Annotated in this window: 424 protein-coding genes, 6 tRNA genes, 1 other RNA gene, 61 pseudogenes, 1 CRISPR repeat array, 2 riboswitches and 1 other annotated feature (2 of these 496 running past the window's edge); of the genes and pseudogenes, 212 read left to right on the top strand and 280 right to left on the bottom strand. The window is 51.5% G+C overall.

Annotated features, from left to right (window positions below):
• Window positions 1-1,169, top strand: the 3' portion of a protein-coding gene (gene argS, locus SYMBAF_RS05095; RefSeq protein ID WP_185899922.1) for an arginine--tRNA ligase. 562 nt of this gene lie to the left of the window's left edge; 1,169 of the gene's 1,731 nt are visible here — the last part of the coding sequence; its start codon lies beyond the left edge, outside the window; the stop codon is at window positions 1,167-1,169.
• A 150-nt stretch (window positions 1,170-1,319) separates the two neighbouring features.
• On the opposite strand, the gene SYMBAF_RS05090 is transcribed toward argS, so the two are convergent.
• Entirely contained in the window at window positions 1,320-1,562 is a 243-nt protein-coding gene (locus SYMBAF_RS05090) for a Txe/YoeB family addiction module toxin (protein WP_226020144.1), read from the bottom strand.
• Between the two features lie 693 nt (window positions 1,563-2,255).
• Between SYMBAF_RS05090 and SYMBAF_RS05085 the strand changes: the two genes are divergently transcribed.
• The 3 genes from SYMBAF_RS05085 to SYMBAF_RS05075 all read left to right on the top strand — a co-directional run bounded on the left by SYMBAF_RS05085 (window position 2,256) and on the right by SYMBAF_RS05075 (window position 6,233).
• On the top strand, window positions 2,256-4,733 hold the full coding sequence (locus tag SYMBAF_RS05085) for a fimbria/pilus outer membrane usher protein (protein WP_040266324.1): 2,478 nt from the start codon (window positions 2,256-2,258) through the stop codon (window positions 4,731-4,733).
• On the top strand, window positions 4,730-5,104 hold the full coding sequence (locus SYMBAF_RS05080) for a fimbria/pilus periplasmic chaperone (RefSeq protein ID WP_052447837.1): 375 nt from the start codon (window positions 4,730-4,732) through the stop codon (window positions 5,102-5,104). The genes SYMBAF_RS05085 and SYMBAF_RS05080 overlap by 4 nt, the downstream gene beginning before the upstream one ends.
• A gap of 439 nt (window positions 5,105-5,543) precedes the next feature.
• Window positions 5,544-6,233, top strand: a complete 690-nt coding sequence (locus SYMBAF_RS05075) for a DUF1120 domain-containing protein (protein WP_052447838.1) — start codon at window positions 5,544-5,546, stop codon at window positions 6,231-6,233.
• A gap of 259 nt (window positions 6,234-6,492) precedes the next feature.
• Here SYMBAF_RS05075 and murJ read toward each other — a convergent pair whose 3' ends face one another.
• Both murJ and rimJ read right to left on the bottom strand, forming a co-directional pair.
• Window positions 6,493-8,028 (bottom strand): murein biosynthesis integral membrane protein MurJ, encoded by a 1,536-nt coding sequence (gene murJ, locus SYMBAF_RS05070; RefSeq protein ID WP_040266330.1) that lies wholly within the window; start codon window positions 8,026-8,028, stop codon window positions 6,493-6,495.
• 111 nt (window positions 8,029-8,139) lie between these two features.
• Window positions 8,140-8,724, bottom strand: coding sequence for a ribosomal protein S5-alanine N-acetyltransferase (gene rimJ, locus SYMBAF_RS05065; protein WP_040266332.1), 585 nt, complete (start codon window positions 8,722-8,724; stop codon window positions 8,140-8,142).
• Window positions 8,725-8,937: 213 nt separating this feature from the next.
• Between rimJ and SYMBAF_RS05060 the strand changes: the two genes are divergently transcribed.
• Together SYMBAF_RS05060 and SYMBAF_RS05055 are read left to right on the top strand one after the other, a co-directional pair.
• Window positions 8,938-9,186, top strand: a complete 249-nt coding sequence (locus tag SYMBAF_RS05060) for a hypothetical protein (RefSeq protein ID WP_006709190.1) — start codon at window positions 8,938-8,940, stop codon at window positions 9,184-9,186.
• Between the two features lie 161 nt (window positions 9,187-9,347).
• Window positions 9,348-9,911 carry a lipoprotein gene (locus SYMBAF_RS05055; RefSeq protein WP_040266334.1) on the top strand — a complete coding sequence of 188 codons (564 nt, stop codon included), beginning with the start codon at window positions 9,348-9,350 and terminating at the stop codon, window positions 9,909-9,911.
• A gap of 248 nt (window positions 9,912-10,159) precedes the next feature.
• Here SYMBAF_RS05055 and dbpA read toward each other — a convergent pair whose 3' ends face one another.
• Window positions 10,160-11,545 carry an ATP-dependent RNA helicase DbpA gene (dbpA, locus tag SYMBAF_RS05050; RefSeq protein ID WP_040266336.1) on the bottom strand — a complete coding sequence of 462 codons (1,386 nt, stop codon included), beginning with the start codon at window positions 11,543-11,545 and terminating at the stop codon, window positions 10,160-10,162.
• Window positions 11,546-11,743: 198 nt separating this feature from the next.
• On the bottom strand, window positions 11,744-11,959 hold the full coding sequence (locus SYMBAF_RS05045; RefSeq protein WP_152609164.1) for a hypothetical protein: 216 nt from the start codon (window positions 11,957-11,959) through the stop codon (window positions 11,744-11,746).
• 101 nt (window positions 11,960-12,060) lie between these two features.
• Here SYMBAF_RS05045 and SYMBAF_RS05040 point away from each other — a divergent pair.
• Window positions 12,061-12,414, top strand: a pseudogene (locus tag SYMBAF_RS05040) (ISAs1 family transposase); the annotation flags it as partial.
• A gap of 502 nt (window positions 12,415-12,916) precedes the next feature.
• Here the strand turns inward: SYMBAF_RS05040 and SYMBAF_RS05035 are convergent.
• The 7 genes and pseudogenes from SYMBAF_RS05035 to SYMBAF_RS05005 all read right to left on the bottom strand — a co-directional run bounded on the left by SYMBAF_RS05035 (window position 12,917) and on the right by SYMBAF_RS05005 (window position 23,195).
• Window positions 12,917-13,615: a tetratricopeptide repeat protein gene (locus SYMBAF_RS05035; protein ID WP_040266338.1), complete on the bottom strand. Its 699-nt coding sequence runs from the start codon at window positions 13,613-13,615 to the stop codon at window positions 12,917-12,919.
• 62 nt (window positions 13,616-13,677) lie between these two features.
• A pseudogene (locus SYMBAF_RS05030) lies at window positions 13,678-14,840 on the bottom strand (IS3 family transposase); the annotation flags it as partial.
• Between the two features lie 482 nt (window positions 14,841-15,322).
• Entirely contained in the window at window positions 15,323-18,520 is a 3,198-nt protein-coding gene (locus tag SYMBAF_RS05025; RefSeq protein ID WP_185899921.1) for a non-ribosomal peptide synthetase, read from the bottom strand.
• Entirely contained in the window at window positions 18,505-21,852 is a 3,348-nt protein-coding gene (locus SYMBAF_RS05020) for a non-ribosomal peptide synthetase (protein ID WP_185899920.1), read from the bottom strand. The genes SYMBAF_RS05025 and SYMBAF_RS05020 overlap by 16 nt, the downstream gene beginning before the upstream one ends.
• An 87-nt stretch (window positions 21,853-21,939) precedes the next feature.
• A complete protein-coding gene (locus SYMBAF_RS05015; protein ID WP_152609169.1) occupies window positions 21,940-22,329 on the bottom strand; it encodes a hypothetical protein in 390 nt (129 codons plus the stop codon).
• 105 nt (window positions 22,330-22,434) lie between these two features.
• A pseudogene (locus tag SYMBAF_RS05010) lies at window positions 22,435-22,620 on the bottom strand (transposase); the annotation flags it as partial.
• A 317-nt stretch (window positions 22,621-22,937) separates the two neighbouring features.
• Window positions 22,938-23,195, bottom strand: a complete 258-nt coding sequence (locus SYMBAF_RS05005; protein ID WP_237162954.1) for a group II intron maturase-specific domain-containing protein — start codon at window positions 23,193-23,195, stop codon at window positions 22,938-22,940.
• Between the two features lie 537 nt (window positions 23,196-23,732).
• Between SYMBAF_RS05005 and SYMBAF_RS04995 the strand changes: the two are divergent.
• A pseudogene (locus SYMBAF_RS04995) lies at window positions 23,733-24,147 on the top strand (transposase); the annotation flags it as partial.
• 81 nt (window positions 24,148-24,228) lie between these two features.
• Here the strand turns inward: SYMBAF_RS04995 and flgL are convergent.
• From flgL to flgB, 11 genes are all read right to left on the bottom strand, one after another.
• A complete protein-coding gene (flgL, locus tag SYMBAF_RS04990; RefSeq protein ID WP_040266345.1) occupies window positions 24,229-25,188 on the bottom strand; it encodes a flagellar hook-associated protein FlgL in 960 nt (319 codons plus the stop codon).
• A gap of 57 nt (window positions 25,189-25,245) precedes the next feature.
• Window positions 25,246-26,892, bottom strand: coding sequence for a flagellar hook-associated protein FlgK (gene flgK / locus SYMBAF_RS04985; RefSeq protein WP_040266346.1), 1,647 nt, complete (start codon window positions 26,890-26,892; stop codon window positions 25,246-25,248).
• A 128-nt stretch (window positions 26,893-27,020) separates the two neighbouring features.
• Entirely contained in the window at window positions 27,021-27,956 is a 936-nt protein-coding gene (gene flgJ, locus SYMBAF_RS04980; RefSeq protein WP_040266348.1) for a flagellar assembly peptidoglycan hydrolase FlgJ, read from the bottom strand.
• Window positions 27,956-29,056 carry a flagellar basal body P-ring protein FlgI gene (locus SYMBAF_RS04975; RefSeq protein ID WP_040266350.1) on the bottom strand — a complete coding sequence of 367 codons (1,101 nt, stop codon included), beginning with the start codon at window positions 29,054-29,056 and terminating at the stop codon, window positions 27,956-27,958. Before SYMBAF_RS04975 ends, flgJ begins: the two co-directional genes overlap by 1 nt.
• A gap of 220 nt (window positions 29,057-29,276) precedes the next feature.
• Window positions 29,277-29,978, bottom strand: coding sequence for a flagellar basal body L-ring protein FlgH (locus tag SYMBAF_RS04970; RefSeq protein WP_040266352.1), 702 nt, complete (start codon window positions 29,976-29,978; stop codon window positions 29,277-29,279).
• A gap of 84 nt (window positions 29,979-30,062) precedes the next feature.
• A complete protein-coding gene (flgG, locus tag SYMBAF_RS04965) occupies window positions 30,063-30,845 on the bottom strand; it encodes a flagellar basal-body rod protein FlgG (RefSeq protein WP_040266354.1) in 783 nt (260 codons plus the stop codon).
• Between the two features lie 18 nt (window positions 30,846-30,863).
• A complete protein-coding gene (locus SYMBAF_RS04960; protein WP_040266355.1) occupies window positions 30,864-31,619 on the bottom strand; it encodes a flagellar basal body rod protein FlgF in 756 nt (251 codons plus the stop codon).
• Window positions 31,620-31,631: 12 nt separating this feature from the next.
• Window positions 31,632-32,849 (bottom strand): flagellar hook protein FlgE, encoded by a 1,218-nt coding sequence (gene flgE, locus SYMBAF_RS04955; protein WP_040266356.1) that lies wholly within the window; start codon window positions 32,847-32,849, stop codon window positions 31,632-31,634.
• Window positions 32,850-32,901: 52 nt separating this feature from the next.
• Window positions 32,902-33,585, bottom strand: a complete 684-nt coding sequence (gene flgD / locus SYMBAF_RS04950; protein ID WP_040266358.1) for a flagellar hook assembly protein FlgD — start codon at window positions 33,583-33,585, stop codon at window positions 32,902-32,904.
• A gap of 12 nt (window positions 33,586-33,597) precedes the next feature.
• Window positions 33,598-34,002, bottom strand: a complete 405-nt coding sequence (gene flgC / locus SYMBAF_RS04945; protein ID WP_040266360.1) for a flagellar basal body rod protein FlgC — start codon at window positions 34,000-34,002, stop codon at window positions 33,598-33,600.
• Window positions 34,003-34,007: 5 nt separating this feature from the next.
• The gene (gene flgB, locus SYMBAF_RS04940; protein WP_040266468.1) at window positions 34,008-34,421 is read right to left on the bottom strand and encodes a flagellar basal body rod protein FlgB; all 414 of its coding nucleotides are present in this window, start codon (window positions 34,419-34,421) and stop codon (window positions 34,008-34,010) included.
• Window positions 34,422-34,585: 164 nt separating this feature from the next.
• On the opposite strand from flgB, the gene flgA reads away from it, so the two are divergent.
• The 3 genes from flgA (at window position 34,586) to SYMBAF_RS04925 (ending at window position 36,150) form a co-directional block, all read left to right on the top strand.
• Window positions 34,586-35,236, top strand: a complete 651-nt coding sequence (flgA, locus tag SYMBAF_RS04935; RefSeq protein ID WP_040266361.1) for a flagellar basal body P-ring formation chaperone FlgA — start codon at window positions 34,586-34,588, stop codon at window positions 35,234-35,236.
• A 126-nt stretch (window positions 35,237-35,362) separates the two neighbouring features.
• Window positions 35,363-35,674 carry a flagellar biosynthesis anti-sigma factor FlgM gene (gene flgM / locus SYMBAF_RS04930; RefSeq protein WP_040266363.1) on the top strand — a complete coding sequence of 104 codons (312 nt, stop codon included), beginning with the start codon at window positions 35,363-35,365 and terminating at the stop codon, window positions 35,672-35,674.
• A 41-nt stretch (window positions 35,675-35,715) separates the two neighbouring features.
• Complete coding sequence (locus SYMBAF_RS04925) at window positions 35,716-36,150, top strand: flagella synthesis protein FlgN (protein WP_040266365.1); 435 nt, start codon at window positions 35,716-35,718, stop codon at window positions 36,148-36,150.
• Window positions 36,151-36,216: 66 nt separating this feature from the next.
• Here the strand turns inward: SYMBAF_RS04925 and SYMBAF_RS04920 are convergent, their stop codons facing one another.
• The 10 genes from SYMBAF_RS04920 to umuD (SYMBAF_RS04875) all read right to left on the bottom strand — a co-directional run bounded on the left by SYMBAF_RS04920 (window position 36,217) and on the right by umuD (SYMBAF_RS04875) (window position 46,847).
• Entirely contained in the window at window positions 36,217-36,411 is a 195-nt protein-coding gene (locus tag SYMBAF_RS04920) for a hypothetical protein (RefSeq protein WP_040266367.1), read from the bottom strand.
• A gap of 924 nt (window positions 36,412-37,335) precedes the next feature.
• Window positions 37,336-37,740, bottom strand: a complete 405-nt coding sequence (locus SYMBAF_RS04915; protein ID WP_040266368.1) for a flagellar protein FlhE — start codon at window positions 37,738-37,740, stop codon at window positions 37,336-37,338.
• Window positions 37,737-39,818 (bottom strand): flagellar biosynthesis protein FlhA, encoded by a 2,082-nt coding sequence (gene flhA / locus SYMBAF_RS04910; RefSeq protein WP_040266370.1) that lies wholly within the window; start codon window positions 39,816-39,818, stop codon window positions 37,737-37,739. Before flhA ends, SYMBAF_RS04915 begins: the two co-directional genes overlap by 4 nt.
• A complete protein-coding gene (gene flhB, locus SYMBAF_RS04905; RefSeq protein WP_040266372.1) occupies window positions 39,811-40,962 on the bottom strand; it encodes a flagellar biosynthesis protein FlhB in 1,152 nt (383 codons plus the stop codon). Before flhB ends, flhA begins: the two co-directional genes overlap by 8 nt.
• 147 nt (window positions 40,963-41,109) lie before the next feature.
• Window positions 41,110-42,198, bottom strand: coding sequence for a flagellar motor protein MotB (gene motB, locus SYMBAF_RS04900; RefSeq protein ID WP_082027021.1), 1,089 nt, complete (start codon window positions 42,196-42,198; stop codon window positions 41,110-41,112).
• Window positions 42,195-43,082 carry a flagellar motor stator protein MotA gene (motA, locus tag SYMBAF_RS04895; RefSeq protein WP_040266374.1) on the bottom strand — a complete coding sequence of 296 codons (888 nt, stop codon included), beginning with the start codon at window positions 43,080-43,082 and terminating at the stop codon, window positions 42,195-42,197. Before motA ends, motB begins: the two co-directional genes overlap by 4 nt.
• 144 nt (window positions 43,083-43,226) lie before the next feature.
• On the bottom strand, window positions 43,227-43,811 hold the full coding sequence (gene flhC, locus SYMBAF_RS04890) for a flagellar transcriptional regulator FlhC (RefSeq protein ID WP_173424352.1): 585 nt from the start codon (window positions 43,809-43,811) through the stop codon (window positions 43,227-43,229).
• Window positions 43,811-44,164 (bottom strand): flagellar transcriptional regulator FlhD, encoded by a 354-nt coding sequence (gene flhD / locus SYMBAF_RS04885; protein WP_040266376.1) that lies wholly within the window; start codon window positions 44,162-44,164, stop codon window positions 43,811-43,813. The genes flhC and flhD overlap by 1 nt, the downstream gene beginning before the upstream one ends.
• A 1,007-nt stretch (window positions 44,165-45,171) precedes the next feature.
• A complete protein-coding gene (gene umuC / locus SYMBAF_RS04880; protein WP_040266377.1) occupies window positions 45,172-46,425 on the bottom strand; it encodes a translesion error-prone DNA polymerase V subunit UmuC in 1,254 nt (417 codons plus the stop codon).
• Between the two features lie 2 nt (window positions 46,426-46,427).
• Window positions 46,428-46,847, bottom strand: coding sequence for a translesion error-prone DNA polymerase V autoproteolytic subunit (gene umuD / locus SYMBAF_RS04875; protein WP_040266380.1), 420 nt, complete (start codon window positions 46,845-46,847; stop codon window positions 46,428-46,430).
• A 437-nt stretch (window positions 46,848-47,284) separates the two neighbouring features.
• Between umuD (SYMBAF_RS04875) and fdhD the strand changes: the two genes are divergently transcribed.
• The 3 genes from fdhD (at window position 47,285) to SYMBAF_RS04860 (ending at window position 52,473) form a co-directional block, all read left to right on the top strand.
• The gene (gene fdhD, locus SYMBAF_RS04870; RefSeq protein ID WP_040266382.1) at window positions 47,285-48,115 is read left to right on the top strand and encodes a formate dehydrogenase accessory sulfurtransferase FdhD; all 831 of its coding nucleotides are present in this window, start codon (window positions 47,285-47,287) and stop codon (window positions 48,113-48,115) included.
• 544 nt (window positions 48,116-48,659) lie between these two features.
• Window positions 48,660-49,625 (top strand): Dyp-type peroxidase, encoded by a 966-nt coding sequence (locus tag SYMBAF_RS04865; protein WP_040266386.1) that lies wholly within the window; start codon window positions 48,660-48,662, stop codon window positions 49,623-49,625.
• 568 nt (window positions 49,626-50,193) lie between these two features.
• Window positions 50,194-52,473 (top strand): FdhF/YdeP family oxidoreductase, encoded by a 2,280-nt coding sequence (locus SYMBAF_RS04860; protein ID WP_040266388.1) that lies wholly within the window; start codon window positions 50,194-50,196, stop codon window positions 52,471-52,473.
• Between the two features lie 173 nt (window positions 52,474-52,646).
• On the opposite strand, the gene mgtA is transcribed toward SYMBAF_RS04860, so the two are convergent.
• The 4 genes from mgtA to SYMBAF_RS04840 all read right to left on the bottom strand — a co-directional run bounded on the left by mgtA (window position 52,647) and on the right by SYMBAF_RS04840 (window position 58,278).
• Complete coding sequence (gene mgtA / locus SYMBAF_RS04855) at window positions 52,647-55,346, bottom strand: magnesium-translocating P-type ATPase (protein ID WP_040266390.1); 2,700 nt, start codon at window positions 55,344-55,346, stop codon at window positions 52,647-52,649.
• Window positions 55,347-55,549: 203 nt separating this feature from the next.
• Window positions 55,550-56,248 carry an MgtC family protein gene (locus SYMBAF_RS04850; protein WP_040266392.1) on the bottom strand — a complete coding sequence of 233 codons (699 nt, stop codon included), beginning with the start codon at window positions 56,246-56,248 and terminating at the stop codon, window positions 55,550-55,552.
• A 970-nt stretch (window positions 56,249-57,218) separates the two neighbouring features.
• Window positions 57,219-57,431 carry a transcription antiterminator/RNA stability regulator CspE gene (cspE, locus tag SYMBAF_RS04845; RefSeq protein ID WP_004946278.1) on the bottom strand — a complete coding sequence of 71 codons (213 nt, stop codon included), beginning with the start codon at window positions 57,429-57,431 and terminating at the stop codon, window positions 57,219-57,221.
• A gap of 460 nt (window positions 57,432-57,891) precedes the next feature.
• Window positions 57,892-58,278 carry a YidB family protein gene (locus SYMBAF_RS04840; RefSeq protein ID WP_040266408.1) on the bottom strand — a complete coding sequence of 129 codons (387 nt, stop codon included), beginning with the start codon at window positions 58,276-58,278 and terminating at the stop codon, window positions 57,892-57,894.
• Window positions 58,279-58,775: 497 nt separating this feature from the next.
• On the opposite strand from SYMBAF_RS04840, the gene SYMBAF_RS04835 reads away from it, so the two are divergent.
• The 3 genes from SYMBAF_RS04835 to SYMBAF_RS04825 all read left to right on the top strand — a co-directional run bounded on the left by SYMBAF_RS04835 (window position 58,776) and on the right by SYMBAF_RS04825 (window position 62,714).
• A complete protein-coding gene (locus SYMBAF_RS04835; protein ID WP_040266414.1) occupies window positions 58,776-60,329 on the top strand; it encodes a sensor domain-containing diguanylate cyclase in 1,554 nt (517 codons plus the stop codon).
• 222 nt (window positions 60,330-60,551) lie between these two features.
• Window positions 60,552-62,027: an NAD-dependent succinate-semialdehyde dehydrogenase gene (locus SYMBAF_RS04830; protein ID WP_040266415.1), complete on the top strand. Its 1,476-nt coding sequence runs from the start codon at window positions 60,552-60,554 to the stop codon at window positions 62,025-62,027.
• A 507-nt stretch (window positions 62,028-62,534) separates the two neighbouring features.
• Window positions 62,535-62,714 (top strand): hypothetical protein, encoded by a 180-nt coding sequence (locus SYMBAF_RS04825; RefSeq protein ID WP_040266422.1) that lies wholly within the window; start codon window positions 62,535-62,537, stop codon window positions 62,712-62,714.
• 480 nt (window positions 62,715-63,194) lie between these two features.
• Here SYMBAF_RS04825 and SYMBAF_RS04815 read toward each other — a convergent pair.
• A pseudogene (locus SYMBAF_RS04815) lies at window positions 63,195-63,661 on the bottom strand (transposase); the annotation flags it as partial.
• Between the two features lie 139 nt (window positions 63,662-63,800).
• On the bottom strand, window positions 63,801-64,193 hold the full coding sequence (locus tag SYMBAF_RS04810; protein ID WP_152609172.1) for a hypothetical protein: 393 nt from the start codon (window positions 64,191-64,193) through the stop codon (window positions 63,801-63,803).
• A 22-nt stretch (window positions 64,194-64,215) separates the two neighbouring features.
• Here SYMBAF_RS04810 and SYMBAF_RS04805 point away from each other — a divergent pair.
• Window positions 64,216-65,173: pseudogene (locus tag SYMBAF_RS04805) on the top strand (DDE-type integrase/transposase/recombinase).
• Window positions 65,174-65,209: 36 nt separating this feature from the next.
• On the opposite strand, the gene SYMBAF_RS04800 reads toward SYMBAF_RS04805, so the two are convergent.
• A tRNA-Lys gene (locus tag SYMBAF_RS04800) sits at window positions 65,210-65,285 on the bottom strand.
• Window positions 65,286-65,638: 353 nt separating this feature from the next.
• On the opposite strand from SYMBAF_RS04800, the gene cycA reads away from it, so the two are divergent.
• Both cycA and wrbA read left to right on the top strand, forming a co-directional pair.
• A complete protein-coding gene (gene cycA / locus SYMBAF_RS04795; RefSeq protein ID WP_040266429.1) occupies window positions 65,639-67,039 on the top strand; it encodes a D-serine/D-alanine/glycine transporter in 1,401 nt (466 codons plus the stop codon).
• Between the two features lie 326 nt (window positions 67,040-67,365).
• Window positions 67,366-67,965 carry an NAD(P)H:quinone oxidoreductase gene (wrbA, locus tag SYMBAF_RS04790; RefSeq protein ID WP_040266431.1) on the top strand — a complete coding sequence of 200 codons (600 nt, stop codon included), beginning with the start codon at window positions 67,366-67,368 and terminating at the stop codon, window positions 67,963-67,965.
• Window positions 67,966-68,117: 152 nt separating this feature from the next.
• On the opposite strand, the gene SYMBAF_RS04785 is transcribed toward wrbA, so the two are convergent.
• Complete coding sequence (locus SYMBAF_RS04785; protein WP_040266433.1) at window positions 68,118-68,822, bottom strand: 4'-phosphopantetheinyl transferase family protein; 705 nt, start codon at window positions 68,820-68,822, stop codon at window positions 68,118-68,120.
• Window positions 68,823-69,025: 203 nt separating this feature from the next.
• Here SYMBAF_RS04785 and SYMBAF_RS04780 point away from each other — a divergent pair, with 203 nt between their 5' ends.
• Window positions 69,026-69,169, top strand: a complete 144-nt coding sequence (locus SYMBAF_RS04780; protein WP_037390334.1) for a hypothetical protein — start codon at window positions 69,026-69,028, stop codon at window positions 69,167-69,169.
• Here SYMBAF_RS04780 and SYMBAF_RS04775 read toward each other — a convergent pair.
• From SYMBAF_RS04775 to citD, 7 genes and pseudogenes are all read right to left on the bottom strand, one after another.
• Window positions 69,162-70,009, bottom strand: a pseudogene (locus SYMBAF_RS04775) (integrase core domain-containing protein). The gene SYMBAF_RS04780 and the pseudogene SYMBAF_RS04775 overlap by 8 nt on opposite strands.
• 179 nt (window positions 70,010-70,188) lie before the next feature.
• The gene (locus SYMBAF_RS04770; protein ID WP_040266437.1) at window positions 70,189-71,652 is read right to left on the bottom strand and encodes an anion permease; all 1,464 of its coding nucleotides are present in this window, start codon (window positions 71,650-71,652) and stop codon (window positions 70,189-70,191) included.
• A gap of 26 nt (window positions 71,653-71,678) precedes the next feature.
• Window positions 71,679-72,560, bottom strand: a complete 882-nt coding sequence (citG, locus tag SYMBAF_RS04765; protein ID WP_040266439.1) for a triphosphoribosyl-dephospho-CoA synthase CitG — start codon at window positions 72,558-72,560, stop codon at window positions 71,679-71,681.
• Entirely contained in the window at window positions 72,541-73,080 is a 540-nt protein-coding gene (gene citX / locus SYMBAF_RS04760) for a citrate lyase holo-[acyl-carrier protein] synthase (protein ID WP_040266442.1), read from the bottom strand. The genes citG and citX overlap by 20 nt, the downstream gene beginning before the upstream one ends.
• 3 nt (window positions 73,081-73,083) lie before the next feature.
• Window positions 73,084-74,573, bottom strand: a pseudogene (gene citF / locus SYMBAF_RS04755) (citrate lyase subunit alpha).
• A gap of 23 nt (window positions 74,574-74,596) precedes the next feature.
• A pseudogene (locus SYMBAF_RS04750) lies at window positions 74,597-75,424 on the bottom strand (aldolase/citrate lyase family protein).
• Window positions 75,404-75,675 (bottom strand): annotated as a pseudogene (gene citD, locus SYMBAF_RS04745) (citrate lyase acyl carrier protein); the annotation flags it as partial. The pseudogenes citD and SYMBAF_RS04750, both read right to left, overlap by 21 nt.
• A 472-nt stretch (window positions 75,676-76,147) precedes the next feature.
• Between citD and SYMBAF_RS04740 the strand changes: the two are divergent.
• From SYMBAF_RS04740 to SYMBAF_RS17540, 3 genes and pseudogenes are all read left to right on the top strand, one after another.
• A complete protein-coding gene (locus SYMBAF_RS04740) occupies window positions 76,148-76,750 on the top strand; it encodes a response regulator (RefSeq protein ID WP_323373121.1) in 603 nt (200 codons plus the stop codon).
• A gap of 250 nt (window positions 76,751-77,000) precedes the next feature.
• A tRNA-Asn gene (locus SYMBAF_RS04735) sits at window positions 77,001-77,076 on the top strand.
• A gap of 161 nt (window positions 77,077-77,237) precedes the next feature.
• A pseudogene (locus SYMBAF_RS17540) lies at window positions 77,238-77,540 on the top strand (Arm DNA-binding domain-containing protein); the annotation flags it as partial.
• A gap of 139 nt (window positions 77,541-77,679) precedes the next feature.
• Here the strand turns inward: SYMBAF_RS17540 and SYMBAF_RS04730 are convergent.
• The 15 genes and pseudogenes from SYMBAF_RS04730 to SYMBAF_RS04660 all read right to left on the bottom strand — a co-directional run.
• Window positions 77,680-77,862: pseudogene (locus SYMBAF_RS04730) on the bottom strand (Tn3 family transposase); the annotation flags it as partial.
• A gap of 305 nt (window positions 77,863-78,167) precedes the next feature.
• The gene (locus SYMBAF_RS04725) at window positions 78,168-78,656 is read right to left on the bottom strand and encodes a lytic transglycosylase domain-containing protein (protein ID WP_040266446.1); all 489 of its coding nucleotides are present in this window, start codon (window positions 78,654-78,656) and stop codon (window positions 78,168-78,170) included.
• The gene (locus SYMBAF_RS04720; protein ID WP_040264731.1) at window positions 78,641-79,249 is read right to left on the bottom strand and encodes a prepilin peptidase; all 609 of its coding nucleotides are present in this window, start codon (window positions 79,247-79,249) and stop codon (window positions 78,641-78,643) included. The genes SYMBAF_RS04725 and SYMBAF_RS04720 overlap by 16 nt, the downstream gene beginning before the upstream one ends.
• Entirely contained in the window at window positions 79,243-79,683 is a 441-nt protein-coding gene (gene pilM, locus SYMBAF_RS04715) for a type IV pilus biogenesis protein PilM (RefSeq protein ID WP_040266448.1), read from the bottom strand. Before pilM ends, SYMBAF_RS04720 begins: the two co-directional genes overlap by 7 nt.
• Before the next feature lie 145 nt (window positions 79,684-79,828).
• Entirely contained in the window at window positions 79,829-80,917 is a 1,089-nt protein-coding gene (gene pilV / locus SYMBAF_RS04710) for a shufflon system plasmid conjugative transfer pilus tip adhesin PilV (RefSeq protein WP_052447844.1), read from the bottom strand.
• 3 nt (window positions 80,918-80,920) lie between these two features.
• Entirely contained in the window at window positions 80,921-81,862 is a 942-nt protein-coding gene (locus SYMBAF_RS04705) for an ATPase, T2SS/T4P/T4SS family (protein ID WP_040266450.1), read from the bottom strand.
• Between the two features lie 45 nt (window positions 81,863-81,907).
• On the bottom strand, window positions 81,908-82,411 hold the full coding sequence (locus tag SYMBAF_RS04700) for a type 4 pilus major pilin (protein WP_040264729.1): 504 nt from the start codon (window positions 82,409-82,411) through the stop codon (window positions 81,908-81,910).
• Between the two features lie 47 nt (window positions 82,412-82,458).
• Window positions 82,459-83,526: a type II secretion system F family protein gene (locus SYMBAF_RS04695; RefSeq protein ID WP_040266452.1), complete on the bottom strand. Its 1,068-nt coding sequence runs from the start codon at window positions 83,524-83,526 to the stop codon at window positions 82,459-82,461.
• Window positions 83,523-85,040 carry a GspE/PulE family protein gene (locus SYMBAF_RS04690; RefSeq protein ID WP_040266454.1) on the bottom strand — a complete coding sequence of 506 codons (1,518 nt, stop codon included), beginning with the start codon at window positions 85,038-85,040 and terminating at the stop codon, window positions 83,523-83,525. Before SYMBAF_RS04690 ends, SYMBAF_RS04695 begins: the two co-directional genes overlap by 4 nt.
• 11 nt (window positions 85,041-85,051) lie before the next feature.
• Entirely contained in the window at window positions 85,052-85,510 is a 459-nt protein-coding gene (pilP, locus tag SYMBAF_RS04685) for a type IV pilus biogenesis protein PilP (RefSeq protein ID WP_237162936.1), read from the bottom strand.
• Window positions 85,461-86,816: a type 4b pilus protein PilO2 gene (pilO2, locus tag SYMBAF_RS04680; RefSeq protein WP_040266458.1), complete on the bottom strand. Its 1,356-nt coding sequence runs from the start codon at window positions 86,814-86,816 to the stop codon at window positions 85,461-85,463. The genes pilP and pilO2 overlap by 50 nt, the downstream gene beginning before the upstream one ends.
• Before the next feature lie 5 nt (window positions 86,817-86,821).
• Window positions 86,822-88,525, bottom strand: a complete 1,704-nt coding sequence (gene pilN, locus SYMBAF_RS04675; protein ID WP_040266460.1) for a PilN family type IVB pilus formation outer membrane protein — start codon at window positions 88,523-88,525, stop codon at window positions 86,822-86,824.
• Between the two features lie 149 nt (window positions 88,526-88,674).
• The gene (locus SYMBAF_RS04670) at window positions 88,675-88,839 is read right to left on the bottom strand and encodes a hypothetical protein (protein ID WP_160289789.1); all 165 of its coding nucleotides are present in this window, start codon (window positions 88,837-88,839) and stop codon (window positions 88,675-88,677) included.
• A 446-nt stretch (window positions 88,840-89,285) separates the two neighbouring features.
• Window positions 89,286-89,990, bottom strand: coding sequence for a TcpQ domain-containing protein (locus SYMBAF_RS04665; RefSeq protein ID WP_052447719.1), 705 nt, complete (start codon window positions 89,988-89,990; stop codon window positions 89,286-89,288).
• A 56-nt stretch (window positions 89,991-90,046) separates the two neighbouring features.
• Complete coding sequence (locus SYMBAF_RS04660) at window positions 90,047-90,445, bottom strand: hypothetical protein (RefSeq protein ID WP_040266462.1); 399 nt, start codon at window positions 90,443-90,445, stop codon at window positions 90,047-90,049.
• A 668-nt stretch (window positions 90,446-91,113) separates the two neighbouring features.
• Between SYMBAF_RS04660 and SYMBAF_RS04655 the strand changes: the two genes are divergently transcribed.
• From SYMBAF_RS04655 to SYMBAF_RS04640, 4 genes are read left to right on the top strand one after another with little or no spacing between them, the layout of a single operon-like run.
• Window positions 91,114-91,641 carry a helix-turn-helix domain-containing protein gene (locus SYMBAF_RS04655; RefSeq protein WP_040266463.1) on the top strand — a complete coding sequence of 176 codons (528 nt, stop codon included), beginning with the start codon at window positions 91,114-91,116 and terminating at the stop codon, window positions 91,639-91,641.
• Window positions 91,625-91,954: a hypothetical protein gene (locus SYMBAF_RS04650; RefSeq protein ID WP_040266464.1), complete on the top strand. Its 330-nt coding sequence runs from the start codon at window positions 91,625-91,627 to the stop codon at window positions 91,952-91,954. The genes SYMBAF_RS04655 and SYMBAF_RS04650 overlap by 17 nt, the downstream gene beginning before the upstream one ends.
• On the top strand, window positions 91,947-92,561 hold the full coding sequence (locus SYMBAF_RS04645) for a hypothetical protein (protein ID WP_040266465.1): 615 nt from the start codon (window positions 91,947-91,949) through the stop codon (window positions 92,559-92,561). Before SYMBAF_RS04650 ends, SYMBAF_RS04645 begins: the two co-directional genes overlap by 8 nt.
• Entirely contained in the window at window positions 92,554-93,123 is a 570-nt protein-coding gene (locus tag SYMBAF_RS04640) for a VOC family protein (RefSeq protein WP_040266466.1), read from the top strand. Before SYMBAF_RS04645 ends, SYMBAF_RS04640 begins: the two co-directional genes overlap by 8 nt.
• A gap of 206 nt (window positions 93,124-93,329) precedes the next feature.
• Here the strand turns inward: SYMBAF_RS04640 and SYMBAF_RS04635 are convergent, their stop codons facing one another.
• Both SYMBAF_RS04635 and SYMBAF_RS04630 read right to left on the bottom strand, forming a co-directional pair.
• On the bottom strand, window positions 93,330-94,280 hold the full coding sequence (locus SYMBAF_RS04635; RefSeq protein WP_162483248.1) for an Rpn family recombination-promoting nuclease/putative transposase: 951 nt from the start codon (window positions 94,278-94,280) through the stop codon (window positions 93,330-93,332).
• On the bottom strand, window positions 94,281-94,661 hold the full coding sequence (locus SYMBAF_RS04630) for a DUF7609 family protein (protein ID WP_152609086.1): 381 nt from the start codon (window positions 94,659-94,661) through the stop codon (window positions 94,281-94,283). It abuts the gene before it with no gap.
• A 245-nt stretch (window positions 94,662-94,906) separates the two neighbouring features.
• Between SYMBAF_RS04630 and umuD (SYMBAF_RS04625) the strand changes: the two genes are divergently transcribed.
• Genes umuD (SYMBAF_RS04625) through SYMBAF_RS04610 form a run of 4 tightly spaced genes read left to right on the top strand, consistent with a single transcriptional unit; the run spans window position 94,907 to window position 98,203 of the window.
• On the top strand, window positions 94,907-95,398 hold the full coding sequence (umuD, locus tag SYMBAF_RS04625) for a translesion error-prone DNA polymerase V autoproteolytic subunit (RefSeq protein WP_082026972.1): 492 nt from the start codon (window positions 94,907-94,909) through the stop codon (window positions 95,396-95,398).
• 23 nt (window positions 95,399-95,421) lie between these two features.
• Window positions 95,422-96,576: a Y-family DNA polymerase gene (locus SYMBAF_RS18070; protein ID WP_272899524.1), complete on the top strand. Its 1,155-nt coding sequence runs from the start codon at window positions 95,422-95,424 to the stop codon at window positions 96,574-96,576.
• Entirely contained in the window at window positions 96,551-97,840 is a 1,290-nt protein-coding gene (locus tag SYMBAF_RS18145) for a Mu transposase C-terminal domain-containing protein (protein WP_336884900.1), read from the top strand. Before SYMBAF_RS18070 ends, SYMBAF_RS18145 begins: the two co-directional genes overlap by 26 nt.
• A 9-nt stretch (window positions 97,841-97,849) precedes the next feature.
• Window positions 97,850-98,203: a helix-turn-helix domain-containing protein gene (locus SYMBAF_RS04610; protein ID WP_052447766.1), complete on the top strand. Its 354-nt coding sequence runs from the start codon at window positions 97,850-97,852 to the stop codon at window positions 98,201-98,203.
• Here SYMBAF_RS04610 and SYMBAF_RS04605 read toward each other — a convergent pair.
• A protein-coding gene (locus SYMBAF_RS04605) for an IS1 family transposase (protein WP_152609117.1) occupies window positions 98,178-98,872 on the bottom strand; the annotation gives its coding sequence in 2 pieces (ribosomal slippage) (window positions 98,178-98,626 and window positions 98,626-98,872; 696 coding nt in all). The genes SYMBAF_RS04610 and SYMBAF_RS04605 overlap by 26 nt on opposite strands.
• Window positions 98,873-99,207: 335 nt before the next feature.
• Here SYMBAF_RS04605 and SYMBAF_RS04600 point away from each other — a divergent pair.
• Both SYMBAF_RS04600 and SYMBAF_RS04595 read left to right on the top strand, forming a co-directional pair.
• Window positions 99,208-99,828 (top strand): annotated as a pseudogene (locus SYMBAF_RS04600) (phage tail protein); the annotation flags it as partial.
• Window positions 99,828-100,391, top strand: coding sequence for a tail fiber assembly protein (locus tag SYMBAF_RS04595; protein WP_082026940.1), 564 nt, complete (start codon window positions 99,828-99,830; stop codon window positions 100,389-100,391). The pseudogene SYMBAF_RS04600 and the gene SYMBAF_RS04595, both read left to right, overlap by 1 nt.
• A gap of 11 nt (window positions 100,392-100,402) precedes the next feature.
• On the opposite strand, the gene SYMBAF_RS04590 is transcribed toward SYMBAF_RS04595, so the two are convergent.
• Window positions 100,403-101,158, bottom strand: coding sequence for an acyltransferase family protein (locus SYMBAF_RS04590; RefSeq protein ID WP_040265251.1), 756 nt, complete (start codon window positions 101,156-101,158; stop codon window positions 100,403-100,405).
• Between the two features lie 25 nt (window positions 101,159-101,183).
• Complete coding sequence (locus SYMBAF_RS18345; protein ID WP_082026974.1) at window positions 101,184-101,486, bottom strand: acyltransferase family protein; 303 nt, start codon at window positions 101,484-101,486, stop codon at window positions 101,184-101,186.
• Between the two features lie 262 nt (window positions 101,487-101,748).
• On the opposite strand from SYMBAF_RS18345, the gene SYMBAF_RS04580 reads away from it, so the two are divergent.
• From SYMBAF_RS04580 to SYMBAF_RS17535, 3 genes and pseudogenes are all read left to right on the top strand, one after another.
• Window positions 101,749-102,507 carry a DNA adenine methylase gene (locus SYMBAF_RS04580; RefSeq protein WP_040265544.1) on the top strand — a complete coding sequence of 253 codons (759 nt, stop codon included), beginning with the start codon at window positions 101,749-101,751 and terminating at the stop codon, window positions 102,505-102,507.
• 99 nt (window positions 102,508-102,606) lie between these two features.
• A pseudogene (locus SYMBAF_RS04575) lies at window positions 102,607-102,828 on the top strand (transposase); the annotation flags it as partial.
• A 74-nt stretch (window positions 102,829-102,902) separates the two neighbouring features.
• Window positions 102,903-103,251 (top strand): annotated as a pseudogene (locus SYMBAF_RS17535) (hypothetical protein); the annotation flags it as partial.
• Window positions 103,123-103,239, top strand: a sequence feature (AL1L pseudoknot). (Overlaps the previous pseudogene by 117 nt.)
• 35 nt (window positions 103,252-103,286) lie before the next feature.
• Here SYMBAF_RS17535 and queE read toward each other — a convergent pair.
• The 6 genes and pseudogenes from queE to SYMBAF_RS18335 form a co-directional block, all read right to left on the bottom strand.
• The gene (gene queE, locus SYMBAF_RS04570; RefSeq protein ID WP_040265547.1) at window positions 103,287-103,958 is read right to left on the bottom strand and encodes a 7-carboxy-7-deazaguanine synthase QueE; all 672 of its coding nucleotides are present in this window, start codon (window positions 103,956-103,958) and stop codon (window positions 103,287-103,289) included.
• 230 nt (window positions 103,959-104,188) lie between these two features.
• Window positions 104,189-105,202 carry a fimbrial protein gene (locus tag SYMBAF_RS04565; protein ID WP_040265546.1) on the bottom strand — a complete coding sequence of 338 codons (1,014 nt, stop codon included), beginning with the start codon at window positions 105,200-105,202 and terminating at the stop codon, window positions 104,189-104,191.
• Between the two features lie 108 nt (window positions 105,203-105,310).
• Window positions 105,311-106,479, bottom strand: a protein-coding gene (locus SYMBAF_RS04560; protein ID WP_152609001.1) for an IS3 family transposase whose coding sequence is annotated in 2 segments (ribosomal slippage) — window positions 105,311-106,230 and window positions 106,230-106,479 — 1,170 coding nt in all. Because the reading frame shifts where the segments join, the coding sequence is not laid out codon by codon here.
• Between the two features lie 67 nt (window positions 106,480-106,546).
• Window positions 106,547-106,618 (bottom strand): annotated as a pseudogene (locus SYMBAF_RS18340) (IS1 family transposase); the annotation flags it as partial.
• A gap of 18 nt (window positions 106,619-106,636) precedes the next feature.
• Window positions 106,637-107,062 (bottom strand): annotated as a pseudogene (locus tag SYMBAF_RS04550) (ATP-binding cassette domain-containing protein); the annotation flags it as partial.
• A gap of 153 nt (window positions 107,063-107,215) precedes the next feature.
• Window positions 107,216-107,518 carry an acyltransferase family protein gene (locus tag SYMBAF_RS18335; protein ID WP_082026974.1) on the bottom strand — a complete coding sequence of 101 codons (303 nt, stop codon included), beginning with the start codon at window positions 107,516-107,518 and terminating at the stop codon, window positions 107,216-107,218.
• Window positions 107,519-107,780: 262 nt separating this feature from the next.
• Between SYMBAF_RS18335 and SYMBAF_RS04540 the strand changes: the two genes are divergently transcribed.
• The 6 genes from SYMBAF_RS04540 to SYMBAF_RS04515 all read left to right on the top strand — a co-directional run bounded on the left by SYMBAF_RS04540 (window position 107,781) and on the right by SYMBAF_RS04515 (window position 112,991).
• The gene (locus SYMBAF_RS04540; protein ID WP_040265544.1) at window positions 107,781-108,539 is read left to right on the top strand and encodes a DNA adenine methylase; all 759 of its coding nucleotides are present in this window, start codon (window positions 107,781-107,783) and stop codon (window positions 108,537-108,539) included.
• 430 nt (window positions 108,540-108,969) lie between these two features.
• Window positions 108,970-109,809 carry a helix-turn-helix domain-containing protein gene (locus SYMBAF_RS04535; RefSeq protein ID WP_040265543.1) on the top strand — a complete coding sequence of 280 codons (840 nt, stop codon included), beginning with the start codon at window positions 108,970-108,972 and terminating at the stop codon, window positions 109,807-109,809.
• Window positions 109,806-110,792: a glycosyltransferase family 9 protein gene (locus SYMBAF_RS04530; protein ID WP_040265541.1), complete on the top strand. Its 987-nt coding sequence runs from the start codon at window positions 109,806-109,808 to the stop codon at window positions 110,790-110,792. The genes SYMBAF_RS04535 and SYMBAF_RS04530 overlap by 4 nt, the downstream gene beginning before the upstream one ends.
• Window positions 110,770-111,258: a putative pterin-binding protein gene (locus tag SYMBAF_RS04525; RefSeq protein WP_052447805.1), complete on the top strand. Its 489-nt coding sequence runs from the start codon at window positions 110,770-110,772 to the stop codon at window positions 111,256-111,258. Before SYMBAF_RS04530 ends, SYMBAF_RS04525 begins: the two co-directional genes overlap by 23 nt.
• The gene (locus SYMBAF_RS04520; protein ID WP_152609135.1) at window positions 111,245-111,715 is read left to right on the top strand and encodes a hypothetical protein; all 471 of its coding nucleotides are present in this window, start codon (window positions 111,245-111,247) and stop codon (window positions 111,713-111,715) included. Before SYMBAF_RS04525 ends, SYMBAF_RS04520 begins: the two co-directional genes overlap by 14 nt.
• A complete protein-coding gene (locus tag SYMBAF_RS04515) occupies window positions 111,690-112,991 on the top strand; it encodes a hybrid sensor histidine kinase/response regulator (protein WP_152609134.1) in 1,302 nt (433 codons plus the stop codon). The genes SYMBAF_RS04520 and SYMBAF_RS04515 overlap by 26 nt, the downstream gene beginning before the upstream one ends.
• 347 nt (window positions 112,992-113,338) lie before the next feature.
• Here the strand turns inward: SYMBAF_RS04515 and SYMBAF_RS04510 are convergent, their stop codons facing one another.
• Both SYMBAF_RS04510 and SYMBAF_RS04505 read right to left on the bottom strand, forming a co-directional pair.
• Window positions 113,339-114,277 (bottom strand): Rpn family recombination-promoting nuclease/putative transposase, encoded by a 939-nt coding sequence (locus tag SYMBAF_RS04510; protein WP_419789500.1) that lies wholly within the window; start codon window positions 114,275-114,277, stop codon window positions 113,339-113,341.
• Window positions 114,278-114,658, bottom strand: coding sequence for a DUF7609 family protein (locus SYMBAF_RS04505; RefSeq protein ID WP_152609086.1), 381 nt, complete (start codon window positions 114,656-114,658; stop codon window positions 114,278-114,280).
• Between the two features lie 245 nt (window positions 114,659-114,903).
• Here SYMBAF_RS04505 and umuD (SYMBAF_RS04500) point away from each other — a divergent pair, with 245 nt between their 5' ends.
• Window positions 114,904-115,395 (top strand): translesion error-prone DNA polymerase V autoproteolytic subunit, encoded by a 492-nt coding sequence (gene umuD, locus SYMBAF_RS04500; protein WP_082026973.1) that lies wholly within the window; start codon window positions 114,904-114,906, stop codon window positions 115,393-115,395.
• A gap of 23 nt (window positions 115,396-115,418) precedes the next feature.
• Window positions 115,419-116,687, top strand: coding sequence for a translesion error-prone DNA polymerase V subunit UmuC (gene umuC / locus SYMBAF_RS04495; protein WP_040265537.1), 1,269 nt, complete (start codon window positions 115,419-115,421; stop codon window positions 116,685-116,687).
• 70 nt (window positions 116,688-116,757) lie between these two features.
• On the opposite strand, the pseudogene SYMBAF_RS17530 reads toward umuC (SYMBAF_RS04495), so the two are convergent.
• The 5 genes and pseudogenes from SYMBAF_RS17530 to SYMBAF_RS04475 form a co-directional block, all read right to left on the bottom strand.
• Window positions 116,758-116,967, bottom strand: a pseudogene (locus SYMBAF_RS17530) (IS5/IS1182 family transposase); the annotation flags it as partial.
• A 262-nt stretch (window positions 116,968-117,229) separates the two neighbouring features.
• Window positions 117,230-117,703, bottom strand: a complete 474-nt coding sequence (locus SYMBAF_RS04490; RefSeq protein WP_040265535.1) for a hypothetical protein — start codon at window positions 117,701-117,703, stop codon at window positions 117,230-117,232.
• Window positions 117,704-117,903: 200 nt separating this feature from the next.
• Window positions 117,904-118,575 carry a recombinase family protein gene (locus SYMBAF_RS04485; RefSeq protein ID WP_040265533.1) on the bottom strand — a complete coding sequence of 224 codons (672 nt, stop codon included), beginning with the start codon at window positions 118,573-118,575 and terminating at the stop codon, window positions 117,904-117,906.
• Window positions 118,576-118,877: 302 nt separating this feature from the next.
• Window positions 118,878-119,816 (bottom strand): Rpn family recombination-promoting nuclease/putative transposase, encoded by a 939-nt coding sequence (locus tag SYMBAF_RS04480; RefSeq protein ID WP_162835909.1) that lies wholly within the window; start codon window positions 119,814-119,816, stop codon window positions 118,878-118,880.
• Entirely contained in the window at window positions 119,817-120,197 is a 381-nt protein-coding gene (locus tag SYMBAF_RS04475) for a DUF7609 family protein (RefSeq protein WP_152609086.1), read from the bottom strand.
• A 245-nt stretch (window positions 120,198-120,442) separates the two neighbouring features.
• On the opposite strand from SYMBAF_RS04475, the gene umuD (SYMBAF_RS04470) reads away from it, so the two are divergent.
• Together umuD (SYMBAF_RS04470) and umuC (SYMBAF_RS04465) are read left to right on the top strand one after the other, a co-directional pair.
• A complete protein-coding gene (gene umuD, locus SYMBAF_RS04470; protein ID WP_082026972.1) occupies window positions 120,443-120,934 on the top strand; it encodes a translesion error-prone DNA polymerase V autoproteolytic subunit in 492 nt (163 codons plus the stop codon).
• A gap of 23 nt (window positions 120,935-120,957) precedes the next feature.
• Complete coding sequence (gene umuC / locus SYMBAF_RS04465; RefSeq protein WP_040265529.1) at window positions 120,958-122,226, top strand: translesion error-prone DNA polymerase V subunit UmuC; 1,269 nt, start codon at window positions 120,958-120,960, stop codon at window positions 122,224-122,226.
• Window positions 122,227-122,254: 28 nt separating this feature from the next.
• On the opposite strand, the gene traI is transcribed toward umuC (SYMBAF_RS04465), so the two are convergent.
• Both traI and mobA read right to left on the bottom strand, forming a co-directional pair.
• On the bottom strand, window positions 122,255-124,219 hold the full coding sequence (gene traI, locus SYMBAF_RS04460; RefSeq protein WP_040265528.1) for a TraI/MobA(P) family conjugative relaxase: 1,965 nt from the start codon (window positions 124,217-124,219) through the stop codon (window positions 122,255-122,257).
• On the bottom strand, window positions 124,216-124,560 hold the full coding sequence (gene mobA, locus SYMBAF_RS04455) for a plasmid mobilization protein MobA (RefSeq protein WP_040265526.1): 345 nt from the start codon (window positions 124,558-124,560) through the stop codon (window positions 124,216-124,218). The genes traI and mobA overlap by 4 nt, the downstream gene beginning before the upstream one ends.
• Before the next feature lie 147 nt (window positions 124,561-124,707).
• Between mobA and SYMBAF_RS04450 the strand changes: the two are divergent.
• Window positions 124,708-125,781, top strand: a pseudogene (locus tag SYMBAF_RS04450) (transposase); the annotation flags it as partial.
• Window positions 125,782-126,114: 333 nt separating this feature from the next.
• Here SYMBAF_RS04450 and SYMBAF_RS04445 read toward each other — a convergent pair.
• The 3 genes and pseudogenes from SYMBAF_RS04445 to SYMBAF_RS04435 form a co-directional block, all read right to left on the bottom strand.
• Window positions 126,115-126,430, bottom strand: a pseudogene (locus SYMBAF_RS04445) (CcdB family protein).
• Window positions 126,431-126,432: 2 nt separating this feature from the next.
• Window positions 126,433-126,669: a type II toxin-antitoxin system CcdA family antitoxin gene (locus SYMBAF_RS04440; protein ID WP_040265524.1), complete on the bottom strand. Its 237-nt coding sequence runs from the start codon at window positions 126,667-126,669 to the stop codon at window positions 126,433-126,435.
• A 772-nt stretch (window positions 126,670-127,441) separates the two neighbouring features.
• Window positions 127,442-128,610 (bottom strand): IS3 family transposase gene (locus SYMBAF_RS04435; RefSeq protein WP_152609001.1). Its coding sequence is split into 2 segments (ribosomal slippage): window positions 127,442-128,361 and window positions 128,361-128,610, totalling 1,170 coding nucleotides; the frame shifts between segments, so codons are not numbered across the junction.
• 61 nt (window positions 128,611-128,671) lie between these two features.
• On the opposite strand from SYMBAF_RS04435, the gene SYMBAF_RS04430 reads away from it, so the two are divergent.
• The 3 genes and pseudogenes from SYMBAF_RS04430 to SYMBAF_RS04420 all read left to right on the top strand — a co-directional run bounded on the left by SYMBAF_RS04430 (window position 128,672) and on the right by SYMBAF_RS04420 (window position 131,639).
• Window positions 128,672-129,262: a group II intron maturase-specific domain-containing protein gene (locus SYMBAF_RS04430; RefSeq protein ID WP_202032431.1), complete on the top strand. Its 591-nt coding sequence runs from the start codon at window positions 128,672-128,674 to the stop codon at window positions 129,260-129,262.
• Between the two features lie 69 nt (window positions 129,263-129,331).
• Window positions 129,332-130,532 (top strand): annotated as a pseudogene (locus SYMBAF_RS04425) (Tn3 family transposase); the annotation flags it as partial.
• A gap of 84 nt (window positions 130,533-130,616) precedes the next feature.
• A complete protein-coding gene (locus SYMBAF_RS04420; RefSeq protein WP_040264770.1) occupies window positions 130,617-131,639 on the top strand; it encodes an IS110 family RNA-guided transposase in 1,023 nt (340 codons plus the stop codon).
• A gap of 100 nt (window positions 131,640-131,739) precedes the next feature.
• Here SYMBAF_RS04420 and SYMBAF_RS17525 read toward each other — a convergent pair whose 3' ends face one another.
• The 5 genes and pseudogenes from SYMBAF_RS17525 to SYMBAF_RS04395 form a co-directional block, all read right to left on the bottom strand.
• Complete coding sequence (locus SYMBAF_RS17525) at window positions 131,740-132,324, bottom strand: IS4/Tn5 family transposase DNA-binding protein (protein WP_226020167.1); 585 nt, start codon at window positions 132,322-132,324, stop codon at window positions 131,740-131,742.
• A gap of 143 nt (window positions 132,325-132,467) precedes the next feature.
• A complete protein-coding gene (locus SYMBAF_RS04410; RefSeq protein WP_040265561.1) occupies window positions 132,468-132,641 on the bottom strand; it encodes a hypothetical protein in 174 nt (57 codons plus the stop codon).
• A 132-nt stretch (window positions 132,642-132,773) separates the two neighbouring features.
• The gene (locus SYMBAF_RS04405) at window positions 132,774-133,214 is read right to left on the bottom strand and encodes a GNAT family N-acetyltransferase (protein WP_040265522.1); all 441 of its coding nucleotides are present in this window, start codon (window positions 133,212-133,214) and stop codon (window positions 132,774-132,776) included.
• Window positions 133,215-133,298: 84 nt separating this feature from the next.
• On the bottom strand, window positions 133,299-133,934 hold the full coding sequence (locus SYMBAF_RS04400) for a pyridoxal phosphate-dependent aminotransferase (RefSeq protein WP_082026971.1): 636 nt from the start codon (window positions 133,932-133,934) through the stop codon (window positions 133,299-133,301).
• Between the two features lie 225 nt (window positions 133,935-134,159).
• Window positions 134,160-134,420, bottom strand: a pseudogene (locus tag SYMBAF_RS04395) (integrase core domain-containing protein); the annotation flags it as partial.
• Window positions 134,421-134,777: 357 nt separating this feature from the next.
• Here SYMBAF_RS04395 and SYMBAF_RS04390 point away from each other — a divergent pair.
• Window positions 134,778-135,447: pseudogene (locus tag SYMBAF_RS04390) on the top strand (IS1 family transposase); the annotation flags it as partial.
• A 99-nt stretch (window positions 135,448-135,546) separates the two neighbouring features.
• On the opposite strand, the gene SYMBAF_RS04385 reads toward SYMBAF_RS04390, so the two are convergent.
• Window positions 135,547-135,634, bottom strand: a tRNA-Ser gene (locus SYMBAF_RS04385).
• A 206-nt stretch (window positions 135,635-135,840) separates the two neighbouring features.
• On the opposite strand from SYMBAF_RS04385, the gene tusE reads away from it, so the two are divergent.
• The 3 genes from tusE (at window position 135,841) to hspQ (ending at window position 138,007) form a co-directional block, all read left to right on the top strand.
• A complete protein-coding gene (gene tusE, locus SYMBAF_RS04380; protein ID WP_040265559.1) occupies window positions 135,841-136,170 on the top strand; it encodes a sulfurtransferase TusE in 330 nt (109 codons plus the stop codon).
• A 270-nt stretch (window positions 136,171-136,440) separates the two neighbouring features.
• On the top strand, window positions 136,441-137,628 hold the full coding sequence (gene rlmI, locus SYMBAF_RS04375) for a 23S rRNA (cytosine(1962)-C(5))-methyltransferase RlmI (RefSeq protein ID WP_040265518.1): 1,188 nt from the start codon (window positions 136,441-136,443) through the stop codon (window positions 137,626-137,628).
• A 61-nt stretch (window positions 137,629-137,689) separates the two neighbouring features.
• Window positions 137,690-138,007 carry a heat shock protein HspQ gene (gene hspQ / locus SYMBAF_RS04370; protein ID WP_040265516.1) on the top strand — a complete coding sequence of 106 codons (318 nt, stop codon included), beginning with the start codon at window positions 137,690-137,692 and terminating at the stop codon, window positions 138,005-138,007.
• Window positions 138,008-138,046: 39 nt separating this feature from the next.
• Here the strand turns inward: hspQ and SYMBAF_RS04365 are convergent.
• Window positions 138,047-138,218: pseudogene (locus SYMBAF_RS04365) on the bottom strand (CoA-binding protein); the annotation flags it as partial.
• Between the two features lie 256 nt (window positions 138,219-138,474).
• Here SYMBAF_RS04365 and SYMBAF_RS04360 point away from each other — a divergent pair.
• The 5 genes and pseudogenes from SYMBAF_RS04360 to SYMBAF_RS04345 all read left to right on the top strand — a co-directional run bounded on the left by SYMBAF_RS04360 (window position 138,475) and on the right by SYMBAF_RS04345 (window position 141,779).
• A pseudogene (locus SYMBAF_RS04360) lies at window positions 138,475-139,302 on the top strand (integrase core domain-containing protein).
• 75 nt (window positions 139,303-139,377) lie between these two features.
• Window positions 139,378-139,674 (top strand): annotated as a pseudogene (locus tag SYMBAF_RS18325) (transposase).
• A gap of 85 nt (window positions 139,675-139,759) precedes the next feature.
• Window positions 139,760-140,245 (top strand): annotated as a pseudogene (locus SYMBAF_RS18320) (transposase).
• Between the two features lie 291 nt (window positions 140,246-140,536).
• Window positions 140,537-141,214 (top strand): DUF2057 family protein, encoded by a 678-nt coding sequence (locus SYMBAF_RS04350; protein ID WP_040265558.1) that lies wholly within the window; start codon window positions 140,537-140,539, stop codon window positions 141,212-141,214.
• A 106-nt stretch (window positions 141,215-141,320) separates the two neighbouring features.
• Complete coding sequence (locus SYMBAF_RS04345) at window positions 141,321-141,779, top strand: methylglyoxal synthase (protein ID WP_040265513.1); 459 nt, start codon at window positions 141,321-141,323, stop codon at window positions 141,777-141,779.
• Window positions 141,780-141,811: 32 nt separating this feature from the next.
• Here SYMBAF_RS04345 and helD read toward each other — a convergent pair whose 3' ends face one another.
• Entirely contained in the window at window positions 141,812-143,854 is a 2,043-nt protein-coding gene (gene helD / locus SYMBAF_RS04340) for a DNA helicase IV (protein WP_040265511.1), read from the bottom strand.
• A gap of 175 nt (window positions 143,855-144,029) precedes the next feature.
• Between helD and SYMBAF_RS04335 the strand changes: the two genes are divergently transcribed.
• Both SYMBAF_RS04335 and SYMBAF_RS04330 read left to right on the top strand, forming a co-directional pair.
• Window positions 144,030-144,464 (top strand): YccF domain-containing protein, encoded by a 435-nt coding sequence (locus SYMBAF_RS04335; RefSeq protein ID WP_040265557.1) that lies wholly within the window; start codon window positions 144,030-144,032, stop codon window positions 144,462-144,464.
• A gap of 608 nt (window positions 144,465-145,072) precedes the next feature.
• Window positions 145,073-145,222 (top strand): hypothetical protein, encoded by a 150-nt coding sequence (locus SYMBAF_RS04330; protein ID WP_155814802.1) that lies wholly within the window; start codon window positions 145,073-145,075, stop codon window positions 145,220-145,222.
• A gap of 96 nt (window positions 145,223-145,318) precedes the next feature.
• On the opposite strand, the gene SYMBAF_RS04325 is transcribed toward SYMBAF_RS04330, so the two are convergent.
• The gene (locus SYMBAF_RS04325; protein WP_040265509.1) at window positions 145,319-145,972 is read right to left on the bottom strand and encodes a TfoX/Sxy family DNA transformation protein; all 654 of its coding nucleotides are present in this window, start codon (window positions 145,970-145,972) and stop codon (window positions 145,319-145,321) included.
• Between the two features lie 232 nt (window positions 145,973-146,204).
• Between SYMBAF_RS04325 and sulA the strand changes: the two genes are divergently transcribed.
• Together sulA and ompA are read left to right on the top strand one after the other, a co-directional pair.
• Window positions 146,205-146,711 (top strand): SOS-induced cell division inhibitor SulA, encoded by a 507-nt coding sequence (gene sulA / locus SYMBAF_RS04320; protein WP_040265502.1) that lies wholly within the window; start codon window positions 146,205-146,207, stop codon window positions 146,709-146,711.
• A gap of 354 nt (window positions 146,712-147,065) precedes the next feature.
• Window positions 147,066-148,139 (top strand): porin OmpA, encoded by a 1,074-nt coding sequence (gene ompA, locus SYMBAF_RS04315; protein ID WP_040265556.1) that lies wholly within the window; start codon window positions 147,066-147,068, stop codon window positions 148,137-148,139.
• 59 nt (window positions 148,140-148,198) lie between these two features.
• Here ompA and SYMBAF_RS04310 read toward each other — a convergent pair.
• Together SYMBAF_RS04310 and matP are read right to left on the bottom strand one after the other, a co-directional pair.
• Window positions 148,199-149,381: pseudogene (locus SYMBAF_RS04310) on the bottom strand (IS4 family transposase).
• Between the two features lie 160 nt (window positions 149,382-149,541).
• Window positions 149,542-150,000, bottom strand: a complete 459-nt coding sequence (gene matP / locus SYMBAF_RS04305; protein ID WP_006709742.1) for a macrodomain Ter protein MatP — start codon at window positions 149,998-150,000, stop codon at window positions 149,542-149,544.
• A gap of 207 nt (window positions 150,001-150,207) precedes the next feature.
• On the opposite strand from matP, the gene SYMBAF_RS04300 reads away from it, so the two are divergent.
• The gene (locus SYMBAF_RS04300) at window positions 150,208-151,959 is read left to right on the top strand and encodes an AAA family ATPase (RefSeq protein WP_040265500.1); all 1,752 of its coding nucleotides are present in this window, start codon (window positions 150,208-150,210) and stop codon (window positions 151,957-151,959) included.
• 68 nt (window positions 151,960-152,027) lie between these two features.
• On the top strand, window positions 152,028-152,546 hold the full coding sequence (gene fabA / locus SYMBAF_RS04295) for a bifunctional 3-hydroxydecanoyl-ACP dehydratase/trans-2-decenoyl-ACP isomerase (RefSeq protein ID WP_040265498.1): 519 nt from the start codon (window positions 152,028-152,030) through the stop codon (window positions 152,544-152,546).
• Between the two features lie 446 nt (window positions 152,547-152,992).
• Here the strand turns inward: fabA and rmf are convergent, their stop codons facing one another.
• Both rmf and SYMBAF_RS04285 read right to left on the bottom strand, forming a co-directional pair.
• Window positions 152,993-153,163: a ribosome modulation factor gene (gene rmf / locus SYMBAF_RS04290; RefSeq protein ID WP_082026969.1), complete on the bottom strand. Its 171-nt coding sequence runs from the start codon at window positions 153,161-153,163 to the stop codon at window positions 152,993-152,995.
• Window positions 153,164-153,581: 418 nt separating this feature from the next.
• Window positions 153,582-153,883: pseudogene (locus SYMBAF_RS04285) on the bottom strand (DDE-type integrase/transposase/recombinase); the annotation flags it as partial.
• A gap of 125 nt (window positions 153,884-154,008) precedes the next feature.
• Between SYMBAF_RS04285 and SYMBAF_RS04280 the strand changes: the two are divergent.
• Entirely contained in the window at window positions 154,009-154,191 is a 183-nt protein-coding gene (locus SYMBAF_RS04280) for a hypothetical protein (RefSeq protein ID WP_006708090.1), read from the top strand.
• Window positions 154,192-154,269: 78 nt separating this feature from the next.
• Here SYMBAF_RS04280 and tmaR read toward each other — a convergent pair whose 3' ends face one another.
• Both tmaR and SYMBAF_RS04270 read right to left on the bottom strand, forming a co-directional pair.
• Entirely contained in the window at window positions 154,270-154,593 is a 324-nt protein-coding gene (tmaR, locus tag SYMBAF_RS04275; protein ID WP_040265554.1) for a PTS system regulator TmaR, read from the bottom strand.
• A gap of 173 nt (window positions 154,594-154,766) precedes the next feature.
• The gene (locus tag SYMBAF_RS04270) at window positions 154,767-155,534 is read right to left on the bottom strand and encodes an N-acetylmuramoyl-L-alanine amidase (RefSeq protein ID WP_040265497.1); all 768 of its coding nucleotides are present in this window, start codon (window positions 155,532-155,534) and stop codon (window positions 154,767-154,769) included.
• A 174-nt stretch (window positions 155,535-155,708) separates the two neighbouring features.
• Between SYMBAF_RS04270 and SYMBAF_RS04265 the strand changes: the two genes are divergently transcribed.
• Window positions 155,709-156,455 (top strand): LexA family transcriptional regulator, encoded by a 747-nt coding sequence (locus tag SYMBAF_RS04265; protein ID WP_040265496.1) that lies wholly within the window; start codon window positions 155,709-155,711, stop codon window positions 156,453-156,455.
• Window positions 156,456-156,951: 496 nt separating this feature from the next.
• The gene (locus SYMBAF_RS04260; RefSeq protein WP_040265494.1) at window positions 156,952-158,049 is read left to right on the top strand and encodes a glycosyltransferase family 9 protein; all 1,098 of its coding nucleotides are present in this window, start codon (window positions 156,952-156,954) and stop codon (window positions 158,047-158,049) included.
• 85 nt (window positions 158,050-158,134) lie between these two features.
• Here the strand turns inward: SYMBAF_RS04260 and SYMBAF_RS04255 are convergent, their stop codons facing one another.
• The 27 genes from SYMBAF_RS04255 to SYMBAF_RS04125 all read right to left on the bottom strand — a co-directional run bounded on the left by SYMBAF_RS04255 (window position 158,135) and on the right by SYMBAF_RS04125 (window position 179,590).
• Window positions 158,135-158,914, bottom strand: a complete 780-nt coding sequence (locus tag SYMBAF_RS04255; RefSeq protein ID WP_052447802.1) for a phage baseplate protein — start codon at window positions 158,912-158,914, stop codon at window positions 158,135-158,137.
• A 51-nt stretch (window positions 158,915-158,965) separates the two neighbouring features.
• Complete coding sequence (locus SYMBAF_RS04250) at window positions 158,966-159,583, bottom strand: YmfQ family protein (RefSeq protein ID WP_040265492.1); 618 nt, start codon at window positions 159,581-159,583, stop codon at window positions 158,966-158,968.
• Window positions 159,580-160,728, bottom strand: coding sequence for a baseplate J/gp47 family protein (locus SYMBAF_RS04245; protein WP_040265490.1), 1,149 nt, complete (start codon window positions 160,726-160,728; stop codon window positions 159,580-159,582). Before SYMBAF_RS04245 ends, SYMBAF_RS04250 begins: the two co-directional genes overlap by 4 nt.
• A 3-nt stretch (window positions 160,729-160,731) precedes the next feature.
• The gene (locus tag SYMBAF_RS04240; RefSeq protein WP_040265488.1) at window positions 160,732-161,169 is read right to left on the bottom strand and encodes a phage GP46 family protein; all 438 of its coding nucleotides are present in this window, start codon (window positions 161,167-161,169) and stop codon (window positions 160,732-160,734) included.
• A complete protein-coding gene (locus tag SYMBAF_RS04235; RefSeq protein ID WP_040264840.1) occupies window positions 161,169-161,756 on the bottom strand; it encodes a phage baseplate assembly protein domain-containing protein in 588 nt (195 codons plus the stop codon). The genes SYMBAF_RS04240 and SYMBAF_RS04235 overlap by 1 nt, the downstream gene beginning before the upstream one ends.
• Window positions 161,753-162,808 (bottom strand): phage baseplate assembly protein, encoded by a 1,056-nt coding sequence (locus tag SYMBAF_RS04230; protein ID WP_160744830.1) that lies wholly within the window; start codon window positions 162,806-162,808, stop codon window positions 161,753-161,755. The genes SYMBAF_RS04235 and SYMBAF_RS04230 overlap by 4 nt, the downstream gene beginning before the upstream one ends.
• Window positions 162,805-164,085 carry a DNA circularization N-terminal domain-containing protein gene (locus tag SYMBAF_RS04225; RefSeq protein ID WP_237162935.1) on the bottom strand — a complete coding sequence of 427 codons (1,281 nt, stop codon included), beginning with the start codon at window positions 164,083-164,085 and terminating at the stop codon, window positions 162,805-162,807. Before SYMBAF_RS04225 ends, SYMBAF_RS04230 begins: the two co-directional genes overlap by 4 nt.
• Window positions 164,086-164,241: 156 nt before the next feature.
• On the bottom strand, window positions 164,242-166,128 hold the full coding sequence (locus tag SYMBAF_RS04220; RefSeq protein WP_185899918.1) for a hypothetical protein: 1,887 nt from the start codon (window positions 166,126-166,128) through the stop codon (window positions 164,242-164,244).
• Between the two features lie 121 nt (window positions 166,129-166,249).
• A complete protein-coding gene (locus SYMBAF_RS04215) occupies window positions 166,250-166,540 on the bottom strand; it encodes a phage tail assembly protein (protein ID WP_040264836.1) in 291 nt (96 codons plus the stop codon).
• A gap of 1 nt (window position 166,541) precedes the next feature.
• Entirely contained in the window at window positions 166,542-166,910 is a 369-nt protein-coding gene (locus SYMBAF_RS04210; protein ID WP_040264835.1) for a phage tail tube protein, read from the bottom strand.
• Between the two features lie 9 nt (window positions 166,911-166,919).
• The gene (locus SYMBAF_RS04205; protein ID WP_040264833.1) at window positions 166,920-168,425 is read right to left on the bottom strand and encodes a phage tail sheath subtilisin-like domain-containing protein; all 1,506 of its coding nucleotides are present in this window, start codon (window positions 168,423-168,425) and stop codon (window positions 166,920-166,922) included.
• The gene (locus tag SYMBAF_RS04200; protein WP_040264832.1) at window positions 168,422-168,616 is read right to left on the bottom strand and encodes a DUF2635 domain-containing protein; all 195 of its coding nucleotides are present in this window, start codon (window positions 168,614-168,616) and stop codon (window positions 168,422-168,424) included. The genes SYMBAF_RS04205 and SYMBAF_RS04200 overlap by 4 nt, the downstream gene beginning before the upstream one ends.
• A 4-nt stretch (window positions 168,617-168,620) precedes the next feature.
• A complete protein-coding gene (locus SYMBAF_RS04195) occupies window positions 168,621-169,163 on the bottom strand; it encodes a hypothetical protein (protein ID WP_040264831.1) in 543 nt (180 codons plus the stop codon).
• Window positions 169,160-169,504 carry a head-tail joining protein gene (locus SYMBAF_RS04190; RefSeq protein ID WP_040264830.1) on the bottom strand — a complete coding sequence of 115 codons (345 nt, stop codon included), beginning with the start codon at window positions 169,502-169,504 and terminating at the stop codon, window positions 169,160-169,162. Before SYMBAF_RS04190 ends, SYMBAF_RS04195 begins: the two co-directional genes overlap by 4 nt.
• Window positions 169,505-169,927 (bottom strand): hypothetical protein, encoded by a 423-nt coding sequence (locus tag SYMBAF_RS04185; protein ID WP_185899917.1) that lies wholly within the window; start codon window positions 169,925-169,927, stop codon window positions 169,505-169,507.
• 1 nt (window position 169,928) lies between these two features.
• Window positions 169,929-170,978, bottom strand: coding sequence for a major capsid protein (locus SYMBAF_RS04180; protein WP_040265094.1), 1,050 nt, complete (start codon window positions 170,976-170,978; stop codon window positions 169,929-169,931).
• A 100-nt stretch (window positions 170,979-171,078) separates the two neighbouring features.
• On the bottom strand, window positions 171,079-171,480 hold the full coding sequence (locus SYMBAF_RS04175) for a head decoration protein (RefSeq protein WP_040262920.1): 402 nt from the start codon (window positions 171,478-171,480) through the stop codon (window positions 171,079-171,081).
• Window positions 171,480-172,079, bottom strand: coding sequence for a hypothetical protein (locus SYMBAF_RS04170; RefSeq protein WP_185899916.1), 600 nt, complete (start codon window positions 172,077-172,079; stop codon window positions 171,480-171,482). The genes SYMBAF_RS04175 and SYMBAF_RS04170 overlap by 1 nt, the downstream gene beginning before the upstream one ends.
• Window positions 172,080-172,082: 3 nt before the next feature.
• Window positions 172,083-172,943, bottom strand: a complete 861-nt coding sequence (locus tag SYMBAF_RS04165; protein ID WP_040262922.1) for a S49 family peptidase — start codon at window positions 172,941-172,943, stop codon at window positions 172,083-172,085.
• A complete protein-coding gene (locus tag SYMBAF_RS04160) occupies window positions 172,940-174,586 on the bottom strand; it encodes a phage portal protein (RefSeq protein ID WP_040262924.1) in 1,647 nt (548 codons plus the stop codon). Before SYMBAF_RS04160 ends, SYMBAF_RS04165 begins: the two co-directional genes overlap by 4 nt.
• Entirely contained in the window at window positions 174,586-174,849 is a 264-nt protein-coding gene (gene gpW, locus SYMBAF_RS04155; RefSeq protein ID WP_040262926.1) for a gpW family head-tail joining protein, read from the bottom strand. Before gpW ends, SYMBAF_RS04160 begins: the two co-directional genes overlap by 1 nt.
• A gap of 8 nt (window positions 174,850-174,857) precedes the next feature.
• Window positions 174,858-176,843: a phage terminase large subunit family protein gene (locus tag SYMBAF_RS04150; protein ID WP_040262928.1), complete on the bottom strand. Its 1,986-nt coding sequence runs from the start codon at window positions 176,841-176,843 to the stop codon at window positions 174,858-174,860.
• On the bottom strand, window positions 176,815-177,426 hold the full coding sequence (locus tag SYMBAF_RS04145; RefSeq protein WP_040262930.1) for a hypothetical protein: 612 nt from the start codon (window positions 177,424-177,426) through the stop codon (window positions 176,815-176,817). Before SYMBAF_RS04145 ends, SYMBAF_RS04150 begins: the two co-directional genes overlap by 29 nt.
• Before the next feature lie 143 nt (window positions 177,427-177,569).
• The gene (locus SYMBAF_RS04140) at window positions 177,570-178,214 is read right to left on the bottom strand and encodes a hypothetical protein (protein WP_040262932.1); all 645 of its coding nucleotides are present in this window, start codon (window positions 178,212-178,214) and stop codon (window positions 177,570-177,572) included.
• A gap of 191 nt (window positions 178,215-178,405) precedes the next feature.
• Window positions 178,406-178,870, bottom strand: a complete 465-nt coding sequence (locus tag SYMBAF_RS04135) for a lysis protein (protein ID WP_040262934.1) — start codon at window positions 178,868-178,870, stop codon at window positions 178,406-178,408.
• Window positions 178,867-179,292 carry a lysozyme gene (locus SYMBAF_RS04130; protein ID WP_040262936.1) on the bottom strand — a complete coding sequence of 142 codons (426 nt, stop codon included), beginning with the start codon at window positions 179,290-179,292 and terminating at the stop codon, window positions 178,867-178,869. The genes SYMBAF_RS04135 and SYMBAF_RS04130 overlap by 4 nt, the downstream gene beginning before the upstream one ends.
• A complete protein-coding gene (locus tag SYMBAF_RS04125; RefSeq protein WP_040262938.1) occupies window positions 179,270-179,590 on the bottom strand; it encodes a phage holin family protein in 321 nt (106 codons plus the stop codon). Before SYMBAF_RS04125 ends, SYMBAF_RS04130 begins: the two co-directional genes overlap by 23 nt.
• 167 nt (window positions 179,591-179,757) lie before the next feature.
• Between SYMBAF_RS04125 and SYMBAF_RS04120 the strand changes: the two genes are divergently transcribed.
• On the top strand, window positions 179,758-179,904 hold the full coding sequence (locus SYMBAF_RS04120) for a hypothetical protein (protein ID WP_162835900.1): 147 nt from the start codon (window positions 179,758-179,760) through the stop codon (window positions 179,902-179,904).
• Here the strand turns inward: SYMBAF_RS04120 and SYMBAF_RS04115 are convergent.
• The 13 genes from SYMBAF_RS04115 to SYMBAF_RS04055 all read right to left on the bottom strand — a co-directional run bounded on the left by SYMBAF_RS04115 (window position 179,885) and on the right by SYMBAF_RS04055 (window position 188,276).
• The gene (locus tag SYMBAF_RS04115) at window positions 179,885-180,454 is read right to left on the bottom strand and encodes a hypothetical protein (RefSeq protein ID WP_040262940.1); all 570 of its coding nucleotides are present in this window, start codon (window positions 180,452-180,454) and stop codon (window positions 179,885-179,887) included. The genes SYMBAF_RS04120 and SYMBAF_RS04115 overlap by 20 nt on opposite strands.
• A 265-nt stretch (window positions 180,455-180,719) precedes the next feature.
• The gene (locus SYMBAF_RS04110; RefSeq protein WP_040262942.1) at window positions 180,720-181,232 is read right to left on the bottom strand and encodes an antiterminator Q family protein; all 513 of its coding nucleotides are present in this window, start codon (window positions 181,230-181,232) and stop codon (window positions 180,720-180,722) included.
• A 202-nt stretch (window positions 181,233-181,434) separates the two neighbouring features.
• Entirely contained in the window at window positions 181,435-182,013 is a 579-nt protein-coding gene (locus tag SYMBAF_RS04105; RefSeq protein WP_040262946.1) for a recombination protein NinG, read from the bottom strand.
• Between the two features lie 254 nt (window positions 182,014-182,267).
• Complete coding sequence (locus SYMBAF_RS04100) at window positions 182,268-182,798, bottom strand: phage N-6-adenine-methyltransferase (protein WP_040262950.1); 531 nt, start codon at window positions 182,796-182,798, stop codon at window positions 182,268-182,270.
• Window positions 182,798-183,241 carry a YbcN family protein gene (locus SYMBAF_RS04095; protein WP_052447615.1) on the bottom strand — a complete coding sequence of 148 codons (444 nt, stop codon included), beginning with the start codon at window positions 183,239-183,241 and terminating at the stop codon, window positions 182,798-182,800. Before SYMBAF_RS04095 ends, SYMBAF_RS04100 begins: the two co-directional genes overlap by 1 nt.
• A gap of 15 nt (window positions 183,242-183,256) precedes the next feature.
• Window positions 183,257-183,406: a hypothetical protein gene (locus SYMBAF_RS04090; RefSeq protein ID WP_160289763.1), complete on the bottom strand. Its 150-nt coding sequence runs from the start codon at window positions 183,404-183,406 to the stop codon at window positions 183,257-183,259.
• 310 nt (window positions 183,407-183,716) lie between these two features.
• Window positions 183,717-183,908, bottom strand: coding sequence for a hypothetical protein (locus tag SYMBAF_RS04085; protein WP_040262952.1), 192 nt, complete (start codon window positions 183,906-183,908; stop codon window positions 183,717-183,719).
• Window positions 183,905-184,888 (bottom strand): toprim domain-containing protein, encoded by a 984-nt coding sequence (locus tag SYMBAF_RS04080; RefSeq protein ID WP_040262954.1) that lies wholly within the window; start codon window positions 184,886-184,888, stop codon window positions 183,905-183,907. Before SYMBAF_RS04080 ends, SYMBAF_RS04085 begins: the two co-directional genes overlap by 4 nt.
• Window positions 184,851-186,419 carry a DEAD/DEAH box helicase gene (locus SYMBAF_RS04075; protein ID WP_082026811.1) on the bottom strand — a complete coding sequence of 523 codons (1,569 nt, stop codon included), beginning with the start codon at window positions 186,417-186,419 and terminating at the stop codon, window positions 184,851-184,853. Before SYMBAF_RS04075 ends, SYMBAF_RS04080 begins: the two co-directional genes overlap by 38 nt.
• 2 nt (window positions 186,420-186,421) lie before the next feature.
• Entirely contained in the window at window positions 186,422-186,799 is a 378-nt protein-coding gene (locus SYMBAF_RS04070) for a helix-turn-helix domain-containing protein (RefSeq protein WP_237162934.1), read from the bottom strand.
• A 374-nt stretch (window positions 186,800-187,173) separates the two neighbouring features.
• A complete protein-coding gene (locus SYMBAF_RS04065) occupies window positions 187,174-187,464 on the bottom strand; it encodes a hypothetical protein (RefSeq protein WP_237162932.1) in 291 nt (96 codons plus the stop codon).
• A 137-nt stretch (window positions 187,465-187,601) separates the two neighbouring features.
• Window positions 187,602-187,922: a hypothetical protein gene (locus SYMBAF_RS04060; RefSeq protein WP_040262958.1), complete on the bottom strand. Its 321-nt coding sequence runs from the start codon at window positions 187,920-187,922 to the stop codon at window positions 187,602-187,604.
• 126 nt (window positions 187,923-188,048) lie between these two features.
• Window positions 188,049-188,276: a helix-turn-helix domain-containing protein gene (locus tag SYMBAF_RS04055; RefSeq protein ID WP_040262961.1), complete on the bottom strand. Its 228-nt coding sequence runs from the start codon at window positions 188,274-188,276 to the stop codon at window positions 188,049-188,051.
• 98 nt (window positions 188,277-188,374) lie between these two features.
• Between SYMBAF_RS04055 and SYMBAF_RS04050 the strand changes: the two genes are divergently transcribed.
• From SYMBAF_RS04050 to SYMBAF_RS04040, 3 genes are all read left to right on the top strand, one after another.
• Window positions 188,375-189,064, top strand: a complete 690-nt coding sequence (locus SYMBAF_RS04050; RefSeq protein ID WP_040262963.1) for an XRE family transcriptional regulator — start codon at window positions 188,375-188,377, stop codon at window positions 189,062-189,064.
• 306 nt (window positions 189,065-189,370) lie between these two features.
• A complete protein-coding gene (locus tag SYMBAF_RS04045; protein WP_152609013.1) occupies window positions 189,371-189,688 on the top strand; it encodes a hypothetical protein in 318 nt (105 codons plus the stop codon).
• A gap of 190 nt (window positions 189,689-189,878) precedes the next feature.
• Window positions 189,879-190,292, top strand: a complete 414-nt coding sequence (locus tag SYMBAF_RS04040) for a hypothetical protein (protein ID WP_040262967.1) — start codon at window positions 189,879-189,881, stop codon at window positions 190,290-190,292.
• Window positions 190,293-190,424: 132 nt separating this feature from the next.
• On the opposite strand, the gene SYMBAF_RS04035 is transcribed toward SYMBAF_RS04040, so the two are convergent.
• Window positions 190,425-190,961 (bottom strand): hypothetical protein, encoded by a 537-nt coding sequence (locus SYMBAF_RS04035; RefSeq protein ID WP_040262969.1) that lies wholly within the window; start codon window positions 190,959-190,961, stop codon window positions 190,425-190,427.
• Between SYMBAF_RS04035 and SYMBAF_RS04030 the strand changes: the two genes are divergently transcribed.
• The 33 genes and pseudogenes from SYMBAF_RS04030 (at window position 190,948) to lipA (ending at window position 214,937) form a co-directional block, all read left to right on the top strand.
• A complete protein-coding gene (locus SYMBAF_RS04030; protein ID WP_040262971.1) occupies window positions 190,948-191,250 on the top strand; it encodes a hypothetical protein in 303 nt (100 codons plus the stop codon). The genes SYMBAF_RS04035 and SYMBAF_RS04030 overlap by 14 nt on opposite strands.
• Window positions 191,251-191,262: 12 nt before the next feature.
• Window positions 191,263-191,418 (top strand): hypothetical protein, encoded by a 156-nt coding sequence (locus SYMBAF_RS04025; RefSeq protein ID WP_160289764.1) that lies wholly within the window; start codon window positions 191,263-191,265, stop codon window positions 191,416-191,418.
• Between the two features lie 449 nt (window positions 191,419-191,867).
• Window positions 191,868-192,758 (top strand): YdhT family protein, encoded by an 891-nt coding sequence (locus tag SYMBAF_RS04020; RefSeq protein ID WP_040262976.1) that lies wholly within the window; start codon window positions 191,868-191,870, stop codon window positions 192,756-192,758.
• 18 nt (window positions 192,759-192,776) lie between these two features.
• Window positions 192,777-193,019 (top strand): hypothetical protein, encoded by a 243-nt coding sequence (locus SYMBAF_RS04015; RefSeq protein ID WP_040262979.1) that lies wholly within the window; start codon window positions 192,777-192,779, stop codon window positions 193,017-193,019.
• A 23-nt stretch (window positions 193,020-193,042) separates the two neighbouring features.
• Window positions 193,043-193,243, top strand: coding sequence for a hypothetical protein (locus tag SYMBAF_RS04010; RefSeq protein ID WP_052447617.1), 201 nt, complete (start codon window positions 193,043-193,045; stop codon window positions 193,241-193,243).
• Window positions 193,244-193,288: 45 nt separating this feature from the next.
• Window positions 193,289-194,044, top strand: coding sequence for an antA/AntB antirepressor family protein (locus SYMBAF_RS18315; protein WP_082026812.1), 756 nt, complete (start codon window positions 193,289-193,291; stop codon window positions 194,042-194,044).
• Window positions 194,045-194,112: 68 nt separating this feature from the next.
• Window positions 194,113-194,871, top strand: coding sequence for a Rha family transcriptional regulator (locus SYMBAF_RS04000; protein WP_040262981.1), 759 nt, complete (start codon window positions 194,113-194,115; stop codon window positions 194,869-194,871).
• A 23-nt stretch (window positions 194,872-194,894) separates the two neighbouring features.
• Window positions 194,895-195,812, top strand: a complete 918-nt coding sequence (locus tag SYMBAF_RS03995) for a hypothetical protein (protein WP_040262983.1) — start codon at window positions 194,895-194,897, stop codon at window positions 195,810-195,812.
• Between the two features lie 132 nt (window positions 195,813-195,944).
• Entirely contained in the window at window positions 195,945-196,298 is a 354-nt protein-coding gene (locus tag SYMBAF_RS03990) for a hypothetical protein (RefSeq protein ID WP_040262985.1), read from the top strand.
• Complete coding sequence (locus SYMBAF_RS03985) at window positions 196,298-197,194, top strand: RecT family recombinase (RefSeq protein ID WP_040262987.1); 897 nt, start codon at window positions 196,298-196,300, stop codon at window positions 197,192-197,194. The genes SYMBAF_RS03990 and SYMBAF_RS03985 overlap by 1 nt, the downstream gene beginning before the upstream one ends.
• Complete coding sequence (locus SYMBAF_RS03980; RefSeq protein WP_040262989.1) at window positions 197,191-197,673, top strand: siphovirus Gp157 family protein; 483 nt, start codon at window positions 197,191-197,193, stop codon at window positions 197,671-197,673. Before SYMBAF_RS03985 ends, SYMBAF_RS03980 begins: the two co-directional genes overlap by 4 nt.
• Before the next feature lie 418 nt (window positions 197,674-198,091).
• On the top strand, window positions 198,092-199,063 hold the full coding sequence (locus tag SYMBAF_RS03975) for a YadA-like family protein (protein ID WP_052447619.1): 972 nt from the start codon (window positions 198,092-198,094) through the stop codon (window positions 199,061-199,063).
• Window positions 199,064-199,074: 11 nt separating this feature from the next.
• Complete coding sequence (locus SYMBAF_RS03970; RefSeq protein ID WP_040263445.1) at window positions 199,075-199,344, top strand: hypothetical protein; 270 nt, start codon at window positions 199,075-199,077, stop codon at window positions 199,342-199,344.
• 11 nt (window positions 199,345-199,355) lie between these two features.
• Window positions 199,356-200,219 carry a leucine-rich repeat domain-containing protein gene (locus SYMBAF_RS03965; RefSeq protein ID WP_052447620.1) on the top strand — a complete coding sequence of 288 codons (864 nt, stop codon included), beginning with the start codon at window positions 199,356-199,358 and terminating at the stop codon, window positions 200,217-200,219.
• A 206-nt stretch (window positions 200,220-200,425) separates the two neighbouring features.
• Window positions 200,426-200,620 carry a hypothetical protein gene (locus SYMBAF_RS03960; protein ID WP_040262995.1) on the top strand — a complete coding sequence of 65 codons (195 nt, stop codon included), beginning with the start codon at window positions 200,426-200,428 and terminating at the stop codon, window positions 200,618-200,620.
• 258 nt (window positions 200,621-200,878) lie between these two features.
• Window positions 200,879-201,232, top strand: a pseudogene (locus SYMBAF_RS18310) (hypothetical protein); the annotation flags it as partial.
• A 222-nt stretch (window positions 201,233-201,454) separates the two neighbouring features.
• The gene (locus SYMBAF_RS18305; protein WP_040263001.1) at window positions 201,455-201,712 is read left to right on the top strand and encodes an excisionase; all 258 of its coding nucleotides are present in this window, start codon (window positions 201,455-201,457) and stop codon (window positions 201,710-201,712) included.
• Window positions 201,669-202,739 carry a tyrosine-type recombinase/integrase gene (locus SYMBAF_RS03945; RefSeq protein ID WP_040263004.1) on the top strand — a complete coding sequence of 357 codons (1,071 nt, stop codon included), beginning with the start codon at window positions 201,669-201,671 and terminating at the stop codon, window positions 202,737-202,739. The genes SYMBAF_RS18305 and SYMBAF_RS03945 overlap by 44 nt, the downstream gene beginning before the upstream one ends.
• Before the next feature lie 77 nt (window positions 202,740-202,816).
• On the top strand, window positions 202,817-203,134 hold the full coding sequence (gene rsfS, locus SYMBAF_RS03940; RefSeq protein WP_040263006.1) for a ribosome silencing factor: 318 nt from the start codon (window positions 202,817-202,819) through the stop codon (window positions 203,132-203,134).
• A gap of 3 nt (window positions 203,135-203,137) precedes the next feature.
• On the top strand, window positions 203,138-203,608 hold the full coding sequence (gene rlmH, locus SYMBAF_RS03935) for a 23S rRNA (pseudouridine(1915)-N(3))-methyltransferase RlmH (RefSeq protein WP_040263008.1): 471 nt from the start codon (window positions 203,138-203,140) through the stop codon (window positions 203,606-203,608).
• A 35-nt stretch (window positions 203,609-203,643) separates the two neighbouring features.
• Complete coding sequence (mrdA, locus tag SYMBAF_RS03930; protein ID WP_040263010.1) at window positions 203,644-205,539, top strand: peptidoglycan DD-transpeptidase MrdA; 1,896 nt, start codon at window positions 203,644-203,646, stop codon at window positions 205,537-205,539.
• A gap of 11 nt (window positions 205,540-205,550) precedes the next feature.
• Window positions 205,551-206,663, top strand: a complete 1,113-nt coding sequence (mrdB, locus tag SYMBAF_RS03925; RefSeq protein ID WP_040263012.1) for a peptidoglycan glycosyltransferase MrdB — start codon at window positions 205,551-205,553, stop codon at window positions 206,661-206,663.
• 10 nt (window positions 206,664-206,673) lie between these two features.
• A pseudogene (rlpA, locus tag SYMBAF_RS03920) lies at window positions 206,674-207,396 on the top strand (endolytic peptidoglycan transglycosylase RlpA); the annotation flags it as partial.
• A 119-nt stretch (window positions 207,397-207,515) separates the two neighbouring features.
• Window positions 207,516-208,684, top strand: a protein-coding gene (locus tag SYMBAF_RS03915) for an IS3 family transposase (protein WP_152609001.1) whose coding sequence is annotated in 2 segments (ribosomal slippage) — window positions 207,516-207,765 and window positions 207,765-208,684 — 1,170 coding nt in all. Because the reading frame shifts where the segments join, the coding sequence is not laid out codon by codon here.
• A gap of 346 nt (window positions 208,685-209,030) precedes the next feature.
• Window positions 209,031-209,297, top strand: coding sequence for a type II toxin-antitoxin system TacA family antitoxin (locus SYMBAF_RS03910; RefSeq protein ID WP_040263014.1), 267 nt, complete (start codon window positions 209,031-209,033; stop codon window positions 209,295-209,297).
• Window positions 209,285-209,776, top strand: coding sequence for a GNAT family N-acetyltransferase (locus tag SYMBAF_RS03905; protein WP_040263016.1), 492 nt, complete (start codon window positions 209,285-209,287; stop codon window positions 209,774-209,776). The genes SYMBAF_RS03910 and SYMBAF_RS03905 overlap by 13 nt, the downstream gene beginning before the upstream one ends.
• A gap of 230 nt (window positions 209,777-210,006) precedes the next feature.
• Window positions 210,007-211,218: a D-alanyl-D-alanine carboxypeptidase DacA gene (gene dacA, locus SYMBAF_RS03900; protein ID WP_040263018.1), complete on the top strand. Its 1,212-nt coding sequence runs from the start codon at window positions 210,007-210,009 to the stop codon at window positions 211,216-211,218.
• A gap of 459 nt (window positions 211,219-211,677) precedes the next feature.
• Window positions 211,678-211,908 (top strand): IS1-like element transposase, encoded by a 231-nt coding sequence (locus tag SYMBAF_RS18300; protein WP_367671566.1) that lies wholly within the window; start codon window positions 211,678-211,680, stop codon window positions 211,906-211,908.
• Between the two features lie 50 nt (window positions 211,909-211,958).
• Window positions 211,959-212,198: an IS1 family transposase gene (locus SYMBAF_RS18295; protein WP_367671564.1), complete on the top strand. Its 240-nt coding sequence runs from the start codon at window positions 211,959-211,961 to the stop codon at window positions 212,196-212,198.
• Between the two features lie 44 nt (window positions 212,199-212,242).
• The gene (locus SYMBAF_RS18290; RefSeq protein WP_367671545.1) at window positions 212,243-212,332 is read left to right on the top strand and encodes a hypothetical protein; all 90 of its coding nucleotides are present in this window, start codon (window positions 212,243-212,245) and stop codon (window positions 212,330-212,332) included.
• A gap of 579 nt (window positions 212,333-212,911) precedes the next feature.
• A complete protein-coding gene (ybeD, locus tag SYMBAF_RS03890; RefSeq protein ID WP_040263021.1) occupies window positions 212,912-213,178 on the top strand; it encodes a DUF493 family protein YbeD in 267 nt (88 codons plus the stop codon).
• A gap of 141 nt (window positions 213,179-213,319) precedes the next feature.
• Entirely contained in the window at window positions 213,320-213,979 is a 660-nt protein-coding gene (gene lipB, locus SYMBAF_RS03885) for a lipoyl(octanoyl) transferase LipB (RefSeq protein WP_146226729.1), read from the top strand.
• Window positions 213,972-214,937 (top strand): lipoyl synthase, encoded by a 966-nt coding sequence (gene lipA, locus SYMBAF_RS03880; RefSeq protein WP_040263022.1) that lies wholly within the window; start codon window positions 213,972-213,974, stop codon window positions 214,935-214,937. The genes lipB and lipA overlap by 8 nt, the downstream gene beginning before the upstream one ends.
• 95 nt (window positions 214,938-215,032) lie before the next feature.
• Here the strand turns inward: lipA and tatA are convergent, their stop codons facing one another.
• Window positions 215,033-215,248 carry a Sec-independent protein translocase subunit TatA gene (gene tatA, locus SYMBAF_RS03875; protein ID WP_006708055.1) on the bottom strand — a complete coding sequence of 72 codons (216 nt, stop codon included), beginning with the start codon at window positions 215,246-215,248 and terminating at the stop codon, window positions 215,033-215,035.
• Window positions 215,249-215,640: 392 nt separating this feature from the next.
• Window positions 215,641-215,704, top strand: a riboswitch (Fluoride riboswitch).
• A gap of 13 nt (window positions 215,705-215,717) precedes the next feature.
• On the opposite strand from tatA, the gene crcB reads away from it, so the two are divergent.
• Complete coding sequence (crcB, locus tag SYMBAF_RS03870; protein ID WP_040263023.1) at window positions 215,718-216,101, top strand: fluoride efflux transporter CrcB; 384 nt, start codon at window positions 215,718-215,720, stop codon at window positions 216,099-216,101.
• 86 nt (window positions 216,102-216,187) lie between these two features.
• Here crcB and cspE (SYMBAF_RS03865) read toward each other — a convergent pair whose 3' ends face one another.
• Window positions 216,188-216,397, bottom strand: coding sequence for a transcription antiterminator/RNA stability regulator CspE (cspE, locus tag SYMBAF_RS03865; RefSeq protein ID WP_002210315.1), 210 nt, complete (start codon window positions 216,395-216,397; stop codon window positions 216,188-216,190).
• A 328-nt stretch (window positions 216,398-216,725) separates the two neighbouring features.
• Between cspE (SYMBAF_RS03865) and SYMBAF_RS03860 the strand changes: the two genes are divergently transcribed.
• Window positions 216,726-217,205 (top strand): cold-shock protein, encoded by a 480-nt coding sequence (locus SYMBAF_RS03860; RefSeq protein WP_040263027.1) that lies wholly within the window; start codon window positions 216,726-216,728, stop codon window positions 217,203-217,205.
• A 315-nt stretch (window positions 217,206-217,520) separates the two neighbouring features.
• Here SYMBAF_RS03860 and SYMBAF_RS03855 read toward each other — a convergent pair.
• The 8 genes and pseudogenes from SYMBAF_RS03855 to gpt form a co-directional block, all read right to left on the bottom strand.
• Window positions 217,521-217,925: pseudogene (locus tag SYMBAF_RS03855) on the bottom strand (IS4 family transposase); the annotation flags it as partial.
• A gap of 733 nt (window positions 217,926-218,658) precedes the next feature.
• A complete protein-coding gene (locus SYMBAF_RS03850) occupies window positions 218,659-219,150 on the bottom strand; it encodes a TIGR00645 family protein (protein WP_040263029.1) in 492 nt (163 codons plus the stop codon).
• Window positions 219,151-219,518: 368 nt separating this feature from the next.
• A complete protein-coding gene (locus SYMBAF_RS03845; RefSeq protein WP_082026814.1) occupies window positions 219,519-219,995 on the bottom strand; it encodes an IS1 family transposase in 477 nt (158 codons plus the stop codon).
• Window positions 219,996-220,237: 242 nt separating this feature from the next.
• Window positions 220,238-221,491 (bottom strand): glutamate-5-semialdehyde dehydrogenase, encoded by a 1,254-nt coding sequence (gene proA / locus SYMBAF_RS03840; protein WP_040263031.1) that lies wholly within the window; start codon window positions 221,489-221,491, stop codon window positions 220,238-220,240.
• Between the two features lie 9 nt (window positions 221,492-221,500).
• A complete protein-coding gene (gene proB / locus SYMBAF_RS03835; protein ID WP_040263033.1) occupies window positions 221,501-222,604 on the bottom strand; it encodes a glutamate 5-kinase in 1,104 nt (367 codons plus the stop codon).
• A gap of 117 nt (window positions 222,605-222,721) precedes the next feature.
• Complete coding sequence (crl, locus tag SYMBAF_RS03830; RefSeq protein ID WP_040263035.1) at window positions 222,722-223,123, bottom strand: sigma factor-binding protein Crl; 402 nt, start codon at window positions 223,121-223,123, stop codon at window positions 222,722-222,724.
• A 60-nt stretch (window positions 223,124-223,183) separates the two neighbouring features.
• Window positions 223,184-224,428, bottom strand: coding sequence for an esterase FrsA (frsA, locus tag SYMBAF_RS03825; RefSeq protein WP_040263037.1), 1,245 nt, complete (start codon window positions 224,426-224,428; stop codon window positions 223,184-223,186).
• Window positions 224,429-224,549: 121 nt separating this feature from the next.
• The gene (gpt, locus tag SYMBAF_RS03820; protein ID WP_040263039.1) at window positions 224,550-225,008 is read right to left on the bottom strand and encodes a xanthine phosphoribosyltransferase; all 459 of its coding nucleotides are present in this window, start codon (window positions 225,006-225,008) and stop codon (window positions 224,550-224,552) included.
• A 310-nt stretch (window positions 225,009-225,318) separates the two neighbouring features.
• Here gpt and pepD point away from each other — a divergent pair, with 310 nt between their 5' ends.
• A complete protein-coding gene (pepD, locus tag SYMBAF_RS03815) occupies window positions 225,319-226,779 on the top strand; it encodes a beta-Ala-His dipeptidase (protein WP_040263041.1) in 1,461 nt (486 codons plus the stop codon).
• A 129-nt stretch (window positions 226,780-226,908) separates the two neighbouring features.
• Here the strand turns inward: pepD and SYMBAF_RS03810 are convergent, their stop codons facing one another.
• The 12 genes and pseudogenes from SYMBAF_RS03810 to SYMBAF_RS03755 all read right to left on the bottom strand — a co-directional run bounded on the left by SYMBAF_RS03810 (window position 226,909) and on the right by SYMBAF_RS03755 (window position 237,588).
• On the bottom strand, window positions 226,909-227,631 hold the full coding sequence (locus tag SYMBAF_RS03810) for an SDR family oxidoreductase (RefSeq protein WP_040263043.1): 723 nt from the start codon (window positions 227,629-227,631) through the stop codon (window positions 226,909-226,911).
• On the bottom strand, window positions 227,628-228,596 hold the full coding sequence (locus tag SYMBAF_RS03805) for an isopenicillin N synthase family dioxygenase (protein ID WP_052447622.1): 969 nt from the start codon (window positions 228,594-228,596) through the stop codon (window positions 227,628-227,630). Before SYMBAF_RS03805 ends, SYMBAF_RS03810 begins: the two co-directional genes overlap by 4 nt.
• A 314-nt stretch (window positions 228,597-228,910) precedes the next feature.
• Window positions 228,911-229,946 (bottom strand): annotated as a pseudogene (gene dinB, locus SYMBAF_RS03800) (DNA polymerase IV).
• A gap of 162 nt (window positions 229,947-230,108) precedes the next feature.
• Window positions 230,109-230,304, bottom strand: a pseudogene (locus SYMBAF_RS03795) (transposase); the annotation flags it as partial.
• Window positions 230,305-230,494: 190 nt separating this feature from the next.
• A complete protein-coding gene (gene nqrM / locus SYMBAF_RS03790; RefSeq protein ID WP_040263452.1) occupies window positions 230,495-230,710 on the bottom strand; it encodes a (Na+)-NQR maturation NqrM in 216 nt (71 codons plus the stop codon).
• A 7-nt stretch (window positions 230,711-230,717) separates the two neighbouring features.
• A complete protein-coding gene (locus tag SYMBAF_RS03785; RefSeq protein WP_040263045.1) occupies window positions 230,718-231,746 on the bottom strand; it encodes an FAD:protein FMN transferase in 1,029 nt (342 codons plus the stop codon).
• Window positions 231,747-232,969: pseudogene (gene nqrF / locus SYMBAF_RS03780) on the bottom strand (NADH:ubiquinone reductase (Na(+)-transporting) subunit F). It abuts the gene before it with no gap.
• Window positions 232,970-232,984: 15 nt separating this feature from the next.
• On the bottom strand, window positions 232,985-233,581 hold the full coding sequence (gene nqrE / locus SYMBAF_RS03775; RefSeq protein WP_006709318.1) for an NADH:ubiquinone reductase (Na(+)-transporting) subunit E: 597 nt from the start codon (window positions 233,579-233,581) through the stop codon (window positions 232,985-232,987).
• 6 nt (window positions 233,582-233,587) lie between these two features.
• Entirely contained in the window at window positions 233,588-234,217 is a 630-nt protein-coding gene (locus SYMBAF_RS03770) for an NADH:ubiquinone reductase (Na(+)-transporting) subunit D (protein ID WP_040263046.1), read from the bottom strand.
• Window positions 234,210-235,004, bottom strand: a complete 795-nt coding sequence (locus SYMBAF_RS03765; RefSeq protein WP_040263047.1) for a Na(+)-translocating NADH-quinone reductase subunit C — start codon at window positions 235,002-235,004, stop codon at window positions 234,210-234,212. Before SYMBAF_RS03765 ends, SYMBAF_RS03770 begins: the two co-directional genes overlap by 8 nt.
• On the bottom strand, window positions 234,994-236,235 hold the full coding sequence (locus SYMBAF_RS03760) for an NADH:ubiquinone reductase (Na(+)-transporting) subunit B (protein WP_040263049.1): 1,242 nt from the start codon (window positions 236,233-236,235) through the stop codon (window positions 234,994-234,996). The genes SYMBAF_RS03765 and SYMBAF_RS03760 overlap by 11 nt, the downstream gene beginning before the upstream one ends.
• Window positions 236,236-236,238: 3 nt before the next feature.
• A complete protein-coding gene (locus tag SYMBAF_RS03755) occupies window positions 236,239-237,588 on the bottom strand; it encodes a Na(+)-translocating NADH-quinone reductase subunit A (RefSeq protein WP_040263051.1) in 1,350 nt (449 codons plus the stop codon).
• Window positions 237,589-238,304: 716 nt separating this feature from the next.
• On the opposite strand from SYMBAF_RS03755, the gene dpaA reads away from it, so the two are divergent.
• The gene (gene dpaA / locus SYMBAF_RS03750; RefSeq protein ID WP_040263053.1) at window positions 238,305-239,033 is read left to right on the top strand and encodes a peptidoglycan meso-diaminopimelic acid protein amidase; all 729 of its coding nucleotides are present in this window, start codon (window positions 238,305-238,307) and stop codon (window positions 239,031-239,033) included.
• On the opposite strand, the gene SYMBAF_RS03745 is transcribed toward dpaA, so the two are convergent.
• Window positions 239,030-239,803, bottom strand: a complete 774-nt coding sequence (locus SYMBAF_RS03745; protein WP_040263055.1) for a class II glutamine amidotransferase — start codon at window positions 239,801-239,803, stop codon at window positions 239,030-239,032. The two genes, dpaA and SYMBAF_RS03745, sit on opposite strands and share 4 nt — an antisense overlap.
• Window positions 239,804-239,887: 84 nt before the next feature.
• Window positions 239,888-240,469: a D-sedoheptulose 7-phosphate isomerase gene (gene lpcA, locus SYMBAF_RS03740; RefSeq protein WP_040263057.1), complete on the bottom strand. Its 582-nt coding sequence runs from the start codon at window positions 240,467-240,469 to the stop codon at window positions 239,888-239,890.
• Between the two features lie 397 nt (window positions 240,470-240,866).
• Between lpcA and SYMBAF_RS03735 the strand changes: the two genes are divergently transcribed.
• From SYMBAF_RS03735 to SYMBAF_RS03715, 5 genes and pseudogenes are all read left to right on the top strand, one after another.
• Window positions 240,867-241,817 carry a DMT family transporter gene (locus SYMBAF_RS03735; RefSeq protein WP_040263058.1) on the top strand — a complete coding sequence of 317 codons (951 nt, stop codon included), beginning with the start codon at window positions 240,867-240,869 and terminating at the stop codon, window positions 241,815-241,817.
• A gap of 50 nt (window positions 241,818-241,867) precedes the next feature.
• Window positions 241,868-242,013 (top strand): annotated as a pseudogene (locus SYMBAF_RS03730) (IS6 family transposase); the annotation flags it as partial.
• A 35-nt stretch (window positions 242,014-242,048) separates the two neighbouring features.
• Window positions 242,049-242,288: a hypothetical protein gene (locus SYMBAF_RS03725; protein ID WP_237162930.1), complete on the top strand. Its 240-nt coding sequence runs from the start codon at window positions 242,049-242,051 to the stop codon at window positions 242,286-242,288.
• Window positions 242,285-242,815, top strand: coding sequence for a hypothetical protein (locus SYMBAF_RS03720; protein WP_052447623.1), 531 nt, complete (start codon window positions 242,285-242,287; stop codon window positions 242,813-242,815). Before SYMBAF_RS03725 ends, SYMBAF_RS03720 begins: the two co-directional genes overlap by 4 nt.
• Window positions 242,816-242,818: 3 nt before the next feature.
• Window positions 242,819-243,136, top strand: a complete 318-nt coding sequence (locus SYMBAF_RS03715; protein ID WP_052447624.1) for a hypothetical protein — start codon at window positions 242,819-242,821, stop codon at window positions 243,134-243,136.
• 3 nt (window positions 243,137-243,139) lie between these two features.
• On the opposite strand, the pseudogene SYMBAF_RS03710 reads toward SYMBAF_RS03715, so the two are convergent.
• Window positions 243,140-244,314, bottom strand: a pseudogene (locus SYMBAF_RS03710) (IS3 family transposase).
• Window positions 244,315-244,683: 369 nt separating this feature from the next.
• On the opposite strand from SYMBAF_RS03710, the gene SYMBAF_RS03705 reads away from it, so the two are divergent.
• A complete protein-coding gene (locus tag SYMBAF_RS03705) occupies window positions 244,684-245,460 on the top strand; it encodes an endonuclease/exonuclease/phosphatase family protein (RefSeq protein ID WP_173424330.1) in 777 nt (258 codons plus the stop codon).
• Window positions 245,461-245,687: 227 nt separating this feature from the next.
• Here SYMBAF_RS03705 and mltD read toward each other — a convergent pair whose 3' ends face one another.
• A complete protein-coding gene (gene mltD, locus SYMBAF_RS03700; protein ID WP_173424332.1) occupies window positions 245,688-247,052 on the bottom strand; it encodes a murein transglycosylase D in 1,365 nt (454 codons plus the stop codon).
• A gap of 71 nt (window positions 247,053-247,123) precedes the next feature.
• Window positions 247,124-247,879 carry a hydroxyacylglutathione hydrolase gene (gene gloB / locus SYMBAF_RS03695; RefSeq protein WP_040263061.1) on the bottom strand — a complete coding sequence of 252 codons (756 nt, stop codon included), beginning with the start codon at window positions 247,877-247,879 and terminating at the stop codon, window positions 247,124-247,126.
• A gap of 50 nt (window positions 247,880-247,929) precedes the next feature.
• Between gloB and SYMBAF_RS03690 the strand changes: the two genes are divergently transcribed.
• A complete protein-coding gene (locus SYMBAF_RS03690; protein ID WP_040263062.1) occupies window positions 247,930-248,649 on the top strand; it encodes a methyltransferase domain-containing protein in 720 nt (239 codons plus the stop codon).
• On the opposite strand, the pseudogene rnhA reads toward SYMBAF_RS03690, so the two are convergent.
• Window positions 248,646-249,128: pseudogene (gene rnhA / locus SYMBAF_RS03685) on the bottom strand (ribonuclease HI); the annotation flags it as partial. The gene SYMBAF_RS03690 and the pseudogene rnhA overlap by 4 nt on opposite strands.
• A gap of 55 nt (window positions 249,129-249,183) precedes the next feature.
• On the opposite strand from rnhA, the gene dnaQ reads away from it, so the two are divergent.
• From dnaQ to SYMBAF_RS18285, 6 genes and pseudogenes are all read left to right on the top strand, one after another.
• Window positions 249,184-249,927 (top strand): DNA polymerase III subunit epsilon, encoded by a 744-nt coding sequence (dnaQ, locus tag SYMBAF_RS03680; protein WP_040263066.1) that lies wholly within the window; start codon window positions 249,184-249,186, stop codon window positions 249,925-249,927.
• A 125-nt stretch (window positions 249,928-250,052) separates the two neighbouring features.
• Window positions 250,053-250,129, top strand: a tRNA-Asp gene (locus SYMBAF_RS03675).
• Window positions 250,130-250,383: 254 nt separating this feature from the next.
• Window positions 250,384-250,872 carry an integrase arm-type DNA-binding domain-containing protein gene (locus tag SYMBAF_RS03670; RefSeq protein ID WP_052447625.1) on the top strand — a complete coding sequence of 163 codons (489 nt, stop codon included), beginning with the start codon at window positions 250,384-250,386 and terminating at the stop codon, window positions 250,870-250,872.
• Between the two features lie 59 nt (window positions 250,873-250,931).
• Window positions 250,932-252,236, top strand: coding sequence for a type II toxin-antitoxin system HipA family toxin YjjJ (yjjJ, locus tag SYMBAF_RS03665; protein WP_040263460.1), 1,305 nt, complete (start codon window positions 250,932-250,934; stop codon window positions 252,234-252,236).
• Window positions 252,237-252,447: 211 nt separating this feature from the next.
• Window positions 252,448-253,651, top strand: a pseudogene (locus SYMBAF_RS03660) (IS3 family transposase).
• Between the two features lie 29 nt (window positions 253,652-253,680).
• A pseudogene (locus SYMBAF_RS18285) lies at window positions 253,681-253,764 on the top strand (DUF1493 family protein); the annotation flags it as partial.
• Between the two features lie 99 nt (window positions 253,765-253,863).
• Here the strand turns inward: SYMBAF_RS18285 and SYMBAF_RS03650 are convergent.
• The gene (locus SYMBAF_RS03650) at window positions 253,864-254,553 is read right to left on the bottom strand and encodes a hypothetical protein (RefSeq protein WP_040263068.1); all 690 of its coding nucleotides are present in this window, start codon (window positions 254,551-254,553) and stop codon (window positions 253,864-253,866) included.
• Window positions 254,554-254,699: 146 nt separating this feature from the next.
• Between SYMBAF_RS03650 and SYMBAF_RS03645 the strand changes: the two genes are divergently transcribed.
• Together SYMBAF_RS03645 and SYMBAF_RS03640 are read left to right on the top strand one after the other, a co-directional pair.
• A complete protein-coding gene (locus tag SYMBAF_RS03645; RefSeq protein WP_052447627.1) occupies window positions 254,700-255,599 on the top strand; it encodes an EamA family transporter in 900 nt (299 codons plus the stop codon).
• A gap of 371 nt (window positions 255,600-255,970) precedes the next feature.
• Window positions 255,971-256,329 (top strand): annotated as a pseudogene (locus tag SYMBAF_RS03640) (hypothetical protein).
• 71 nt (window positions 256,330-256,400) lie between these two features.
• On the opposite strand, the pseudogene SYMBAF_RS03635 reads toward SYMBAF_RS03640, so the two are convergent.
• Together SYMBAF_RS03635 and SYMBAF_RS03630 are read right to left on the bottom strand one after the other, a co-directional pair.
• Window positions 256,401-257,607, bottom strand: a pseudogene (locus tag SYMBAF_RS03635) (IS256 family transposase).
• A gap of 74 nt (window positions 257,608-257,681) precedes the next feature.
• Window positions 257,682-257,960, bottom strand: coding sequence for a hypothetical protein (locus SYMBAF_RS03630; protein WP_152609016.1), 279 nt, complete (start codon window positions 257,958-257,960; stop codon window positions 257,682-257,684).
• An 87-nt stretch (window positions 257,961-258,047) separates the two neighbouring features.
• On the opposite strand from SYMBAF_RS03630, the gene srlA reads away from it, so the two are divergent.
• The 7 genes from srlA (at window position 258,048) to gutQ (ending at window position 263,065) form a co-directional block, all read left to right on the top strand.
• Window positions 258,048-258,596 (top strand): PTS glucitol/sorbitol transporter subunit IIC, encoded by a 549-nt coding sequence (srlA, locus tag SYMBAF_RS03625; protein ID WP_040263073.1) that lies wholly within the window; start codon window positions 258,048-258,050, stop codon window positions 258,594-258,596.
• Between the two features lie 11 nt (window positions 258,597-258,607).
• Window positions 258,608-259,648: a PTS glucitol/sorbitol transporter subunit IIB gene (srlE, locus tag SYMBAF_RS03620; RefSeq protein WP_419789493.1), complete on the top strand. Its 1,041-nt coding sequence runs from the start codon at window positions 258,608-258,610 to the stop codon at window positions 259,646-259,648.
• A gap of 15 nt (window positions 259,649-259,663) precedes the next feature.
• On the top strand, window positions 259,664-260,032 hold the full coding sequence (locus tag SYMBAF_RS03615) for a PTS glucitol/sorbitol transporter subunit IIA (protein WP_040263076.1): 369 nt from the start codon (window positions 259,664-259,666) through the stop codon (window positions 260,030-260,032).
• Window positions 260,033-260,045: 13 nt separating this feature from the next.
• The gene (srlD, locus tag SYMBAF_RS03610) at window positions 260,046-260,825 is read left to right on the top strand and encodes a sorbitol-6-phosphate dehydrogenase (protein ID WP_040263078.1); all 780 of its coding nucleotides are present in this window, start codon (window positions 260,046-260,048) and stop codon (window positions 260,823-260,825) included.
• A gap of 53 nt (window positions 260,826-260,878) precedes the next feature.
• Window positions 260,879-261,241: a transcriptional regulator GutM gene (gutM, locus tag SYMBAF_RS03605; protein ID WP_082026815.1), complete on the top strand. Its 363-nt coding sequence runs from the start codon at window positions 260,879-260,881 to the stop codon at window positions 261,239-261,241.
• 89 nt (window positions 261,242-261,330) lie between these two features.
• Window positions 261,331-262,107, top strand: coding sequence for a glucitol operon DNA-binding transcriptional repressor SrlR (gene srlR, locus SYMBAF_RS03600; RefSeq protein ID WP_040263080.1), 777 nt, complete (start codon window positions 261,331-261,333; stop codon window positions 262,105-262,107).
• Window positions 262,094-263,065 (top strand): arabinose-5-phosphate isomerase GutQ, encoded by a 972-nt coding sequence (gutQ, locus tag SYMBAF_RS03595; RefSeq protein ID WP_040263082.1) that lies wholly within the window; start codon window positions 262,094-262,096, stop codon window positions 263,063-263,065. The genes srlR and gutQ overlap by 14 nt, the downstream gene beginning before the upstream one ends.
• Window positions 263,066-263,126: 61 nt before the next feature.
• Here gutQ and tnpC (SYMBAF_RS03590) read toward each other — a convergent pair.
• Together tnpC (SYMBAF_RS03590) and SYMBAF_RS03585 are read right to left on the bottom strand one after the other, a co-directional pair.
• Window positions 263,127-264,673 (bottom strand): annotated as a pseudogene (gene tnpC / locus SYMBAF_RS03590) (IS66 family transposase).
• 9 nt (window positions 264,674-264,682) lie between these two features.
• Window positions 264,683-265,851, bottom strand: a protein-coding gene (locus tag SYMBAF_RS03585; RefSeq protein ID WP_152609001.1) for an IS3 family transposase whose coding sequence is annotated in 2 segments (ribosomal slippage) — window positions 264,683-265,602 and window positions 265,602-265,851 — 1,170 coding nt in all. Because the reading frame shifts where the segments join, the coding sequence is not laid out codon by codon here.
• Between the two features lie 23 nt (window positions 265,852-265,874).
• On the opposite strand from SYMBAF_RS03585, the gene SYMBAF_RS03580 reads away from it, so the two are divergent.
• Window positions 265,875-266,198, top strand: a complete 324-nt coding sequence (locus tag SYMBAF_RS03580) for a CRISPR-associated endonuclease Cas1 (RefSeq protein WP_082026816.1) — start codon at window positions 265,875-265,877, stop codon at window positions 266,196-266,198.
• Between the two features lie 12 nt (window positions 266,199-266,210).
• Complete coding sequence (cas2, locus tag SYMBAF_RS03575; RefSeq protein ID WP_040263088.1) at window positions 266,211-266,504, top strand: CRISPR-associated endonuclease Cas2; 294 nt, start codon at window positions 266,211-266,213, stop codon at window positions 266,502-266,504.
• 174 nt (window positions 266,505-266,678) lie between these two features.
• A CRISPR array of direct repeats spans window positions 266,679-267,240; the repeat unit is 32 nt; unit sequence GTCGCACCCCACGCGGGTGCGTGGATTGAAAC.
• A 190-nt stretch (window positions 267,241-267,430) separates the two neighbouring features.
• On the opposite strand, the pseudogene tnpC (SYMBAF_RS17520) reads toward cas2, so the two are convergent.
• Together tnpC (SYMBAF_RS17520) and queA are read right to left on the bottom strand one after the other, a co-directional pair.
• Window positions 267,431-268,171, bottom strand: a pseudogene (gene tnpC, locus SYMBAF_RS17520) (IS66 family transposase); the annotation flags it as partial.
• A gap of 182 nt (window positions 268,172-268,353) precedes the next feature.
• A complete protein-coding gene (gene queA, locus SYMBAF_RS03560; RefSeq protein WP_160758772.1) occupies window positions 268,354-269,433 on the bottom strand; it encodes a tRNA preQ1(34) S-adenosylmethionine ribosyltransferase-isomerase QueA in 1,080 nt (359 codons plus the stop codon).
• A gap of 363 nt (window positions 269,434-269,796) precedes the next feature.
• Here queA and SYMBAF_RS03555 point away from each other — a divergent pair.
• The 3 genes and pseudogenes from SYMBAF_RS03555 to SYMBAF_RS03545 all read left to right on the top strand — a co-directional run.
• A pseudogene (locus SYMBAF_RS03555) lies at window positions 269,797-270,244 on the top strand (ACP phosphodiesterase).
• A 228-nt stretch (window positions 270,245-270,472) separates the two neighbouring features.
• Entirely contained in the window at window positions 270,473-271,075 is a 603-nt protein-coding gene (locus SYMBAF_RS03550; protein WP_040263091.1) for a peroxiredoxin C, read from the top strand.
• Window positions 271,076-271,301: 226 nt separating this feature from the next.
• Window positions 271,302-272,023 (top strand): annotated as a pseudogene (locus SYMBAF_RS03545) (gamma-glutamyltransferase); the annotation flags it as partial.
• A 305-nt stretch (window positions 272,024-272,328) separates the two neighbouring features.
• Here the strand turns inward: SYMBAF_RS03545 and proY are convergent.
• The 5 genes from proY to SYMBAF_RS03520 form a co-directional block, all read right to left on the bottom strand.
• Window positions 272,329-273,735, bottom strand: a complete 1,407-nt coding sequence (proY, locus tag SYMBAF_RS03540; protein ID WP_040263093.1) for a proline-specific permease ProY — start codon at window positions 273,733-273,735, stop codon at window positions 272,329-272,331.
• Between the two features lie 72 nt (window positions 273,736-273,807).
• Window positions 273,808-275,124, bottom strand: coding sequence for a branched-chain amino acid transport system II carrier protein (gene brnQ / locus SYMBAF_RS03535; RefSeq protein WP_040263095.1), 1,317 nt, complete (start codon window positions 275,122-275,124; stop codon window positions 273,808-273,810).
• A 535-nt stretch (window positions 275,125-275,659) separates the two neighbouring features.
• Window positions 275,660-276,976 (bottom strand): phosphate regulon sensor histidine kinase PhoR, encoded by a 1,317-nt coding sequence (gene phoR / locus SYMBAF_RS03530; protein ID WP_040263097.1) that lies wholly within the window; start codon window positions 276,974-276,976, stop codon window positions 275,660-275,662.
• Between the two features lie 24 nt (window positions 276,977-277,000).
• Entirely contained in the window at window positions 277,001-277,690 is a 690-nt protein-coding gene (phoB, locus tag SYMBAF_RS03525) for a phosphate response regulator transcription factor PhoB (protein WP_040263099.1), read from the bottom strand.
• Window positions 277,691-278,307: 617 nt separating this feature from the next.
• Window positions 278,308-278,976: a hypothetical protein gene (locus tag SYMBAF_RS03520; RefSeq protein ID WP_152609018.1), complete on the bottom strand. Its 669-nt coding sequence runs from the start codon at window positions 278,974-278,976 to the stop codon at window positions 278,308-278,310.
• Between the two features lie 501 nt (window positions 278,977-279,477).
• Here SYMBAF_RS03520 and SYMBAF_RS03515 point away from each other — a divergent pair.
• The 5 genes from SYMBAF_RS03515 (at window position 279,478) to rdgC (ending at window position 287,958) form a co-directional block, all read left to right on the top strand.
• Window positions 279,478-280,670 (top strand): IS3 family transposase gene (locus tag SYMBAF_RS03515; RefSeq protein WP_152609019.1). Its coding sequence is split into 2 segments (ribosomal slippage): window positions 279,478-279,790 and window positions 279,790-280,670, totalling 1,194 coding nucleotides; the frame shifts between segments, so codons are not numbered across the junction.
• 422 nt (window positions 280,671-281,092) lie between these two features.
• On the top strand, window positions 281,093-282,328 hold the full coding sequence (gene sbcD, locus SYMBAF_RS03510; protein WP_040263107.1) for an exonuclease subunit SbcD: 1,236 nt from the start codon (window positions 281,093-281,095) through the stop codon (window positions 282,326-282,328).
• Window positions 282,325-285,576, top strand: a complete 3,252-nt coding sequence (sbcC, locus tag SYMBAF_RS03505; protein WP_040263109.1) for an exonuclease subunit SbcC — start codon at window positions 282,325-282,327, stop codon at window positions 285,574-285,576. The genes sbcD and sbcC overlap by 4 nt, the downstream gene beginning before the upstream one ends.
• A gap of 334 nt (window positions 285,577-285,910) precedes the next feature.
• Window positions 285,911-286,744: a BglG family transcription antiterminator LicT gene (licT, locus tag SYMBAF_RS03500; RefSeq protein WP_040263111.1), complete on the top strand. Its 834-nt coding sequence runs from the start codon at window positions 285,911-285,913 to the stop codon at window positions 286,742-286,744.
• A 302-nt stretch (window positions 286,745-287,046) separates the two neighbouring features.
• Window positions 287,047-287,958: a recombination-associated protein RdgC gene (rdgC, locus tag SYMBAF_RS03495; protein ID WP_040263113.1), complete on the top strand. Its 912-nt coding sequence runs from the start codon at window positions 287,047-287,049 to the stop codon at window positions 287,956-287,958.
• A gap of 75 nt (window positions 287,959-288,033) precedes the next feature.
• On the opposite strand, the gene ppnP is transcribed toward rdgC, so the two are convergent.
• The 4 genes and pseudogenes from ppnP to pagP form a co-directional block, all read right to left on the bottom strand.
• The gene (gene ppnP / locus SYMBAF_RS03490) at window positions 288,034-288,324 is read right to left on the bottom strand and encodes a pyrimidine/purine nucleoside phosphorylase (RefSeq protein ID WP_040263115.1); all 291 of its coding nucleotides are present in this window, start codon (window positions 288,322-288,324) and stop codon (window positions 288,034-288,036) included.
• Between the two features lie 1,341 nt (window positions 288,325-289,665).
• Window positions 289,666-290,632, bottom strand: a pseudogene (locus SYMBAF_RS03485) (IS630 family transposase).
• A gap of 345 nt (window positions 290,633-290,977) precedes the next feature.
• Window positions 290,978-291,502, bottom strand: a complete 525-nt coding sequence (gene aroL / locus SYMBAF_RS03480) for a shikimate kinase AroL (protein WP_040263119.1) — start codon at window positions 291,500-291,502, stop codon at window positions 290,978-290,980.
• Window positions 291,503-292,170: 668 nt separating this feature from the next.
• Window positions 292,171-292,764 carry a lipid IV(A) palmitoyltransferase PagP gene (pagP, locus tag SYMBAF_RS03475; protein WP_173424331.1) on the bottom strand — a complete coding sequence of 198 codons (594 nt, stop codon included), beginning with the start codon at window positions 292,762-292,764 and terminating at the stop codon, window positions 292,171-292,173.
• Between the two features lie 825 nt (window positions 292,765-293,589).
• On the opposite strand from pagP, the pseudogene SYMBAF_RS03470 reads away from it, so the two are divergent.
• Window positions 293,590-293,724: pseudogene (locus SYMBAF_RS03470) on the top strand (IS110 family transposase); the annotation flags it as partial.
• Between the two features lie 117 nt (window positions 293,725-293,841).
• A pseudogene (locus SYMBAF_RS03465) lies at window positions 293,842-294,227 on the top strand (IS1 family transposase); the annotation flags it as partial.
• 153 nt (window positions 294,228-294,380) lie between these two features.
• Here SYMBAF_RS03465 and SYMBAF_RS03460 read toward each other — a convergent pair.
• The 4 genes from SYMBAF_RS03460 to serB all read right to left on the bottom strand — a co-directional run bounded on the left by SYMBAF_RS03460 (window position 294,381) and on the right by serB (window position 299,824).
• Window positions 294,381-295,826: a glycosyltransferase family 39 protein gene (locus SYMBAF_RS03460; protein WP_160743759.1), complete on the bottom strand. Its 1,446-nt coding sequence runs from the start codon at window positions 295,824-295,826 to the stop codon at window positions 294,381-294,383.
• Between the two features lie 118 nt (window positions 295,827-295,944).
• Entirely contained in the window at window positions 295,945-297,195 is a 1,251-nt protein-coding gene (gene nadR / locus SYMBAF_RS03455) for a multifunctional transcriptional regulator/nicotinamide-nucleotide adenylyltransferase/ribosylnicotinamide kinase NadR (protein ID WP_040263123.1), read from the bottom strand.
• A gap of 245 nt (window positions 297,196-297,440) precedes the next feature.
• Window positions 297,441-298,826: a DNA repair protein RadA gene (radA, locus tag SYMBAF_RS03450; RefSeq protein WP_040263125.1), complete on the bottom strand. Its 1,386-nt coding sequence runs from the start codon at window positions 298,824-298,826 to the stop codon at window positions 297,441-297,443.
• A 20-nt stretch (window positions 298,827-298,846) separates the two neighbouring features.
• The gene (gene serB, locus SYMBAF_RS03445) at window positions 298,847-299,824 is read right to left on the bottom strand and encodes a phosphoserine phosphatase (protein WP_040263127.1); all 978 of its coding nucleotides are present in this window, start codon (window positions 299,822-299,824) and stop codon (window positions 298,847-298,849) included.
• Window positions 299,825-299,943: 119 nt separating this feature from the next.
• On the opposite strand from serB, the gene SYMBAF_RS03440 reads away from it, so the two are divergent.
• Window positions 299,944-300,618 (top strand): YtjB family periplasmic protein, encoded by a 675-nt coding sequence (locus SYMBAF_RS03440; protein WP_040263129.1) that lies wholly within the window; start codon window positions 299,944-299,946, stop codon window positions 300,616-300,618.
• 103 nt (window positions 300,619-300,721) lie between these two features.
• Here SYMBAF_RS03440 and SYMBAF_RS17515 read toward each other — a convergent pair.
• A pseudogene (locus SYMBAF_RS17515) lies at window positions 300,722-300,970 on the bottom strand (HipA domain-containing protein); the annotation flags it as partial.
• Between SYMBAF_RS17515 and SYMBAF_RS17510 the strand changes: the two are divergent.
• Window positions 300,920-301,264 (top strand): hypothetical protein, encoded by a 345-nt coding sequence (locus SYMBAF_RS17510; RefSeq protein WP_040263134.1) that lies wholly within the window; start codon window positions 300,920-300,922, stop codon window positions 301,262-301,264. The pseudogene SYMBAF_RS17515 and the gene SYMBAF_RS17510 overlap by 51 nt on opposite strands.
• A 92-nt stretch (window positions 301,265-301,356) precedes the next feature.
• On the opposite strand, the gene deoD is transcribed toward SYMBAF_RS17510, so the two are convergent.
• The 6 genes from deoD to prfC all read right to left on the bottom strand — a co-directional run bounded on the left by deoD (window position 301,357) and on the right by prfC (window position 309,310).
• A complete protein-coding gene (deoD, locus tag SYMBAF_RS03425; RefSeq protein WP_040263136.1) occupies window positions 301,357-302,088 on the bottom strand; it encodes a purine-nucleoside phosphorylase in 732 nt (243 codons plus the stop codon).
• Between the two features lie 119 nt (window positions 302,089-302,207).
• Window positions 302,208-303,431 (bottom strand): phosphopentomutase, encoded by a 1,224-nt coding sequence (gene deoB, locus SYMBAF_RS03420; protein ID WP_040263138.1) that lies wholly within the window; start codon window positions 303,429-303,431, stop codon window positions 302,208-302,210.
• Window positions 303,432-303,499: 68 nt separating this feature from the next.
• Window positions 303,500-304,822, bottom strand: a complete 1,323-nt coding sequence (gene deoA, locus SYMBAF_RS03415) for a thymidine phosphorylase (RefSeq protein ID WP_040263140.1) — start codon at window positions 304,820-304,822, stop codon at window positions 303,500-303,502.
• A 64-nt stretch (window positions 304,823-304,886) separates the two neighbouring features.
• The gene (gene deoC, locus SYMBAF_RS03410) at window positions 304,887-305,666 is read right to left on the bottom strand and encodes a deoxyribose-phosphate aldolase (protein ID WP_040263142.1); all 780 of its coding nucleotides are present in this window, start codon (window positions 305,664-305,666) and stop codon (window positions 304,887-304,889) included.
• A 685-nt stretch (window positions 305,667-306,351) separates the two neighbouring features.
• Complete coding sequence (locus SYMBAF_RS03405) at window positions 306,352-307,134, bottom strand: TatD family hydrolase (protein ID WP_040263144.1); 783 nt, start codon at window positions 307,132-307,134, stop codon at window positions 306,352-306,354.
• 586 nt (window positions 307,135-307,720) lie between these two features.
• Entirely contained in the window at window positions 307,721-309,310 is a 1,590-nt protein-coding gene (gene prfC, locus SYMBAF_RS03400; RefSeq protein ID WP_040263146.1) for a peptide chain release factor 3, read from the bottom strand.
• A 207-nt stretch (window positions 309,311-309,517) separates the two neighbouring features.
• Here prfC and SYMBAF_RS03395 point away from each other — a divergent pair, with 207 nt between their 5' ends.
• Together SYMBAF_RS03395 and SYMBAF_RS03390 are read left to right on the top strand one after the other, a co-directional pair.
• Window positions 309,518-309,697 (top strand): type II toxin-antitoxin system HicA family toxin, encoded by a 180-nt coding sequence (locus tag SYMBAF_RS03395; protein WP_040263148.1) that lies wholly within the window; start codon window positions 309,518-309,520, stop codon window positions 309,695-309,697.
• A gap of 22 nt (window positions 309,698-309,719) precedes the next feature.
• A complete protein-coding gene (locus SYMBAF_RS03390) occupies window positions 309,720-310,130 on the top strand; it encodes a type II toxin-antitoxin system HicB family antitoxin (protein WP_006709107.1) in 411 nt (136 codons plus the stop codon).
• A 35-nt stretch (window positions 310,131-310,165) separates the two neighbouring features.
• Here SYMBAF_RS03390 and SYMBAF_RS03385 read toward each other — a convergent pair whose 3' ends face one another.
• The 4 genes from SYMBAF_RS03385 to SYMBAF_RS03370 all read right to left on the bottom strand — a co-directional run bounded on the left by SYMBAF_RS03385 (window position 310,166) and on the right by SYMBAF_RS03370 (window position 312,084).
• Window positions 310,166-310,468, bottom strand: coding sequence for a pyocin knob domain-containing protein (locus tag SYMBAF_RS03385; RefSeq protein WP_152609020.1), 303 nt, complete (start codon window positions 310,466-310,468; stop codon window positions 310,166-310,168).
• 11 nt (window positions 310,469-310,479) lie between these two features.
• Window positions 310,480-310,812 (bottom strand): Ig-like domain-containing protein, encoded by a 333-nt coding sequence (locus SYMBAF_RS03380; protein ID WP_040263153.1) that lies wholly within the window; start codon window positions 310,810-310,812, stop codon window positions 310,480-310,482.
• Window positions 310,813-311,258: 446 nt separating this feature from the next.
• Complete coding sequence (gene rimI, locus SYMBAF_RS03375) at window positions 311,259-311,702, bottom strand: ribosomal protein S18-alanine N-acetyltransferase (protein WP_040263155.1); 444 nt, start codon at window positions 311,700-311,702, stop codon at window positions 311,259-311,261.
• Window positions 311,647-312,084: a DNA polymerase III subunit psi gene (locus SYMBAF_RS03370; protein ID WP_040263157.1), complete on the bottom strand. Its 438-nt coding sequence runs from the start codon at window positions 312,082-312,084 to the stop codon at window positions 311,647-311,649. Before SYMBAF_RS03370 ends, rimI begins: the two co-directional genes overlap by 56 nt.
• A gap of 146 nt (window positions 312,085-312,230) precedes the next feature.
• On the opposite strand from SYMBAF_RS03370, the gene rsmC reads away from it, so the two are divergent.
• From rsmC to SYMBAF_RS17495, 6 genes are all read left to right on the top strand, one after another.
• Window positions 312,231-313,277 carry a 16S rRNA (guanine(1207)-N(2))-methyltransferase RsmC gene (gene rsmC, locus SYMBAF_RS03365; protein WP_040263159.1) on the top strand — a complete coding sequence of 349 codons (1,047 nt, stop codon included), beginning with the start codon at window positions 312,231-312,233 and terminating at the stop codon, window positions 313,275-313,277.
• Window positions 313,278-313,470: 193 nt separating this feature from the next.
• A tRNA-Leu gene (locus SYMBAF_RS03360) sits at window positions 313,471-313,557 on the top strand.
• Between the two features lie 36 nt (window positions 313,558-313,593).
• Window positions 313,594-313,680, top strand: a tRNA-Leu gene (locus SYMBAF_RS03355).
• Between the two features lie 23 nt (window positions 313,681-313,703).
• A complete protein-coding gene (locus SYMBAF_RS17505; RefSeq protein ID WP_226019950.1) occupies window positions 313,704-314,105 on the top strand; it encodes an IS110 family transposase in 402 nt (133 codons plus the stop codon).
• The gene (locus SYMBAF_RS17500; RefSeq protein ID WP_226019949.1) at window positions 314,093-314,362 is read left to right on the top strand and encodes a transposase; all 270 of its coding nucleotides are present in this window, start codon (window positions 314,093-314,095) and stop codon (window positions 314,360-314,362) included. The genes SYMBAF_RS17505 and SYMBAF_RS17500 overlap by 13 nt, the downstream gene beginning before the upstream one ends.
• Window positions 314,363-314,395: 33 nt before the next feature.
• A complete protein-coding gene (locus SYMBAF_RS17495) occupies window positions 314,396-314,563 on the top strand; it encodes a hypothetical protein (protein WP_226020456.1) in 168 nt (55 codons plus the stop codon).
• Window positions 314,564-314,806: 243 nt separating this feature from the next.
• On the opposite strand, the gene SYMBAF_RS03345 is transcribed toward SYMBAF_RS17495, so the two are convergent.
• Window positions 314,807-315,010, bottom strand: a complete 204-nt coding sequence (locus SYMBAF_RS03345; protein ID WP_040263161.1) for a transposase — start codon at window positions 315,008-315,010, stop codon at window positions 314,807-314,809.
• Between the two features lie 79 nt (window positions 315,011-315,089).
• Here SYMBAF_RS03345 and SYMBAF_RS03340 point away from each other — a divergent pair.
• Window positions 315,090-315,398, top strand: a pseudogene (locus tag SYMBAF_RS03340) (IS30 family transposase); the annotation flags it as partial.
• A gap of 12 nt (window positions 315,399-315,410) precedes the next feature.
• Here SYMBAF_RS03340 and SYMBAF_RS03335 read toward each other — a convergent pair.
• Window positions 315,411-315,667 (bottom strand): annotated as a pseudogene (locus tag SYMBAF_RS03335) (transposase); the annotation flags it as partial.
• A gap of 154 nt (window positions 315,668-315,821) precedes the next feature.
• Between SYMBAF_RS03335 and SYMBAF_RS03330 the strand changes: the two are divergent.
• Window positions 315,822-316,201 (top strand): annotated as a pseudogene (locus SYMBAF_RS03330) (DUF6088 family protein).
• 231 nt (window positions 316,202-316,432) lie between these two features.
• Here SYMBAF_RS03330 and SYMBAF_RS03325 read toward each other — a convergent pair.
• Entirely contained in the window at window positions 316,433-316,717 is a 285-nt protein-coding gene (locus tag SYMBAF_RS03325) for a DUF1435 domain-containing protein (RefSeq protein ID WP_040263165.1), read from the bottom strand.
• Window positions 316,718-317,012: 295 nt separating this feature from the next.
• Here SYMBAF_RS03325 and ampH point away from each other — a divergent pair, with 295 nt between their 5' ends.
• Window positions 317,013-318,155, top strand: coding sequence for a D-alanyl-D-alanine-carboxypeptidase/endopeptidase AmpH (gene ampH, locus SYMBAF_RS03320; protein ID WP_040263472.1), 1,143 nt, complete (start codon window positions 317,013-317,015; stop codon window positions 318,153-318,155).
• Between the two features lie 236 nt (window positions 318,156-318,391).
• Here the strand turns inward: ampH and SYMBAF_RS03315 are convergent, their stop codons facing one another.
• The 3 genes from SYMBAF_RS03315 to speA all read right to left on the bottom strand — a co-directional run bounded on the left by SYMBAF_RS03315 (window position 318,392) and on the right by speA (window position 322,973).
• Window positions 318,392-318,553: a hypothetical protein gene (locus tag SYMBAF_RS03315; protein WP_160289768.1), complete on the bottom strand. Its 162-nt coding sequence runs from the start codon at window positions 318,551-318,553 to the stop codon at window positions 318,392-318,394.
• Window positions 318,554-318,611: 58 nt separating this feature from the next.
• Window positions 318,612-319,532, bottom strand: a complete 921-nt coding sequence (locus SYMBAF_RS03310; RefSeq protein ID WP_040263167.1) for a L,D-transpeptidase family protein — start codon at window positions 319,530-319,532, stop codon at window positions 318,612-318,614.
• 1,530 nt (window positions 319,533-321,062) lie between these two features.
• Window positions 321,063-322,973 (bottom strand): biosynthetic arginine decarboxylase, encoded by a 1,911-nt coding sequence (gene speA / locus SYMBAF_RS03305; protein WP_082026821.1) that lies wholly within the window; start codon window positions 322,971-322,973, stop codon window positions 321,063-321,065.
• A 490-nt stretch (window positions 322,974-323,463) separates the two neighbouring features.
• On the opposite strand from speA, the gene metK reads away from it, so the two are divergent.
• Window positions 323,464-324,618: a methionine adenosyltransferase gene (metK, locus tag SYMBAF_RS03300; protein ID WP_040263171.1), complete on the top strand. Its 1,155-nt coding sequence runs from the start codon at window positions 323,464-323,466 to the stop codon at window positions 324,616-324,618.
• A gap of 270 nt (window positions 324,619-324,888) precedes the next feature.
• On the opposite strand, the gene mrcB is transcribed toward metK, so the two are convergent.
• Window positions 324,889-327,363 carry a bifunctional glycosyl transferase/transpeptidase gene (mrcB, locus tag SYMBAF_RS03295; protein ID WP_040263173.1) on the bottom strand — a complete coding sequence of 825 codons (2,475 nt, stop codon included), beginning with the start codon at window positions 327,361-327,363 and terminating at the stop codon, window positions 324,889-324,891.
• A gap of 164 nt (window positions 327,364-327,527) precedes the next feature.
• Entirely contained in the window at window positions 327,528-329,990 is a 2,463-nt protein-coding gene (gene hrpB, locus SYMBAF_RS03290; protein ID WP_152609021.1) for an ATP-dependent helicase HrpB, read from the bottom strand.
• A gap of 55 nt (window positions 329,991-330,045) precedes the next feature.
• On the opposite strand from hrpB, the gene SYMBAF_RS03285 reads away from it, so the two are divergent.
• The 9 genes from SYMBAF_RS03285 to panD all read left to right on the top strand — a co-directional run bounded on the left by SYMBAF_RS03285 (window position 330,046) and on the right by panD (window position 337,577).
• On the top strand, window positions 330,046-330,201 hold the full coding sequence (locus SYMBAF_RS03285; protein ID WP_160289769.1) for a hypothetical protein: 156 nt from the start codon (window positions 330,046-330,048) through the stop codon (window positions 330,199-330,201).
• Window positions 330,198-330,920 (top strand): DNA/RNA nuclease SfsA, encoded by a 723-nt coding sequence (sfsA, locus tag SYMBAF_RS03280; protein WP_040263174.1) that lies wholly within the window; start codon window positions 330,198-330,200, stop codon window positions 330,918-330,920. The genes SYMBAF_RS03285 and sfsA overlap by 4 nt, the downstream gene beginning before the upstream one ends.
• Window positions 330,921-331,091: 171 nt before the next feature.
• Window positions 331,092-331,547 (top strand): RNA polymerase-binding protein DksA, encoded by a 456-nt coding sequence (gene dksA / locus SYMBAF_RS03275; RefSeq protein ID WP_006709099.1) that lies wholly within the window; start codon window positions 331,092-331,094, stop codon window positions 331,545-331,547.
• A 518-nt stretch (window positions 331,548-332,065) separates the two neighbouring features.
• Window positions 332,066-332,977 (top strand): tRNA glutamyl-Q(34) synthetase GluQRS, encoded by a 912-nt coding sequence (gluQRS, locus tag SYMBAF_RS03270; protein WP_040263177.1) that lies wholly within the window; start codon window positions 332,066-332,068, stop codon window positions 332,975-332,977.
• A gap of 61 nt (window positions 332,978-333,038) precedes the next feature.
• Window positions 333,039-334,580: a polynucleotide adenylyltransferase PcnB gene (gene pcnB / locus SYMBAF_RS03265; RefSeq protein ID WP_082026822.1), complete on the top strand. Its 1,542-nt coding sequence runs from the start codon at window positions 333,039-333,041 to the stop codon at window positions 334,578-334,580.
• On the top strand, window positions 334,580-335,071 hold the full coding sequence (gene folK, locus SYMBAF_RS03260; protein WP_006709096.1) for a 2-amino-4-hydroxy-6-hydroxymethyldihydropteridine diphosphokinase: 492 nt from the start codon (window positions 334,580-334,582) through the stop codon (window positions 335,069-335,071). Before pcnB ends, folK begins: the two co-directional genes overlap by 1 nt.
• A gap of 154 nt (window positions 335,072-335,225) precedes the next feature.
• The gene (gene panB, locus SYMBAF_RS03255) at window positions 335,226-335,942 is read left to right on the top strand and encodes a 3-methyl-2-oxobutanoate hydroxymethyltransferase (RefSeq protein ID WP_040263182.1); all 717 of its coding nucleotides are present in this window, start codon (window positions 335,226-335,228) and stop codon (window positions 335,940-335,942) included.
• Window positions 335,943-336,195: 253 nt separating this feature from the next.
• A complete protein-coding gene (panC, locus tag SYMBAF_RS03250) occupies window positions 336,196-337,050 on the top strand; it encodes a pantoate--beta-alanine ligase (RefSeq protein WP_040263184.1) in 855 nt (284 codons plus the stop codon).
• A gap of 146 nt (window positions 337,051-337,196) precedes the next feature.
• Window positions 337,197-337,577 (top strand): aspartate 1-decarboxylase, encoded by a 381-nt coding sequence (panD, locus tag SYMBAF_RS03245; RefSeq protein ID WP_040263476.1) that lies wholly within the window; start codon window positions 337,197-337,199, stop codon window positions 337,575-337,577.
• 52 nt (window positions 337,578-337,629) lie between these two features.
• Here panD and SYMBAF_RS03240 read toward each other — a convergent pair whose 3' ends face one another.
• The 3 genes from SYMBAF_RS03240 to SYMBAF_RS03230 form a co-directional block, all read right to left on the bottom strand.
• On the bottom strand, window positions 337,630-338,895 hold the full coding sequence (locus tag SYMBAF_RS03240; protein WP_040263478.1) for a polysaccharide deacetylase family protein: 1,266 nt from the start codon (window positions 338,893-338,895) through the stop codon (window positions 337,630-337,632).
• A gap of 155 nt (window positions 338,896-339,050) precedes the next feature.
• On the bottom strand, window positions 339,051-339,821 hold the full coding sequence (locus SYMBAF_RS03235; RefSeq protein WP_040263186.1) for an ABC transporter permease: 771 nt from the start codon (window positions 339,819-339,821) through the stop codon (window positions 339,051-339,053).
• Window positions 339,818-340,741: an ABC transporter ATP-binding protein gene (locus SYMBAF_RS03230; RefSeq protein ID WP_040263189.1), complete on the bottom strand. Its 924-nt coding sequence runs from the start codon at window positions 340,739-340,741 to the stop codon at window positions 339,818-339,820. The genes SYMBAF_RS03235 and SYMBAF_RS03230 overlap by 4 nt, the downstream gene beginning before the upstream one ends.
• A gap of 192 nt (window positions 340,742-340,933) precedes the next feature.
• Between SYMBAF_RS03230 and can the strand changes: the two genes are divergently transcribed.
• Window positions 340,934-341,590, top strand: a complete 657-nt coding sequence (gene can, locus SYMBAF_RS03225; RefSeq protein WP_040263191.1) for a carbonate dehydratase — start codon at window positions 340,934-340,936, stop codon at window positions 341,588-341,590.
• 37 nt (window positions 341,591-341,627) lie between these two features.
• Here can and hpt read toward each other — a convergent pair whose 3' ends face one another.
• Window positions 341,628-342,164 (bottom strand): hypoxanthine phosphoribosyltransferase, encoded by a 537-nt coding sequence (gene hpt, locus SYMBAF_RS03220; protein ID WP_082026823.1) that lies wholly within the window; start codon window positions 342,162-342,164, stop codon window positions 341,628-341,630.
• Window positions 342,165-342,693: 529 nt separating this feature from the next.
• On the opposite strand from hpt, the pseudogene SYMBAF_RS03210 reads away from it, so the two are divergent.
• Together SYMBAF_RS03210 and SYMBAF_RS03205 are read left to right on the top strand one after the other, a co-directional pair.
• Window positions 342,694-343,279: pseudogene (locus SYMBAF_RS03210) on the top strand (transposase); the annotation flags it as partial.
• A 351-nt stretch (window positions 343,280-343,630) separates the two neighbouring features.
• Entirely contained in the window at window positions 343,631-343,978 is a 348-nt protein-coding gene (locus SYMBAF_RS03205) for a YacC family pilotin-like protein (protein ID WP_040263480.1), read from the top strand.
• A 118-nt stretch (window positions 343,979-344,096) separates the two neighbouring features.
• Here SYMBAF_RS03205 and SYMBAF_RS03200 read toward each other — a convergent pair whose 3' ends face one another.
• The 6 genes from SYMBAF_RS03200 to SYMBAF_RS03175 all read right to left on the bottom strand — a co-directional run bounded on the left by SYMBAF_RS03200 (window position 344,097) and on the right by SYMBAF_RS03175 (window position 351,342).
• Window positions 344,097-344,465, bottom strand: coding sequence for a YacL family protein (locus SYMBAF_RS03200; RefSeq protein ID WP_006709432.1), 369 nt, complete (start codon window positions 344,463-344,465; stop codon window positions 344,097-344,099).
• Between the two features lie 777 nt (window positions 344,466-345,242).
• On the bottom strand, window positions 345,243-346,226 hold the full coding sequence (locus SYMBAF_RS03195; RefSeq protein ID WP_082026824.1) for a fimbrial protein: 984 nt from the start codon (window positions 346,224-346,226) through the stop codon (window positions 345,243-345,245).
• Window positions 346,227-346,695: 469 nt separating this feature from the next.
• The gene (locus SYMBAF_RS03190; RefSeq protein ID WP_152609022.1) at window positions 346,696-346,884 is read right to left on the bottom strand and encodes a hypothetical protein; all 189 of its coding nucleotides are present in this window, start codon (window positions 346,882-346,884) and stop codon (window positions 346,696-346,698) included.
• 92 nt (window positions 346,885-346,976) lie between these two features.
• On the bottom strand, window positions 346,977-347,711 hold the full coding sequence (locus SYMBAF_RS03185) for a fimbria/pilus periplasmic chaperone (protein WP_052447631.1): 735 nt from the start codon (window positions 347,709-347,711) through the stop codon (window positions 346,977-346,979).
• A 100-nt stretch (window positions 347,712-347,811) separates the two neighbouring features.
• Window positions 347,812-350,367 (bottom strand): outer membrane usher protein, encoded by a 2,556-nt coding sequence (locus tag SYMBAF_RS03180; RefSeq protein WP_160743751.1) that lies wholly within the window; start codon window positions 350,365-350,367, stop codon window positions 347,812-347,814.
• Between the two features lie 420 nt (window positions 350,368-350,787).
• Window positions 350,788-351,342 carry a fimbrial protein gene (locus SYMBAF_RS03175; RefSeq protein WP_040263199.1) on the bottom strand — a complete coding sequence of 185 codons (555 nt, stop codon included), beginning with the start codon at window positions 351,340-351,342 and terminating at the stop codon, window positions 350,788-350,790.
• Window positions 351,343-351,956: 614 nt separating this feature from the next.
• On the opposite strand from SYMBAF_RS03175, the gene SYMBAF_RS18280 reads away from it, so the two are divergent.
• A complete protein-coding gene (locus tag SYMBAF_RS18280; RefSeq protein ID WP_082026825.1) occupies window positions 351,957-352,148 on the top strand; it encodes a transposase domain-containing protein in 192 nt (63 codons plus the stop codon).
• A gap of 63 nt (window positions 352,149-352,211) precedes the next feature.
• On the opposite strand, the pseudogene SYMBAF_RS03165 reads toward SYMBAF_RS18280, so the two are convergent.
• Window positions 352,212-353,099 (bottom strand): annotated as a pseudogene (locus SYMBAF_RS03165) (IS4 family transposase); the annotation flags it as partial.
• 405 nt (window positions 353,100-353,504) lie between these two features.
• On the opposite strand from SYMBAF_RS03165, the gene SYMBAF_RS03160 reads away from it, so the two are divergent.
• The 3 genes from SYMBAF_RS03160 to SYMBAF_RS03155 all read left to right on the top strand — a co-directional run bounded on the left by SYMBAF_RS03160 (window position 353,505) and on the right by SYMBAF_RS03155 (window position 356,335).
• On the top strand, window positions 353,505-354,824 hold the full coding sequence (locus SYMBAF_RS03160) for an APC family permease (protein ID WP_152609023.1): 1,320 nt from the start codon (window positions 353,505-353,507) through the stop codon (window positions 354,822-354,824).
• A 75-nt stretch (window positions 354,825-354,899) separates the two neighbouring features.
• Complete coding sequence (locus tag SYMBAF_RS17365) at window positions 354,900-355,280, top strand: NAD(P)/FAD-dependent oxidoreductase (protein WP_202032429.1); 381 nt, start codon at window positions 354,900-354,902, stop codon at window positions 355,278-355,280.
• Window positions 355,277-356,335: an NAD(P)/FAD-dependent oxidoreductase gene (locus tag SYMBAF_RS03155; protein ID WP_202032428.1), complete on the top strand. Its 1,059-nt coding sequence runs from the start codon at window positions 355,277-355,279 to the stop codon at window positions 356,333-356,335. Before SYMBAF_RS17365 ends, SYMBAF_RS03155 begins: the two co-directional genes overlap by 4 nt.
• Before the next feature lie 274 nt (window positions 356,336-356,609).
• On the opposite strand, the gene acnB is transcribed toward SYMBAF_RS03155, so the two are convergent.
• The 5 genes from acnB to pdhR form a co-directional block, all read right to left on the bottom strand.
• Window positions 356,610-359,207 carry a bifunctional aconitate hydratase 2/2-methylisocitrate dehydratase gene (acnB, locus tag SYMBAF_RS03150; RefSeq protein WP_040263205.1) on the bottom strand — a complete coding sequence of 866 codons (2,598 nt, stop codon included), beginning with the start codon at window positions 359,205-359,207 and terminating at the stop codon, window positions 356,610-356,612.
• A gap of 370 nt (window positions 359,208-359,577) precedes the next feature.
• Window positions 359,578-361,002: a dihydrolipoyl dehydrogenase gene (gene lpdA, locus SYMBAF_RS03145; protein WP_040263207.1), complete on the bottom strand. Its 1,425-nt coding sequence runs from the start codon at window positions 361,000-361,002 to the stop codon at window positions 359,578-359,580.
• A 359-nt stretch (window positions 361,003-361,361) separates the two neighbouring features.
• Window positions 361,362-362,927 carry a pyruvate dehydrogenase complex dihydrolipoyllysine-residue acetyltransferase gene (aceF, locus tag SYMBAF_RS03140; protein ID WP_040263209.1) on the bottom strand — a complete coding sequence of 522 codons (1,566 nt, stop codon included), beginning with the start codon at window positions 362,925-362,927 and terminating at the stop codon, window positions 361,362-361,364.
• A 13-nt stretch (window positions 362,928-362,940) separates the two neighbouring features.
• Window positions 362,941-365,604 (bottom strand): pyruvate dehydrogenase (acetyl-transferring), homodimeric type, encoded by a 2,664-nt coding sequence (aceE, locus tag SYMBAF_RS03135; protein ID WP_040263211.1) that lies wholly within the window; start codon window positions 365,602-365,604, stop codon window positions 362,941-362,943.
• A gap of 136 nt (window positions 365,605-365,740) precedes the next feature.
• A complete protein-coding gene (gene pdhR / locus SYMBAF_RS03130; RefSeq protein WP_040263213.1) occupies window positions 365,741-366,526 on the bottom strand; it encodes a pyruvate dehydrogenase complex transcriptional repressor PdhR in 786 nt (261 codons plus the stop codon).
• Between the two features lie 608 nt (window positions 366,527-367,134).
• Here pdhR and SYMBAF_RS03125 point away from each other — a divergent pair.
• Window positions 367,135-368,502, top strand: a complete 1,368-nt coding sequence (locus SYMBAF_RS03125; RefSeq protein ID WP_040263215.1) for an amino acid permease — start codon at window positions 367,135-367,137, stop codon at window positions 368,500-368,502.
• A gap of 92 nt (window positions 368,503-368,594) precedes the next feature.
• Here the strand turns inward: SYMBAF_RS03125 and fumA are convergent, their stop codons facing one another.
• Entirely contained in the window at window positions 368,595-370,241 is a 1,647-nt protein-coding gene (fumA, locus tag SYMBAF_RS03120) for a class I fumarate hydratase FumA (RefSeq protein WP_040263218.1), read from the bottom strand.
• 299 nt (window positions 370,242-370,540) lie between these two features.
• Between fumA and SYMBAF_RS03115 the strand changes: the two genes are divergently transcribed.
• Both SYMBAF_RS03115 and SYMBAF_RS03110 read left to right on the top strand, forming a co-directional pair.
• Window positions 370,541-371,053 carry a SprT family zinc-dependent metalloprotease gene (locus tag SYMBAF_RS03115; protein WP_040263220.1) on the top strand — a complete coding sequence of 171 codons (513 nt, stop codon included), beginning with the start codon at window positions 370,541-370,543 and terminating at the stop codon, window positions 371,051-371,053.
• Window positions 371,054-371,594: 541 nt separating this feature from the next.
• A pseudogene (locus SYMBAF_RS03110) lies at window positions 371,595-371,748 on the top strand (IS256 family transposase); the annotation flags it as partial.
• A 103-nt stretch (window positions 371,749-371,851) separates the two neighbouring features.
• On the opposite strand, the gene SYMBAF_RS03105 reads toward SYMBAF_RS03110, so the two are convergent.
• The 8 genes and pseudogenes from SYMBAF_RS03105 to mutY form a co-directional block, all read right to left on the bottom strand.
• Window positions 371,852-372,145 (bottom strand): type II toxin-antitoxin system RelE/ParE family toxin, encoded by a 294-nt coding sequence (locus tag SYMBAF_RS03105; RefSeq protein ID WP_082026827.1) that lies wholly within the window; start codon window positions 372,143-372,145, stop codon window positions 371,852-371,854.
• A 2-nt stretch (window positions 372,146-372,147) separates the two neighbouring features.
• Window positions 372,148-372,417, bottom strand: coding sequence for a type II toxin-antitoxin system Phd/YefM family antitoxin (locus tag SYMBAF_RS03100; protein ID WP_006708643.1), 270 nt, complete (start codon window positions 372,415-372,417; stop codon window positions 372,148-372,150).
• Window positions 372,418-372,627: 210 nt separating this feature from the next.
• A pseudogene (locus tag SYMBAF_RS03095) lies at window positions 372,628-373,197 on the bottom strand (transposase); the annotation flags it as partial.
• 54 nt (window positions 373,198-373,251) lie between these two features.
• Window positions 373,252-374,901: a Na+/H+ antiporter gene (locus SYMBAF_RS03090; RefSeq protein WP_040263225.1), complete on the bottom strand. Its 1,650-nt coding sequence runs from the start codon at window positions 374,899-374,901 to the stop codon at window positions 373,252-373,254.
• Window positions 374,902-375,116: 215 nt separating this feature from the next.
• Complete coding sequence (locus SYMBAF_RS03085; protein ID WP_040263227.1) at window positions 375,117-376,466, bottom strand: NCS2 family permease; 1,350 nt, start codon at window positions 376,464-376,466, stop codon at window positions 375,117-375,119.
• A gap of 262 nt (window positions 376,467-376,728) precedes the next feature.
• Window positions 376,729-377,805 carry a membrane-bound lytic murein transglycosylase MltC gene (gene mltC / locus SYMBAF_RS03080; RefSeq protein WP_040263236.1) on the bottom strand — a complete coding sequence of 359 codons (1,077 nt, stop codon included), beginning with the start codon at window positions 377,803-377,805 and terminating at the stop codon, window positions 376,729-376,731.
• Window positions 377,806-378,060: 255 nt separating this feature from the next.
• Window positions 378,061-378,333, bottom strand: a complete 273-nt coding sequence (locus SYMBAF_RS03075) for an oxidative damage protection protein (protein WP_040263238.1) — start codon at window positions 378,331-378,333, stop codon at window positions 378,061-378,063.
• A gap of 1 nt (window position 378,334) precedes the next feature.
• Window positions 378,335-379,420 (bottom strand): A/G-specific adenine glycosylase, encoded by a 1,086-nt coding sequence (gene mutY, locus SYMBAF_RS03070; protein ID WP_152609025.1) that lies wholly within the window; start codon window positions 379,418-379,420, stop codon window positions 378,335-378,337.
• Window positions 379,421-379,597: 177 nt separating this feature from the next.
• Between mutY and trmB the strand changes: the two genes are divergently transcribed.
• Window positions 379,598-380,317, top strand: coding sequence for a tRNA (guanosine(46)-N7)-methyltransferase TrmB (gene trmB, locus SYMBAF_RS03065; protein WP_040263240.1), 720 nt, complete (start codon window positions 379,598-379,600; stop codon window positions 380,315-380,317).
• The gene (locus SYMBAF_RS03060; protein ID WP_040263242.1) at window positions 380,317-380,643 is read left to right on the top strand and encodes a YggL family protein; all 327 of its coding nucleotides are present in this window, start codon (window positions 380,317-380,319) and stop codon (window positions 380,641-380,643) included. The genes trmB and SYMBAF_RS03060 overlap by 1 nt, the downstream gene beginning before the upstream one ends.
• A 746-nt stretch (window positions 380,644-381,389) precedes the next feature.
• Here the strand turns inward: SYMBAF_RS03060 and dolP are convergent.
• Genes dolP through SYMBAF_RS03040 form a run of 4 tightly spaced genes read right to left on the bottom strand, consistent with a single transcriptional unit; the run spans window position 381,390 to window position 384,955 of the window.
• Window positions 381,390-381,965, bottom strand: a complete 576-nt coding sequence (dolP, locus tag SYMBAF_RS03055) for a division/outer membrane stress-associated lipid-binding lipoprotein (protein ID WP_040263244.1) — start codon at window positions 381,963-381,965, stop codon at window positions 381,390-381,392.
• Between the two features lie 9 nt (window positions 381,966-381,974).
• A complete protein-coding gene (diaA, locus tag SYMBAF_RS03050; RefSeq protein ID WP_040263246.1) occupies window positions 381,975-382,565 on the bottom strand; it encodes a DnaA initiator-associating protein DiaA in 591 nt (196 codons plus the stop codon).
• 33 nt (window positions 382,566-382,598) lie between these two features.
• A complete protein-coding gene (locus SYMBAF_RS03045) occupies window positions 382,599-382,952 on the bottom strand; it encodes a YraN family protein (protein WP_061770701.1) in 354 nt (117 codons plus the stop codon).
• Window positions 382,949-384,955, bottom strand: coding sequence for a penicillin-binding protein activator (locus tag SYMBAF_RS03040; protein ID WP_040263251.1), 2,007 nt, complete (start codon window positions 384,953-384,955; stop codon window positions 382,949-382,951). Before SYMBAF_RS03040 ends, SYMBAF_RS03045 begins: the two co-directional genes overlap by 4 nt.
• A 62-nt stretch (window positions 384,956-385,017) precedes the next feature.
• Between SYMBAF_RS03040 and rsmI the strand changes: the two genes are divergently transcribed.
• Window positions 385,018-385,881, top strand: a complete 864-nt coding sequence (gene rsmI / locus SYMBAF_RS03035) for a 16S rRNA (cytidine(1402)-2'-O)-methyltransferase (RefSeq protein ID WP_040263253.1) — start codon at window positions 385,018-385,020, stop codon at window positions 385,879-385,881.
• Between the two features lie 41 nt (window positions 385,882-385,922).
• Window positions 385,923-386,301: RNase P RNA component class A (gene rnpB, locus SYMBAF_RS03030), an RNA gene on the top strand.
• Between the two features lie 473 nt (window positions 386,302-386,774).
• Here the strand turns inward: rnpB and SYMBAF_RS03025 are convergent.
• The 9 genes and pseudogenes from SYMBAF_RS03025 to arcB all read right to left on the bottom strand — a co-directional run bounded on the left by SYMBAF_RS03025 (window position 386,775) and on the right by arcB (window position 393,791).
• Window positions 386,775-387,062, bottom strand: a complete 288-nt coding sequence (locus tag SYMBAF_RS03025) for a YqjK-like family protein (protein WP_040263255.1) — start codon at window positions 387,060-387,062, stop codon at window positions 386,775-386,777.
• Window positions 387,059-387,460 carry a phage holin family protein gene (locus tag SYMBAF_RS03020; RefSeq protein WP_040263257.1) on the bottom strand — a complete coding sequence of 134 codons (402 nt, stop codon included), beginning with the start codon at window positions 387,458-387,460 and terminating at the stop codon, window positions 387,059-387,061. The genes SYMBAF_RS03025 and SYMBAF_RS03020 overlap by 4 nt, the downstream gene beginning before the upstream one ends.
• Window positions 387,461-387,462: 2 nt before the next feature.
• Window positions 387,463-387,768 (bottom strand): ElaB/YgaM/YqjD family protein, encoded by a 306-nt coding sequence (locus tag SYMBAF_RS03015; protein WP_006708628.1) that lies wholly within the window; start codon window positions 387,766-387,768, stop codon window positions 387,463-387,465.
• Between the two features lie 166 nt (window positions 387,769-387,934).
• Entirely contained in the window at window positions 387,935-388,300 is a 366-nt protein-coding gene (locus tag SYMBAF_RS03010) for a DUF1090 domain-containing protein (protein WP_040263259.1), read from the bottom strand.
• Between the two features lie 192 nt (window positions 388,301-388,492).
• Window positions 388,493-388,747 (bottom strand): hypothetical protein, encoded by a 255-nt coding sequence (locus SYMBAF_RS03005; RefSeq protein ID WP_237162923.1) that lies wholly within the window; start codon window positions 388,745-388,747, stop codon window positions 388,493-388,495.
• A gap of 126 nt (window positions 388,748-388,873) precedes the next feature.
• Window positions 388,874-389,554, bottom strand: a complete 681-nt coding sequence (locus SYMBAF_RS03000) for a DedA family protein (protein WP_040263260.1) — start codon at window positions 389,552-389,554, stop codon at window positions 388,874-388,876.
• 134 nt (window positions 389,555-389,688) lie between these two features.
• The gene (locus SYMBAF_RS02995) at window positions 389,689-390,042 is read right to left on the bottom strand and encodes a hypothetical protein (protein ID WP_152609026.1); all 354 of its coding nucleotides are present in this window, start codon (window positions 390,040-390,042) and stop codon (window positions 389,689-389,691) included.
• A gap of 265 nt (window positions 390,043-390,307) precedes the next feature.
• A pseudogene (locus tag SYMBAF_RS02990) lies at window positions 390,308-390,863 on the bottom strand (Gfo/Idh/MocA family oxidoreductase).
• Window positions 390,864-391,457: 594 nt separating this feature from the next.
• The gene (gene arcB, locus SYMBAF_RS02985; protein ID WP_040263261.1) at window positions 391,458-393,791 is read right to left on the bottom strand and encodes an aerobic respiration two-component sensor histidine kinase ArcB; all 2,334 of its coding nucleotides are present in this window, start codon (window positions 393,789-393,791) and stop codon (window positions 391,458-391,460) included.
• A 744-nt stretch (window positions 393,792-394,535) separates the two neighbouring features.
• Here arcB and gltB point away from each other — a divergent pair.
• Entirely contained in the window at window positions 394,536-398,996 is a 4,461-nt protein-coding gene (gene gltB / locus SYMBAF_RS02980) for a glutamate synthase large subunit (RefSeq protein ID WP_040263262.1), read from the top strand.
• 14 nt (window positions 398,997-399,010) lie between these two features.
• Window positions 399,011-400,429, top strand: a complete 1,419-nt coding sequence (locus tag SYMBAF_RS02975) for an FAD-dependent oxidoreductase (protein WP_040263263.1) — start codon at window positions 399,011-399,013, stop codon at window positions 400,427-400,429.
• 177 nt (window positions 400,430-400,606) lie between these two features.
• Here the strand turns inward: SYMBAF_RS02975 and sspB are convergent, their stop codons facing one another.
• The 5 genes from sspB to zapE form a co-directional block, all read right to left on the bottom strand.
• On the bottom strand, window positions 400,607-401,089 hold the full coding sequence (gene sspB / locus SYMBAF_RS02970) for a ClpXP protease specificity-enhancing factor (RefSeq protein WP_040263264.1): 483 nt from the start codon (window positions 401,087-401,089) through the stop codon (window positions 400,607-400,609).
• Window positions 401,090-401,094: 5 nt separating this feature from the next.
• Window positions 401,095-401,736 (bottom strand): stringent starvation protein SspA, encoded by a 642-nt coding sequence (sspA, locus tag SYMBAF_RS02965; protein ID WP_040263266.1) that lies wholly within the window; start codon window positions 401,734-401,736, stop codon window positions 401,095-401,097.
• A gap of 313 nt (window positions 401,737-402,049) precedes the next feature.
• Entirely contained in the window at window positions 402,050-402,442 is a 393-nt protein-coding gene (rpsI, locus tag SYMBAF_RS02960; protein WP_040263484.1) for a 30S ribosomal protein S9, read from the bottom strand.
• 15 nt (window positions 402,443-402,457) lie between these two features.
• The gene (gene rplM / locus SYMBAF_RS02955) at window positions 402,458-402,886 is read right to left on the bottom strand and encodes a 50S ribosomal protein L13 (RefSeq protein WP_040263268.1); all 429 of its coding nucleotides are present in this window, start codon (window positions 402,884-402,886) and stop codon (window positions 402,458-402,460) included.
• Between the two features lie 367 nt (window positions 402,887-403,253).
• The gene (zapE, locus tag SYMBAF_RS02950; protein ID WP_040263270.1) at window positions 403,254-404,381 is read right to left on the bottom strand and encodes a cell division protein ZapE; all 1,128 of its coding nucleotides are present in this window, start codon (window positions 404,379-404,381) and stop codon (window positions 403,254-403,256) included.
• Window positions 404,382-404,649: 268 nt separating this feature from the next.
• On the opposite strand from zapE, the gene zapG reads away from it, so the two are divergent.
• The 5 genes from zapG to ftsP all read left to right on the top strand — a co-directional run bounded on the left by zapG (window position 404,650) and on the right by ftsP (window position 410,330).
• Window positions 404,650-405,051: a Z-ring associated protein ZapG gene (gene zapG, locus SYMBAF_RS02945; RefSeq protein WP_006708615.1), complete on the top strand. Its 402-nt coding sequence runs from the start codon at window positions 404,650-404,652 to the stop codon at window positions 405,049-405,051.
• Window positions 405,052-405,243: 192 nt separating this feature from the next.
• On the top strand, window positions 405,244-406,617 hold the full coding sequence (gene degQ, locus SYMBAF_RS02940; RefSeq protein ID WP_040263272.1) for a serine endoprotease DegQ: 1,374 nt from the start codon (window positions 405,244-405,246) through the stop codon (window positions 406,615-406,617).
• Window positions 406,618-406,706: 89 nt separating this feature from the next.
• Complete coding sequence (gene degS / locus SYMBAF_RS02935; RefSeq protein WP_040263274.1) at window positions 406,707-407,765, top strand: outer membrane-stress sensor serine endopeptidase DegS; 1,059 nt, start codon at window positions 406,707-406,709, stop codon at window positions 407,763-407,765.
• Between the two features lie 158 nt (window positions 407,766-407,923).
• Entirely contained in the window at window positions 407,924-408,658 is a 735-nt protein-coding gene (locus SYMBAF_RS02930; protein WP_040263276.1) for a 1-acylglycerol-3-phosphate O-acyltransferase, read from the top strand.
• A gap of 256 nt (window positions 408,659-408,914) precedes the next feature.
• Window positions 408,915-410,330, top strand: coding sequence for a cell division protein FtsP (gene ftsP / locus SYMBAF_RS02925; RefSeq protein ID WP_040263278.1), 1,416 nt, complete (start codon window positions 408,915-408,917; stop codon window positions 410,328-410,330).
• 27 nt (window positions 410,331-410,357) lie between these two features.
• Here the strand turns inward: ftsP and SYMBAF_RS02920 are convergent, their stop codons facing one another.
• Both SYMBAF_RS02920 and metC read right to left on the bottom strand, forming a co-directional pair.
• A complete protein-coding gene (locus tag SYMBAF_RS02920; RefSeq protein WP_006708612.1) occupies window positions 410,358-411,023 on the bottom strand; it encodes a DedA family protein in 666 nt (221 codons plus the stop codon).
• 133 nt (window positions 411,024-411,156) lie between these two features.
• Window positions 411,157-412,353, bottom strand: a complete 1,197-nt coding sequence (metC, locus tag SYMBAF_RS02915; RefSeq protein ID WP_040263280.1) for a cystathionine beta-lyase — start codon at window positions 412,351-412,353, stop codon at window positions 411,157-411,159.
• Between the two features lie 256 nt (window positions 412,354-412,609).
• Here metC and exbB point away from each other — a divergent pair, with 256 nt between their 5' ends.
• Both exbB and exbD read left to right on the top strand, forming a co-directional pair.
• The gene (exbB, locus tag SYMBAF_RS02910; RefSeq protein ID WP_162835901.1) at window positions 412,610-413,566 is read left to right on the top strand and encodes a tol-pal system-associated acyl-CoA thioesterase; all 957 of its coding nucleotides are present in this window, start codon (window positions 412,610-412,612) and stop codon (window positions 413,564-413,566) included.
• 4 nt (window positions 413,567-413,570) lie between these two features.
• Window positions 413,571-413,993: a TonB system transport protein ExbD gene (gene exbD / locus SYMBAF_RS02905; protein WP_040263283.1), complete on the top strand. Its 423-nt coding sequence runs from the start codon at window positions 413,571-413,573 to the stop codon at window positions 413,991-413,993.
• A gap of 293 nt (window positions 413,994-414,286) precedes the next feature.
• Here exbD and SYMBAF_RS02900 read toward each other — a convergent pair whose 3' ends face one another.
• Window positions 414,287-417,223, bottom strand: a complete 2,937-nt coding sequence (locus tag SYMBAF_RS02900) for a putative adhesin (protein WP_152609027.1) — start codon at window positions 417,221-417,223, stop codon at window positions 414,287-414,289.
• Between the two features lie 275 nt (window positions 417,224-417,498).
• On the opposite strand from SYMBAF_RS02900, the pseudogene SYMBAF_RS02895 reads away from it, so the two are divergent.
• A pseudogene (locus SYMBAF_RS02895) lies at window positions 417,499-418,268 on the top strand (IS3 family transposase).
• 35 nt (window positions 418,269-418,303) lie between these two features.
• On the opposite strand, the gene queF reads toward SYMBAF_RS02895, so the two are convergent.
• Window positions 418,304-419,146, bottom strand: coding sequence for an NADPH-dependent 7-cyano-7-deazaguanine reductase QueF (queF, locus tag SYMBAF_RS02890; RefSeq protein WP_040263285.1), 843 nt, complete (start codon window positions 419,144-419,146; stop codon window positions 418,304-418,306).
• Window positions 419,147-419,529: 383 nt separating this feature from the next.
• On the opposite strand from queF, the gene SYMBAF_RS02885 reads away from it, so the two are divergent.
• From SYMBAF_RS02885 to SYMBAF_RS02860, 6 genes and pseudogenes are all read left to right on the top strand, one after another.
• Window positions 419,530-419,772 (top strand): YhdT family protein, encoded by a 243-nt coding sequence (locus tag SYMBAF_RS02885; protein WP_040263287.1) that lies wholly within the window; start codon window positions 419,530-419,532, stop codon window positions 419,770-419,772.
• Window positions 419,762-421,207 (top strand): sodium/pantothenate symporter, encoded by a 1,446-nt coding sequence (gene panF / locus SYMBAF_RS02880; RefSeq protein ID WP_040263289.1) that lies wholly within the window; start codon window positions 419,762-419,764, stop codon window positions 421,205-421,207. The genes SYMBAF_RS02885 and panF overlap by 11 nt, the downstream gene beginning before the upstream one ends.
• Window positions 421,208-421,218: 11 nt before the next feature.
• Complete coding sequence (prmA, locus tag SYMBAF_RS02875; protein ID WP_040263290.1) at window positions 421,219-422,100, top strand: 50S ribosomal protein L11 methyltransferase; 882 nt, start codon at window positions 421,219-421,221, stop codon at window positions 422,098-422,100.
• Window positions 422,101-422,447: 347 nt separating this feature from the next.
• Entirely contained in the window at window positions 422,448-423,452 is a 1,005-nt protein-coding gene (gene dusB / locus SYMBAF_RS02870; protein ID WP_040263292.1) for a tRNA dihydrouridine synthase DusB, read from the top strand.
• Complete coding sequence (fis, locus tag SYMBAF_RS02865) at window positions 423,434-423,730, top strand: DNA-binding transcriptional regulator Fis (RefSeq protein ID WP_000462905.1); 297 nt, start codon at window positions 423,434-423,436, stop codon at window positions 423,728-423,730. Before dusB ends, fis begins: the two co-directional genes overlap by 19 nt.
• Window positions 423,731-423,916: 186 nt before the next feature.
• Window positions 423,917-424,216 (top strand): annotated as a pseudogene (locus SYMBAF_RS02860) (transposase); the annotation flags it as partial.
• 36 nt (window positions 424,217-424,252) lie between these two features.
• On the opposite strand, the pseudogene SYMBAF_RS18060 reads toward SYMBAF_RS02860, so the two are convergent.
• The 12 genes and pseudogenes from SYMBAF_RS18060 to SYMBAF_RS02800 all read right to left on the bottom strand — a co-directional run.
• Window positions 424,253-425,051 (bottom strand): annotated as a pseudogene (locus tag SYMBAF_RS18060) (IS256 family transposase); the annotation flags it as partial.
• A gap of 54 nt (window positions 425,052-425,105) precedes the next feature.
• Window positions 425,106-425,378: a PTS phosphocarrier protein NPr gene (npr, locus tag SYMBAF_RS02850; protein ID WP_040263295.1), complete on the bottom strand. Its 273-nt coding sequence runs from the start codon at window positions 425,376-425,378 to the stop codon at window positions 425,106-425,108.
• Window positions 425,375-426,229 (bottom strand): RNase adapter RapZ, encoded by an 855-nt coding sequence (rapZ, locus tag SYMBAF_RS02845; RefSeq protein WP_006708115.1) that lies wholly within the window; start codon window positions 426,227-426,229, stop codon window positions 425,375-425,377. The genes npr and rapZ overlap by 4 nt, the downstream gene beginning before the upstream one ends.
• Window positions 426,230-426,361: 132 nt before the next feature.
• Window positions 426,362-426,823 carry a PTS IIA-like nitrogen regulatory protein PtsN gene (ptsN, locus tag SYMBAF_RS02840; protein WP_037388085.1) on the bottom strand — a complete coding sequence of 154 codons (462 nt, stop codon included), beginning with the start codon at window positions 426,821-426,823 and terminating at the stop codon, window positions 426,362-426,364.
• Window positions 426,824-426,982: 159 nt separating this feature from the next.
• On the bottom strand, window positions 426,983-427,270 hold the full coding sequence (gene hpf, locus SYMBAF_RS02835; RefSeq protein WP_040263296.1) for a ribosome hibernation promoting factor: 288 nt from the start codon (window positions 427,268-427,270) through the stop codon (window positions 426,983-426,985).
• A gap of 24 nt (window positions 427,271-427,294) precedes the next feature.
• Window positions 427,295-428,728, bottom strand: coding sequence for an RNA polymerase factor sigma-54 (gene rpoN / locus SYMBAF_RS02830; RefSeq protein ID WP_040263297.1), 1,434 nt, complete (start codon window positions 428,726-428,728; stop codon window positions 427,295-427,297).
• Window positions 428,729-428,778: 50 nt separating this feature from the next.
• On the bottom strand, window positions 428,779-429,504 hold the full coding sequence (lptB, locus tag SYMBAF_RS02825; RefSeq protein WP_040263299.1) for an LPS export ABC transporter ATP-binding protein: 726 nt from the start codon (window positions 429,502-429,504) through the stop codon (window positions 428,779-428,781).
• Between the two features lie 6 nt (window positions 429,505-429,510).
• Window positions 429,511-430,050 carry a lipopolysaccharide ABC transporter substrate-binding protein LptA gene (gene lptA, locus SYMBAF_RS02820; RefSeq protein ID WP_040263301.1) on the bottom strand — a complete coding sequence of 180 codons (540 nt, stop codon included), beginning with the start codon at window positions 430,048-430,050 and terminating at the stop codon, window positions 429,511-429,513.
• A complete protein-coding gene (lptC, locus tag SYMBAF_RS02815) occupies window positions 430,019-430,597 on the bottom strand; it encodes an LPS export ABC transporter periplasmic protein LptC (RefSeq protein ID WP_040263303.1) in 579 nt (192 codons plus the stop codon). The genes lptA and lptC overlap by 32 nt, the downstream gene beginning before the upstream one ends.
• Window positions 430,594-431,148, bottom strand: coding sequence for a 3-deoxy-manno-octulosonate-8-phosphatase KdsC (gene kdsC / locus SYMBAF_RS02810; RefSeq protein WP_006708122.1), 555 nt, complete (start codon window positions 431,146-431,148; stop codon window positions 430,594-430,596). The genes lptC and kdsC overlap by 4 nt, the downstream gene beginning before the upstream one ends.
• A gap of 17 nt (window positions 431,149-431,165) precedes the next feature.
• On the bottom strand, window positions 431,166-432,152 hold the full coding sequence (kdsD, locus tag SYMBAF_RS02805; RefSeq protein ID WP_040263305.1) for an arabinose-5-phosphate isomerase KdsD: 987 nt from the start codon (window positions 432,150-432,152) through the stop codon (window positions 431,166-431,168).
• A gap of 16 nt (window positions 432,153-432,168) precedes the next feature.
• Window positions 432,169-433,146 (bottom strand): calcium/sodium antiporter, encoded by a 978-nt coding sequence (locus SYMBAF_RS02800; RefSeq protein WP_040263307.1) that lies wholly within the window; start codon window positions 433,144-433,146, stop codon window positions 432,169-432,171.
• A 278-nt stretch (window positions 433,147-433,424) separates the two neighbouring features.
• Here SYMBAF_RS02800 and SYMBAF_RS02795 point away from each other — a divergent pair, with 278 nt between their 5' ends.
• The 8 genes from SYMBAF_RS02795 (at window position 433,425) to murA (ending at window position 438,679) form a co-directional block, all read left to right on the top strand.
• The gene (locus SYMBAF_RS02795; RefSeq protein ID WP_040263310.1) at window positions 433,425-433,613 is read left to right on the top strand and encodes a hypothetical protein; all 189 of its coding nucleotides are present in this window, start codon (window positions 433,425-433,427) and stop codon (window positions 433,611-433,613) included.
• A gap of 1 nt (window position 433,614) precedes the next feature.
• On the top strand, window positions 433,615-434,430 hold the full coding sequence (gene mlaF, locus SYMBAF_RS02790; protein WP_040263311.1) for a phospholipid ABC transporter ATP-binding protein MlaF: 816 nt from the start codon (window positions 433,615-433,617) through the stop codon (window positions 434,428-434,430).
• A 4-nt stretch (window positions 434,431-434,434) separates the two neighbouring features.
• The gene (mlaE, locus tag SYMBAF_RS02785; protein ID WP_040263313.1) at window positions 434,435-435,217 is read left to right on the top strand and encodes a lipid asymmetry maintenance ABC transporter permease subunit MlaE; all 783 of its coding nucleotides are present in this window, start codon (window positions 434,435-434,437) and stop codon (window positions 435,215-435,217) included.
• 4 nt (window positions 435,218-435,221) lie between these two features.
• A complete protein-coding gene (gene mlaD, locus SYMBAF_RS02780) occupies window positions 435,222-435,752 on the top strand; it encodes an outer membrane lipid asymmetry maintenance protein MlaD (RefSeq protein ID WP_006708128.1) in 531 nt (176 codons plus the stop codon).
• A 14-nt stretch (window positions 435,753-435,766) separates the two neighbouring features.
• Window positions 435,767-436,396 (top strand): phospholipid-binding protein MlaC, encoded by a 630-nt coding sequence (gene mlaC / locus SYMBAF_RS02775; RefSeq protein WP_040263315.1) that lies wholly within the window; start codon window positions 435,767-435,769, stop codon window positions 436,394-436,396.
• Window positions 436,396-436,695, top strand: coding sequence for a lipid asymmetry maintenance protein MlaB (gene mlaB, locus SYMBAF_RS02770; protein ID WP_040263317.1), 300 nt, complete (start codon window positions 436,396-436,398; stop codon window positions 436,693-436,695). The genes mlaC and mlaB overlap by 1 nt, the downstream gene beginning before the upstream one ends.
• A gap of 417 nt (window positions 436,696-437,112) precedes the next feature.
• Complete coding sequence (ibaG, locus tag SYMBAF_RS02765) at window positions 437,113-437,367, top strand: BolA family iron metabolism protein IbaG (RefSeq protein ID WP_037388091.1); 255 nt, start codon at window positions 437,113-437,115, stop codon at window positions 437,365-437,367.
• Between the two features lie 52 nt (window positions 437,368-437,419).
• Window positions 437,420-438,679 (top strand): UDP-N-acetylglucosamine 1-carboxyvinyltransferase, encoded by a 1,260-nt coding sequence (gene murA / locus SYMBAF_RS02760; RefSeq protein ID WP_040263319.1) that lies wholly within the window; start codon window positions 437,420-437,422, stop codon window positions 438,677-438,679.
• A 73-nt stretch (window positions 438,680-438,752) separates the two neighbouring features.
• Here the strand turns inward: murA and parC are convergent, their stop codons facing one another.
• From parC to nudF, 6 genes are all read right to left on the bottom strand, one after another.
• On the bottom strand, window positions 438,753-441,026 hold the full coding sequence (gene parC, locus SYMBAF_RS02755; protein WP_040263321.1) for a DNA topoisomerase IV subunit A: 2,274 nt from the start codon (window positions 441,024-441,026) through the stop codon (window positions 438,753-438,755).
• Between the two features lie 257 nt (window positions 441,027-441,283).
• On the bottom strand, window positions 441,284-443,179 hold the full coding sequence (parE, locus tag SYMBAF_RS02750) for a DNA topoisomerase IV subunit B (RefSeq protein WP_040263323.1): 1,896 nt from the start codon (window positions 443,177-443,179) through the stop codon (window positions 441,284-441,286).
• Between the two features lie 221 nt (window positions 443,180-443,400).
• Window positions 443,401-443,976 (bottom strand): esterase YqiA, encoded by a 576-nt coding sequence (gene yqiA / locus SYMBAF_RS02745; protein ID WP_040263325.1) that lies wholly within the window; start codon window positions 443,974-443,976, stop codon window positions 443,401-443,403.
• The gene (gene cpdA / locus SYMBAF_RS02740; protein ID WP_040263327.1) at window positions 443,976-444,803 is read right to left on the bottom strand and encodes a 3',5'-cyclic-AMP phosphodiesterase; all 828 of its coding nucleotides are present in this window, start codon (window positions 444,801-444,803) and stop codon (window positions 443,976-443,978) included. Before cpdA ends, yqiA begins: the two co-directional genes overlap by 1 nt.
• A gap of 27 nt (window positions 444,804-444,830) precedes the next feature.
• On the bottom strand, window positions 444,831-445,256 hold the full coding sequence (locus tag SYMBAF_RS02735; RefSeq protein WP_040263329.1) for a DUF1249 family protein: 426 nt from the start codon (window positions 445,254-445,256) through the stop codon (window positions 444,831-444,833).
• Window positions 445,256-445,888, bottom strand: a complete 633-nt coding sequence (gene nudF / locus SYMBAF_RS02730) for an ADP-ribose diphosphatase (RefSeq protein WP_040263331.1) — start codon at window positions 445,886-445,888, stop codon at window positions 445,256-445,258. The genes SYMBAF_RS02735 and nudF overlap by 1 nt, the downstream gene beginning before the upstream one ends.
• A 267-nt stretch (window positions 445,889-446,155) precedes the next feature.
• Between nudF and tolC the strand changes: the two genes are divergently transcribed.
• The 3 genes from tolC (at window position 446,156) to SYMBAF_RS02715 (ending at window position 449,581) form a co-directional block, all read left to right on the top strand.
• On the top strand, window positions 446,156-447,607 hold the full coding sequence (tolC, locus tag SYMBAF_RS02725; protein ID WP_040263333.1) for an outer membrane channel protein TolC: 1,452 nt from the start codon (window positions 446,156-446,158) through the stop codon (window positions 447,605-447,607).
• Window positions 447,608-447,760: 153 nt separating this feature from the next.
• On the top strand, window positions 447,761-448,417 hold the full coding sequence (locus tag SYMBAF_RS02720) for a DUF1190 family protein (RefSeq protein ID WP_040263335.1): 657 nt from the start codon (window positions 447,761-447,763) through the stop codon (window positions 448,415-448,417).
• Window positions 448,418-448,420: 3 nt separating this feature from the next.
• Window positions 448,421-449,581, top strand: a complete 1,161-nt coding sequence (locus tag SYMBAF_RS02715; protein WP_040263338.1) for a glutathionylspermidine synthase family protein — start codon at window positions 448,421-448,423, stop codon at window positions 449,579-449,581.
• A gap of 48 nt (window positions 449,582-449,629) precedes the next feature.
• Here the strand turns inward: SYMBAF_RS02715 and ribB are convergent, their stop codons facing one another.
• Complete coding sequence (ribB, locus tag SYMBAF_RS02710) at window positions 449,630-450,283, bottom strand: 3,4-dihydroxy-2-butanone-4-phosphate synthase (protein ID WP_040263341.1); 654 nt, start codon at window positions 450,281-450,283, stop codon at window positions 449,630-449,632.
• Between the two features lie 109 nt (window positions 450,284-450,392).
• Window positions 450,393-450,554, bottom strand: a riboswitch (FMN riboswitch).
• A gap of 143 nt (window positions 450,555-450,697) precedes the next feature.
• Between ribB and ubiK the strand changes: the two genes are divergently transcribed.
• A complete protein-coding gene (gene ubiK / locus SYMBAF_RS02705; RefSeq protein WP_040263343.1) occupies window positions 450,698-450,970 on the top strand; it encodes a ubiquinone biosynthesis accessory factor UbiK in 273 nt (90 codons plus the stop codon).
• Window positions 450,971-451,085: 115 nt separating this feature from the next.
• On the opposite strand, the gene hldE is transcribed toward ubiK, so the two are convergent.
• The 3 genes from hldE to SYMBAF_RS02690 all read right to left on the bottom strand — a co-directional run bounded on the left by hldE (window position 451,086) and on the right by SYMBAF_RS02690 (window position 456,821).
• Window positions 451,086-452,540, bottom strand: a complete 1,455-nt coding sequence (hldE, locus tag SYMBAF_RS02700; protein WP_040263345.1) for a bifunctional D-glycero-beta-D-manno-heptose-7-phosphate kinase/D-glycero-beta-D-manno-heptose 1-phosphate adenylyltransferase HldE — start codon at window positions 452,538-452,540, stop codon at window positions 451,086-451,088.
• 92 nt (window positions 452,541-452,632) lie between these two features.
• A complete protein-coding gene (glnE, locus tag SYMBAF_RS02695; protein WP_040263347.1) occupies window positions 452,633-455,470 on the bottom strand; it encodes a bifunctional [glutamate--ammonia ligase]-adenylyl-L-tyrosine phosphorylase/[glutamate--ammonia-ligase] adenylyltransferase in 2,838 nt (945 codons plus the stop codon).
• A gap of 46 nt (window positions 455,471-455,516) precedes the next feature.
• Window positions 455,517-456,821, bottom strand: coding sequence for a CYTH domain-containing protein (locus SYMBAF_RS02690; protein ID WP_040263350.1), 1,305 nt, complete (start codon window positions 456,819-456,821; stop codon window positions 455,517-455,519).
• Between the two features lie 278 nt (window positions 456,822-457,099).
• Here SYMBAF_RS02690 and SYMBAF_RS02685 point away from each other — a divergent pair, with 278 nt between their 5' ends.
• Window positions 457,100-457,720 carry a TIGR04211 family SH3 domain-containing protein gene (locus SYMBAF_RS02685; RefSeq protein ID WP_040263352.1) on the top strand — a complete coding sequence of 207 codons (621 nt, stop codon included), beginning with the start codon at window positions 457,100-457,102 and terminating at the stop codon, window positions 457,718-457,720.
• A 96-nt stretch (window positions 457,721-457,816) separates the two neighbouring features.
• Entirely contained in the window at window positions 457,817-459,061 is a 1,245-nt protein-coding gene (locus tag SYMBAF_RS02680; RefSeq protein WP_040263353.1) for a multifunctional CCA addition/repair protein, read from the top strand.
• A 406-nt stretch (window positions 459,062-459,467) separates the two neighbouring features.
• On the opposite strand, the gene folB is transcribed toward SYMBAF_RS02680, so the two are convergent.
• Window positions 459,468-459,827 (bottom strand): bifunctional dihydroneopterin aldolase/7,8-dihydroneopterin epimerase, encoded by a 360-nt coding sequence (gene folB / locus SYMBAF_RS02675; protein WP_040263355.1) that lies wholly within the window; start codon window positions 459,825-459,827, stop codon window positions 459,468-459,470.
• Window positions 459,828-459,934: 107 nt separating this feature from the next.
• Here folB and plsY point away from each other — a divergent pair, with 107 nt between their 5' ends.
• Window positions 459,935-460,573, top strand: coding sequence for a glycerol-3-phosphate 1-O-acyltransferase PlsY (gene plsY, locus SYMBAF_RS02670; protein WP_040263357.1), 639 nt, complete (start codon window positions 459,935-459,937; stop codon window positions 460,571-460,573).
• 30 nt (window positions 460,574-460,603) lie between these two features.
• Here the strand turns inward: plsY and tsaD are convergent, their stop codons facing one another.
• Window positions 460,604-461,373, bottom strand: partial view of a tRNA (adenosine(37)-N6)-threonylcarbamoyltransferase complex transferase subunit TsaD gene (gene tsaD / locus SYMBAF_RS02665; protein ID WP_185899915.1) — the 3' portion only. Its footprint extends 244 nt past the window's final position; the window shows 770 of its 1,014 coding nt (coding positions 245-1,014); its start codon lies beyond the right edge, outside the window — the gene reads right to left on this strand; it ends in the stop codon at window positions 460,604-460,606.

Raw genomic sequence — 461,373 nt, 5'->3', positions numbered from 1 at the left:
ATCTGGAACAGTTCTATCGCCAAGCCAAGAAACATTATGATGAAGACAGCGAATTCGCCGCGCGCGCCCGCGCCTACGTGGTCAAGCTACAAGGCGGCGACCCTTACTGCCAGAAAATGTGGCGTAAGCTTGTCGATATCACCATGGCGCAAAACCAACTCACCTATAACCGCCTGAACGTAACCCTGACCGAAGGCGACGTGATGGGCGAAAGCCTCTACAATGCAATGCTGCCAGGCATCGTCGCCGATCTGAAGGCCAAAGGGCTGGCGGTGGAAAGCGAAGGTGCCACCGTGGTATTCCTTGATGAATACCAGAACAAGGATGGGGAGCCGATGGGCGTCATCATCCAGAAAAAGGATGGCGGCTACCTATATACCACCACCGATCTCGCCTGTGCCAAATACCGCTACGAAACCCTGGGTGCCAACCGCGTGCTGTACTACACCGATTCACGCCAGCATCAGCACCTGATGCAAGCCTGGGCTATCGTGCGCAAAGCAGGCTATGTGCCGGAGTCCGTTTCACTGGAACACCACTTGTTCGGCATGATGTTAGGCAAAGATGGCAAGCCGTTTAAAACCCGCGCTGGTGGAACAGTGAAACTGTCTGATCTGTTAGATGAAGCCATCGAACGCGCCGGGCAGTTGATCGCGGGCAAAAATCCGCATATGCCAGCACAAGAAATAACACAACTGGCTCGCGTGGTCGGCATCGGCGCAGTGAAATACTCTGACCTATCAAAAAGCCGCACCACTGACTATATCTTCGACTGGAATAACATGCTGGCCTTCGAAGGCAACACCGCACCTTATATGCAATACGCCTATACCCGCATCGTATCGGTATTCAAACGCGCCGGGATTGACGAAAGCAGCCTAACCCTGCCGCTGGTAATGAGCGAAGAGCATGAAATCGCCCTGGCAACGCGCCTGCTACAGTTTGAAGAGGCACTCACTGCCGTGGCGCGTGAAGGGACACCGCATATCATGTGTAGCTACCTGTACGAGCTGGCTGGGCTGTTCTCCAGCTTCTACGAACACTGCCAGATCCTCAATGGCGACAGTGAAGCAGTGCGTCAGAGTCGCTTAAAGCTGGCTCTGCTGACATCCAGAACACTGAAAACCGGCCTGGATACGTTGGGTATCGAAACCGTTGAACGCATGTGAGGCATGTCGTTCGCTCAATAGCAAAAAGGGTCAACATGGTGGCTAATGCTGATCGTTTAAGCATCAGGTGGCCTTCACACATGCCATTGCTGGGGCACAGCGGCCAGCATTTCATTGACATCCACCCCATCATAAATGATGGGGTGGATGTCAAACCCTTTCGTAGTCATAGCAGCAAGCAATTAGCGTTAACTCAACGTCTGCCATGCTGTAAACAAGTCTATGTTCTCTATCTATACACCGTGAATACAGAGCAGGATTTTTGTGGTGGCGACGTCGTTCCGGCTTACTGATACCAGTAAAAGGATTGGTATTAGTGACCTTAGTAAACCGGCAAACACGCCCATCAACCTTTACGTTATTTTCTTGCCAATATGGGTAGTCGGTCGGCACTCCGCCTAGCAAACCTGGTCTTCACACGTCAATTTCGACGATATCGCCGCGTTTAAGCTCACCTGAAGAAGCATTAATGTGCACTGTGATCACCGGATTGCTGAAAAGGTGTAGCGTTTCGGCAGGCACAGACAATACTGACCAACATTGAACTGATTCATATGTTACGCGCAAAGGAGCATTTCAGCATCTACACGGGGATGGGATTGCCTGCGGCACAACAGTTTTATCTTCTGGCCACTTGAAAGCTATGTAACATACATTTTACTGACTTTTATCTATAAATGTGATAGTCAATAAAAATCAGTAGCGCAACACCTGCTATCCTGCCACCGTTAAACGGTATAGTCTTCATGCATTTAAGTTATTTTATATCATAGATATAGATGGGAAACATCGCAAAATAATCGCATGTTACCCGACAATTTCTTAATACGAGAGAACCATATTTCTCGTCCTATGAGAGAGAAACCCACCCATTACAAGACAAATCCCAATAATTTATCTGTTTTTTCTTTGTGACATTTTATGTAAAAATACACATATCAGAAACACATCAGGATAAATGTTGATGGGGAAATGAAAATTAGAAAACTTATGATGAACAATAGGTACTGCCGAGACAACCAATAAATAAAAATTACATTTGTGTATTTAGTGGACATTCTGTTTTTATACTGGAATTTTTTCATCATGTGCAATGCTATTTGCTACACCTGGCGTATCACGACAACGATATTGTTAACACTCAGTTCATTTAACGTATTGGCGGCAACGAATAATAACAATGAAGTGAGTGTTAAATTTGATGATAATATACTCCATTCATTTGGAATAGATAAAAAAACAATCAATCAAATTATCGCTCAGAGTACGAAACCGTTGGGTGTTAATACCGTTGGATTATCTATTAATGGTAAATACGCTGAAACACTGGATATCGACTTTGGTCAAACAGGCAATGCCTGCATTACCCAGGATATATTGGTAAGATACAACATAAAACCCGCGTTATTACTGATCAATGAATCTAGCGGATGCGTGGAAGAAAAGAGTGTTTCCCAGTTCGAAACCGTGTTTAAAAGAAACAATAATGCACTGCACTTAAATATAGCAGACTATTTCTTTGATAAAAATGCAGGGTATAAGAAAGTATATTCTGGTGGCACCGGGGCATTTCTTAATTATGATATTTACGGTAACAAGACTGACAGCGCCAGTTCAAACCATCAAAATATCAGCTCATTGATGTCTTTCGGGATAAATACTCACAATGTAATGATGCGCACTAACTTCTCCTGGAATAAAAATATCAGTAAATACCAGGGTGAACATAGTAGCCACAGTAGCATATCTCTCAGTAGTTCTTATTTAGAGGCTGACGTAATAGGACGTTATCATCTGAGGACTGGCTATATTGGCGTAGGTAACACAATGTTTGGTGCTGGCCAAGTACTGGGGCTGACAATGGATAATCACACCGGACTCGCTGAAGGCGATACGACGGTGACCGTTAGCGGTGTGGCATCAGGATTTGCACAGGTTGAAGTCTTTCAGCAGAATCGTTTGATTTTTAGCCGCCCGACCGCAGCCGGAAATTTTTCTTTTGTCGATGTACCGTTGCATACCGCCTTTTCAGATGCAGAAGTCGTTATAAAAGTTGCGGAGGGAGTGTCCCAGCGTTTCACCATTCCTAAAGCGGCGTTTTCCGTCAGTGAAAGCATGTCGTCCAGATACTCTTTCTTCGCGGGACAACAGGCAAACACCGTTGCAGGTGATTGGGTTATCGGGATGGAGTACCGCTTTCCTTTTTACTATTATGCTCAACCCATTTCTGGTCTGCTGGTAACACCACATTATCTGGCAACTGGGTTAGGGCTTGGGTTTAACTGGATCCCTTATAATAGTAGAGGTGAAGTCAGTTACACTCTTGCGAAGCAAGATCAAAATGGTAATTTGGGAGCTAAGGTTAACGTGATGCTATCAACGCAGCTAGTTAATTTAAATCCATATTTTTCTCTCGATTGGCAAAATAGACACTATCGCGATCTTGGTTCGAGCCAGTATGACAGACTATATTTTAGCCAAAATGATCGCTATCCCGATCATTACAATATGCATTATACGGCCAGTATGGGAGGGAGCTTCAACGCAACGGAGCGTTTAAGCCTCGGCCTTGCATTGAGTCGTAATACCACCTATGACGCGGGATCAAGTAACGGATTATCTCTTTTCAGCAGTTGGTCTGGTGATGGTTACGCTTTAAGTCAGAGTATAAGCTATAACTGGTGTAATAATGACAGATTAAGTAGGGAATGGTCATGGTTCACTAATTTGAATATTCCATTTAATCTTGGCGGGAGAAAAGGGAGTTCTTCATCTTATTTAAATAATGTCCAAGGACAAACTCGTATTGGTACATCGTTCTCTCAGACCTTTACCGATAACTTACAGCTAAGTGCGGGGATAGAGCGTTCGGCTATAAATAGCAATAATGAAGCAAGACATTTTATTCGTGCTTCCTGGCTAACACCATACAATAATACAAGTTGGTATTACTCAGGGAATAGTCGTAATAATAGAAACTATTCTGCAAACCTGTCAGGCTCTCTGGTTGCGGCAAAAATCAGGCTGGTATTTTCATCTGAAAGAGTGCGAGATACCTTTGCTATTGCAGACACTGCTATGAAGGGGTATGTAACATTATTAGCGCCAACGGGACGGACGATAACCAATTATGACGGCCTGGCGGTGATACCACAACTCCATATAGGCAATAGTAATGTGATCACTATCGACACTAAATCCATGCCGGACGGTGCCTGGGTGAAAAACTCACGTAAGGATATTTCAGTAACGCGCGGTGCCGTTGCTGATGTAAATTTTGATACTGGCCAGTCTGAGCGCTTGCATCTCTTACAGTTGAAAAATGACAAGCACAATTTCCCTCTAGGCACTACTGTGGTCAATGACCATGCTGAAGTTCTGGGGCGAACCATAGATAAGAATATATTGATGATTGATGAAGATAATATAAATAAATTATCGATGGGTCATGCCATCGTCGAATCTAATGAAAACAATCGCTGTTACTTTAATGGCGAAACGGTTGATAGCTCGGTAAAAAGCGATCTTATTGAAATAAATGTTTATTGTGACGAGAAAGAATGAATAAGTACATCTCCATAAATCTTATGGCTATAGTCTTTTGCATCAATATCCCTGCCGTATATTCAGTAGGGATGACACCGAACACATCGGCAGTCATCATTGAGGAACAGAATAAAGAGGGCACAATTGAGATTAAAAATACTGATGCTGAACCAATGCTGCTTTATTCAAAAATAGTTCGCCTGGCAGATGACGATTTCGATGGTGCCCTGATCCCATCTCCAGCCGCAGTCCTAGTTCAGCCTGGAGAGACTCAGGTTATACGCGTATTGCTGCGGACGAACAAAAAGATGGAAAAAGAGCATCTGGCCAGGGTGGAGTTTTCCGGTATTCCCACCCAGAATAAAGGGGGAACACGCATTGATTTTTAATTACCCAAGATCTCCCAGTGGTGATCCGGCCACGCGGTTATACTCCGGTAAATGATAAATGGACATATTTGAAATGGAAATTCGAAGCAAATCAACTCTGCCTAACAAATGATACAAAAATGGTCATTCGAATTGCCGATAACATTGTGATAGAGCCGAATAACATTTCGCTTAATCTGCCAAAAACGTATGCATTACCTGCATCAAATATCTGTGTGAAGCTACCAGCCGATTACATTCCTCGGCCAGGCAGTAACGTTATTTTCTCTAGCATTTCTGACTATAATTATGTCATTAATAAAATTAAACAACCTATTAACCAATAACTATTAAGGATGGTAATAAACTCGACAGTATGATTTGAAAAATAATGCAATCAAATTTCGGCAAAAAATAAATGGCCGGAGTAAAAAACATCATTTAACACTATGGGATAAACATGAAAAAAGTAACTACCTTGACTTTGCTGTGCGCATTTTCTGTCTCTGGAGCCAACGCGGCAAACGAGATTAATGTTAAAGGTAAAATCGTGCCGCCAGCCTGTACAGTTAATTTTGCTAAAGGGAGCGATGACCTTGACTGGGGAAACATTCCTCACAACAGTTTAAGTGCGACACAATTTACCATTCTGCCTAAAAAGGAAGCATCGCTCACGGTGACATGCGATGGTGAGACAGCAATGTCATTTACGGTGTCAGATCCATATAAAGCGACGGCTATAGCCGGCATGAGAGTTGGTTCAGGATACGCTAACGGTGACGATGCCAACCGAATTTTTGGCTTAGGCCTTGATCCGGTATCCAAGCAAAAAATCGGTAACTTTACTTTAATCGGCACGGGTTCATCTTACGATGATATTCGTAACGATAAAAGTTTTGGCGTCAAGTCAGCTACGGATATTTCTACGCAAGGATTTACCACTCATTTATTCAGTGAGCACTGGGGAATACCTGTAACTGAGAAATGGACCATATTGAAAAAAGATATAAACATTGGTGAAGCCGCAAAGGGCAAGGTATTAACCTTTGATTTCGATGTTGTGCCTCAGTTAAATATAATTTCTAAAATTACTGCTACGGAAGAGGTAAATTTCAAGGGGACCGCACAATTTACCGTTTCATACTTCTGATATAGTCCCCTTTTTTCACAGTAATACTGGTTGTTTCAGATGAATTAATTGTTCCTGAAACGGTAATGCCAAATAGCAAAACGGGCCGTGGCAGCGGCCCGTTTATTATTGCTGGGAACAGCGGGAGCATTCGAACAGAAACTTACGGTTTCACCTTGGTTAATGATATCAAAACCCTAGACTCCAGCATCAACGAAGTAAGTGCCATTTGGCCCTAGGTGCTTATAAGACAATAAAGAAGTTACGCGACAGCGCCAAATCAAGCGACCCGGCGGGCGAAATCACGCGGGCGGAAACCCAGCCCCGCCAGCACCGCAAAATAGGCCACCACCCCGGCAACCACCACTACGGCCAAACGCAACAGACGCTCCAACATATTGCCCTGATCCCAACACGGCATCAGCCACATCACGCTCATCAACACCCCCGCCATCACCAGCACGGCAGCCCCCAGTTTGCTGAGAAAAACCGCCCAACCCGGCTGCGGCTGAAAAATCTTCTGCTGGCGTAGTTGCCAATACAGAAGCGCAGCGTTCAGACAAGCCGCCAGACCTATCGATAACGCCAATCCGGCGTGCTTGAGTGAACTGATAAACGTCAGGTTCATCACCTGAGTCATAATCAGCGTAATAATGGCAATTTTAACCGGCGTTTTGATGTCCTGCCGCGAATAGAAGCCCGGTGCCAACACTTTCACTAAGATCAGCCCCATCAACCCCACCGAGTAAGCCACCAGCGCGCGCTGAGTCATCGACGCATCAAAGGCGCTAAATTTGCCGTACTGAAACAGCGCAACAGTCAGCGGTTTAGCCAGAATGCCCAGCGCGATAGCACTCGGCAACGCCAACAGAAAGCACAGGCGCAATCCCCAGTCCATCAGCCGTGAATATTCATCCTGATTACCGCTGGAGAAACTTTTTGCTAGCGACGGCAGCAAGATAGTCCCCAATGCCACCCCCAACACACCGGAAGGAAACTCCATCAAGCGGTCAGCATAATACATCCAGGATACCGAGCCAGACACTAGAAACGAGGCGAAGATAGTGTTGATGATCAATGAGATCTGGCTGACCGACACCCCGAGGATCGCAGGCCCCATCTGGCACATGACCCGCCATACCCCGGCATCACGCAATGTGAGGCGCGGCAGCACCAGCATGCCTATCTTGCGCAGATACGGCAACTGATAGCCCAGTTGCAATACACCACCCACCATCACCGCCCAGGCCATCGCCAACACCGGTGGGTGGAAGTAAGGCGCGGCAAACAGCGCAAACCCAATCATACTGATATTAAGCAGCGTCGGCGCAAAGGCCGGGATCGAGAAGCGGTTCCAGGTATTGAGGATCGCACCTACCAACGAAGCGAGCGAAATCAGCAAGATATACGGAAAAGTGATGCGCAGTAGTGCTGAGGTCAAGGCGAACTTGTCCGGTGTATCGACAAAACCTGGCGCGGTGGTGTAGATCACCCAGGGTGCGGCCAACATGCCCAATACCGTCACTATCGCCAATACCAGCGTCAACAGGCCGGATACATAGGCAATGAAGGTGCGCGTCGCCTGTTCACCCTGCTGACTTTTATATTCGGCCAAGATCGGCACAAACGCTTGGGAGAACGCCCCTTCAGCAAAAATGCGGCGCAGCAGGTTAGGAAGCTTGAACGCCACAAAAAAGGCGTCCGTTGCCATACCAGCACCAAAAACGCGCGCTACGATAGCATCACGCGTAAAACCCAGCAGCCGAGAAAACATCGTCATAGTACTGACTGCGGCCAGTGATTTTAGTAGGTTCATGTCGTTTTCTGCTCTGTACCATAAATATCGACGCCTACATCAGCAGGCGTCAGTGAAACTACCAGGTAAGTTTACGTATCCGCAGCAGAATAGCTACCATCCCAGGTGACGCTAGCGTGGCGGTAACCATTCCTTATGGGTTAATGCCGTCAATATATGATCCTGCCACTGCCCGTCGATCAGCAGATAATCCTTGGCATACCCCTCAGGTTCAAATCCCAGGCGGGTGAGCAGTGCGCCGCTACGATGATTGTGCGGCATGCAGTTGGCCATGATGCGATGCATGTACTGATGACGCTGCATATAACGGATGGCGGGTTGCAATGCCTCGTACATCAGCCCCTGCCCTTGCCATTTTTCACCCAGCGAATAGCCGAGGAAACAGGCATGAAACGCATCACGCAACACATTGCTAAAATTCGCTACGCCTCTTACCTCATGTTCTTGCGCATCAAGCAGAATGAAATAGTAGGCACTGCCTTGTTTTTGCATCTCGGTGATCATACCTAGCCGCACCTGCCAACCGGCGGGGGAGCAGTGGCTGTTATCACGCACCGGCTCCCAAGGCTTGAGAAACAGGCGATTTTCAGCATAGTAGTCCGCCAGGCGATAAGCATCTCGTTTATGTACTAGGCGCACTACCAGCCTGTGGGTAGTAAGGCGTACTTTTGGTGATGAAGCGCGATAGCCAGACATCATTTCTCCCGTAGTCAGAACGGTTCGATAAGAAAGAGGTATTTATTAGCAAGCCCCCGAAGCCCGCTTATCAGCGATGACAATCAACATCAGGGGCGAAATGCCCATCATTAAAAAATCATGCGAAAAACCGCGAATTATCTCACCAAAATAGATTAAATTATCAACAAACGAATCACTCTGTGAATAAAACATCAACTGGAGACCTAGGCTATGGCTGAAGATATGCAATTACCACAGTTGCTGGAAAAGATGATATTGAACCTGCGCATGATGTACGCACGCTCAACCTTGGTAGAGAAGGCGTTAGCTCAGGTCATCGCCGAAAATGCCTCCCTTAAAAGCGAAATCATCAAGCAATTGCAGATCGTCAACGCTGCCAACGAGCGTGACCAGATCGATCTTGAGCAGGCGCGTATCCACCTGATCGAGGTTCTCAACTCAGTGCCAACACAAAAATAGTCCCCTCAGCCTGCCTAATAGCGTACTGACATACTGGTGAGTGCGCCTTACCCCCCTAATCACTGCCCAATATTCATTTCTTCCATAACCAGTAAGTGCTTATAATGATAATTTAATCAATTATATGTGGCATTTTTACTGGCAGTCGCTATGAGGCACAAATGAAGAAGATCCTGTTGGGCGTTGCTGCCCTGATGTTCGCCGGCCTATTGGCCGGTTGTAATCAACTCACCCAATACACCCTCAACGAGCAGGAAATAAATGATTACTTGCAAAAACACAATGAATATCAGAAACAAATCAGCGTACCTGGGCTACTGGACGCCCACATCCTGCTGACGCAGTTGCACAGCCAAATCGGCCGCAGCGAGCCGGGAAAAGTCACCCTTTCGGGTGACGCTAAAGTTAGTATTACCTCAATCCTAGGCCCACAGAGCGCAGACCTGAAGCTGACGCTGAAAGCGCAACCGGTCTATGACCGTGAAAAAGGTGCAATCTTCCTGAAAGAGATGGAATTAACCGACTACAGCGTGCAGCCGGAAAAATTACAGACGGTGATGAATGCGCTGACGCCCTATCTGAATCAATCACTGAGAGCCTACTTCGACCAAAAACCAGCTTACGTGCTGAACCCGGATAAAAGCAAATCGGCAGCGCTGGCAAAGGCGTTGGCGAAAGGACTAGAAGTTAAACCGGGCGCGCTGGTGATCCCGTTTAGCGACTGAGGCGCTATGTTCATTAAAACCCAGTACCGCTGTATAGGGCTACAAATTGGTGGAAATGGCGGCCATCCATGGTGATAGCGACTTTTATGCTATTTTAAGCGGGGAGCAAGCGGTCTCCCAGCATATACCCTATACGAGTGGCAGGAAGGCGGTAGCACAGCAGATCTCCAGGTGCTGGCCCCAGTCAATGACTGGGGCCAGCGGGGAAAACTAACGCACAGACAACGTGAAGTATGATGGGTATAGCGTTATTTCATCAGGCGCACCTTGCAGCGCTTGCCTTTGATCTTGCCCTGCTGTAGTTGTTGCATTGCCTTGTGGGCGCTGGCTTGGTGGATCGCCACGTAGGCATGCTGTGGGAACATATCGATCTTGCCCACTGCCGCCGCCGTCAGCCCGGTATCGCCACTGGTTAGCGCACCAAGAATATCACCAGGCCGAATCTTTGCCTTACGGCCACCATCAATGCATAGCGTGGTCATTTCGGCTTCCAGCGGCGTAGTGACCACCACGCTTAATTCAGACACCGGCACCCATGTGATCTTCATCTGCATGTCGTCTTCAATAGCATGTGCGCGCACCATTTCCTGTGGCGTACACAGGCTGATAGCCAGACCATGTCTGCCAGCACGGCCAGTGCGGCCAATGCGGTGAACATGAACTTGCGGATCGAATGCCAGCTCGTAGTTAACCACCAATTCCAGCTCTGTGATATCCAGCCCACGCGCGGCAACATCGGTCGCCACCAGCACCCGGCAACTGCGATTGGCGAAGCGCACCAGCACCTGATCGCGTTCGCGCTGTTCCAGATCGCCATGCAACGCCAGCACACTGATGCCGTACGCCTCAAGCGCCTCAAACACAGTCTGGCAATCACGTTTGGTGTTGCAGAACACCACGCAGGAAGCAGGCTGGTAATGCCGGATCACCGACACCAGTAGCGCCGCACGCTGATTGGCGGTGGTCTCATAGAAACGCTGTTCGATAGTGGTCTGTGCATCGCCGTTATCCACTTCTATCTTCAACGGTTCACGCTGCACCCGTGCGCTGATACGTTCAATATCAGCCGGATAGGTGGCGGAAAACAGCAGAGTCTGGCGCTGCGGTGGCGTTTCACTGATCACCTCGTCAATATCGTCGGCAAAACCCATGTCCAGCATGCGGTCTGCTTCATCCAGCACCAGCACTTTCAACATCTCCAACACCAAGGTTTTTTTGCGTAGATGCTCCAGAATGCGTCCTGGTGTACCCACCACGATGTGCGGCGCATGCACCAGCGAATCAAGCTGCGGCCCCAACGGTTGGCCGCCGCACAGGGTCAATATTTTGATATTCTGCGTGAAGCGTGCCAGACGGCGTAACTCTTTGCTCACCTGATCCGCCAGTTCACGCGTAGGGCACAGGATCAGCGCCTGCGTGGAAACTAGAGCAACGTTGATGTTATCCAACACGCCGATGCCAAACGCGGCCGTTTTGCCGCTGCCGGTTTTCGCCTTGGCGCGCACGTCCTGCCCTTTCAGGATAGCGGGTAGGGCAGCGCGCTGTACTGGTGTCATTTCGACATACCCCAGTTGATTAAGATTTGCCAACTGTTCGGCTGGCAGCGGCAGGGAAGAAAAAGAAGCTGTGCTCACGGCGATAACTCTTATAGGACAGGGAATGGCAGCTCCCCACTGGAGGAAACCGAGTCAAGCAGAGATGATAACAGAGATGGGCTGAGTTACCTCGGGTTCGGGCATAAAAAATCTATGGTCTCCCCCTGAGGGATCCCCAGAAATTTTCATTAGATAAGCACCATATCTGAATATCGTCGATGTAATTTTTGTAGTGCTTTATCCAGTGAGACTGATTTTAATATCTGCGGAGAATGTCTGAATACATTCTCCGCCAGCGTTAACAGCGATATTAGCCTGCGATGCTTCACGGTGTTCGCCTGGTATTTTAAATACATCTTTTTTTTCAAATAAGTATCCGCTCAACCACATGATTATGCTTTCCAGCGTTGCAATTAAACGTGGTACTCTAATACGTTCAGGGGAATGATCCATGCTGTGCCTTAGGCCAAAACCCAGGGCGGGATCCCACTTTTGAATGAACTTTATTGAAATTGAATGATCTGACCCGTATCTATCAAAGTTATGGGCCAATAGTGAATATCTTCAACCATTTATCCGCAGTTCCTGACCCGAGAAGGGACATTAATGTTAAGCACAATCTTCTTGATGTGCTGTTTCTGGTTTTAGCTGCCGTTCTGAGCGGCGCGCAGGGCTGGAAAGATATTCAGGTCTTTGGCGATGCTCAGCTGGAGTGGCTGCAAAAATACCGTGCTTTTGAAAATGGCATCCCTCGAAGACACTGCATTGCCAATATAATTAGCATGTTAGATACAGATTTACTGGTTCAGGCCCTTCTGGGATGGATAAATGAGCGGCGGCAGTCTGCCGGAAAATCCATCATTGCAATCGACGGAAAAACGATGAAACGTGCATGGGCTGGTGATATCCTACGATTATCAGAGCAATGGTGGCTCAGCAGAATCCGGTACAGAAATCAAATGGGAAGATAAAAACGGAAAAACTTACTACGGTGGATTGCTTTGTGAGAATTTCTGGGATGGTAGTGGTCCTGCACCTAAAAAAGTAACTGTAACACCGAGGAACGCAGATGGTGTATGGGGGAAACCAGTGCAAATAAATTTATAATCTAACCTAATTTAACCCATCGAAAAAAGCCAGTGTCTATGGATACTGGCTTTTTTATATCCATCGGATGCCAGGCATTAACAATCGAAAAATATCCGATTCAGTTACTACCTTGGGGATACTTGGGGGAAGTCACAGTTTATGTGGCGACAGTTAACAAAGGTGGTGTTATGGGAATACTGAATTAGAATCTTTTTCAAACAATGATTCTGGTAATTTTCATTGTTAAAACCGACAGTTCAATTTAATGCTTTCAGTTCTAATTATTCAATGGCATATTTTTGCTCTACCAGTGATGATTCATCATTTTCGTGATTGCTCAGCGGGTGCCCGAAGCTGCTCAAAGGCTTCACAACCAGTATCATAACCTTCCAGGCAGCTCAGGTTCAGCCATTGCAATGCCCTTAGCTTATTAATGGTAATAAAACCTTTTTCGCCTATTAAAAATATCATCCCAGCCCAGTATTCAGCATAACCGCTGCGGGAAAGGGACGAACTGCGTTTAAACCAAAAAGTTGCTTTCTCATTGTCCTGCGCAACTCCAACACCGTTGGCATAAATCAAACCTAAGAACATTTGTGCATCTACAGCAGAGTCATTTTCTATATCTTGTGAAGCACTTTCGAGCAACTTTATGGCACGGGGATAATTAGGTTTACCAGCCTGGGTATTAGTTAAAATGCGTGCTAGGATTACTTCCCCACGTTTACTACCGAGCTCTACAGATTGTTCTGCTAACGATTTAGCCTTCTGGAAAGCTACGACTGTGCCACTTATCTTTAGTTGTGCCAGTAATGCAAGAGCATCCATATCTCCCTGCGCAGATGATTTTGTTGCCCAGTCTTCAGCATGTTGATATTCACCAGCACTGAAAAGTGTGTCGGCAAGATAATACTGTGCTCGTCTGTCACCCACCTGTGCGTTTTGAAGATAAGGGCTCTCAGGCGTTTGGGCCCAGGCAGCTGCGATGCTCAATAAAAAAAGGATAAAAATTCTTTGCATTGAGGGAGCTCCGTCATTAGGGGGCGTAAGCGGTAAGCCGCCAAAATATGAAGTGGTCGACAAAAACTGGCCACCGCATTAGAGTTTTTCCAGTATCGGTTTTCCGATTCGTTTGGTGGTAACCCACCGTTATATTCATGCGGCCTGAGCGCGCTGTAATACCCAACGATATAGTCCGTTATTGCGTGGGCTGCATCGCTGAAGTTTATGTAACCCGTCACCGGTACCCATTCGTTCTTCAGACTCCTGAAGAAGCGCTCCATTGGGCTATTATCCCAGCAGTTTCCACGCCGACTCATACTCTGTCTGATCCGATACCTCCACAGTGACTGCCGGAACTGTCTGCTTGTGTAATGGCTGCCCTGATCGCTGTGGAACATCACTCCGGCTGGTTTTCCCCGGGCCTCCCACGCCATCTCCAGCGCTTTGATGGTCAGCCTGCTGTCCGGTGAGAACGACATTGCCCAGCCCACCGGTTTTCTCGCGAACAGGTCGAGAACAACGGCGAGGTAGGCCCAGCGCCTGCCTGTCCAGATATAGGTCACATCGCCACACCACACCTGATTAGGCTCTGTCACTGCGAACTGCCGCTCAAGGTGATTCGGGATAGCGATGTGTTCAAGGCCACCGCATTTATACCGATGAGTGGGCTGTTGACAACTGACCAGCCCCAGCTCTTTCATGAGCCTGCCGGCGAGCCATCGTCCCATCCTGAAGCCCTTCATGGTTGCCATAGTTGCGATACTCCTTGCGCCAGCAGAGCCATGGCTGACGCTATGCAGTTCCAGTACCTGGCTGCGTAATACAGCTCGTCTGCCATCTGGTTTTTCAGGACGGTTTTTCCAGTATTTGTAGCTGCTGCGATGAACCCCGAACACGTGGCAGAGTGTGACCACCGGATAATGCGCTCTGAGTTTCCCGATTATCGAGAACTGTTCAGGGAGTCTGACATCAAGAGCGCGGTAGCCTTTTTTAATATTTCGTTTTCCATTTCAATACGTTGTATTTTTTTCCTCAGCTCACGTATTTCAATTTGTTCAGGAGTAATGGGAGAGGCTTTAGGTATTTTTCCCTGCCGCTCATCACGCAACTGCTTCACCCATCGCGTCATTGTGGAAAGGCCGACATCCATAGCACTGGCTGCATCTGCCACGGTGTAGTTCTGGTCAACGACCAGTTGAGCGGATTCGCGTTTGAACTCTGCACTGAAATTTCTTTTTTTCATTGAAGCACCTGTAATGTCCTGAGGTGAGCATATCACCTCTGTTCAGGTGGCCAAATTCAGTGTGCCACTACAATATGGGTTCGACGCTCAGTAGAATGAAAACCATAAGGGCTTCCCCGAACGATCAACGCCGGTTTGATTGTTTATCTGCCGGTTATCGTCGCCAGGCTCATTGGTTGCCTCTTTTCCCTTATCTACGGGGATGACAGTAGGTTGCGAAGATGTGCGGCTAGGGTAGCAGCGAGCACAACATAACTTGCCCAGTTCTGTTGTGTTGCGTTGCGCTCAGCCCTAAATTCCCCAGCACCGTTCCCGTTGTCAAGATGGCACCAATACAGGCTTGGAAACTCGCGCCTCGCATCGCGTTGGTGGCCAGCATCTGGTTGAGGAATTGTTTACGCGTAGGGAAGCCAGATCAGGGTATGAGTAAAACATACCCTGCCACACAGGGGTTAAGCGATCCGCCAGTCAGTTATTACCCATCATTCCCGACACACCTTTAACGACGCCGAAATATGGGCACCCAGCGCCTGCCGGTTACCGGCATCGGTTAATAAAGTCACATGGTTTCCGTTAACCCGCGTCACCGTTATCCTTTCAGGCTCAAGCACCGTATCCCAGAGAAGGGCGGACGCATCCTCACGGGTATATCCCCGCTGCGTTATCCTTTTGAACCATGACGTATTTTCATCCATATACTCTTCTTTCGCCTTGAACAAATACACATCAATATCCGTCGGGGTCACGTCCACGTCCGCCACTAGCCGGGCGTGATGCTGAATACTGGCTGCGTTAATCAAATCCATATTCAGCCCGATTCTGTCCGCCTCCTCTCTTATCTCCGCAGCAGAAGGGGACTGCGCCTCACCGGCGAATGCCTCAGAAGCTGAATGTCTCATCTCCGGCAGTAACGTATCTATCAGGCCAACAAAGGCGATCTTCTCTCCATTCTCCCGCAGATGTCTGGCTATAGACCAGGCTAAAAGCCCGCCCGATGAATACCCCGCAAGATGGTAAGGCCCGTGTGGCTGAACCCTGCGGAGCATAGCCACGGCATACCCGACCACCTTCGCCAGAGTGAACCCTTTTTCCGCCAGGCCCGCCGGCCATGGCAGGGCGTAAATGGGGGACTCATTATCAATAAAACGGGCCAGTTCGTAGACATACGAATAATCACCAAAACCTGAAGGCAGGAAGAACAAAGGTGCCTGGTGACCTTCAGTTCTGACTGCAATTGCCTTATCAGACGGGTATGCCGGTGCGCCATAAATGCACTTCGCCATATCCGTTAATACCGGCGCAGCAAACACCGCCTGCAGACTCAGGGCATACCCCGCGCGGCGCAGTCGGCTCACCAGCCTCATCGCCAGCAGTGAATGCCCGCCCAGCATAAAGAAGCTGTCGTGGCGTCCCACCTGGTCGAGACCCAGCAGCGCGCACCACTGCGCCGCCAGGGCCGTCTCCATGTCACCCTGCGGCGCTTCATACTCCCCGCGCACCCGGGCGTCCTCCGTCGGTGCCGGCAGCGCCCGTTTGTCCAGCTTGCCGTTTGGCGTCAGCGGCAGGGCGTCCAGCCGCACATAGCTGCGCGGCACCATATAATCAGGCAGCGCTCCCGCCAGCCAGGCATGCAGCGCTGCGGCATCACAGGCCGTCTCCTCCGTTTTCGGCACCCACCAGGCGGCCAGGTGACGTAACGCCCCCTCACCCCGGGCCAGCACCACCGCCTCGCGAACCTGTGGGTGTGCCGCCAACCGTGCCGCCACCTCGCCCGGCTCCACACGGAACCCGCGGATCTTCACCTGCTCGTCATTACGCCCCAGGTATTCTACCGTCCCGTCCGGCAGCCAGCGCGCCAGGTCGCCGCTGCGGTACATCCGCGCCCCCGGCTCGGCACTGAACGGATCCGCCAGAAAGCGTTCGGCGGTCAGCGCTGGCCGGTTCAGGTAACCCCGTGCCACCTGCACACCGCCGATATACAGCTCGCCGACAGCCCCCACCGGCACCGGCTCCCCCTGCGGATCCAGCAGATAAATCTGTGTGTTGGCTATCGGTGTACCGATGGCTCTTTCACTGTGCAGCGGGTTGGCCGGCTCATAGCGTAATGCCGTCGCACACACTGCGGTCTCGGTCGGGCCGTAGGCATTAAAGACCACCGCCGTTTCCGCCGCACCCTGCAGCAGGGCTGCCGACGGGGACTCACCGGCGAAGACAACGTATTGCAGTGTGCTGAAGTCATCCGGATAGCGCTGGCCGAACAGGGCCGGTGGGAAGGTCGCGTGTGTCACCCCGTACTGCCTGATAAAGCCGGCAAGGCGCTGCCTGTCCTGACGGATATCATCCGGCACGATGATCAGGGTGCCACCATGGCCCAGCGCCATCACGATCTCGAAAATACTCGCATCAAAACAGGCCGAAGCGAACTGCAGGACACGGCTGTCTGTCGTCAGGCTGAACAGCGCCCCCTGTGCCTGGCAGAGATTGACCACCTGCCGGTGCTCCACCATCACCCCCTTCGGCTGACCGCTAGATCCCGAGGTGTAAATCACATACGCCAGGTGATTTGCCGACAGCCCGGCGCTTGCTGGCGTCAGATCCCCGGCGGGTAATTCCCCCGTCAGTAGCGGTACATCCTCCAGCGGGATCACCGACACTGACGGGGTGCCCAGCACCTGTAGCCCGCGCGCGTCAGCCAGCAGCAGCGTCGGCACCGCATCCCCGAGAATATAGTTCAGGCGCTCACGCGGGTAGCCCGGATCGAGCGGCACATAAGCGCCCCCGGCCTTCAGGATCCCCAGCAGGGCGACCACCATCGCGCTGCTGCGTTCGGCACACACCGCCACCCGTTCATCCGGCCCCACCCCCTGCGCCCGCAGGTAGTGCGCCAGGCGGTTGGCGCGGTCATTCAGGGCCGCATAGCTGAGCACGCCATCATCTGCCGTCACGGCCATTGCATGCGGCGTGCGCTGCACCTGCTGCTCAAACAGCCTATGCAGGCATTCGCCCTGCGGGTAGTCCACCCCGGTGGCATTCCAGTCATACAGCACGCGCTTACGCTCGGCCGTCGGCAGAATGGGCAGCTCACACACCGCTTTTTGCGGTGTGGTTTCCAGTGCCGTCACCAGCGACAGCAGCGCCTGCGCCATATAGCCGCCCACCCGGGCCGGCTCCAGCGGGGCCACGGCCTGTACCGTGACCCCCAGGGTCTCGCCGTCGTCTTCAACCGACAGCGTCACCGGGTAGTTGCTCCGCTCCTGCTCATCCAGCCACTGGACGCCCTCTATTTCAGTGGTGGTCTCGTTGCTCTGGTTATGGCGGTAGTTCAGCAGGGCATTGAACAGCGGGGCTTCACCCACCACGCCACTGCACTGCTGGGCCAGCGACAACGTGGCCTGCTCATGGGCCAGCAGCGCCCCCAGCCGGGCATGCACCGCACGGACGGCCTCTTGCGCTCCCGTGCCGTTGATATCGACCCGTACCGGCAGGGTGTTGATCAGCAGTCCCACCATGTCTTCGCTTTCCGCCCCGCTGCGACCCAGCAGCACCGTGCCAAACACCCCCTGTTCGCAGTGGCTGCTGCGTGACAGCACCAGCGCCCAGCCCAGGTGACACAGGCTGGCCAGGCTCACCCCGAGGCGGGCCGCCTGGGCGCGCAGCCGGCGGTTCAGCGCCGCCGGCAACCTCTGCCGTGACTCGGTGGTGTCGGCCCGTCCAGCCGGACATCATTCAGCCCGAAGGCCAGTACCGGCTCGGTCACATCGCCCAGCATCTCACGGAAGAAGCGCTGTGAACGCGCCCGCAAACCTTTCTGTCGCCCTGCGGCAATCAGCTTACGGAACGGCGGCGGTGGCGGCAGCGCTGCCCGCGCTGATGCCGTTAACCCCCCTTCACGGTGCAATATATCTAGCGAAACATGGTCAGCTATCAGGTGATGCAGCTTCATAACCCCGACACACTCACCCTGATCGCCGTCGGCAACCACCAGGTGCAGCAACGGGGCCTGCTCCAGCCTCAATGGCGTGCCTTGTGCATACTGCAGCAGTTGTACCGCCACTGCTTCACCCTCAGCATCAGGCCGGAACTGTTCAACGTCCAGTCTGGCCGCACGCAGCACCACCTGAACCGGCTCTTGCAGCCCTTCATGGAATATCGCCGTGCGCAGGCTGTCATGCCGGTCGATACTGAACTGCAGGGTGCTGATATAACGCGTCAGCGCTGCCTGAGTGTCAAAACGCAACAACAGCCGCAGCACGTAAGGGTCATGGTCTTCATCGAGCAGGCGGTGAAACAGCATCCCCTCCTGCAACGCCGACAGGGCGTAGATGTCCTGGATATTCGCTATCCCCCCCGGCACCCGGGCGACAATACTGTCGATCTCGGCCTGCGTCAGGGTGGCCAGCGGTAACATCTCCGGGGTAAGGGCGGTCACCTGCGGGGTAATGACGTTCGGCGGGACTGGCACCTCCCGGTGCCCTGTGTCACAGGCCGCTGCCATCTCTGCCAGCAGCGGGGCGGCAAATACCGCTTGCAGACTCAGGGCATAACCCTGCCTCTGTAAATGACTGATCAGGCGCACCGCCAGCAGTGAATGCCCGCCCAGCATAAAGAAGCTGTCGTGGCGTCCCACCTGGTCGAGACCCAGCAGCGCGCACCACTGCGCCGCCAGGATCGTCTCCACGTCACCTTGCGGCGCTTCATACTCCCCGCGCACCCGGGCGTCCTCCGTCGGTGCCGGCAGCGCCCGTCTATCCAGCTTGCCGTTTGGCGTCAGCGGCAGGGCGTCCAGCCGCACATAGCTGCGCGGCACCATGTAATCAGGCAGCGCTCCCGCCAACCAGGCACGCAGTGACGCGGCATCACAGGCCGTCTCCTCCGTTTCCGGCACCCACCAGGCGGCCAGGTGACGGGCCTCCCCCTCGCCCCGGGCCAGCACCACCGCTTCGCGGATCTGCGGGTGTGCCGCCAGCCGTGCCGCCACCTCGCCTGGCTCCACACGGAACCCGCGGATCTTCACCTGCTCGTCATTACGCCCCAGGTATTCCACCGTCCCGTCCGGCAGCCAGCGCGCCAGGTCGCCGCTGCGGTACATCCGCGCCCCCGGCTCGGCACTGAACGGATCCGCCAGAAAGCGTTCGGCGGTCAGCGCTGGCCGGTTCAGGTAACCCCGTGCCACCTGCACACCGCCGATATACAGCTCGCCGACAGCCCCCACCGGCACCGGCTCCCCCTGCGGATCCAGCAGATAAATCCGCGTGTTGGCTATCGGTGTACCGATGGCTCTTTCACTGTGCAGCGGGTTGGCCGGCTCATAGCGTAATGCCGTCGCACACACCGCAGTCTCGGTCGGGCCGTAGGCATTAAAGACCACCGCCGTTTCCGCCGCGCCCTGCAGCAGGGCTGCCGACGGGGACTCACCGGCGAAGACAACGTATTGCAGTGTGCTGAAGTCATCCGGATAGCGCTGGCCGAACAGGGCCGGTGGGAAGGTCGCATGCGTCACCCCGTACTGCCTGATAAAGCCGGCAAGGCGCTGCCTGTCCTGACGGATATCATCCGGCACGATGATCAGGGTGCCACCATGGCCCAGCGTTATCACGATCTCGGAAATACTCGCATCAAAACAGGCCGAAGCGAACTGCAGGACACGGCTGTCTGTCGTCACGCTGAACAGCGTCCCCTGTGCCTGGCAGAGATTGACCACCTGCCGGTGCTCCACCATCACCCCCTTCGGCTGACCGCTAGATCCCGAGGTGTAAATCACATACGCCAGGTGACGTTCAGACAGGCTCAGGGCTGCCGGTGTCAGGTTATCTTCCGGCAGCCCGCCGGTCAGTGCGGCGAGGTCGTCCAGCGGGATCACCGGCACCGACGGGGTGTCCAGCACCTGCAGCCCGCGCGCGTCAGCCAGCAGCAGCGTCGGGGCTGCATCCCCGAGAATATAGTTCAGGCGCTCACGCGGGTAGCCCGGATCGAGCGGCACATAAGCGCCCCCGGCCTTCAGGATCCCCAGCAGGGCGACCACCATCGCGCTGCTGCGTTCGGCACACACCGCCACCCGTTCATCCGGCCCCACCCCCTGCGCCCGCAGGTAATGCGCCAGGCGGTTGGCGCGGTTATTCAGGGCCGCATAGCTGAGCGTCTCCCCTTCCGCTGTCACGGCCATTGCATGCGGTGTACGCTGCACCTGCTGCTCAAACAGCCTGTGCAGGCATTCGCCCTGCGGGTAGTCCACCCCGGTGGCGTTCCAGTCATACAGCACGCACTTACGCTCGGCCGCCGGCAGAATGGGCAGCTCACACACCGCTTTTTGCGGTGTGGTTTCCAGTGCCGTCACCAGCGACAGCAGCGCCTGCGCCATATAGCCGCCCACCCGGGCCGGCTCCAGCGGGGACACGGCCTGTACCGTGACCCCCAGGGTCTCGCCGTCGTCGTCAACCGACAGGGTTACCGGGTAATGGGTTCGCGCCTGTTCATCCAGCCACTGGGCGTCCTCTATTTCAACGGTGGTCTCGTTGCTCTGGCTATGGCGGTAGTTCAGCAGGGCATTGAACAGCGGGGCTTCTCCTCCCACGCCACTGCACCGGAGCGCCAGCGACAGGGGCGTCTGCTGATGGGCCTGTAATGCCTCCAGCCGCGCAAATACCTGGCGAGCAGCCTCTTCTGTCCCCGTCTCACGGATATCCACACGAATAGGTAATATGCCCCTGTGCGCCCGCAGTCCTGTGCCAAACACCACCTGCTCACAGTGGCTGCTGCGTGACAGCACCAGCGCCCAGCCCAGGTGACAGAGGCTTTCCAGACTGACCCCGAGGCGCGCTGCCTGACGACGTAACCGGGTATTCAGCTCCTGCCTGAGCATAAACCCCGATGCCGTCATGATTAACTCTCCTGGTGGGGTGCTACTCTGGCCAAATGCCAGTACAGCCTCGGTCACACTACTCAGCATTTCACGGAAGAACTGTTCTGAATTACTTTCCGTATAACCCTTAGTTCCTTCGTTCTTGTCAATCATGAGACGGCTCCATTGTTCGTAATATCAAAAGTGGTGTGACTGCGACGGGTTTACTGAGGGAGTAAAGTGTCACGTATATAAAGCAAGCTAACTGATACCCTCACCATCAGGTGAGAGCAGGAACGGGTGAATAACTGAAGTCACGGTTAAAATAGGCCCGGGCACGCTACGTTGGTGTTGCGAACACGTCAGTTTTGCGCTGCGAAAATGAGAAGCGTTCTCTGGCCTGTTGATTTTTAAAACGCTGTGACGGGTAATGGGGGATGCATCGGGAGCCGTTGAATATATCTTTTCACGCAAAAAATAAGGAAAAAAAAACGAAGAATATATTTTTACACTAAAAGTAAGAGACTCGAGAATATATTTCCCTGCGAAGAAAGTGACACCCTTAAGAAAAGAGAGAACCATAAAACCGCACTGCTTAAAACATGCAGCATATATATGGCCTTGCAACTTCAGAAAAAACTCGTCATCCATTGACATACCTGAATTTCTCCATGATTCTCTGTAACTGTCCGCCTATTAAAGGTGACAATTTAGACGTTCACCCAACTCGATAATAAAACGACTCATTGCTAACTGTCAGTTCTGGATCGGCATATTCCATTTTTTCGACACCGCCTGGATCCCCAGATAAATCACTTTTCGCACTGAGTCGTCTGTTAGGATCACTTTACGCTTCTTAATCACTTGTCGGATCACACTATTCAGCGATTCGATAGCGTTGGTCGTATAGATAGCCTTGCAAATATCAGCGGGATAAACGAATTTTGAAGACCCCAGTTTTTCAGCTCGGTCAACACATTGAGCCAGAACTTCGCTCCTTATTAACCTGCACAAAAATCACTCATAACATATCATTTTTACTGATAATAGACAGTGTTTCAAAACATTCAATTCTAATCTAAAAGAAAATACTCACCACCGCATCAACACCCCAAAGTAATAAAATAAAAATCAAACAATTACAAAGAAGTATGCATACAACTAGACTTGCAACTACCCACAATGATATTTGGAGTATCGGGTCGCGCAAGGGAACTTCCCCCCTGCGCTCCCACGGAACCGGACGTGACAGTCTCCCGTCATCCGGCTCTTGTCGTTGACCGTTCACGCCGCGTACAAATTTCCCAGTGTGCAAACCGGCAGGGCTTAGCGCTCTGTATCCTTCTCAACCATTCATATACCTGAGCCAGGCTACCCTGTACCCGCTTATATTTGCGGGCGACCCATTTCACAAGGTGCAGATCTATATGACTGGCTATACAGTCCATCGCTGACCGATAAAAGCGCCCAGAGTAATTAATCCAGCCTCGTAACATGGGATTGAGCCAGCGTGCCATTACTTCCAGAGACAACGGGGTTTTGTGACTCAGATCCCAGCCCCGTACCGTCTGCCGGTGTGCCCCGCATTGGTACTCAGGCGCTCGCAGGGTTTCCGCTCGACGCCGCTCCCTTCGCATCGGGACGACAGGTTCCCTCGTTCCATGCCAGAGCCTGTGTTGTGCTCATGCTGTCTCTATGCCGGATGCCGACCAGCCAGTAACCAGATAACCGCTGGACTTATCACGCACCGCTTAGAAAGCGCATTTTTGACATCATCTTGTTCCTTCCGACACTGCATCTACAGTTCACTCTCGTTCATCTTCACAACACATACATGACGCATCTGACTGCGCCTTTTCTCTGACGCTCACCACCACCGCTCTTAACGGCAGCAGCTCAGAGTAGTTTGAAGGCTGCGTCTGGACACCGCCTCCGAGGGGCCTACCCTCATCTCTCGCACAGCATTGCACCCTTATTTGCCACAGGGTGCATTCGTGGCACACCTACGCCGGAACCCCCAGATTTTTCCGGCGGCATGAAGTTACCGTTCCTGCCGTCTTCCTTCAGCTTCCTGGGTCAGTCGATGGTTGATGCCCTGGCGAATAATAAGAGGAGAAGAAAATTATGCTTCCCGCTTCATTGAGCTGATGTGCGAAAAGGCATCGCAGTTGAAAATAGCGCAACAACTGGCACTCGACTTCTATCAGATCCTGAAAGCCAAAAACAAACCACGACTGAACAAGTGGTTCACCAATGTCAGCAGAAGTGGACTCGTTGAGCTAGAGCATGTTGAGGCCGGGATGGAGGCTGATTCAGCAGTAATATACGAGGCTATCAATAGCAAGTGGAGTAACGGCGTTGTAGTGTAGAGGGCCGTGTAAACCGCCTGAAGATGTTGAAACGTCAGATGTATGATCACGCCGGGTTTTCGAGCTACTACGACGGCGTGTAATATGCGCTCTGGGGTGAAAACTTCCGACGTTGCAATGATTTTTTAGCGTGACACAGAATTCTGAACGTTCTCAAATCTTCTGTGTTTCGCATTTATCGTTAGCGATTCCGTTGGAACAGCGACATTCCCTGCATATCGCTGAATGTTTTGTACGATGCCTGCAATGCGGCCTGCTGCATGTAGTAAGACGAGATTGACTCGGCCATATCCGCATCCGTCAACGCACTCATTTGGATCTTGCTGGTCATATCACGTTCCTGGCCGATGTCATCCAACTGATCCAATTCCTTCAATTGGCAACCCAGCTCGGATCGCACGCTGAGCACTTTGTTGTACGAGTTGTCCAAACCACGGTTGGCTTTAGCCAAGGCATCATCCACTTGTTTCCTGGCGGCGTCATCCGCATTCTGTAACGGGGTCTTAAGCGCGTTCAATGCGATGTCGATGCTCTCGAATACGTTAGAAACCGATGGACTGCCGTCCGGTTCAGGTTTTGGGTTACTGGTCAGCGACATGAACACCACATTGCCGATATGACCAACGGTCATAGTGCGGTTGGCATCCACCTTCTGCTCAACCGCCTTATCACCGCCTTTATAGAGAACTTTACCGCCCTCTTCGACAAAGGGGGGTTTGTCGTTCATATAGCCGCCGAACATATAACGGCCATTACCATCGGTGCCGTTGGCCTGATTGAGCAGTTGCTCTTTCAGCCCCTGCAATTCGGTGACCAGCGAGGCGCGGTCATTATCGCTTCCTGTACCACCAGCGCGGACGATTAGCCCCTTAATGTCCGTAATGGTAGAAGTGACACCCTGCAACCCGGTTTCTTCCATCGAGACGTTCTGCCGGGCGAAGGTGCGTGCCAAGGCGTACTGGTTGTTCTCAGCCTGTGACTGTGACAACATCACTGCCTGCGATGCCGCCTGCGGATCGTCAGACGGATTGATCACTTTCTTGCCAGTTGAAAGCTGCTCAGCTGCCTTCATAAACAGCGACTGGGTGCCGGTGATACCGGTCATGTTCTGTTGGTACATCATGCTGGTGCTCATGCGCATGCTGTGGGTTCCTCAAAATTCAAAATGAGTGACCGGTAGCCCCGGTCAGCAACTAAATCAACGGATATTCAACAATGCGTCGAACATTGAGCTGGCAGTATGAATCACCTGCGCATTAGCCATGTAATATTGCTGGAAACGCAACAGCGCGCCGTACTCTTCATCCAGATTAACGCCGGAAATCGACTGCTGCTGGTTAGTCAACTGTTTGACGATACTGCCCTGCGAGGTGGCAGCAACCTTGGCGGCAGCCGTCTGGTTGCCGATATTGCTGACCATGCTGGCGTATGCACCACTGAAAGTCGCTTTGCCGTCCACCAAAATTTTGGTTTGCAGGTCGATCAGGTGCTTAGCGTTTTCATTATCGCCCCGCCCGCTGTCAGCCTTGCCGGCTGCGGCAATTTTCGATGGATCGCTGATCGCCACTTTTAAGCTGCCCGCCACATCACTGACCGGCTTAACAATGAAACTGTCTTTGTTCTGGGCATTGCCTTTGATACTGACCTGTAGGCCATCAAAGCTCAGCGTCGGCTTGCCGTCAGCATCCGCGCCTGCAGTGGCGTTGACCTTAACATTGTCCGGTAGGCGGCTGACCTGCCAGTTGCTGCCGTCAAATTCGACGCGATAATCTTGGGCTTTCACCTTGTGAGTATCGCTATAGGACACGGACAGCGAGGCGCTACCGGTGTTGTGGGTGTTATCCACCACATGGCTACCGCTGAAGCTGAAGAAGTCGCTGCCAGCCTTACCGTTAAGATCGAAACCTGCGTGGTGCTGCTGGTTAAACTTGTCCGCCAGCACCAAGGCAATTTGCCCCAATTGGTTGCGGGTGCCATCGAGCGTTTCGCTGCGGAACTTCAACACACCGTTGAGGATGCCACTGCTGATTTGCGCTTCTGGTACTTCGCTGGCACCCTGACCATGGTTATAGCCGAGGGTCATACGAGCAGGATCGCTGCTAGAAGGCACCGCCGACACCTGATAGGTGTTGTTGCCTTGCACCAGAGTCAAGCCGTTGGCGAACGAGACGGTATAGTCTCCACCATCCTGCTCAGTCACCTGCACGCCAACCACTTTATTTAGCTCGGTCACCAGTTGATCGCGCTGATCCAGTAAGGCATTCGGCTCGCCACCACTGCCGCGCAGACGTGTAATTTCGTCGTTCAGTTTGGCGATCTGCTGGCTGTAGCTGTTAATCTGCTGCGCGCAGTCGCCGATTTGCTGATTAATGCCACTGTCCATATCGCGCAAGTATTTGTCAGTGTTATTGAACTGGTTAACCAAGCCGTTAGCCTTGCCCAGTACCGTCTGACGCGCCGCATCATCGCCAGAGTGGCTCACCAGGTTCTGCAAGTTGGTAAAAAAATCTTGCATGTTGTTCGACAAGCTGTTGGTTTTACTCGCCAGTAGGTTGTCTATCTGTGAGATTTTTTCGTGGTAGGCGTTATGCGCTTCAGCATTGCCTTGTGCGTGGCGCAACTGATTGGTGATGAACTGGTTGTATTCACGGTTGACACTGGTGACGGTCACGCCGTTACCAACAAAACCGTTAGTTATTTGCGTGCCACCATTTTGCGCCAGAATAGCAGTCTGACGGTTATAGCCCGCCACGTTGTAGTTGGAAATGTTGTTGCTGACAGTGCTGAGCGCCACCTGAGCCGCATTCAGCCCACTCATCGCGGTATTGATTAAGCTATTGGACATTGGGATTCCTTGATTTTGCGGCACCTGTGGCCTACAGGGTTCATTCGTTTGCTGAACCATTCGCTCAGCCTGTCTCGGTTATCGACAAAAACGGGCAAAACTTGAGAAAAAAATCGGCGGCTACACAGTCAGAACAACTCTCGTACATCGCGAGTGTAAGCTTTCACTGCCTGCGCACCAGCCTGTTTCATCTGTTGGATCACGCTGACCAGTTTGCTGGCGTAATGCGGGTCGGTGGCATACCCCGCCCGCTGCAAGGCATGCGCCGCCTGCTCTGGGCTACGGGCGTTGACCACCCCAGCATAGCGTGGGTTGTTAGCCAGCAGTTTAACGTAGTCGTTCATCGCTTCGACATAAGAGCCGTAGACACGGAATGCCGCTTTGACCTTCTTCGCTGCCCCTTGCTCGAACTCAGTGGTGGTAATTTCGGTTACCGGGCCATTCCAACTCCTCCCCGCCTTAATACCGAACAGGTTGTGGCTCGGTGAGCCATCAGTAGTCGGGATCTCGCGCTGACCCCAACCGGATTCCAGCGCTGCTTGTGCCAGGATCAACTGATGCGGAATGCCGCTCTGCTGGCTGGCGACACGTGCCGGAACCGACAGACGGGCGACGAAGTTGCCGTTGTTGGACGGTGGCACAGCAAGGGGGGCTGGCACCGCGCGGCGAACCATCTGCGCCAGTGCCTGTTGTGGTAGCGTTTGCAATACCTCGTTGTCCAGCGCCATCGGCGACAAGCCCGCCGTTTCGCTCGGCACGTTATTGACGTTGCTCATCTGTTTGACCATCATATCGGCCAGTCCCAAGCCCTTCTGCGACATCTGCTGGGCGATCTGCTGGTCATACAGCGAGGTGTAAAGCCGCGTCTGATCGCTGCTCAGCACCCCGTCCTGCGGCAATGCAGCGCGCATACTCTTTAACATCATCTGCACGAACATGCCTTCTACCTGCTGCGCTACCTGTTTCAGGTTGCCCTGCGGATCGGTGGCGGCATCGCGTTTCAGTCCGTTCAGTGCCTGGGCGTCATAGGCCGCGCCCGACATCGCCATTAGATCGCCCGCCATCAAATGATTTCCAGCTTCGCGCGCAGGCAGCCAGCGCTCTGCATCGCTTGTAAGATCGACATTAAATCATTCGGCGTGGCACCCAGCGCGTTCAGTGCACGGATCACGCTGTTCAGGTTGGCACTGGCATTAACCTTTTGCAGTACCCCACCCTGCTGCTGTACCGAAATCTGAGTGTTCGGTGTCACTACCGTCTGGCCACCGCCAAGCGGCGTATCCGGCTGGCTAACCGTATTTTGCTGTTCGACCACCACCGATAGGTTGCCCTGTGCCACCGCACAGGCGTCCAAAATCACATCGCGGTTCATCACTACCGAGCCAGTACGTGAGTTGATCACTACCTTGGCATCGATCGCGCCAACTCTGACGTTGATATTCTGAATTTCTGCCAAGAAACGCACCTGCGAGCTATTGCCCTGCGGCACTCGCACCTGAATGGTGCGGGCGTCGAGCGGCGATGCGATACCGCCGCCACGTTGACGATTGATGGCATCACTGATCTGCTGCGCCAGGGTGAAATCTTCGTCATTCAGTTGCAGGTTGATCACCTCGCCACTGCCAAAGGTGGTCGGCAGTTCACGTTCGATGATAGCACCATTGCTGATGCGCCCCCCCGTCAGTTGATTGACCTGTACGCTGCCGCCACCAGCAGAAGCACCAGCCCCCCCGACCAGTATGTTACCCTGCGCCAGTGCGTAGATTTGGTTATCCACGCCTTTCAGCGGCGTCATCAGTAGGGTGCCGCCACGCAGGCTTTTGGCATTGCCCATTGAGGACACCACTACGTCGATATTTTGCCCAACACGCGAGAACGGCGGCAGCTTGGCCGTTACCATCACCGCCGCCACGTTTTTTAACTGCATATTGGTACCCGGCGGCACGGTAATACCCAGCTGCGACAACATGTTGCCGAGGCTTTGGGTTGTGAAGGGGGTCTGCATGGTCTGGTCACCAGAGCCGTCCAGTCCCACCACCAGTCCATAACCGATCAAGGCGTTGTCACGTACACCCTGCACCGTCACCAGATCGCGAATGCGTTCCGCCATCACCGGTAAGCTCGTCGCACCAATCAGCAGCGCCAGGAGAATTTTGTTTAACATTAAGACCTCATTCGTCTTAGAACCTATCCCAATAGGCCATTTTATTTGCCATGTTGGCTCTGGACAGTGCTCACCATCCCCAGGTACTCCCTGTACGCTGCGGTTGTTGCGCGCTGTCCGTGTGCAAACTGGCTGCAACAATTTATGCCTCCTGGGATAGGCGCTTAGCCAAAAGGCGTGCGGTTGCCAGGTTTAGGATGGTAAGCCATGCCGCCGATATTCAAAACGGTGAAACATTCAAGAAGAAGCGTTGTAACCAGCCCATGGTCTGCGCCTCGTTGATATAGCCGCTACCGACATACTCAATGCGCGCATCTGCCACTTGGGTGGAAGTGACCGAGTTAGTGCCGCTGACAGTACGTGGATTAACCACCCCGGAAAAACGAATAAATTCGGTACCTTGATTAATGGCGATTTGTTTTTCACCCACTACATGCAAATTGCCGTTAACCAACACCTGATTGACCGTTACGGTGATGGTGCCTCTGAAGGTATTGTTGGCGTTGGCAGCGCCTTTTCCGCCGAAGGTGTTGTCACCAGAGATATCCATATCGGCACGCGCATTACCCAATAACCCTTCCAGATAACGCGGCACGGTAGCAACGCCGAATTTACTGGCACCCTTGCGGCTGGCGTTAGCGGAGGAGCTTTTGCTGGCGCTGACGTTTTCCTGCAAGATAATGGTTAGCATATCGCCAACATTTCGTGGGCGACGATCTTCAAACAGCGGTTGATAGCCGTAGTTCATTGGCTGCACCGCTTGGAAAATCGAACCGTTTGGTTGCGGTGTACCCATCGGCGCGGGCTGCGCTGTAGTCGCGCCATCCACCAGAGGTTTATGCGGAATATAGGCGCAGCCGCTCAGCGTCAGCATTACCAGCCCCGTCAGCCAGTATTTCCCCTGCGGCAGCAGGGTAGCCATCGAATATGTGGTTACCACAGGTATCGCCTTTGTTTCACTCAATTGGGGTGATAGGCGCAGCAACGTGTGAACTGCGCCCGTCAATTACAGTTGCGTCAATTTTTGCAACATCTGATCGGAGGTCGATACCGCCTTGCTGTTAATTTCGTAAGCGCGCTGGGTCTGAATCATATTGACCAATTCCTCCGCCACGTTAACGTTGGAGGTTTCCACATAGCCCTGATACAGCAAGCCAGCGCCGTTCAGCCCCGGAGTGCTCTCATTCGGCGCACCTGAGCTTTCGGTTTCCCGATACAAGTTTTCACCCACGCTTTCCAGGCCGCTGTCGTTGACGAAACTGGTGAGCGTGAGTTGACCCACCTGCTGAGCAGCGGTTTGCCCCTGCTGGGTGACGCTGACAATGCCGTCACGGCCAACGGTAATGCTCAGGGCGTTAGCCGGAATGGTGATCGCCGGCTGCACCGGGAAACCGCTAGCAGTGACTAACTGGCCATTCTGGTCGATCTGAAATGAACCGTCGCGAGTATAAGCCTGGCTACCATCCGGCAACATCACCTGGAAGAAGCCCTGTCCCTTAATGGCAATGTCTTTGCTATTGTTGGTCTGCGATAGGTTGCCTTGGCTGTGCAGGCGTTCGGTCGCCACCGGGCGCACGCCAGTGCCAATCTGCAAGCCAGAAGGCAGCGTGGTCTGTTCGGAAGACTGCGCCCCCGGCTGACGCAGGGTCTGGTAAAGCAGATCTTCAAACACCGCGCGCTGACGTTTAAAGCCGTTGGTGCTGACGTTAGCCAGGTTATTGGCAATTACGTCCATATTGGTCTGCTGCGCATCCAGACCGGTCTTGGCAATCCATAACGATGGGATCATTAATTATTTCCTCGCTACTTAACTCATTGATAACAATGCGTTGGCGCGCTGTTCGTTTTCATCCACGCTGTGAATGATCTTCATTTGCATTTCAAAGCGACGGGCGTTAGCGATCATCTCGACCATGGTCTCCGTTGGCTTGACGTTGCTGCCCTCCAGCACTCCCGGCATTACACGCAACAGCGGATCGTTTGGCAACTGATTGCCTCGCTGCTGCTGGGTTTCCGGTGTCAGATGGAACAAGCCATCATCACCGCGCATCACTTCACGCTCCTTGGCTTTCACCAACTTTAGGCGGCCAATCTGCGCGATGGTGTTAGGCGGATCACCCGCATTCAACGCCGAAATAGTACCATCGGCGGCGATGGTGATCTCCGCCGACGGCGGCACCTCAATCGGCCCACCATCGCCCATCAACAACATCCCCTGTACCATCAATTGCCCAGTGGAGGAGACCTGAATGTTGCCGTTGCGGGTGTAGGCTTCGCTGCCGTCCGGCAGGCTCAACGCCAGGAAACCGTCCTGCTGCAACGCCACGTCCAGCGGACGCGAAGTATAATTCAGCGCTCCTTGGCTCATGTCAGCCCCCGGCGTCGAGCTGGTCACCAGGGTGCGGGTCGCTAGACTCGGGCCATCAACCGGCACCGCGCGTAGCGCCGATAACTGGGCACGAAAGCCCGGCGTTAAAGCATTGGACAGGTTGTTGGCGGTCACTGCTTGCTGCTCCAGCGTCTGCCGCGCGGCACCCATTGCGGTATAAATCGCGTGATCCATAAATCGATCCTATTAGCGCAGGCTGACCAGCGTTTGCAGAATAGAGTCCTGCGTTTTGATGGTTTGGGCATTTGACTGGTAGTTACGTTGGGCAACGATCATGTTCACCAGTTCCTGACTAAGGTCAACATTGGACGCTTCCAACGCACCACTGGTCAATTTGCCGAGGCCACCGCTCCCCGACAGACCCACGCGCGGCTGACCAGAAGACCCGCTTTCCTGCCATAGGTTATCGCCTTGCGAAGACAGACCTTCTGGGTTGGAGAAGTTAGCCATCACTATCTGACCCAGTATCTGCGTCTGTCGGTTGGAGTAGATCCCTACCACTGTGCCGTTGTTGTTAATCTGGAAGTTGGTGTATTCGCCAGCCGCATAACCATCCTGCGTTACCTTGCTCACCGAGTCGCTGCTGACGTTCTGCTGCATGCTGCCAGCAAAGCTCAGGTTGAGCTTTTGCCCCTTGACCGCGCCATCTTCGTCAGCCATCTGGATGCTCATGTTGAACTCGCCCGCCTTGCCGTCGACATTAATCAAATTGCCGCTACTGTCGAACTCCATGGTGCCAGCTTCTACCGGTTTCGCATTACCATCGCGGGTATGAACCTGCCATTTGTTCTCGCCAGTTTTCACAAAGTAAACGTTGATGTTATGCGCATTGCCCAGCGAGTCATAGGCGGTAATGGTATTGACATAGTTGTAGCTATCTTGCTTAGATGGATCGAAATCCTTGTTTTCCGGCACTTTGTGGGTGGACTTTAGGTTGGCCACCATAAACCCCGCCGTGGATGCCTTGGCATTCATCATGTTTTCCGGGATGCTCAGCGGCACCGGATCGGCACCCTGCTGAATGACCGGCGGCGTACCAGCCACTGGGTAACCCGTTAGATGCAGGCCCTGCATGTTGGTGAGGTTGCGATTCTCGTCCAATTGGAACTGGCCGTTGCGGCTGTAGAAGATCCCACCATCTTTGTCCTGCATACGGAAGAATCCGTTGCCGGTGATGGCGACATCCAGCGCACGACTGGTGCCAGTGGTGACCCCCCCCTTGAAGTTCTGTATAACACCGGCCACCTTGACGCCCAATCCTATCTGCGAGCCGGCGAACATGTCGGCAAAGGAAACGCTACCGGATTTAAAACCGGCAGTGGCGGAGTTAGCGATGTTGTTACCGATCACGTCCAGATTAGTTGCTGCCGCGTTCAAGCCGCTTACTGCCTGAGAAAAGGCCATGAGATTCTCCGAATAGTGGTCAGGCTATCGCCTGATAAAGCAAATGTTAGGGTTATAAAATCTGTCTGATTTCTTCCAGCGTGGCGCTACCTGCCAGGCCAAGATCCAATTTGGTGCCGCTAGCGTTGCGGATCACACCGTTTACCATGCCGAAATGCAGACTACGCGCCACCAGTTGCTCGCCGTTGCCCTTGGCGTTAATCGCCACTTTGTAGGCTCCGTCAGGCGCGGTGGTACCATCATCCAGCGAGCCGTCCCAGGTGAATGAATGCACCCCAGCAGTCAGAGCACCGATCTGGACGGTGCGCACCACCTGGCCGCTGGCGTTAGTAATGGTGGCGGTAACCTGATCGGCGGCACGCTCCAGCTCGACGCCAAACGGCGTGGTACTGATCTTGCCATCTTTGCTGCCCGCCAGAATGTTGCTACCGGGTACCATGACCCCGTGGCCGATCAGCGCGCTGGCTTGCAATGACTGATTGCTGTTGATCTGGCCGGAGATCGAACCGAGGGTAGTGTTGAGCTTCTCGATACCCTGGACGGTGTTGATCTGCGCCAACTGCGAGGTCAGCTCGTTGTTTTTCATCGGGTTAGTTGGGTCTTGGTTCTTCAACTGTGCCACCAACAGCGTCAGGAAACTGTTGCTCAGATCCTGGCTATTGGTGCCCCTACTGTTGCTGTTGCCACCAATGATGGTGTTGTCCAGCGGTTCATTAGTGGTTGCGGCGATAGCCATGAAATTCTCCGGTTACTGACCCAGCGTCAGGGTTTTCATCATCATTGACTTGGTGGTGTTGAGCACCTCAACGTTGGCCTGGTAGCTGCGAGAAGCGGAAATGGTGTTCACCATCTCCCCCACGACATCGACGTTCGGCATACGCACATAGCCTTTAGCATCCGCCAACGGATTGCCTGGCTGATACATCATTCGCTCCGGTGCTGGATCATCCACTACCTGTGCTACGCGCACGCCGCCGGTTGACTGACCGGGCGCAGCAGCCACTTCGAACACTACCTGCTTAGCACGATAAGGTTGACCGTCTGGGCCGGTTACACTGTCGGCATTAGCCATGTTGCTAGCGCTAACGTTCATACGTTGCGATTGCGCAGACAGCGCTGAACCGGAGATATCAAATATATTCAGTAACGACATAAGCCTTATCCTTGTTGCAGTACCGACATCATGCCTTTAATCTGACCAGTGATCAGTGTCAAGTCGGTCTGATATTTCAGGCTATTGTCGGCAAAGTTAATGCGCTCGCGATCCATGTCCACCGTATTACCGTCCATTGATGGTTGATCCGGCACCCGGAACAATAAATCAAGCGAGGGTGGCGACATCTTCTGCGCCGGTATATGATGCGCCGCCGTCAGATTCAGCGCGATACCGTTGCCGCTAATACGCCCTTGCTCCAACACCTTGTTCAACTGGCTGGCGAAATCGATATCCCGCGCCTGATAGCCCGGAGTGTCTGCGTTAGCAATGTTAGCTGCCAGGATTTCTTGCCGCTGGGCACGCAGATTGAGCGCCTCTTGGTTAAAGCGCAGAGCAGCGTCTAATTTGTCGAGCATGGCCCCCTCCGCGAGGTTAGAATTTGGAGCTAACAGCATAAACTGCCCCTATGCAACCGATCGGGAGAATAAAGGTCAAATGGGTGGCTATTTGTCCGCTTAGACTGTTCGCCTTACGGCTACACTTACTCACGACTATTCCAAAGAAGCTTGAGAAAATAGCAATGAAAGGTAAAATGCTGCTCGCTGGGTTGCTGTGCAGCCTTAGCGCACAGGCTGACGATCTGGCGAGGCAAATCGAAAGCTTCATCAAGAGCCGCTACGACGCTAGCCAAGTGAAAGTCAACGTTCTGGTGCGCACTCCGGCTGCACAATGGCCACAATGCGAACATCCGCTGTTGTCACTGCCGTCGAATGCCCGCCAGTGGGGCAACATTAGCGTCTCGGTTCGTTGCGGCCAGCAACGGCGATTTATTCAAACTGAGGTGCAGGCGTTCGGCGACTATTTAGTGTCAGCACGCAACATCAGCGCTGGCCGTCACTTGACGGCGGCGGATCTCAAGTTGCAAAGCGGAAGGCTCGATATCCTGCCGCCACGTACGCTGACTGAGATAAGCAAAGCGCTCGGTGCCGTCACTTTGCGCAATATCATCCCCGGCCAGCCGCTAACCCTACCCATGCTACGCCGCGCCTGGGTGATCAAGGCCGGTCAGCCGGTTCAGGTGTTCGCCCAAGGCGATGGTTTTACCATCAGCGGTTCGGGCAAAGCGATGAATAATGCGGCTGCCGAAGATAGCGTGCGCGTACGTATGGCATCGGGGCAAATTGTCAGTGGCATCGCGGGCGACGATGGCGTGATGCGCGTTGCGTTATAAAAAAGTAAAGATTGAGTAGAACCTGCCGATAAGAATCATTGGCTGTATTTTACCGGCTATCAGTGCCGCAAAATTATCATATTAGCGTCATCGCCATCACGGCGATAGTGCAGATGGAGATTGACTATGAGTATTGATCGCACCCAGCGACTGCAACCTGTTTCATCCGTGCAACCACGTGAAACACCAGCCGATAACCCGCTCCAGCCGCGTAAGTCCACAACCGCTGAAACCACCGTCAGTGGTACTCAGGTTAAACTGAGCCATGCTCAGGCCCACCTGATGCAGCCGGGAACCCAAGATATCGATATAAGTCGGGTAGCAGCTATCAAGCAGGCAATTCAACGTGGTGAGCTAAAAATGGACACCGGCAAAATCGCCGACGCGCTGCTGCAAAATGTACAGAGCGATATGCTTTGGAACCCCGGACGCGACTGACGGCACGGCGACAAAGACTCTCAGAGAGATAATTGACAACCATGAAAAACCTGACACAGTTGCTGGATAAGCTGCTGGAAGCTTTACATGGGCTGGATACGGCGTTGGTAGAGGAACATCATCTGCTATGTTCGAGCCAGTTGCCTGGCGTGGCTTTGCAACGCATTACCGATGCCAAGAGTCAGTTGCTGGCAACGGTCGGCTATTTGGAACAGCAACGGCATAGGCTGGAAAACACCCTCGGATGGCAAGCACCTTATGACGGGCTACCGCAATTGGCGCAACGCTGGCAACAAGTGCAGCAGCTTAGTCAGACACTAAGAGAGAAAAATCAGCACAACGGCATGCTGCTCAATCAGCAAATCGACCACAACGCGCAGGCACTGGCGATCCTGAACAAGAATAATCAATCACTTTACGGCCCGGATGGACAGTCGCGCGGCAGCAACCTGCTGGGGCGTAAGATCGTCATCTGAATCAAGCCGATGCGCCCTGTGCACTTAATGCCGCCAGGCGCATATAGAAAAAATGCGTGATTAATTTTAGTTGGCCGCTAAAAGACCGGTTAGTAGCTGTATTTTATTGCCCAGTATGGCTTCAGAGTTAAGGTAACCTGAGCCAGCGGCCTGATGACTCAGGCTTCCCACTAGCTGAGCCTGTTCAATCCCCATACCCAGTTTCACTTCATTCAGGTTCGAGGCCGCTTCCTGCTGCGGCGTAACACTACACATAACCATACTAAAGACACGCCAATACCATTTATAGCTGAACCTAAGCGGGTTAAAACGCTGAAAATTGTAGGTAGCACGCCTCTAAGGTAGATGTATCTATGGAAAAAAGAAATAAGAGAAGTCACTTTTAAACTATCAATTAGCCATTAAGGATGGTATAGACTTCGAGCCTTCAGTCAGTATCAGCGCACTGTAGTAACCAGCAATGATCTTATTCACTTTTATTTTCCTGAAAATAGTCATTTTCTATAGGAGCATATACATTTTAGCTATCCCAAGATTTGTAATTTTTGTATAGACCCAGTAAATCAGCATAATTGCTGCCCCATACAAATAACCTCCCTGACTCAGTCACGGCATAACTTCCGCTATAGTCAGCCGATATATCAATCATTTTTTCTCCAGACAAACCACTACGGTTAACTTTTACTGGCACGTTACTATCAGGGGTGGCCCGATACTTATTTACTGACTGAGCTTCAAAAAAGTTGTTACGATCACGAGGAAAGAAGGAGGTGAGCCGTTCGCAAGCGCCAACGGGTACTTTGACTGTTTTGGGAGAGGTGGGACAGTTGATAAGTTAGGCTGTGTCCGATCATTGACCCTGGTGACGTCACAGAGCCAAAAGCCCGTAATCAAAGCGGAGGGTGTAGTGCCTATATTCAAACCCGACAAGCTTTGGGGAACGCCCCGAAGAGCTAGCCCCCCTAGATGACGAGCCACTTATTTGGCCCACCAACCCGTCCGCACCTTGCTGCATCTGTAAATGGCCCCAGCGGTGCTCACGTGCAATTGCCGAACACAGCCTAGTCCCCTGAGATCTGCATATTGATTTCTCACTTATTGACCAAGTGAACTCAGGGTGCGCAAAACTTGCAGGCAGTATCAGTGGCGGGATGGCAAATATTACCAGGACATGCAGCGCTTACTTTACTCATAGTTGACAATCACCTGATTGCCAATCACCCGTAACGGCGGATTTAGCCCACCACGCGACTGCACGTAGTAGATAAAGCGAAACGGTGAATTGGCGGGTTCACCCTGCAACCCGGTGCTGCTGCCACTGCCGCTCCCCAGCAGAATACAGCGGTTCAGGGTGCATAACTGCACTTGTAGGCCAGCCAGCTCGGCCGATAGCAGGCGGTAGCGCCAACTGACGCGGGTAATGCGCGCATTAGCATCGGGTAAGGCATTCGGTGCCCTTAACTCAGCGGATTCATCACGCATTCCGCCCTGCTCCAGCATCACCCCCGGCCCTTCAGCTACCCAAGAACCAGACACTGCCTTAGCAAACAGCGGCATCAGTAAAAGTAGTGCCGACAGGCAGTGTTTCATTCGGCGGCTCCAATGGTCGCGGTCATGCGAAGTTGCCGATCGTCGTTAATTTCCAGATTCGACAACACCACAATCTGCGGCACACTGCGGCGCAGGAAGCGTGCCAGCAACGCACGCAACGCGTGGTTGACCAACAGCACCGGCGGAGCGCCGAGCATTTCTTGCCGTTGCAGCGCTTGTCGCGCCTGCTCCAGCAAACGATCCGCTAACCCCGGTTCCAGTCCGCCGCCGCCCTGGAGCGCTTGCAATAGCAAACGCTCCAACTGGGTGTCCAGGCCAATGACCTGGATCTCACCGTTGCCTGGGAACCACTGTTGAGTGATCGCACGTCCTAGCGCCACCCGTACCACTGCGGTCAGTTCATAAGGATCGCTTTGCGTTGGCGCATGCTCTGCCAGCGTTTCAATGATGGTGCGCATATCACGGATCGATACCCGTTCTGCCAGCAGGTTTTGCAATACTTTATGTAGTGTGGTCAGTGACACCACACCCGGCACGAAGTCTTCGGTCAGTTTTGGCATCTCCTGAGAGACACGATCCAGTAGCTGCTGGGTTTCCTGCCGACCAAACAACTCACTGGCGAACTGGCCAATCAGGTGGTTGAGATGCGTAGCCACCACCGTGCTGGCTTCCACTACGGTAAACCCCTGGATCTGTGCTTGTTCACGCAATGCACTGTCGATCCATACTGCCTCTAACCCAAAAGCCGGATCGATGGTCTTGTCTCCTGCCAGCTCTCCCACGGCGTTGCCGGGGTTAATCGCCAGCCAGCGACCCGGATGCGCCTCTCCACTGCCAATCTCCACTCCTTTCATCAGGATGCGGTAGCTGGCGGGCGGTAGTTCTAGGTTGTCGCGGATGTGCACCACCGGCGGCAGGTAGCCCATATCCTGGGCGAATTTTTTACGGATGCCACGGATACGCCCAAGCAGCTCGCCGTTCTGTTGAAAATCGACCATCGGGATCAACCGGTAACCGACTTCCAAGCCCAGCGGATCCTCCATTTGTACGTCAGACCAGCTAGCTTCGGAGGCCTGCGGATTTTCCTGCGCTACTGGCGCTTCCACCGTTCTAGGTGCCTGTTGCTCACGCCCACGCAGCCACCAGGCCAGCCCAAGCAAGGCAGCGGTAAACAGCAGGAACACCAGGTTCGGCATACCTGGTACCAGGCCCAACAACCCTAGCACTCCGGCACTGAGCAGCATGACCCGTGGGTTATTGAACAGTTGGCCAACCATCTGCTCCCCCACGTCCTGATCGGTCGCCACGCGGGTGACGATCACACCGGCTGCGGTAGAGATCACTAGCGCGGGGATTTGCGCCACCAACCCATCGCCAATGGTCAACAACGTATAACTTTCCGCCGCCGTACCCATCGCCATACCGTGCTGGATCACGCCGACCAACAGCCCTCCCACCACGTTCAATACCATGATCATCAGGCCGGCGACCGCATCACCCCGTACGAACTTACTGGCACCGTCCATTGATCCGTAGAAATCGGCTTCCTGCGTGACCTCAGCACGGCGCTTTTTCGCTTCGTCTTCACCGATTAGGCCAGCGTTAAGATCAGCGTCGATCGCCATCTGTTTGCCCGGCATGCCGTCCAGTACAAAGCGCGCACCTACTTCGGCGATACGTCCAGCACCTTTAGTGATCACCATAAAGTTGATCAATACCAAAATGATAAACACCACGATACCGATGGCGAAATTGCCGCCGACCAGGAAATGGCCGAAAGCCTCTACCACACGGCCTGCTGCAGCCGAACCAGTATGCCCTTCCATCAGTATGATGCGCGTCGACGCCACATTCAGTGATAGCCGCAACAGGGTCGAGAACAGCAGGATGGTTGGGAAGGCGGCGAACTCCAGCGTGCGCTGGGTAAACATCGCCACCAGCAGCACCATAATCGACAACGCGATATTGAAGGTGAACAGCAGATCGAGGATAAACGCCGGCAGTGGCAACACCATCATTGATAAGATCATCAAGATCAATATCGGGCCAGCCAGTACCTGCCACTGCGTATCTTTAAAATTACCCGGCAAACGAAGCAAGGAGGCCAAATTAGCCATCAGAGTTGTTCTCTCCAGCAAAATCCAGTGCTTCTGGCACCGGTAGATTTTCAGGTTTTTTCGGTATTATACCGCCTTCTTGCCGCCAGCGGCGCAATTGATAAACCCAGGCCAGCACCTCGGCAACTGCGGCATACAGGGTGGCTGGGATATGTTGCCCAATCTCGCTGTGTCGATACAGCGCGCGTGCCAATGGCGGGGCCTCAAACAGGGGGATTCGATGTTCTGCACCCAGTTGGCGAATGCGCAGTGCAATTTCACCGGCTCCTTTAGCCAGTACTTTCGGCGCACTCATTTTTTTGTCGTTGTACTGTAGTGCGACAGCATAGTGCGTTGGGTTGGTGACGATGACATCCGCCTTGGGCACATCGGCCATCATGCGACGCCGGGCGATCGTCCGCTGCTGTTGGCGCAGGCGTCCCTTGATATGCGGGTCACCTTCCTGCTCTTTGAATTCGTCGCGGATATCCTGTTTGGTCATCTTCAGTTTCTTGAAATGACTCCACAGTTGATAAAACACGTCGAACGTCACCATAGGTGTCAATCCCAGTACCACCAGCAGACCACAGAAAATAATTATTTGTAGCGCATTGCCTAGCGCCTCAAACGGCCGCTGCGTTACCAAATGCAGCATCGCCGCCCAGTTGTGCCACAAATACAAGCTGGTGACCCACCCCACTAATGTCGCTTTCAATATCCCTTTCAGCAGTTCCGCCAACACCTGGCTGGAAAAGATACGCTTCAGCCCAGCCAAAGGGTTCATACGTTTTAAATCAAGCTTGATCGATTTACCACTGAACAAGATACCGCCGAGCAGCATCGGCGCAGCTATCGCCACCAGTACCAACCCTGCCATGATCGGTAATAGCGCCCAGGCGGCCTGACGCAGCAGCATACCCAATTGGCGCAACATCTGTTTGTCGTTGCTGACCATGCCGTGGTCGAAATTCAGGCCCTGAGTCAGCATCATCGCCAGTTGTTGCGCCATATTGTTGCCGGACATCCAGATGATCGCCAGCCCAGCGACGAGCATCAGTACGGAGGTCAGTTCGCGTGAACGAGGGATCTGGCCATCTTCACGCGCTTTTTCCACCCTGTGTGGTGTGGGAGCTTCGCTTTTTTCCAGATCGCTGTCTTCAGCCACGGACGGTCGGTTCCTGTGCTGGGAGAGAATAAAATTGCACCCAGCATGCCAAAAAAAAGCCGATGCCATTGGTAGAACAACGGGGAAAAAGGTAGGTTATTTACCGAATGAGGAAAAAACCGCTGGCATCCCCCCTCCCAGAACGTATCAAAAAACGTGGCTTTCGCGTATCTGCGTCTGAGTGACGATCACACCAGTGCGTTTCTCATCCCCCTGCTGGTCATCGTTTTGCGGTTTCTCTTTATCGGTCACTGCTTTTGCCTCAGCAGCAGCTTTTTGTTGATCCTCAGCATCCTGGCTCACAGGCTTCTCCTTGGGTGGTGAGCTGCTGTTCGCCGGTGCTGGCGTAGTAGGCGGTATCACTTGCTTCAGGCTATCCGGCTGGGTGATGTCCGTCGCGTTGCTCTCTGCGTTATCACGTTCAATCTCCTTCTGGGTATCCTTATTCAATACCAGCACGGTAATGCGACGGTTAATGGCATCATCGGCATCACGCTGCTTCAGGCTCATGGTAGACGCCATGCCCACGACCCGCAGCACCTTACCCTCCGAGAGGCCGCCCGCGATCAGTTCACGCCGCGAAGCGTTGGCACGATCAGCAGACAGTTCCCAGTTGCTGTAGCCACGCTCACCGTTAGCGTAAGGAATATCATCGGTATGACCCGACAGGCTAATTTTGTTCGGCAGGTCGTTGAGGATCGGCGCAATCGCTCGCAGTATATCGCGCATATAGTCTACCACTTGTGCACTACCGGTTTTGAACATCGGCCGATTCTGACTATCGATGATCTGGATACGCAGCCCTTCATCCATCAGGTTGATCAGCAAATGTGGGCGCAGTGCCTTCAGGCGAGGGTCCGATTCAATCAGTTCGTCCAGCTTCTCGCGCAGCTTATTCAGCTTTAGCTCTTCAGCGCGTTTTTCTGGTGACTCAATCTGTTTCTTCACCAGCCCCTCCTGCTGGGTAGGGTCGTCGCCACCACCTGGGATAGGGCTGCTTTCAGAGCTGTTTTTATCACCGCCGGTTAACGCCACCTTTAGCGGTGTGCGGAAATACTCGGCGATTTGCGTCAACTGTTGCGGGTTGGCGATCGACAGGAGCCACATCACCAAGAAAAATGCCATCATAGCAGTCATAAAATCGGCATAAGCAATCTTCCAGGAACCGCCGTGGTGGCCACCATGGCCCGCCTTGCGTTTTTTTTTGACCACAATCACCGGATGATCTTGTTTCATGTTCCTTCTTCCGTCGCCTGTTGTGCTGGTGCTTTCACTTGGCGCACATGCTCTTCCAACTCAAGGAATGAAGGACGCTCGGTGGTGTACAGTATTTTGCGGCCAAACTCGACCGCAATCTGCGGCGCGTAGCCGTGCATGTTGGACAGTAGTGTCACTTTGATACACTGCATCATCTTGACCGTCTCCGCACTCTTCTGCCTCAACACCGCTGCAAGCGGAGAAATAAACCCGTAGGCCAGCAGAATACCCAGGAAAGTACCGACCATTGCATTGGCGATCAGTGCCCCCAATTCAGCGGCTGGGCGATCAGCCGAGGCCAGCGCGTGTACCACCCCCATCACCGCTGCCACAATGCCGAACGCCGGAAGCGAGTCACCCATCATCCCCAAGCTGCCGGCGGGTACTTCACTTTCATGTTCGAAAGTTTCGATTTCTTCATCCATCAGCGCTTCGACCTCAAACGCATTCATGTTGCCACTCACCATCAGCCTTAAATAGTCGGTGATAAATTCCACCGCGACATTATCAGAAAGGAGGCGCGGATACTTAGAGAAAATTTCACTTTCCCTTGGGTTATCAATATCAAACTCAAGAGACAACATGCCTTTCTGGCGTGATTTAGCCAGCAGGAGATACAGCAACGCCATCAGATCCATATACAGAGCCTTGCTGTATTTCGAACCGCGCATCAGCCCGGGTAATGCGCGCAACGTGGCTTTGATCGCCTTACCGCTGTTGCCGACGATAAAAGCGCCAATACCTGCCCCACCAATAATCAGAAACTCTGACGGCTGATACAGCGCACCGAGATGGCCACCCACCATCATGTATCCGCCAAAAACCGTACCCAATACCACGAGATAACCCAAAATAACTAGCACACGCATTCCTCAAATTGACAATGTAGATGGAAGGTGGGTAAACGCGCCTTTTGGAAGGTTAACCTGCGCTACCAGGGCGGCATCACCACGCCCTTCCGTATCACACGTCTATTTTCACTGCCGTCAACCGGCAATGTTGCGGGTTCAAATGGCGCGCTTAACCTGCTCGTCCAGCAGTTGAGAGATAATATCGGCCAGTTGCGGCGAAAGTTTACGCCTTTTTACTGCGCGGGATGGGGGCTGGCATAAACTGCAAATAAAACCGTTGAGCGGCTGATGGGCGTGGGTGATAAATGCCCCACCGCAGCAGTTGCAGGCGGTCAGTTGCAGCATACCGCTATCGACGAAGCGCACCAATGTCCAGGCGCGGGTCAGCGCCAGCAACGGCGCTTCTTCTGGCTGCTGAGGACACTGCTCCAAGTAAAGGCGATAGGCTTTGATCACCGCCTCCACGCCGCTGCACTGCCCGCTTTTTACCAGAAATTGATAGGCGTTGTAGAACATCGAAGAATGGATGTTCTGTTCCCAGGTTATAAACCAATCGGTAGAGAATGGCAGCATCCCTTTAGGCGGCGGGCTACCACGTAATTCTTTATACAACTTAATCAAACGGCCACGGCTAAGCTGCGTCTCGCTTTCCAACATCTGCAAACGCGCCCCCAGCGATATTAGCTCCATGGCGAGCTGAATATCTTTGGCTTCCTGAACAATACTTTTCTCTACCATCATCAGGCTCTTTTCTTCGTCGCACTACCGTCTTTTTCAGCCGATAGTTCTTGCAGTAAATGGCTTGATAACAAAATACCCGTATGGATTTGCTGTAGATCGTCCACGCGTGACTCTTTGGTCAGGCGTTCGATACTCTGGTGATCGTTAAAGCGGAAGTGGCAGATCAGTTGGTTGGTCTCTGCCAGTTTAACCATTTGTGGTAGCGTAAGCTGTGCAAGCGCGTCAGCCATGGCTCCGTTAATCCCTAGGCGAAACATCGCCGAGGCTTTTTCATCATTAATTAGCCGCTGTGCTAGAAGTAAATATGATAGATTTATGTCATAAATATGTTTAAGTAATTCAGACGTACCCATATTCCCCACCCTGATAAACTATGTTTAAGAACAATACACTGAGTGATAATTTTTATCACCCATGCTCTGGGTTTGTTACCGACCTCTGGGTTTGTTACCGACCTCTGGGTTTGTTACCGACGTTCGCAGGATCTCTTGAACAGTACAGTCATAAGTTAAATTCGACTGTTATTCAGTATTGAATTCGTGCGTAAACCAACGTGCGTAGTATGTGTACGTATGCACAGCATTTTTTTTAATTTTATCAAACTCGCATAGGATTAATCCCAACATAGGATGATTCTAACCTGATCTACTAGCACACACAATATAATTAAGAAAAAAGTTTTCAACTTAACATGAGCAAAACCATAAAAAATTTTATCCGCATACTTCCATGACTCATTGTTTTTTGATGTTTTTCTATTCAAAATTTCGATGACAGAAAAATCTTAAGTTAGAGATAACTTAGCCCAAAATGGCCTATTTTTAATACAGAAACAAGCATCAAAAAAACAACAATTCAGAATAAAAAAACTAATTTCACGAAAAAACAGCATAAAAAAACATAGATTACTAATTATTAGTATAATTTAATATTAATTAGATAATATAATTTGGGTAATATATAGCGTTGGATCAAATCTCCGGGACAGGCTGTTTTCATTTCACCATGGGATATCGGCTTAGTGATGACCCGGTGCTATCATGAACAAGGAAATCAGCGTAACGCTATGTATTATCTCAACAGTTAATGAGCAAAAACAAAATATCTGCTCAGAACGCTGATGAAGTGAGCAACGTTATAAGCGATTGAATCTACAACAACCTGAAAGATATCGGCAGTGATGGCGATAAAAAATGGTTTTTCATATTATTCGCTGCGGAAAAAGTCACGATACTTTCCATAACAAACTGAATAATAACATAAAAATTACCACAAAAAACGACTAATGGGATTGCATCGTCTCGTCGTTTCCAATGATCAGCGATAACTATTAATCCTTAATTTCCCCATCCAGCCGCACCTATGGAATATCTGCCAGCCGAGTGGTATAAGCTGGCGACAACATTTCGCGTTTCATCTGCCACGGTTTGGCGATGCCCTGCCCGGCGAACCAGATACGCCCGCGCTCTTCCCGGTTCAGCTTGTCCAACGTGTCCATCAGTTGGCCGCTGTTACGCCACGGTGAACCACCATCGAACAAGTCAAGCTGTGCCATGGCACCAGTGCTAAAATCCCCCAGCATCACGCCTCCTTTCAGGTAGTATCGGCCCTCTTGCCAGATGCTTTCCAATACCCGCACCGCCGTGGCGATGATGTCTCGGCTATCGTTGCTCGGTATCCGCAGCCGGGCGCTCCCCATATTGCTGTAGTAACTCTCACTCGCCGCATGCGGGCTGGTTTTTATAAACACCGACACATGGCGGCAATAGCGATCATCCTGGCGCAACTTCTCGGCGGCGCACTCTGCATAGCTACAGATTGCCTCGCGCATATGCGGGTAATAGGTCAACCGCTGGCCAAACGAACGTGAACAGATGATCTGTTCCCTGGCGACCGCTGCCGCCTCCAATGGCAGACAAGATCCCCCGCGCAGTTCGCGCACCGTGCGCTCCAGCACCACGCTGAAGGTTTTGCGTACCAGCCGAGTATCGCAGTCCGCCAGTTGCAACGCGGTGTGAATGCCCATCGCCTGTAGCTGCCGTGCCAACCGCCGGCCAATGCCCCATACCTCTTCTACCGGTATCAATGCCAGCAGCTTGCGCTGGCGAGCCGGTTCTGACAGATCCACCACCCCCTGAGCACCACGCCACTTTTTGGCAGCGTAGTTGGCCAATTTGGCCAACGTCTTGCTCGGCGCGATGCCCACACCGACCGTTAAATGCAGTTCCCGTTGGATCCTATCGCGTATCTGGCTGCCAAACTGTTTCAGTGCTATGCAGTGGTTAATACCATCCAGCCGCAGAAAAGCCTCGTCCAGCGAGTAAATTTCCACTGCGGGTGCCATCTCCTCCAGCGTGTCCATCACTCGACGAGACATATCGGCATACAGTGCATAGTTGGAAGAGAACACCGCCACGTTCTGTCGGCGCAGGTCATCCTTAATCTTGAAGTAAGGTGCGCCCATTGTTATCCCCAGCGCTTTGGCCTCGGCGCTGCGGGCGATCACGCAGCCATCGTTGTTGGAAAGCACAACCACTGGCCGCCCTTGTAGATCTGGCCGAAAGATAGTCTCGCAGGAAGCATAAAATGCATTTACATCCACTAACGCAAACATGGCTACACCGCAGCATATACGATAAAGGTGACCACGCCGAAGATCTCCAGTCGCGCTTCCTCGCCAAGGACGATCGACGCATAGGCCGGGTTCATCGGCAGCAACCGTGTATCCGGGTGGCATTGCAGTTTCTTGACGGTGAATTCACCGTCGATAGCAGCGATAACGATATTGCCGTGCTCCGGCGTGAGCGAGCTGTCAACGATCAGCAAATCCCCGTTCTTGATATTGCCATCAATCATTGAGTCGCCGCTGGCACGCACAAAGTAGGTAGCATTGGGATGGCGTACCAACAGTTCGCCTATATCCAGGCGGCTCTCGACGTAATCCTGCGCCGGCGAAGGAAAACCGCAGGCAACGCGTTCGACGAACAACGGTAGCCTGTGGAGGGTTGATATTTCATCTGGTTGGTAAATATTCATGATGTGTTCCAAATACTGTTTGCATATACAGTATTTATGTTTTTACACTCACGATCAAGCCCTGAAAGACAGAAAAGTCCTATCCGGCTGATGGTGCTGGTGATTTAGTTATCTTCTCCTCGATGCCCACATATACCCTAAATAATTCAAGTTGCAGGAAGGCGGCAATGCAGCGACAAATCGGTCGGGAACCGATTTGAACAGCACTTGCACAGAGCCGCAGGTTGAACCTCAGGGATGAGGGGGCAATACTTGGCAATCGTGTTTTGTTCTGATGCGATTTAAGTTAAAGGAACCTTGCCTATTATCGAATTAGAAATGGCATTTTCATTTACCTAATGCGCTATTCCATTAATACTCATGTATAATAGCCGCCATTCCTGCCCCCCGAAGCTCTTTGCATCAGTATTTAATCCGGCGGCGCTGACGAGAAAATTATGAATAAGTATTTACTCATCAATGAGCATGGCGATGCCGAACAACCATGTCTATCACAGCATCGGGTATGGCAGCGCAACGATCTGGCTCAACCACAGTTGGACTGGCTGGCCGAAGAGGTACCGGTGGCGCTGGTGTATAACGGCATTTCTCATGTGGTGATGATGGCCACCCCGAAAGATCTGGCGGCATTCGCCATCGGTTTCTCGCTCTCTGAAGGGATCATCGCCTTCCCCGACGACATTTACGATATCTGGCAGCAGCCCGTCTGCAATGGCATTGAGGTGCATGTGGAACTCTCCAGCCGGCGTTTGATGCAGTTGAAAGCGAGGCGCCGCAGCCTGGCTGGCCGCACCGGCTGTGGCATCTGTGGCGTGGAGCAGCTACAAGATACTACCCGGCCAATCCCCCTGTTACCCTTTACCCAACGCTTTGCTTTGGCAATGCTTGATCGGGGTGTGACACAGTTGAAAAACGTTCAAACGGTGGGGCAACTGACTGGCTGTACCCATGCAGCGGCCTGGCTACAACCCGATGGCATGCTCAGCGGTGGCTGCGAAGATATTGGCCGACACGTGGCGCTCGACAAGCTGTTGGGCTACCGCAGCCAGCAAAACTGGCCGCAAGGTGCTGTACTAGTGTCTAGCCGCGCCAGCTATGAAATGGTACAAAAAACAGCCATGTGCGGCATTGAGATCCTATTTACTGTCTCCGCCGCCACCAGCCTGGCGGTGGCGGTAGCAGAGCAAAGCAATCTGACGCTGGTGGGCTTCAGCAAGCCGGGCCGAGCTATCGTTTACACTCATCCGCAGCGGCTGATTGCGGAGTAATTAAGTACAGCTCAGCAAAATATCTCCAATAAACCCATCGCTAAGCAAAACAGCAGAAAATATCTACATCACACTTATTCGCCCAAATCAAAACTGGTTTTTCCGCCTGTTTTTCTGGCACAGTTCCGTGCTGTCAAAGATTATCTTACGTCTATCATTAAATATTATCATGCCCAGTGTGGTGATCATCAGCATCCAATGGTATGGCAGCGTTGCCGTTCTTATTTACTGTCAGAAACTAATCGTATTATGGTCACCCGAAGGTTTCAACCAGCCACAGCAGCCGAATAAGGCTTTATTTTTTATTTGAATTTCATCATGGCCTTTTCTTTAAGAAAATATGCCTCACTCATGATTAATAAAAAATCAAACGTATTTATTAAGATCGGGTATCCTATTATGGTTCGAATGCGTCTATACTGGTGGGGTAAAGTAAAATATATAGCTACATATTATATAGACTGATAATTTTAACACCATTTTATTGTTGCTTTTAAGATGCTTCTTTAAAGCTTTTCAATCTCAAATACCGGAATCGGACTCAATGAATGCCAATACCAACCAACCGCAAGCCGTCTTTAGTCCAGTGACGCGTCACGCGATATTCATTGTCGCTATTCTGTCGCCCATTCCCGAACACCTCGACACCGTGCGAGCCTGGTGCGGCGATGTCGCTGCCGTCGTTCGATCGGTGGGAAAAAGATCGCTCGCAGGCCAATTGTCGTGCGTGTGTGGGTTTGGTTCCGCCGCCTGGGATCGGCTGTTCGGCGCGCCTCGTCCTGCTCAGTTGCACCCTTTCAGCGCCATCGGCACCGGCGATCGCCTCGCTGTCTCCACACCTGGCGACATTCTGTTGCACATCCGCGCGGATGAAATGGATCTGTGTTTTGAGCTGGCGGCCCAGTTGCTGAAAAAACTCGGCGATGCCGTCACAGTGGTCGATGAAGTGCATGGCTTTCGCTACTTCGACCAACGCGCCATGATTGGCTTCGTGGATGGCACCGAAAACCCCGAAGGGCATGAGGCGTTCGACTATACGGTTATCGGCCAGGAAGACGCGCCGTTCAGCGGTGGCAGCTATGTGCTGGTGCAAAAATATCTGCATGATATGAAAGGCTGGAATGCGCTGACCGTGGAAACACAAGAGAACATCATCGGCCGTCACAAGCAGTCCAATATCGAATTAGATGCGGACGTCAAGCCTTCATACTCCCACAGTTCGCTGACTACCCTAACCGATGAGCAAGGCAATGAGGTGAAGATCCTGCGCGATAACATGCCATTCGGTAAACCCGGTATGCGCGAGTTCGGCACCTACTTTATCGGCTACGCGCGCTCACCCCAGCCTATCGAACAGATGTTGGAAAACATGTTCATTGGCCGACCAGCCGGCAATTATGATCGCCTGCTCGATTTCAGCCACGCGGTCACCGGTAGCCTGTTCTTCACGCCGTCAGTTCCTTTGCTAGAAGCATTAGCCGATCGCACCACTGCATCCGGCAGCACGTGAAGTGCATTAATCTACACACTAAGCCAATGGCACCCAGGATAAATTCAGATTTATCCTGGGTGCCATTCCAATGACTTTGATTATCTGATAACGCACGTTGTCAGATCTCCTATCTATTATTTATCCCCTTGTTAAAAAAATGCCTCCGTTCATATAAAAATCATTACTCCATTTTTGTTCTAAACTATCCTTTTAACTTGTGATAAATAATAAATTTATGTCAATGGTTTTTTAACCCATTGAGGTTAATTGAGTGGCTCTTAATGGGAGTAATCGTTCAATAAAACGCGATACGGCTGATTAGGGTAAATTAACCTGATAGAGTTAAAACCTATCCCATTAGGCTGTTTTATTTGCTATTTTGGCCTTGGGTAGTACTCACCCTCCTCACGTACTGCGTGTACGCGCCGGTTGTTGCGCGCTGTCGGTGTCCAAACGGGCTGCAACAATGTAGGCAGGCTTTTAGTTTGTTATGCCTATTTGTGAGATTTGCCAGGTGTATACAGCGTCAAGACCCACCACCATCATGCAAAATATCGCATAAAAACCAGATATTTCAGGAGTTCATATGATCAAGAAAAGACGCGCAGTTCCCGGAATACATTCCTATAACGCACCTGCCGGCGGCTGGGGAGCACTTAAGGCGACGGCTATCGCCGTACGCACGCAAATGGACACCGTTGAAGCCCCAATCACCCTGCTTCGCACTAACCAACCAGATGGCTTTGACTGCCCCGGCTGTGCCTGGCCAGACAAAGAACATCACTCGACATTTCAATTCTGCGAGAACGGTGCCAAAGCAGTGACCTGGGAGGCGACCAGCAAACGCGTGACGCCGGAGTTTCTGGCGCAAAACACCGTAACCTCGCTATTACAAAAAACCGATTATGAGTTGGAAGGCTACGGCAGACTGACCCATCCTTTGGCCTATGACCGCGACAGCGACACCCTGCGCCCGGTCGAATGGGACGAAGCATTCGAGCGCATCGGCGAGATCTTGCGCGGCATGCAATCACCAGATCAAGTGGAATTCTACACTTCAGGCCGTGCCTCCAACGAAGCCGCCTACCTGTTCCAACTGTTTGCCCGTGAATATGGCACCAACAACTTCCCGGATTGCTCCAACATGTGTCACGAACCCACCAGTGTGGGGTTGCCGCAGTCGATCGGCATCGGCAAAGGCACCGTTTCGTTGGAAGATTTCGACCATGCGGAGCTCATCATTTCTATTGGGCACAACCCAGGAACTAACCACCCACGCATGATGGGTACCCTGCACGAATTGGCGCGGCGCAAGGTGCCGATCATTGTACTCAACCCGCTGCGCGAGCGCGCCCTCGAACGCTTTACCGATCCGCAGAACGTCATCGAAATGGCGACCTATAGCGCGACTCACATTGCTTCGAGCTACTTCCAGGTTAAGTCTGGCGGTGACGCCGCTGCGCTGAAGGGCATCATGAAAACACTGCTGGTGATGGATGCAGAGCAAGGTAACGTGGTGGATCACGACTTTATCGCCGCACACACGCAAGGTTTTGAGCGACTTGCCGCTGATTTGGCCGCTATCCCGTGGGAAGTGATCGAGAAAGAGTGTGGGCTGACGCAGGCCGAGATAGAACAGGTGGCCATTGCCTACGCAAAATCCAAGGCCACCATTATCACCTATGGCATGGGCATCACCCAGCATAATAAAGGCACCGCCAACGTGCGCCTGATCGCCGATCTGCTGCTGATGTGCGGCAACATCGGCAAGCCAGGTGCGGGGATTTGCCCGCTACGCGGCCATTCCAACGTTCAGGGTAACCGTACTGTCGGCATTACCGAGAAACCGTCAGAAAACTTTCTGAAAAAACTGGAGGAGGTGTTCGGCTTCACCGCGCCGAAAAAACACGGCCATGATGCAGTTAACGCCATGCGTTCGATGGTGCAGGGGACTTCCAAAGCGTTGATCTGCCTGGGTGGCAACTTTGCAGTGGCGCTACCAGATCCAGAGCAATGTTTCCCCGCCATGCAAAAGTTAGCGTTGAGCGTCCATCTTGGCACTAAGCTTAATCGCACCCATTTGTTGGTGGCCGAAGAGACCTTTATCCTGCCTTGTCTGGGCCGAACCGAGCTAGATATCCAGGCCAGTGGTCGCCAATCGATAACGGTCGAAGATTCGATGTCGATGGTGCATGCCTCATCAGGTAAGCTGAAGCCCGCCTCCGAGTTTCTGCGCTCAGAACCCGCCATCGTGGCTGGTATGGCCCAAGCTGTGATGCCGGACAGTAAAGTGCCATGGCTGGAGCTGATAGCGGACTACAGCATCATTCGTGATCTGATTGAAAAAACCATTCCAGGCTTTGATAACTACAATGCACGCATCGCTGTACCAGGCGGATTCCGCATGCCGCTGCCGCCGACCAAACGCCAGTGGCCAACGCCAACAGGTAAAGCCATGTTCTCGGTGTTCAGTGGGGTGCATGAAGACACACAAGCACAGGAAGACGACATATTGCGCCTGATGACTCTACGCAGCCACGACCAGTACAACACCACTATCTATGCGCTGGATGACCGCTACCGAGGCGTGTTTGGGCGACGCGATATTCTGTTTATGAGCGATACTGATCTCGATGCACGCGGGCTGGAACATGGCGACCAGGTGGATATTGAAACGGTAGTCGCTGGCAGCACACTGCGCTTGCAGAACATCACAGTTATTGCCTACAACATCGCTCCTGGCTCAGTCGGCGCTTATTATCCAGAGGCCAATGTGTTAGTGCCGCTGGATTATATTGATGTAGAAAGCGGGACGCCATCGTATAAATCGGTGCCAGTTCGCGTCACACTTTCAGCAGGGAGCTGATTTTACTTGCAGCATTGCGGCTCTCACCAAAGTTCTCTAGCGGCACTGAAAGAGAACCGCCATAGGTTGATGGTAAGAACAATAATCTCACTGGGCTGATGGCAGGTTGTAGCCTGCGGGTCAAAAGCTATTATAGCCACCGGGCATAGCAGCACCCGGCAGCAGCTATGTGGTTACAACCACTCGCCGAAGCGGCGGATATAGAAGCGCTTCATCATCTGCGCCACCGCGCAGTAGCTAATCAACGTGGCAACCAGCCATGGGAAATATTCCCATGGTAGCGGCTGTAGCCCAACCAAAGCACCGAGTGGTGAGAACGGAATGTAGATGCCCAGCGCCATCACCAGCCCGGTGGTCAACAACACCGGCAATGCCGCCGTGCTTTGGATGAATGGGATCTTCTGGGTGCGCAGCATATGCACCACCAACGTTTGCGACAGCAACCCTTCAATAAACCAACCAGACTGGAACAGCGCTTGGTGCTCCGCGCTGTTGGCGGCGAAGACATACCACATTAACGCGTAGGTAGTAATATCGAAGATCGAAGATGTAGGGCCGATCCACAGCATAAAGCGGCCAATGTTCTTCGAATCCCACTTGCGCGGCTTACGCAGGAACTCCTTATCCATTTTGTCCCAGGGCAGCGAAAGCTGGGAAAAATCGTACATCAAGTTTTGGATCAACAGATGGATCGCCATCATCGGCAGAAACGGAATGAATGCACTGGCTACCAGCACCGAGAACACGTTGCCGAAGTTGGAGCTGGCAGTCATGTTCAGATATTTGATGATATTACCGAAGGTCTCACGCCCTTTGATCACCCCTTCTTCCAACACCATCAGGTTCTTTTCCAGCAAAATGATATCCGCCGACTCCTTGGCGATGTCGGTGCCGGTGTCCACCGAAATGCCAACATCGGCATCACGCAGCGCTGGCGCATCATTGATGCCATCACCAAGGAACCCAACAGTATGACCATTGGCCTGCAACATTTTCAGCACCCGCGATTTTTGTAGTGGCGTCAGCTTGGTAAATACCGTGCGCTGCTCCACTTCACTCGCCAACTCTTCATCGCCCATCCGCTCAATTTGTAGGCCGGAAAGCGGTTCACCCGGTTCCAGCCCAACATCACGGCAAATTTTGCAGGTAATAACCGGGTTGTCACCAGTCAGCACTTTCACCGTTACGCCGTTTTCTTGCAGCGCGGCGATCGCCTGCTGCGCACTCTCTTTCGGCGGGTCGAGGAAGGTCAACAGCCCCTGGATCACCATATCGCGCTCGTCAGCCACGCTCAGCGGCGCAACCTGTTGCTGATCGCTCAGTTTCCTGCTAGCCAACAGCAACACGCGGAACCCATCCTCATTATACTGACGCGCCAGCGCCAGCAGCGCCGCACGTCGCGCATCATCCAGCACCAGTGTTTGTTGCCCTTCCCGCACATAGGTGGCGATTCCCAGCATCTCTTCGACCGCCCCCTTACAAATCAGCCACTGCTGGCGGTTTTCATCCGCTACTACAATTGACAAACGGCGGCGCACAAAATCGAACGGTAGTTCGTCTATCTTGCTGTAACGCCCCAGCGTCTCAATACCGGGTTTGCCACGCCCGAAGCGGATCACCGCTTGATCCATCAGGTTCTTCATGCCGCTCTGATGGAAGCTGTTAAGCCAAGCCAAATACAGCACCTCATTATCCGTGACACCGCTGATGTTAATATGATGTTCGAGAATGATGCGATCCTGGGTCAAAGTGCCGGTTTTATCGGTACAGAGCACGTCCATGGCACCGAAATTCTGAATGGCGTTCAGCCGCTTGACCACCACTTTACGCCGCGACATGGCAATCGCGCCCTTCGCCAGGTTGGAGCTGACGATCATTGGCAACATTTCCGGCGTCAGGCCAACGGCAACGGCAAGAGCAAACAGCGCCGCCTCGCTCCAGTCACCTTTGGTGAAACCGTTGATCAACAGCACTACTGGCACCATGACCAACATAAAGCGGATCAATAGCCAACTGACGCTGTTCACCCCGCGATCGAATGCTGTTTGCGCCCGTGTGCCGACGATCGATTTGGCCAGCGAACCGAAATAGGTGCGGCCACCTGTAGCCACTACCACCGCCGTGGCGGTACCGCTGGCAACATTGGTGCCCATCAAGCAGATATTCGACAGTTCCAGCAGTTCATTCTCGCTGGAAACATCATCCTCACTCGACTTTTGAGCGACGCAGCTCATCGCATCGTATTTCTCTATGGGGATCGCCTCACCAGTCAGGATCGCCTGGCTGATAAACAGATCGCGTGAGGCGAGCAGGCGCACATCGGCTGGCACCATGTCGCCGGCAGAGAACTGAATAATATCTCCGGGAACCAGTTCACTGATAGGCACTTCCAGCAACAATGGATGTGCATTAAAGCTGCGGCGGCGGAGCACCGTTGCGGTAGTACGCACCATGGATTTTAATGCTTCTGCCGCCTTGTTGGTGCGGTACTCCTGCCAAAAACGCAACAAGCCACTTAGCGACACCATAATCAAGATAATGATGACCCCGGTAAGTTCAGTTTCTTCACCGTGCTGAGCTGGCAGCCAATAGTCGGTAAAGAAACTGATCGCCGCCAACGTCATCAGTACGAAAATAAATGGGTTGTTAAACGCGTTGAAGAGCTGGATCAGCGCATGCGGTGCCTTATCATGGGCAACCTGATTGGCACCGCATTGTTGCAACCGTTCCTCAGCATCATCCTGAGTTAAACCATTGCGGTTACATTTTAAATTAGCCAGCGTCTGGGCGATGCTGTTTTTCGCCTCTTCCGCGATAGCGTAAGGATCAGTGCTCTTATCACGGCGGTGTACTTTTTGATTAATTTGAGTCATAACTCAATTCTCTTATTTGATTCTGCACACAGGGATGTTTGCCCGATCAACAGGTAAGTATGTGCGGAATGGAATTATTTAATTAGCGTAGCTAAATATCTACCATGCAGAAATCATGCTTTCTGGGGCCATCATCCATAATGCCTCCTTAACTTGAAGTTAATAAAATATATAATTATATTAATAAAAATTTAGATAATTAATCAGACCGGTAATTCAGATGTAATCCGCCAACGTACGGCGCTCACACTTTTTTCCAGGCTGATGCGACAAACAATGCCTTCAATTTCTTTTTGCGCGGTCGGTATGGCATTTATTTCTGCACAGACTTCCAATTGACCGGGGCTTTCGATATCCGCACTACGCAAGGATTGCAACCGCAGTGCCACACCGTTCAATGCCTGCAATATCAGGGTACGCACCAGTATTTCATCCTGCTCGCCGCAGGTAACCTGAATGCGGTAACACAGTTCCAAATCGGTCGCCTGCTGCTGCGGCTGCAAGTTGATGCGCTGTGCTGCCTCGCGCAACAGAATATTGGCGCACAGGATCACCAGCGTCGCGATTAGTGCATCCCAGTACTGCCCCAAGCCGCACAGCACACCAATAGCCGCAGAACACCATAGCGTTGCAGCTGTATTCAAGCCACGAATATTCAGCCCTTCACGCATAATCACCCCAGCGCCAAGGAAGCCGATGCCTGAGACAATCTGGGCGGCCACCCGCCCGGGGCTGGAAGGATCGGTAGTCATGGAACTGAGAATGAATAACGCCGCCCCGGTCGCCACCAAGGCATTAGTACGCAGGCCAGCCATACGCTGACGCCATTGCCGTTCAGCACCAATAACCGCACCCAGGCACATCGCCAGTAATAAATTTAAAATAAAAGGAGTCATAGCCATGACTTTCCCCTTAATTAACTATAAGAGATAAAATCATGTGCTGTTTAGCACACAAAAAATCGCGCTGAAATTAAATCAGCGAATAAGCATGTTAGTGCCTGGAGGGAAAAGGCTGTGGCTGCAAATTACCATAACAACGTCCAACTCAATTTTCCTGAAACTATTAGGGATCAGATAACGTAGAGATATTTGGGTATGCACAGCTCGGAATAAAAAGAGAGAGGTGCTGCCCACCGATTTCGGCAAGCAACAAATCAGAAAAGGATTGGTCAGCTTGCCTTGTGTATATCTATTTCGTTACAACTAAAACTGTCCAATTGTGTTCCTCCACTGAAATTTTAGCTGAGTATAGTGACGAGGAGTTGTGATGTAAAGGTCAATTTATTAAATATGGATTAAACCGAGATGGGTCACTAGATACTCTTCCTCATGTAATAATAGTTCCCGATGAACAAACTTTTGAGCCATATCGCCCTTTCCCACCCGCACAGCACGACGTTAGTCAACGGATAACCAGGGAATTTGAGCAATCACTCACGCACTGCTGACCCCTCGCAGTTTGGCGCAGAGCTGATTACGGCTGGCATTTTCACTGGTCGTAGCGGTAATCCATCCTGCTCGCCAAACAGATATTTCATCAAAGGTGTGAGTTGTTCAGAAAACCCATTAATCACGCAGTAATATTAACCAGGTCAATTTCTAAGGCAATGTTTTTAACAAACAGAGTAATCATTGAATGGGTAACGGAAATCTCTGGGGTATCAGGCTAAGAGCCTAGAATTGGGGCAGGTTATCTCATGTCTGAAGTTAGCGGAGAATGTCTAGCGACACTCCCCACTAATTTTAAAGTAAACGAAACAAAATGCTGTACTTGACCACCCACAAGCTGAGATAGCATTCTAGTTTGTTGGCATTGATTTAGTTGGAGAAACCATCAATGCCTAGATGGCTTTTTAATCAGTAGGGCTGATTAGATAGCGGTAACGTTAGCCGCTGATGGGCCTTTCGCACCGTTCTCAATAGAGAACTGTACGTTTTGGCCTTCTGCTAGGGTCTTGAAGCCTTGATCCTGAATTGCAGAAAAGTGTACGAATACATCTTTGCTGCCGTCTGCTGGAGTGATAAAACCAAAACCTTTAGACTCGTTGAACCACTTCACTTGACCTTTGATCATGTTAGACATGCTAATTTCCTTCGATAATAAATGTAGCCACCATGGGCATGTTATAGCCGGCATCAGTTACTTATGGAGGCACTAGAAAGGAAATTCGTCAGATAAGAGCTATCTAGAGGATAACGCTTTAAATTTGAACTACTTTACTCAAAATGTCGTGCATAAATAGGTCTGTACCACAGGCCGGGTTTATTAACTCATGACCGGGCTTTAATAGCAACTCTTTTTATCATAGTACGCTGCAAAGGGACACAAAACGCGCAGGATTTGTGCCCTGTCGGTTGCCTTTTCATCATCCCCCTCTGCCAGCGCAACGGGGAAAGGGAGTTAGGCTTATGTCCCGCAATAGCATATGAGCCGCTGGCGATCAATTACGGGACACAACCTAGGATTCCGTCACTAAACACGGTAGTATTGTGACCTCAAAAGCAGGTAATCAAGGTGTAAGGGGTGGAACACAATTTAACTTTTACTTGAATAACTTGCTGACCATATCCCCCAGTATGTTACCATCCTGCTGCACTTCACCGTTGGGTGATGCGGCGTTAGCCACCGTAGGCAGAAACTTTGCGATGGTGCTGCATGCCTGAGCCGGATCGACCCCCAGTTTTTCGGCCAATTGATTGATAGCGTCGCTGCCCAGCACTTGCTGCACATGGTCGCCGGAAATCTGCTGGTTTTTGCCGTTGCTGAGCCATGACCCCACTACATCACCGAATTGCCCGTGACGGAATTTGTCCAAAATCGCCTGTAGGCCACCCTGTTGCTCAACCCATTGCATAATGGCGGCATAATCGATGCCCTTGCTGCTGGCACCCCCCAGAATGTTACCCAATACGCTATTTAACAGACCCATAGTCATCCCCTTTCAGGCCGTGCGACGGCCAAGTTAATTTGACGAAAAAAACACCACGGCGGCCAAATTGCGCAAGGGTAGCCTAACCGCTGATCTTTCTGTTGAAAAAAGTACCACCTGGGTACCGACAACCACCACCCAAGGTCATTTGCTCAACATCATTGCTCACTGAAATTTTAAGATCTTAATTAACATTACCTGAAAATCATCACCCTAATACTATAGTAAAAAAATCAGCAACCTGCCCGTTTCCATAGACTATAGTTAAACGATTCTTGGAAAAACACAGGATGTTTAATACGCCACCCTTTTGAGTGCTCTAATCTGACATTTAATGCGTCTCGCAATCCAGCATAGGGCACCCCGATTTTGGTTCGTATTCTACATTCACCACACCTTTTTCCATTGTGAGGGGAGTGAGCAGCGGTATTAATGACTAAGAGGGAAGATTGCTCTTAACTTGGTTCGAAGATTAATTACATAACAACAAGGGTGACATGACTCAACAGCAACCGACACAAAATGCCGAGCAGCCGCTCAACGTTAAAAGCTCCCCGTTATTATTTCAAGCTGGTGTGTTTATTATCATCGTTGCCGCCACGTTGATTCTGTTTAATGGCTGGCAAATCTGGAACGCCCGTCAACGCAATCTGAGCAACGCCGAACATGAATCAGCCAACCTCGCTCGCTCGCTGGCTCAGCATGCTGACGACACCTTTATGCAGATCGACGACAACTTGCTCGACCTAGCCGAACGCCTCCAAACCGACGGGCAGAGTCATCAACAACTGCTGCGGCTCCAGCGAGTCATGCAGACTCAGGTCGACGAACTCCCGCAGTTGCAAGGGATATTTATCTTTGACTCGCAAGGCCACTGGCTAATCACGTCATCAGACAATGTCCTCAAAAATGCCAATAATGCTGATCGCGAGTATTTTAAATATCATCAGAACTACGATGCAAACACCCTATACATTAGCAAAGTGATCCGCAGCCGCTCCACTGGCGATTTGATCATTCCGATTTCGCGCCGCTTCAATAATCCAGACGGTAGCTTCGCTGGCGTAATAATGGCGGCACTGTACCTTGATTATTTCCACCAGTTTTACGACAGCTTTGCACTTAACACTGACGCCTCAATGAACCTGCTGATGGCGGACGGCACCATTCTTTACCGACGCCCCTACGCTCTGACCTCAATTGGCAAAAATATTTCTCAGACCATATTGTTCCGCGAAATTCTGCCGCACTCAGAATTTGGGAACGCCACCATCTCCTCGCCGTATGACAAGGTGGAACGAATTTACGGCTATTCACGGGTAAAGCGCTATCCGCTGGTGATCACCGCCGGGTTGTCAAAACGGGACGTGCTAGCTGACTGGCGCAACGATGCCTACATGTTTGCCATGGGCGGTTTCTCACTGCTGGTCATTCTGCTGGTGATGGGGCTGGTATTGCTGCGGCAGATCAAACACAGTGTGCAAACTGAAGCCGAGCTAATGCGTACCCGCGACCAGTTGACCACCATTAACCAGATGCTGGAGGAACTGGCGCTGATAGATAGCCTTACCGGCCTGGCAAACCGCCGACAATTCGATATTGCGCTGAAAAATGAGCTGACGCGGGCTGCACGCAATTACCGTAGCGTAGCATTGTTGATGCTAGATATGGACTATTTCAAACAATACAACGATATCTATGGCCATGTCGCTGGCGACCAGTGCCTGCAACAAATTGGGCAGACGCTGAAAGGGTTAGCCCGCCGCAGCAACGACATCATGGCGCGTTATGGTGGTGAAGAGATGGGCATTATCCTGCCAGATACCGATGCTCAGGGCGCGCTGTTTTTTGCCGAACGTATCATCGACGCGGTACGCAAACTAAAGATCCCGCATCAGGGCAATCCGCACGGCATTGTCACCATAAGCATCGGCATCTATGCCAAAGTGCCGCATAGGTATAACGATACGCCAATTAGCTTTATCGATCTGGCAGATCACGCACTATATCAAGCAAAGAGACAAGGTAAGAACGGCATCTACAGCAGTTAATATCATCACCTGCCTGTTTTCAACCAAATAATTAACGCATCTATATTGTTGAGAGTTAAATGATTATATGTGAGTAAAATAAGCGCCTGTAGGGGCAATCGTTGCGTGCTACTTCGCTTGGCGTATGCAGCAAACTGGTTGCTTATCCCCCCAACGCGGTGGAAAATTTATCAGGGTAAAAGTCGTCGTATGGGATAGACCATGCTGCAAAGGAAGATACCAATGAGCACTCACTTCTCCGCAACTCTCAAGGATGCTGCACTGTTCCGCGAGGCAAACTACATCAATGGGCAATGGTTATCCATCAAAAACGGCCAGTCGATCGAGATCCACAACCCTGCCACCGGCGAACAAATCGGCCAAGTGCCCAATTTCGGTGCCAAAGAAACCATACGGGCGATCGCCGCCGCTAAAAAAGCGCAACCTGCCTGGCGAGCCTTGACAGCCAAAGAGCGCGCCAGCAAGCTGCGCCGCCTGTTTGAACTGATGATGGAAAACCTGGACGATTTGGCGCGCATCATGACCGCTGAACAGGGTAAACCGCTGGCTGAAAGCCGTAGCGAAATAGCCTATGCAGCATCCTTTATCGAATGGTTCGCCGAAGAAGGCAAGCGGGTGTATGGCGACACCATTGCGCAAGACCAGCCGGGACAACGCATTATCGTGCAAAAGGAACCGATTGGCGTGTTCGCCGCCATCACCCCATGGAACTTCCCGGCGGCGATGATTACCCGTAAAGCTGGCCCCGGCTGGGCAGCAGGCTGCACTGGCGTGATCCGCCCCGCGAGCCAGACGCCATTCTCAGCGTTAGCGATCGCCGTGCTGGCGGAGCGCGCCGGGTTACCAGCCGGGGTGTGCAATGTGATCACCGGTTCCAGCAAAGCCATCGGCGGTGAACTGACTGCCAACCCGGACGTACGCAAATTTTCCTTCACCGGCAGTACTGAAGTCGGCGCGCAGTTGCTGGCGCAGTGTGCACCAACCATCAAAAAAACCAGTATGGAACTGGGCGGCAATGCGCCGTTTATTGTATTCGATGATGCCGATCTGGACGCAGCGGTGACCGGCGCAATAGCGGCAAAATACCGTAATGCTAGCCAAACCTGCGTCTGCACCAACCGTTTTCTAGTTCAGGAACATGTGTACGATGCATTCGCCACCAAGCTAAAAAACGCCGTGGAAAAACTAAAAGTCGGTAATGGCCTGGACGATGGTGTGAGCATCGGCCCGCTGATTAACCAAGCGGCAGTGGATAAAGTCAGCGAACATATCGCCGATGCCGTTGCACATGGTGCTTCGGTACTGCTGGGCGGTCAGCCCCACACGCTGGGTCATTATTTCTATACCCCCACCATTTTGACCAATGTGCCGCGCGAAGCCAAAATCTTCCGCGAAGAAACTTTTGGCCCGGTGGCACCTTTGATCCGATTTAGCAGCGAAGCCGAAGCCATCGAATTAGCCAACGATACGCCGTTTGGCCTGGCGTCTTACTTCTATAGCCGCGATATTGGGCGGGTAATGCGCGTGGCTGAAGCACTGGAGTACGGCATCGTCGGCATCAATGCGGGGTTGATATCCACGGAGGTAGCCCCGTTCGGCGGTATCAAGCATTCAGGTCTGGGCCGGGAAGGCTCTAAGTATGGCATTGAGGACTACCTTGAGATTAAGTATCTGTGCCTCGGCGGCCTGAGCACCTGATGCTGGTGACCCCGCAGACACGCGGGGTACCACTTTTGGGGATGCTATGGTTTTGCTACCATATAGGTCGTCCATTCAATTGAAAATTGAACCTGACCATTTTTTATATTTAAGGCCACAGTGCCCATGCCAGCAGGATGATCGTTTTGGGAAGGAAATAATTGGGATTGCCCCTCTAAAGCACGCCACCTGGCGTACTCTTTTCCCTGGTTGATATTGATTATCATTTGAAATATTATATCTGCATTGGTACCAGCAGTAGTTAACAATCATTCTACACGCTAGGCAGTGTCCACCTTCGGGCGGCCTTATTCGGAGGCACATGGTCGATCATACCCACAGACATAAAAAGAAAATTCTACAGGCAGCAGTAATAACCTACCGGAGGCCTTTAGCGGTTATCGAGACCATGCCATCTACACTAGCGTTTCTCGGGATCGACCACGCTACATCCCCCATGCTGATATACTTGATAGGCCATAACAATGCCAAAAAAGAGTAGCCCGGATGATCCAACAACCGCTGACCGCTATGCTGATATTTGTTTACATACTGCTGATGATACCGGTGCTGCGTGTGATTGACAGCCGCCTGCGCACCAGCAAGCTGGTGCGCAAAACGGTACAAAACGCCACCCTCATCATGCTGACATTGCTGTTTTTCAGCATCATGACACTACTGCATTGAATACCCCTTCCTTACCACTCAGAGTCAAAGCTAAGATCAGCGTAAAAACAGCTCATTGCAGCCTAGGATCAAAAAGGTGATGCTGAAATCGTATATGACTGACATCAGACCCACCGTGTAAGATAGACCTATAGCCGGACAAAAGCTTCAAAGATAGACCAAGGTGGAAAAGTTAACGTGAAACTGCGTGGTGATGTATTTTCTCCACTGTTACTATTTTCCACAGTTTGAAATTACCATACAGTGGCTGACTAAATATGGAAGAATATGCCTTTTTTATAGCGACAAAGGACGCCGCTTCACCTCCCCCTGCATCGGCACCGTTTATTTTATTATGTGATAAACACCGCTGAGGAAGTCCCCCTCTACTGCGCCAACTAATGAGATCCCTGGTACTACCTGTAGCTGGAAGTCGATAGCCTGAACGCCAGCATGGTATTTGAAGAGTGCCATCTGAACCGCCAGTACCCGATTTATCGCCCTGTAATGCACAGTGCGTGGCTGTCGCAGCCCACTCAGGCGTTCATAAAGGTTGAACCGTGACACCTTCAGTGCCTGCGTTATTCGGATGAGCGGATATCGTCAGGGGGCAGCAATGGCATACGCGATATCAACTTTTTTGACTGCGCTATCTCCAGCGCATCGCGAAGGATTTCGGCTTCCATGGTTTTGCGGCCCAGCATCTGTTCACGCTGTTTTACCTTTTTCTCCAGGGCCTTAACTTCAGAGACACTGACAACTTTATCGCCAGCGGCGATCGCAAATTGACCAGCATCATTCATAAGTCGTTTCCCTTTAAAAAGCAGACTGGGGGTAATGCCATATTGCTGGGCAACCAGAGAAACGGAACAGCCGGGCTGCATGGACAGCGCAACAAAACGGCTCTTCCCTTCGGCAGTATAACGGCGTCGCTTCTGCTCGCCAGTGAGCACTTCGATTCCATGCACAAGACACTCCTTAAACATAGGTCTATGCCTATGTCTTATTGATGAAGTGTCCGGTTTAAACGGGGGCTACTACAGTGCCAATGCCGACGCTTCAGGCGTTTCGTTTAGCGCCAACAGCAGATTGTGCATGCCGCTGCCATCAATAAAGAGATGCGGCCATATTCAAAATTAAGTAGTGCTTTTCTTTATAATAGGTGACGTAACTTAATGCGCACACCTCGCCTCTTTCCAACGCAAAACGACGACCAAACAGCGCATTGAATGCGTTATCCGGCTCCTGCGTTTTATCAATATGCCGCTCTTCCTCGAGCAAACAAGCCTGACGTTTTTCCGTCAAGACCAACTTTTGCGCCTTCCATGCCAGGCTATTTGCGCACTGCGGCAACGCGGCCAGAATGCGTCGCAAAGCGACCGAGAACGCCGACCGCAGGAATTGGCTCGGGATTTCAAAGCATAAAGGGACATTGTATTGGCTACGATCGCCGCACTGCAACTTTTCCAACAGATAAAAGCGTGTGTGATTCATAGACATCGTTTCACTATAACGACTCACCATGAACAAGGAAATTCAGCAGCGGCTACAGTGGGTTAAACTTTATGAAACATCTGGTGATGCGGGACTTGTATGCCGTCGCTGCGGCATTTCCCGCCCCACATTGCGTAAATGGTGGCGCAGGTATCTGGCACAGGGCAGGACTGGAAAGCCACAGTCGTCGTCCTAAAAACTCTCCAACAACTAAAACTGCTCCTGTTGAGATAGCCCTGATTCTGGAGCTATGCTCCCTGCGAAATATGGGGGCAAAACGCATTCAGAGCGAGTTAAAGCGGCTTCATTCCATCTCTCTGGCGATGGCTACGATCCACAAGGTTCTTTGCCAGAATCAGGTTAAGCCAGTTGTTAAATTTCTGCGTAAGCTGATTTCATTCGCTACGCACTCCCTGTTCCCGCAACCGCGTCCAGATGGACACATGTAAGATGGATCCCGGTTTATATCAGTACACATCTGTTGATAATTGCACTCATTGCAGGATCCTGAGGCTTTACTCTCGCCGCACAGCTGCAAATACACTGGATTTTATTGATTGTGTTATTGAAGAAATGCCTTTTCCAATTCAGCGATTTCAGACTGATCGGGGAAGAGAATTTTTTGCCGTAAAGGTGCAGGAGAGATTGAAAGAATACGGCATCAAGCTGCGTCCAAATAAGCCAACTTCACCTCATCTTAATGACAAAGTTGAACGTTCTTAGAAAACAGACAAAGCTGAATTTTACGCTACTGTAGACCGCTAAGCTAACGACCAGAAGGAGCTACTGGCTGAATGTGGCAGCATGACTATAACTGGGAGCCTCCTCATAGCGCTCTCAATGGTAAAACTACGATGGAGCGCTACTTCGAGCTTGCTGAGCAAACACCTTACTCCGATGCCGTTCACGCAGACTATCAGCCCGGTGACGAACGCATACAAGAGCAGAATTGCAAGCTTGAACTTGAGCTGAGAAAATTGAAATGATGTCTATGAATCACACATGCCAGTACATGTTTTTGTTGGTGGGTCGTACAGGGTTCGAACCTGTGACCAATTGATTAAGAGTCAACTGCTCTACCAACTGAGCTAACGACCCAACGGCTTCATTATTCTCTTCTGCTGCATTACTGTCAAATGCTTACACGGATTATTTTTTTCATGTAAAATTGGCAATACCATGTTTTTTGATAAAAAAATCCACATAAGTTCTGTTAATTTACCATTTTTCAGAGTAATCTTCCACTCCTTGAACGCCCCATTTCTACCCCCGTAATGCCAGCGCAAGGAATAATCAACTTTAATCTCGCACATAAATATTGTAAATCTGTTGCACAAGGGAGAGGTTACCGCACTGGCTTACTAAACCAAGCCAATCTAATAAACGTAAAAAAACAGCCACCTCAGAACTTACATATCCCACTAATGACAGGTAAAACAGGACATCATCAAATGGTAGATCACTCTGAAATAACCACCGACGTTACGCCCGCGTCAAAAGAACATCTACGACGAAACTTAACCAATCGGCATATTCAACTGATCTCCATTGGCGGCGCGATCGGTACAGGTCTGTTTATGGGTTCCGGTAAAACCATCAGCCTGGCTGGCCCTTCCATCATCATCGTGTACATGATCATTGGTTTTATGCTGTTCTTCGTGATGCGTGCCATGGGCGAACTGTTGCTGTCCAATCTGGAGTATAAGTCGTTCAGTGATTTTGCCGCAGATCTGATCGGCCCATGGGCCGGTTTCTTTACCGGCTGGACTTACTGGTTCTGTTGGGTGGTTACCGGCATCGCCGACGTGGTAGCGATCACTGCCTACGCTCAGTTCTGGTTCCCCGAATTGTCGCAGTGGATCGCCTCACTGCTGTGCATACTGCTGCTGCTTGTCCTGAACCTGGTGACGGTGAAGGTGTTCGGTGAAACGGAGTTCTGGTTCGCGATGATAAAAATCGTCGCCATCATCAGCCTTATCGTCATTGGGCTGGTGATGATCGTCATGCAGTTCCAGTCTCCGTCTGGTACCGTTGCCTCACTTTCACACCTGTGGAATAACGGTGGATTGTTTCCGAAAGGCATCAGCGGCTTCTTCGCTGGCTTCCAGATTGCGGTATTCGCCTTCGTCGGTATTGAATTGGTGGGTACCACCGCAGCGGAAACCAAAGACCCAGAAAAAGTGCTGCCGCGCGCCATCAACGCCATTCCACTGCGCATCATTATGTTCTATGTGTTCGCGCTGATGGTGATCATGTCGGTCACGCCTTGGAACTCGGTTGTTGCAGACAAAAGCCCATTCGTTGAGTTATTCGTCCTGATCGGCCTACCAGCAGCGGCCAGCATTATCAACTTCGTGGTGCTGACCTCAGCCGCTTCTTCTGCCAACAGTGGGGTGTTTTCTACCAGTCGCATACTGTTCGGCTTGGCACAGGAAGGCGATGCGCCAAAATCGTTCGCCAACCTGTCTAAACGCGCGGTACCAGCCAACGGTCTGATCTTCTCATGCCTTTGCTTGTTGTGTGGCTCAGTGCTGATTTTCCTGATCCCAAACGTGATGATGGTGTTTACCTTGGTCACCACGGTTTCGGCGATCTTGTTCATGTTCGTCTGGAGTATCATCCTATGTTCGTACCTGGTTTATCGCAAACAGCACCCCGCGTTACACCAGAAATCAATCTATAAGATGCCGGCAGGCAGGCTAATGTGCTGGATTTGTATGGCGTTCTTTGCCTTTGTGCTGGTGCTGCTAGCGCTGCGTGAAGATACCCGCCAAGCTCTGATCGCCACGCCGCTGTGGTTTATGGTACTCGGCCTTTCCTACATGCTGCTGCGCAACAAGAAGGCCACTTAATAATGGCACGTCCCGCAGCGCCTGCCCAGTTCAGCAACACTAATTGGGCAGGCGCTGCACCTTTTGCGCACAGCATCGCCACTGTGCTGTACAACCATGTTTAGCCAATGCCTCTTTTGACCATCTACGCTAGTGAAAAGCCTCATAGAGATAAAATAATTAATTGATAAAAAAAGCGTACCAAAACTGATAAACAGCGCCTGAAATCCCCGCTTAGCAGACCTGATGTGTTTAAATAAAAATCGCATCTTTATTCCAATAAATCACCATTCACTTCTATGATTAGCACAGCATCTTGGTTAATGATCTGAGTGGGAGTACCGAACATGGCGAAAATATTGGTTCTTTATTACTCAATGTACGGGCACATTGAAACACTGGCACACGCAGTAGCAGAAGGGGCGCGCAGGGTAGACGGCGTGGATGTCACCGTAAAACGGGTGCCGGAAACCATCCCGGAGGGGGCTTTTGTCAAGGCTGGTGGAAAGAGCGACCAGCAGGCACCAATCGCCACCCCGCAGGAGTTGGCCGCTTATGATGGCATTATTTTCGGCACGCCAACACGTTTCGGTAATATGGCTGGCCAAATGCGCACTTTCCTTGATCAAACCGGTGGGCTATGGGCCTCCGGCGCGTTGTACGGCAAAGTAGGCAGCGTGTTCTCCTCCTCCGGTACCGGTGGTGGGCAGGAACAGACCATCACCTCCACTTGGATCACGCTGGCTCATCACGGCTTTATTATTGTTCCTATCGGCTACGCCACACCGGAGTTGCTTGACACCTCACATGTCCGTGGCGGCACTCCTTACGGTGCCACCACCATGGCTGGTAATGATGGCTCCCGTTCCCCAAGCCCTGAGGAACTGACCATCGCCCGTTATCAGGGCGAGCATGTGGCGAAAATCACTGCCAAACTGAAAAGTTAAGCGATTCCCCCAGTAAAACATCGTAGGTAGCCATGCAAAGCGTATGGCTACAGATCCCACCACAAGATTAACGAACAAAATAAAGCGGGTTGACCCACAGCTGCTCACCAAGGCATGGCAAATCAACAACGAATACATAATATCAGCTTGATTCAACAGTAAATAAACGTCGTTATATCGTCACCTTCGACCCAATAGCGGCCAAAAAATCGGTAGCCAGCAGGGTACTGTTGGGAAAGTGTCTTTAGCAGTTTTAATTCAAATGTCCGTTTTTGTTCATCAATTGCCATTATGCATGCGTCCAGAAAATCAAAATAGCGCCGCACTTGTGGATACAGCGCCTTGAACAGGCTCTCTTTGGCAGAGAACGTCAGCGTCAGTAATAGGTTAAATGCCTGTGGCTGGCAACGCAGCCTGTCGCACTCCTCCACACCAACGATATTACTCCACAGCTCTTGCACACTCACACTGGACATCAGCGTCTCTACATCCAGCCCAACACCGCCCTGTCCGGGTTCCCCATGCACAGCGCACAACGCGATATGTGCATTATGGCTCAGTGCGCCAGCGATACCTGGTGGCCACTGCGGTGCGCGATCTTCCCCCGGTAGCAGAATAAAGTCGGTGAAGCCCAGCGGGGCCAGCAGTCGCTGGGCCAGACAACGCCCAGCCAAATATTCTGCCCGCCGCTTCGGCACCGCGTGCACCAAATGCTCCGGGATAATGATGCCTATTTCGTGGAAACAATCATCCCGATAGTCCGCCAAAGAGAAATGGCAACGGGCAACCCGCCCTGGATAATTCTCAAGGGTCAGAAATTCGATATCGCGAATAAAAGTAGACAACGGAGTATTCATCCTTGGGTGAGTATGCCAACGCATAATCTTAAACACTGTACTTGCCGACAACAACTCTTCCTCTCCCCTGCCCTGAAGAACCGGCTTTAGGACACGGCGAATGAAGAGTAAGCGATGAGATGGCCTTCCCCCTTCTTCACGACAGCATCCATTTCCGCCATGATGGATGAACTTAAATCAGAAGAATAAGCAAGAATGATACCATGTCTGAAATGAAAATCACCGGCATCGATCTGGCTAAAACGAATTTTTATCTTTTCAGTATCAATGCTTATGGAAAACCGGCAGGAAAGATAAAACTTTCGCGTAGTGGAGTTGCCCCGGCTAAAACGGACACAGTTAATTAACCGCTAATACGGCTTCACGGTATTCGCGTGGGGATCTCATTTTCAGCCCCTTATGCGGATGCCAGTTGTTATAATCTGCCATCCACTCAGCCAGCTTTTCCAGCATTGATGCCGTATCCGGCAGATCATTTACGTAGACATAATCCCGCTTGAATGTCTTCATGAACGATTCTGCCGTGCCGTTACTTTCCGGGCTGCGCACCGGTGTTGTGCATACGATGAACCCCAGTGACCTGGCGAACGTACGCGTAGCATCAGCTATGTAGCAACTGCCGTTATCCATCAGCCATTCTATCGGATGGGGAACCTTCAGCGTGTTTCCGAACCGTTTTTCCAGATTTTCTGTCGGCAGATCCTGCACTATTTCGCTGCTGATACCCCCGGTGGTGGCACTCCCACTGATGGCTTCGCGATCGCAGCAGTCCAGACTGAACACCACCCGTACCGAGCGGATATCGTCCTGGGGCAGCAATGGCATACGCGATATCAACTTTTTTGACTGCGCTATCTCCAGCGCATCGCGAAGGATTTCGGCTTCCATGGTTTTGCGGCCCAGCATCTGCTCACGCTGTTTTACCTTTTTCTCCAGGGCCTTAATTCAGAGACACTGACAACTTCATCGCCAGCGGCGATCGCAGATTGACCAGCATCATTCATAAGTCGTTTCCCTTTAAAAAGCAGACTGGGGGTAATGCCATATTGCCGGGCAACCAGGGAAACGGAATAGCCGGGCTGCATGGACAGCGCAACAAAACGGCTCTTCTCTTCGGCAGTATAACGGCGTCGCTTCTGCTCGCCAGTGGGCACTTCGATTCCTTGCACAAGACACTCCTTAAACATAGGTCTATGCCTAAGTCTTATTGATAAAGTGTCCGGTTTAAACGGGGCTACTACACTAATCAATTAGCATAAGTTTGTATGAGTGGAGAATGTGTCTACCAAAAGGAATGAAAAATTTACAGAAAGGATCATACCTGCGCAGCGGCCATCTGCCGATGGCCGCCACAGCTCACCGGAATTCAGTACCACAGGCTCATGATCGGCCAGCCAATCAACAATAGCGCCGCGATGTAAACCACCCCCAAAATGCCGCCCAACCGCCAGTAATCCTTTGATTTCACATAACCACAGCCATAGATGATTACCCCAGGGCCGGTGGCATAAGGTGTCAGAACCCCCATGATACCGATCGAGAGCACCAACAGCATCGAGAGCTGTTCCAGCGGCACGCCCGGCAGCCCTTTGCCCACCGCAAGGATCACCGGTAGCAGGGTGGCGGTATGTGCCGACAGACTGGCGAATAAGTAGTGGGCGAAGTAAAAAACCAGCACCAGCGCTATCACCGCCATATTGGGTGAAAAGCCGTCCAAATGCGTGCTCATCGTCCGGGCGAACCAGTCGATAAATCCGGAACGCGTCAGACCATTGGCCATCACCACCAAGGTTGCCAGGTTAACCAGTGTGTTCCAGGCGCTGGAATATTTGGTGATATCCTTCCACGACACCACCTGCAACGCCAGCATCAGTGATACCGCCAATAGGCAAACCGCAGTGGCATTCAACATCTTGCTGCCGAACACCCACAGGCTCAAGCTCAGTAATACTAGGCCGATCAGGGTGTATTCCTTGCGGGTCAGTTTGCCCATTTCATCCAGTGCGTTGTTAACCCAGGAGGCTACCTCACTACTGTGGGTCACACCCGGCTTGTAAAGGTAATAGGAAATGAGCGGCGCAATAATCAATAACATCAGACCGACCGGAAGGAATGCCAGGAACCACTGCATCCAACTGATGTTCACCCCAGCGATTTCGCCGACAAACTCCACGCCCAGCACGTTGGGTGCGGCACCGGTGACAAACATTGAGGAACTGATGCTAGTACCCACCACCATCATCCACATCAGGTAGCCGCCGATGCGACGTGATGAGGGATCATTGGGGAATGAATCAAACAACGGCGGCAGGTTTTTCACTACCGGGAACACCGTGCCACCGGTACGCGCAGTGTTGGACGGGGTGAACGGAGCCAACAGGATATCGATGATCACCACCGCATAGCCTAACGTCAGAGTGCGCTTCCCCATAAACTTCACCATGAACAACGCGATGCGCCGCCCTAGCCCGGTGGCCTCATATCCTAGCGCGAAGATGAAGGCACCGAATACCAGCCATACGGTGGTGCTGGAGAAGCCCGCCAGCCCCCATTTAAGCGCTTCTTTGTCGGCTTTAAAACCCGGTTCAGCCAGATCCTGCGCGCTGAACAACACCCAATTGGCACTCAATACACTGGTGGTTACCGCGATAAAGCTGATAGCGGTGGCTGGGATCGGCTCCAGAATCATGCCGACGATCATCGCCACAAAGATGGCGAAGTAACGCCAGGCTTGTGGCGGCATGCCATCAGGCACCGGTATCAATAACAGGATCGCAAGCACTGCCAACGGTGCTATCGCTTTCCAGATTTTTTCCTGAGTTTGAGACATGGGGATTCTCCTGAAAGTTATTATTTTTAATTACCCGGTAATTGCGCCAGCAGCCAAGTGACTATCAACAGGTCGGCGCTGCCGCCAGGACTAAGGTTGCGGGCGATGCATTCGCCGTCGAAGCGATACAGACGCTGTAGCCCCAGATCTCCCGTCGTTCCGCCCCGCGCCAATAACTCGGCGGCGCACCGCCGCAGCCAGTGCACGCCGTTTATACCGCCACGTGAAGCGACATTAGTGTCATCATTGTGAGCCATCAGCCACAGTAGACTGTCTATTAGCGCCGCTTGTTGGTCATATCCCGCCATAAGGCGCTGCCGATACAGCGGCAAAGCACCACCAACTACCAGCCGAAAGCCAGACTCCGCCGCGCCGCGCGCACCGCTCAGCTTGTGTGCGGCAAACAACCGCTGAGCAACTGTCTGCCAGCCTTTGGTGTGCCGTAGCTCCCGTTCCACCAACCCTTGACACATCGCCGCCGTCTCTGCACACAACGCCTCGGCGTTCAGCGCACGCTGCTGCCGCTGCAAGCGACCAAAAGCGGCACACAGTAGGCCAAGAGAAAATATGCTGCCTTTATGGGTATTGATACCGCCTGTAGCGCAGAACATGTGGTTTTCACAGGCCATGCCCAGCGGCCGCAGCCGCGCCAACTGCTGCGTGGCGGGCAATGCGGCATCTTCATACCCCCGCTTGATAAAGCGCGGTAGCCACACGCCGATGGCGCGGGCGCTGCGGTAAAAATGGCTTAGCTCCATGTCGTGATGCGCGCCAGTGTTATGACGATCCACCAACCCTGGTTTAGGTGTGAGGTTGACTTCTACCAACAGAGCACGGTAGGCGGTGCGGGCAAAATTGCAGGCTTCCTGCGAAATGTGCACAGGCGAATCATCCGGTTGAGATCGCATTATTGATTATCCTTTCCATTTCATTTAGCAACTGTGGGCTAGCATGGCGTCGCTGACGGGCGCAGACCTTTGCTGGCTGGCGGCACAGCAGGCAGCGGCGCTCTGGCAGACCCCTATTACGCCGTGACAGAATGCGCCCCTCCCGGGTGAGCACATCGATATCCCACAGTCGGCCAATCGGCTGGCGCATTTCCAACTGTATGGCGCAATCTTTCACTCGCCACGCGTCCGCCTGTAGTGCTAGATAGCCTTCACAACCGGTAGGCAACGCCAGTATTGCGGCTTGCAGGCAGGGCCAACCCTGTTCAGATAGCCGTTGACACAGCGCCTGCCAACCAAGGTTAAAGATGCGGCGCGTTAACGCGTTGTCCTTCACCGACCCCGGCACCACCAGCGTCAGCACCAGCAATATGCACTGGTGCCGCGCCTGCTGACGAGCCTGGCGGCATTCGCGGCTGATCAGCAACGCCGGCAGGCTGACCGGGCGATTAACGGCCAATGGGGGATCGACGGCGAGCATGGTTTACTCCGCCACTTGGTGAACTACATCGCTCACCGAACCATCACGGTAGCGCACTACCGCTACCACTTTGTCGGTGAAGGCGATCGGTGCTGGTTCACCGGTCAGTTGCAGCGCACGTTGATGTAGCCAGCCGATGCTCACCACCGACAGCCCAGCTTGCTGTAACCGCTGTGCCAGCTCTGGCCGCGCCGGGTTAACAGCGATGCCGTGGTCAGTGACCAGGATGTCGATGCTAGAGCCAGGGGGAACGCAAGTGGTCACCTGCTCCACCAGCGTAGAAATACGCCCGCGTACCAACGGCGCAACGATGATTGCCAACCGCTCTGACGCTTCGATGTCGCAGTGACCACCGGAAGTACCGCGCAGCACACCGTCCGAACCCGTCAACACATTGACGCTAAAGCAAGTGTCGATCTCCAGTGCACTCAGCACTACCACATTCAGCCGATCAACCGACGCCCCTTTGGAACGGAGATTGGCATATTGATTGGCATTGATTTCAATATGGTTGGGGTTCCGTGCAAGCGACATCGCTGCCGTGCGGTCAAAGCTTTGCATATCCAGCAGTTTGCCTATCAGCCCCTTCTCATGCAGCTCCACCATAGTCGAGGGAATACCGCCAAGCGCAAATCCAGCACGGATGCCGCGTGCACGCATTTTGTCTTCCAGAAAGCGGGTCATCGCCAGTGAAGCCCCTCCGTGCCGATTTGCAGTGAGAATCCCTCGGTAAAGCAGTCAAAACCGGCGATCACCTCGGCAACACGGCGGGCGATCAGCAATTCACGTGGGTTAGAGGTCATACGTGTAGTGTCGGCACTAATCTCGTCGGCCTCGCCCACCTGTTTGAGTTGAACGATCAGATCCACCCGATCCTGCGCCAGGCTGGCCGGATGATGCGGGTACGGCAAGATCTGTTCGGTCAACACCACCACCGTTTCCGCTGCTTCGGCATCCACCCGCGCATAACCGATCGAATCGCAAGCTTCGCCGCTGTAACCATTGGCGTTGCCAAACTCATCGCAAGCCGGCACCGCGAGGAAAGTAACGTCGATCTTCAACTCGCCGGACTCGATCAAATTGACCCGGCCACCGTGGAAATGAATTTGTAGCAAGCCACGCGAGATGGCATCCGCTAGCGACCCGCGCAGGCCGGAGATGTAGATGCAGCTCACCACATCGTTGCAGATATGTCCAACCAGCGGTGCATGACAATCGGACAGAGAGCTAGAGGCTAGCGTCAAGTTGCGGAAACCTATCGCCACTAGCGTCTCCATCACCTGATTCAGCGCCAGATCCCCACTACAGAACGCATGGTGAAAGGAGATAGTCATGCCGTCCTGCAACCCGCCACGGTGCACCGCCTGCTGTAACGAGTCGCAGCGTTTGATGTCACGCGGTTTACGCGCCTGCAAATTGGCCTTGGAGGCATCCTGATAGCAGCCCAAGTTCGTCGCGTTATTAAAGCTCATCAGCCGTTGTTGGCGATTCATCATGCCTCCTCTTGCTGCATGGGCTATTCCCGAATACCGGACAGTGCCGCGCGCTCCAGCATTAACCGCGCACGTTCAATCACCGGGCAACCATCTTACCGTTGAGTAACACCACGCCCTTCCTGTTCTACTGCCTCGGCGGCTTCTACCACTTGCCGGGCATGGGCGACTGCTATGACGATCGGCGCAAACACCTTGTGCAACAGTTCGATCTGCCATGGGTTGATCAGCGATTTACCGTCGAAACCAAGCGGCTTGATCAGTGCTGTTTCTTGCAAGAACCCGGCCTCGTTGTTGGCATCGGAATAAACGGTATCGAACGCCTGAATGTCAGCGGCGCGCGCCGCTGGCAACAGCGAGCAGCGGGCGAAAAACAGTTCGATGTCCTCTGGCGACCGCTCGGTGCACAGGTTACGCGCGTAGTTTTCTGCCCCCAGTGCAATACCCATCAGGCGCGGCGAAGCCTGGGCGATCGCCACCGCGTTGGTAATGCCCTGTGCCGATTCGATCACTGCTAGCAGACCGGTGCTGCCGACTGGGCGACCACAGTCGGCCTCAATGGCGGCGATTTCTCGCGCCATATCGGTAACATCCTGCGCGCAGTCGGTCTTAGGCAACCGCACGATATCCGTCCCACCGCGCACTACCGCCTGCAAGTCAGCCAAACCATAGGCAGAATCTAGCGCGTTGACCCGAACAAGGGTCTCTACCTCTTGATACAGTGGGTGCGGCAACGCGTGATACACCAGCCCGCAGGCGGCGTCCTTCTCGCGCAGGATCACCGAGTCCTCCAAATCGAACATCAGCGCATCAACCTGGTAGATAAAGACGTTGCTCGCCGCCCAAGACAGTGGGCTACTGTCGCTATCGCGCATCAGCACCGTCTCCAGACGTGCGTGCAGCACGCAGTCCAGCCCCCCTTTGTCGTCGACTACCACCTGCACTGGTTCCACCCCATAACGTTGCAGTACTTCCAGCACTCTGTGTAGAATGGCTGTGCCAAACTGTTTCTCCACGCTGCTGGCGATCAGCAGGTCAGGCTCCGGCCCTTCGCCGGTGCAATGCGCACCATGACATCACTGGATTCGAGCGTGCCGGCCATTGCTTCTCGGATCATTTTTCATCATTTACCTGAATGTAAGGAATCAAAAGGATGCGCAATCGGTTTGACCCGGCGCTACGTTTGCAGATCCTGCAAATAGTACAAGGTGTATGGGGCACCAACAGTGAATCTCCCGCCGCCAGCAAGTAGCGTTCAGTGAGACAATGGTAAACAGAAAAAAATAAAAAATTGTTGATCCATTTCAAAAATCACATTCAAATAATAATTTATTTAATGTTTTTTATTTTCTTTATTGTTTTTATGCCCTAAATAATTTGAGCTACAGGAAGTCAGCAACGCAGCAGCTCCTGGAGCTTACACCGGTAAGTCACTGGAGTAAGCGAGAAAAGCTAACGCCCAGGCAACTTGACCTATGACGGGGATATAATGTTTATTATTAAGATAGTCTTAATTAGACACTAAGATTCACTGATATTTATTTAGCATAATTATTGCAATTACGGATTTCACTATGGAATGGCTAAATATCCTTACCGTCGAAGATGGAACGCCACTAGCACACGGAATTTATCCGCCAAAACGGCGGCTGTCGGCAAATCTGGCTGGCACCTTGAAGCAGGCACGTATGATGGCCGACCAACTCAACCCAAACCTGATCCTGTTGGATAACTTTCTGCCCGATGGTCAAGGCATTGAGCTGCTGCGTGAGCTGACCCTGAGTGGTTACTACGATGGCATCGTGTTTATCACTGCTGCCTACGATATAGCCACGGTGAGCGAGGCACTGCGCTACGGCGTGTTCGACTACCTAATTAGACCATTGGCCTATGACCGACTGAGCCACACCCTGCAACAGCTTAGCCAACGGCGTCGGGTGCTAAAGGACAAAGCACGCTTTAACCAGCAGCACATTGACGAATTATTCAACACCTATGCACGCGGTGGCCGGCAGGCGGTGCTACCCGCTGTCATCAATGAGCTGACGCTAGTGAAAATTTGCACCCTGTTCGAAGAGCCGATGGCCTACCACACCGCTGAAAGTGGTGCGCAGAAACTGGGGTTAAGCTGTACCACTGCCTGCCGTTATCTTGAATTTTACACCACCACCCAATAGCTAGGCGCAGAGACTATTTATGGCAAAGTAGGCCGGCCACAGCAGATCTACCAAACCATTACTCTGGAATAACCTGCCCGGCGAATAGCGTTCAATGCCACTTTCTGCTGCGCTTAAAACGAGCAAAATGAGGTTAAATCAGCCAAAACCTCAATGGCTTGTGCATTCTGCGAGCAAACAGTCGCAGAGTGTATAATCGGCCTTTGACATGTCGAAGGCTGGCCGCTATGATTCGGCCCGTTCACACGATTCCTCTGTAGTTCAGTCGGTAGAACGGCGGACTGTTAATCCGTATGTCACTGGTTCGAGTCCAGTCAGGGGAGCCAAATCTTTGTTTTCATGCTTCTCTATGAGTTACTTTTTGATTATTTTTCAATAATTTAGCGTGAAAATATTTCCCGATGCGTATCTGGTTTATCCTCCACATCCGGCCAAATTGGTGGTCTAATTTGGGGTCATTTCAGTTCGATAATGGAGTGACCACCCTATGCCCCTTTCCGACGCGAAAATCCGCAGCATCAAGTCTTCTGGTAAATCTTTTAAACTGACCGATTCGCAGGATCTGTATCTGCTTGTCAATTCGGGCGGTTCACGCCTCTGGTATCTCAAATATCGCTTTAACCGTAAAAAATCCCGTATTGCGTTAGGCGCATATCCGTAGGTTTCACTCTCCAAAGCCCATCAACAGCGTGACGATATCCGTAAGCTGCTGGCGCAGAACATTAACCCGGCGCAACAACGCCTTGCAGAAAGAACCGCCTCTTCACCTGAAAAGTACTTTAAGGCTGTCTTTGGCTTTCAGTTTTTAACCTTGGTTTTTTGTCTTTTAAATCTTTGTTCTGACCTTTCCCCCGCGCTTACGCGGGGGATACTGAAGAGGATGTGATAATGGGGTCAGTTTGGATATCGGAAATTTTTGTACGTTAAGGCTATTTTTTGACTTTTTCGACTTTAGCTGTTCTCAGACAACAAAACTTACCTGAAGCCTGTATCCGGTTGCTTTTCAAGATATAATCACCTGTCAGATTGATTTGCTCCCAGTCTAACGGGGACAAATGCGACAGCAGTTGCTCGTTTAGATTCAGCCCTTTACGCTTCAGGGCATCGCTGGCGGAGCGCCTCCAGATCCCATTCAGACGGGGTATCATTTCCGTTGTCGGGACAAGTGGCACCACCACGCAACCCTCCGGAATTTCCGGATAGTTGCTTTCATCGGACTCTCCTTTCTGTATGAAGCAATGCACCGGGGGTACTGCCATACCCCCGGTACCTGCTGCGTATCAGTCACGGATGCGACCAAATTTTATAACTAACTCCCCTTACGTTTAGTTGATACTGGTGATGATTTAATCAATTATTGTACAGGTTATAGCCAATGCTTTTGCCGCTTTCTGTGAAAGGGCGTGCCTATTGAACATCAACGATCTCTTGTGCTGGTCAGTCTGAGATAACGGTCGTAGACCTTACGGGCGTACCTCATTCGGAAAGGGGCATTGGTATTTCTGAATCCGGCGTTATAGGCCCCCACTGACGTCCAGTTCACGCCATTCTGTTCAATATTCCTCGCCAGTATCCAGGCACCTACGTGGATGTTCTGGCAGGGATTGTTCAGTAACACCGCGCGGGTGATCCCCAGGGGCTTCAGCGAGGGCAACCAGGCGGAATTTATCTGCATCAGTCCAATGTCTTCGCTACGCACCTGGCCGTTTTTTTTATTCAGCCCGATGACGCGGGGATCCAGGCCACTTTCCACTTCAGCAATAGCCAGCAGCAACCGCCAGTCCACGCGGAATTTCAGCCCGGCATCCTGGAAGCATCGAGCGATGTCCGGCGTAAGCGTCGCCGCCCGAAGCATGCCTGACATGGCTACCAACAGCAGCAAGACGCCAATCACCCGGTACCACATAATGAAACCACCATGAAAACGGAATAAAGAATGGGAATAAATGGCACGCTGCGCGCGAACTTCCCGGCTATCGCGGCCAACACAAGGCTCCCCCCCAAACAGGCCGCCGCCCATTCTGGTGTCAGCCAGGCTCCCACGGCGGGCAGCACATAAAGGTCACCCGCCGCCAGCGCCGGCGGCTGTGACCGCCACGCGGTAACCAGATTCAACGTCAAGGCCGGAAGCAGCATCACCGCCGCACCGGCCAATGGCGGCAGGGGATCTTTCCCGGGCAACACGGCGCTGAGCGCCACCCAGGACAGGGCGAAGATCAACATGTCCGGTACCCACTGCGTAACACCATCAATGTAGGCAGCGCTGCCCAGCAGCAGGACAAACAGCGTAAACACCGGGTTACTGGACACCAGAGCGACGGACAGCATACCGCCGCCCAGCAGCAGAATGGCGAGACAGGAACGGATGCGGATCGGGTTCTCCCAGCCATCAGTGGTCCGGTGCGACTGCGCAGCTGACTGTCGGGCGCGTTCATACAGCGTTGGCGTGGCATAGGCCAGCATCAGGGAGAAAATAATCAGACTTACTACGGTCAACATCGGTTTTCCCTCAAATAGACCACGTATCCAACCGGAATAAAGGCGGGCCGGGGCTGCCAACCTGTTGGCGTAGTAATCCCCGTGGGGTCGGACAAGCCGAAGTGCGTGCTGTTTTCCGTGTCCTGCAACAGTTGCGAAAACAACCCGGGGACTGCTGGCCTGAACGCATAAGCGATGTCGCCGCTGATGCGGAGCGCTATGCCGCTGCTTTGTGGAAGCCAGGCCGGCAATGTGACGCGGTCTGACACATCTCCATTTGTGGGCATAGCGGCGCACAGGGCGTTATCAAGCGCTTCAACGTAGTGAAGAAACTGGCTGGACTGTTGCTGCTGCTTTACCACAGCCAGGGGAGATTGCTGCATGTCACTGACGATGGACAACAGAATGCTGGCCGCCATCAGTAAGGTGGCGGCAAGGAATAGAGCGGTTTTCATTGATAGATATAAACCCAGAACGCGCCCGGGGAACACCCATGCGTCGGGTTAGGGTCGGATACGATCCTGTACCCCGTGTTCCCCGGAACCTGAAAGCTGAGGAAACCGGACTTCGCCCAGTCGGTATTGTTGTCGAATGCATTCGCTACCAGCGTATCACCGACGTACCCTGCCAGCGCCCAGGCGTTTCTGCACGACCCCCCGGAACCCACCTCTTTTGGCACGACAGACGTGCCGCCTGATGCGTAAACAGTGATGGTATGTGAGGTCTGATTATGTCCGTCATATTGGTTAACGTAGTGTCCAGCACCTGTATAACGGCCAGTGGATCCCCCCCGTGCCAGATACCAGACTGACAGGACAGGATAGCGCCGGCATTGTCACGACTTATCGCTCCCCAGGTATCGCAGGAGGCTCCCGCCGTGTTCACCTGCTGCAGCTTGACGACCCCCCCCAGCACCAGGTCATGACTGCCCCGTAGCATGCCGTTGGCTGTCAGGTCTTTATTGGCCGTGATAGCACCACCCGACTGTACGCTTTCAGAGAAGTAACCATTTCTGGCATTGACATCCCGGACAGTGGTGATGTCGTTGCCGCCCATATTCAGCGCCGTACCCATGGTATTGAGCTCCGGGTAACCCGCCACCGCGTGACGGTAGAGATAATCATTGACCCGCGCCCCATTGGCGTAAAAGCCCGCAATGACTACACTGCCATCACCTGGGTTATAACCGCCAAAGGCTGACAGGTTTTCCTGCCAACTTCCCAGCGCCCCTTTTGCCACACCGTTCTCGATATAACCCCCTGCCGCCCCGATACTGTTCGCGAGCTTGCGCGCCTGACTGAGAGAAAGTGGCGTACCGCCACTCATGAACGTCATGCTATGAAGCCGGTTCGGCACGGGCTGGAAAATCAGCGTGCGGTATGTCGCGGTATAGGGGGTCGTTGAGGCAAACCCGGCGGGCAGATAACCCGCCGTTATGAGCATGGGTACCGTCAGGGTATAGCCCGACGACACACTGCTGCGCGCAGCAATGACCGCATGCTGATCGGCAATATAGTGATTAACGGCCTTCTGGACGGTATTTGCCTGCCCCGCCGCGATGTTGAGACGGTACGCCTCCGCAGCCCACTGACTGAGCGGGATCAACACGCTCACCAGAATAATGGCCACAATGCCATACCCGATAGTGGCATCGGTTATCTGCGCGATGCCCCGCTTCAGGATCTTCACGCTCTAGCCCTCAAAATCGTAGGTTAAGGAGGAAAACTGATCGCTCAGGGCCGGGAAACTGCCTGACGCGATTTTTGCCTTGATGGTCGCGGCCGCCGATGTATTGCGGAGATTAAACCCGGTGATATCCACCTGCCGCCGATTGCTGTCAGGCGTGATCCGCAGGGTCTGGTGCGCAAGCACATACAGCGTACTGGCAATAGTGGATCTCGCTGTCGGGCTGACTTCTTCGCAGAACATCACATAGCGCTCCAGTGCCTCAATCACTGAGGAGGCGTGAATAGTCGATACCACAAACATGCTGAGGGAAGCCTTCAGTACCTCATGTGCCGTGGCCCCATCGCGAATTTCGCCCAGCAGAAATGCCGAGGCACCCATGCGATAAGCTTTGCGTGTTGCACTGGCGTACCCCTCATTTTCCCTCACTTCAAGCTGAATGCAGCGCCCCTTGCCATGGCGGCCTTGCAACAGGGTTTCCGCCGGATCTTCAATGGAAACCCCCAACTGGCCGGTATGGGCAATCCGGTGGCGCAGCACCGCAGCCGCCGTGGACGTCTTGCCCGCGCCCATTTCGCCCGCAATCAGGAACAGCCCGGACGCCCCGGGCAGTTCAACGGATCGGCGCAAGGGCGTACTCAGTGGCACATCACTGAATGCAGGTATTGATGCGGGTGTCTGACGTAACACCATATCCGTCCGGCCAAACAGATCTTGCGACACCGTAGCCCGGTACAGGCGCTGATCGTAAAAACAGGAAAACTCGTTACGTCCGGCATCCCTGTGCTGATCTGTGCAGCGCTTGTGAAGCTGTCTGACGTCATCCATAAGAGGGGCAGGCACGGGAACGAGGAAACCGGTGGCGCCGACCATGCCCTTGATTTCGGCATAGTCCTCGCCGAGATAGAGGTCGATGAAATCAGCCTCACGTAGCGTGGTGGCAATCATGATGTGTCCGGATACAGGGGCCGCTGCAGGCGGCGAGGGGAAAGGTCAGGATTTGGTGGTAAATGTCAGGGTGTTATCCCCATCAATACAGGCGGTAGCAGCCCCGGCACCAGTCACCTCAGTGGTAAAGGTGGTGGTGTTGATTTTCGTGGACAGCAGATCAGCCGTGCCGAGGCTTTTGGCCACTTTCACGCAGTCGCGTTGCTGCAGTTGCGAGTCGGTGACGGTAAATCCAACGCCATTGCCGACCACGGTGATTTGACCTCCGGACTTGTTGTAAATCCGGTTATCCGACACGGTATAACTTCTGGAGATACTGCCGCCCTTCACCAAGGCAGGCACATAATCATCCGTCCCATAGCCACTGGACGAACGCAGGTTGCGCGTCTCATTCATCACGGTGGTCAGCAGCGTGACCTCACTGGTACTGTTCACATAGAAATAAGCCAATGCGGCAGCGGCCACCACCAGACCAATCACCACGATCATGATCCCCAGCGCCGCGATGGCGTCAGTAATATTTGAAATACCTTTCTTTAACGTTTTCATGGCACTGCCTTGGTTCAGGAGCATACTCGACGGGAGACGCCGCCTGCTCAGTTGAAGAAAAAAGCCTGCTGTATCAGGCCGAACATGATCAGCATCAGAGCCGCTACCAGTACACCGCAACCCAGCAGGCTGCCAATGCGCATCCGGTCACCGGTTTTCTCGACATCCCCCACCGTCTTTTCCAGCCAGGTGTCGGCAAAACGTTTTAGCGAGCCCTCGCTGTTTTTTGTCTCAAACAGACTCTGCATCTTGATGATGGCCTGCTCATCCGGGAAGTCATAGCCCGTCACGTCCAGGGCCTGCCCGAGATTCATTTCCCCGGCGCTGATGGCCCTTTCCAGCGCATCCAGCCGCTCATACAACCAGGCCGAACGGGTCGCCTCTTTCATGCTGGTGACCGCCTTCTCCATCGGGATCCCTGCAGCGAGCATGGCATTCACGTTCATGATAAAGGCCGCACCGTGAATGCGCCGGTAGATAGACCACGGAGGAAACCGATCGAGAAAGAAGCGAAGCCGGCCAGTCAGCCGGGGCAGCGACAGCAGCACCAGTGTGACAATGCCACCCAGCAGCAGCACCACCGCCCACCCGTACTGCGTCAGCAGAAGATAGAAGTAGTACACCCCGGTCTGCATACTGTTCCACTGGCTGAGCGGCACCGCCTGCATGATCACCGGCACCAGCATGACGCAGAACAGCGTCACGATCCCCACAGACAGCAGTGTCAGGTACCCCGAAATCATCACGGTGGCCTTCACGGTACGGCGTATGCGTCCGGTTCCCTCGGCAATCCCCATCGCGTTCAGGAATCCCTCCTCTGGCCTCCCGGACAGGTCGCAGGAATCAATGATGCCGAGTTCCTGATCGGGGATCCATTCACGCAGCGACTCCCCCAGTCCGAACCCCCCGTCGAGATTTTCCGCACACTCTTCCAGGATCTGCGCAATGGCATTGCCCGGATTTTTCCCGCGTCGGCTGTAGTTATCAATCAGCTTCTGAAAGGTTTCCTTCGCAGACCGGCCATCCAGCAGGTATTGCCTGAAATCGTCATAAATCTCTATGCGATCCTGTGCGTTGAAGGTAATTTTATAGATAAAGCGCGCCAGTCTGTTCACCGTTCACTCCCCGCTTTCAATCTGGCGTCGCGGTCAAGATTGCACAGGCGGCGATGCGCCCAGACCGGATCGGCCCGACCTTCGTTAATCAGCCGCGTGAGGTTCTGGCAGAGTGTCACACCTCCCTTTGCGATCCAGTCCAGATAGGCGGCCATCTTGCCCTTTTCGGCATAAAGCCGCATAAAGGCATTGTTCGTTTCAATGACCTCGAATACGCCAATACGCCCGCTGATGCCGGTGTCGCCACAGCCGCTGCAGCCGCCGATTTTACGCAGGTAAACATGGGCAGGATCGGCATACGTCTCCACCAGATCCTGCATCACCGGGCTGATTTTTTCCCGTCCACGTTGCCAGGGTACCTTGCAGGCTTCACACAACAGGGGGACCAGCCGGAGGCCGACAAGACCGGAGATGATTGTCGGGTCAAACAGCAGATCTTCATCCACACCAAATCGTCTCAGCCGCTGAAGAATGTCGGCAGGCGAGTGGGTGTGAATAGTAGTCAGTACCGGGATGCCGGTATGAATCGCCTCCACGCACCCGTGTGCCGAACCGGCATCGCGGATTTCTCCGATGTAGAGCCGATCAGGATCCATGCGCAACAGGTTGGTAATCGCCTCGGCAAACGTCTGGCTCCCCAGTGGGGTCTGGAATATGCCTTCAATGGGTGACTCAATCGGATCTTCCACCGACAGAATATTTTCCCCTTCATCTTCGGCCGCCAGAAATTCTGCTGAACACTGGCAGACAGTGGATTTGCCATGCCCGGTAGGCCCACTGTACAGCGTCCCGCCAGAGCTGTTCAGCAGCCGACGCAGCGTGATTTCTTCTTCCGGAGTCAACCCCAGTTGATCAAAGCGCAGACTCTGTTTGCGCCGGCTCACGAGGCGCAGCGCCACCGCGAGCCTTCCCTGCCCACCTGGACGGCTCGCAAAACGGCAGGTGCTGAGGCCAAAGCCGTTGACAAATTCCTCACGTACCCGTGCGTCAGCGGGTTCGGTATAGCTCAGTACCGGAATGCTGTGCTCATCACACATGGAGTTGTACAGGGCATTCACCAGCCGCGTGCCCCATTTTACCGACTCGGTACGCACGCGGCGCAGGTTGCCATCTACCCGGTAATAGACCCGCGTAAAGTTTGTCTTGATCCGGATATGTATATCTGACGCGCGCAGACTCACCGCCTCGCTGAAGAGGCTGAGCATCAAGGTCTGAAAATCGCTGGCACTGGCCACGGTGTCACCGACTGCGCTGAACTGATGACTGATTTTCTCCAGCTGTTGGCGATCGCACCAGGTGACGCCTGTATCTAGCCCCTGTCCTCGCAGTTGCTGGCGTAGCTCAAAGAACTCCGTGTTCTGATCGAGTTCGCTCAAGACATACAGGCAAACAAACTGCGTCTGATTGTCGCGGATCAGCCGGACATTATCCCGGATGGCCGCCGAATAGCCCCGTCCCCCCGCCGGTGGAGGCAGCGGAAGCAGGCTGTGGGTCTGGTCGCTGATAGTCATCATGGGAGGTCGCCTCAGTTCAGTGTGAAGAGATGACCGTCACGGGTACGCCTGATCACCACGCCCCGCAGAGAAACGGACACCACGCTATAGCCCCCGGCCACGCTGTCGCCTGCACGCACCTGCGCACTGGTGCCATCTGCAAGGTCAAGCGTGGCCACCGCGCCCGTAATTTTTGCCAAGGCGGGCAGGGCGCTGACGGAAGGGGCGGTCACGAATGCGCCCCCCTGTCCGGCCGGAGACGGACTGACCACCGGGGTCATGGCCGTGTCGGCCAGACCGGCGGCCATTTTTGCCTTGTTGAATGCGGCCTGCGCGTCGTAATACACGCGGCCACTCTGCAGGCGATCTAGATCACCCAGCGTTCTGACGTCCTCCTCGGCCTGCACGCCGCCGCACGACAGCAGAAACAACAAGGCGTACTTAACGTTTGCCATAAAGCACTCCTGAGATTTTGTATCTGAGTGAGCCATCTGAACTGTTGAGGGCGACGGTGATGTCGGAAAGGCGGAGCCCTGTGTAGCGGTCACCGGCAAAGATTTGCTGCGGTGAAATGTCTGTCTCTGCCGAGAACGTGTAGGCCAGCCAGTCCTGCAATGGCAGCGCTTCACCCTCGCTGTTCGTCTTCACCGCCTTAATCGGCACGGCCATGATGGCGAGATCGATATTCAGCGCCTGAAACAGCGACATGAGATCCATCAGGCGTTCTTCGGCCGACCCCATCGGGTCGTCCCCTTCCGGGGGAAGCCGCTGCGGCAATGAAAATGAGGTCAGACCGCTTTGCTGAAAGTTAAAATCTGCCGACACACCAAACCGTGCCTGCACAGCACGGACAACGTCGCGTGTTGTCACCGCCGAGTGTGTTCTGCGCACAGACTGAACGCTGATATGGGTGTCTGTACACACCACCGTGGTAGATATCCAGCCCTTGATCGAGACAGGAATACGATCCAGCCCCTCCCGACAATGGCGGATAAACGTGGAGACCGACGGTTTATCGATCCAGGGGTGTCGAAGCCCGGCCAGGGCTGTCTGGTAACGGGCCTGCCGGTTAAGCTCGGCCTGCCGGATCCGGGCGCGCTCGATGGCCAGCCGTGCAGCGGCTTCCCGCTCCCCCACTGCGTGCAGGTATACCATCAGCCCGGCCAGCGCAAGGATGAGGGCTATCCCTGTTGCCACAAGCTGTGCGCGGGTCATCCCCCACGTCAGGGGACGCAGCCTGAACTGCTTGCTGAGCGCCTGCGGGACAAGCAGCGTCGACAGATCCAGGGCCGCCGTTACCCATGGCAGTGACAGGTCACCCTGGACAGGGACATCCAGACTTCCCTGACTGCCACGCAGTTCATTACGCAGGTCGATGATCCGCTGACGCAGCTCATCCGCTGTGTAGATTTTATCAGACCACGGGTGGATACCCCCGCGCTCGGTCTTGCCAACCAGCGTGTACTGCGCAATACCCTCAGGGCTGTCACCCAGCGGCACCACGGCGATACAGCAGCCTTCCAGCAGCGAGGCCAGTGCAACAATCAGCGAATAGGCCCCCCGCAGCCGCTGACGCGTCTTGGGGGCAAAGCCTGCCTGAATGCTGTCACTCTGCCGCACCGCCACCAGATCCAGCCCCTGCGCTTTCCCAATACGCCGGATCTCTTTCATGGGGTTACGCTGCGCGCGGATGGTCTGCCAGACTAGCCCGACCACAAAACGCCGTTGATGAAAGGTCAAGACGCGGATCTGACCGGCACCCTGTCCCGGTACCGGCTTTGGACTCTTTTTTTTCATGAGTGTTACCCGATATAGGGTGTGACGGTGATGACGAAGGACTGGCGGGTGGTTGTACCGGAACGGTGTCCGCCGGTGAGGAGGTTATCCGGTGATCCGATACCCTGTTTACTGGCGTTATCCACATTCTGCTCCAGTCCGCTGATGATGACGGTCTGTCCAGGCTTCAGCCAGACGCGCTGTGGCACTGAACGGGAATCCACCTCTGGCGTCTCGATTCTGTTCGCGCCCTTGCCGCTTTCACGCAATGTGACGAGGCTGGAAATATTCAGGAACATGTTGAGCATCATCCGTTCACCCCCATCGAGAATTTTAGGGAAGAGGGTGATGTTGGTGCCGGTAGTGACCGTCCCTGGCGTCAGCGTTTCTGAGGCAACGCTGCTACTGCCGCTGACAAACGGCGTGCTGGTTGTACTCTTGAGATAGGCAATCTGCCGCCCGACCACCACCGAGGCAGCAGCCATGTTGGTGGTCATCAGCGGGATGGTTCTCACGTCCGCCACCTTCGCCTGACTGGACAGTGCATCAAACAGGAAAGAAGATCCGGCCAACTGCTGCGCCCTCCCCGTTGCCGTGTCCAGCACAGAGACACTCAACGATCCGGCGTCAGCGATCGTTCCGGCCGGATCAGCAAGGTTAATGCCATATTTACCGGCCAGCGTCCTGTACAGGACGTTCCAGTTGATACCCACTGCATCACGGGTATCGCTGTTCACGGTGTAAATGACCACTTTCAGATTGACCTGACGGCTGAGCGCCCTGTTCTCGGCGGTGAGATACTCACCGATCCGCCTTACTACGTCCGGCACATCAGTGACGACGACGGTGCCGGTGGTTCTGTTCATGTCAAGCCGTCCCACTCCTGGGGTCAGCATGCTCTGCGCGGTCAATTTCAGGTCATCATAAAGATTGTTCCCCATCACCACGTCCGACTTGAGGTTGGTGCCACTCTCCCCCGACACGCCCCCTGAACCGCCGCTGCCGGAACTGGACGCCCCGTCTGAGCTGCTGCTGTTGGAGACGCCGCTGACTACCGAGCCGGTGAGCGCATATCTTGCGTCAGAAGGTTCAATATCAAATCGCGCGGTCTGCAGATAAAAGAAGGTCACCCTGCCGTCCTCATACTTCCAGGAAATCCCCAGACGCGCGGTAACGATGTCGAGCAGCCCCCCGAGGTTACCGTTGTAGCGGATGCCGGAGAACGTTCTCGCCGCGCCGCCGTCGTTCGCTGATGTGCCAGCGGTAACGCTGCCGCTCCCGAATGACCCCAGCGGCCGCATATCGCCGCTGGCTGACAGGACTGGCGAGGGCGCACTGTCCAGCCGCTGCGTGGGAGATCCCCCCACACTGCCCCGGCCCGCCAGTACGGCCATCGCGTCAGGTGTTACACGGGTACGAATAGGGCAGAAGGTCGCAATATCCTGACTGAACTGCATGATGTCTACCGGTTTTTTTGTCAGGTAAGGCAGGGTGCAGTTGACCACCTCCCGGGGCGCATCATACTTCGCGGCAGGCAATGGCACCGGGCTGACAAACTGGCTGTTCTGAAACTGGACGACCGGGCGGTTCTCGCTGGCCTGGCGGATCATGGAAGAGGTCGCGTCAGCGGTTGCTTCCGCAGACCGGTTAACATCGTTGATGCGCTCAAAAGCGCAGCCCGGCAGCAGCAGTGAACCTGTCAGCACTGCCAGGGCGTGTTTTTTTAACATGGCTCTTTCCTGTTACGGTCTGTCAGGTCAGATACCACGGCAAAACGCGGCTGACATAGTCTGACGACGTGAACATTAGGGTGAGGAAACCGCGATTTTGGTGGTGTGGGCCGGGTGATGCTCGACTGTAACCCGGGTTGATTTTGTTGTTAACAATCCTTGTGCTCACGCTGATACAACGCCAGGAATGCCTTGGTGATAAAATCAGCACGTTCAAGCGTGTTGTCTTCGTCGTATACATTCATCGCGATGATCTGGCTAAGCGTTTCCGCTGCAACCACTTGCACGCCTTCTGGGAGATCACTTAATTTCATGGCTACCTCGATTTAAATCAAACGGGTTTTGGTGATGTGGTGAGCAGGCATTGCCCCTGGTGTTGGCTGTATCTTATATCCAGCCCACCACACCCCAAAAACAGCTTGGAAATGGTTCGCCACGTTGTCGGTGGCTGCCGTAGAGCGCAAGGCTTGTTGTGAAAGAGCAGTTAAAACAGAGCAGACTGGTTAATCTGCGTTGGTTTAGTGCCTGGTTTACTTCTCCACCTCAGGCTGCAGTGTTAGTCTCGTCGTTTTGTGCTTACTGATGCGTTAACCGGGCGCAAACCGGCACTGAGTGATGCCCTATGCCTCCTTTCCCTCACTGCGTCGCCATGGGAACCCGACCTGTATCGCCGTCGTCGCGTGTCCTCAAATCAATCAGGACGCATGCGGTCTGTCCGCCTTGTTACTTCAAATCGGTTTCCTCCCGGAAAAATAGGGGTTCAGCGCCCTTCACTGACAACAATCAGACATTGCTGGCGATAGCCGCTGACAAAAAGCGGCACCTGCGCGTGACGCCAGAGGGTAAACAACTGTGCCGTTGCCGCTTCAAGATTTGCTGCGGAGAAGGAAAGCGCGTAATCGATGGGGTAGTCCGTCCCTGTATCCCAGCGAACTGTCCATTTTCCCTTGTCCAGCGAGCAGCGTTCTTTTGACATCCACAGGCTGTAGCCCTGCCTGAGCGTCATGCCTTTATCAATTTTCCAGACTTTCATCACCGGTGACGGTGCACCTGTGGGGGCGGCTCTGCCTTGCGTCTTGTCGCCGTGGAAAGGATTAGGGCGGGTTGTGGGTAAGGAAACGGGGGTGACTCCCCCGCTCTGCCGGATCACGCCTTGATACGTATGAGAGGTATCCGCCGTTGCCGCCGCACGCGGTGGGGAAGATTTACCCGCTGCCGTACCCGCAATGACTGGATGAGTCAGCAGCAGGGAAGAGGCGTCGGTGCCTGCCGGCGCGGCGGGACGTTGTGCAAACAGCCCACTCTGATGGAGACGAAATTGCATTGCACTGATTTGGGTAGCACTGCGTGTCAGGTCATTGTCCACGACGTTGCCCGAAGACGATCCGGCAACAACAACCGATGGCGATGCACAGCCGGTTAGCAGCAGGGCCGGAAGCAGCCCTGCCTGTTTACTCAATGACATAAAGGACACTCCGGAAAATCAGGGCAGACACAGGCTGCCCGCCACCAGATTGGGCGTTAGGCGGCTGAATCCTGATACTGGGAAGACTCGGTTGATATGCGTTGAGCAGAAGCCGGCACAGCTGCATATTTCTCAAACCAGAACTCCACTGGCGCGGCCGTCTCTCTGACCAGCCCAAAACGCATCGCGGTGCGGAAATTCACACTGTGCCGCTGCGCCCGGTAGACCTGCTGAGACAACAGTACGCGGAACGCTTCTGCCGAGGCATTCCCTTTTGACGTTCGGCACTCTGTGCACACGGGCATGAGTCCGCGGCATTCACCGGGCAACAAGGCAAAATCCGCTTCACACCGTTCCGCATGCCAGCCTCGTGCCGGCAACTCACTGCCACAATAGGCGCAGCATCCACCAAACTTCCTGCGCAACACGTCACGTTTTGTTTTCGTTAGCTTCATGTGTCACCTCCAGTTTTACCAGTTAGGCAAATCAACAATAACTGTCCAAGCGGTTCCGGGCAGACCCACTCCAGCGAGTGGGCCTGCACAGACTGCTTTATGTCATTTGGCGCTATGTGGTTTGCTACCGTCAGGGATGCCCGTTCACGACCGCATGAAAATGCAGGGCTAATCTTCTCCACAGACAGGGGTCCCGACGGATCGCCCCGAGAGCCTGCTGCGGATACATCGAATTTGTACGTAGGGGTATAACGGCAACGCGCCACAGTTCCGACTTTCCAGTGTCCCGGCCAGTATAAGAGTGGGCAAAGTCCAGGCTCTTAATACCGCCCCACCTCCCGGCAGGTTCCCCTGATGTATGTCAGGCCATGACGTAGCCTCCGGCCATCTTCCGCGCATCAGCATTGCATACCGGCAAGAGAGGACCTTGAGATCAGGGTTCAACGGGCACGTTGTTAAAGAGCGGGCGTCAAAGCAACCTAAGTAACACGCTTTGAATTAACTTAAGGTTTATTAAACATGGACTAGATGATCTAATGCTAGCAACTTACATGATAAAAAACAAGAATGTTGGTTTTTTACCAAACAAACATGTATACATATGATTGTGTTGATGTTTTTACAAAAACGTGTAAACTATCAATCTCATAATCACAAAAATTGGTATAATGGAAACTCTTGCTGAACGACTAAAGTACGTTTTGTACAAACTCGACTTGAATCAGGTCGAAGCTGCCAGATTGATTGGGATCTCTCAACAATCAATAAATTACATACTCAGAAATAATCTGAATGCGAGTAGACTGTCAGTTAGAATTGCTGAAGGTCTACAAATCAACCCTGAGTGGCTTCTAACTGGTAAAGGTGAATGGCAGCCAGAGAAAATTAACAAAATACCTATCATCAACGACAATCTGATACTACAGTTATATTTTCGTGACAACTCTCTTACTAAAGAAACTAAATACATATTATCCAATCGAGATCTTGGAAAAAAACCTTTCGCAGTACAGATTGAAGATAACAAACTGTGTATATGCACTAGAGTTAACGAGTATAGAGAAAAAGATAGTTACTTAAAGGATGACTATTTATACATTAGCGACCATGAAATAAAAATATCAAAAAGGGATCATAGTAATCCTGATGTAGGTTATAAAGTAATTGAATGGAGGATATATGATATCAAAGTTTAATGATCTACTAAATTATCTTTTCGATAGTTACAAAAAATCATCTATCGATAATATTCTTCACATTGACACAACTACTTTCACTAAACCATTAGAAATAAAAATAAATTATCACACAAGCCGGTATGTATCTAACAGTATGGAAATTGAAGAGTTTTATCGCCACTATAATAAATCCATGCTAAAAAAAGACATAGAATATTGCATTAGGCTAATAAGTTACAAAAAAGTATATAGCAAACTGCACTTGCATTTCCCTGAAGCATCTGAAGCTATACTTAAAGATATTGAGCAAGAGATAGAAAATCATGGCTAATGAACGAAAAGAAATTGAGTTAATTATCCTTACATCTTTAATAACTACCTTTTCTATTGCATCACATATTATCTCATTTAATATATATTCATTTAATAATTTTGTTTTCATCCCTTCAAGCATTACTTATATGCTTGTCATAGCTCTGCTAGACTATTCTTCAGTTTATTATAGCAGAAGATTAGTCATTAGTATGATTGTTATAGAGTCATTATCTAATGCAATGCTTTTCTGTTTAATAAAGGGTAGTTTTATTTATAATATTTCAAGTTTATCTCCAATTGCAGATTCTCTCAAAAACATTTTATTATATTTTGAAAAAATGTATCTTGCAAATATTGTCGGTACTCTAATAGCCTTACTTATAAACAACTACATATTTACGTTCTTTTTTAAAAAAACCAACTTTCTAACCTCAAGTTTTATATCCTCGACTATTTTTATCCTACTATATACTCCAGCTACAGATTTTATTGCATTTCATGATGTGGTGGATTTAAAAAACAAAAATTTAATTTCATTTAACATTATCACTAATATGATTTCATTTTTAATTTGGTCTTTATCACTTAACTCTCTAATAAAATGGAGAAGAAAAAATGATTGATTACAAAGCTCTTGGACATATAAATATTGTCGTTGATGATATTGAAAAAGCTATTGAATATTATAATAAGTTATTGTTTTGCATACCTAGGCAAATTTTTCCACACTTTAAAAATGAAGGGTTTTCAAAAAGCGCGGGGTTCATTGATGAAATTGTAAATGTGTCTATATGCTTCCTTGAAATACCAAAAACCGGAATATTCTTGGAGTTAATGGAGTATCACAACCCAATTGGGTATAGCTCATCTGTAGATAAAAAAACGAATGATATTGGTGGGATTGGGCATATTTGTATAAAAGTAGATAATATTGATTATGCTTTTAAACATATAAAAAATACAAAGGATACTAAATTAATAAGTTTGAGTGAAAGATACAAACCATTTTTTATAAGCCCAATATCAACTGATGACTTCAATTTCTTTGATGAACAACTTGAATCCAGTTTAGAAGAAAAAGAAAATGTATGCAGCATCATAAAAAAAATAAGATATTTCTACTTTGTAGATAAGTACAATATACAGTGGGAATTTGAACAGGGACATGATGACATAGGGGAATAAGATTCAATTTTTATAAGAAAAAAATATTTAATTAAAATAACCAAACAGCTCACCGCAGAACAAGACCAGCAAGAAGCAATGTGGCTAACCTGCCCTGTCGAGAAAGCGGAATTTCACGGATGTGAACGCAGGCGCGGTCACACTGTGGCTAAAGTGACGTGTTGCGAAGAAAGGCGCATCCTGTTACGGAACTGCGCCAATACCTATTAATGCTGGATTTTGGCCAGGTCATCGGCGGTCAACCCCGTCATCTTCATGACCAGGTTACGATCAAGACCGTTGGTCAGCATTGTGCGGGCAACGGCAAGCTTGCCTTCTTGGCGGCCTCTAGCTTCGCCAAGTTGGATACCTTCCTGACGGCCTCTAGCTTCGCCAAGTTGGATACCTTCCTGACGTCCTTTATCTTCCAGTTTTTGTGCAACGGTCATAAGCACCTCCTCATGTTGTGGCGCACGACGCGCCAGTTCGCGGATAAACGTCTCCGGGGCTGCCGTGTCACCAACCTGTAGCATGTAATTCATCAATGATGTCAGTTGCTCCTGCGTAGTATATCCGGACAGCAGCAACGTGACCAGTTGTTCCAGCAGGTCAGCCAGGTCGCGCTGACGGATGTGTTTCTGTAAAAGCTCCAGGATGGCCATACGGCGATGCTGCATGATTTGCTCATCCGGGATGACTGTGACATCGACCAGGGGAAACGCTCCCGCATAAAGCTGTGTGGCCAGTTCGGGGTCACCAAACTCATCCAGCCAGCGCATCGAGTACGGATAAGGCGTCACCTGACCGTGATAGAACAGCAGTGGAACCACCAGAGGCAACTGCTCGTTACCCGCATCAAGATGGCGTTGCATCGCCGCGATACTGTATCGCATCAACCTAAAGGCCATATTCTTATCAGGGGAACTTTGGTGCTCGATAAGGCAATAGACAAAGCCGATACCCTTCCCCGCCTTGAGTGAATAGAGCACATCGGAATAATAGGCACGCAAATCTTCTTCAACAAAGCTGCCCGATTCCAGCTTTAACGTACTCAAGTCACAGTGTGTGAGCACTGCCGGCGGCAAATGCAATTGCAGGAAGTCACGCGCTGTTTCCGGATGGGTCAGAAACTGCTTGAACACGGCGTCATGGGGAATGGGGGTCGTTTTGCTCATCAGTTACCTGCTTCGGGTGACGATGGCCTGGGCGAACAGGCGGCCTGACGGGTAAAGCACCAGGCTGCTCTCGATATTATAGACCTGGCCGGTACGTTTGGTGGCTTCGTGCATGGCGGGTACCAGCAGGCGGCGGGCGCGTTTTTTCAGACTGTTGACGTCCTGGACAAGTTGTCCGGCGGCACAGTCGGGGGAGAGTGGCTCCGAGTGGGTATGGGACATGCCGGGCTTGAGCAGCACCATCATGGCGACGGTATGAGCAAACGCCTCGGTGTCGATATCGATAATCTCGTCTTCAGCACTCTCTGGCTGGACAGGGTGGTCAGTCATCAATTTTTCAGCTGGCGGGGTAATGTGACCAAAGTATCGCATAGTCCGTGCCATTGAGCACCTGTGAGTGACCATCATTGCGCAACACCTGCGCATCACTGAAGGACAACGGCCTCCTGGGCATGCCCACTTTCTCCATCCAGTTATACACGGGTTTTGCAACATATCTGTGGATAATCTCGCCAGTATACACCCTGGACTTAAGTGCAGCTTACGCCCGGTTGCGCAATATTATACTGTTTATACGTCCAGTACAATATTAATGCTTAAGTAAAATTCTGACCAGGAAAGTACACATTGTGAGCAACACCTCCCAGACCATCACCGCGATGGCCCTCCCCACCACGCCAGCAGTTCAGCGACCCGGCGTTCATCCAGGTAAAACAGCCCCCTCCCCTCAGCGCCAGACAGGGGTCAGACTCTATGATACCGGTATCGCCTGTGGCTTCCCCTCGCCCGCTCAGGACTACCTGGAACAACGTCTGTCACTGGATGATATCTGCATCCGTTTCCCGGAAAGTACCTACCTGGTGCGAGCCGAAGGCCATTCAATGCGGGACGCCGGTATTCTCGACAGCGACCTGCTGGTCGTTGAGTGCTGTTACCCGGCACGGCACGGTGACATCGTCATTGCGACGGTCGATGGCGCATTCACCTGCAAATGCCTGCAATTGCATCCCCGCCCGTTACTGCTGCCGGCCAACCCAGCCTTTGCGCCCATCGACGTGGATAATGAGGACATGGAGACGGTCATCTTTGGCGTGGTTCGCTACGCTATCCACACGCTTTGACCCTTGCCAACGCCTGTTAAGCCATGTTTGCCCTGGTTGACGTCAACAGCTTTTATGCCTCTTGCGAGACGGTGTTTCGACCCGACTTGCGCGGTAAACCCGTGGTGGTACTGTCGAACAACGACGGATGCGTGGTGGCACGCAGTCAGGAGGCCAAAGCCCTTGGCATAAAAATGGGCGTACCCTGGTTCAAGGTAAGAGCGGAGGCTGAAAAGAAACACTGTATTGCCTTCTCCAGTAATTACGCCTACTACGCCGACATGAGCCACCGGGTAATGACCCTATTGGCCCAGCTGACGCCGCGCGTTGAGGTCTATTCCATTGACGAGGCATTTTGTGACCTGACCGGCCTGCCACTCACCACACTGGAACCCCTGGGAAAACAGCTCCGTGAAACGGTACGCCGCTGCACGCATCTGACCGTTGGCGTGGGCATCGCTCCAACCAAAACGTTGGCCAAACTGGCCAACCATGCCGCCAAGACCTGGCGAAAGACCGGGGGTGTTGTTGACCTGAGTGCCACCGCAAGACAGCGTCGCCTGATGGCACACGTGCCGGTCTCGGAAGTGTGGGGAGTCGGGCATCGCATCGCCAGGCATCTGTCGATGATGGGGATAACCACGGCGCTACAACTGGCGGACTTGCCCCCGGCCATCGCCCGTCGCCGATTCTCGGTGGTACTGGAGCGCACGGTGCGTGAGTTGAACGGCATCGCCTGCCTGTCCCTCGAGGAATTTGCCACACCGAAAGAGCAGTGCCTTGCTGGCTCAGGAGGTGGAGAAACTGCGCGCTGCCGGTATGTCCCGAATTGCGGCGGTAACATTCATCGCCGACGGTTCTCGCCAGGGAACGCTGCCCGCGCGGGTCATGGTAGCGGCTGGGTTGGCCAACGCCCGCAAAGGCTCGAGTCGTATTGGCGTCAGCAAGAGCTGCCTGCAGGCGTGACTGACCCTCTATCTGACTACCAAGCCAGGCCTGGAGCGGTTGGCGTTATTGGCACCCGGTCAGCCCAAACGCAAACGCCCGGAAGACGTGGTCTGGTTCTTCGGCATGTTCTGGCCACACTACAGCAACCAGAACGGCCCCAGCGTCAAAGAGGCATACCGCTCGTTCAAGCGCGACTGGTACGAAACGTACAGCGACCAGCCCGCCATGCTGATGGCCCTGCCATCGTATGACGCGGTAATACGTTTGGTGGATAAGCTGCCATTGCGGGAGCGTATGCGCGGACGCGTGTCGGGGTCAGCGGCAAAAGCCTTTGAAGTTTATCAGCAGCGTGACTGGTCACAAATGCCGGTGAACGGGTGCTGGATTTCGGATGGCAAGTCGCTGAATCTAAAAGTGGCGCATCCTATCCATGGCAGACCTTTCACGCCGGAGCTGACGCTGGTTATTGACGGCCGTACACGCTATATCGTTGGCTGGAGCGTTTCCCTGGCGGAGAATGCCATTGCGGTGGCCGATGCCTACCGGCATGGCATGAAACATTACGGCAAGCCACTGTTCGTGTATTCCGATAACGGCGGCGGGGAAACCAACAAGATGCTGGATGCGGACATTACCGGTATTTTTCCGCGCTTGCACATCGAGCACATGACCGGTATTCCCGGTAATCCGCAGGCGCGCGGCATCATTGAACGGTTGAACGGTGTAATGCCTGACCGACTGGCCAAGCGGTTCCTGACCTACAACGGCATCGGAGCCGACCCTAACGCTGTCCGTATTCGGGGGCAACAGATGCTCAGTCTGTCAAACGCCTTGCGGGATGGGCGCGAACTGACCGCGCAGAACAAGAAAACGTTGAAGATCCTGCCCACCTGGCGGCAATTGATTGACGCCGTACAGGAGGAAATAGACGACTACAACAATCACCACGGGCATAGCGAATTACCCAAGGTTAATGGGAAATGGATGTCGCCAGCAGCTTACCGCCAGTGGGTACTGGAGCAGGAAGGTGACGACATCGAATACATGACGGACGGTGAATTGCGCGAAATGTTTATGCCGGAAGTTAAACGTGTTGCGCAGCGTGGCTGGATAGCCTTGGAGAATAACCAGTATTTTTCGAAAGAACTGATTACTGTTGACCGGCAGGAAGTCCGGGTGGCCTTTGATATCCATGATCCGACTGAAGTCATTGTTCGCCAAATGGATGACACCTATGTTTGTACCGCCATCTGGAATGGTAATACCGCATCGCCAGTGCCGGTGGCCAGAGTCCAGAAAACCCTGGAAGAGCGCGCGAAGCGTAAAATTAAACTGGCAGAGACCAAAATTCAGGATGCGGAAGACGAGTTGCGTCCCGCGCTGGAGCATAAAGCCGACACTGATTTCAGCAAATTCATTCCGATGGAGTCAAAACCGGATCGCATAAGCAGTAGACCCTATTTATTCGAATCCGAATATGAAGATGATTTAAAAAAGTACGGTAATTACCGTTAAGGCTTAAAAATGACTGTGATTGATAATTTAAATCGCCTGATGGCGAGGAAGTGTTACACCCAAAGCAAGGTTGCAGCGAAAACTGGCTTGAGTCCTGCTGTTATCTCGCAATATTTGAAAGGCGTTTATAACGGCAATATAGATAACGTGGAAGCGGCGATTAATAACTTTATTACCCGTGAGGGAGATAAAGAGAAAAACCGTGAGGTCAAAGCGTGTTTTGTTAAAACGCAATTATCCAGTAAATGCCTGACCTTGCTGAGAAACACCCATCTGGATGCCGATATCGGTGTAATTTATGGCAACGCAGGGTTGGGCAAGAGGGTAATGTATCCAATTAGTAGAACATGTGTTTTTCGATAAACGCTCCGATCACTTTTTCGTGGATCTCAACTGAGCGTGAGAAGCAGATTGTTTTACGAGCCAACCGCTTAATGCGGGTGCGGAGCGTCAGGTTATTACGCTCAATGCGTTGGGTGAATATTTTGCCGGTCAGATGCTTATCCTTCGGCACCTCGCGGCCATAGCTGCCACAGTCGTCGCTGGTGATCATGCCGATGTTGAATGGTGTAAGCAGTGCCAGTAGCTCCCGGCAGGTTTCATCGGTTCGGGGACCAAAAGTGTAGGCCAGTACACCGCCTGTTTTGGTGTTGTACGCGTACCAGAGCCAGTGCTGCCGGGCTTTACTGCCAACGAAGCTCCATTGCTCATCAAGTTCGCAGATAAGCGCCACATCAGCATTGGCAACAGACGAAGACGTTATTCGCTTTGGCGCGAGTTTTTTAAAGTCCGGATGACGGTGTTAATGCCAATTTTCAGTGTCCTGGCGGTATCGCGAACCCCGGCACCATTGAAGGCCATTTCAGTGATCTGCTCTTTAATACCCGGCTTACGTGCTTCATAAGCATAAGTGAGCTGAAACACACGGTGGCAGTCACGGCAGCGAAATCTGTCATGGCCTTTAGGGTTCTGACCATGGCGGTAAACCTGAGCAGACTGACAACGGGGACAATGAACGTTAACGCTGGCCATGAGATAACCTCAAAAGCCCGTATTATACATCAGATTCAACTAATTAGAGGCATCACCCGGCAACGGAAGGATTTTTGAGGGTCGGTGATTTTGGTTTGGGCAGAGGCTCAAGGCATCTTGATGATGCGCTAAGTGAGTTATATCAATTTTACCGGGTTAATAATACATCAAAAAACAGGCCGGGAGACGGCGTTTATGGAGTTGTTAGCCTGCCTTGCGATGGTGGCCCCTCAGCTGGTTATCTGGCTGTATCGAACAACGGAGAGCTGTGGGTCGGTAATTCGAACGGCACTGCAATGAAATGGCGACGAGCATTAACGTCGGATAATGAAAACTATCCGATCGGCGCGCCCATTCCCTGGCCAAGTGACACGCCCCCCGCAGGTTACACGTTAATGCAAGGCCAAACGTTTGATAAGGAAAAATACCCTGCACTTGCAGTCGCTTATCCTAATGGGGTGATCCCTGATATGCGTGGCTGGATGATTAAGGGTAATCCAGCCAGTGGCCGGACTATTTTATCAACCGAATTAGACGCTGTTAAAAGCCATAATCACTTGGCAACAGCAAGTAATACAGATTTAGGTTCAAGAACTACTTGCACCTTTGATTATGGTTCAAAAGAGACAACAGTATTTGATTATGGAAACAAATCAACTAATGAGTCTAGCTGGCATTCGCACACAGGTACGGGTAAACATGGTGATTATGTTGATCCTAACTCACTCCCTGCAGATGGTGCAGGTGGTAGTGAATTTAAATATAGTACAGATGGTTCAGGAAATCACACCCATACTGTTTGGATTGGCGGGCATACACACCGGGTAGGAATAGGTTCTCATAATCATACTGTAGATATTGGACAGCATGGTCACAATATAACAGTCGACAACTTTGGCAGTAATGAAAATACCGTAAAGAACATAGCTTTTAACTATATTGTGAGGTTGACATAATGTTTAAGATGACTTCTGAAGCACGTACCATGAAAGTTTACAACTTTCAGGCTGATACCAAGGAATATATCGGTGAAAGTGATGCTTATATAGCCCCTTACACCGGATTGCCTGTTTACTGTACGGAAGTGGCTCCAGGCAAAGAAGTAGATGGCTATAAACTCGTTTTCAATGGTGAAACCTGGCTTAAATTGGCGGATCACCGAGGAACCCCCATCTATGATATTCAAACAGGAATCCGTCGAGAGGTCGAAGAACTAGGCGAACTCCCTGATGGCGTGACAACAAAAGAACCGAAAACAACATTTGATGAATGGAATGGCACGGATTGGGTCAAGAACGAAGCAAGGGAAAGGCAACAACAAATACAGGATGCTACTGTATTAAAAAGAGAATTGACAAGAAAGGTGTCAGAGCAAATTGAAATTTTATCTTTTGCTGTCAATGAAGGTATAGCAACTGATGATGAAGAGAAAAAACTAAAAAACATGCAAATTTATCGTTACAAGCTTAATAATGTAGACGTTAGCCAAGCGCCAAGTATCTTATGGCCTGAACCATAAAAAATGGCGGGTCATCCCGCCGTTTTCTTACTGTCTAAACTTTCTCGCTTAAAAATAAGCGACCTAATGAAGCTACAAAGTCTCTTTTCAACAAGTGTATACATCAAATATGTAAATATAACTGTCAACACAATAGACAATATGAATACCATGACACCAGCATATGGTTCATCGATTCGGTTGTAGATTATCTTTTGAGCGATAGACATGGCCCTTGTATGCACTAAATAAACTGAGTATGATGTTGCACCTAGCAAGAGTAGCAAAGATGGGATGCGCATACCAAATCGACACTCATACCCAACCATCGAAAACAATAGCAGGAAAGAACTAATAAAAAAACCAGGGCGACCATTACCCCGTAAGAACCCAGTTTCCAGCTCTAAAGCAAAAAGTGTTGATGAGAATAATATAGCCATTACCCATAACATTTTATGATTAGATTGAACTTTACCCAAGTGTAAATACCCAATCAACATGCCAGCAATAAATTCCAACATAATCCCATTTGTTACGATCGCAAAGTACCCCGACAAACCGTAGTGCCGATTAGCCCAATCACCAGTCCCAACTAGGGAAACGTACGGGATAAATACGAACGCTGAAATCAATGCTGTCAAGGCGACAAACTTATATGACCTGAAGATCAACGAAGTAGCACAAAGTACATAGAAGAGCATTTCATAATTTAATGTCCAACCAACATCTAGTTTAGCATACCCAAACCAAGGGGCTTGGCTCGAACTATCTCCGGGTAAAAACAGCATTGACCGCAATGTTTCCATCCACGAGTCAACAAGAGTTACCTGCTACCATTAGCGTCACAAGAAAATATGGAGGGATAATTCGACAAAGCCGCTTGACTAAAAATATTTTTGATGAGGATAAACCTGAATTTTCATTCACGTATACATAATAGGCTATGAACCCACTAATCATAAAAAAGAGATCAACACCAATGGAACCATTGATAAATAATAGGTCAGCTACTTCGCCATATGTTTTGCTTAAGTCTTCTCGGAAATGGAACATAACGACGAGAAAAACGGCAAGTCCACGCAACGCTTGAACTGAGTGAATAGTGTCACTTTTCATTGTAATCAATTGTTTATAAGTAAATTTATGTAGATGGTAACACTTTTGGTCTTGCTGATAAACATGAACCCATCAACATATTCTTAACCTACTGATTATCGCGTTGGTATAGCATTGTGCAAGTGGTCAAATCTCAGGAAATCCCCTCTACGGCACTGTACGTTCCTCTCTCGCGTTATTTGCGAGATGCTAGGTTTTGACGATCAAACATTCGTTTTTGATCGCCAGTATCGATTTGTTACCAACCGGGAGAAACTTCACTTTGAGCGATCCAATCATTCCGTGGGTAGGTGGAAAACGACGCTTAGCTAAGCATCTACTACCTCTCTTTCCTCAACATAAATGTTATGTAGAGCCTTTCTGTGGCGGCGCGGCATTGTTTTTTAGAAAGAAGGCATCAAAAGTTGAGGTCATTAATGATATCAACGGTGAGTTAATAAATTTGTATCGCGTGGTCAAAAATCATTTAGAAGAGTTTGTGCGTCAGTTCAAATGGGCACTAAGTAGTAGACAAATATTCGATTGGCAAAAAGCCACTCCAACTGAAGTGCTGACCGATATACAACGCGCTGCACGATTTTACTATCTTCAAAATATGGCCTTTGGAGCTAAGGTTGAAGGCCAAACATTCGGGACTGCAACTACGGCCCCAGTGGGGATAAATCTTCTTCGTTTAGAGGAAACGCTCTCTATAGCCCATCTACGGCTTGCACGTACCACGATAGAACATCTTAGCTGGGTTGAATGCATAGAGAAATATGATCGCCCTCATACCTTGTTTTACCTTGATCCACCATATTGGGGTACGCAAGGTTATGGCGTTGAGTTTGGTTTGGAGCAGTACGAAGCCATTGCTCGCTTGGCTCGAACAATCAAAGGTAACATGATCATTTCAGTAAATGACATACCAGAGATGCGACAAGCCTTTAGCGATCTTCAAATCGAAGTGGTCAGTTTAAAGTATTCATTAGGTAACTCCTCCTTAGCTCGGTGCGAGTTAATTGTCAGAAACTTTACATAAGTCAGCGTTGTAATCAATTCTGGACTGTCCGAAAGCTTCAACTATTTGCGTTTTTGTAAGTCCAGAATCGCGCTCAAAACAGTCTTGATTTTTTCGCCGCGCTACATCTACACGACGAATGCCATCGAATCGCTGAACAGCGTGATCCGCGCAGCCATCAAGAAGCGCAAAGTGTTCCCGACAGACGACTCAGTGCGGAAAGTGATTTATCTGGCGATTAAGGATGCTTCAAAAAAATGGAGTATGCCGATCCAGAACTGGCGGCTGGCGATGAGTCGTTTTATTATCGAGTTCGGTGACCGCCTGAGCGATCACCTTTAATACGGTGGCAGTTACACAGAATTAGGGACAGGCTCAACCGTTATCCACCAGAGTGGCATGTGCGTGCAGTAAGAATGTTACTGGCGCAGTGCGATGGATATAAATCTGAGCATGCGGCCATCCTCTCTATTGCCCCAAAAATCGGTTGCAGCCCTAACACTTTGCAGGCGGGGCTGCGTCAGCATGAACGGAATACCGGTAGCGGTGATGCTGGATTCCCCCCCGTGAACGACTGCGCCTTAAAGAGCTTGAGCGTAAACTGCGACGTAGCAACGACATCTTGCGCCAGACTTCGGCGTATCTTGCCCAGGCGGAACTCGACCACCATTGGATGAAATAATGCTGCTGCTTGATGACTTGAGTGGCGAACACAGGCTCAGGCCAGTATGCCGCGAGTTGGATATTGCCCCGTCGACATACTACTTATTGCCGGACATAGCGGCATACTTTCCGCAAAATTAGGCAATATTGAGGTACTTATGAGTCTGCATCGACAACCGCCAGTTGCGTGCAATGCAGGTTGTAATACATAGACGGGTCGCCTCTTCCTTCTTGCTAATCGGTTGCAGCGCGATGATACGAGGCTTTTTATCATGTAATGTTGCCAACAGCGCATCCAGTGCCTCGATATCACGTTCACGCGCCACCGGATGCTTCACTTCATCAGCGCGCTGCAACGCTTGATCCAACACCTTCATGCCACCGCGCATATTCACCTTGGGTGAGACCGTCACCCAAGTTTTGGCCGAACAACGGATCTCGTAGGTGCCACTGGTCTCGATCTGACAACCGTAGCCCTGCTGTTCGAGCAATGCAGTCAGCGGTACAAGATCGAAAATGCACGGTTCGCCACCGGTGATCACCACATGACGCGCGGTATAGCCTTGCTGACGCATCACTGCCAACAACTGCTCGGCATTGGCGCTGCCCCAGGCAGCACTTTCTTCGGTTTTTACCAAGATCCGCTGCATGTCGACTTCCCGATTGGCTTCCTTATCCCAAGTATGCTTGGTATCACACCAACTGCACCCTACTGGGCAGCCCTGTAGGCGGATAAAAATGGCGGGTACACCGGTGAAAAAACCTTCACCCTGCAAAGTCTGGAATATCTCATTAATCGGGTACTGCATCGGTTTCTCAATCTGGAAGGGTAAAAAGCAATTATCGCAGATCCCGCCTCGGCGACCAAACGAACAAAACCGTATCCCCGGCGTACGGATTAGGAGAATGGGAAGCTTAGCGAATACACCACCTGAACGAGGATGAAGCTGGGCAGCATTTTCTGAGGGGAGTACCCCTAGATTCGTTTTCCAAGTAGACCCCCTGAAGTGCATTAGCCGTAGAATTGGGCTAACCATGACTACTTGAAGATCACGTCGATATTCGCTGAAGTAGTAAAGGGGCCGACTTTTGGATCGGTGCTCAACCACAACAAGCTAGCGATAAAGTTCTTCTCAACGCGGGTGCCATTGAACAGACCTAGATCTAGCGGGCTGTTCATCGTGATCGGTGTACCCGGCGTCGTGTCCTGCGAGATAAAAATACCAAAGCCGCTGTCGCGGGTCGGCAGGAGCACACTGTTGTCCTGAACCGGGTAGGTAGAACTGAAGCTAGCCTGTAGCGCTTGACCCTGGCAATCCTGGCCGCTCTCAGGGTCAGACAAGTTAACAGCGATGGAGAATGGCACCTGTTTTTCAACCTTACCCACTAGCGCATTCTGCTGTGCAATGGCGCCAAAATTCACACTGGAACCATTGTTGCCCACCACAGTAATTTTCGGGTTACAGGAAATAAACTGAATTTTGTTCAGCCCGGAAATATAGCTGTTGAAGTTACGATTAGGTATGTTGTTCAGCCCATACATACCATCAACCTGAAACACCGAATACGCATTGTTGTCTTCGATCTTACCGCTCTCTGGCGGTGGGTTACCGGTGGCCTTGATGTAAAAGTAGTAGTAGAGCGTCACCGTTCCAGGGGAACCCCAGGAGCCAGTACCATCGCCCGTGTCCTGTTTCCCCCCACTGATCGGCTTAATATCAACACCGTCATAATTCACGCCAACTTCGATCGAGTTGTGGATCTGGCCCATACGCGCTTGGGGGTCCCAATACAGAAAAGCGTCTTCCCCATAGCCCGTTTCCCGATCACCCATACATTGCAATGTAGAAGTATAGTTTTGCGAGCGCCAGAGCAACGTACCGGGCTTGGTATTGGCAGTGGAGACTTTGATCGGCTTATCCAGCACGATGTCCTGACGGATGTTGCCGTTCTGTTTGCACGACAGCGCGTAACTGCTTTGCGAGAAAGCCTCCAGCGTGACGAGCAGCCCAGTCGCCAGCCCAAGGTGTTTATGTTTTACCAACGAAGACATATTGATTCCTTTTACAGTTTTCTACAGGTCAATGGCAGCTTCTGATAGCCCATCTCCCACTGACCCAACATGGGTTGTTCAAAGCAGCGTTCACTCGCTATGTAGTGGTCAACTAAAACTGGCCACCGCGTTAGAGTTTTTCCAGTATCGGTTTTCCGATTCGTTTGGTGGTAACCCACCGTTATATTCATGCGGCCTGAGCGCGCTGTAATACCCAACGATATAGTCCGTTATTGCGTGGGCTGCATCGCTGAAGTTTATGTAACCCGTCACCGGTACCCATTCGTTCTTCAGACTCCTGAAGAAGCGCTCCATTGGGCTATTATCCCAGCAGTTTCCACGCCGACTCATACTCTGTCTGATCCGATACCTCCACAGTGACTGCCGGAACTGTCTGCTTGTGTAATGGCTGCCCTGATCGCTGTGGAACATCACTCCGGCTGGTTTTCCCCGGGCCTCCCACGCCATCTCCAGCGCTTTGATGGTCAGCCTGCTGTCCGGTGAGAACGACATTGCCCAGCCCACCGGTTTTCTCGCGAACAGGTCGAGAACAACGGCGAGGTAGGCCCAGCGCCTGCCTGTCCAGATATAGGTCACATCGCCACACCACACCTGATTAGGCTCTGTCACTGCGAACTGCCGCTCAAGGTGATTCGGGATAGCGATGTGTTCAAGGCCACCGCATTTATACCGATGAGTGGGCTGTTGACAACTGACCAGCCCCAGCTCTTTCATGAGCCTGCCGGCGAGCCATCGTCCCATCCTGAAGCCCTTCATGGTTGCCATAGTTGCGATACTCCTTGCGCCAGCAGAGCCATGGCTGACGCTATGCAGTTCCAGTACCTGGCTGCGTAATACAGCTCGTCTGCCATCTGGTTTTTCAGGACGGTTTTTCCAGTATTTGTAGCTGCTGCGATGAACCCCGAACACGTGGCAGAGTGTGACCACCGGATAATGCGCTCTGAGTTTCCCGATTATCGAGAACTGTTCAGGGAGTCTGACATCAAGAGCGCGGTAGCCTTTTTTAATATTTCGTTTTCCATTTCAATACGTTGTATTTTTTTCCTCAGCTCACGTATTTCAATTTGTTCAGGAGTAATGGGAGAGGCTTTAGGTATTTTTCCCTGCCGCTCATCACGCAACTGCTTCACCCATCGCGTCATTGTGGAAAGGCCGACATCCATAGCACTGGCTGCATCTGCCACGGTGTAGTTCTGGTCAACGACCAGTTGAGCGGATTCGCGTTTGAACTCTGCACTGAAATTTCTTTTTTTCATTGAAGCACCTGTAATGTCCTGAGGTGAGCATATCACCTCTGTTCAGGTGGCCAAATTCAGTGTGCCACTACACAATGACTCTTTCATGCAACTCAACAGAACGTGAGAAGCAGAGGGTCTTGCGGGCCAACCTTTTGATTCAGGGTTCTCCTGGCACCTACAGCACGACGCACATCGGGCGTCCTGAAACCGGGTCCGGGTGAATCTCCGTCTTAATTGCAAAGACCTGTTGCAGCAGCGCAGGAGTCATCACCTGTTCAGGCGTGCCGCAGGCCACCACGCGGCCTGCGGACATCAGAACCAGATGGTCACAGTAACGGCTGGCCTGATTAAGATCATGCAACACTGCGACCACGGTTCTGCCCTGCTGCTGCCGCTCTCGTAACAGGGCCATCAGCTCGATTTGATGATTGATATCCAGCCAGGTCGTTGGCTCATCAAGCAGTAGCAGCGGGGTATCCTGCGCCAGCGCCATGGCAAGAAATGCCCGCTGACGCTGGCCCCCAGATAGCTCGCACACCTGCTGGGTGGCCAACTGGGCGATCTGCGTCTGTTCCATGGCCGCCTGCACCTGTTGGCGATCCAAGGTTCCCATGAAGTAGCACAAAGTACATAGAAGAGCATTTCATAATTTAATGTCCAACCAACATCTAGTTTAGCATACCCAAACCAAGGGGCTTGGCTCGAACTATCTCCGGGTAAAAACAGCATTGACCGCAATGTTTCCATCCACGAGTCAACAAGAGTTACCTGCTACCATTAGCGTCACAAGAAAATATGGAGGGATAATTCGACAAAGCCGCTTGACTAAAAATATTTTTGATGAGGATAAACCTGAATTTTCATTCACGTATACATAATAGGCTATGAACCCACTAATCATAAAAAAGAGATCAACACCAATGGAACCATTGATAAATAATAGGTCAGCTACTTCGCCATATGTTTTGCTTAAGTCTTCTCGGAAATGGAACATAACGACGAGAAAAACGGCAAGTCCACGCAACGCTTGAACTGAGTGAATAGTGTCACTTTTCATTGTAATCAATTGTTTATAAGTAAATTTATGTAGATGGTAACACTTTTGGTCTTGCTGATAAACATGAACCCATCAACATATTCTTAACCTACTGATTATCGCGTTGGTATAGCATTGTGCAAGTGGTCAAATCTCAGGAAATCCCCTCTACGGCACTGTACGTTCCTCTCTCGCGTTATTTGCGAGATGCTAGGTTTTGACGATCAAACATTCGTTTTTGATCGCCAGTATCGATTTGTTACCAACCGGGAGAAACTTCACTTTGAGCGATCCAATCATTCCGTGGGTAGGTGGAAAACGACGCTTAGCTAAGCATCTACTACCTCTCTTTCCTCAACATAAATGTTATGTAGAGCCTTTCTGTGGCGGCGCGGCATTGTTTTTTAGAAAGAAGGCATCAAAAGTTGAGGTCATTAATGATATCAACGGTGAGTTAATAAATTTGTATCGCGTGGTCAAAAATCATTTAGAAGAGTTTGTGCGTCAGTTCAAATGGGCACTAAGTAGTAGACAAATATTCGATTGGCAAAAAGCCACTCCAACTGAAGTGCTGACCGATATACAACGCGCTGCACGATTTTACTATCTTCAAAATATGGCCTTTGGAGCTAAGGTTGAAGGCCAAACATTCGGGACTGCAACTACGGCCCCAGTGGGGATAAATCTTCTTCGTTTAGAGGAAACGCTCTCTATAGCCCATCTACGGCTTGCACGTACCACGATAGAACATCTTAGCTGGGTTGAATGCATAGAGAAATATGATCGCCCTCATACCTTGTTTTACCTTGATCCACCATATTGGGGTACGCAAGGTTATGGCGTTGAGTTTGGTTTGGAGCAGTACGAAGCCATTGCTCGCTTGGCTCGAACAATCAAAGGTAACATGATCATTTCAGTAAATGACATACCAGAGATGCGACAAGCCTTTAGCGATCTTCAAATCGAAGTGGTCAGTTTAAAGTATTCATTAGGTAACTCCTCCTTAGCTCGGTGCGAGTTAATTGTCAGAAACTTTACATAAGTCAGCGTTGTAATCAATTCTGGACTGTCCGAAAGCTTCAACTATTTGCGTTTTTGTAAGTCCAGAATCGCGCTCAAAACAGTCTTGATTTTTTCGCCGCGCTACAAAGGTGGTCAACAAGTTACATATTTGCATTGCGGGATATAATCCGAACGCTACAATCTGCCATAACCTCCAAAAGGGTGAATAGGTAATAAGTTCATTATTTATAAGTACTTAGCTGATACCGTGTAAGGAAAGTATCTCAGTAAGAATGAGGTTAGTTCACGAAAAGACAAAAATCAATAAATAATTTCCTTAAAGGAAACAAAAAAGTAAACATTATCCCATTAAGACACAAAATCTCTGATTAAGTTACTGAAATGAAATTAATTCTTGAAGAATAGATTTTTAGGCTTAAAATCTAAGTAGTGAAAACAAGGGTATAAAAATGAATACGATAGATATAACTAAAACCATAAGCATGGCATTATCTGAAGTTATGACTTCCGAGGGAATCGTCAAAAACAAACAAGCAGAGTATATAAGAAATATCATTGGAATTTCATCCGTACAAGCACACAGAAAGTTGAACGGAACTGTACCCTGGGATATAAAACAACTTGAGAAAATGTTGTTGAGCCTTAATAATTCATTGTCAAATTTCTTCCTTAAGGTAGAAAGAAATGAATATCAAAAAGTTCAAGCAAAATTACTCATAAATGGAGTTGATTCAAACTGTCTAATATACTTATCAAATGAAGCCAACTCAGAGACTGCAGTGGCAGCCGTTAAGATAAACAATGATTGGAAGATAATTAGCACCACAGAAATAAAGAAGAATATCGAGATATATAACGGTTATAAAAGTATAAAATTAATTGAACCATTAACAAATGCATCATTAAAGAAAAAGACAAGCCTAGTTATACTAGATGATGATATTAATATAGTTGAATTCCTAACAAAAGAACTCAATACCTATGAAATAGATATAGAAGGTTACACAAAACTAGATGAATTAAATAAAAAGATATTAAACTCCCCGGCAGAGATATACATATTAGACTGGTTGATTGGCACAACAACAGTATTCAATAGTATAAGAAAAATCAGAGAATCACAAAAACCTAATGCTTTAATAATAGTATTGACAGGTCAATGTGGAGATGTGGTAGACAGTGAAATACTAACAGCAATAAAAGAATATGACATATCTAGCCCATTAGAAAAACCTGTGCGGCTACCAATACTTAAACACTATTTAGATAGATACTTGGAGGCAAAATGAAAGATATCTTAAAATATAACGGTAGCCTATTATTCGATAGTAGTTTCATTGTTGCTCCATACGACTATGAAAAAGAAAAATCCATAAAAAAATTGACACCTTTGAACTCAAATAAAATTTACAATTACGCGAAAGAACCATTTAGTATAGACTATAAAAAAGTAGAGAAACTAAATATAATTAATGGTATGGGCGTGACACTTGGTGATTCAATAATAGGAATATGTTGCATAGATATTATAAAAAAAATCAACCCCAACATTCAAATAAACATTATCAGACCTAAATCTTGTGATAAATATGTAAACGACATCTATCATATATCACAATTTCTATTCAATGAAATTTTATATATGCCATATCAATTAGATAAACTCAATTCCAACACAGTAAATATTGATATTGGGAATCAATTATACTGGCAAGACTTTAATAAACTTGAAATGCATGATTTTTTTCTTAGAAATTTAGGGGTAGATTATAAATCTATTAAAACTGAAAAACAAAAAAATTTTTTACAAAGGATTTTCCCTAACCATAAAGATAAAAAAAGTAACTATGCTATTTTTTGCCCTTATGCAAGTACAAAATTAAGGTCTATACCAGAAAAATTTCACAAAAAAATAATAAGAATGTTGATTGAAAAAACCAATATGCAAGTTTTAGGGTATTCAAAAATTGAAATACCAGGATATAGATTTATTGGTAATCTAACAAATACCACCCATGATTTCATTTCAGTCATAGCTCAATCGTCATACGTATATACCGTAGATTCATCGGAATTACATATTTCTGCTGGTTTTGAGATCCCTACTTATTGTTTATTCACGTCAATTAAACCAAATTTAAGATCAATTTATTATCCAAACTGCCAATCTCATTACATAGGATTTAAGCGAGTTGAAGGTCTTCATCAGAGTGATGATGGTGAAATACTAAGAGAAATAATGGGGAATTATGAAACACTTTTCAATTTTTAAAATAGCCATGGGTACAATTATTTTTTTTATATCTATAGTAACCACAGCTAATGCAACTGACAATTTATCGTTGATAAAAGGGTCAGTTGAGATTAATTTTTCTTTTAAAGAAGTTATGGAAAGAAAAAGCAAGAAAATTTACACATCCACTCCATGGACAAAAAAAACGATCTTTGAAGGTGTTAAATTATCTGACCTAATAGGTTTTAAAGGAGACAATAAAGGTAAAATAAGATTATATGCTCTTGATGGATATTGGGTCGAAATACCTATCAGCGATATTATTAACTATGAGCCTATCCTTGCTTACAAAGCAAATGGGAAACTATTACATAGAAGAGACTTTGGGCCTTTCTTTTTAGTTTATCCGTATGATGAAATGGAGAATGAGTTAAACACCCCTGTATATCATTCCCGTTCCATATGGCAAGTTAATAGAATTGAGGTAAAAGGTGAAAATTTATAGATCATTACTGATAATATTATCAACCTTATTTCTAATTTCATCTCTAGCATGGATTACCAAGTTATATATATCTCTGGACAGAGATTCATTTTATGCCATATCAGGAACTCAGGAAAACTACTCATGGGCAGTAGCTAAACTTACAATGTCAATTTCAGACTTAAAGAGTGTTATTATTGAAGAAGAAAAAAGTAAAAATTACAATAAGAGTAAAATAGAGGACAGTCTAGATATTCTTTTTTCCAGACTCTTTGTACTATCGGATAACGTAGAGTCTACCCAATACCTATTTTTACAAGAAGGGTACTCCGAGACAATTAAAAGATTGAATTACTACGTAAGAAAGCTAGAGAGTAATTTAAAAGAATCTGAAAAGGTAACTAAAGAAATTAAACAACTGGCTGATACGCTAAGAAAGGAGTCTAACAAAGTTGCCAATCTTGCAGACCACGCCTGAAACATATCAAAGAACTATTGCCTTAAATGATTTTCTGCAAAAAAGAGACAAACTAAGATATTTATTGGTGATAACATGGTTATTAACAATAACCATGAGTGTTTGCACTTATTTATATATAAAAAATATAAGCCATGCTTTAGAGAAAGAGAGAAATGCAGTTTTTAGTAAAAACGCATTTTTAGCAAAGGTGGGTCACGAGTTGCGAACTTCTTTGCAGGTAATTATTGGCACAGTAGACAACCTCACTGAGGTTGTAAACCGAGATAACAACAATGATGTTCAAATACTTAATAATGCAACAAATAAAATATTGCGACAGATCAAAGATCTTACAGATTATGTAAGGATTGATAGTGGAGTAATTGATATAACCCCCTCTAGTTTCTCAATAGGAGACTTAATCCGAGACGCAGTACACGATTGCAATATAATATATGGCAAAACTGGTGTCGAAATAGAATTTATTATAGTACAGGATTTTATGATAACCGCTGACAAAGAAAGGACCTACCAAATTATTGAGAATCTTGTATCTAATGCATTTAAATACACTGATAAAGGAAGTATTAAGGTATCATTTGACATTTCAGACTCAAACATTCTAAAAATATATGTTCGTGATACAGGGATAGGTATTGCACAGTTAAATTTAGCTAAAATATTCATACCATTCACGAGATTGATTGATTCAACCTCTAATGTTCCTGGTACTGGAATGGGATTAGCTATAGTTAAAGGAATAGTTGAAGCAATGGGCGGTAAAATACAAGTCGAGAGTGAAGTTGATCACGGCACTGTGTTTACAACTAGTATCCCTCTACACTCACAGCCAATCAAGAAGAAAATCAGTAAATTAGATACTAAACTATCAAATAATATATCAGCATATGAATTTACACCAAAATTCGAGGTGTTAGTTATTGACGATGATGGGGATGTATTAACAATTATTCAGAAAATGATCACTAGAATGGGTCACAAGTGCGATATCACTCACTCACCAGAGCGAGCTATTCAGAAAACCTTGAGAAAACCCTATAATATTATTTTAACTGATCTTCAAATGCCTTGCATGACAGGAATTGAATTAATTGAAAGAATACAAAAAAGAGGCAACATGAACAACAACACTCCTATCATAATTATGACAGGATACGATATTAATGAATTCGAAACCAAAACACCAATATTAAAAAAACCCATTAGGAGCGCAGAAATGGAATTAATAATTAATACCTATGTTAATAAAAGCCATGATCATAAGACTTCCTAGATACGCTAAAGCTTTGGTAATGGATTCATTCTAAACTAGGTCTTAGCATCATGGCAATCAAGAGCCATATCGATCTGCTTAGAGGATAGTTCAATGTTCGCACTATTATCGGCGAGGGAGTAATTTTTTTTCGTAAAGATGACTATTCCGTTTAACTGCCCGCTGCGGGGCAAGGCAAACAGGCAGAGGTGGATTAGTTCTACTCGTTGAATAGTCTGAAAAGATCCGCCATCCTTTATGAAACGCGAGACGATTATTAGGTTGCAGTCCAGAACTGGTGTACTTTTTGCTTAAGTGACGTGGTGTAAAGAAAAGCGCAGCCTATTGCAGGGCTGCGCCAGTACATATCAATGCTGGATTTTGGCCAGGTCATCGGCGGTCAACCCCGTCATCTTCATGACCAGGTTACGATCAAGACCGTTGGTCAGCATTGTGCGGGCAACGGCAAGCTTGCCTTCTTGGCGGCCTTCTTGGCGGCCTTCTTGGCGGCCTCTAGCTTCACCAAGCTGGATACCTTCCTGACGTCCTTTATCTTCCAGTTTTTGTGCAACGGTCATAAGCACCTCCTCATGTTGTGGCACACGACGCGCCAGTTCGCGGATAAACCTCTCCGGGGCTGCCGTGTCACCAACCTGTAGCATGTAATTCATCAATGATGTCAGTTGCTCCTGCGTAGTATATCCGGACAGCAGCAACGTGACCAGTTGTTCCAGCAGGTCAGCCAGGTCGCGCTGACGGATGTGTTTCTGTAAAAGCTCCAGGATGGCCATACGGCGATGCTGCATGATTTGCTCATCCGGGATGACTGTGACATCGACCAGGGGAAACGCTCCCGCATAAAGCTGTGTGGCCAGTTCAGGGTCACCAAACTCATCCAGCCAGCGCATCGAGTACGGATAAGGCGTCACCTGACCGTGGTAGAATAACAGTGGAACCACCAGAGGCAGCTGCTCGTTACCCGCATCAAGATGGCGTTGCATCGCCGCGATACTGTATCTCATCAAGCGAAAGGCCATATTCTTATCAGGGGAACTTTGGTGCTCGATAAGGCAATAGACAAAGCCGATACCCTTCCCCGCCTTGAGTGAATAGAGCACATCGGAATAATAGGCACGCAAATCTTCTTCAACAAAGCTGCCCGATTCCAGCTTTAACGTACTCAAGTCACAGTGTGTGAGCACTGCCGGCGGCAAATGCAATTGCAGGAAGTCACGCGCTGTTTCCGGATGGGTCAGAAACTGCTTGAACACGGCGTCATGGGGAATGGGGGTCGTTTTGCTCATCAGTTACCTGCTTCGGGTGACGATGGCCTGGGCGAACAGGCGCCCTGACGGGTAAAGCACCAGGCTGCTCTCGATATTATAGACCTGGCCGGTACGTTTGGTGGCTTCGTGCATGGCGGGTACCAGCAGGCGGCGGGCGCGTTTTTTCAGACTGTTGACGTCCTGGACAAGTTGTCCGGCGGCACAGTCGGGGGAGAGTGGCTCCGAGTGGGTATGGGACATGCCGGGCTTGAGCAGCACCATCATGGCGACGGTATGAGCAAACGCCTCGGTGTCGATATCGATAATCTCGTCTTCAGCACTCTCTGGCTGGACAGGGTGGTCAGTCATCAATTTTTCAGCTGGCGGGGTAATGTGACCAAAGTATCGCATAGTCCGTGCCATTGAGCACCTGTGAGTGACCATCATTGCGCAACACCTGCGCATCACTGAAGGACAACGGCCTCCTGGGCATGCCCACTTTCTCCATCCAGTTATACACGGGTTTTGCAACATATCTGTGGATAATCTCGCCAGTATACACCCTGGACTTAAGTGCAGCTTACGCCCGGTTGCGCAATATTATACTGTTTATACGTCCAGTACAATATTAATGCTTAAGTAAAATTCTGACCAGGAAAGTACACATTGTGAGCAACACCTCCCAGACCATCAAGTCGATGGCCACACTCACCGCGCCAGCAGTTCAGCGACTCAAAGTTCATCCAGGTAAAACAGCCCCCTCCCCTCAGCGCCAGACAGGGGTCAGACTCCATGATACCGGTATCGCCTGTGGCTTCCCCTCGCCCGCTCAGGACTACCTGGAACAACGTCTGTCACTGGATGATATCTGCATCCGTTTCCCGGAAAGTACCTACCTGGTGCGAGCCGACGGCCATTCAATGCGGGACGCCGGTATTCTCGACAGCGACCTGCTGGTCGTTGAGTGCTGTTACCCGGCACGGCACGGCGACATCGTCATTGCGACGGTCGATGGCGCATTCACCTGCAAACGCCTGCAATTGCATCCCCGCCCGTTACTGCTGCCGGCCAACCCAGCCTTTGCGTCCATCGACGTGGATAATGAGGACATGGAGACGGTCATCTTTGGCGTGGTTCGCTACGCTATCCACACGCTTTGACCCTTGCCAACGCCTGTTAAGCCATGTTTGCCCTGGTTGACGTCAACAGCTTTTATGCCTCTTGCGAGACGGTGTTTCGACCTGACCTGCGCGGTAAACCCGTGGTGGTACTGTCGAACAACGACGGATGCGTGGTGGCACGCAGTCAGGAAGCCAAAGCCCTTGGCATAAAAATGGGCGTACCCTGGTTCAAGGTAAGAGCGGAGGCTGAAAAGAAACACTGTATTGCCTTCTCCAGTAATTACGCCTACTACGCCGACATGAGCCACCGGGTAATGACCCTATTGGCCCAGCTGACGCCGCGCGTTGAGGTCTATTCCATTGACGAGGCATTTTGTGACCTGACCGGCCTGCCACTCACCACACTGGAACCCCTGGGAAAACAGCTCCGTGAAACGGTACGCCGCTGCACGCATCTGACCGTTGGCGTGGGCATCGCTCCAACCAAAACGTTGGCCAAACTGGCCAACCATGCCGCCAAGACCTGGCGAAAGACCGGGGGTGTTGTTGACCTGAGTGCCACCGCAAGACAGCGTCGCCTGATGGCACACGTGCCGGTCTCGGAAGTGTGGGGAGTCGGGCATCGCATCGCCAGGCATCTGTCGATGATGGGGATAACCACGGCGCTACAACTGGCGGACTTGCCCCCGGCCATCGCCCGTCGCCGATTCTCGGTGGTACTGGAGCGCACGGTGCGTGAGTTGAACGGCATCGCCTGCCTGTCCCTCGAGGAATTTGCCACACCGAAAGAGCAGATAGTCTGTTCGCGCTCGTTCGGTGAAAAAACAACTGACCTTGATAGCGTCAGTCAGGCAATCTGCGCCCACGCCGAACGGGCAGCGGAAAAGCTGCGCGGTGAACGTCAGTATTGCCGACATGTATCGGTATTCGTGGCAACCAGCCCATTCACGGTGGGTGGAACCGGCTACAGCAATCAGGCCACGACCCGGCTGACGACACCCACCCAGGACAGCAGGGACATCATCCGCGCTGCCCGTCAGGCACTGGCGCGCATTTTCAGGCCAGGGCATCGTTACCACCGGTGCGGCGTCATGCTCGGGGAGTTCACCTGCTCGGGGATGACCCAGTATGGTCTGTTCGACGATACCCCGCCACGGCCGCACAGCGAACGCCTGATGCAACTGCTCGACAGCCTTAATCAGCGAGGCCGGACAATCTGGTTTGGGGGACAGGGCATGCCCGAACGGCCAGAGACCTGGAAGATGCAACGAAAATGGCTGTCACCAGCCTACACCACGCGTCTGCAAGATATTCCTGTCGTTAAATCTTAGTTTTTGTATGTCTATGGGCTTTGTTGAATAAATCAGATTTGGAATAAAGAGCCCCCTGAATGGGCATCTTTCAGGCAACGCGTACACTTTCTGGTATACCAGCGTGCGTCATCATGTTTAATGCACAGATCATGGTCATAGCCTCTGCAACTTGCGCAACATAATCTCACAGCGACAGGTGACCACCAAATAGCTGTTTTACTCTGTACATCGCTGTTGCGGCTATCGAACGTCGGTGGTAGCCTGTCATACTTTTCCACCATATATTGTCTCCGGTAAGGAGCTACTCCTAGATGTCTCGTGGTTTTTAAAAACTGAAATTTTATGCAACGCCACAAACAATCCAAGATATGCATCAATCGTCTCTGAATAAATAGCTTTAATTCCCCCATATTTTTTATTTAAATAAATAATCAATAATTGACTTTAAAATAGCACCTAAACCAACACTGCCTAAAATCGCCAATAATGAACCCATACACACCTCTTGATTTTTTCAGATTCAAATAAATAGCTTTTGAAAAGTCATGGCATATAAGAGACTAAAGCTGGAAGCTATTGAGGTATGAATAGATGATTGTACCATCATCTTTTTTCATAATTTCTTCACCGCCAATAAAATTCCTTCCAAGAGAAATTGAAGGTGCGTTTCCTTCGTCAATAGTTGCTGTGATGTTAAGTAGTTTAGCTCCTGAGGCCTTCATCCCATGCTTAAAATCTTTGAATGATTTTTCTACAGTATCTTTGCCTATACCTTTACCTCTTAATTCACTTCGAACAAACCATCCAACATCAGTAGTTCCTTTATCAAGGCAGACAATAAAAACACATATGGATAATATTTCTTTATTATCATCTAATTTCGCATATGTAAAACGATTGAGATTTTTTTCAGGGGAATCTATAAAAACAAACAAGTCACCAAATAAAGAAGAACGTCTTAAGTTAACAACTCCCATGGCATAACTATCACATAGGGCATTAAATCCAGCTTCTATTATTCCCACGTTATTCATAATTACCTCAACCAGTTAGATACATTTTTTTCTAATTAACCATAAGTGCGTTAGCTATGGATTAAGGTAATCATAACTTATGAACTAGGGGTCCGCTTGGAAAACGGAAAATATCCTACGCTAAGACTGTTTTTTGTACAGACCACAATCTACTGAGCGTAACGAGCGGTATTTCCCTTCGCTGAACGGACAAAAATTAACTATTCCTGCGTTTCCACCTTACCCGATGTCTTCCCATTGCCACATTGTTTAAGTTTAACAGCGTTGCTAATCGTCGCCCTGCTACAGCCAAGAACCCTCTGTACCTGGCTCCAGGAGCTGCCGCTCGCGATTAACCGGTTTATTGCATCATAACGGGACTGGTTAACCTGACGGCCTTTGTATTTCCCTTCCCTTTTCGCCCTCGCTATCCCCTGCTGCTGCCGTTCCCGCCGCTGCTCATAGTCACGCCTGGCAACAGCGGCCAGCATATCCAGCAACATATCGTTAATAGCCGAAAACATGCGAATGTCAAAATCACAGTGTCCCGATGCGAGCCAAGTAGTCGGCACATTGACGGCCACAACTCTGATATCTTTCTGCCTAATCATCTTTTTCAGGCTGTTCCAGTCCTCCCCCGCAAGGCGAGATAACCGATCCACATCCTCTATCAGAAGAATGTCATTCTGCTGGCAGTCCTTCAGGAGCCGGAACAGTTCAGGGCGTTCAAGTCTGGAGCCGGATTCATTTTCAATATAGTAGTTACAGATGTTCAGGCCGCGCTCGATGGCGAATGTATTGATCGTGTCCAGGGCACGTGTTGCATCCTGCTCAGTTGTTGAAGCTCGTAAATAAGCTCTGACAAATCCTTTCGGTACTATTTGAGTTGTCATAGGGAACCAGTTCGTTTTGGGTTAGGGAAACACACCCATACAGTACCTGTTTCAGGTGGTTTGAGGGAGGCATGCCGATCCAGAACTGGCGGCTGGCGATGAGTCGTTTTATTCTCGAGTTCGGTGACCGCCTGAGCGATCACCTTTAATACGGTGGCAGTTACACAGAATTAGGGGCAGGCTCAACTGAGAGCACTACTTGCTGAATGGCGTAGAGATGCCGTTTAGAGCTAGCAGGCTTTTGCTTAAGTGACGTGGTGTGAAGAAAAGCGCAGCCTATTGCAGGACTGCGCCACTACATATCAATGCTGGATTTTGGCCAGGTCATCGGCGGTCAACCCCGTCATCTTCATGACCAGGTTGCGATCAAGACCGTTGGTCAGCATTGTGCGGGCAACGGCAAGCTTGCCTTCTTGACGGCCTTCTTGGCGGCCTCTAGCTTCGCCAAGTTGAATGCCTTCCTGACGCCCTTTTTCAATCCCTTTAAGTTCCAGTTTTTGTGCAACGGTCATAAGCACCTCCTCATGTTGTGGCGCACGACGCGCCAGTTCGCGGATAAACGTCTCCGGGGCTGCCGTGTCACCAACCTGTAGCATGTAATTCATCAATGATGTCAGTTGCTCCTGCGTAGTATATCCGGACAGCAGCAACGTGACCAGTTGTTCCAGCAGGTCAGCCAGGTCGCGCTGACGGATGTGTTTCTGTAAAAGCTCCAGGATGGCCATACGGCGATGCTGCATGATTTGCTCATCCGGGATGACTGTGACATCGACCAGGGGAAACGCTCCCGCATAAAGCTGTGTGGCCAGTTCGGGGTCACCAAACTCATCCAGCCAGCGCATCGAGTACGGATAAGGCGTCACCTGACCGTGATAGAACAGCAGTGGAACCACCAGAGGCAACTGCTCGTTACCCGCATCAAGATGGCGTTGCATCGCCGCGATACTGTATCGCATCAACCTAAAGGCCATATTCTTATCAGGGGAACTTTGGTGCTCGATAAGGCAATAGACAAAGCCGATACCCTTCCCCGCCTTGAGTGAATAGAGCACATCGGAATAATAGGCACGCAAATCTTCTTCAACAAAGCTGCCCGATTCCAGCTTTAACGTACTCAAGTCACAGTGTGTGAGCACTGCCGGCGGCAAATGCAATTGCAGGAAGTCACGCGCTGTTTCCGGATGGGTCAGAAACTGCTTGAACACGGCGTCATGGGGAATGGGGGTCGTTTTGCTCATCAGTTACCTGCTTCGGGTGACGATGGCCTGGGCGAACAGGCGGCCTGACGGGTAAAGCACCAGGCTGCTCTCGATATTATAGACCTGGCCGGTACGTTTGGTGGCTTCGTGCATGGCGGGTACCAGCAGGCGGCGGGCGCGTTTTTTCAGACTGTTGACGTCCTGGACAAGTTGTCCGGCGGCACAGTCGGGGGAGAGTGGCTCCGAGTGGGTATGGGACATGCCGGGCTTGAGCAGCACCATCATGGCGACGGTATGAGCAAACGCCTCGGTGTCGATATCGATAATCTCGTCTTCAGCACTCTCTGGCTGGACAGGGTGGTCAGTCATCAATTTTTCAGCTGGCGGGGTAATGTGACCAAAGTATCGCATAGTCCGTGCCATTGAGCACCTGTGAGTGACCATCATTGCGCAACACCTGCGCATCACTGAAGGACAACGGCCTCCTGGGCATGCCCACTTTCTCCATCCAGTTATACACGGGTTTTGCAACATATCTGTGGATAATCTCGCCAGTATACACCCTGGACTTAAGTGCAGCTTACGCCCGGTTGCGCAATATTATACTGTTTATACGTCCAGTACAATATTAATGCTTAAGTAAAATTCTGACCAGGAAAGTACACATTGTGAGCAACACCTCCCAGACCATCACCGCGATGGCCCTCCCCACCACGCCAGCAGTTCAGCGACCCGGCGTTCATCCAGGTAAAACAGCCCCCTCCCCTCAGCGCCAGACAGGGGTCAGACTCTATGATACCGGTATCGCCTGTGGCTTCCCCTCGCCCGCTCAGGACTACCTGGAACAACGTCTGTCACTGGATGATATCTGCATCCGTTTCCCGGAAAGTACCTACCTGGTGCGAGCCGAAGGCCATTCAATGCGGGACGCCGGTATTCTCGACAGCGACCTGCTGGTCGTTGAGTGCTGTTACCCGGCACGGCACGGTGACATCGTCATTGCGACGGTCGATGGCGCATTCACCTGCAAATGCCTGCAATTGCATCCCCGCCCGTTACTGCTGCCGGCCAACCCAGCCTTTGCGCCCATCGACGTGGATAATGAGGACATGGAGACGGTCATCTTTGGCGTGGTTCGCTACGCTATCCACACGCTTTGACCCTTGCCAACGCCTGTTAAGCCATGTTTGCCCTGGTTGACGTCAACAGCTTTTATGCCTCTTGCGAGACGGTGTTTCGACCCGACTTGCGCGGTAAACCCGTGGTGGTACTGTCGAACAACGACGGATGCGTGGTGGCACGCAGTCAGGAGGCCAAAGCCCTTGGCATAAAAATGGGCGTACCCTGGTTCAAGGTAAGAGCGGAGGCTGAAAAGAAACACTGTATTGCCTTCTCCAGTAATTACGCCTACTACGCCGACATGAGCCACCGGGTAATGACCCTATTGGCCCAGCTGACGCCGCGCGTTGAGGTCTATTCCATTGACGAGGCATTTTGTGACCTGACCGGCCTGCCACTCACCACACTGGAACCCCTGGGAAAACAGCTCCGTGAAACGGTACGCCGCTGCACGCATCTGACCGTTGGCGTGGGCATCGCTCCAACCAAAACGTTGGCCAAACTGGCCAACCATGCCGCCAAGACCTGGCGAAAGACCGGGGGTGTTGTTGACCTGAGTGCCACCGCAAGACAGCGTCGCCTGATGGCACACGTGCCGGTCTCGGAAGTGTGGGGAGTCGGGCATCGCATCGCCAGGCATCTGTCGATGATGGGGATAACCACGGCGCTACAACTGGCGGACTTGCCCCCGGCCATCGCCCGTCGCCGATTCTCGGTGGTACTGGAGCGCACGGTGCGTGAGTTGAACGGCATCGCCTGCCTGTCCCTCGAGGAATTTGCCACACCGAAAGAGCAGATAGTCTGTTCGCGCTCGTTCGGTGAAAAAACAACTGACCTTGATAGCGTCAGTCAGGCAATCTGCGCCCACGCCGAACGGGCAGCGGAAAAGCTGCGCGGTGAACGTCAGTATTGCCGACATGTATCGGTATTCGTGGCAACCAGCCCATTCACGGTGGGTGGAACCGGCTACAGCAATCAGGCCACGACCCGGCTGACGACACCCACCCAGGACAGCAGGGACATCATCCGCGCTGCCCGTCAGGCACTGGCGCGCATTTTCAGGCCAGGGCATCGTTACCACCGGTGCGGCGTCATGCTCGGGGAGTTCACCTGCTCGGGGATGACCCAGTATGGTCTGTTCGACGATACCCCGCCACGGCCGCACAGCGAACGCCTGATGCAACTGCTCGACAGCCTTAATCAGCGAGGCCGGACAATCTGGTTTGGGGGACAGGGCATGCCCGAACGGCCAGAGACCTGGAAGATGCAACGAAAATGGCTGTCACCAGCCTACACCACGCGTCTGCAGGATATTCCTGTCGTTAAAGCCTGATTTTTGTATGCACAAAAGATTCGGGACATCAGGGCCGTGGAAAATCTCGTTTAGAGCGCACATTCAGGTCATCGCGCTGGGCGGACTCAGCCTGACGCGGGTCGGTTTTCACCTCACCATTCCGCAGGTTATCTTGTGTCGCTCGTACGATGGCCATCTGCTGGCGATCGCTAACGGTAAAAACATGCCCGTCGTGTTTGGTGAGGTTGCGAATGACACCGGAATAAAGCACCCGATTAGCGGCCGTCCGCTCACCCTTCACCACCGCATTGTCGCCACTTCGCCACGCGGTTAACTCGGCAGCCAAATCGTTGTTGAAGCGGTCTGCCTGACTGTCTGGTGCGGCATACACCTCAACCCTGTCACCGAAATCTGTGACAGCAGGCTTCCCGTCAAGCAGGTAGCTGACGGTGCCATCATGCAGCAGACGGGTTTCGTGTTCGCGGGTGATGAATGTGGGCGCATCCTCACCCGGCCCATAGTGAATAACGGCATTAGGCTCAGGCCAGTCGTTTCTCTGCTGGCGCGCCCTGCGTTTCTCCCGGTAGGCCCAACCGCGCAGCTGACTGAGGGCCGCCACATCCCCCCGCAGCGCTTCCTTCTCCACCCAGCGCTTCCAGCTGAGGGGACGGCTCAGGCCTGCATCGCTGAGCGCACTGCGCTCCTCACGCAGTTGCAGACGCAACTCGGCCATCGCCTTCATCTTTTCAAACTCCGCCACGCGGTACATCAGCTTGCGCAGCAGCGGATCACGGACGGTATCGCGTACGTGAGCCTTCATCACGATGCAGTGAGACGAGATTTGCTGGAATCGGGCGCGGACACGCAGATCTGGTTTTTCCCACCCGGCACGATAAGCCTCAAAACGGGCGCGCAGTATCTCGCGGGCGATCGCCCTTGCCTCTCTACGCTCACGCCTGATGTCCTGATCGCGTACATGCAGCTGCGGCAGGTAATTGTTGTACATGCCAAGCATGCCATCCTCAAGCCGGTCAGGATTGCAAACGGGCGGAGCCGCCTGAAAACCTCCGCAGCAATGCGTCATGGCGGGCAGGCTGATAGCGGGATGAACATCAGAAGCCTTTACGCTTACCCCGTCGGGATTAAACAAATCATAAACGGCAAGGCCGCCGTGCTGTTCACGCAGACCGAGACCGCGTGTGTAGAGCAGTTTATGTAGCCATGGCCAGTCAAGACGGCTCTGCTCACAAGCCAGACCGATACCTTGACGGACTTCCCGGACGGCGTAGCCATACAGGCTCTCGCGGTCAGAAAAGATCTCGCGCCTGGCCGCTCCGCGCGGCGCAGACGGCATATCATGGTGAGTGCGATGGAGATCACCATACTCATCCATATGCCAACTGCCATTGTCGACCTTGAAGCCCAGATCGCGCTCCAGCACACGGCAGCATTTCTGCAATGTATCGGCATCATTCCACATGTTCTGCGCCCGGAAGGTTGTGGGATGCACGCGGTTGGCCGATATATGGCAATGCACATTGTCGGTATCACGGTGGATAGCGGCAACGTACTGATGCTCTTTCATGCCCAGGCTCTGCAGGCTGTAACGCACGGAGGCAAAGATGGCGTCTGGAGTCGGGTCCTCATCCTGCTGCCAGGACAGGATGAAGTGATACACCGCATCCTTGCATCGCGGGTTTTGCATCGCTGTCATGTTCATCTCGGCAGCCGCAGTATCAAGTGAAAAGCAGTTGGTTTCACACAACACCTCACCGCAGAGCACCCGCTGGATACCCTCCGGTGAAATGCTGACAATCTGTGTTTTCGGGGCCACCCGTTTACGGCCAACGTAATCGACCAGCTGGCCGAAGCCGGGAGTAGCCACAGACTCCTCACCTGAGGGGGGATAAACATCATCGGGTTTTACCACAGCTTCAGAATGTCTGTTTTCCTCACGCGTGCTCACGTAGCTGACCAGTTTCTTAAAACTCGTCTTCCTGTCACGGCGCTTGGGCGGAATGACGACGTTCATCTGTCTTTGATGTCCTCTGCGGGTATGGGCGTCATATCAAGTAAGTTGATGGCGGTGACAATACTGGACAGCACCTCTGAATACTGACGACTGAGGGCAGTCGTCATCGTTTCCTGCATCTGTGAATACAGGTGTTTCTGGAGACCGCCGAGGCGCTTGAGTTCATTCATCATCCGGATATCTGTCCGCACCATTATGCGGCGGTTAAGTGCCGAACGGCGCAGGTATTCGGACGTGGTTAGCCCTGCGGCCGCCGCTTTCTTGTTGATGCTTTGGTACTCCGCATCAGTGCAGCGGCACTTGACCAGCTTTTCTCTCTGACGCTTTTCGCTTTTCGACATAACTCAACCTTCACTCGGCACTGGGGTGTCGGGGCGAAGCCCTGACCAGGTCGTTTTGGGGATCACTGCCAGTGTGCTGGCGGTGGACACAAAACATTTCCTGTCCCGAGTTGGGTTAAACAAATCCCGAGTTGGGTTAAACAAATCCCGAGTTGGGTTAAACAAAATTATTTTCGGGCCGAAACGCTTATCAAAGCTAATGCTCGCCTGGTTGATTATCAGGCGACCTTGAGCCTGGCACAGCGATGGGGTGGCGGAGAAGTTGCTTCTGCTGACGGTATGCGTTTTGTTACGCCAGTAAAAACGATTAACGCCGGACCCAATCGAAAATACTTTGGCTCCAATCGGGGAATTACCTGGTACAACTTTATTTCCGATCAGTTTTCTGGTTTTCACGGCATTGTTATACCGAGCACCTTGAGGGACTCAATCTTTGTTTTGGAGGGTTTACTTGAATAGCAAACGGGGTTGAATCCACAGGAAATTATGACTGATACAGCCGGTGCCAGCGATTTGATATTCGGTCTGTTCTGGCTGTTGGGATACCAGTTTTCTCCCCGTCTGGCGGACGCCGGAGATACCGTTTTCTGGCGAGTGGATAAAAATGCAAATTACGGCCCTCTGGATGAACTGGCCCGTGGTTGCATTAATCTGGCACTGATTGAGGCTAACTGGGACGATATGATGCGGATTGCAGGCTCTCTTAAGCTGGGTACTGTACAAGCATCAGAGTTAATCCGTAGTTTATTGAAGAGCACGCGTCCGTCCAGTCTGGCACAGGCCATCATTGAAGTGGGGCGAATAAATAAAACGCTGTATATGTTGAATTATATTGATGATGAAGATTACCGTCGCCGAATACTAACGCAACTAAACCGGGGTGAAGGAAGACATAGTGTGGCTCGCGCCATTTGTCATGGCCAACGTGGCGAAATCAGAAAGCGCTATCGCGAAGGGCAAGAGGATCAACTGGGATCGTTGGGACTGGTAACAAATGCTACTGTTTTATGGAACACGCTGTATAGGCAGGAAGCGCTTGGACATATTAATACTGATAGCCAGCCTACTGAAATTAATGAAGAAGATATATCCAGATTATCACCATTGATGCATGGCCACATCAATATGTTAGGTCATTGCTCATTCACCTTGTCTGAAAATGTGATGAAAGGTGAGCTAAGGCCGTTAAATCAACAGATTAACGAATATATAGACGCTTAGCGTAGGTTTTCACCCCATTGGACCTCAAACCCCGAGGAGGGGCCTGCCCGGGTAACCGGCAGGTCTACTCAACTCAGACCTCTATAAGGAACAGCGCCGCTCATGGTAAAACCGATGACATCAATAAAAACGAGGTTTCTACGATGATTAACGATATTGAATCTTTCTTAATTCAATATTTGAAATAGTTTTTGTTCGCATAATAGCGTTATGCTAAAGAGGCCGCTACGATTGATATTTTCGCAGCGGCCTTTTCAACATAACGGCATGTTACATTTGGCGAACGAAATTTTGGGACTGACCGAAACAAAAGGCCAGCCCCTGAGGGGGGGATTAAATACCGTCGAGAAGAAAATCAATTGCGGCTTTAATCTGGATACGATGAAGGGAAGCATCGCAGAACACCCCCCCCCAGAGAACGGACTGGAATACTTGCCATCTCATGCGTCATAACTGCATATTCTTTATCGTCGGTCAGTCTGACAAGCGGAACCAGCCGTTCGGGACGTGTATTGCCTGGGTACTTTTCTACAGGCAGCAAAGGGATCACAATCCTGCGGTTCAACTGGTCGATAATATCGCTGGTTACATCAAGCAGCAGGGGATAGATGGCGCTTTTCCCGGTATTACTGTATACAGTAAACTGCATTCTTAAAATGTCCTGTACTCATCGCTGAAACAACCGTGTTCATCGTGAAAGCGGTTAAGAGCTTTCAGCGCTTCGCTGTTTTCCTCCTGCCATTTTTTCGCTTCGTACTGACGAAGTTCAGCATCAAGGGCTGTGATCAGGGTAGCACTGAGATTAATTCCAGCCTCACGCGCACGGCTGAGTAAGGTTCGTTCTACGGTCATGGTAACGCTTTGCGTTGCTCGTTGTGTTGTTGCCATAAATACCTCGCGTTAAATGTCGTGTAATAAACACGGCTTATTAGGCGTAATATAACACCAAAAATGCAATGTAGCGGAAAAATCTGGGGTTGCCGTGCTGAAACTGGGGTAACGGAAATTTCGGCGGTTCCGGCGTAGGTGTGCCACGAATGTACCCTATGGCAAATAAGGGTGCAATGCTGTGCGAGAGATGAGGGGCGGCCCCTCGGAGGCGGTGTCCAGATGCAGCCTTCAAACTACCCTGAGCTGCTGCCGTTAAGAGCGGTGGTGGTGAGCGTCAGGGAAAAGGCGCAGTCAGATGCGTCATGTATGTGTTGTGAAGATGAACGAGAGTGAACTGTAGATGCAGTGTCGAAAGGAACAAGATGATGTCAAAAACGCGCTTTCTAAGCGGTGCGTGATAAGTCCAGCGGTTATCTGGTTACTGGCTGGTCGGCATCCGGCATATAGACAGCATGAGCACAACACAGGCTCTGGCATGGAACGTGGGAACCTGTCGTCCCGATGCGAAGGGAGCGGCGTCGAGCAGAAACCCTGCGAGCGCCAGAGTACCAATGCGGGGCACAGGGGCAGATGGTTCCGTAGTAGTGATGAAGCGTCTGTAATGGACGTGGAGCGAAGGGGGCCAGTCGTTGGGGCTGTACTGCAGGCCAACCGCATAAGCGGGAGGAGCCTGTGAACCAGTCCAAACCGTTTGCGTTATCCAGACATGCCGTCTGGAGCGCGTACAAGAAAGTAAAAGCCAACAAAGGCAGTGCTGGGATTGTAGTGGTCAACTAAAACTGGCCACCGCGTTAGAGTTTTTCCAGTATCGGTTTTCCGATTCGTTTGGTGGTAACCCACCGTTATATTCATGCGGCCTGAGCGCGCTGTAATACCCAACGATATAGTCCGTTATTGCGTGGGCTGCATCGCTGAAGTTTATGTAACCCGTCACCGGTACCCATTCGTTCTTCAGACTCCTGAAGAAGCGCTCCATTGGGCTATTATCCCAGCAGTTTCCACGCCGACTCATACTCTGTCTGATCCGATACCTCCACAGTGACTGCCGGAACTGTCTGCTTGTGTAATGGCTGCCCTGATCGCTGTGGAACATCACTCCGGCTGGTTTTCCCCGGGCCTCCCACGCCATCTCCAGCGCTTTGATGGTCAGCCTGCTGTCCGGTGAGAACGACATTGCCCAGCCCACCGGTTTTCTCGCGAACAGGTCGAGAACAACGGCGAGGTAGGCCCAGCGCCTGCCTGTCCAGATATAGGTCACATCGCCACACCACACCTGATTAGGCTCTGTCACTGCGAACTGCCGCTCAAGGTGATTCGGGATAGCGATGTGTTCAAGGCCACCGCATTTATACCGATGAGTGGGCTGTTGACAACTGACCAGCCCCAGCTCTTTCATGAGCCTGCCGGCGAGCCATCGTCCCATCCTGAAGCCCTTCATGGTTGCCATAGTTGCGATACTCCTTGCGCCAGCAGAGCCATGGCTGACGCTATGCAGTTCCAGTACCTGGCTGCGTAATACAGCTCGTCTGCCATCTGGTTTTTCAGGACGGTTTTTCCAGTATTTGTAGCTGCTGCGATGAACCCCGAACACGTGGCAGAGTGTGACCACCGGATAATGCGCTCTGAGTTTCCCGATTATCGAGAACTGTTCAGGGAGTCTGACATCAAGAGCGCGGTAGCCTTTTTTAATATTTCGTTTTCCATTTCAATACGTTGTATTTTTTTCCTCAGCTCACGTATTTCAATTTGTTCAGGAGTAATGGGAGAGGCTTTAGGTATTTTTCCCTGCCGCTCATCACGCAACTGCTTCACCCATCGCGTCATTGTGGAAAGGCCGACATCCATAGCACTGGCTGCATCTGCCACGGTGTAGTTCTGGTCAACGACCAGTTGAGCGGATTCGCGTTTGAACTCTGCACTGAAATTTCTTTTTTTCATTGAAGCACCTGTAATGTCCTGAGGTGAGCATATCACCTCTGTTCAGGTGGCCAAATTCAGTGTGCCACTACATGTAGTCATTCACTGCAAGAGTCATGCTCAGGCAATGATGCTGCGTGGCAGGCTCAGAAAACGGCTGGCTGAGTGTAAGCTGGAGATGAGTCCGGGCAAGACTAAAGTCGTTTACTGCAAGGACAGGGAAAGAACGGAAGCATATCCTGAAATCAGCTTCGACTTTGTGGGCTATACGTTCAGGCCAAGAAAGTCCTTCTCGAAAGAGGGAGAGCTGTCGGTGAATTTCCTGCCAGCAATGAGCGGCAGAGCTGCGAAGGCAATCCGGCAGACGGTACGGGGCTGGGATCTGAGCCACAAAACGCCGTTATCGCTGGAAGTCATGGCCCGTTGGCTCAACCCCATGTTACGGGGCTGGGTTAAGTACTATGGTCACTTTTATCGTTCAGCAATGAACTGTATAGCCACTCATGTAGATCTGCACCTTGCGAAATGGGTCGCCCGCAAATATAAGCGGGTCCACGGTAGTCTGGCTCAGGCATATGAATGGTTAAGACGGATACAGCGCGCCAGGCCCGGTCTGTTTGCACACTGGGAAATTTGTACGCGGCGTGAGTGGTCAACGACAAGAGCCGGATGACGGGAGACTGTCACGTCCGGTTCCGTGGGAGCGCAGGGGGGAAGTTCCCTTGCGCGACCCGATAACCCCCACCTGAAGAACCCGCTTACCCGCCCGCAGGATGATCGTTTGCTTCTCACCACCATCCTGGCGGATGGCATCAATCTGGGGCTGACTAAAATGGCAGAGTCCTGTCCGGGAACCACACGGGCTTCGCTGGAAAATATGCAGGCATGGTATATCCGTGATGAAACGTACTCTGCTGCACTGGCCGAACTGGTTAATGCCCAGAAGTCACGTCCGCTGGCAGCATTATGGGGAGATGGTTCAACCTCATCCTCTGACGGCCAGAATTTTCGGGTTGGCAGCCACGGCCGCTATGCGGGTCAGGTCAATCTGAAGTACGGCCAGGAGCCGGGTGTACAGTTTTATACGCATATTTCTGACCAGTACAGTCCGTTTTACACCAAAGTGATCAGCCGTGTTCGTGACTCCACCCACGTACTTGATGGCCTGCTGTATCACGAAAGTGATCTTGAAATCACCGAGCATTACACCGATACGGCAGGTTTTACGGAACATGTTTTTGCGCTGATGCATTTGCTAGGGTTCGCTTTTGCACCAAGGATCCGGGATCTTCACGACAAGCGGTTGTTTATACAGGGGAAAGCTAATAAATACCCTGCGCTACAGTCAATTATTTCCACAACACCACTGAATATCAAGGATATAGAAAGCCACTGGAGTGAAATCCTGAGGCTGGCCACCTCAATAAAGCAGGGAACAGTGACTGCGTCCTTGATGCTGAAAAAACTGGCCAGTTATCCCAAACAGAACGGGCTTGCTAAGGCGTTGAGGGAAATTGGCCGTATCGAGCGAACTTTGTTTATGCTGGACTGGTTCCGCGATCCAGCATTGCGTCGCAGAGTTCAGGCCGGTCTGAATAAAGGAGAAGCCCGGAATGCCCTTGCCAGAGCCGTCTTCATGCATCGTCTTGGCGAAATAAGGGATCGAGGTCTGGAAAACCAGAGTTACCGGGCCAGCGGACTGACGCTGATTACCGCCGCGATCACATTGTGGAATACCGTATATATAGAAAACGCCATTAGCCTGCTGAAAAGAAAGGGGCTACATCTCAATGAGCAATTGTTGTCACACTTGTCTCCGCTGGGTTGGGAGCATATTAATCCTGACGGGAGACTATATCTGGCGAAACAATAAAAAGCTGGCTGAAGGAAAGTATCGACCTTTGCGGTCAGTTGATGTCAGTCGGTACAAAAAATCACCTTAACGAATGGAAGGGACTTCCCCTGGATATGCGCCTGATTAACTCTTGTGCAATCATGGGGTAAACATAGCTCCAGAGGGATTCGTTATGACCATTACCACTGTCGGTATCGATCTTGCTAAAAATGTGTTCGCTGTCCACTGCGTTGACCAGAATGGAAAAACTGTTTTGGTAAAACCCAGGGTATCGCGTGCAGCACTTCCTGAACTGATTGCTGGTTTGCCACCCTGTGTTATCGGGATGGAAGCTTGCTCCGGGGCGCATTACTGGGCAAGACTGTTTCAGCAGTATGGCCATAAACCCCGTCTGATGGCTGCAAAGTTTGTATCTCCTTATCGCATGGCCGGTAAATCAGGGAAAAATGATGCGGCTGATGCCCAGGCTATCTGCGAGGCTGTCCGTCGTCCGCATATGCGGTTTGTGCCAGTAAAGGATGAGAGTCAGCAGGCGATGCAATGTCTCCACCGTACCCGACAAGGTTTTATCGAGGAAAAAACAGCAACATATAACCGATTAAGAGGATTGATATCTGAATTCGGCGTCATTGCCCCACAAAGTACAGATGCCCTGCGCCACATGGTTGCTGAACAGAAGAATTCTTTGCCACTTCAGGTTCAGCAATGTGTTGATGATTTGCTGGAACACATTGATCGCATTGATGATAACATTACTGAATATGACCGAATTCTGTCCCGTATGGCAAAATCCGATCACCGCAGCCAGCCACTGATGGAACTGAAAGGGATTGGTCCCACAACGGCCTGTGCGCTGGTCGCCAGTATCGGTAATGCGCATGATTTTAAAAATGGGCGTCAACTGGCCGCCTGGCTGGGGCTTACACCATCGCAGTACAGTAGTGGCGGAAAATCAAAGCTTGGCAGGATAACGAAAGCGGGCGATTCATATCTGCGAACGCTTCTGGTTCAGGGTGCCCGTTCGGTTCTGATTAGCGCAGAGAAAAGGACTGACTCATTCAGCCGTTGGGTTTGTACGTTGGTTGAGCGCAGAGGATACTGGCGTGCTGTTGTGGCCATTGCCGCCAAAAATGCGAGGCTGTGCTGGGCATCATTGCATTACGGGGATGATTTCAGGCTGTACTCAGCCAGCTAAAGCACGAAACGGAATAACCATCTTACCTGCAACTCGTTGATGATAAAGGGTTAGACCCCGTGAGGTATATCTGAATATTGTACAGGATATACGTATCCGTTTAACGAACAAGAGCCTCACGCGCGTCTTTCATCAGGGCCCGAATCGATAACGATTCATCATGGCCGTTTATAGTACCGCAGTCTCTCCCCTTTATTTTTACTGAAGTGCAGACAAGAAACCGTAAACACCGGCGTTGACATGCCGGGGAAGCCCTTATAGTACAATATTTTCCGTTTCCCAAACGGAGCCCATAATGGATATATAAGGAGAAGCTGGCGTTGAGTGCCCGTCCGGAAAAGCCAACCAGGTCAGGATTGTTTCGATGGTAACCAAACGAGGTGGTATCCTGGAGAAGCAGGATAGTTTCTTCCTGTGTGGCCTGCACCTTCTGGCAAGTGGCTTCGGTATGTCCCTGCAGAAACGTTTGTTCATCAATTTTAGTGCTGGAAAGAAAGCGGTAAGCGGCTTTTGTTGCTGCGCGATCCTGGCAGGCAAAGGGCAGGCTGTTTCCCATTCCCTGCCAGAGTTTTTGCATCAGGGATTTAAAGCGGCTGGCGTGTCGGCGGTCACTAAAAGTAGATAAATCAATTTTTTCATCAATCCATACAAGTGGGGAAGCCGAAATCGGTACTGAATCAATCATATATCCCTGTTCCTGGATAATAACGCCGCCTGATTAGGTTGATGATAACATCAATATAAGTGTGGGTAGTTGCAAGCGTTGGAACCGCACAGTGATCAGCTACGTGATTCCAACGACGCATACAACTCAACTGCCCAGAATCCTCAATCTCGTTCATCAATTCCATCTCTGAACCTCGCCGTAAGGCTGTCACTCTCCTCCCGCAGAAGCTGAACCGGAAAGAAGCGCATCACATCAGGATCCGCATTTTTAGCCGCAAAAGGAGCCATATTTTTAGCTTCCCACTGCATTAAAATTAGCCTTGTAGTTTCAAGCATATTCTTACCCTTTAAATTCATTTTTATATAAATAATTTTTTAGCCAGAAGCAAGTTGTACGGGATATACGGGTTTTCTCCGTCACCGCTTTAAACGATAGTCCCTGTCGGATCAAACTAAAATAGGCTAAGATTAATTTAATTTTTTTATGAATTTAACCTGACCATCCTGTTGTATGTTACTTTCAGCCCAGCCAGTGTGGCGGTAGAATCCATTAGCTCGTACCAGCGTATTGCTGTCTGTTTCGAGCCAAATTTGCTGACACCCCATCTCAGCGAGCCATTTCTCTGCTTCATTCATGAGATTACGGCCTAAGTTTTGTCCTTCAAAGCCGGGTTCTACAAATAATGCGAAAATAGTAGCGTTATCGGCATCAGCCATGGCGAAAGCCCTGGTTACCCCGTCAATTTCAGCTACCCATCCCCGGCCCTGACCCGATAACATTTCAGGTAATGATTCTGACGTTATGCCGTTCTTTGCCAAATCAGCCATGGTGGCTTTATTTTCATTCACACTGATTCGGACACGAAACATATCTGCAATATCCGTAATGCCTGCGATTCTTATCAACATAAATATCCCTTATGTTTCTCATCTTGATGCTATTTTAAATAGTGCTGATTTTCTGATCGATGAGCAGTTAGAGAACTACGGGCATTATTCCGCAGCCACCCTCCAGCCAATGCGCAGACCTGGCAGACCAAATTTCTTGGATAAGCTATTGATCATGATGGTATTTTCACGCATTTTTGGCTGTTTCATCGCGGGTTGATGGCGTTCGGTGTAGGCCATAACGTCATACACCTCATCGTGGATCAACCAAATGCCATGTTGCTGAGTAAATTCGGCAACGGCATCCCAATCCTGGGCGTTAAGCATGTAGCCACTGGGGTTTTCTGGCGAGTTAATGATCATCACACCGGCCTGCTGCAAAGCAGTATCTTGCCATGCGGCTCCTAGGGCTGAGTGGTATTCAGATTCACCCAGTGGGCGATTCAGCGCCGTAACGGCCCGTTCATACAGCATGTAAGACGGATGGCTGATAATCACCCCTTGATGTTCCTGCTTGGTACATTGGATCACCAGATTGATCGCTGCCACACCACCGTGAGTGATCATGATTTCGCGCTCAGGATCCAGTGTTAAACCGTAATGCTGCTGGTACCAAATAGCGATGGCTCGCCGCAGTTCTGGCGAGCCTTTTGGTTGCTCGTAGCCTTTGGCGGAGTGCAGAAACACTTCCCAACTTAATCCCTGTTGTTCTATCAGGGGTTGCAGAAAGCGGGAGGGCAAAACTCTGGCTCGCCAAAACTCAGGTTCATTACATCTGGCATTTGCGCCGCTCTGTTGGCAGTGGCTTTTGAAGTGTAAATCGCCATAGCTTCGAGTGTTTTATCCAACGTAAAGTTAGCAGTCATGAAGTAAAGGATCCCTTGATTTGACGTTGTAAACGACGTGCGATCTGTTCAGGAGCTACTGAACCACCCCGATTTTCTTGGAGAGAGATAGTCAGGAAGCTCAGGCTGCCAGATTGTTACTTTTTCTGGCAGCAGAATAGGCTTTTTCGGCTGCTATTAGTGGTATGTGACCGATACGTTCGCGCAATCTACGATTGTTATACCAGTCCGCCCACGCCAGTGTCACCAGTTCCACTTCTGCGTGGTTTTTCCCGCTATTACGGTGTATGACTTCAGCTTTGTAAAGGCCATCGATACTCTCGGCCAGTACATTATCGTAGGAATCACCTGTGCTGCCCGTTGATGCCAGCAGCTCCGCGTCTGTAGTGGCACACTGAATTTGACCACCTGAACAGTGGTGATATGCTCACCTCAGACCAAATACAGGTGCCCCAATGAAAATAAGAAATTTCAGCGCAGAGTTCAAACGCAAATCTTCCCAACTGATTGTTGATCAAAACTACGCTGTTGCTGACATGGGCTGCCGTCAGCGGTTTTGGCTGTGACAGACTGATGTGCCGCATCTACCTGGTTGCGGCCTGTGGTCACGGCCAGGTCGTCAGCGTCCCTGCGGCAAAACGAAAAATAAGGTTTTTGGTCATCTACCCCAATGACCTGAAGCGACAAGTCGTGACGCCGATGTAGTGTTGGTGTACGCTTTCGGCTTTTGAATGCACCTATGACAAAGATTGATGTGGTTTGTCCTCGTTGTTCTGAAACGAAGAGGGTAATTCGGAACGGCCATTCCCGCTCAGGAGCACAGCTTTATCGCTGTAAACACTGCCTGAAAACCTTCCAGTTCAGCTCTCGCTACAACAGCGCTAAACCCGCAACCCATCAGACCATTGTTGATATGGCAATGAATGGTTCCGGATGCCGCGATGAAGATAAGCCTCAATACTGTTCTCCGCCATTTAACCACATCAGGTAGCACAAAACGTTGAACCCGGCGTTGAAGTCGTTATTTGCTGTGAAGCCGATGAACAGTGGTCTTATGTACAGAATAAAGGTCATCCACGCTGGTTATTCTACGCTTATGACCGCATCAGAAAGCGGGGCCTCACGCATGTACTGGGGCCACGTAATGCGCTGACTTTACGGCGGCTTCTGGCTTTGCTGAGCTTGTTTACTATCGCTTTCTACATGACTGACGCCTGGCCTGTCTACCGGACTTTACTGCCCTCAACCAGTCATGTCATCAGCAAAAATATACCCAGCGGATAGAGCGGCATAATCTCAATTTGCGAACCCATCTTAAACGACTGGCCCGCAGGACTATCTGTTTCTCGAAGTCAGAAGAAATGCACGATAGGCTCATTGGGGGGTATCTGACCATCAATCATTACCACTCAGTCTGCGTCACAACCGGGCAACTGAAACCAACACCTAATGGCATACTGAAAAGCCATAAAAAAACTCAGGCTTATCAAAATATTGGGATCTAAATATGGCGGAGGAGCAGAGATTCGAACTCTGGAACGGTTTCCCGTCGACGGTTTTCAAGACCGTTGCCTTCAGCCACTCGGCCACCCCTCCGTAACGAACCAAACTATAAACAGAGCAGATCTGCTTGTAAAGCCCAAGACTGCCCAACTGCACGAAAATAAAGCACCCAATACGCAAGCGATTAATCAAGCATCAGCGTCAGTTCACTGTGCCGCAACGATAACGATGGGCAAAGAAGCATCATGAAAATTTTGCTAAACTCATGCCCATTCAAAACTATCCGTTACCGAGGCAGTATGTTGGAGTTTGAAGGTCAGGCCATTGAAACTGACGCACAAGGTTACCTGAAAAATAGTGCAGATTGGCATGAAGGCTTGGCACCGCTGCTGGCTGCCCAGGAAGATATCACGCTTACCGATGCACATTGGGAAGTGGTACGTTTTGTTCGTCACTTCTACCAGCAGTTTAATACTTCGCCGGCAATCCGTATGTTGGTCAAGGCCATGGTGCAGAAATATGGCGAGGAAAAAGGCAATAGCCGCTATCTCTACCGCTTGTTCCCGCAAGGCCCGGCGAAACAAGCGACCAAAATAGCTGGCCTGCCAAAACCAGTAAAATGTATCTAACAGACTAGATAGGCTGTGCTGCCGTCTCGGTAATTATGGATGAGTGCCTGAACGCCGAGTGGCAAATGCCAAATCCCTGCTGTCCCTCCCGCGCGAGCACTGTACTGCCACTCCTTCCGTTAGGCCACCAATGCCCTGCACGATGTCATGCACATACGCAGCGGTGCAAATTTGTGACATAATCCGCACCTATCAATTTTGTTTATGGCATTTTCCGTGCGTCCATACGGCAGTGTCACCCTTTTTATCAAGCTAGCAACACTCTTAACTATGACCGCACTATATCTCACTAAAGGACGTGAAAAGTCCTTACTTCGTCGCCATCCGTGGGTGTTCTCCGGAGCCGTTCAGCGCGTTGAGGGTAAAGCCCTTTCCGGTGAAACCATCGATATTTATGACAGCCAAGGCAAATGGCTGGCGCGCGGCGCTTACTCCCCTATGTCGCAGATCCGCGCACGCGTCTGGACTTTCCAGCAAGATGAAGAGATTAACCGCGACTTCTTTATCCACCATTTACAGCGGGCGCAACACTGGCGTGGTTGGGTAGCGCAAAGAGGCGGGCTGGACAGCTACCGCTTGGTTGCTGGCGAATCCGATGGCTTACCGGGCGTCACTATTGATCGTTTCCAGAACTTCCTGGTGTTACAACTGTTGTCCGCCGGGGCGGAATATCAGCGTGCCACCCTGCTCTGCGCTTTGCAGCACTGCTATCCAGAGTGTTCAATCTATGACCGCTCGGATGTTGCCGTGCGTAAAAAAGAAGGTTTACCGCTGAGCCATGGGCCAGTGCAGGGCGATCTACCGCCTGAACTCCTGTCAATTACCGAACACGGCATGAAGCTGTTGGTGGATATCCAGCATGGTCATAAAACTGGCTTTTATCTCGATCAACGCGACAGCCGCCTGGCGGCGCGCAATTACGCTGCCGGTTGCCGGGTGCTGAACTGCTTCTCTTACACGGGTGCCTTTGCCGTATCCGCCCTGATGGGCGGTTGCGAACAGGTGATCAGCGTAGATACTTCACAGGCGGCACTGGATATCGCCAAACAAAACGTTATGCTGAACCAACTAGATCTGAGTAAAGCAGAGTTCATCCGCGATGACGTTTTCCAGCTGCTGCGCAATTACCGCACGCAGGGCGAAAAATTCGATCTGATCATCATGGACCCACCGAAGTTCGTTGAAAACAAAAACCAACTGTCCGGTGCCTGCCGTGGCTATAAAGATATTAATTTGCTGGCGTTGCAGTTGCTGAACCCAGGCGGCATTTTGCTCAGCTTCTCCTGCTCAGGTTTGATGCCAACCGATTTGTTCCAGAAAATTTTGGCTGATGCCGCGTTAGATGCCGGATGCGATGTACAATTTATAGCGCAGTTCCGGCAAGCTGCCGATCATCCAGTTATTGCGACTTATCCTGAAGGACTGTATTTGAAAGGATTTGCGTGTCGGGTGATGTAACTTGAAACACGCTGTTTTGCCCTTATCTAGAGAGCAACGCACTATTTACCAAGAGGTCATTATGATTGCCAGCAAATTCGGTCTTGGACAGCAGGTTCGGCATAAACTGCTGGGGTATTTGGGGGTGGTTATTGATATCGACCCGGAATACTCTTTGGAACAACCTAAGGCTGACGAAATTGCGGCAAACGACGATCTACGCTTTGCTCCTTGGTATCATGTGGTGATGGAAAATGAGGAAGGCCAACCGATGCATATTTATCTGGCAGAAGCACAGTTAGATGGCGAAGCCCAAGAAGCCCACCCCGAACAATCCTCGTTGGATGAACTGGCACAATCCATTCGTCACCAGTTGCTAGCACCACGGCTGCGTAACTGAATGAGTTAAGACCTGAGGAATAAGCCAGGTCTTTTTTATTCAGCATTCAGGCCCCAAACGTGGGACTTCAATTTTTGGGCAGCGATTCATCACCACCGTCAACCCCGCTCCGGTAGCCAACGCTTCTGCCTGATCGTTGATCACACCAATCTGTATCCAACATCGATATGGCTATCGCCTCCTGCACGCTGGCATACACCGCCTTTGAGTGGCAGGAAACACTATCCTATCTACAACTTCCAGCCTAGCGTCCCCGTAGGTGTACATTGTTGCAGCCAGTTTGGACACGGACGGCGCGCAACAGCCAGAGACTCGACAAAGACAGTAACCACCGGCGATGGGCCATTGGAACTGCGTACTCCGCGCGATCGCAATAGTTTCTTCTGTAGTAGCCCCCCGTTTAAACCGGACACTTTATCAATAAGACTTAGGCATAGACCTATGTTTAAGAGTGTCTTGTGCAAGGAATCGAAGTGCCCACTGGCGAGCAGAAGCGACGCCGTTATACTGCCGAAGAGAAGAGCCGTTTTGTTGCGCTGTCCATGCAGCCCGGCTATTCCGTTTCTCTGGTTGCCCGGCAATATGGCACTACCCCCCAGTCTGCTTTTTAAAGGGAAACGACTTATGAATGATGCTGGTCAATCTGCGATCGCCGCTGGCGATGAAGTTGTCAGTGTCTCTGACGTTAAGGCCCTGGAGAAAAAGGTAAAACAGCGTGAGCAGATGCTGGGCCGCAAAACCATGGAAGCCGAAATCCTTCGCGACGCGCTGGAGATAGCGCAGTCAAAAAAGTTGATATCGCATATGCCATTGCTGCCCCCGGACGATATCCGCTCGGTACGGGTGGGGTGGTGTTCAGTCTGGACTGCTGCGATCGCGAAGCCATCAGTTGGAGTGCCACCACCGGGGGTATCAACAGCGAAATAGTGCAGGATCTGCCGACAGAAAATCTGGAAAAACGGTTCGGAAACACGCTGAAGGTTCCCCATCCGATAGAATGGCTGACGGATAACGGCAGTTGCTACATAGCTGATGCTACGCGTACGTTCGCCAGGTCACTGGGGTTCATCGTATGCACAACACCGGTGCACAGCCCGGAAAGTAACGGCATGGCAGAATCGTTCGTGAAGACATTCAAGCGGGATTATGTCTACGTAAATGATCTGCCGGATACGGCATCAATGCTGGAAAAGCTGGCTGAGTGGATGGCAGATTATAACAACTGGCATCCGCATAAGGGGCTGAAAATGAGATCCCCACGCGAATACCGTGAAGCCGTATTAGCGGTTAATTAACTGTGTCCGTTTTAGCCGGGGCAACTCCACCTTCAAACCGCAGTGGTGAAGAAAAACCAGACCCGTATTACCGGGATGGATAACCAAATCCTGTCGCTGTACGCCAAAGGCACGACCACACGTAAGATTGCCGTTGCATTTAAAGAGCGGTATGACGCTGATGTGTCGCTGGCACGGGTCTCTAAGGTGACTGATGCCGTGATGGAGCAGGTCGTCGAGTGGCAGCACCGACCGCTAGATGCCATCTATCCCATTGTTTAAATTTACTATCTCGTACTGAAAGTCCGGCAGAACAGCCGCGTCATCAACAAATCCGTGTTCCTGGCCCTGGGGATCAATATCGAAGGTCAGAAAGAGCTGTTGGGTATGTAGCTGGCCGAAAATGAAGGTGCCAAGTTCTGGCTGAACGTGCTGACAGAGCTGAAAAAAGAGGCCTGAACGACATCCTCTCGCTTGTGTGGACGGATTGAAAGGCTTCCCTGATGCCATCAATGAGGTCTATCCGGAGGCATGCATCCAGTTGTGTATCGTGCATAGGGTGCACAACAGCCTGCGGCTCGTGTTCTGGAATGACTGCAAGGGCTTCACCGTGACCTGAAAGCTATCTATCAGGCCCCCCACGGAAGAGGCAGGGCTACAGGTACTGGAAACATTCTCCAACACATGGGACAGCCGCTATCCGCAGATAAGCCGTAGTTGGCAGTTCAACTGGGCGAATCTGTCCACGTTCTTTGCTTATCCAACGGACATCCGCAAGGTCATCTACACCACCAACGCCATCGAGTCGCTGAACAGCGTGATCCGGCATGCACTCAAGAAACGCATGGTGTTCCCGACTGATGAGTCGGTGAAAAAAGTGGTGTGGCTGACAATCCAGGCGGCATCACAGAATTGGACGATACCACTGAGGGACTGGCGTATGGCAATGAGCCGCTATCGGTGATCGCCTCGGTGGTCACTTCTGAGGAAAGGCATTTACACAGAATCGTATACAGGCTCTATCTTCCATCGCAGAACTGTACCTTTTCCCTGATTTATTCAACAAAGCCACTACGCGAATGAAACTCTGCCGCTAGTGCCAAGGTCTGAGACAATCATAGCCTGAGCAAATATAAATATGTCTAAATAAGCCAATGTATGCAAAAATATGAATATTTCAGTCAAATTGAAAATATTTGACACGATTTGTGGTGTGTTCAACACTTATAGTTCGTTACCTCATGGGGAGATCATGATGAAAATTGGCCTGGTAGTTACGGCGCTACTGAGTATCAGCACGCTAGCCACGGCTACGACCCTGAAACTCTCCCCGGACATCGACCTGCTGGCGGTCGACGGCAAGAAAATGACAGGTTCGTTATTAAAAGGTGCCGACAGCCTTGAGCTGGATGGCGGGCAGCATCAATTGCTGTTTAAAGTCAACAAATCCATAAGCTCCGACCAACAAGAGCAGGTTCTCTACGTTTCCCTTCCAATTATCGCTACCTTCAACACACAGAACATCAGCACAGTGGCGATCGAGCTGCCGCATATCGAGAATGACCGTGACGCGCAGCGCTTCGACAGTACACTGAATTATCAGGTGATTGATGCAAAAGGCAGTAACCTACCAATAAGGCATGATGTGCTACACCCCGCCAAGGTGAGTTCCAGTACCGACCTGGAAAAGGTCATGTCAGACTACAATCGTCAGGATCGTCCAGCTTCGGTACCAGCTTTTGCGCAAGCGCTTACTGCCACACCAGGCATCCCACTGGTCAGCGTACCGCTAAATTCACCCATAGTGACACCTAATAGCAAGAACGCCTCAGAACAGATGCTGCAATACTGGTTCCAACAGGCGAACAAAGAAATACAGCAACGTTTTCTCAGATGGGGCAATAAGCAACCTATCAAAGGGGATCGCACCTAGTCACGGCATAAGCACACACTTGGCATTTTCAGCTGTAAACACTAGGCAGTGAAAAACAGTTTCAGTAATGTGTCGCACATCACCTGATTAGGCGAAGGACATTAAAATGGAATTAACCACCCGCACTATCGCCGCACGCAAGCACATTGCACTGGTGGCACACGATCACCGCAAACAGGAACTGCTAAAGTGGGTTGAAAGCCATAAGGCCATACTGGTAAAGCACCTGTTATACGCCACTGGCACCACTGGCAATCTTATTCACCAAGCCAGCGGCATTTCAGTGCAGAGCATGCTGAGTGGGCCAATGGGTGGTGATCAACAAATCGGCGCACTGATAGCCGAAGGTAAAATTGACATGCTGATTTTCTTCTGGGACCCGCTTAATGCGGTGCCGCACGATCCAGACGTGAAGGCATTGCTGCGGCTGGCGACAGTGTGGAATATCCCGGTCGCGACCAATCGCTCCACCGCAGATTTCCTGATCGACTCATCACTGTTTAATGGCACGGTAGAAATCGCGATCCCCGACTATCGTCGCTATTTGCAGGAGCGCCTGAAGTAGTTCCTTTAACCTAGCTGTATCCCAAGCCCGGTTCAAGGTTTTTTCTGTAGCGGTACGCCAAGATGGTGCAACTGTTCGACAAACACAGAAGGATGTTCACGATCCTGCAATAACCAGACTTGATGTTTGGCGCGCGTCAATGCCACGTATAGCAAGCGCCGCTCTTCAGCATCAGGGAAATCCTCCGGCTGCGGAAGCAATACATCTTCCAACACCGACTCGCGTGCCACTGCCGGGAAACCGTCACGGCCTGAGCACAAGCCAACAATAATCACATACTCCGACTGCTGTCCTTTGCTGGCATGAATGCTCATAAACTCAATGTTCAACTTCGGCCAGCGAGTCTCCGCTTTCGCCAACGTTTCCGGTTTCAGGTGATGGTATCGTGCCAACACCAAGATGCGTTCGTCTGGTTTTGCGTAGCCGCTGAGCTTGTCCAATAACACTTCTAGCTGTTCTTGCGGTAAGATAACCACCGACTTTTTGTTACCTTTACTCAAACTATTCAGCGGCTTCCTCAATTGATACGGGTTCTGCTGCACAAAGCCATTTGCCACTTCACCAATGCGCTCATTAAAGCGGTAAGTGGTGTCCAACGCGCATTGCACCCCCTCAAACGTCGTGGTCAATGCCAGTTCGGCACCACTAAAGCGACAAATCGCCTGCCAGTCATCCCCCACGGCAAATAGGCAAGTTTGCTTATTCTGTTTGCGCAACGCCGCCAGTAACTGGGATCTTTGCGGTGAGATATCTTGGAATTCATCCACCAAGATGTGTTTCCACGGGCTAACAAAGCGTCCTTTCTCCAGAATATTGGCCGCTTGATGGATCAAGCCGGGAAAATCTACCGCCCCTTCTTCTTTCAAAGCGTTTTTCCATGCTTTCAGCATTGGGGCCATTAGCCGGATGCGTTTTGAGAACAGGTCGCGGATTTCTTCGTCCGCCTGTTCGATCATTTCCGCCTGACTGCCACCATGCATGCACATCAGCCCTAGCCAATGTTCGAGCCGGCCAGCCAAGCGTTCAGCAAGACGCTTATCTTGCCAGAAATCGCCTTCCGGCAGTTCCCACTCCAAATCCTCGATAAGCCATTGTCGCCAACCCTTGGCCTGTGCCTTTTTCTCTGTGCACTGCCGCTGCCAATAGGCGATCAGCAGTGCGCGTCTGGCTTTACTGTCTGTTTCCAGTTTGCTGATCGCCAACGCCTTGCGATTACCCTGCTGAATAATCTGCAGCGCCAAAGCGTGGAAGGTTTTGGCCTGGATAGCAACATCACCCAGCCGCGCCTTAATGCGTTCATTCATCTCCTCAGCCGCCTGGCGACCGAATGCCAGCAGTAAAATTTGCCCTGGTTCGGCTTCCTGCCGGCGTAGCAGCCAACCGGCACGAGCCACCAGCACAGAGGTTTTACCGCTGCCAGCGCCAGCAAGTACCAATACCGAGTTTTCGCCGTTCACAACCGCGCGGCTCTGCGAATCATTGAGTGGCGAACTCTCAACAGTCTGGAAAAAGTCGTGATGAGTTTCCATCATGCGTTCAGTCCACTGGCGGTTGCGCTGTTCAACACTGCGCAGGCCATGTCGTTGCAGCCACTGTAGGCACAGTTGGTAATCTTTGCGGCAGTTGTCGAACTCATCCAACCGAATGATCGGCATCGGTATGGCATCGAGAGAAAGGCGGATTTGCTGTTGCAACTTATCCAGATCAGATTTTTTAAACCATTTATCCTGCTGCTCAATGCGCTGGATATGCCCCACTTGCTGTTGTAAGACCCCAGCGCTGACTTCGCTCATCTCAATACTCCACTGCTGCCAAGTCTGCTGCAAACAATGATGAAAGCGCTGAGTCTCCTGCCACTCGGTGCCATGCAACCGTACTACCTTTTCATCAGGCAATTCAAACTCTAGCTCGCCCCAGACGATGCCACGTTTGCACCTGACCTGTATCAGTTGATTGAATGGGATAATGTATTGATGTTTTTCGCCGCTTACCTCAACACCAGCATGCAACAACCGCGCACGGTTATAAGGATGTTGAGCCAAGTGTTTCCCCAGCGATGTCGCTTTTAGTTCCATATCGTCGCGCCATGACTATGTTGAGATTAAATAAGACCTATCTGCCAGTTTACCTGCGATAAGCAATGCCCCACTCTAGCGCTAAAAGAAGGTAGAATATATTTTAGGTTTTGACAGCAAGCACAACCGCATCGCGGTTTGAGCATCATTAGAGCAGAAGAGTAGGATGACGACTATGCGTACTGTACTCAATATTCTTAATTTTGTGTTAGGTGGTTTTGCCACCACGCTGGGCTGGCTGGCCGCAACGGTGTGCAGTGTCCTATTGATCTTCACCCTGCCGTTGACCCGCTCCTGCTGGGAAATCACCAAACTGTCGTTTTTGCCTTTTGGCAATGAGGCAATCCACGTTGATGAACTGTATCCGGAAAAAAGCAACGCATTGCTTTCCGCTGGTGGCTCGCTACTGAATGTTGTGTGGCTGCTGCTATTCGGCTGGTGGCTGTGCCTATCACACATTGCCGCTGGCATCATGCAGTGCGTATCCATTATCGGTATTCCGGTCGGCATCGCCAATTTCAAAATCGCCGCCATCGCCCTGTGGCCAGTGGGCCGCCGCGTGGTGTCAGTCGAAGTGGCTCAGCAGGCCAGAATTGAAAATGCTCGCTAACAGTATAAGCAACACTAATTTTTTCTCCGTCTGCGAAGTTTTTCATGCTCTCTTTTGCCCCGCAATACACCGTTACGCCTACAACAGCACCTAATTTTACCCTTTGCACATCTTCATTGCATTGGACCACGCAGCAGTTTTTCCTTGATGGCTGCCCATCCTTCTGAGGCTGGGCGTGGTCGCCGCCTCCCTGACTGATCTGGACACTCGGTTGACCGCACGCTTGCACAGCCTGCTGTTCACACGCCAGCATGTTTATCATCCTACTGGTGCTTTTGTGCTTCAACCTTACTGGGCGAAGACTTTGAGGTGGCCGCACCGCGCTTTTACTTTAGGCTGCGGGGATGCACTATTGCTTGGACGGCGGTCGGCTTCATCTGATAGGACGGGAAATTCTGTCAATAGCCTGAGGTTGTTGATAAAACGCTGGAGGCTAAATGCCGCTATCTATCTGGATAGCCATTCAGGTACAACACCATAGGGCAGGGATAGCAGCCTACCTTACGCATCACACGGCATGATGCTCACACCGCTCCTAGGGCCGACAAACATCTACAGCAGGCTTCCGTCTGCTCTGCCTGAATTACATCGCCGCACACTGTGAACATTTGGGGGATCCCGCAACGTTGGATTTGCTGAACGATACCCTATGCTACGTTGATGACGCTCTGCACCAGGAAGAACAAAACTGCTCGCGTATTGCACAAGCATTGGAAAACCTCACGGAAAGCAGCCAGCATACCGCCCAGAGCAAATAAAGCAAACAGCAACTGATATTACAACAGATTGGATTAATGCTTGAATTGCTGCCGGAGCTTACTGCGCTACACATCTGCATAACTAATTAAGGAGAATTAAGCCATGCTGCGATCTTGAATGACAGGTTCGTGTCCATGGCTGCGCATTGCCATCACATGTTCAAACCATTGAATCAGTTCGCAGCGTAATTCTCCGGGCAAAGCGGCATGGTGATAGCCAGCAATCGCTCCTCCCAACGATAGTAACACCCGCAACCCCAGAGTATTTTGTTGCTGCAACAACCTGAGATAGCTGCGCTTAGCACCGTGCAACCGCAAATCATAAACGTTTCGGATGCCAGCCCGCCACAACAAGCGTTCCATGTTAATGTCAATATTGGGTAGTGTCTTCAGTCGCCCAGGGCTGCTAGTTTTCATCTGCTGCTCCTTACGCGCCTCCCTGACGGCCTGCCAAGCCAAGCTAATCAGTTCGTTGCGTGTGCGCCAGAGCGATTCATCGACCAAATAATAACGCATGGTAATGGGTACCCCACGCTTGAAGTAAATCATATTGACCATGCCACGGGCACGAAATGCAGGTTCCAGGCTAGCCGTTGCCCGGAGGTATAATTCCCCGTCTGATATCACCGCAAACATCACGCCCTCGGCCAACAGCCCATAACCGCCGAACTGTGAACGTGTAGTGATGCACCCCAATTCCGAGAAGCACGCTTTCGCCTGCATAATCCTTCCTGTTGATATCCCTTTCATACCATGATTTCCTTATAAATTATAGACGTATCATCTTTCACATCATTGAAATAAAAGTAAAGTGAACAACTAATTATAAAAATACGCACTATCTCCTGACATGCCAATCATAAAAAACGCCCGTATAAAAAATAATCGCGATTATGCGAAGCTCTACGAAAATTTGGCTTGATCTCGTCTTTGATTGAGTATACTGTTTTTATATACAGTGATATTGCGAACGGGATACATTATGCGTACTCAACCACGTTACCAACCTCATTTCAGCCGCAGTGCGATTGCGGTTAATAGTCTTGCCAAGAACACCGATGTCGGCAATGAAAATGGTCTTATCAGTGAACTTGTCTACAATGAACAACAACCTATCCTCGCACAGTTGTTGCTGCCCCTGTTGCAACAACTCGGCAGACAATCACGCTGGCTACTTTGGCTGACGCCACAACAGAAATTAAGCAAACTGTGGTTGCAACAATCCGACCTACCGATCGAAAAGGTGATGCAACTGAGCCAGATCACCCCATTAGCGATGGTTGAGGCAATGGAAAAAGCACTATTGACGGGGAATTACAGCGCTGTTCTCGGCTGGTTGCCCGAACTAAAGGAGGAGGATCGTCTAAAATTAAGGCAAGCGGCAGAACTGGGTAACACATATGGGTTCATTATGCGTCCGCAACCTGCCCCCTATCCAGATCACAGGTACTGTTCCACTCTAAAAATTCACTCTTTTTTGTATCATTAAGTAAATTTGTGATTATTCTCACCAATTGTATCCCCTATGAAGGGAATCGTTACAAGATCATGCATAAAGCGAGTCAGGCTGAGGTTTCACGTAAAAAAATACGCAATACATAATTCTATTTTTACCGATTACTGTTAGCAAATTTTTATAATTATGCGTCTTTTTTTAGGGCTTTATCACATCACACTTGTAACTTTCGCGCCACGTTGTAGACTTTATATCGTCAAGGTTGCTCTGTAACGCCAGAAAAGCTGGCCGAGTAACAAGGGAGTTCAAACCTTGACGAAGGAATTTAACCAAGGGCTTAAAACAGCTTTAAGGCTCTTTGCCTATTTGGATGATAACGAGGCGCAAATGAAAAAGACAGCTATCGCATTAGCAGTGGCATTGGCTGGTTTCGCTACCGTAGCGCAAGCCGCCCCAAAAGATAACACTTGGTACACTGGTGCTAAACTGGGCTGGTCCCAGTACCATGACGTAGGTTTCTACGGCAACGGTTATCAAGATGGCATCGGTAATGGTCCGACCCACAAAAATGAGTTGGGTGCTGGCGCGTTCCTGGGCTACCAAGCAAACCAATATCTGGGCTTCGAACTGGGCTATGACTGGCTTGGCCGTATGCCTTACAAAGGCAGTGTGAATAATGGCGCTTTCAAAGCGCAAGGTGTTCAATTGGCAGCTAAATTGAGCTACCCGATTGTTGACAATTTGGACATTTACACGCGTCTGGGTGGTATGGTTTGGCGTGCAGACTCCAAAGCTAGCTACGACAACGTTCGTCGTCTGAGCGCCAACGATACTGGCATTTCTCCGTTGGCTGCTGTTGGTGTTGAATACGCACTGACCAAAAACCTGGCTACCCGCCTGGACTACCAATTCGTCAGCAACATTGGTGATGCTGGTACTGTCGGTGCACGTCCAGACAACACCATGCTGAGCCTGGGTGTTTCTTACCGTTTCGGCCAGAATGATGTTGTAGCTCCAGTTGTGTCAGCTCCGGCACCTGTTGTTGAAACTAAGCGTTTCACTTTGAAATCTGACGTGCTGTTCAATTTCAACAAATCTACTCTGAAAGCAGAAGGTCAACAGTCTCTGGAACAACTGTACACTCAGTTAAGCTCCATGGATCCTAAAGACGGTTCTGTCATCGTTCTAGGCTATACAGATGCTGTAGGTTCTGAGCAGTACAATCACAAGCTATCTGAAAAACGCGCACAAAGCGTTGTTGACTTCCTTATTTCTAAAGGTATCCCGTCAGACAAAATCTCTGCACGTGGCATGGGCAAAGCTGATTCCACCACTGGTAACACCTGTGGCTACAAATCTGGCCGCGCTACCAAAGCTCAGATCGACTGCCTGGCACCAGATCGTCGCGTAGAAATCGAAGTTAAAGGCATCAAAGAGGTTGTAACTCAGCCACAGGTCTAAGTTATCACTGCATAGTAAAAAACCCCACAATGCGCTGAGGGATCCCCACTAAATCAGCGCTAGTAAACCAACACCCTATTTCGGTAGGTTTTGGCGAGGCGGTTAAGAACAGCACCCAGTGCTGTTCGCTTTAAAATTAGCGGGGAGTGTCGTAAGACATTCTCCGCTAACGTCAGATACGAGATGACCCATCGCGACTTCTGGCTGTTAGCCTGATACCTCAGATGTAATCCTTTATTTTCACAATGATATCCCAGTAACCACATTATGGCCTTAGCCAGTGTTGCCAGCAGACTCAGCACCAGCATTCACCCTGCTGTGCCGCTATGACTGGCACGAAGGACAAAACAAAAACGCTCGCTTTTTTCATCGCGGAAGTTCTGCTCTATCTGCATTCTGCGGCTGTACAGTTTCATCACCTGACGGGGTTTGAACTCATCCGTACTGCTGAAGATAAGCCATGGTTCGTTTGCTGCTGCACACCCGTCACTTTCCCGGCTATGGCGCGATATGCGGTAACGGTCGCGTTGGTGTTTACGATTTTTAGCGTCTTTTTTGTGCAGGTGAAAATGCCCATCACAACGGGCATATTCGGCACGGGCAAGCGTCCCCGCTCCCAGATATTCTGGTTTATTGTGCGCTTTCAGTTCCTGTCTTCTGAACCACTGCTCACCTTTGTTATCCAGTCGTAGCTGGATATTGCCCCAGACCCGCCCGATAAAATCCCAGCCCAGGGATTTAATATGACGAAACCACGCATTCTGAAAGCCAGCGTCAGTGACAATTAACACTTTTTTATCGGGTGTAATGGCAGTGTTAAGCGCATTGAGAAATGCCTTCTGTATCTGCGCATCCTGCTGCTGACAGGAAGGAACAATATGGCTCATCAACGGCATAGAACGCCCGTCACACATGGCTGGTACGTAAGACATAAAACTGTTACGCAGGATAACCGCTCCAGTCAACGGCTATGACGCACCAGGGCAGGTGCTGAGTCAGCATTGATGAAATATCTTAGGAATATCGCTATGTCGTGCGGCGTGGCCGAGGAAGTCGGTCTGCCCGTTTTATCTTATTTTTAACCTGGGCGGCACCCGGTATATAACGAACGATACTGGTCAGGATAAGCGAGGCTCCACGCGTCAGTGCAGCGGTGGCATCAATAAGGGCATTTTGTCGGTACTGATGAAACGGGGCTAACGCGTCCCTGAAAAACTTCTGGCATAATGTGCGAACGGGCATAGAAATGATCTCCCTGAAGTGGTTGAATCGTAGATCATACTTTCTATGCCCGTGCTATTTTCCCGCTACGTTACTGGGGATCCCTCGGCGCTATGCGGATTTTTTTCGCCTGTCTTCGCGTCGATTATGTCTGTGGGCATGTTGTTGCTGGCAAGAAGCGTTACCCCTGATCCTTACCGAGGATCGCTTTGAGATCTTGTTTCAATAACGATATCTGATTGGCATACTTCTCTTTGCGTTCCGCATCTTCAATCAGTTGTACCACGGTTTCTGACAACGTTACTCCACGCCGATGTGCTAGAGCCGCAAGACGCTGCCAAACCAAAAACTCCAGATCGATAGATTTTTTTCGCGTGTGTTGATGTTCTGCGTTAAAATGGCGTTTACGGCGAGCGCGGATCGTTTGCTTCATCCGGTTATCCAGTGTCGGGTTCATATGATCAACGATCCATGCAAGAACTTTTACTGGTTCATTTTCCAGCCTTAGCAGCTCGTTCACTGCTTCCTGAGCGACGCTGTTTTCAATGTATCGAGTGATAAGTTCTCCTTCCCGGTGCTTTTTCACCAGATACTTCCATTTCCACCCGCTCTCCAGATTTTCCAGTTGCTGATATTTCATCTTGAACTCTACAGTGACCGCGTAACTTTATTAAGCATAACAGCTTTGCGCCATTTTTCTGGCAATAAAACTGTCTTTTAGACCGTTTTTTACACAGTAATCACAAGATGTCAAACTCCCTTTCACCAACAACTACTCTGCATATATCAAGCTGCCGTTATTCTTGTATAATCGCTCTTTCCCTTTTTAACGATTGCATCTAACACTTTGACCAATAACCGACTTGAATGGCAATCTCTGTTGCCGGACGTATCGCCTTATCAGGCGATATTTGATACCTCCTCTCAGTTGGCACCTGTGCCCTTTGCGGCTATTCAGCCCCGGCTAGAAAATGCGCTGGCACTATTTTGCCATCCGCAGTCACCACTGCGTTTCATGCTGCTGAAAGCGCAAGAAATACGAGAACATCTGGCGCTGATCGCTCGTGCGGTGCAGCAACTCCACCCACAGAACACCGCCAGCAAAGGCATCCATTATGTGATCCAGGGCAGAAAAGTCAGCGTTGAAGCGGCCAGTCACAGAGATGAACCTTTCGCCACCAGCGGCAGCTGCGTATTCCAGGAGTGGGTAGAGCCGGAACAACTTTTTGGCTGTGTCCGATTCCATAATGATGAGATCAGCCTACAGCCGGGTCTGGTGCATCAGGCCAATGGCGGTGTACTGATCCTTTCTGTCCGTTCACTATTGGCTCAGCCACTACTATGGTTGAGGCTGAAGCAGATGATCACCCAATGCCAGTTCCACTGGGTTTCCCCGGATGAAACGCGCCCATTGCCGATCACCATTCCGCCCATACCGCTGGAACTGCGTTTGATCGTGGTAGGTGATCGTCACGGTCTAGCTGATTTTCACGATATCGAACCTGAGCTTAGTAAGCAAGCAATCTACGGAGAATACGAAGATTGTCTGCAACTCAACGAGATCGGCGACATGTCACAGTGGTGTGGCTACGTTAATAGCGTGATCGTAGAGCAGCAGTTGACCGCGTTGGCTGCTGACGCTTGGCCACTGCTGATGACTCACGCAGTGCGCTACAGCGGTGATCAAGGCATTCTGCCATTGTCCTCACTGTGGATTAGTCAGCAGCTTGCAGAGGCTGCGCTATATACCAAAGAAAACGTCATTACAGCCAAAGCCTTCAAAGCTGCGCTGAGTGCACGCGAGTGGCGTGAAAGTTATCTCGCGGAACGCATGCAGCGTGAGATTGAGTTGGGCCAAATCCTGATCGAAACAGAAGGCGAAATAGTTGGCCAGATTAACGGGCTTTCCATACTGGATTATCCAGGCCATCCACGCAGTTTCGGCGAACCGTCACGTATAAGCTGCGTCGTGCACCTCGGTGATGGCGAATTCACTGACGTTGAGCGCAAAGCTGAACTGGGCGGTAATCTGCATGCCAAAGGCATGATGATTATGCAGGCCTTCCTGGTTTCCGAACTGGAACTAGACCACCCACTGCCTTTCTCTGCCTCTATCGTATTTGAGCAATCTTATGGCGAAGTGGATGGCGACAGTGCCTCACTGGCCGAGCTGTGCGCCTTGATTAGCGCTCTGTCGCAGCAACCTATCAACCAGCAGATTGCGGTTACCGGCTCCGTCGACCAATTCGGCAACGTGCAGCCAATCGGTGGCGTTAATGAAAAAGTTGAAGGCTTCTTTGAAGTTTGTCTACGCCGTGGCCTAACCGGTAAGCAAGGCGTGATTCTACCGGCCACCAATGTGCGCCATTTGTGTCTACATCAAGACGTGGTTAATGCAGCGCGTGAGGGACAATTCCATTTGTGGGCCGTCAATAGCGTTGCAGAGGCGTTGCCATTACTCACCGGTTACGCCTACTCTGATGAACAACAGCCAAATCTCTTAGCAGCCATTCAGGAACGAATTTCGCAAGTGAATCCGCAGGAACGCCGCTGTTGGCCGTGGCCACTTCGTTGGCTCAGTTGGTTCAAGCGCGGCTGATCGGACTTGTTCAGCGTACACCTGTTAGCTAAACTACGCCCTTCATTACAATAAGGCTTATTGAGAACATGGTAGATAAACGCAACTCCTATACGAAAGAAGACCTCGAAGCATCCGGCCGTGGCGAACTGTTTGGCACTGGTGGCCCACCGTTACCAGCAGGTAACATGTTGATGCTTGACCGTGTGGTGAAAATGACCGAAGACGGTGGCAGCCACAACAAAGGCTATGTGGAAGCGGAACTGGATATCAATCCAGAGTTATGGTTCTTTGGTTGCCATTTCATTGGTGATCCTGTGATGCCAGGCTGTCTGGGTCTTGACGCGATGTGGCAGTTGGTTGGCTTCTATCTCGGATGGCTGGGTGGTGAAGGCAAAGGACGCGCGCTCGGTGTAGGCGAAGTTAAATTCGCTGGCCAGATTCTACCGACGGCAAAAAAGGTCACTTATCGCATTAACTTTAAACGCGTGATTACCCGTAAGCTGATTATGGGCGTGGCCGATGGTGAAGTGCTGGTCGATGGTCAGGTTATTTACACTGCCAACGATCTGAAAGTGGGCCTTTTCAAGGACACTACTGCGTTCTAACCGCAGTGATGGCGGCTCTTATCTGCCGCCGTTTTTTTCCATCGTTATTGCCAATGTGCTCTGTCCGGTTGCCCACTCACTGGATGAGAGCGACTAAGGGTAGGGCCATATTGATACTGAAGCACGCCTTCCACCGCCTGTCGAACATGCCCCTCACCTGAATTACCTGGTGGTTAGCGGCATTTGCATAAGCAGCATTATCAGATAGCACCCGCACTCTTGAACCTGGATAATCCCGATCTGGCGACGGAAGTGTTGCGTCTGATAGCGAAGCAGACGAAATCAATGAGCATCACCTATGCCTTATCCAGATCCAGTGGGCTTCGTCTTTAGCGTTTAGCGGCGTGCACGCGAGTATTCTGTTGCAACGCTGGCAAGGTTAATCAGCCAGCAGAAAAAAACCTCCGCGCTGTGGCGGAGGTTGTCCCTTTTTTGACAAAGAACCGCTATGCAGTCATAGCTCTGTCCGCCATGGCTTCTCGCCACCCCCCCAGCCATTGAGACCGGGCATCCACTGATGATTGGTAGGGACAATGTTCTCTGGAACGCCCTAAAATACCTGCCTGATAACCTCTTGAATGCGCCCTTTCCAAGCGATCGCGTTTCTGTCTCTTCATGCCTCGTTTCCCTCATTTTTGCTTTGGTGGAAAGAAAACAATGGCTGTTTTTTACGCAGTCACCCGTTATCAATAACGCTAAATAGCACGAAGATCAATGCGTAAAATTCACACCGATATCGCATTTGTGAACTATATTTGGCTGAAAAAGCTAACTGGCTGATATGTCAGAAAACAAGTGGATATATTGATAATAAATAAAAATCTCTATCCTTAGAAGTATCGATATATTTCAGCGACAGGGCATAGTCTGTGTCCGGCAATAGCAGATGAAACGCGGATGGCGGTTATGTGAACGCACACCAAGGCGGTGTGTGGGCCAAAAATAAGCGGCACGCGTGTTCACGCTGCCCAGCCTTCGGCACCATTAGCGCTAGTACGTAAATAACGTCTACGGACATCTTTTTTTATGCCTAAAATCCAGGTTCCGCGTGGCCAAAGCCGCAGTTTTAGCGCCACTTTTATTATAGCCACTACTTCGGGTTCACCGTGGCACCTGATAGCCTTGCGAAAGAAGCGCAGTGCTGCTGCCGCATCCCGCCTGGCGGTCAGCAGGAAGTCTATGGTTTGACCTGCAGTATCAACCGCACGGCACAAATATTTCCACTGGCTTTTGATTTCAATATAGGCTTCATCCATTCTCTACAGACGTCCCACGCGGCGTTTATGCCAGCGAAACACCTTATCCAATAACGGCACCAGGCGGATGACCCAGCGGTGATTCCTGCACGCCGGGTTATGCCTGGGAATAACGACGCCGACACGGTGAACCTCAACCTCCCCAACGGATGTTCGGTCAGCTCTCTTCCCGCTCAGTTACCGACCGTGATGCAGGCCTTGTCCTTATGTTAACACCGCAGCACATCTGGCTGACGCGGGAGTCCATCGATATGCGCCGGGGTATCGATACCCTGACGCAATACATTACCGACCACCTTATTGTTAACAAAACTCCGCTATCGCATTCTCACCTCACTCAATACAACGACCCTGAGGTGAAGCATGGTAAAACGGTATTCTCACAGTGAACGGCAACAGCATCTCGACACCTGGCAACACAGAATTATGGACAGGATCGACCAGGCTCCCTGACCCAATAATGCAGATTATTTCACTTCGCCCATCGCTTTCAGCTTTTTGGACAGTTCGCGACGCTCTTTCGATAGATCGGCATTTTTGATGATGTAGTCATCAACGCGTTCTTCATAGTCACAGCGCATGTTGGCGATGATAGCCTGAATGTCATCAATGCTCATATTCATACCAGGCTTGATGTACTCACTCAGGTTGTCAAGCAGCAGTACACGCTTTTGGTTATCACGAATTTTCTTTTCGTTGTCGGCGATTTCGCGTTGCAACTTATTTTTGCGTCGGAACATACGCACAAATTCCAGAACTTTCTGAAAACTCGCTTTATTTTCATTATCCATCATTATACCCTTGCTTTAGTCATATACAGATTCATTTGCTCACGGCCACTGTGGTACCACGATACAGCTTTGGGGCGGTCAGGCACAACCTTGAATGCTTTATCTTACCCACTGTACACCCGTCCAAGGAGAAAAGGCGAATCAGGCGTCCCTCCTCATTCGCCATAAAGCCCTTAAGCAGCGTACTTATCTACCAGGGCGCGCAGAATAGCAGCGGTTTCTACGTCCATCACACCATCGTATCTCTGCTGGCGGAAATGTAACTGGAAAGCACGCACCAGTTGGCGATAACCTTCAGCACCGGTCGCAGCCGAGATATCGTAACCGTATTTGGCGAACAGCGTCAGCAGTTGTTGCTGTGCAGGCAGGCCATGGCTGCCATAGCTTTGCTGGTACTGTTGCTTCGTGGCTTCGTCATACCAGGCCCCTACCCCTGCATGATACAATTGCCGCCAAGGGAACTGCGGGCCAGGATCGCTCTTGCGACCTGGTGCGATATCGGAGTGTGCCACCACGTTAACCGGGGTGATGTCCGGATAACGTTGCAGGATGTTTTGCGCGAGCTGGGTGACCGCTTCAATCTGCTGTGGATTAAAGGGGGGGAAGGTGATGTATTCCCCATTACCGCTCGCCAGGTTAACGATCTCGATACCAATCGACGTGTCGTTGAGGTTATTACGGTTACCCCACTTACTGGCCCCAGCGTGCCAGGCACGTTCATTCTCATCCACCAAGTTGAAGATGCGCACGCCGTTGAAACCCGCAGCCTGATAACCAGTATCCGTCGGATCGGGTACCAGATAATGGGCGCTAACTGATTTTCCGGTCAGAAATTTCACAGAATTGACAAAATTCTGTGCCGTATAATGCAGCACCAGAAAGCGTACGCGTTGATTGAAGCTGGCTACCGAACGGTAGCGATTGTAGTCAATCTTGAACATCGTAAATTACCTCTCTTAGCTGATTTAACTGAGTGGCTCATCATCATGACAGGCTGCTCTCTCAATGTGAACCTATAGCTCACCCTTTTGTTTTAGCTAAATGCTAAAATATAGGCAAGTATTTTTAGCTAATTTGTTATTTACCTTTTTGCTAAACAGTGAGAACATCTAAAAATGGAAACTAAAGAAATAAGGCGCAATAACCTGCGCGAACTGATGGTTCGCTATGCCCAGCAAGGCATCAACCAGAATGAATTCGCCGCTCTGGTTGAATCCTCCGCGCCGACGTTGAGCCAAATCATCGGTGAAAAATCCTCCCGCAATCTTGGCGACAACCTCGCCAGGCGAATTGAAGCTAGGCTGAATCTGCCCAAGGGCTGGTTCGATGTGTTTCATGAAAAATCGTTGGTTCGCCCGTTCGACAACGTGGCATCAGAATCGGACTTTCAGCCTGCCCGCCTGAAACCCGTAGTGTGGGAGGATAGCACACAGGATAAGGAAGAGTTTGTTGAGATCCCACTGCTGGATATCGATTTTTCCGCTGGCGACGGCTGCTATGAAATCATCGAACGTGAAGAGTGTTCGCTGATTTTTCGCCGTTACTATCTGCACAAAATGGGGGTGGCGGTGAACGCAGCACGGATTATCCGCATTTCCGGTTCCAGCATGGAACCGCGCTTGCAAGATGGCGATGTTGTGGGTATCAACACCGACGATACCCGCATTCGAGAAGGCAAGACCTATGCGATACGCCACGGGAATCTTCTGCGGGTGAAGATCCTGATAGAACAGCCCGATGGCGGCGTGACCATTCGTTCGCTAAATAGGGAAGAGTATCAGGATGAACAACTCAGCTACCAACAGCGTAAAGAGCAGTTGGTGGTGTTGGGTCGCGTGTTCTGGTCTTCATCATCTTGGTAAAGTTCAGGTTGGCGGGATACTACGACGGCAAGATCCTAAGCTAAAAGTTGAGTCGAAACCGATTTATTGACCATCAATCATCTATAATGAGCGCTACGGCATTGCCTCCACTGAGGGCGATGCGGCACAACAAATGCTCGAACACCTGCCTGATGAACTATCGCCACGCGTAATACCTCAACCATCGCTTGGCATCACGCCTCTCGCCATTACAATAGGGGGATATTTCCCCGCCAATGAAGAGATGCGATTTTGAGCAGCAAGGTAACAGCCACATTCTACTTCCACGATTACGCTATTTTTTATCTAAATATATGAAATTTAGTATCTTTTATTCACGCCAATGTATGCTTGGTACGTTTTTTGGTACACACCCCTCATCGAGCAGGGCGAGGCTTCCTATCCGGCGTGGGGACTGATAAAGTGGTTGAACAATAAAACGGTAAGCCTCGTAATAGGCTACCTATCCGTAAAATATTAAATGGCTGAATAAACTATGCTTTTTTGTGAAAAAATAAGACAAATCAATCGCAAGAGAAATTATTTCATCAAGAAATTAAAATATAATGCCAACCTATATCTTGCAGCAAAACGGTGGAATTACCATTGCAAAGAATTTCCCTTAGATAAAACCAGAACAATTTTGCTGCTTAGGAACGATGGTAAAATCGGTGATGCGATCATATCTACATGCATGCTTAAAACCCTTTGTGATGCTGGATATAAAATAGATATATTAGCTAATGAAGAAAATAGTTTTATTTTTTCAAACAATCCGTATGTTAGAAACCTTTATTTAACTAATACCGGATCAATTAAACACCAGAGTAAGTTTGAATCCCACATACCAGAAAATATCTTATACATTTTAAAAGAAAATGCATATGATCTTTTGATAGATACTGGCGTATGGGATACGGCACTTTACATGCCAAAATTAATATCAGAAATAAAACCAAAACAAACTTTAGGTTTTAACAAGCCCACTTGGTTAAAGCAATATACCACTAACATTAACTTTAATTATCACGATAAACATATAACAGGGATTTACAGACATATAATTGAAAAGCTAAATATTACCATAGAGCGCCATCTAGAATATGATGTATATTACCCACAATCGATCCTAGATGACATGAGAACATCCAGTTTTTTCGTTAATCAGCAAAAAAATATTTTAATAAACCCTTATGCAAGCCATGACGACCGCTCACTTTCAGAAACTCAGATATCCGAAATTATTAAAGGATTAAGCTCAACTGGCGATAACATAATAGTACTGGATTACAAAAAATCACTTACCAAATCAGATTATCCACATGCTAAGCTACTCTATACACCTACACTTTATCATGTAATGGCCGCAGTATTTTTATCCGACCTTGTTATTACCCCGGATACCTCACTAGTCCATATCTCAGCCATGTATAATAAAAAATTAATCGGAATCTATCGGGATGTATCCAAAAACAATTTATTATGGGGACCAGGATATAAGAACGGTCATCAAATATTTTCAGCACACCACCGATTATATCAAGACATGTCGGTTATTAAAAAAGTGATTGAGTTGAAAAAAGCACTTATATGAAAAAGCCTTTTTGTTGTTGGTAGTGAGTTTACCACCAACAACAATTTTACCTGCCATTAAGTTTTACTTTATTCGTATACTAAAATTATTCGCTACGATACCATCCCATCAGTTTAATAAATGAGTTGGCAACAGTAAAAGCTGTTCCAGAACCTGTAGTTGCCGTAGTACCTGAAACCGAATGACTATGTGCACCAATCCCTACAGTGTGGCTATGAGCACCAATTGCTATTTGATGTATGTGATCACCCACATCACCAGTCCTACCGTATGCCCCGTTTGGTGGTCCGCCCCCAAAACCTGCACCGCCTCGATCGTCTGTCGAAAACGCAATTGAGTGATAGTGTGCTCCTGCCGCAGTCGTTCCCTTTGTCCCGTGGTCGAATGTACTTGTTGTTTTCGTACCATAATCAAAACTACTGGTATTAGCTGAGAACGTATGGTCGTGAGCTGGCAAATTACCTACAGTCAGCGTAACTGAGTCAGAGCCGCCAGTTGACATAACATCGCTGCCGCTAGCAGCGGCTAAGCGTATTGTTTTGTCCTCACCAATGTATTCCCACGTAGTGCCGGGGAAAAGTTTGTTGGGGTCTTTGTTCTGTGCAAACCAAATAACGATTCCAATGGGATATATGCTTAGATATGATTTTGAAGCGATCAGCGCCTCAATTGCAGAAAGTATTTGACCATCATTTTTAGGGTCAATTAATAGTCCTGCCCCTTTAACTGTGTTAACCAACTCACGCTGCATCGTATTAAACCAGGCTGCGGGAAGAATAGTGGGACTCACTCCCTGAGCAACATTGCCGTCTGTGAACTCGCCCTGTGGATCGGCTGTAGTGGTGATATCACCGATTTTTTGCATAAGTAGTCCTCGCATTTAAACGATTATGGGTAATTAAGTAACAAAGAAAAATTAAAGCGATGAAGTCTCGATAGTGGCCCGGTAGCCAAATTTCACAACAGTGTGTGACGGGGATAATGCCTTTATCTGGCACTCAAGCTGTTTGTTACCCCAGGAACGCAGTGGGTCGCCGCAATAGGTACGTCCTGCTCGCGCATAAGTGATGGTGGTTTCCGGGGCGGTAACCAGCCAGGTAAAAGGCCAGTCTTCCCCATTTATCGCATCACCACACACTGACATTCCCGCGCGAGCCTGACGGTATTGGGTGATAGTGATATCGTAACCCAGGGTATTGGCTATTCGGATAAAATAGTCCGTTGACTGGCCGCCGGTGCTTATCAACTTTGCCACGACAGCAGCCTGACGTTTTGCAATGCTGTCCACCTCCCCGATCGAGCAGTCATCAGGTAGCCCTACTGTTTTTTCCCACTCAGTAAGCATGATCGTGGCCGTTTCAGGAAAGGCACCCACCAACAACCCTATTGCGTCGCTATCGCTGCGTTGATAGCCAGCAGCCAGCGCACGGATTACAGCAGCCTGTACGCCTCCAGCATCGCGTGGCCACGCCAGACCGGTGGGTAATAGGGCATACAGCGCTCTTTGGTAGTCATCAGCAGTATATTGGCTCATGTGTACTTCACCTCGCCACGCACGGGCAGTTCCCCAACCCCAAGATCAATATTGGCCGATGGGGTGACCAGAATAAATCCGGCCGTTCCTGAGATATCACCGATCGCCCTGTTCAGGTCGGAAAGAAATATCTTCCCGTTACCAATTGGCGTCCCCTCATGGAAAAACACGCTATCTATGGCTGCGGCAATAGCCGCCGTAATATCGCTGCCAACATGAGAGATGCCACTAATCTTAAAATCCACCGTCTTCGCGACGGGCGAACAGACGTAAACCATAGCAGTCACCGGGGCGCGCGGATAAATGTAATCGGCTACCCTGCCTTGATCCCCTGTCGCTTTCTGAACCCCCCACTCATCCCGCTGGGATAGACCGTCAGTCCCTACAGGAAAACCATGATTGGTTTCATCGTTGCCATCACACATGATGTACACCCCAACAGTGCCAGCCCCCATCAGCCGCCGCTTGGTCCAGCACCGGGTAATACCAGGCACTGCACGCGCCCATTGTTCATAGTCTTTATCGCTGCCGCCTTGCGGAGGGGTTTGATACGCCAGCAGCATGCGAGCGCGTAGACTCTCTTGCGTTTCAATATCTGCCCCTCCGGTAGCGGGGTCGACCATTACGCCGCTGGCGTCAATACCTGGCAATGAAATATCTAGCGTCAGGGCCGTGCCAGCATCCGCATTACCGTCAATACCACCCCCTGTTGGCGCGTCAATGATATCAGGGAGGATCGCGGTCAACTTGCCAATACCCTTGCCGTTTTCGCCTATAGTCACATCCTCGACGAGGCGGTAACAATACCCATCCCCCCGACGCAGCACCGCCCCTTTCCCTAGGGTGGAGTTTGCGATGCCGGTGAATTGATAGGCGGGGGTTGAAGCCGGATTGGCGGCTATCTGATAAACACTTTTCAGGGCAGCCCATCCCGCCAGCCATTCATCCGTGGCATTAAAAGGCGTGGCCTGCTGCGCAATGTAATCAAGGTAGCCGTAATGCAAATGAGCCAGACCAGCATCGGCATCAGCCAGTACACGCATGTTGGAGTAGCGTAGCAGTGCGCCGGTTTGTCTCAATTCCGATTTAAGCTGCGTGCGGCTCTTTTCACGCAGTTCGGTCAGTGTAGGTCGATTAAATGGCATTGCTTATTGCTCCCAAACCCAAAAAAAACGCATATCCGTATCGTCACGACTCCCCGGTTTCTGATAGCTGATAACCATATTAAGTTGGCGCGGGTAAACGATCTGAGTTGCAACCATCACTGACGACACCACGCCGTCAGTGATCAGCCACTGCAACGCCTCACGGGCATAGTCTTCAGCTTTCTGGGCGACGGGCTGATTCAGCTTTTTACGCCGTAACAACCACAGCCGCGAGCCAATATTGTGCTCTTCTCCTAAATCCCCCCACCATCCTCGCCGATCGTCTCCATCGATGGCATCGTCATCACGGGCAACCCGATCGGTGAACAGGCTGATAATGATTGCAGTCTGAAGGTCGTTGCCGTTGATGAGGTCACCCTTGCCTTCACGCCAGTCAGCCACCAACCGTTCAATATCCCAAAAGGAACTGATGTCGCTCATCAGACAATCCTCCCCGGTTTATCGCTGGTTATATCGTCGCTGCCACTTTGCACGTCTTTTAAAACGTGGTCATGCCCATTGTGGGCCTCACGCAGAGTTTTCAGCGAAGCACCATTACTGTCGCAGTTGTCGACCACGTCACCTGTGACCTCCAGAAGCGGGGTATCCAGCCTGATTTTCTCTGATGCCGTGACCGTGACAGTCGTCGCATGACGAACAGTTACCGGCTGGCCGTTGGCTTCAACTTCCATGCCGTTTTCAGTGAGTTTGATAAACATACCCCATTGGTCATAAATAACCGTTTCTCCCGCTTTAAGCCCGGATTGCCGATATTGCTGATTGTTGCTGGCCACAATCACAGCACTGGAACGGTCTCCGCCCAAATAGGCCAGAACAACATCAGTGCCAACCGGTAGGCCAGATGAAAAGCCAAACTCCGCCATTCGTGGCGTTGCTCCTCTGACTTCCAATGGTGTCTGGTATTGCAGTTGTTGGATACTTCCAGCATCGCTGTAACCCGTGATCTTGCCAATACCGATCATCATGGCCACTCGGCGGCCAAGTTGCCTCAATATGCCCTCACTCATGGGTTAAGCTCCTGTACCTGTCTGTAAAATTGGTACGGCTGCACGGCAAACGCTTCACACGGCATCAGCACAAGCTTGGCGCGGGTGCCTCGCGCATCACGGATAAACGTTACTTCGGCCAATAGCCAAAGCTGGTTATTGAGGCCAAATACAGGAATGTTAATGGGGAGTAGCGTATTCGGCTCCCAGAGCTTTCCTGCCTTGTCTCGCCAGCTATCAATCTCCACCTGCAAACTGCGTGAGCGTCCATAGCGGCGGTTCATTTCCCAATCGATGCAATTTTGCGCCTGACCATGCGAGTTCATGGTGCTTTCCACGATGACAACCCGGTTTCGATAACGTAATTTGGCCACTTCCGGATCTTTGGCTCGCGCCAGGGTTACCGAGGAATATCCCCCCATCACTGGCGTCATCGACATCGATACCCCGATATAATCCGAGTACCGTTCGTCCATTGATGCCATGAAAGATGCCGTCTCGATGTTTTCACCTTGTGCCACACCGCTGGCCGCTTTCACCGTTCCGACGCGGGTCAGATAAAGGCTGCCATCGGGTTTGTCGTAGTACAGCAGAGCAGCCCAACGGGTGATCCTGTCAATCACTTCCTGTGATGATTCTCCCCAATTTAACGTAAATTGGGGAACGGTCATCAAATCCTTCACATCGCTGGTGACACTAATTCCGTAAGGCTCAGCCAGTCTTTGAGCAATTTGTAACGCAGTGGCCTGGCTAATTACGTTGTTTGGCCATTCTGCGGAGCAATCCACCAAGTCCTGACATTTGCTTCGCCCCGTTGCCTGCACCTCGTGGCGCATCTTACCTATAACTGGGTTCCAGCGGTCAATGTACCCGGTCATAACCAGATCATCCCCCAAATGCACGGTGCAACTGTCACCCGGGAGCACTAATTGCTTATCGTCATTACCGGGGTAGTAGTCCATTAAAGAGAGAGTAAAATCAGAGGGTAAACGCTCTATGCTGCGCGTAACGCGGACAGAATCCCAGCCGGAAATTTGTTTGCCGCCGGATGTCAAAATCAGTTCATCTTTCATTTCCTAAGTGCTCTGAATTTGGTAGGCATGAATGCCGGGTGGCGAGGCTGAACTGACTGCACCAACTCATCCCCGCGCGCGGCGTTCTGGTAAAGACGATTAGCAAGCGTTAACGCAGGCATTGAGGCAGACAGGCCAACTTGCGTCAGCGAACTCAGCTCAGCACCTTTCTGACCGTATGCGTTGACGAGAGCGTTGCGGGTTTCCAGCAAATTGAGATAGTCATCATCATCCCCGGCATCGGCCACCATTAACAACACGTCATCCAACGTGTCGCAGACACGGTTTAGCATCAAAATGGCGTCGTCATAGCTTGAGGGTTCATACTCCACAGCCACCACAGCCAGTGCACCGGCGGATAAAACGCAGAGCAAGATGGTGGCACTTTGGGCAATGGCATTTTCCGAATCAGTCGCGTAAAACGTCGCGTTTCGGTATGAAGCCAAGGTTTCAAGCATACGGATTTTCTCTTCCACGCTGCCTGTGAAGGTCATAACCACATCAATGATAGTTTTCGCATTGCCAGGGAACGCATCAACTGAATTCACGCCCTCAAGGGTGGCTGTTTTAGCCAGGAGATCAGATCGCCCGGTCACCGCTTCCGCCATTTTCCGCATGACCAGTCCGGGCTGGTTTTTAGTATCTGCGGTACGGTTTACCGTCCCGGTAGAGCCAGAAACACCGCCCCCCACAAATCCTTTGTTATACCGGCCATAGCGGGCGCAGCCGAAGGTGGACTTCAAGACGTTGCTGAGGTTCGTCACTTCGTTAGCCGTGTCTTTCACGCTATTCCCCCAAAACGCGGCCGTGTTTCGCAGCGTCTTGATGGTTTGGGTGACGCTCCTGATCTCGCCTTTCACCGTGGCGATAAATCTGGTCGTTGCCATCAACCCGGTGCGTAGCCATTGGGTTTGAACCAGCGAAGCAGCCTGTGTGTTGCCAGTAATGGCGAAAACCTTCAGGCCGGACTCAATGAGGGTGAGCGTGAATTCGAACGATCGCCCGTTATCCACACTTTCCAGCACCCGCAGGCCGCCATCAGGAACGCTGACCGTGAGTTCCCCCAGAGTCGGATGAATCAGCGTGCCGGCCCCCTCAGCTTCACAAGCAGCGACCAACGAGTTACGCTGGGTGATCACGTCAGGGGCGTCATAAGCCAGACTGTTGTGCACAATAAAACCGCGAATGGTCAGTTTTCGGGTACCGCGCCCCAAATCCTCGACCCAGGCAGTGTTACGATAGGGGTACTCATGCACGGCCTGGCGACGTCCAAACACGCTTTCGGCGCTGACTACCGCGAAGGAACGCCGCGAAAGGATGCCGGGTGAATATGCTCAAACCAATCCCAGTTGTCGCCGCCACCTAGCAGCGATGAGATCGCATCAGTGATCAGAGCCATAAATTCTCCAGAGACAAAAAAACCGTCGAAGCGGTTAACTCAGTGATTGCATCGACAAGGCCACGCGGCCGCCGCTTTCAGTTTGAACCTTGCGGCGCTCACCGGTCTGGGGATTGACCAGTGTAATTTCCAGTTGGAATTTGTTATCGTCGAATGCCTTAGACATAGCCTCAGTCAAACGGCCAAGAGAAGCGTCATCTGTCGCTGTAGGGGGAAATAATGACGTGGAATGTATAGGCGTCCTCTTCCCTCCATCTTCATCTACTTTACTTTCGTAATCAAACGCGCCAGATTGACGCTGATCGAACAAATTGTTCTGGTCACGCAGGCCGCTCCACCGCACATCATTCACAGAATCATTGATCCCTTTCGAAATCTCGTCCCGTGTGTACGGCTGAACACCATTTTCATGCTTGATGATGGCGGGAATTAGCTTCTCCAGTACTTCCGGTGAATGAAGATTGATGCGATCACTTGGATTAAAACCAGTTTGCTTTGAAACAGCATCAATATATGACTGAGTTTTATTTTCCGACCTGGGCGCATAAGTGTGAATAATCCCATTCAGCGTATTGTTCCCACGGTCTCCATAAAGCTGGAGTTGACGTGACAAGGCTGCAAGTCCGTCATAAGAGGATGCAAAGGTAGAGAAGCCCCCATTTTTTCCCGTGGCATTGGGTGCCGCTCGTAAGTTACCCGGGTTATTGTTCCGCAACCCCAGAGCATTATTACCCGGTTGGCCATAAGGCCCCGGCCCCGTGCCGATATTATTACCCGTCTGATTACCAGCCTGCGGCCCAGTCGCTTTCTCCAAATCCCCTTTCAACCGATCAGCACGCCACACCGGCTTGTAGTACCCGTCGAGCTTTTTGATTAGATCTTCCGATGCATAGCCAAGATTTAAATCAAGTTTCTCTTTCCATGACAGCGTGTCTTTGAATTGATCGTCACCTTGTGCCTGGCGTAAAAGGTCTGCCTGTTTCCCACCGCTATTGAACGTCAGGATCGAGCCTAGCGTGACATTGTCGAGGCCATGGGTAACGACCTGCTTGATTTGGTCTACTGACGCCGCCATGAACTCCGACTGCCCCAACCACGCTTGCACCTTCATCTGCATCCCATCAAAGGCTGCGCTGATCTGATTCATCTGCTGTTTAAACGCCAAGGCGTTTTGCAGATCCTTGTCACTAAATATGAGGCCATCACGCCGAGCCAGGTCTTTCAGACGCTGTACTTCACTGGTGGTATTACGCAAATAGCTGAGTAACTCCGGTGAGAGACCCAGCTTGTTGGCAAAAATAGCCTGTCTAGCAGGGGATAGGCTTTGCATTTCCCGGTTTAGGTCTTTAATTAATTTTCCAACATCTGCCAGACCTTCCTTTGTCAGGCTAATATCGATATCGTTCGTTTTAAGAAGCGCAAGAAATTCTTTATTACGCCCCCATGCCGCATCGTTCGCTTTTTCGAACAAATTACCAATCGAACTCTCTGCCGCCTCACGCTCACTACCGTTTTCAATCATGGCACCCGTCAGCTCCTGAAAGGCATCAGTGGTCATGCTGATATTTTTTACGATGGTGTCGATGCGGTATCCCGCGTTGGCGAAATTGGTGAGGTTGTTTTTGACGGCATTGATAGCGACCGCAGCCCCGCCCAACCCCAGCGTTAAGCCCCCAACCATTTTCAGCGGCGGCACCAGATCACCAATAAACTGGACGCCGCTGCGGGCATGTCTGGCTAATACATCAAACTGACTGCCCAGACTATCTAACTTGTCTCTTGACTCCTGTCCGCCAAGTGCAAGACCATCGCGCGTTTTTTTCAGCAATGGGTTGAGGTTCTTTACCGCCTCTTCAATACGCTGAATAGACGCAGATGCCTGATCACTTGCTGTCAGCTCGAAATCGAACGAATTCGCCATTATTTACCCGCCTTCATTTTTTCTATTCGATTGGCCTGATTGACCCAGAAGTCCAACCGGGTACGGGTCAGGGACCATGCATCATAGGGTCCCCACCCGTAATACTTCGTCACCTCAGCGGCTAGCTGCTGCCATCCGGCGAGGGATCGAAGGTTAAAAAAGACATCAGGTAGTCCTCGCATTGCCGGTAATCGGTAAATGCCATGCTGCCCAGCACTTTTTCAGTCACCCCCGTATTCAAGGCGATCAGCAGCTTCATGGCGGCCATGCTATTCTTGGCTCGCTGAATGTCATAAAACTGCTCCACCTCGGCCAGGACTGGCTCTTTCAGGTCCAGATGCTCGTAACGCACATCGCCCATTGTCAGCGCCTTGCTGAGTACAATCGTTTTTTTCTTATCGAGCGTAGCCATATCAATACTCCGTCACCGATCCGCCTTCCCAGCGAACATCAAACACCGCTTCTTCGCCATCAACATCCTGCGTATTCACGGACCACATGTTTTCGCCGATCACTGTTTTACCGTTGGCCAGCTCAACGACCACCGTGACGTTGGTGGCATCGTTGATTTTAGCGATCGACGTTCCGCCGCTGTCACGCGCCTGGTAGGAAATAAACGGCGCTCGCGGCTTCTCTTTGTAGCCGTGGACACCATCCATCCCTGTCAACGTAGAGCGTTCCCATTTGCCAGGGCTGTATTTGAACTGGCCGACGACCATGACCCTTACACCGTCGATGGTGACGTACGCAGTACCGGCCAGGCGGTTAGTTGTGTCTCCCATAAATCCCCCTTAGGCTGCGGTTTGCGCGCGTCGCCATTGATTGAGTAGTGCGAAAATTTCCAGTTGGTCGATCAGCGTACCCGTCCAAAGCACATCAATACGCTTGGTATTGCTGCTGTTGCGCTCCACCAACAATGTTTTTGCAAATGCCGCTGCATCCTGCACATAGCCGTTATATTCCAGCGTGCGATACTGGGCGATCAACTCGGCGCGGATCACATTTGGTGTCACAATGGGGGCACCAGGTGCAAACCGGGTGCCATCATTGGCCAACTTCATGCGACCAAACTTTGAGGTGATCTGCGCGCGGAGGAAACGTGTCACAAACATGAGCAGGAAAATCGTCTCAATGTTCAGATAGCTGTCATCTGCATCGCCATATTTGTTCTTCTGATAGGTGGTGATGGTCTTTTCCACCTGCACTGACCCATCATCTGCCACTGTATACGTGGAGATACCGCTATACAGTAGGTTGTTGCGCTCTGTTAGGGTGAAACGATCTTCCAATGGCGGTGCCAACACACCACTGATAGTCAGCGTCTGCGTGGGTCGACCCGGATCATTACGCAAGCTTAGTGCAATGGCCCCCGTTAACGCGGCAGCCCAGAGGTAAGCAGGCGTCGGCGAACCATTGATACCCAGCAGAGTCTCATGTTGATTATTTCGTGCCTCCCCTACAGTCGACAGAGAGCCATAAGTACCCGTCAGAGCACCGAAGGAATGTCCATAAAGCTGCTGAGCGTAGGACCAGCGACCGGAGGAATCGGAAAGAAACTCTTTCATCACGTTTAGTGATGTGGTGTCTGTATACGGATTAACGATAAAATCAAAAGTCCGATCCTGTAGGTTTCCCAGCGCTGCCTTCAGATCCGGCGAACCGATACCCCCCGCCATAGGTGTGATTTTAAACGTCATGCCTTGCGGCGTGTCTTCTCCACCCGCCGCGCCCTGATAATTGAGGCGTATATCGATGCTGTTTCCGTGCCAACCTTTATTTTTTGCCGTCAGGTTAACCGTATCACTCGACTTGCTATCCACATCAGCAATGACCGGTAACGTGCTTTGCCCGTTGATTGCCGCCGCGATAGCCGTAGCCACCGCCCCCTTGTCATCTGTGCTGACAACGGTCAGTTGGACACGCATGCCAGCTATATAGATAGACAGGACACCGGTCGCAGTGGCAGCAGTCAATACCTGTAACTTTCCCGATGCTGGCACGATACCACTGGCACCGTCTGATAGGGGTAATATCCAAATATCGGCAGCGGGGTCATTGGTCAGATATACAGTCATCATGTTGTGCAACATTGAGCCATTGCCACAGATACCGGCGACCAACGAATCAGACGAGACTTTCTGCGGGATGCCTGGCGTTGCCGTCGCTGTTGCCAGCATTTGTCCGATCAGCAACGTGCGCTGAACGGTTGTGGCTGAATTGGCCATTGAGTTATCAAACTCGGCATAAAAAAATGGCGCGCGCTGGTTTGGCGGAAGGCGATTAAATGGGATGGTCATTGCTCATTCTCCTGGCTTTTCTTCCCTGCCGCTGGTTTTGCTGTCGCGTTCGGGTCGAATTTCTCAACATCGCCATCCTTCAGGCGGCGGCCCCAAAAAATATCATCAGGCACCTGTTCGCCGGATCCAGGCAAAAAGGTGCCCTTGACCGGATCGCGCACAACACGCCCCGGTGCGGGTTTAACAAACATAGGGTTACTCCAGATCGATTTTAACGTGGGGTTCGGGGGTACCATCAGGTATGGAAAACAGCACGTCTACCCCTTCAAGGGTCTCAGTACTGATTTCAGAAAACTCTTCAGGCCCCTGATAATATTCAATGTCCAATTCCATCAACAACTGGGCTGTATGCCCTTCGCCGCCAGCATCGACATCAATGGTGGATCGCACCTGCTGAAACTGCTGAATCTTGCGAGTCAGTTCATAGCTGTTGATTACCGCGCGCTCTATCTGCTCGCGCAATTCTTCCAGCGCCTCTTCTGCCTTCTCTGCCCCATTGTCTTCCGCCTCATCGTCCAACTCCTGGAGGCGGCCTGTGAGGCGAACCGTGGTCACAGTGTTGAACTGGGGAACATTACGGCCCAGTGAACTCTTAACGTCGATCGGCGTTTGCACCAGGATAACCGGGTACATGTCAGCGGTTGTCGGCCAGTCGCGCGGCGAAAAAACCCGATCGCCTGCATCGGTTTTATTCTTCAGCGCTTCAATGACCAGTAGCCTTATCCCTCTGGGGTTCATGATTTCACCTTATTGAGAATAAGCTTCGTTCCACCATGGCTATCCGGCTGAACGTCTGAAACGGCAAACAGCGTATTAACCGGTACCCCACCGACGATACCGACGAACACCCGATCCCCCTGTTTCGGCAGTGCCTTAAACTCGCTATCACGAACACCCAACACCGGTTTGGTGGTGTTGATAGTGCTGCCATCGTCCAGCGGCTCGACCTCTTGCGTATAAGCACGATCAAAAATGCCGCTGACGGTGTACGGCGCACCGCTGGCAGGCCGGTAGTCAACCGGGTCACCAAAAACGCCATGTAACGGTGCAAGCAAATGCTGATCCCAGTTGATACCCATTTACTCCCCCGATTGCACAGTTACGGCCGGCGCACTGCGAAGCAACGCCAGCTTGCGGAGTTGTTCAACATCAGCAACCACACCCAGACCTATCAACCGCTGCGCATCCGCTACCGGCAACGTAAACACCCGGTTTTCTGGATAGTCACATCCATCGTGCCGCACGGTGTTGCCTTTGGTGACAACCACTGGAACCATGCCGTCCGGCAGCTTTTCACCGTCCTCATCGTCATCCGAATCATCGCCAGTGTCGGTGTCGGTGTAGGTGTCGGTGTCGGTGTCGGTGTCGGTGTCGGTGTCGGTGTCGCCAGAATTATCGTAAGCCTGATCATCAACCTTCAACGTTTCCGGGCTTTCCTGGTCACCCACCTGTAACTCGGGCGGCAAGCCGCCCAGTTCTTCTTTTTGCGGTTTCTTGGCCATATCACACCACCGTTGCACAAAGTGAAGCATTAACCCGGCTTGGAATGACCAAGGGCGCTGATTGCATCATAAGCAAACGTTGTGCCGGATCTTCTTTCACCCAGGTTTTAGGCGCAAATGCCAAAGGACCATAGTTGAACGCTGGATCCAAAATAACGCCGAAGGCACGCGTTCCCATTAGATCGGCGCAACTCATGACTACCGCGCCATCGGCGATCAGAGGCTCTTCAATGCCTGTAACGGGATCAATAGCCCAGTCGTTGTACAGCCACAAATCAAAGTTGCCCCAACGGCCTTTATAAACCGCTCCCTTCTTAATTTGAGCACCAATGTTAATCTGGTTGCCAAAAGGGCTTAATGCCGGAAAGGTGATGGCATTGTCCTTGATCGTGGTATCAAGACGAAATGCACGCCATGACTTGTTGGTGAACACCAGATCTGTAGGCACTGCCCCAGAGTTTTTAAGGAATGTCGTCTGCCAGGCTTCAATATCATCAGACGGTTGAGTGTTGGTAGCACCAGAGGCAATGCTAAGAGGCCATCGGTCTGAACCACTCAGCGTAATGGTTAAATCTGCTGAACGTCCAAAATCAACCACCTTGGTTTCATAGCCCTCACCTGCAACAGTGACCTTACCTTTAGTCAGAGCACTCGCCGCCATCCATTCCAGGCGGCGATTGATCATGTCGATTTGGTCAGCCATCTCAAACTGGAGGTTCAACATTTCGCGCTCTGCGGCGGTAAATTCTCCCCCGATACGTTCACCAATCTGGCGGCTGATAGGCTTACGCAGATCGGGGGCGCGTTTGTCTTTGATGTAAGCGGGCTTGAAGACATTAGTCTGGTATTTACGCTGTTCAACCAGTTTCCCCTCCACCAACGGGGAAACAAACGGGGCCATACGACGCAGACCAACATCCACGTCAATGGCCACTTCTTGCGTCTCATAGGTCACCACATTCGGAAAGAAGCGATCCAAAAGCCAGTTTTGGCAGGTTTTAAGATTAGGGACGACCTGCACCAGCACGCTGGTATCAAAAATGTTTTCCATATTCAGTCTCTTTATGATGCCGGTGCGACCACCGGCCATACTTTAGATGTGTGCAACCCTGCCAAAGAACTGGCATCGGTTACGTTTCAAAAGGGTTAGATCAGGATACCGGCGACTGGATGCTATCGCGCAGGAAGATGGCCAGCGGGCGGAATTGCGCCTTCAGTTCAACAATGGTCCAGGTCTTATCGAAGATCAAACGGTGCTGATTAAACTCGCCCATCAGATACACACCGCCAGTTTGTGCTGTGGTCGTGGTGTCTACGTTATCGACCAAAATGGCGGACGGCTTTTCACTGCCGTCAGTCGCATCTTTTTTGCTCGGGATATACGCGCCGGTCGCGGTGATCATGCCGAGTACCGTCCCTCGTTTAAGCGCCCCTGAAACACCGATCGTGACAGAGTCAGTGACCAGTTGTAACGGGCCAGAAACCAGCTGATCGGGAACGAACAGCGAACTTTTCATGCCAGGTGCAAATTGATTTTGTCCAAACTGGTCCATTACTTATTACCTCGTGCAGAGTCATAGAGGCCGGTCATCTTACTTACCAGCGCATTTTTCCCCGTGGCGGGCTTGCTGCCATCCGGGCCAAGGCGTACCTGTTCAGATTGCATACGCGAATCCAGCGAAAAACGCGCTGTTTTCGCCGGAGCAACAGCCCCCATCGTTGCCAGCGTGCCAATGGCTTCACTCGCGCTCATGCGGGTATTAAACGCCAGATGCGCCGCCATATCCGGGCGGCCAGCGGCATGCTTACTACCAAAGATGGCGGCACAGCGTTTACGCTCAGCACGGCGACCTTTTTTCACATCGCGGTTTTCGTCTTCTTCCGCGTCGGCATCATCATCGTCTTCTTCCGCCCGACGAGATTTCGCCTTTTTGCCCTTTTCTTTGTCGTCGTCCTCTTCGGCATCAGGATCGCTGTTATCATCGTCTTCCATGTCTTCGCGATCATCCTCCTCTTCGGCGTCCTCTTCATCATCGCGCTCTTCTTCTGCACGGCGGGATTTCGCCTTTTTACCTTTTTCTTTGTCGTCCTCCTCATCTTCGGAGGATTTTTTCTTAAGACCCATCAGGTGGGCAAACTTTGAGTAAGACATACGTTAAGCTCCTGCTTCATTCAATAATTTTCGGAACGCGGCATCAGGGGTCATGACATCATCTGCCAGTCCCAACCTGACGCCATCAGCCGCCAGAAAACAGGCAGCCTGGGTATTGCGGATAGTTTCTTCAGTGATGCCCCGATTGCGGGCTACCGTGCTGACAAAAAGTCTACCCATCGTATCCACATCATCCTGTATCGCAGCGCGAGCCTGATCAGTCAGTTTGACGTAAGGATTGCTTTCAGCCTTGCGGTCACCGTAAGTGATGATGGTGACCGCCAGCCCATCATCTTTGATCCGCTGTGACCAGTCACAGTGAATAACGATGACACCTATCGATCCCACCCCCCCTGTGCGCGGAACGTGGATGCAATCTGCGGCGCTGGCAATAGCGTAGGCTGCGGAATAGGCATTTTCTGACAGGATCGCGTGTATCGGTTTAGAGCCGCGAGCGTGATAAATCTCATCAACAAGGTCAAAACACCCTGCAACCTCTCCCCCTGGGGAGTCGATATCCAGACAGATGCCGCTCACCGCCGGATCGTTCAACGCAGTCAGGAATGATTGGCGGATGCCGTCATACCCGGTCATGCCGCTGTAGGGGCGCAATGAACCTAGCTTTTGAACTAATGTTCCCTGAACAGGAATAATGGCGACGCTATCTACCACGTCATAACCGTTATCTTGTTTTTTAGCTTTACGGATAAAACTATCATCGTCCCCTAACCAGTCAGAGGCCAAGGTGTTGATACGAGTGATCCCGAAACGGTCCATCATTGCGGCCATAACGACTTCGGCCTTTTGCGGGTGCAGCGCCAGCGGCGTGTTAAATAGCCGCTGCGCCAGATGCGGTAAATTCACTCTGCCTCCGGATCTTTAATTGTTTCAGGTGCAAATACATCAGCTTGCGCCCAGCTAGGTGGCGTTAATCCGCGCTCTTCAAATGCCGCGATTTCTCTGGCACGCTGATCCAGCATTTCCTCCCAGTCTTCACCGGCGTTTTCTGCGGCTTCCATTTCCAACGTGGAAAGTCCGGCATCCATACCGAGTATGGCCCCTTTCTTCTCTGCCACCGGATCTACCCAGCCTCGACCTGGCCCCATCCAGCGCGCACGACAATAGGCCGCCCTGGCATCCAGAAAGTGCGGAGCGCCGTTCGGCAGCGGTAAATCTTCCGTGTCGTGGATTTCTTCGATGAACGCAGACAAGATAGGTTGTGCAAACCCGACAGAAAAATCATCACGCCGGCGGGTCAACGTTTTCCATGCTTCCAACATCGCCGAACGTGCAGAGCTGTAGTTAACATCAGACCAGTCTTGTGTTACCTGCTGGGTAGAAAGCCCCGTTGCAGCGGCGATATTACGTAATGCTGCACTTTCGAATACTTCAAAATTGCTGTGCGGGCGTGCCGCATTGACGGCTTTGACATCCTCACCGGGATACAAGATTGGCATTCGTGCGCCGTTTTGCAGAGATATGCGACGATCTCTATGGAAATCAACACGACCATCTTGGTAAGCGCCAATACTGGTATCGTCGAAGGTTTCCCCCATCGCTGCTTCAACCATCTGCGGATCGTACGGCGAGGTAATGTAGGCACCGAAGACCGCATTCAATATCGCCGCTTCCAACTCTGTCTGATCGTACTTGATGAGCATTTTCAGGCGCTGTACCACCGGCGTTAATATCCCGTTCCCACGATGCTGGGCACCACGCTCATGGTCATAATCATGCACCACATGCGGTCGGCCCCAATCGGTTTCCCTCGGGATACGCTGCCAGGTCATCGTTTTGGCTCCGCTCCACCAGTCGCCGATATGCGCTTCACGTATGTGATAGGCTACTGGCGCACCATCACCATCAATTTCGACACCGCCACGAATGTTCGGCATATCGAAGTTTTGTTGCGGGTTGCTCAGTCGATCTGGGTCAACAATTTGCACTGTCGTGGCGTAACGGCCTCGCCCTCGCCCAAGCCGATCAGGCCGATATTGCAGAACTGCCAGCGCATCACCATCAATCAGTTTGTGACGGAAGCCCAGCCTCAGCATTTGCGACACCGTTTGTTTTCGCTCAACGTCACAAAAACGGCCGGGGTCATCCTGCGCCCATGACCGCCAGTGTGCCTCGATCACTTTGCCGTATTCATCCGCCCAAGTGGAGTCAAATGCACTGTTACCCGTCATCAACGCCAGCATGCGGTAATCAGGTTTCAGGATGGGGCGAAAGTTAGCGCCAATGGCGTTATCCAACACCCGGGTAATGCTGCCACTGGCCCACCCATCATTGCGGGCCAAATCCCTGACACGGGAGACAATTCGATCGCGGTAAATATTGATCTCATTGTCGGGCGACCATAGCGCCGGTTGCCAGTTTGCCAACTGGTCACTGAATGAGTCAGCGGCGTCGTACGGCACCCGACTTCCGCCTACCAGCATGGACGCCTTTGAACGGGATGGCGGCAACGGTTGCCCGTTGGGGCCAAGTATCTTGACATCATTCATCAGAATCTGAACCTCATTGGACGGCGCGGCCTGATATTAATCCCTAACTGAGCCTGGAGAAGCTGGATCAGCGCCATCAGGTCAGCCATTGATGCCTGTTGAAAAGAAACTGACCGGGTGCCGTCTCCTTGGGTATATGAGAACGACACACCGCGTGATCCCGAGGCCAGATCGATATACGCCTGCTGCGCCTTAGTCAGCGCATCCTGCAATTGTTCACGCGTCATCGCTCCGGCCAGCAGGCTGGTATTGCGGTTAAACATAGAAGTCCTTACGATGGCAAAAGTTGTGACAGGCGCTTGCGTTTAGGCTTCTCTGCGGGTTCCTCGGTAACACCACCGGGTAAACGCAGATTAGGCTTTTCTACCGACTCAACCGGAGCAGGTAACAGGCGATCCGGGTTAAGTACAATGCTGTCAGCCAGAGAATTAAGCTTCAGCCCCATGTAAAACAGTCCGCACAGCGCCGCGTAGCTATACACCCGACAATCCAGCGCTTCGTTAGCGCGTCCGGGCAGTTGTTCCCACACGCGGTAACGCTGGCCACCAGACACTTTTAGCACTGAACGCTCGGCTAATAGCTGGCTGAAATAGTTCAGATCACGGGAATCAGGAAAGTGCATATAGCTGGCTGATGGCTCACCTGGTAACTCGGGTGGATCGATATGCAACCGGCCACGGATAGTGTCTTTTGCCGCATTGACGCCAATGATGATCGGTTTGAAACTGGATTTACTACGATTGGTTGGTTTCTTTGTCGGCCATACCGGAGAGCGTTTGCCACCTCGTGCCGATTCACCTTTAATAGCCCAGATACGGCGGCCAAGACGTTCTTTAGCAAACTCGTACACTTTCTGCGTGTGGTGGCCACCGGAGTCCATGCAAGCCGCCATGATGGTAAAACCTCGTCCATCAGCACGCCGCCAGATTTGCTTCAGATAGATATCTAGTCTCTTCCACGGTTCATCTGTTTCCAGATCGCCCTCAATGACATCGAACGCTATCGACCAGCTTTCTTCATTACGCCCCCAGCCAGTGACTTCAATTTCAAAGCGCCCATCCTGGGTATCAATACCGGCTGTCAGCACGGCCACGCCATCAGGCACTTCGGCAGACCAGACCTCACAACGTTCTAGCAAACGTTTTTCGCTTAGTGCTTTTTCACCCCGATCTTCGTAGGGTTCGCCCAGCACAAGGTTAATAAACGTCTGACGCATGAGTGGATCATTTTTAACCCGCAGCCATTCGGCAACCAGGTATTTCCATGCGGCATTGGGGAACAGGCTGTACCCCGCCCAGATGTGGAAGCCGGCATGACCCTTAAACGGTTTGCTTGCCCGCCATTCACCCCGCTTTACCATTGAGGATTTTTCGTTATGGTGGATCACGCAACCATTGTGGCGGCAAACGTAATAAGCCGTTTCAGGTATGCCCTCACCCTGCTCATCCTTGTCCCATTTGATGCCGTAAGGGGTATCCGGGCCTCCCCATTCCAATACCTGATATTCACCGCAATGCGGGCATGGCACGTAATAGCGACGCTGATCGCTCTCCTCATATGCCTTTTCGATACGACTGGTCCCCTTCACCGTTGGCGTTGATCCCAACGCTATCTTGCGGTTCCAGAATGTCTCTGAGCGTTTGATACCCAGTGCAATCTGATCGCCCTCCACACCGGCACCGCCAGCAGGGTAGCCATCCACCTCATCAAACAGAATGATGCGGCAGGTGATACGGCGGAATCCCCCTGGGCTATTTGCCCCCACCAGCGTCAGGTTGGCACCGTTGGCAAACGTCTTCTTGAGGATAGTTTGATTACTGTCCTTGGCCTTAGGGTCACCGCAGATCTCCGCCAACACGGGAGTATCACGCAGCATCGGCGCGATCTCGGTCTTACTGTAATCCTCGGCATCCTCGACACGCGGCTGAACGATCAGGATCGGCGACGGGTCATGCGCCAGATAATAGCCAACGACATGGTCAAGGATTTTGGTATACCCGACACGTGCCGACTTCATTACCGAAACCTGTGTAACAGAAGGATCGGTAATGGCATCCATGATGCCATCCTGATAGGCGAAGGAACGAAAGCGGCCGGTTTGGGCGCTGGTCTCTTTCGACAATACTGCGTATTTGTTAGCCCATTCGCTCAGTGATAGCGGCTCAGGTGGCCGAACATCAGCGCGTCGCTGGCGCAGATCACGGGTAAAATTACGCCAGGCTGTGTTGTCAGACCTCTCTCCTAGGGTTATCTGCATCAATGCTTAATTCCTCCAGCGCCTCATACACCACCTCTTGCAGTGCCTGGACAAACTCCGCGTCGTTAGTGGTGGAAGCCAGCCCCCGCAACCGGGGGCCATGTTCAGGAGCAATCGCAATGAGACGGGTGCGCATGCGGGCGTATTCATGACCTACCGCCTCGATCATGTCTTTATAGGGCAACACCTGCCCGGATTTAATGTCGTAATCAAGCTGGGTAAGCAACGCAAGGAAGTTTTCTTTCATCTGGCGGGCTTCATCGAGCGACATCGTCACGCCGTGCTCGGCGATCATCCGCTCGACGGTTTTCGTCGCAGACTCGGGAAGAGCCTTATCGTTTTTGTTACCTGACTTGTTACCCGAGGATCTGTTACCTGTTTTGTTACCCTGTTTGTTACCCTGTCTGTTCCCTGCCGCTTTTTTTTCAGGGCGGGTAACAGTTTTTCGGAAGCGCTCAATGTTGGCGTTAGACGCTTCAACATCGATTTCATCTCCGGCCAGAACCAGCCAACCACGGGCCTTCCAGCTCGTTACCGTCTTTCGGCTGACGCCGTGAAGTTTGGCAAAATCTGACTGGTTCATCTGTTACCTCAGGTGTTACCTGTTACCCAAATTTCAAAAGTTGATAGCTAGTGAAATATCGGGGCGCGCAATGCCCCTGTAATATCAATCACTTAGGAAGGACCCATTTTTTTCTGAGGGGGGTGTTTCTGTATTGGATGTGGTTATTTTGCCGTCACCATGGCTTCAGCCATTGCTCTGCTTAACTCTGTAGGCATCAGAGCATTAGCCATCACCTGTGCTCGATCAAAGTAACCCAACGTTGGCTTAACGGGCAGTGCGTCACCGAACCGAATCAGTAATTTTGGTGGCCTCTGTTTAACCCTCTCACGGCGAGTACCATTTGCTGAACGCTTCCGCCGTTTTTTACCCTTCTTGACTTTTATCGCTTTCTTGCGCTGCCATACACCATTGACACCCTTTATCTCACCGACGAACGTATTAGGCTTGGCCTTGAGTTGCGAGAGTTTATTACGCGGCAAGTTGCCGTATTTATTCAGTTTGATGTTTTTAGGGTTAAGCAGCGCCTGGCTGTTCAGCTTATGCTGACCACCAAATTCAAACGGCTCCAGATAACTGGCCGCAGTATCCATAACAAACACCTTGGCCTTTAGATTGCTTTTTCTAGCACCATACGATCTGACCGCATTGACAGTGAAGGGTGTTGGGTTCTCCAAGTGACGCTTAAAAGCAGTTCTCTCCGCGTCCGCAATCTTTCGGGCTACGCGGGTTAGTGCCTGCGCGGTGGCAAACGGGATTTGCTTCCTTACGCTCTGGAGTTGAGCTGACAGCTCTTTTAAACCCGCCATGCTACCTCCATAAAAGAAACCGGTCTGTGTCTAGGCTGGGGGGGTCGTTATGACAGGGGTTTTTTGGTAAAAATCTGATCTAGATCACAACATTGATAGTTCAGTATCCAGTAAGTTATGTAGCGAAAGTTTTCCCTGGTGTTGTTAGACTTGCCCCTTTGTCATTTGGGGCTTTTTTCCCTCTGATTCCACTACTGGCACTGTCCTTTCAAATACGCCTGCAAAAATTTTAGTTTCCGCTGATCGCTAATCATTCCTGAACGGATATCGAGAACAGTTGATCCAGCTTCTCTACTGACCTCGATGGCGCTTCCATTGCCCATGCTGGCACCGGTGGCGGTTTTGGACACACTACAGGTGCCTTTGATGCGCAACTGGCGACGACCAGCGGCGACATCAGCACGAAGACGATCATTCTCAAGTCTGGCATTGGTAAGCTCCTGGGTGTATTTAGCGTCGAGGGCTGCGACTTCTTTTTGCTGGCGCTGGATGGCGTTGATTGTGTCTAGCCTGGACTCCGCTAATTTCTCCACTTCTTGCTGCTTACTCAGTGCTTGGCGATAGTTGTCGCGGTAATGCCAAGTGGCTATAGACAGAATGACGATTATCCACCCTGATAGCGCAGCAAGGCTCACTTTCCAGTTGAAGGGGATCATCGCAAAAACATCTCACGCTCTGCCGCCCGTCGCTTGACCAGACCAGGCACTACAATGCGGCCACTGTGACACCAGCGGGGAAACTCTTTGGCCGCGCCCTGGGTATCGCCTGTATTGAATTTCTTCACCAGCGTAGAGCCAGCGAACGCAGCACCGCCAATGTTGAATGCTAGCGCAACCATTGCATCAAACTGATGTGGGTTCATTGGGCGCTTAATCGCCGTGTTGACTGTCAACTCGAATACAGCCAAATCTTCATCCAAAAAAGCATCTGCCTGGGCTTTAGTAATATGATCGCCGGGCTTTACACCGTGAGTGTGGCCGTAGCCGATAGTGTCCTTACCCGCGCTGCATTTGTATGCCGTCAGTTTCAGACCTTCATACTGCCTAATCAGATCTTTACCGGCTTGACTTGTCTGCATTAACGCCCCCGAAAATCCGCTCCCAGAAATAAGTAAGCGCCACACTGCCCATCGCCCCACTCAACCCCGCGCCCACAAAAGCCATGTTGACCGATAACCCCGTTTCCATGCTCAGGATGCCACCAATCAGCCCCGTAAAGCTCGATACGATGATTTGTGCCAGCGCCGCCGCCCAACTCCACGTTGTCTTGTTGCTTTTGATATCCATAAGATACCTTACGACCCCACCCCAGCCCGCAATGAGAATAAACACCACCCACAGGCTGGAGAATATATGGTTGATATCTTTATCCGGCATAGCCCCAACACCCTTTGGTGGATTGACCGGATAGACCGGTGATAGAAACAAAAAAGGCCACGCAATAGCGCGGCCCTGAATGGGTGCCAGATAGTTTCTGGCGGCACTTTCCCACATCTGCTATCGTTAAATCGCCAAAAGTAACCACATCAAATATGGAGAAATCAATGAGTCAATCAAATAAACCAGTAGGCGAGAACAAACCTCAGCCAGCAGAACAACCGAAGCCAGCGCCGGTAAAACCCGGTGACTTTTCGGTTGACCGCATGTTAGTTGGCGATTCCGCCGAAGGTTTCAGTAAAAAAAGTAAGTAAGCACAGAGATAATAAGAGCACAGGCCGGGGTAATGATGGTTGCCATCCTTGCCTTGGTTAGCCTTGTTCTTATTTTCACATTATCGCTTATTAACTCATTGGCGGTTACGCACAACTCATGGAGCCTATACCGCTTAATCACTGACAGGCGATTACATTCACCACTGAATCCTTTACTTTTGAAATAATCAAAATGCTCTTGATTTATGGATTTATAGTTTTCTTTGTAAAGCTTATCTGGAGAATAATAAACCAGACCACGCTTGTGAACTTTTAAAACTCGCATTACTAGATAGATAGCGCACAGTGACCACCATATGATGAAGAAACTAAGCCCTGCAATGAGGAAATCCAGATACGGCCTTTGCATTAACAGCAGAAATGACGATCCGATACCCACGATCAGAATACTGAGCAGCTTGTACCCGTTTTCTTTATTCACCGTGTTTGAATGGTAAATTTCCTTGATACACGCCTCGCCCTGCGTTTCTAGAAATTCAACCAACTCATCTTCAGTATCCAGAAAGTAATCGTCCGGCAAGTTTTTCATTTTACCCTCGTAAGCGCTGCACGCCGCCAGCGGTTTAACTGATCTACCTGAATGCAAAAAGCCCCGCACGGTGGCGAGGCTGTAAGTCTTATGCGGCCCAGATAACTATCACCACATCGAAAAGCGCTCTCCGCTCAACCGCAAAAGTTCGTACAACGAAACTGTCCGTCTCACCGCGAAAGCGCTCATCTAATGTAATCAAAAAAGCTGCCGTACATTCCTAAGAACAATTACGGCACCTTACCCATATATTGTGGCTAAATGGCTAAAAGATGTCAACGGCTTTTTTTGACAAATGTTGAACTTTAGCGACAGATTTACGATCAAAGAATGCTTTTCGGAGAGGATGGTAAATCATCCAAATGCTGGCAGTCAGAATATCCTCTATCTCATTTCGGCAAGTACCATATGACGGCTTGCGCCATCCCTCTCCATATCGCCCTCTGTCGATTTTGCGTGGTCTTGCAGCATTGTGATAATACGATGCGATGGCACGCTTGGATGATCCGTGAGCGTAATAGCTCAGCAAAATGCCAAACGCTTTTTTGTCAATGCACATAACAGAATCAACGACTTGAGAGATCAACATTCCATCATCGTCATTGCACATCGGCCGATTGGGGTATTGTGGCGGTGTGACTGTTGCCATGTACTGAGCTATAACGCTGCTTTGCCGCTTGTCCAGCCTCCCCGAATAAACCCAGGCACCCCAAAGTTCCAGCCAACCGTTTACCCAGTCGTGCTGCTCTTTTGTGAGTTTCAACTCTCGAATACTCATGCTCCCACCCCATCAGTGTTAACGGTGCCGAACCGGTCTTGCCGTGTCGTGTATAACTTTTTCAAGCCAATCTCACGCCGAGGATTGCGCTCTTGGCGAACATACATAACCCCACCAGGGCGCTGAGTTATGCAGTGATGACGCCCGGTGTCAGCGCGAAGAAATCGGGCTTCGTCTATCGCTGCCGCCAAGTCGGTAAACATCAGGCTGCCTCCGATAATTTTCTAAGTGCTTTCAATTTCGCCCTGTAACGTGCTCTGATTGCGTCCAGTTCATCGCGGGTGTATCGGTGAGGGTTATTGTCGTTTTCAAGCGCCATGACCCGCTCAAGCCCGATTTTCGATATTAGGTTGATGCGGTACTGGGTGATTGCGCCAGAATGATGGACATTACAGGCGGCACACTGGAGTGAGCAGTTATCTTCGTTGAAACGAAGATGGCCGGCCGCTGCCGTTGTCCTGTAATGCCCGGCGTGATATTCGGTTGCCGTTGTACTGCCGCAGCTTATGCAGCCGCACCCCTCATCCCTGGCTCGTATGTAGTCGTTAAACACTCGCTGTGTCAGCGCTATCCAGTGACTTAAAGGCTTGGCGTCAGCTTTACGCCTTTGCCACTCACGGCGTGCTGATGCCTCAGACTGCTTTTTTCTGCGCTCTGATTGCTGCTTTGCGTACTGGATTGCACACGTTGGATTACAGACGATTTGGAGGGTGTTGTGAGGGGTGAAGCTGGATTTACATAGGCGACATTTTTTCGGCTTAAGGCTTTTCGCCGTTGCCATTTTCGTTCACCATCCTGATCAAGTTACAGTGAAATATTTTCTTCCCAACGTAAAACTTTCCTAACCGTTCGCACTCTCTCGCCACTTCAAGATGTGCACTTTCCCACCCCAGGCGGTACGACAATAAGATGACAATTACGGCGAGGGAGCCAAGAATAAAAGTGCCAAGGATAAATTCGATCATATTTCCACCCAAAGCGCGATCACGCAGATTGCCATGGTGATGAGAGAGCCTATTAGCTCGATTGAGTAGGTCATGCTGCGTCCCTCCTGTTTACTGCTCCCGACAACGCGAGTAACAAACTCCTTGGCACTGTGGTGAACTGTTGCCTAGGTCTTACATAGGGTCGCCATATCAACAGCATTGACCCTTTGCTGTTGCCATTACCCTTTTTGCCCGTAGCGGGGTTTACAAAGCTGATCCTCCCGTCCGTGATAAGCCTTACTTCATCAACGCTGTCCAGCGCCTTGCTAAACCAGCCGGTGGAGGGGTCACAGGGAACGAGCATGACAACGGGTTGATGCTGCCTTGCGCACTGCTCTGCTGCTTTTGCTACCCAGGGGGTGATATCGCTATAGGGGGGATTGCACCAAATTGCCCCGTTGCTACTCCAATGATGAGTTAGCGCATCGATAGCTTCAGTTAAGTAGTGTGCACAGAGCGCGTTTTCAGCACTGGCCGCCGCGTCTAGCCAAAACCCAAATTCACTATCCAGTGCGTCAAAAAGCCATTGTGGAGTTTGCCAGTAGTCGCGATCTGCTGGCGGTGTGTTAGATTTGAGCATTACGCCACCTGTTTATTTTTAAGCTGGTTGTATTCACTGTCGGCCGGCACCGTCAGCCGACACCCGATGTTTAGCGCCCACCCTTCCACCTGGTTCAGGTAGAAATGCATTTCGCCAGTATCGAGATCGGCCGTGTGCCGAAGAGAAAGCATGACCGTCTTTTCACCGGTCACCACATCGACCATTTCCCGCTCTTCGTATCCGAGATAGGTGTGTTTCATCGCATCCTTCACCCATTCTGGCGACGCGAAGGACTTGCCACGCTTGATGAGATAAGCGCTTAGCTCTGCGTACCACATGTGCTGGAGTGAGTTTTGGGGAAGACTGCGCTTGTCGCGCCATTCGGATATTTTTACTCGGTAGCGTTTACCGCTGGAGATGAGTTCGAAGAGGTAGTGAGTGAATTGGCCGAGGGTGCTTTTGTGTAAACAAAAGTCCTGCACGTATACCCTCCGGGTTTATCCCTTTTTTTCCACCTTTTTGAATAGTTCAATCAATGCTTTCATGTTCAGTTCTGAGTGATAACGACCTCTGCAATAAACCAATTTGCGTGCAGCCTCTACCACCTGATCTTTCCAAGATTCAATATCTTCAAGTTGCTTATTCATGTTTAACCTCTGGTAAAATAGGGGCTTCGTACAAGCGCCTATAAACGCAGTCGTAGACAAATGGAATGAATACTGAGAAAAAAACGCTCCAACATTCATCGGCATAGCCTGTAACTTTATCCACCATTGCGACAATGGAGCTATCAGGCGTTCTTGGTCTGCTCACCCCGTAAATACGTTCGAACTGTACGATAAGATCTTCGTTTGACAAACTCTCATCCAAGCAAAAACCGAATCTCGGATCAGCGAGAAATGCATTCTTGATGTGTTCTGGTAAGTTTTTATTCCTATTCATGGCCACCGCTGCCTGTCAGCAATCATCACTGACACCACGAATATCAGGATGAGTAATTGGTCTAATTCTGTCACTGGTTATCTCCTTGGGACTGTTTAATTTTTCAAAGATGGAGTTAAGCTCCTCGCTTTCGAATCCATCGCACCATGCCTGATCTATCAGTGAAATAATTTCGTTTACTTCTTTGTCGCTCAGTTCTACGTTCACTGGTTATCTCCTTTGCGGGGTATCCCGCGTGGCCTGCTTAGCTGTTCCTGGTATACCTTCGCACCATTTAGCAGCATGTCATTAAAATCACCGCGTTCCGGCCAGCGAATGCTCACGGTTTCAACATCGCTGTTACTCAGAATATTTTTATTGCCACACTCAAAAGCGGCGGCAAGCCCCGCTCCGTTATCATCTCTGTCCGCAAAAATGATTAAGTGTCGTACCCCTTTCGGTGCCCTGAATTTACGCATAAAACCTGTGTTCAACGTTGCCCACGTATTACAGCCATAAACCTGTTTTGCTGACAGCGCCGTCTCTATGCCCTCCGCGATCCCCAGCGTCGAAGACACCGGAAACATCCGAATAGCTACCGAACTGGCAAAATTCAGGTAGTTATCATCCTGCATTCGGGTCATTTTCCTGTTGACCCCGATATTGGCCTTTCTGCCATTCTCCAGAAAGGTTCGGTGCAGGTAACACCCGGAGCCTCGCGCATCAGTTGCAATCGCCCACATGGACTGAAAATCACCTTGCGGGGTTCTCTCTTGCGTATTGAATCTGATGTGTGTGATCGGCAAGTCGTGAATGCCCCTGTCAGCAAGATAGCGATGTGCTGGTGTATCACGTAACGGCAAGAGCGTTGAAAACCTGGTAATAACCCGGCTGCGGTAGTCCTGAATATTTGGGGGAGATGGGGGGGATGCTGTCGACTGGTAATTATTTCCGATGAGTTTGTCTATTTCCCTCGCTAGCGTCTTAAAATTCTTACCTTGGGTTAGTTCGAGTAGCTTCCATCCATCCCCTGAGTTGCAAGTGCAGATAAATGTTCCTCTGCCGCCCTGGTCGTCTATCCTGAACTTTCCCTTCCGACCGCATATGGGACATTCCCCCTTGAAGTGATTTTTTCCCGTTACCGGGGGTAAGTTAAAATACTCAAAAATCTCAGGCCAGCGCCCCGTGGCCGCTGATACTGTTTTCATGTGCTAAACCTCTCTGCTGAACTGTTGTCCCCATTTTTTCCTGCTTCTTAGCCCAAGCGATTTGTTTTGACCGGATGTAATTACTGACTTCAGGTGTGATTTCCTGTGGGGTATCGTGCAAGTTGCGAGGCCAGACGCCGAATTTCTTTTTGAAGGTATGAGCACACCACCCATCAGAAATTGGTTTGCCGGTTTGCTCGCGCTGGCGTTGATAAAACTTAATTTGACTCCACCAACTTTGCTTCTCTTCCCGGCTGTAGATTTTCTCTTTGCCGCTCAGGCAAGACAGTGTGCGACTCTCATCGACATCAACGTTTTCTCCCATGAGCGGTTTAAATCCACATTTGGGGCACACATAAACACCGGCTGGTTTCATGTAGTGGCATGATGCGCACTCCAGCGGTTTCTTCTCCGCCTTTTTCTCTGTCCATGATGCGCCTTGCTGCTTCATCCCATCACTGGTGTCAGGAAGCGACTCATACTCAATTTCATCAGGAAAACCGAGCAAGTGAACGCTACCGCTGTGATCGAATATCAGGCACTTGTCTTTTCCTTGCGCAGTCCTCAGCCCACGGCCAAGACACTGAACCCAACGGATCTCTGACTTGGTAGGTCTGGCGTAGATGATGCACCGAACATCGCTGTCAAAACCGGCGACAAGGACACCAACATTGACAATGATTTTTGTGGCTCCCTGTTCAAACCGGTTGATGATGCATTGGCGCTCATCGTGTGGAGTGTCCGCTGTCATGACTTCAGCATTAACCCCCGCCCTGTTGAACTCCATCGTCACGTAGTTTGCGTGTTTCACGTTAACGCAAAAACACACTGTTGCTCGGTCTTCCCCATGTTCAAGCCAGTTTTTGATAATGTTCCCCACCAGAGTTGCATCGCCCATAATTTCGGCCAACTGATCTTCGTTGTAATCACGACCATAAACGGCGAGGTTTGATGTTTTTACATTGCTGATGTCCGGGCGATCCGGCGCGTAGAACTCGTAAGCGCTCAAATCGCCAAGGCTGATCAGCTCTTTCATCGTCGTAGGCTTAATCAGCTTTTCGTAATACTTCCCCAGCCAGGGGGCAAATGGCGTACCAGACAGGCCAACGACATGAATGTCTGTATCCCTGATGATTTCCAATAACTTTTTGCGGCGAAGATGTGCCTCGTCAACGATTAGCAGGTCAATGTTGTCAGGGAACTGGCGGCGGATCAGCGTGTCTGCGCTGGCAATCTGTATCAGCTTTTCAGGATCGTAAAGCGGATGGTTCCGCCACACGTAGCTGATTTCCTCCGATGGCAAGCCGTATTCAACAAATCGGGTGGCAGTCTGGTCAAGTAGAACGGTGTAAGGTGCCAGGAACATGACCCGCATTCCACGGCTAACCATCCCGTCAGTGATGAATGCCGCAATCGCCGTTTTCCCAAATCCGACGCTTGCCGATAACAGCATGGTTCTGTGTTGCTTCCAGTTGGCTCTCAGCATGTTTAATGCTGTCACCTGTTTTTCTTTTGGGTTAATATTCAACATGTTTAGTTTTCCTTGTGTATTCGGGCGGAAACCTCCCTCAAGGTTTCACGCCTAACCCCCTTCGTAGCTAACTTGCTCATGGCCTGTGTTGCCTCGGCAAAGTCGATAACCTGGGCGATTTTTTTCCCCATTGAGTAATAACAAGACTTTGAAATATTCCAGCTTCTCCCCCCCCAGTTGAACTCAGGATTAACCGCATAAATTCCACGTTTGAACCTGATAAGCTCGGCAGCTTCGAGTTCGTTATTTGCTCGTTGAACACTTCGTACGGTGACACTCAGGGCATTTGCCACCTCTGCCGAGGTCGCAACGTAACGCCCATTCCGCCAGTCGCAATGCTCAGCGACGTAGCCGTACAGTTCGATTGCTACTGGGGACAAACCAGATAACCGCTTGAATAATTCCCAGGATCTGAAAACCCGAGACCATCTTTGCATAGCTCGTAACCTATTGATTTTTAACAAAGCGACAGAACCTGTCGCAAAAAGCGACAAACCCTGTCGTTTTGATGTGGCTTAAGATTATGAATTTTAAGGAAAAGTTAAGTTGCATCTCCTTATCCTTGGACGTGCGGGCGCGCGTTTAACTAAATTTTTCCACGGTGTCAATGTTTTTTGTTTTGGGCTTTTTGTTATTGCTTTTGGCTTTGTGCAAACCTCACCTCTGTAACACTTGCCAGAAAAGAACTTTCCCCTGACGGGTGAAGTCGTTAGTACCGAGTTTCAACTTGCACAGTAATGGCTTGTGTTCTTGGCTAGTGCTGTTTTAATAATTCGGGCTTAGAAACATTTCCCCGGCTGTAGGTGGCATATTTTCGGATAAATACCCTGAGCCTGGTGTTGGCTTCATGCCTTGCCCGGTTATCTTTTTTGAATGAAACAGGCTCCATTTCCCATCCAGATTGATAAACTTCGCCGTATTTCATGATGATCTTGTTGCGTGTTATTGGGTCGAGATGAAGCAGCATTTCGCGTATCCATTTCTCATCGTCTTTGTGGAAATGGGCTGGCATCTGGACGTTAACGCTGTAATCGAAACTGTCCATTTAGCCCCCTCCTCTCTGGTTGTTTATCCAGCATTTTGCATGTATAATTTCCCCGTTTGTTGTATTGAAACCTCATCTAGTTTTGACTCTGACGCTCGGCTACTACCGAGCGTTTTTTCTTTCCAGAAAAGGCACCGTCAGGCTAATTGATACGCCTCGTTTTCATTTGTGATTTCAAGTTGATACTTCGCAAACTCCATCGCTACCTTCATCAGATACCTGTACTGATCCAGCGGTAACTTTTTCTCTCCACGCATAACAAAATCCTCTACACCGCAGGCGGCGAGAGTTTCCATAATTTCAGGGAATTTTTCTGTACGGCGCAGAACCGTTGAGTCAGCCACGTTGAGCATCTTCGCTACAACCGTTTGCCGTGTGGTGCTCAATGCCTGATGTGCTGTAGCCAGCAGGTGGCGGCCAATGAATGACAGTGATTTGCGTGTTTTTGCATGTTCCATGCGTGATAATTTCCGTGTTGATTTGAATTGAGATAAAAAAATCAGACGTGCGACAGCCGTGGGGTTGCCACTTAAGTAATGCCCCACACTGGCGGAGCTGACCAAAGGTGTTAAAGAGCTTTGTTGTTAGGCGGCCTTGCTGCCTGATTTCATAAACTGATGCGGGTAGAGAATTTCCATCACAGTTATTGCACCACCAAAGAACTCAGCAATTTTTTTTGCGTTATCAAGTGATGTGATCTGCTTTCCACGCTCAATCCGGCTCAGGTTTCCCACATCTATTTGAGTTGCCAGAGCCACTTCAGTGATGGTCAATTCTTTCTCCACACGCATTTTCCTTAATGGTGTATGCATGTAACCCTCCAAAGATGCGCTTTACGCATATTAAAACACTTGTCAAATTTGCGCAACACGCTTTGCGCAATGCGCATAAGGAAACCAATATTTAGCTCATGAAAGTAGGTGAAAAAATCCGGCAAATTCGCAAAGCGAAGAAAATGACCATCCTAGAACTTGCAACTGCTGCGGGAAGCGATGTTGGGAACATATCGCGTCTTGAACGTGGCAAGCAGGGGTATAGTGATCTTATTTTGAGAAAAATAGCTGATGCTCTCGCTATTCCAATTTCTGAACTATTCTCTACAGAAGCTGACAGCGATGCTGCTGATTTATACAGCATCAAATCTTTATCTGGTTCAGGGAGAAATAGTTTGTATCGAGTTGATGTACTTGAGGTATATGCTAGCGCCGGAAATGGTGCCTATACAGGGGACGTAGTTGAGATTATCCACTCTATTGAGTACGTGCCTGAACATGCAAAGATGCTCTTTGGGAATAGACCACAAGGATCCGTCATGCTTATCAACGTTCGGGGCGATTCAATGATGGGAACCCTCGAGCCAGGTGATCTAATTTTTGTTGATGTAAGAACTAATGTTTTTGATGGTGATGGCATCTATGTTTTTGATTTTAACGGTGATACGTTTGTTAAACGTCTTCAAAAAGTCAAATATGAGCTAAAAGTGCTATCCGATAACAAAGCCTATGAAGCTTGGTCAATATCCCCTGATGAAATGGAAATGCTTCATATCCAAGGCAAAGTACTAGTAAGTCAGTCTCAACAGACACGAAGACACGGATAATAACCTTCAAATCTACATAGCCCGCATCAAGCGGGTTATTTTTTTGCCTGTACAAAAACCGCCAAAAAATATTTCTCAATTTAAAACAAACACATAAAAGAAATATTCGATATGCGCCCTTGTATGCGCTTGACGCATTTGCGTAATGCGCATATATTCATTTGCGTAAGGCAGCAACCAGCAGCGGCAATATCCCAGCAGGAAATACGACGAGTTACCCGCTGATTGCCTGAGCTTAAGTAGCCAGCCTGAGGCTTACGAACATGACGGCGGTTGGAGCAGACCATTACTAAAGAGGACAGAAAAGTGAGTGACGAAACTGTAGAAACTGTAGAAATTGCGGGTATTAAAATGAGCAAAGAAGCCGCATACCGTTGTATGGACTCTGTTGAGCCTGCCGTGACGGATGTCGTTAAACATTTAGTTAAAAGTGGAGTTGAAAAACCGGTTGTCATTGAAGCGGCAAAAACTACCGCCGAAGCGGTAGTAGCAGGAATGATTTTTATGGTTTGCGGCCCAGGACAGCCCATTCACTCAAAACCTTCTCCTTGTCTAACTCCTGAAGGTAAGTTTGATATGCCTTCTCAAGCTCAAGAACCTGAGCAATATATTCACCAGCAGTAAATTTTTCATCGGAACGCCGGAGGTACTCAACAGCCAATTCCCGAGCATCATACTTATTAGACATAACAATTTCCTCTCTGTTTGTGGTGAACAGAGGATACCACTGCCGCCTGAGGTGGAGAAGTAAACCAGGCACTAAACCACCGCAGATTGCAGTTCATAACTAAAGACAACACACAGGGGATAGGAAATGGATCAGCAATTTAAAGCAGAAGCAGATGTTAACGATGTGAAGTTAGCTCTTGAACTAGATAAGGATCAGAACGGCAAAATCACTAGGAAGTCCATTTCTGAAGTTCCTTACAGACTCTCTGAGAAAAACGTTTACGAAATGTGGGTAGGAGTTAAGAGGCAGGCCGAAAACGCACTCCAGTTTTTATTTGCAACGTCAGCGACTGAAATTCACAAAGGCAACGACCCGTTATCGAAGTGGATCGTGGTGGTTTATGAAGACCGAATTTGTTTCGAGCGCTTCGGTGATGGCGTAACGCTCGAAAGTTATGCCCCAGTGACACCAGCAAAAGCAGCAGTGTATGCAACGGCTATCGTGAATGGTCTTGAACCACCAGGAGATCTTCGTCCGTGCGATAAACCGACTGATTGAATGTTATTTGTATCCCATTAGCAGCAAATAAGAAGGATATGACGATGACATTAGAAGAGTGGCGGGCCGAAGTAAATAAACCACAAGAGGGTGGCCCGCGTGCGGCTTTTATAAAAATGGAAATCGAGAGAGCTAACCTGGTTTTGAATTATCTAGAAGAGCAACAGTCCTCCTCGAAATCGACTTCGCTCTTTTCAAAAGGCGTGGTTTGTTTTGCGGAATGGATGATTCGGCGGTTTGGTTAAGTTCGAAAATGGTGTCGGTGAGCTTAAGTCGTTGTTCCGTAGTTAATGTTTCGAGCAAACCGATTAAAAAGCGTCTTATTGAAGCATTTTCTTCTTCGAGGTCGATGATCAATTTATCAAGGCCTGGGGGAAGTTGATTTACAGACATTAGATTTCCTTCTTGGTTGTGTGAGAGCTTCCAAGATACCACTGCCGCCTGAGGTGGAGAAGTAAACCAGGCATTAAACCAAAGCGGATTAACAAGTCTGCTCTGTTTTAACCGCTCTTTAAAAATAACGGGAATTCTCCTGCCAGTGTAGGAGACCAGAACCAAGTGGTTTTGGGGTGTGGTGGGCTGGATATGAGATACAGCCAACACCAGGGCAACAGCTAGCTCACCACACCACCAAAGCCACTTACTGGAGGTTGTTATGACAGTAATCATTGTTAAACCTGCGAAGGACAATAGTAAAAACCGCCGCTATCGACAACGTGGCCAATTAATTGCTAAACACAGGGAGAATGCAGAGTTTGCAAAAAAACTAAGTAAAGCTTGGGATAAGCTCACATCACCAGCGCTTGAACATAAATCTTCGAAGGAATTTCAGACGCAGATTATCAAAGCAGCAGAGCAGCAAGAACGCCGCAACCACCGAATTTGGTACAGAGACCCAAACCCACTCGGCAATAAGATCCACGCGGTGCAGAAATCATATCAAACCAGTTTAATTTAATACGAGGTAGCTATGAACTTATTCGATCTCCCTGAGGGAGTGCAGGTTGTCGCAGCGGAAACGCTCAGTCAGATTATTGCGATGAATTTATACGACAGGGATAACAGTCTTGAACGTGCTGATTTTATAGCACAGGCATTCTTGGAAATGTATAAGCATGATAGTTGAGCATTACGAGGCAAAAAAATTCCCCATGAACAAAACAGAACTCATTCAGTACCTTATGAGGATGTACAAGATATCCTGGCGCGTTGCGGAAGACGCGCTGCGAGATAACGATTGGGATCTGATGATGGCCGCTGGCGATATTCGAGACGAACTCAACGCCGAAGTTTGACCTGTCCCCTCCCCATAATTGCTGTGTGCAGTCTTTGCCCATCCCTCGCGATGGGCTTTTTTATACCCGAAAGCGCACTAACAACCAGATCAGTGCGCTCCCCGATATGAAACGGAGGATTCAACCCGATGCAACAGACAGAAAAAGTTAGAACTGCGCCGTTAGCTACAGCGCCCGTAAATAACACCGTTCGCCTCCTGCGCTGGTTGCGTAAGCGCGCAGTGCTAGAGAATAACCCTAAAGCCCACTTTCCGCTCACTATTTATCGTTGAGGTATTCCATGCAAATTACTAAAGAGCAGCTTAAAGCATGGAATGCTTGTACTGACGGATATCGCTACTTTTTGGATAAATTCCCACAGGGCGGTTCATATTCTGAGGTGCATCAAGCATTAATTAACGATAGCCGCTTTGATGATGCCAGATGGCTTGTTGAAAAAATGTATGATACCCACATTTACAATGCTGAGTTCATAAAATCCGAAATAGCAGCCACCGACAAGATGGTCGCTAACCTCACCAGTGAAGCTGAAAGCAACACTGGCGACGACGCCCGAATCGGTAGCTCTGGCTACTACGCCCAAATCGGTAGCTCTGGCGACGACGCCCTAATCGGTATCTCTGGCCACTACGCCCGAATCGGTAGCTCTGGCCACTGCGCCCAAATCGGTAGCTCTGGCTACTACGCCCAAATCGGTAGCTCTGGCGACGACGCCCAAATCGGTAGCTCTGGCGACGACGCCCAAATCGGTAGCTCTGGCGACTGCGCCCTAATCGGTAGCTCTGGCTACCGCGCCCGAATCGGTAGCTCTGGCGACGACGCCCGAATCGGTATCTCTGGCTACGACGCCCGAATCGGTAGCTCTGGCCACTACGCCCGAATCGGTAGCTCTGGCCACTGCGCCCGAATCGGTAGCTCTGGCGACGACGCCCAAATCGGTAGCTCTGGCGACTGCGCCCAAATCGCTGCTACTGGGAAAAATTCTATTGTCGCAGCATCTGGATCAGTTCATCGGATTGTCCTAGGCGAAAGCAGTTGTGCTGCTATTCCATATTTCGATGGATCTCGTACACGGTTTGCCATTGCGTATGTTGGTGAGAACGGGATTAAAGCTAACACACCTTACGAGGTGAATTCAGAAGGTGAGTTCGTTGAGATTTCTGATAATTAATTAAGGCTGGAGATAAATATGTGTGAGAAAGTTAAAGTCGTAATCACCGCTGATTCGAAGGTGTACTTTCGTAAAGAAGTAGAAATGGACAAAGCGGATTTAGACGAATATGAAAACCTTGTTAACTCCGAACAATCTAGCAAAGCCATAGAAAACAGGCTTACAGACATAGCTTACAAATACGGATTCAGTGGTGGTGGAAGCGATATTTTGAATCATTGCGAAATCAAAGAAATCACGTTTGAATTGACAAGGGATTGACACGGTGACGAAGGGAAACTATATTGACTCTGCACCTGCAAAATCAGGTGCCGGGATTAGCCTCCTGCCAGATACAACCGCGCCATAATGACACGCCGCGAGCGTGTTTTTTTATGTCGCAATTCAGCTACATCTCTATGGTGGGCTGGATGGGGGAGCCGCAAGGCTCGCCGGTTGGTTGTACCGGTAAGGCTAACTCCGTTCAGTTCACCACCCAAGATTAGCCTCAAAGGTGGTGAGTAGTTTAAATACAACCACCGGAGGTCACCATGACCACTCAACTTATTCCTGTTTTTCACGGCGCAATTTCCAACGAAACTACCCTACTATGCAATGCTCGTGATCTGCATAAATTCCTGGGTATAGGCAAGGTGTTTGCCGCCTGGATCACGGCGCGTATTTCCGAGTATGGTTTCATAGAAAATCAGGACTTCATAATTTTTTCCGAATCTGGAAAAAACTCTTTAGGTCGCCGCCGTAAAGACTACCACCTCACCCTCGACACCGCCAAAGAACTGGCCATGGTCGAACGCAACGATAAAGGCCGTCAGGTGCGCCGCTATTTCATTGAGTGCGAAAAGCAGTTGATGAACCAACCACACAGCGGTTATTCCCGTCAGAATGTCGAACCCCTCGACAACAACGACATCGCCAACCTTAGATGGCTTATCAGGTGTGTGACGGCTCGTTTTAAATTTCAGGCAGGCTGGAACGCAGCCATATGGCATGCCCTGCGTCAGGCCACCGGTACACCTTCACCTTTTCCCTTCTCTGTTGAGGACATCCCTGTTCTCACTGATGAATGCCGGCGCATCCTTACCATCACCAGTCAGGCTAGCGAACTGATATGCCAGTTTGAAAAAGACGTGATGCGCAAGGTTGTGCGTGATCGCAACGCCTACGAAGCCATTGCCTGCAAAGTGCAAAGTGACTTTGACGCACTGCAAATTACCCCGCGCGGCGTTCAGGTACTGAGGAAATTTGAAGAAGCTGCATTGCTTCGCCTCCAGCACCGCCACCATTAATCACTGACCCACCCCGGTAGCGTACCGGGGTTCCATCTTCATCAATTTAATTATTGAGGTATTTTCTCATGCAAAATTTAGTATCTGAACGCATTTTAACCATGTCCAGCCGTGAGATTGCGGATCTGACCGAAAAACATCATCGCCATGTTTTAAGAGATATTGAAACTATGTTGGTTGACCTTGGAGACGACCCGGAAGGGTATGCCCATTTTTGGACACACCCCCAAAACGGGCAGAAATACCGGGAATTCCTACTCGGACGTGACCACACCATCTGTCTACTCACCGGCTACAGTGCCGTTCACCGCATGCGGGTTATCCAGCGCTGGCAAGAACTCGAACAACAGGCAATCTCTAATGAACACGCCATACCGCAAACCTACCCTGAAGCCCTGCGACTTGCCGCTGAGTTCGTAGAAGAAACCCAACGCCTGACCTTGGTCACCCAGGAACAGCAGGCCGAGATTAAAGACCTCAAAAACCTGTTTAAAGACGGCATGACACCTACACAGTTCTGCAAAATGCTCAACGGCGTCAACACCCAGCAGGTTAACCACTGGTTGGCAGATCGCAACTGGCTTTACAACGAAAGCAAGTCAGGCACCCGTTGGCGGTCAACATCCTATGCCCGCGACAGATATCTCACCGAGCACCAGTCCAAAATCAGCGTTCACGGCGGTGAGGACTTCATCAAGTATCAACCCGTGTTGCTACAGAAAGGGGCTGAACGGATCTACACCCTTTACCGCAAAGGGTCATTACCCATGAAAGTTAACTGGGACGGCAATTATACCCATCAAAAAGAAATCAGCCTGGCCTCTTGAGGCCAATTAACAGGAGCTACATCATGAATGATGAAAAATCGGAGGTTGCGCTAGCTAACCTACCCAGCGTACCGGCTGAACTTGAGATTGCATTTATCGACAACGCCTTTATTGATGGCCTCATTGAAAATATACGTGACAAAGCATCAGCGGTTGTTGGTGATATCAACACCGCCAAGGGGCGTAAAGTTTATATCAGCATGGCCGCAAATGTCAGAAGCACGAAAGTGATGATTGACGATGCAGGTAAAAACCTCGTTGCTGAGATGAAAAAGCGGCCCGCCCTGGTCGATGCCAGTCGCCGTAAAGTACGTGAGGCGCTGGATGAATTGGCCGTCGAAATCCGCAAGCCAGTAACTGAGTGGGAAGCAGAACAGGCTCGCATTAAGGCCGTACAGCAGATGCAGGCGTGGCACACCGAAGCGCTGGAGATGAACGAGGCTTTCGACAAAGCACTGGCCGAGCGCATCGAGTCAGACCACGAAATAGCTTTGCTCATGAATGAAAAGCGTGACCGAGAAATAGCAGAAGCCAAAGCCGAAGTGGAGCGAAAGCGCATTGCTCACGAAGAGGAATTAAAGCACCAGGCAGCGATTCAGGCCAGGCGACAAGCAGAGGCTGAAATCGCAGCAGCAGCAAAACGCGAGGCTGAAGCAAAAGCAGCGCTAGAACGCGCAGAGCGTGACAAGCAGGAAGCCATTGAAGCAGAAAAAAAGCGGGCAAAAGCAGAAGCAGACCAAAAAGCAGCGGCAAGACTGGCCGAGGAAAAGCGCATTGCAGACGAAGCCGCAAAACGCGCCGCTGATGTCCAGCACCGAAAAACAGTAAACCAAACTGCATTGGGCGCGTTGATTAAAGCAGGCATTCCAGAAAATTACGCCAAGCTTTGCATTCGCACTATCGCGCTTGGCAACGTACCAGCAATTCACATCAACTATTAACAATTCCTAAAACTCAGGAGTAACGTCAATGGCAAATGCTATCGGCGGCGCTATTGGCGTCGCTAAAACTCTACTAGACCGAATTAGACAATATCTCATCGCGGGCGCTAAACCCGGCCTGGAGGCGTACGCATGATTGATTACAGCAAAATGTCAGAATACAGGTTTCAGCAAATCATGGATGCAGAGTTGGAAAAGTATGAAGCGAGGCTCGATAAATCGCAGGATGAGCAGAATCTGATTGGTGATCGCACCGCGATAGAAATGCGCGGACTTAAGATCACCACCCTACGATGCGCTGCCTCGGCATTATTTCCACATACAGACCAGAAGTTGATTTTCATGCTTATAAATTCGGACTGGATGACAAATAAATTCGAAGATTTCCTTTATGACATTGTTCAACGCCTGGTGATCGTAGAGCGCGTGATGGAATTATCACATGCTGAAAGTGAAACCCCTGATAACTTTGAAGAGGTGGCGTGATGAGTTTTAACGTTATTGAATTTGTAAAACAGCAAGAGCCTCTTTTTCGTGATGCATTAACAAATCAAGAAGTTAAATGGTCAAAAGAAAGTCAGTTTGCAATGCAACTGTTTCAAAAAAACGATTATCTGACTAAAACAGCAATTGCTAATCCAGTCAGTGCACAAAATGCGATTATTAATGTTGCAGCAATTGGCATTACTCTTAATCCCGCGAGTAGGCTTGCATATCTGGTTCCTAGGGATGGACAGGTTTGTCTTGATATCAGTTACATGGGATTACTCCATCTTGCTCAGTCAACAGGATCGATTAAATGGGGACAATGTAAACTCGTTTACTCCAATGATACTTACGAATCTAATGGGCTAGATTGTGCACCTACCCACAAATACAATGCTTTTGGCGAACGAGGAAATGTTGTTGGCGGTTATTGTACTATTAAAACTCCAGATGGGGATTATTTAACCGAAGAAATGAGCCTGGCAGAAATTAAGGCAACAGAAGCCATAAGCAAATCCAGGATTGGCCCGTGGAAAACATTTTGGGAAGAGATGGCACGTAAGACCATCGTCAAGCGAGCCAGCAAATATTGGCCCCAGCGTGAACGGCTTGATAACGCCATACATGTTCTCAACGATACCGAAGGTGTTCACCAAGAACCGATTATCCCGCATACACCAGAAAGCGTGATTATCGATGATGAAAATAATCGTAAGCAAGCAGTTTACGATTTGGTCAACGATCTGTGCCAGAAGATGGAGCTAGCACAAAACATGGATGAACTTAAACCACTTTTCGCAGAAGCATTCCAAGTTACGCGGGGAATGAAGTTACAACAGAATGTTCAGGCTATTTATAAAGAATGCAAAGCTAAATTCGAGGTTACAACATCATGAGCAAGCTATATGAAATCGCAAAAGATTATGCAAAACTTATGGATTCAGGACTCCCTCTAGAAATAATTGCTGACACCATTGAAGGTATCGAGGGCGAGTTAACAGATAAGATTGAACAGCTTCTGTCAATTATTAAAAACGAAAGGTATTACTCTGATTCACTGAAGCAGGAAGCAAAATCATTATCTGAACGCGCATCAGTTGTTGATAATAAAATTGAAAGCATAAAAGACTATATTATCAATTCTCTAGAGACAGCAGGTAAGAAATCAATAAGAGCGGGGCTGCATCAGGTTACGGTTCGTGTCCCTTCCAAACAGGTTGACATTATCGATGAATCATTAATACCAGTTGAATACATTGAATACGAAACGAAAGTTAAGATTGATAAACTAGCAATCAAGCACAAGCTAACCAATGGGGATCTTGTCCCCGGAGCAAAAATAAAGATTGGAAAGCCCTCGCTACTCATAAAATAACAGTGATTATTTTACAGAAGACAATAGAACAATCCTTGTCTTTTTGTTGACATATCTGACTAATTTAATCGGGAAAATGCCTAATATGTGGAAACCCTACGAGATCCAATTCTTGCGCGAAGTGGCTGGCACTATGCCCGTCCATATTATTGCCGAAAAACTTGAGCGGTCACCTAGGGCCGTATGCCTAAAAGCGAGATATATAGGCGTCAGGATAAATCCACCCCATTGGAATGATGAGGAAATATCGCTAATAACATCGGGAAAATTTAGCAATGAGGAGATTGCAGAAAAAACCGGGCGCTCCATTCCGGCAATTAACACCAAGCGTTTGAGACTGAGAAATAAAGTGGCGTGAAGTGTTGCACCACCTCACGCCTGTCATTTTCAAAACCAAATCCATACAGGAAATATATCAATGAATTTGAAAACAACGCTAACTATCTTAGCGGGATTTGTCTGTGCTGTCATGACGACGTCTGCCTATTCCAGTGCCGTCACTCTTGGTGAGAACGTGGCGGCTGATGAGCAGAGTGTCACTGTTGGGAATGACGCAAAAGGAGGTTACTACGCAGTCTCCATCGGACAGGGTGCCACGACTGAAAAAGCCAACTTCGGCGTCGCCATAGGTACAGAGTCCATAGCACGCTATGCTGGCCCACAGGGGCAAGGTTCCGTTGCCGTTGGCACCAGGGCTACGGCTGAACATGGCGGGCTGGCGCTGGGATATGGGGCTACCGCAGATCATGGCGGTATCGCATTGGGATCTGGCTCTGTCACCTCTAACTCAGATGAAGTCAATATCGGTCAACGATACATCAGCGGCGTCAAGGAAGGGATATCAAAAACTGATGCTGTCAATCTAGGGCAAGCCAAAGCATTAAACGCATCTACACTACGTGCCGCCAATGCCCGCACTGATAGCCAGATAGCGCAAGAGCATGTAGCGCTGACGGATGAAACAGTGGCAAGGAGAGACGGGGACGCCGCGACGCTGAAATCAGCAAACGACTATACCAACTGGCGGGTCGATACCCTGAACATCGACACCGCTGACACGCTGCGCCAATCGCAGACCTACACCGATACGCGCGTCAGTGAGTCCTTAAATTACACCGACAACAAGTTCAGCCAGCTAAACACGCGTATCGAGCGGGCGGAGAAGCGCCTGCACGCCGGGATTGCGGGTGTAGCGGCGATAGCCTCGATCCCCTATGTGGCCAGCAACCGCTTTTCCTACGGCGTCGCGGTAGGAAATTACCAGTCCGCTAATGCCCTTGCAGGGGGTATCCAGTACAAAACTTCACCCAACACGACTATCCGCCTCAATGTGTCTTTGGACTCATCACACAACGCCGCTCTGGCAGTGGGTGTCGGCGGTGGATGGTAGAGGAGAAAAACATGTCTGATGAATCAAAAGCAAAATATCCCGGTGGCTTTGACGAAATTGAAATTCGTCAGCTTTTAGAGGGATTGGTTAGCGCTCATATATCAAAGGCAATGTCTGGAGAAAAGATGACGTCAGATGATCGCATCCACGATTTGGGACTAATCAGACCCTTTATCATCCATGCCGCACATCTTGTGCGCTCTCTCATTGAGGAGAAAGAAGGCGTTTGGCCTATTGGTATAAACACAGAAATAGAGTATCGCAAGCTTAAAGGCGAGTAAGGATAATAAAAATGTTTGATTTGATTAGTCACCTTACTGAGAAAGGCATCCAGCATACCGTATCAGACAACGGGCATATCACTGTGGGCGGCTACCTCCACCTGCGCGGCACCCCCATCCCCGCACTGCCGGATGGCCTGACTGTGGGCGGCTGGCTCGACCTGAGCGACACCGGTATCACTACACTACCGGACAATCTGAGCGTCGGTGGCTGGCTCGACCTGCGCGACACCCCCATCACCGTGCTGCCGGACAATCTGAGCGTCGGTGGCTGGCTCAACCTGAGCTACACCCGCATCACCGTGCTGCCGGACAATCTGAGCGTCGGTGGCTGGCTCGACCTAAGCGGCACCCCCATCACCACGCTACCGGATGGACTAACTGTGGGCGGCTGGCTCGACCCGAGCGGCACCCGCATCACCGCCCTGCCGGATGGTCTGACTGTAGGCGGCGACCTCAACCTGCACGTTACCCGCATCACCGCGCTACCGGAAGGACTAACTGTGGGCGGCGACCTCTACCTGGGCGGCACCGGTATCACTGTGCTGCCGGACAATCTGAGCGTCGGTGGCTGGCTCGACCTGCGCGGCACCCGCATCACCACACTACCGGAAAAGTTTACCTGCCGGTCGCTCTATCTCGACCCAGAGCGTATAAGCAACATCGCATATCGCAAAGGGTGTGGCCGCTCAGGCCGCACCATCTTTGCAGCATGGACAGGCAAAGAGATCCGCATCGCTGCCGGGTGCTTTTTCGACACCCTTGATGCTTTTGAGCGGGCTGTAGACGTCAAGTATACCGGCAAGGCCGCAGACGACTATAAGCAGGCGGCGCGGGAATGTGTGGCCGAACTGACCGAAAAGCTCGGTAAATGAGGATAACAAGATGATTGAATTAAATCCCTGCCCATTTTGTAAATCCGGCGAGACATATGTTAGCCCGAATAGGTGCAACGCTGGAATACATTCATACACGCTCAATCACTACTGCGATTTAATAAGGGGAAATATTACTTTTACGGGGAATAGCGAGGAAGAAGTTAAGTCCTTTTGGAATTGTGATAGGGGAAGGAAGTAACATCATGAAGAAGCATAACCAGCCACATTTAAGTGAGAAAGAAATAAAAGCATTGGCACACAGCGCCATCGAAAACTTTGTTAATTCGTGCCACTGCAAAAATAAAGATGACATTTTTATTGCATTGTCATTTTTGATTGATGCCGGTCTGAATGCTGGTGAAACCGTTAAATATGGAAAAATGGCGGTAGTCCAATGAAGAATCTGAATATTTCATGGGTTGGCATATGTCCACTATGTGACAACGACATACTCAAGGTAGAGACAGAGGACGGTAGTGATCCCTGGTTATACGATGGAGACAAAATCACTTGCCCCCAATGTGGTAGTACTGGCGCTGTAGAAGTCGACGAAGACCACGCCTATGCAGTATGGGATAACGACTGGAGCAATAGCGATGGACAATAATCCAACAATCCCGCTTTACCCGCAAGAGTACGTCTCAACACTACTATCACGTATCGCCGAGCTAGAAGCGAGCGAGATAAAATTGATTGAGGAACGTGACCACGCAGAGGATGCACTGTCTGACATGTTTGAAGCCGCTACAGGCGAGCGACCAGAATGGAGTAACTGGTTTGGTTTTAGGGACGCTGTGGATGTGGTCGCAAATCGCCACGATGCAAGCAACTATCCGGAAATTCCGGAGGGTTGCGTAGTAGTGCCACTTATCCCGACAACGGAAATGATAGCGGCTGCCATGAACTCTATCGACGTCACGTTTGACGATGATGATTACATTTTTGTGCATCACGACACTATCTACGCTGCCATGCTCGCAGCAGCCCCTAAGTTGAAGGGTTGCAAATGAGCGCCTACGGCAACGCCCTCAACGCGGAAGCGGCAAAAGCCTTTATAAATGCACATGTGGACTGCATCACCCATCCCTAAATAACCCCTCCCCCTAAATCAACACGCAACTTATCAGGATGGCTACTGGCTGTAGGGGTAATTGCGTGTTTTTTTATAAAAACGAGTGCTTTTATCAATCTCCTAGCCTGGTAAAGTTGGCTTATTCTATACGGAGGAAAATATGCTTCTAACTATTCCAGAATTCATTAATACGTTACCAAGACGTAAGAGCGAGGAAACAATTAGGCGATGGATCAGGGCAGGCAAGATTGAACCACAGCCTAAGCTCTTTGGAAGAGAATATCTAATACTAGATACAGCCATATTAGTAAATTCATCACCTGAAGAATTAGCAAGAAAAAGGATGCAGGATCGCATTTTCAATGGGAAGAAATATGGCAAGAAAAAGAACACACTCACGGCGCGACTTACCCCCTAACTTGTACGTAAGGAATAATGGCTATTATTGCTACCGCGATCCTAGAAATGGTAAAGAGTTCGGTCTGGGAACTAATAAAAAAGAAGCAGTAAACCAAGCGATTGAGGCTAACATAACACTGGTTGAAAGCTACAGCCAATCTAGGCTTATTGACAGGCTGATTGGCAATAATGCTACTTCCATGTTGACATGGTTAGATAGATATCACGAAATCATTAATAAACGTGGTTTAAGAGAAAAGACGCTGCGTGATTATTCAGGAAGAATAAATTTACTAAAGGAGTATTTCGTTGGCACTAATCTGCAAGAAATTACCACAAAGGATATCGCTAAATTATTGAATAGCTATACAGATCAAGGTAAAGCAGCAAGTGCTAAACTTATGAGGTCTACATTATTAGATATTTTCCGCGAAGCAATAGCAGAGGGAATGATTCAATTAAACCCAGTAGAGGCAACGCGTAACCCTCGTGTAGAGGTTAAACGTGAGAGGCTTTCGTTGGAAAACTTTCTATTGATAAGGCAAGCAGCGACTACCTTGCCTAGTTGGATAGGTCTAAGTATGGATATTGCCCTACTAACTGGGCAGCGTCTTGGCGACATAAGAAAAATGAAATGGTCTGATATAAAGGATGATAAGCTTTACGTTGAGCAACAAAAGACAGGGGTTAAACTGTCTATACCTTTATCAATCGGGTTACCAGCGGTTGACATGACACTTAACACTGTCATTGAAATATGTCAAAAAATAAACGCTGGATCTGAAACAATCCTAGCATCACGCAAGCAGGAGATGCTAGGTGAAAAGACCATTTCAAAGTGGTTTGCAAAGTCAAGAGAACTAACACTGTTAAGCTGGAGCGGAAGTCCCCCATCGTTTCATGAAATACGAAGCCTTTCAGCCAGACTATACACCGATACAATCTCTGGAGACTTTGCACAGAAACTGCTTGGACACAAATCGGCAGCAATGACGGAAAAATATCAGGACTCAAGAGGTAGCGAATGGATAGAAATAGCCGTATGATTATGACCGAATTTTGATTAATAGTGACCTTTTTGTTTTAAGATATTGATTTATAAGATAAAAAATAAGGGGAACCTTTGCAAGGTAAAGCGCTCCAAGATTTCGTCATCGATAAAATCGATGACCTGAAAGGCCAAGACATTGTTGTTCTAAATGTACAGGGCAAATCCAGCATCACCGACTGCATGATCATCTGCACCGGCACCTCCACCCATCACGTGATGTCAATCGCCGACCACCTGGTGCAACAATCCCGCGCTGCTGGTATAGCACTGCATGGTATGAAAGGCCAGGAAGCTTCCGACTGGGTGGTGGTCGATCTGGGTGAGGTGATTGTGCATGTGATGCAGGAAGAGAGCCGCCACCTGTACGAGTTGGAAAAACTCTGGAGCTAAGCGGTGAAACTGCAACTGGTGGCAGTCGGCACCAAAATGCCAGACTGGGTGCAAACCGGCTTTATCGATTATCTGCATCGCTTTCCCAAGGATATGCCATTCGAGCTGAGTGAAATCCCGGCCGGCAAGCGCGGCAAGAACGCTGACATCAAACGTATTCTGGAAAAAGAAGGCGAACAGATGCTGGCGGCAGTGGGTAAAGGCAATCGCATTGTCACGCTGGATATCCCCGGCACAGCATGGGAAACGCCGCAACTGGCGCAGCAGCTTGAGCGCTGGAAGCAAGATGGCCGTAACGTCAGTCTACTGATTGGCGGCCCAGAAGGGCTGGCTCCGGCGTGTAAAGCCGCAGCAGAACAGAGCTGGTCGCTCTCGCCGTTGACATTACCGCATCCTTTAGTGCGCGTTCTGGTGGCTGAAAGCCTCTACCGTGCCTGGAGTATTACAACAAATCATCCTTATCACCGGGAATAATCGGTGATAATCGTGACAGAGTGAAAAGCAGCGGGATGAAAATAGAACGTAACCCTTTTCGCGACTATACAGCTGAATCTGCCCTGTTTGTACGCCGCGCTTTGGTGGCGTTTTTGGTCATCCTGGTGCTGAGCGGCATCCTGATCACCAACCTGTATCATCTGCAAATTGTGCGCTTTGAGGATTACCGTACCCGCTCTAATGAAAACCGCATCAAGTTGGTGCCCCTCGCCCCCAGCCGTGGCATCATCTATGATCGTAACGGCACCCCACTAGCGCTCAACCGCACCATTTATCAGTTACAGCTCATGCCGGAAAAGGTCAACAATCTGAAGGCCACGCTGCAGGCACTGCGTCCGGTGGTCGATTTAACCGATGATGACATCACCAATTTCGAAAAAGAGCGTAAGCGCTCGCGCCGCTTTGTCTCAATTCCCGTGAAAACCGCACTAAATGAAGCACAGGTCGCCCGCTTTGCAGTCAATCAGTTCCGTTTCCCCGGCGTGGAAGTAAAAGGCTACCAGCGCCGCTACTACCCTTATGGTTCCGCCCTCACCCATGTCATTGGCTACGTATCGAAGATTAACGATCGTGACATCGAACGGCTGGACAAGGACGGTAAACTGGCCAATTACGCCGCTACCCGCGATATCGGCAAGTTGGGCATCGAACGCTATTATGAAAACACGTTGCATGGCAAAACCGGCTACGAGGAGGTTGAAGTCAACAACCGTGGTAAGGTGATCCGCCAACTGCACGAACAGCCGCCTTCTGCTGGCCAGGACGTTTACTTGACGTTAGATCTCAACCTGCAACGCTATATCGAGCAGCTACTGGTGGGTAGCCGCGCTGCGGTGGTGGTGAGTGATCCGCATACCGGCAGCATTCTGGCAATGGTCTCCAACCCCAGCTACGATGCGAACTTGTTCGTCGATGGTATTTCCAACAAAGATTATCAAGGGCTGCTAAACGATCCAAACCGTCCGCTGATCAATCGTGCCACTCAGGGGCTATACCCCCCCGCATCAACGGTGAAACCCTACATTGCCGTTTCGGCGCTCAGTGCCGGGGTGATAACCAAAAATACCGTGGTGTTCGATCCCGGTTGGTGGCAGTTGCCCGGTTCGGAAAAACGCTTCCGCGACTGGAAAAAATGGGGTCACGGCCGCCTGAACGTCACCAAAGCGCTGGAGGAATCCGCAGATACCTTCTTCTATCAAGTCGCCTATGATATGGGTATCGATCGGTTATCGACCTGGTTAACCAAGTTCGGTTACGGCCAGTATACCGGTATCGACCTGTCTGAAGAGCGCTCCGGCTTGATGCCGACCCGTGAGTGGAAGCTCAAACGTTATAAAAAACCGTGGTATCAGGGTGATACCATTCCAGTCGGCATCGGCCAAGGCTACTGGACCGCTACGCCGATCCAAATGTCCAAGGCGCTCAATACTCTGATTAACGATGGCAATGTCAAAACGCCACATCTGCTACAAAGTACCCGCGTCAACGGTGTGCTGGTGCCATTCCGTCAGGAAGATAGCCCGCAGATCGGTGATATTCACTCCGGCTTCTGGGAAATTGCCAAAGACGGCATGTATGGTGTTGCCAATCGTCAGAACGGTACGGCCCGTCATTACTTCGCAGATGCGCCTTACCCTGCGGCGGCGAAATCGGGTACAGCACAGGTATTCGGCTACGAAACCTACAACGCTCATAAACTGGCAGAACACCTGCGTGACCATAAGCTGATGACTGCCTTTGCACCGTACAACAACCCTACGGTGTCAGTCGCTATCATTTTGGAAAACGGCGGTGCCGGCCCAGCGGTCGGGACGATTACTCGTCAGATCCTCGATCATATCCTGCTGGGCGACAACAATACACAATTACCCAATGAGGCCCCGCTGCCGCCTGGTGTAGAAAGTGATTAGGACGATAGAACATGACTGAAAGCCAACAAAAAGGCTCGATCTGGGCCAAAATCCACATCGATCCCACGTTCCTGTTGCTCATTCTCGCTCTACTGATTTACAGCGCGTTGGTGATGTGGAGCGCCAGTGGCCAGGACATTGGCATGATGGAGCGCAAGATTGCTCAAATCGTCATCGGGCTTATCGTTCTGGGCGTAATGGCACAGATCCCGCCGCGAGTCTATGAAAGCTGGGCACCCTATCTATATATTACCTGTGTGATTTTGCTGATGTTGGTAGATGCTTTCGGCCAGATCAGTAAAGGCGCGCAACGCTGGCTGGATCTCGGTTTCGTGCGCTTCCAACCATCGGAAATCGCTAAAATTGCCGTGCCGCTGATGGTCGCACGCTTTATGAACCGCGATGTCTGCCCGCCTTCGCTGAAGAATACCGGCATCGCGCTGGTGCTGATTTTCTTGCCAGCCCTGCTGGTCGCCGCACAACCGGATCTGGGCACCTCAATCCTGATCGCCGCATCCGGCCTGTTCGTGCTGTTCCTATCCGGCATGAGCTGGAAGCTGATCGCTATCGCCGCCCTGCTGCTGGCGGCCTTTATCCCGGTACTGTGGTTCTTCCTGATGCACGGCTATCAGCGTGATCGCGTCATGATGCTGCTAGATCCAGAAAGCGATCCGCTCGGTGCCGGCTATCATATTATTCAGTCGAAAATCGCCATTGGTTCCGGGGGGCTGGTGGGCAAAGGCTGGCTGCACGGCACTCAATCACAGTTGGAGTTTCTGCCGGAACGCCACACTGACTTTATCTTCGCGGTATTGGCCGAGGAGTTGGGCCTGATCGGGGTGCTGGTGCTGCTGGCGCTGTACCTGTTGGTGATCATTCGCGGGCTGATGATCGCTGCCAAGGCGCAAACTACCTTCGGCCGGGTGATGGTCGGCGGTCTGATGCTGATTCTTTTCGTTTATGTATTTGTTAACATTGGTATGGTCAGCGGTATTGTGCCTGTCGTTGGCGTACCTTTGCCTCTGGTCAGTTACGGCGGTTCAGCACTGATTGTCTTGATGGCGGGCTTCGGCATTATTATGTCGATCCACACGCATCGGAAAATGCTGTCTAAAAGTTTATAAGAGGTGAGTATTGCGTAAAGAATGGCTTTGGGCCAGCATAGTGGCGGTGCTGCTTTCTGCATGTACCACCGCGATCACGAAACAGCAAGCACCGCCGCAGCCCTACTTGGGGCCGGTGGTGGAAATCGGCGGCGTGGAGCCGCAATATGAGCCTTATAATCCCAACAATATGCAGGATTATAAGATTAATGGTGCGACTTAGCGCATCGTAAAAGATGCACAGAATTTCTCCGAAACAGGCCTGGCAAGCGGGTATGGCACAGAGTCTAACGGCAGCAGCACTGCGCTGGGCGAACAGTTCGATCCCCGTGCCCTGACAGCAGCCCATCCGAGGCTACCAATCCCAAGTTACGTGCGCATTACCAACCTGGCTAATGGCCGTCAATTGGTGGTGCGCGTCAACGATCGCGGCCCTTACACCAAAGGGCGTATCATCGACCTCTCGAAAGCCGCCGCCGATCGCCTGAACCTGAGCAATAACACTAAGGTCAAGGTCGATTTTATTCGCGTTGCGCCAGACGGCACTCTAAGCGACCCCGGCACCACAGTTGCGAAACAAAGCTATGCCCTACCGGCGCGTCCGGATCTCGACTCCAGCAGCATGGGTACGCCAGTGCAGTAAGAAGCCCCACTCACCAATGGTGCCGCAGCGCGCCCGGTCGATAACAGTGGCCTGAACATCAGCGACAATGTACCAGGAAATAACAGCCACAGTGGTTTCTTCGGTGTACCTGGCACATGCGTGATGGCTCCACACCTGAAACTGCCGTAGCTGCTGCCTGTAGTGGCACACTGAATTTGGCCACCTGAACAGAGGTGATATGCTCACCTCAGGACATTACAGGTGCTTCAATGAAAAAAAGAAATTTCAGTGCAGAGTTCAAACGCGAATCCGCTCAACTGGTCGTTGACCAGAACTACACCGTGGCAGATGCAGCCAGTGCTATGGATGTCGGCCTTTCCACAATGACGCGATGGGTGAAGCAGTTGCGTGATGAGCGGCAGGGAAAAATACCTAAAGCCTCTCCCATTACTCCTGAACAAATTGAAATACGTGAGCTGAGGAAAAAAATACAACGTATTGAAATGGAAAACGAAATATTAAAAAAGGCTACCGCGCTCTTGATGTCAGACTCCCTGAACAGTTCTCGATAATCGGGAAACTCAGAGCGCATTATCCAGTGGTCACACTCTGCCACGTGTTCGGGGTTCATCGCAGCAGCTACAAATACTGGAAAAACCGTCCTGAAAAACCAGATGGCAGACGAGCTGTATTACGCAGCCAGGTACTGGAACTGCATAGCGTCAGCCATGGCTCTGCTGGCGCAAGGAGTATCGCAACTATGGCAACCATGAAGGGCTTCAGGATGGGACGATGGCTCGCCGGCAGGCTCATGAAAGAGCTGGGGCTGGTCAGTTGTCAACAGCCCACTCATCGGTATAAATGCGGTGGCCTTGAACACATCGCTATCCCGAATCACCTTGAGCGGCAGTTCGCAGTGACAGAGCCTAATCAGGTGTGGTGTGGCGATGTGACCTATATCTGGACAGGCAGGCGCTGGGCCTACCTCGCCGTTGTTCTCGACCTGTTCGCGAGAAAACCGGTGGGCTGGGCAATGTCGTTCTCACCGGACAGCAGGCTGACCATCAAAGCGCTGGAGATGGCGTGGGAGGCCCGGGGAAAACCAGCCGGAGTGATGTTCCACAGCGATCAGGGCAGCCATTACACAAGCAGACAGTTCCGGCAGTCACTGTGGAGGTATCGGATCAGACAGAGTATGAGTCGGCGTGGAAACTGCTGGGATAATAGCCCAATGGAGCGCTTCTTCAGGAGTCTGAAGAACGAATGGGTACCGGTGACGGGTTACATAAACTTCAGCGATGCAGCCCACGCAATAACGGACTATATCGTTGGGTATTACAGCGCGCTCAGGCCGCATGAATATAACGGTGGGTTACCACCAAACGAATCGGAAAACCGATACTGGAAAAACTCTAACGCGGTGGCCAGTTTTAGTTGACCACTACAAACAGCGTTTGTCTAGCGAAGCACAGCAACACTCTTTCATCATTGCGGCCCCTTAGCATTGACTATGGCCGAACAGGATTGATAAGCGCTTATTTAGCTGAAACATTTTCTTGTAGCTAAAGTGTCTTTAAACCAGATGTGTCCAGTGATGAATGGTCAACGCAAAGCAGAAGTGGCACCTCCCTCACTGCAAATCAGAAATGTCCTTACCCCTATCTGAAGCCAGATAGTTTGATTCATTTGCCCCTTACCCTGAAAATTTCGCTCTCAATGTGTATAGCGTTTGCTATACAGCAGATATAAGATATGTATATCAATTGCTATACAAGGAGTAAATCATGAAATCTGATGTTCAGCTCAATATTCGGGCAAAAGAGGCTCAGCGAGTACTGATCGATACAGCAGCCGACATTCTACATAAATCGCGTACTGACTTTATCCTCGAGATAGCCTGTCAGGCTGCTGAAAACGTGCTTCTTGATCGCCGGATGTTTAATCTCAATGATGAACAATACGCAGAATTTATCGATATGCTGGATGAACCAGTCACAGCGAATCCGGCACTGGATGCACTCCTGGCGAGAAAACCGCAGTGGGAAAAGTAACAGCACCAACACCGCTCAACACGACACACATTCTTTCAGAGTTCCACTCCAGGGAAACAGCACTGGATGAATGGATCAAACACCAGGGATTGAAAAATCAATCCATCGGTGCAGCAAGGACGTTTGTGGTATGCAGGGAACATTCTTCACAGGTGGTCGGTTTTTACTCACTGGCTACTGGTAGTGTGACTCATGTTATTGCACCAAGAAGCCTTCGACGAAACATGCCTGATCCCATCCCGGTCATAATACTGGCAAGACTCGCTGTCGATGCGGGTTACCATGGTAAGGGCCTTGGCGCTGATTTACTTCACGATGCAGTATTACGCATCTGTCGCGTGGCAGAGAATATCGGGGTACGGGCCATCATGGTTCATACCCTGTCTGACGCGGCAAAACAATTTTATCTGCATCATGGGCTTATGCAGTCAACCACTCAAGAAAAAACGCTTTTTCTCCGATTGCCTGGTATTGTTTAAACCCGCGCAAGCAACCTAGCGCTTGATTTTATCTAGGACATGACATCTACGGGCAGCATCCTTTTACCAGATCTCTGCTCATATCAATTCATACATAAATTTAATGTCTGCTTAGGGGATATTACAGTTTGGCGTTAACAGTCCAATGATGAATAATGCCTACCGGGATCTCATCTGTTATAGTGTGATTCATTGTTAACTTTACCCTCGCGGATGTTGTAGTTCCGATCATGAAACATGTAAATTATTTTCGCTTAATTAAGCGTATAGCACTCAGTACCGTTATCACGATGAGCGCCGCTACTGTAGCGCATGCCGATGAGGTTAATATCAAGACCATGATCCCAGGTGTCCCGCAAATCGATGCGGCAGCATACATCCTGATCGATTACAACTCCGGCAAGGTGCTGGCTGAGATGAACGCCGATGCGCGCCGCGATCCAGCCAGCCTGACCAAAATGATGACCAGCTACGTTATTGGCCACACGCTGAAAGCCGGCAAGATCGGCCAGGAAGATCTGGTTACTGTGGGTCAAGATGCTTGGGCGACGGGCAACCCTGTGTTCAAAGGTTCTTCGCTGATGTTCCTTAAACCAGGTGATCGCGTATCAGTCGCCAAGCTGAGCCGTGGTATTAACCTACAGTCCGGTAACGATGCCTGCGTGGCGATGGCCGACTATGTAGCGGGTAGCCAGGATGCGTTCGTCAATCTGATGAACACCTACGTTAACAAGCTTGGCCTACAGAATACCCACTTCCAGACGGTACATGGCCTGGATGCGCAGGGTCAGTACAGTTCGGCACGCGATATGGCGCTGATCGGCCAGGCACTGATCCGCGATGTACCAGACGAGTACGCAATTTATAAAGAAAAAGAGTTTACTTTCAACAACATCCGCCAGATGAACCGTAACGGTCTACTGTGGGATACCAGCTTAAACGTCGATGGCATTAAAACCGGCCACACCGATGCCGCAGGATACAACCTGGTGGCTTCGGCAACTGCAGGCCAGATGCGTCTGATCTCCGCCGTACTGGGTGGCCGTACCTACAAAGGCCGTGAAACCGAAAGCAAGAAATTGCTGACCTGGGGCTTTCGTTTCTTCGAAACCGTCGCGCCATTAAAAGTCGGCAAAGAGTTCGCTTCTGAACCCGTGTGGTTTGGCAATGCCGATCGCGTCGATCTGGGCGTGGATAAAGACGTCTACCTGACCATCCCACGTGGCCGCATGAAAGATCTGAAGGCCAGCTACGTGCTCAATACCCCAGAAATTCACGCTCCGTTGGCGAAGAACCAGGTTGTCGGCAACATCAACTTCCAACTGGATGGTAAAATCATCGACCAACGCCCGCTGGTAGTGATGAACGAGGTGAAAGAAGGCGGCTTCTTTAGCCGTATCGTTGACTGCGTCAAACTGATGTTCCATCGCTGGTTCGGATAAGAGGTGATAAGTGGTGATAAGTGGTAACCGTCCAAAATTTTGTAACGTCTGTCACAAAACATGAAGGCCAGCCGAACGAAAGTGTGCACTTAGCGCCTATCCAGTAGGCACACATTGTTACAGCCATGATCGCATGGACTGTACATGCACGCTTGCGTTAAAGATAGTTTCTCCAGGGGCCTTCCGCTAGCGAGGTGGCTTTCTCATCTGCTGACAGAAGACTGATATCTTCAGGCTTTATGTTTTGTGGTACAAATGGATTTCATCAAGGTAAATGGCACCATTAGAATCTTCAGCCAAAGATTCTAATGTGCTGTATTTTTTTCTGAAGGTTCACCCAAAAATGATTTTAATCCTTCTTCGCTCGTCATTAGGTTATCCTTCAAAGACAGGTGATGCCGCCAATTAGTTTATCTGGTGTATAATGCGGACTTTTAAGTATCCCTATGACCAGCGTTACTGTTCCCTCACTGCCAGTCTGATGATGTCTGCCGCTACGGGTGCACCCCGTCAGGGCATCAGAGATTTCTCTGCAAATCATGTCGCCGCGCTTTTCAGCTTTCTTTTATCTATGAAGCCTCTAAGCCCGGCACGCAGGACAACATCGTCGATATGGCCTTCAATGGTGCCAGTGTCCGTGATACCGCCAAAACGCTGAAAATCGGTATCAACACGGTCATTCGCATTTAAAAAAACTCTCGCCGTGTCGGGTAACCCCCTCTCCGGTCGCTCATGCTGATATAGCATTCATCTGCGCACCGGATGAACAATGGAGCTTTGTCGGCAGCAAGGCCCGAAAACACGGGTTATGGTATGGCGATAACACAAAAAATGGCGGCGTTCTGGCTTATACATTTGGCCCGCGAACTGATGAAACCTGCCGGGAGCGACTGGCGTTACTGGCTCCCTTTACTGTCGGTATGTTTACCAGCGATGACTGGGGCAGTTATGGCAGAGCAGTCCCAAAGGATAACCTCTGACGGGAAAGATTTTTACTCAGCGTATTGAACGCAATAATCTGGTATTGCGCACCCGCCAAACGACTGACTCGCAAGACAATTTGTTTTTCGCGCTCTGTCGAACTCCACGAAAAGGTCATCGGGGCTTTCATTGAAAAATACCTGTTCAACTCATTGGAGGCATCACCTAATAAACGATTATTCCGGTAACAAACTCCTCTCCTGTGCCCCCTGCACAGTACAAGTGTCGAACCAGCAGTGAAACATGATACTGCAAACAGATCCGCCATATCGCTGATAGAGTATTGCCCGTTTTCATGCATCCAGCACAGATCTTTCAGTTATAAGCGGTTTTCCGTCGAGGAGAAAGCGAATGTTCTTGCCCAGATTGATCAGGCAGATGTCGCCTGTAGCCTGGCAACACATCTTTTTAAGCGGGCAATACGCCCTTATCAGAAAAGAAACGAGCTCGATCTGGATGCGATAAATGCCGGGTTTACGCACTCATACTCATCAGACTAAAACCTGCTAAGTGACAACATGTTTGGTGATCCTCGCTGACAATTCCGATAACCGTTGAAACGAGTGGAATCGCCCCGATATACTGAATAATACTCACTCCCGCTCAAGCGGGAGTAACAATTTGTAGAGTTCTCAGCAGCAATGACAAATAAGTGAAAACAGCTTGAATGACGCAAGCAATACCCTATAGCAGCACACTGGAGCGCAAACATATGCAAAAAACCAAATTGAACGAACTGCTTGAATTCCCCTGCCCGTTTACCTACAAAGTGATGGGGCTGGCACAACCGGAGTTGGTTGACCAAGTAGTTGAAGTGGTGCAGCGCCACGCCCCTGGTGATTATAACCCACAGGTTAAACCAAGCAGCAAAGGCAACTACCACTCTGTTTCCATCACCATCAACGCTACCCATATCGACCAAGTAGAAACCTTGTACGAAGAGCTGGGCAACCTTGAAATTGTCCGCATGGTGCTGTAAATCTGACATAAAGCCTGATTTATCAACCTGGAGCAGCCGATGGTGTGCTTGGGTTGCACATTTTGAACAGCTAAATGCTGGTCGCAGGTCAGGGTGCCCGATATAATAGCTTTCTCTTTCCGTAGCCTGGCGATAACTCTTTTGCAACCAGACAAGCTCATTTTGCGTCAGTTGGGGTTGCAACCCTATGAGCAGGTATCCCAAGCCATGCACACCTTTACTGACAGCCGCACCACAACCACGCCCGATGAACTGTGGCTGGTGCAGCATCAGCCCGTGTTTACCCAAGGCCAGGCCGGTAAGGCAGAACATCTGTTGATGCCAGGCGATATTCCAGTGATCCAAAGCGATCGCGGGGGTCAAGTGACCTACCACGGCCCAGGGCAGCAAGTCATGTACGTGATGGTCGATCTGAAACGCAGCAATGTTGGCGTGCGTCAATTGGTCACAGTCATAGAAGATACCGTGATCAATACCCTCGCCCATTTCCGCATCGCATCCTGCGCCCACCCGGATGCACCCGGTGTGTATGTCGGGGCGCAGAAAATCTGTTCATTGGGGCTGCGTATCCGTAAAGGCAGTTCATTCCACGGTCTGGCTCTGAATGTAGCGATGGATCTCAGCCCCTTCCAACGTATCAACCCCTGCGGTTACGCTGGTATGCAGATGATACAAGTCAGTGCGCTGGCACCCCACGTTGGCATTGAAGACGTACACCCAATCCTGGTACAGGAATTTGTTCATTTACTCGGCTACCAAACGGTCGAGCTTCGTAACTGGAACCTGCACGATTATGAGTAAACCGATTCAGATGGAACGCGGCGTCAAATACCGCGATGCAGACAAAATGGCGCTGATCCCAGTTAAAATGGTGGTCACCGAACGGCAGGAGCTGTTGCGTAAACCCGACTGGATGAGGATTAAACTGCCAGCCGACTCGACGCGCATTCAAGGCATTAAAGCTGCCATGCGTAAAAACGGCCTGCATTCGGTCTGTGAGGAAGCCTCCTGCCCGAACCTGTCTGAATGTTTCAACCACGGCACCGCCACCTTTATGATCCTTGGTGCTATCTGTACCCGCCGTTGCCCATTTTGTGATGTAGCCCATGGCCGCCCGATGATCCCGGATGCCAACGAACCGGAAAAACTGGCACAAACCATCGCCGATATGGGCCTGCGTTACGTCGTGATCACCTCGGTTGACCGTGATGATCTGCGCGACGGCGGTGCCCAACACTTTGCCGATTGCATCGCTGCCATCCGTGCCAAAAATCCTTCCATCAAGATCGAAACGCTGGTACCGGACTTCCGTGGCCGTATGGAGCGCGCGTTGGAGATCCTGACCAAAACGCCGCCGGACGTGTTTAACCACAACCTGGAGAACGTGCCACGCGTTTACCGCCAGGTTCGCCCCGGGGCCAACTACGCGTGGTCATTGAAGCTACTGGAGCGTTTTAAAGAAGCACATCCGCATATCCCCACCAAATCTGGCCTGATGGTCGGCCTGGGTGAAACCAATGCGGAAATCATTGAAGTGATGCGCGATCTGCGCTACCACGGCGTCACTATGCTGACGCTCGGCCAGTATCTGCAACCAAGCCGCCACCACCTACCAGTTCAGCGCTACGTCAGCCCGGCCGAGTTCGATGAGATGAAAGAAGAAGCCAAGACCATGGGTTTCACCCACGCGGCCTGTGGCCCGTTTGTTCGCTCATCCTACCATGCCGATCTACAGGCTAAAGGGCTGGAAGTGAAGTAGATCCGGCAATAATTTGTTACGTTTCAATCGGATGAAACGGCAAAAGAGGGCTGGCCTGGCGACATCCGTTTTTATTGCTGACCACGCAGGCAGGTTTAGACATTTTTCTTTTCGCCGCTCTGCTGCTGGGCAGACTGGATTTCAGTGCTGTTATTGGCTACCGGAGGCGTGCTGTCGTCACCTAACGCTTTTTTAAAGCCCTTCAGCGCCGCGCCCAAATCGGCACCAAGCGTGCGCAGTTTGCGGGTACCGAACAGTAAAATAACCAATACAGTAATCACCAGAAGTTTGGTAATACTGATACCTTCCATATTCACCTTCTTGTTCATATAGTACTGCTTATATACCCTAAATAATTCGAGTTGCAGAAAGGCGGTAAGCACTGGGCCGCAGGCTGAACCTCAGGAATGAGGTTCACTCATCCCCAGGATCTTACACCGTTAAGTGACTGGGGTGAGCGAGGAAGCTAACGCACAGGCAACTTGAAGTATGGTGGGTATACAGCGAGAGAAATTAACCTGCCAGTAAATATTGACTACCGCCCGGTGTTCAAACAACAGCAACATGTAACAAAGTGAGATTTTCCATCAGAGTAAGAAATTTAGGCCAGTAAATCTTAGCTCTCACCGCATGCCAAAACTTACTGATGATACAAAAGAGGCTGCGTTAGGTGTAACATCCAACCGACGCAGCAAAAAGCAGCACAGCCCCTAGAGATATCATTCCTCCCAAACCGCCTTCGCAAGGCTAATGATGTTTACGTATAGTTAAAGGTACAGCATGCTGAATTCTTTATTGGTGGTGTTTATTGGTGGTGGCGTCGGCAGCGTATTACGCTGGGCCGTGAGCATGAAGATGAATCCGCTTAACGCCCCGATCCCGCTCGGCACGCTGGTGGTCAATCTGGTCGGCGGCTTTATCATCGGCCTGGCCATGGCCACATTTAACCGTGTGACACATCTTGACGCCAACTGGAAGCTGTTGATCACTACCGGCTTCTGCGGCGGTCTGACCACCTTCTCCACGTTTTCACTTGAGGTGGTCTATCTGCTGCAGGATGGACGCTTCACTTGGGCGCTGATCAATATGCTGCTCAACCTCGCAGGCTCGCTGGCAATGACGCTGCTGGCCTTTATGCTGGTTACTTGGGTCAGCGGGCAGTAAAACTACATAAGCGGAGTATATCTACCCGCTGCAGAGATAAAAAACCCACTCAGAGAGCGGGTTTTAGGAATTTCTTCTACTGTAGCTTAAATAGCGATAACGTTAGCAGCAGATGGCCCTTTAGCGCCGTTGGTGATTTCAAATTCTACACGCTGTCCTTCCGCAAGAGTTTTAAAACCGTTGCTAGCAATGGCAGAGAAATGAACGAAAACATCCTTGCTACCATCTTCTGGAGTAATGAAGCCGAAACCTTTGGATTCATTAAACCATTTAACGCTACCTTTAATCTTAGACATCAAACTTACCTTTAACGTGAATGTAAGACACTAGAAGTGTGTCCATTACAGTACAGCAATTAGGTCGGATTTTGTCCATATGTTAGGTCGCATAAAACCAGTAAAAAGTGAAAAATCCGTTTAATGCGGTGTAAATTGATTGCACGGGTTGCTATCAGTTTCCATAGCAGTCCGATCCACTGCCTACAGCCAGTAGCAGAAAACCACTAACTGCTGTTATCGCATCAACAAAACAGGGCGTACCATCATCCACACCCTGTCACTGGTGGGCATTCCACGCTATCATACCCCTACAAATCGGGTATTGAACAACTTTATGAGAATGGCGATGAACGGCAAGATAATGACTTTTTTTGAAGACAAAGGCTTCGGCTTCATTACCGATGAAAACGGGGAAAATCGTTATTTTCATGTAATCAAAGTGCAGAACCCGGAGATGATTAAGAAAAACGCAGCAGTCACCTTCGAACCAACCAACAACGCTAAAGGCCCATCCGCCTTTGCGGTCAAGGTGCTGGCATCGAGCAAATACATCACCATCGCCAACGAAAGAATCAAGATTTCCAGCATTAAATCTTTCAACACCTTCACCAAAGCAGTACCGATGAAAGCAGAAGTGGACAAAGAAAACACGGTGCTATCGGTGGGGCTGCTGATGAACCGCATTCGTCCGCAGTCCGTTGACATACCACAAACCACGCAAACACTGCGTATGCTGGCCGTTACCACCTTTCAAAACGCTACCCATACCTTTTCCGAGCACGAGATCGATATGGACGAGACCATCAAGGTTTTAAAAAACTTGTAAACGTTACGATAAAGTAATCAGGGCGATCAATATCGCCTGTGTCAGCAGGAGTTTTCACCTGACACAGGCCATCGGTATGCCTAGCGCCCCTATGCTAAAGACTTTATTCACTACCCCAGGAAAATCGCCACCTCTTCGCCGAGCCACACCGATGTGTGTACGAGGCCGACTAGCAGCATCATAGAACTACGCCTCCCGCATGATTTTCTGCCGCTGCCGCTTCAACATCATCTTCGGTGGCCCGAATATCGCCGGGAGTTTTTTATCGGGTGTAATGGCAGTGTTAAGCGCATTGAGAAATGCCTTCTGTATCTATGCATCCTGCTGCTGACAGGAAGGAATATGATGGCTCATCAACGGGATAGAACGCCCGTCACAAATCAGGCTGGCACGTAAAACATGAAACTGTTGCGCAGGATAACCGCTCCAGTCAACGGCTATGACACTCCAGGGAAGGTACTGAGTCAGCATTGATGTAATATTATGAAATATCTTAGGAATATCGCTATGTCGTGCGGCGTTTCCGAGGAGTCGGTCTGCCCGTTTTATCTTATTTTTAACCTGGGCGGCACCCGACATATAACGATCGATACTGGTCAGGGTAAGCGAGGCACCACGCGTCAGTGCAGCGGTGGTATCAATAAGGGCATTTTGTCGGCACTGATGAAACGGGGCTAACGCGTCCCTGAAAAACTTCTGGCATAATGTGCGCACAGGCATAGAAGTGATCTCCCTGAATTGGTTGTACAATCAGTAGATCATACTTTCTATGCCCGTGCTATTTTCCCGCTACATTACTGGAGATCCCTCAGCACCTTGGCGGGATCAGCTTAACAAGGTTGGGGGAGCATGGGATGACACACAATATCATTGGATAGGATGACTCTAGTAATCACAATGTATTGAACTGTCATTGCTGAGTAAGTTTGCTTCGGCAGATGTAACACCTAGTCGTACATATGACATTTTTAACGCTATGCTGCATGGGCAATGCTCTCGCAGCACGTGTGAAGCTATTGCAAACTAATGCTATTAACCGCATCCAATAATAGACTAATGCCCTCCATCTACCCGGTGAAAATATATGTCTATCTTTGCTACCTTTAAGATGTCCAATAGCACGTCCGTGAAAGTGACTGGCCCCCAAATGCGCTGACGTCTTAACACAAAATGCGCAAAGCCATCATCATGGCTGCTGCCATTATTTTCAACTTGCAGAAAAAACGTCACACCCTTGTCGGCTATGCCGTGCAGTGAGCGGCATGCCATACCGGCGATATTAACCAATAAGACGCTCAGGTCACTGCTATTGGTTTATTTTATGCACCAGCAAGTTAAAATTTACATTTGACCATACCTCAACCCTATTTCAGCCTGTTTGGCTTATTTTTTACTAATACGGTTTATTGTCCTAATGCCTTTCTTATAGTAAGGATACCTCATCCTGATATCTTTATCTATTTTTTGAGAGTCTTTCGAGGAGCTGCATTAATAATGCAGTCAGGACAAAACAGACATGAAGACTAATATACATAATTATTTTATCATTGGGAATACTTTTCGATTCCATAAAAACACCTAACAAATGTATAGTGGAAATTGAAACCACAGAGACAAATACTTTGTTTTTAAGTGATTCAACATCCATTTTACCAATCCAGGATAATTCATCGTTTGCGCCATCAATATTCAAGCGTGAGACAAAGTTTTCATACCCTGAATAAATAACCATCACAAGTAAGCCACCGATAAGTACAAAATCAACTAATGATAATAAATGAAGGATGATCTCTTCATTGCTATAATGAGTAACATGAGAAAATAATTCAAACAAATCAATAAAGAATTTGTAAGCCAGAACAAGTAAGCCCGCCGTCAACCCCAAGTATACCGGTGCCATGACCCACCGCGCCGCGAACATCACCCTCGTTAATATTCTTTCCATCGTCAAACCCTCGCTAATAAAAATCGATACTTCACCATTTAGACCACCATATTACCTAGTGCGCGGGTAAGTAACATGCAACTTATATACCCATGTAAGTGTAAGCATCCCGGTTCCACTCGACACGCTGAAGATACCTGACGTATAAACACCAGGATATGCAGTACAATAAGAAAATAGACTTACCTCTACACTGCGAATGTCGTCTACCTACCATAATCATACTTAGTTATTCAGATATAATAATATATTGCATATAATAATTTAAAGCATTGGGGTAGTTTTTTATAATTTTTTGGAATAAATCAATTCTGGTACCTATCCCCATAGGATTTCATTACTAGTAATGAAGCAGTTAAGGGAATTCTTCACCGATTGAATGTGAGGGTCGTGTATTCAATGCGTTGATTGATGTTATAACTGATAATGTTGACACTCAATAAATCTACCGATGAGCTTATCATACATTTTGCGGATTTTGAGTGCCCGAACGTCTTACGGTTCAGTCGTTTCGGCCTGTTGCGAAGGGTCAGGTTTTCGCGTTCAACTCGCTGTGTGTAAAGCTTGCCAGTAATGTGCTTTTTATCTGGCAGCATATCATATGCTGCTGAAGTTGTTTGTCCTCCAGAAGACGACACTGGGCCTGATAACAGCCTTAGTGATTTGCGACATGTCTTTTTACTTCGGCGAGCAAAAGAATAAGCGACAAGGCGTTTGAGGTGTGGTTCCCATGCATACCTTGACCAACGCTGTTTCTTTTTGCTGCCTACAAATGACCACACTTCATTACCCATATGATGCAGTTTTGATTTGGCAAATACCCGCGTGACAACGGGCTTGGACATCGGCCCCGCCCCCTTGATGACCAGCTTTAGTCTGCGATGCTACCACGGTCAATGACCAGATATAGCCTTAATCACTTTACGGATTGTTTCCAGATAACGTAAGTAACACGGTAGACTTAGGTGTTTTTTTGGAAGTGGCCCTTGGCTTCACTAACCTGCACCAGATATGAGCCAAGCTCAGCAGCCAGAGCCGCTTCGATTGACGGTTTAACCCCACATTCGCTATCGAGTCTGAGTAGAACTTAACTGCGCACCAGATCGTCGCCGTAGCCGATCCACTTGTAGGTGGTCAGCGCATCCAACCCCATCGGGCCACGAGCATGCAGCTTCTGAGTGCTGACCGCCACTTCTGCCCCCAGACCGAACTGGCCGCCGTCGGTGAAACGGGTGCTGGCGTTGACGTACACCGCCGAAGAGTCCACCGCACGTACAAAGTGTTCAGCGCTGCTCAGCGATCGGGTGAGGATCGCATCGGAGTGGTGGGTGCCGTGGGTGCGGATATGGTTGATGGCCTGATCGATGTCATCCACCAGCGCTACGTTCAGATCCAGCGATAGCCATTCGTCGTCGTAATCCTCTGCCACTACCGCCACTGCCGTCGCGGGGCCATTTTGCAACAGCGGCATGGCATTCTCGGCCGCATGTAGCGTCACCCCCACCGCCGCCATCCTGGCACTCAGCGCTGGCAAGAATTCTTCTGCGATGTGGCGATTCACCAACAGCGTTTCCAGTGAGTTGCAGGCGCTTGGGCGCTGGATCTTGGCGTTTTCGATCACCGCCAACGCTTTGTCGACATCGACACTGTCGTCCACATAAATATGACAAACGCCGATGCCGCCAGTGATCACCGGGATGGTCGATTGTTCGCGGCACAACTGGTGCAAGCCAGCACCGCCACGCGGGATCAGCATGTCGATGTAGCGATCCAAACGCAACAGTTCGTTCACCAGCGCGCGGTCCGGGCTGTCGATCACTTGTACCGCTGCCGCTGGCAGGCCGCACTGCTCCAACGCCTGTTGGATCACGTTCACCGTCGCCTGATTAGTGTGGTGGGTTTCCTTACCGCCGCGCAGGATCACCGCGTTGCCGGTTTTCAGGCACAGGCTGGCAACATCGAGGGTGACGTTCGGCCGCGCCTCATAAATTACGCCGATCACCCCGAGCGGCACACGGCGGCGTTCCAACTTTAGCCCGCTGTCCAGCAGGCTGCCATCCAGCACCTGGCCAACCGGATCGTTCAGGCGGCACACCTGGCGCACGTCGTTGGCGATCGCCGCCAGCCGAGCCGGGGTCAGCAACAGGCGATCAAGCAACGCTTCGCCCATGCCGGTTGTACGCGCCTGTGCCATATCCTGTTCATTAGCGTGCAAAATCGCTTCGCTGTTGGCTTCCAGCATATCGGCCATTACCGACAGCACCTGGTTCTTCTTCGCCGTACTCAGCACCGCCAATTGCCAGGAAGCCAGCTTGGCGGCTTTCCCCATCTGCTCAAGCATGCTCACTCCTTAACTTACAATCATGTCGTCGCGGTGCACTGCCACCGAGCCGTATTCGTAACCGAGGATCTCGCTGATGTCTTGCGAGTGGTGCCCGGCGATCATGCGCATCGCATCGCTGTTATAGCGGCTGACGCCATGCGCCAAGTCACGCCCCTCCAAGGTGCGGATGCGGATCACTTCGCCGCGCGAGAAATCACCTTTCACTGCGCAGATTCCTTTCGGCAGCAGCGAGCTGCCACGTGTTATCATCGCTTCCACCGCACCATCGTCGATGGTGATTTCACCGGCTGGCGGTGCGCCGAAGATCCAGCGTTTGCGGTTTTCCAATGGGGTTGCCAGCGCGTGGAAACGGGTACCCACCGATTTACCTTCAATGACATCTGCCACCACGCCAGGCTTACTGCCAGCGGCGATCACCACATCGATGCCGGCACGGCATGCCACATCGGCCGCCTGCAATTTAGTACCCATACCGCCAGTACCCAGGCCGGAAACACTGTCGCCAGCGATAGCGCGCAACGTGTCGTCAATGTGTTGCACTTCGCGGATCAGTTCAGCCTGTGGGTTGTCACGCGGATCGGCGGTGTATAGCCCCTGCTGATCGGTGAGCAGCAATAGCTTATTAGCCCCAGCCAGAATGGCCGCCAACGCTGACAGGTTGTCGTTATCGCCTACTTTAATTTCTGCGGTGGCAACCGCATCATTCTCATTGATTATCGGCACGATGCGATTGTCCAACAACGCCATCATGGTGTCGCGCGCATTGAGGAAGCGTTCACGGTCTTCCAGATCAGTGCGTGTCAGCAGCATCTGCCCGATATGAATGCCGTAAAGGGCAAACAGTTGCTCCCACAGTTGGATCAGTCGGCTCTGTCCGACTGCCGCCAGCAGCTGTTTAGTGGCGATGGTGGCGGGGAGGTCGGGGTAATCCAGGTGCTCACGCCCGGCAGCAATCGCGCCGGAGGTGACGATAACGATGCGGTGACCCGCTGCATGCTGTTGTGCGCACTGGCGTATCAGTTCAACAATGTGAGCGCGGTTCAGACGCAGCGATCCGCCGGTCAACACGCTGGTACCCAATTTTACAACCAATGTCTGGCTGCCATTCATAGTATTTCTGCCGTGTAATATGGTGAGAAGAAGAATGCAAGGGACGTTGTAACAGGAGAGGTGCGTTATGCCAACAGGCACAACGCGAAATCAGCACAATACGCTGGTCAAGCAGGGTCAAGCGGAACGTTTAATCAGCTCTCTTTGAAAATCGGTGGCAGGCTCCAGCGCCAGTTCCATGCTCGCCAGCAACTCGCCCAAACGTCGGTGGAAATCTCGCAGGGTGGTTTCCAGTTTGGATTTCACTTCAAGATCTTTAATGCTTTTTGCGATCCACTGCCCTTCTTTATTGAACAAGCCGAATTGGCAAGAATAAGTAAAGCGTGTTTTTTCAGCCTGTAACTCTATCCACCATCCCCAGAACTCGCGTTTCTCTGGAGCAGGTTTTACATTGACGCAAACGGCCAAACAATCGAAGAAAAAAAGATCATTTTCACACTGTCCTTCGCGTAGGTACGGCCCCAAGCTAGCGAAACGTTTCATTAGTCGGCTTTTTGGGTGACCACTCGGTAATATCATTCTCTCACCTCCTCAGTGTAGACCGTTCTTTTTAGCAAACTAGTAGAATTTAGCAACTAATTAATAAGTTTTATCTTTTAGCCAGCGAATCATTTGTAGCAGTGCTTGGTGGGATCCCTCATAGACTGGCGAACGCGGGAGAGTGAGCAACGTGCCGTCTAGCGAAGAAGAGACGATCAGTTGCGATTCCTCTTTCGGGCTGAGTGGATCCTGTTCCCAATAGCCGGAGAACATCGGCGTGGAGCAGCGGCGTCCCAGCACCCCTTGGGTTTTCAGCGAGTAGCGATTCAGCTCTATCTTTAGCGTGTTGTCAGCAGCGTGAACCATCCCAAGCCGGCTGGCCAATACGTCCATATACATGTCCGGCAGGTTCTTCTGTGCGCTGAGGCCGCACAGCAGGTAATGTACCACTGGCTTCAGGCAGGCTACGCCACGCAGCCGCTGCGGCTCCATGTAAGCCAACCGCACCGCCACGTTGGCACCGAAGCGGAATCCAAAGGCGGTCACACGCTGTTGGTCAACCCACGCCACCGAGGCCAGTTGGCGCAACACCTGCTGATGCAAATAGCTGGAGTCCTGCGTCAGTGGCCATTTGGATGAAGAACCTATGGACGGCATATCGAGGGTCAGCATGGCGATGCCGTGCGGTGCCAGATACTCGTAGAACAAACGATGATAATCGGTCTGTAGGGTGTCCAGGCTACCACATATCAGCACTGTCGGGAACGGTGCTTCACCCTTGGCCGGCATATGCAGGAAGCCGATGATCTTGCTGCCTTCGATGCAGAACTCAAGCTCTTTCAACTGATATGGCAGCAGTATCGCCGCCTCTTTGTAGGCGCGGTTAGCCAGCATCACCGCCTGTTCAGCTAATTCGTCACCCTTCAAATACGGGTAGCCAGCAATGCTGTAGAAGTTGCTGGCGTTCAGCCAGTATTGACCACCGAGCGGCGAGTTCTGCTGTTCAAGCGCACGCTGTTGCCATTGCATACCCTGATAGACCCACTCGTAGATCCAGTTTCCTTTGCGATAGCCCACCACAGTATCCAGCCACTGCGGATTGCTGCGCTCCGCGTCCGAGGCAGCGATGCGCGCCAGCACTTGGTTGATTTCGATCGGATCGACGCCGCGCCAAGCCCACAATAAGTCATTCAGCACGCGATACCAGCTACTGGCGGTATCGCTTGCCAGCGTGGAATGCATGGCAACACTCATTTTATTACGCGTACGTGGCATCAGTGTCGAGGTTTCAGGGGGGTTGAATGAGGGGTTGAACAGGATCTCAGAAAGGTTGGCCTGTGTCATAGTAACAATAGCCTCCGTAAATCTGATTCAGGCCGTAAATTGCCCAATGGGAAGGGGTGTACCTAACTCTGGCACAAGAAAACCAACGCGCGGCATCACTGGGCGTTGGCATCAGTTGGGCTTAATAGCCTCCGATCGGTGGCACGAAGGTCACCGCCATATCCCAAGGCTGTTCGATCCAAGTGTCTTGCGGGATGTCAACCACATAGTCGTCCACCAACTGGCGGCCTGCCGGTTTGGCGAAGAGGGTGACAAAGTGGGCTTTCGGGTACATCTCGCGGATCGCTTTCGCAGTACCGCCAGTGTCCACCAGATCGTCCACTACGATAAAACCTTCACCATCACCTTTGGCTCGCTTGAGCACCTGCATTTCGCGCTGATTGTCATGGTCATAACTGGAGATGCAGACGGTATCCACACAACGAATGTTCAACTCACGCGCCAGCAGAGAAGCTGGAACCAAGCCACCACGGCTTACAGCAATAATTCCTTTCCATTGATCAGCAGGAAGCAGGCGGTGTGCCAGCTTACGCGCATGCATTTGCAGCATATCCCAAGTAACAACGTATTTTTCGCTCATGATGGTGTCCCGGCCAGCAGTGATGTGGCTTACTCAGTAGTCAGGGGAAAAGGTTGCGCAACATTATAGAGATTGGCCACACTGAATACCAGTTGTACCGTGAAAATCCTGATCATTTCCTGTTGGTAATTTCTGTTGAGCAAATCGGTGACAAAGCTGTGTGATCAAGCGTTTAAGTTGCACAATAGGAGCAGGCACGCGCCGAAAGAAAGTGATATTCTTCGCAAATCGTGCCACTGTGCACAGATGCCATCCCCCCTAACCGCGCAGCATCCCACCCTGCTGAGAATGCTGCTACAGGAGACTTATTGTGTCTGAGTTGTCTCAACTTTCACCACAGCCGCTATGGGATATTTTTGCCAAAATCTGCTCTATTCCGCATCCTTCTTACCATGAAGAAACACTGGCGCAGCACATCCTTAACTGGGCTAAAGAGAAAAACCTGCACGTCGAACGCGATCAGGTCGGCAATATACTGCTGCGCAAACCGGCTACCCAGGGCATGGAAAACCGCAAGCCGGTGGCTCTACAAGCGCACCTGGACATGGTGCCACAGAAGAATAACGACACCGTGCACGACTTCACCAAGGATCCGATCCAGCCATATATTGATGGCGAGTGGATCAAAGCACGCGGCACCACTTTGGGTGCCGATAACGGTATCGGTCTCGCTTCCGCACTGGCGGTATTAGCCAACGATAGCGTCGAACACGGCCCGTTGGAAGTGCTGCTGACTATGACCGAAGAAGCCGGTATGGACGGCGCGTTTGGGCTACAACCGGATTGGTTGCAGGCGGACATCCTGATCAACACTGATTCCGAAGAGGAAGGCGAAATCTATATGGGTTGCGCTGGCGGTATTGACGTCATCACTACCCTGCCTCTACATCGTGAAGCAGTACCAGCCGGTTACCAGAGGTTAAAGCTGACCCTAAAGGGCCTTAAGGGCGGCCACTCCGGTGCAGATATTCACCTTGGTTTGGGCAACGCCAACAAGCTGCTGGCGCGCTTCCTGTTCGCCCATGCCAAAGAATTAAGCCTGCGCGTGCTGGATCTGAACGGTGGCACCCTGCGCAATGCCATCCCGCGTGAAGCCTTTGCGGTAGTCGCCGTACCCGCTGACAAAACCGACGCGCTGACAACGCTGAGCCAAAAATATCTGGCGACACTGCATAACGAGCTGTCTGCCAAGGAGAAGAATATCACCCTGCTGCTGGAGCCAACCGCCAGCGCATCGTTGGCACTGAGTGCCGATAGCCAGCAGCGGCTCCTGGCGTTGCTGAACGGCATGCCAAACGGCGTTATCCGTATGAGTGATGCAGTGAAGGGGGTGGTGGAAACCTCGCTGAACCTTGGCGTGGTCATTACCGGCGAGAGCGAAGCGGAAATCATCTGCCTGATCCGTTCCCTTATCGACAGCGGCAAAGACTATGTGGTCAACATGCTGATCGCACTGGGCCAGTTGGCCGGTGCCAAGGTGGTACCACAGAGCAGCTACCCCGGGTGGCAGCCTGATGCCCACTCACCGGTGATGCATCTGGTGCGCGAATTGTATCAAGATTTGTTCAGCAAGACGCCGAACATCATGGTGATCCATGCCGGCCTGGAATGTGGCCTGTTCAAAAAGCCGTACCCACACATGGACATGGTATCGATCGGGCCAACCATCACCGGCCCACACTCGCCGGATGAGCAGGTGCATATCGAAAGCGTTAGTCTGTACTGGCAATTGCTGACCGCACTGCTGAAAGCTATCCCTGCGCGCACGTAATCTGCTGACGGGCTGAGTCCTGTGGAGTACAGAACTCAGTCCACCGACGACTGGGTTGCTATTTGTGATAGCAACCTGGAAGATACGGAGACAGAGCAAGGAGCCATGAAAATAATCCTCAATAAACCACTAGTTTTGCTGCCTTGTCGGAGCAATTTTAAGGTCACGAACACATACCGATTGAGGTAGTTCGTAGCAGAATATTATGCTGTCAACAACATCTTTTTCAGAAATAGCTCCTCCTATACTCTCTTTCCAATTAATATAATCATTCTTTACGAAGTCATCGCTGATGTGGTTGATAAGCTCAGTTTCTGCTGCTCCCGGAGAAATAGTTATCACTCTGACGTTGTCTGGGGCAACCTCCCAGCGGACACTCTCTGATAGACCATGTACTGCGAACTTAGTCGCACAATATGCAGCATGATATTGATAAGTTTTTTGGCCAGCCAAAGAGGATATATTGATTATCGTTCCCGTTTTCCTTTTTCGCATAGAGGGTAATACAGCCTGCATTCCATTTATCACACCTTTAATATTTGTATCAATCATCCTGTTCCATTCGTCATGATCTTGATATTCTAATTCTCCTAGCAACATAACACCTGCGTTATTTATAATACAATCTACATCGCCAAACTGTTCCTCTGCCTGACGGATAGCATGAAACACTTGATCACGACAGGCAACATCAACGTTAAAACAAAGAGAATTTTCAAGATTCATTGCACGTAATTTATCTACCCTGCGAGCTAATAGAGCCAGGCAATACCCCTTGCTACTTAGCACTCTCGCAGCTTCAGCACCAAACCCAGAACTGGCTCCAGTTATCACTACCAATTTATTTTTCATATAAAATTACTCCATTTTCCATAGAATTTTTTAGCAACATCAGGATGGGAGCGAAGTCTACCCTTCATATAATTTAGACCGACATCTCTGAGTAGGGGATTGTTTGGATCGGTCTCTATATATGAGGAGTCTAAAGTCAACTCTTTTGGTAAGTCAAACACAGGTACAACAGAATCAAGACTTGCACCTAAAAAATAGGCAATTGAAAGTCTTTCATTCTGTTCTTCTGTAGGTAAAACCTTATGAACTGTTGCTCTAAGGTAACCGTTGGTCGCTAACTCTAGCAGTTCTCCCAAGTTAACAACGAACGTATCATTAATTGGTAAAACATCAACCCATTCATTATCGTCAACTTCAACCTGCAAACCTTTATTCTCATCCTGTAAGATTAATGTCAGAAGTCCAGAGTCTTTGTGAGCACCAACCCCCTGAGCTTCTTTTCTTATATCACAACGAGGGTATTTAATTAATTTTATATGTTCGTTTGGTGTATTACCATATATTATGTCAAAAGAATTCTCTGGCAATCCCAAACCTAAGGCCAAGCTTCTAAGTAACTTTAGAGAAATATGAGTCAATATATCATTATAAGCCAGAATGGTATTTTTCAACTCTGGTAAAGATTCAGGCCATTGATTATAACCATGTAACCCCATCCAAATTGGATCTTTATCAGTTAAGTTAAATGGCTCACGTTCAGCACCTATATCAAATTGTTCTCTCCAGTCCGATTTTCCATTTGTTCGTTCATTACCGGCTCTATTGTATCCTCTAAAGTGAGGAGAGTTAATCATGGAGATTGACAATTTCTCCTCTTCAGATAATAAAAAAAACTTTTTGGTCAGTTCACGTACTCTTTCTAAAAATGAAGACGATACACCGTGTTCACTAAGATAGAAAAAGCCAACATCATGAGCCGCTTCCTTCAACAAAGATATAATTTTTTTTCTTATCGGGATCGCCATCCAGCATAGACAACTTCAATACAGGTATAGTCGACATTTTAAAACTCTCCACTACCAAGAGATTTTAGAAAATTATTTAATGCGGTGTACTGAAAAGGATATTCTATTCTTACAATCATACAACACATTTCTTAATGAATAACCTTTCTCTCGAAGATCTTTAATATCTGACTCCTTGGACTATCATCAATCATTAGGTTCACCGCCTTGGACTAGCGAACCATGTTGTTGACTGCCCCCCTGGGACTCCCGGAGACTAAACGCTCTGATAGAGGTGAACAGGCGTTGAGTTCACCATCACCAACAGTACCTTTTTATTCCCAGGGTAGTTGCAGTTGTCGCTCTAGTTGCGGATTCAGCAGCGTTACGTGCAGCCCCACTAACCGCACGCCGCGCCCTCCACGCCTTTTACACCACACTTGATGCGCGACATCCAGCAGATCTTGCCGATCGAGCACCGGGAAAACATGCTCTTGGGTCGTTTGCTGAAAATCGTGAAACTTCAGCTTCACGCCCTGACGGGCGATATGCAGATCTGGCTTCACCTTGCGCAACCGCATCTCCAGTTCGGGATAGAGCTTATCGACAATTAGCGCTTCGCAGTCCTGCCAATCGTGGATATCCTCTGCCAGCGTGCATTCCACCCCCACCGATTTGCGCAGCCGCTGTGAGGATACCTCGCGCAGGTCGATGCCCTGACAGCGTTCCCACAGAACCCGGCCGAACTTGCCGAAGCGTTTTAGCAGCAGCGCCAGATCGTACTGTTGCACGTCGGCGCAAGTGATCAGTCCCACTTCCTCCAGCCGCTTGGCGGTGACTTTGCCAACACCGGGGAGCTTACTCAGCGGCAGTTGCTGCAAAAAACCCGGCACCTGTGCTGGCGTAATCACATACTGGCCGTTCGGTTTATTCAACTCGGAAGCGATCTTGGCAAGGAATTTGATCGGCGCGATACCGGCCGAGGAGGTAAGGTTCAGCTCATCGACGATCGCCTGGCGGATCTGTTGGGCGATCAACGACGCTGAGCCGTTACATTGCAGACTGTCGGTAACGTCCAAATAGGCTTCGTCCAGCGACAGCGGTTCGATCAACAGCGTGTAACGGGCGAAGATCTCGCGGATATGCTGCGAAGCCTCTTTGTAGGCCGCCATACGCCCCGGCAACAAAGTGAGATGCGGGCATAGCGCTGTGCACACCGTAGCGGCGCGCCGGATAGTTGGCGGTGCTGATCACACCCCGGTGATTGGCGCTGCCGCCAATGGCTAACGGAATATCACGCAGGTTAGGATCATCGCGCATTTCTACCGCTGCAAAGAAACAGTCCATGTCGACATGAATAATTTTACGCATCGTCCCTCCAATAATACTGGATAAGTATGGGTCTTCCTCGATCATCATGGGGGACACAGAACGCCATGTTCGGCTTTCCCTAGTGGAACATCACGCCCAGGTTGAACAGTGCTTTATTTCTGAAGCCCCATGACTTAGAGCCTATCCCAGTAGGCGTACATTAACGGCACAGAACATGTTGGCTACATGGAGGTGATCGAAGGCGATTTTATCTACGGCCTTGAGGGAGGTAAATACGGGCAGCGCTGATATAGGCCATATTTATGTCCATCGACAGCGTTTTTACATCATCCAACGAGTGATCTCTCAGGCTACATAGACAACTGGCAAGGCTCTCAACTCTCCGTTCATCAGTCAGTTACAGGCCCCGTCCAAGGAACCGGTAACCTCTGACTGTAGTGGAACAGTGATTCAGGGCACGCCTAAATCCTGTTAGTGTTAGACAATGAACATGAGATGATGAATGATCAAAACTCGTCGGACTAAACGCACATTTTCCCCGGAGGTCAAAAGCCAAATAACAACACCCGGCGCATGCCGGGTTTCAGTTAAAAAATGCGCTGCTTATTGCGCAGCGCTGCTTTGGCCTCACGTTTCTTGCGCGTCTCACAGGGTTCGGGGCAGTGGCAGACCTTTTCTATCCCCAAGGCAGTGATCCCGCCGCAGCTCCCTTGCAAGCTTTTGCGTTTAAACAGGTAGCCTAGCGACATGCCACCGATGACCAACAAAAATAGTACCAAGGTGGCGAAAAATACCGTCAACATAGTCACCTCATAACCCTTTTTTCAGGTAGGGTTTGAAGGCTTCGGAATAGCGCTCTTCTAAGCCATTGCCGGTGTTCACTATCATCAGCACCGGGATTTCCAGCAAGTTGGCCAGCGCGATACCACGCTCCGGCCCCAGCACGTTCAGCCCAGTGGACAAGCCATCAGCGGTCATGCAGATCGGGCTTAGCACAGTGACCGACACCAGTTGGTGATTGATCGGCCACCCAGTGCTCGGATCGATGGTGTGCGAGTAGCGCCCACCGTCCTGCTCGAAGTAGTTGCGGTAATCTCCTGAGGTAGCGATCGACATCTCACCCGGTTGGATCACCAACTGCACCTGCTGCACTCCGGCTGTTGGGCGCTCAATGGCGATACGCCAGGGTTGCTGATCGCCGTTACGCCCGCGAGTGCGCACTTCACCACCGATATCCACCATGTAATTTTCAACGTGCTGCGACTGTAAATACTCGGCAACCACGTCCACACCGTAGCCCTTGGCGATTGACGAGAGATCAACGTACACCTCGGGAATGCTTTTCATCAACGTATTGCCGTGCACCGAGAGTTTATCAGCACCTGTCCAAGCGCGGCGCTGTTCCAGTTCGGCAGCACTCGGCACTCTAGTCGCTCGCACTTCCGGCCCGAACCCCCACAAATTGACCAACGATCCAACAGTCACGTCCAGCGCACCGTCGGTCACGCGATTGATGCGCAATGCCTCGCGCACGACCTTGGCGGTAGCCGATGACACCGGGAAGGGTTTATTCACCACGCGGCTGGCGTTAAAGCGGCTCAGCTCGGAATCTGGCCGGTAGGTGGACATCTGATCGTTCACTCGCTCTAGCCGTTTATCGATCTCCACCTGCATCTCTTGCACCGCAGGCGTGTCTTTGCCGGGTAGGTAGCGAATCGAATACGAGGTGCCCATGGTTTTACCATTCAGGTTCACTTGTTCCGGCTTACAGCCGGTCAGTAGCAAGGTGGCACCCAGTGCCACCATCGTCAACCAGCCTTTCATTATTAATGTACGCATTTAGCCACCAAAATCATCCAGCATGATATTTTCATCCTCAACACCCAAATCTTTCAGCATCTTGATCACCGCCGCATTCATCATCGGCGGCCCGCACATGTAGAACTCACACTCCTCAGGTGACGGATGGTTACGTAGATAGTTCTCTAGCAGAACATGATGGATAAAGCCGGTGTAGCCAGTCCAGTTATCTTCCGGCTGCGGATCGGACAGCGCGACATGCCAGGTAAAGTTTTCGTTCTCCGCTTGCAACCGGTTAAAGTCATCTTCATAGAACATTTCACGCAGCGAGCGAGCACCGTACCAGAAGGTGATCTTGCGCTGCGAGTTCAGGCGTTTGAGTTGATCAAAAATGTGTGACCGCATTGGTGCCATACCCGCACCGCCACCGATAAAGACCATTTCGGCGTTGGTATCCTTGGCAAAGAACTCGCCGAACGGCCCGGAGATGGTCACTCTGTCGCCAGCCTTTAGCGACCAGATGTAGGAAGACATGATGCCAGGCGGCACATCCGGATTATTCGGCGGTGGCGTGGCGATGCGCACGTTGAGCATGATGATACCTTTTTCGTCTGGGTAGTTAGCCATCGAGTAGGCACGCACCGTGGTGTCATTGGCCACTGAACGATAGCGAAACAAATTAAATCTGTCCCAGTCGCCACGATACTCCTGCGGCACCGCAAAATCGGCGTAGCTAATGTCGTGGGCCGGCGCTTCGATCTGGATAAACCCACCGGCGCGGAACGGCACGTCTTCCCCCGCAGGAATTTTCAGCTTCAGCTCTTTGATAAAAGTAGCTTTGTTATCGTTGGAGATAACCTCGCACGCCCACTTCTTCACGCCGAAAATTTCTTCCGGCAGTTCGATTTTCAGGTTCTGTTTTACGTTCACCTGGCAAGCCAGGCGGCACCCCGCTTTCGCTTCGCGCTTGTTGATATGCGACAGTTCGGTCGGCAAGATATCCCCCCCCCCTCTTTGATCACAACCCGGCACTGGCCGCAAGAGCCGCCGCCGCCGCAAGCCGAGGAAACAAAGATCCCCTGATTGGAGAGCAGGTTAAGCAGTTTGTCACCCGCTGGCGCGCTGAAGCTTTTATCCAAATCGCCGTTGATCTCCACCGCGATGTCGCCAGTATTCACCAGCTTCGATTTGGCAAACAGGATTAGTAGCACCAGCACCATCACGATGCCAGTAAACATCACTACGCCTAAAATAATTTCCATAAATTCTTCCCGCCTTTACAACTGAACACCGGAGAAAGACATAAAGCCCAGCGCCATCAGCCCGGTGGTGATAAAGGTAATGCCCAGGCCACGCAACCCTGCGGGAACATTGGCATACTTGAGTTTTTCGCGTATCCCCGCCATAGCGACGATCGCCAGCATCCAGCCCATGCCGGAGCCAAAGCCGTACACCACCGATTCGGCAAAGTTGTAATCGCGCTGCACCATAAAAGACACGCCACCGAAGATGGCGCAGTTGACGGTGATCAGCGGCAAAAAGATGCCGAGCGCGTTATACAGTGATGGGAAGCAGCGATCGAGGATCATCTCCAGAATCTGCACCAGCGCGGCGATGACGCCGATGAAGGTAATAAAGTTGAGGAAGCTTAAATCGACGTCTGCTACCAATGCGCCATCACGCAAGATCAGGTTGTAAACCAGGTTATTTACCGGCACCGAAATACCGAGCACCAGAGTCACCGCCACCCCTAGGCCGAAGGCAGTCGATACTGTCTTCGACACCGCAAGGAAGGTGCACATCCCCAGGAAGAATGCCAGCGCCATGTTCTCAACGAACACCGCGCGCACAAACAGGCTGATATAGTGTTCCATCGGCCATTACTCCTTTTCGATCTGTGCGGGCTTCAAGGTGCGCAACACCCAGATTAGCAGGCCGATGATAAAGAACGCGCTCGGTGCCAGCAGGAACAGACCGTTCGGCTGATACCAGCCGCCGTTCTGCACCGTCTCCAGCACCGGGATGCCAAATAGCTTGCCGGAGCCGATTAGCTCTCGCAGGAAGCCGACCAGTACCAGGATCACCCCGTAGCCCAGCCCGTTGCCGATGCCATCCATAAAGCTCTCGATCGGCGGCGATTTCATGGCGTAAGCCTCGGCACGCCCCATCACAATGCAATTGGTGATAATCAAGCCCACGAACACCGACAGTTGCTTGGAAATCTCGAACGCGTAGGCGCGCAGTAACTGGTCTACCACGATCACCAAGGAAGCGATAATCGCCATCTGTACGATAATGCGCACGCTATTCGGAATAAAGTGACGAATCAGCGAGATGAAGAAGCTGGAGAACGCCGTCACCAGCGTTACCGCGATGGCCATCACTAGCGCCGTCTCCAGCTTGGTGGTCACCGCCAACGCCGAACAGACGCCCAGCACTTGCAAGGCGATTGGGTTGTTGTCGAACAGCGGCCCTAGAAGAACCCGCTTGATTTCTTTGGGATCAGCCATTTTTCAGCGCTCCTTCACGCACTTTTTTCAGGAACGGGCCGAAGCCGTACTCGCCCAACCAGAAATCAAACGTATGTTGTACGCCGTTGGAGGTCAGCGTAGCGCCGGACAGGCCGTCCACTGCATGCTCATCTCCTGGACGCGCCCCGCCTTTCACCACACGAATCGCTGGTTGACCGTTGTCATCAAACAACTTTTTGCCAACCCACTGCTGACGCCAGCCAGCGTTTTCAACTTCACCCCCCAGCCCTGGAGTTTCCCCCTGATCGTAGTAGGTGATGCCCTTTACCGTGTTACCGTTGCTATCCAGCGCCAAAAAGGCGTACATCATTGACCACAGGCCGGTGCCATACACCGGCAGCACAATCTTGCTCACCGTACCCTGTTCATCACGCACCAGGTAGATTTCGGCCTGATTGCTGCGGCGTTTGATGCCAGCCGGATCGTCACTCGCTGCCAGTGCCGCGCTTTTGTTGTCATCGCGCAGCGCGGCGGCCAGATCGAACGTTGTCGCTTTACTCACCAGCAACTCACCGCTATTTAAATCCAGCAGGCGTGGTTCGATGCGCTGGCTGAACAGGTTTTTGACTTGCTCGCTTGCCATCTTCGGCTGCAACAAACCAGCAACATCGAGGATGTTACGTTGCTTGTCGAGCAACTTTTGCTGCTGCTGTTTGGATTTCAGGCCAACGGCGGAACCGGCCACCACCACCGAACACACCAGACACAGCAGTAGCACCACCAGCAACGTTTTACTGATGCTGTCATTTTTGGATTCATTCACCACGGACTCTTCTCCGCTTGATATTGGCCCGCACCACCAGATAATCAAACAGCGGTGCGAACAGGTTGGCGAACAGGATCGCCAGCATCATGCCTTCCGGGTAGGCCGGGTTGATCACCCGGATCAACACACACATCATGCCGATCAGCATGCCATACCCCCATTTCCCCTTGTTGGTAAACGCGGCGGAAACCGGGTCGGTGGCCATAAAGACCATGCCGAAAGCGAAGCCGCCCAATACCAGGTGCCAGTACCAAGGCATGGCGAACATCGGGTTGCTGGCGGAACCCATGGCGTTGAACAGGCAGGCAGAGACCATCATGCCAAGCATCACACCGGCGACGATACGCCAGGAGGCCACGCGGCTAAACAGGATGATTGCGCCGCCTATCAGGATCATCAGCGTGGAGACCTCCCCCACCGAACCGGGGATATTGCCGAGGAAGGCATCCATCCAACTGATGGACTGGCCGGTCACTACGTTGCTTAAGCTGTGCGCCCCGCCTGCACTCCACTGCGCCAGCGGCGTCGCGCCAGAAAAACCATCGGCGGAAGTCCACACCAAATCACCGGAGATCTGCGCCGGGTAGGCAAAGAACAAGAAGGCGCGCCCCGCTAACGCCGGGTTAAGGAAATTGCGCCCGGTGCCGCCAAAGATCTCCTTCGCCACCACCACGCCGAAAGTAATACCCAGCGCCGCCTGCCACAGCGGCAGCGTTGGCGGCACGATCAGTGCAAACAGGATCGAGGTAACAAAGAAACCTTCGTTGATCTCGTGCTTGCGGATCATGGCGAACAACACTTCCCAGAAGCCTCCGACGATAAACACTAGCGCGTAAATCGGCACGAAGTAGCAAGCACCCAACGCCATTTTACTGACCCAGCCAGCGTCTGCTGCCAGTGAAGCACCCAGCCACTGCGCCAGGCGATAATGCCAGTCGCCCGCCAGTACCCGCTGCAACTGATCGCCGCTGTACAGATGATGCAGCGCCGGGATCGCCTGATGGCCGACGTTGTACATGCCCCAGAACATCGCCGGAAATACCGCTAGCCACACCAGGATCATCATGCGTTTCAGGTCAATGGCGTCACGCACATGCGAAGCGCCACGCGTCACCGTGCCGGGGGTATAGAACACCGTGGTGGTCGCCTCGAACAGCGGATACCATCGTTCCAGTTTGCCGCCCGGCGTGAAATGATGCTCAATCTTGTCAAAAAAATGCTTCAGGCCCATCGGTTATCCTTCCTGCTCAATCTTGGTCAGCACGTCGCGCAGTATCGGCGCGTATTCATACTTGCCGGGGCAGACGAAGGTACACAGCGCCAGATCTTCCTCATCCAGCTCTAAACAGCCCAATGCCTGGGCGCTGTCACTGTCGCCCACCAGCAGCTCACGCAGCAGCAGGGTCGGCAGGATATCTAGCGGCATCACCCGTTCATAATTGCCGATCGGCACCATGGCGCGTTCACCGCCGTGGGTGCTGGTCGAAAAGGCAAACCGCTTATTCTTCAGGAAGTGGCCCAACGTGGTGCGGGTAATGGAGAATTTATTTGGCGAGGGCAGGATCCAGCCGAACAGTTCTTTCTCACGCCCCTCTTCCAACACCGAGACCTGCAAGTGGAAGCGGCCGAGCCAGGCACTGGCCCCAGAGACACGCACACCGCTCAACACCGAACCGGAAATCACCCGGTTTTCACCGGCTTTCAACCGGCCGGCGGTCAGTTCATCCATGCTGGCCCCCAGACGGGTGCGCAGCAGACTTGGCTGTACCACCTGCGGCCCGGCCAGCGCTATAACCCGATGAGTGTCGAGGATACCGGTAGTAAATAGTGTGCCAATGGCGATTACATCCTGATAGCCGATATGCCAGACCGTTTTTTTCTGGCTGACCGGCTCCAGGAAGTGAATGTGGGTGCCCACCAACCCGGCGGGATGCGGACCGGAAAATTCGTGATAGAGGATCTGCTCCCCTGGCTGTCGACTCAACTTGGCACCGGCAGAATGGCAGACGTGCACCTTGCCGTCGGTCAGACGCGTCAGCACCGTCAGCCCAGCGTTAAACGCCGCCGGCTGTTCGGCGATGATCACTTGCGGATCAGCAGCCAACGGCTGGCTGTCTATGACAGTGACGAAAATGGCACGCGGCGTACTACCGGGGCGTGGTGTTTTACTGAACGGCCGGGTGCGCAACGCCGTCCACAGACCGCTGGCGAGCAGTTCGCTTTCCACCTGTTCACGCGGCAACTGCGTCAATGCATCGATCGGGTAGTGCGCGAACGCCAACTGCCGATCACCACCGTCTTCCAGCGCAATCACCACCGACTGCAATATGCGGCGCTCGCCACGATTAATGGCGACGATGCGACCGCTGGCTGGTGCCGTGAAGATAACCCCAGGGTTCTTTTTATCTTCAAACAACGCCTGGCCTTTGTTAACGGTATCGCCTTCCTGTACCAGCATGGAGGGACGCATTGCGACATACTCTTGCCCAAGCAGGGCAACATGCTGAATCTTAGGACCATCAAGGATCGTCTGAATCGGCGCTCCAGCTATGGGCAAATCCAGCCCTTTTGTGATTTTAATCATAGGATTTGTACGATGTTGAATGGTTTACACGTCATACCGGTCGGCTCCAGAGACGGGGGCCGACGATGCCAGGACGATGAAATGATGAGAACGACCTCAGGGGTGAACGTGCTAGCGAAGATCCCAACGTGAAATTTCGCACACTGAAAAAACGGGGTAACACGCATTTCCTTGATTCACTCCTTGATCCCTAGCGGGTATGGCAGGCAGCGCTGCTAGCCCTGCGTGGCAAAATCGCCACGGAGTTAATAGCATGATCACTTCTATTTCAAACATCACAGCGCATTAAATGAATTTGGAATGTTAACATTTCCCGCAGCATTCTTCTGCATCATACAGTGACCTGAGTCAAGCAAACGTAAATAAAATTTGGCTGTTTTGACCGACCTATCGTTAATAGCTGCCCGAGGTGTCAGTCTTATTGATGTTTGTTGTTTTTTTATACATTCCGCATATTGCTAAAAATAAACACACTGGTAATCTGTCCGTGTTTTGACCGTAAATATTGATCAGTGGCACCATGGTCATTAAGAACCTATCCCATTAAGCGTACATTGTTGCAGCCAGTGTACACACCGACAGCGCGCAACAACCGGCGCGTACAGAGAGTATATGGGAGGGTGAGCACTGCCCAGGGCCAAAATGGCAAATAAGATAGCCTACTGGGATAGGTTCTTAGTCAGCAGATAAAATGAATATAATTATAGGAATAAATGATGGGCAAAATCGCGCTGTGGTTTGCGATGTTTCTTGCTATGCCGATACTCACAGCTTGCAGCGCTAACACGCAGCTACCCACACTGCCGGTCGTTCAACAGCAATTAGTCGGTGCGCCGGTCTATATTCAGATCTTCAAAGAAGAGCGCACGCTGGAATTGTATACCAAAATCGGTGACCAATTCCGTCTAGCGAAGTCCTTCCGTATCTGTAGTTTCTCTGGTGGTCTCGGCCCAAAGCGCCAGCAAGGTGATTTTAAAAGTCCAGAAGGCTTTTACAGTATTGACGTACGCCATCTGAAACCCGACAGCCAGTATTATCGGGCGATTAATATCGGCTTCCCAAATGATTACGACAAAGCTCAAGGATATTCTGGTGCCTATCTGATGATCCACGGTGAATGCAAATCGATAGGTTGCTACGCAATGACCAATACCGCTATGGGTGAGATTTACCGCTATGTCGCCGCCGCTTTCGCCTATGGTCAGAGCCGCATTGATATCAGCATCTATCCGTTCCGCATGACCAAACAGAACTTGCAACGCCACCGCTCATCGAGCTACATCGCCTTCTGGCGGCAGTTGGAACCTGGCTACAACTACTTCGTCAAAAACCAGCAGCCCCCCAGGATGGCTGTCGCCAATGGTCAGTATGTGCTGAATCGCCCGCTGATGAGCAATAACACGATGGCACAGTACACGTCAGCCATGTCCCCCCCCACTTATTAACCCAGAGCCAGCCGTTCACCAAAGTGAAATAACGCAAACTCACCTGGCGCGATCCTGTTCCAGGTTTCGTTGGTGGTCAGCGGCTGAGTAGCGATCACCGTAACCACATCATCAGGTGTGGTCTGCTGCTGAAAATCAATCTCAATATCTTGATCAAGCAACGTGGCCTTGCCAAAAGGTGCGCGACGCGTGATCCAGCACAGGTTGTTGGAGCAATAAGCCATCACAAAGCGGCCATCCGACAACAGCATATTGAACACCCCTTTCTGGCGCAGTTGATCCGCCAACTGCGCGATATAGCGGAATACCGCCGCCCAATGGCTGGGAGTACGCGGGTATTTCACAGACAACTGATGCAATAGCCAACAGAAAGCGTACTCACTGTCAGTCTGGCCTACCGGACGGAAAGTACCGGTTTTCAACTGGCGGTAGCCTTTGAGTTGGCCGTTATGTGCATAGGTCCAATTGCGCCCCCACAGCTCACGGGTAAAAGGGTGGGTATTTTCCAATGCCACTTTGCCACGGTTGGCTTGGCGGATATGCGAAACCACTGCGCAGGACTGTATGGGGTAGTCCTGTACCAGGTGGGCGATCGGCGAGTTGAAACTCGGCTGTGGATCTTTAAAGGTGCGGCAACCGTTCCCTTCATAGAAGGTAATGCCCCAGCCATCCTTATGTGGCCCAGTTCGGCCACCACGCTGGAGCAATCCGGAAAAGCTAAAGCAGATATCGGTTGGGACATTTGCACTCATCCCAAGCAATTCACACATCGCCAGCACTCCTTAATCACACGGACACTGCCTAGTATGGGTGCAACATGCTGCCCCCATACTCTTCTTTCTTCGCATTAGCAATTATGCCTTGATCATCTCTTTTTCGATCAGTTGAATCAAGATGTGAATCGCTTTGATATGGATCTCCTGAATGCGATCAGCATAGCCAAAGTGTGGCACGCGGATTTCCACATCGGCGGAACCCGCCATTTTGCCGCCGTCTTTACCGGTTAGGGTAATCACTTTCATCCCCTTGGCGCGCGACACTTCGATGGCTTTGATAATGTTGCCGGAGTTACCAGAAGTGGAAATACCCAGCAACACATCGCCTTCACGACCCACCGCTTCCACATAGCGTGAAAACACATAGTCGTAGCCAAAATCGTTACTGACGCAGGACAGGTGACTGACATCGGAAACCGCAATAGCCGGATAGCCGGGGCGGTTTTCGCGGTAGCGACCGGTCAGTTCTTCGGCGAAGTGCATCGCGTCACAATGGGAGCCGCCATTGCCGCAGGAGATCACTTTGCCGCCAGCTTTGAAGGCGTCCGCCAGCAGCACTGCCGCACGTTGAATGGCGTCGATATTGGCATCGTCACTGATAAATTTCGCCAAAGTGTCGCCCGCTTCGTTCAGTTCACTGCGAATAAGATCGTGGTACATGAAGAACCTCTTGTTATCGTCAATCTTCCATCTTGCAGTGTACCGGATCGCGGAAAAACCGAGAAGCACTGTCAGGCAAACAGCCTGCCTTGAAGATTCATGATAATTGCTGTAGTGCAAAACACATTATTACTAAAAAAGTCACTTAAACTGATTCAGTCGTCGTAGAATGGGGTAACAGTTTGGAGCCTTGTCTTATGGCTACATACGCCAAATTTGACAATAAATTAGAACCTATCCCATTAAGCATGCATTGTTGCAGCCAGTTTGGACAGGGACAGCGCACAACAGCCGGAGCGTACAGGGAGTCCGTGAGGAGGGTGAGCACTGCCCAGATCCAGAATGGTAAATAAAATAGCCTAATGGGATAGGTTCTTATTCTGTTGATGGAGCATGTATGGTTATTGGCGTTTTATTTGCGCTGGCAGCAGGCATGATGTGGGGGCTGGTCTTCATCGGCCCCATCATCGTACCGGAGTACCCGGCTGCATTGCAGTCGACCGCCCGTTATTTGGCTTTTGGGCTTATTTCCTTACCGCTGGCCTGGTTCGACCGCAACCGGCTACGGCGTCTAACGCGCGCAGACTGGCTGGAAACACTGAAACTGACGGTTATTGGCAACCTGCTGTATTACTTCTGCCTGGCCAGCGCCATTCAACGTACCGGTGCCCCGGTTTCAACCATGATTATTGGTACATTACCGGTAATGATCTCCGTGGCGGCCAACCTGTTTTATGGCCACGACGAAGGGTGCCTATCCTGGCGAAAGTTAACTCCTGCGCTGTTGGTAATTGCGCTAGGGCTGGTGTTGGTCAATATTGCTGAGTTAAAGGCGAACCTGGTTCCGGTTGACCCATGGCGTTATGGCAGCGGCTTGGTGCTGGCCGTTATCGCAGTGGCATGCTGGACGTGGTTTCCTTTGCGTAACGCTCGCTGGTTGCGTAAAAATCCGGGAACGCGGCCTGCCACCTGGGCCACGGCACAAGGCGTGGTAACCTTTCCGCTGGCGCTGCTGGGCTATGTGGTCGTTTGTGGGCAACTGAGCGTCACTGATACGGCATTTCCCTTGCCGCTCGGCCCACGGCCTGAGGTGTTTATTCCACTGATGTTCGCCATTGGCGTGCTGTGTTCGTGGATTGGCGCACTCTGCTGGAACGAGGCCAGTCAGCGTTTGCCAACGGTTTTAGTTGGGCCATTGATTGTTTTCGAAATCCTCGCCGGGTTGGCGTACACTTTCTTGCTGCGTCAAGCGTGGCCTCCGTTGCTCACCTTAGCCGGGATTACCTGTCTGGTAGCAGGTGTTATCGGGGCACTGGGCATCAAACCGAGTGGGCACACTGGAGGATAGTTTCGCATTAAGAGATAGTCAGGGTAACAGGCTGTTTTTTATTATGTCACCTGACTTTGCTCCGACAAGCCCTTAAACAATTACACTATCCAGTCGTTATCATCGCGCAATGTGTCCGCTGGTACTGAGCCTGCGCGATCTGGAAGTAATGATGACAAAACGTGGCGTTGCCGTCGACCACTCCACGCTTCACCGCCAGAACAGTCCACGTTGACTCGTACCCAGGATAAAGTGATTATCATTACTCAGAAAACTCTTACGCTCAATGGTGGTGGTTATTACCTGAAGCTAAGCCAGAAGGGTTTCGAGCATGGTATCAACGGAGACTTGATCACCAAGGCGACAGGTTATCAGGTGCCGATGACCGTTGCGAGCATGCAGAGTGAAAAACTTGTCTTCGATAAAACAAACTTTGTTCTTCTGCCGCCTGTGACAGAAGCCACCATGCCACTCTGCGGACTGCCAGAATGAAAATCTGTTTTCCTGCCCGTAATAAAAATGGAGAAAACTACGCCACGTTGGATGAAATGATGGAACTCATTGGCCGAGAGAAACAGGCCCCCTGGCTGGTGGGAACGAACCGGATGTGGTATGGCGGTATCCAACTGACTGAAACCTCGGCACCTGGGTCAGTGCTTAAAGCCGAAACGATGGACTCTGCCGTTGCGCTGCAGTGTATGGCTGACGGAGAAGTGGTGGCCGAGCACCTGAACAAGGATTACCAGAAAAATACGTACAACGGTCAGACACTACAGTACTCAACAACCTTTGTGCTGGTGAAATCGATCTGTAAACCCGCCCCGGAGAAAGACTACACTTGGCTTGAGTTTTATTCGTTATACATGGGACTGGCCCCGTTGTCGGTATTTCCGAAGATGGATTGTTTTTGTGTGACTGATAAAGGTGATGGACTCAGAAAACGACAGCACAACGGGGCAAAGCAAAATGGGCAGGCGGCACCTTTGCCAAGTGGCGGTATTCTGAAAAAAGGAAACTAGATCATGGTGATACGTAAAATGTCTTTTGACCTAAAGGGTAAATCCCATCCATTCGGCCTAGCCAAAATACTCACTGACCAAAATGAGCCATCCGGGGAACTGTTCTGGATCTCACTGGCTCCTGAATTTATGGAACCGGATGGAAAGCAATACGCGCATTTGCCGGTATGGATGCAACATGCATTATCTAGGGGAATATTTGATGCTGTAGTGAAACTAGATAATAAACTTAACATCGATACTGGGGATGCCATTGGGTTTCTGGGTGAGAGTATTGTTCCGGATGGGATGGGAAAAACTAGTAGCAGTGCCTATGTGTAGTGGTCAACTAAAACTGGCCACCGCGTTAGAGTTTTTCCAGAACAATCGTTCTGATTCATTCGGCGTCAAACCACCATTATATTGATGAGGTCTGATCTGACTGTAATATCCCGTGATGTAATGAGTTATCGCCGTGCTGGCTTCGCTAAAATTCACGCATCCATTATCCGGCACCCACTCCGTTTTCAGACTTCTAAAAAAACGTTCCGTCGGGCTGTTATCCCAGCAATTTCCTCTGCGACTCAGGCTTTGCTATATCTGATATCGCCACAGTAACTGTCTGAAATTCCTGCTGGTATAGTGGCTGCCTTGATCCGAGTGATATAGCAAGTCAGCGGGCTTTCCTCGCGCTTCCCAGGCCATGGACAGCGTTTTCGCTGTCAGTGCAGAGTCTGGGAAAAATGACAGCGCCCAGCCAACCGATTTACGGGAAAACAGATCAAGCACAACGGCTAAATAAGCCCAGCGTTTACCCGTCTAGATATAAGTCACATCACCGCACCACACCTGATTAGGCTCTGTTACTGCAAACTGGCGTTCCAGATAATTGGGGATCTCTACGTGTTCCTTAGACGCCTTCTTATATCGATGACCAGGCTGCTGACAGCTGATGAGATTAAGTTCTTTCATTAGCTTGGGTGCCCGCCAGCGGCTTAGTTTTACACCTTTGTTCGTGACCATCGCGGCAATATTACGTGCGCCTGCGGAGCTGTTACTTTCGCGATAACTTTCACCGACAAGACTGAGTAATGCCACCCGTGTGGCATCAGGCTTTTTTGGCTGCCGCCAGTATTTGTAGCTGCTGCGATGAACCCCAAACACGTTGCACACAACGGCAACAGGAAACCACGCCCTGAGTTTCTCAACTCATGAGAACTGTTCAGGGAGTCTGACATCAAGAGCGCGGTAGCCTTTTTTAATCTATCTCTTTCCATTTCAACGCGTTGAAGTTTTTTCTTCAGCTCGCGTATTTCAATCTGCTCAGGTGTCATGGGTGAAGCTATGGGTGATTTTCCCGCTCGCTCTTCTTTCAACTGGCGGCCCCACTTATCCATCGTGGATTTGCCGACATTCATTGCCGTAGCAGCGGTGGCAACGGTGTAATGCTGATCGAGTACAAGCTGGGCAGCTTCGAGACGAAACTCGGCGCTAAAATTACGTCTGTTACGTCCGGTCATAATGTCACCTGTTTTGACTATGAGCCGATGATATCACCTCTATTTAGGGGGCCAAATTAACTATGCCACTACAAGTTAAGCTATACGTTGAGAGCATCATCCTTTATAAATCTTTATCTCAAACTAAGCGCCTATCCCAGCAGACGTACATTGTTGCCGCCAGTTTACACACGGACAGAGCGCCATAACCGGCGTCTAGTGGGAGGTCGTGAGGATGGTGAGCACAGCCCAGATCCTCAATGGCAAATAAAATAGCCTAATGGGATAGGTTCTCAGCATAATGAATAGAATAAGGCAGGCGTATAATCAATCCATTGTTGGTGGGGACTTCTTCGCCAATTTCATTCAAATTGGAAATAGGCGAATATCTTGCTGAAACGAACTTATGCTTTGAGGTATGTTGCAGGCCAGCCAGTTAAGCGAATTTTCCCTGGTGCCATCAATCAGCCATTGTCGCCAACGGCCGCATTGCCTACTGTTGGTACCCTGCGGGTGATGGTGTGGAACATCTTTAAACAGCAGCGGGCCGATTGGCTTTGGGGACTGAAAAGCTATGGCAAGGATGCACAGCTGGTGCTGCTGCAAGAGGCGCAAACCACCCCGGAACTGGTTAGTTTCGCCATCGACAACTATCTAGCAACCGATCAGGTGCCAGCATTCGTACTGCCGCAACATCCATCCGGTGTGATGACGCTGGCGGCGGCACATCCGGTATATTGCTGCCCGCTGCGTGAGCGTGAACCTTTGCTGCGCCTAGCAAAATCGGCCCTGATTACCGTCTACCCGTTGTTCAATGATCAGCTATTGATGGTGGTGAATATCCATGCGGTAAATTTTAGCCTGGGGGTTGATGTTTACAGCAGGCAGTTGTGGCCGATCGGCGAGCAAATCGTCAACCATCAGGGACCGGTGATTATGGCCGGGGACTTTAATGCCTGGAACCGCAAACGTATTAATGCACTGTATGAGTTCGCCAGTGGTATGGCGTTACGTGAGGTGAACTTTATCGACGATTATCGCCGCAAGGCTTTTGGCCGCCCGTTGGACTTTGTGTTTTATCGGGATCTTCGGGTGGTGAAATCATCGGTGTTGGAGACCAGCGCCTCGGATCATAACCCACTGCTGGTAGAATTCCACCGGAGCTAGACAGCAGGCAAGACTGACGCTGAGAAGTAAAAAGCCCCACCAGATGCTTAATTGACGGGGGCTTATTTTATGCCGAATATTTAGAACCTATCCCATTAGGCTATTTTATTTGCCATTGAGGATCTGGGCCGTGCTCACTATCCCCACGGACAGTACGCGCCAGTTGTTGCGCACTGTCCGTGGGCAAACTGACGGCAATAATAATATACGCCTACTGGGACAGGCTCTTAGGTATCCGGCGTTATCTTATTGCCAACAAACAAGGTCAGTTTAAGACCGGGCTGCAAGCTGCTACCTCTGCCGAGCGTTGAGTTCCAACTCATCACATCGTCAACATCGACACCGTGACGACGTGCGATACTAACCAGCGAGTCACCTTTACGAACCTGATAGGTGATGCTGCTATTACTGGTTATTTGCAGGGTTTGTCCGACTTTTAAGGCGCTCTTGGCATGTAAGTTATTCCAACTCTGCAAATTACTGCTCTTGATATTCAAGCGCTTTGCAATGCCCGATATGGTATCGCCGGAACGCACTTTATACCAACCGCCGCCAGACAAATCGCTGTTCTTCACTAACGAAAGCGTTGGCTGAGTCACGGCGATCCGACCATCGGCCAGCGAATCTTTCAACCGAGCGGCATGCCCTTTGGGTACCATGATATAATGGGGTCCATTGGGGGCGGTAACGCCTTTTTTATAGCCTGGGTTGTAAGCCTTCATTTTGGTGATGGAAAGCCCAGCCATCTCAGCCGCTTGGGCCAGTTGCATCTGCTGGCCGACATCAATACGCGCTAGTGCACGGTTTTCATCAGTCTTTGGAAGCTTGATACCGTACTTCTTGCTATGTTTGATAATGTCGCTCAGCGCCAGCATTTTCGGAACATAAATTGATGTTTCACGCGGAAGCGACAATGCCCAGAAATTGGTGGGTTTACCTTGGCGTTTGTTTGCTTTAACCGCTTGCATCATACGGCCTTCACCACTGTTATAGGCGGCTACTGTCAGTAACCAGTCGCCATTAAACATGCGGTTCAAGCGCTGCATCATGTCAAGCGCAGCGGTCGTTGAGGCCACAACATCACGTCGCCCGTCATACCACTGATTGTTTTTTAAACCGTAATGACGGCCCGTTTGCGGTACGATTTGCCATAGCCCTGCGGCATTGGCACTTGACGTGGCGTGTGGATCAAAAGCGCTCTCCACTAAGGGTAGCAGTACCAATTCCATCGGCATATTACGTTGCTTAACTTGCCCGACTATCCAGTACATATACGGCTCCGCGCGTAATGTTACATCGTGGAGATAGCTCTTACTTTTCAGGTACTTTATTTTTTGATCACGGATCCGGGAATTTTCCGGAACCTCCATCTTCAGCTCGTCGCTAATAGAATTCCACAGGTCTTGTTGCGCGGAAGCGCTATGGCTATCTAGCCACCGCGCCGAGCTAGCTCGACTATTCGTTGTGTACTCTTTTGCTTCACCTGCCGAAGACAAACTCTGTGCATGCTGTTCTGGAGCCGGTGCGTCCTGCTTGGACGACTGGCATCCTACTAGCAAGACTGAGGCGAGAAATATCGCTTTTGCCTTCATGTGTGTATCAATATAGTTGCTTAAAAGACGAGCAATCATACTTGGCTGAGCCAAATACCACAACTAAAAGCTTAGAAGTTGTCTTTCCGCAGGCGTAACTCGGAGAAAACCGAATGAAGCTGCTTTGGTGGCGAATTAAAGCCTAATTTCTTTTGTAAATCATAATCATGACAGCGTAAAAATAGATTGATTTTTCGCTCTAATTGCAAGTTGGTCGGTACGCTGGGTTGGTTTTTTGCCCTTAATGCTTCAACATGTTGTTGATATACTTCAATCTCTCGATCTTCCGGCAAAACAGCCCGCGCAAACTTGAGGTTCGAAAGCGTATATTCATGCGCACAACAAATTAAGGTGTTATCGGGAAGTTGTGCGAGTTGTTGAAATGAGTGGTACATTTGTTCTGCGGTACCTTCAAACAGTCTTCCGCAACCGGCTGAGAACATGGTGTCGCCGCAGAACAGATAAGGCGCACTATAGAATGCCACGTGGCCTAACGTATGTCCGGGCAGCGCAATCGTCACGTATTGGCGGCCATTGATTTCGAATTTTTCACCATCGTGTACCACATGATCCACCCCTTTGTCTGCCGTTTCCTGCGGCCCGTACACCGGCAAGTTGGGATAGTGCGCCACAACCTGCGTCACGCCGCCGACGTGATCCTGATGGTGGTGGGTTAGCAAAATCGCATCGGGTATTAGCTTCAGGCGGTGTAATGCCCCAAGCACTGGCGCTGACTCACCCGGATCGATGATGACGCAGTGTCCATGTTGATCATCAAGCAACCAAATGTAATTATCTTGTAAAGCAGGAATACTGATAAGATTCATATTGTCCTTCTCGTTAGCAGCAGCTTGAAATAAAAAGAAGATAATAAATCATGAAACCAGCCCGCACTCTACAAAAGCTCACTGACCCACCGTCATGGTCTGAGCTGCCATGGGGAGAGTACTACCGTGGGGCGCTTGAACAGCAGTTGCAACCCTGGTGGCCAAAGCTGTTTGGTTTCCACCTGTTGAAGCTCGGCGACCTCAGCGCCGACTTGGCGACAGATAAATGCGCTATCTCACATCAGGTCAATGTGGGGCTGGCAGGGGCCGGGCTACAGGTGATTGCTGAAAACTGCCCACTCCCCTTTGCCACCAAGTCAGTCGATGCCTGTTTGTTGGCGCATACGCTGTGCTATGCCGACGATACTCATCGCTTACTGCGTGAGGTTGATCGGGTGTTGATCGACGACGGCTGGTTGGTGATCAGCGGCTTCAATCCGTTTAGCCTGCTGGGGATAGGCAAGTTGGTTCCCTGGCTGCGCCATCGCCAGCCTTATGCCAGCCGAATGTTAAGCCAGATTCGTGTGCTGGATTGGCTTAGCTTGCTGAATTACGAAGTGTTGCATCAAGCGCGTTTTCACGTACTACCCTGGCAGCACAAGGACAACAAGTTTCTATGCACCCACTTGCCAGCTCTGGGGTGCATGAGTGTGATTGTGGCGCGCAAGCGTACATTACCGTTGACACCAACGCCGATGAAAATGGGGGTGAGAAAGCCGTCTCTCAGTCGCGCAGTGGGCGCGATTAAGAGCTACCGTAAGATTCCTTAAGCTTCCGGCTGATAGCCGACATCCTCCTGAGTTGGATTGCCAGCCGCATCACGCGCTAATACGTCGCAGCGTTCGTTATCCACATGACCAGCGTGGCCCTTGACCCATTCCCATGTGATGGTGTGACGCTGGATGGCCAGATCCAAGCGTTGCCACAAGTCAACATTTTTGACGGGTTGCTTATTGGCGGTTTTCCAGCCACGCTTCTTCCAGTTAAGGATCCATTGGGTAATGCCTTGGCGCACGTATTGGCTGTCGGTACTAAGGATCACCTTACAGGGTGCAGTCAACGCTTCCAACGCCACGATCGCTGCCATCAACTCCATACGGTTATTGGTGGTCAGGTGATAACCCATGCTAAAGGTCTTCTCGACCTGCTTGTAACGCAATATTGCGCCATACCCCCCGGACCCGGGATTGCCAAGGCAAGAGCCGTCGGTGAAAATTTCTACCTGTTTGAGCATCTCTGGTAGACTCTTCCTATCAGTTCTAAAAACCAAGTCTGACATAAACGAACGCTGTGAGCACTGTAATATGATCTCAACCACCACCAGACAGATCGTCCTTGATACCGAAACCACCGGTATGAACAAACTTGGGGTGCACTACGAAGGTCACCGCATCATTGAAATCGGTGCGGTGGAAGTAATTAACCGCCGTCTGACGGGGCGTCACTACCATGTCTACGTTAAGCCGGATCGGCTGGTAGATCCAGAAGCTTATGGCGTACACGGTATAAGCGATGAGTTCCTGGCCGATAAGCCGACCTTCGATCAGATAGCCGATGAGTTTCTCGATTTCATCCGTGGCGGTGAGTTAGTTATCCATAACGCGGCGTTCGACATCGGCTTTATGGATCACGAATTCCGCCTGCTACAACAGGGCATCCCGAAGACCGAGACCTTCTGTACCATTACCGACAGCCTGCTGATGGCGCGCCGTTTGTTCCCTGGCAAGCGCAACAATCTTGATGCCCTGTGCAGCCGTTATGAGATAGACAATAGCAAGCGCACGCTGCACGGCGCATTGCTTGATGCCGAGATCTTGGCAGAAGTTTATCTGGCGATGACCGGCGGTCAGACATCAATGACGTTTCAGATGGAAGGCGACACCCAGCAGACCAATTCCGCCCAGGATATTCAACGCATCGTTCGCCCGGCGATGGCGATGAAAGTGGTCTACGCCAGCGATAAAGAGCTGGCGGCTCATGAGGCGCGTTTGGATCTGGTGGCGCAGAAGGGCGGCAGTTGCTTATGGCGCGCACCAGCAGTGGAGTAAAACGGCATTTACGTGGGCTTCGCTGAAAAACTGTGCAAACGGTTCATGTGTTGAGAAAAAGGCATTGACGGCACTGAAGGGCATCCGTATTATGCGCCTCGTTCCCCCGTAAGAGGGAATGGCGCGGAGCGGTAGTTCAGTTGGTTAGAATACCTGCCTGTCACGCAGGGGGTCGCGGGTTCGAGCCCCGTCCGTTCCGCCACTTATTTATTCTGGGGTATTCTTATACCTCTGGACATAAAAAAACCGTATCTCTCTCAAAGAGATACGGTTTTTTTATGTCTGAAATTGTCCCTCTGTATACCGGGGTATCCGGTGTAAAATGGCCTACGCGACCAGAGAGAAAATTTCGTGGGCCATTTTTGAATTTATGGCTGATAAGTGGTTAGTGGTTGTGGAACGGGATATCACGTCATCCCTGTCGCTCAATACTGACGACAACCTGAGGAGTGAACCATGACCATTATCCGCTGTCTGCTTTCTGCCGCAGCTGTACAAAAATCAAAACCCGCCGATAAAGATTATGATCTGCCGGATGGTCACGGACTGACGCTTTCTGTCAGAACTTCCGGGAAAAAAATCTGGCGTTTCCGTTACCAGTGGCCAAATTCCACCGCCCGTACCAATATTACACTCGGCTATTATCCAGCCCTCTCACTGGCTGCTGCCCGCCCCCTTCACAATGACTATCCGGGCCTGCTGGCTCAGGGCATTGATCCGAAAAAGCTGGAGCAGGAGAAGAAGACGACAGACAGTTTGTTTATCAACGTGGCAACAAAATGGTTTGCCATTAAAAAGACCAGTGGTATTTCCGAAGTCCATGCCGATGACATCTGGCGTTCACTGGAGAAGCATGTTTTTCCGGTAATAGGACAGGCCCCGGTGTCCAACTTTTGGGGTGCAGCTCATTTCCGGGGCGGTTCAATTCCCTCCGGGGGTGACTAGCTGTAAATCAAGTGATAGGATATGCATTCATCTATCTATTCAAAAAGCAATTCAACATTATGCCTACTCGCTCTGACACGATACGCCGGTTGCTCAGCCAAGGCCCGATGCAAGCTCGGCAACTCATTGAGATAATGAGCATTAGCCAGCCAACGCTGTCCCGCGCATTGAGAGATATTGGCGATGACATTGTTCGAATCGGAGCTGGGCCATCTATTCAATACGCTCTACGCGATGTTTATCGCGGATTCAGGTCTGCCCCCATTTACCGCATCACTGATGAAGGACGCATTATACCCCTTGGCGAACTCATTCCGGTTCATCCTGAGGGATTTGTCATGGTGCAGACCAACAACGTAAGTCTCCATAGCGACGGGCTGCCGTGGTGGCTGTTTGACATGCGACCACAAGGGTATCTCGGACGAGCCTACGCATCAACGTATGCGACTGATCTCGGCCTGCTGGCAAATCCAGAGCAATGGGCCGACTCGGATGTCGTTAGGGCGTTGCTTGCACATGGTCATGATGCTATCGGCAACCTGCTGATAGGGGAACAAGCACGAGAGCGTTTCTTTGAGATGCCAGAACCCACCCCAGTTGAGCGCGCCACAGCGTACCCTGCGTTGGCGTTAGCGGCTGGAGCCGGTGAAGCACCAGGGTCATCTGCAGGGGGTGAACAGCCGAAATTTTGCACCTATACAGAACGTGGTCACGTCTTAGTGAAATTCTCGGCCCCAGACGATAATCCGGTTAGCGAACGTTGGCGCGACCTTCTGTTGGCCGAGCACTTGGCGCTGAGGGTGCTTGGTGTGGAAACTGAGGTATATGATTTTGGTAGTCAGCGCTTCATCGAGATCCCCCGATTCGACCGCGTTGGCCAACTGGGCCGTATTGGCGTCTTCTCACTGCGGGCGCTTGATGCAGAGTTTGTCGGCAATACCAGGGCCCCTTGGCCTGTTCTGGTTAACAGCCTTGTTACGGAAGGGCATGTCCATCCTGATGCCGCAGTTGGTACCGCCCGGCTTTGGGCATTTGGGATGCTAATTGGCAATACCGACATGCACCACGGGAACTTGTCGTTCATCAGCAGCCACGGTCGCCCGTATCACCTTGCACCGGCCTACGACATTCTGCCTATGGGGTTCGCTCCCAGAACGGGTGGCGCAATCGTGAACAAGCTTCGACCGGCATCACTACCGGAAGTAATTAGCCGGGATATCTGGCAGGAAGCGCTGGGTTTGGCTGAGAACTTCTTTGTTATAGCTAGCAGTTGCGAGCGTTTCTCCGCCAATTTCGTCCCATGCCTTGAGGCATTACGCCATCATCTTGACGAGGCCAGATCGCGTATCGCCCGTCTAGGATAAAAAGCTAGCTCAACTTTACTGATCCACTCATTTTCCAGCTCAATATAGTTCAAAGCGTGCGGGGTAAATAAACAGCGTAGCTACAGGTAATACGTAAACTTCGTCATCAGGAGGACGCACTGAGCAGGCCCCACGAAAAACCAGGCAGTAGACGTCTCTTAACTTAAGAGATAGGCTTAGATATATGTCTAACACTGGTTCTAATTTTAAGATGACCGGAATACTGTTGGGGCATGAAGCCCGTCGGCGTAAAACGCCTCAGGAAAAGATCGCCATCATTCAGCAGTCGATGGAGCCGGGAATGTCGGTATCCCATGTTGCCCGGCTGCATGGTATTCAGCCCAGCCTGCTGTTCAAGTGGAGCCGTACCAAGAAGGCAGTCTCGCCGCAGTAGCTGCCGGAGAAGAAGTCGTTCCGGCGTCAGAGCTGGTCGCCGCGATGAAACAAATCAGGGAGCTTCAGCGTCTTCTGGGTAAGAAGACAATGGAGAATCAGATCCTGAAAGCAGCGGTGGAGTACGGTCAGTCGCGAAAATGGATAGCGCATGCGCCCAGGTTACCAAAGGACAAGGAATAGCACAGGTCAGCCGGGCTTTAGACGTGTCGCGTGCACAGTTATCATTACGGGTCAATCGTTCTGAACAATGGCAGGACGGGCGTGGCAACAGACGGAACGACGCCGCAGATGCTGAGCTGTTGTCGCGCATCCTCGTCATCATCAACGATATGCCGGGTTATGGCTATCGTCGGGTGTGGGCAGTGCTGCGCAGGCAGCCCCGCAACGATGGATATCCGCCAGTGAACGCGAAGCGCGTTTACCGTGTCATAAACGAGAATGCCCTGTTGCTGCAGCACAATAAACCGCAGCGGCCACAGCGTGAACATAACGGCAAAGTTGCAGTGGCTGAGAGCGATCTGCGCTGGTGTTCTGATGGCTTCGAATTCGGTTGCAATGATGGTGAAAAGCTGTGGGTGACGTTCGCACTGGACTGCTGTGACCGGGAAGCCATAGACTGGGCAGTCAGTACGGGCGGTTACGACAGCAGCACAGTGCAGGATGTGATGCTGGGCGCAGTGGAAAAGCGGTTCGGTAATAAATTACCGGAAAATGCCATCCAGTGGCTGACGGACAACGGTTCAGCGTACGCGGCGCATGAAACAAGGCGGTTGGCGATGGAACTGAACCTGAAGCCCTGTACAACGGCGGTGAGCAGTCCACAGCGTAACGGCATGGCCGAACGGCTCGTGAAAACGATGAAGAGCGATTACATCGCCTTCATGCCAAAACCGGATGTGAGAACGGCGCTGGTAAATCTTGCCACAGCGTTCGAGCACTACAATGAAAACCATCCGCACAGCGCACTAGGATACCTCTCACCGAGGGAATACCGACATCAGCGGATAACGTTAACTTAGAGACAAAAGCTGTCTGAAGATAGCGGGTCAAGATCACTGTAGATATGATCATTGCCTCAGTGAAAGCGGGAAAGTGGCTGTATGAAGGATACGAAAGGATATCCCGCATCTAAAAATATCCATTATATTTATATCAGTCAAGATCCTCATACGCTATAACACTGTCAGGTATAATAAAAATAGGATGACTGCTAAATCGACCATTCTTAATACTATTTATTTAATTTCCTAGGTTCTTTCCCATAATAAACAAATCCATCAAAATCCTCATGCCTGTATGTATCGTGTCGCTCATAGAAATTATAAACTACTGATAATTTTTGTTCTGTTATTGTTGGCTCACTATCATGAAGTGTTTTTCTACCCTGCATCACAAGTAGGGCACCTTTTTTTGCATAAATATTTTTATGCTCAATCCAATTTTCCTTTTTACTTGGATGGCTTCTCTCAATTTGCATACGCAATGGTGCTTCGGTATTCTCTGTTAAAAATAAAAGAACTGTTATTCCATTAGTATCATAGTGAAGCCCCAATGTCCCACCACCGGGAGGATAGGCCTTAATGTTAATATCCGATAAAGGATATGGTGATATAACCGCATCTGAACAAGTAATCAGGCTGATAAGAGGGACTATTGAATGATATATAGCATTTAGCTCAGGAAGATATGTTCTAATATCAGGACCTTTAAATATATGATGATTATATTCACCACCTAAATCAGAGACAGCATCAGTTCCTAAGCCAGAATGCTTAACATGATCAATTACTCCCTGGGAAATAATAATATTCACTCTATCCGTTAAATTATCACATATATCTACTGGTATTAAACCTTCAACAACGGTTACAAAATTATAGAAGTAATCATACCGATGTTTATTTATATCAAATATGCCCATACTTAACTCTATTCATTGCCATATTGACAAGTGGAAATGTAAAATAAAACCCATTTTTTGTTTCGTCAATTGCCAATTTGTTTCAAAAAAGTTTACTTTATGATACAAGTGATGCCCTAACATGGATTCAGAGTGAATGACATACAATGGCCAAAAAAGTTGATTTATTTATTGGATTTCTCATCACGGTGCTTTGGGGGGGGAACTTTGCAATTATAGAAATGGGTCTAAAAGATTTAGATCCCTTTATACTTACATTCCTAAGATTCACACTTTGTGCTTTTCCGCTTGTGTTCTTTATAAAAAAGCCATCTAACGTATCCTTCATAAGTTTAGCTATATACGGTATTTTCTTTGGCGTTGGTCTATGGTGGGTGGTTAACTTCGCTATGTTCAATGGACTTTCGGCTGGCCTTTCTTCCGTATTTTTACAATTCAGTGCATTTTTCACAATCATTCTAAGTTTTTTGTTTTTAAAAGAAAAAATCACTAAGATACACATGATTGGTATCTTTTTCGCTTGTCTTGGACTGATAATGATCATTCACTTCTCTGGTCAAGAATCAACAGTCAAAGGAATCTTTTTAGTTATAATTGCAGCGATATCATGGGCAATTTGCAATATAGTGGTTAAAATTTCCAAACCTGTTGACATGATAGCATTTATCGTGTGGTCAAGCTTATTCTCTGCTCCAGCAGTTCTTGTAATGACTATTCTGGTAAAAGGATGGCAGACCATTTTATCAATACCACATGATATTACCATAGGTTCTGCTTTCTCTGTTATTTTTCAAGCTTATATAACAACGATAATAGGATATATGATATGGAATAATCTCATGAAAAAATATCCTGCAACGGAGGTAGCACCACTATCATTATTTGTTCCAATATCTGGAATTATAACATCTTATATTTTCCTAGGTGAAAGACTAAGTACGGGGAAATTACTTTCGGCTATGATTGTCATTGTTGGTATATTTATTTTTCTAAACGCAACAAGATATCAGAATAGGAAAAAAGAAAAAATATTTAACGCAGTATAATATATCTATCTGCTTAGATAAGGTGCCTCTCCAGCAAGCATCTTATCTATCATCTTCAGCATAACAAAATTGAACAGTTTTTCTCTTCGCATCACCTTATTTAAGGTCCACTTACACACTCTATATAAAATACATTTAATTTATTATACCATTACCGTCCTATTATCAAATAATAAACTTTAGCAAGGGCTAACTTATCGAAGCTACGCTTCTTAAGTTGCCCTTGTTTTTCGCCCTTCGGTTGAAAAATTAAAAGCAAAATCAAGGTCATGCATTGACATTTTTCGCTTGTGCAATATAAATAATCTAAGCATAAGGAATATGCTTCTAATTAAAATATTTGAAACATATGAAAGGCGTTCGTATGGAAAATACTTTTAACAAAATCAATAAAAATCAGCCACCTCAACGTTCTACTTAGGACACACTGCATAAGCGTAAGATTAAATGGTGATGAACTACAGCTTCTCAACGCAAGACGTGGCGACAAAAGCAAGGGTGAATGGCTTCGCTTGATAAGCTTCCTGTAGCCGTTCCACCAATCAATATAGAAGCCTGGAAATCTTTAGCAGACATATCCCAGAATCTGAACAAGCTACTCAATCACCTTGAAAATAAAAGTGATGGAAGCGTTTTAACAAAAACAGAGCTTTTTGCAGTTAAAAGACAGATAAGCGATCTTCGTATAACTCTGGTTAGTGCAGATCTATGGGGAGAGAAAAATGAATGAAAGGAATGCAAAAAATCAAAAGAGGGAAAGAACCTTGAGCCTGTCCCTAATTCTGTGTAACTGCCAGCGTATTAAAGGTGATCGCTCAGGCGGTCACCGAACTCGATAATAAAACGACTCATCGCCAGCCGCCAGTTCTGGATCGGCATACTCCATTTTTTTGACGCATCCTTGATTGCCAGATAAATCACTTTCCGCACTGAGTCGTCTGTCGGGAACACCTTACGTTTCTTTATCGCCTGTCGGATCACGCTATTTAGCGACTCAATCGCATTCGTGGTGTAGATAGCTTTCCGAATATCAGGCGGGTAGCCGAAGAACGTATTGAGATTTTCCCAGTGCGCACGCCAGCTTTTGCTGATTTGCGGTATTTATCGTCCCAGACACCCGCGAATGTACCAGCGCCATCAACGCCGCTTCCTCTGTCGGAGCCTGATACACCATTTTCAGCCCGCCGGTGACGGCTTTGTAGTCTTTCCACGCCACGTATTTCAGGCTGTTACGCACCCTATGGATGATGCACAGCTGGATATGTGTCTGCGGATAGACGCTGTTTATCGCATCCGGGAAGCCCTTCAGACCGTCCACGCAGGCAATCAGTATGTCCTGAAGGCCACGATTTTTCAGCTCCGCCAGCACATTCAGCCAGAACTTTGCGCCTTCATTTTCGGCTAGCCACATCCCCAGCAACTCTTTCCGGCCTTCAGTGTTGATACCCAGTGCCAGGAAAACGGCTTTGTTTATTACGCTGCCATTCTGGCGGACTTTTATGACAATACAGTCCAGATAAACAATGGGATACAGCGTATCCAGCTGCCGGTTTTGCCACTCAGCAACCTGCTCTTTTACGGCGTCGGTGACCTTAGATATCAGCGTGGGTGACACATCGGCGTCGTACATCTCTTTGAAGGTGGCGACGATTTCACGCGTGGTCATGCCTTTGGCGTACAGAGATAAAATCTGGCTGTCCATCTGCGTAATACGCGTCTGGTTTTTCTTAATCAACTGCGGTTCGAAGGTATTTTCACGGTCACGCGGCGTGTTCAGTTCGATTTCGCCATCGTCGCAGAGCAGCGTTTTTGACGAGTAGCCATTGCGGGTGTTGGTGCCGGTTTTAGGTGCATTTTTCTCATGCCCGAGATGGTCAGTCAGTTCCGCATTGAGCGCTGTTTCGACGGTTAATTTCGTCAGCATCCGGGAAAACTGATTGAGGTCGGCTTCGGTTTTAAGGCTTTTAGCCAGTTCCGCCGCAAGGGCTCTGAGTTTCTTGTCGTCCATAATTTGCCTGTCTCCGTTGTTGGAGTGAACATATCAAAAACAGGCAATTACACAATTTAAATTACAGGCTCCAATTAAATATTCATCATATTTATGTCCTGGACCGCTCGGTTTGCGTCTTGAGGCGCGCCCGGATGATGTTCTTTCACTGAAAATCCGGCTTTGTGGCGCAACATAAATTTGTACTTCATTTCAGGCGCTTCGCCCTGTGTCCGCCCGTCTTTTAGGGAGAGTTCGCTTCTCATCCTGAACGCTGCCATATCCTGAACACTGTCATACTTTGCATGACCGTTTAACGAAGTTTTTTTCACTGAGAAATTTATTTTAATTTTTTGCATTTCACTTTGTGACACTCTGCATCTTTTTTTGTTTTTAATTGATGTACTTTACCAATCTAACTGAAACATTTATGTGTTATATCGAAAGGATGGGGGATTGAAATGATCGAAGTAATTACCCACGGAGCCGAATGGTTTATCGGGATCTTTCAGAAGGGGGGGGAGGTGTTTGTCGGCATGGTGACAGGTATCCTTCCTTTACTTATCAGTCTGTTAGTTATTATGAATGCTTTGATCGTTTTTGTCGGTCAGAAACGAATTGAGGCTCTGGCGCAACGCTGCGCTGGCAATCCGGTTTCGCGCTATCTGTTTCTGCCGGTTATTGGGACCTTCGTTTTCTGTAATCCGATGACGTTGAGTCTGGGACGATTCATGCCTGAGAAGTATAAGCCTAGCTATTACGCCTCGGCATCCTACAGTTGCCATTCAATGAATGGACTGTTCCCTCATATCAATCCGGGTGAGTTGTTTGTTTATTTGGGTATTGCCAATGGCCTTACCACGCTGAACCTCCCGCTGGGGCCATTGGCCGTCAGCTATCTTTTGGTTGGTATGGTGATGAACTTTTTCCGGGGTTGGGTGACCGATCTCACTACAACCATTTTCGAAAGAAAAATGCGTATACAACTTGACCGTCAGGTTCGTTTATAAGAGCGGAGTGCATGATGTCTAACACGATTGAAATTCATAAAGGGGAAAGTGGCTGGGGCGGGCCGCTGTTTCTAAAACCAGAATCAGGTAAAAAAATTGTTTACATCACTGCAGGTACCAGGCCGGCGATTGTTGATAAGTTGAAAGAACTGACTGGCTGGGAAGCCGTCGACGGGTTTAAAGAGGGTGAACCGCCAGCAGAGGAAATTGGTGTTGCGGTTATCGACTGTGGCGGCACGCTTCGCTGCGGTCTATATCCTAAACGCCGGATCCCGACTATCAACATGCATGCGACAGGCAAATCCGGACCCTTGGCGCAGTTTATTACGGAAGATATTTATGTTTCCGGCGTTAAAGTCGGTGACATCCGTTCAGTAGAACAAGGAGATGCTGCCGCACCTGTCGTATCGTCATCCGCCGCCCCCTCTCAGGTATTAGCTGAGTCGCAACCGCAAAAGGCTGCCGACGACGCTGACAATAAAAATCGTGACTATGATACGACCAAAAAAATTACTGAGCAGAGTGACGGCCTCTTGGCCAAGGTCGGTATGGGAATGGGCTCGGTGGTCGCTGTCTTCTTTCAGGCTGGACGGGAAACCATTGATACCGTTATCAAAACCATTCTGCCGTTTATGGCGTTTGTCTCAGCTCTTATTGGCATCATCATGGCCTCTGGGCTGGGTGATTTTATCGCACACGGCCTGACGCCTTTGGCTAACAGCCCAATCGGATTAGTCACTCTGGCCCTGATATGTTCTTTCCCTTTGCTTTCACCATTTTTGGGGCCAGGCGCGGTCATTGCGCAGGTTATCGGTGTACTGGTGGGCGTGCAGATTGGGCAGGGCACCATTCCGCCGCATTTGGCATTGCCTGCACTGTTTGCCATTAACTCTCAGGCTTCATGTGACTTTATTCCTGTCGGGTTGTCTCTGGCTGAAGCGCGCCAGGATACGGTTCGGGTGGGTGTGCCTTCCGTTCTGGTTGGGCGATTTCTTACCGGCACGCCAACTGTCCTTTTGGCCTGGGCTGCGTCCGGATTCATTTATCAGTAATTAACGGAAATATGTATGAGAACAATTTACGAATCTACATTCGTTTCCACTGGGGTAAATGCGGCTGAATCACTTGAGGATAATTTCATTATTACCTTTGGAGAAGGTGCTCCAGCAGAAGTAGCTGAATACTGCTTTATCCATCACCCTGAAATTAGTCTGGCGGAGGCTTTGCTACCTGGTTCTGTGATCACGATTGGTGAGTATAGCTGGCCCATAACTGCGGTTGGGTCGGTAGCGGAAACAAACCTACGGGAGCTCGGACACATCACTATATGGTTCGATGGCACTAAAGAGGCAGAGTTTCCGGGGACGGTTCACGTCGAAGGCCCTACGCCTGGCGTTATCGAACCCGGACAGAAATTTCGAGTATTAAGTAATTAATAAGGAGAGAAAAATGGAACAGATTGCTGTAGTTGTCGGAGGGGGGCAAACACTGGGGGCTTTCCTTTGTAAAGGTCTCGCAGATGCGGGTTATAAAGTGGCCGTTGCAGACCTTAATGGCGGCAATGCCGAAACAGTAGCGGCGGAAATTAACCAATCGCATGGAAAAGGACATGCGGCTGGATTCCAGGTGAACGCGGCTGATGAAGATAGCGTTATTTCCCTGGCGAAAGCGGTCGATGAAACATTTGGGCGTACTGATTTGCTTGTTTACAACGCCGGCACCGCGAAAGCTGCGTCGATCACTCAATTCAAACTGAGCGATTTTAACCTGTCTCTCAATGTGAATCTGGTGGGATATTTCCTCTGCGCCAGAGAGTTTTCAAAGCTGATGATTCGTGATAAGGCCGCAGGGAGAATCATTCAGATTAACTCCAAATCCGGCAAGGTGGGCAGTAAGCATAACTCCGGTTACAGTGCGGCCAAGTTCGGCGGTGTGGGGCTGACTCAGTCGTTAGCGTTGGATTTGGCGGAGTACGGCATCACCGTTCATTCCCTGATGCTGGGTAATTTGCTCAAGTCACCCATGTTCCAGTCATTGCTCCCACAATATGCGGAAAAACTGGGTATCAGGGAAGATCAGGTCGAACAATATTACATTGATAAGGTTCCATTGAAGCGTGGATGTGATTATCAGGATGTGTTGGATACGTTGCTGTTTTATGCCAGTGATAAAGTTTCATATTGCACAGGCCAATCGATCAATATAACCGGTGGTCAGGTTATGTTTTAACCATTCGGCTTCATGCGATTGCATGGGGCCGGTTCTCTAACAAGGTGTAATGCATGAGTTCTGTAACATTGCTAATTTGTATTGCCGTCGTTGCATGGCTGGGGCAAATCCTTTTGGGATGGTGGCAAATCAGGCGATTCAATCAAGCGTTGAATCGCCTGATTTGCCAAGGGCGCGTGGGTATTGGCCGTTCTACCGGTTGTTTCAGATCGCGTGTAATAATGGCATTATCCTTTGATGAAGATGGGCATGTGTGTGATGGGTTTATGCTAAGGGGTCTTACCGTTTTCGCTCGACCAGTTAGATTGACTCAGGTCATCGGTCTGCATAAAAATTCCCTTGAGCCCAAAGTGATTTTCCCGCATCAACATGCATGCCAAACCGCCCTGAATTTGGCGATTCAACCTCAATTATGATATCTTTCATTGTATAAGAAAAATATTTCGAAGTTTGTTATATTTTTTTCAAAAAAGGTAAGAATTTTATAATTGGATGATGAAATGTGATGAAACCTAAGCAGCGGCAGTCAGCAATTCTGGAATATTTACATCACAATGGAAAAACTTCTGTTGAGATATTGTCCAATCATTTTGGGACTACAGGTACGACTATCCGTAAGGATTTAACGTCACTGGAAACTGCGGGCATGGTGTTGAGGACCTATGGCGGGGTAATGCTCAGCCGAGACGAGGGAGATCAACCCATCCATCGTAAAACTCATATCAACCCGGATCAAAAGAAGTGGATTGCCCGACATGCTGTTTCGCTGATAAACGATGGTGATTCACTGATTTTTGATACAGGAAGTACGGTCTTGCGTATGGTGCCCTGCCTATCCCAGTTCAATAATATTACGGTAATGACCAACAGTTTAACCATCGTTAATGAACTCGTTGAGCTGAATAATGATCAGGTGATCCTGATGCCCGGCGGTACATACCGTAAAAATTCTGCATCCTTTCACGGATGTCTTGCAGAGGCTGCTTTTTCCCAATTCAGTTTTGATAAATTATTCATCGGTGCCGACGGCGTAGACTTAAATGCAGGCGTCACGACATTCAATGAAGCCTATGCAGTAAGCCAGGCCATGTGCCACTCGGCTAAGCAGATTATTTTACTGGTAGACTCATCAAAGTTCGGTCGTAAAAGCCCCAATATTGTATGCCAACTGAGCGCTGTGGATATATTAATTACCGATTCAAGTATTTCTGTAAATTATCTCAATGCATTACGTGAAAACGGCATAGAGGTCGTGATTGTAGGAAGTAATGAAGATGAGTAAATCTTTTTTAGCCTTTGCCCGGGAAACGATGGCGATTGAGATCGCTGAAGCGCAAAAAATGCTCCAACGTCTGGATGACTCTATCGTCAGGGCGTGTGAAATACTGATGCAGTGCAAAGGGAAAGTTATTGTGTCTGGTATGGGAAAGTCAGGCCATATTGGCAAAAAAATATCAGCTTCATTGGCCAGTACAGGAACACCCGCCTTTTTTGTACATCCGGCAGAAGCATTGCATGGTGATCTTGGCATGATTTCGGCCCCGGATGTGGTGATTTTTATTTCGTATTCAGGGCGCGCCCGCGAGCTCGACACATTATTGCCATTATTAAGCGAGGCTCATATTCCTGTCATTGCCATAACTGGAAATCTAACTTCGCCATTGGCGCAGTCGGCAACCTGTGTTTTGGATATAGGCGTAGAACGGGAAGCCTGCCCATTAGGACTGGCGCCCACATCCAGTGCCTTAAATACGCTACTTATGGGGGATGCGTTGACCATGGCCCTGATGCGGTATCGTGGATTTAGTCCTGAGCAATTTGCTCGTTCACATCCTGGAGGCAGTTTAGGCGCACGCTTACTCAACCGTGTACATCATTTGATGCGCACCGGTGAGAGGTTACCTAAAGTTCATCTGGATAGTACGGTGATGGAAGGGATGCTTGAGCTCAGCAGAACTGGGTTGGGGTTGGTGGTAGTATGCGATAATAATGATTTAGTCGCTGGCGTTTTTACTGACGGAGACCTCCGAAGGTGGATGGTAAAAGGATCGAACCTTGATGCGCCAATTATTGAGGCGATTAGCCGTCCAGGCTACCAATTACCTGAAGAATGGTCTGTGGGCACCGCATTGGATGCGCTGCACAAAAACCATATAAACGCCGCGCCAGTTGTTAATGCCGAGGGAAAGGTGGTCGGTGCTATCAACCTTCATGATTTACATCAGGAAAATATAGCTTAGTTATTTTGGTGATAGATCACATGATAATGTCGTAATCGTAAAGGCAGTGTCGTATTGACGGTTAATGAGAAGTGAGATCCACTTTCCAGGGCAGAAGTTCGGCCACTTTATTACAGGGCCGCTCCGGCAGTACGCTCAGGATATGACGCAGATAAGCCCCCGGGTCGATTCCGTTGAGTTTGCACGTACCGATCAGGCCGTACAGCAGTGCGCCGCGCTCACCACCATGGTCGCTGCCGAAGAAGATATAATTTTTTTTCCCCAGACAGACGACCCTCAACGCCCGTTCCGCTGCGTTATTGTCAGGTTCCGTCAGCCCCTCATCGGCGTAATAACACAACGCATCCCATTGGTTCAACGTCTACGCGAACGCTTCACCCAACCGGGATTTTTTCGACAGCGTCGCGCTTTTATCCACCATCCACTCATGGAGTGAGTCGAGTAACGGTTTAGCTCGGGCCTGTCTGACTGACTGCCTTTCTGCTTCCAGCCTGCCGCGTATTTCTTCCTCTATAACGTAGAGTTCACCGATGCGTTTCAGGGTTTCCTCGGCTGTGGCAGTCTGGGTACTGATATACACATCATGGATTTTTCCACGGGCGTGCGCCCAGCATGCAGCTTCGATCAGTGCACCGCCTTCACGTTCTGCACTGAACAACCGGTCATAACCGCCGTACGCATCAGCCTGCAACACGCCACTATATTGGCGAAGATGCTGTTGCGGATGTTTTCCCTGCCGGTTCGGCGAGTAGGCGAACCAGGCCGCCGGTGGGTCTGATGAACCAGCGTTACGGTTATCGCGGACATACGTCCAGAGCCGCCCGGTTTTCGTCTTCTTCCTGCCCGGGGACAACACTGGCACCGGCGTATCGTCGGTATGAAGTTTGCGGGTATCCATGACGTAGCGGTACAGTGCTTCGTCCAGCGGTGCCATTAACCGGCAGCAGGCATCTACCCAGTTGGAGAGCAAGGCTCGACTCAGGTCCACGCCCTGACGGGCCAGGATTGCAGTTTGACGATACAAGGGCAAGTGTTCGCCGTATTTTGACGTCAGCACCCGGGCCAGCAGGCTAGGCCCTGCGATGCTGCGGTCAATGGGACGCGAGGGGGCGGGGGCTTCAACAATGCAGTCACACTTTACGCACGCCTTTTTCACCCTGACGGTGCGGATGACTTTCAGAGCGCAGGCGACCAGTTCCAGCTGTTCTGCGCTGACTTCGCCGAGATATTTAAGGTCACTTCCGCACTAGGACAGCCAGTTTCCACGGGCTCAAGGCGGTTCATCTCACGCGGAAGGTGTTCGGACTGGCGAAGCTGACGGGGAACCTGCGGGTCGTTTTCCCGACCGCTGTGACGGTCACCCGCCTGCTCGTGCAGTTTCAGCACCGCTTCAGCCTCTTCCACCTGTCGGCGAAGTTTTTCAGAGCGGGTACCGAACAGCATCCGGCGCAGCTTTTCCAGTTGCGCACGCCGATGCTCTATTTCCCGCTCTTCGTTTTCTATCTTTTCTTCTGCACGGGCCAGCGCCGAGCGCAGGAAGGACTCAGTCTCTTCCACGAGGCTGAGTTTACTATTTTTCTGTCGGAGCTTTTCTTCAAGGGCTGCGATGTGTAGTGGTCAACTAAAACTGGCCACCGCGTTAGAGTTTTTCCAGTATCGGTTTTCCGATTCGTTTGGTGGTAACCCACCGTTATATTCATGCGGCCTGAGCGCGCTGTAATACCCAACGATATAGTCCGTTATTGCGTGGGCTGCATCGCTGAAGTTTATGTAACCCGTCACCGGTACCCATTCGTTCTTCAGACTCCTGAAGAAGCGCTCCATTGGGCTATTATCCCAGCAGTTTCCACGCCGACTCATACTCTGTCTGATCCGATACCTCCACAGTGACTGCCGGAACTGTCTGCTTGTGTAATGGCTGCCCTGATCGCTGTGGAACATCACTCCGGCTGGTTTTCCCCGGGCCTCCCACGCCATCTCCAGCGCTTTGATGGTCAGCCTGCTGTCCGGTGAGAACGACATTGCCCAGCCCACCGGTTTTCTCGCGAACAGGTCGAGAACAACGGCGAGGTAGGCCCAGCGCCTGCCTGTCCAGATATAGGTCACATCGCCACACCACACCTGATTAGGCTCTGTCACTGCGAACTGCCGCTCAAGGTGATTCGGGATAGCGATGTGTTCAAGGCCACCGCATTTATACCGATGAGTGGGCTGTTGACAACTGACCAGCCCCAGCTCTTTCATGAGCCTGCCGGCGAGCCATCGTCCCATCCTGAAGCCCTTCATGGTTGCCATAGTTGCGATACTCCTTGCGCCAGCAGAGCCATGGCTGACGCTATGCAGTTCCAGTACCTGGCTGCGTAATACAGCTCGTCTGCCATCTGGTTTTTCAGGACGGTTTTTCCAGTATTTGTAGCTGCTGCGATGAACCCCGAACACGTGGCAGAGTGTGACCACCGGATAATGCGCTCTGAGTTTCCCGATTATCGAGAACTGTTCAGGGAGTCTGACATCAAGAGCGCGGTAGCCTTTTTTAATATTTCGTTTTCCATTTCAATACGTTGTATTTTTTTCCTCAGCTCACGTATTTCAATTTGTTCAGGAGTAATGGGAGAGGCTTTAGGTATTTTTCCCTGCCGCTCATCACGCAACTGCTTCACCCATCGCGTCATTGTGGAAAGGCCGACATCCATAGCACTGGCTGCATCTGCCACGGTGTAGTTCTGGTCAACGACCAGTTGAGCGGATTCGCGTTTGAACTCTGCACTGAAATTTCTTTTTTTCATTGAAGCACCTGTAATGTCCTGAGGTGAGCATATCACCTCTGTTCAGGTGGCCAAATTCAGTGTGCCACTACACTCCGATAGTGGATCGGTTAGTGTTGACACTGATCAATCGTCAGCAGGTCAAGCCTAATGATTTTACAACAGATATTCTGGGTGGTATCGCCATGAAGGAGGATACTCGACGATTGTTGTTACAAAGCTGGCAAGCCAGAAAACAGGAAGAGATCACCCATCCGTTCTTGGGGGAAAAAGTAGCTGTTGGCTTGTTGCCTCATGTGCAGGCCATGTTGCTGGCACAACATTTGCGCGGCGATTTGGCGGAATATCCACCTTATTTTCATCGATGAAGGAATGCGGCCATGATGGTACTGGTGACCTACGATGTCTCTCTGGAAGATCCTGAGGGACCGCGTCGATTGCGTCATTTGGCGAAGATCTGTCTGGACTATGGTGTACGTGTACAGTACTCGGTGTTTGAATGCGAAGTGGAACCTGCTCAGTGGGTGCGGTTTAAGGAACAGCTGTTGAAGGCGTATGAGCCGGGTGTGGATAGCCTGCGTTTTTATCGTCTAGGCAAGGAGTGGCGTGGCAAGGTGGAGCACCATGGTGCCAAACCGGCCTTGGATATTTTCAAGAGTGACCTGATTATCTGAACGCCAACCGGTAGTACTCATTAAAACTCAGGGAGGATGGCGTTTTTCAACTGATTGATAAAATGGATCATATTGAAAGACAGCCTTTCGAGAGTGCCTATTTGTGGTTCCCCTCATGGGGTTGGCGCAGAATAGGGTTCCTCGGTAGACTGTCTCTGCCTTTGCAAGAAGGCGGTCGCACCCCACGCGGGTGCGTGGATTGAAACTCTTAGTTTGTAGGTGATGCCGTTAATCTCGTGGGTCGCACCCCACGCGGGTGCGTGGATTGAAACCCCTACCTCAGCTAGGCTGTAGTACGTAGCTACAAGTCGCACCCCACGCGGGTGCGTGGATTGAAACCTTAGATGCTGATGATATTACGCTCAGGCCTACTGTCGCACCCCACGCGGGTGCGTGGATTGAAACTGCTGCTTGTAGCTAGAAAGCTCTACTACAACTGTCGCACCCCACGCGGGTGCGTGGATTGAAACCCAATCGTTGAATACGATGGGGCTACATCTAGCTGTCGCACCCCACGCGGGTGCGTGGATTGAAACCAATTAACACCGTTTACTATAGAACTTACAGTGTGTCGCACCCCACGCGGGTGCGTGGATTGAAACATGATGCGCTCAAAAACCTTACCAAGTAGGCCGTAGTCGCACCCCACGCGGGTGCGTGGATTGAAACCATGTTAGGGAAGTTTTTCTTCAACTGGTCAGTAAGTCGCACCCCACGCGGGTGCGTGGATTGAAACTCACGATCGGCCTGCGCCTGTTCTGCGATTGGCTGGTCGCACCCCACAGCGATGGCTGTGCCACCGAAATGGCGAATCTTTTCCACAACTTCATGTGCGCAATCTTCACGCTCCCGGTACCCAATCCCAATACAAACTTTATGTCCTTTGTTTGCAAGGCAGAGGGACGCTACCCGTCCGATGCCACGATCGCCACGGGCCATATCACATTCTCCGTCCGGTTGTTGTCTATCGGCACCCGGCCATCCTCCAGGTAAACCCGTAACGCCACCCACCGCTTCAGTGCATAATCGATAGCTTTGCGTATCCCCGAGTTCGCCGCCGTCTTCTGCTGTTTCAGCTGCCGCCAGCTTTCGAACGCCGCCGACCACGGTTTCGCATAACGCTGACGTCATCGTCGTCGTTGTTCTGCCGGACGTTGCCTTATCCAACGCCCCAGTTTGTACATTTCACGGATAGTGGTTAATGCCGTCTCCGCCACCGGACTGCCGTTTGCCCTGTACTGGTCGAAGAACTTCCGACGCACATGGGCCCAGCAGCCCGCTTCTTTCACACCACCTTCGTCGAATAATGCCCGGTAGCCAGCATACCCGTCCACAACCAGCGTCCCCTGCCAGTTATTCAGCATCGCTTGGGCATAGGTGCCGCTGCGCCCTGGCTGACAGTCATACACCACTACGGGCCGGATTGACCCGGCTGCACTGGCGTACACCCACAAGTAGCCTTTCTGGCTTTTGCCTTTCTCGGGGTTGAGCAACAGCAACAGCGTTTCATCCTCCTACAGCACCGCTTGCTGTAACAAGTCCCGGTGCAACGCTTCTGCCAGAGGCCTCAGCGCAGCACCCACCGCACCGAATCAGTCGGCCAGCGTGCTGCACGTGATATCGACGCCCTGGCGCAGGTAGATTTTCTGCTGGAGGTACAGCGGCAGTAACGCCTGGGTTATCTGTGGAACAGTCTGATGTCGTTAAAACAGGATCATGCCGTTTGCGCAGCACAGGAATACCTACCCTTCATCTTTCAAACTGCGGCTATATCGGCGGTACCTTCTCCCGCCAGTCACTGACTTGAGTAAGCGCTTGGCACCTGGTGCGCCTTGCCACAGCTTGCAATCTATTGGGCATCTGCACCAACGGACTCTTGCTCCGCCTGCGGATTACGGCTGATCAACATCGCATCGCCGTAACTAAAGAAGCGGTATTGCTCGGCTACCGCCTGCAGATAAGCGTTCATGGTGTTTTTATAGCCAGCGAAAGCGGCAACCAACATGATTAGCGTCGATTCCGGCAAGTGAAAATTGGTTACTAGCGCGTCAACCACCTGATAGCGATAGCCTGGAGTGATAAAGATGCGGGTATCGCCGAAGAATGGGGCAATCAGCGCGGGCTTGCTGGCATTGGCGGCACTTTCCAGCGAGCGCACCGAGGTGGTGCCCACCGCCACCACGCGTTTTCCGCGTGCTTTACAGTCCAGCACTGCATCAACCACCTCCTGCGATACCTCAGTGTATTCCGCATGCATCATATGCGCTTCAATGGTCTCCACCCGCACCGGCTGGAAAGTGCCAGCACCAACATGCAAGGTAACAAAGGCCATCTTAATGCCTTTCGCGCGCAGCGCAGCCAACAGCGGTTCGTCGAAGTGCAGGCCAGCGGTCGGCGCGGCGACAGCGCCCGGTTTCTCACTGTAAACCGTCTGATACAGCTCGCGATCGGCGTCTTCGTCCGGGCGATCGATATACGGCGGCAGCGGCATATGACCAACGGCATTGAGAACGCTGAATACATCACGATTATCATTAAAACGCAGCTCAAACAGTGTGTCGTGACGTGCCACCATGGTGGCAGCGATGCTTTCGTCATCACCCAACAGCAGTTCGGCACCCGGCTTCGGTGCCTTGGAGGCGCGAACGTGCGCCAACACGCGGTGATCGTCGAGCACGCGCTCCACCAGCACTTCTACCTTGCCGCCGCTGGCCTTGCGGCCAAATATACGCGCCGGGATCACCCGGGTATTGTTAAACACCAACAGATCGCCAGCTTCCAGCTTGTCCAGCAAATCGGTAAATACACCGTGCGTCAGTTCCCCGCTCGGCCCATCCAGTTGCAATAAGCGGCAACTGCTGCGTGCAGGCTGCGGATAGCGGGCAATCAGGGAGCCAGGGAGTTCAAACGAAAAATCGGCAACGCGCATGGGTATTCACTTCTTCACTATAAGATGGCTGATGAAAATAGGCGGCCTAGTCTAAAGCTGTAGGCAGTCAGCAGCAAGAAATAAGCAAGATGTACTTAGAACCTATCCTATTAGGCACTTAACGTCGGGTATCTACCCATCATAGTTGAAACCGCCTCTTTGTTGGCTGCGCCATTCGGCCCATCTCAGGATTCCCCCTGACGAACTTGCCTGCCGCTTTACGGCATTCAAATCAGTTCCTGGCAGATTTATCACTCACACGAATCACTTGTTCGTGTAAGCTCGGGGTTAGCGACCCCCATCCCTGCGGGCCAGTGTTTGACGCCTTAGTGCAACGCCCATTATTTAGGGTATAGTGGCCGGATGAATTTTCTCGCTCATCTCCATTTGGCCATGTTGGCGCAAAGCTCTTTGCTGGGCAATCTGCTGGCGGACTTCGTGCGTGGCACCGATCACCCTTGACGTCGTTTGGGATCACTTTCTGGCGCGCCACTGGCAACAGTTGGAACCATTAAGCAGCCTACACAGTTTCACCCAGCAGGCGCGCAGCCAAATTGTGCCGTACCTGCCGCTGACGCCGCCACGCTTTCAGAACCTAAACCGCTACCTGTGGCCAGAACGCTGGCTAGAACGCTATGCCGAATTACCATTTATCGCCAAAGTGCTGCAAAGTATGGCCACCCGCCGCCCACGCCTCGCCGCGTTGGCGGGATCCTTCGCCGACATCGAACGCCATTACCCTCAGCTTGAAACACACTTTTGGCAGTTTTACCCACAGATGATGCAACAGGCGAAAGACAAAAAGCTGTAAAGTCAAGTTCAAAAAACTGAAATTGCGGCGCTTTTCAAGAAAATATTTTTTATACTTGCCCTTTTTCAGGAAAAAGTTATTTTGATTTTTTATAAATTTAACATACGGATTTAATAGGTAAAACCTATCTCATCGATGGGTGTTTTACCCTTTATCCACCCAGTCGCGGCTCTTATACTGGCCAGTGCTTTTTCTCTCAACCCCTTAACAACTTTTACAGGAGTCATTATGGTTCTGGTAACTCGTCAAGCCCCTGATTTTACTGCTGCTGCCGTATTAGGCAACGGCGAAATTGTTGAAAACTTTAACCTAAAGAAGCACCTGAACGGCAAGCCGGCGGTTTTGTTCTTCTGGCCGATGGACTTCACCTTCGTATGTCCTTCTGAGCTGATCGCTTTCGATCACCGCTATGAAGAGTTCCAGAAGCGTGGCGTTGAAGTGGTTGGCGTTTCATTCGATTCAGAGTTCGTCCATAACGCATGGCGTAAAACCCCGGTCGAAAACGGCGGCATCGGTGAAGTGAAATACGCCATGGTTGCTGACATTAAGCGTGAAATTCAGCAAGCTTACGGCATCGAACACCCAGAAGCTGGCGTTGCGCTGCGCGGCTCCTTCCTGATCGACAAAGACGGTGTGGTACGCGCGCAGGTTGTCAACGACCTGCCAATCGGCCGTAACATCGACGAAATGCTGCGTACCGTTGACGCACTGCAATTCCACGAGCAACACGGCGAAGTGTGCCCGGCTCAGTGGGAAAAAGGCAAAGCAGGTATGGGCGCATCTCCAGACGGTGTCGCTAAATACCTGTCCGAGAACGCTGCCAAGCTGTAATTTCAATCTGCAAGTGAATCAGCCGGCTCACGTGGCCGGTTTTTTTATCCTTTTTAGATCCCGCCCACAATGTGGGCTTTACTTCCTCGTTTCCGCTCACATTTCTCAGCCTGGTTACTCTACTCTCTCCTTATCGGTATCTATTATCAAGATGCACAACAACACAGGCTTGCTGCTCTTTGCAAGCAAAGCAAATACCAAAAAAATTTACAGGGTAAGGGTAACTATGCTTTTACAGAAATGGGGCAAACCAATGACCGCGGCACTATTGCTAGCCAGCTGTAGCCTGCATGCGGCTTCCAATCCGGCGGTAGAAGCCCCAAATAGCATGGTGGTAACCTCACAGCACCTGGCCTCACGCCGACATCCTAAAAATGGGCGGCAATGCGATAGATGCTGCGGTGGCGGTTGGCTACGCGCAGGCGGTGGTCAACCCCTGCTGCGGCAATATCGGCGGTGGCGGCTTTATGACCATCCACCTGGCCGATGGTACCGATACCTTTATTAACTTCCGTGAAGTCGCGCCGGCGGCGGCTAGCGCCCAAATGTATCTGGACGCTGTCGGCAAGGTGAAGAAAGATACCAGTTTATACGGCTATCTGGCAGTAGCCGTACCAGGCACGGTGCTAGGTATGGAAACTGCACGCGAGAAATACGGTAAGCTGAGCCGCCAGCAGTTGTTAGCACCGGCGATCAAACTGGCGCGCGAAGGCTTTGTGCTGACCCGTGCCGACCCGTGCCGACACCGATGTCCTCGACACCACCATCGCACGTTTCAAACAAGATCCTGAGTCCGCCAAGATCTTCCTACGCCCAGACGGCACGCCATTGCAGCCGGGCGATCGCTTGGTACAGCGCGATCTGGCCAATACGCTGTCAGCCATCGCCAAAGACGGCACGGATGCATTTTACAGAGGCAAAATCCCGCAGGCAGTGGCAGCGGCGGCCATCCATACCATGACCGAAGCGATGCGCCACGCTTAGGTTGGCCTACCAGGCGCAATAGGCGTCAATCCAGATAGCTCAGGTAACGACTCTGCGGTATCCGGCAGAGTGCGCGAAGGCTACCTGTACGGTGCCAACGACGTCCGCCTTCCTGCTGGCTCGGCCGTCGGATATTGATGTACTAACCCTATCGGGGCGGGAAACTGGCCCCATTTCCCTCGCGTTTGTCGTTGCTCCACTTCACATTCTCCGGGCAGCGGCAATCTGCACACCCAGCATCGGCATGCCGCATTCGCCATACGCTGTTTTCAGTTCTGCGGTTGCTCAAGTGCCGCCCGTTTCTTTTGGTAGTTGATTTTAAAGTAATAACCCACCAGCAACGCCATCACCCAAACCAAACCGGCGTATAACGATACGCGGGTGGTTGGAAAGTAACCGATCAGGCCGATGATAAACGCCAGGAAGATAATCGCCATCATCGAGGTAAATACCCCGCCACGTAGTGGGAACGCCAGATTACTCACCTGCGTTTTACTCAGGCTGCGACGGAAGGCGATCTGTGAGAACAGGATCATAATCCATACCCAAACGGTGGCAAAAGTGGCCAGCGAAGCGATCACCAGGAACACGTTTTCCGGCATGATGTAGTTGAGATATACCGCCAGCAACAGCGCCAACAACATCACCATCACCGTCACCCACGGGATACCCCTCTTGGAGACTCTATTGAACATCTTCGGCGCATGGCCTTGCTCGGCCATGCCATGCAACATGCGGCCGACGCCGAACACATCACTGTTAATCGCCGACAGTGACGCGGTGATCACCACAAAGTTAAGGATACTCGCCGCCATGGTGATGCCCATGTGTTGGAAGGTCAGCACGAACGGACTACCATTGGTGCCCACTTGGTTCCACGGATAAATCGACATGATGACCAACAGCGTGCCGACATAGAACACCAGAATACGCCACGGCACCGAGTTGATGGCCTGCGGGATCGATTTTTTCGGATCTTTGGCTTCACCGGCGGTAATACCGATGATTTCGATACCACCGTAGGCAAACATCACCAATTGCAGCGACAAGATCATCCCGATAAAACCGTTGCTGAAGAAGCCACCATTAGACCAAAGGTTATGAATGCCCGTTGGCTGCCCGCCGTTGCCAATCCCCCAGATAATCATGCCGACACCGGCAACGATCATAATGGTGATAGTGGCAACCTTAAAAAACGAGAACCAGAACTCCAGTTCACCGAACACCTTAACGCTCATCAGGTTGATAGCCCCGATAATCAGCACCACACTCAACACCCAGATCCATTGCGGCACCTCAGGGAACCAGACCCCCATATAAATACCGAAAGCGGTCACATCGGCGATGGCAACGATCAAAATTTCAAAGCAGTAGGTCCAACCAGTGATATACCCTGCCATCGGCCCAAGATAATCCTGCGCGTAGCGGGAAAAAGAACTGGCCTGCGGGTTATTGACCGACATCTCACCCAGTGCACGCATAATGATAAAGGCCACAATGCCGCCGATCAGATAAGCCAACAGCACACTGGGGCCTGCCATCTTGATAGCGTCCGCCGATCCGTAGAACAACCCGGTGCCAATAGCCGAACCCAGCGCCATAAAGCGGATATGACGCGCATTAAGACCAGGTTTCAACTTATTGGCGGGAGAGGGGGGGGGTGGCTGTTGTTGCATAAAATGACCCATAATTTTGGAACATAAAAAGCCACGGATCAGTCCGTGGCCCTCGATTAAACCGGGGGTTTATTAGCACGTGGTCACTTTTTCACGCGTACACACCCGATCATAAATCGCTACCAGCACTAACATCAATAGTGAAGGCAGCAACCAGGCCAGCCCTTGCTCCGCCAGCGGCAGGTGATGGGCCCACGTCGGCAGCAGGTGTTGGAGGCTGGACGCCTTCACTGCATCAAGGATACCAAACAACAAGCTGATCAGCATCACCATCGCTATAATGCGCGGCGCGTTGTTCCACCAGCCCAAAGTGAAGCTCAGCAGCACCAGCACAATGCACGGTGGGTAAATCGCCGTCAGCACTGGGATGGAGATTTGGATCAGGTGGCTCAGGCCCAGATTGGATACCACCATCGAGAACAAGCCTAAGATAAATACCAGCGTTTTGTAGGAGAACGGCAGATATTGGGCGAAGAACTCGGCGCAGGCACAAGTCAGACCTACCGCAGTCACTATACAAGCGATAAAGATCAATGCTGCCAAGAAGAAGCTGCCTAAGTTGCCGAAGGTATTCTGCACGTAGGCATGCAGGATCACCGCACCGTTGGTGGCCTCAGGCACTAATACGCCGCTACCCGACCCCAGTTTGAACAGGCTCAGGTAAACCAGCGTCAGACCTACACCAGCGATCAATCCGGCCAGGATGGTGTAACGCGTCAGCAGGCCAGTGTCTTTTACGCCGCGAGAACGCGCGGCGTTGACGATGACGATGCCAAACACCAGCGCACCCAAGGTGTCCATGGTTAGATAGCCGTTAACAAAGCCAGAGGAGAAAGCCATCGTCTGATAAGTGTTAGTTGCTGAGATCGGCGTACCCACTGGCCACAGCAGCGCGGCGATACCCAGAACAGCCAGCGCCACAATTTTTAGCGGTGCCAACACATGACCAACGGTGTCGATCAGGCGGTTTGGATACAAGGAAATGCCGATCACCAGCGCAAAGTACACCAGGCTGTAGAGAAACAGGGGCATGTCACCATGACCGATCAGCGGGGCAATACCCACTTCAAAGGATACGGTGGCGGTGCGCGGGGTGGCGAACAATGGGCCTACCGCCAAATAGCAGAGGGTCGCCAGCAACAGGCCAGCACTGCGGCCAATCGGCGTGCTTAGCGCGTCAATACCGCCGCCGACGCGCGCCAACGCAATCACGGTAATGACCGGTAACCCCACGGCGGTGATCAGGAACCCGAGCGCAGCGATCCAGACGTGTTCGCCGGATTGCAGACCAACCATTGGCGGGAAAATGATGTTCCCAGCGCCGACGAATAAAGCAAAGGTCATGAAACCCAATGCCAGAATATCTTTTGATGTTAAACGATGACTCATACGATGCCGTGCTGCCTATTAAAATGAAAAAAATGTCCGATAGTCCAGTGACAATATGCTCACCCAGTTGCCAGATTGCCGTTTCATCATCAGGATAAAATAAGAGCAAAAAACGCGTGACGCCGGACGTTTTACCCTTATTTCGACAGTCACCACTAAGGGTTATGGGTAAGGTTTCAGGATTTTATATCCTCGTAATACTTCAAGTTGCATGCGCTTGCTGCTTTGCGCCGTCTTCCTGCAACTCAAATTATTTTGGGTATAAAGCGGAGATCTAATCCAGCAACAGGCAATAAGGTAAACTTTTATAGCGCTCAAAGGCAAGGCGCAGGGTAAAAAGCAGAGTTATCATCTAAATGGCATTCACCAACCAGTCGATCATGTTAGATATCAATAAATATACACTACATGATTTGTGCTCTTTCTTGCTTAGCCCCTCGTAAAACTAGAAGCCTACAGCACGCTGCTCCGGGATAACGCAAGCAATGCAGAGACCAGCCCACGGAAAATTCGACTCATGCCGGTCTCTTACGCGTTAATTTTTCGCCGCCTTTTCTGATAAATCAGCGGGAACAGCCAACCGGTTAGGCAAGGTAAAAATAAACCGTGTCCCCATCCCCAGCTCGCTATAAATCTCCAACCGTGCATGGTGATGGCTGAGCGCATGCTTGACGATCGCCAGCCCCAGTCCGCTGCCGCCGGTCTGGCGCGAACGTGCCGGGTCAACACGGTAAAACCGTTCGGTCAGGCGCGGGAGATGCTCAGCGGCGATGCCCGGCCCGTTATCATCGATCTGGAACTGCGCGCCGTGCGGCGTCTGCTGCCAGCTCACGGCAATATTCGTCCCCGCCGGGGTATGGGTGATGGCGTTGTACACCAGGTTCGATACCGCACTGCGCAACTGCTCTTGATTGCCGAATACCTTGAGCTGCTCATTCACCCGGAAGATCATTGCGTGCTTGCCGCCGCTCAGCGACTGCGCCTCGCGCTGTAGCACCCGTAGCATCAGCGGAATATCCACCCATTCATTCATTTTCACATTGGGGGTTGCCTCAATGCGCGACAACGTTAGTAATTGCGTGACCAGCCCGTCCATACGCCGAGCCTGCTCCTGCATGGTATCCAGCGCCTTAGCGCACAGTGCAGCATCTAGCGATTCGTTGCTCATCATTTCCAGATACCCCTGCAATACCGTCAGTGGCGTGCGCAACTCATGGCTGACATTGGCGAAGAAGTTGCGTCGTACATTCTCCAACTGGCGCATTTGGCTCACATCACGCGCTACTATCAGCAACTGGCCTTCGGCATAGGGCATCACACGGAACTCAACATGGTGTTCGTTATTCAGTTGCAACGTCAGCGGATGTGAAAATGCCTGCTGCTGCAAATAGTGGCTGAACTGCGGATAACGCAACAGATTGAGGATGTGTTGACCATTGTCTTCCGGCCAGCGAAAGCCGAGCAGATGCTGCGCCAACCCGTTGCACCAGAAGATGTTACCTTCGACGGTGGTTATCACCACCGCATCGGGCAGCGACTCAGCCCCGCTACGAAAGCGTTTGATCAGTAAAGCCAGTTCACGGCGGCGGCGGCGATTACGCTGCTGCATTTGGTACAGCCCATAGAACAGCGGTTGCCAATTCCAGCGCCCGGCTGGTGGCGTCATGCTGCGGTCAACCCACAGCCAGTGAGAAAGTTTATGTTGGTTGTAAAAATTCCATGCCAGCGCAGCCAGTACAGACACCAGCAGCAACCAAGACAGATAACCGATAATCACCCCCAGCAGCAATGCTGGCAGACAGAAAAGAACCAGCTCAAGAGCGAGCCTCTTCCAGGACAGGCGGTCTAACACGACATATTCTCCAGCGCAGTGCCATCAATAACGCGTTGAGAACCGATAGCCGGCACCCCGAATAGTTTGCACCATTTTATCATGACCGCTGGTCTCTAGCGCCTTACGAAGCCGACGGATATGCACGTCAACAGTGCGGTCTTCCACATAAACGTTAGTGCCCCATACCTGATTCAGCAATTGTTCGCGGCTATAGACACGCTCCAGGTGGGTCATAAAAAAATGCAGCAGCTTGAACTCCGTTGGCCCCATATTCAACGCCTGATCGTTAGCTATCACGCGGTGTGAGGCGGGGTCGAGACTCAACCCCTGCATTTCAATCACCTCTTCTACTGCCATGGGGGAAATGCGGCGCATTACCGCCTTGATGCGCGCCACCAATTCCTTGGGCGAAAACGGCTTGGTGATATAATCATCTGCCCCCACTTCCAGCCCGCGTACCCGATCTTCTTCTTCACCGCGCGCAGTTAACATCATCACAGGAATATCGCGGGTTAGCGCTTCACGTTTCATATGTTTGATAAACTGAATACCAGAACCGCCGGGTAGCATCCAATCGAGCAACACCACATCAGGGAATGGCTCAGACAGGCGCATCACCGCACTGCCATAGTCTTCAGCTTCCATCGGTTGGTAACCATTCTGTTCCAGCACCAAGCACACCATTTCACGGATCGGCGCTTCGTCTTCCACCACCAGTATGCGTCTTGCCATGATCAATCCTGCCAATGTGTTAACGATCTCTATTATTAGGCTATGCTGCGCCATTATGCGTCAATTTTGTGACATTTTTTTGACTGCTCCCCAGCGCTTCAGAAAACCGAGGTTTCTCGGCGGCCTGCTGATGAATACCAAGACACCGGCGATCCCGCATGGGAACGCAAATGGTGCCAGCGTACCAAGCGAACCCTAGAGGAGGAGCACAGCCCCAAACCTACAACATACACTCTGTATCGCTCTACCGCGCACCCGTTCACCTCTCCCCTGAGTGACCGCCATGGTTTGAACACGCACCTCATCTGAATTGAGATGCCAAGAGAGTGAATGATACTCCCTCTGCGAAACACATTGATCATTGGGCTGGGGTTCTATTCAGGACAAATAAAGCCTTGATGGTTCGTCGTTATAATTAAGAATGCTTAGAACCTAATGGAATAGGTTCTGAGTGATATGCCCTATGGCAAGCCAGAGCTCGTGACCGGAGCGCGGTGAACCGGAAAATTGAAGAAAAACTTTATCAACGACAGCACAAAAATGCGTATTTTCGCCAATCCCAACACGACCCGTTAATGGGGAGCCTACATTGACATCAAGGGAAAATAATTTACCCCTCAGACAATATTTGAAGGCGTAAAAGCCAAAAAAGGCTGATCGCTACATATTTTTATTATGTGGGTTTTTTCATCGTTAGCTTCGGCACGGATCATGCCAGGCGACGCTACTATCGTTCTACCTATTGCGTTAGCTAATTTCTGTGCAATAGAGCCATCTGCATCGTCACTCCCTGCTTTACAAGCTGCCAGAATCAGCGGGGAGCTATTATCAGAATCATTATAACCATCTAGCCTAGTGATATAATCAGAAAATGATTCTGGCGATATTTTTTTGTTTTTAATGATTAAATCACGTCCGTTTGAATGCATGAAGACCGCAGAACTCCCACTTTCGGGGAAATATTCAGAATCAGACGAAGAGCAAGAAAATCTACTTAAGTTAACGTGCGGGCACCAAATAAAGTCCAGCATGCCATCATTTGATAAATGTGATGACCACCTTACATTTATCTCATTCTCAGTACCCTGACAGTCATAAAACCCTAGGGGTTCAGCGGTATTCATACATGATGCGATATTGTCTGCCAGCGGCAGAGGTGGGCCACTTTCGCTTTCTGTTTTTGAAGAAGCAGTCTGTAACGAAAGAGATGGATCAGAAGATGTTGACGATACCATAAAATTTAACTCCAAGATTAATGGGAAATAAATATCAACTAAAGCCCCCAATCAATATTTTTCAGATGATTTTTTTAGGCTTTATTAAGCACAGGGCATGGTGGTGAATAAGGTGTGATGTCTATAATGGGTTGAATATCATGCCACGCAGGGTAACCTCGTCACCGCTCATTCATGCTGATGTGGCACTTATCTGCGAATTCAATGAGCCATGACCACTATTATGCTATTTGCATTCATCTGATGTGGTAGATGGCCATGGGATAGAGGGGAGTGTTTTAATGATTTTTTGGAGAATGGTATTTACTCCTACATTTACTCCTGCATTTAATAACCCTGCATTTATTCTTTCGTTAGTGATGACTTAATGAGTAAAACATATTTTAAGAGATATGCCAGGTTTATCGTTCGACACTTCGCAAATTGGCAACGTTAGGCGATAATTTTGTTGGCGCTGCCTGCTTTTGGCATACTCAGGTTGCATTCTGTAGTAGCCCCGTTTAAACCGGACACTTCATCAATAAGACTTAGGCATAGGCCGATGTTTAAGGAGTGTCTTGTGCAAGGAATCGAAGTGCCCACTGGCGAGCAGAAGAGAAGAGCCGTTTTGTTGCGCTGTCCATGCAGCCCGACTATTCCGTTTCTCTGGTTGCCCGGCAATATGACATTACCCCCAGTCTGCTTTTTAAAGGGAAACGACTTATGAATGATGGTGGTCAATCTGCGATCGCCGCTGGCGATGAAGTTGTCAGTGTCTCTGAAATTAAGGCCCTGGAGAAAAAGGTAAAACAGCGTGAGCAGATGCTGGGCCGCAAAACCATGGAAGCCGAAATCCTTCGCGATGCGCTGGAGATAGCGCAGTCAAAAAAGTTGATATCGCGTATGCCATTGCTGCCCCCGGACGATATCCGCTCATCCGAATAACGCAGGTACTGAAGGTGTCACGGTCTAACCTTTATGAACGCCTGAGTGGGCTGCGACAGCCACGCACTGTGCGTTACAGTAAAGAAGCCGAGGAGGCGTTGCTGTCATTCATCCGTCAGATATGCAGCCGACGTGCAACCAACGGCTATCGGAGGGTGACTGCACATCTGAACCGGGAGTTGAAGGAGGCACGTCGCCGGGTAAATCCCAAACGGCTATACCGGATCATGAAACTCAATAAGCTGCGACTGGCAAAGTCGGGGTATGAGAAAAAACACCGAAACCATACAGGCAACGTGATCACGCTGAAACCGGATACCCGGTGGTGGTCTGACGGCTTTGAAATCCGCTGGTGGAACCGTGAAGTGGTACGGGTGGTGTTCAGTCTGGACTGCTGCGATCGCGAAGCCATCAGTTGGAGTGCCACCACCGGGGGTATCAGCAGCGAAATAGTGCAGGATCTGCTGACAGAAAATCTGGAAAAACGGTTCGGAAACACGCTGAAGGTTCCCCATCCGATACAATGGCTGACGGATAACGGCAGCTACTACATAGCTGATGCTACGCGTACGTTCGCCAGGTCACTGGGGTTCATCGTATGCACAACACCGGTGCGCAGCCCGGAAAGTAGCGGCATGGCAGAATCGTTCGTGAAGACATTCAAGCGGGATTATGTCTACATAAATGATCTGCCGGATGCGGCATCAATGCTGGAAAAGCTGGCTGAGTGGATGGCAGATTATAACAACTGGCATCCGCATAAGGGGCTGAAAATGAGATCCCCACGCGAATACCGTGAAGCCGTATTAGCGGTTAATTAACTGTGTCCGTTTTAGCAGGGGCAACTCCACATTCATTGATCCTCTTCAGCATATCGTGGGTGCTATTTTCCCTCTGTATGCAGCGAAGTATTGTCGGCTATCCGGTATGGATGTATTTATTTCCACCCAGCTTCTTTCACCTGTGTCGATTAATGCCATATTTGCTGTTAGATGATTTACCGAACTGAGGAAAATAAGCCAGTAACTAAGAGCCTATCCCAGTAGGCGTACATTGTTGGACACCGACAGCGCGCAACCACCACAGTGTACAGGGAGTCCGTGAGGAGGATGAGCACTGCCCAAGGTCAAAATGGCAAATAAAATAACCTAATGGGATAGGTTCCAAGAAACTAAATGCATCACGACAACCCTCTCAGCGCCCTTTATAATCACCGCCATCACCTTATCGCCCTGGGAGTACCATGCGCCTGATCCACACTTCTGACTGGCATCTTGGTCAGTACTTTTACACCAAAAGCCGCGCTGCTGAGCATCAGGCTTTTCTGCGCTGGCTGATCGTACAAATCGAGCAGCAACAGGTGGATGCGCTGATCGTCGCCGGGGATCTGTTCGACACCGGTTCTCCCCCCAGCTACGCTCGCGAGTTGTACAACCGCTTTGTGGTGGAACTGCAGCACACTGGCTGCCAGTTGGTGGTGCTGGGCGGCAACCACGATTCCGTGGCGATGCTCAATGAATCGCGTGAACTGCTTTCCTGCCTGAATACTACCGTGATCGCCAACGCGCAGACCGAGATTGAACGACAAATTGTGGTGCTCAAGCAACGCGATGGCCAGCCGGGTGCGGTGCTATGCGCCATTCCATTTCTGCGGCCACGCGATCTACTCACCAGTCGGGCGGACGAATCCGGCACACAGAAACAGCAGGCGCTACAAGCGGCCATCGCCGAACACTACCAGATGCTGTATCGAGCAGCTTGCGCCCGTCGTGACCAGTTAAACCTGCCGTTACCGATCGTCGCCACCGGCCACCTAACTACCGTCGGTGTCACCACCTCCGACTCGGTGCGCGATATCTATATCGGTACGCTGGACGCCTTTCCAGCGCAGGCGTTTCCCCCCGCCGACTACATCGCACTGGGCCATATCCACCGCGCGCAGAACGTGGCCAAATCGGCACATATCCGCTATAGCGGCTCGCCGATCCCACTCAGCTTCGATGAGTTGAGCAAAGCCAAAAGTGTGTTTATGGTTGACTTCACCGCCGAGGGTAGCCTGCAACAGGTTACGCCGCTGGCAATCCCCTGCTTCCAGCCGATGCAACTGATCAAGGGCGATTTGCGACAGATAGAACAACAGTTGCAGCAGTTCGCCAATTACCAGGGTGACTTACCGGTGTGGCTGGATATCGAAGTGACCACACAGCACTACCTCAGTGACATCCAGCGCCGCATTCAGCAAATGGCAGAGACGCTGCCAGTGGAAGTGCTATTGCTACGGCGCAGTAAAGAACAGCGACGACAGACGATCAAGCAGCAGGATAAAGAAACGCTCAACGAACTGAGCGTCAACGAGGTCTTCGAACGGCTGTTGACGCAGCACCCAGAGATGGTCGAAGAGCGCCGGCAACAGATGCGCCAAATGTTCCAGCAGGTGGTCGCCGAGGTACAACACCTTCCCCAGGAGCCGAACCCATGAAAATCCTTAGCCTACGATTAAAAAACCTCAACTCATTACAGGGCGAATGGAAGATTGATTTCACCACCGAGCCTTTCGCCAGCAACGGGCTATTCGCTATCACCGGGCCGACCGGCGCAGGTAAAACCACCCTGCTCGATGCCATCTGCCTGGCGTTGTATCATCAAACGCCGCGCCTCGTGGTGTCGCCAAGCCATAACCAACTCATGACCCACCACACCGCCGAATCGCTAGCAGAGGTCGAATTTGCAGTGAAAGGCATCGGTTACCGTGCCTTTTGGAGCCAGCGGCGGGCAAAAAATGCCCCCGATGGCAACTTGCAGCCCCCAAAGGTCGAGCTAGCACTGCGCGAGGGCGGCAAGATCCTGGCAGACAAGGTGCGCGACAAGCTGGAACTGACTACCGCCATCACCGGGTTGGATTTCGACCGTTTCACCAAATCGATGATGCTGTCTCAAGGGCAGTTCGCCGCCTTCCTCAATGCCAGCGCCAATGATCGCGCCGCATTGCTGGAAGAACTGACTGGCACCGAGATCTATGGTCGCCTCTCGGAGCAGGTGTTCGAACAACACAAGCAGGCCAAGGCCGATCTGGATGCATTGCACCAGTGCGCCAAGGGTATCGACCTGTTGAGTCATGAGCAGCGCCAGCTGTTGGAAAACCAATTGACGGCGCTGAGCGCACAGGAAAACACCCTTGATCAGCAGGCCCAGCAGCAACAACAAGCACTGAGTTGGCTGCAACAGTGGCAACAAGCCCTACGGCAACACCAAGCCTATCAGCGGCAACTCTCCACTGCACAGCAGGAACAGGCGGACGCCGCGCCGCAGTTGCAGCAATTGGCGCGCAGCGAACCCGCAGAAAAGCTGCGCCCGTGGCGCAACGAGCGCGATCGTTGCCGCAGTGAGCACCAAGCCTTGCAGCAGCAACTAAACCAGTTAGTACAGCAACAGGAGCAACAGCGGGCGCAAAGGGTGCCGCTGCAACTGGCGCTGGAAAAATCCCGCCTTGAGCAGCAAACGCAGGCTGACCATATGCAGCAACAGCTCGCGCTGATTGATGAACAGGTCACACCGCTCGACCAGCACATCGCCCACTTGCAAGCCACCCAAGCTGAACGGCGTCAGGCCAGCGAAACCGCCGGCCAGCAGTGCGCACAGCAGCAAACGGCGTTAGAGCAGCTCAATGCCGAACGCAGGCAACTGACGGCGCAAACCACTCAGTATCAGCAACGGTTGGATGCACTTACCGGAGAACTGACCACTGAGCAACAGCGACAGCAGGCACTGGAAATAGCCTCGCCACAAGCTGCCTTGTACCAACGCATGGCGACGCTGGCGGATCTGCGCCCGGCGCGCCAACAGCTGTCTACGCTGTCTGTGTTGTACCGCCAGACCCTCGATCGGCTGGAACAGCAGCGCAAGGAGCATGCCAACGGCCGGGCACAGTGGTTCGAGCTGCAACAGCAGCAGGAAAACACCCACCAACAGTACCAGCAACACCAAGCGCAGCTGCTGGAGGTGGAGACAATCGTTGAGTTGGAAAAGCGCATTGTCAGCCTGGAGGCCGAACGCGCACGGCTACAAAGCGGTACACCCTGCCCGCTATGTGGCTCTACCGACCACCCGGCCATCGCCCAATACCAAAGGGTAACGCCCTGCAAAACTGAACGCCGCCTGATGGAGATGCGCGCCAAATCCGAGGCGCTTTACACCGCCAGCACCGAGCTGAACACACGCGTCGCCAGCCTGGGCGAACAGCAACAACGCCAGCAGCAGGCGATAACGCAGACTGAACAACAACTGGCCGACCAACAGCAGCAATGGCAACAGCTCAGCGCACTGCTGGCGCTCGATGTTACCCTGTCAGACGCCGAACGGCTGAATAGTTGGCTTAGCGCCTGCGACGAAGAAGAGCGCCAGGGGCAACAGTGGTTGCTACAGCACCAACAAGCGGCACGCACAGTGCAACAGGCCAAAGATCGATTGGCCGCACTGCAAAATGAACAACAGCAAGCGCAACAGCAGCAGGCACGGCTGGATGAACGTTATATGCTGTCGAAAAAAAACCATGCAGAAAGCCTGCAGCAACAGCAGCGCCTACAGCAACAGTGGCAGGACGGTGAGAAAATCCTGGGTGAACAACGCGCCCAGCGGCTGGCGTTATTCGGCGAACAGCAGGTGGCCCAAGTGCGCGAGCGGCTGCGCGCTGACCAGATAAGCCGTGAGCAAGCCAACCAGCAAGCCACCGAGCAATGGCAAAAGGCGCAAGAGCAGCTTGACCGCCTGAGCGGTCAATTGGCCGCCCTGCAACAACAGCAACAGCAGCAGAGCGAACGGCTACAGCAGGCGGAGCAGACCTGGCAGCAAGCGCTGGCTAGCAGCGAATTCGCCGACGAGTTTGCCTTCAGCAGCGCCCTGCTGGATGATGCGCAGCGTCAACAGTTACAACAGCGTAAAGAGCGGTTACAGCAGCGGCGGGTCGAAGCCAGCGCCCTGCTGGCGCAAGCCACGCAAACGCTGGAGCTGTATCGACAAACCCGCCCTGAGGGAGTGGATGAAGTCCGCAGCGACGCCGAGGCGCTCAGCCAGTCTCTGGCCGAGTTAGCGCAACAGTTGAAGGCGCTGCAACAGCAGCAGGGGGAAGTGCGTAACCAACTGGAAAGCGACGCCGCTCGGCACCTCAATCAGCAATCGTTGTTTGAGCAAATCAACCAAAGCCAGCAGCAGTACCATGACTGGAGCCAGCTTAATCAGTTGATCGGCTCGCAAAGTGGCGACAAATTTCGTCGCTTCGCCCAAGGGTTGACACTCGATCATCTGGTTTACCTGGCCAATAACCAGCTTGGCCGGCTGCACGGGCGCTATCTGCTACAACGAAAAGCCAGTGAAGTGTTGGAGCTACAAGTGGTAGACACCTGGCAGGCGGATGCGCTGCGCGACACCCGTACCCTGTCCGGTGGCGAGAGCTTCCTGGTGAGTCTGGCGCTGGCGCTGGCACTTTCCGATCTGGTGAGCCACAAAACCAGCATCGACTCGCTGTTCCTGGATGAGGGTTTTGGCACGCTGGATACCGAAACCCTCGACACCGCGTTGGATGCGCTGGACAGCCTGAATGCTTGCGGAAAAACCATCGGCGTGATCAGCCACATTGCGGCGATGCAAGAGCGCATCCCGGTACAGATCAAGGTGAAAAAAAACAACGGTCTGGGCATCAGTCGGCTGGAGCCACAGTTTCGCCTGGAATAATTCGGCCCGGCCATCTGGCAGCGGGGGAGAAATGTGACCATGGTAGCAGTCTGCTGTGAAAGGCATTGAGCCGCCATCTGCAAGGGTTATCATGTCTCAATAAACAGGATTGTACTGTACGCCTTTCATCTTTCACCTTGCTGTGTTTTGGCCTAGCGTTTCCCTAGCGACTGTCTAACTAAGCAGCGGGTGTCTCATCGGGCTTGCCACCTAGCCGCAACGTGCAATCCACTAAGAATAGTGGCTATTCGCTACAGGCAAAATCTGAGGCTCAGATCCACGTCTGGGCGCTGATTTTTTTGTTTTCAGCACGCTGAAACATCCGGGAATAACCATGAAAATCGCTAAAATACTCAATAATAACGTCGTGATTACGCTGGACGAGCATCAGAAAGAGAAGGTAGTGATGGGCTGTGGCATCGGCTTTAAAAAAAAAGCTGGCGATAGGCTGGACGAAAGCCTGATCGAAAAGGTGTTTACCCTTAACAACAGCGAGTTATCCGAGCGTTATAAAGCACTGCTGGCAGAAATTCCGTTGGCTTGCGTCACCACAGCCGACCAGATCATCACCCTCGCTCGTCAGCACCTGCCGGGGGAACTGCACAACATCATCTACATCACATTGACTGACCATATCCATTTTGCATTGCAACGCCATGCACAGGGTTTGGATATCAAGAACGCGCTGCTGTGGGAGATTAAAAAACTCTATCCGGCCGAGTTCGCCGTTGGGCTGCAAGCCCTGACGCTGATAGCCCAACGGCTGGAAGCCACCCTGCCGGAGGACGAGGCTGGCTTTATCGCTCTGCATTTTGTCAACGCCCAACTCAATGACGAAATGCACAACACTCTGCACATCACCCGCGTGATGCAAGAAATACTCAATATCGTCAAATACCATTTCTGTTTGGATTACAATGAAGAAGCGCTAAGTTATCATCGGTTTGTCACCCATTTGAAGTTCTTCGCCCAACGCCTGCTGGGGAAAAACGACATCGACAGCAACGACGATTCACTTTATCAGGCGGTAAAAGAGCAATACCCCGCGTCATTCATCTGCGCGGGCAAAATTAACCAGCACATCGAGAAAAATTATCAGCATCAATTGACCACCGAAGAGATAATGTTCCTGACCATTCATATTGAGCAGGTGCGCAGCAAGAATTAACGCCTATTCCAGTAGGCGTACAATGTTGCCGCCAGTTTGCATACCGACAGCACGCAACGACCACAGCGTACAGGGAGTCCGTGAGGAGGGTGAGCGCTGCCCAGAGCCAAAATGGCAAATAAAATAGCCTATGGGATAGGCTTTTAGCGTTAGGTGGTCTGCGGCATGGATCCCCCTCAACGGGCGCATTAACATGCGTCGGCACGGTAATAAGGCGATTTTTCATCGTCAATTGGGTATCATTGCCGCCCTGATTTTGACGAATCAGCGTGCCAAACGCACGCTCAGCCTGGGATAATATTATGCTGTGGTTTAAAAATTTGATGGTTTACCGTTTAAGCCGTGAAGTGGCGCTAAATGCGGATGAAATGGAAAAGCAGCTCAGCGCGTTTGCCTTCACCCCATGCGGTAGTCAGGACATGGCGAAAACCGGCTGGGTTTCCCCGACGGGCTTACACCGCGATGCGTTGACCCATGCGCTCAACGGCCAGATTGTCATCTGCGCGCGCAAGGAAGAGAAAATCCTGCCATCGCCGGTGATCAAGCAGGCGCTCCAGGCCAAGATCGAACGCCTAGAAGGCGAACAACAGCGCAAGCTGAAGAAAACCGAAAAGGACGCGTTGAAGGACGAAGTGCTGCACAGCCTGCTGCCACGCGCCTTCAGCCGTTTCAACCAAACCTTTATGTGGATCGATACCGTCAACGATCTGATCATGGTCGACGCCGCCAGCGCCAAACGCGCCGAAGATATTTTGGCTCTGCTGCGCAAGAGCCTTGGATCGCTACCGGTGGTGCCATTGACCTTGGAAAACCCGATCGAACTGACGCTGACCGAATGGGTGCGCTCAGGCGAGCTGCCTGCCGGTTTCGTCATTCAGGACGAAGCAGAACTGAAAGCGACGTTGGAAGAGGGCGGCGTGATCCGCTGCAAGAAACAGAACCTGATCAGCGATGAGATCGCGGTACACATCGAAGCCGGCAAACGGGTGACCAAACTGGCGTTAGACTGGCAGGAACGCATTCAACTGGTGTTATCGGACGACGGCTCGCTAAAGCGCCTGAAATTCGCTGATACCCTGCGTGAGCAGAATGACGATATCGATGGTGACGACATCGCCCAACGCTTTGACGCTGACTTTATCCTGATGACCAGCGAACTCGCAGCGTTGATCAAAAGTACCCTCGAAGCGCTTGGCGGCGAAGCCCAGCGTTAACCCCCCCTACCAGGATAAGGCTCTGCATACAGAGCCTGTGCAAAATAACCTTTCATTGAGGTGGCAGGCGGTAAATTATTTGCTTAGATAACGGCATAGATAGGCGGTAACATCAGCCACTTGCAGGTTGAACTCACTATGACCCGGCACGAAGAACTTCTCACCTGGCATAAACACTTGCCAATCCGGTGCCCCCGGCAACAGTACTTTCAGCGCCCCGGTGATCACCGTCATTTCTTCCGGCTGGGCGGAGCTAAAAGTATATTCGCCCTCTTCCATGACCCCCACGCTGGTAAGACCGATGCTGCTACTGTCAAAACCGATGGACTTCACTTTTCCGGCAAAATACTCATTGACTTTCAACATAGATTGTCACCCGCGTAATCATTTTTATGGAAACGCCATAGTGAGAGATTGCGGTTGATTTGTCACTGATTTTTAACGCTAAGTGCGATCGCAGCACAGTATTTGTGCGAAAGATTGACATCCTCACCGGCCTGAATGAACTAACCCCATAAAGTTGGACAGTTTAGGGAATAAGTTAGCCCCCTAAAAGTGAATTTATTAAGTGACACAGATTCAGATTGATTTTCAGCTTCAGGCGAATTAGTACATTCCGTAACCTCACCCATCTCACCTAAATTTCCCCCTGATCACAAAGAGGATCTGTAGCATAGGCAATTGAAGCTGACAAAGATGTGCCAACGAGAAGTGTACATGCAAGCAACTGACTTTATTTATTCTTAGATACTCCCGTGACATTATTTTAATAATGTCAATTTCCTGTGATAAAAATTATCTCAGGAATTTAATTGTAGTCTAAATATTCAAAATATTACGGTAATGAGTGTTAAAAGTGCGATGGCGAAAATCGCCGATAACCGCACAATAGACAGTAGGTAATTTATGAACATTATCCCTGTGAAAGTTCAGCGTAAACCAGTTAAAATTAGCAAGCCTATAACCGTAGTTATTTCTCCTGAAGAGTATGATCAGTTTGCACAGCTTAAGTGATAGAATTTAAAAGCCATTCTGTCGGGATCTATTGCACCGTCCGATCGTGGCACATGCCATTGTATTGATGATATATTTTCTCCGCTGAGGATTGATGGACGTGAGAGTCAAGCTTAGGGGGGAATGTTCAGTTTACCAACAAGGCTAGAGAGCCTATTCGTGCAATAAGACGATTATTCTATGCGCCGATGGAGGGCTAGCGGCGCAGATAATTACGCTAATTCGCGGCGTGTGATTATAACAGATATTCTTAATCGTCAGTCATCCCCCCGGATTGGCTTCTAGTGTGGCTCTTTATTTTGGGGTGGGAAGTAATATACCAGACGCCAGATACATATAATCACCCGTAATAGCGGGGCTAGCACTTTTGTTTATTCGGGGGTATTAGAAATTATATGTTATTACAATAATATATATCAAAAGATCCTGTGCATAATTCTGTGTAAACCCTTTTTTCAGAAGTGACCGTCCAGGCGGTCACCAAACTCGATAATAAAGCGGCTGCTTACCATGAGCCAGTTTCTCAGTTCATTTCACACTGAATATGCGTGGGGACAGGGTATATATTGCAGCCAGTTTGGACACCGACAGCGCACAACATAGCAGCGCATACAGGGATTACATCAGGATGGTGAGCACTGCCCAGATCCAAAATGGCAAATAAAATAGCCTAAATAGCTGATCCTAATACCGCTACACGTTTGCCTGACCGTGCTTCCTGCCCGGGAATGGGCTTACCGTTTTCATAAAGTGGCCTACTCTATTCAGTCATTGCCACATCGAACGGCTGCGATGATTTTTGGTTATCGTGTCATGTAATGCCTGCCACAACCGTTCACCAGGGGCGAGTAGACTGATTGATAAATAACAATAAATTTGGGGTGCTTCTTCAGCCACCGAAGCGTTTCACGACTTTTATCGATGATATGATTATCAACGATCAGTGTGATCGTTTTTGCCCGCCGGTACGTGCTTTTCAGATGTTTTAACCGTCTGATAAACAACCCCGAGTTTTACTGCCGCCGCCGACGTAACTGACTTTTCCCGTACCACTGTGCAATGCATCGGCCAGGTCATATTTTTCGTGTTGCCCCGGCGTGACAATAGGTTTATGGTCACCACACAGTTGCCCATCTGCACCTATTTTGGGGATTAAGATGAATATCGATCTCATCCTGGCAAAACACAGGGTGTTCGACGCTACACGCGTTTAGTGCTTCTGCGATAGCGACCATTTTCTCTTCTTTGTGTGGGTCGCGCATGCGCAGCGTGGGTGCCACTCTTCGCCAGACAATTCCAGCCGAGGGAAGCCAGCGACCAACGGTTGAAAGATGCAAACGGCACCCAATTATCTCGTTGATTTTTATTGTTAACAGTTCAGTACTCCAGCGAGAACGCTGATAACCAAAATTCCCCGGCGAATGCTTAATCAACTGACGTAACAGCGCACAAATATGCTCAAATGGCCAACGTCGTCCACAGCCTGAAGGTAATGATGTCAGACATTCCGCCCGTAAAAGGTGAACCAATTCATCCAGCGTCCCAGCGATGAACGTGCGCAGCAAAGCGTTTTGGCAACGCCACTTATCTTGTCCCCACGATGAAACATCAACATCGCGGTGAGTCTAGGGACATGGTTTTTATTACATGTTTTATGAATAGTTTTTTACATCAGACCCCTTTCGGCGTCGGGTGATCGGCATTGCTCAGTGCAGTTGGTGATTTGGGATATTCAGCGATTGATCAGATCGCTTAAATCGGACTGAGTTCCCTTCTGGTGATCTACTATTTGGAACAGCTATTTAGTGGGATAAGTTCTTAACCCGCATCTGATATCAACAACTGAGGCGGGCATCAATCCCGCCGACTGATAGGTTGAAATCATGCTACAAAGTCATAGCAGGTATCACGATACATGTGTAGATACCTATGCCCTGAAGGACAGGGTTTTACGGTGCACCTGATCAATCTACCCTCGGCGTTGCCGCGATGGCAAAAGCGCCGCCTATTTTACCCGTTCGTATTGCAGCACGGCGCAGATCTGCTCTATCACCTGCTGCGGATCAGCGGTGCCCTCCATCACGTAATGCGCCGCCTCGCGATACAGCGCTTCACGCGCTGCCAGCACCTCAAACATTTCTTCCGCGATCGGCTTACCGGTCAGCGTTGGCCGTTGTGCGTCCTGTGGGTAGGCTTCTAGCCGCTGCGCTAATACGCTGGCTGGGGCATGCAAATAGATCACCGTGCCATGCTGACGCATAAACCAGCGGTTCTCTTGCGCCAGGATCATGCCGCCACCCGTAGCAATGATCGTTGAGGGTTGGCTCACGGTGTGTAGCGCGATATTTTCGCGGCGACGGAATCCCAGCCAGCCTTCACGTTCAACCATTTTCGCCACGCTCATTTGCGCCGCATGCTGCATAAACAGATCGGTATCGATGAACTGATAGCCCAATGCCAACGCCAGTGCACTGCCTACTGTGGTTTTACCGGCCCCGCGAGCGCCTATCAGAAACAGGGGTTGTGTCATTCAGGATCCCTTTACGGTGACTTGCCTGCCATGCCAACCGCAGTGGCGGCGTACAAGGCATGCGATGGCATTGTGATGCTGCATCATACCGCCATCAGCCCGTTTTTCAATCTTTACGCTAGGCACTCGCAAACGCAGCAAGGGCCTGCGAAGTAAAAGCAGCACAGGCAGAAGATCACCGTACTGAAAGAGCAAATAGCGGGTATTGATATCCGCTATAAAAAATATAAAGTCTAGTTTTACCCTAAATAATTCGAGTGGCAGCAAGGCAGTGACAAATCCGCCGGGAACCGCGCTTGCGCAGGGCCGCAGGCTGAACCTCAGGGATGAGGTTGATGAATCCCCAGGCGTAGCCCCCCGTCAGTGTGCCACTACAAGGCAACTTGAAGTAGGGTGAGTATAGATGGGTTTAGCGCGGCGGCTTGGTAGCGCTCTCTCGTTTGACAACAGGGCTGCTATCCCCCTTTTCTCTTTGGCCTGCTACGAGGTCATCATCAGATTAAGATTATCAACTTCAGCGTTAGCACTGGCATCAATGACGACAACGTTATCTGATAGTTGAGGCATCGCGCAGAGAAAGCAGCAAATCACGCCACCAACCACTCATTAGGCTGTGCCTGGGCTATTCAGATCAGTAAATTGGTGCACAGCTATGTTGCTACCAGAGATCAAAACTGCCAGCGCAACCAAGCGAAAAACACGTTACCGTTGTTATAGGTGCCGGGAATATAAGTGGCCTGGAAGGTCAGTTGTTGATAGCTAATAGAGGCCATCGGCAAGGGTGCGAGGAGAGGGATATAATGCCAGTTGTCGCGCGCGGTAACGCTAGCGGTGACACCCAGTCCCAGGCGAAAGTCCTTGTCATCCTGCGGGCGCCAAATCTTCTCATAGGCATACCCACCAATCGGCTCCCACTTGTTGAACGAATCTTTAAACGCCATCAGATAGATGCCGTGCCAGTCGCCATCGCTGTCGAAGCGGGAAATGCCGTAACCGCCCCCCCACGGACGCTCATTGTACCTGTTGAGATGCTCATCATCGTAAGCCCAACGGTTATGCCAGATCACAGCCGGTATGTATAGGTCGTGGTTGGGCGAGTTATTCCAGGTCTGCGCCATGTTGTCAGTAAAACGCTGCCATAGACCTGGTTTTTCAGCTTGCGTGGCGTTGCTATTTTCTGCACCAACTTCAGCGTAAGAAGGCAGTATAGAAAATATCAGCGTCAGTGCACAGATCAAAATAGTCCGTTGAAATAACATCATCAATCTCCTATAAAAATATGGGCGGCGATTCTTACCGATCATTTAAGCAAGATCAAGCCGTATCTCATTTATTCAACAGCATTCAGCCTCTCGTTGTTACTTGGTTAAGTTTAGCCCTAGTGACACTTTTTGCCGGATGCGGCGCTGATGCGTAACGCCTGGCGACCCTAACGCGAGTCGAAATCGACACCCCACGGGCGATAATATACCCATTCCATGAATAGGTGTACCGCCGATGTCTTTGCACCTGCACCCGGCAGTATCGCCTTTTAGCCACATCGATTGGCTTATCGATTTTTATAGGCAGTGATTTAATTTGATTTTATACCCCAAATAATTCGCGTGGCAGGAGGCAGCAAACGCTGGGCCGCAGGAGAGACCAGAGGGGATAGAGTTCCTTCATCCTCAGTCAATTTGAAGTAGGGTGAGGATAAATGAGACAATAATATTTGCTTTCACTTTGACGATGACCGGAGCCGCTTTTACGATAAATATCTGGCTCAGAGCGAGCCTGTACAGCATTCTGTGTAAGTGCCTTTTCTCAGAAGTGACCGTCTAGGCGGTTAAGACTGTTTTTTGTACGGATTGATATCGACTGCGCGTAATGGCCGGAATTTTCCAGACCCCAGTTTAAGGTTATTGCGCCAGACGTCATCTCCGCTCAAGTTGATATGCTCCCAGCCCAGAGGAGATAGGTGAGAAATCATCTGCTAATTAATCTGGAACCCTTTTCGTTTCAGTGGCTCAATGGCCCTAATGAGATGATCCCCCCCATCCTGTGAGCGGTACGCTGGCAGGGTGTTTTTCTTTCTGAAGGGGATCATCATGCAAAACGTTACGCTCATCGGTATCGACCTCGGCAAACATTCGTTTCATGTCCACGCTCCCGATAAAAATAGGCATGCCTTGTTACGTAAGAAGTTTACCCGCGCACAGTTAACTGCTTTCCTCTCTACCTACACGCGCCCTACAGAGGGTCAAATTGCTTAGGATCAACGGTGGCTGATCTATGAAAAATGGGTAATGCCTCTAAGTGGTTGGATGTTGTGATCTCCTCCAGTTATTTAAGGTATTCTTGTGACTACTGTTACTGTTCATTGCCCTCGTTGTGATCCCGATGATGTTTACCGACAGGATTTCAGCCCAACCAAACACGAACGCTTGCGCTGTCAGAGCTGTCGGTGTGTCTTTCAGCTCAACTACACCTATCAGGCATGGAAACCGGGACTCAAAGAGCACATCGTCGATATGACGTTCAACGGTGCCGGGGTTGGTGATACCGCCAGAACGCTTAAAGTCGGCATCAACACCGTCATACCGACTTTAAAAATCTCTCGTCCCAGAGGATAACGTCATCGCCTGTCGCTCACGCTGATGTAGCGCTTATCTGTGAACTCGATGGACAGTGGAGCTTCGTTGGCAGCAAGGCGCAACATCGGAGGCACTCCCCCAAAGCGGGCGGCTGGCGATAAGTCGTTCTATTAGCGAGTTCGGTGGTCGCCTGAGCGATCACCTTTAATACAAATTACGGCGGCAGTTATACGCGAATATATACAGGATCAGTTAGCTCCCCTAATTCATCTACCCGTCATAGCCTGGCGTCTTATTTGCAAGCTTTACCGCTCCTTGAACTGCGGCCGAACAAATGCCACACACAGCATGTGTACGCTAGCCTGCGGATCCGCCTGGAACGGTAGGTTTTGCTGGCTATCGATGCGCATCAGCGGCCAGTCATTCAACACCCCACCAAAATTGGTCTGCGCACAATCTTCCCCTAGTTGGCCAAATAGCACCGCGCCGTGCTGGACAATCTGCGAAAAGCTGATCTGAGCGTTATAGATATTCGGCCGCGCAAGATTGCTCCAGCGCGTAATAGTTTGCGGATGGGAATTGGCGTATACCATCATCCACTGTGATAAGTAGGCACCACCGACATAACGTAGCTCTGTTCCGTAGCGTTGCTGCCAGCGCTGCTCAATCCCAGTGCTGAACGCTTTAATGCCAACCATCTTCTGCCCGGCATTGCGCACGTTGGCTAGCATCACCACGGCATACCCCAGGCAGGTGGCCAGCGCGATGCACAACAGCCCAATCATTGCCCGGCGTAATGAGCGGGTCGGCGGTTGGCGCACGCAACCGACCAACAGCGCCGGTGCCAATATGAGGAACGGCTGCAACCACTCGGTCAACCGACCCCCCACGTGGAAAGAGAACCAGCAGGCGATGATGCCTAACGGCAATAGATAGACCCATAGCAACACCCGCAGCGGTAAATCGCGCGGCCAGGCCAACACCGCTCCTGCCCACCGCAGGATAAACCATAGGAAAAACAATGGATAAAACACCAATAGCAGCGATAGCAGTATGGCGAAGTTGAGCTGCATCCTGGTTTGCGAATCGACCCACTTGAAGGCGGCGAAATCATGCTGCCATAGCCAGTACAGGTTCGGCAGTACCAACGCCAGCCAGACAGCTACCGCTAGATAAAACTGCGGCTGGCGGTAGCAACGGCGGATAGACGGCACAAGCAGTGTCGCCAGCACAATAAAGAACACCAAGGCGAAGGTTGAATATTTCGCCATCATCGCCAGACCAGCGGCCAGAGCAAAGGCCAACCACCAACTGGTGGAACGGGTTATCGCCAGGTGAAAGAACAGCATCATCCACGGCCACAGCATGACCAGTAGATAGTTGTCGTTATAGGGAATGATGTCGAAATTGATGATACCGGATAGGTTAAGCGTCAGTAGCGCCAACCAGGCCAACTGAGTGCTACCGCTAAGCCGCCGCGCCAGCACCCATACACCCAGCATACCGATGGCGATAGCCAAAAAATGTCCGCCGTACCAATAGATATTCAGCGGCAATTCGGGTAGCCAGATTGCCGGGCGCATCGCCGCCCCCACCAACCACGGATTTTTCGGTGATCCCCATTCGGCATTGCCCCCCCAGTTATAGGCTTCGACGGCGTCATAAGGCAGGGTAGGATCGAGCTGCACAGTCAGCAGCGTCCAAATTGCCGCATAGCACAGCAACCAAAAAATGAGTAGGCGATATGTCATAGTTCTTACAGTCTTTATTTTAACGAAAAGATTAACCTAGCCCAGTGCGCGGGAACGTTAATTCAACCCTGTGCCAAATAGCCAAGCGTTCTGCCCCTGTGATAGCCCCTCGGGTGTCTCAACCAATGATAGGTTGATGTTCCGGCATCGCTAGCAGTTGTTTGACCAGGTCAACACAGCGCAGGAAACGTTTGTCATAATCACTGGACTCAACATGCACATAGTCGATGTTATTAGCGCACAGCATAGTTTCCAACAGGTGCTGGAACGCCTTGCGCTCTGCCGGATCGCCGAGGCTGCGCAAACCGTCCGCAACCCAAGGGGTGTTGTTTTCCAGCAGGATCACCAGGTCAAAGCGGTACTCGTCGATCAGCGCCTGCACGAACGGGTGCTCGCGCCCTTCATACTTTTTACAGAACGCCTGGGTGGTGACAAAGTCGGTGTCGATAAACGCGACCTTGTTGGCGTACTTCACGGCAAAATCAACGTATTGCGCCTGGCCGAGGGCTATCTTGTCATAGTCGGAATACTGTAACGCCATTTCGTCACCACCGAGGTGCGAGAACACATAGTCGCGGCCATATTCCCAGGCGCTGGTGGTGTTGAAAATGTTCGCCAGTTTATTTACTAGGGTCGATTTGCCGCTCGATTCACCGCCGAGGATCGCCACGGTACGCACAAAGAACGGTTTGACTTCGGTTGGGATGTAATCCCAGTAACGGAACGGATCTTGGCGGATTTGGCTACCGCTGATGTTCATAAATGAACGCTCAGGATCGATAAGAATGGTTTCAATACCCAAATACTTGCGGTAACACGGGGCATCCTGTAATTCGCTGGAGTAGATAAAGCTCGGCACTATGCCCTTCTCAGCCATAAAGGCTTTTATGGCGTTACTCCACAGATCCCAGCCGTGAGGATAAGGCTCAATCCCCTGTTCACCGAATGAGTGAATATGGATGTTTTTCTGATATTTGAAGGTCTGCAATAACCAGCGCAAGCGATCACTGACCGTGGGCTGTTGCGACATTGAGCTGTTTTCAAACAGTGCGCGATCGCGCGGTTCGTCGTGGCACAGCATAACGTGCAATTCATCCACTTGGCTGCAAGCACGTTGGATCAGGTAAATATGGCCGGTGTGTAGCGGGTAAAATTTACCAAACACTACGCCAATTTTTTTTTCCCGCCGTGGGTATTCCAACCCCAGAAAGCGGTGCAGCGCTTGCAGTTTTTGGGCGCTTGGACTTTTGATTTTACCGTTCAACAGTTGGCTAAGATAACCTTTGGTCATGTCGCTAGCATCCGCCACCTGATGCAGAGTACAGCCTTTCTGTTTAATGGCGGCCTTTAGGTAGTCAAACTGCAGCATATGCCCCCCTGTTTATGCCCGCCATACTTCAGGTTGCATGGACGTTGGCTTTCTTCGCTCCCCACCAGTCACTTAACGATGTCAGCGCCTGGGGATTAATGAACTTCATCCCTGAGATGCAGCCTGCGACACAGCGTAAGCGCGGTTCAAATCGGTTCCCGACCAATTTGTCACTGCGTTGCCACCTGGCTGTAATCCGAATCATTTAGGGTTAATAGTATGATAAAAAATAGCACATTCCGCAGTTAATAAAATGCATCCAACACCTCCAGCGCCTCTGCCAATTTCTTCACGCCGAACACCTGCATATTGGTCAGCGGTTTCTTAGGCACATTGGCGTGCGGCACGATAGCGCGTTTGAAGCCGTGTTTGGCCGCTTCGGAAATACGCTCCTGGCCGCTCGGCACCGGGCGGATCTCCCCCGCCAAGCCCACTTCGCCAAACACCACCAGATCCTTTGGCAATGGCCGATCGCGCAAGCTAGACACCAGCGACATCAGCAGTGCCAGATCGGCGCTGGTCTCAGTGACCTTCACACCGCCGACCACGTTGACGAACACGTCCTGATCGGACATTTGTAGCCCACCGTGACGATGCAGCACCGCCAGCAGGATCGCCAGCCGGTTCTGCTCTAGCCCAACCGCTACCCGGCGCGGGTTGGACAGCATGGAGTGATCCACCAGCGCTTGGATCTCCACCAGTAGTGGCCGGGTCCCCTCCCAAACGACCATCACCGAGCTGCCGGAGGTCACCGCTTCGCCGCGACTGAGGAAAATGGCCGAGGGGTTGCTGACTTCACGCAGACCCTGTTCGGTCATGGCGAAGACACCTAGCTCATTGACCGCGCCAAAGCGGTTCTTATGGCTGCGCAAAGTACGGAAGCGGGAATCAGCATCGCCATCCAGCAACACCGAGCAGTCGATGCAGTGTTCCAGTACCTTCGGCCCCGCTAGCGAGCCGTCCTTAGTGACGTGGCCGACCATCACGATCGCTACGCCGCGCGTTTTGGCAAAGCGTGTCAGATAGGCGGCAGTTTCACGTACTTGCGCCACGCTCCCCGGCGAAGACTGAATGTCTGCCATGTGCATCACTTGGATCGAGTCGATCACCATTAGCTTCGGCTGTTCCTGATCAGCGACCAGGCAGATCTGCTCGATGCTGGTTTCCGACAGCATATTCAAACCACGAGTCGGCAGCCCCAGACGGTGGGCGCGCATCGCTACCTGCTGTAGCGACTCTTCGCCAGTAACGTACAGGGTTTTCATCTGTTCGGACAGTTTGCACAGCACCTGCAACAGTAAGGTACTTTTACCCGCACCGGGGTTGCCACCGATCAAAATGGCACTGCCAGGTACCACGCCACCGCCCAGTACCCGATCAAACTCAAGAAAGCCCGTGGTGAAACGCGGTAACGCTTCTAGGCTGATGTCCGACAGTTTCTGCACTTTGCTCATGCCAGCGTTGCCAGCATAGCCACTTAGGCGTTCGTTGCGGGAGGAGGAAGGCAGCGCCGCCAAACGCACTTCAGTAATACTGTTCCAGGCGTGACAGGCGCTGCACTGCCCCTGCCAACGCGGGTAATCAGCACCGCACTCATTACATACAAACGCCCGTTTTGCTGCTTTTGCCACGTATTACCTCACTCGCCTGTTTAGCGCACTGGGTGTTTCAGGCTGCCGCTCAATACGCACAGCACGCCGATCAGATCAGCATGGCGAATCGATACCTGCGCTTGTTGATACACGTTGGGTTTGGCATGGTAGGCGATACCCAGCCCCGCTACCTGCATCATCTGCACATCGTTGGCACCATCGCCGATGGCCACCGTTTGCGCTGGCGCAATACCCAGCTTTTCCGCCAGCCGTACCAGCGTATCAGCCTTGAACTGCGCATCCACCACTGGCCCTAGCACTTCACCGGTCAGTTTGCCATCGCGCATCTCTAGCTCATTGGCCACCACCGCGACCAGTTTCAACCGGTCACGCAGGTATTCGGCGTAATAGGTGAAGCCACCTGAGGCGATCGCCACATGCCAGCCCATAGCGTGCAACTGACCCACCAGGTAGGTCAACCCAGGCATCAGGGGCAGTTTGTCACACACTTGCTTGAGGATGCTGGCATCAGCCCCCTTCAGCATAGCGACGCGCTGACGCAGGCTGGCGGTAAAGTCCAGTTCGCCGCGCATCGCATGTTCGGTGACTTCTTCCACCTGCACACCCACACCCGCCAGCTTGGCTATCTCATCGATGCACTCGATCTCGATCGCTGTCGAGTCCATATCCATCACCAGTAAACCCGGCGTGCGCAGGTGCGGGATCTCGCCCAACGGTGCCACGTCCAGCCCGCTCTCCGCCGCCAACAGCATGGCACCCGGTGTCAGGGTTCCCGCCAAACGCACGACCTGATAATCCCCTACGTCCCAGGCAGTGACGATCACCATCGCTATCCCCAGCTTGCGCTGGAACTGAGCGATGCGCGTTTTATCCAATGCTTTGCCGTACAATAACCACCCGGTATGATCCGCCCGATAGTCCAGCGGCATCACTTCATTACCGCTCAAGGAAAGGGGAAGACCCGGCCATTGAGCGATCTCCGCCGGAAGATCGCAATAGGTCAGACTGTTCGACATCTTTAACTCCTGAATTAAGGGGGCGCACCCAGTGGCTGGATGAGAAAACGACGCATCAAGCTATCCTATCGCCATCGGTTCTGGCAACATAAAGCATCCAAGACGCGTAAGGAATCTGCATGGCTCGCACTAAATTGAAATTCCGCCTGCACCGTACCGCTATTATCCTGATTTGCTTGGCTTTGCTGGTGCTGTTGATGCAAGGTGCCTCCTATTTCAGCCTGAGCCATCAATTGGCACGTTCCGAGCAGGTGGAAGAATTGGCACAAACGTTAACCAGGCAGGTGGCATACAGCCTGGCACCACTGCTGGACAACGACATCGACAATCAGCGTATCAACGCGACCCTGAAACAGCTTACCGATCATAGCCGCATTCTGGACGCCAGCGTCTATCAACTGGACGGCACCTTGGTTTCCCTCGCCGGTGAACAGATAAACCTACGCGATCGCCTGTCGCTCGACGGCAAACGCGCGGGCAGCTATTTCAACCATCAGATAGTTGAGTCGATCAACGGCAAAGACGGCCCGATCGGCTTTATCCGCATCACCCTCGATACCCATGTGCTGGCGACGGAATCCAAACAGGTGGACAACACCACCAACTTGCTGCGTCTGATGATCCTGCTGGCGCTGGCGATTGGTATTATTCTGGCGCGCACCCTGCTGCAACACCAACGCAGCCACTGGCAGCAGTCGCCATACCTGCTAACCGCCAATACACCGTTGGAAGAAGACGATACGGTGGAAGACGATGAACCGTCGCAGCCGCAGGAAGAAGCGAAGAAGCGCTGAGTCGGGCCAGGCGCGCAATGTGAGAGTTGAGTTTCTGCAACTTAGCCAACATCTGTGCGGCAATGGTGCGAAATTCATCGCTGATCTGCGGGCACAACGCTGTGCGCCGCCAAAATTCAAGCGCCAGTAATTCCGCCTGCCGCCAAATGGTGCCGCTAACCTCATGGCTTAACCTGATTGCTACCGCTTCCCGGCGCATATTACCGTTGCCGCTCGGCGCAAACGCCATCGGCAACATGTCGTACAACGGGGCCATCGCCACAGGGTGCTGTTCCGGGCGCAGGAACGACAAATTCCCCTGATGCATATCGCTATTGGTTATCAACTTGCTGAACGCCCAGTACAATGCCATCCTCTGGCAAGTATGACGTTCTATCTCGCCCTGCTGCAACAGCCTCTGCGCCGCCGTCCCCCATTTGCGCTACCACTGCCGCTGAATTCGCTATCCAGCGTTTCCAGCGATACCACGGCAACCCGGCCGTTCGACGCGATACAGCGGAAATTGCCTCTCTCCAGCCACCCCGCGCCGCAACGCATAACGCGTCGCTTTGCCTTTACCGAGCGTCAGCACCGCTCCCGCCAATGCGCGGATACGGCGCGGCAGCGTTGGCTGGCTGGTGCAAAGCGCGGCGATAAGCTGGTGTGACGTGGCGAGGCCGCTACGCAAAACCTGTTCGACGTTGTTCATCGGTGAATAGATTGATCTGCGGGCACAGCTTTGCTGCGCCCGTTGGATAATCAGGCTTGGTCGCCCAGCAGTACCGATTCCAGCGCGATAACGATCATCTCGTTAAAGGTGGTTTGACGCTCGGCTGCGGTAGTCGCTTCATGACGCAGAATGTGGTCGGACACCGTGCAGAGGGTCAGCGCCTTACAGCCGAACTCTTCGTGTAATTCCGCTGCCACGCCGTAAATGCCGGCCGCTTCCATTTCTACCCCCAAAATGCCGTATTTCTTCATCACCTGGAACATGTCCAGATCTGGGGTGTAGAACAGGTCGGCGGAGAAGATATTGCCCACGCGCGCCGCCATGCCCTGCGCCGCTGCCGCGTCTACCGCATGGCGCACCATGTCGAAGTCAGCAATCGCCGCATAGTCATGATCTTTGAAGCGCAGACGGTTGACCTTGGAGTCGGTGCAAGCCCCCATACCAATCACCACATCGCGCAGCTTGATATCGTCGCGCACCGCGCCGCAAGACCCTACGCGGATAATCTTTTTCACGCCGAATTCGGCGATCAATTCACGTGCATAGATAGAGCAAGACGGGATGCCCATGCCATGGCCCATTACCGAGATGCGGCGACCTTTGTAGGTGCCGGTGAAACCCAGCATGCCACGCACGTTATTCACTTCTACCGCGTCTTCCAGGAAGGTTTCAGCGATGTATTTTGCGCGTAGCGGATCGCCCGGCATCAATACTACGTCAGCGAAATCCCCCATTTCGGCATTAATGTGCGGCGTAGCCATAATTTTCTTCCCCCAAATAATTTAAATAAAAACGTTAAGCATATAAGTCCTTGGATTTCGAGTTGCAGCTAGGCGACAAGCGTGCGCAGCCAACAACGCTGCAACTTGAAAGACCAGGCTTATAACATGGATTTACCGTAATCCATTGGCGACACGCCAAAGTAGCTGGCCACAGTTTGGCCGATGTCGGCGAAGGTTTCACGGTGTCCCAGCGAACCCGGTTTCACTTTCGGGCCATAGATCAGCACCGGAATGTGTTCACGGGTGTGGTCAGTGCCGCTCCAGGTCGGGTCGCAGCCGTGGTCAGCGGTAAAGATAATGATATCGTCACCGTTTACCCGCTTGAGTAGCTCCGGTAAGCGGCGGTCGAACAGTTCCAGCGCGGCGGCATAACCCGCCACATCACGGCGGTGACCATAAGAGGAGTCAAAGTCAACGAAGTTGGTGAACACGATGGTGTTGTCGCCAGCCTTGTCCATTTCTCTCAAGGTCGCATCGAACAATGCGTCAATGCCGGTGGCCTTCACTTGCTTGGTGATGCCAACGTTGGCGTAGATGTCGGCAATTTTACCGATCGACACCACTTCACCGCCCTTCTCGTCCACCAACTTTTTTAACACCGTAGGAGCTGGCGGTTCGACAGCCAGATCGTGACGGTTGCCGGTACGCTGGAACTCGCCCGGCTTGTCACCCACGAAAGGACGCGCGATCACGCGGCCAATGTTGTAACCGCCTGCGGTCAGTGCTTCACGGGCAATTTCGCACAGCGTATATAGGCGATCCAGGCCGAAAGTTTCTTCATGGCAGGCGATCTGGAATACTGAGTCGGCGGAGGTGTAGAAAATCGGCTTGCCGGTTTTCATGTGCTCTGCGCCCAATTGATCGAGGATCACCGTGCCGGAAGAGTGACAATTGCCCAGGTAACCCGGCAAGTTGGCACGCTCAACCAGTGTGTCGAGCAGTTCCTGCGGGAAGCTGTGGTGTGGATCGTTGAAATAGCCCCAGTCAAACAGCACCGGCACGCCAGCGATTTCCCAGTGGCCTGATGGGGTGTCCTTACCGGAAGAAAGCTCACTGGCGTAAGCATAGGCACCCATGATGTCCGCATTGCTGTCCAGCCCCTGCGGGAATTTACCGGTAGAGGCTTGCGCCGCCTTACCCAAGCCCAGACGGCTCAGGTTAGGCAGTGTCAGTGGCCCCTGGCGGCCAACGTTGGCTTCGCCACGTGCACAGACTTCCGCGATGTGGCCCAGGGTGTCGGCCCCCTGATCGCCAAAACGCTCGGCATCGGCGCTAGCACCGATGCCAAACGAGTCCAATACCATAATAAATATACGTTTCATTAGTACTTTCCTGTGTTTCTCTCGCTTTGGATGGCAGCAAAGAACCGCTGCCGCTGCTGATCCGTTGACTATGCCGTGATGCGCTGATACACCATCGGCGTTGTTTGCGGTGCGGTGTCACTCAGTGTTATGGCACTGCGCAGTGCAGCGGCCGCTTGCTGCCAGCTTTGTTGGTCATTGGCGTGGATCACCGCCAGCGGCTGCTGGGTATCGACTTGGTCACCCAGGCACGCTATCGCGGTCAAGCCAACGCTGTAATCGATGTTGTCAGTGGCGCATCGACGGCCACCGCCCAGCGATACGACCGCTATGCCCAACATTCGGGTATCCATGGCGCTGATGATGCCGGGCTTCTCGGCATAGACTGGCTTGCTGAAGGCCGCTACTGGCAAATAGCTATCGTAGCGCTCAATGAAGTCGGCCGGGCCTTGTTGTGCTGCCACCATGCGGCCAAACACCTCTGCGGCCTTGCCATTGTCCAATACCGCCCACAGTTTGGCTCGCGCATCGGCATCATCTTTCGCCAGGCCACCAGACAGCAAGCACTCCACACACAGTGCCAGGGTGACTGCCAGTAGGCGCGGGTTGCGGTATTCACCGGTCAGGAAGCGCACCGCTTCACGCACTTCTACCGCGTTGCCAGCACTGGAGGCCAGCACCTGATTCATGTCAGTCAGTAGCGCCGTGGTCTTGCACCCAGCACCATTGGCCACATTGACGATCGCCTGTGCCAGATCCAGCGATAGCGTATAAGTCGGCATAAAGGCCCCGGATCCCACTTTCACGTCCATGACCAGTGCATCCAGACCTTCTGCCAGCTTCTTCGCCAAAATCGAGGCGGTGATCAGCGGGATTGACTCAACGGTCGCGGTAATGTCGCGGGTGGCGTAGAAGCGCTGATCCGCCGGTGCCAGCGAACGGCTCTGGCCGACAATCGCTACACCAACATCCTGAATAATCTTGCGAAAGGTGTTATCGTCTGGAAAGATGTTAAATCCCGGAATGGCTTCCAACTTGTCCAGTGTGCCACCGGTATGCCCCAAGCCTCGGCCAGCGATCATCGGCACGTAGCCGCCGCAGGCCGCCACCATCGGGCCAAGCATCAGCGAAACGACATCACCCACGCCACCGGTCGAGTGTTTATCGACGATCGGGCCATTTAACGACAGGCTTTTCCAGTCTAGCACTGTGCCAGAATCACGCATCGCCATGGTAAGCGCGACGCGCTCTGCCGTAGTCATATCGTGGAAATAAATGGCCATCGCCAGCGCTGCGATTTGACCTTCGGAAACCACGTTATCGCGGATACCGTTGATGAAAAAACGGATTTCTTCTTCGCTCAATGGCTGGCCGTTGCGTTTCTTACGAATTATTTCTTGTGCCAGGAACAAAGGCTCCCCCTGCTGTATGACCTAATGATGTCGGGTAAAGGCTGACTCCACACCAATGGAACCATCAGTAACCGCTAGCGGATGCCTGAACGTTATAGTCCTGCGCAGCCAGCAGGCTGGTTAGCAGGCTGGAAGCACCGAAGCGGAAATGGCGCACATCGGCCCAGCCTTCGCCCAGAAGACGATCGGCAAGTTGCAGATAGTGCAACGCGTCCTCTGCGGTGCGCACACCGCCAGCCGGTTTGAAGCCTACCGTCTGCGCCACACCCATATCGCGGATCACCGACATCATCAACTCGGCGCTTTCCAACGTGGCGTTAACCGATACCTTGCCAGTGGAGGTCTTGATAAAGTCAGCACCCGCGTTGATGACGATTTCGGACGCTTTGCGGATCAGAGAGGCCTGCTTCAGTTCACCGCTTTCGATGATCACTTTCAGCAGTACGTTGGCGGCTTGGCAAACCTGTTTGCACTGTTTGACCAGTTCAAAACCCACTTGCTCGTTACCGGCGATCAGCGCGCGATATGGGAACACTACATCCACCTCATCCGCACCATAGGCGATGGCGGCGCGGGTTTCTGCCAACGCGATGTCGATATCGTCATTACCCTGCGGGAAGTTAGCCACGGTCGCAATGCGGATGTCTGGCGTTCCCTGCTCTCGCAGAGCCTTACGCGCTGCCGGGATAAAACGCGGGTAGATGCAGATGGCTGCCGTAGGGCCAGCCGGGCTATTGGCCTGACGACACAGCGCGATCACTTTCTCCTCGGTGTCGTCATCATTCAGCGTGGTTAAATCCATTAAATTCAGCGCACGTTGCGCTGCGGCGGTTAGTTTGGTCATAAAACTCTCCAACTGAAAACCTGAGTGTTGGCGAGCGGACTTGGCTCCATGAAGATAGCGCTGAGGTGCGGGTTACCACAGCAGCAACGGAGATCCTTCTCACCGCACGTAGCCACCCGCATCACGGCTGGCCAGTCTGTATAAGAACCTATCCCGGTAGGCTATTTTATTTGCCATTTTGGCCCTGGGCAGTGTTCACCCTCCTCACGGACTCCCTGTTCGCGCCGGTTGTGGCGCGCTGTCCTGGGGCAAACTGGCTGCAACAATGTACGCCCACGGGGATAGGATCTTAGTCATAGCAAGTTGAGCAATGCACACTCTTCGTCTCGTCACACTAGATGAAATATCACTGTAACAGGCCGGGATTATATGTGAATAACATCACAAAATAACGCGATATTGTTCACAGATTCGCTAAACACACAGATGCAGATAACCGATGGGGTGCCGCCTGGTTTATCACACCCTAAGCCTCTCCACTCATTAGGTTTTTACTGGCGAGATCGGTGGCTGGACAGCAGTACCAAGAGGTAATAAGCACCGCCATACCGACCAGGCTCATCACGTTATATCGGGCGCGATTATACTGAACGAGACTTCATTTCCCCCGATTTATGTCACAAATGCCGACACTGGGCGCCAAATGAAAATCCTATAGCGTGACCCTCATCATAATTCGCTGGGTTTAAACAGAAAGAGCGAACAGCGCTTGCGCATTGCGCTGCAAATGATCGGCTATCTCATCGGCTGGCTCTGGTCGCAGGCTGCACAGCACCTGAAACACCTCGGCAATGCGCTCTGGGCGATTCGGCTGCCCTTGATAACCGGCCAGCGGCATATCAGGGGCGTCGGTTTCCAACAGTAGCGAGCTTAACGGCAGTTGCGCCATTACGCTGCGGGTTTTCTGCGCCCGTGGGTAGCTGATGGTACCGCCCACGCCGATATAATAACCAAGACGCACAAACGCCTGTGCCTGCGACCAACTCCCCGCGAAACCGTGCACTACGCCGCAACGCGGTAACGCCAGACGGCGCAGCACCGCCGCCAGTTGATCGTGGGTACGGCGGGAATGCAGGATCACCGGTAGCCTATGCTGCTTCGCCAATGCCAACTGGGCGTGTAACAAGCGCTGCTGGCGCTCAAATTGCGGGTTTTCCATCGTCAGATCGAGGCCGATTTCCCCAACTGCCACCAGTTTGGGCGGTTGGCTGGCCAGAAATGCTGCCAGTTGCTCCAAGTGCGGCTCATGATGCTGGGCGATGTACAGCGGGTGTAAGCCTAGCGCGGCGAACAGTGGTGGATAGTCATGCGCCAATTTCAACACCCGCACAAAGCGGTCGGCGGTCACCGCTGGCACGATAATCTTCCGCACCCCGACCCGTTCGGCCAGCGCCAAGCTTTCTACCTCATGCCCGCTGAACGGCGGGAAGTCGAAATGACAATGGGTATCGGTGAAATCATCGCGCATAGCGCCACTCCCGTTTTTCCTGCTCTGAGGCCACAACACCACGAAAAACCACTTAGCCACTCGAACAGGGCAGTTTCTTTTTTGGCAATACATGCCAGACCACCGCGAGCTGACCAGGAATTCAGTGCGATGTGGGGTATGAGGGGCCACATTAGGGTTTATACCCGTCCTATTTCAAGTTGCCTGTGCGTGAGCTTTCCTCACTCACCCTAGTCACTTACTGATGTAAGCGCCAGGGGATAAATGAACTTCATCCCTGAGGTTCAGCCTGCGGCCCAGCGCAAGCGCGGTTCAAATCGGTTCCTGACCGATTTGTCGCTGCGTTGCTGCCTTCATGCAACTCGAATTATGTAGGGTATAGAACCTATCCCATTAGGCTGTTAACCATTCGATCGTTCTTCACGCTTTTTACACCGCCGGTCACTTTGGCGGTGTTTACTGCGCGTTCAGACGGTGTCCGGGAGTCTTCTTACTTCAGCGGAAAGTTGTACCACATCGTTGATGGTTTCCACTGTCAGGTTGCATGACGGCACCCAGCCATCAACTTCCCTAAAAACAGGGTGCGATGAGGCACCCCGTTGTTCTGTCAGTGTTCACGCGTTTTACGGAACACCACCTCGGGATAACGTTCCTGCGTCAGGTTGAGGTTAACCAGGGTCGGCGCGATATAGGACAGGTTATCCCCACCATCCAGCGCCAGGTTAAGCTCGTTTTTACGCTTGAACTCTTCGAACTTCTTCACATCATTGCACTCAACCCAGCGGGCTGTTGACACGTTGACCGACTCATACAGCGCTTCCACGTTGTATTCACTTTTCAGGCGCGCGACCACTACGTCAAACTGTAGCACGCCGACCGCACCGACGATCAGGTCGTTATTGGCAATCGGGCGGAATACCTGCACTGCCCCTTCTTCAGAGAGCTGTACCAGCCCTTTTAGCAACTGTTTCTGCTTCAGCGGATCGCGCAAGCGAATGCGGCGGAACAGCTCCGGCGCAAAGTTCGGGATGCCGGTGAACTTCATATCCTCGCCCTGGGTGAAGGTATCGCCGATCTGAATAGTGCCGTGGTTGTGCAAGCCGATGATGTCACCGGGATAGGCTTCTTCCACCTGCGAACGGTCACCGGCCATAAAGGTCAGCGCATCGGAAATCACCACGTCTTTGCCAGTGCGCACCTGGCGCAGCTTCATGCCTTTTTCGTAACGACCAGACACCACGCGCATAAAGGCTACGCGGTCACGGTGTTTTGGATCCATATTGGCCTGGATCTTAAACACAAAGCCGGTGAATTTTTCTTCCGCCGCCACCACTTCACGGGTGTCGGTTTTGCGCGGCATCGGTGCAGGTGCCCACGCCACCAGGCCATCCAGCATATGATCCACACCAAAGTTGCCCAAGGCGGTGCCAAAGAACACCGGTGTCAGTGCGCCGCTGAGGAACGCTTGTTTATCGAACGTATGGGATGCACCCTGCACCAACTCCAGCTCTTCACGTAGCTGCGCCGCCAGATCTTCTCCCACCAGCGCATCCAGCTCCGGGTTGCCCAAGCCTTTGACGAGGCGCACTTCCTGAATAGTGTGGCCTTTACCGGTCTGATACAGGTAGGTCTCATCCTTGTACAGATGATAAACGCCTTTAAACAGCTTGCCGCAGCCGATAGGCCAAGTGATGGGTGCGCAGGCGATGTTTAGCTCACGCTCCACTTCATCCATCACTTCCATCGGATCGCGGATGTCGCGATCCAGCTTGTTCATAAAAGTCAGGATTGGCGTATCGCGCAGGCGGGTGACTTCCATCAGCTTGCGGGTACGATCCTCAACGCCCTTGGCGGCGTCGATCACCATCAGGCAGCAGTCAACGGCGGTCAGGGTGCGGTAGGTATCTTCGGAGAAATCTTCATGCCCCGGTGTATCCAGCAGGTTGACCAGGCTGTCGCGATATGGAAACTGCATTACCGAGGTGGTGATCGAGATCCCACGTTGCTTTTCCATTTCCATCCAATCGGATTTGGCGTGTTGGCTTGAACCACGACCTTTTACCGTGCCAGCAGTTTGGATCGCCTGCCCGAACAGCAGCACCTTTTCGGTAATGGTGGTTTTACCGGCATCGGGATGCGAGATGATGGCAAATGTACGTCTAGCCGCTACCTGCGCGGCAAAGCTGAGGTTAGACATCTAGTCACTCTCTTTCATGTACACATATATGTACAAATTAAAATTTTGGCTGAGGTGGGGATTCTACATTGCTGGCAGGCATGGTGCATTATGAATCATCTTAGCTGAAACTCACAAACGCCATAACTCCAATAACCCCAAAAGAGTTGACACTCACTTAATGCAGGGTTATCATAACCCCATCAAAACAGCACAGAGAGCCGGAGGATGGATAGCAGGAATGCAATAGCAATGGTAGAAGCCGATGGGTGGTATCTGGTGAGAGTAAAAGGCAGTCATCACCAGTTCAAGCACCCAACGAAAAAAGGGCTGGTAACGGTAAAACATCCCCAAAAGGACATACCGCTACCAACACTGAAAAGTATCAAAAAACAGGAGGGGCTTTAAGCCCCTCCTCTTGGAGGTTTACATGTTGTATCCCGTTGCTATTGATAAAGGCGATTCATCCTTCGGCGTTCGCGTACCTGATATTCCAGGCTGCTTCTCTGGCGGCGACAACTATCAGGATGCGATTGAGAGCGTGCGTGAGGCTATCGACGCACATATCGAATTACTGGTGGAAGATGGTGAAGCAGTGCCGGAAGCGACCAGCGTGGAAAACTGGCTGGCCGATCCCGATTATGCGGGGGTAGTGTGGGCGCTGGTTGATGTTGACGTTACCCGGTTGATGGGGAAAGCGGAAAAAATCAACGTAACGCTTCCTTCTTTGCTGATCCGCCGTATCGATCAGTTTGTCGCTGCGCATCCTGAGTATGGTAGTCGTTCAGGCTTCCTGTCCCGTTTGGCGGCTGATAAAGTGATAGGTAGAGCCAAAATCTAAATTACCGGGGGTTGTCACCCCCGGTAGATCTGTCACTACGCTTTCCACGCAGAAAACACCAGCGGATCACCGAACGCATACCGCCGATATTCGACTGTCGAGTTGTACGGCATATACACCTGGCGGCAAGCACCGAAATCAACCCCAGTTAGATACACCTTCAATGCGCCAGCCACTGCCTCAGGGTGGTTTAGAGCCAGAGTGGCGCTGCTGGTCACGTTCTGGAAGTATTCGCCAGGTTCGGTTATCGCATTTAAATCCGTGCCTGCCGGCAGGGTTTTATCGGCCACAGGCACCGCACCGGTATCATTCGCAGTGATCACGTCTTTGGTCGCCAATTTCCCCAACCCTAGATTTTTCTGCGATGATTCCCGTGCTTTTTTTCCTGCGTCAGAGATTTCTGAGAGGTTTTTTCGATAACCAGGTATTTTTCTACAATCGGCGCAGCTGTCACGATAACTGTCCTGCTGGCTTTTTTACCTGATAACGCGCCGGATACTGTTATCGTGGCATCTCCTGCCGAGCCATAACTCATATGGCCATTGGCGGTGACGCTCGCTACCGAGTTATCAGTCGAGGTGTAGATGACATCTTCTGTCGCGTCCGATGGGGTTTTTGTAATTTGCAAGTTATAGCTGTTGCCAGGTATCAGACAAAGCCATAGCCCCCCTCGTGTGTACATGTTTTTATCATGTGAGAGGCCGAGATTACGATTATGTACACGCTGTTGTACATATTTTTATTGAGAAGAATTGAAAATACTTTGTTTTTCTTTTGCATTCTTTGGCTGTTGTTTGTGCTTTGTGGTTGCAACAGCCTTTAAATACGGGATTTTCATACTGGAGTTTGAGGATGTTTTGCGGGGTTTTGATTAGTCTTTAGAAGGTCTAACATTTGGATGCGAGATGATGGCGAAAGTTTTTCTTTTCGAGACTTCGTGGGCAAATGCACTAGGAGGCATGTTTTTCTGGTTCTACGGTTAGCCCGCCCTGCGACAACATCAGAACGCACCGTAGCAGCGTCAAGCAAAGCGGTAATGATAAAGACAATAGCTGGACATTTTCGCTGATTTGTCAACCGCTGACAATCAATGGTTTGCCCGGCGAGTAAGATGCCGCCGTGCGCTGGCTAAGCCAGCGGCAGCGCCATGACAATCGCGTCCTCACGGCCATTGGCGCTGGGGTAATAATTGCGGCGTAAAGTCACTTGGTTGAAACCGAGATCATCGTACAGCGCGATCGCCGCCGCGTTGGAGGCACGCACTTCCAACCACAGTGTGACCACGCCACGGCGGGTCAGTTGTTCGATCAGCACATGCAGTAAACGGCGGCCAAAGCCACAACGCTGCCACTGTGGGTGGATAGTGATGTTGAACAATGTGGCCTCATCCAGCACGATCTGAGTAATGGCAAAGCCCGCCATCTGCCCATCGGTGCTTAATTTCAAGTTAAGGTAGCGTTCGCCTTGGTTACTGGCAAGGGTGGCTTCCGTCCAAGGGAAAGCGTGGCTGGCCTGCTCAATGTTGTAGGCCGTAGTCAGATCGGCTGCTGTCAGGGTAGAAATACTGTTCATGATGATAAATCTGCTGCCAGAGGGCGCGTTTAGCCCGGGGATCTTGAGAAAGTTCGGCCAGCGCCGGACTGTATAGCTGTGCGCCGACCACTGCAAGTGGCTCCTCCACACCCAGCCGCCAACTGTTGCACTCGGTATCTTCAGGCAACATCGCCACTTGATCCGGCGTCAGGCCGTAGGTTTGTGCTGGCGTCAACCCCAAGCTGCGCAGCACGTCACAAAACAGCAGGTCGTGAGGGTCGGGCAACGCCTGCGCCACAATCAGCAAACGTACCTCAGGCGACAAGCTGACCGCCACTGCACCCTGCAACACGCCTGGGCGGCGTAATGCCCACTGCGTGATACCCAGTTGTTGTAACAGCCAGTCGCGTTTTGATGCCATGCCGATCCCTACCCGTTATGGTGCGCCATGCCTGCCATGCGCCGCGCTATGCTAGCAAACCCGCGCACCTCACGCCAATAAACCCGTCGAACATAGCGTCACAAAGCTCTATAATCCCCGGTCTAATTGCTAGGAGCCAAAACCTGATGTCTGCATTAACCCCCGCCAGTGAAGTCATGCTGCGCCACAGTGATGAGTTTATCAAACGCCGCGTTTTATTCGCCGGTGATATACAAGATACCCTACCGGCTCTATTCGCGGCCACAGAGGTACGCGTCCATACCCAGCAATACCATCACTGGCAATTACTGAACCGGGCGATGGGTGATAACGCGCAGTTCGGCCTGATCCTAGACGCGGCATTTGTTGCCGAGTGCGATACGCTGATCTACTACTGGCCAAAGAGCAAGCAGGAAGCGCAGTTCCAACTGTGCAACATTCTGGCGCTGCTACCCGTAGGCGCGGATGTGTTCGTGGTCGGTGAAAACCGTAGCGGGGTGCGCAGCGCCGAGCAGGCCGTGGCAGGCCACGCCACGCTGATGAAGATCGACAGCGCCCGCCGCTGTGGCCTATATCATGGCCGCTTGGATGTGCAGACCACATTCGATCTGACCGACTGGTGGCAAAGCTACCCACTGCACGATTTGACAGTGAAAACCCTACCGGGCGTGTTCAGCCGCGATGGGTTGGACACCGGCAGTGCTCTGCTGCTATCAACGCTGGAAAACTCCATGCAGGGTAAGGTGCTGGATGTCGGCTGCGGCGCTGGCGTGGTAGCAGCGGTGTTGGCTAAGCTGTCACCGAAGGTCAAGCTGACCCTGAGTGATGTGAGTGCCGCTGCGCTGGACTCCAGCCGCGCGACGCTGGCTGCCAACAGCATTAAAGGCGAGGTGATCGTCAGCAATGTCTACTCCAACATTACCGGCCGTTTCGACATGATCATTTCCAACCCACCGTTCCATGATGGTCTACCAACCAGCCTGACCGCAGCGGAAACCCTGATCCGTGGGGCGCTGAAACACTTGCCGATCGGCGGTCGTTTGCGCATCGTGGCCAACGCCTTCCTGCCGTACCCAGGCATGCTGGATGCCACTTTCGGTAGCCATGAAGTACTGGCACAGAATGGCCGCTTCAAAGTGTATCAGGCGACAGTCGGGCTTCCGCCACGCGATCCGAAGAAGAAAAAGAAATAACGTTTTCAGTCGTATGCATGCAGGGCGTAGTTCCAGCGGGTGCGCTGTCTGCCCAGGCATTCCCCTGTTGTAACGGATCAACGTGCTAATTTCCTGGTTGTTTTTACAGCAAGTATCCACAAGCAAGGGAAATAACTATTGACGTACCTGCCAAAATCTCTAGAATTCGCCCCCGTGGTAATGTTTCTGGTAGGCGAAGGTGGCGGAATCGGTAGACGCGCTAGCTTCAGGTGTTAGTGTCCTTACGGACGTGAGGGTTCGAGTCCCTCTCTTCGCACCACATAACCACATGATTTATATCGCACGCAGCACCAATGCGAAGGTGGCGGAATCGGTAGACGCGCTAGCTTCAGGTGTTAGTGTCCTTACGGACGTGAGGGTTCGAGTCCCTCTCTTCGCACCATGCGGGCGAGATAATATAAATCGATGGAGGTCTGTTCAACCTCTCATTTCTGGGGGCGAACACTCAGTTCTATAGGATATAGCGTAAGACATATCCCTGCCCAGCATGTGAAAGCGTTTGTCAGAAGCCAGAAGAACGATGCAAACAATTCGCTGGCAATCTGCGAAACAGCCTGCCGCCCAGGCATTCACTTTGTACCGGTCAAAACCACGGAACAGCAAGATATCAAAGCACTGCGGAATACCCGTCAACTCATGGTTGAGCAGAGAACCGCGCTGGCTGAATATGGTCTCATTATTCCTGTTGGGATCCAGCGCCTTCAGCAGCCACTACCAGAACTTATCGAAGATGCGTCTAATGACCTGACATTCACACTTCGCCGTTTATTTTATTCATTGCGGCAAGACAAGATATGCAGGCCCTGAATGAACGGATCACCTGTCTGGATGGCGAAATTGCTGCATTATCTTCACAACAGGCCGCATATCGCCATTTATTAACGACCCCGGGTGTCAGTCCTCTTATCACTGTGGCATTTATCAGTGAAGTGGATGCAGTACAGTTCTCCAGTGGTAGAGAATTATCCGCCTGGTGCGGCCTTGTTCCACGGCAGCATAGTTCGGGAGGAAAACAAAGATTATCCTCTATGACAAAAAACAGCAATCGCAGCCTGAGAACGTGAGTCATCCAGGGGGCGCGCTCAGTGATGCGCTGCGTGAAAAAGCGCAATGATAGCCTGGGTATGTGGCTGAAAAGGCTCGAGGCCCGGCGAGGGTTCCTAAAAACCACCGTAGCTCTGGCAAATAAACTAACCCGCATCATCTGGCGCATACTGACCGACAGTGTTGATTTTAATATGAACAAGGCTTTTGCTGTGAGTTAACTTAATACAGCGTTAAAGAAAACACGTTTCACTGAGTTTGCAGGCACTGATGAGAAACGGCTACCGTCCCTGTCACAGCCTGAAGTTGACCTGGGTAATCGTTTACCGGTGTAGCGATAAGGAAACAGGGTTCGGATAACATCATGGCGCGGGTAACTTTACCTACTTAATGATGCCGAATATAGGGTCGCAAACCGTATCAAATCAGTACTTGTAACACCCGGGGCGTCCATATAGGGTCAACTAAAAACTGGCCACGAGTTTAGCATTTTTCCACAACCGATTTTCCGATTCGTTTGGTAGTAACCCACCGTTATATGCGTGCAGCCTGAGCGTACTGTAGTAACCAACGATATAGTCCGTGATTGCATGGGCGGCTTCGCTGAAGTTCATGTTACCCGTCACCGGTATCCACTCATTTTTCAGACTCCTGATGAAGCGATCCATTGGGCTGTTGACGCTCCCAGCAGATTCCGCCTCGGCTGATACTCTGCTTGATCCGATAACTAAACAGTAACTGGCAGAACTGCCTGCGTATCTCAGACAATCACTGACGTGGGATCGTGGAATGGAGCTGGCCAGACATTTGGAATTTACTGCCAGTACGGGAGTAAAAGTATACTTCTGCGATCCTAAGAGTCCCTGGCAACGTGGATCAAATGAGAATACAAATGGCCTGATCCGACAATACTTTCCTAAAAAGACATGCCTTGCACATTATACGCAGCAGGATCTGGATCAGGTTGCAGAGCAGCTAAACAGCAGGCCAAGAAAGACACTGAAGTTTAAAACGCCAAAAGAGATTATTGAAAAGGGTGTTGCGTTGACAGGTTGAATCTACAGTAGCCTTTTTTAATATTTCGTTTTTAATTTCAATACGTTGTATATTTTTCTTCAGCTCGCGTATTTCAATTTGTTCTGGGGTAATGGGAGTGGCTTGTGGTGTTTTCCCTTTCGTTCATCCCGTAACTGCCTGACCCAGCAAGTCATTGTGGAGAGGCCGACATTCATAGCTTTGGCTACTTCAGCGACGGTGTAGTTTTGATCAACAACCCACTGAACCGATTCACGTTTGAACTCCGCACCAAAATTTCTTCTTTTCATTGGGTCATCTGTATTGTTCTGAGGTAAGCATATCTCCTCTGTTCAGGTGTCCAAATTCAGTGTGCCACTACAATACTATTTATATTGTCGATCTTTGGCATACCCGATAAGATCGCTGAATTTCGTCGTCTTCAAGCGAGAGAGATAGGATAACATGACGACGAGAGATCGTATTCAGTCACGACTGAAACGCTCAAAGCGTTATGTTTTCACTCGTGACGACTTCAAACATCTTGCAAGCTATGATCAAATTGGCAGAGCATTGCGAGAACTGGTGAAGGAAGGGCAACTGTTGAAAGTAGGCTATGGTGTCTACACCAAAGCACGGCAAAATGCGATTATCGGTAAGTTAATGCCTGCTGCTGCGGTAGTAATTGAGGCGTTGGAACGTCTGAAAGTGGATTACCGCCTGGTAGGAGCAACAAGCGCCTACAATGCGGCAAATCCACTCAGATCCCCGCGTCACTGGAAATCAAAACTTTGCCACGTTTTAAGAGAGTTTTGTCGGTAGGGAACAGCAAATTAAATGGATGATTTAATAAAATTATTCCCAGGCGTCACTAATACCTGTTTTCGCCGAACGGCATTAGATGTAGTTGATGTTTAAAGCCAGAGGTATGCTCGCTTGTCGGTCTCTTACCCACTAGTGTTTGCCCCGATTCGAGTCCCAAAATTAACGATTTAATGTGTCGGTATCGATGTGGGTACAATATACAAACTTAAATTTTTATTGTTAGATTAATCATTATGTGCGCGTCCCTCCCCTCAGTTGAAGTTGAAATGCAAGCTGATCGCCGTTAATCCCCCCACCAAAGCCATGCAGGAAGGTAGCAGCAGATAGTGGCGTAGATGGCTGCTAAACAGCATCGCCAGCGTCGCTAACATGGCGATCAGGATCAACGTGCGTAATTGCATCATGTCCAGGTCGATCAACGCCAGCAACGGCATCAAGGCGCAAGGTAATAATACGCCCCAAGCACTGGCCATACGCTTACCCAAGCACCAACTAATAGCCCAGAGTCCACACGCAACAATCATAGCTGCAATCATGACACCCCCAACAAATGATAATGATAACCAATATCATATAATAATTTTTTTCAGTGTGCACCCTTTTCGCTACGGTAGCCAAGCACGGAGGGTGTTGCTCATCTCCTTTATCATTATACAGGGGAAGGTTAATATTTATCTTAAAAATCAATACAATTTATTATTTCTAAACAAAAAAGCTAAAAATTTTTTGCCAAATCGCTGTTTTTTCCACATGCAGCCGGAGCGTCTGCACGATAGACTGAGGAAAAGATTAGGCCGTTTACCTGCTGCATTTTTAACTGGACAACGCACGTTGAAGAACTCAGTCTCCATTTTATTGCTGGCTCTGGGCCTGTGCACCCTACCATTGGCCGTGCAAGCCGCATCTGTACAGTTGGCATCACACATCGTTGACCAGTACGCCGAACATATTTTCTATAATAGCGGTGCTACCGGTATGGCACTGGTGGTGGTCGATGGCGATCAGGTGGTTAACCGCAGCTTTGGCGATACCAGCCCAGGCAACCACCAGCGCCCACGTTCGGACTCGTTGATTCGCATTGCCTCAATCACCAAGCTGATGACCAGTGAAATGATGGTTAAGTTGGCGGCGGAAGGCCGCGTCAAACTGACCGATCCACTGCGCAACTATGCCCCCAAGGGCGCTTACGTTCCGACCTATAACTCTCGCCAACCGATCACCCTGCTAAATCTGGCGACACACACTAGCACCTTGCCACGCGAGCAGCCGGGCAAGAAACCGCCGAAGACACCGGTGTTCACCTGGCCGACCATGGCGCAGCGCTGGCATTGGCTGGCGCATAGCAATATTACTATGCCGCCAGGCGTGCGCGCTTCCTATTCCAACCTGGCCTACGACCTGCTGGCTGATGCGCTGTCGCGTGCCGCCGGCAAGTCCTACAGCGCCCTGCTGAAGGAGAGGATCACCGTACCGCTGGGCATGATCGATACCACGCTCACCCCAAGCGCCGAACAGTGTTCACGCCTGATGGTAGCGGCGCTCGGTTCCAGCGCCTGCCGCAACACCACCGCAGCAGGCGGCAGCGGTGGCATCTACTCGACCCCGCACGATATACAGCGCTGGATGCAGCAGTTCCTTTCCTCTACCCCTGTCGGCTCGCGCAAATCCACTGCGGCCAGTGAGCAGACCATGTATTTCCAACGCCAGGATTTGGTGTCACTGCAAGGCATGGACGTGCCGGGGCGAGCGGGTGCGCTGGGCCTGGGCTGGGTGTACCTGGCACCAAAAGACGGCTTACCAGGCATTATTGAAAAAACCGGCGGTGGTGGTGGCTTTATGACCTATATGGCGATGATCCCGCAAAAAAACCTTGGGGTGTTCGCGGTGGTGACCCGTTCAGCACTGAGCAAATTCACGAATATGAGCGATCCAGTTAACCGGCTATTGGGCGAATTGGCAGCCAATAAACACTGAGGCAGACATTGTGTCGCGTTATGTAGATAGACGCTCTGAAGTCGCAGGGTATTCGGCGTCGACTGACTTATATAATCAGATCAACACAACAACAGGAGTAAAGGTAATGGGCATCATCGGCTGGATCTTCGCTGGCATCGCCGTTGGCCTACTGGTCGGCGCGCTGATCAAAATTTTCGGCAACAAGAAAGACCACTAAGCCTCAGGCTATTCTGTGGGCTAAAAACGATGATATGTCAGTGCTGTTCGCCACGGCAGCGGAAGTCGTCAAGGAAGCGAGGATCAACGCCCTGCTGGCTGCCAGCGCTAAAAGACGAAAAGCCGCCCACCACTGCCACCAACCGCACGGTCGCAAGCTGTGTTGCTGAGGGTAATGAGGGCGGGTGTTTTTGTACCACGTGTGGGCATCATCCCGACAAGCGCTGGGATGATGAATACAAAATTAAACTTAGACTGTCAGTTTACTTTAACCGGCATGCCGGAACGGGCATTGATCGCCGCATCCACTGTGTGTTGGTTAACGGTAGTGTCCATCAACACTTTCCTGACCGACGTGGATAGCGTCAGTGGCACCGGGTCTTTGGACTTCAGTTCTTCTTCGTTCGCCGACAGCGGATTATGTACTTCCAGATAACGCGCGCCCCCCGGTTCAATGCTGGCTTTCACTGGTTCATTGATGAATTGCACACGGGTGCCGACCGGCACGTTGTCGAACAGGTATTTGATGTCATCGGTGCGCAGCCGCACACAACCATGGCTCACGCGCAGACCGATGCCAAAATTGGCATTAGTGCCGTGAATGGCGTACAGACGCCCGACATACAGTGCATACAGACCCATCGGGTTGTCAGGGCCGGCTGGGAATACTTCAGGCAGTATCTCACCGTCAGCCTCATACTCTGCACGTATCTTGGCGGTTGGCGTCCAAGTTGGGCCGTCTTTCTTGCGCTGCACGCTGGTGATCCAATTCAGCGGGGTGTCTTTGCCCAGTTGGCCAATGCCGATAGGCAGCACCACCACGGTGTTGGAGCCTTTCGGGTAGTAGTAAAGACGCATTTCAGCACTATTGATGATAATACCCTGGCGCGGTGCGTTCGGCAGGATTAGCTGCTGTGGAATGATCAGGGTGCTACCCGCCTGCGGCAGGAACGGATCTACACCTGGATTTGCTTCCAGCATGTTACTCAAGCCCATCTGGTATTGAGCGGCGAAGCTCTCCAGTGGCAGTTTGTTTTCTTCTGGTACGGTGACTTGGATGTTCTCACCAGTCAGGCTGCTGTCTTTAGGCGGTAAGGGGTACACAACGGCGAAAACAACCTGGCTGCATGCAACCAGTGCCGTAAACAGGGTTAGTAATGCACGAATACTCATTTTTATCTTCGTTAGCCAAGGACACTGGCAGTGAGTGATATCGGTTATTTTGCCCCCTGAGGGGCTGGATGCGCATTATATACCCTAAATAATTCGAGTTGCAGTAAGGCGGTAACACAGCGACAAATCGGTCGGGAACCGATTTGAACAGCGATTGCGCTGGGCCGTAGGCTGAACCTCAGGGATGAGGTGCATTAATCCCCGGTCACTTACACCCGCCAGTGACTGGGGTGAGCGAAGAAAGCTAACATACAGGCAACTTGAAGTATGACGGGTATAGGTGCTCATCAATTAAAGTATGGAACATTACCCTGCTCAATATCGTAATTTTGTGCCACTCTCTCCAGATTATTACTCAGCGTTGATGGGCGACTGTGTTGGTTGCTTGGATAGGGGTCAATGCCAGATGCAGAGCGGCGGGCGATGATCGGAACGGCAGGCCGTGTAACGATGCGATTGCATTTTACGCAAACCTTTTAGTTAATACCTGTTTGAAGTGGTAGTTAAGAAATGTTACGCTCTTTGAAACGGTCAGCAGGGGCTTTTGTAACCCCTGTCCGACCGGGAATTTCCCTGGTGTTGGCTAAATTAGCCACCTGACCGTAACAGGTCAGTTTTTTTTATCTTTGCGTCTATTACTATAACTTATGACACCAAATAGGTAACCTATACTTAAGCACAGGTTTTCCAGCAGGCAAAAAATCAGACTAGAACTGAATCCCACGCCACGATAGGCAGGTTAAAGGGAAATAAGAGGGAATGGAGAAACGCGCGTCCCTGCGACTAGCAGGGTTTCATATCGTCGGATAGGTTACCTTACTCAGTTTGTCGCTACAGGCTTTTATGACCCTATGGTTCTAGTATTACCATTTGATGTTGAGGATTTTCATCAATAAGCCGGGTGTGCAGCCCCTGTTCCTGCCTGACGTGAAAAAGGTGGTAACGTCACCGACAATGCGAAACTGTATCGGCTACAAATGACAGCCATCCTGGGTGAAGGCAGCATTCAGCACCGCTTTTCAATGTAGAAACCGTTGTTCTATGAGGAGCAGGGATACCCAGGGCTTCCACTCCCGTGTATCCATCACGTCATTGCCCCTGCCTCGGTTTTCAACGTCTCCGGGGCATACACCAGCCGGAACAGGTCTGACTGTATGACCAGGTTGCCGGTGCAGATGAAGCCACCTACCTTATGCATAAATTATGCTGCCTTATCGGCCTGTTCCGCGCCGATAATTAGACTTTCCGATTTACCATTAAATATTCCCAAGCGACATATTGCCTCAAAAAATGCTAACGATGGCTCCTATAAACTCTGGGAACACCCTGATTTATTTAAATCGGAAAAAGTATTTTGCTAGCATCAAAAGCCCCTGAGCGCCCATTACTCATCCAAACCGATGGCGACAAAATTCTGGCCAGGCCCTCACAGAAAATTAACAAATTGATGATAACTGAAGAGTGAAAGCAACAGCGGATGAAAGAGCAAGCAGGGTGGATCGAAAAAGGCCGGGTGTCTTGCTGACACCCGGCCTTTCAGCGCTTCAATGACTCGTCTTTCAGATAGGTGTAGCCGTACAAGTAGGTGGCAAGCTCTTCCAATAATTGCGCCTGTAACAGGTCATCCAGATCGGTTTCTTTCACCTGATCGCGGAGCTTGACCAGTAACGCGGCCGGATCCAACTGCACGCATTCCAGCATATCAGCCACGCTCTCACCTGCGCAGGACAATTCGGTTTCCACGCGGCCATCTGAGAACACGTATACGTTAACCGATGCGGTGCCACCGAACAGGTTGTGCATGTTGCCGAGGATCTCTTGATAAGCACCGACCATAAAGAAGCCCAATACCGGTGGGTTCTCCAGATCATAGGCTGGCATCGGCATGGTGGAGGCTACGCCGTCTCCGTCGATATAGTGGCCGATGGTGCCGTCTGAGTCACAGGTGACATCGAGCAACAGCACTCGGCCTTCCGGCTGCTGATCCAACCCTTCCAGCGGCAATACCGGAAACAGTTGCTGTATGCCCCAAGCGTCCGGTATGGATTGAAACAGCGAGAAGTTGACGTAGAACTTGTCTGCCATACGCTCCTGCAATTCATCAATGATCGGGCGGTGCGCACGGTTGACCGGATCGAGCTGCTGCAGGATCTTTTTGCAGATGCTCAGATACAACTGCTCGGCCCAAGCGCGTTTGGCCAGATCCAGCGTGCCATGAGTGTATTGGGTGTGAACGTCATGCAGATCCATCCGGCTGGCATGCAGCCATGCGCGCAGCGAGCGGCGATTCTCTGGCTGGTTCATTTCCAACCAGGTTTTCCACATGCTTTCTAGCACGCACGGCGCGTCTTCCGCCGGTGGCAGCGGCTCGCTGAACTCATGGCGTTCCACACCGAACACGTTTGACACCAACGCCACATGGTACGCGGTCATAGCACGGCCGGATTCGGTGATTACCGTCGGATGCGGCAGGCCGTGCTCGTTACAAGCGTTACCGATACCACAAATCACGCTGTTGGCGTATTCGTTCAGGCCATAGTTCACCGAACAGTCAGACTGCGAACAGGTTCCTTCATAATCGACGCCCAAACCACCACCCACATCGAAATACTGAATATTGACGCCCAGCTTGTGCAGTTCAACGTAAAAACGCGCCGATTCACGCACGCCGATAGTGATATCGCGAATGTTGGTCAATTGCGAACCCAGGTGAAAGTGCAGCAGTTGCAAGCTGTCGAGGCGGCCCGCTGCGCGCAGGGTCTCTACCAACGTCAGTACCTGCACGGCAACCAGGCCAAACTTGGATTTTTCGCCGCCGCTTGATTGCCATTTGCCGGAACCCTTCGACACCAGACGCGCACGCACGCCGAGACGTGGCATCACGCCCATCCGTTCAGCTTCTTCCAGCACCATGTTGATCTCGGACATTTTCTCGATCACCAGGTACACTTTGTGGCCCAACTTCTGAGCGATCAGCGCCAGACGAATATATTCGCGGTCTTTGTAACAATTGCAAACGATCATTGACCGGGCCATGCCCAGATGCGCCAGTACCGCCATCAGTTCGGATTTGGAACCGGCTTCCAGCCCCAGCGGTTCTCCAGAGTTAACCAAGGACTTGATCACTCGGCTATGCTGGTTCACCTTAATCGGGTATACCAGAAAATAGTCGCCCTTATAGCTGAAGGCGTCACGCGCGCGCTTGAAAGCAGCGTTAATCGAGCGTAGCCGATGTTGCAGGATCTGCGGGAAACAAAACAATGCGGGGAGACGCTGACCTTCTTTCTGACACGCTTTCACCAGTTCCGCCAGATCGACGCGCGCCTGCGGAAAATCGGGGTTCGGACATACGCTGATGTGGCCTTTTTCATTAACGTCATAGTAACTATTACCCCATTGGGCAACGTTATAAGTGCTCAGCATCTTGCTGGCATTGCGAACATTCATGACAACCTCCTGCACTGCGTACAAAAAGATAGAGTGTAAAAGTTCGATGAAGTGACAGCATCAACTGTGGGTGCCAGCAGCATATAACCGCGCATCGCCGGTGGCTTCACCCAGGCTACATCCAGTTTAAAACTTCATCCTTGACATTGTTCCGCTACAGTCAGTGCGCTGCGTGCGCATTATATACTAATAGCCACGGGAAAAAGTAAAACAAAAATTCACTGGTATCTGTTTAAGACGATTAAAATAGCACTGGTAACTTCTCTCTAAAAAACATAAGCAAAAAATAACTGGTAATCCGACTAAACCCCGACCTAAAATAGACGTCTAGAGGTTAATCCATCTATAACTGATAAACTGCTTAACGACTTTGCCTGAAGGGCGTTGCAGGATACATCTCACACCATCAATGGAAGGCTCTTTATTTGATGCCAAAATGCCAAGGCTGTGCAGTAATTTCTAACTCGTTTTATGCAAGGTAATGGATACAATGGCTAAACACTTATTCACGTCAGAATCTGTCTCCGAAGGCCATCCTGACAAAATCGCTGACCAAATTTCCGATGCCGTTCTCGATGCCATCCTGACGCAAGATCCGAAAGCACGCGTTGCCTGTGAAACCTACGTCAAAACCGGCATGGTATTGGTCGGTGGTGAAATTACCACCAGTGCCTGGGTCGATATCGAAGAGATCACCCGTAAAACCGTGCGTGAAATTGGCTATGTTCACTCAGATATGGGTTTTGACGCCAATTCCTGTGCCGTACTGAGTGCCATCGGCAAACAATCCCCAGACATCAACCAAGGTGTTGACCGCACCAATCCATTGGAGCAGGGTGCTGGCGATCAGGGCCTGATGTTTGGCTATGCCACCAACGAAACCGAGGTGTTGATGCCAGCACCGATCACTTACGCGCACCGTCTGGTGCAGCGTCAGTCCGAAGTGCGTAAAAACGGCACCCTGCCGTGGCTGCGCCCAGATGCCAAGAGCCAGGTAACCTTCCTGTACGACGATGGAAAGATCGTCGGCATTGACGCTGTGGTTCTCTCCACCCAGCATGCTGAAGATGTCGCTTTGAAAGATCTGCAAGAAGCGGTGATGGAAGAGATCATCAAACCGGTGCTGCCGCCAGAATGGCTGAGCGCGAGCACCCAATATCACATCAACCCAACTGGCCGTTTTGTTATCGGTGGCCCCATGGGCGACTGTGGCCTGACTGGCCGTAAGATCATTGTCGACACCTATGGCGGTATGGCTCGCCACGGTGGCGGGGCATTCTCCGGTAAAGATCCGTCCAAGGTTGACCGTTCTGCCGCTTACGCCGCACGCTACGTGGCGAAAAACATCGTCGCCGCTGGTCTGGCTGACCGCTGTGAGATCCAGATTTCCTACGCTATCGGCGTGGCGGAACCCACTTCCATCATGGTAGAAACTTTCGGTAGCGAGAAAATTCCTACCGAGCAACTGACCCTGCTGGTACGCGAGTTCTTCGACCTACGCCCATACGGCCTGATTAAGATGATGGATCTGCTGCAACCGATCTACAGCGAAACCGCCGCCTATGGCCACTTTGGCCGCGAGCACTTCCCTTGGGAAATAACGGACAAATCAGCACTGCTGCGCGATGCCGCTGGCCTCAAATAAGCCCGGACATTGATGTGAATACGGCGAGTCTAGGCTCGCCGTATTTATTTTTATCGAGTGGACGTTTGACATGGCCCTGAAATCTGACCATCAGATTTATTGACGGCGGGATCAATACCAACGGGAAAGGGTTGTCACCATGCAGTCAGCCAGAGATAGGGTAGAGGAAGACGAGCAACTAAAGGGGAATTTTTTATAAGACTCCTTTTTATTATGCTTTTTTTCAATGTCTTAGAAAGAGCTGTACCACGCAACATCCCCCTCTTTGCATCATTGGCCGAACATGTCTTTGATCCAGCCGGCAACCCCATCACTGTCTTTTTGCTCGCCCTTGGCCTGCTGCTGTTGCTGCTGAGCAGCCATCTGGCTGGACTGGCACAAACCCTGTGGGTTGTCAGTCCATACCGGCAGGGTGCGCCCGTTGCCACCTCCGCCGCAGATGAAGTTTCCTGATGCGTCGATCGCCATTGGGTTGATGCCCTCAGGCGGCTGTAGCATCAACGGCAGCGGCGTTTGGTTCTCCAGATAACGACGGTACAGGGTCAGCGCACCGTTGGCACCTGTCAATTTGGCCGGGCCGTTGTTGTCACGCCCCACCCAGGCGATCGCCACTTCTTTGCCATCGATGCCGGCAAACCAACTGTCGCGTAAGTCATTAGTGGTGCCGGTTTTGGCCGCCAGGTTGTAGTTCGGGAACTTCACCGACAGCGAACGGGAGGTTCCGCGGATCACACCCTGCTGCATGGCGTATAACGTCAGGTAAGCCGCCTGTGCCGGTACCATACGTTCCGCCTGAGGGAAGCTCTGATACAGTACCGTCCCCTCCTCAGCGATCACCGAACGCACCGCAGAAAGTGGCGCACGTTTGCCGCCACTGGCGATAGTCTGATACTCCTGCGCCACTTCCATCGGCGTCAGACCTATCGCCCCCAGCAGCATGGAAGGTACTGGGTTGATCTCCGCATTGGGGATACCCAACCGCTGCAACGTGGCACTGATTTGTGCCAACCCCACCGACAGGCCAAGGTTGACCGTTGGCACGTTCAGCGAGTTGGCAAGCGCATCAACCAACATCACTTGGCCGCGAAATTTACGGTCGTAGTTGTTCGGTTGCCAGATGGCACCATTCGGCTGTTTCAGCGACAATGGCGTATCCGCCAGCCAGGTATTGAGGCGGTACTTGTCCGGCTCGGAAAGCGCGGCCAGGTATGTGGGCGGTTTCGCCAGCGAACCGACCAGACGGCGCGCCTGTACCGCGCGGTTAAAACCAGCAAACTGCGGGTTGGCCCCCCCCACCATGGCACGAACTTCGCCGCTGAAGCGATCGACAATCACCATCGCCGCCTCCAGATCCTGCATATGGCGCGCAGCGCGCAGCGCTAGGATACCGCCTTCGACCGCTTTTTCCGCCGCGTCTTGCGATACCGGATCCAGGGTGGTGAAGATTTTCACGCCGGACAAATTGTTAACCTTGTCGCCCAGCTTAGCCTGCAACTCCTGCCGCACCATGTACATAAATGCGGGCTGCGGTGTGATCACCCCGCCTTTCGGCTGTACGCCCAGTGGACGCGCACTCAGCATGTTATACAGCTCAGCGTCGATAACGCCTTGGCTTTGTAATAGCTTGAGCACCAGGTTGCGACGTTCTAACGCCAGATCTGGATGGCGCCACGGGTTGTAAAACGACGCACCCTTAACCATACCCACCAGCAACGCTTGCTGATCGAGACTCAGTTCATCCACCGGGCGGCCAAAGTAATACAAGCTAGCCAGTGGGAAACCATGGATCTGATCGCTGCCGCTCTGGCCGAGGTACACCTCGTTTAGGTACAGTTCAAGAATACGATCTTTGCTGTAACGGTAATCCATCAACAACGCCATATAGGCTTCGTTAGCTTTGCGCCACAGCGAACGTTCGTTGCTCAGAAACAGGTTTTTCACCAGTTGCTGCGTCAGAGTACTCCCGCCCTGCACCGCGCGGCCAGCGGTCAAGTTAGCCAGCACCGCACGGCCGATGGAGTAAGGGCTGATGCCATCATGCTCATAGAAATGGCGATCTTCGGTGGCGATCAACGTGTCCACCAGCAAATCAGGGAAGCCAGTGCGCGACACGAACAACCGCTGTTCGCCGTTCGGTGACTGGAGCATGGTAATCAGACGCGGATCGAGGCGGAAGAAGCCGAAGCTGCGTTGATTTTCCATATTTTCGATCTTCGCCAGACGATTGTTCTGGAAATCCAGACGAGCGTGGATCTGCCCTTCTTTACCATCAGGGAAGTCAAACGGGCGTCGCAGCATGTGGATGCTATTGGCCTGAACGGTAAACTCGCCAGGGCGCGTGATGCGGCTGACCTGACGGTACTGCATGCCTTCCAGCAGATCGATCATTTCCCTTTTGCTGTACGGCATGCCCGGTTCCAAGTTGACCATGCGACCATAGACCGCTGCTGGCAACTGCCAGACCTTGCCATCGATGCGGCTGCGGATCTGGGAATCCAGATAAATGCCATAGACCGCCAGCAGCGCAGCGATAACCAAGAGCAATTTGATCATCAGGCCGAGCCATCGGCGTTTTTTATGCGGTGGCGTTGCCTTCACCTTACGTGGCATCGGTTCCTCTTCCTGTTTACCCACATCATCGTCATACAGATCTTGATTATCATAATCGTCTCGGCGACGGCGCGACGCGGTGCATTTGGGTTGTTTTTCTTTGCGCCCGATAGGCTCGCGGTTATCCCCAGCCATGATTGTTATTCTCCGAGCGTGACAGCAGTGCTATTAGTAAGTCGCTTAATCTGCCCTGCCAGTAGGCCGCTGAACAGAAGAAACATCTGGATTCTATACTCTATTGCATCAGGGGGGCAAAAGAACCCGCAGCCAACACAAATGCAGCTTCAAGTATCATGGATTCACTGATACTTTTTCGTCCGCCGTGTGGGGGCAGCATTAGCCGGATCGTCGGGCCATACATGCTTTGGATAGCGGCCCTTCATCTCTTTTTGCACCTCGCGGTAAGCACCCTGCCAGAATGCCGCCAGATCGCCGGTGACCTGTAGCGGGCGGTGCGCTGGTGAGAGTAACTCAAGCACCATGGGGATGCGCCCCTCCGCCAACATTGGGCTGCGCTGTTCACCGAACACTTCCTGTAAACGCACTGACAGCACCGGCGGTTTACCGACGTGATAACGGATCGGCAGGCGGCTGCCCGTCGGCACGGTGTAATGAGTGGGTAACGCATTATCCAGCCGCTGTTTTTGTTGCCAGTCCAGCAAGCGGCTCAACGCCTCAGCGATATTGACTTGCTGCAACCCACGCAAGTCACGCACGCCGTTCAGCGATGGCAGCAGCCATTGTTCCAACCCATCCAGCAAAGCTCCGTCGTCCACAGGTGGCCAGTTGGCCACCTGTAGCCAGCTTTGCGCGCACTGCAATCGTCGCCGTAGCTGTTTGGCGGCGGTATCCCAGTGAAGCACCGCCAGCCCCTGTGCGCGCACCCAGTCGAGCAGCGCTTGCTGTAGCGCCTCATCCGCCGGTTTAGCCAGCGGCTGGGTGCATAGCGTCAGGCTGCCAATCTGCTGGCGTTTCCAGGCACGCAGCCTACCCTTTTCTTCGTCCCATGCCACAGTCGTTTGCTGTGACACTATGGCCGGCAGTTGCGCCACCAATGCTTCCATCTCCACCGGCAGCGCCAGCAGAATGCGCGCATCCGGGCTGTTATCACTGTGCAGCAGACGGGGAATTATCAGCCAGGCCGCACGCGACAAGGCTTCATCCTGATCCATCGCTGCCCCAATTCCGTTGGCTAACAGGTAGCGACCATCCTGACCACGCCGCTGAGCGATGCGATCGGCAAATCCATGCGCCAGCAGGCGTGCAGCCAAATCCATGTCGAGCTGTCCCAGCCGCTGCGAAAAGCGTCGGGAAAACTGACCGGCGCGGCGCTGCCAGTGCGGCTGTGGGTGGCTTAGCCAATAGCCAATGTCCTTTTGCCCGCTACGCGGTGGCTCTTCCAGCAGGGCGGCCAATGCTGCCGCTGTGGCCAGACCATCGGCACCCAACATCGCCCCGGCGGTCAGCATCGCCGCCAAACGCGGTTCACATCCCAATGCGGCCATCTGCCGCCCCTGAGCGGTTAATTTATCACTGTCGTTGGTGGCACCCAACTGGCGTAGCAACACTTTAGCCGATGCCAGCGCCGCCGCTGGCGGCCGATCGAGCCAGGTCAATTGAGCCGCATCATGGCAGCCCCATTGCAGCAGCTCAAGCCAGAAACTGGCGAGATCGCTGTGCAAGATCCCCGGTGATGCCTGTTCGGCAGCGCGTTCCGCCTGCTCTTTGGCAAACAGGTGCCAGCAAATACCTGGCTCCAGACGCCCAGCTCGGCCAGCACGCTGCACCATCGATGCCTGGCTGATGCGCTGCGTCACCAGCCGCGTCAAGCCATTGCGCACATCATAGCGCGCTACCCGTTCCAGACCGCTATCCACCACCAGCCGGATGCCTTCGATCGTCAGGCTGGTCTCGGCGATGTTAGTTGCCAGCACCACCTTGCGCCGCCCGGCCTCTGCTGGTTGGATCGCTCGCTGTTGCTGCGCCAACGGCAACGCGCCATACAACGGGCACAGATCGGTATCACCGGGTACCTCGCCGTTAAGGCGTTCCAACACTCGGTTGATTTCCGCCACCCCCGGCAGAAACAACAGCAGTGAGCCAGATTGTTCTGCCAACAAACGCTTTACCGCCGCCGCCGCACCGTCTTCCAACCGTTGATGGCTAGCCAGCAGTGGGTACTGGCGATCAACCGGAAAACTGCGCCCTGCGGAGACCACGACCGATGCTGTTGGCAACAGTTGCACCAGCCGGGCGTTATCCAAGGTCGCCGACATGATCAACAGTTTCAGATCATCGCGCAGCCCCTGCTGTATATCGAGCAGCAACGCCAACGCCAGATCAGCCTGTAGGCTGCGTTCATGGAACTCGTCGAGGATCACCAGTGAGACGCCCGGCAGTTCAGCGTCCTGTTGTAGCATGCGGGTGAGAATGCCTTCAGTCACCACCTCTAGCCGGGTCTGCGGCCCACTTTTACTTTCTGCGCGCATACGGTAACCCACCGTTTGGCCGGTTTTTTCACCCAACTGTTGTGCCAACCGGTAGGCAACGTTTTTCGCCGCTAGCCGCCGTGGTTCCAGCATGATTATACGGCCTGGCAATCCGGCTTTGGCCAGGATTTGCAGCGGCAGCCAAGTGGATTTGCCAGCACCGGTCGGGGCATGCAGTAGCACCTGCGCAGCAGAGTGTAGCGCAGTGAGCAATTCATCCAGTACCGCGCTGACGGGCAATGAAGACACAGAATTCTCCGTGGTGGTTAACATTAAACGGCGTACATTGTAGCATTACACCCAGCATTTCATTATTTACTGGGTAGCTATGTCCAACGTGTTTTTCGCTTTGCTCTTGTCTGAAGCACTGCCGCAGCAGGTGATGAGCTGGCGTGCCGCAACCTTTTCCTTATATCAGTGGTTTTTTGTCAACGGTTCTCCCCCGTTCGAACAATGGCCTTTGGTTCATCAGGCAGCCGGATGATTTTTACCCCGCCGCTACGTTGCGCCACGCTGATTAAGCGTTACAAACGCTTTCTGGCGGATGTCATTACCCCAGAAGGGAAAACGTTAACACTGCACTGTGCCAATACCGGTGCCATGACTGGTTGCGCCACGCCGGGTGATATTGTCTGGTATTCCACTTCGGACAACCCCAAGCGCAAATACGCCCACAGTTGGGAGCTAACGCATACCCAACAGGGTGATTGGATTTGCATCAATACGCTGCGTGCTAACACTCTGGTGCGTGAAGCCATTGAACAGAATTTAATCAATGAATTATTTGGTTACAGTAAAATATGCGGCGAGGTGAAATACGGCAGTGAGAATAGCCGTATCGATTTGTTATTACAGGCAGAAAACCGGGTTGACTGCTATATTGAAGTGAAGTCAGTGACGTTGCTGCAACAACAATGTGGTTATTTTCCTGATGCGGTAACGCTAAGAGGGCAAAAACACCTGCGTGAGTTGTTCAGCGTGATTGAACGTGGTCAACGGGCAGTGTTGTTCTTTGCCGTGTTGCACAGTGGTATTGAACAAGTCATACCTGCACATCGCATAGATGCACGTTATGCGGCATTGTTGGCACAAGTGCGCAAATTGGGAGTCGAAGTCATTTGTTATGGCGCTAAATTATCACCTGACGGTATATCTCTGCACAATAAGTTACCGTTTTTTATCGATAGCAGCAGTCAAACATGAAGAAGTTGACAACCGGTTAGCACATCGTCAGGTACGTCTCCCTTAACAGCATTGTCAAGAGGGCGATAGGAATAATTGCCAACCTACCTTCCTTCTGTTATTTATAGCGGCCTGTTTTTCCCCGTATTGGGGATTCAATAGCGCGTATGTATTGTATGTAGGAGAAGCAACATGCAAGAAGGGCAAAACCGTAAAACCTCTTCCTTGAGCATTCTCGCCATCGCTGGGGTGGAGCCATACCAAGAGAAACCAGGCGAAGAGTACATGAACGACGCCCAGTTGTCGCATTTCAGGCGTATTCTGGAAGCATGGCGTAATCAGCTTAGAGACGAAGTGGGGCGTACTGTATCGTATATGCAAGACGAAGCTGCCAACTTCCCTGACCCGGTTGACCGGGCCGCGCAGGAAGAAGAGTTCAGTCTCGAACTGCGTAACCGTGACCGTGAACGCAAACTGATCAAAAAGATCGAGAAAACGCTGAAGAAAGTGGAAGACGAAGATTTCGGCTACTGTGAATCCTGCGGCGTGGAAATTGGCATTCGCCGCCTTGAAGCGCGTCCAACCGCTGATTTGTGCATTGACTGCAAGACCTTGGCAGAAATCCGCGAGAAACAGATGGCTGGCTAATAAAATTATATACCCTAAATAATTCGAGTTGCAGTAAGGCGGCAGCGCAGCGACAAATCGGTCAGGAAGCAATTTGAACCACACTGGCGCAGGGCCGCAGACTAAACCTCAGGGATGAGGTTTATTAATCCCCAGGTGCTCACACCAGTAACAGCCTATCCCTGTAGGCGTACATTATTGCAGCCAGTTTGCACAGGGACAGCGCGCAACAACCGCAGCGTACACGCAGTACGTGAAGAGGGTGAGCACTGCCCAGAACCAAAATGGCAAATAAAATAGCCTAATGGGGCAGGTTCTTGGTGACTGGGGTAAGCAAGGAAAGCTAACGCACAGGCAACTTGAAGTATGACGGGTATACTCTAAATGATTGGTGGCATCAAGGCAGCAAAGGCGTACATCCCGATGAGCTTTTTTTAGTCAGTGATTTTCACAGCCTACACCGATGCAGCTTCAAATATGACGAGTAGATCACCGCTGCGTGCGCCGCACAGAAAAAGGGGGAGCCTTTCCTCTCTGATATGCAAGAAAGTCATTATGTGGGGCGCTTTGCCCCCTCGCCCTCTGGGGATCTGCATTTTGGTTCGCTGATTGCCGCTCTCGGAAGCTACCTCCAAGCCCGCGCCCGATGCGGGCAGTGGTTGGTGCGCATTGAAGATATCGATCCCCCACGCGAAGTCGCCGGTGCTGCCAGTCGTATCTTATCCGCACTAGAACATTATGGTCTTTTCTGGGATGGTCAGGTCATTTACCAATCCCAACGTCATGATGCCTACCGTGCCGCATTGGATCTGTTGCAACAGCAGGGGCTATGTTATTACTGCACCTGTCCGCGTAGCCGCATTCAGCACATCGGTGGCCTGTACGATGGCCACTGCCGCGATTTGCATTTCGGCCCACAGGGTGCCGCCATCCGTTTGCGTCAATTCGCTCCGGTCTATGCGTTTCATGATGGTTTGCAGGGCGAACTACGCACCGATCCGGCGCTAGCCAGCGAGGACTTTATCATTCGCCGCCGCGATGGGCTGTTTGCCTACAATTTGGTGGTGGTGATCGACGACCATTTCCAGGGCGTTACCGAAATCGTGCGCGGTGCCGATTTGATCGCGCCGACGGTGCGTCAGATTGCGTTGTATCATCAGTTGCAGCTCCCAGTGCCCTCTTACCTGCATCTGCCGCTGGCGCTGGGTGCCAATGGCATCAAGCTATCGAAGCAAAATCATGCGCCTGCGTTGCCCGGTGGCGATCCGCGCCCGGTGCTGGTTGCCGCGCTGAAATTTCTATGCCAACCGTTGCCGGAAAGCTGGCAAGATCTTGACCTGTCGTTATTATTGAGCTGGGCAGTCGCGCACTGGAAGCGGGAAAACGTGCCGTCCCAGGACGCTATCGCTCTGGTTAAAAACACATCGGCATTCTCAAAGGAGCCAGGGTGAGCTATGATTAGCCGCAATTTTTTGTCAGTTCCATTTTTATCCGTCACTAACGAGGTGTACCATTTTTACCCGAGTAGCCAATTTTTGCCGTAAGGTACTCATCCGCGATGACAAACTGCCCCGCGATGAAACGCCGGTCAGCGATAAAAACCTAGCCTGCGAAACAAGCGAGGCGGCAGAAGCACGCCGCACGCCGCCACAACGTTCCGCTAATCATGGCAGAGCAACAGCCCCAGCCCGCCGCTCTGTGGCGCGTAAACGTCCGCCGTTTCCCGCCACGCAAGGAACTGGCTCTATGACCACCATCCCACGCGAACAGCATTCGATCTCACGCAAAGACATCAGCGAGAACGCGCTGAAAGTGCTGTACCGCCTGAACAAATCCGGCTATGAGTCCTATCTGGTCGGTGGCGGTGTGCGTGACCTGTTATTGGGGAAAAAACCGAAAGATTTCGACATCACCACTAACGCCACGCCAGAGCAGGTACGCAAGCTGTTCCGCAATTGCCGCCTGGTGGGGCGCCGTTTCCGTTTGGCGCATGTGATGTTTGGGCCGGAAATCATTGAGGTCGCCACCTTCCGTGGGCACCATGAGCAAACCCCGGAATATGACAAGAATTCTTCCCAGCAGGCGCAAAACGGCATGCTGCTGCGCGACAACATTTTCGGTTCTATTGAAGAAGACGCTCAACGCCGTGATTTCACCATCAATAGCCTGTACTACGGCGTGGCAGATTTCACGCTGCGTGATTACGTTAATGGCCTGCGCGATTTGCAGCAGGGCGTGATCCGCCTGATCGGCGATCCAGAAACCCGCTACCGTGAAGATCCAGTACGCATGCTGCGCGCGGTGCGCTTCGCCGCCAAGTTGGGCATGACTATCAGCGATGAGACCGCCGAGCCTATCCCGCGCCTAGCCTCGCTGCTGCACGAGATCCCACCCGCGCGCCTGTTCGAAGAATCCCTCAAACTGCTACTGGCGGGCTACGGCTACCCCACCTATTTGAAGCTGTGCGAATACCAACTGTTCCAGCCGCTGTTCCCGCTGATTGCGCGCCACTTCACGCCAAATCACGCCACACTGATGGAACGCACGCTGGTGCAGGCGCTGAAGAATATCGACCACCGCTTGCAGAACAGCATGGGTGTCACCCCGGCGTTTTTGTTCGCCGCCATGCTATGGCATCCGCTGCTGGAGCACGCGCAGAAATTAGCGCAAGAAAGCGGCCTGGGCTATTACGACGCCTTCGCGTTGGCGATGAACGATGTGTTGGATGAACAGTGTCGTTCACTGGCCATTCCAAAACGCATCACCGCACTGGTGCGCGATATTTGGCAGTTGCAGCTACGCCTAACCCGCCGCCAAGGCAAGCGCGCGCACAAGCTGATGGAGCACCCACAGTTCCACGCCGCCTATAATTTGCTGGCGCTGCGCGCCGAAGTGGAAAGCAATCAGGAAATGCTGCACTTGTCCGAGTGGTGGGGCGAGTTCCAGCGCGCCACGCCAGCACGTCAGAAGGCCATGCTCAATACCCTTGGTGACGAACCAGCACCGCGCCGTGTGCGTCCGCGCCGTCGGGTACCGCGTAAAAAGGGAGCATAATGTTTCGCGCTTATATCGCGCTGGGTAGCAACCTGGCACAGCCGCTACAGCAGGTTAACGCCGCTCTGGAGGCACTGGGGCACCTCCCCCGCACCAAGTTGATCGTTTGTTCATCTTTTTACCGCTCCAAGCCGCTGGGGCCACAGAACCAACCGGACTTCCTCAACGCGGTGGTGGCGTTGGATACCCTGTTGCCGCCTGAACAACTGCTTGATCACACTCAGGCGATAGAACGTCATCAAGGGCGCATACCTAAGGATGAACGTTGGGGGCCACGCCTTCTCGATTTGGACATCATGCTGTATGACGATCAAGTTATTGACACCGATCGCCTAACGGTGCCGCATTATGGCCTGAAAGAGCGTGAGTTCATGCTCTATCCGCTAGCTGAAATCGCCCCCGATATCGTCTTCCCAGATGGCGAATCGCTCGCCAACTGCTTGAAACGCGTGCCGGAAAACGGCATGGTGCTGTGGCATCAAGCAAAATAATCCCTTTTCTTTCAGCAAAATTCGCATCAGCGTCCTTTTGCCGGTTGAACGACGCTACTCACCCCGCTAAGGTTACAGCTGAATTTTGTGCTGCCAAGGTTCTACGCACGCCGCACAGTTTTACTCAGGAAACGTAGTGACGAAACCCACCACCATGAGCCATTTGCGCCAATGGAAACTGGAGCAACGCAAGTTTTCGGCCCTTACCGCCTACGATGCCAGCTTTGCCAAATTGTTTAGCGAGCAAGGCGTTAACGTCCTGTTGGTCGGCAATTCGCTGAGCATGACGCTACAGGGCCACAATTCCACGCTGCCAGTCACTGTTGCCGCCATCGCCTACCATACCCGCGCAGTGCGCCAAGGCGCGCCAGCCTGCTTACTGCTAGCCGATCTACCCTTCATGAGTTACGCCACCCTGGAACAGGCCTTCACCAATGCCGCCGAGCTGATGCGTACAGGGGCCAACATGGTGAAGTTGGAAGGTGGCAATTGGCTATGCGAAACGGTGAAAATACTTACCGAATGCGCAGTGCCGGTATGCGGCCATTTGGGGCTGACACCACAGTCAGTCAACGTTTTTGGCGGCTACAAGGTACAGGGACACGATAAGCAGGCTGGCATGCAACTGTTAGTGTTGGCACGCCAAATCACTGAGGTGCCGTCCATTCCGGTCATTGGCGTCGGTGCGGGTAACGCTACCGATGACCAGATCCTGGTGATGCACGATGTTTTAGGTATTATCGGTGACCACACGCCGAGATTTGCTAAAAACTTCCTGGCGTACAGCAGCGATATCCGCACGGCAGTGCGGCAATATATCCAGGAAGTAAAGCAAGGCCTTTATCCGGTGGAAGAACACTCTTTGAATTAACAACAGGTTTAACCTATCCCATTAGGCGTACATTGTTGCAATCCATTTGCATAGGGACAGCACGCAACAACCGCCGCGTATATAGAATACGTGAGGATGGTGAGCACTGCCCAGGGCCAAAATGGCAAATAAAATAACCTAATGAGATAGGTTCTTAATAGGTGTGATAGCGGTGGCCAGTTCCCGATGTGAGGAGAGCGGCACCGGCCAATCACCCACAGGCAAGTAAAATGGCCGATCAAAGGAGTGCCTAATGATTATTATTGAATCCCTGCCATTGCTGCGCCAACAGATCCGCCGCTGGCGTCAGGACGGTAAGCGTATTGCGCTGGTGCCGACCATGGGCAACCTGCATAATGGCCACATGATGCTGGTCGATGAGGCGCACGCCCGCGCCGATGTCGTGGTAGTGAGCATTTTCGTTAACCCGATGCAGTTCGAACGACCGGACGATCTGGCGCGCTATCCGCGCACGTTGCAGGAAGACTGTGAGAAGCTGGCCCGTCGCGGTGTAGATCTGGTATTCGCACCAGTAGCGAGCGATATCTACCCACAGGGGCTGGAACAGCAAACCTACGTCGATGTACCGGGCATTGCTACCATGTTGGAAGGGGCCAGCCGCCCCGGCCATTTCTGTGGCGTCGCCACCATTGTCAGCAAGCTATTCAATTTGGTGCAACCAGATCTAGCCTGCTTTGGTGAAAAGGACTATCAGCAGTGGGTACTGATCCGCAAAATGGTGGCGGATATGGGCTACGATATCGACATCGTCGGCGTGCCTACCGTGCGTGCCAAAGACGGCTTGGCGCTCAGTTCGCGCAACAGCTACCTAACCGCAGACGAGCGTAAAATCGCCCCGCAGCTCCACATGATCATGAATGCATTGGCGCAGCAGTTGGTCAACGGCGAACGCCACATTGATGAAATGCTGGAACAAACGACAGAGCAACTCCGTGCCGCCGGTTTTACCCCGGATGCGCTGTTTATCCGCGATGCCGATAGCCTACAGCCACTGATAGCCGATAGCCGCCGCGCGGTGGTATTGATGGCCGCTTGGTTGGGTCAGGCACGTCTGATCGACAATCAACAGGTTGATCTGACGCTGTAAGCCATTTTTTGTGCGAGCGTCACTGTGTCGATGCGCTGGAAAGCAGGCAACAGCGGTAATCGGGGCAATAAGGATCAGAGGTCAAGGATGCTGAACAGATGTTTAACTCAACGCCTGTGAAGGCTGATATTCAATTAGGTAAAGTTATGATACGTACTATGCTGCAAGGCAAGCTACATCGGGTGAAAGTCACGCAAGCCGACTTGCACTACGAAGGATCCTGCGCCATCGACCAAGATTTTTTGGCGGCCACTGGCATTCTGGAATATGAAGCCATCGATATTTATAACGTTGATAACGGCCAACGCTTCTCCACTTATGCCATCGCTGCCGAGCGTGGTTCACGCATCATTTCGGTCAATGGCGCGGCAGCACGCTGCGCCTGCGTCGGCGATAAGCTGATCATTTGTTCCTATGTCCAGATGAGCGAGGCCGATGCCCACCAGCACCATCCCAAAGTAGCCTACTTCGAGGGTGACAACCACCTGCTGCGCAAGGCGAAAGCGCTGCCAGTTCAGGTCGCTTGAGCATCATAACGGGCGCATCATCCGCCCGTTATTTTCTCATTGTACTGCCCGCCTACCCCAGTTGGTTTGCTATCCGATCGGCCATGGTATGGATGGCGTCGGTGCGCAGAATATACAGCCGCTTCAATGTATAGGGGTTATCCCCCGGTTTCACCTTGCCTTGCACCGTAGTCACTGCCATATGGAATCCGGCCTCTTTTGCCGCCTGAATCGCTTGTTGGTTATAGCCACCAAACGGATAGGAAAGGTACAGCACATGCGGGGTAAACTGCGACAATGCGCGGCGGGAATGCTCAAAATCAAACTCAATATTATGCTGCGAACGACTCAGCAAGATCGGCTGGCGGTTGCCGTTAGTGCGGTGCAGGAAGTGGCTATGCGACTGCACGTCAAACACCGTTTGGATCTGCTTAAGCTCCGAAATACTCATGAACTGCAACGAGTCTGGGTTCCACTTCTGCGGATGGCGCTTAATGCGTGAAGAGATGATAAATGCCGTGGCGCGAAAACCGTAATGCTTCAGTACCGGGTAAGCATAGCGATAAACCGACTTCAACCCATCGTCGAAAGTCAGCACCACCGCTTTCCCCGGCAGGTTGATCTGGTTTTTTAGGTAAGCTTCCAACTGATACAGCGAGATAGTGTCGTAACCTGCCTGTTTGAGGTAAGTCATCTGGTTGCTGAACGCCACATCCGAGGTGGTGGTCGAGGTGTGACGGAAGCGTTGATTCTCTTCGTTCTTCAGTAGATGGTGATAAGTCAGCACTGGGATGCCATTGTCGATCTCGCCATCCTGTCCGCTGACGTAGGCTAGCCGCTCGCCAATGTTGATCTCATACCAGGTATTGTTCTGCCGATCCTGCAGCTTGCCGATGAGCGGATAGCGTAGGTTTTCTTCAAGCCGACCGAATACCTCGCTACCATTATCCGCGTCGGTATAGACGTTGATCGCCTTTTGGGTGATCACATTTTGATTGGTCGACGGTTTGTTCAACTCGCTCAGATGGTCTTGTAATTTGCGTGTTTTTTTCAGCCCGCGCACATCGTTTTTATCAATAAAGCCGGTACCGTGACCAAATTTGAACGCGTAGTATTCCGTTTGCGTCGGGAACACCTGGATCAGTTGCCCGCGCTTCACTTCCCCGACCGGGATCACATGCTCGCCGATCCGCGCATAGACCTCGCTATTGCGTTGCGTTTCCATGTATTCAGATTGAACAGCGCCGTCTTTCGACAGCAGGTTCGCCAAGCTCGCTGGAGAAATCAGCACCAATAGGATGCCAAGTAGCCCAGCCGTCATCTTATGTTGAGACCGCATGATGATGTTCTGCTTATGCGTGTGTAATAGCAAAAGTGGGATACCAGCATAGCACGATTTGAACAGCGGGAAGAAAGGGGTTATTTGAGCCATTCTATTGAATTATTTAAATCAGTAACAGCACCCCGGCAGACAATCCCTGAGGCGCACAACGATCAACTGCGCAGGCCACAGCCACGTTCAATCAGATACCAAGACAACAGATAGAATACCACGATAAACCCCATCAACACTGCCATGGTGAAGACTAACGACACATCGCTGATACCGAGGAAACCATAGCGGAAACCACTGATCATATAGACGATCGGATCCAGCTTGGACACCGCCTGCCAGAATGGCGGCAGCAGCGTCAGCGAATAGAACACTCCGCCCAGATAGGTCAGCGGCGTCAGTACGAAGGTCGGGATCAGGCTGATGTCATCGAAAGTGGTGGCGAACACCGCATTGATCAACCCCGCCAACGAGAACAACACCGCCGTTAGTAGCAGTGTCAGCACTATCGCCCACCAAGCGTACACGTGCAGCGGCACAAAAAACAGCGAGATGATGGTGACCAGCATGCCAACGCAAATGCCACGCGCCACGCCGCCACCAACATAACCTGCGATCACCACATGGGTCGGCACCGGTGCCACCAACAGTTCTTCAATATTGCGTTGGAATTTGGCGCTGAAGAACGACGAGGCAACATTGGCATACGAGTTGGTGATCACCGCCATCATGATCAGGCCGGGAACGATAAACTGCATATAACTGAAGCCGTGCATATCCCCGATGCGTGTACCGATCAAGTTACCGAAGATAATGAAATACAGCGCCATGGTGATCACAGGCGGCACCAAGGTCTGGATCCAGATGCGCGCAAAGCGGTGGATCTCTTTAGCCCAGATGCTTTGCAAGGCCACCCAATACAAACGCATCATGCTTTTTCTCCATTACCATTAACCATAGTGATGAACAGCTCTTCCAGCCGGTTAGCTTTGTTGCGCATGCTCAGCACCTGCACGCCCTGCGCGCTTAATTGGGCGAACAGGCCGTTCAGCCCCTGCTCACGCATCACTTCCACCTCCAGGGTAGCGGTGTCAGTCAGGCGGCTGTGGTAACCATTTAGCTGCAGCAACGGGCTTTTTGCCGCCAGATCGAGGATGAAGGTTTCCGATTTCAGCTTAGAGAGTAGCCCTTTCATCGAGGTATTTTCCATCAGTTCGCCGTTTTGGATGATGCCGATATTGCGGCACAGCATCTCCGCCTCTTCCAGATAGTGAGTGGTGAGGATAATAGTGGTGCCCTGAGCATTCAGCTCTTTCAGGAAGCCCCACATTGAGCGGCGTAGTTCGATATCTACTCCGGCGGTTGGTTCGTCGAGGATCAGCAGTTTGGGCTGATGCATCAGCGCACGAGCGATCATCAAACGGCGCTTCATGCCGCCGGAAAGCATGCGCGCACACTCATTGCATTTATCCCACAGATCAAGTTGAGTGAGGTATTTCTCCGCGCGCGCCAGCGCTTCATGCCGCGTGACGCCATAGTAGCCCGCTTGGTTGACCACAATCTGCGTTACGGTCTCGAACGGATTGAAGTTAAACTCCTGTGGCACTAGCCCAAGTTGGCGTTTGGCGTTAACGATGTCTTTATCGATGTCATAGCCAAAAACCCGCACTGTACCAGTGGTTTTGTTGACCAGCGAGCTGATAATGCCGATGGTGGTGGATTTTCCAGCCCCGTTTGGCCCCAGCAGGGCATAAAAATCCCCGACCTCAACATTCAGATCGATACCACGCAATGCCTTTACACCACCGGCATAGGTCTTGGTCAGTTGCGATAATTCCAGTGCATAATTCATATGTGAAAGAGTACCTTATGACGATAAATAGGCCATCGCATCTGGGCGTAAAGATGATCTTATCATCGGCCGCATTTTCACTAGGTCGAATCCGTGCGGAAAAAATAGCATCGTTGTTCCGATTTCCAAATTGTGACGCTTGCCCTATATTACCCCCCAATGCAATCTGTTCGTTACAGGTCAATAACCTATATGAAAGAAATCAAAACACTTATCGCCAATAACCAGGCTTGGTCAGACCGTATCAATAAAGAAGATCCGAAATTTTTTGAACGTTTAGCACAGTCGCAAAAACCCCGTTTTTTATGGATAGGATGCTCTGACAGCCGCGTTCCCGCAGAACGCTTAACCGGTTTAGAGCCAGGTGAGTTGTTCGTTCACCGCAACGTGGCCAACCTGGTGATCCACACCGATCTCAACTGCCTGTCGGTTGTACAGTACGCCGTCGATGTGCTGGAGGTTGAGCACATCATTATCTGCGGCCACCTCGGCTGCGGCGGCGTAAAAGCCGCAGTGGAGAACACAGAGCTGGGGCTGATCAACAACTGGCTGCTGCACATCCGCGATCTGTGGTACAAACACAGATCGCTACTGGGTGAATTTGCGCCGGAACAGCGCCTCGACGTGCTGTGCGAGATCAACGTCATTGAACAGGTATATAACCTGGGCCATTCCACCATCATGCAGTCCGCTTGGAAACGCGGGCAGAAAGTGATGATTCACGGTTGGGTGTATAGCATTCAGGATGGCCGCCTGCGCGATCTGGATGTCACCGCTACCAGCCGTGAAAGCCTGGAGATGGGCTACCGCAAAGCGCTAGCCACCCTGCAACAGGATAAAGGTTTATAATCCCACCACCGGCGCAACATACGACCCCCTCAGCATATTACTCGTCCAGCAACACCACTTTGCCGATGTAGGGCAGATGGCGGTATCGTTGGGCGTAGTCGATACCGTAGCCCACCACGAATTCGTCTGGGATTGAGAAACCCACGTACTCCACCGGCACGTCCACTTCACGGCGTTCAGGCTTATCCAACAAGGTGCAGATCGCCAGTGACTTCGGCGCGCGTAACGCCAGGATTTCACGCACTTTATTCAGTGTATTACCGGAATCAATGATATCTTCAACGATCAACACGTCTTTACCACGGATGTCTTCATCCAGATCCTTGAGGATCTTCACATCACGGGTAGTGGACATGCCGCTGCCATAGCTGGAGGCAGTCATAAAATCGACTTCGTGCGGCACTGCGATAGCACGGCACAAATCAGCCATAAACATGAAGGAGCCACGCAGCAGACCGACCAGCACCATATCGCTGCCACTGTCGCAGTAATGTTCAGTGATTTGGCGGCCAAGTTCGACGATACGGGTGTTAACTTCCTGCGTGGAAATCATTACGTCTACAATGTGTTTCATAATGTATATATCTCACTGATTTTTATCAGTTAAATTTTTACTTGCTCTGCCATCTTCAGCAATTAGTGATACACCGATTGATATACGAATTATTGCACAAAGCCGAAATGATGCAAAAGCATGAGTACGATAGAGAAGAAGGCGGCGAGTATACCAGTTGTGGAGAGACATTGTTAAAGGAGAAGATGGCAAGGTCAGTGTAACGCTGTGGGCGTCCCCGTGGTGATGGGGTTGCAGAGTCATACCCTGCCTGAATAGCTTCTTTGTCCAACCAGAAGGTGATGGCACCCGGTTGATGAGGGCTTTACTGTAGAGGCCCCAGTGGGTGATTCTGAACGTCTGCTTTGCCACGGGACTGCCTGTATTGTCAGGGGGATGCGTGATCTGATCCTGGGCAGAGAGCGTTCATATTTCTGTGTCACGTTAAAATATCATTACAACGTCATCACTTTATCGAGGCGAGAGCGTTTGGAAATTGTGTGTCTGCCTGTTTTGATATGTTCACTCCAACTGCGCAGACAGGCAAATTATGGACGAAAAGAAACTCAAAGCCCTTGCGGCTGAACTGGTTAAAGGCCTTAAAACTAAAGCCGATCTTAATCAGTTTTCCCGTATGCTGACGAAGTTAACCGTTGAAACTGCGCTAAATGCTGAGTTAACTGCTCACCTCGGGCACGAGAAAAACGCAGCCAAAACAGGCTTTAACACCCGCAACGGCTACTCATCTAAAACGTTGCTCTGTGATGATGGCGAGATTGAACTGAGCACGCCACGCGAACGCGAAAACACCTTTTAGCCCCAGTTCATAAAGAAAAATCAGACGCGCATTACGCAGATGAACAGCCAGATTTTATCCCTATACGCCACAGGGATGACAGCCCGCGAAATCGTCGCCACCTTCACAGAAACGTACGACGCTGACATATCCCTCACACTGATATCTAAAGTCACCAATGCGCTTAAAGAACAGGTTACTGAGTGGCAAAATCAGCCTCTCGATTCGCTGTATCCAATTGTTTAATATTGACATTATCGTGGTTAAAGTTCGTCACAGCGGCAGCGTGATTAACAAAGCCGTGTTCCTTGCTCTGGGTATTAACACCGAAGGACAGAAAAGGTAACCCGTCAAATATGTATCCAGGTATTGACTGTATTGACGGAGAAAGTACCTGAACGACATCTTTCAGCCAACGATTACTAAAATTTCTAAGGTATTAGCGTCAAGGAGCTGTCAGCTGGGGGCGGAACGACACCATAAATTTTTGCGGCAAGAATAGATAACCATTGAACGATTTACCATTTCCCTTTTCTCAGTAAGATAACTCAACGTTACCAACCTAAAACCCTTCCCTTGGCGCAAGGTCAAGCATTTCACCACGACGCTGCCAGCAAGACGCAATAAAATTTAGTGCCTTTGCAGGCAAGTGTGGTAACGTCTGCTGACGATGACCAAGTCTATTTTTACGATGAAAAAAACAACGTTATTGCTGCTAATGCTTTCTATGCTGGGGTTCTCTAAGGCCAGTCTGGCGCTGAATGACTTCGAAGTGGAAGATCTGGCCGATCTGACAGCGGTATTTATTTACCTGAAAAATGATTGTGGTTACAACTATTTACCGAATACCCAAATCAAACGCGCTATCGTTTATTTCGCCGAACAAAATCGCTGGGATCTGAGCAATTATAATAGCTACAATATGAATTTGCTGGGCGAAAACAGCTATCGCGACCTCACTGGTATCGCTATCTCTACGCCTAACAAGTGTAAATTGTTGGCACGCGACTCACTAAGCCTGCTGGCCTATGCCAACTGATCGGGTGCCTCCTGTTCCTTTCATCTTCCTACCTTGGCCTAAATCAGGCATGCTACTGGGCAGAGTGACGCCAAGATAATATCCCGCCTCTGTGATGTGTCACAAAGGCGGGGTGCCCCTATGCTGAATACTTCACAATGAAAGAGCGATAATTTTTCAACACCAGCAGGAAATCCTCAATACCACAGCATGCACGGCTTTCCTGGTCATAGTAATTCATCCCCTCTTCCATTTCATCGCCTGCGAACGCCAACTGATTGGCGCAAATCATCACCTCTTCGCTGTCCATCAACAACGTATACTCATGGCCTGCTAGCAGCCATGGGCATTCGCTCCCTTTCACTGCCACCGCAGCGTCCTCAATGCGATCCAGCAGATTAAAGTCACCGTTGAGTTCCTCATTAATCCAATGCCCCATCGCCTCATGCCCCATCGAAAATCTGACTATTACCTGACCGGTGACGTCACGCAGAAATTCATAATCCATCTCCCCTCCTGAGTGCTTTTTATTAAATGACTCACTGATTAGCGGGAGCATTTGAACAGAAACTGACCGCTTCACCTTGTTAAGAGCATCAAAACCCTAAAATGCACCGTTACGAAGTATGTTCTCAAGCAAGCACTGATGTTCAACCAGTCAAGAACATAACCGGTACCCTTCGCCATCTTGGGTAAAATAACCAATAATGCTTAGAGTCTACAATGAAGAACGTTCTCTTCTGTCATCGTTTATGACCAAAAGTGCACAGGGTATCTTTATCGGGTAATGCCTTCAATGAGGAGGATGATAGGGTATGCTGCTATTTGAGGTTTCCCTGTAGATGCCGTTACTGTTTTTTTGTCCTCGCTGCCATTAAGATGATGTTTAGCGAAATGGCCTTAGCTCTATCGCTGCCCGTCCTCCAGCTTTCCTACACCGATGAAACCCGAAAGCGCGGCGTTAGGTTAGTATGGCTTTCAACGGCATGGGGTGCGCGATTGTCAAGAAGGCTTAAGATTGGCTCCCCCATTACGGCCATTGAGAGAGCCTTAGGCCATGGTACACCAATACGCCTGGGCGATAATCGCAGCACGAAGGTTGAACGCATTCAGTTCCCTCGGACTGAACATTGCACTCGGTGGTGGCCTACCGGTCGATCGTATCGCCAAAACCCAGACCCCAGGAGCATCCAGCAAAACCTGCCCTGTCGGCCATCGTCGTCACTCAGCGTGCCTGGCTCAGTGTGCTTTCATTGATGCTAAACGTTAGCCCGCCCCAAAAGAGCTAATCCGCACTCATCACCAACACCGCTCTGCCAGTAAAATCGCCGGTGTTTACCGTACTGTTAGCATTTTTAATCAGTACAAACTCAAACTGGCTGCTGCCGATACCCTTGACCAGTTGCGTATGTACTGAATCCCCCGGTTTCACCAACTGGCCATTCTCGAACATCTGTACACCAAGATTGTCATTGGAGGTTTTAATCGCATCATTGGAGAATGTGGCTCTGTCAGCCGAAAGCGTAATAGCGATCGACATTGATACCGGGTTCGTACAGTTATAAGGGACGTCCACCTGCCTTCTGAACTGGCTGTCAGAACTGTCGCTGATCAGCGACCATCTGTTGACACGGCCAAAATCAACATCAATATTGCGGCCATTGTTGATTTCGCAGCTTCCCGAGGTAAAGATGGCGTCATTATCGGCGACAATATTCCAAGTAAAGTATTGTGGATCTATCGGGCCGCCGGTTGTAGTGGCGTATTTATGCAACTTCAGGATAGCCAGCGTTTCTCCTTTGCTGATTTTTACCATCTTGCCGGGGTCCTCTTTCATCGTATAAAACACCTGTATCGGGACAATATGGTAGTTGCCATCGCCCCCTTTCGGCAGGGTAAGAACGTTTACCTCCGGTAGCGGAAAGCTGTATTTTCCGCCGTTAATATAGGCCCCGGTTTCAAATTCGGGAGGTAGAGTGGTAGACGAGGCATTGTCCTGGGTATACATATAGTCGTTGTAGTAACGCGGAAGATCGTTTTTACATTCGTAATACTTCCCAATATCAATAATCACCTGTTCACCAGGCGTAACAGTTCGGCTTATTGGCACGGTGACCGATGAATCTCCCCCCTTGAGGATTTTCCCAGTCTGCTTATTGTGGCAGGTATATGCCGATGTTTTAAAGCTGAAAAAGAATAATAAAGCAGTAGCAAGAAGGCCGGGGATAATACGTGTCGTTAATCGGATAAATCGCATCGGTTTTTCCATTACTCATAGCTCGGTCTGAAATTAATGACCGCCTAGGCTCCCCGGCGTTCGGTGTTGCCGGAGTGGCACAGCGTAGTAGGTCAGTTGCGCATTTCACGGGGTAAAACTGGGGAGCCTACGGCTCCCCCCTGGCGGGCATCGCGACTCTGATCGTCCAGAACACACAGAACGATGCCGGAGACACCGTTGAATTGCATCAGTGCCAGTTGTTGCAGGTCGCTATTGCCAATAAAACTTAGTGCCTATCCCTATTGCCGCCAGTTTGGACACAGACAGCGCGCAACAACCGCAGCGTACAGGGAAACCCATGAGGATAGTGAGCACTGCCCAGGGCCAAAATGGCAAATAAACTAGCCTAATGGGATAGATTCTTAGCGTCACCACCGACTGCTGGGGATCTCATACCCATAGGCGGTTCTGCGGGCTTTCTCCCACCATTGTGCAGTGACGCAGGTAAGGCTGAAGGCGACTAGCGTGCCGCGAACGCCAACGTGTTTCCGGCTCGACAGGGGGTAGCACCTATGTCCAATTCCTGACGTGCTGATTCTAGGTTAACATGCCCGGCCTGCGCTTTCACCGGGTATAGCAGCACGGCAATCGCACCTGACCTGACGATGCATCGCCTGTGACAGACTTCCTGATGCCCAGTTCCTGCCATCGTTCTCTCCTCCGGAATGGCACCGTGGGCTGGTGCCCACACCCCATCTGTGTTGCCCGTTAACTATCCGCCAGCCTCAGCCAGCGTTCTACTTAGCCTGGCAGGTTCTCTTTCACGTTACAGGTAGCTGCGTTGCAGTTAAATATCAGCTTCGGACGTCCGCCAAAATCGTTGATATAGGTGAGCACCGGACTGCTGCCGAGGGCTTTCGCACTCAGGTTAAGCAGCGCTGAACTCTGTGGAGCAATCATCAGCGGATTAAAGCTAGCGATATCTTCCCTGCTCTGAGCGGTTTGTGCCGCGACAATTGTGACGAAGTAGGGTGTTGGGTTGGTTATGCGATACTTATCACCTTCCCGCGTCAGCATCAGCTTTTGCTGCCAAAGGCCACTGTAACCATTCTGGCCCGCTTGCAGTTTAGCGGGTCTGAAGAACAGCTTGATGCGGGTCTGTAGTGCAATTTGCAGCATATTAGGTTTTTCACTGCGTGGTGGAATTTCACGCAAATTGAAGTAAAACAGGGATTCGTGATCCTGCGGCAGCGCATTCACCGCTGGGGTAGCTTGGATTTTTACCTGGCTTTTTCCCCCCGGCTCCACACGTTGCAGGGGGGGAAGTACCATCAGGGGAGACTCAATTTTATTCCCTTTGTCATCTTCAATCCATCCCTGCGCCAGGTAGGGCAGTTCTCTATTCTGATTACTGAGATTCAGGCTAGTAGAGTGATTTTCGCCACCGAAAATTATGCGGGTGCGATCGAGAGCAATGGCCGCGCTGGCTTGCTGTACGCCCGTAAGCAGGGTGGCAGTCGCCATGGCCGCTGCCATCAAAAGTTTTATCACTGTTTTGCTCAATTTATCACCTCATTAGCTTTTACCAGGGAAAGGAGCTTAACCCGGTGCACGTCATCTTTTATTTGGCCGACACTTACAGACCATTCTCTTTTTCCGCAGCAGCATCTGCTGCCACGTTGCTTCGGACTGCGTTGCACGGCAGCAGCAGGTTGCTGGTCAACGGCGGTAACCGTTCGGGCAGAGAAATGGCACACTGCGTTTTGCCATCCCAAAGTACGTGCATTGTCTCTCCGGGTTTAATACCGATTATCCACACACTACCATTATCGTTAACAATCCCGGTTTGGTAGCGTTTTTTGTTCACCACGGTGGCACCAAAGGGGGGGGCGGATCCATCGGTTAGCCTGATGGTAGCCATCGCCTTTTCTCCAGAAATCACGCCAAAGCGGCGGTAGCCAACGGCACCTTCAGTGAGCGTGGCCTGCACCACTGAACGCGTGGCATCAACATTATCTGGCAGAGCGTTGATATCCACCGAGAGGCTGTTGCGATAGTAACTGTTCACGTCACTGCTAACCGCTTTACCGAAACGGTTGCTGTGGCTAATACCGCCATAGCCACGTATCGGGACATCGTTGACTCCGTCGGTATCCACCATTATTCGAGTGCCTCCCAACGCATTAATCCGATGCATCACGGCACCCTGCAGCGTTGCAGTGATCCCCCCCTGTAAACCAAGCCCTACCGAGGAGTATTGTCCGCTCTCGTAGCTGGCATTCGCGATCAACTGTGCCATATCACCGTCATGGGTAAAGTAGCCACTGGCCGTTCCACGCCCCTGTTGTGCGACACCGCTCTTGACGTTGTACGAGTTGTTATCGTCAATACGATCAGAATAGCCCACCATATTGCTGCTACCGTTGCTATTGCTGCTACCGCTGCGGTTGTAGTGTCCGTCATAGGTCAGGCTACCGGTGTTGCCCCACGGCACGCTCAGGCTGAGTAACAGGCTATCATCAATATGGTTGTTATAAAGGTTGCGATAGGCCGAAAGGTTGATACTGACATTACTCACACGTCCAACATTGAAATAGCGAGATAAGGACAGATTATAGCTATCGTTAGCCGGAAGATCCCAGTAAGTCCGATGGCTATAGTTGATATAGGAACTGATGCCCATATCCGGGAACTGCTTATTAAAGGTGACAGTGAAAATTTCTTTACTGCTACCGTGGTTATTACCATGATAGCGTGTATCGAGATACTGCCCCATGCTCAGATAATTGCGATCAGGGAAACGATAGTCGGCAATAGTCACCTGGCTGTCATACTCGTCAAACCGTTTTGAATAGCTCAGGTGGAATGCACGGCCACTCAGCATGCCCTGTTGTGGCAGGGTGCCACGCGAACAGGTCACGTCAAACGACAGCGCACCGAGCGACAATAAGTCGCGCCCAACCCCCACAGCCGCAGTGTTATAGTCTGCTGCCAGCATAGCCCCACCGTATAGTGACCAACTGTTATTGAGCCCCCAAGAGAACTCGCTGGTGGCGAAACCCGTTCCCTGGGTGTTATGCTTCAAGTGAGAGGGTTTACCCAATGCTAATTTGTATCGCAGTTGGCCCGGACGGGTCAGATAGGGAACGTTGGCAGTTCTGATCTGGAAGGTACGACTGGTTCCATCCTGTTCCTGGATCTTTATGTCCAGCGTACCGGAGGTAACCGAGTTGAGATCCTGAATACGAAACAGCCCGGAAGGTACGGTTGTTTCATAGAGCACGCGCCCTTGCTGGCTTATCGTTACTTTTGCATTGGTTTTGGCCACGCCGGAGACTTCAGGCGCGTAGCCGCGCAGATTGGGTGGTAGCATATTGTCGTCGGAAACCAGGCTAGCACCAAGAAAGCGGAAGCTGTCAAAGACGGTAGAGTTCAGGTAGCTCTCCCCCAATCGCAGCTTGGCACGCAGTGCGGCAATCGTCCGATAAGCATCGTAGCGGCTTATATCCCAGTTGTTGCTGCTGTTGCCTTTTTTGGTCGAACGATCGTAATTTCCCTGCCAGTCAGCACGCAAACGCCATGCACCGAGGTTAAACCCGGTGGTGCCATTACCGCTAAGAGTCTGGCTGTCGTGACCTTTTGTTATGTGGCTGGTGTGGGCGTTAAGGTTGTAATCGAACAGCAACGCGCTGATTCCGTTATCCCAGCGTGAGGGGGGATCCCAGTTATCAGCGACGTACTCTAGATACGCCTGCGGCACGTTAAGGTATAGCGATGAGCTACCCAAATCACCGCGTGCGGACATCCCTTTCAGAGAATCTAACTTCAGACACTGCCCGTTCTTCCACCAGCGTAATTCCCGGGAGGCAGCGGCGGTAAATCCGAGCTGTTTGACCAAATCCGATGTCAGACAGGGCACACTGCCCTTGGGATCGTCTTCGGGCGGCATAAACGTGATGTTCTGCTCGCGCAATTCGTTTTTGTTGATCCTGACAACCATCTGATACTGCCCCGGCATCAGGTAATCAGCCCGGGAGAAATCACTAAGATCGATTTTTCTGCCGTCTTTGACGTCCAGAAAATCAGTATTGAACTCGATTGTCTGTACAGACCACGCCGGATTATTAACCAATGTAACTAAAGCCAGCAACGCTGAAAGGGGGCGTACAGCAAAATAGCGATAGACATTCATTATTAATAGCCCAACTTGGATCGAATAATGCCAGCGTAGGAGCTGGCAAGCAACGTCTGGCGATGGCTGACCAGGCACAGCATGTATTCAAGATTTACATTACTAGGTTGCAGTTTGCCAACGGCTAAAGGCTGACCGGGATCGGCGAGATTGCCATTGGTATCAGCAAGTTGTAGTCCTACAGTTCTGCTCTCTGTAGCCTGCAAACAAGCTGTCGTTTGTGGTCGAGCCTCGAAAGTGGCACTAAACTTGGATAGCCTATGCTGACCCGGCTTTAGCGGGGTCAGAACACAGTTGCAGATATCAGCATAGTAAAAAGCAGAATTTATGACCTGCTTCCACCGCTTTTCCCTCTCCGTTGATAACTGCAAATATCAGTAAATCAGGCGCGCAGCCGCGCCTGTCACGATGTTGTTGGATTTACTGGTAGGCGAGAGTGAAGTTAGCAACCGAAGAGAAATCACCAGGTACTATAGCCACCTTCTCAGAATCACCTTGCAGGTATGCAGCGTAAGAGAGCGTGTTGTTACCATTATGAACAGAGGTTGGCTGTGTTGGGCTACCCAGACTGACAGAGGCACCATCGCCGTTAGTGATAACCAGCGCTGCTCCAGATACCTGGCCAACTAACGCCAGGTTTGTCGGCTGTGCTTTAGACGCGGTGCCGGTAAAGGTGGCGGTAACGGTTTTATTCGTCAATGAAGAAACATCGCAGTTTTCCAGCTTAATAGAGAAAGGACGCGGAGTTGACTTACCGGCTTTCTTCAACGCTGAATTTGAGATCTGGCCCATATCAACAGTCTGGTTCGCTGTTTCAGAGGTGATAGAGCAAGGTGAATCAATAACAGAGCCTTTAAAGGTCACCGTACCCTGACCCTGGCTACCAGGAGCAGGAGCTGGATCAGCAGCAGAAGCAGCACTGCTGGCTAATACGAAACCCAATACTACAGCGGCTGAGCGATTATTCAATTTCATTAAATTTTTCCTCTTGATAAAATACATTGATGCAATATATTGAAAACGAGACGAGCTTCCCCCGTTCCAGCAAAATAGTGGAGGAACATCTCATGAAAATTCGTATATAAAGCCACGCGTTATGAGTAGACTTTTAAACTTTAAAGAAACCCATTTATTAACAAATGAGTATTAATATATCTACATAAGGCTGAAAAATAATATTACTGCGGAGAAACAGCTCCCCCCGCAAAATTAATTTGGTTATTATCGATCTTAACTCTTATCGTGCCTTTCGAAATATGAGGGGCATTCTAAACAAAAAAAAACAAATCAACAAGGCTAATAAAGAGAAATGAAATAGTTAATTACTATCAATATGGTAAAATCAATCGGTAAAATTTTATATTAATCTATCGCTATTTGAGGGTTTCCTGTGGCGACCAGTCAGTACCGATGTAAAAATGCCCCAAATGCCAATGTAAATCAGATGGCCCTGCTGCAAAACCTAGGGGCGTCGGATAAGTACAGCCAGACTTGCGCCCTCCCAAGAAGCTTAGGCCTGCCTACTGCGCAGCCAGGCTCACGCCGCATGTATACTGCGGGCGCGGGATCGACAGAAATCGGCTATCGGTATGGCGGTATTCAACCAGCGCCCTCTCTTCCAGATCGTTAATCTCATGAAGACTGTCGATTGCTCTGGCACGCACTTTATCGCCACCCGTCCGATTATTCGGAGGCGTAAGACACTTGGCGAAGCCGCCATCAGGGAAATTTTCGATATCACCCAACAACACTGGAACGAGCAGGCTCGACATCTGGTCTGACAAGGGCTTAACCTATTTGCTGTAGGCGGTGTGATCTGGCAAACATTGGATACACCTAAAATACCGAAAGTTTTGTTCAATCTGCATTCTGCGACTATACAGTTTCATAATCTGCTTCGGTGAAAACTCCGTTGTATTTGTAAATGTCAGCCACGGTGATTTTCCTGCACAGCGTGCTTTTTTAGTCACCATTGCACGTGCTGCTTTGTCCTTCGCACGCTTAAATTTTTGCCCCTTCGGTTTGCTTTTATAAAGATAAAAATAACCTTGATACCGCGCATTTTTATCTCGTCCCAGAAGACCTTGTCCGAGATAAGATGGCGTAAGCGAAGCTTTACTGTTGATGTCTTTTACCTTTTCCCATTCACCATTAATGCTGTGGTACTGTGCTCCCAGCACCCGGCAGAGAAAGATCCATCCCCGGGAACGGATCAGCCGGAACCCGTGTCCCTGAAAACCAGCATCGGTAATAATGATAACTTCAGTCTTCGGAATGAAACACTTTGCGAGTGTATCAAGAAAATGTTCATGCACACTCAGGCTACCTCACTGTGATGAGGACGCAACACAACTCATTAAGGGTAATAAGGGTAACGAGCGACCATCATAGGCCAGGCTAGCCCTCAGAAGCTGAAAATTAGCAGAGTGATAACCACTCCAGTCGATCAGACTGATCACCCTGGACATATTATGGGTAATATGTTGTGTGATTTTTTGAAAAATACAATCCATTTTATCGTGTAAATGTTGATTACCTAACAGCCTATCAACGCGCTTAATTTTATGTTTAACGCTGGCATATCCAGGTAAATAACGGCCAATACTGTAAGGGTGAGAGAAGCGCCATTAATTACTGCATTCGTAGCGTCGATGAGTGCCTGTTGGCGATAACAGTGCAGAGATGCAAGTATATTCTTAAAAAAATTTCTGGCGTAATGAACGTGCAGGCATAGGGATATCTCGTTGAATTGGTTGCACAATCAATAAGATCATAAATTTCTGTGCCTGTCACTTTTTCTGGGGATACCTCAGGGGTTGCCTCCCATTACAATTATAATTATAATATCTTGAAAAAAATAATAATCATAAAGTAAGTATGATTATTTTCTTTGATCGGATTATAATTTTTGGATTTTTATATCTCTTTGGTGTGACGTTTTAATTTACAGCCATTTTTTGTTTTTTCAATATTAATTAGTAAGTTACGTTGTAAAATTAAAAAGCATTTACATAAAACATAGAATTTTATGCATATTTCATCATTGACTGGCATAAATTTAGGTTAGGGTAATAAAATTCTCTCACTCCGTCATAGTCTTTGCCTATATGACACACTTGATAAGGATGTATAACAAAATGAGTAGCTCTAAATCTGGGCTTTCTGTTTGGCAGGTTGTGATTATCGGGATCGCCTACATGACCCCGATGACTGTTTTCGATACCTTCGGGATAGTGTCTGGAGTGACTGAAGGACGTGTGCCAATGGCCTATCTTCTTGCTCTGGTCGCTGTTCTGCTTACTGCGCTAAGCTATGGTCGCCTGGTGAAATTGTACCCTGATGCAGGTTCTGCCTATTCCTATGCCAAAAACACCTGCGGTAATCAGGTCGGTATGCTTGTTGGCTGGGCGTCATTGCTCGATTATATTCTTCTCCCCATGATTAATTCCCTGCTCTCAGGAATATATTTAAGGTCATTGTTCCCACAAATCCCACCATGGACTTTTATTTTTGCCTTCACCCTGCTGGTAACATTCATTAACTGCAGAAATATTAAGCTGCTGGCTAACTTGAACTTCATCCTTGTCGGATTACCTGTATTCTTGATGGGGGTATTTATCTATCTCGTTATACATGGGGTAAGTCATAAACTGGGCTACAGCCATGTCTGGACATTAGCACCATTATTTAACGGAAATACGCATATCCTTCCACTGATAAGTGGGGCAGCTATTTTATGTTTCTCATTCCTCGGTTTTGATGCGGTAACCACTTTATCCGGTGAAACACGAAATGCAAAAGTCGCCATTCCAAAAGCGATATTCATTACAGCATTAAGTGGTGGATTTATTTTCTTTGTAGTCGCCTGGTTTACACAATTATATTTCCCAGATAACTCTCACTTCAAAAATCCGACTGAAGCTATGCCTGAAATTATACTTTATGTGGGCGGCTATTTCTTCCAGTCTGTTTTCCTGGTGGCTATTTTAGTTAATACCTTTGCCTCGGCACTGGCATCCCATGCCAGTGCCGCGCGGTTGTTAAATATCATGGGGCGTGACAGAATTTTCCCTAAAAGATTCTTTGGATATAAAAGTCCGGAAACTCATAGCCCGCTTTACTGCATCCTTTTTGTTGGCGGAATATCCATGACCGCTGTCTTCTTTAATCTGGATACTGCTGTCTCTTTAATTAGCTTTGGTGCTCTTGTTGCATTCAGCTCTGTAAATATCTCTGTATTAATACAGTTTTCCATTGTTAAAAAACAAGTTAATTCTCCTCGTGAAATCATTGATAACATTATTATGCCGGTAATGGGGCTATTGTCGGTAGGAGTGATGTGGTTCAATTTAGATAAAGATGCAATGGTGTTTGGCCTGGCATGGGCGGCGCTTGGCCTGGCTTATCTGATCTATTGCAAACTGACGAATAAGGTGGTGATTCTTTCCGATAATTAATCCTGCAGATAGCGAGTATGTGTGCCCTCAGTGTGTTTTCCTGAGGGGCTATGTTTAATCAATTGAGTATTTAAAATGCATGCTAAAAAAACCATTAAGAAGCCAGTTATAACAAATGACGCAATTTACACACAAACCCAAAATGATACGATTGACGGTGACTGGAATTGGGTGCGTAATAAAAAACAAACTGAAAATCCAGACCCTGGAAATCCCGCTAATTACTACGAGTCAACACTTTCTTCATGGGAAACCTTCCCTGCTCTTGAAGGCGACAGGGAGTGTGAACTGGTAGTGATTGGAGGGGGGCTGTTAGGTGCTTCCGCAGCACTCCATCTTTCAGAGTCCGGTGTGGAAACCGTGTTGCTTGAAAAAGACCGTATCGGTTCTGCCGCCTCAGGCCGCAACGGTGGCCAGCTTACCCGGGCCTTGCGCGCTGGGAAGCTGGATCCATGATTGAATATTTGAGCTATGAGGATGCACAAAGACTATGGACATTTACCTCAAGCGAGTCCATGTCATTGATTGATGAAATTACGTCTCGGTATGGATTAGATATCGATCGCGGAAGAGGTCACCTGACAGCCGCTATTCACCCTGGTCACCTAAATTCACTCGTGAAAGAGGCAGACGCCCGGAAATTCCTTGGGGATGAAAGCGTCTCTATCTTGGGTACTTATGAAATCAAGGACCACATCACATCTGATATTTATCATGGTGGTGCTTTAGACATGCTTGGGGGGCAAGTGCATTCCTTAGCGCTTGCGCGTGGCATGATCTACGGCTTTGTTGCCAACGGTGGCACCGTTTATGAACAAAGTGAAGTGATTCGTTTTGAAGAAACAGAAAACGGCGTCAGAGTGCATACTGCGCAAGGAACCCTACTCGCCCGCCGTGGTGTGGTTGTGGCCGTTCACAGTGCGACACACACACTGCTGGAACAGGACAATTCGACCACAATACCTTTCTATACCTACGTAGGCACAACCAGCCCAGTAGCAGGAGGAATACGGACATTATTACCTACTGGCAAAGCAGTCTATGATACTCAATTTCAGATAGACTATTATCGCCCGGTCAGGAACGAACGACTTCTCTTCGGAGGACAGGGTACAGGGACGCGCTGGGAGGACGAAAAAACTGTCGATTACCTGACTTCTCGTCTACGTACTGTTTTCCCGGAACGTGAGGACTTGGAGTTAGAGTTTGCCTGGAGTGGGACGACTGACCTGACGTTAAATGGAGCGACAGATTCCCGAAAACTAGGGAAATATGCCCCTATATATGTCGTCCATGGATGGAGTGGACATGGGATTGCCCAAACTATTCGGATCGGGAAAGCCATACGCGATGACTTACTCGGCGTAAACGATGATTTCACTATGCTTACCACGATTAAACACCGTTCACTGATCATAGGTCGACAGCTTGCGCCTATTGCTATTCCTATTGCAAAAACTCTGATGGAGCTGGGGTCAAAGCTGTCCCCTGGAAAAATGGTGTCATTTTAATATGCTCGTATTAAGTTTAGTTACGACAGAGTAAAAAAATCCTCCTGTTGCTGCTAACTTATTGAGCACTCACAACATTGACAACTGCACCAAATAAAACGGGAGGCTTAGCTTCCCGTTTTATTTGGTGCAGTTGTACAATGTGGCCTAGCTTTCTTCAAACTACAATAGTGTTGGTTGCCTTGGTTTCCTCAGACATTTGTTTGCCAACCCCCTGGTGATCCACTCAGTTACCGCTGTTTACCTTAACCCGAATTATTTTGGGTAGCACGGCTTAAATTGTAGTTTGGAAGATCACACCATCAGCTTTACCAGTGTATTGCCCCAACTGGTTAAAGTTCAGATAGCGGTAAGTATCCGCCGCAGTTTTATCAACCTGCCCCATAAAGGACTGATACTCGTCCGGCGTCGGCAGGCGGCCCAACAGTGAAGCGACCGCCGCCAGCTCTGCGGAGGCCAGGTAGACGTTCGCGCCGGTACCTAGACGGTTCGGAAAATTACGGGTTGAGGTAGAAACTACCGTCGCGCCGTCCGCCACACGCGCCTGGTTACCCATGCACAGTGAACAGCCCGGTATCTCAATGCGTGCACCACTCTTACCAAATATGCTGTAGTAACCTTCTTCGGTCAGTTGAGCCGCATCCATCTTGGTGGGTGGGGCCACCCACAAGCGGGTTGGCAACGGGCCTTTGTGCTGATCCAGCAGCTTACCGGCTGCACGGAAGTGGCCGATGTTGGTCATGCAAGAACCAATGAATACTTCATCGATCTTGCTGTTGGCCACGTCAGATAGCAGGCGCGCATCGTCTGGATCGTTGGGTGCGCACAGAATAGGTTGCGTGATCTCCGCCAGATCGATGTCGATCACCGCAGCATACTCAGCATCTGCATCGCCAGCCAGAAGCTGTGGAGCCGCCAGCCATTTTTCCATGCGCTGAATACGGCGCTCCAGAGTCCGGCGGTCACCATAGCCTTCGGAGATCATCCATTTTAACAGCACGATGTTGGAATTCAGGTACTCTTCGATCGGTGCCTTATCCAGTTTGATGGTGCAAGCGGCGGCTGAACGCTCAGCAGAAGCATCAGTCAACTCAAACGCTTGCTCGACCTTTAAGTCCGGCAAACCCTCGATCTCCAGGATACGGCCAGAGAAGATGTTCTTCTTGCCCTTCTTCTCAACGGTCAGTAGACCCTGTTTAATCGCGTAGTAAGGAATGGCGTGCACCAGATCGCGCAGGGTGATGCCCGGCTGCATTTTACCTTTAAAACGCACCAATACCGACTCAGGCATGTCCAGCGGCATAACGCCCGTTGCTGCGGCAAACGCCACCAGGCCAGAACCGGCCGGAAAAGAGATACCGATCGGGAAACGGGTATGGGAGTCACCACCGGTGCCAACGGTATCCGGCAACAGCATGCGGTTAAGCCAAGAGTGGATAACGCCATCCCCCGGACGCAGCGAAACGCCGCCACGGTTCATGATAAAGTCTGGCAACGTGTGGTGCGTGGTCACATCGACCGGTTTCGGATAGGCGGCTGTGTGACAGAACGACTGCATCACCAGATCAGCAGAAAATCCCAGACAGGCCAGATCTTTCAGTTCGTCGCGAGTCATCGGGCCAGTGGTGTCTTGAGAGCCCACGGAGGTCATCTTAGGTTCGCAGTATTCGCCTGGGCGAATACCGGCAACGCCACAGGCGCGGCCAACCATTTTTTGCGCCAACGAGAAGCCTTTGCTGCTGGCTGCAACCGGCTTAGCGATGCGGAATACATCGCTGTGCGGCAAGCCCAGCGCTTCACGTGCCTTGGTCGTCAAGCCACGACCAATAATCAATGGGATACGGCCACCAGCGCGCACTTCGTCCAGCAGCACGTCGGTTTTCAGTTCAAAGCTGGCGATCAACTCGCCGGTTTCGTGGTTGCGCACTTCGCCTTTGTAGGGGTAAACGTCAATCACATCGCCCATATTCAGCTCAGAGACGTCCACTTCGATTGGCAGTGCGCCAGCATCTTCCATCGTGTTGAAGAAGATTGGCGCAATCTTGCCGCCCAGCACCACACCGCCACCACGCTTGTTTGGCACGTATGGGATGTCGTCACCCATAAACCACAGCACAGAGTTAGTAGCAGACTTACGGGAAGAACCCGTACCAACCACGTCGCCAACGTAGGCTAGCGGGAAGCCTTTCTGGTTCAACAATTCGATCTGTTTGATCGGGCCAACGCTACCCGGCTTATCTGGCACAATGCCTTCACGTTCATTCTTCAGCATCGCCAAAGCATGCAATGGGATATCTGGGCGTGACCAAGCATCCTGCGCGGGCGACAGGTCATCGGTGTTGGTTTCACCGGTGACTTTGAACACCGTAACGGTGATCTTTTCCGCCAGTTCAGGGCGCGACAGATACCATTCGGCATCGGCCCAGGACTGCACCACCTGCTTGGCGTGCGGGTTACCTGCTTTGGCTTTCTCTTCCACATCGTAGAAATTATCGAACATCAGCAGTGTATGGGACAATGCTTTGACGGCAATCGGTGCTAGCTTTTCGTTTTCCAGCGCATCAATCAGCGGATGAATGTTGTAACCGCCCTGCATGGTACCTAACAGTTCAATGGCTTTCTCAGGGGAAATTAAGGGGGATGCCGCTTCACCTTTGGCGATGGCCGCCAGGAAACCTGCTTTGACATAAGCGGCTTCATCGACTCCTGGTGGAACACGATTAATCAGTAAATCTAACAGGAATTCTGCTTCACCTTGTGGTGGGTTTTTTAATAATTCAACCAACGCGGCCATTTGCGTGGCGTCTAGTGGCTTAGGGGCAATGCCCTCAGCGGCACGCTCGGCTACGTGCTTACGGTATTCTTCTAGCACGATGTTCTCCTCGCTCTCATTATCATTTATTGTGCCTAGTGTTTTTTCAAACCGGGTTTAGTGCACGGTGATAGTCTTACTCTCTATCCTGATGGCAGCACTGCTGCCGATATTTTAAACTGTAAGGTACATTATCCGGCTCCACTCAGCGAGCATAACAGGATTTAAACCGGTTGTTAATTTGTTCACATAAAAGCAACATTAAATCTTTACTGAATCATTGCGCATCGGGTAATCAGCCGGAAGAGCACAACATGATATACTTACAATTACAACGGGTATAACGAGTGAAGCAAAGAATTTGGGAGAGCGGACACAAAAAAGCGGCCCCTATCCAGGGCCGCTTGTTAACGACTCAAACCAACAAGCATTACTTCTTCTTGGCTTTCGGGTTTGGCAAGTCAGTGATGCTGCCTTCGTAGATCTCTGCCGACAGACCCACAGATTCGTGCAGGGTTGGGTGAGCGTGAATGGTCAGCGCGATATCTTCTGCGTCACAGCCCATCTCGATAGCCAGACCAATTTCACCCAGTAGTTCACCGCCGTTAGTGCCGACAATCGCACCACCGAGGATACGGTGAGTTTCTTTGTCGAAGATCAGTTTAGTCATGCCATCTGCACAATCGGAAGCGATAGCACGGCCAGACGCAGCCCACGGGAAGGTGGCAGTTTCGTAGCTGATGCCCTTTTCTTTCGCTTCTTTCTCAGTCAGACCTACCCATGCTACTTCTGGTTCAGTGTAAGCGATTGATGGGATCACCTTCGGGTCGAAGTAGTGCTTCATGCCAGCGATAACTTCTGCGGCAACATGGCCTTCATGCACACCTTTGTGTGCCAGCATCGGCTGGCCAACGATGTCACCGATAGCGAAGATATGCGCTACATTGGTGCGTAGCTGTTTGTCTACGTTGATAAATCCGCGTTCGTCAACGTCAACACCGGCTTTGTTGGCATCCAGCAGTTTGCCATTCGGTACACGACCGATGGCCACCAGCACCGCATCGTAACGCTGTGGCTCTGCCGGCGCATTTTTGCCTTCCATAGTGACATAGATACCTTCTTCTTTGGCTTCTACCGCAGTCACTTTGGTTTCCAGCAACAAGTTGAACTGCTTGCTGATGCGTTTGGTGAAGATTTTCACCACATCTTTATCTGCGGCTGGGATAACCTGATCGAACATCTCGACCACGTCGATTTGTGAACCCAGCGCATGGTATACGGTAGCCATTTCCAGGCCGATGATGCCCCCCCCCATAACCAGCAAACGCTGTGGAATGGTTCTCAGCGCCAGTGCATCAGTGGAATCCCACACTCGCGGATCTTCATGGGGAATGAACGGCAATTGAATTGGGCGAGATCCCGCAGCGATGATAGCGTTATCGAAGTTAATGGTCGTTGAACCCTTTTCGCCTTCAACAACCAGGGTGTTAGCACCAGTGAACTTGCCCAAGCCGTTGACCACTGTCACTTTGCGGCCTTTGGCCATGCCAGCCAGCCCCCCGGTTAGCTGAGTGATCACCTTTTCTTTCCAAACGCGAACTTTGTCGATGTCAGTTTTCGGCTCACCAAAAACGATGCCGTGTGCGGCCAGCGCCTTGGCTTCTTCGATCACTTTGGCAACATGCAGCAGTGCTTTGGAAGGGATACAGCCCACATTCAGACAAACCCCACCCAAAGTGGAATAACGTTCAACCAGTACGGTTTCAAGACCTAAGTCAGCACAACGAAAAGCCGCAGAGTAACCTGCCGGGCCTGCCCCAAGTACCACGACCTGAGTTTTAATTTCAGTACTCATCATGACCTCTTAATTGATTGTTCGGCGGGGCAGACGTCATTATCCCCTTCATCTTTCAAGTTGTAGCGTTGTTGGCTTCAAGCATTTACCCCAGCCACCTGCTTGAGTAAACCGTTTAGGAACGACGAACTCTTCGCCTCGCTGCCACTTGAAATCCATTGGGCATATTATTAACCGACCTCATAACGCCCTCCATCCACCGGGACGCTTACACCGCGAGCAGTTTACAGAATTGTTAATACTCTGCAAAGCGTGTTCGAGTGAACCCTGTCTCAACAATTTTGTTTAATTATGCAAAACCCGACAAAACGCTGCTGAAGCGCTAAGGACGCAGCATTATGAACTGCGCCCCTTGGTCATTACATCACCAGGCGGCGGATGTCAGACAGCATGTTATTGATAATGGTGATGAAACGCGCACCATCGGCACCGTCAATCACACGGTGGTCGAAGGAGAGCGACATTGGCATCATTAGGCGCGGTATAAACTCTTTACCATTCCAGATCGGCTCCATTGCGGACTTAGAAACCCCCAGAATAGCCACTTCCGGCGCGTTGACGATCGGCGCGAAGTGAGTTGTCCCGATACCACCCAGACTGGAGATGGTGAAGCAGCCGCCCTGCATTTCGCCGGCGGTCAACTTACCGTCGCGCGCTTTTTTAGAGATGGCCATCAGTTCACGAGAAAGCTCAGTAATGCCCTTTTTATTCACATCTTTGAACACCGGAACGACCAAGCCATTTGGTGTATCAACCGCCACGCCGATGTTGATGTATTTTTTCAGCGTCAGCTTCTGGCCATCCTCGGACAGCGAACTGTTGAAACGTGGCATCTGCTCCAGAGCGGCTGCCACGGCTTTCATGATGAACACCACCGGGGTAAACTTCACGTCCAACTTACGTTTGGCCGCGTCTTCGTTCTGTTGCTTACGGAACACTTCCAGATCGGTAATATCGGTTTTGTCGAAGTGAGTCACATGCGGGATCATCACCCAGTTGCGGCTCAAATTGGCACCAGAAATTTTCTGGATACGCCCCATGTCGATTTCTTCAATCTCGCCGAACTTGCTGAAGTCCACTTTCGGCCATGGCAGCATACCTGGCAGCCCAGCAGCCGGCGCAGCATCAGCGCGTTGTATCACGTCTTTCACGTAAGCTTGAATGTCTTCACGCAGGATACGGCCTTTACGACCGGAACCTTTTACTTTCGCCAGGTTGACACCAAATTCACGCGCTAAACGGCGGATGACCGGAGTCGCGTGTACATAAGCGGCGTTTTCGCTGAATTCACCTTTGCTGTCGGTGTGAGTAGCGGGTGCAGCGGTTTTGGTTTCTTGCTTGGCCGGAGCCGGTGTAACTTCCGCATTCGTCGCAGGAGCGGCGGCGGCTGGTGCTGCGCCTTCCACGGTAAACACCATGATCAAGGAACCGGTTTTCACCTTGTCGCCAGGTTTGATGCGGATCTCTTTCACCATGCCGGCAAACGGTGCAGGCACTTCCATCGACGCCTTGTCGCCTTCAACGGTGATCAGTGACTGCTCGGCGGCCACTTTGTCACCCACCTTCACCATCACTTCGGTCACTTCGACTTCGTCGCCACCGATATCCGGCACTTCAACGTCTTTGGCGGCAGTAGCAGGGGCCAGCGTCGGTTTTTCTTCTGCTTTCACCACGGGTGCCACCTGCACAGCGCCTTCCGCTTCGAAAATCATCATCAGTTTGCCGGTTTCGGTTTTATCGCCAACCGCCACTTTGATCTCTTTCACCGCCCCCGCCTGCGGGGATGGCACTTCCATGGAAGCCTTATCGCCTTCCACAGTGATCAGCGATTGTTCAGCTTCAACTTTATCGCCAACCTTCACCATAATCTCGGTGATTTCGACTTCGTCTGCACCGATGTCCGGTACCTTGATTTCGATAGACATTATTCTGTACCTCTTATGCCAGACGCGGGTTAACTTTCTCTGGGTTGATATCGAATTTCTTAATCGCATCAGCGACTACGGAGGCTTCAATTTCACCACGTTTAGCCAATTCACCCAAAGCAGCAACCACCACGTAAGATGCATCAACTTCAAAGTGGTGACGCAGGTTTTCACGGCTGTCTGAACGACCAAAGCCATCAGTACCCAGTACGCGATAATCGCTGGCTGGAACATAAGTTCGAACCTGCTCTGCGAATAGCTTCATATAGTCGGTAGCCGCTACCGCTGGCGCATCATTCATCACCTGAGCGATGTAAGGCACATGTGGCGCTTCAGTGGGGTGTAGCATGTTCCAACGCTCGCAGTCCTGCCCATCACGCGCCAATTCGGTGAAGGAGGTGACGCTGTAGATGTCGGAACCCACACCGTAATCTTTCGCCAGGATCTGCGCCGCTTCTCGCACATGACGCAAGATAGCACCAGAACCCAACAACTGTACCTTGCCTTTGCTGCCTTCCAGAGTCTCCAACTTGTAGATGCCCCTACGGATACCCTCCTCTGCGCCCTGCGGCATTGCTGGCATGGAGTAGTTTTCGTTCAGCGTGGTCAAGTAGTAATAAACGTTTTCCGGCGCATCGCCGTACATGCGTACCAGACCATCATGCATGATCACCGCCACTTCATAAGCATACGCGGGATCGTAAGAAATACAGTTAGGTATAGTCAGAGACTGAATGTGGCTGTGGCCATCTTCGTGTTGCAGACCCTCACCGTTCAGAGTGGTTCGGCCCGAAGTACCACCGATCAGGAAGCCACGCGCCTGCTGGTCGCCCGCCGCCCAGCATAGATCACCGATACGCTGGAAACCGAACATTGAATAGTAGATGTAGAACGGGATCATCGGCAGATCGTTAGTACTGTAGGACGTCGCAGCGGCCAACCAGGAAGATGCGGCACCCAGTTCGTTGATGCCTTCCTGCAAGATTTGGCCTTTCTCATCTTCTTTGTAGTAGGCAACCTGCTCACGGTCTTGCGGAGTGTACTGCTGGCCATTAGGGCTGTAGATGCCGATCTGACGGAACAGACCTTCCATACCGAAGGTACGCGCTTCGTCGGCGATGATAGGTACCAAGCGATCTTTGATCGACTTGTTCTTCAGCATCACGTTCAAGGCGCGCACGAAGGCGATGGTAGTGGAGATTTCTTTGCTCTGTTCTTCCAGCAGCGAGCTGAAATCTTCCAGAGCTGGCAATTCCAGCTTCTGGGTAAACTCTGGCAGACGGCTTGGCAGGTAGCCTTTCAGTGCCTGACGGCGTTCGTGCAGGTACTGGTACTCTGCGGTGTCTTTTTCGAAGGTGACATACGGCAGTTTCTCGATATCCGCATCAGCAACCGGTACCTTAAAACGATCGCGGAAGTGCTGAACCCCTGCCATGTTCATTTTCTTCACTTGGTGAGCGATGTTTTTACCTTCCGCAGTTTCCCCCATACCGTAACCTTTGATGGTATGAGCCAAGATCACGGTAGGTTTGCCTTGAGTGTCCTGCGCTTTTTTCAGTGCAGCAAAGATTTTTTTCGGATCATGACCGCCACGGTTCAGCGCCCAGATTTCGTCGTCGGTCATGTCTTTGACCAGCGCGGCAGTTTCCGGGTAACGGCCAAAGAAATGCTCACGCACGTAAGCACCGTCTTTGGATTTGAAGGTCTGGTAGTCACCATCCAGGGTTTCGTTCATCAGTTGAACCAGTTTACCGCTGGTGTCTTTACGCAGCAGCTCATCCCAACGCCCACCCCAAATCACTTTCAGCACCTGCCAGCCTGCACCAGCGAAAACACCTGCCAATTCGTTGATGATCTTGCCATTACCGGTGACCGGGCCATCCAAACGCTGCAAATTGCAGTTGATGACAAACACCAGGTTGTCCAGCTTTTCACGGGTGGCAATGGTGAGCGCACCCTTGGATTCTGGCTCGTCCATCTCGCCATCGCCCAAGAAAGCATAAACAGTTTGTTCCGAGGTATCTTTCAAACCCCGGTTTTCCAAATACTTCAGGAATTTAGCCTGATAGATGGCACAGATTGGCCCCAATCCCATCGATACGGTCGGGAACTGCCAGAATTCCGGCATCAATTTTGGATGCGGATAAGAGGACAACCCCTTGCCGTGAATCTCCTGGCGGAAGTTATTCATTTGCTCTTCGGTCAGGCGGCCTTCAAGGAAGGCACGTGCGTAAACACCCGGCGAGATATGCCCCTGGAAGTAAACCAGATCGCCACCATCTTTCTCATTGCGTGCACGGAAGAAGTGGTTAAAGCAAACTTCGTAGAAGGTCGCAGAAGATTGGAAAGAGGCCATGTGACCACCGAGTTCCAAATCTTTCTTGGAAGCACGCAGAACCGTCATGATAGCGTTCCAGCGGATAGCTGAACGAATGCGAAGTTCCAGATCCAGGTTACCTGGGTAAGCCGGTTCATCCTCCACCGCGATGGTGTTAACGTAGTTGTGAGCCGCAGCACCGTCCACCACGTTCACCCCCCCCTTGCGAGCTTCCCCCAATAGCTGCTCGATCAGAAACTCAGCGCGTTCAACACCCTCTTCACGGATGACCGATTCGATCGCCTGTAGCCAGTCGCGAGTTTCGAACGGATCCACGTCATTGGTTAGACGTTGTGACATGGTGGTATTCCTTATCTATCTAATGGTTTATTTGGAGCCAGTCTTCCGGTGTTTTATGACAAAACACCGGAAGACTGGCCCATCATTTGATTGCAGCAAATTCAGCCAAGTACCTCGAACTGACTTTCCACGTAGCCTACCCTGAAGAGAACAGTTCTGAATCCTTGCGTTGCTGGAGACGCCGTAGCGATCTCTCGCGTCGGGTATGCTCCCGGCTGAGATCCAGCAAAACTTCTTCTATAAACGCCAAGTGGCGGTGCGAAGCTTCACGCGCCTTTTCCGGTTCGCGTGCCACAATCGCCTCAAAAATCCCGGCGCGGTGGCTGCTCACTGTTGCCAACATCTCACGGCGCGAGTAGAACAATTCAAAGTTTTTACGCACATTCTGTTCCAGCATCGGCCCCATACAGCGCAGCAGGTGCAGCAACACAACATTATGGGCAGCTTCAGTCACGGCGATTTGATACTGCATAACGGCGCCAGCTTCAGCATCGAGATCACCGCTTTTCTGAGTTTGTTGAATCACAATGTGGCAATCGCGGATGCGCGCCAGATCTTCATCAGTACCGCGCAGCGCAGCGTAATAGGCGGCAATGCCTTCTAGCGCGTGGCGCGTTTCCAGCAGATCGAATTGCGATTCAGGATGGTCGGCCAGCAATTCAGCCAGCGGATCGCTAAAGCTCTGCCACAGATTAGTTTGCACAAAGGTACCGCCACCTTGCCGACGCAAGAGCAGCCCTTTAGCTTCCAGACGTTGGATGGCCTCTCTCAATGAAGGGCGGGAAACATCGAATTGTTTCGCCAGCTCACGCTCTGGAGGCAGCTTCTCGCCGGGATGCAATGTTCCCTCCAAGATCAAGTATTCGAGCCGCTGTTCAATAACGTCTGACAACTTGGGTTGACGGATTTTACTGTAGGCCATGGGTGAATTCTTCTCTGCGAATAGCGCGGAGTCAATTGGTAATACCAATTTCAAATACGTGGCCGTAAAAGTAACAAAGTATTCATCCCCTGTCCATATAAGCCTTGATTGAAAACAGGTTATCACATATTTCTTACTGCAAAGCCCAGCGCAAAACGGTAACACTGCGCTGGTAATACCATATTACGCGTTAACGTTACATGAGGAAGGTTACAGCCTTATTACCCCAGTTTTAATGCATGACTATTGCACCAACGGCGATAAGTTAGGCGGTTTACTGTCCTTTAGACGCCATCAAAAGCGCTTATCCAGGTGATGTCCCGACGTTGATCATCGCAGCGTTCACGCACAATGATGGGACACTGCCGAAGTTATTTCGTCTCCCCCCTGACGTCACACAACCCACATTTTGTTGCCTAGCCTGCTGAAATCTTAACCACTGGCATCACAAAACAGGTGCAAACTGCCGCACATAGCATTATTCTTTGCCGACCGGTAGCGGCTCCGTTGAATTAATTGCCATATCGCCGTAAATAAAATAAAACAAGTATCGTAACCATTACTTTACAGCATGTGAATCATTCTGCCATAACATAGAGGTTTAATTGATGGATGGTCAACAACATGGCGACCAGCTAAAACGCGGCCTGAAAAACCGCCATATTCAGCTTATTGCCCTCGGGGGCGCAGTAGGTACTGGGCTATTCCTTGGTATCGCTCAAACAATAAAAATGGCTGGCCCTTCGGTCATTCTCGGCTATGCCATTGGCGGTTTCATCGCGTTTCTGATCATGCGCCAACTCGGTGAAATGATCGTGGAAGAGCCAGTGGCCGGTTCCTTTAGCCATTTCGCGTACAAATACTGGGGTAATTTTGCTGGCTTCGTCTCCGGCTGGAACTACTGGGTGCTGTACGTGCTGGTGGCGATGGCAGAACTAACAGCAGTCGGCATCTATGTGCAGTACTGGTGGCCGGAGATCCCCACCTGGGTCTCCGCCGCCGTGTTCTTTCTGGTGATCAACGCCATTAACATGGCCAATGTGAAAGTCTACGGCGAGGTGGAGTTCTGGTTTGCCATCATCAAAGTGGTGGCGATAATCGGTATGATCGCATTCGGTGCCTATCTGCTGTTCAGCGGCATGGGTGGCCCAGAAGCCACCGTCACCAACCTATGGGCACAAGGCGGTTTCTTGCCAAATGGTAGCATGGGGCTGGTGATGGCGATGGCGGTGATCATGTTTTCGTTCGGCGGCCTCGAACTGGTGGGCATCACCGCAGCAGAAGCTGACAACCCGCAAAAGAGCATTCCCAAAGCCACCCACCAGGTTATCTACCGTATCTTGATCTTTTATATCGGCTCACTGGTGGTTCTGCTTTCGCTCTACCCATGGAGCAAAGTGGTTGAAAGCGGCAGCCCTTTTGTGTTGATTTTTCAGGCGTTGGACAGCAATCTGGTGGCATCCGTGCTAAATATCGTGGTGCTGACTGCTGCGCTGTCGGTATATAACAGTTGCGTTTACTGCAACAGCCGCATGCTGTTCGGCCTAGCACAACAAGGCAACGGGCTGAAAAGCCTGCTGAAGGTGGATAGCCGTGGCGTGCCGGTGGTCGCCATCGGCGTTTCCGCCATCGCCACCGCATTTTGTGTGCTGATCAACTATCTGATCCCTGGGCGTGCTTTCGAACTGCTGATGGCGCTGGTAATCTCGGCGCTAGTGATCAACTGGGCGATGATCAGCCTGGCGCACCTGAAATTCCGCGCGGCTAAAAACCGTGAAAGCGTCGAACCGAAGTTCAAAGCCATCTGGTATCCGTTCAGCAACTACCTGTGCCTGCTATTTATGGCCGGTATCTTGGTGATCATGTACCTGACGCCAGGCATTCGCATTTCGGTGTTACTGATCCCGCTGTGGATAGCAGTTCTGGCGGTCAGCTACGCCATCAAGCAGCGTAGCCAATGCATCTCCAGCCGCTAAAGGTTTTCCCCCTAAACACCACCAATGGCCCGCAAATGCGGGCATTTTTCCGCTCTTGGGGGCATACATACCTTTGCTCAGGTTTGGGCGGGTTATTTCAAGCAGTTGGAACACTGGCCCGCTTGGATCTTCTGGAAAAAGTCATTGCCTTTGTCATCTACCAAAATGAACGCCGGGAAGTCTTCTACTACAATTTTCCAGATTGCCTCCATCCCCAGTTCAGGATACTCGACACACTCCAAGCTCTTAATACTCTGCTGTGCCAGCACCGCCGCCGGGCCACCGATGCTACCAAGATAGAATCCGCCGTGCTTATGGCAGGCATCGGTCACCTGCTGGCTGCGGTTGCCCTTCGCCAGCATGATCATGCTACCGCCATGTGACTGCAACAGATCGACATAGGGATCCATGCGCCCTGCGGTGGTCGGGCCAAGTGAACCGGATGCGTAGCCGTCCGGTGTTTTCGCAGGACCAGCGTAGTAGATCGGGTGATCCTTGACGTACTGCGGCAGACCTTCACCGCGATCCAAGCGTTCTTTCAGCTTGGCGTGCGCGATATCGCGGGCCACGATGATGGTGCCGCTCAGCGATAGACGGGTGGCAACCGGATACTGCGCGAGCTGTTTTAGGATCTCGGCCATCGGGAGATTGAGGTCGATCTTGATCGCTTCGCCTTCCCCTGCTTGACGTAGTGCCTGCGGAATAAACTTGCCTGGGTTGTGCTCCAGTTTTTCCAGCCAGATGCCATCACGGTTGATCTTGCCCTTAATATTACGGTCAGCAGAACAGGATACCCCCATGCCAACCGGGCAGGACGCGCCATGGCGTGGCAAGCGCACTACACGAATATCGTGAGCGAAGTATTTGCCGCCAAACTGCGCGCCCAGCCCCAAATTCTGCGCTTCTTTCAGCAGTTCTGCCTCCAACGCCATATCGCGGAACGCCTGGCCGTACTCATTGCCTTCAGTCGGCAAGCCATCGTAATACTTGGTAGAGGCCAGTTTGACGGTCTTCAGCGTTGCTTCGGCCGAAGTGCCACCGATAACAAACGCCACATGGTACGGCGGGCAAGCGGCGGTGCCTAAGGTGCGCATTTTATCGACCAGATAATCCTTCAGTTTGCCCGGAGACAACAGCGCTTTGGTTTCCTGATACAGGTAAGTCTTGTTGGCTGAACCGCCGCCTTTGGCGATGCACAGGAATTTATATTCCTCGCCATCCACAGTATAGAGATCGATCTGCGCTGGCAGATTGCTGCCAGTATTGACCTCTTTGTACATGTCCAGCGCAGCGTTTTGCGAATAGCGCAGATTATCTTCGATATAGGTGTTGTACACCCCGCGCGACAGCGCCGCCTCATCACCGCCGCCAGTCCAGACACGCTGGCCTTTCTTGCCAACGATAATCGCCGTACCTGTGTCTTGGCAGGTCGGCAAAATCCCCTTTGCGGCGATCTCTGAGTTACGCAGGAATTGCAGCGCAACGTATCTGTCGTTTTCGCTGGCCTCTGGATCTCGCAGGATGTCGGCCACCTGTTGCTGATGCGCAGTGCGCAGCATAAATGAGGCGTCATGGAATGCATGTTGGGCGAGGAGGGTCAGCGCTTCCGGGGCGACTTTCAGCATTTCCTGGCCTTCAAATTCGCTCACGGTGACGTGATCGCGGCTCAGCAGGTAGTATTCGGTATCGTCTTTCTTCAGCGGGAACGGATCTTGGTAATAGAACGGTTTATTCGACATTGATCTCTCACTTGCACGCTCAATTGCATTAAATTCACACGGAAGCTGCACTACTCAGGTGCTGCAGTCAGTCAAAAAACTGCCCCCACCTTACGTATTTTTAAGCAGCTAATTATTGCGCCAAATCGCAAAATAACCGTTTTTGTGTAAAGGGAACCGTGGCAACTTTATCCAGTGAGAACTGCGGGTACTGGCTCCTCATGCACGCTTTATTATCCCGCAGTTAACACGTTGATTACAATCCATCAGCGTCGATCGGCTTATTGTCAGCCACCACGCCTAGGCTTAAGCTACCTACAATGAACAAAGTAAGAATCCCCATAAAGCTACAACAGGCGGTGATGCGCTGCCTGCGAGAAAAGTTGCAACTGGCTCGGCAGCATTTTTCCGCCGAATTTCCAGAGCCGAAAATCATTTACCAGCAACGCGGCACTAGCGCAGGAACTGCCTGGCTGCTGGCTTGGGAAATCCACCTGCACCCGGTGCTATTGATGGAAAACCAGCAAGCGTTTATCGACGAAGTGATACCCCATGAGCTGGCACACCTGTTGGCGTTCCGCCAGTTTGGCCGCGTAGCACCCCATGGCCGAGAATGGCGCTGGATGATGGAAAGCGTGCTGCAAGTCCCCGCCAAACGCACCCACCAGTTTGAGATCGCCTCAGTGCAACGCAAAACTTTCCCCTACCACTGCGGCTGCCAGCAACATCAGCTCACCGTGCGCCGCCACAACCGCGTACTGCGCGGCGAAAGCGAATATCGCTGCTGCCAGTGCGGCGAAAAGCTGGAATTTATCGCTAATGAAAGTTTTTAATAGAGTGAAGAATATGTAAAGCGGATAACTGTAGTGAATCAGCCCTGAAGCAACCTGAAGGATATTGGAAAAACCCCCACGGGCGTGGGGAAGACTCCAGCCCCATCAGGTTGCCCAGTTGCGTCTGGGTCAACCCCATGCTATCTCGCAGTACGATCACCGTTTCCGCGCTCGGTATCATTTTCAAAATGTTATATATTGTCATCACTCCCAAAGTCGGAATTCAGGAAAATTTTACCTTGTCGGGTCGGTGGATATGCCTGCGTACGTAACCCCGTCTTGTCCGGCGAGGTGAATTGCGTTTTATGATCGACCAGGTTTTTCTTGCACTTCCAGCGGCGGGAAATGGCCCGATATCCATCCGCTTCGCGGTACACCTCAAGGGTGTATTTAAAAATCGTCCTATCAGTGATCATGATGAGATAACCCCACTTCCCTCTGTTCGTCGGTTTCCCAAATAACCCCGAACCCGGCTTTGTAACAAAGTAACGCCCATGTCGCGTTATACGATGTGTAATAGACACATCAATTAAAATGAGGTTATGACTATGCGACCATAGAATCGCTGAACAGAGTGATCCGGCATGCCATCAAAAAGCGTAAAGTGTTCCCGACGGACGACTTCAGTGAAAAAAGTGGTATGGCTAGCTATCCAGGCGGCATCACAAAAATAGACGATGCCGCTGAGGGACTGACGCATGGCGATGAGCCGCTTTGTTATTGAGTCCGGCGACCACCTGGACGGTCACTACTGAGAAAAGGCACTTACACAGAATGCTGTATCGGCTTGCCCCATGATTACAGGTGATTATGTGGATCTTGCGTCTGGTGTAATACTGCCAACACCTCAATACCAGCAGGAACTTCTCGATAGTAGATAATATGACTCTCAACAGGGAAACTCCGCACCCCAAAATGAAGATCCATACTACGATCACGTCCGGGGGACGGCTGACGATCAAGAATATCTGTCATAGTTACACGCAACGAATTAGCGTAAGCCTCTGCTACGCTACCCCCCCACCGACGCAGGGAATAGCGTTTTATTGCCCGAATATGCTCTCTGGCATTCTTAGTAAACTGAACGCTCATCCCTAAGCCTTATCTTCAAGTTCATCGACCGTCAAAGGTGCAAATACATCATCAATACTATGTAACTCATCACGATCGGCCTGTGCAATGGATTCTGCCAGAATAGCTTTTAAACTCTGTAGCTTAAGCTGTGCAAACTGATCATACTCTTCAGGAGAAATGACCACGGCCACACGCTTACCATGCTTACTAATCTCCACTGGCTCACGCTGAACTTTCATCAGCAGATCACCAAACTGGTTCTTAGCGAGTTGTGCAGGAATGACTTCCATAAATAACCTACTATCTATAATGGCTCGAATAGCCATTATAGCCAAAAAGACAGATAATCACTAGTGGCCCATGTGTACTGACTTAAAAACAAGAAACACCCCCACGGGCGTGGGGAAGGCCCAATATATTGTAAAAGAGCAAAGCACTCAGTCTATATGTTGTAGTTAGACGGATTGGAGCCTGTTTACCATTCTGTATAAATACATTTTTCAGAAGTGACTGTCTAGGCGGCCACCGAACTCGGTAATAAAGCGGTTCATCGCCATACGCCAGTCCCTCAGCGGCATCGTCCATTTCTTTGAGGCCGCCCAGATGGTCAGCCCCCCCTTTTTTCACTCAATCGTCTGTCAGGAACACCTGACGCTTTTTGATCGCATGGCGGATCACGCTGTCTAACGACTCGATGGCGTTGGTGATGCAAACGTGGTGGATCACCATGCCGATATCCGCCGGGTATGCAACGAACGTGGCAAGATTCGCCCAGTTTACCTGCCAATTGCAACTTATCTGCGGATATCGGCTGTCCCAAGCACTGCCGCACGCTTCCAGCGCCTGCAAACCCGCCTCTGCCGTTGCTGCCTGATAGACGGCCTTCAGATCATGGGTGACGGCCTTGTAGTCCTTCGGAGGGGAACCGCAGGTATTGCGCACCCTATGCACGATACACAACTGGATACGCGCGCCTGCGAATAGACCTCATTGATGGCGTCCGGGAAGCCTTTCAGGCTGTTCACGCAGGCGATGGGGATATCGTTCAACCCACGGTTAGCTACGTCAGTACGTTCAGCCATAAGAGAACAGGTCATGAAGAGCCGCTTGTGCGGCTCGCTGTGTTACTCTTCGCGCTCTATCAGCAGCGCTTCCAGCAGATCGAGATCGTGCAGCAGCTTCTGTAATGTCTCATTGCTGATTTTCTGCGTAGCGCGTAAGTGGTACAGCTCGCCGCGTTCAGCACGCAGCGCCACCAGGCGGAAACGCCGTTCAAGGTTTTCCATCACCAGCGCATTCTCGATATCTTCCTTCGAGGCAATGCGGCGGCGTAACATACCTACCACCCGCGAACTGATCTCTTTCAACACCTGCGGATCGATGTTTTCCTCAGTATCGGCGGCCAAGCGTTCCTCCATTTTATTGACGCTCTCCACCGCCACCTCCGCTGCCATGACAATGGCCATGCGTTCTTCGCTCTTGCTGGCACTCTTATCTGCCACCTGCACACCACGTAGCAACAGCGGTAGCACCAACACGCCAACAATCAGCGACAGCAGGATCACCCCGGTAGCAATAAATATCAGTTGATAACGTGCCGGGAAGGCACTGCCATCACTCAGCAATAACGGTATCGACAGCACACCGGCCAAAGTAATCGCCCCACGCACCCCGGCGAATGACGCCACCCATAACTCGCGCATGCTGTAATTGCCAAATTGCAGCGGACGCTTTTTCATAAAGCGTTTGCTGGCGTTTTTCATCAGCCACAGCCAGGTAAAACGCAGCACTAGCAGCGCAGCGTAAATGGATGCCACATCGGCGAACAGATACCAAGTCTGAATGGTTGGATCTAGCTCAGCCTGCATAAGCGAGGTTTCCAAAATACCAGGGAGTTGCAGGCCCAACATGATGAACACCATGCCGTTGAAGACAAATTCCAGCATCGCCCAGACGCTGTTAGCACGCAAGCGCATCGCCAGCGGCGCATTGCGGATCACACCAGACTGGCTGATGGTCATCCCTGCGGCTACCGCCGCCAGAATGCCTGAGACGCCAACATGCTCGGCGATCAGATAAGAGGCAAACGGCAGCAATAGCAGGAAGACAATCTGTGTAGCCGGATCATCGCCGCTCCAGCGGCTAATTAAGCGCAGGGATTTGCTGTAAGTCCAGGTGACTGCCACACCAGCCAGCAAACCACCGATCGCCACCTTGAGGAACTCAAGGGTAGCACCTCCGACGGTGAACACCATGGTGCCCATCGCCACCGCGATGGCAAATTTTAGCGACACCAGGCCGGAAGCATCGTTCATCAATGCTTCGCCTTCGAGCACACCCATGATGGGTTTAGGAATGCGCCCTTTACCAACAATGCCGGACAACGCCACGGCATCGGTTGGCGACAGCACCGCCGCTAGCGCAAAGGCCGCCACCAACGGAATGCCTGGTACCATGGCATAAATCAGGTAGCCGATGCCGACGACAGTAATTAATACCAACACCAACGCCAAACCAAGAATTTCGCGCCCATAGTGCAAAAATTCACGCATCGGCATTTTCCAGCCATCAGCAAACAGCAGCGGCGGGATAAACAGCACCATAAACAGTTCGGGGTCAAAATCGACATGCAGCCCGAAATGTGGCCAAGCCAACAAGGCACCGATGGCGATTTGCATTAACGGTAGCGGCATCTGGAACGGCAACATGCGCGTCACTACCCCAGATAGGGAGACCACCAGGGTCAAAATGAGGATAGTAAAAAAAATTTCCATGCTTTTCTTAAACTCCGAATTCAGGCCACATCTCTGGTGCATACGCTGATAATAGGTCACTTTTTTACAGCGATTAAAGCTTGTTATAACATTCAAAACGCAGCAAAACGGCGGCTTTTAGCTGAAGATGAAAACGCGTTATGGGTACCAGCAGTTTGAAGATGGATAGCGCAAGGCCCCAAGCCAAGCATCATCCTGATGCAAAATAGCCCGCGTTAAATTGCCCAACCGCTGGCATAGAACCCCACCAGCGCCAGGGCGATCAGCACGGTGCTGATAGTCAGCTTGCGCCACTCGCCGGAAAAGATGCGGCCAATAACCAGTGAGCTGAAGCCCAGCATAATACCGGTAACAATGTTGCAAGTCAGCACGATAAACACCGCACACAGCAGCCCAGCCATGGCATCCACGAAGTCGTTGAAATCCAGCTTGGTGACGTTACTGAGCATCAGCAGGCCAACGTACATCAACGCTGGCGCAGTCGCGTAGACTGGCACCAGATAGGATAACGGCGACAGGAACAACAGCAGCAGGAACAATACGCCAACCACAGTGGCAGTCAGGCCGGTCTTGCCGCCCGCAGCGGCACCAGCGGCAGATTCGATATACACCGCAGCAGGTGCGGTGCCTACCAGGCCGGAGAAAATACTGCTGAGGGAGTCCGCAGTCAGCGCTTTACCACCGTTGATAATCTGCCCGCTCTTATCCAACAAATTGGCCTGCCCAGCCACCGCGCGGATGGTGCCAGTGGCGTCAAACACCGCAGTCATCACCAGCGCCAACACGCTCGGCAACACGAGCGGATGCAATGCACCCATGATGTCCAAACTGAAAATCAGCGAGTTGCCTTGGGCATCCACCAAGCTTGGCATGGCGAACAGTCCTTGGTATTTCACTTCTGGGTCGACGATCAGGCCGATAACCGAGATAGCAATAATCACCAGCAAAATACCACCGGGTACGCGCAGTTTTTCCAAACCAATAATTACCGTCAACCCAAGCAACGTCATCACCACCGGGAAGGAGGTCAAGGCACCCAGGGCCACTGGCAGGCCGTCGTGCGAATTCTTCACCACCAGGCCAACACCGTTAGCGGCGATCAGTAAGAGAAACAGGCCGATGCCGATGCCAGTGCCATGCGCCACGCCCATTGGTAGGTTACGCAGCAGCCAGGCGCGAATGCCAGTGACCGAAATGATAGTGAACAGCACGCCCATCAGTAATACCGCCCCCAGCGCCACCGGAATGCTGATATGCTGACCCAGCACCAAGCTGAAAGCGGTGAAAGCCGTCAGGGAAATCGCACAGCCGATCGCCATCGGCAAGTTAGCCCATAGCCCCATCAGCAACGAACCGAAGCCGGTCACCAGACAGGTGGCGACAAACACCGCCGTTGGTGAAAATCCCGCCTTGCCCAACATGCTCGGCACCACGATCACCGAGTAGACCATCGCCAGGAAGGTGGTCAGCCCTGCCACCACCTCCTGACGCACGGTGCTACCGCGCGCGGATATATTAAAATAACCATCAAGCCCGTCGGCATTATTCGCATGAGGTTCCGACATATGTTGCTGTCTCCTGTGTTTAATTAATCAGCTTGTTGCCACAGGTTTGTCATCCCGCGCATGCTGGATTGCCACGGGATATTTCCCGTCATGTTTGCTTCATGCCCTTCAACAGCGCGGCCAACCGACGTTGCGCAAAAGGCAAACGATTATCCAGTCTTCTATCCCGTCGAATCAACTAAATATTGCGGAAAGTCATACAGAAAATATCGGTAAAATAACGCTGTGCGCAACGCTAGTGGGGGCATTCCTGCTGGGATTATCAACGGTGCCAGTAGCTTTTCTGCGCCTTGTTCACCTTCACCAAATAACGGCGTGACTCGGCGGCTGGATGCTGGGTAGCCAGCATCTGATACACTTCGTCGGGTTGCATGCCGTTGATAATGCTCACCGCGCGGCTTCTGTCGCTGGAAAATACCCGCAACACGCTGCCTGCACCGCCGTTGTAAGCGGTGATCACCGCATAGCGGTGCGAGGCCGGGTTCTGAATACCGTCCAGATAGTTGTTCTGCAATAGCGCCAGATAAGCGGTGCCGGTATCAATGTTGTTTTCTGGATCGAACAGGTAGCTGCGGCTCGGTTTGCCCCATTTACCCTGCATCTGGAACACATCTTTGCCAGCGGTATGTTGCACCACCTGCATCAGGCCCAACGCGTCTGAGCCGCTCACCGCATATGGGTTAAAGCTCGATTCGATCTGCATGATTGCCAGGATCAGCGACGACTCTACACCGTACTTCTCCGATGCCTTGCGCACCATCGGCAAGTATTTGTGCGCTCGTTTGTCCAGGTGATTTGACACCAGTTGGATGGTGATCGCATAGATCACATGCAAGCCAGAGGTGCGTTTTTGTAGTTTAGTTTGCAGCAGATCATCGGCAAAGTGTGCCGCTCGCCATTCCCAGCGGATGGGCAATCCTTTGTTATCCAGAACTTGACCATAGAGGAACGGTTCTTGACTGATCTGGATATCGTTGACATCGGAATAAAGATCGATAGAGCCAGGATCGTCCCCCATCAGCAAGGTGCTGATGATCGCCTGACGCAAATGTGCAGCCGGATCGGTGGTAGCGATGGTTTCAAAGGTAATAGTACCGGAATCAAAGTTGATATGGCTGCGGGTCTGATACTGATCGGTATATTTGACATAATCTTTCGGCCCGGCGATCAGAACCTCGTTCATGCCCCAAATATTCTCGATATTGTGGGCAAATTGGCCCATCAGGATGTCGAAACCGTTGGTGTCTTTGACCCAGGCTTGATTGATTTGATCACTTTTTTTGCCGGAACAGGCGATCAACAACAGCGCTATCACCAGCAAAGCTAACGTTTTCTTCATCTTGTTAACGCCGTATACGCTAAGAATTATACCCTGAATAATTCGAGTTGCAGGAAATCAACAACGCGGCAACAAATCGGTCGGGAAGCGATTTGAACAGCGCATGTACTGGGCCACAGGCTGAACCTCCGGAATGAGGCTGATTAATCCACAGGCGCTGTCACCCGTCAGTGACTGGGGTAAGCGAGGAAAGCTCACGCACAGGCAACTTGAAGTATCACGGGTATATAAAAGTACAGCATGGCCCCAACAATATTATTCGCCGGGTGGTGTATAGCCTTCGATGTGCACATCGTGCCCTTCAAACAGGAATTTGATCATCTCTTGCTCCAGCAGGTTGCGGTCATCAAGGTTCATCATGTTCAGTTTTTTCTCATTGATCAGCATAGTTTGCTTCTTCATCCATTCCCCCCATGCTTCTTTGGATATTTCGTCAAGGATGCGCTTGCCGACATCCCCCGGATAAAGCTGAAAATCCTGCCCTTCGGCATCGCGCTGTAGGAAGGTACAAAAAATGGTGCGGCTCATGCTAATTCCTCATCAATGGCGATAAATTTTGTCGTCTTGGAGACTGCTTTGCCAACAGTTGCAACAGGCGATCAACCGGCGCTGCCAGCCCGACCGAGGGCGGCTGTGCTAAGTTATACCAGAGACCCGCTCCCTCATCCATGCCGCCACCCACCGCGCTCATTTCCAGCCACATCGGCACGATATCAAGATGAAAGTGACTGAATGTATGGCGAAATGCACTTAGCTGTTCCATGCGGTTGCTTTTCACACCGCGTTGTTGCAGCCAGAAGACCAAACCATCCCGTTCGCTGAACTGCGGGAAGCAGAACAAACCGCCCCATAGCCCAACCGCTGGGCGCTGTTCCAGCCACACGCGTTCGCCGTGTTGCAGCAATAAAAAGTAGGCGGTTTTTTCCGGCAGGGTTTGCTTTGGCTTCTTGCCGGGGTATTTTGCCCAGTGGTGATTGGCGTAGGCGATGCAACCAACATTGAGTGGGCAAAGCTCGCACTTGGGTTTGGTGCGGGTACACACCATGGCCCCCAGATCCATCATCGCCTGGTTGAACTGGCCGACATCCTGAGCTGGGGTGACCTCTTCGCTGATCGTCCACAGCCGGTTCTCGACCGTTTTTGTGCCCGGCCAGCCTTCCACCGCATAGCAGCGGGCCAACACGCGCTTCACATTGCCATCAAGGATCGGATAGTGCTGGCCGAGCGCCAACGACAACACGGCACCCGCAGTGGAACGGCCAATGCCGGGCAAAGCGGCAATGTCTGCATAGGTAGTCGGGAATTCGCCGCTATGCTGCACGACAATAGTCTGCGCCGCTTTGTGCAAGTTGCGCGCGCGGGCATAGTAGCCCAGGCCAGTCCATAGATGCAGCACTTCGTCCAGCGGAGCCTCAGCCAGCGCGCGCACATTGGGAAAACGTGCCATAAACCGCTGAAAATAAGGAATGACGGTGGCAACCTGAGTCTGCTGCAACATCACTTCAGAGAGCCATACCTGATAGGCGGTTTTATCAAGCTGCCATGGCAGGGTTTTGCGACCATAGCGTTGGTACCAGCTAAGCACCACCGATGCGAACTGTTGTGCTTGCATCATAAGCAGATTCGATATCCGGCAAAAAAATGAAGCAAGATTGCAGCATAGAGTCAGGATGCTGTAAACCGGAACTTTCCAACACCGTACGGCAAGCATTAAGATGAATACTTGCTAAAGCAAGGTATCTTTGCATAATGCGCCTTTTCCTAATTGGCAGTCAAACAGACAGAAAACACTATGATTAATGACGTCATCTCCCCGGAATTTGATCAGAATGGCCGCGCGATGCGCCGTATCCGTAGTTTTGTCCGCCGCCAAGGGCGGTTGACCAAAGGCCAGCAGCAGGCATTGGACAACTATTGGCCGGTAATGGGCGTGGAGTATCAGGCTGAACCCGTCGACATCGCCGCACTATTTGGCTGCAACGCGCCAACGGTACTCGAGATCGGCTTTGGCATGGGCGCTTCGCTAGTAACCATAGCAGGCAACAACCCGCAACAGAACTTTTTGGGGATAGAAGTGCATTTGCCGGGTGTAGGTGCTTGCCTGGCGGATGCCCACGCAGCCAAACTGAGCAACCTGCGTGTGATGTGTCACGACGCGGTTGAGGTGCTGCAGAATATGATCCCGGACAGTTCGTTGGACATGGTGCAGTTGTTCTTCCCCGATCCGTGGCACAAAGCGCGCCACAATAAACGCCGGATCGTCCAGCCCCCCTTTGTTGAGCTGGTGCTGAGCAAACTGAAAATGGATGGCGTCTTCCATATGGCCACTGACTGGCAACCTTATGCAGAACATATGTTAGAAGTGATGAACGGAGTCACAGGCTACCGTAATCTTTCCAGTGATAATGATTACCTGCCGCGCCCGGATACGCGTCCGCTGACAAAATTTGAATTACGCGGCCAACGCCTGGGACATGGCGTCTGGGATTTGATGTTCGAGAGGAGAAAATAATGGCTATGAAACGCAGTCGTCGTTTACGCAAGAAATTACACATAGAAGAGTTTCAGGAAATGGGTTTTTCGGTAGCCTGGCGCTTCACCGAAGGCACTGCCGTTGAGGACATCGATAATACGCTGGACGCGTTTATCGACGAGGCGATTGAACCTAACGGTCTGGCGTTTGACGGCAGTGGCTACCTGCAATGGGAAGGTCTTATCTGCCTGCAACGGATCGGCCACTGCACCAATGAGCACCGCGCACAGGTAAAAAACTGGCTGGACGCGCGCAAACTGATCGATGTAAAGGTCAGCGATTTATTCGACATCTGGTGGGACTGAGACTTCTCACGCAGTTAAGGTTTAAGCTGTCTGGCGGGTCAATGCTGATCGCGTAAAGATCGATTAAACGATCCGCAGGTGAGCGGCGTGATTTTGCCGTAGCCCTTGTGGCCTGCCATCACCAGCCGCTGGCCGCGCTATCTGGACTGCCCCCACACCTGGCCTAACATTAAGGACGGCTTTGATATAGCTGGCTTTGCCACACACTTGGCTCTTGGCCGTTTCCCCTTGGGCACCCGCGCTGTCTACCGGAGGTACCGCCCCAACGCCCCCTCCTGGCACCCGTGACCTTCACTTTGGGAAACACCATGCTGGAGTGAACCGAACCAGCGTTTATCTCACTGACTGATTTATAGATGCATACACTGCCCCTATTTAAAGGTTTAATTATTCCAGTCCAACGATGAAATATTTGTCACTCAGGAGAGGTGTATCTTAGAGCTTATCCCAGTAGGCGTACATTATTGCAGCCAGGTTGCAACAACCGCAGCGTACAGGGAGTCCGTGAGGAGGGTGAGCACTGGGGAATGGCTCCCGTGTTGAATCCGATAAACCTGGCATACACAGGAGACGTGAAGCTGCACACGGTGCATCCTGGGCGGGCGCTAGATACGCTAGTGATAGGGAAGCCTTAGGGCGACGTAAGAATACGCGCCAATCAGGGCAGGCAGTGACCACTGGCAGCGTTAAAGAGGCTTACATCAATATGAACAGGATGCAGGCCGGGAATGGCAGCGGATCGGCGGTTATTTTACGTAGCTAAAGGCAGTAGTGACATGTTTCACGCCGCTGATCTGGCTGGCAATTTGCGCCGCCGCCTGGCCTTCTTGTCGCGTGACCAGACCCAACAGGAACACTTCACCATTCTCGGTAGTGACCTTCACGTTGGTAGACTTCACCGTATCGCTGGTGAGCAGTTGCGAGCGTACTTTGGTGGTGATCCAGGTATCAGAAGAAGCCGTGCTCAGGCTAACCGGCTTGCCCTGACGGATCTCGTTATACACTTTGCTAGCACCTTCAACCCCCATGGCGATCTGTTTGGCACGGCGGGTCATATCGCTGTTCGGCGATTGCCCCGTCAACAACACTTCGCCCTGATAAGCGGTAGCGACTACCCGGGCATCCTTCTTCAACTGCGGATCTTTACTCAGCGCGTTTTCAACCCGGGCTTCCAAGGTGCCATCGTCCACTTGGGTGCCAATGCTGCGCGGATCAGTGGCAGTTTTAGTGGCGATAGCTGCGCTGCCGATCACCACACCAGCGATACAGCCTTGTAACAACAGGGCGCTGCACAGTACTGCAAATGGGGCTTTTAGCTTCATCCTCGTTCCTTAATCGTCCTGGTGGGGAAACAATATACTATCTATCAGGTCGCAAAGGCAGTTTACGGTCAACATATGCATTTCCTGAATGCGTGCACTACGGTGCGATGGAATACGGATCTCAACATCCTGTGGGCCGAGCAAACCGGCCAGTTCCCCGCCGTCGTGGCCGGTAAGCGCAACAATCGTCATATCCCGCGTGACCGCTGCCTCCACCGCTTTCACAATATCACGGCCGTTACCACGGGTGGAAATCGCCAGCAAAATGTCGCCGGTGTGCCCCAGTGCGCGCACCTGCTTGGCGTAAACTTCGTCGTGCAGTCTATCGTTGCTGATAGCAGTCAGCACCACGTTATCGGCGTTAAGGGCGATGGCTGGCAAGCTGGGGCGTTCGGTTTCAAAACGATTGATCATGCTCGCGGCGAAGTGCTGCGCGTTGGCCGCCGAGGTGCCATTGCCACAGCACAGGATCTTGTTACCGTTGAGTAAAGATTGAACCAGTGTCATCGCCGCGCGGGAGATGGCGTCTGGCAGAGCCTCCGCTGCTGCGATCTGGGTTTGGATGCTTTCGGTAAAACAGGCTTTAATTTTATCCAGCACGTTGAATCCACTCAGTCAAAGGGTAAAACCCGATTAATCCGCATTGAAGGCGTTGGGTATCCAGGCTAACTGGCTACCGGTAATGGCCATAACATCAAAACGGCAAGATGATGTGTCAAAGCTGGCTCCGCGCCCCGCCAGCCAGACGGCGGCGGCGTGCAGCAGCCGCTGCTGTTTACGGTAGGTAACACTGGCGGCCGCACCGCCAAAGGTATCATTGCGGCGGTAACGCACTTCGACGAACACCCAGGTTTGACCATCACGCATGATAAGGTCGAGTTCGCCGCCGCGCAGCGCAACGTTGGCCGCGCAAAAAGTGAGACCAGCGCGTTCCAGATGACGCCGAGCCAACAGCTCATAACCCGCCCCTGTGGCACGTTGATTCATGAGATCGGCACTACCACCCCCTGGCGATACTGTAGCCAAGGCAGTTTTCGGTTGATCACGCAGCCTGGCGCAGCGGTGAGCATACCGGTGGTGCCAGAGAGTTGGAGGGCGGGCAAATAGCGCAGTTCACCAAAGTGATTAGCCAATGCCCAGGCATCCATCCCCATCGCATACAGGCGCACCAGCGAGTGGTCGTTATGGAAGCGCGCAGTTGCCTGTTGCAACAATTGCGGGTTGGCACCCGCCAACAGCGGGATGTCGCTGAACTGTAGACCTTCCATTTCCAGACGAAAGTCCAGACCGGCTCCGGCCTGATAACTACGCGAGCTGGCGTATACCGCCAGCTTGCTGCGCGAGTTGGTAGCCATATCAATCATCGGTTTGATCAACGTCAACTGGGCCGGGGTGGCGACGATATAAACCGCATCAATGCCACCGCCAGCTCCCCTTGGCTCATCGCTCGATGACACGGGAGGGGTCTCCCCGGCGATAGTCACGTTGGGTGGCGTGGGAATGGAGGGAATCGGCATGCCAGTCAAGCGAAGGCCGCCGCTGTTTGCCGCCTTACGCAGTTCATCGGCAGAGCCAATACCTTGCTGTAATACCCTTTGGCCACCCAGCTTTTGCCATTCTTGATTAAAGGCTTTGGCGACACGATCGCCGAAGGAAGCGCGCGGCACCAACAGCAGCGGTTGGCGTTGCTGTTGATCCCAGATATGGCGGGCGGCATCGCGCGCTTCATCCTCCGGCGACAGCGCAAAGTAACAGATGTTTGGGTCATCATTCGGCGTTTCCGGCTGATTGAGTGCCAGTACGTTCAGCGTGGTATGGCTACCAGAAAGCTGATCGACGTTTTCTTTCAGCAACGGGCCGACCACCAGCGTAGCACCATCCTGCTGCGCCTGGTTCAGCAACGCTGTCAACGGCTGGCTAGTGGTGTCATACACCTTAACTTGCACATTATTGGTAGCCTGCGATGGGGTGATTGACGCTATAGAAGGCACCGTCTGATCTGCTGGCTGCGGCGAGGTACTGACCGCACCGCTGGCGTTGAGATCTGCGGAGATGACGGCCGATTGGTCAGGGTTAGTGGTTTGCAGTGCTTGCGGTGTCGGCGCAGATGCGGAGACGCCGTTCTTCGCGGCTTCAAAACCCTGCAAAATGGCGTCGGCGAACATCTGAGCTTGGCCGCTCAGCGGCAGCAACAAAGCGATGCTTGAGGTGGAGGCTTGGGTGAGGTTTAACACCGGGTTCAACGGGGTTGGCAATGTTTTCGCCGCCGGATTATGCGGGTAGCGGTTTTTCCAATCTTTGATGCCCGCCTGGAGCAGGTCTGGATCTTGCCGATTATCCTGATAGACCCGCAGCAGATCTAGCCATCCTTGCAGCACGTTCTCGTTGGCGTTGATCACCAGGCTATTGACGTTCTGCGGCGTCAATTGCAGCAATGTTTGCCAGGTCTGATCGAGATTGTTTTGGTGTGCCTGGCCGATCAGCAGCGGTTCTTGCGCAATATAGGCGCGGATCAGCGGCAGAGAAGGGGTACCCTGATTGGCGGCAATTTGCGCCTGATAGTAGCGCATCCGCTGATTAGCCGACAGCGAACCGCTATCCAGATGATCCAGAGTGCTACGAGCGCTGATGTTTCTTTTGCTGGCTACCTCTAGTTCAGCGGTCAGCAGTTGTCGTTCCGCCAATTGCACGCTGCTGAGGTTTTTGGGCAGTTGTTCCCACTGCTCACTGGCCTGGGGCAATTTCCCCTCACGCAACAACGCGCGAATAGCAAGTAATTGCCAGTCAGCCTTGTTATCATCACTGCTTTGTTGCAGTTGCAGCAGATAGTAATCAGCGTTGGCGTTGGCCTCATCTTGTATATTGACGGGCGGCGTTTGCGGTACCGGACTTGCACAACCCACCAGCAAAAGGAGTGCTGCGATGACTGCGGTAAGTCGGACAGGCTTGGAATGCCCTGCTTTGGTAGCAACAAATGTTGAGGAAAGCATACGGTATCCAGTGGTGTTTTTTTCAAGATGCACAATATTAAATCGGCAACCCGGATGAAACAATGAATCAACAGCAACAATCCGTCATTTCTACATCAACGCTGTATGTAGTACCCACGCCTATCGGCAACTTAGGCGATATAACCTACCGTGCGCTAGAAGTACTGAAAAACGTTGATCTGATTGCCGCAGAAGACACACGCCATACCGGCTTGCTGTTACAACATTTTGCGATTAGCGCACGGTTGTTTGCACTGCATGATCATAACGAACAGCAAAAAACCGAACAACTGCTGGTAAAGTTGCAGGCAGGTCAGAGTATAGCGCTAGTCTCTGATGCTGGCACACCACTTATCAACGACCCCGGTTATCACTTGGTACGCCGTTGCCGCGAAGCCGGTATCCGCGTGGTGCCGTTGCCGGGAGCCTGCGCAGCAACTACCGCCCTGTGCGCTGCTGGCGTCGCCTCAGACCGTTTTTGTTATGAAGGTTTCCTGCCTGCGAAAACCAAGGGGCGTAAGGATACGCTGATGGCGCTGGCAGAGGAAGCACGCACGCTGATTTTCTATGAATCTACCCATCGTCTGGTAGAAAGTTTGCAGGACATGGTCACCGTTTGGGGGCCACAGCGCTATGTGGTGTTGGCACGCGAACTGACCAAAACCTGGGAGTCAATCTATGGTGCACCAGTCGGTGCAGTGCTGGCCTGGGTACAGGAAGACGAAATGCGCCGCCGTGGCGAGATGGTACTCATCGTCGAAGGCCACAAGGCGCAAGAGGATGTTCTACCGCTTGACGCACTGCGCACGCTGGCGCTTTTGCAAAAAGAGTTGCCGCTGAAAAAGGCGGCAGCGCTGGCGGCAGAAATCCACGGCGTGAAGAAGAATGCGCTGTACAAGCACGCGTTAGAGCAACAAGGATCGTAAAGCAGTTGACCTATCGCCAACGCGGCGCTACCATCCGCGCCGGAGTTGACCAGACAGTCGCCGCTTCATTGCCGTCCTCTTCGGGGGAGACAGGTGAAGGGGAGGAAAGTCCGGGCTCCATAGGGCAGGGTGCCAGGTAACGCCTGGGAGGCGCAAGCCTACGACTAGTGCAACAGAGAGCAAACCGCCGATGGCTCGCGCAAGCGGGATCAGGTAAGGGTGAAAGGGTGCGGTAAGAGCGCACCGCGCGGCTGGCAACAGTTCGTGGCACGGTAAACTCCACCCGGAGCAAGGCCAAATAGGGATTCACATGGTACGGCCCGTACTGAATCCGGGTAGGCTGCTTGAGCCAGTGAGCGATTGCTGGCCTAGAGGAATGACTGTCCACGACAGAACCCGGCTTATCGGTCAACTCCCCCAATAAAAAACTCCTGCGTAACAATATGTTACGCAGGAGTTTTGGTTGTTGTACGCTGAAATTTTCAGCCAGATCACGATGCTAACTTCATTTTTTACAAGCTCAACTATCCTGGCTGGTGCTTCGTAACAAGATATAGTCATTCTGATAAACATCGTGATTTCCGCAGCGTTTATCACGATGCTTATTTGCTGCTGAACGGCGGAGTTTTAGATAAGGACAGCAAAAAATAGTGCTACCTTATGACCAAATCCATATTGAGTTCAATTCAGATGATATGGCAGCGTGAGGCCATGCCAGCAACTGCCTCCAGCCAGAAAGAGACTTTATCCTGGCTGGGGCGGTAAGTGACAAAATCGCGACTCTGACAATAAAAAGGGTTTGCCCCACAGGTGACTCAGCACTCAACGGTAGCAAAGCTTAGCTTCAGCAAAACGAGGGCGCTGCAAGGGGAGGGCCAAATGAAAACAAAGGACTATTTGGCAGCAAAAGTCTTTTTAAACAATCGTATAGCGCCCCACGCACCCAAGGCACGGCGCGACCAGCGTATCAACTTGCTGGGGTGACGGATGCCATATAGCGCCATGACGCCAGAGCCAAGTACCAGGTAACGGCGCAAGCCAAACACCATTTGCCAGCTACGGTCAATGCGTGTGGTTTTTTCCAACCACCGGGTTTTGCTCTCGGCCAGATCCAGCCGCTGTTGCTGGATCTGCCGAATCAGGTGCTCTTTTTCACGTTTCAGGTCGTGGCGGCGGCTCATGGTTCCCCTTCCAACTCGGTGTGGTCGATGGCCAGTTGTTTGCGCGTGTCTCCCAATAGCGTAGTGCGCCGAACCTTGACCAACGTCCAGATAGTGCCAACGATGGCCAAGAACAACAGCACGCCAGTGGTAGCCCCTAGCGCCATCAGCCGGTAGAGCGGATCGATAGCCCAAAAAATCAGGATCAATAAGCTCATTAGGCCAAAGGCAGTAAACAGCAGCGTCAAACCAGCCATGACCAGCAACTGAATGAGATTGGCTTTCTCCTCTTCCAATTCGACCACCGCCAGACGAAGCCGGGTTTCCACCATGCCGACCACAATGGTGATGATACGCTGGCCGATATCCAACACCCCTTTTGCGGGACCGGGCGCGCGGACTTGCGGTTGCTCAGCCATAATCAGCGACGCGCGAGCAAAACGCCCAGCACTACGCCCACCGCAGCACCGATGCCAACACCAGACCAGGGGTTTTCACGCACATAATCATCTGCCTGCTCAGCAATTTGCCTGGTTTGACAAGCGATTTTGTCCCCTGCATCACTCAGGCGCGCGCGGGTGTCTTGCAATGCGCTTTCTGCCTTTGAGCGTAGTTTTTCTAACTCGGCTTTCGGCTTGTCTTTGGACGAGTTCAGCACTTCTTCCAGCGTATCAGCTAAAGATTTCAGTTCAGCGCGTAAGTTTTTTGCATTTGAATCATGTGCCATGTAATTATTCCTTAACAACGTTAATATTGACAGAATTGCAACATAGCGGATTTTTTCGTTGCCACAAAGGACGGGGGGAGGTTGATAAAACCAGACATCCATTTTTACCCGGTAAAAACCCCGTGTACTGCGGCTCTCATCGATAAATATCCACTAGGGTAAAAAATTATTCCCTCTGAGTTTGTTTTAGCTCAGCTTGCGCCAGTTTATTCTGTTTCTTGCCGACTTTTTCCAGGTTGCCAGTCTGCATCGCTTGTTTCATCTCCTGCTGACGTTTAGCCACCTTGCTTTGTTTTTCATCAACTTTCTTCTGGCGTTCGGCTTGCAGTTGCGCGCTGGTACAGTGAGTTTGCACCTCACTCAGCGCCTTTTTCAGCCCAGTTACACGGTGAATATTGCCATGCTGGGTGGCGTAATCAATCTGCTGCTGGATGTTCTGCGCCTTGCTGGCACAGCCGTCTTCTAGCGCAAACGACAACGCTGGTAGTGTACATAGCGGGAGAGCCAGTAAGAGTAAACGGCATAATTTCATGCTATCGGTTCCTGGTTAATGGGATGCAATGGCACGCATTCGTCTCTCCCGGCTGACTCAGGCAGCATAGTAGGAGACTGACACAGCCTAGCTGACATTATTCAGCTTAGTCATGAAATGCGCTAACCCCCAAAGAATCAGCCATGAGTTCTGGCCAATTACGGAAAATACGGGAGAAAGCCCCGCCCCCGTCTATGCAGGGTTTGATCCTTGATTAAGCGGGAAACCTACAAATTCACCTGCCCAATGAGAAGGAGTGAGGGGCAAATTCAGCACGCTGCTATAACCTGAGGTAAGACTATTTTGCAATACTTCGCGCGCTGGCAATTGTTGTTCCGGTGGATCCAGCCGGATCAGCAAGCTGGCGCCTTTTGGCGTAATGCTTTTGATGTGGATACCGTGCTCATCCAGACGTTGGTAGAGGCAAAAACCGTTAGGGAGCAGCATGCTTTGCCGACTAGCGTGGATGTGCAATTCGCCCTCAGTGCGCTCCCTGTAGCAGGCAGCAACAGGGTAGCCAGTGCCAGCAGGTTAAGCGCGGCCATCAGGGCAGCCAACACGAACGCGAGGCTATCATGCCCCTTTTCCTGGGTTATGGCTGTCTGCGCGCTTTTTGCGCCACAGCACGATCAACGAGCCAACCAACCCGATCACCAGCAATACCAGCGGCAGCAGCATCAGGCAGAACATCAGTTGGTCTTCATATTTGCGGAACACCGCAGTTTTACCCAACGCGAAGCCCAATGAGGTCAGGATCAGCACCCACAGCAGGCCGCTCATCCAGTTAAAAAATTGGAAGCGCGCGTTGCTCAAGCCAGAGAGGCCAGCAATGGTCGGCAACAGGGTGCGGATAAACGCCAAGAAGCGGCCAACCAGTAAGGCGGAAAGGCCATGGCGGTGGAACAATTGATGCGCCCGTTGGTGATAATGAGTAGGCAAATGCGACAGCCAACCTTGCACCGTTCGCGTATTGCCAAGCCATTTACCCTGTATGTAACTAACCCAGCACCCCAGGCTGGCGGCGACGGTCAGGATCAGAATGGTCAGCGGGAAATTCATGGTGCCTTTGGCGATCAAAACGCCCACCAGAATCAGCAGGCTATCACCCGGCAGGAAGGCGGCTGGTAGCAGGCCATTTTCCAAAAACAGGATCATAAATAATAGGGCATAAAGGGTCCACACTAGTGAAGAGTTCGCCAGCGTATCAAAATCCTGCTGCCATAAGGCATGTAACAGTTCTTTAATGATGTCCATCCGGTGTTCCTAAAACGTCATTGTGGGCCTGGGTGTCAGCGGGCGTTGGGGGAAGCGTGCGGCGCTCCTGATCCTGTGCTGATAACGCTGAAACAGCGTAGCTTTTTAGTGGGTTCTATCGGTGCAACACCGAGTCAAGGGTGATCAATCAGCATGCAAGCATATGACTGACTTTCTTTCCAACCGCCTAACCAGTGGGGGCATGCAGTGTCCGACCATTGGGCAGAGAATGGTCGGGAAACGGTGGCCCAGGGTAGCGGTCGGAAGCCATTGGACAGCGACCAGCAGCGGTAATTGGCCGTGCGACACGGCTCTACAGCCAGCGTTTGACAAACCTGATCATAGGGGGAAAGTACCGTATCCGCCAGCGATGACCAGCGGCTCCATGCGCTGCGGATAGTTTGGGATGATGCTGCACATAACTTTAGGCCGGAGATCGAACCCATCCAGCAAAAAAGATCAATCAGCATGGTTAACAACCCGCGCATGTCTTCCCGTTCTTCCCCCTAGCAATGGGTAAAAAAGTGGCCTAACTCTACCAAAATAGCACTATTGGCAATAGAGAAATTTACTTTACCGATGGCGAATTAGCCCTCAGCAAACGGCGGTTGTGGTATCGATTCAGCGGATTTTACATTATCTGACATAACCAAACGACTTTTGACTGATTTTCACTGCTGATTCTGTCCACCTGCACCAGCGGATTGTTAGCGATAGAATCACTTCCGGCATCTGGTAATAACAGCAGTTCTATCAGTTCCGGCCTGTCGGGAACACCATAGCGGTCTGACGGCAGATTTCAGTCAGCAGGCGGGCAACAATCAGCGAGTTCTTCAGCCCCTGATGCTCCACCTGATTTTTTTCTACCAGGCCGGCGAATGCTTGCGCCTCATATAACAGGGTGTTGAGCAAGGTCAGAACCTGGCGGTTGCCACCACGCGGGATTACCCCCCCTGGCATTCTGAGATTTTATCGATCATTAACGTGCCTTCTGTCTCCTGGCTCTCACTTGGGATGTTCGAATTACTGACCTTGGAGGGCATCGAAATTTCCGTAGTTGAGGCAGACGTGGCCGTCCACGCCGCTATCGAGCGGGGCTGGCGATATACACCGCATCAATGGCATCAGATTGAGCTAGCGCCGCAAGATCATCGAAAAACAGGTCAAGATGATAGTTAGCACCCAGCGTCCTCGCCTGCTCCAGCCGACGCGAATAAACGGCACTCAACGTCAATTTGCCGCTTTCATGGGCAGCATCAATAAAACGTTCCGTAACCCAGTTGGTGCCGACGACAGCGAAGCGAATCATGGCTAACTCCGGTTGCCAGTTGCTAAAAAGTCAGATTATCACGCCGCAACTTGCTGTGCATACAGCCGGGTATCGAACTCTCACTGGGGTTAGGGATTGTGGTGCCATAACGAGGCACAGTTAAATGATCACCCTAGTATCTGGTAGCGCCATCACCGATAAAGTCGGCAGGGACATGCCCCGCAGAAATGGACGATGCCGCTGGAGGACCAGCCCCCTGAGCCGCGTTATCATCAAGTCCGGCGATCGTCTTGATGGCAGGAAAAAAGGCGCTTAACCGATTGGTTGAAAAACGCCACTTTGCCGCTTGCTAAGCTCACAACCGCTCAGCACCACACTCATTTTTTCATCACCCTTACGCCTATTGATAAGGTTATCGTCACCGGGTTAATACACGAAATTGGCAAACACTCATCCGCATCACACATTTTAAGAAATCTTCTAACAAGAACACTTACATTTTTAATGTTGTTAGTTGTATAATGCATAGGAATTTTATATAACCTGCCTGAGCATAACACTGAATACCCATGCGCAGGTTAATGATTTCCCTGGTGTTGGCGCAACATTCGCGCACCCTGGCTTAGGCCGGGGTTATTTTTTTTCAGCGTTCTCCACCCATGTACGCAACACTTGCGTGTCGTTACGCCACTCTTGCTTTAACTCGTCAACCCAGTCTTGCACGTTATCCCACCATGCTGGCAGCGTAGGCGTTTGGATCTGCTGCGCTAACTGTTGCAGATGATGTAAGCCGACCGAACCAGCAGCACCTTTGATCTTGTGCCCTTCCTCGGTGATACCTTTTTGATCGCGCGCGGTCATATTGGAATCCAACACTGCCAGATAGCCCGGCATCATTTGCTCAAACATCGCCAAACTTTGGTGAATGAGCTGTGGCCCCACCAGATCCAGATACTGCTTCAGCATTGCGGTATCAAGTAACGACTCATTAATCTGCATCGCCTGGTGCTCAGTTTTCTTTACAGTGTGAGAAGGTTGATGAACCCAATAGTGTTTGATGACCTGGGTCAATGCAGCCACCGATAGCGGTTTGCTCAACACATCGTCCATGCCCGCATCAAGATAATTTTGTTTGTCTTTGAGTACATTGGCGGTCAATGCCACCAGCGGTGGCATTGACCGCCCGGCATAGCGCTCGCGCAGCTTCCGGGCGACATCCAACCCGGTCATATCCGGCAGTTGAATATCCAATAGCACTAGGTCGAATTCGTCGGGATCAAACATCGCCAGCGCGGCGTGACCATCCATCGCCACCTCCACGCTGTTGCCCAGTTTCTCCAGCACTGAGCGCGCTACGATAACGTTCAGTTCGATATCTTCCACCAGCAGAATATGCAGCGCTGGTAAGACTTCATCGGCCTGTGCCTCGTTCACGGCTACCTGCACCACCGGTGCCTTGATAAGCAGGGTGAAACAAGATCCCTGCCCTGGCACACTATTGACGGTAATATCACCGCCCATGCTCTGCGCCAACCATTTAGATACCGCCAACCCGATGCCAGTACCGGTGGCCGGGCGCCCCCCGTGCTGATCCTTCACCTGATAATACATGGCGAAGATTTTGTCTTGTTCTTCCTGTGGAATACCTATACCCGAATCTTCTACCTCGAACACCAGATCCTCTTGTGCCTCGTGCCGCACCCGCACCAGGATCTGCCCCTGCCGGGTGAACTTCACCGCATTACCGATCAAATTCCACAGGATCTGCCGCAGGCGTGTACCATCAGTGATAATCTGCTGCGGCAGGGGTGGCTGCGGTTCCATGACAAACTGTAGCCCTTTCGGCTGTGCCAGTAGGCCGGAGATATTCTCCAGATCCGCCAGAAAACCCGTAAAGTCCACTGGCTGGTTATCTAACTGTACCTTGCGCCGTTCAAGCTTATCCATTTCGATAATGTCGTTGAAAATGTTGCCGAGTGTAATGGCGCTGACGTGAATGGTTTTCAGGTATTTTAGCTGTTCGTCGTTCAGTTCAGTATCGAGTAGGATGCGGCTAAGGCCGACAATGCCATTAAGTGGCGTACGTAACTCATGGCTGATGGTTGAGATAAAGGTGGTCTTGTCCCTGCTGGCGTTCTCCAGTGCGTCCTGATAGCGCTTACGCTCGGTAATATCGCGCCCGAAGCCCATTAGACCACGACGTTTTCCCACCCGGTCATAAAATGGTACTTTGCGCAGCTCGAAACACGCCTTGCGGCCATCTGGATACACCAGCCATTGTTCATAAGTCAGCGAGACGTTGTGGCGGAACACTTTCTCGTCGGTTTCGATCACCTTTTCAGCAATTTCCTGGCGGTAAACATCCAACGGCGTCAGGCCGATTAGCTGCTTTTCGCTCTTGCCGGTGAGCAGTTCCATCGCCCGGTTGCAGCCGGAAAACTCATTGTTTTCGTTGCGGTAGTACACCAGATCCGGCGAAGCGTCGAGGAAGGATCGCAGCAGCGCCGACTGTTGGCCTAGCTCAACCTGCGCCAGTTCACGCTGCTCCATTTCTTCCGTCAGCTTTTCCATCACCTGTAGACGCCCGGCTTCCGCCTTAATACGGTCGGCGATCTCCTGATTCAGTTGGCTGATATTGTCCTTGAGCTGCTGATTCAATGCCAGGTCGCGGTGGCGCATCTCTTCTAGCTTATCCACCAACCGCGCCAACCGCTGCCGCGATTCTTCAAGCTGTTCGACCACTACCGACAGAAAGTAGACCGCCCAGGGGGTGATCAGCAGACCGAAAAAGACCGAGCGCACTACATCGATGCTTGCCACTTCACCGCTCAGCAGCAGGGTCACCACCATCTGTACCAGCATCGCCAGCATCACCAGTGCCGAAGCCAACAGCAGCGAAAAACGCACCAGCCCCAGTTTCACCATTAAATCAACGTAGTACTGGGCTAATACCCGAATTTGCTTCATAGCGGCTCCCATCAAATACCTTCTTTTAAATCATACTGTAAAACCACGCCAAGATAAGAAAGCAAATGCCGAACGAGAGGAAAGACTATCAATCGAAAGGGGGCAGCGATTGATTCATTGCGGCAACGGCAGCGTCACGACTTCCTGTATTGAATAGTTACTCAACATAATTGAGGATAAAATCACTTTATTAACAATGAATCTTTCTAATTTTTACCTAATTGTTAACATCAAGATGACAATAAGATGAAAAATAGTTATAAATATCGCACCAATTTTTTTTGAAGAAATAATATTCTGTTTTTATTGCGGAAATAGGCATAATGATAATATTAAACCGTTACACCATAGTGTGTCGCTTCACATCATTCCCTGTTTTGACGCTTTTTAGCACCCGCGTAGAATAGTAAAAAAACATGAAGTATCAAACAAATAATCAATACAGACGCAATAAAGTTCTATCTTGCTCCTTTATTTGACCTGCGTATTCTTTCTCGCTAAGTTGGACGTCCACTGGACGCTTTCTGGACGAGCAGACGTCTCGTCATATTTATGCAATCACTTAAGACACTCTCTTAAAAACAAGTCATACACCACTTGTCAAAACCGTCACGAGCAGCCATTAACGGAGGGCGAAAAACCGATTGGCGGGTTAACTTGCTGATTGGATTTCTGCCTGAAGTTGATAAGCCCCCTCGTAGCAGGTTGTGGGAGTCATATAGAACCTGGGGAGGTTCACTGAATATGTTGTACGATAAATCCCAAGAAAGGGACAACTGTGGTTTCGGCCTGATCGCCCACATAGAAGGCGAACCTAGCCACAAAGTGGTACGTACCGCCATTCATGCGCTGGCTCGTATGCAGCACCGTGGCGCAATCCTGGCTGACGGTAAGACGGGCGACGGTTGCGGCCTATTATTGCAAAAGCCTGATCGTTTATTCCGCATGGTGGCGCGAGAGCGCGGCTGGCGTTTAGCCAAAAACTATGCCGTTGGCATGGTGTTCCTTAGCCAAAATGAAGAGAAAGCTTGCACTAGCCGCCACATCGTGGAAGAAGAACTGCAAAAGGAAACACTGTCGATCGTTGGCTGGCGTGAAGTACCGACCAACCCGGACGTGCTGGGTGAGATCGCGCGCGCTTCTCTGCCACGCATTGAACAAATTTTTGTCAACGCCCCGGCGGGCTGGCGTTCGCGCGATGTGGAGCGCCGCCTGTTTGTGGCGCGCCGCCGCATTGAAAAGCGCATCCAGGACGACAACTTCTACGTTTGCAGTTTCTCCAAGTTGGTGATGATCTATAAAGGGCTGTGCATGCCTGCGGATCTGCCGCGTTTCTATCTTGATTTGGCGGATCTGCGGTTGGAATCGGCCATCTGCTTGTTCCACCAGCGTTTTTCCACCAACACCGTACCGCGCTGGCCGCTGGCGCAACCGTTCCGCTATCTGGCACATAACGGCGAGATCAACACCATTACGGGCAACCGCCAGTGGGCGCGCGCGCGCACCTATAAATTCCAGACACCACTGATCCCGGATTTGCACGCTGCCGCGCCGTTCATCAACGAAACCGGCTCCGACTCTAGTTCGCTAGACAACATGCTGGAGCTGTTGCTGGCGGGCGGCATGGATCTGATCCGTGCCATGCGTTTGCTGGTGCCGCCGGCCTGGCAGAACAACCCAGACATGGACAGCGAACTGCGTGCCTTTTTCGATTTCAACTCAATGCACATGGAGCCGTGGGACGGCCCGGCTGGTATCGTAATGTCCGATGGCCGCTATGCCGCCTGTAACCTTGACCGCAACGGCCTGCGTCCAGCACGCTATGTGATCACCAAAGACAAGCTGATCACCTGCGCCTCTGAAGTCGGCATCTGGGATTACCAGCCAGATGAGGTCGTGGAGAAAGGCCGCGTCGGCCCAGGTGAACTGATGGTGATCGATACCCGCTGTGGCCACATCTTGCACTCCGCCGAGACCGATGACGATCTGAAAAACCGCCACCCATATAAAGCGTGGATGGAGAAAAACGTTAGGCACCTGATGCCGTTCGAAAACTTGCCGGACGATCAGATCGGTAGCCGCGAACTTGACGACGTGCAGCTCGAAGCCTACCAGAAGCAGTTCGGCTACAGCCGTGAAGAGCTGGATCAAGTGATCCGCGTGCTGGGCGAGAACGGCCAGGAAGCCACAGGTTCGATGGGTGACGATACCCCGTTTGCCGTGCTCTCCAGCCGCCCGCGCATCATCTATGATTATTTCCGCCAGCAGTTCGCGCAGGTCACCAACCCGCCGATCGATCCGTTGCGTGAAGCGCACGTCATGTCGCTGGCGACCTGCATCGGCCGCGAAATGAACGTGTTCTGTGAAGCCGAAGGCCAGGCGCACCGCCTGAGCTTCAAATCGCCGATCCTGCTTTACGCCGATTTCCAACAGCTCACCACACTGGAAGGCGAATATTACCGCGCCGACACCCTCGATCTCACCTTCGATCCGGCTGAACAGGATCTGGAGCAGACCCTCCGTGCACTGTGCAACGAAGCGGAACGTAAAGTGCGCGATGGCACAGTGCTGTTGGTGTTATCCGACCGCGCCATCGCCCCCCAGCGCCTGCCAGTACCCGCGCCGATGGCGGTCGGTGCCATCCAGACCCGTCTGGTGGAAAAAAGCCTGCGTTGCGATGCCAACATCATCGTTGAAACCGCCAGCGCCCGCGATCCACACCACTTCGCGGTGCTGCTCGGCTTTGGTGCCACCGCCATCTACCCGTATCTGGCCTATGAAACCTTAGCCAAGCTGGTGGACAACCAGGCGATCGACAAACAGTATCGCGAGGTGATACTGAACTACCGCAACGGCATTAACAAAGGCTTGTACAAGATCATGTCCAAAATGGGCATCTCGACCATCGCCTCTTATCGCTGCTCCAAGCTGTTTGAAGCCGTTGGTCTACACCGCGATCTGACTAACCTGTGCTTCCAGGGCGTGGTCAGCCGTATCGGGGGGGCCAGCTTTAGCGACTTCCAACAAGATTTGCAGAACCTGTCTAAACGCGCTTGGCTAAAACGCATGCCGCTGGAACAAGGCGGGCTGTTGAAGTTCGTGCATGGCGGTGAGTACCATGCCTATAATCCTGATGTGGTGAGCATGCTGCAAAAATCGGTGCATAGCGGCAAATACAGCGATTATCAGGCTTACGCCACGCTGGTGAACCAACGCCCGGTCGCCATGCTGCGCGATCTGCTGACCATTACGCCGCAGGGTGAAGCTATCCCGGTCGATCAGGTGGAACCGGCAGAGTCGCTGTTTAAACGCTTCGACACCGCAGCGATGTCGATCGGCGCCCTTAGCCCTGAAGCGCACGAGTCACTGGCGATCGCTATGAACGGGCTTGGCGGCTTCTCCAACTCTGGCGAAGGTGGCGAAGACCCAGCGCGATACGGCACTAACAAAGTTTCGCGCATCAAGCAGGTGGCTTCCGGGCGCTTTGGCGTGACGCCAACTTACCTGATCAACGCCGATGTGATCCAAATTAAGGTGGCGCAAGGTGCCAAACCCGGTGAAGGCGGCCAGTTGCCAGGAGATAAAGTTACTCCCTATATCGCCAAACTACGTTATTCGGTACCGGGCGTGACCCTGATTTCCCCACCGCCGCATCACGACATCTATTCAATCGAAGACCTGGCTCAGTTGATCTTCGACCTCAAACAGGTGAACCCGCAGGCGGTGATCTCGGTGAAACTGGTTTCCGAACCGGGCGTTGGCACCATCGCCACCGGCGTGGCGAAAGCCTATGCCGACCTGATCACCATCGCCGGTTACGATGGTGGCACCGGTGCCAGCCCGCTGTCCTCGGTAAAATATGCCGGTTGTCCGTGGGAACTGGGCTTGGTGGAAACCCAGCAGGCGCTGGTGGCCAACGGCCTACGGCACAAAATCCGCCTACAGGTGGACGGCGGTTTGAAAACCGGCGTGGACATCGTCAAAGCGGCGATCCTCGGCGCAGAAAGCTTCGGCTTTGGCACCGGCCCGATGGTAGCCCTGGGCTGTAAATATTTGCGCATCTGCCATCTGAACAACTGCGCGACCGGTGTGGCGACCCAAGATGATAAATTGCGCCGCGATCACTACCACGGCCTGCCAGTACGCGTAGCCAATTACTTCCAGTTTATCGCGCGGGAAACCCGTGAGATCATGGCACAGCTCGGCGTCAGCCAGTTGGTTGATTTGATTGGTCGCAGTGAGTTCTTAACCGAACTGGACGGCATCTCTGCCAAGCAGAACAAACTGGATTTATCGCCATTGCTAAAAATCGCCACCCCGCACCCAGGCAAGGCGCTGTACTGTACCGAGGGCAGCAACCCGCCATTTGACAAAGGTCTGCTGAATAAAGCATTGCTGGCGCAGGCAAAGCCGTATCTCGACAAAAAACGCAGTAAAACCTTCTACTTTGATATCCGCAACACTGACCGCTCCGTGGGAGCCATGCTGTCCGGTGTCATCGCCAACCTACATGGCGATCAGGGTATGGCAACGGCTCCGATCAAAGTGCATTTCTCCGGTACCGCCGGCCAGAGCTTCGGCGTATGGAATGCCGCCGGCGTTGAGCTGACACTAACCGGTGATGCCAACGACTACGTTGGCAAAGGCATGGCTGGCGGCAGCATCGCGGTACGCCCACCGTTCGGCTCCGCGTTCCGCAGCCATGAGGCCAGCATTATCGGCAACACCTGTCTGTATGGTGCCACTGGCGGTAAATTGTTTGCCGCAGGCCGCGCAGGCGAACGTTTCGCGGTACGCAACTCCGGTGCCATTACTGTGGTGGAAGGCATCGGCGATAATGGCTGTGAATACATGACCGGTGGCGTCGTCTGCGTACTGGGCAAAACCGGCATCAACTTTGGCGCAGGTATGACCGGTGGTTTCGCCTATGTGCTGGATGAAGACGGCGAGTTTCGTCAGCGCGTGAATCCAGAACTGGTGGAAGTGCTCGACGTCGACCCACTGGCTATTCTCCATGAGCACCTGCGCGGCCTGATCACCGAGCATGTGCAGGCAACCGGTTCTTCCCGTGCGGAACAGATCCTGGCCAACTGGCCGGAATGGCGGCCGAAGTTCGCTCTGGTTAAGCCGAAGTCCAGTGATGTCAAAGCATTGTTAGGTCACCGTAGTCGTTCCACAGCCGAACTGCGGGTTCAGGCGCAGTAATGAGGTAGGGATTAATGAGTCAGAATATTTATCAATTTATCGACTTACAGCGTGTTGATCCGCCAAAGAAACCGCTAAAGATCCGCAAAATTGAATTTGTAGAGATTTACGAACCGTTTTCAGTCACCCAAGCAAAAGCTCAGGCGGATCGCTGTCTGTCCTGCGGTAACCCTTATTGCGAATGGAAATGCCCGGTTCACAATTATATCCCGAACTGGCTGCAGCTGGCATACGAAGGTCGCATCATGGAGGCGGCAGATCTGGCGCATCAGACCAACAGCCTGCCGGAAGTGTGTGGCCGTGTCTGCCCGCAGGATCGCCTGTGTGAAGGGGCCTGCACCCTTAACGACGAGTTTGGCGCAGTCACCATCGGCAACATTGAGCGCTATATCACCGATAAAGCGCTCGAAATGGGCTGGAAGCCGGATATGTCCCACATACAGCCGAACGGCAAACGTGTAGCGATCATCGGTGCCGGTCCCGCAGGTCTTGCCTGCGCCGATGTGCTGACCCGCAACGGTATCAAAGCGGTGGTATATGATCGTCATCCAGAGATCGGCGGCCTGCTGACTTTCGGTATCCCGGCCTTCAAGTTGGAAAAAGCAGTGATGATCAAGCGTCATGGCATCTTCAGCGAGATGGGCATCGAGTTCCAACTGAATACCGAGGTGGGCAAGGACGTCAGCATGGGAACACTGCTCAACGAGTTTGACGCGGTGTTTCTGGGCGTTGGCACTTATCAGCCGATGCGCGGTGGGCTGGAAAACGAAACAGCCCCAGGCGTGTACGACGCGCTGCCGTTCCTGATCGCCAACACCAAACAACTGATGGGCTATAACACCGAACCACACCAGCCGTATGTCAGCATGGCAGGCAAACGCGTGGTGGTGCTGGGCGGCGGCGATACCGCAATGGACTGCGTGCGCACCGCAATCCGTCAAGGTGCTACACAGGTCACCTGTGCCTACCGCCGCAACGAGGCCAACATGCCGGGTTCCAATCGCGAAGTGAAAAACGCCCGCGAGGAAGGGGGGGAATTCAAATTCAATGTGCAGCCACTCAGCATTGAACTCAACAGCGCCGGACGCGTGGCCGGGGTGAAAATGGTACGTACCCAACTGGGCGCACCAGACGCTCATGGCCGCCAGATGGCGGAACAGGTACCAGGCTCCGAACACGTAATCGACGCCGATGCGGTGGTGATGGCATTCGGTTTCCGTCCGCACCAGATGGATTGGCTGTCGGCGCACGATGTGCAGTTCGACAAGCAAGGTCGCATTCTGGTAGCGGAAAACACTCTCCACCCCTTCCAAACCAGCAACGCAAAAATTTTCGCCGGTGGCGATGCGGTGCGCGGTTCAGATTTGGTAGTAACGGCGATTGCCGAAGGCCGCAAAGCGGCCGAGGGCATCATCAACTATCTGGACGTATAATCCCATTATCCCTTGCTTAAAGGCTCGGCACGCCGAGCCTTTTGTTTCTCCATGGCTAACGCCACTGCGCGATAGTATCCAGTCGGGGGCATGACAGCGCTGAATGGCGAGTACTTCCCTGGCAATAAAAACAAAAAAGGTACCGCATGCAGTACCTTTTCGTTTGCGGCGACAGGTTTATTTAACCACGCGCAGTGCCGGGCGTCGGCCACCCGATGGCGGCGGTTCGTCGCCATCACTCGTCTCTGGGCGGTTACTGTCAACCACCGATATCAGGCTTTCCACCGGGTTAGTCTTATTGTCCAGACTTTCAATCGTACCTTCTACTGCGTAGGCAGCCTCCGGTTCGAATAGACTACCCGCGCCGTTCTCACGCGCATAAATCGCCTGCACAGCAGCCATCGGTACCGAAACCTGGCGCGGCACACCGCCGAATCGCGCGTTGAAGCGCACTTCGTCATCGCCTAGTTCCAGATTGCCGACTGCGTGCGGCGCGATGTTCAATACAATCTGACCATCGCGAGCAAACTCCATCGGCACCTGAACACCAGGGCAAATAACATCTACTACCAGGTGCGGCGTCAGTTGGTTATCAAGCAGCCAATCATAGAATGCCCGCAACAGGTACGGACGGCGCGGAGTCATATGAGAGATGTCCATAATACTTAGCCCCGAGTATATAGACGCATTTCGCGCTCAGCTTCAGTCAGAGAAGCCAGGAACGCATCACGTTCGAACACGCGGGTCATGTAGCCTTTCAGTTCTTTGGAGCTAGCACCGCTCAGTTCAATACCCAACTGCGGCAAGCGCCACAGCAACGGGGCCAAGTAGCAATCCACCAGGCTGAACTCTTCACTCATAAAGTAGGCCGTTTGGCCAAAGATCGGTGCGATCGCCAGCAGTTCTTCGCGCAGTTGGCGACGAGCGGATTCCGCTTCCTGGCCGCTGCTCTGCTCAATATTGTTCATCAGCGAGTACCAGTTTTTCTCGATACGTAGCATCATCAAGCGGCTTTCACCGCGAGCGACCGGGTAAACGGGCATCAGTGGCGGATGTGGAAAACGCTCATCGAGGTATTCCATAATGATGCGGGATTCATACAGGGTCAGTTCGCGATCGACCAGTGTCGGCACTGTTTGGTAAGGATTGAGGTCAATCAAATCCTGCGGCAGGTTATCCATCTCGACCTGCTCAATCTCGACGCTGACACCTTTCTCCGCGAGTACGATACGTACTTGATGGCTAAAAATGTCGGTCGGGCCAGAGAACAGTGTCATTACCGAACGTTTGTTGGCAGCGACAACCATGAAAACCTCCAAGTTATTTAAAAATACTGCGGATAGCCAGCTCACCTTCATCTTTCACGCCACATACCGGCAGCCCGCAATCAACCTGGCCATAAAACTGACCTCGGAGGTAAACTGACGGCAAACAGGTGTAAAAGTAGAGGGCAGTTTACCAGATTCTGCTTGTTTTGTGGGAACCACGCGACAATTTCATTTTTTATTTTTTGATATTACAAGCATTTTATTAAGGATAGGCCTATTTTGAAGCATAAAAAACCCGATGCAGCGAACTGCACCGGGTTTTGCGCAACCCACACTGCTGAAGCAGTAAAGATTAACGCTTGGAGAACTGAGGACGACGACGTGCTTTGCGCAGGCCGACTTTCTTACGTTCAACCTGACGCGCGTCACGAGTGACGAAGCCAGCCTTACGTAGTTCAGAACGCAGAGTTTCGTCATACTCCATCAGTGCACGGGTGATACCGTGACGGATAGCGCCAGCTTGACCGGAGATACCACCGCCTTTAACGGTGATGTACAGATCCAATTTGCCCGTCATGTCAACCAGTTCCAGCGGCTGACGAACGACCATTCGGGCAGTTTCGCGACCAAAGTACTGTTCCAGGCTGCGCTGGTTGATAACGATGTTACCGTTGCCCGGCTTGATGAAGACGCGAGCTGCGGAGCTTTTGCGGCGACCAGTGCCGTAGTATTGATTTTCAGCCATTGCCATTAATCCCGATTAAATGTCCAGAACTTGCGGTTGCTGTGCCGCGTGATTATGCTCAGTACCCGCGTAAACTTTCAGTTTACGGAACATGGCACGACCCAGCGGACCCTTTGGCAGCATGCCTTTAACCGCGATTTCAATCACGCGCTCAGGACGGCGGGCAATCATCTCTTCAAAGGTCGCTTGCTTGATACCACCGATATGACCAGTGTGGCGGTAGTAAACTTTATCTGTACGCTTGTTGCCGGTTACAGCAACTTTATCTGCATTCAGAACGATGATGTAATCACCGGTATCCACATGCGGGGTGTATTCCGCTTTATGCTTGCCGCGCAGGCGACGAGCCAGTTCAGTAGCGAGACGGCCTAAAGTTTTACCATCTGCATCAACAACATACCAGTCGCGTTTTACGGTTTCTGGTTTAGCTGTAAAAGTTTTCATTAGAAAGCTTACCCAATAATTAGTTACACGTTGGTGAACACCCAAACGCTCGAAAACAGTTGAGGCTCACACGACCATACAAGTCCAGCAAACCTACCCCTTCGAATAGCCATTGCCGACACTATAAAAGTTTTGGGAAAAAACTTTGTTGTAACGTGGGGTCGCAAGATTATAGAGAAGTCGATCACAAAGATCGAATAGTTTTTGAATGGATTTTTTATCCCCTGGGCAACGCTCACTTGCCTTCCCCAAAATCGGCTCACAGGGCATTTCCAGCTTAGGCAGTTTGGCGGCGGACAACGCACAGCTACCGGCGCGTACATCAAGCACGTGAAGGGTGGCGAGCAGATAGCCCGTTGAGTTAAATTTATCGCAGGTGCGGCAGCGTGAGATACTCCTCACTCTGCATCTCCTGCAAACGCGATAGGCAGCGTTGATATTCAAACTTCAACTGTTCCCCTTGGTAGATCTCAAACATTGAAGCTTCAGCAGCGATCACCAGTTTAACGTGGCGCTCATAGAATTCATCCACCAGCGCCAAGAAGCGACGAGCGGCGTTTTCTTTTCTCGGCCCCATCACCGGCACATTGTACAGCATCACACTATGGTACCGACGCGATAGCGCAATATAGTCCAACTGGCTACGCGCTTCCTCACACAGGGTATGGAAATCCACCGCCAGCACACCATCCACCGCGCGGATCGCCTGCAAAGGCCGATGATTGACCTGCAACAACGGTGCCTCTTCTCCGGCCTTGCCCGCCAACGTGATAAACATCCTATCCAGAGTCTCTCGCGTCTGCGCATTAAGTGGCATCAAATACAGGTGTGCCTGCGTTAGGGTTCGCAGGCGGTAGTCGATGCCGGCGTCGATATTTATCACGTCGCAGTACTCATTAATCAGATCGATAGCAGGCAAGAAGCGCGCCCGCTGTAAACCATTGCGATACAGAGAATCTGGCTGAATATTGGAGGTGGCCACCAGCGTAATGCCACGCGCGAACAATGCCTGTAACAACGTGCCCAGCAGCATGGCATCAGTGATGTCGGAGACAAAGAATTCGTCAAAGCACAGCACATCAGTTTGCAACTTGAACCCATCGGCAATGCTTTCCAGCGGGTTTTCCTGCCCTTGTAACTCGGTCAATTGTTCGTGCACACGTAGCATAAAGCGGTGGAAATGCAGCCGTAGCTTGCGATCCCCCGGCAGGCTGTGAAAAAACATATCCATCAGCCAGGTTTTGCCACGCCCGACACCGCCCCACATATACAGCCCCTTGATCGGGCGTTGTTGGGCCGTTTCACTGCTTTTCCCCAACCAGCGGCTGAGTTTGCTACCCAGCCAGCCGGTTGGCATGCTCGCCGCTGGTGCTTGTTGCAGCGCCTGGTAAATATGCTCCAATTGAGCAACAGCCTGGCGTTGCACCTCATCGGCCTGATATTTCCCCGTATTCAGCGCCTGTTGGTAACAGGATAGCGGTGATTGTGCCTGCATCTATTCGATGTTCCCTATGAACGTGATCCCCCGCACTTTTCGAACTGCCACGGCTCGAAATCGTTCGGACATAAGAAATTTTTTAGCCAAAATTGGCGGGGAATTGAGGCTATTTCGCGCTATTATCGCCACAAACCCCCGCTCCGAGTAATGCTGAAAGAACCTGCAAATACGCTTCAGGATTCCACTCGGACAAGGTTAACGGTTATAGTGGATATTATTAAGTGAAAAATCCATTCGGAACAACGAAGTCACAAAAGGAGTCATTATGACCTGGGAGTATGCGCTGGTTGGTTTAGTGTTCGGCATCGTCATCGGTGCGGTAGCGATGCGTTTTGGCAATCGTAAACTACGTCAACAACAAGCTTTGCAGCACGAACTGGATAAGAGCAAAACCGAGCTGGAAAAATACCGTCAGGAACTGGTCGGTCACTTTGCATACAGCGCAGAGTTGCTCGATAACATGGCGCGCGATTACCGCCAGTTGTATCAACATATGGCAAAGAGCTCCAACAACTTGCTGCCTGACTTGCCAAACCAGGAAAACCCGTTCCGCTATCAGTTGACCGAAGCTGAAGCAGACAATGATCAAGCACCGGTAGCAATACCGCGTGACTACTCAGAAGGCGCGTCCGGCCTGTTGCGTGGCCAAGTACCCCGTCGTGACTAAGCTTCTTACCCGTGGAGCTTGGCTACAGGTTTCGCCCTTTGCCTACCGCGTTCTTTTCTTAGCGTCATGATAGACTGATGCAATGATTTATTGAACTTTTTATACAAATTCTTGGTCTTACACCTCGCGTTGACGGCGCGGTTGCGGGTTTCATTCATATTTTATCGGCAAGTATTGAGAGAGTTATTATCAATGAAGAAAAAATCGTTAATTCTTAGTGCATTGGCCATAAGCATTGGCCTGACACTCACTTCCTTACCGGTGGCCAGCGCAGCAATGCCCGTTGTTGTGCAGGGGCAGCCGCTGCCAAGCTTGGCACCCATGCTGGAAAAAGTGTTGCCCGCCGTGGTCAGCGTGCATGTTGAAGGCACTCAAGTACAATATCAGCCGCAGCTGCCTAAAGAGTTCAAACGTTTCTTTGGCCCCAATTTTCCCGATCAACGACCCAGTTCTCGCCCGTTTGAAGGATTAGGCTCTGGCGTAATCATCAATGCCGCCAAAGGCTACGTACTGACCAATAATCATGTTATCAACAATGCTGACAAAATCTACATACAGCTAAATGATGGCCGTGAGTTGGATGCCAAACTGGTCGGCCGCGATGAACAATCCGATATCGCCCTGCTGCAACTTAGTGAGGTGAAAAACCTGACCGCAATTAAAATGGCGGATTCCGATCAACTGCACGTTGGCGACTTCGCCGTGGCCGTCGGCAACCCATTTGGCCTAGGTCAGACCGCCACCTCCGGCATCATCTCGGCGCTGGGCCGCAGCGGTCTGAATTTGGAAGGCCTGGAGAACTTTATCCAGACCGATGCCTCGATCAACCGTGGTAACTCTGGCGGCGCGCTGGTTAACCTCAACGGCGAGTTGATCGGCATCAATACTGCCATTTTGGCACCAAGCGGCGGCAACATCGGTATCGGCTTCGCCATTCCAAGCAACATGGCGCAAAACCTCAGCCAACAGTTGATCGAATTCGGCCAAGTGAAGCGCAGCATGTTAGGCATCAAAGGCAGCGAAATGACACCTGACATGGCCACTGTCTTCAATACTGATGCCCAGCGTGGTGCCTTTGTCAGCGAAGTGCTGCCAAAATCCGCCGCCGCTAAGGCCGGTATCAAGGCTGGCGACATACTGGTTTCCATTGATGGCAAGCCAGTCAGCAGTTTCGCCGAGCTACGCGCTAAAGTTGGCACCACCGCACCGGGCAAAACGATCAAAATAGGCCTACTGCGCGATGGCAAATCCCAGCAGGTCTCGGTCACGCTAGACAATAACGAAAGTTCTTCAACCAACGCTGAAACGCTGTCACCGGCGCTGCTGGGGGTTTCCCTCAGCGATGGCACACTGCCGAGCGGCGAGCAGGGCGTTAAGGTAGATAACATCGATCAAGGTTCAATAGCAGCGCGGATCGGCCTAAAAAAAGGCGATATGATCATTGGTGCCAACCGCCAGCGCGTTGACAGCATCATGGCGCTGCGCAAGATACTGGAGGCCAAGCCGCCGATCATGGCGCTCAATGTCGTGCGCGGCAACGAGCGCATTTATTTGCTACTGCGTTAATGTGTTTAAAAACCGGGTGCGGTAGCATACTGCGCTCGGTTAACTCATGTTATCCTCCGTGCATCGTCAACTTCATCCATTAAAACGCCATGTTTGCTAAGCTGTTGCGTTCTGTCGTTATTGGTCTCATCGTTGCTGGTCTGCTGTTGGCCGCGTTGCCTATGCTGCGTTCTTCCCACAGCCTATTTGCAGAAAAGCCTGAGAATACCAGCGACGAAACACCGTTGAGCTACAACAAGGCGGTGCGCCGTGCCGCGCCTGCGGTGGTGAATATTTATAATCGCAACTTGAGCGGTACCGCCAATGTGCTGTCGCTGGGTTCAGGCGTGATCATGAACGAACGCGGCTATATCATCACCAATCGCCATGTGATCAAGGATGCACAGCAGATTACTGTGGTGCTACAGGATGGCCGCCACGATGAAGCGCTACTGGTCGGCTCCGACAGATTAACCGATCTGGCGGTGTTGAAGATCGACCCCGGCAATTTACCGGTGATTCCGATCAACAACACCCGTATCACCCACGTTGGTGACGTGGTGTTGGCGATTGGTAACCCCTACAACCTTGGGCAAACCGTCACCCAAGGCATTCTCAGCGCCACTGGCCGCATCAGCATGAGCGCCACTGGCCGCCAGACTTTTCTGCAAACCGATGCCTCGATTAACCGTGGCAATTCCGGTGGTGCGCTGGTGAACTCCGTGGGCGAACTGATCGGCATCAATACCTTGACCTTCGACAAAATCACCGATAACGAAACGCCGGAAGGTCTCGGCTTCGCCATTCCAATCAAACTAGCCACCAAAATCATGGGTAAGCTGATCCGCGATGGCCGCGTCATTCGCGGTTACTTCGGCATCCAGGGCAAAGAGATTATCCCGTTGCGCTCGTCCAATTCCGGCATCGAGCGTCTACAAGGCATTATTGTCACCGAGATCACACCCAACGGCCCAGCGGGCAACGCTGGCTTTCAACTCAATGACATTATCATCAACGTGGACAACAAACCTGCGGTGTCGGTGCTGGAGACCATGGATCAAGTGGCGGAGATCCGGCCGGGTACCGAAATCCCAGTAATAGTGCTGCGTAACAGTCAACGCATCCCCCTGAAGATGACGGTAGGTGAATATCCCGAAGACAGTAATTAAAAAACTGCGTCCGCTTTGTTTCCATCGTCGATGGTTATTTTCAAATAGTTAATATTTCCTTGCATAAAATTATTGTGCATATCGTCGGCTAACAGGAAAATAGTAAAAAATCTACGCAGCGAATCAGGCTGCGTTAGCGATGTGCCAATGAGGTTTTTATGTTGTTGATTTTACGTGTTTTTATTGCCGTTGTTTATTGTATTTTGGTGTGCATTTTCGGCACGGTGTACTGCTTGTTCAGCCCACGCAACCCCCGCCATGTGGCGACCTTTGGCCATCTGTTTGGCCGTATGTCAACCTTGTTCGGTCTTAAAGTAGAAATCCGCGTACCGGCTGGGGTAGCCAACAATGGCAACTGCATTTACATCGCTAATCATCAGAATAACTACGATATGGTGACGGCAGCCAATATTGTGCAACCACGCACTGTTACCGTTGGGAAAAAAAGTCTGCTGTGGGTTCCTTTTTTCGGCCCGCTGTATTGGCTGAGCGGTAATCTGCTGATTGATCGTGATAATCGTACCAAAGCACACAGCACCATCGCCCTGGTGGTAGAACAGTGTAAAAAGAGAGATATCTCGATCTGGATGTTCCCAGAAGGCACCCGCAGCCGTGGTCGTGGGCTGATGCCGTTTAAAACCGGCGCTTTTCATGCGGCCATCACTGCTGGCGTACCGATCATACCCATTTGTGTTTCAACCACCAACGGTAAAATTAATCTTAATCGCTGGAATAACGGCCAGGCGATTGTAGAAATGATGGCACCGATCGACACCAGCACCTACGGTAAGGAAAGCGTGCGGGAGCTGGCGGCCTATTGCCATACCTTGATGGCAGCGAAAATCGCCCAGTTGGACACAGAGGTTGCTCAGTACCACTCGGCCAGGAAATAATATTCTCCCTCGGCTTCATAGAATGAACTTCTACGCCCTAAATAGCTCGAGTTGCAAAGAAGTGTCAGCGCTGCCCCCATTCACTGACACCAGTCAGTGAATGGGGGCAGCTAGGAAAGCTAACGCACAGGCAACTTGAAGTATGACGGGTATAAACGGCACCCAACGCCGTCAACACCTAGGCTCCTGCTAATTTTGATTATCAGGAGCCTGATTTTTTACACACATTGTAGTTATTGCTTTTTATGGAGAAGATATGGCGTTCAATCGACGTCAGTTTATACAGGCATCGAGCCTGGCGCTATGCGCGTCAGCCATGCCGCTAAGGGCGAAGGCGAGCAGGATGCAGACTCCGTTACCTATTCCCCCGTTGTTAGAATCCCACCATGGTCAGCCGCTATTTTTAACTTTGCAGCGCGTGCATTGGGCATTTATGGGTAACCATAAAGCATCGGTATGGGGCATTAACGGCATGTATCTCGGGCCGACGGTGCGGGTTCACAACGGTGACGACATCAAACTTATTTACAGTAACCGCCTGCCGGAACCGGTGGCAATGACCATCAGTGGTCTTCAACTACCGGGTTCCCTGATAGGCGGTGCACAGCGCATGATGTCGCCCAATGTCAACTGGTCGCCAGTGCTGCCGATACGCCAGGGTGCGGCCACCTGCTGGTATCACGCAAGCACGCCGAACCGTATGGCACCGCATATTTACAACGGCCTGGCTGGCCTATGGCTGGTGGAGGATAAAGTCAGCAAGGCGCTGCCGTTGCCGCAACACTACGGCGTTAACGATTTCCCGCTGATCATTCAGGATAGGCGCTTCGACCGCTTCGCTAGGCCGGAATATAACCCACCCTCGCAAGGGGGATTCGTCGGCGATACACTGTTGGTTAACGGCGTGCAAACCCCCTATGTCGAGGTATCGCGCGGCTGGGTACGCCTACGCCTGCTCAACGCCTCCAACTCACGACGCTACATCATGCAGCTCAGCAATGGTCAGCCGCTTAATGTGATCGCCAGTGATCAAGGCTTCCTGCCAGCACCGGTGGCGGTACAAAACCTGTCTCTGGCACCGGGCGAACGCCGTGAAGTGCTAATCGACATGTCGAAAGGCGAGGAAGTGACCCTCACCACCGGTGAGGTTGCGGGTATTATCGATCGTCTGCGCGCCTTGTTTGAACCCTCGAACCTGTTGGTGTCCAATCAGGTGCTGACGCTGCGGCCAACCGGGCTGCTACCGTTGGTGACCGATAACCTACCCATGCGACTGCTGGCAGATCACCTGCTGGACGGCAGTGCCAGTTGCACCCGTGATTTCCGCTTGGGCGGCAATGTGGCCGGCATTAACGGCACTGTCTGGGCGATGAATCGTATCGACGGGCAAACCCAACAGGGTACTTGGGAACGCTGGAATATCCATGCAGATACGCCGCAGGCGTTCCATATTCAGGGCGTAAAATTCCTGATTAAGCGCGTTAACGGTGTGCCGCCGATGGCGGAAGATCGTGGCTGGAAGGATACCGTCTGGGTCGATGGTGATGTCGAACTGCTGGTTTACTTCAACCAGTCAACCTCGGAACATTTCCCGTTCATCTATTATAGCCAAACGCTAGAGCTGGCGGATCGTGGTAGCGCCGGACAGCTGATGGTGCAGCCAGCGCAGTAATATTTCTTTACCGCGCCCCTTAGCGAATCAGGACGAGGCGGCGCGTTTTCTACTACGCCAAATTACCAGTAGGGTGCCCAACAGACCGAACATTAGCAACGCCAGCGGCAGGATCATTAACCCGGTCATCACCACGCTTTCGTAACGCTTCACCCATGGAAGCTGACTGAAAACGTAACCGAGGCCAACCAGAACGCTAACCCAAATGGCAGCACTCAGCCAGTTGAACAGTTGAAAACGCGTGCTGCTTAAGCCGGAAATACCGGCCATGGTCGGTAGCAGGGTACGGACAAAGCCGAGAAAGCGGCTGATCAACAGCGCCACTAACCCGTGGCGGTTGAACAGGCTATGCGCACGCTGGTGATATTGGGCGGGCAGATGCAGTAACCAGCCTTTCACCAGGTCAGTATGGCCCAGCCAGCGCCCTTGCAGATAGCTCAGCCAACAGCCAAGACCCGCAGCGACGCTCAGAATGAATAAGGTGGACGCAAAGCCCATTACGCCTTTGGCGATCAGCGCACCAGACAGCAGCAGTAGGCTGTCACCGGGCAGAAAAGCGGCCGGCAGTAATCCATTTTCCAAAAATAGGGTGGTGAAAAGCACCGCGTAAACCACCCAAATCACGCTGGGATCGGCAAGGGCGGTAAAGTCCTGATGCCAAAGTGCTTGAATAATCGTACGTAATACATCCATTTTATGTCCCGTTGTATGCTGGTTACGCTGATAACCGCGTTCCCCAGTATCTATCTGTCTAGTGTACTGCTAATAACTCACGCAAACCTTAAAAAAGATAAATAAAGTTGGCTTTGAGTAACCGGCCAGCCAGTCAGCACGCTTTGGCGATGCGTTCGAAACCCGCCGCCAGATCGGCGATCAGGTCGTCAACGTTTTCCAGGCCGATATGTACGCGCACCAAAGTACCAGAAAAATCGACACCGCCAGCCGGACGGACTGCCGCCAACTCCTCCGGCTGATTGGTCAAGATCAACGACTCATACCCCCCCCAGGAGTAAGCCATACTAAAGTGGCTGAAGTTGTCGAGATAGGCGGCTAATTGTCTCTCATTCAGACGATCTTTCAGCACGAAGGAAAACAAGCCATTGCAGCCGCTGAAGTCGCGGCGGTAGAACTCATGGCCTTTGCAGCTAGGCAGTGCCGGATGATTGATCACGGCGACCTCAGGCCGACCAGTCAGCCAATTGGCGACTTCAATACTGCTCTGCCCATGCTGCTTGAGCCGCACCCACAGTGTGCGCAAGCCACGGCTCGCCATATAGGCGGTATCCGCATCCACCATTTGTCCCATCAGATAGGAATATTCACGCAGTGGGTTCCAACAACGCGCGTTGGCAACGGCGGTGCCGAGCATGTAATCAGCGTGGCCGATAATGTATTTGGTGCCAGACTGGATGGAAATATCAATATCGAAATCTAATGCTTTGAACAGCACACCCGCCGCCCAAGTATTGTCGATCATGATCACCACCTCCGGTGCCACGGCACGAATGGCCTGTACCATTGCAGGAATATCCTGTACTTCCATCGTGATAGAACCGGGAGATTCAAGAAACACTACGCGCGTGTTGGGCTGGATCAGTTCGGTGATACCAACGCCGATCAGCGGATCGAAATAGGTCGTGGCCACCTTCATGCGGCCAAGAATATGGGTGCAAAAGTCTTGCGTGGGTTCGTAGGCCGAGCCGGTCATCAGCAAGTGATCACCGGCACCAACAAACGACAAGATGGCGTTGGAAACCGCCGCCGCTCCGCAAGGATAGAGCACACAACCACTGCCGCCCTCCAGTTCCACCATCGCATCCTGCAAGGCAAAGTGCGTCAGGGTGCCACGGCGGCCATAGAATAACTCACCGTGGGCGCGGTTGGCAGTGGCGTGCTTCTTAGCCGCCACGGTTCCAAAAACCAATGAGGAGGCGCGTTGGGTAATGGGATTCACGGCCCCCTGGGTGTAGCGTTTGCTGCGGCCAGCGCCGATCAGCGTAGTTTCGATATGTTTTGACGTCATGATACTTGACCCACCGGTGGTTGCTGCACGCTGCCATTTTGTACTCTCTCTTAACGTTAGCACGCCACACAATAGCCATCCAGACGTTTTCACATCTAATAATGTGGTCGCTATAATCCGCTGCTCAACGTTGCTGAAATTTTCCAGATTATTTAGTAAATAATAATGAGAACTACTATCAATCCCTGATTGGTTTGATATGATCGCACGCTGATAATTCTTTCATTTTGATCGGTAACAAGTTTGGAGGCACAGCGTGAAGACGGCTGGCAAGAGTTTAAATCAAGGATCGCCCAGCATGGGTCGGGGGCAACAGGGTAAGGCTTTCGGCTACGCTCTGATCGCTTCAATGGTATTGGTGATTGGGCTAGCAGGTCGCGTACAGGCTGCGCCGGAAACACCTCCCGCCGTTACCGAAAGCGTTGTTCCTGGCTCCGTGCCAGAGAACATCACCCCGCTGGATCCAGCGCCAACTATTCAGCCACCAGCAACAGGTAACATGGATCTTTCTGTCTGGGGCATGTACCAGCACGCCGACATCGTGGTGAAAGTGGTGATGATTGGCCTGGTGCTGGCGTCTATCGTTACTTGGACTATTTTGTTCGCCAAAGGCAGCGAGCTGTTCTGTGCCAAGCGCCGCCTACTCCGCGAGCAGTGGGTATTGGCTGAGGTGCATTCGCTGGATGAAGCATCCAAGCTGGCGCAGAGTTTCTCGGAACAAAGTATCAGTGCAGTGTTGCTAAACGATGCGCAGAACGAGCTGGCGCTGTCAGCAAAATCCAACGACAACAGCGGCATTAAGGAACGCACCGGTTTCCGTCTTGAGCGCCGCGTAGCAGCTTACAGCCGTGACATGGCGCGCGGTAACGGCTTCCTGGCCACCATTGGCGCTATCTCACCGTTCATCGGCCTGTTCGGCACCGTTTGGGGGATCATGAACAGCTTTATTGGTATCGCACACTCGCAGACCACCAACCTAGCTGTGGTTGCGCCTGGCATCGCAGAAGCCCTGTTGGCAACGGCGCTGGGTCTGTGTGCTGCAATCCCAGCAGTCGTGATCTACAACATCTTCGCCCGTGTGATCAGTAGCCACCGCGCCCAGGTTAGCGACGTTGCAGCACAAGTGATGCTGTTACAGAGCCGCGATCTGGATCTGGCCGCAGCAGTGGAAGCCAAACGCTCCCCACACGCACAGCAACCACAGGTGGCGTGAGGGTATGGCGATGCGCTTAAATGAAGGTCTGGACGACAACGGCGAACTGCATGAAATCAACGTGACGCCGTTTATCGACGTGATGTTGGTGCTGTTGATCATCTTTATGGTGGCCGCGCCGCTAGCAACGGTGGATATTCGCGTCAACTTGCCAGCATCTTCCGCCAAACCACAGCCACGGCCAGAGAAACCAGTGTTTCTATCGGTGAAAGCGGACAAACAGCTCTATGTAGGCGATCAGCCGGTCAATGTCGATCAATTGTTGTTGGTACTGGATCAACGCACTCAGGCGAACAAAGAAACCACCATTTTCTTCCAGGCAGACAAGAGCGTGGACTATGAAACACTGATGAGCGTGATGGACACCTTGCGTAAAGCAGGTTACCTGAAAGTCGGGCTGGTGGGCATGGAAAGTACCACCAAATAGCAGGCTAGAAGGCGGTTCAGGTGCCACTTCAACGAGCTGTATACAGCCTCAGCGCGGCACAATCTTCACCCAACAACATCACACATAAGCCTGCTCTGGATGGCATTCACACACCGATGACATCCATGAGCAAGCAAGGCTATCGCCTGATTTTTTAATTGCACCCTCACAGAGTTACGGGTGGTTACCGAACGGACTCGCCGTAGCAGCAGCAACCCATGCCAACGCCGTGGCACAGGCGCGGCGCACTTGGGGGTAATGCTACGGCGTACCGTCTGGCTACTGGGTTGGGGTTAGCGCTGTTTGCCGGGCCAGTGGCTCCGGGAAAATTGTTGCGGCATCGGCGGTATCGCGGACAAGTCGATGGCGTTTTTTACGCCAGCTAGCCATGCTTTGCTCCCGCGTTTTTTATCGTCAACCCTGTTGACAGGTATGAACGCAAAGTAGCCCATCGAAAGTATTTCTTTTTCAAACGGCTTATCCACAGCAGCCCGATGCAGCCTGGTTATCGTGATCTCACTCATTGTTGCGCCTTTGGGTAGACCTTGTGTCTGCGGATTTTCGATTTTCTCTATACTATAGGTAGAAATACTCGATTCCGATCTAAGAAAATGATTCCTACAGTGTGAAAAAATAATGCTTTTATAGCGGTCACCATTGGCATTGATTAATTTACCCTCCCTATCTAAATCTATAATTTTCTGCAAACTTGCTTCTGAGAGGGAAGTATCTCCTATATCTGAAAATTTATCATTTACAGTGAGCACATCAGTCAAATCCGCCTCTCCTTTTTTGGCAAGAGCACGGTTTTTCATCAAAACATTGGCAATGTGTTCATCACTCTCACCTTCATATCTGTAATGCCTATAATTTTGTAGTCCATCCTTCCTTCCCTGAGTATTCAAAATATCACCAGGGGAATAATCACCAGAGTATTTCCATTCTGAATTATTATCTTGTGGGATAAAGTCTACATCGGTAACCTTACCACGCTTAAATGTCACATAAGCCCGTAATTTTTCACCCGCATTAACCACATTATCCAACCCGGGGTCAAAAAGCTTTGTACCATGTGGAGTTAGCATCTTAATAACCATATCTGAAGGTAGTGATACAACTGGAGTGCTGGTATCACTATCAATAAATCCGCCGTGCGCAGATACGACTAACGATTCAACATTCTTACTTCCCTCTGGAAAGGAAGTACTATATTTAATGTAGATCCCCCCCACATTTTCTTTTAAAATGAATGGATATTTATCACCCAAAAGAGGAATGGTATTGCTCGCTCCGACAGATGACTCCACTATTTTATAGCCAGGAGAATTATCTCCTTTTGTTGGTTTTTGTCTAAGCTCTTTATTCTTCAGTTTGGATGAAACGGATTTGAGATTTCCGACTTCATCCCGGAAGAATTTTTTTCCCCAGAAGATACCCGTATTAGGGTTTACCTGAGCCAGTATTTCCCGCCCCTTTACTTTCCGGACAACGGCAACATTTAGGTTCCTACCATATTCAGGGCAATATAGAGATTCAAACCTGATTTTTTTACTGGGTTGTATCTTCAAATGCCATTCGTTTTGCGCTAATACAATTTCATGAGCATGACCACCAACCAGAGGGTCGTAAATAAACGACTTACCTGTTGTAAAGTCATAACGATATGGCACCAATCGGCCAAGAATCTCAACTGCACTTAACCTTTTAGGTCGGGAAGAAAATGGATTTATGACACTATATACTGCTGTTCTATCAGTCATTTTAGGCTGATAACGATGATAGGTTCCGAGGGAATATTTGTGTACTATTCGCTGTTCCCGCTTACTGAAACGATTAAACTTGCCATCACCCGTCCTTTCCCATTTCTGGGCCAGATGGTTGAAATAGACCTGATGCCGTTTTCCGCCACTTTCAGTCCCTTTTGGAACAAAAGCAAAGATTTTCCCATTGCGCTCACTGACAGGAACGCTGTAAACCTTACCATTGTTTTCCAAATTAATATGATTAACACCGTCTTTTATATGGAAAATGGGCAAATCTACCCGAGGCTCTTTTCGTATTGAGATCGGGGGGGTTTTAAGATGCATCTGTTCCCTATGGTTTGTTGTCATAATGCTGAATCTGGCCTGCTGAGTCACTTGCTGTATCAGTGAAAACTCTTGCTCAGGCGATGTGGGTTTTCCCTCCAGATCGTTCGCTGCTCGTTCAAGCAATGGCCCGATAATATATTGTGTAATAGCCAGAGCCTGGCTACCGGGCAATAAAGCAACTAACTGAGAAACAATAACATTAACCATTTTGGTAATACGGGTAATCTTGCTTATCTCATCGGGTTCGGGGCAGCCGAAACCTTTATTCCAATTGTAAATTTTTTTAATTTCAATAGCCATCATTGTGAAAGGGTCTTGAAGGCTTTTACCGACATGGCGCAATATTTGTGAGAACCCCAGATTCTCCCCGTTATTCATACAGGAATAATCATACAATCTGACAATTTTCACGTCATCAGGTACGGGGGGGGGTGTGGTAGTTTTTGGGAAAAAGACTACATAACGAGGAAGTCGACTCAACGCCCTAGTGTTACCTGCCCTTTGATTTCCTATTGCAGATAATGCATCCGCAGCCGGGAATCGAAGAGGGTCATTCCGGGATATAAATTGTCCTGCTTCATGTATTACATTACTGATTGAATTCAGCATTGTGGCGATTTTACTATCAATATGGTTTGTTAATGTAGTCAAACCAGATTCTGGAAGCGGAATATTTCGATTCTGTGGCTGCAATGATGTGTCAATATTGTAGCCTGGATATTTTTTAGTGTCTCCAGACGGCCAGACACCAGATCGGGGGTCGCCATTTTCTTTCTCCCTGGTATTCTGTTTTTTATTTTTTCCTGTCTCTTGGTGAATTACCTGCTCAGCCCCATGTGGTTTATATCTCTCATCGACATGGGTAATTCTTTCTTTCATTGAAAGTTCATCGGCCCTTTTGGATGATATTGCTGGAGTTATATTGCTATTCCGCATTGAACTGAGGACGGAGAGTAACTGCAAAGCTGCATGTGCAACATTTTGTCTGTCAATGTTTTTTTTATGGCGACCGGGTTGCATGGCTGTTTTTTTCACACGCTCATTCTGTAATTCCTGCCCACCCTGTTTTCTGTCCAAGCGCATTGTATGATTGCCTATAGCTTGGCGGTGCTGATTATAAATCGGGGATATTTTTGGCATACCTTTCTTACCCTAACCTCTTCGTCAAAAAAAAATTCACCTTTGATGTGGTTTTTATACAACCCTATCTGAAATAATACTTCTTGTATAAAGTGATTTATTACTAAAAAAGGAAAAAATCATAATGTATTGAGCAGAATCATTATTAAAACAACCCAATTGTAAATAATTATTAGATTATATTCTTAATTATAATAATCTTGTATACCCGTCATTCTTCAAGTTGCCTATGCGTTATCTTTCTTCGCTCACCTCAAACTCTTACAGGTGAACCAATGAGTAAAATATTTACTGCTGAATTTAAACTCGAGACTGCAAAACGGGTTCTCGACCAGAATTACACTTATTCAGAAGCTGCGAAGGCGATGAACGTCAGTCCGTCGGCCATTAGCCGATGGGTAAAGTCACTTCGCAAGCTGATGAAAGAGCTGGGCATCGCCAGTTGCCAGAAACCCGCTCACAAATACAAGCGAGGGAGCAACAAACACGTTGAGATACCCAATCTTCTCGACCGCCAATTCGCGGTTACAGCGCCGAACCAAGTTTGGTGTGGCGACGTGACCTATATCTGGACAGGCAAATGCTGGACTTATCTAGCGGTAGTTCTGGACTTGTTCGCTCGTAAACCTGTGGGTTGGGCGATGTCGTACTCGCCAGATACGGCACTGACTGCCAAGGCTCTCCAGATGGCTTGGGAACTACGTGGTCGCCCTGAGGGTGTGATGTTCCATAGTGATCAGGGTAGCACTATACCCGCCGTAAGTATCGCCAGATGTTGTGGCGCTAGCGGATAATACAGAGTGCGAGCCGCAGGGGTAACGACTGGGATAACAGCCCGATGGAGCGGTTCTTCCGCAGTCTGAAGAGTGAATGGGTACCGACGACGGGCTACGGGAGTCTGGCAGAAGCACAATCATCCATAATCCGCTACATCACGGGGTACTACAGCGTTCTTCGCCCCCACGGGTATATCGGCGGCTTAACACCAAATGAACCTGAGCGACTGTTCTACGCACAGTCAGGTCGCGTGGCCAAAATGAGTTGACCACTACACCCTTACGGCAGCATGAACAGAACGACTTATTGCCTGACCAGACGACCGAGAACCGGCACTGCTTCGAAGTCGCTACGGAAGGGGTTGATGTCCAAACCGCCACGGCGGGTATAGCGGGCGAAAACGCTGAGTTTCTCCGGCTGGCAGTATTGCTTGATGTCGTTGAATATACGCTCGACGCACTGCTCGTGGAATTCGTTATGTTGGCGAAACGAGATCAGGTAGCGCAGCAGGCGCTCGCGATCGATTTTCCGGCCTTGGTAGTGAATGACCACGCTGCCCCAATCCGGTTGATGAGTCACCGGGCAGTTGGACTTTAACAGATGGGAGGACAGCGTCTCTGTTACCCATTCTGCCTGTTCGCTGGCCGCACCGTGCAGACATTCCGATTTGAAGGCATAGTCATCAATGGCGATATCCAGATCATCAATATTGACACCCGGTAGATGATCGATCTGCGTTGAATAGCCATCCAGCCCCGGATAGAGTTTAACCCCGACCAAGCCGTTGGCCGCCTGCGAGAGATCTTTTTGCATCACAGTGTTCACCGCTTCCACACTGTCGAAACGCGTTTGGTTAAAACTGTTGAGGTACAACTTGAAAGATTTAGATTCGATCAAGTTGGTGGAGGAGTGTGGCAAGGTAAATTCCCCTATCCCCACCACCGGTTTGCCTTTGGCGTTGAGCCAGGAAAGTTCGAAAGCAGTCCACAGATCGAAGCCGCTGAACGGCAGGTTATGTTCATTCACACCGATCAGATCCCTACCACGAGCGCGGGGCAAAGCTTCGAGTAACGCTGGAGCATAGTGATCTGGATAGTCCGAGTTACTGCCAAGATGAGTGATTTTATCTTGTTTTTTGATATGCATATTCATTGTGCCTTGTGTGATCGGTACTGGATGTAGCCGTTAAACGGGTTTCGAGCGGCGTAAATCGGCCCCCGCCCTCTTCGATGTAGCTTACCTTGATCATGATCTCTAAAGAAATAAGCCAAACAGCGCGCTGCCCGATCGGCCACTACGATACCTTTGTGTATCAAGTGATAAAAAAATAAGATGATGATTTTATATCATTTTTTGCATCTCTGATAAATGGCCCATTGATTTTCTACTGTCGAATTTTGGGATATTGCAAATCACCCACCTTTTTCTTTTTCATCTCAGGATAAGGTAACGGCTTGGCAAAACGCCATCATGCCGTAAAATTCACTACTTTCGCTAAATCCATCACCATAAATCTATGGGAGACAAGGATGGACAAACGCTTTATTCAAGCTCACCGCGAAGCGCGCTGGACACTGGGCCTGACGCTGCTTTACCTGCTAGTTTGGTCGTTGGCTGCCTACCTGCCGGACAGCGTAAACGGTATCACTGGTTTACCGCATTGGTTCGAGATGGCTTGTCTGCTGGTGCCCCTGGGGTTTATCGCCCTGTGCTGGCTGATGGTGCGGCTCGTCTTCCGCGATATTTCCCTGGAGGACGGTGATGCAAACTGAAGTGATCATACCGCTGATCGCCTACCTGCTGCTGGTATTCGGCCTGTCTGTCTACGCCTACGGCCACCGCCAAAGCGGTAATTTCCTTAACGAATACTTCCTCGGCAATCGTTCGATGGGAGGCTTTATGCTGGCGATGACCCTGACTGCCACCTACATCAGCGCCAGTTCGTTTATCGGCGGCCCCGGCGCAGCGTACAAATACGGCTTGGGATGGGTGCTGCTGGCGATGATCCAACTACCGGCGGTGTGGCTGTCACTCGGCGTACTGGGTAAGAAGTTCGCCATTCTGGCGCGGCGCTATAATGCCATTACCCTCAACGACATGCTGTATGGCCGCTTCCAGAGCCGAATGTTGGTTTGGCTAGCCAGCCTCAGCCTGCTGGTAGCGTTCCTCGGTGCCATGACTGTGCAGTTTATCGGTGGTGCCCGCCTGTTGGAAAGTGCTGTGGGTATCCCCTACAACATTGGCCTGCTGATTTTCGGCATCAGTATCGTGCTCTATACCGCCTTTGGCGGCTTCCGTGCCAGCGTGCTCAACGATGCCATGCAGGGTCTGGTGATGCTGCTTGGCACTGTCTTACTGCTGGGAGCGGTGATCCACGCCGCCGGTGGATTGCACCACGCGATAGATAAGCTACAGCAGATCGACCCGGCGCTAGTGTCGCCTCAGGGCGGTGATCAGATCCTCAGCCTACCATTTATGGCCTCATTTTGGGTCTTGGTGTGCTTCGGGGTGATTGGCCTGCCCCACACTGCCGTGCGCTGTATCTCATATAAAGACAGCAAGGCGGTACATCGCGGTATCATTCTTGGCACCGTGGTGGTGGCACTACTGATGCTCGGCATGCATCTGGCTGGCGCACTGGGCCGCGCGGTGTTGCCGGATCTGAAAATCCCTGATCAAGTGATCCCAACGCTGATGGTCACCGTGCTGCCACCTTATGCTGCTGGCATCTTTCTGGCAGCACCGCTGGCGGCAATCATGTCCACCATCAACGCCCAATTGTTGCAATCTTCCGCCACCATCGTCAAAGATCTTTATCTTGGCGTGCGACCGCATCACATACACAACGCGCGGATGATAAAGCGTTTATCCAATCTGACCACCTTGATCCTCGGCTGGCTGGTGCTGCTGGCAGCCTGGCATCCACCGGAAATGATCATCTGGCTGAACTTGCTTGCCTTCGGCGGGCTAGAAGCGGTGTTCCTGTGGCCGTTGGTACTAGGGCTATATTGGCAACGCGCCAATGCTCAGGGGGCGCTTAGCTCAATGGCATCAGGTGCGGTATGCTATACGCTATTGGCCAGCTTTGGCCTTCAGCCAGCCGGGCTACACCCTATCGTGCCTGCTCTGTTGCTTAGCCTGCTGGCGTTTTATATCGGCAACGTTGTTGGCGAAAAACGTCGTGTGGCGTCATCCTTACCCTCTTGAAGAGAATTGCTATGCCTTGGATCCAACTAAAACTCAACACTATCGGCAGCCAGGCTGAAGACCTGAGCGATGTGCTAGTGGAAAGCGGCGCGGTGTCGGTGACCTTTCAAGACACACACAATAACCCGGTGTTCGAACCGCTGCCGGGAGAGACCCTGCTGTGGGGCGATACCGATGTGATCGGCCTGTATGATGCCGAAACCAACATGGCCGAGGTGGTGGCGATGCTGGAACAACACCCCTTGCTGGGTGCGGGTTTCCGCCATCAGGTTGATCAATTGGAAGACAAGGACTGGGAGCGCGAGTGGATGGACAACTTTCACCCGATGCGCTTCGGCGATCGCCTGTGGATCTGTCCAAGCTGGCGCGATGTACCTGATCCAGACGCGGTCAACGTGATACTCGATCCTGGCTTGGCGTTTGGCACCGGCACCCATCCAACCACCGCGCTCTGCTTGCAGTGGCTGGACGGCCTCAATCTGGCGGGCAAAACCGTCATCGACTTTGGCTGTGGATCCGGCATTCTCGCGATTGCTGCGCTGAAGCTCGGTGCAGAACGCGCTATCGGCATTGACATCGATCCCCAAGCCATTCAGGCCAGTCGTGATAATGCACAACGTAACGGTGTTTCAGAGCGCCTGGCGCTGTATCTGCCAAATGACCAGCCGGCCGAACTCCTGGCGGACGTGGTGGTGGCAAACATTCTGGCTGGCCCGCTGCGCGAACTGGCACCGTTGATCGGCTGCCTACCCAAAAGCGGTGGTCATCTGGGCCTGTCCGGCATACTGGCCAGCCAAGCGACAAGCGTGGCAGAAGCTTACGAAGAGCAGTTTGTCCTCGACGCAATTGCCGAGCGTGAAGAATGGTGCCGCATCACTGGCTGTCGTAAATAGCACCTACAGCGAAATATCACGAAATCCACCCAGCTATACCGGTGGATTTTTACTTGTCCTCCGCCCCAGAGATGAACGCCCCGACAAAGGCCGACAATCCAGACCAAAGGATAAAATGACCGAAAATACCGATAATATCCCTTGCAATGGCGAATATTTTAACGCCTACAAAAACAAACAGACAAATACAAGTTACTGATAATAAACAATAATATCCTCGTGAATTACCATAAGGCACATTTTTTATAATGAATTAAGGTTAATTGCTCAAAACTTGGCCTTTCATCTCAACGCAAAAATGCGTAATATACGCGCCCTTGCGGACCAGTATGGTTTACTCTTTGTCTATGCGCATTGGACACTACCAGCTTACAAATTGCCTGATTGCCGCCCCGATGGCCGGTATCACCGATCGTCCGTTTAGAGCGTTATGTCATACGATGGGTGCTGGGATGGCTGTATCCGAAATGCTCTCCTCTAACCCAGAGGTGTGGCGAACGGATAAGTCGCGTCTGCGCATGGTGCATAGCGATGAACCTGGGCTCCGTTCCGTGCAGATTGCTGGGTGCGATCCAGATGACATGGCCGCTGCGGCACGTATTAATGTGGCCAGTGGCGCACAGATCATCGACATCAATATGGGTTGCCCAGCTAAGAAAGTGAACCGGAAGCTTGCAGGGTCTGCTTTGCTTCAGTATCCAGATCTGGTTAAACAGATCCTCCACGCGGTAGTAAATGCTGTGGATGTGCCGGTGACACTTAAGATCCGCACTGGCTGGGCACCAGAACACCGTAACTGTGTAGAAATTGCCCAACTGGCCGAAGACTGTGGTATACAGGCCCTGACTATTCATGGCCGAACCCGTGCCTGCCTGTTCAACGGCAACGCGGAGTACGATAGCATTCGGGCAGCTAAGCAGAATGTCTCCATACCAATTATCGCGAATGGGGACATTACTGATCCGCATAAAGCCAGAGCAGTGCTCGACTACACCGGGGCTGATGCCCTGATGATAGGCCGAGCGGCTCAGGGGAAACCCTGGATCTTCCGGGAAATCCAGCATTATCTGGACACTGGGGAGCTGCTGCCACCGATGCCACTTGGTGAGGTAAAGCGCTTGTTGATAAAGCATATTCGGGAATTGCACGGCTTTTACGGCCAAGGCAAGGGAGCCCGGATTGCCCGTAAGCACGTGTCCTGGTATCTTCAGGAACATGCCCCGAATGACCAGTTTCGGCGCACATTCAACGCCATAGAGGATGCCAGCGAACAGCTGGAGGCGTTGGAGGCATATTTCGAAAATCTTAGCGTAAAAAAAGAGCTGACAGAACTATGTTCGAACAACGCGTAAATTCTGACGTACTGACCGTTTCAACAGTTAATTCACAAGATCAAGTGACTCAAAAGCCTCTGCGTGACTCAGTGAAACAAGCACTGAAGAACTATTTTGCTCAACTGAATGGTCAAGACGTTAATGATCTGTATGAACTGGTGTTGGCTGAAGTTGAACAGCCACTGTTGGACATGGTGATGCAATACACCCGCGGCAACCAAACCCGTGCTGCTCTGATGATGGGCATCAACCGTGGTACGTTACGTAAAAAACTGAAAAAATACGGCATGAACTGATACTAGTTAGTTAACATGTTGAAAAAAGGCGCTTTTACCTTGTTTGGTTAGCGCCTTTTTCTTCTATGTTTATACATGAATTTCCGAACAATGCACAAAGCATAAAAACAAGGGCGAGCCTGTCATTTAAATTGTGTAATTGCCTGTTTTTGATATGTTCACTCCAACAACGGAGACAGGCAAATTATGGACGACAAGAAACTCAGAGCCCTTGCGGCGGAACTGGCTAAAGGCCTTAAAACCGAAGCCGACCTCAATCAGTTTTCCCGGATGCTGACGAAATTAACCGTCGAAACAGCGCTCAATGCGGAACTGACTGACCATCTCGGGCATGAGAAAAATGCACCTAAAACCGGCACCAACACCCGCAATGGCTACTCGTCAAAAACGCTGCTCTGCGATGACGGCGAGATCGAACTGAACACGCTGCGTGACCGTGAAAATACCTTAGAACCGCAACTGATTAAGAAAAACCAGACACGTATTAGACCCTGTAAATAATTCTGTGTAACTGCCAGCGTATTAAAGGTGATCACTCAGGCGGTCACCGAACTCGATAATAAAACGACTCATCGCCCGCCGCCAGTTCTGGATCGGCATACTCCATTTTTTTGACGCATCCTTGATTGCCAGATAAATCACTTTTCGCACCGAGTCGTCTGTCGGGAACACTTTGCGCTTCTTGATGGCTGCGCGGATCACGCTGTTCAGCGATTCGATGGCATTCGTCGTGTAGATTGCCTTGCGTATATCGGGTGGATAGCTGAATTTTCCCAGTGTGCACGTCAGCTTTTGCTGATTTGCGGGTATCTGTCGTCCCAGGCCTCCGCGAACTTATCCAGTGCCATCAGCGCAGCCGCTTCAGTCGGTGCCTGGTAAACCGTTTTCAGCCCGCCTGTGATGGCTTTGTAGTCTTTCCACGCCACGTATTTCAGGCTGTTACGCAGCATGTGGATGATGCACAGCTGGATATGCGTCTGCGGATAGACGCTGTTTATCACATCCGGGAAGCCCTTCAGACCGTCCACGCAGGCAATCAGTTGTCCTGAAGGCCACGATTTTTCAGCTCCGCCAGCACATTCAGCCAGAACTTTGCGCCTTCATTTTCGGCCAGCCACATCCCCAGCAACTCTTTCCGGCCTTCGGTGTTGATACCCAGTGCCAGGAAAACGGCTTTGTTTATTACGCTGCCATTCTGGCGGACTTTTATGACAATACAGTCCAGACAAACAATGGGATAGAGATTATCCAACGGTCTGCTACGCCAGGCGGTTACCCGGTCAATAACGGTATCGGTGACTTTCGATATCAGCGTCGGAGTATGGGCATTTACACAATTTTCGGTACAGGCTCCGTTGAGCGTTTTTTCTAAAGATCAGTCTTCATCAAAGCCAGAGTTGAACAGCTCGACCACGGCGGCTAGCGCTTTCACTTCGTCCGGGCCGGTCGCTTCAACTTCTATATGCCGCCTCTGGGCGGAATCCAGCATCAGCAGTGCGATGACGCTGCTGGCCTCGGCCTCGATGCCGCTGTCGTTACGCAACATCACCTCGGCGTCGAAACTTTGCACCAGCTCGAACAGCTTTATCGCCGGGCGGGCATGTATGCCCAGCTTGTTTTTAATTTTAACCGTTTGCCTGACCGTCACTGTTTGCGTTTTTCCAGCGTGCGATGGCGCGATTGCACGTTCTTGCCACGTGAGCGGAAGTAATCGGCCAACTGTTCCGCTACGTAGACCGAACGGTGTTTGCCGCCGGTACAGCCTATCGCTACTGTCAGGTAACTGCGGTTGTTGGTCTCCAGCATCGCTAGCCACTGCTCCAGATAGCTACGCGTCTGGTAGATAAAGTTGTGCACTTCGGTATGGCGATCGAGGAACGATGCCACCGGTTTGTCTAGACCTGTCATCGGCCGCAGCTTAGGATCCCAGTGCGGATTCGGTAGGAAGCGCACGTCGAACACGTAGTCGGCATCGATCGGGATGCCGTGCTTGAAGCCGAAGGATTCAAACACCATGGTCAGCTCACGCTCGCGTTTGCCCAGCAGGCGGGTGCGTAGCATTTCGGCCAGTTCATGTACTGACATTTCCGAGGTATCGATGATCAAATCGGCCCGTGAGCGCAACGGCTCAAGTAAGTCGCTTTCTTCATCAATAGCGCTTTCCAATGACAGTTTTTTGCTGGAGAGTGGGTGTAGGCGTCGGGTATCACTGTAGCGGCGAATCAGCGTATTGCGATCAGCGTCGAGGAACAGTAGCTGTGGTGAGAAGCTGCTCGGCAGTTGAGTCATGGCGTATTCGAATACCTCCGGCGATTCCGGCATGTTGCGTACGTCGATGCTCACTGCGGCGGAGCTGTTGCGTTCCGCTAGCGTATTGGCAAGCTGCGGCAGTAACACTACAGGCAGGTTATCAACGCAGTAAAAACCCATGTCCTCCAGCGCCCGCAAGGCGACGGATTTCCCTGAACCGGAACGGCCGCTGACAATCATCAGCACCATGTGGTTACTCCCCTGCTATTTTGGTGGCATCCATTACCACTGCTAGAAACATTATTAATTTCGGCAAGAGCCGGGATCCATCATGGTGAAACAGTATCCACTATCCTGACGGTAAGTCACGTTAGCGAGATATCACTCAGTGATGATTTGGTAAAGTTCTTCGTCACTCTGCGCCGCACGCAGACGGCGGCATACGCTTTTATCGGCCAGGCGTCTGGCGACTAGCGATAAGGTATGCAAATGTGTTTTGCACTGATCGGCTGGCACTAACAAAGCGAACAGCAGATCAACCGGTTGGTTGTCGATGGCATCAAAGGCAATAGGTTGGTCGAGACGAATAAACACGCCAACGGCCTGCGATGTATCCTCTTCCAGTTTGCCATGGGGAATGGCGATACCGTTGCCGATACCGGTGCTGCCCATGCGCTCCCGGGTGAGCACCGCGTCAAACACCACCAGCGGCGGTAGGTTGAACTGAATGGCCGCCAGTTCGCTGATAATCTCCAAAGCCCGCTTTTTACTGGCGCAGTGTACCGCGCTTTTAGTGCACTCGATGTTTAGCACCGAGCTTAATTGCCTATATTCGTTGTTCATCTCATCTTCACTTAAAACCACGTACCAGAGCATTGCCCAGCAAGGTGATTTTTCGCCTGTTTTAACCCTGGTTACCATATGGCGCGTTACCCAACAGGTAACGCGCTGATCACTGAAGTTGCCTTAAGCATGATCCCAGATGGAAAAGGGGTCAGAATGTCAGTGTTGCTTCAGTTTATCTTTATGTTTACTCAATTGGCGTGCCAATTTGTCCATCAGTGTATCAATTGCTGCATACATATTCTCGTCTTCCGAAGAGGCGTGCAACTCGCCACCATTCACATGCACCGTCGCTTCCGCGATTTGCTGCATTTTTTCCACACTTAAGACAACATACACCTGATTGATACGGTCGAAATAGTGTTCGAGTTTGGCAAACTTATTGGTGACGAACTCGCGCAATGGTTCGGTGATATCGATGTGATGTCCAGTAATGTTGAGCTGCATAGTGTCTTCCTTCTCTAATAGAGGTCAAACCAACTGTTTACGCTGGTTCGATGGCGGGATGGATAAAGACTCTCGGTATTTGGCGACGGTACGCCGCGCCACGATGATCCCCTGTGCGGAAAGCAGGGTGACCAGTTTACTGTCGCTAAGTGGTTTGGCGGGGTTTTCCGCCGTAATCAATTTCTTCACCAGTGCGCGGATCGCCGTTGAGGAGGCTTCGCCACCGCTGTCGGTATTCACATGGCTGGAAAAGAAATATTTCAACTCAAAAATACCGCGCGGGCTGTGCAAAAACTTCTGCGTAGTGACACGCGAAATTGTCGATTCATGCATCTCCACGGCTTGGGCGATATCTGCTAGTACCATGGGCTTCATCAATTCTTCGCCCTGTTCAAAGAATGCCTGCTGCTGATCGACGATGCAGCGGGTGACCTTCAACAGGGTTTCATTGCGGCTTTCCAGACTTTTAATCAGCCACTTGGCTTCCTGTAGGTTACTGCGAATAAACTGGTCATCGGCTTCATTGCGTGAACTGTTGCCCAGCGCGGCGTATTGCTGGTTGATCTTCAGATGCGGAACGCTATCGGCGTTAAGTTCAACCATCCATTTATCCTGCGCTTTGCGCACTAGCACGTCTGGAATGACGTATTCCGATTCATCGGTAATGATCGACTGCCCTGGGCGTGGATCGAGCGACTGAATCAGCGCTATCACCTCTTTTAGTGTATCTTCTTTTAGCCGGGTTGACCGCATCAAACTGCGAAAGTCGTGGTTGGCTAACAAATCAAGATGTTCGCTGATGACCAACCGGGCCTCGGCCAGATACGGTGTACCTTTGGCGTATTGGGAAAGCTGCACCAGCAAGCAGTCGCGTAGATCGCGGGCGGCAACGCCGACCGGATCAAAACGCTGTATACGCTTCAATACCGCTTCGACTTCGGCCATGGTCACAGTTTCGTCACCCATGCTCTCTAGGATCTCTTCCAGCGGCACGGTGAGATAGCCGGTGTTGTTGACTGCATCAATGATCGAAGTGGCGATGGCGCTATCGGTATCGGAAAACGGCGTCAGTCCCAGTTGCCACATCAGGTGATCTTGCAATGTCTGGGTGGTTTCCCCCTGATACAATAGCCGTTCGTCGTCGCTGTAGTCGGTGCTAGTGCCGGAAGAAGAACTGGCGGTGTAGAACTCATCCCAGGTGGCGTCCAATGGTAACTCTTCAGGTATTTCCTTCTGTTCCAGTGCCTCGCGGGTATCCAGACCTTCGATGTCTTTGGATGCTGTGGTATCGATTTCATCATGCAGATCGCTCTGCTCAAGCAGGGGATTACTCTCCAACGCCAACTGTATCTCTTGCTGAAGCTCCAGTGCGGACAATTGCAACAGGCGGATAGCCTGTTGCAATTGTGGGGTCATGGCCAGTTGTTGGCTGAACCTGAGTTGCAAGCCTTGCTTCATAATCTTCAGTTTACTTCCGTTAACCGTTGTGCTTCATGACGCGCTGGTACTCAGAGGCGGAATGCTTCGCCTAAGTAAACACGTTTCACCTGCTCATCAGCCAGAATAGCATCCGGCGTGCCGTGGGCAATCAGTTTGCCCTCACTGACGATATAGGCGCGTTCACACACATCCAGCGTCTCGCGCACGTTGTGGTCGGTGATCAGCACGCCCAGTCCACTATCACGTAAGTGCTCGATGATCTTCTTGATGTCGATAACGGAGATCGGATCAACTCCGGCGAAGGGTTCATCCAACAGGATGAATTTCGGGTTGGCAGCCAGCGCGCGGGCGATCTCGACGCGGCGGCGTTCACCACCGGACAGCGCCTGGCCCAGGCTATCGCGCAGGTGGGTGATGTGAAACTCTTCCATCAGTTCTTTGGCGCGGTCTTCGCGCTGCTCGCTGGTGAGATCGGCACGGATCTCCAGCACCGCCATTAGGTTGTCGTATACGCTCAGGCAACGGAAAATCGAGGCCTCCTGCGGCAGATAACCGATGCCACGGCGCGCCCGGGCGTGTAGCGGCAGCAGGCTGATGTCTTCTTCGTCGATCACGATACGCCCGGCATCACGTTGCACGATACCGACCACCATATAAAAGGTGGTGGTTTTTCCAGCACCGTTCGGCCCCAGCAAGCCGACGATTTCGCCGGATTTCACCTTAAGGCTGACGTCTTCAACAACTTTGCGGCCTTTGTAGGCTTTTGCCAGGTTTTCTGCGATGAGTGTAGCCATAAATGATTAGTTACTCTTATTTTGCCCATTTTTGTCTTGCAACTGTGACGGCACCAGAACCGTGGTCACGCGTTTGCCTTTATCGCTAAACGCCTGCATTTGCTGCTGTTGTACCAGATAGGTGATGCGATCGCTTTTCACATTGCTGTCGAGTTGCTCCAGATAGGCATTGCCCGTTAGGGTCACCAACTGCGTCGCAACGTCATAACGCACTTTCTGCGCGTGACCTTTTACCGGCTTGCCACTGTCCTGCATCTGATGGAAGGTGACTGGGTCGCCAAACGCTTCAATATAGGTTTTGTTCTGATCGCCGCCCGGGTGGGTGACGACCACCTTGTCCGCACGGATATCGATGGTGCCTTGTTTGATCACCACGTTATCAGTGAAGGTGCTAACGTTGTTTTGCATATCCAGCGACTGTTTGAGCGAATCGATGGCGACTGGCTGATTGGCGTCGGATTTAAGCGCCAGGGCAGGCGCGCTGGTGACCAAAATTACGCTTGCGATCAACAGATTACGGAGTGGTTTTTTGATTCTGAATTTCATAGTTGGTCTTAACCTTATCAATCAACTCAGCGGTTTTGGCCCGCAGATTTCCACGCATTTTCATGCCGTTAGAGGTAAAATTTGTTCCGTAAAGCGTCACTTCTTCATCGGAAGACACATCCTGGGTGATCAGATCCACCTGAGCATTGTCGGTTTTAATTTTTTCCAACTGCGAGGTGGCGGTCAGGCTGTCCACTTCGACATGGCCGTAAAGATACAGTATCCGGTTTTTAGTCAGTTTGGCGCGATCGGCGCGCACTGACCAGGTTGCCAGCGCATCTTTATCGAACAGCGTCATTACTGGCTGGGTAAACCAGCTCAGTTCACCTGTGGTATAATATTTCACGTCTTCCGCCACCAACTTGTAGCTCAGCTTGCCGACTGGGTTGTACACCACGGTGACTGTGTGCTCACTCTGATACGTTGGTGTCTGATCGTTGACCGGCTGCGGTGCAGTGTCATCGCTGAAATCCGCCATATTCCAGCCGATCAGTGCCAACGCGATTACGGCCAGCAGGAGGGTGATCCACAATTTGGTTTTGCTCATATCGACAGCCCTTTGGCCCCCTCCAGCTTATTTTGAGCCAAAAGAATTATGTCACACAGTTCGCGCACCGCACCGTGACCACCGACAATGCGGGTCACATAGTGAGCTTTTGGTGTCAGCAAGGGGTGCGCGTCCGCCACGGCGACCGCTAAACCCACCTGCGCCATCACTGGCCAGTCGATCAGATCATCGCCGATATAGGCCACCTGAGCCGCCGTTAGCGAGAGTTTTTCCAACAGGTCGTGGAAAGCTAAACGCTTATCGGACTGTCCCTGATACAGATGGCTGATGCCGAGGGTTTTCGCCCGGTCTTCCAGCAGTTTGGCGGAGCGGCCAGTGATGATCGCCACCTCAATGTCTGAGGTTTTCAGGCAGCGGATGCCGTAGCCGTCGCGCACGTTGAACGCCTTTAACTCTTCACCATGGTTGCCCATAAAAATCAGGCCATCGGACAACACGCCATCAACATCACAAATCAGCAGGCGGATCTTGCTGGCACGCGCTATCACGTCTTGCTCTACTGGCCCGTAGCAGGTGTCTACCATACGCATTCCGTTCTATTTCCTAATTAAACGACGCCGGCGCGCAGCATGTCATGCATATGTACCACACCCAGCAACTGGTCGCCATCGGCAACCAGCAGCGCAGTAATGTGGCGTTGTTGCATCAGGTTCAGCGCGTCGACCGCTAGCATACTTGGGTGCACTCGCACGCCGCCCGGTGTCATGATGTCGATGATCTTGGCATCGTTGAGATTGATGCCCATATCAAATACCCGGCGCAGGTCGCCATCGGTAAAGATGCCAGCAATATTCATCGTATCGTTACAGATGACCGTCATGCCCAGGTTTTTGCGGGTGATTTCCAGCAGCGCATCGCGTAGCGAAGCCTCAGTGCTGACGTGTGGGATTTCATCACCGCTGTGCATGATGTCGTTCACCCGCAGCAGCAGCCGGCGGCCAAGTGCACCGCCTGGGTGCGACAGCGCAAAATCTTGCGGGGTGAAGCCACGTGCTTTTAGCAACGCAACGGCCAGAGCATCACCCATCACCAGGGTAGCGGTGGTACTGGTGGTCGGTGCTAGCCCTAGTGGGCAAGCTTCCTGCGGCACCTTGATGCACAGGTGGATATCCGCTGCCTTGCCCATCGTACTTTCCGGGTTGTTGGTCATGCAGATAAGCGGGATTTGCTGGCGCTTTAACACCGGGATCAGCGCCAGAATTTCATTGGACTCGCCTGAGTTGGAGATGGCGAGCACGATGTCTTGCGCGGTGACCATGCCGAGATCGCCATGGCTGGCTTCTGCCGGGTGGACGAAGAATGAGGAGGTGCCAGTGCTGGCGAAAGTGGCGGCGATCTTGCAACCGATGTGCCCGGACTTGCCTATGCCCATCACCACCACTTTGCCACAGCAGGCGGTGATGGTTTCGCAGGCGCGGGTGAAGTCCGCATCAATATAGCGATCGAGCTGAGCTAACCCTTCACACTCTATCTGGAGCACTTCTTTGCCAGCTTGTTGAAAATCGAAGCCCGGTTGCAATTGAAAACTCGACATACTTACTTCCCTGGGTTTAACCGAATATACTGAAAGGGTTAAAGAACAACAGCGCAAGATACGCAATAAAACCACATAATAACAGAGCGCCCGCTAGATGGCCGATGCGATGTTTGCGGCCAATGCACAGGGCGCTAAGCAGGATACTGGCGGCCAGCATCACCCAGTAATCGCGTTGAAAGGCGGCGGGGTCAATGCTGCCTGGAGACAGCAAAGCGGAAACACCCAGCACGATCACCGTGTTAAAAATATTGGAGCCGATGATATTACCAATCGCCATGTCACCTTCGCCTTTAAGTGCACCAGCGATGGAAGTGGCCAACTCAGGTAGGCTAGTGCCGATGGCAATGATGGTCAACCCGACCACCAACTCGCTCATACCGAAATGGTGCGCGATCACTGTGGCGTTATCGACCACCATTTTGGATGATAGCGGCAGAATGATAAACGCTAGTACCAGCCACAACACCGCCACCGTGTTGCTGCTATCTTGCGGTAGCTCGGCGATTTGCTCCACAGTCAGGCTGTCTCTGCCTTCGCGTTGCGCCAGCCGGGCGATTTTCAGCATCAGCAGAATAAACCCGGCAGCGGTGGTCAACAGCAGCACGCCGTCCAACTGGCTTAGGGGGCTATCCATCAACACGAAACCGCATAATACGGTGACTGCCAACATCAACGGCAGTTCGCGCCGCAGCACTTCTGAGTGTGCTACCAGCGGATGGATCAGCGCAGTTCCCCCCAGAACCAGTAAAATATTGGCGATGTTGGAACCTAAGACGTTTCCTAATGCCATGTCAATTTGCCCGTTCAGCGCGGCGGTGATCGAGATGATCAACTCTGGTAGCGAGGTGCCGATCCCGACGATGGTCATGCCGATGATCAGCGGCGGCACGCCGAGCGAATGTGAAATCACCGCAGCACCGTAAACTAAGCGGTCTGCGCCATACACCAGTAAAAATAAACCAACGATTAATAATACTATCGCGAGAAACATGCAGGGTCCTTTAGTCGGGTATTATTGTGGTTCGTTGGTTAACAGCCGTCACTCGGCTAGCTTGCTTTGCTCACCGCTGCGCAGACTAAGAAACCTATCCCATTAGGCTATGTTATTTGCCATTTTGGCCCTGGGCAGTGCTCACCATCCTCACGTACTGCATGTACACTCCGGTTGTTGAGCGCTATCCATGTGCAAACTGGCGGCAACAATGTACGCCTACGGGGATAGGCTCTTAAATCCGCCGCGATGGGTTTTCCCGGTTAATGGACTAAAATATGCACACTTTCATTTTTTTCTTTATGGATGGTACTAATTTTGACCGTGTGGCGCGTAAAAGTAAAATCAATGGCACCATTGGTAGCAAAATGGCGGCCAGTTTTTGTCAAGATGATACGCATTGTGCCTGTTGCCTTCACATCACAGGTAGCTTTGGCAAAAATGTGCCGCACTTAAAGGAGCATTAACATGCACCACCAAGTAAAGAATTTGGTCGACGTGCGCAACATGAGCTTCTCACGCGGCAATCGACTAATATTCGAAGACATCAACCTAACGGTTCCCCGTGGTAAGGTAACGGCGATCATGGGGCCGTCTGGCATCGGTAAAACCACGCTGCTGCGCCTAATCGGTGGTCAACTGACGCCGGATCGTGGGGAAATCTGGTTTGATGGTGTCAATATTCCCGCATTGTCCCGCCACCCATTGTACGACGCGCGCAAGAAAATGAGCATGCTGTTTCAGTCGGGCGCGCTGTTCACCGATCTGACGGTATTTGAAAACGTCGCTTTCCCGTTGCGCGAGCACAGCAAGCTGCCAGAGCCTCTCTTGCATAGTACGGTACTGATGAAGTTGGAGGCAGTGGGGTTGCGCGGTGCGGCTGCACTGATGCCTAATGAATTATCCGGTGGTATGGCGCGGCGCGCGGCGCTGGCACGGGCGATAGCGTTGGATCCGCAGTTGATCATGTTCGACGAACCTTTCGTCGGCCAAGATCCGATCACCATGGGCGTGCTGGTCAAACTGATCGACGAACTGAACCATGCGCTGGGCATCACCTGTATCGTAGTGTCGCATGATGTGCCGGAGGTGTTGAGCATCGCCGATTATGCTTATATCGTTGCCGATCATCGGGTGATCGCTGAAGGCACGGCGCAGCAATTACAGGACAATCCTGATGCGCGTGTGCGCCAGTTCTTGGACGGAATTGCCGATGGGCCGGTGCCGTTCCGTTATCCGGCCGGTGACTATCAGACCGAACTATTAGGCTTAGGGAGTGAATAACCTCATGTTATTACAGGCGTTAGCGTCGTTAGGACGCCGATGCATTGACACTAGCGCCAGCTTTGGCCGTGCCGGGCTGATGTTGTTCAACGCGCTGGTCGGGCAGCCAGAGCCGCGCAAGCAGTGGCCGCTGTTGTTGAAGCAAATGTACAGTATTGGCGTGCAGTCATTGCTGATCATCATGGTTTCTGGCCTGTTTATCGGCATGGTGTTAGGGCTGCAAGGGTATATCGTGCTCACCACTTACAGCGCCGAGGCCAGTCTGGGCATGATGGTGGCGTTATCGCTGCTGCGAGAGTTAGGACCGGTGGTGACCGCGTTGCTGTTCGCTGGCCGCGCCGGTTCTGCGCTTACCGCAGAAATCGGCCTGATGAAAGCGACCGAGCAAATCTCCAGCCTGGAAATGATGGCCGTCGATCCGTTGCGGCGCATCGTGGCACCGCGTTTTTGGGCCGGTTTGATCAGCTTGCCACTGTTGACGATTATCTTCGTTGCACTCGGCATCTTGGGTGGTGCTATCGTCGGGGTGGACTGGAAGGGCATCGACAGCGGTTTCTTCTGGTCGGCGATGCAAGGTGCCGTGGAATGGAAAAAAGATCTGCTCAACTGCCTGCTCAAAAGCGTAGTATTCGCCATTACTGTCACTTGGATTGCTATCTTCAACGGATATGACGCTGTACCGACTTCTACGGGGATTAGCCAGGCAACGACCCGTACCGTGGTACATTCGTCATTGGCGGTGTTGGGATTGGATTTTGTGCTAACAGCACTGATGTTTGGGAATTGATTCGATGCAAACGAAGAAAAGTGAAATCTGGATTGGGGCATTTATGCTGATTGCGCTGTGCGCCATGGTGTTTATCTGCTTACAGGTAGCGAATATTAAATCGATCGGCAGTGAGCCAACTTACCGCATCTATGCTGCTTTTGATAACATCGGCGGGCTGAAAATGCGTTCGCCGGTGAAAGTCGGTGGCGTGGTGATTGGTCGCGTGGCCAATATAGAGCTTGATACGAAAACTTATACGCCGCGCGTGGCGCTGGATATCCAGGAAAAGTACCACCAGATCCCGGACACCAGTTCCCTGGCGATCCGTACCGCCGGTCTGTTGGGGGAGCAGTATTTGGCGCTGAACGTCGGTTTTGAAGATCCAGATATGGGCACCGCTATTCTGAAAGACGGCGACACCATTCAGGACACCAAGTCAGCCATAGTTCTGGAAGATCTGGTAGGCCAGTTCCTGTATAAAAGCGACAGCGCCAAACCGGGAGATGTGGCTGCCGGCACAGTAGCATCGCAACCCACTGTACCGAGTCATTAAGAGAGGAAACCTGCATGTTTAAACGTTTATTGATGGTCGCCCTGCTGGCGATTGCGCCCTTGGCGAACGCGGCCGATCAGACCAACCCGTATAGTATGATGCAAGACGCGGCGCAGAAGACCTTTAGCCGCCTGAAAACCGAGCAGCCGAAAATCCAGCAGGATCCCAACTACCTGCGCACCATTGTTCATCAGGAGTTGATGCCGTTCGTACAGGTCAAATACGCTGGTGCGCTGGTGCTGGGCCGCTATTACAAAGAGGCGACGCCAGCACAACGTGAAGTTTATTTCAGCGCCTTCCAGTCCTACCTGGAGCAGGCTTATGGCCAGGCGCTGGCGATGTACCACGGCCAAAGTTACCAGATTGCTCCTGAGCGGCCAGTGGACAATGCTAATATCGTGGCGATCCGTGTGACTATCATTGACAATGACGGTCGCCCGCCGGTACGTCTGGATTTCCAGTGGCGCAAGAACACCAAAACCGGTTATTGGCAGGCGTATGACATGATCGCTGAGGGCGTCAGCATGATCACCACTAAGCAGAACGAGTGGGCTGCCACGCTGCGAACTCAGGGTATCGACGGCCTGACCAAGCAGTTGCAGGTTGCTGCAGCACAGCCGATTACCTTGGATCGAAAAAACTGATGTCGGCGGCACTCAGCTATGAATCGCAGCTCCAGACGTTGATCTTACGCGGGGTATTGGATCGGGAAACGCTGTTGCCACTGTGGCAACAACGGGGCGCATTATTGGCGGATAAAACCGAGATTGATGTGGCACAATTGCAGCGCGTGGACTCTGCTGGGTTGGCGTTGCTGGTGCATCTACGTGCACATCAACATCAGCGCGGCGTGGAGTTAAAAATTTCCGGCGCGACCGATCGGCTGAGAACGTTGGTGGCGCTGTACAACCTGCAAACAATAATGCCTGTTGATGCCGGTTAGCGGCATTTTTCGCTGTTTTAATACGATTAATTTACGCCAAGCCTCTGTTGAACAGGGGCTTTTGCTATAGAGCCTATCCCCGTAGGCGTACATTGTTGCAGCCCGTTTGGACCAGGACAGCACGCAACAACCAGCGCGTACAGGGAGTCCGTGAGGAGGGTGAGCACTGCCTAGATCCAAAATGGTAAATAAAATAGCCTAATGGGATAGGTTCTTAGTTTAAGAAAACCGGTTATCCCGCTAAGATACCAAGCTGTTTACCGTCCTTTATACCCAAGATAATTCGAGTTGCAGGAAAGCGGCGACGCAACAGAGCCTCAGAAGCTTATACTTAAGTCAGTGACTGGGATCAGTGGAGCAAGCCAACGCTCGCCCGCAGCTTGCAGTATGAAGGGTATAGTTGCAGAACTGGATACTATGGAAAATAACGAGATAAAAGACGTGCTGATGCAGGCATTGGCACTGGAAGAAGCGTATGTCACGGGCGATGGTAGCCACTTTCAGGTGATTGTGGTTGGCGAACTTTTTGCCGCCATGAGCCGCGTCAAAAAACAACAGACGGTTTATGCACCGCTGATGGAATATATCGCGGACAACCGCATTCACGCTTTGTCGATCAAAGCATATACCCCTGAAGAGTGGCAGCGAGACCGCAAACTCAACGGATTTTAAGGCGGTTTGCCCTGCGGGGGACAGCGTCAGGTTAGATAACAGAGAGTATCAAATGGATAAATTTCGTGTGCAGGGCCGGACTTGCCTGAGCGGTGAAGTGTCTATTTCCGGGGCTAAAAACGCTGCCCTACCGATCTTGTTCGCCGCCCTGTTGGCAGAAGAGCCAGTTGAGCTACAAAATGTCCCCAAATTGAAGGATATCGATACCACCATTAAGCTACTCAGCCAGTTGGGCACCAAGATTGAACGCAACGGTTCGGTGTATGTTGACGCCAGCGGTGTGAATGAGTTCTGCGCGCCTTACGATCTGGTGAAAACCATGCGCGCGTCCATCTGGGCGCTGGGGCCGCTGGTGGCACGTTTCGGTCGTGGCCAGGTTTCCCTGCCAGGCGGCTGTGCGATCGGCGCACGTCCGGTTGATTTGCACATCACCGGTCTGGAACAACTGGGTGCTGAGATAAAACTGGAAGAAGGTTACGTCAAAGCTTCTGTGGCAGGCCGCCTGAAGGGCGCACACATCCTGATGGATAAGGTGAGTGTTGGTGCGACCGTGACCATCATGAGTGCTGCTACCTTGGCGACCGGCACCACCATTATTGAGAACGCCGCGCGCGAGCCGGAAATTGTCGATACCGCCAACTTCCTTAATACGTTGGGGGCGAAAATCAGCGGCGCTGGCAGCGATAAAATTACCATCGAAGGCGTTGATCGTCTGGGCGGCGGTGTATACCGCGTGCTGCCTGACCGTATCGAAACCGGTACCTTCCTGATCGCCGCTGCGGTTTCTGGTGGCAAAGTACTGTGCCGCGATACCCGCCCGGACACCCTAGATGCAGTGCTGGCCAAGCTGCGCGAAGCAGGCGCGGATATCGAGGTAGGTGAGGACTGGATCAGTTTGGACATGCACGGCAAGCGCCCGAAAGCGGTCACCGTGCGTACTGCGCCGCATCCGGGCTTCCCGACCGATATGCAAGCTCAGTTCAGTCTATTGAACCTGGTGGCAGAGGGCACTGGTGTGATCACCGAGACCATTTTCGAAAACCGCTTCATGCACGTGCCGGAACTGATCCGTATGGGCGCACAGGCGGAAGTTGAGAGCAACACCGTGATTTGCCATGGTGTTGAGCAGCTTTCCGGCGCTCAGGTGATGGCGACCGATCTGCGCGCTTCTGCCAGCCTGGTAGTGGCGGGCTGTATCGCCGACGGTATCACCATCGTCGATCGTATCTATCATATTGATCGCGGTTATGAGCGTATTGAAGACAAACTGCGCGCACTGGGGGCGAAAATTGAGCGTGTGAAAGATGAGTAATGGCGGTGCGTGCAAAACTGCTAAGGGCTGACCAGTGGCACCCGCCTGTTTATCATCCTGTTATCGCTATCGCTTATTCTTGATCACCTACTATAGCCGCACGCTGCGGCGCATTCACCTCTACGCGGTCGATGCGCTGCAAGCCGCGTGGCAGTTGGGTACCTTTGCGGCCACGCTCGGCACGGAATTTTTGCAGATCTTCTGGCCTCAGCGTCAGCTTACGTTTGCCTACATGCAGGGTTATGGAAGTTTGCGGCGGCAGTACCAACAGCCAAGCCAGTTTATCTTCACCGGTTGCCGCCTGCGTCGCCGGAATGGAGACAATCTTGTTGCCCTTGCCCTTCGATAGTTGTGGCAGATCGGTGACCGGGAACATCAGCATGCGCCCAGCGGCGGTGATCGATAGCAGCATGTTGTCTTCGCCGTGGATCTCTATTGGCGGTAATACTTTGGCGTCATCCGGCAAGGTAATCATCACCTTGCCAGCGCGGTTGCGCGCCACCAAATCATTGAAGGTGCAAATGAAACCGTAGCCAGCATCGGAGGCCATCAGTAGTTTCTGATCGTCTGGTGCCATCAGTACCTGTTCGATGGTAGCGCCCGGTGGTGGCGTCAGCTTGCCGGTTAGTGGCTCGCCTTGGCCACGTGCCGAAGGCAGCGTCAGTGGATCGAGCGCATAGCTGCGCCCGGTAGAGTCGATAAACACCACCGGCTGGTTGCTCTTGCCGCGCGCCGCGCTACGGAAGCTGTCACCAGCCTTATAGCTTAATCCGCCTGGTTCGATATCGTGCCCCTTGGCACTACGTACCCAGCCCATCTCGGATAACACAATAGTCACTGGTTCGGACGGCACGAAATCGTGCTCGTTCATCGCCTTGGCTTCTGCGCGCTCGATAATGGGGGAACGGCGGTCGTCGCCATAAGCCTGCGCATCAGCCTGGATCTCTTTCTTGAGCAGGATGTTCAGTTTGCGCTCAGAGGCCAACAGTGCTTGCAGTTGATCGCGTTCTTTGACCAACGCATCCTGCTCACCGCGAATCTTGAACTCTTCCAGCTTGGCCAAATGGCGCAGCTTCAGCTCTAGGATCGCTTCCGCCTGGGTGTCGGAGATACCGAAACTCTGCATCAGCACCGGTTTAGGTTCGTCTTCGCTGCGGATGATGTGGATCACCTGATCGATGTTGAGGAACGCCACCAGCAAGCCTTCAAGAATGTGCAGGCGTTTCAGCACTTTCTCAAGGCGATAGTTAAGCCGGCGGCGTACCGTATCGCGACGGTACGTCAGCCACTCGGTTAAGATTTCCACCAACCCTTTTACCTGTGGGCGATTATCTAAACCGATCATATTCATGTTGACGCGATAGCTGCGTTCCAGATCGGTGGTGGCGAACAGGTGGTTCATCACTTGCTCCAGATCGATGCGGTTGGAGCGCGGCACAACAACCAGACGTGTCGGGTTCTGGTGATCGGACTCATCACGCAGATCTTCGACCATCGGCAGCTTCTTGGCACGCATCTGATTGGCGATCTGTTCCAGCACTTTGGCACCGGAAACCTGGTGTGGCAGGGCGGTGATCACTGCACTGTTGTCTTCCTTGTTCCACACGGCGCGCATACGCACCGAACCGCGACCATTCTGGTAAATTTTGCGAATTTCATCACGCGGGGTGATGATCTCAGCTTCAGTGGGAAAATCTGGCCCTTGGACGAATGCGAGCAGATCATCGAGCAAAGCGCCCGGCTTGTCGATCAGTGCCACAGCGGCGGTGGCTACTTCACGCACATTGTGTGGTGGGATATCGGTTGCCATGCCGACGGCGATACCCGTGGTGCCGTTGAGTAAAATGTTTGGCAGGCGCGCCGGCAATATCTTCGGCTCCTGGAGGGTACCGTCAAAATTTGGCACCCAGTCGACGGTGCCTTGGCCCAGTTCAGCTAACAGGACTTCTGCATATTTGGACAGCCGCGATTCAGTATAACGCATGGCGGCAAAGGACTTGGGATCATCCGGTGCCCCCCAGTTTCCTTGACCATCTACCAGCGGATAGCGATATGAGAACGGCTGTGCCATCAACACCATGGCTTCATAACAGGCACTGTCACCGTGCGGATGGTATTTGCCCAGCACGTCACCCACGGTACGGGCAGATTTCTTGAATTTAGCGCTGTTGCTCAGCCCCAGCTCGGACATGGCGTAAATAATGCGGCGTTGTACCGGCTTCAACCCATCGCCAATGTACGGCAACGCTCGATCCATGATGACGTACATGGAATAATTCAGATAGGCGTTTTCAGTGAAGGTGTGCAGCGGTAAACGCTCTACACCGTCATGAGTTAAATCACTCATTACTCAATTATCCTCAGACCGTGGCATGGCAGTAACTCTTGGACGACAAAGGGGAGATTCTGCTGGTAATAGTAACCTATCTGCGTGATGGTTGTCACAGTAGGCGCCATGATTGCTGGCTGGAAGCTAATAGGTCGGTATGTTTATGCCTCATTTGTCCCCTCTGCTCGTCGGCATTTTCCACCGAGCGGATGATGTGACACGCAGGGTTAAGCAAGCTTTGCCCCTCATCGGTCAGCGCCAGGCCTGAGAACGGCTCAAACCGACAGTTCGGCCATATCGCCTTTGTCTTGCAACCAATTACGGCGATCTTCTGAACGCTTCTTGGCGAGCAGCATGTCCATCACCGCCAGCGTTTGAACCACGTTGTCGGCGTTTACCGTCAACTGCACCAGACGGCGTGTGTTCGGATCTAGCGTGGTCTCGCGCAGTTGGAGTGGGTTCATCTCACCCAGCCCTTTAAAGCGCTGGACGTTCGGTTTGCCCTTCTTACGCTTAAGTTGTTCCAGCACGCCAGCTTTCTCTTCTTCATCCAGGACGTAGAACACCTCTTTGCCGAGATCGATACGATACAGCGGTGGCATCGCCACATACACATGACCCCCCTTCACCAGCGAACTGAAGTGGCGGACGAACAATGCACACAGCAGCGTGGCGATGTGTAAACCGTCTGAGTCCGCATCCGCCAGGATACAGATTTTGCCGTAGCGCAATTGGCTAAGATCTTCGTTGTCCGGGTCGATGCCGATCGCCACGGAAATGTCGTGTACTTCTTGCGAGGCCAGCACTTCGTCGGAGGAAACTTCCCAGGTGTTGAGGATCTTGCCTTTCAACGGCATGATCGCTTGATATTCACGGTCACGCGCCTGCTTGGCAGAGCCACCTGCCGAGTCTCCCTCCACTAAGAATAGTTCGGTCATGCTCAGATCCTGCGATGTGCAGTCTGCCAGTTTCCCCGGTAGCGCTGGCCCACTGGTCAGTTTCTTACGCACCACCTTCTTGGCAGCACGCAGACGGCGCTGAGCACTGGAGATCGCCAGTTCAGCCAATTGTTCCGCCGCCTGAACGTTCTGGTTCAGCCACAGGCTAAATGCATCTTTCACCACGCCGGAAACAAAGGCCGCACATTGGCGTGACGACAGCCGCTCCTTGGTCTGCCCAGCGAACTGCGGATCTTGCATTTTCACCGACAGCACGTAAGCGCAGCGATCCCAAATATCTTCCGCTGATAGCTTTACGCCACGTGGCAAGATGTTACGAAATTCGCAGAACTCGCGCATTGCGTCCAGCAGCCCCTGACGCAGCCCGTTGACATGGGTACCACCCTGCATGGTAGGGATCAGGTTAACATAGCTTTCGGTCAGTAGCTCGCCGACTTCCGGTAACCACAGCAGCGCCCAGTCGACGGCTTCTGTATCACCGGCGAAGTTGCCGACAAACGGCGCTGTCGGTAAGGTCATTAGGCCATTGACCGCTTCCATCAGGTAATCGGTCAAGCCGTCTTGGTAACACCAGCGCTGCTCGGTATTGTTCACCTGGTCGATGAAGTCGATTTCGACGCCTGGGCACAGTACTGCTTTGGCTTTCAGCAGGTGACTCAAGCGTGAAACCGAAAAGCGCGGGCTGTCGAAGAACTGCTCGTCAGGCCAGAAATGGACGCTGGTGCCGGTATTGCGTTTGCCGCATGTACCGGTCACCGTCAGATCCTGCACCTTGTCGCCGTTTTCGAAGGCGATGCCGTAAACATTGCCATCACGCTTAACGTTGACTTCTACCCGCTTAGACAGGGCGTTGACCACCGAGATCCCCACGCCATGCAGGCCACCGGAGAATTGGTAGTTTTTATTCGAGAACTTGCCGCCGGCGTGCAAGCGGCACAGGATCAGCTCAACCGCTGGTATGCCCTCTTCTGGGTGGATGTCCACCGGCATGCCACGGCCATCATCAATCACTTCCAGCGACTGATCAGCGTGCAGAATCACCTCAATGCGCTTAGCGTGGTTAGCCAAGGCTTCATCAACGCTGTTATCTATCACTTCTTGGCCGAGGTGATTGGGGCGCGTTGTGTCGGTATACATACCGGGACGACGGCGTACTGGTTCTAGACCGCTGAGTACTTCAATAGCATCAGCATTGTAACTGGTGTGTGTCATCGTTAATTATTTTTCGTGGTTAGCGGAAGATGCCGGAACCGTCAGCTTAGCAGGCGTTTATCCCCTTCGTCTTGCAAGCCGCCGCGTTGTTGGCTGCACCCGCTCACCTCAACCGCTTACCTAGGTAAGTTCCAAGAGGTTCATGAGTTTGCCGCCTAGCCTCAACTTGCAATCCATTGGGTCTGCTACGCATACTTTTCTTACTTGACATTGTAGCCGAGTTATAGCCCTAAAAAATCCACAATCTGGGGAAAGTAGTGCGCGACACCGACGAAGGCATGGTTTCCACCCAATTCTACCGTTTGCCGACAGGCAGTATAATAGGCCACTGCTTGCCTGTAATCGAGAACTTCATCGCCTGTTTGTTGTAGCAACCAGATTAAATCCGGTGATTCCAAGGAGGCAATGTGCATCATTTTTAGATCATAAACATGACGTGACTCTAGCACATATTGCTGGCTGGTGTAGGGGTTCTCGTTTTCGCCAAGATAGTTAAGCAGCAGCTCAAACGGCTTCACTGCTGGGTTAACCACCACCGCAGGCAGTAAAAAACACTGCGAAAGCCAGGTGGCATAGTAGCCGCCCAGCGAGGAGCCGACCACGCCCAGCGTCCGCCCGGCACGCTCTATCACCAGGCTTTCCAGTACTTTAGCGGCCTCTGTTGGAAAGACCGGCAGTTGCGGCACCAGCATCTCAATGTCGGGATGATACTTAGCCAGCCAAGTTTTGAAAGCCGTTGCCTTTGCCGACTGGGGGGAACTGTTAAAACCGTGTAGATAAAGTAATGTCGCAGGCATTAGTATCCATCCGAATCCATATCGGGGCGGAAATCATTGTTTTCCAAGCGGTACACCTGCGTCTCGACGCGGCCATCCGGCAGTAGGTCAAGATAGCGCCAGCCGGGAGAAACATCGTCAATGGTAAAATGAGTGCTGTGCGGTTTGAATTGCACGCAGGTAGACGGCGTTGTCAACAGACAACGCCCCTGCCATTCGAGATCCAAATCTTGGTGAATATGCCCACATACCAATGTGGTCACCTTGGGATAGCGCAACAAGGTCGTTGCCAGCATATGCGGGTTGCGCAGGCTATGTTGATCGAGCCAGGTACAACCGCAAGGCATAGGGTGGTGGTGTAGCAGCAATAGGGTATAACGCTCTGGGTGGGTTTGCAGGCAACGCGCCATCCATTCGAGCTGATATTCGCTCAGTTCGCCGTGCGGTACACCGTACACTTGGCTGTCTAGCAGGATCACCTGCCAACTATCCCCCAGCAGCACCTGCTTTGATGGCTCGATGCCCGCAGTGGTCAACGCATCGACCATTGCGGGCTGGTAGTCATGATTGCCCGGCAACCAGACGCAAGGAGCAGGCAACTGAAAGATACCCTCAGCAAAGTGTTGGTAGGCAGCCAGTGAGTGATCTTGTGCCAAATCGCCGGTGGCGACGATAAGGTCAAGCTCGCGTCGTTGTGCCTGAATGGCATCCAGCACCGCATGGTAGCTGCGATAGGTATTGATGCCGAGCAAGGTCTCGTGCTTGTCTGCAAAAAGATGGGTATCGGTGATTTGTAAGATCCTGGCCGTGTTCCCACTCGCCACGGGTAGTTTAAACAGGCTTTCCACAGGGTTTCCTTTGTTATTTCAGTCTGTTTAAGAAACTGGAACCGCCATCGCTCCATGCGCCAAACAGTAGCGTAGCCAATCAGCAAGAAACAGATTAATTTGATGCTTTTCGTCAGGTTGATGTAACTTTTTATTCGGATAATCATAACGTGCTTTAAAGCGATAGACTTGTTGGCTGGAGCGCACTTCCGCAACCATGGCGTCATGATATAGCCGCACTGTCATGGCGGGCAGGTTCCAGTCGTTGACAACAGGAAAGGTCTGCTCGATTTCCACCAGAGAAGTGTAACGTGTGGATTCGTTAAGGGTCAGACGATAGTGAGCTGCGTTCACCTGATAAGTCACCGTTTCGCCCACTTTGTCGTTGTGTGGCAGCAAACGACATAATTGCGCATAGTTGGTGGCGTACACTCTCATCATTGCCGGGAAATCAGGGGTATAGCGCTGTTCCATTAGTTGACCCACTCTTTTCTTAACGATTTATGGTGCAACGCCAACCATTGTAGTGCAATCACCGATGCGGCGTTATCGATCACGCCTTCTTCAACCCAGCAATAAGCCTGCTCACGGCTGACCACATGGACGCGGATGTCTTCATTTTCTTCTTCCAACCCATGGATACCCTTGGCAGTAGCGGCGTCCACCTCGCCGACCATGATCGACAAGCGTTCGCTGGTCCCCCCTGGGCTGGCCAGATAGCTCAGCAACGGCTTGCAGCGCCCAATATCCACGCCAGCCTCTTCTAGCGCCTCGCGGCGGCATACATCCTCGATGCTCTCACCGGTCTCGATCATTCCTGCTACCATTTCCAGCAGCCAAGGTGAATGGCTGGTATCGACAGCGGCGATGCGCAATTGTTCAATCAGCACCACTTCGTCGCGCACTGGGTCATAGGGTAGCAACACCGCCGCATGCCCACGCTCGAAAATCTCCCGTTGAATCTCCGCGCTGATTTCGCCGTTGAATAAGCGGTGGCGAAACCGGTATGAATTGAGTGAAAAAAAACCACGGTACAGCGTTTCACAGGCAATAATGTCTACATCTTTTTTGTCGAAAGTAACGGGCGATGGCTGCGAACGGTTCATAAGCGCATGCTCCTGCGTTAATATGGCGATAAAATAAACAGCTTTGATGATAAAAAACCACGAGATAATTTGCCGCTGCTTTATGCTAAATTGTCAGCCATGATATCAGGTGTGACGTAGGCGGCTAGGGGGGCTGAAAGCTAAAAGTTATGCCAGATGGCACATTCAGCCACCTGATGAGCACAACTGGCCCTGCTAGAATCGGCAACTCAATTCGTTTATCGTCAGCACTAACATAGCAATATTGCTGCACAACAAGGAATGCAAATGAAGAAACTGCTCCCCTTTCTTATCGGTCTAAGCCTGGGCGGCTTCAGTGCAATGAGCCAGGCAGAGAACCTGTTGCAGGTCTACAAACAGGCCAGGGAAAGCAACCCAGAACTGCGCAAAACTGCTGCTGACCGTGACGCTGCATTCGAAAAAATCAACGAAGCGCGCAGCCCGCTGTTACCACAGCTCGGTCTGACTGCGGGTTATGCTTATGGCCGTGGCTACCGCGATGCCAATAACATCAACTCTACTATGACTAACGGTTCTCTCGCGTTGACACAGACCATTTTTGATATGTCGAAATGGCGCGTGTTGACGTTGCAGGAAAAAACTGCGGGTATCTCTGACGTCACCTTTCAGACCTCTTCGCAGCGTTTGATCCTTGATACTGCCACCGCTTACTTCAGTGTGCTGAGTGCTATCGATGCGCTGTCCTATACTCAGGCGCAAAAACAAGCGGTGTACCGCACGCTGGATCAAACGACTCAACGCTTCAATGTAGGCTTAGTGGCGATCACTGACGTACAGAACGCCCGTTCCAACTACGACACTGTGCTGGCGTCTGAAGTCACCGCGCGCAATACCTTAGATAATGCGTTGGAAAAATTGCGCCAGGTGACCGGCACCTTCTACCCGGAGCTGGCCTCGTTGGATACTGACCGATTCAACACCCAGCGCCCGGAAGCGGTGAATAACCTGCTAAAAGAGGCGGAAGCGCATAATCTGAGCCTGCTTTCCGCGCGTTTGAGCCAGGATTTGGCCCGTGAGCAGATCCGTTTAGCGCAGACCGGCTACATGCCGACCATTAATATGAGTGCATCCACCGGTATTACCGATACCAAATATAGCGGTTCTAGTAGCAGCGGTGACACTGACAGCAACACTGGGCAGAATAAAATCGGCCTGAGCATCAATCTGCCGCTTTACAGTGGCGGTGCGACTAACTCTCAGGTACAGCAGGCACAGTATAGTTTTGTCGGTGCCAGTGAATCGCTGGAAAGCGCACACCGCAGCCTGGTGCAAACTGTGCGTTCATCATTCAACAACGTGAACGCGTCGATCAGCAGCATCAACGCCTACAAACAGGCGGTGGTTTCCGCTCAAAGTTCCATGGACGCCATGGAAGCCGGTTATCAGGTGGGAACCCGCACCATAGTTGACGTGTTGAATGCCACTACCACGCTGTATAACGCTAAGCAGCAACTCTCAAGCGCACGTTATACTTATCTGATCAACCAGTTGAACATCAAATCTTCACTCGGGACGCTGAATGAAAATGATTTGCTGGCGCTCAATGGTGCGCTGGGCAAACCTGTTTCCACCTCTCCAGAGCTACTGGCTCCCGCGACCACCGAGCAAAATGCCTATGCCAATGGCTATAACGGCGACGGGCTAGCCACCGATACCACTCAACCAGCGCGCAACAGCGGTGATCCATTCCGTCACTGATGCATGCGCTACTGCCTATGGGGCCAGGCATCTGCTATGCCCCATCTTTTACCTCCATCTCTGCTTCAGCTTTAATTTCAACCCTGTTTCCCCTATCCTTAGCCTCACTACTGGGAAAGGGCGAAGACAGCCCAAATGATGGGATTAATAACGATGAAACGGACAAAAAGCATCAACCAAGAAATGTTCCGCAAATCTTGGCGCAGCTACCCTGTGGCACCCTTGGCCCTGGCGATCAGCGCAGTCTTTATGCTGACTGGCTGTGAGAAGAGCGACGAAACCGTCGCCATGTACCAAAATGCTGACGACTGTTCGCGCTCGAATCCTTCCATGCGCGAGCAGTGCACCACGACCTACCATAAAGCGTTGAAAGAAGCCGAAAAAACCGCGCCAAAATACGCCACCCGTGAAGACTGCGTTGCCGAATTTGGCGACGCGCAGTGCACCCAGGCACCAGCGCAGGCTGGCATGGCGGCAGGATCTCAAAGCAGCGGCAGCGTCTGGATGCCGCTGATGGCCGGTTACATGATGGGCCGCATGATGGGGGGGGCTGGCTTTGCTCAGCAGCCGCTGTTCACCTCCCAAAACGCTGCCAGCCCGGCCAACGGCAAGTTCGTTGACGCTACCGGCAAAAGTTATGGCGCGGCGACAGCCGGTGGGCGCACTACGACTGTGCCGAAAACCGCCATGGCCCCGAAGCCTGCGGTCACCCATACCATCACCCGTGGCGGCTTCGGCGAAACCGTCGCCAAACATAACAGTATGCAACGCCGCAGCGCCACCCCCGGCTCTCGCAGCATGGGCGGTTGATGCATGAAGCGCGTTACTATTACCGAACGCCCGGACTGGCGCGAAAAAGCCACTGAATTCGGCTTCCATTTCCACACCATGTATGACCAGCCGTACTGGTGTGAAGATGCCTATTATCAGTTCACACTGGCGCAGATTGAAGAGATCGAAGGCACCACTGCTGAGCTGCACCAGATGTGCTTACAAGTGGTGGAGAGAGTGGTTGCCAGCGATGCACTGATGGTCAAATTCCGCATCCCGAAACACACTTGGGGCTTTGTACGCAGCGCCTGGCGCACCCGTCAGCCTTCGCTGTATTCGCGTCTCGATTTGGCCTACGATGGCGTCAACCCGCCTAAATTGTTGGAAAACAACGCCGATACGCCAACCTCGCTGTATGAAGCTGCCTTCTTCCAATGGCTGTGGCTGGAAGACCAGATCAAGGCTGGCAAGCTGGTTCCACAAGCGGATCAGTACAACAGCCTACAGGAAAAGCTGATTGAACGTTTCGCTGATCTGAAGGCGCATCATGGCTTCGACTTGTTGCACTTGGCTTGCTGCCAAGACAGTGAGGAAGATCGTGGCACCGTGCAATATCTGCAAGACTGTGCGTCAGAAGCTGGCCTAGCGACCGAGTTCCTGTTTATGGAAGAGATTGGCCTAGGCGAGAAAGGCCAGTTTACCGATCTACAGGATCAGGTGATCGGCAACCTGTTCAAGCTTTACCCGTGGGAGTTTATGCTGCGCGAGATGTTTGCCACCAAGTTGGAGGACGCGGGCGTGCGCTGGTTGGAGCCTGCTTGGAAAAGCATCATCTCCAACAAGGCGCTGCTGCCACTGCTGTGGGAAATGTTCCCGAATCATCCGAACCTACTACCAGCCTACTTTGCTGAAGATGCACATCCGCCGCTGGATCATTATGTCACCAAACCGCTGTTCTCACGTGAGGGTGCCAATATCCAGATTGTCGAAAACGGCCAGCAAATCGCGTGCGTTGAAGGCCCCTATGGTGAAGAAGGTATGATTGTTCAGCAGTTCCATCCGTTGCCGCAGTTTGAAGGCAGCTACACGCTGATCGGCAGTTGGTTGGTTGACGATCAGCCCTGTGGTATCGGCCTGCGTGAAGATCGCCAACTGATCACCCAAGATCTGTCGCGCTTCTATCCGCATATCATTCTTGGTTGACGAAGGCTCTGAATCGGAAAACGCCAGTCAAGGGCTGGCGTTTTCACCTCAACTGGCTTTCTGCTCATGAGCCTGGCGATAAGCCACCAGATCCTCGATAGTCAACACTACCATGCCGTGCTGCTTGGCGAATGCCATCACTTCCGGCGCACGCGCCATGCTGCCATCATCGTTGGTCAGTTCACACAGCACACCGGCAGGTTTGAAACCGGCCATCGCCACCAGATCGATGGTCGCTTCGGTATGACCACGGCGGCTCAGTACGCCACCCGGTTGCGCTCGCAGCGGGAACACATGGCCTGGGCGGTTTAGATCGCCCGGTTTGGCGTTATCGGCAATGGCTGCACGGATAGTGCTCAGGCGATCCGTCGCGGAAACCCCGGTGGTAACGCCCCGTGCTGCTTCAATGCTCACGGTGAAAGCGGTCTGGAACTGGCTGGAGTTATTGGTCACCATCATCGGCAGATCGAGCTGCTGGCGGCGATCTTCGGTGATGCACAGGCACACGATACCGCTGCCGTGGCGAATGGTCAGCGCCATTTGCTCAACCGTCATGGTTTCAGCGGCGAAAATCATATCACCTTCATTTTCACGGTTTTCGTCATCAAGCACCATCACACCGCGCCCGTTGCGCAATGTATCGAGCGCGCGTTCAACGCGTTCTGTCTGTGTGCCGAAATCTGAAAGTAGTGTCTGATTCATGGTAAAAAAACCTCATTAGAAAATTATGGATTACCAGAATCAGGGCGATCTTGAGGAGTAGCTAGCAATAGCTAAAAACAACGTAAGCTGTCACAAGCCCAACAGATATCGCTACTCTCTCCCATCCGGACTATCACCGTCGGCCCCGGAATTACACCGGATCTGCTGACCTCTAACCTGCCTGTAACAGACTGGCTGAGCGCTCGCGGGCTTTCACCGTAGCAGGTGATTTACCGCCGGTGGGGACTTTCACCCCGCCCTGAGAATAAGCGGGTTGACTATAGCGCTAATAATTAAACAGGGCAATTAGCAAAAACATCATGCCGCCACAGGTGGCGGGGGAGTTAGAGTTTATTCGGCGGGCAACTCGCATTACACTAGACGGTAGCTATTAAACTCTGAAAGGGATACGCCATGATTGACCCGAAAAAAATTGAACAGATCGCACGCCAGGTTCATGGATCCATGCCTAAAAGCGTGCGTGAATTCGGGGAAGACGTTGAGAAGAAAATCCGCCAGGTGCTACAGTCACAACTGGCTCGTTTGGATTTGGTCAACCGCGAAACGTTCGACGTGCAGACTCAGGTGCTGCTACGTACCCGTGAGCAACTGGCGTTGCTGGAACAGCGCATAACCGGTCTGGAAGACAAGCTGAATGCGGCATCTACCGCCAAGCACGAAGAATAATTCTCGTTGGGCGCGCATCGCCGCGCCCCTATTGCCGCCTGACCACCTGCGAACAGCTCCGCAACACTCGCCAAATCATGGCCGAACATCATACTCGCTAGCTCGGCAAAGTGGGCTACTGCTCACCCTCACCACCGTTTCCAGCGTGCCGCTCTTTGATGGCGGTGATGATATTGGTGGTTGATAAGCCCTGCTCAAAGTTCAGCACTTTGACATCGCCGCCATTGGCCCATACCTCTGTGCTACCGGCGATATCTTCCGGCTTGTAGTCACCGCCTTTCACCAGCAAATCTGGCAAGATATCGCTGATCAAACGCTGCGGTGTGTCTTCCTCAAACGGCACTACCCAGTCTACTGCCTCCAGTGCGCCGAGCACGATCATGCGGTTTTCCAGCGCGTTGACTGGGCGGGTTTCGCCCTTCAGTCGCTTGGTAGCAGCATCGCTGTTCACCGCTACGATCAACCGATCACCCAACTTGCGGGCATTGGCCAAATAGGAAACGTGGCCAGCGTGCAGAATGTCGAAAATACCGTTGGTCATCACTACTTTCTCACCACGCTGGCGTGCTTGCGCCACAGCGACTTTCAACTGGGCTTCAGTCATCACGCCAAAGCCAGTTCCCGCGCGGCCACGCACGGCATTTTCCAGCTCGATCGGCGAAACGCTAGAGGTTCCCAGCTTGCCGACCACCACGCCAGCGGCAGCGTTGGCCAGGAAACAGGACTCTTCCAGCGAGTTGCCGGCGGCTAAAGCGGCGGCCAACACGCCAATCACGGTATCGCCAGCACCGGTGACGTCGAACACCTCCTGAGCTTGGGTGGGAAGATGCAGTGGCGCAACGCCCGGTTGCAGCAAGGTCATGCCGTGCTCGGAACGGGTTACCAGCAGCGCGGATAGCGCAAAATCAGCCATTAGCTTCATGCCGCGTTCCACCAGATCGGCTTCATCCTTGCAATGGCCTACTATTGCTTCGAATTCGGACAGATTCGGCGTTAGCAGCGTAGCGCCGCGATAGCGTTCAAAATCAGAGCCTTTCGGATCGATCAACACCGGCACTTTGGCGGCACGCGCCAGTTTGATCATGTTTTGCACTTGGCTTAGCGCACCTTTGGCATAGTCTGACAGCACTAGCACACCGATCTGCGGCAATGCCTGCTGGATGCGCGTTAATACTGGCTGCGCGTCGACGTTGGAAAAGCCCTCTTCAAAGTCGAGACGGATCAGTTGCTGATTGCGCGATAGTACGCGCAGCTTGGTGATGGTCGGATGGGTAGGCACTGAGACAAAATCGCAGTACACATTCACAGTGTTGAGCTTGGCGCTGAGCGCTCGCGCTGCATCGTCGATGCCGGTCAGCCCCACCAGACGTGAATTGGTACCCAGCGAAGCAATGTTCATCGCCACGTTAGCCGCACCGCCGGGACGCTCTTCAATAGTATCAACCTTGACCACAGGCACCGGAGCTTCCGGTGAGATGCGGCTGGTCGGGCCATACCAATAGCGATCCAACATGACGTCACCTACCACCAGTACACTGGCGTGGCGAAAATCAGGCAGTGTAACTTTCATCCGATAACTCCAAAGAAGAACAAAATTTTCGTGCCGCCGATATTAGCATAGACGTCTGTAATAGCAGCAAAACGTATTGCGCAACGTCAGCCTCAGCCCAGCCATTTAAGCCAACTGATGCGTACTTGTTGGCGCTCGGCGGCGAACAGTTCGCTGCTGACCTTGTCAGAGTGTTCCTGCAACGCCAGATGATGGATGGTATCGCGCATGGTGACATAGGCTGTGGTCAGCGCACGCGCTTCCTCCTCTGGCATAATGCCTTCATTGGCCATCAGCGCGAAGATGCGCACGTTATCAGGCCAACGTGTCAGTCGTGGTTCTATACTCGCATAGCCTAAGACGAGGTATTGAGCGATAAATTCGATATCGGTGATACCGCCTTCATCGGCTTTGATATCAAACAGATCGCGCTGCTGGTTGCCCCGGTGGCGGCGCATTTTTTCGCGCATTTCACGCACCTCACGCCGTAGCAATCCCCGATCGCGCACTTTGCACAGGATTTCGCGGCGTAGGTCGTCAAATTGCTGGTGCAATAGCGGGTCACCGTGCACGATGCGCGCCCGTACCAGAGCCTGATGCTCCCAAGTCCAGGCTTCGTGCTGCTGATAGTCGGCAAACGCCCCCAGGGTGCTGACCAGCAGGCCAGCTGCGCCGGAAGGTCGCAGGCGGGCATCCACTTCATACAAAATGCCGGATGAAGTACGGGTGCTGAACAGGTGCATCACGCGCTGTGCCAGGCGCAGATAGAATTGGCGGCCATCAATGCTGCGTTCGCCATCGGTTGTCACCTCCGGCGGGCAATCCACCAGAAACACCAGATCAAGATCGGAGTTGTAGCCCAACTCCCAGCCGCCCAGTTTACCGTAGCCAATCACCGCAAAGCCGTTCCCGGCGCGATCCTGCAAATGGTTCGGTTGACCAAAGCGGGCCACCATATCGCCCCAGGCTTGTTGCACCACGGCGTCAATAATTGCTGTTGCCAGATAGGTAAGGTGATCGCTCACTTTCATCACTGGCAGCGCCCCAACGATATCTGCGGCAGCAATATGCAGCAGTTGCGCTTGTTTGAACTGACGCAACGCCTCCAATTTTTGCTCATCGTCGTCCTCAGCCACCCGCAGCAGATATTGGCGCAGCTCGCTGTGATAAGCATCGGGCGCAACGGGTTGATACAGGGTGGCTGGCTCCAACAATTCGTCCAGCAGCAGCGGATAACGTGATAGCTGGTTGGTGACCATCGGCGAGGCGGCGCACAAGCGGATCAGATGGTTGCACGCCGCAGGGTATTCCACCATCAGCTCCAGGTAGGTGGTGCGGGTGACGATGCTCAACAGCAGTTGTGTCAGGCGCAGTAGTGTTGTTGGCGCGTCCTGACGTGGACACAGCTCCGCCAGTAGGCGCGGCATCAGTTGATCGAGCACGTTGCGACCACGCGGGCCAATGGTACGTTTATCGACGTCATGGCGGAAGTGGGTAATAATGTGCAGTATCTGCTGGCGCGTTTGTTCGCCCAGGTGCGGCATCAGCGGGGCTAGCTCATTTTCTTCTAACCTATCCTGCCATAAACTGTGGTATTGCTGATAGTAGAGATCTTCTTCTATATCAGCGCCATCGTCGCCGATCAAGTAGCTAAATACCGCCCTGACCGCCTGCATATGCCTATCCAGCACCGACATTAACGCTGACCAATGTTTCAGTCCCATGCCGTGCGCCAGCCGCGCCTGGTCAAGCTCATCTTGCGGTAGCGTCTGCGTCTGCTGATCAGCGATCGCCTGTAGCAGGTTTTCCAGCCGTCGTAGGAACAGATAGCTGGCGCTCAACGCCTGTACCTGCCCAGCTTCCAACAGCCCTAACTCGCCCAAGGTTTGCAGCGTCGGCAATAGCGAACGCCCCTGCAACGCCGGTTCGCGCCCACCCCGAATAAGTTGGAAAACCTGAGTGATGAATTCGATTTCCCGAATGCCGCCCGCGCCCAGCTTGATGTTGTCTTTCAGACCACGGCGCCGCACTTCGCGTGCGATCATTCCTTTCATATTACGCAGCGATTGGATCACGCTGAAATCAATATAGCGGCGGAACACAAATGGCCGCAGAGTTTCGCGCAATTCCTGGCTGTAGCTATCTTCCGAGCCGCCGAGTAGCCGTGCTTTCACCATGGCGTAGCGCTCCCAGTCGCGCCCCTGCTCCTGATAATAATCCTCCAGTGCAGCAAAACTCATTACCAGTGGGCCGCTGTCGCCAAATGGCCGCAGGCGCATATCCAGGCGATAGACGAAACCGTCGATGGTCTGCTGATCCAGCGCCTTGATCAGTCGCTGGCCAAGGCGAGTGAAAAATTGGGCGTTATCCCGTTCGCGCCGGCCACCTCGGGTATGGCCGTTTTCCGGGTAGGCAAAAATCAGATCGATGTCCGAAGAGAAGTTCAGTTCGCCACCGCCCAGTTTGCCCATGCCGAGGATCAACAGCGGCTGTGGTTTGCCCTGATCATTGCACGGCGTACCCCATTCATCGCAGCAACTGCAGTACAGCCAGTCGCGCGCGCTGACAATCAGCGTTTCCGCCAGCCCGCTTAGCTGCTGTAGCGTTTCTTCGGTGGTGCATTGGCGCAGCGCCTGCGCCCAGGCGATGCGCACCAGCATTTCGCAGCGGAATAGGCGCAGCACATGCATCAGCCCCGCCTCGTCGTGCACCTTTTCCAGATCCTTCTGTAGCCAGGTCGTATAATGCTGCCACTCATCAGGCGTTGGTGGCTGCTGGCGCAGCCTTTCCAGCCACGTTGGCTGGCCGAGTAGCATATCACTGACAAAGTTACTTGACGCCAGCACCCACTGTTCCTGGGGGCTAAACAGGTAGCTTGCGCCGTGAACCTCGCGAAAATGCTGCACAACCTGCTGTGCCTGAGCTTGCAACACTGCTGAGAGTGGCAACATAGTGATAATCCATTCTGTTTTGCGGCCTGTCAGGCCGACTTAATTATCAAAGTGCGCTGTTTAACCAAAATGGCGCATGCGATAAAGCCTGCTTACGGCTGGCTTCATACCCGCTTTGACGGCGTTCGGCCAGCGCGAGTTGCAGCTCGCGCCAACTGGCGAGGTAAGGCTCGGTTTGCTCGTCGGGGTAAGCCCCCGAAAGCAGCGTAAACGCTAACAGGTGGCGCGTCAGTCGCGGCAATTGCTCTGGATATTCATCGTCATTCAATGTGTGGTTAAAGGCTGCTTTCAGCTCGGCAGCGCTACGCCCCAACATGATGTCGCAGAAACGCTTGAAGGAATCGTCCAGCTTGGCCTGCCCCTTAACACCGACGAATGGTCGCCAGGCGCGAGTCACTAACCATGATGTGAGCGCCAACTTACATTGTAGGTACTGCGCGCTGTAGCACAATACCTGCGGCTGAACAGTTTTATCCACCAGCAACGGCTCCAGCGTGGTCAGACGAGCGCGCAGATCGGCACTGGCCTTACGCGGTACCAAACCACCGAAAATCACCAGGGCCTGGCGTATCAACGCTATCGCCTCCAGCACCGAACGGCGAGCCTGAACGTCGCCGCCTAGCCACAGTTCTTCGTGGTACTGCCAGTGGCTGAGTGCCAGTTCAACGCTGGCGATCATGCCTTGCTCAACGCTGGATTTGGCTGCTGGTTTCAGCACTCTCAGCTGACGGCGCTCATGCGCTACATTGCCTTGCGCCAAGTGATAACCGCGCGCCGCCTTGCTCAGGTTACCTTGGCGCAAACCACCGTGTTCCGCCAGCGCGTTGGCCAATGCCAATAGATCTGCGGTGTGGCCCTGCTTAAGCTCCAATTCGATCTCACACAGGGCCTCGCTCAGTTCACCTGCGCTGATTTCACCCTGATCGAGACTCACTTCAATCTCGCTTGTACCGTAAGTCACCACCCACTTCTCACGCATGAAATCAGTGCGGAACAACGGTTGCAGTGCCTGTTGCAGCGCGGTGAGATCGCAGCCCAGCGGCCAGATACCTGCCGGGAACTGTTCCAGCGCCAGCACCGGTGTAGCAATGGACACATTATATTCTGGCCGCTGATGCAGGCCGACGAGCACCTTGCCGGCGGTTTTAAGGGTCATTTCGTAATTGTCGTCAAAACCGCGAATACGCAGGCCCATATCCTGGCTGCGTAGGAAATTGTCAGCGGTTTCAAAGTAAATATTGGTCAGTTTTTGCGGCGTAGCATGTTGGTTTGGCCAGGCCACCAGTTGTTGCGGCAATGCGGTGACCGCTGCCGGGGTAGCAATAAGTTTTAGTTCTATTTCAACGGTCATAAATCTTTTACACCAATAAGTTATGCATTCACGTCTGTTTTCACAGCGGCAGCCTAGCTTGCCGCATTTGCCTGATGGCACCCATGGCCATTATCTTACCGTGATCCCCAGCGCCTTAGCCTTGCTAATTACAGAAAAAACCTGTTATGTAATGAAACACTGCGCAACTCACAGAATCAGTCGCAGTAATGACGTGTATCCGTTCCAGTTTTTGCGTTGCTTCGCCAGACTGAACGCTCTACTATTGCCCCATAAATTCACACAGAAACGAAGAACTCATGCAGAAATCACGCCTAATATGCCTAACCGCGCTGAGCTTCAGCATCCCTTTGGGCGCACATGCCGAAGATAAACGCTATATTTCTGATGAATTGAGCACTTATGTCCACAGCGGTCCGGGCAATCAGTACCGTATTGTCGGCACCCTGAATACCGGTGAAGCAGTCACCTTATTGAGCGTGAATGATAGCACCGACTACGCTCAGATCCGCGATCCTAAAGGCCGTATCACCTGGATCCCTCTCGAGCATCTGAGCCAGACGCCCAGCTTGCGCACCCGCGTGCCGGAGTTGGAACAGCAGGTGAAAACCCTGACTGACAAGCTGGCCAACATCGACAACCGTTGGAACCAGCGCACCGAAGAAATGCAGCAGAAGGTGGCGGCCAGTGGCAGCACTATCAGTGGATTGCAGCAAGAAAATCAAGATCTGAAAAACCAACTGGTGGTCGCACAAAAGAAAGTTAACGCCGTCAATCTGCAACTCGACGACAAGCAGCGCACTATTATCCTGCAATGGTTTATGTATGGCGGCGGCGTTGCCGGTGCTGGCCTGCTGTTGGGTCTGTTGTTGCCGCACTTGATCCCGCGTCGCAAAAACAACAACCGTTGGATGAACTGATTTCAGTCTTGTTCCGTTTGCGTATGCTGCCGACATTTCGTCGCCAATTTATGTGATCTGATAGACAAAGCATCAAGACAAATTCAGGAGTTAACCGTGAAGATTTACCTGGTCGGCGGTGCGGTTCGCGATGGCCTGCTTGATATCCCGGTGTTTGACCGCGATTGGGTCGTGGTGGGTGCCACGCCGGCGGACCTGCTGGCAATCGGCTATCAGCAGGTCGGTAAAGACTTCCCGGTATTTCTCCATCCCGATACCCATGAAGAATACGCGCTGGCGCGTACCGAACGTAAATCTGGTCACGGTTACACTGGCTTCACTTGCTGCGCCGCGCCGGATGTCACGCTGGAGGAAGACCTGCTGCGGCGCGATCTGACCATCAATGCCATTGCCCGTTCTTCGGAGGGCGTGCTGATCGACCCTTATCAAGGTGTGGCCGATTTGCAGGCACATGTGCTGCGGCATGTTTCCGATGCTTTTGCTGAAGATCCCCTGCGTGTGTTGCGCGTGGCGCGTTTCGCCGCTCGCTTCGCCCATCTGGGATTCAGCATTGCGGAGGAAACCCTTGAATTGATGCGCCATATGGCGCACAGCGGCGAACTGGCGGCGCTGACAGCCGAGCGGGTGTGGCAGGAAACCGAAAAGGCGCTACAGAGCCAGCACCCACAAGTCTATTTCCAAGTGCTGCGCGACTGCGATGCACTGGCGGTGTTATTCCCAGAGATCAACGCGTTGTTCGGCGTGCCAGCGCCTGCTAAGTGGCATCCAGAGATCGACACCGGCGTTCACACCATGATGACGCTAGCCATCGCCGCTCAGCTCAGCCCGGCGGTTGAGGTGCGTTTCTCCGCACTGTGCCACGATCTCGGCAAGGGATTAACGCCTCAGAAGTGCTGGCCGCACCATCACGGCCATGGGCTGGCTGGCGTTCGGCTGGTGGAAGAGCTTTGCCAGCGTTTGCGGATACCTAATCCGGTGCGCGATCTGGCCAAGCTGGTGGCCGAATATCACGACCTGATTCATACGGTGAACAAGCTGCGGCCACAAACACTACTCAAGCTGTTTGACGCCATTGACGTGTGGCGTAAGCCGCAGCGGCTAGAGCAGATGATTCTAACCAGCGAAGCGGACATCCGTGGCCGCACTGGCTTCGAGAATGATCTGTATCCGCAGGGCGACTATCTACGTCAGGCGTATCAGGTGGCAAATACAGTATCGATTAAAGAGGTCGTAGCCAGCGGACTACAGGGCATAGCGATCCGTGATGAGCTTACACGCCGCCGCCAACAGGCGCTGGCTGAGTGGAAGCTTATCCAAAACATCATGAGCGACCAGCCATGAGGAAGCCGCATGGCTGGGTAGCATATAAAGATCCTATAAGCCAGGGCGCTACGCTCGCGCTAAAGAGATAGGGCGAACGGCACTAATGAGATGCGTCTGACCCACTGCAAAAGCGGTCACGAAACTGACGGCGAAAATCGGTAAATCATCCATCGTCAGGAAGTGCAGATGCTTAGAGCCTATCCCATTAGGTTATTTTATTTGCCATTTTGGCCCTGGGCAGTGCTCCCCCTCCTCACGTATTCCCTGTACGCGCCGGTTGTTGCGCACTGTCTGCGTCCGAACTGGCGACAACAATGTACACCTACTGGAATAGGCTCTTATACCGATCCAAACTGCGGGTACCGATCATCATCGGTACCGTCAGAATGAATGCCGATCGAGCCGAGCAGAGGATGCCAGAATATTACGCAGGACGAGTGCCACGTTCGATAATCACACCAACCCGGCTGGCATGTACCACAGCGCCCGGTTTGCTGACCTTGATACGAACCCAGGGCGAATTGAAACGTTGAAGCAAAATCTCCGATATCTCCTCCGCTACTCGCTCCACCAGGGCAAAACAATTCGGCTCGACATGCTGAATAATAGCTTCGCTGATATCAGCATAGCTCAGGCAGTCGTTGATGTTGTCACTGGCTGCGGCCTTACGGTTATCCCAGCCCATTTCGATATCGAACACCAGCTTCTGACGGATGCTTTGTTCCCAATCATAAACGCCAATGGTAGTAATTACGGTAAGCTCTTCAATAAAAACGATATCCATCACGTCATTCTCTGTTTTTGGCCTTGCCGGATACCACTTCCAGCGGAATATGCGTATTATCCATAGATGTTGCGAGTAAAACGACCATTATTAAACGGAATCGCGTTATGAGTGCTACCGCGCTTGGCATGATTATCTTTACGTATCTGTGTGGCTCAGTCTCCAGTGCGATCCTGGTTTGCCGGATCGCCAGGTTGCCTGATCCGCGTGAATTTGGCTCAGGGAATCCAGGAGCGACTAACGTCTTGCGCGTTGGCGGTCGCCTTGCGGCAGCGTCGGTGCTGGCATTTGATATCCTGAAAGGCATGTTGCCAGTCTGGCTGGCGTACAAGCTGGAGGTTCCTCCGCTGTATCTAGGGCTGACGGCGATCGCCGCCTGCCTGGGACATATCTACCCGGTGCTCTTCCACTTCCGTGGCGGCAAGGGCGTAGCAACAGCCTTTGGGGCTATTGCGCCGATCGGCTGGGATCTGGCTGGTCTGATGACTGGCACCTGGCTACTAACGGTATTACTCAGTGGTTACTCTTCGTTGGGTGCCGTAGTGAGTGCGCTGATCGCGCCGTTCTACGTCTGGTGGTTCAAACCGCAGTTTACCTTTCCGGTGGCGATGCTCTCTTGCCTGATCTTGGTACGCCATCACGATAATATCCAGCGCCTATGGCGTGGCCAGGAAGGGAAAATTTGGGGTAAACTCCGCAAGAATAAGAGCGATGCGACGGACAGCGAAAAAACCGAAGATGAATAACAGAAGGATCGGATCACCCGACCCTTTGCTTTACACAGCGGGTAGTTCCGCCAACGGCCAGCGTGGCCGTACCGAAACGCTCAGTTCCTGGTCAGCACCGCTTTTCAACCGCACCATGCCGGCATAGGCGATCATCGCACCGTTGTCGGTACAAAATTGTGGGCGGGCATAGAACACCTCTGCACCGCGTTTTTGCATCATCGCCGCCAGTTTGGTGCGCAACGTGCGGTTGGCGCTGACACCGCCAGCCATCACTAAGTTTTTGAAACCGGTTTGCTCCAATGCGCGTTTGCATTTGATTGCCAACGTATCCACCACGGCGTCCTCAAAAGCGCGGGCGATGTCGGCGCACGTCTGATCGTCGCCACCGTTGGATCGAATGGTGTTGGCAGCGAAGGTTTTCAGCCCAGAGAAGCTGAAGTCTAACCCCGGACGATCGGTCATCGGCCGTGGGAAGGTAAAGCGATCTGCCCCCCCCTGCTGTGCCATCTTTGACAGCATCGGCCCACCGGGATAATCCAACCCAAGTAGTTTGGCGGTTTTATCGAATGCCTCGCCAGCAGCGTCGTCGATCGATTCGCCCAGCAGTTCGTATTTACCTATGCCAGTAACGCTGATCAATTGGGTATGGCCCCCTGAGACCAACAGCGCGACAAAAGGGAAAGCGGGTGGGTTGTCTTCCAACATCGGTGCCAACAGGTGGCCTTCCATATGGTGTACTGGCACCGCTGGCACATTCCAGGCGAAAGCCAACGCGCGGCCTACGGAGGCTCCAACCAGTAGCGCCCCCACTAGGCCTG

The organism is Serratia symbiotica (genome assembly GCF_000821185.2).
GTDB lineage: Bacteria > Pseudomonadota > Gammaproteobacteria > Enterobacterales > Enterobacteriaceae > Serratia > Serratia symbiotica.
Note: the sequence above shows the minus strand (reverse complement) of the source record. Positions and strands in the feature narration are given on the sequence as shown.

Excerpts from the sequence above, each read along its gene's own strand:
- SYMBAF_RS05085 (WP_040266324.1), top strand. The coding sequence starts at position 2,256 with ATGTGCAATGCTATTTGCTACACCTGGCGTATCACGACAACGATATTG.
- SYMBAF_RS05080 (WP_052447837.1), top strand. The coding sequence starts at position 4,730 with ATGAATAAGTACATCTCCATAAATCTTATGGCTATAGTCTTTTGCATC.
- SYMBAF_RS05075 (WP_052447838.1), top strand. The coding sequence starts at position 5,544 with ATGAAAAAAGTAACTACCTTGACTTTGCTGTGCGCATTTTCTGTCTCT.
- murJ (WP_040266330.1), bottom strand. The coding sequence starts at position 8,028 with ATGAACCTACTAAAATCACTGGCCGCAGTCAGTACTATGACGATGTTT.
- rimJ (WP_040266332.1), bottom strand. The coding sequence starts at position 8,724 with ATGTCTGGCTATCGCGCTTCATCACCAAAAGTACGCCTTACTACCCAC.
- SYMBAF_RS05060 (WP_006709190.1), top strand. The coding sequence starts at position 8,938 with ATGGCTGAAGATATGCAATTACCACAGTTGCTGGAAAAGATGATATTG.
- SYMBAF_RS05055 (WP_040266334.1), top strand. The coding sequence starts at position 9,348 with ATGAAGAAGATCCTGTTGGGCGTTGCTGCCCTGATGTTCGCCGGCCTA.
- SYMBAF_RS05045 (WP_152609164.1), bottom strand. The coding sequence starts at position 11,959 with ATGGATCATTCCCCTGAACGTATTAGAGTACCACGTTTAATTGCAACG.
- SYMBAF_RS05035 (WP_040266338.1), bottom strand. The coding sequence starts at position 13,615 with ATGCAAAGAATTTTTATCCTTTTTTTATTGAGCATCGCAGCTGCCTGG.
- SYMBAF_RS05020 (WP_185899920.1), bottom strand. The coding sequence starts at position 21,852 with ATGATTGACAAGAACGAAGGAACTAAGGGTTATACGGAAAGTAATTCA.
- SYMBAF_RS05015 (WP_152609169.1), bottom strand. The coding sequence starts at position 22,329 with ATGGATGACGAGTTTTTTCTGAAGTTGCAAGGCCATATATATGCTGCA.
- SYMBAF_RS05005 (WP_237162954.1), bottom strand. The coding sequence starts at position 23,195 with ATGGCACGCTGGCTCAATCCCATGTTACGAGGCTGGATTAATTACTCT.
- flgL (WP_040266345.1), bottom strand. The coding sequence starts at position 25,188 with ATGCGCATGAGCACCAGCATGATGTACCAACAGAACATGACCGGTATC.
- flgK (WP_040266346.1), bottom strand. The coding sequence starts at position 26,892 with ATGTCCAATAGCTTAATCAATACCGCGATGAGTGGGCTGAATGCGGCT.
- flgJ (WP_040266348.1), bottom strand. The coding sequence starts at position 27,956 with ATGGCGGGCGATCTAATGGCGATGTCGGGCGCGGCCTATGACGCCCAG.
- SYMBAF_RS04975 (WP_040266350.1), bottom strand. The coding sequence starts at position 29,056 with ATGTTAAACAAAATTCTCCTGGCGCTGCTGATTGGTGCGACGAGCTTA.
- SYMBAF_RS04970 (WP_040266352.1), bottom strand. The coding sequence starts at position 29,978 with ATGGCTACCCTGCTGCCGCAGGGGAAATACTGGCTGACGGGGCTGGTA.
- flgG (WP_040266354.1), bottom strand. The coding sequence starts at position 30,845 with ATGATCCCATCGTTATGGATTGCCAAGACCGGTCTGGATGCGCAGCAG.
- SYMBAF_RS04960 (WP_040266355.1), bottom strand. The coding sequence starts at position 31,619 with ATGGATCACGCGATTTATACCGCAATGGGTGCCGCGCGGCAGACGCTG.
- flgE (WP_040266356.1), bottom strand. The coding sequence starts at position 32,849 with ATGGCCTTTTCTCAGGCAGTAAGCGGCTTGAACGCGGCAGCAACTAAT.
- flgD (WP_040266358.1), bottom strand. The coding sequence starts at position 33,585 with ATGGCTATCGCCGCAACCACTAATGAACCGCTGGACAACACCATCATT.
- flgC (WP_040266360.1), bottom strand. The coding sequence starts at position 34,002 with ATGTCGTTACTGAATATATTTGATATCTCCGGTTCAGCGCTGTCTGCG.
- flgB (WP_040266468.1), bottom strand. The coding sequence starts at position 34,421 with ATGCTCGACAAATTAGACGCTGCTCTGCGCTTTAACCAAGAGGCGCTC.
- flgA (WP_040266361.1), top strand. The coding sequence starts at position 34,586 with ATGAAAGGTAAAATGCTGCTCGCTGGGTTGCTGTGCAGCCTTAGCGCA.
- flgM (WP_040266363.1), top strand. The coding sequence starts at position 35,363 with ATGAGTATTGATCGCACCCAGCGACTGCAACCTGTTTCATCCGTGCAA.
- SYMBAF_RS04925 (WP_040266365.1), top strand. The coding sequence starts at position 35,716 with ATGAAAAACCTGACACAGTTGCTGGATAAGCTGCTGGAAGCTTTACAT.
- SYMBAF_RS04920 (WP_040266367.1), bottom strand. The coding sequence starts at position 36,411 with ATGGTTATGTGTAGTGTTACGCCGCAGCAGGAAGCGGCCTCGAACCTG.
- SYMBAF_RS04915 (WP_040266368.1), bottom strand. The coding sequence starts at position 37,740 with ATGAAACACTGCCTGTCGGCACTACTTTTACTGATGCCGCTGTTTGCT.
- flhA (WP_040266370.1), bottom strand. The coding sequence starts at position 39,818 with ATGGCTAATTTGGCCTCCTTGCTTCGTTTGCCGGGTAATTTTAAAGAT.
- motB (WP_082027021.1), bottom strand. The coding sequence starts at position 42,198 with ATGAAACAAGATCATCCGGTGATTGTGGTCAAAAAAAAACGCAAGGCG.
- flhC (WP_173424352.1), bottom strand. The coding sequence starts at position 43,811 with ATGATGGTAGAGAAAAGTATTGTTCAGGAAGCCAAAGATATTCAGCTC.
- flhD (WP_040266376.1), bottom strand. The coding sequence starts at position 44,164 with ATGGGTACGTCTGAATTACTTAAACATATTTATGACATAAATCTATCA.
- umuC (WP_040266377.1), bottom strand. The coding sequence starts at position 46,425 with ATGTTTGCGTTAGTGGATGTAAATGCATTTTATGCTTCCTGCGAGACT.
- umuD (WP_040266380.1), bottom strand. The coding sequence starts at position 46,847 with ATGAATATTTACCAACCAGATGAAATATCAACCCTCCACAGGCTACCG.
- fdhD (WP_040266382.1), top strand. The coding sequence starts at position 47,285 with ATGAATAAGTATTTACTCATCAATGAGCATGGCGATGCCGAACAACCA.
- SYMBAF_RS04865 (WP_040266386.1), top strand. The coding sequence starts at position 48,660 with ATGAATGCCAATACCAACCAACCGCAAGCCGTCTTTAGTCCAGTGACG.
- SYMBAF_RS04860 (WP_040266388.1), top strand. The coding sequence starts at position 50,194 with ATGATCAAGAAAAGACGCGCAGTTCCCGGAATACATTCCTATAACGCA.
- mgtA (WP_040266390.1), bottom strand. The coding sequence starts at position 55,346 with ATGACTCAAATTAATCAAAAAGTACACCGCCGTGATAAGAGCACTGAT.
- SYMBAF_RS04850 (WP_040266392.1), bottom strand. The coding sequence starts at position 56,248 with ATGGCTATGACTCCTTTTATTTTAAATTTATTACTGGCGATGTGCCTG.
- cspE (WP_004946278.1), bottom strand. The coding sequence starts at position 57,431 with ATGTCTAACATGATCAAAGGTCAAGTGAAGTGGTTCAACGAGTCTAAA.
- SYMBAF_RS04840 (WP_040266408.1), bottom strand. The coding sequence starts at position 58,278 with ATGGGTCTGTTAAATAGCGTATTGGGTAACATTCTGGGGGGTGCCAGC.
- SYMBAF_RS04835 (WP_040266414.1), top strand. The coding sequence starts at position 58,776 with ATGACTCAACAGCAACCGACACAAAATGCCGAGCAGCCGCTCAACGTT.
- SYMBAF_RS04830 (WP_040266415.1), top strand. The coding sequence starts at position 60,552 with ATGAGCACTCACTTCTCCGCAACTCTCAAGGATGCTGCACTGTTCCGC.
- SYMBAF_RS04825 (WP_040266422.1), top strand. The coding sequence starts at position 62,535 with ATGATCCAACAACCGCTGACCGCTATGCTGATATTTGTTTACATACTG.
- SYMBAF_RS04810 (WP_152609172.1), bottom strand. The coding sequence starts at position 64,193 with ATGTCTATGAATCACACACGCTTTTATCTGTTGGAAAAGTTGCAGTGC.
- cycA (WP_040266429.1), top strand. The coding sequence starts at position 65,639 with ATGGTAGATCACTCTGAAATAACCACCGACGTTACGCCCGCGTCAAAA.
- wrbA (WP_040266431.1), top strand. The coding sequence starts at position 67,366 with ATGGCGAAAATATTGGTTCTTTATTACTCAATGTACGGGCACATTGAA.
- SYMBAF_RS04785 (WP_040266433.1), bottom strand. The coding sequence starts at position 68,822 with ATGAATACTCCGTTGTCTACTTTTATTCGCGATATCGAATTTCTGACC.
- SYMBAF_RS04780 (WP_037390334.1), top strand. The coding sequence starts at position 69,026 with ATGTCTGAAATGAAAATCACCGGCATCGATCTGGCTAAAACGAATTTT.
- SYMBAF_RS04770 (WP_040266437.1), bottom strand. The coding sequence starts at position 71,652 with ATGTCTCAAACTCAGGAAAAAATCTGGAAAGCGATAGCACCGTTGGCA.
- citG (WP_040266439.1), bottom strand. The coding sequence starts at position 72,560 with ATGCGATCTCAACCGGATGATTCGCCTGTGCACATTTCGCAGGAAGCC.
- citX (WP_040266442.1), bottom strand. The coding sequence starts at position 73,080 with ATGCTCGCCGTCGATCCCCCATTGGCCGTTAATCGCCCGGTCAGCCTG.
- SYMBAF_RS04740 (WP_323373121.1), top strand. The coding sequence starts at position 76,148 with ATGGAATGGCTAAATATCCTTACCGTCGAAGATGGAACGCCACTAGCA.
- SYMBAF_RS04725 (WP_040266446.1), bottom strand. The coding sequence starts at position 78,656 with ATGTGGTACCGGGTGATTGGCGTCTTGCTGCTGTTGGTAGCCATGTCA.
- SYMBAF_RS04720 (WP_040264731.1), bottom strand. The coding sequence starts at position 79,249 with ATGTTGACCGTAGTAAGTCTGATTATTTTCTCCCTGATGCTGGCCTAT.
- pilM (WP_040266448.1), bottom strand. The coding sequence starts at position 79,683 with ATGAAAACCGCTCTATTCCTTGCCGCCACCTTACTGATGGCGGCCAGC.
- SYMBAF_RS04705 (WP_040266450.1), bottom strand. The coding sequence starts at position 81,862 with ATGATTGCCACCACGCTACGTGAGGCTGATTTCATCGACCTCTATCTC.
- SYMBAF_RS04700 (WP_040264729.1), bottom strand. The coding sequence starts at position 82,411 with ATGAAAACGTTAAAGAAAGGTATTTCAAATATTACTGACGCCATCGCG.
- SYMBAF_RS04690 (WP_040266454.1), bottom strand. The coding sequence starts at position 85,040 with ATGATGACTATCAGCGACCAGACCCACAGCCTGCTTCCGCTGCCTCCA.
- pilP (WP_237162936.1), bottom strand. The coding sequence starts at position 85,510 with ATGGCTCACTCAGATACAAAATCTCAGGAGTGCTTTATGGCAAACGTT.
- pilO2 (WP_040266458.1), bottom strand. The coding sequence starts at position 86,816 with ATGAAAAAAAAGAGTCCAAAGCCGGTACCGGGACAGGGTGCCGGTCAG.
- pilN (WP_040266460.1), bottom strand. The coding sequence starts at position 88,525 with ATGTTAAAAAAACACGCCCTGGCAGTGCTGACAGGTTCACTGCTGCTG.
- SYMBAF_RS04670 (WP_160289789.1), bottom strand. The coding sequence starts at position 88,839 with ATGAAATTAAGTGATCTCCCAGAAGGCGTGCAAGTGGTTGCAGCGGAA.
- SYMBAF_RS04665 (WP_052447719.1), bottom strand. The coding sequence starts at position 89,990 with ATGTCATTGAGTAAACAGGCAGGGCTGCTTCCGGCCCTGCTGCTAACC.
- SYMBAF_RS04660 (WP_040266462.1), bottom strand. The coding sequence starts at position 90,445 with ATGAAGCTAACGAAAACAAAACGTGACGTGTTGCGCAGGAAGTTTGGT.
- SYMBAF_RS04655 (WP_040266463.1), top strand. The coding sequence starts at position 91,114 with ATGGAAACTCTTGCTGAACGACTAAAGTACGTTTTGTACAAACTCGAC.
- SYMBAF_RS04650 (WP_040266464.1), top strand. The coding sequence starts at position 91,625 with ATGATATCAAAGTTTAATGATCTACTAAATTATCTTTTCGATAGTTAC.
- SYMBAF_RS04645 (WP_040266465.1), top strand. The coding sequence starts at position 91,947 with ATGGCTAATGAACGAAAAGAAATTGAGTTAATTATCCTTACATCTTTA.
- SYMBAF_RS04640 (WP_040266466.1), top strand. The coding sequence starts at position 92,554 with ATGATTGATTACAAAGCTCTTGGACATATAAATATTGTCGTTGATGAT.
- SYMBAF_RS04630 (WP_152609086.1), bottom strand. The coding sequence starts at position 94,661 with ATGGCACGGACTATGCGATACTTTGGTCACATTACCCCGCCAGCTGAA.
- SYMBAF_RS18070 (WP_272899524.1), top strand. The coding sequence starts at position 95,422 with ATGTTTGCCCTGGTTGACGTCAACAGCTTTTATGCCTCTTGCGAGACG.
- SYMBAF_RS18145 (WP_336884900.1), top strand. The coding sequence starts at position 96,551 with ATGCTGATGGCCCTGCCATCGTATGACGCGGTAATACGTTTGGTGGAT.
- SYMBAF_RS04610 (WP_052447766.1), top strand. The coding sequence starts at position 97,850 with ATGACTGTGATTGATAATTTAAATCGCCTGATGGCGAGGAAGTGTTAC.
- SYMBAF_RS04595 (WP_082026940.1), top strand. The coding sequence starts at position 99,828 with ATGTTTAAGATGACTTCTGAAGCACGTACCATGAAAGTTTACAACTTT.
- SYMBAF_RS04590 (WP_040265251.1), bottom strand. The coding sequence starts at position 101,158 with ATGCTGTTTTTACCCGGAGATAGTTCGAGCCAAGCCCCTTGGTTTGGG.
- SYMBAF_RS18345 (WP_082026974.1), bottom strand. The coding sequence starts at position 101,486 with ATGAAAAGTGACACTATTCACTCAGTTCAAGCGTTGCGTGGACTTGCC.
- queE (WP_040265547.1), bottom strand. The coding sequence starts at position 103,958 with ATGCAGTACCCGATTAATGAGATATTCCAGACTTTGCAGGGTGAAGGT.
- SYMBAF_RS04565 (WP_040265546.1), bottom strand. The coding sequence starts at position 105,202 with ATGTCTTCGTTGGTAAAACATAAACACCTTGGGCTGGCGACTGGGCTG.
- SYMBAF_RS18335 (WP_082026974.1), bottom strand. The coding sequence starts at position 107,518 with ATGAAAAGTGACACTATTCACTCAGTTCAAGCGTTGCGTGGACTTGCC.
- SYMBAF_RS04535 (WP_040265543.1), top strand. The coding sequence starts at position 108,970 with ATGAATACGATAGATATAACTAAAACCATAAGCATGGCATTATCTGAA.
- SYMBAF_RS04530 (WP_040265541.1), top strand. The coding sequence starts at position 109,806 with ATGAAAGATATCTTAAAATATAACGGTAGCCTATTATTCGATAGTAGT.
- SYMBAF_RS04525 (WP_052447805.1), top strand. The coding sequence starts at position 110,770 with ATGAAACACTTTTCAATTTTTAAAATAGCCATGGGTACAATTATTTTT.
- SYMBAF_RS04505 (WP_152609086.1), bottom strand. The coding sequence starts at position 114,658 with ATGGCACGGACTATGCGATACTTTGGTCACATTACCCCGCCAGCTGAA.
- umuC (WP_040265537.1), top strand. The coding sequence starts at position 115,419 with ATGTTTGCCCTGGTTGACGTCAACAGCTTTTATGCCTCTTGCGAGACG.
- SYMBAF_RS04490 (WP_040265535.1), bottom strand. The coding sequence starts at position 117,703 with ATGAATAACGTGGGAATAATAGAAGCTGGATTTAATGCCCTATGTGAT.
- SYMBAF_RS04485 (WP_040265533.1), bottom strand. The coding sequence starts at position 118,575 with ATGACAACTCAAATAGTACCGAAAGGATTTGTCAGAGCTTATTTACGA.
- SYMBAF_RS04475 (WP_152609086.1), bottom strand. The coding sequence starts at position 120,197 with ATGGCACGGACTATGCGATACTTTGGTCACATTACCCCGCCAGCTGAA.
- umuC (WP_040265529.1), top strand. The coding sequence starts at position 120,958 with ATGTTTGCCCTGGTTGACGTCAACAGCTTTTATGCCTCTTGCGAGACG.
- traI (WP_040265528.1), bottom strand. The coding sequence starts at position 124,219 with ATGAACGTCGTCATTCCGCCCAAGCGCCGTGACAGGAAGACGAGTTTT.
- mobA (WP_040265526.1), bottom strand. The coding sequence starts at position 124,560 with ATGTCGAAAAGCGAAAAGCGTCAGAGAGAAAAGCTGGTCAAGTGCCGC.
- SYMBAF_RS04440 (WP_040265524.1), bottom strand. The coding sequence starts at position 126,669 with ATGGCAACAACACAACGAGCAACGCAAAGCGTTACCATGACCGTAGAA.
- SYMBAF_RS04420 (WP_040264770.1), top strand. The coding sequence starts at position 130,617 with ATGACCATTACCACTGTCGGTATCGATCTTGCTAAAAATGTGTTCGCT.
- SYMBAF_RS17525 (WP_226020167.1), bottom strand. The coding sequence starts at position 132,324 with ATGATTGATTCAGTACCGATTTCGGCTTCCCCACTTGTATGGATTGAT.
- SYMBAF_RS04410 (WP_040265561.1), bottom strand. The coding sequence starts at position 132,641 with ATGCTTGAAACTACAAGGCTAATTTTAATGCAGTGGGAAGCTAAAAAT.
- SYMBAF_RS04405 (WP_040265522.1), bottom strand. The coding sequence starts at position 133,214 with ATGTTGATAAGAATCGCAGGCATTACGGATATTGCAGATATGTTTCGT.
- tusE (WP_040265559.1), top strand. The coding sequence starts at position 135,841 with ATGTTGGAGTTTGAAGGTCAGGCCATTGAAACTGACGCACAAGGTTAC.
- rlmI (WP_040265518.1), top strand. The coding sequence starts at position 136,441 with ATGACCGCACTATATCTCACTAAAGGACGTGAAAAGTCCTTACTTCGT.
- hspQ (WP_040265516.1), top strand. The coding sequence starts at position 137,690 with ATGATTGCCAGCAAATTCGGTCTTGGACAGCAGGTTCGGCATAAACTG.
- SYMBAF_RS04350 (WP_040265558.1), top strand. The coding sequence starts at position 140,537 with ATGAAAATTGGCCTGGTAGTTACGGCGCTACTGAGTATCAGCACGCTA.
- SYMBAF_RS04345 (WP_040265513.1), top strand. The coding sequence starts at position 141,321 with ATGGAATTAACCACCCGCACTATCGCCGCACGCAAGCACATTGCACTG.
- helD (WP_040265511.1), bottom strand. The coding sequence starts at position 143,854 with ATGGAACTAAAAGCGACATCGCTGGGGAAACACTTGGCTCAACATCCT.
- SYMBAF_RS04335 (WP_040265557.1), top strand. The coding sequence starts at position 144,030 with ATGCGTACTGTACTCAATATTCTTAATTTTGTGTTAGGTGGTTTTGCC.
- SYMBAF_RS04325 (WP_040265509.1), bottom strand. The coding sequence starts at position 145,972 with ATGAAAGGGATATCAACAGGAAGGATTATGCAGGCGAAAGCGTGCTTC.
- sulA (WP_040265502.1), top strand. The coding sequence starts at position 146,205 with ATGCGTACTCAACCACGTTACCAACCTCATTTCAGCCGCAGTGCGATT.
- ompA (WP_040265556.1), top strand. The coding sequence starts at position 147,066 with ATGAAAAAGACAGCTATCGCATTAGCAGTGGCATTGGCTGGTTTCGCT.
- matP (WP_006709742.1), bottom strand. The coding sequence starts at position 150,000 with ATGAAATATCAGCAACTGGAAAATCTGGAGAGCGGGTGGAAATGGAAG.
- fabA (WP_040265498.1), top strand. The coding sequence starts at position 152,028 with ATGGTAGATAAACGCAACTCCTATACGAAAGAAGACCTCGAAGCATCC.
- rmf (WP_082026969.1), bottom strand. The coding sequence starts at position 153,163 with ATGAAGAGACAGAAACGCGATCGCTTGGAAAGGGCGCATTCAAGAGGT.
- SYMBAF_RS04280 (WP_006708090.1), top strand. The coding sequence starts at position 154,009 with ATGTTAACACCGCAGCACATCTGGCTGACGCGGGAGTCCATCGATATG.
- tmaR (WP_040265554.1), bottom strand. The coding sequence starts at position 154,593 with ATGGATAATGAAAATAAAGCGAGTTTTCAGAAAGTTCTGGAATTTGTG.
- SYMBAF_RS04270 (WP_040265497.1), bottom strand. The coding sequence starts at position 155,534 with ATGTTCAAGATTGACTACAATCGCTACCGTTCGGTAGCCAGCTTCAAT.
- SYMBAF_RS04265 (WP_040265496.1), top strand. The coding sequence starts at position 155,709 with ATGGAAACTAAAGAAATAAGGCGCAATAACCTGCGCGAACTGATGGTT.
- SYMBAF_RS04260 (WP_040265494.1), top strand. The coding sequence starts at position 156,952 with ATGCTTTTTTGTGAAAAAATAAGACAAATCAATCGCAAGAGAAATTAT.
- SYMBAF_RS04255 (WP_052447802.1), bottom strand. The coding sequence starts at position 158,914 with ATGCAAAAAATCGGTGATATCACCACTACAGCCGATCCACAGGGCGAG.
- SYMBAF_RS04250 (WP_040265492.1), bottom strand. The coding sequence starts at position 159,583 with ATGAGCCAATATACTGCTGATGACTACCAAAGAGCGCTGTATGCCCTA.
- SYMBAF_RS04245 (WP_040265490.1), bottom strand. The coding sequence starts at position 160,728 with ATGCCATTTAATCGACCTACACTGACCGAACTGCGTGAAAAGAGCCGC.
- SYMBAF_RS04240 (WP_040265488.1), bottom strand. The coding sequence starts at position 161,169 with ATGAGCGACATCAGTTCCTTTTGGGATATTGAACGGTTGGTGGCTGAC.
- SYMBAF_RS04235 (WP_040264840.1), bottom strand. The coding sequence starts at position 161,756 with ATGAGTGAGGGCATATTGAGGCAACTTGGCCGCCGAGTGGCCATGATG.
- SYMBAF_RS04230 (WP_160744830.1), bottom strand. The coding sequence starts at position 162,808 with ATGAAAGATGAACTGATTTTGACATCCGGCGGCAAACAAATTTCCGGC.
- SYMBAF_RS04220 (WP_185899918.1), bottom strand. The coding sequence starts at position 166,128 with ATGGCGAATTCGTTCGATTTCGAGCTGACAGCAAGTGATCAGGCATCT.
- SYMBAF_RS04215 (WP_040264836.1), bottom strand. The coding sequence starts at position 166,540 with ATGGCTACGCTCGATAAGAAAAAAACGATTGTACTCAGCAAGGCGCTG.
- SYMBAF_RS04210 (WP_040264835.1), bottom strand. The coding sequence starts at position 166,910 with ATGGGAGACACAACTAACCGCCTGGCCGGTACTGCGTACGTCACCATC.
- SYMBAF_RS04205 (WP_040264833.1), bottom strand. The coding sequence starts at position 168,425 with ATGACCATCCCATTTAATCGCCTTCCGCCAAACCAGCGCGCGCCATTT.
- SYMBAF_RS04200 (WP_040264832.1), bottom strand. The coding sequence starts at position 168,616 with ATGTTTGTTAAACCCGCACCGGGGCGTGTTGTGCGCGATCCGGTCAAG.
- SYMBAF_RS04195 (WP_040264831.1), bottom strand. The coding sequence starts at position 169,163 with ATGAACCCCAGAGGGATAAGGCTACTGGTCATTGAAGCGCTGAAGAAT.
- SYMBAF_RS04190 (WP_040264830.1), bottom strand. The coding sequence starts at position 169,504 with ATGGGTATCAACTGGGATCAGCATTTGCTTGCACCGTTACATGGCGTT.
- SYMBAF_RS04185 (WP_185899917.1), bottom strand. The coding sequence starts at position 169,927 with ATGGCCAAGAAACCGCAAAAAGAAGAACTGGGCGGCTTGCCGCCCGAG.
- SYMBAF_RS04180 (WP_040265094.1), bottom strand. The coding sequence starts at position 170,978 with ATGGAAAACATTTTTGATACCAGCGTGCTGGTGCAGGTCGTCCCTAAT.
- SYMBAF_RS04175 (WP_040262920.1), bottom strand. The coding sequence starts at position 171,480 with ATGGACCAGTTTGGACAAAATCAATTTGCACCTGGCATGAAAAGTTCG.
- SYMBAF_RS04170 (WP_185899916.1), bottom strand. The coding sequence starts at position 172,079 with ATGTCTTACTCAAAGTTTGCCCACCTGATGGGTCTTAAGAAAAAATCC.
- SYMBAF_RS04160 (WP_040262924.1), bottom strand. The coding sequence starts at position 174,586 with ATGAATGATGTCAAGATACTTGGCCCCAACGGGCAACCGTTGCCGCCA.
- gpW (WP_040262926.1), bottom strand. The coding sequence starts at position 174,849 with ATGTTTAACCGCAATACCAGCCTGCTGGCCGGAGCGATGACGCGTGAA.
- SYMBAF_RS04150 (WP_040262928.1), bottom strand. The coding sequence starts at position 176,843 with ATGCAGATAACCCTAGGAGAGAGGTCTGACAACACAGCCTGGCGTAAT.
- SYMBAF_RS04145 (WP_040262930.1), bottom strand. The coding sequence starts at position 177,426 with ATGAACCAGTCAGATTTTGCCAAACTTCACGGCGTCAGCCGAAAGACG.
- SYMBAF_RS04140 (WP_040262932.1), bottom strand. The coding sequence starts at position 178,214 with ATGGCGGGTTTAAAAGAGCTGTCAGCTCAACTCCAGAGCGTAAGGAAG.
- SYMBAF_RS04135 (WP_040262934.1), bottom strand. The coding sequence starts at position 178,870 with ATGATCCCCTTCAACTGGAAAGTGAGCCTTGCTGCGCTATCAGGGTGG.
- SYMBAF_RS04130 (WP_040262936.1), bottom strand. The coding sequence starts at position 179,292 with ATGCAGACAAGTCAAGCCGGTAAAGATCTGATTAGGCAGTATGAAGGT.
- SYMBAF_RS04125 (WP_040262938.1), bottom strand. The coding sequence starts at position 179,590 with ATGCCGGATAAAGATATCAACCATATATTCTCCAGCCTGTGGGTGGTG.
- SYMBAF_RS04120 (WP_162835900.1), top strand. The coding sequence starts at position 179,758 with ATGAGTCAATCAAATAAACCAGTAGGCGAGAACAAACCTCAGCCAGCA.
- SYMBAF_RS04115 (WP_040262940.1), bottom strand. The coding sequence starts at position 180,454 with ATGAAAAACTTGCCGGACGATTACTTTCTGGATACTGAAGATGAGTTG.
- SYMBAF_RS04110 (WP_040262942.1), bottom strand. The coding sequence starts at position 181,232 with ATGAGTATTCGAGAGTTGAAACTCACAAAAGAGCAGCACGACTGGGTA.
- SYMBAF_RS04105 (WP_040262946.1), bottom strand. The coding sequence starts at position 182,013 with ATGGCAACGGCGAAAAGCCTTAAGCCGAAAAAATGTCGCCTATGTAAA.
- SYMBAF_RS04100 (WP_040262950.1), bottom strand. The coding sequence starts at position 182,798 with ATGCTCAAATCTAACACACCGCCAGCAGATCGCGACTACTGGCAAACT.
- SYMBAF_RS04090 (WP_160289763.1), bottom strand. The coding sequence starts at position 183,406 with ATGAATAAGCAACTTGAAGATATTGAATCTTGGAAAGATCAGGTGGTA.
- SYMBAF_RS04080 (WP_040262954.1), bottom strand. The coding sequence starts at position 184,888 with ATGAAAACAGTATCAGCGGCCACGGGGCGCTGGCCTGAGATTTTTGAG.
- SYMBAF_RS04075 (WP_082026811.1), bottom strand. The coding sequence starts at position 186,419 with ATGTTGAATATTAACCCAAAAGAAAAACAGGTGACAGCATTAAACATG.
- SYMBAF_RS04065 (WP_237162932.1), bottom strand. The coding sequence starts at position 187,464 with ATGGACAGTTTCGATTACAGCGTTAACGTCCAGATGCCAGCCCATTTC.
- SYMBAF_RS04060 (WP_040262958.1), bottom strand. The coding sequence starts at position 187,922 with ATGGAACATGCAAAAACACGCAAATCACTGTCATTCATTGGCCGCCAC.
- SYMBAF_RS04055 (WP_040262961.1), bottom strand. The coding sequence starts at position 188,276 with ATGCATACACCATTAAGGAAAATGCGTGTGGAGAAAGAATTGACCATC.
- SYMBAF_RS04050 (WP_040262963.1), top strand. The coding sequence starts at position 188,375 with ATGAAAGTAGGTGAAAAAATCCGGCAAATTCGCAAAGCGAAGAAAATG.
- SYMBAF_RS04040 (WP_040262967.1), top strand. The coding sequence starts at position 189,879 with ATGGATCAGCAATTTAAAGCAGAAGCAGATGTTAACGATGTGAAGTTA.
- SYMBAF_RS04030 (WP_040262971.1), top strand. The coding sequence starts at position 190,948 with ATGACAGTAATCATTGTTAAACCTGCGAAGGACAATAGTAAAAACCGC.
- SYMBAF_RS04035 (WP_040262969.1), bottom strand. The coding sequence starts at position 190,961 with ATGATTACTGTCATAACAACCTCCAGTAAGTGGCTTTGGTGGTGTGGT.
- SYMBAF_RS04025 (WP_160289764.1), top strand. The coding sequence starts at position 191,263 with ATGAACTTATTCGATCTCCCTGAGGGAGTGCAGGTTGTCGCAGCGGAA.
- SYMBAF_RS04020 (WP_040262976.1), top strand. The coding sequence starts at position 191,868 with ATGCAAATTACTAAAGAGCAGCTTAAAGCATGGAATGCTTGTACTGAC.
- SYMBAF_RS04015 (WP_040262979.1), top strand. The coding sequence starts at position 192,777 with ATGTGTGAGAAAGTTAAAGTCGTAATCACCGCTGATTCGAAGGTGTAC.
- SYMBAF_RS18315 (WP_082026812.1), top strand. The coding sequence starts at position 193,289 with ATGACCACTCAACTTATTCCTGTTTTTCACGGCGCAATTTCCAACGAA.
- SYMBAF_RS04000 (WP_040262981.1), top strand. The coding sequence starts at position 194,113 with ATGCAAAATTTAGTATCTGAACGCATTTTAACCATGTCCAGCCGTGAG.
- SYMBAF_RS03995 (WP_040262983.1), top strand. The coding sequence starts at position 194,895 with ATGAATGATGAAAAATCGGAGGTTGCGCTAGCTAACCTACCCAGCGTA.
- SYMBAF_RS03990 (WP_040262985.1), top strand. The coding sequence starts at position 195,945 with ATGATTGATTACAGCAAAATGTCAGAATACAGGTTTCAGCAAATCATG.
- SYMBAF_RS03985 (WP_040262987.1), top strand. The coding sequence starts at position 196,298 with ATGAGTTTTAACGTTATTGAATTTGTAAAACAGCAAGAGCCTCTTTTT.
- SYMBAF_RS03980 (WP_040262989.1), top strand. The coding sequence starts at position 197,191 with ATGAGCAAGCTATATGAAATCGCAAAAGATTATGCAAAACTTATGGAT.
- SYMBAF_RS03975 (WP_052447619.1), top strand. The coding sequence starts at position 198,092 with ATGAATTTGAAAACAACGCTAACTATCTTAGCGGGATTTGTCTGTGCT.
- SYMBAF_RS03970 (WP_040263445.1), top strand. The coding sequence starts at position 199,075 with ATGTCTGATGAATCAAAAGCAAAATATCCCGGTGGCTTTGACGAAATT.
- SYMBAF_RS03965 (WP_052447620.1), top strand. The coding sequence starts at position 199,356 with ATGTTTGATTTGATTAGTCACCTTACTGAGAAAGGCATCCAGCATACC.
- SYMBAF_RS03960 (WP_040262995.1), top strand. The coding sequence starts at position 200,426 with ATGAAGAAGCATAACCAGCCACATTTAAGTGAGAAAGAAATAAAAGCA.
- SYMBAF_RS18305 (WP_040263001.1), top strand. The coding sequence starts at position 201,455 with ATGCTTCTAACTATTCCAGAATTCATTAATACGTTACCAAGACGTAAG.
- SYMBAF_RS03945 (WP_040263004.1), top strand. The coding sequence starts at position 201,669 with ATGGCAAGAAAAAGAACACACTCACGGCGCGACTTACCCCCTAACTTG.
- mrdA (WP_040263010.1), top strand. The coding sequence starts at position 203,644 with ATGAAAATAGAACGTAACCCTTTTCGCGACTATACAGCTGAATCTGCC.
- mrdB (WP_040263012.1), top strand. The coding sequence starts at position 205,551 with ATGACTGAAAGCCAACAAAAAGGCTCGATCTGGGCCAAAATCCACATC.
- SYMBAF_RS03910 (WP_040263014.1), top strand. The coding sequence starts at position 209,031 with ATGAAATCTGATGTTCAGCTCAATATTCGGGCAAAAGAGGCTCAGCGA.
- dacA (WP_040263018.1), top strand. The coding sequence starts at position 210,007 with ATGAAACATGTAAATTATTTTCGCTTAATTAAGCGTATAGCACTCAGT.
- ybeD (WP_040263021.1), top strand. The coding sequence starts at position 212,912 with ATGCAAAAAACCAAATTGAACGAACTGCTTGAATTCCCCTGCCCGTTT.
- lipA (WP_040263022.1), top strand. The coding sequence starts at position 213,972 with ATGAGTAAACCGATTCAGATGGAACGCGGCGTCAAATACCGCGATGCA.
- tatA (WP_006708055.1), bottom strand. The coding sequence starts at position 215,248 with ATGGAAGGTATCAGTATTACCAAACTTCTGGTGATTACTGTATTGGTT.
- crcB (WP_040263023.1), top strand. The coding sequence starts at position 215,718 with ATGCTGAATTCTTTATTGGTGGTGTTTATTGGTGGTGGCGTCGGCAGC.
- cspE (WP_002210315.1), bottom strand. The coding sequence starts at position 216,397 with ATGTCTAAGATTAAAGGTAGCGTTAAATGGTTTAATGAATCCAAAGGT.
- SYMBAF_RS03860 (WP_040263027.1), top strand. The coding sequence starts at position 216,726 with ATGAACGGCAAGATAATGACTTTTTTTGAAGACAAAGGCTTCGGCTTC.
- SYMBAF_RS03850 (WP_040263029.1), bottom strand. The coding sequence starts at position 219,150 with ATGGAAAGAATATTAACGAGGGTGATGTTCGCGGCGCGGTGGGTCATG.
- SYMBAF_RS03845 (WP_082026814.1), bottom strand. The coding sequence starts at position 219,995 with ATGTCCAAGCCCGTTGTCACGCGGGTATTTGCCAAATCAAAACTGCAT.
- proA (WP_040263031.1), bottom strand. The coding sequence starts at position 221,491 with ATGCTTGAGCAGATGGGGAAAGCCGCCAAGCTGGCTTCCTGGCAATTG.
- proB (WP_040263033.1), bottom strand. The coding sequence starts at position 222,604 with ATGAATGGCAGCCAGACATTGGTTGTAAAATTGGGTACCAGCGTGTTG.
- crl (WP_040263035.1), bottom strand. The coding sequence starts at position 223,123 with ATGATATTACCGAGTGGTCACCCAAAAAGCCGACTAATGAAACGTTTC.
- frsA (WP_040263037.1), bottom strand. The coding sequence starts at position 224,428 with ATGACACAGGCCAACCTTTCTGAGATCCTGTTCAACCCCTCATTCAAC.
- gpt (WP_040263039.1), bottom strand. The coding sequence starts at position 225,008 with ATGAGCGAAAAATACGTTGTTACTTGGGATATGCTGCAAATGCATGCG.
- SYMBAF_RS03810 (WP_040263043.1), bottom strand. The coding sequence starts at position 227,631 with ATGAAAAATAAATTGGTAGTGATAACTGGAGCCAGTTCTGGGTTTGGT.
- SYMBAF_RS03805 (WP_052447622.1), bottom strand. The coding sequence starts at position 228,596 with ATGGCGATCCCGATAAGAAAAAAAATTATATCTTTGTTGAAGGAAGCG.
- nqrM (WP_040263452.1), bottom strand. The coding sequence starts at position 230,710 with ATGTTGACGGTATTTTTCGCCACCTTGGTACTATTTTTGTTGGTCATC.
- SYMBAF_RS03785 (WP_040263045.1), bottom strand. The coding sequence starts at position 231,746 with ATGCGTACATTAATAATGAAAGGCTGGTTGACGATGGTGGCACTGGGT.
- nqrE (WP_006709318.1), bottom strand. The coding sequence starts at position 233,581 with ATGGAACACTATATCAGCCTGTTTGTGCGCGCGGTGTTCGTTGAGAAC.
- SYMBAF_RS03770 (WP_040263046.1), bottom strand. The coding sequence starts at position 234,217 with ATGGCTGATCCCAAAGAAATCAAGCGGGTTCTTCTAGGGCCGCTGTTC.
- SYMBAF_RS03760 (WP_040263049.1), bottom strand. The coding sequence starts at position 236,235 with ATGGGCCTGAAGCATTTTTTTGACAAGATTGAGCATCATTTCACGCCG.
- SYMBAF_RS03755 (WP_040263051.1), bottom strand. The coding sequence starts at position 237,588 with ATGATTAAAATCACAAAAGGGCTGGATTTGCCCATAGCTGGAGCGCCG.
- dpaA (WP_040263053.1), top strand. The coding sequence starts at position 238,305 with ATGGGCAAAATCGCGCTGTGGTTTGCGATGTTTCTTGCTATGCCGATA.
- SYMBAF_RS03745 (WP_040263055.1), bottom strand. The coding sequence starts at position 239,803 with ATGTGTGAATTGCTTGGGATGAGTGCAAATGTCCCAACCGATATCTGC.
- lpcA (WP_040263057.1), bottom strand. The coding sequence starts at position 240,469 with ATGTACCACGATCTTATTCGCAGTGAACTGAACGAAGCGGGCGACACT.
- SYMBAF_RS03735 (WP_040263058.1), top strand. The coding sequence starts at position 240,867 with ATGGTTATTGGCGTTTTATTTGCGCTGGCAGCAGGCATGATGTGGGGG.
- SYMBAF_RS03720 (WP_052447623.1), top strand. The coding sequence starts at position 242,285 with ATGAAAATCTGTTTTCCTGCCCGTAATAAAAATGGAGAAAACTACGCC.
- SYMBAF_RS03715 (WP_052447624.1), top strand. The coding sequence starts at position 242,819 with ATGGTGATACGTAAAATGTCTTTTGACCTAAAGGGTAAATCCCATCCA.
- mltD (WP_173424332.1), bottom strand. The coding sequence starts at position 247,052 with ATGAAGGCAAAAGCGATATTTCTCGCCTCAGTCTTGCTAGTAGGATGC.
- gloB (WP_040263061.1), bottom strand. The coding sequence starts at position 247,879 with ATGAATCTTATCAGTATTCCTGCTTTACAAGATAATTACATTTGGTTG.
- SYMBAF_RS03690 (WP_040263062.1), top strand. The coding sequence starts at position 247,930 with ATGAAACCAGCCCGCACTCTACAAAAGCTCACTGACCCACCGTCATGG.
- dnaQ (WP_040263066.1), top strand. The coding sequence starts at position 249,184 with ATGATCTCAACCACCACCAGACAGATCGTCCTTGATACCGAAACCACC.
- SYMBAF_RS03670 (WP_052447625.1), top strand. The coding sequence starts at position 250,384 with ATGACCATTATCCGCTGTCTGCTTTCTGCCGCAGCTGTACAAAAATCA.
- yjjJ (WP_040263460.1), top strand. The coding sequence starts at position 250,932 with ATGCCTACTCGCTCTGACACGATACGCCGGTTGCTCAGCCAAGGCCCG.
- SYMBAF_RS03650 (WP_040263068.1), bottom strand. The coding sequence starts at position 254,553 with ATGGGCATATTTGATATAAATAAACATCGGTATGATTACTTCTATAAT.
- SYMBAF_RS03645 (WP_052447627.1), top strand. The coding sequence starts at position 254,700 with ATGGCCAAAAAAGTTGATTTATTTATTGGATTTCTCATCACGGTGCTT.
- srlA (WP_040263073.1), top strand. The coding sequence starts at position 258,048 with ATGATCGAAGTAATTACCCACGGAGCCGAATGGTTTATCGGGATCTTT.
- srlE (WP_419789493.1), top strand. The coding sequence starts at position 258,608 with ATGATGTCTAACACGATTGAAATTCATAAAGGGGAAAGTGGCTGGGGC.
- SYMBAF_RS03615 (WP_040263076.1), top strand. The coding sequence starts at position 259,664 with ATGAGAACAATTTACGAATCTACATTCGTTTCCACTGGGGTAAATGCG.
- srlD (WP_040263078.1), top strand. The coding sequence starts at position 260,046 with ATGGAACAGATTGCTGTAGTTGTCGGAGGGGGGCAAACACTGGGGGCT.
- gutM (WP_082026815.1), top strand. The coding sequence starts at position 260,879 with ATGAGTTCTGTAACATTGCTAATTTGTATTGCCGTCGTTGCATGGCTG.
- srlR (WP_040263080.1), top strand. The coding sequence starts at position 261,331 with ATGAAACCTAAGCAGCGGCAGTCAGCAATTCTGGAATATTTACATCAC.
- gutQ (WP_040263082.1), top strand. The coding sequence starts at position 262,094 with ATGAAGATGAGTAAATCTTTTTTAGCCTTTGCCCGGGAAACGATGGCG.
- cas2 (WP_040263088.1), top strand. The coding sequence starts at position 266,211 with ATGATGGTACTGGTGACCTACGATGTCTCTCTGGAAGATCCTGAGGGA.
- queA (WP_160758772.1), bottom strand. The coding sequence starts at position 269,433 with ATGCGCGTTGCCGATTTTTCGTTTGAACTCCCTGGCTCCCTGATTGCC.
- SYMBAF_RS03550 (WP_040263091.1), top strand. The coding sequence starts at position 270,473 with ATGGTTCTGGTAACTCGTCAAGCCCCTGATTTTACTGCTGCTGCCGTA.
- proY (WP_040263093.1), bottom strand. The coding sequence starts at position 273,735 with ATGCAACAACAGCCACCCCCCCCCTCTCCCGCCAATAAGTTGAAACCT.
- brnQ (WP_040263095.1), bottom strand. The coding sequence starts at position 275,124 with ATGAGTCATCGTTTAACATCAAAAGATATTCTGGCATTGGGTTTCATG.
- phoB (WP_040263099.1), bottom strand. The coding sequence starts at position 277,690 with ATGGCAAGACGCATACTGGTGGTGGAAGACGAAGCGCCGATCCGTGAA.
- sbcD (WP_040263107.1), top strand. The coding sequence starts at position 281,093 with ATGCGCCTGATCCACACTTCTGACTGGCATCTTGGTCAGTACTTTTAC.
- sbcC (WP_040263109.1), top strand. The coding sequence starts at position 282,325 with ATGAAAATCCTTAGCCTACGATTAAAAAACCTCAACTCATTACAGGGC.
- licT (WP_040263111.1), top strand. The coding sequence starts at position 285,911 with ATGAAAATCGCTAAAATACTCAATAATAACGTCGTGATTACGCTGGAC.
- rdgC (WP_040263113.1), top strand. The coding sequence starts at position 287,047 with ATGCTGTGGTTTAAAAATTTGATGGTTTACCGTTTAAGCCGTGAAGTG.
- ppnP (WP_040263115.1), bottom strand. The coding sequence starts at position 288,324 with ATGTTGAAAGTCAATGAGTATTTTGCCGGAAAAGTGAAGTCCATCGGT.
- aroL (WP_040263119.1), bottom strand. The coding sequence starts at position 291,502 with ATGACACAACCCCTGTTTCTGATAGGCGCTCGCGGGGCCGGTAAAACC.
- pagP (WP_173424331.1), bottom strand. The coding sequence starts at position 292,764 with ATGATGTTATTTCAACGGACTATTTTGATCTGTGCACTGACGCTGATA.
- SYMBAF_RS03460 (WP_160743759.1), bottom strand. The coding sequence starts at position 295,826 with ATGACATATCGCCTACTCATTTTTTGGTTGCTGTGCTATGCGGCAATT.
- nadR (WP_040263123.1), bottom strand. The coding sequence starts at position 297,195 with ATGCTGCAGTTTGACTACCTAAAGGCCGCCATTAAACAGAAAGGCTGT.
- serB (WP_040263127.1), bottom strand. The coding sequence starts at position 299,824 with ATGTCGAACAGTCTGACCTATTGCGATCTTCCGGCGGAGATCGCTCAA.
- SYMBAF_RS03440 (WP_040263129.1), top strand. The coding sequence starts at position 299,944 with ATGGCTCGCACTAAATTGAAATTCCGCCTGCACCGTACCGCTATTATC.
- SYMBAF_RS17510 (WP_040263134.1), top strand. The coding sequence starts at position 300,920 with ATGCATATCGCTATTGGTTATCAACTTGCTGAACGCCCAGTACAATGC.
- deoD (WP_040263136.1), bottom strand. The coding sequence starts at position 302,088 with ATGGCTACGCCGCACATTAATGCCGAAATGGGGGATTTCGCTGACGTA.
- deoB (WP_040263138.1), bottom strand. The coding sequence starts at position 303,431 with ATGAAACGTATATTTATTATGGTATTGGACTCGTTTGGCATCGGTGCT.
- deoC (WP_040263142.1), bottom strand. The coding sequence starts at position 305,666 with ATGACCAAACTAACCGCCGCAGCGCAACGTGCGCTGAATTTAATGGAT.
- SYMBAF_RS03405 (WP_040263144.1), bottom strand. The coding sequence starts at position 307,134 with ATGCGCGATGATTTCACCGATACCCATTGTCATTTCGACTTCCCGCCG.
- prfC (WP_040263146.1), bottom strand. The coding sequence starts at position 309,310 with ATGTCTAACCTCAGCTTTGCCGCGCAGGTAGCGGCTAGACGTACATTT.
- SYMBAF_RS03395 (WP_040263148.1), top strand. The coding sequence starts at position 309,518 with ATGGATAGCAGGAATGCAATAGCAATGGTAGAAGCCGATGGGTGGTAT.
- SYMBAF_RS03390 (WP_006709107.1), top strand. The coding sequence starts at position 309,720 with ATGTTGTATCCCGTTGCTATTGATAAAGGCGATTCATCCTTCGGCGTT.
- SYMBAF_RS03380 (WP_040263153.1), bottom strand. The coding sequence starts at position 310,812 with ATGTACACACGAGGGGGGCTATGGCTTTGTCTGATACCTGGCAACAGC.
- rimI (WP_040263155.1), bottom strand. The coding sequence starts at position 311,702 with ATGAACAGTATTTCTACCCTGACAGCAGCCGATCTGACTACGGCCTAC.
- SYMBAF_RS03370 (WP_040263157.1), bottom strand. The coding sequence starts at position 312,084 with ATGGCATCAAAACGCGACTGGCTGTTACAACAACTGGGTATCACGCAG.
- rsmC (WP_040263159.1), top strand. The coding sequence starts at position 312,231 with ATGTCTGCATTAACCCCCGCCAGTGAAGTCATGCTGCGCCACAGTGAT.
- SYMBAF_RS17505 (WP_226019950.1), top strand. The coding sequence starts at position 313,704 with ATGGAGGTCTGTTCAACCTCTCATTTCTGGGGGCGAACACTCAGTTCT.
- SYMBAF_RS17500 (WP_226019949.1), top strand. The coding sequence starts at position 314,093 with ATGCAGGCCCTGAATGAACGGATCACCTGTCTGGATGGCGAAATTGCT.
- SYMBAF_RS03345 (WP_040263161.1), bottom strand. The coding sequence starts at position 315,010 with ATGGATCGCTTCATCAGGAGTCTGAAAAATGAGTGGATACCGGTGACG.
- SYMBAF_RS03325 (WP_040263165.1), bottom strand. The coding sequence starts at position 316,717 with ATGATTGCAGCTATGATTGTTGCGTGTGGACTCTGGGCTATTAGTTGG.
- speA (WP_082026821.1), bottom strand. The coding sequence starts at position 322,973 with ATGAATGTTCGCAATGCCAGCAAGATGCTGAGCACTTATAACGTTGCC.
- metK (WP_040263171.1), top strand. The coding sequence starts at position 323,464 with ATGGCTAAACACTTATTCACGTCAGAATCTGTCTCCGAAGGCCATCCT.
- mrcB (WP_040263173.1), bottom strand. The coding sequence starts at position 327,363 with ATGGCTGGGGATAACCGCGAGCCTATCGGGCGCAAAGAAAAACAACCC.
- hrpB (WP_152609021.1), bottom strand. The coding sequence starts at position 329,990 with ATGTTAACCACCACGGAGAATTCTGTGTCTTCATTGCCCGTCAGCGCG.
- SYMBAF_RS03285 (WP_160289769.1), top strand. The coding sequence starts at position 330,046 with ATGTCCAACGTGTTTTTCGCTTTGCTCTTGTCTGAAGCACTGCCGCAG.
- sfsA (WP_040263174.1), top strand. The coding sequence starts at position 330,198 with ATGATTTTTACCCCGCCGCTACGTTGCGCCACGCTGATTAAGCGTTAC.
- dksA (WP_006709099.1), top strand. The coding sequence starts at position 331,092 with ATGCAAGAAGGGCAAAACCGTAAAACCTCTTCCTTGAGCATTCTCGCC.
- gluQRS (WP_040263177.1), top strand. The coding sequence starts at position 332,066 with ATGCAAGAAAGTCATTATGTGGGGCGCTTTGCCCCCTCGCCCTCTGGG.
- folK (WP_006709096.1), top strand. The coding sequence starts at position 334,580 with ATGTTTCGCGCTTATATCGCGCTGGGTAGCAACCTGGCACAGCCGCTA.
- panB (WP_040263182.1), top strand. The coding sequence starts at position 335,226 with ATGAGCCATTTGCGCCAATGGAAACTGGAGCAACGCAAGTTTTCGGCC.
- panC (WP_040263184.1), top strand. The coding sequence starts at position 336,196 with ATGATTATTATTGAATCCCTGCCATTGCTGCGCCAACAGATCCGCCGC.
- panD (WP_040263476.1), top strand. The coding sequence starts at position 337,197 with ATGATACGTACTATGCTGCAAGGCAAGCTACATCGGGTGAAAGTCACG.
- SYMBAF_RS03240 (WP_040263478.1), bottom strand. The coding sequence starts at position 338,895 with ATGCGGTCTCAACATAAGATGACGGCTGGGCTACTTGGCATCCTATTG.
- SYMBAF_RS03235 (WP_040263186.1), bottom strand. The coding sequence starts at position 339,821 with ATGATGCGTTTGTATTGGGTGGCCTTGCAAAGCATCTGGGCTAAAGAG.
- SYMBAF_RS03230 (WP_040263189.1), bottom strand. The coding sequence starts at position 340,741 with ATGAATTATGCACTGGAATTATCGCAACTGACCAAGACCTATGCCGGT.
- can (WP_040263191.1), top strand. The coding sequence starts at position 340,934 with ATGAAAGAAATCAAAACACTTATCGCCAATAACCAGGCTTGGTCAGAC.
- hpt (WP_082026823.1), bottom strand. The coding sequence starts at position 342,164 with ATGAAACACATTGTAGACGTAATGATTTCCACGCAGGAAGTTAACACC.
- SYMBAF_RS03205 (WP_040263480.1), top strand. The coding sequence starts at position 343,631 with ATGAAAAAAACAACGTTATTGCTGCTAATGCTTTCTATGCTGGGGTTC.
- SYMBAF_RS03200 (WP_006709432.1), bottom strand. The coding sequence starts at position 344,465 with ATGGATTATGAATTTCTGCGTGACGTCACCGGTCAGGTAATAGTCAGA.
- SYMBAF_RS03195 (WP_082026824.1), bottom strand. The coding sequence starts at position 346,226 with ATGGAAAAACCGATGCGATTTATCCGATTAACGACACGTATTATCCCC.
- SYMBAF_RS03190 (WP_152609022.1), bottom strand. The coding sequence starts at position 346,884 with ATGGCAGGAACTGGGCATCAGGAAGTCTGTCACAGGCGATGCATCGTC.
- SYMBAF_RS03185 (WP_052447631.1), bottom strand. The coding sequence starts at position 347,711 with ATGGCAGCGGCCATGGCGACTGCCACCCTGCTTACGGGCGTACAGCAA.
- SYMBAF_RS03180 (WP_160743751.1), bottom strand. The coding sequence starts at position 350,367 with ATGAATGTCTATCGCTATTTTGCTGTACGCCCCCTTTCAGCGTTGCTG.
- SYMBAF_RS03175 (WP_040263199.1), bottom strand. The coding sequence starts at position 351,342 with ATGAAATTGAATAATCGCTCAGCCGCTGTAGTATTGGGTTTCGTATTA.
- SYMBAF_RS18280 (WP_082026825.1), top strand. The coding sequence starts at position 351,957 with ATGGCGGTATTCAACCAGCGCCCTCTCTTCCAGATCGTTAATCTCATG.
- SYMBAF_RS03160 (WP_152609023.1), top strand. The coding sequence starts at position 353,505 with ATGAGTAGCTCTAAATCTGGGCTTTCTGTTTGGCAGGTTGTGATTATC.
- SYMBAF_RS17365 (WP_202032429.1), top strand. The coding sequence starts at position 354,900 with ATGCATGCTAAAAAAACCATTAAGAAGCCAGTTATAACAAATGACGCA.
- SYMBAF_RS03155 (WP_202032428.1), top strand. The coding sequence starts at position 355,277 with ATGATTGAATATTTGAGCTATGAGGATGCACAAAGACTATGGACATTT.
- lpdA (WP_040263207.1), bottom strand. The coding sequence starts at position 361,002 with ATGAGTACTGAAATTAAAACTCAGGTCGTGGTACTTGGGGCAGGCCCG.
- aceF (WP_040263209.1), bottom strand. The coding sequence starts at position 362,927 with ATGTCTATCGAAATCAAGGTACCGGACATCGGTGCAGACGAAGTCGAA.
- aceE (WP_040263211.1), bottom strand. The coding sequence starts at position 365,604 with ATGTCACAACGTCTAACCAATGACGTGGATCCGTTCGAAACTCGCGAC.
- pdhR (WP_040263213.1), bottom strand. The coding sequence starts at position 366,526 with ATGGCCTACAGTAAAATCCGTCAACCCAAGTTGTCAGACGTTATTGAA.
- SYMBAF_RS03125 (WP_040263215.1), top strand. The coding sequence starts at position 367,135 with ATGGATGGTCAACAACATGGCGACCAGCTAAAACGCGGCCTGAAAAAC.
- fumA (WP_040263218.1), bottom strand. The coding sequence starts at position 370,241 with ATGTCGAATAAACCGTTCTATTACCAAGATCCGTTCCCGCTGAAGAAA.
- SYMBAF_RS03115 (WP_040263220.1), top strand. The coding sequence starts at position 370,541 with ATGAACAAAGTAAGAATCCCCATAAAGCTACAACAGGCGGTGATGCGC.
- SYMBAF_RS03105 (WP_082026827.1), bottom strand. The coding sequence starts at position 372,145 with ATGAGCGTTCAGTTTACTAAGAATGCCAGAGAGCATATTCGGGCAATA.
- SYMBAF_RS03100 (WP_006708643.1), bottom strand. The coding sequence starts at position 372,417 with ATGGAAGTCATTCCTGCACAACTCGCTAAGAACCAGTTTGGTGATCTG.
- SYMBAF_RS03090 (WP_040263225.1), bottom strand. The coding sequence starts at position 374,901 with ATGGAAATTTTTTTTACTATCCTCATTTTGACCCTGGTGGTCTCCCTA.
- SYMBAF_RS03085 (WP_040263227.1), bottom strand. The coding sequence starts at position 376,466 with ATGTCGGAACCTCATGCGAATAATGCCGACGGGCTTGATGGTTATTTT.
- mltC (WP_040263236.1), bottom strand. The coding sequence starts at position 377,805 with ATGAAGAAAACGTTAGCTTTGCTGGTGATAGCGCTGTTGTTGATCGCC.
- SYMBAF_RS03075 (WP_040263238.1), bottom strand. The coding sequence starts at position 378,333 with ATGAGCCGCACCATTTTTTGTACCTTCCTACAGCGCGATGCCGAAGGG.
- mutY (WP_152609025.1), bottom strand. The coding sequence starts at position 379,420 with ATGATGCAAGCACAACAGTTCGCATCGGTGGTGCTTAGCTGGTACCAA.
- trmB (WP_040263240.1), top strand. The coding sequence starts at position 379,598 with ATGATTAATGACGTCATCTCCCCGGAATTTGATCAGAATGGCCGCGCG.
- SYMBAF_RS03060 (WP_040263242.1), top strand. The coding sequence starts at position 380,317 with ATGGCTATGAAACGCAGTCGTCGTTTACGCAAGAAATTACACATAGAA.
- dolP (WP_040263244.1), bottom strand. The coding sequence starts at position 381,965 with ATGAAGCTAAAAGCCCCATTTGCAGTACTGTGCAGCGCCCTGTTGTTA.
- SYMBAF_RS03045 (WP_061770701.1), bottom strand. The coding sequence starts at position 382,952 with ATGAATCAACGTGCCACAGGGGCGGGTTATGAGCTGTTGGCTCGGCGT.
- SYMBAF_RS03040 (WP_040263251.1), bottom strand. The coding sequence starts at position 384,955 with ATGCTTTCCTCAACATTTGTTGCTACCAAAGCAGGGCATTCCAAGCCT.
- rsmI (WP_040263253.1), top strand. The coding sequence starts at position 385,018 with ATGAATCAACAGCAACAATCCGTCATTTCTACATCAACGCTGTATGTA.
- SYMBAF_RS03025 (WP_040263255.1), bottom strand. The coding sequence starts at position 387,062 with ATGAGCCGCCGCCACGACCTGAAACGTGAAAAAGAGCACCTGATTCGG.
- SYMBAF_RS03020 (WP_040263257.1), bottom strand. The coding sequence starts at position 387,460 with ATGGCTGAGCAACCGCAAGTCCGCGCGCCCGGTCCCGCAAAAGGGGTG.
- SYMBAF_RS03015 (WP_006708628.1), bottom strand. The coding sequence starts at position 387,768 with ATGGCACATGATTCAAATGCAAAAAACTTACGCGCTGAACTGAAATCT.
- SYMBAF_RS03010 (WP_040263259.1), bottom strand. The coding sequence starts at position 388,300 with ATGAAATTATGCCGTTTACTCTTACTGGCTCTCCCGCTATGTACACTA.
- SYMBAF_RS03005 (WP_237162923.1), bottom strand. The coding sequence starts at position 388,747 with ATGCTGCTCCCTAACGGTTTTTGCCTCTACCAACGTCTGGATGAGCAC.
- SYMBAF_RS03000 (WP_040263260.1), bottom strand. The coding sequence starts at position 389,554 with ATGGACATCATTAAAGAACTGTTACATGCCTTATGGCAGCAGGATTTT.
- SYMBAF_RS02995 (WP_152609026.1), bottom strand. The coding sequence starts at position 390,042 with ATGCGCGGGTTGTTAACCATGCTGATTGATCTTTTTTGCTGGATGGGT.
- arcB (WP_040263261.1), bottom strand. The coding sequence starts at position 393,791 with ATGAAGCAAATTCGGGTATTAGCCCAGTACTACGTTGATTTAATGGTG.
- gltB (WP_040263262.1), top strand. The coding sequence starts at position 394,536 with ATGTTGTACGATAAATCCCAAGAAAGGGACAACTGTGGTTTCGGCCTG.
- SYMBAF_RS02975 (WP_040263263.1), top strand. The coding sequence starts at position 399,011 with ATGAGTCAGAATATTTATCAATTTATCGACTTACAGCGTGTTGATCCG.
- sspB (WP_040263264.1), bottom strand. The coding sequence starts at position 401,089 with ATGGACATCTCTCATATGACTCCGCGCCGTCCGTACCTGTTGCGGGCA.
- sspA (WP_040263266.1), bottom strand. The coding sequence starts at position 401,736 with ATGGTTGTCGCTGCCAACAAACGTTCGGTAATGACACTGTTCTCTGGC.
- rpsI (WP_040263484.1), bottom strand. The coding sequence starts at position 402,442 with ATGGCTGAAAATCAATACTACGGCACTGGTCGCCGCAAAAGCTCCGCA.
- rplM (WP_040263268.1), bottom strand. The coding sequence starts at position 402,886 with ATGAAAACTTTTACAGCTAAACCAGAAACCGTAAAACGCGACTGGTAT.
- zapE (WP_040263270.1), bottom strand. The coding sequence starts at position 404,381 with ATGCAGGCACAATCACCGCTATCCTGTTACCAACAGGCGCTGAATACG.
- zapG (WP_006708615.1), top strand. The coding sequence starts at position 404,650 with ATGACCTGGGAGTATGCGCTGGTTGGTTTAGTGTTCGGCATCGTCATC.
- degQ (WP_040263272.1), top strand. The coding sequence starts at position 405,244 with ATGAAGAAAAAATCGTTAATTCTTAGTGCATTGGCCATAAGCATTGGC.
- degS (WP_040263274.1), top strand. The coding sequence starts at position 406,707 with ATGTTTGCTAAGCTGTTGCGTTCTGTCGTTATTGGTCTCATCGTTGCT.
- SYMBAF_RS02930 (WP_040263276.1), top strand. The coding sequence starts at position 407,924 with ATGTTGTTGATTTTACGTGTTTTTATTGCCGTTGTTTATTGTATTTTG.
- ftsP (WP_040263278.1), top strand. The coding sequence starts at position 408,915 with ATGGCGTTCAATCGACGTCAGTTTATACAGGCATCGAGCCTGGCGCTA.
- SYMBAF_RS02920 (WP_006708612.1), bottom strand. The coding sequence starts at position 411,023 with ATGGATGTATTACGTACGATTATTCAAGCACTTTGGCATCAGGACTTT.
- metC (WP_040263280.1), bottom strand. The coding sequence starts at position 412,353 with ATGACGTCAAAACATATCGAAACTACGCTGATCGGCGCTGGCCGCAGC.
- exbD (WP_040263283.1), top strand. The coding sequence starts at position 413,571 with ATGGCGATGCGCTTAAATGAAGGTCTGGACGACAACGGCGAACTGCAT.
- SYMBAF_RS02900 (WP_152609027.1), bottom strand. The coding sequence starts at position 417,223 with ATGCCAAAAATATCCCCGATTTATAATCAGCACCGCCAAGCTATAGGC.
- queF (WP_040263285.1), bottom strand. The coding sequence starts at position 419,146 with ATGCATATCAAAAAACAAGATAAAATCACTCATCTTGGCAGTAACTCG.
- SYMBAF_RS02885 (WP_040263287.1), top strand. The coding sequence starts at position 419,530 with ATGGACAAACGCTTTATTCAAGCTCACCGCGAAGCGCGCTGGACACTG.
- panF (WP_040263289.1), top strand. The coding sequence starts at position 419,762 with ATGCAAACTGAAGTGATCATACCGCTGATCGCCTACCTGCTGCTGGTA.
- prmA (WP_040263290.1), top strand. The coding sequence starts at position 421,219 with ATGCCTTGGATCCAACTAAAACTCAACACTATCGGCAGCCAGGCTGAA.
- dusB (WP_040263292.1), top strand. The coding sequence starts at position 422,448 with ATGCGCATTGGACACTACCAGCTTACAAATTGCCTGATTGCCGCCCCG.
- fis (WP_000462905.1), top strand. The coding sequence starts at position 423,434 with ATGTTCGAACAACGCGTAAATTCTGACGTACTGACCGTTTCAACAGTT.
- rapZ (WP_006708115.1), bottom strand. The coding sequence starts at position 426,229 with ATGGTGCTGATGATTGTCAGCGGCCGTTCCGGTTCAGGGAAATCCGTC.
- ptsN (WP_037388085.1), bottom strand. The coding sequence starts at position 426,823 with ATGAACAACGAATATAGGCAATTAAGCTCGGTGCTAAACATCGAGTGC.
- hpf (WP_040263296.1), bottom strand. The coding sequence starts at position 427,270 with ATGCAGCTCAACATTACTGGACATCACATCGATATCACCGAACCATTG.
- rpoN (WP_040263297.1), bottom strand. The coding sequence starts at position 428,728 with ATGAAGCAAGGCTTGCAACTCAGGTTCAGCCAACAACTGGCCATGACC.
- lptB (WP_040263299.1), bottom strand. The coding sequence starts at position 429,504 with ATGGCTACACTCATCGCAGAAAACCTGGCAAAAGCCTACAAAGGCCGC.
- lptA (WP_040263301.1), bottom strand. The coding sequence starts at position 430,050 with ATGAAATTCAGAATCAAAAAACCACTCCGTAATCTGTTGATCGCAAGC.
- lptC (WP_040263303.1), bottom strand. The coding sequence starts at position 430,597 with ATGAGCAAAACCAAATTGTGGATCACCCTCCTGCTGGCCGTAATCGCG.
- kdsC (WP_006708122.1), bottom strand. The coding sequence starts at position 431,148 with ATGCGTATGGTAGACACCTGCTACGGGCCAGTAGAGCAAGACGTGATA.
- kdsD (WP_040263305.1), bottom strand. The coding sequence starts at position 432,152 with ATGTCGAGTTTTCAATTGCAACCGGGCTTCGATTTTCAACAAGCTGGC.
- SYMBAF_RS02800 (WP_040263307.1), bottom strand. The coding sequence starts at position 433,146 with ATGTTTCTCGCGATAGTATTATTAATCGTTGGTTTATTTTTACTGGTG.
- SYMBAF_RS02795 (WP_040263310.1), top strand. The coding sequence starts at position 433,425 with ATGCACACTTTCATTTTTTTCTTTATGGATGGTACTAATTTTGACCGT.
- mlaF (WP_040263311.1), top strand. The coding sequence starts at position 433,615 with ATGCACCACCAAGTAAAGAATTTGGTCGACGTGCGCAACATGAGCTTC.
- mlaE (WP_040263313.1), top strand. The coding sequence starts at position 434,435 with ATGTTATTACAGGCGTTAGCGTCGTTAGGACGCCGATGCATTGACACT.
- mlaD (WP_006708128.1), top strand. The coding sequence starts at position 435,222 with ATGCAAACGAAGAAAAGTGAAATCTGGATTGGGGCATTTATGCTGATT.
- mlaC (WP_040263315.1), top strand. The coding sequence starts at position 435,767 with ATGTTTAAACGTTTATTGATGGTCGCCCTGCTGGCGATTGCGCCCTTG.
- mlaB (WP_040263317.1), top strand. The coding sequence starts at position 436,396 with ATGTCGGCGGCACTCAGCTATGAATCGCAGCTCCAGACGTTGATCTTA.
- ibaG (WP_037388091.1), top strand. The coding sequence starts at position 437,113 with ATGGAAAATAACGAGATAAAAGACGTGCTGATGCAGGCATTGGCACTG.
- murA (WP_040263319.1), top strand. The coding sequence starts at position 437,420 with ATGGATAAATTTCGTGTGCAGGGCCGGACTTGCCTGAGCGGTGAAGTG.
- parC (WP_040263321.1), bottom strand. The coding sequence starts at position 441,026 with ATGAGTGATTTAACTCATGACGGTGTAGAGCGTTTACCGCTGCACACC.
- parE (WP_040263323.1), bottom strand. The coding sequence starts at position 443,179 with ATGACACACACCAGTTACAATGCTGATGCTATTGAAGTACTCAGCGGT.
- yqiA (WP_040263325.1), bottom strand. The coding sequence starts at position 443,976 with ATGCCTGCGACATTACTTTATCTACACGGTTTTAACAGTTCCCCCCAG.
- SYMBAF_RS02735 (WP_040263329.1), bottom strand. The coding sequence starts at position 445,256 with ATGGAACAGCGCTATACCCCTGATTTCCCGGCAATGATGAGAGTGTAC.
- nudF (WP_040263331.1), bottom strand. The coding sequence starts at position 445,888 with ATGAACCGTTCGCAGCCATCGCCCGTTACTTTCGACAAAAAAGATGTA.
- tolC (WP_040263333.1), top strand. The coding sequence starts at position 446,156 with ATGAAGAAACTGCTCCCCTTTCTTATCGGTCTAAGCCTGGGCGGCTTC.
- SYMBAF_RS02720 (WP_040263335.1), top strand. The coding sequence starts at position 447,761 with ATGAAACGGACAAAAAGCATCAACCAAGAAATGTTCCGCAAATCTTGG.
- SYMBAF_RS02715 (WP_040263338.1), top strand. The coding sequence starts at position 448,421 with ATGAAGCGCGTTACTATTACCGAACGCCCGGACTGGCGCGAAAAAGCC.
- ribB (WP_040263341.1), bottom strand. The coding sequence starts at position 450,283 with ATGAATCAGACACTACTTTCAGATTTCGGCACACAGACAGAACGCGTT.
- ubiK (WP_040263343.1), top strand. The coding sequence starts at position 450,698 with ATGATTGACCCGAAAAAAATTGAACAGATCGCACGCCAGGTTCATGGA.
- hldE (WP_040263345.1), bottom strand. The coding sequence starts at position 452,540 with ATGAAAGTTACACTGCCTGATTTTCGCCACGCCAGTGTACTGGTGGTA.
- glnE (WP_040263347.1), bottom strand. The coding sequence starts at position 455,470 with ATGTTGCCACTCTCAGCAGTGTTGCAAGCTCAGGCACAGCAGGTTGTG.
- SYMBAF_RS02690 (WP_040263350.1), bottom strand. The coding sequence starts at position 456,821 with ATGACCGTTGAAATAGAACTAAAACTTATTGCTACCCCGGCAGCGGTC.
- SYMBAF_RS02685 (WP_040263352.1), top strand. The coding sequence starts at position 457,100 with ATGCAGAAATCACGCCTAATATGCCTAACCGCGCTGAGCTTCAGCATC.
- folB (WP_040263355.1), bottom strand. The coding sequence starts at position 459,827 with ATGGATATCGTTTTTATTGAAGAGCTTACCGTAATTACTACCATTGGC.
- plsY (WP_040263357.1), top strand. The coding sequence starts at position 459,935 with ATGAGTGCTACCGCGCTTGGCATGATTATCTTTACGTATCTGTGTGGC.